Genomic DNA, 369,926 nt, shown 5'->3' with positions numbered 1-369,926 from the left:
GCGGTTGTTGTCGCCGGGGGTGAGGGTGACGGGTTGCCAGGTGGTGCCGTCGTCGTAGGAGACCTCAAGCTCCACTGCGGTGATGGCGCCGGTGCCGGAGCCGCCGGGCTGTGGTTTGGCGGTGATGCTGATTTCTTGGTTGGTGCCGGCTTTGACGTCGCCTCGTAGGTCGGTCTCCAACTCGTAGTCGAGCTGCAGCAGTGTGATCGGGGCGGGGTCGAACGGGTCAGCGTTGTTGGTGCTGGAGATGAAGTCCCACTCGGTGTGGGTACGGGTCGACAGTCGCCACTCCTCGGCTGGGCGCGACGCATCCAACACCAGCCGGTACGGCAGCGTCCCAGCCGGAACCTCTTTTTTGATCAGGTGGGCAAAATGCTGGTCTTCGTGCAGCAGGGTGTCGCCCTGGTAGAGCTTGATGTGTTCTTGCGCCGTGGGGTACCTCATCATCCCGCGGTAGTCGAGCGTGGTGCCCGACGGGCTCCAGGCGTGCGGGTTGAGAGTCATGTAGTCCTGGTGCCGACTGTTTTGGGTCCAAGCTGACTTGTTGAAGGCCGGTCGAATGGCGGGTGCGAACCAGTCCACTCTGCTGGTTGTGCCCTTTGGGTAGGCGCGCGGGTCCGCCACGACCGAAAAGTCACGCTGTAGGTGGCTCTCGGCCCAGGGGATGTCTGGGGTGACCCATTCGGTGCGGGTGCTGGGATGCCACTCCGGCTCGGGGACCCCGAGTGGGAGGCCGATGGCCGCGTCGGCGCGGTAGCCGGAACCTTCGGTGTTCTGTACGGCGTGGTATCGGGCGTTGACTCGGGCCAGGTCGCTATGGCTGGGGTGGTAGGTGAGGGGCTGGTCGGGCACCTGTTCGCGCCAGACCTGGGCCAGGTCGTAGATGGTGTCGGGGTATTTCTCTTGGCTGACCTTCAGTGGCGGTATGCCGTGTTCGGCGAGTTTGGTCAGGATGTTTCCGATGTCGCGGTGGATGCTGGCGACGGGGATGGGTGATTCGCCGACATCTTCGTGGAGGATTCCGGGTTTGTCGTTGACGATCAGGAGTATTTCGGCTCCGGCGGCTGCTGCGGCGGCGGCTTGGTCGGCTGCGCTGATGTCGTCGTTGCGGGTGACGACGGCGATTGTGCCGTCGGCGTCGAGGTCGGTGTAGTCCTCGGGGGTGCCGGTGCCGGCGTGGACGGGGCGTAGCCATTGGGTGCCGGTGGTGATGGTGCTGCCGGGTTGGACGACGGCGTCGATGGGGAGTAGGCCGAGGGCGCGCAGGCTTAGGACCGGTGCTCCCCTGCGCCATTTCGCCGCCATGGCGAAGGAGGTTTCGGTGGTCTTCTCGGTCGGCAGGACGTACACGTCGTCGTATACCGGCGAGATGAAGTGAGCGTAGTAGATAGGCGCCGCTCCGGTGCCGTAGTCGATGGTGTATTGGAGCAGGCGCTGTCGGTTCTCGGTGCGTTGGGGGGTGGTGGTGTCGAGGAGTCGGGCCTGGCTGGCGTCCAGGTTCACCTCGGTTGGTTTGTCGAGCACGACTTCCGGTGCGGCCAGCAGGGCGAGGCCGAGGGAGTCCGCTCGTTCACCCGGGATTTCTGCCGTCGTTTCCAGCGTGTAGGTCCCCGGTGGCAGGCGCAGCGTCCGGTCACCATCGACCGGGATGTACCGGGGGAACCATTCGCCGGCTGCTCGCACAATGACGAAATCTTCAGCGGGGTCGCCGTTGCGGTCGCGAAGTTTGATGGTCAGGCCGTAGCGTTCGTCTTCTTTGAGGAGGCCGAGGGCGGTGCGGGTGATGGTGTCGCCGGTGGTGGGGTCGGTGCCGACGAGGTGGCCGGCGTGTGAGCCGATGGCGATTCCACTGGGGTCGGCGGTTACCGGGACGTCCAGCTGGCCGCCCGCGGGGATGGTCACCGTGGAGTCGTTGAGGGTGAATGCGTCGCTGCCGGTGGTGGCCAGGTTGAGGGTGACCGGGGTGGTGCCGCTGTTGGTGAAGGTGACCGGTTCGGTGACGGGGGTGTCGGTGGGCTGGTGCGGCCATTCGAAGTAGCCGATAAATGCGGAGCCGGCGGCGCGTACGGTGCTGTTCACGGCTGCTGCCACGTCGAGTCGGCCGGTGCCGACCTGGAACGCGGTGTAGCTGTCGCTCAGCGCCTCGGCGCTGCTCATCAGGGCGTCCTTGAGCTGCTGGCCGGTCCAGTCGGGGTGCTGTTGGGCGAGGATGGCGGCCGCTCCGGCCACGTGTGGGGCCGCCATCGAGGTGCCGAGCTTTTCTACGTACATGCCGTCGCCGGTGCTTTGTTGGGAGCGGGCGGCGTTGATGGCGACGCCGGGGGCGGTGAGGTCGGGCTTGAGCCCGCCGCTTCCCGCCAGTGGTCCGACGCTGGAGAACCCGGCGAGTCGGTCCTGTTTGTCCACGGCGCCGACGGTCAGCGCGCTTTCGGCGTTGCCGGGGGTGCCGATGGTCATTCCGTTGTTGCCGGCGGCGATGACGAAGAGCGTGTCGTGCTGCGCGGAGAGGTTCTCCACCGCCAGGGTCATCGGGTCGAGGACATCGGTACGCGCCGCGTTGCCGAGGCTCATGTTGACCACGTCGGCGCCGGATTCGGCGGCCCACTGCATGCCGGCGATGATCCAGGAGTCGTAGCCGACGCCTCCGTTGTTGAGGACTTTGCCGATGATCAGGTCGGCTGCGGGGGCGACGCCGGTGTTGTCGCCGTCGGAGGCGGCGCCGGTGCCGGCGATGATCGAGGCGACGTGGGTGCCGTGTCCCTGTGGGTCGGTGACGTCTTCGTTGGGGACGAAGCTGACGCTGTCCTTGATCAGGTTGGTGAGGTCGGGGTGGGTGTGGTCGATGCCGGTGTCGAGGACGGCGACGGTGACGCCGTCGCCGTCGTAGCCGGCTTTCCAGGCTTCGGGGGCGCCGACCTGGGGGACGCTGTCGGCGAGGGTGGCGTGTACCTGGCCGTCGAGCCAGAGCTTCGCGCCGCCGCTGCTGCTTTCCGCGCGGGTCTGACTGGAGCCGGAATCGGCGGTGAGGGTGGTCCAGAGGGTGCGGGTGTCTTCTTTGTCGGTGGTGAGGGCGTGGCCGTTGATGGCGGGTAGGTCGTGGGTGAGGGTGGCGCCCTTGAGTGCGGTGGTGGTGGTGCGAGCTGTTGTTCCGGAGTAGGTGGCGATCAGTGGTATGTCGGTGGTGTGGGCGTCGTCGTAGCCCATCTCGATCAGGTCGGTGACGTTGAACAGTCGTTGGTCGAGTCGGTCGTTGGCGAGCAGGGGGATGGCTTCGTCGGGGATGACGTGGAGGTCGTCGCCGTGTTGTTGGACGCTGAAGCCGCCGGTGGCGTCGTCGGGTTGGTCGACCTCGGTGAGGGTTTTGCCGTCGGCGAGGGTGCGGACGGTGACGACGTCGCCGGTGACCAGGGTGACGGTGTGCGCCTCCGGGGCGGCGGCGGGTGTGGCGAGGGGAGCGGTTGTCGGGGACAGGCCGGCATTCGCGGCAGCCGGATCGATCGCGGCGGCTGAGGTCGCGATCATCGCGGCGGCCACGGCGGCGGCGAGCAGCCGCCGCCGTGATCGGCCAGCAGCAAACGGGCTTGAATGGGAATGCATAGACGTAGTTCTACCCACCGCACCCCGAAAGGTAAACACTCTGTTAGTTGTTGACTACATAGCGGCGTGGTTTGTCAGAGTGGACGATCCCGGTGCCGCTCAGTCGTCGCCACGATCAGAGGTCAAGCAGGATGGTGCGCGGGCCGACGTTCACGCTCTCCACCAGCATCTGGGCCCGGAAGCGCCCGGTCTCCACCTTGGCCCCACGGGCACGCAGCTCCTCGACGACCGTGGTGACCAGGGGCTCGGCCACCTCCGCCGGGGCGGCGGCGGTCCAACTCGGGCGGCGGCCCTTGCGGGCGTCCCCGTAGAGGGTGAACTGGCTGACCACCAGGATCGGGGCACCGAGGTCGGCGGCCGACCGTTCCCCGTCGAGGATCCGCAACTCGTGCACCTTTCGAGCGAGGGTTCGGGCGGTCTGCGTTGTGTCGGAGTGGGTCACCCCGAGCAGCACCAGCAGGCCGTCGCTGATCGCCCCCACCACCACATCGTCAACCGTGACCTGGGCCCGGCCGACCGTCTGCACCACCGCGCGCATCAGACCATCACCCCCCGCATCACTCCACCACCGGCTCGACGAAACCGCGCTCGACCAGGTGGGCCACGATCGGGCCGGCCGCCTCCGCCAGCTCGCCCGGGGCCACGTCGTGCGCGGAGGCGAGCAGGGCGAGCTGATCGCGCAGCGGCAACCGTCCGTCCGCCCCGCCGACCAGGGCCAAAACGATCGGGTCGATCTCCTCGGTCCAGCGCAGGCCGCGCGGCATGGCGAGGATCTGTCGGTTCACCGACCACCCCTCGTCGCTCATGGTGGCCTCCTGCCGCAGCTGGAGGTCGTCGGCGGCCCGGTAACGCGCCGCGAGCAGCCCGTCGGTGTCACGGACCCGGAGCCACTCCTGGCGGTCGAACCACTCTGTGACGCGGTCGCCGAGCGGCGCCTCGACCAGCTGGCGCAGCTCCTCCACCCGGACAACCGGGTCGTCGTGGCCGGAGCGGCGCAGCGAGACGATGCCGAAGCCGATCGCCTCAACCTTGTGCGCGTCGAACCAGTCCAACCACTCGGCCATCCGTTCCGGGCTGGCCGTTTCGCCGACGTCGGAGAGCCACAGATTGACGTACGCCATCGGGTCGGCGACCTCGCGCTGGATCACCCAGGCATCCAGCCCGCTGCCGGTGAACCAGCCGGCGACCCGCTCGGCCCAGTCCTCACCGGCGACGTGCACCCAGTTCGCGAGGTACTGCATGGTGCCGCCCTCGGTGAGCAAGCTGGGGGCGGCGGCGGCCAACTCGGCGCCGATCGCGTCGCCCACCCGCCCGGAGTCGCGATAGACGTGCGTGGTGGTGCCCGGCCCGACAACGAACGGTGGGTTGCTGACCACCAGATCGAAGCGGCGCCCGGCGACCGGGGCGGTCAGGTCGCCGCGAAGCAGTTCCCAGTCCTGCCCGTTGAGGGCGGCGGTGGTCGCGGCGAAGCGCAGCGCCCGCTCGGAGAGGTCGGTGGCCGTGACCCGCCGGGCATGGGTGGAGAGGTGCAGGGCCTGGACGCCAGAGCCGGTGCCCAGGTCGAGTGCGGTCTCGACCGGCTGCCGGACCGTCGCCCCGATCAGGGTCTGGGTGGCGCCGCCGATGCCCAGTACATGCTCGGCCTGCAACGCCCGGCCGGGGTGGGTGCTGGCGGGCGCGTCGGCGAGCACCCACCAGTCATCCCCGTACGGCTCCAGGTCGAGGCCCATCCGCAGGCCGTCGCCGTGCCGCTCGACCAGGCCACCGGCGAGCGCCTCCTTGATCGGCAGCGGCGCGAGCGCGGTGGCGACCGCCTCGTACGGCTCGGTCTGTTCGCAGACGAAGAGCCGGATCAGGGTGGCGAGGGGATCGCGGTCCTCGGTGGCGCGCAGCGCGGCTCGGAAGTCGTTGCGAGCCATGCCGCCGGTCGCCTGCGACCCCAGCCGGCCGGCGATCCCGTTCGAGGTGAAGTTCGCCCGGGTCAGGGCGTTGCGCAGCGCCGCCACGCCGGCGGGGGAGAAGAGCATGTCATCTGGGTCCACGCCGCTATCCTGCCCGCCATCGACATCGTCGTGGGCGGCACCCGCCGGACTTCGGCCGCAGGTGTCAGGCCGAGCGGGGTCTGCGCCCTCACGGCGTCGCCGGGGCTGCTGCGCCTACACGCTGATCAGAGTCGAGGTGACGGTGGTGGGGAAGACGCGGGCGGTGCCCTCGACGGTGACTCCGACCTCGGCACCTACCGGCACCGTCGGACTGCCGTCGAGGATCCGGGCGGTGACCCGGGTGCCATCGGCCAGCCGGAGGCCGACCAGCGCGTCGTGCCCGTGGAAGTCGTGCCGCAGTACGGTGGCGGCGACCGTCCCCGGGCCGGTACCCAGGCGGACCTGCTCCGGTCGGACGAGGACGGTCACCGGGCCGGCCGGGGCGCTGTCGGCGATCGGCACGTCCCCCAGACAGGTGCGTGCGGTGCCGCCGTCCAGGACCACCGCCGGCAGCAACACCGCGTCGCCGACGAAACCGGCCACCCACTCGTCGGCTGGCTCCCGGTAGACGGCGGTCGGCGTCCCGGCCTGTACCACCCGACCGGCGCGTAGCACCACCACCCGGTCGGCCACGGACAGCGCCTCACCCTGATCGTGGGTGACCAACACGCCGGTCGCGCCGTCGGCGCGTAGGGCCTCCCGGACGTCGTGTCGCAGTCCGGCCCGGAGTCCGGCATCGAGGGCGCTGAAGGGTTCATCCAACAGCACCACCGACGGGCGGGGCGCGAGCGCCCGGGCCACCGCGACCCGCTGCTGCTGGCCGCCGGAGAGCTGGTGTGGCATCCGGTGGCCGAGCCCGGCAAGGCCCACCAGGGTCAGCACCTCCTCGATCCGGTCGCCTCGGCGGGCGGCGCGACCCAAGCCGTACCCGACGTTGTCGGCGACGCTGAGGTGCGGAAAGAGCGCGCCTTCCTGGGGCACCACGGCAATGCGGCGGCGGTGGGCGGGCAGGTGCAGGCCGGAGCCGGCGATCGGGACACCATCGATGTGGATCGCGCCGTCGTCGAGGCGTTCGAACCCGGCGAGGCAGCGCAGCAATGTCGTCTTGCCGCAGCCGGAGGGCCCCAGCACGGCGGTGAGTAGCCCGGACGGCACCGTGAGGTCGACACCGGCGAGCGCGGTCACCGCGCCGTACCGCCGGACCACCCCGGTCAGCGCGACCTCACTCATCCCCGGTCCTCCTTGTCGAGCAGGCCGCTGCGGGAGACCAGCAGCCAGGTGGGCAGCGCCGAGATCGCCACCAGTAACGCCGCGTACGGGGCGGCGGCAGCGTACGCGCCGACCGACGTGGCGGTCCACAGCTCGGTGGCGAGGGTGTCTGTCCCCGTCGGCCGCAGCAGCAGGGTGGCGGGAAGCTCCTTCATGCCGGTCAGGAAGACCAGCGCCGCGCCCGCACCGATACCGGGCAGGACCAGCGGCAGGGTCACCGTACGCAGCACGGTCAGTGGGCCCCGGCCCAGCGAGCGGGCCACCTCCTCCAGCCCCGGTGGGGACTGGGTGGCGGCGCCGGCAACCGCGCCGACCGCGAGGGGGAGGAAGAGGGTCGCGTACGCCAGCGCCAGCAGCCAGCGGGTCTGGTAGAGCGGGTACGCCACGGTGATACCGAAGAAGATCAGCGAGAGCCCGATCACGACCCCGGGCAGCGCGTGGGCGAGGTACACGAGCCGGTCCAGCACCGTGGTCAGCGCGTTGGGCGCGCGGGCGACGAGCAGCCCCAACGGCAGCGCCAGCAGCATGGTCAGCGCGGCGCCACTCAACGAGACGGTCAGCGAGTTGCCGGCGGCGACGGCCACCTCGGCCAGGGCACCTGGGCGGGACACACCGTCGGCGAGCCGTCGGGCCAGGCTCAGCGCGGGCACCCCGAGGGCGAGTGCCGCCACGCCGAGCAGCGCGGCGAGCGCCGGCCAGCGGGCGGCGCCGAGCTGCAGCCGGGCCGGCGGGCGGCGGATGCCGCCGAGTCGTGCGTAGCGGGCGCCCCGCCGCCGGGTGGTGGTCTCGGCGGTGAGCAGCAGCACGGTCAGCGCCACCAGCACGCTGGCGAGCACCAACGCGCCGGTGCGGTCGAACCCCAGGTCGAACGCGACGAAGATGGCTCGGGTGAAGGTGTCGGTGCGCAGGATCGAGACGGCCCCGAAATCGGAGAGCACGTAGAGGGCGACCAGCAGCCCGCCCGCCGCCGTGGCGGGACGGATCTGGCGTAGGGTCACCGCGGTGAACGTCTGCCATCCGCTGCGCCCCAGTGACCGGGACACCTCCTCCTGGGCCGGGTCCGCGCCGCGCAGTGCCGCCGCGACCGGCAGGAAGACGTACGGGTAGGAGCAGAGCGTCAGCACCAGCGCCGCCGGCCAGAAGCCTTCCAGCCCGCGTATCTCGGAGAGCCAGGCGAAGGCCGCGATGTACGTGGGGACGGCCAGCGGCAGCGCCGCCAGCACCGCGAAGAACCGCCGGCCGGGCAGCTGGGTGCGGGTGACCAGGAAGGCGGTGCCGACACCGAGCAGGACGCAGGCGGCGGTGACCACCGCTGCGAGGGCGAGGCTGCGGAGGGCGAGCAGCGCGACCCGCTCGGTCCACAACTCGTCGACGACCCGGTCCCAGCCGGCCTCCGCGGTGCGGAGCGCGAGGTAGGTCAGGGGCAGCAGGGCTACGAACACCGCCGCCGTCGACGCCGCCAGCAGTACCGGTCGGGGCACCAGCCGTCGCACCCGGTTGGGTACGGCGAAGCGGGTCGGCCTGCTGGTGGCCGACCCCGCCGTGGCCGTCGGAGTGCTCAGGGCACCAGCCCGGAGTCGGTGATCATGGCGACGGTGGCCTCAAGGGTGTCCAGGTCGTTGAGGTCGATGGCGGGCACCTTCAGGTCGGCCAGTGGCGGCACGTACGTCGGACCGGGCACGCCCGTCACCACCGGGTACTCGAAGGTCTCCTCGGCGAAGTACCGCTGGGCCTCCGCGCCGAGTAGGAAGTCGACGAACGCTTGGGCGTCGGCGTCCTCGGCGGCCCGGTTGAGCACCCCGACACCGGCGATGTTCACCAGGGCGCCGGTGTCACCGTCGGGGAAGAAGTGCAGCTTGGCCTGCAACGCCTCCGGCGTGCTGCCCTGCTCTTCGGCGATCGCGCCGAGGTAGTAGTGATTGACCAGTCCCATGGGGACCTCGCCGGCGTCGACGGCCTCAACGATCCGGATGTTGTTGTCGAGGATCTGCGCCTCGTTGGCCTTGAGGTCGGAGAGGAATTCCTGCGCCCGCTGGTCGCCGTGCTGTACTCGGATCGCGGTGACGAACGCCTGGAAGGAGGCGTTGGTCGGAGCGAGCGCGACCTTGCCCTTCCACGCCGGGCCGGTCAGGTCGAAGACGGAGGTCGGGAGTTGGTCGGCGGGGACCTGGTCGGCGTTGTAGACGAGTACCCGGGAGCGGGCGCTGATGCCGACCCACTGGCCGCTGCGCGCCCGGTAGGTCTCGGTGACCTGGTCGGTGCTGGTCTCCGGCAGCGTGGCGAACATGTCCTGTTTGGCCACGGTGCCGAGGGCGCCGGCGTCCTGGGCGAAGAAGATGTCGGCCGGGGACCGGTCGCCCTCCTCGACGAGCTGCGCCGCCAACTGGGCGGTGGTGGCGTATCGGGGCCGGATCTCGATGCCGGTCTGCTCGGTGAACTTCTCCAGCAGCGGCTTGACGAGCTTCTCGTTCCGTCCGCTGTAAACGGTGATGATCTTGTCGTTGGGCTCGCCGGGGTCGGTGTCATCCGCACCGGACCCGCAGGCGACCAGGCCAACGGAGAGTAGTCCGGTCGCGACGAACGTCGCAGCGGACCGGCGGAAGAGTGCAGACACGACGAACCTCATTCACACGACAGGTCGGCGGAGACTAACCCGGTGAAGTTAGCACAGGCTAACCTCACAGTGATGTGGTGTGCGGGATGAATCACGGTCGTGGGCCGATCGGGCCGGCGGCGGGGGTGATCGGCGAGGCAGGTCAGGGCCGGCAAAGGGCAGGTCAGCGCCCGGCGGCGGCCGACAAGCGGCGGGTCAGGGCCGCCGGGCGAAGCCGACGAAGGCCTGCCACGCCGCCGGCCCGAAGGCCAGCGTCGGCCCGAGCGGGTCCTTGCTGTCGCGGACGCCGACGACACCGGGGAGATTGTCGGCCACCTCTACACAGTCGCCGCCGTTACCGCCGCTCTTCGTGCTCTTGCGCCACCGGGCACCGGTCAGGTCCATGCTGCTGCCGCTTCTCTCAGGAGATCCAGGGAACGCCCACGGGGGAGGGCCTCCCCACGGATGAGTTCCCACCGTCGCTCCAGCGTAACAATGTCCGATGTCTTCTCCAGCAGCTGCGCCCGCGCGGGGCTGTCCACGTGGGCCACCCGCGACCCGTCCGGCATGTCGGCGATGGTGAAGGGCCCGTCCAGCCCCGGGTAGCTGGGGGCGTCGAGCGGGACGACGTGCAGCTGCACCTTCGGCGACTCGGCGCAGGCCAGCAGGTGGGCGAGCTGCTCGGCCATGAGAGCCCGGCTGTCGCCGACCCGCCGCCGCAGGACCCCGGCGTCCAGCACGGCGATCAGCAGCGGCCCCTGCTCGCGCTGGAGGATCGCCTGGCGGTTGAGCCGCGCCTCGACCAGATCGTCGGTGTCGGTGGTGAGGATGCCGCCGGCGAGCGTCGCCTCCGCGTACGCCTCGGTCTGGAGCAGCCCCGGCACCCAGGCGAGCTGGAAGGCCCGTAACGCGATCGCCTCGCGTTCGACGTTGACCCAGGGGCGGAACCAGACCGGCTCCCGGCGGCGGCTCACGTCCGGCCAGAGGGTGTCGATGTCTCGGCCCAGCAGCTCCGCGACGGTGGCCCGGTGTCGGGCCTGCGGGATGTGGCCGGGGTTGGCCCACCTCGCGGCGGTCTTTGGATGGACGCCGACCTGACCCGCGAGACTTTCGGCGGTGTGCCCCGCCTCGGTGAGCGCTGCAACAAATGCATGGTTCATGCCGGCTCCTACCTGGAACGAAGGGACTGTCCCAAAAACTAAAGGCAACGCTGTGTGATTGTCCAGCTTCGGATTGGAGGGTGATGACAGGACGGTGCGGCCGGTGCGGACCCGAGCCCGCCGGAGGCACTGTCGGGCCGCCCCGCCGGGGGTGGTGGGGCGGCCCTTCCACGCACCGAGGAGGCAGTCATGCGAGTACGTTGGTTCCGTTGTCGGCGTCGTCGACAAGACACCCCGGCGCAGCTACCGCGGCGGGTTCCGGCCGCACCCCAGCCGGCCTGGATGACGGCACCGACCGAGGCGTTTCCCCGGCCCGGTCGGGTCGGCTGGCTGACCCCCGCCCAGTCCTGGCGGGCGAACGGGGGGCGGCGGTGAGGCCGCACTCGTTGCCGCAGCCGAGACTCGGCCCCCACCCCGAGCACCCCCGCCACCGCGCCGGGAACCGGCCGCCACACACGCCGCTGCGGCCGATGTGGGCATGCCGGGCGTGTGGCCAGCCGTGGCCCTGCGCGGAGGCCCGGCTGCTGTTGAAAGCCGAGTTTGCGACGCGCCCACCCAGTTTGTCGATCTACCTCGCCGGGCTGTTGTACGAGGCGATGCACGACCTGTATCACCTGAACCCGCACGACGGGCCCGGTCCGCGTGAGCTCTTTGACCGGTTTGTGGCCTGGGGTCCCTACCGCCGACCGGCCGGGCAGCCCGGGGAGTGATACCCCGGGCGCCGGACCCACCGATCCTCGCCGGGCCGGAAGGCGAGCCGGAAAGCGAGGTTGCCGGCGACCTCCCGTGGCCGGAGGGCGAGGTGACAGGATGAGGGGGATCCCCGAGGAGGTCCGTGGTGAAGCGTCCGGCGTACCAGCCGATCCTGATCACCGACGCCCCGCGCAGCCAGGACGATCAGCTCACCAGCCGCCAGAAGCGGTACGTGCTGATGATGGGCGTCCGAGTGGTGTGTCTGATCGTCGGCGCGATCTTGGTCGGCGTGGAGGCCCCCATGCTCTGGCTCTGGCTGCCCCTGGCCGGCCTGGGCATGATCCTGATTCCGTGGCTGGCCGTGCTGCTGGCCAACGACCGGCCGCCGAAGGAGAAGCACCGTCTCGGTGGCAAGTTCCGGCCCCGGTCCCGGTCCTTGGCGGACCCGGCGCCGACGAGCCTCACCGCCGAGGAACAGCCGCACAAGGTCATCGACGCCGAGCAGTGACACCGGGCGTCAGCTCGGTGGTCGGGCCCCCACCTGGCCGACCGCAGACGCGCCCAGGTCACCGGCGCGCTGCAGCACCGCCTCCGGGGTCGCCCCGGTCAGCCAGGTGGAGAGCAGGCCGGCGGCGAACGCGTCGCCGGCCCCGGTGGGATCGACCACCGTCATCCGGCGGGTCGGGGTCACCGCGACCATGGCATCCCGGTCCACCCAGACCGCGCCGGCCGCTCCCCGTTTCACCACCACCCGCCGGGCCGAGGCGGAGAGCACCCGCCCCTGCGCCGCCGGGTCGAGCCCGCCCGCCAGCACTCGGGCCTCCGCGGCGTTGACCAGGAGCAGGTCGATGCCGCGTACCCAGCTCAGGAAGCCCGCCGCGCCGACCCGCCGCAGCGGTGCCGCACTGGCCGCGTCCACGCTGATCGAGAGCCCCCGTTCGCGGGCCGCGGCCAGTGCGCGGAGCCCGGCCGGCCGGGACCCGGCATCCAGCAGGGTGTAACCGGACAGGTGTAGGTGGCCGGCGTCCGGCGTGGCGTCAAGAGCGGCGTCGACCGCCGCCGGCGAAAGCCACAGGTTCGCCCCCCGCTCGGTGACCATCGTGCGTTCGTCGCTGGTGGCCAGCACCAAAACCGTTCCGGTGGGGACCTCGGGTACCCGGGTGACCGCGCAGTCGACCCCGCCGCGCGCCAACTCGGCGACCCGGTCCCGGCCGGGACCGTCGTCGCCCACCGCCCCGACCAACGTCACCGGCATGCCCAACGCGCCCAGCCAGGCCGCGGTGTTCGCCGCCTGGCCGCCCCCGGTGAACCGGATCTCGGCCGGCGTGTCCGAACCGGTCATCAGCGGCCCGGCCAGCACCGCCACCACGTCGGTGATCAGGTCGCCGACGACGACCACCCGGGGTGGCGTCATGCCTGCCGGGCAGCCGACGCGACCGCGATCCGGGCGGCGAGGTCGGCGTTGCGCAGGATGATCCGGATGTTCACCGCGAGGCTGGCCCCCTCGGTCACGGAGTGGAAGTGTGCCAGCAGGAACGGGGTCACCGCCTTGCCGGTGATCCCCTCCTGCCGCAACAGCGCCAGCCCTTCGGCCAGGGTGCGATCGTGTAGCGCCGGGTCGAGCTGCTCGTCGGTGGGCAGCGGGTTGGCCACGACCAGGCCGCCGGAGTGCAACCCGTGCTGCTCCTGGGCGGCGAGCGCCCCCGCCACCTGCTCCGGCGAGTCGACCGACCAGTCCAGGTCGAAGCCGCCGTCGGTGAGGTAGAAGCCGGGGAAGCGGCGGGTGCGGTAGCCGACCACCCCGACCCCGAGTGTCTCCAGGCGTTCCAACGTGGCGCCCGAGTCGAGGATCGACTTCACCCCGGCGCAGACCACGGCGATCGGCGTACGGGCCAGGGTCGTCAGGTCGGCGGACTCGTCGAAGCTCTGGGCCGCCTCGCGGTGCACGCCGCCGAGACCGCCGGTGGCGAACACCCGGATCCCCGCCGCCGCGGCCACCGCGCTGGTAGCGGCCACGGTCGTGGCGCCGTCCGCGCCGGTCGCGGCAGCCACGGCGAGATCGCGTACGGAGAGCTTGGCCACGTCGTCAACGGTGGCGAGACGGGTCAGCTCCGCGTCGTCGAGGCCGACCACGAGCTGGCCGGCGACCATGCCGATGGTGGCCGGTACCGCGCCGGCGTCCCGGACGGTCTGTTCGATCTCGCGGGCCACCCGGAGATTGTCCGGCTGGGGCAGGCCGTGCGAGACGATTGTGCTCTCGAGCGCTACCACGGGACGGCCGACGCGGAGCGCGTCGGCGACCTCGGCGCCGTGTCGGAGGTGAAAGGTGGTCACAGTGCCCAACCGTACGGCGTCGGTCAGTCGGGCTCGAAGTAGACCGGGTAAAGGGTGACCTGCCAGACTTGGTGGGTGGAGGTATGGAAGTGAGCACACAGGTTCTCGAGCGTCCCGAGGTCAAGGACGCCGACACCGGCCCCGAGATGTTCCATTACGTGCGCAAAGAGAAGATCGCCGAAAGTGCCGTGATGGGCACCTACGTCGTGGCGCTCTGCGGCGAGACCTTCCCGGTCACCAAGTCGGCCAAACCGGGCTCACCGGTCTGCCCCAAGTGCAAGGAGATCTACGAGTCGATGCGCGAGTGAGTCGACCGCAGGCTGGTCCGCCGCCCGCGCGAGCTGTGGCGGTACTCACCGCTCCGTCCCCCCTGCGTTGACCGTGGCGTCGAGTGGGGCGTACGGCGCTCGCTGGTTATGCTGGGCCGGCCCTCGCGGCACTGCGCGCGGGGGCGTTTTTCATGGGCGGCGGCGGCGCCGATGCCGGTACGGCTCAGGGGCGTGCGTTCGTAACCCGCGATCCTCGGTCGGGGCCGTCCCGCCGGCGGTGAGAGGAGTTTCGCGTGGCAGCCCGGACGCCAACGCTCGAGACGTTTCCAGCCCTGCGCGCCTGGCAGCGCCGGGCGCTGGTGGAGTACCTACGTCGGCGGGAGCCGGATTTTACCGCGGTCGCCACCCCGGGGGCCGGTAAAACCACGTTCGCCCTTCGGGTCGCCGCCGAGCTGCTCGCCGATGGCAGCATCGAGGCGATCACCGTGGTCGCCCCGACCGAGCACCTCAAGACCCAGTGGGCGCAGGCTGCCGCCCGGGTCGGCATCCAGCTCGACGCGGCATTCCGGAACGCGGACCTGCACTCGTCGGCCGACTTCCACGGGGCGGTGGTCACCTACGCCCAGGTGGGGATGGCGCCGCAGGTGCACCGGCGGCGCACCCTGACCCGGCGGACCCTGGTCATCCTTGACGAGATCCACCACGCCGGCGACTCCCGGACCTGGGGGGACGGGGTGCATGCGGCTTTCGAGGGCGCGGAGCGCCGGCTCATGCTCACCGGCACCCCGTTTCGCTCCGACGACAACCCGATCCCGTTCGTCAGCTACGAGCGGGGCGGGGACGGCCTCCTGCGATCCCGCGCCGACTCCGTCTACGGCTACGCCGACGCGCTGCACGACGGCGTGGTACGCCCGGTGCTCTTCCTGGCCTACTCGGGGGAGACCCGGTGGCGGACGAACGCCGGTGAGGAGCTGGCCGCCCGGCTCGGGGAGCCGATGACCCAGGATCTGATCGCGCAGGCGTGGCGGACCGCGCTCGACCCGGCCGGCGACTGGATGCCGCAGGTGCTGCGGGCGGCGGATGCCCGGCTGACCGTGCTGCGTAACGCCGGGATGCCGGACGCCGCTGGGCTGGTGATCGCCAGTGACCAGCAGGCCGCCCGGTCGTACGCGAAGCTCATCGAGCAGGTGACCGGGGAGAAGGCCGCCGTGGTGCTCTCCGACGACGCGGGCGCCTCGGACCGGATCGCGACGTTCGCGACGGCTGAGCAGCGTTGGCTGGTGGCGGTCCGGATGGTCTCCGAAGGGGTGGACATCCCGCGGCTCGCCGTCGGCGTCTACGCCACCAGCGCCAGCACCCCGCTCTACTTCGCCCAGGCCATCGGGCGGTTCGTCCGGGCCCGCCGGCCGGGGGAGACGGCGTCGGTCTTCCTGCCCAGTGTCCCGCACCTGCTCGGCCTCGCCAGTGAGATGGAAGCCGAGCGGGATCACGTGCTGGGCAAGCCGAAGGACCGGGAGGGCTTCGACGACGACCTGCTGGAGCGCGCCCAGCGGGACGACCAGGCCAGCGGTGAACTGGAGAAGCGGTTCGCCGCGCTCTCGGCGACCGCCGAGCTGGATCAGGTGATCTTCGACGGCGCATCCTTCGGCACTGCCGCGCAGGCCGGTACGCCGGAGGAGGAGGAGTACCTCGGGCTGCCCGGTCTACTCACCGCCGATCAGGTGGCCATGCTGCTGTCCAAGCGGCAGGCCGAGCAGCTCGCCGCGTCGCGACGCCGGAGCACCACGCGGCCGGCGGAGCCGGCCGCGGCGACCGCTGCCGCCCCGCCGGCGCCGATGAGTGCGGCGCAGCGCCGGGTGGCGCTGCGCCGACAGTTGAACGCCCTGGTGGCTGCCCGGCATCACCACACCGGCCAGCCGCACGGCAAGATCCATGCGGAGCTTCGCCGTCGGTGCGGTGGTCCGCCCAGCGCCCAGGCGACTATTGAGCAGTTGGAGGAGCGGATCGCCACCGTCCAGACCCTCTGACCCGACCCGCAGCCGACCGGTCGGCCGAGACAGGACGGCGGCTACCGGACACGACGACGGTAGGCGCCGGGCAAGAAACGGTAGCCGCGGAGAAGCGGATGGCAGGCGCGGACAGGAGGACGGTCGGCGCCGGAGACGACAAAGCCGGCCGGGCCCAGCGGGCCCGGCCGGCTTTGTACGTTCGGTTGCGGATCCTCAGTTGGTCATCAGATCGGCGCCACGCCAGCTGAACTCCGGGTCCGCCGCGTACCGCACAGTGATCTTGACGAGATCCTCTGCGTATTTATTCGCGTGATGTCCGCAAAATACCAGTTCCCCGCCGCCAGCAAGGGTAATGCGGAGCTTGCCGGCAGCATTGCAGCGGTCGCACCGTTCATCGGCGGCCGGGGGGCTCACCGTCTCGGGCGGCGGCGTGAGGGTCGGGGTCATCGCCTTCCTCCTCTGGTCGTCACCGATGAACACTCTCTTCGGTCGTTGCTCACCTATCGTGCAACACCCTGATCAGGGCGCGCGTTCCCTGTGTGCCCGCGGGGGACCGAGGTCACACCTGACTCCGACAGCGTCCCTGCACCAAGGGTGCCACGTCAACGATCACGATCGGGCAACCATCCGACCAACGAATGGGGTTGCGCGGAGAGTGCTCAAACTGACACGCTTGGTTGGTATCTGTCGTGGGGTCTGGTGCGGATTCGGCCCTGAGCAGGCCCCTAGTCCAGATAGTCCCGGAGAACCTGCGACCGGGACGGGTGGCGCAGTTTGGACATCGTCTTGGACTCGATCTGCCGGATGCGCTCTCGGGTCACCCCGTAGACCTGGCCGATTTCGTCCAGCGTGCGCGGCTGACCATCGGTCAGACCGAACCGGAGGCGGACCACCCCGGCCTCGCGCTCGGACAGCGTCTGCAGCACCTGCTGGAGCTGATCCTGGAGGAGCGAGAACGACACCGCGTCAACGGCGACCACGGCCTCCGAGTCCTCAATGAAGTCCCCGAGCTGGCTGTCGCCCTCGTCGCCGATGGTCTGGTCGAGCGAGATCGGCTCCCGGGCGTACTGCTGGATCTCCAGCACCTTCTCCGGTGTGATATCCATCTCCTTCGCGAGCTCCTCCGGGGTGGGCTCGCGGCCCAGGTCCTGGAGTAGCTCGCGCTGGATCCGGCCGAGCTTGTTGATCACCTCGACCATGTGCACCGGGATGCGGATGGTGCGGGCCTGGTCGGCCATGGCGCGGGTGATGGCCTGGCGGATCCACCAGGTGGCGTAGGTGGAGAACTTGTAGCCCTTGGTGTAGTCGAACTTCTCGACGGCGCGGATCAGGCCGAGGTTGCCCTCCTGGATCAGGTCGAGGAAGGCCATCCCGCGACCGGTGTAGCGCTTGGCGAGCGACACCACCAGGCGGAGGTTCGCTTCCAGGAGATGGTTCTTTGCCCGCTCCCCGTCCCGCGAGATCCACATCATGTCGCGCTGCATGTCGCGGCTGAACTTCTCGTCGCTCTCATCCGCCGCGCGCAACTGCTCGGTGGCGTAGAGGCCGGCCTCGATCCGCTTGGCGAGCTCGACCTCCTGCTCGGCGTTGAGGAGCGGGACCTTGCCGATCTGCTTCAGGTACGCCCGGACGGAGTCGGCGGAGGCGGTCAGCTCCGCGTCTCGGCGGGCCTGCTTGAGGGCCTCGGACTCCTCGTCGTCCCACTCGAAGTCGGTGTCGGTGGCGGAGTTCGCCGCGTCGGTCTCGGCGGCCTGGGTCAGCTCCGCCGGCTCGTCGACCACCACGTCTTCGATCTCAGCGGCCAACTCCTCCGCGTTGACCTCGCCGGCAGCTCCGCCCTTCGTGGCCTTCGTGGCCTTCGCGGTCTTCGTCGTGGCCCTGGCCGGGCCGGTCGCTGCGGCCACGGTCGCCTTGGTGGCGCGGGTGGCCTTCTTCGCCGGCGCGGCCTTCGCGCCGTCGGCGGTGCCGCCAGCCGCCTTGCGGGCGGTGGCCTTTCGCGGCGCCGGGGCCGGTGCCTCAGCGCCGGTCGGTGCCGCCTTCGAAGCGGGCGTGGCGGCCTTCTTGGTGGTCTTGGCGGTGGTGGCCCGGGATGCTGGGGTGGTCGACCGGGCGGCAGCCACCCGGCGGCGTGGGGCGGTGCTGGCCGAACCGTCTACCACGACGGTCACCCCCGCCTCCGAGAGCGCCCGGAGGATTTTCTTGGCCTGGGCCGGAGTCACCTCGGCTGCCTCGACAGTACGCGCGAGCTGAGCCGACGTGAGCTGACCGCCGGCGCTCTGCGCATGGGCGATCAAGGTGTCGGTGAGCGAGCGAACGTCGGCGCCGGTCTGGCGGGGTTCTGTCACGAATGACCTTCCGGTGGCGAAGAGCGAGCACGGCAGGGTCGTCCGGCGTGGGGCGGAGCGCGGTGCCGGGCGAGTCGTTGAGGACCCCCGAGTCGCGGGCCAGCCGGTTGAGGCGGTCCGTGGCGCGTGGGCAGGGTGAATTGTAACGCTGTCCACGGCGATCATTCGGCGGCGCACGCCGGACCACCGCTCGGACCGCCGAATTGGCGCGGATGTGGACTTTGAAAGGATGATACCCGCATATGGTCGCGACCACCCCGGTCGTGCGGGAAGGGGACGAGAATGGTCCGCTCGGTACCGGAGCCGCGGGAACTGCTGGAGATCGCGGTCGAGGTGGCGCGGGAGGCGGCCGCGACGGCGTACCGGATGCGCAGCCAGGGTGTCTCGGTGGCCGCGACCAAGACCACCGTCACCGACGTGGTGACCGCGGCCGATCGGGCAGTGGAGCGGCAGGTGCACGACACGCTGCGCCGGCTCCGGCCGGGGGACGCCGTGCTGGGTGAGGAGTACGGGGAAACGGGCGCCGGTGGCGCTGTCCGGTGGATCGTTGACCCCATCGACGGCACCGTCAACTACCTGTACGGCATCCCGCACAGCGCGGTCTCGCTCGCCGCCGAGGTCGATGGGGTGGTGGTCGCCGGGGTGGTGCGCAATGTCGTCACCGGCGAGGAGTGGACCGCGACCATCGGTAACGGCGCCTGGCGGGACGGCCAACGGTTGCGCTGCTCCACCGAGCCAGATTTGGGCCAGGCACTGGTGGCCACCGGCTTTGGCTACGACCCTCGCCGTCGGCAGCACCAAGCCGGCGTGCTGGTCGAGCTGATCCCGCACATCCGTGACATCCGTCGGTTCGGCGCGGCGGCCCTCGACCTCTGCCTCGCCGCCGAGGGGCGGGTGGACGCCTACTACGAGAAGGGGCTGGCCGCCTGGGACCTCGCCGCGGGAGGCCTGGTGGCCACCGAGGCCGGACTGCGGGTCGGCGGGCTGGCCGGGGCGGCGGCCGGGCCGGATCTGGTGATCGCCGCGCCCCCGGTGCTCTACGCGCCGCTGCACGACCGGCTGGCGGACCTCGACGCCGCCGGCGGCCCCTGAGCCGTTCTGCGGGCCGGTTCGGTCACTCCTCCTGGACCGGGCAGGTGTCGGGCGGCGCCACCGGTGCCCCGAGATCACCGAGGGACTGGTTGACCTCGGTGGTGGTGGCAAGCTGCTGGAAGGCGCTGCCCAGGATGATGTCCACGGTGGCGTCGGCGCGCTCCGGGTCGTACTCGGCCGCGGCGTTGTTCAGGAAGTAGGCCCGCAGTAGGTGCGCCGCACCAACACCCTTCGGGCCGTACCGCAGGACCGCGATGCCGTCAGTCTTCGCCGCGTCGCCGGTCTCCTCGACCTGGAACTTCCGATTTCGGAAATCGTCGGAGATCTTGCTGGCGAGGCCCACCTGCTCGGTCCCATTGAGTACCTTGATCTTTACCTCGGCCGGTTCGCGGAGGGTGACGTCCGCCGCCGGCCAGCCCTTCTGGCAGCCGGCGCCGAGCCCCGCGTCGCTCTGCGTGTCCCGGACGAGGGCCACAACGGTGAAGATCAGCGCCAGGATCGTCAACAGGGCGACGACGACGAGTGCCCGCACTCGCGCAAAACTCATCAAGGTGCTCCCGGGACGGAGGAAGGCGACGGCCGTCAGCAGCGGGCGAAGCGCCCGACCCGAACGGCCGTCCGGTACGCCGCTGAGGTTAACGGTTGTCCGGCGGCGGCGTGGAAACAGCCGGACATGCCGGCGCGGCGGCATGGAACGGGGTAGTACTACCCCTATCTTCATGTCGCCTGAGTCACATTGGGAACAACTTCCCGTGCAGAGGCGTACATCTCTTCCACGAGGGCGGTATACATGCCACGCCCGCGGTGGAGGTAAGGTACCGCGCTCGCTGGGGGAGTTCCCTGGCGGCGCCGACCCGGCTCGTGCCGGGTCGGGTGAACGACACAAGTGGTGGCCGCCCAGCGGAACCGAAACAACGTCGTCCGGCGTTACAACCGGAAGCGACAACATCGATATGGGAGAGTGAACCGATGGCCACCGACTACGACGCCCCGCGTCGCGACGAGGTCGACCTCGGCGAGGACAGCCTGGAAGAGCTGAAGGCCCGGCGCGTCGACTCACAGTCGGGCGCCGTGGACGTGGACGAGGCCGAGGTGGCGGAGAGCTTCGAGCTGCCCGGCGCCGACTTGGCCGACGAGGAGCTGACGGTCAAGGTGTTGCCGATGCAGCAGGACGAGTTCCGTTGCGGGCGCTGCTTCCTGGTGCACCACCGCAGCCAGTTGGCGGCCCAGCGCAACGGCGACCTGATCTGCCGCGAGTGCGTCTGACCGGGACGCGAATCGCACTACTGGCGGCGGCTCTGCGTTGGGGCCGCCGCACCCCCCGGTCGTCGTGCGGCAGCCCGGCGGCCAGCGCCGCACCCGTCCCGGCCGGCCGCCAGCGCGGCCCAGCCCGGCGGGAGGTCCGGTGCCATGACCGAGCGGGACCCCACCGAGCCGGACCGGATCGAGCGGGACCCCACCGAGCCGGACCGCATCGTTGGCGAACCGGTTGGTGACGTCGACGGCCTCGGCGCCACCGTCGCGGAGCTGACCGCCGACGATGTCCCGCCGGCTCGGCGGGGACAGCTTCTCGGCCGCCTGGTCGGGCAGGCCCGGACCCGCGGGTTCGGCGACCTGTTCCAGCCGAGGGCGGCGCTCGGCTGGATGGTCGACACCATCGCTGAGATCGCCCCACACGTGCCGGTCCGGGACCGGGCCACGCTCCGTCGACACTTCCCCGACCTCGACGGTGAGGCGTTGGCCGACCGGCTGGTCCGGAACGCCGCCCGGGCGAGCGCCGGGGTGGGCGCTGCCGGTGGTGGCGTCGCCGCTGTCGAATGGACGGTACCCCCGAGCCTGCTCACGGCTCCGGTGCTGCTGGCCGCCGAGACGGTCGCGGTGGTCGCGATCGAACTGAAGCTGGTCGGTGAGCTGCACGAGGTGTACGGGGTGCCGCTGCCCGCCGGTGGCGCCCAGCGGGCGGTGGCGCTCGTCGTCTCCTGGTCCGGGCGGCGCGGGATCAACCCGATCCGGCCGGGCGTTGGAGTGAGCGCGGTGCTGGGCGCCGCGGCCCGCCGTGAGCTGCGGGACCGGCTGGTCAGACGCTTCGGCCGTAACCTCACCACGCTGGGCCCGTTCCTCACCGGTGCGGCTGTCGCGAGCTACCTCAACCGCCGGGCTACCCGCGCGATGGCCGATCTCCTCCGCGTTGATCTCCGACGCCGGGCTGGGGCACCCCCCGACCCGCCGTGAGCCCCGACCCGCCGTGCGCCCCGGCCGTCGGGAGGTAGCCCCGTCCGGGGAGCCGCCGGCAGCCGGGTTGAGCCCGGGCTCTCAGTCTCGACCGGTGTCGGCCGGGTCTCGACCGGTGTCAGTGGCCTCCTGAGCGGTGTCGGCCGGGTCTCGGGCGGCGAGGATCGCCTCCGCCAACTGCACCGGCCGCCGGGTGCTGATCACCCAGAACGGGGTCGGGTCAGCCGGGTCGTCGAGCACCACCTGCACGGCACCGGGGATCCACGGCCGTTGGATCACGAACGCCAATGGGTCCGCGCCGACGCCGAGCACCTCGCGTCGCCCGGCGGCATCCAACGGGATGACATCGGCGACGAACCGGGCCGGCAGCCGCGCGTCGTCCACCCGCAGCTCGCCGTCGTCAACCGCCACCCGGATCCGGCCCAGCCAAAGCAGGCTCGCCAGGCACGCCGGGAGCAGCAGCGCGAACGGCAGCCACGCCCGGATGCCCGACGCGCCCAGCCAGATTTCCGTGGCGAGTAGCCCGGCCGCGGCGAATCCGCCCAGCCAGAGCCACCACGGCAGATCCAGCCGTTCGGTGTAGCGGGCAGCCGGGGACGAGGAGACGCGCACGAGATGAAGGGTACGGCGCGTGCCGCGGCGAGTACCGGGCAGGATGGGCAGGTCACTCAGGAACCGGAGGGAAGAGGGAACCGTGACCGATGTTGTACCCGTGCCTGTGCGGCAGCTCGACCCTGGGCTGCCACTCCCTGCGTACGCCCATCCCGGCGACGCGGGGGCGGACCTGGTGGCCGCCGCGGATGTGGAGCTGCCCCCCGGTGGCCGGGCCCTGGTGCCGACCGGGGTAGCCATCGCGCTGCCCGAGGGGTATGTGGGCCTGGTACACCCCCGTTCGGGTCTGGCCGCCCGGCTCGGCGTGACCGTGCTCAACGCGCCCGGTACGGTCGACGCCGGCTACCGGGGTGAGATCCTGGTCAACCTGATCAATCATGATCGGGAGGCGGTGGCTCGGATCGCGCGCGGTGACCGCATCGCACAGCTGGTCGTGCAGCGGGTGGCCCGGGCGCAGTTCCAACCGGCGGCGGAGCTGCCTGCGTCCCAGCGGGGTGCCGGCGGGCACGGCTCCACCGGCGGCCACGCCGGCCTGGGTTCGGCCCCGGTGCCGACCGACGGCCGGCAGCCCGTGCCGGAGGTGTCGTGACACCCGGAGCGGACGCGTCGCCGGTGGCGAAGGAAAGTGACAGGGTGGGCGTGAAGAGCGTGAACAGCGGAGGGTGTACGCAGTGATCTTCTCCCGAAAGCGAGCCGGTGCCGATCGGCGCCCGCGCGACGAGCGGCCCGAGGCCCAGGACGCGCACGAAGCGACGAATTCGGCGGCGCCGCCCCCCGGCCCCTACGACGTGACCGAGGCGCCGGCCGGGGTGCAGCGGCTCGACCTGGGGAGCCTGCAGATTCCCGCGGTCGGCGGGGTCGAGGTGCGGGTGCAGGCCGACCAGCAGGGTGCTGTCCAGCAGGTGGTGCTCGTGCACGGGCAGAGCGCGCTTCAACTCGGGGTCTTCGCCGCCCCGCGTAGCGCGGGCATCTGGGACGAGGTACGCGAGGAGATCCACCAGTCCCTGTCCAACGACGGCGCCACCACCGAGGAAGTCACGGGTGGGTACGGCGTCGAGCTACGGGCCCAGGTCCCCACCCAGGACGGCCGTACCGACCTGCGGTTCGTCGGCATCGACGGGCCGCGCTGGATGGTCCGCGCCGTCTATCAGGGCGCGGCGGCGACCGAGCCGGATGCGGCCGGCCCGCTGACCGCCTGTCTGGAGGGCCTCGTCGTTGACCGGGGGCAGGAGGCCCGGCCGGTGCGGGAGCCGCTGCCCCTGCGCCTGCCCCGGGAGGCCGCCGAAGAGGCGGCTGCGGGCTCCGCCGCCGAGCCGGAGTCGACCTCGCAGGCCTGACGGCGCTCCACCGACCGCTGGGGCCCACTCCGTCGGCGTACGCTGGCGGGGCGGTCCCGGCGTGCGGTGGGCCGCTCCACCGCCGGCCCTGGTCGGCCCAGCCCGGAAAGGGTGACGCGGAGGTCATGTCGACCGACGAGCGACGGGGTTCGCTGCGGCGCGTGCTGCGTCGGCTCACCGCCAGCGAGGCGGAGATCGAGGCGCAGGAGCTGCTCCGGGAGAGCGCGGAACACGGCGGCATGCCGGCTCGCCAGTGCTGCCGAGGCCAGCTGGTCGCGGTCGCCGGCCGGCTCCGCACCGTGGTCTACACGCCGCGGACCAACCAGCCGACGTTGGAGGCGGACCTGTACGACGGCAGCGACGTGGTGACCCTGGTGTGGCTGGGCCGGCGGCACATCGCCGGTGTCGAACCGGGCCGACACCTGACCGCGCGGGGTCGGGTCGCCATCCGAGGTGACCGTAAGGTCATCTACAACCCGTACTACGAGTTGGAGCCGCCGAAGTGACGACGGGACAGCGCCCGACGGCGCAGCCGGGCACGGGAGAGGAGGAACCGCTCCCGACGATCGCCGAGCAGATGGCCGACCAGCTGGGTGGCTGGCGCGGGTTGCTGGAGTCCAGCATCCCGGTGGTGGTCTTCGTGGTCGCCAACATCCTCGGTGAGCTGCGCCCGGCGGTGGTCGCCGCGGTGGCGGTCGCGGTGTTCATCGCGGTGCTGCGGCTGGCCCAACGGCGGCCGGTGCGGCACGCGGTGAACGGGCTGTTCGGCATCGCGATCGGCGCGGCGATCGCCTGGCGCACCGGCGATGAGCGGGACTTCTACCTGCCCGGCATCCTCTACGGCATCGGCTACGGCGTGGCGCTGCTGGTCTCGACGGCGATCCGGCAGCCCCTGGTCGGCTGGATCTGGTCGGTCCTGGTGGCCAAGGGCGCCTCCGACTGGCGTCAGGATCCAATCCTGGTGCGGACCTTCACCCGGCTGACCGTGCTCTGGGGGGTGGTCTGGCTGACGAAGGTCGGGGTGCAGGCTGGGCTCTACCTGGCGCACCAGGACACCGCGCTCGGCATCGCCCGGCTCGTGCTCGGCTACCCGCCGTACGTGCTGCTCCTGCTGATCACGGTCTGGACCGTACGCCGGGTGACCCGGCACAACCCGCACGCCCCCCAGACGCCCCCGGCCCCGGTCGAGTAACGGCCCGGCGCGGGGCTCAGCAGGCCTTGCGGGTCCGTTCGACGCTGTCCGGGCCGAGCACCACCGTCCGGACCGCGTCCTCCACCTCCGCCGTACAGACGAAGATCAGCTCGTCGCCGGCCTCGATCGGGTCGTCCGGGCTGGGCACCAGCACCCGCTTGCCACGCAGGATCGCCACCAGCGCCGCGTCGAGGGGGAGTGGCACCTCCCGCAGCGGATGACCGACGTACGGGGCGCTCGTCGGTAGCGTGATCTCGACCAGGTTCGCCTCCCCCTGCCGGAAGGTCATCAGCCGGACCAGGTCACCGACGGTCACCGCCTCCTCCACCAGGGCGGCCATCACCCGCGGCTTGCTGACCGCCACGTCCACCCCCCACTGCTCGGTGAAGAGCCACTCGTTCTCGGCCCGGTTGATCCGGGCGACCACCCGGGGCACCGCGAACTCGGTCTTGGCCAGCAGTGAGACCACCAGGTTGACCTTGTCGTCCCCGGTGGCGGCGACTACCACGTCACGGTTGGCCAGCTCAGCCTCCTCCAGGCTGGTCAGCTCGCAGGCGTCGGCCAGCACCCACTCCGCGTCCGGCACCCGTTCGGGTCGGAGCATCGTGGGCTGTCGCTCGATCAGCATCACCTGGTGGCCGTTCCCGATCAGCTCCTGGGCGATGGAGCGGCCCACGTTCCCGGCGCCGGCGATGGCGACCCGCATGGTCACTTACCCCCTTCCAGCGGCTGCGCCGCCACCGATGTGACCGTGTTGACGATGTCGTCGGTGACCAGCATGAAGATCTGGTCCCCCTCCTGTACGACGGTGCTCGGCGTCGGCAGCGTGCCGATGCCGAACCGGGTGAGGTACGCCACCCGGGCGCCGGTCGTCTTCTCCAGCGCCAGCACCGACCGGCCGACCCAGTCCTTGTGCACCGGCACCTCCACGATCGAGACGGTGCTCGTCGGGTCCCGGAACAACGCCTCGTTACCCTCCGGCACCAGGTGCCGCAGCATCCGGTCGGCGGTCCACCGGACGGTGGCCACCGTCGGGATGCCGAGGCGCTCGTAGACCTGGGCCCGTCGCGGGTCGTAGATGCGCGCCGCGACGCGGGTGACCCCGAAGGTCTCTCGCGCCAGCCGAGCGGAGATGATGTTGGAGTTGTCTCCGCTGGAGACGGCCGCGAACGCGTCCGCCCGCTGGATGCCGGCCTGCCGGAGTACCTCCCCGTCGAAGCCGGCACCGGTCACCGTGATTCCGGCGAAATCCGGGCCGAGTCGGCGGAAGGCGTCGGCGTTCTTGTCGACGACCGCCACCGAGTGCCCGCGGGCCTCCAGACCGTGCGCGAGGGTCGCTCCGACCCGCCCACAGCCCATGATCACCACATGCACCGTGCCCCTCCTCAACATCCGCCACACCAGCCGTTGCGGCTGTTGGACGAGCCTGTCACGTCCCCGGGGGCGGACGCGGACCGACGGTACTCCGTGCGCACACCCCCCGGTCTCCGGCCACCCGGGCGTGGGCGTGGCCGAGGGTCGTACGCTTGGCGGTTGTGGCCCGCCCCGCCTCGCTGGTGAAGCGACTGCTCGTCGGTCGACCGTTCCGGTCCGACCGACTCCAGCACACCCTGCTGCCCAAGCGCATCGCCCTGCCCGTCTTCGCCTCCGACGCGCTCTCCAGCGTGGCGTACGCCCCCGACGAGATCCTGCTGATGCTCTCGTTCGCCGGGGCCTCGGCGTTCGTCTTCTCGCCGTGGATCGCCCTGGGGGTGGTCGTGGTGATGCTCGCCGTCGTGGCGAGCTACCGGCAGAACGTGTACGCCTACCCGTCTGGCGGCGGCGACTACGAGGTGGCCACGGTCAACCTGGGGCGCCGCGCCGGTGTCGGCGTGGCCAGCGCCCTCCTGGTCGACTACGTGTTGACCGTCGCCGTTTCGGTCGCGTCCGGGGTGGCGAACCTGGGCGCGGTGATCCCTTTCGTGGCCACCCACAAGGTGGCGGTGGCCGTCGCCGCGGTGGTGCTGCTCGCCGCCGTCAACCTGCGTGGGATCAAGGAGTCTGGCACCACCTTCGCCATCCCCACCTACGGCTTCATGATCGTTATCGTCGGCATGATCCTCACCGGGCTGGTCCGGGTGGTGCTGCTCGGCCACGACCTGCGTGCTCCCAGCGCGGACCTGGTCATCGCCGCCGAGTGGAGCGACACGACCGGGTGGGCGATGGCGTTCCTGCTGCTCCGGAGCTTCTCCTCCGGCTGCGCTGCGCTCACCGGTGTCGAGACGATCTCCAACGGGGTGCCCGCCTTCCGGGCGCCGAAGAGCCGCAACGCGGCGACCACCCTGCTCATGCTCGGCGCGGTGGCGGTGACCATGCTGGTCGGCATCGTCTGGCTGGCCCGACTGACCGGCCTGCAGTTCGTGGAGGACCCGGCCCGGCAGATCGTCGGCGCCCCCGATGGGTACGTGCAGAAGACCGTCACCGCGCAGCTCGGCGAGACCATCTTCGGCTCCGGCTCGCTGCTGCTGTTCGTGGTCGTCGGCGTCACCGCCCTGATCCTCTTCCTGGCCGCGAACACCGCGTTCACCGGCTTCCCGGTGCTCGGGTCGATCCTCGCCCAGGACCGCTACCTGCCCCGGCAGCTACACACCCGGGGGGACCGGCTCGCGTTCTCCAACGGCATCCTCTTCCTGGCCGGCTTCGCGATCGTGCTGATCATTGGTTTCCAGGCCGAGGTGACCAAGCTGATCCAGCTCTACATCGTCGGCGTCTTCGTCTCGTTCACCCTGTCCCAGGCCGGCATGATCCGGCACTGGAACCGCTACCTCCGGGTCGAACGCGACCAGCAGGTCCGCCGGCAGATGATCCGTTCCCGGGCGATCAACAGCTTCGGGATGGCGATGACCGCCACCGTGCTGGTGATCGTGGTGGTCACGAAGTTCCTGCTCGGCGCGTGGATCGCCATCGCCGCGATGGTCATGATCTACCTGGTGATGCTGGGGATCCGGCGGCACTACGACCGGGTCGCCGTCGAGCTCATCCCCGACGAGGGGCGGCCGGTGAAACCGGCCCGCAACCATGCGGTCGTACTGGTCAGCAAGGTGCACCAGCCGACCCTGCGGGCGATCGCCTACGCGCAGGTCACCCGACCGGACAGCCTGACCGCGGTGACGGTGAACGTCGACGACAAGGACACCCGCCGGTTGCAGGCCGAGTGGGAACGGCGGGACGTACCGGTCGCACTGACCGTGATCGACTCGCCGTATCGAGAGATCACCCGACCGATCCTCGACTATGTGGCCGGTATCCGTCGGTCCTCGCCCCGCGACGTGGTCACCGTCTTCATCCCCGAATACGTGGTCGGCCACTGGTGGGAGAACCTCTTGCACAACCAGAGCGCACTGCGGCTCAAGGGTCGGCTGCTCTTCGAACCGGGAGTGATGGTCACCAGCGTGCCGTGGCAGCTCGTCTCGACCGAGGGCAAGGATCTGGACCGGCTGGACGAGACGCTCAGCCGCGGACCGGCCCGCGGCCCCCGGGGGACGCCGGGCGGCCCGGAGCCGGCGGACGGCCCGTCAACGGTCCCCGCTCCGCCGTCCAGGGGCGGCCCGGACCCGTCCGATGGAGGTGGCCGGTGACCGGCGATGAGGGAGGTGACCGGTGACCGGCGACGAGGGGCTGGCGGAGGCCGAGCGGGTCGAGTTGACCGTCGGGGCGGTGGCCCCGGGCGGGCACTGCGTCGCCCGGGTCGCCGGACAGGTGGTCTTCGTCCGGCACGCGCTGCCCGGCGAGCGGGTGGTGGCCGAGGTCACCGAGGTGCACCGCGGGTTCGTCCGGGCCGACGCGGTGACGGTGCTGGCGGCCGCGCCGGAGCGGGTCGAGCCCCCCTGCCCGTACGCGAAGCCCGGCCGTTGCGGCGGCTGCGACCTGCAGCACGTGTCCCCCGAGGCGCAGCTGACCTGGAAGGCGGGGGTGATCCGCGAGCAACTCACCCGACTGGGCGGGCTGACCGAGGGGGAGCTGGACGCGCTGGACATTCAGGTCGAGGCGCTGCCCGGTGGGTCGCTGGGCTGGCGTTCCCGGGTGCGCTACACCGTTGACGGCGCCGGTCGGGCCGGCCTGCTCAAGCACCGCTCGTACGAGGTGGTGCCGATCGACCGGTGCCGGATCGCCCACCCGGCGATTCAACAACTGCCGGTGCTCGGCCCCGTACGGTGGCCGGACGCGGACGCCGTCGAGTCGGTCGCCTCGACCGGTGGGGACGTGACCGTGACCGCGGTCGCCGACGGGGCGGTACGGCCGGTGAGCGGGCCGGCACGGGTGCACGAAGAGGCGGTCGGCCGCCGGTGGACGCTGCCCCCATCGGCGTTCTGGCAGGTCCATCCGGCGGCGGCGGACACCCTGGTCGACGCCGTGCTGGCGCAGCTCGACCCGCAGCCGGGGGAGACCGCCTGGGACCTGTACGGCGGGGCCGGCCTCTTCGCCGCCGCGCTGGCGGAGCGGGTCGGTGCCACCGGTCGGGTCACCCTCGTCGAGGCCGCCGGGGCCGGTATCGCCGCCGCCCGGGAGAACCTGCGGGACCTGCCGCAGGTCGGCATCGTGTCGGGTCGGGTCGCCTCGGTGCTGGACCGGGGGCGTCGCACCGCGCCGGTGGACCTGGTGGTGCTCGATCCGCCCCGCGCCGGGGCCGGGGCCCGGGTGGTGCGGGCGGTGGCCGCCGCCGGAGCGCGCGCGGTGGCGTACGTCGCCTGCGACCCGGCCGCCTTTGCCCGGGATGTCCGTGGCTTCACCGAGTTGGGGTGGCGGCTGGCCGCGCTGCGCGGCTTCGACCTCTTTCCGATGACCCAGCACGTGGAGCTGGTGGGGTTGTTGCTGCCGCCCGCCTCGCCGCGTCAGCGGCGGAGCGAACCCTGACCGTTGGCTCAGCGTTGCTGGCGTCCTGCGGACGGTTCCGGGTGCTCCCGACCGGACTGCGGGGTGTCACCCGGCCGATAGACTCTCCGGTCATGAGTGTTGAACGGGACCCGGCAAACCAACCGGGGCTGCTGGCCGCCGTCAGCGGTCCGCAGGACATCAAGCGGATGTCCACCGAGCAGCTGGACATCCTCGCCGCCGAGATCCGTGACTTTCTGGTGGCCAAGGTCTCCCGCACCGGCGGGCACATCGGCCCCAACCTGGGGGTGGTGGAGCTGACCCTCGGGCTGCACCGGGTCTTCAACTCCCCTCGGGACCGGATCCTGTTCGACACCGGCCACCAGGCCTACGTACACAAGATTCTCACCGGCCGCCAGGGCGGCTTCGACAGGCTGCGCCAGCGCGGCGGGCTCGCCGGCTATCCGAGTCAGGCCGAGAGCGAGCACGACCTGATCGAGAACTCGCACGCCTCCACCGTCCTCTCCTACGCGGACGGGCTGGCCAAGGCGTACGCGCTGCGGGGGGAGCCGCGGGCGGTGGCGGCCGTGGTCGGCGACGGGGCGCTGACCGGCGGTATGTGCTGGGAGGCGTTGAACAACATCGCGACCGCCGGCAACCCGCTGGTGATCGTGGTCAACGACAACGGCCGCTCCTACTCGCCGACGATCGGCGGGCTCGCCGACCACCTCTCGACGCTGCGCCTGAACCCCGGCTACGAGCGGGTGCTGGACACGGTCCGGGAGGCGCTCGGCTCGACCCCGCTGGTCGGCCGGCCGATGTACGAGGTGCTGCACGCGGTCAAGCGGGGTATCAAGGACGCGGTCGCGCCGCAGGCGATGTTCGAGGACCTCGGCATCAAGTACGTCGGCCCGGTTGACGGGCACGACATCGTGGCCGTTGAGGGGGCGCTGCGCGCGGCGAAGAACTTCGGCGGCCCGGTGATCGTGCACGCGGTCACCCGCAAGGGCTACGGCTACCGCCCGGCCGAGGAGGACGAGGCGGACTGTTTCCACAGCCCCGGTGCCTTCGACACCGAGACCGGCAAGGCCACCGCCGCGCCGTCGGTGAAGTGGACGCACGTCTTCGCCGAGGAGCTGGTGGCGATCGCCGACGAGCGGCCGGACGTGGTGGGAATCACCGCTGCGATGGCCGAGCCGACCGGCATCGCCAAGCTGGCCCGGAAGTACCCGGAGCGCACCTACGACGTGGGCATCGCCGAGCAGCACGCCGCCACCTCGGCGGCGGGGCTGGCGCTGGGCGGTCTGCACCCGGTGGTCGCGATCTACGCGACCTTCCTCAACCGGGCATTCGACCAGGTCCTGCTGGACGTGGCGATGCACAAGCTACCGGTGACCTTCGTGCTGGACCGGGCCGGGATCACCGGCCCGGACGGGCCCAGCCACTACGGCATGTGGGACATGTCCGTCTTCGGGGTGGTGCCGGGCCTGCGGATCGCCGCCCCCCGCGACGCCGCCACCCTCCGCGAGGAGCTGCGCGAGGCGGTCGCCGTGGACGACGGTCCCACCATCGTTCGCTTCCCGACCGGTTCCGTCGCCGCCGACCTGCCGGCGCGGCGCCGGGTCGGGCCGGTTGACGTGCTCGCCGAGTCGGCCCGCGCCGATGTGCTGCTGGTCGCGGTCGGCTCCTTCGCCGGCCTCGGCGTGGAGGTCGCCGCCCGGGTCGGTGAGCAGGGTTACGGCGTGACCGTGGTTGACCCGCGCTGGGTCCGGCCGGTCCCGGCCGAACTGGTGGAGCTGGCCGCCGGGCATCGGCTCGTGGTCGTCGTCGAGGACGGGGTTCGGGCCGGCGGCGTCGGCGACGCCATCGCCCAGGCGATGCGGGACGCCGACGTCGAGGTGCCGGTGAAGGACCTGGGCGTACCGGTCGACTGGCACCCGTACGGCACCCGGGCCCAGATTCTCGCCGACCTCGGCCTGACCGCCCAGGATGTGGCCCGCGACGTCACCGGCTGGATCTCCCGGCTCGACAGTGGCGCCGCCGACAACGAGAAGGAGCTGGTCACCGACCAGGTGGAGCCGATCGTCACGCCGCGGGAGGCCCCCGCCCCGAAGTGAGGGTGCGGGTGGGCGACGCCGGACAACCCGCCGTCGCCCACCCGGCACCGCGGCATCGCGTCGGACGCCGCCGCCGATGCCACCCCGCGGACGTCGCCGCCCCGGCACCACCGGCGGACGTCGCCGCCCCGAGCATTACTGGGGAGCGGGCAGGGAACGGTAGTGGGTCTCCTCGGTGGTCGCCAGACTCACCGTGACCTTCTCGTCCGCCAAGGGCAGGACCGTCAGGCCCGGGCGGTCCACGAGGCGGGACGTGCCGGCCGGGACCGACAACGAGTCCTCCGGCGTCGGCTGCCAGCTCAACACGCCCAGCCGCTGCCCATCCACCGGCAGGACGTACGCCTGCAGTGGCGCGGCCGGGTCGGCGGCTGACATCATCGCCGCACCGCCGGTTGCCGACCGGTACAGCATCGCCGTCATCTCGTCACCGGCCGCCTCCCAGCTGAGCTGCTGCACCTCACCCGACAGGCCGGCGCCGAGCGTGCCCTCACCAACAGTCCGGATGGTCAGCCCCGACATCGGCCAGGAGGCCGGCACCGAATTCGCCGACTTTCGGCTCCCGAATTGGCGCGGGACGCTGCCGAACGGCCCCTGGTCGCTGGCGAGCGCGCAGGTGTCCAACCCGGCGAGGGCCTGCTGCCCGGAGCCGGACTCGTCGCGTACCAGCGGGTCTCGTGGCGCGTCCAGACCGGTGCCGAGGTCGAGGAAACGATCGGTGGCGCGCCCCTGTGGCAGCGACTCGGTGGCGCGCAGCGTGGCGGTGACCGAGACCGCGGAACAGGCCGGCACCGCCACGGGGGTGCTCAGACCCCCCTCGATGGGCACCGCCTCGCCATCCGGACCGGCCAGGTCGGTGACCCGGGCAGAGACCAGGTAGCGGCGACCCGCGTCGGTGTGCACCGGGAGGACATCGGAGTAGATGAGGTAGCCGGGGTCGGTGTGCTCGACGGCGTGGGTGACGGTGTGGCGCCCGTCCTCCCCGGCGACCTGGAGCAGCCAGGAGGAACCCGTACCGGGAACATCCGCGGCGACCAGGGCGAGCGGCGCCCCGTCAACCTCACCGACCCAGAGAATGCCGGAGGTCGGGAGGTACGCCCGGTCGTCGAGCGGTGACCGCCAGGCGCGGACCGCCTCGGTCACCGCCGTCGTCGTCGCGGCCTCGGCGGCGAGGGAGCCGCGGGCCGGCCAGACGATGAGCGAGCCGTCCTGGCTGTCATGCCCCACCGACAGGTCAGCCGGTGCCCGGTCGGTGACGACTCCGCAGCCGGCCAGGGACGCCATCAGGGCCAGCGCGGCGGCGGTCGTCCTGCCGGTCCGGCGGGCTGCAAGCACTTTTAGCTCCTCCGTTTACCCCAGCCGGTCGTGCGAACCGCAATGGTACGAGATGACGTGGTGCCGTCCGGCGCCGCCCACAAGGGATTGAGCGCTGGCTTTCGGGTGAATTCCGTTCGGGTAGACTCCGCCGATTGTGACGTCTGCTGACACCCGCGCCGACCCCGCCGCCGTGCCTCCGTCGGAGCCGGTCAAACTCAACAGCGCGGGTGCGTTCCCCCTGAACGGCGCTGCGGCGGGGGACCGGAAGCCGACGCCCGGCCCACCGGTGGCGGCCCCGGGTCGTCGTCGGCTCCGGCTGCCGTCGTTGACGGCCCGACGGCAGCACCTGGCGGTGGTCGGCGGGTTTCTGCTCACCGCGTTCTGGGTGACCAGCCAGATCTGGATCAACCCGGCCGGCCGGGTGGCCGCGCTCTACAGCAGTGACCCGGCGCAGGTGCAGTTCTTCTTGGCGCACTCGGTGCGGGTGGTGCTCCACGGGGAGTTCCCGTTCTTCACCGAGCAGTTCAACTACCCGGACGGGGTCAATCTGATGGCCAACACGGCCATCCTCGCGCTGGGCATCCCGATGGTGCCGGTGACGCTCCTCTTCGGACCGGCGGTGACCTTTGTGCTGTTGGTCACCCTCGGGCTCGCCGGCACCGCGACCGCCTGGTACGTGGTGCTTCGCCGGCACCTCGTTCGCAGCCGACTGGCGGCGGCCGTCGGCGGATGGTTCTGCGGGTTCTCCCCGGCGATGCTGTCGCACGCCAACTGGCACCCCAACATCATCAGTCAGTTCCTGCTGCCGTTCATCGTGTGGCGGGTGCTCGTCATCACCCGGTCCCAGCGTCCGTACCGCGACGGCCTGCTGCTCGCCCTGCTGGTGACCGTGCAGGCGTTCATCAACGAGGAGATCCTGCTCTTCACCGCGATGGCGTGCGGGGTCTTTCTCGCTGCCGTGCTGGCGCAGCGGCCCCGGCTGTGGTGGGCGGCGTGGCGGCCGCTGGCGAAGGCCCTCGCCACCTGCACGGCGGTGGCGGGCGCGCTGCTGGCGTACCCGCTTTACGTGCAGTTCGCCGGGCCGATGGCGTACCACGGGCTGAGCGACGCGGTTCGGGACTACGGCAACGACATCGCCGCGTTCGTCGCCCCGGGCTCGCCCACCCTGGGCGGGGATGACGTGGCCAACACCGGCCTCGCCCCGAACTACTCGGAGGAGAACGCCTTCTTCGGCTGGAGCCTGTCCCTGATCGCCGTCGGCATCGTCCTGTGGCTGCGCCACGAGGTGGTCGTGCGGGCCCTCGCGGCGACTGGGGTCTTCTTCGCGGTGCTCTCCCTCGGCGAGCGGATCTCGTGGTGGGACCAGGAGATCGGGGTCGGGCCGTGGGAGTGGTTGGTCCGGCTGCCGCTGCTGGACGCGGTGGTGCCGACCCGGTTCGGGCTGATTACCACCGTCACCGTCGGGCTGTTGCTGACGCTCGCGGTCGACCGGTCCCGGAAGCTGCCGCTGCCCCGGCGTACCCTGCGGCTGCGCACCGCCGCCGGGCTGGCGCTGGCGTTGTTGCCGATCGCGCCCATGCCGCTGGCGGTGACCTCCCGACCACCGGTGCCAGAATTCATCACCGCCGACCGGTGGCGCGGCTACGTCGCGGAGGACCAGACGCTGGTGCCCATTCCGGTGCCGAGCATGGGTAACACCCACGGCATGCGCTGGGCCGCCGCCGTCAACCTCGACTTCAAGATTCCCGGTGGCTACTTCCTGGCGCCGCGCAACGCCAACACCGGCGACCCAGGTCGGTTCGGTGGCCGCCCCAGCGGGCTCGGGGAGCTGCTCAGCGAGGTCGCCAGCACCGGACGTACGCTGCAACTTGACGACCGGCAGCAGCGGCGGGCCCTGGATGACCTGCGGCACTGGCGGGCCGCGATCCTGGTCCTACCGGTGGACCAGCACCACGCGGAGCCGTTGCGGCTGACCGTCGAGCAACTGGTCGGCCCGGGTACGCGTGAGTTGGACGTCTGGGTGTGGGACGTCCGCGCCCTGACGGACCCGACGCCGGCCGCCTGAGGTCACACCCACCGCGGCCGGGCCCCGGTCTACCTGCCCGGACCCGGCCGCCGCCTAGTCGACCAGGGGACGGACGTCCCAGAGCCAGACGTCGTCCACCCGCTGCGGCGTACCGAGCAGCGACGTCATCAGGTCGCGCAGCACCGCCTCCTGGGGGTGGGCGCCGAGCACCACCACCGAGGCCTGCCAGTACCGCAGGTCCTCGATCGCCTGCCGCCGCTCGACGTCGGTGATATCGGGCGCGGCGTTCCTGCCCATCGTGGAGTAGATGAGTCGGGTTGTCGGCCGGTTCGCCGCCCCGAAGATCCCCTCCCCCTGCTCGTTGGGGCCGATGAAGTACCCGCCGGGAACGGGGAACGCGTGTTGGGCCAGCGCACTCCAGCGCAGGGTGGAGAGGCCGTGCACGTTGCTGGGGATCGGCACCGGGACCAGGGTGCGCCCCTCGGGCACGTACGGCCGCCAGCCCTCGGCGGTGATGAAGCGCGGTGGGGGCGCCACCGACTCCACCGGCAGCGGTCGGGGGATCAGCGGCAACAGCGCCAGCGTGATGGCCGCGTAGCCGACCGGGCGTCGCCACCGCCGTGGGAATCGCAGCGGGAACCGCAGCGGGCGGCCCGAGCGCTGCGCCGGCACCGGTGGCCGGCCGGTCCGGGAGACGGCGTCCCACGCGACGGCGAGCAGGACCCCGATCGCGGCGGCCACGATCAGACTCAGCCGGGTCGGCATCATCATCTCGACCAGTGGCAACTCCTCCGACACGTACGCCCACGGGCCGTCGATGTCGGTCTCGGCGCCGTCGAAGCGGATCGTCGGGCCGAGGGAGGCCACCGTGAACACCACCGTCAGCACCGCCAGGATGCGCGCCACCAGGCTGCGGCGGACCAGTAGCAGGAGGGCCAGCACCGTCAGGACCACCAGCGGCCAGCCGAACCAGCTGTTCTGCTCGGTCAGGCCGAGCGTCTGCTCCACCGCCGCGTCCCCGGCCAGGGTGTCCCGGGGGAAGGTGACGTAGGCCTTCAGGTCCTCGCCCCAGCTGTGGAAGATGCCGCCCTGGAGGCCGCGGTAGGACTGCGGACCGTTGAACTGGAACCAGATCGGGTACGCGGTGAGCAGCAGCGCCAGGCCACCACCGGTGCCGAGGGCGGCGGCGAAGGTGCCGGCCTGTCGCCAGGCGGCCTTCGGCCGCAGCACCGCGTACGTGGCGACGACGACGAGGCAGGCCAGCGCCGTGAGCAGCAGCATCTCCTCGTTGATGAAGATCTGGTACGCCACCAGCAGGCCGAGCAGGATGCCGTTGCGCCGCCAGCGGCCGGGCTCGCCGAGTCGCAGCACGCGGAGCACGATCAGCGGAAGCAGGAAGTTGGAGACGAAGTTGGGCTGGCCGTTGGCGTGGTGCACGACGCCGGGTGCGAAGCCCAGGAACGCGCCGCCGACGAACGCGCCGGCCCGGGAGCGCACCAGGTGCCGGGAGAGCACCCAGTAGGAGGTGCCGGCGGTGGCGGCCAGCGCGGCGCCGAGGTAGAGCACGTACGTCACCTGGGGGCCGACCAGCGCGGTCAGCGGCGCCAGCGGCAGGGTCACCCCGAGCAGTGAGGTGTTCGCCATCATGTTCACCCCGGCCGGGGCGTTCTGCCGGGTGGTGAAGAGCGGGTTCTCCAGCTGGAACACCGAGTACGCCCCGTGCGCGAAGAGCCACTCGAACCAGCTGTGGTCGGTCGGCAGGTGGGCGGAGACCCGGTTGGGGATGTCGCCCCAGTGGTTGAGGCAGACCAGTGCGCCGAGGGCCAGGTAGACGCCGATCGCCAGGACGTCGGCGCGGGCCGGACGCCAGCGGGAACGCCGGGTCGGCGCTTCCGCCGCAGCGGATGCGGGGGTGCTGGTCTGTGGCACGGAGTCAACCATCGGCGCGGGCACGACGCGCCATCGTACAGGCGGCCGCGGGGTGGAGCTGCCGGCCCCGGTCACGCTCGGTTGCCCGCTGTCCCGTCCGTGGCCGTGGCCTGGCCCGAGCTTGGTGCCGGACTGCTGCACCACCGGTCGCGCACCGGGTCGTCGCTGGCGGTGAAGCACTAGGTTGTCGGGGAGTTCAGGCGCGAGGAGGCTGGGATGCGGGTACTGGTTGTCGAGGACGAACGCAACCTCGCCGACGCGATCACGCGGGGGTTGCGCAAGCGCGGCATGGCGGTGGATGTCGCGTACGACGGGGACAGTGGGCACGAGATGGCCTTTGTCACCCGGTACGACGTGGTGGTGCTGGACCGGGACCTGCCCGGCGTACCCGGCGATCAGATCTGCGCGGAGTTGGCCGCCTCCGGCACCCTGACCCGGGTGCTGATGCTGACCGCCAGCGGCACGGTCGCCGACCGGGTCGAGGGGTTGCAGCTGGGCGCGGACGACTACCTGCCCAAGCCGTTCGCCTTCGACGAGTTGGTCGCCCGGGTGCAGGCGTTGGGCCGCCGCGCCACCCCGGCCGCTCCGCCGGTGCTGGCGGTGGCCGACCTGGTGCTTGACCCGGCTCGGCGGACGGCCACCCGGGCCGACGTGCCAGTGGACCTGACCAACAAGGAGTTCGGCGTGCTGCACGAACTGGTCAAGGCCGGCGGCGCGGTGGTCTCCAGTGAGGAGTTGCTGGAACGGGTCTGGGACGCGAACACCGACCCGTTCACGACCATCGTCCGGGTCACCGTGCGCACGCTGCGCCGTAAGCTTGGCGACCCACCGCTGATCGAGACCGTGGTCGGCGCCGGCTACCGCGTGACCGGGGCGCCGGCGTGACCGCCGGCCGTGGCATGCGGCCCACCCTGCGCCTGCGGTTGACCCTGCTCAACGGGTTACTGCTGGTGGGCGCCGGGGTGATCCTGGTGCTGCTGGCCTGGCTGCTGGTACGCGACGCGCTGCGCCCCACCGACGAGTTACTTCCCGGGACGACGGTGGTGCTGGCCGATGGGCGTTCCCTGGACGCCGCCGAGTGGCATCGGCAGTTGGGGGATACGGCGAGCCGGGAACTGCTGGCCAAGGGGCTGGCGGCGCTGCTGGCGATCAGCGTGGTCGGGGTGGTTGGTGGCTACCTGGTCGCGGGCCGGGCACTGCGCCCGCTCTACCAGGTCACCGCCACCGCCCGACGGCTCGGCGAGACCACCCTCGATCAGCGGATCGGCTACTCGGGTGCGGACGATGAGGTGGCCGAACTGGCGCAGACCTTCGACGCTATGCTGGACCGGATCGCGGTCGCCTTCGACGCGCAGAAGCGTTTCGTCGCCAACGCCTCACATGAGCTGCGTACCCCGCTCGCCGTGATGCGTACCGAGATTGACGTGACGCTCAGCGACGACGAGGCGGACACCGCCGAGTACCGCCGGATGTCCACTGTGGTTCGGGATGCCTCGGAGCGGGCCAACGGCCTGGTGGACGCGCTGTTGGTGCTGGCCCGCAGCGAGGCGCAGGCCGGCCATCGCCTCGCCCGGCGGACGGAGTGCGACCTGGCTGCCGGCACCGCCAACGCGTTGACGGCGGTACGCCGGGAGGTGGAGCGGATCGGTCTGCGGGTGGAGACCTCACTGGAGCCGGCGCCGGTGGTCGGCGACCCCGGGCTGCTCGACCGGCTCGCGGGGAACCTGATCGAGAACGCGGTGCGGTACAACCATCTGCACGGCCGGCTCTGGGTGCGGACCGGTTCGGATGGCCGGCGGTCCTGGCTGGTGGTGGGCAACACCGGCTTCGAGGTGGACCAGGCCGATGTGCCGGGGCTGTTCGAGCCGTTCCGGCGGGGCGGCCGGGAGCGGACCGGCGCCCGCGGCTCCGGTCTGGGGCTCTCTATCGTCCGGGCTGTCTGCGACGCGCATGGGGGCGTGGTGAAGACGATCGCGCAGCCGGGCGGCGGCTTGGAGGTGACGGTGACGCTGCCGGCAGCAGATGGGCCGGGTCCCGCCGTTACTCGATGAGGTGGCAGTGCACTTCGATTTGGGGGTGCGCTTCGAAATTTTGCAGCGCACTTCTCCCTGCCACTCTTAATGTATAGCACAAGGGGGGTCTTGCGGCAAGACCCCGTTAATGCCGCAGAATCGTCGGCCGAAGCCAGTACCTGTGGAATCAGGGATTCGCGACACATACGTGTGCCCGGGTTCGCGCCATCAATTCGGCGGCGGGCTGGCCGAGGTAGGTAACGACGAAAATGGGGGCAGATTCATGTTTGACGTGATCATTGTTGGGGGCGGGCCGACCGGCATGATGTTGGCCGCGGAGCTGCGGCTGCACGGAGTGCACGTGGTGGTGCTGGAGCGGGACACCGAGCCGCCGGTGATTGTCCGCTCGCTCGGGCTGCACGTGCGCAGTATCGAGGTGATGGACCAGCGCGGCCTGCTGGAGCGCTTCCTCGCGAACGGCCAGCAGTACCGGGTCGGTGGCTACTTCGCCGGCATCACCAAGCCGTGGCCCGACAACATGGACACCGCGCACGGGTACATCCTCGGTATCCCGCAGACCAGCACCGAAAGACTCCTCGCCGAGCACGCCGCCGAGGCCGGCGCGGACCTCCTGCGCGGCACCGAACTCGTCGGCCTGAGCCAGGACGAGGAAGCGGTGACCGCGGAACTCGCCGACGGCACCCAGCTCCGTTCCCGCTACCTCGTCGGTTGCGACGGCGGCCGCAGCACGGTCCGCAAGCTGCTCGGCGTGGACTTCCCCGGCGAGCCCACCCGGTTCGAGACGTTGCTGGGCGTCATGGAGCTGACCGCGGCACCGGAGGAGGTCGCCGCGGTGATGACCGAGGTCCGCAAGACGCAACTCCGGTTCGGCGCCGGCCCGGTTGGCGACGGGGAGGGGCTGTACCGCGTCGTCGTACCCGCCGCCGGGGTGGCCGAGGATCGCACGACCCCGCCGACGTTCGAGGAATTCCAGCAGCAGCTGCGGGTGACCGCCGGCACCGACTTCGGGGTGCACTCACCGCGCTGGCTGTCCCGGTTCGGTGACGCCACCCGGCTCGCCGAGCGCTACCGGGTCGGCCGGGTGCTGCTGGCCGGCGACGCGGCGCACATCCACCCGCCGCTCGGTGGGCAGGGGCTCAACCTCGGCATCCAGGATGCCTTCAACCTCGGCTGGAAACTCGCCGCGGAGATCGGCGGCTGGGCGCCGATCGGGCTGCTGGACACCTACCACGCGGAGCGGCACCCGGTCGCCGCCGACGTGCTGGAGAACACCCGCGCGCAGACGGAGCTGATCACCCTCGCGCCGGGCCCCCAGGCCGTGCGCGGGGTGGTGGCGGAGCTGATGGACTTCGAGGAGGTGAACCGCTACCTGATCGAGAAGGTCACCGCGATCTCGGTGCGGTACGACTTCGGCGAGGGGCACCATCTGCTCGGCCGGCGGCTGCGCGATGTGGAGCTGAAGCAGGGACGCCTCTACGGCCTGATGCACCGCGGGCGGGGAATGGTGCTCGACCAGACCGGCCGGCTTTCGGTGGCCGGCTGGGCCGACCGGGTCGACCACGTGGTGGACGTCAGCCCGGAACTGGACATGCCCGCGCTGCTGCTGCGGCCAGACGGCCACGTGGCGTGGGTCGGCGACGATCAGGAGGAACTGCGCACCCAGCTGCGGCGATGGTTCGGTGAGCCGTCGGCGTAATTCGGTTGATCGACTGAGTGGGAACGGGTAGCGAACCTCCTATGTCGACATCGTTGCGCAACGTCTGTTTCGACGCCGCTGACCCGTACCAGCTGGCCACCTTCTGGAGTCAGGTCATGGACCAGCCGATCGCCGCCGAGTGTGCGCCGGGCCTGGAAGAGGCGTACCTCGATGCGGTTGGCGGGTCGTGTCTGGTTTTCCAGCAGGTACCGGAGACTAAGGTCGGCAAGAACCGGGTCCATGTCTGCCTCACTCCCGAGCTCACGCGAGACGAGGAGGTTGAACGGGTCATTGCGTTGGGGGCGAGGTTCGTCAGCGACCACCGAAACCCGGACGGCACCGGATGGGTAGTGTTGGCCGACCCGGAGGGCAACGAGTTCTGCGTCCTACGCAGCGACGCCGAGCGGGCCGGCTGAGGAGCGGTGGTGAAGGTCGTCATTCCGGTGGGACTGGTCAGGTCGGCACCGTCTTCGGATGGGCGTTGACCGCTCAGGGGCATGAGATTGTGCTGCTCACCCGGTTTCCGGTGGGTGAGCGCCAGGTCTACGGGGATGGCGGCCCGCCTGGCGACCGGGCCAGGCAGATCGATGGCAGCGATGTGGTCATCAAACTGGCGGGGCGGAGGGTGAGCTGCCGCCACACCCCACCCGGCTCAGTCAGACATCCAATCTAGAAACGATCGACAAGGGGCCAGGCGGCCGCGGCGCAGAGCGCGGCCGCGGGCAGCCAACCCCACCACAGCCCCGACCGGTGCCGGCGGAACCAGCCGACCACCAGGCACCCCACCGCCCCCGCCCACAACGTGAAGGTCACGAGCCACAGCGCCGGCCGGTCGCTATACGTCAGATACGGCAGGAACCAGAGGAGCAGGTAGGCGTACAGCGTCAGCAGCGGTAGCAGCACGAGCGCCACGACGATCACGGTCGCGGTGCGAACCCAGGCCCAGCGCATGCCGGGCTTTCTATCGAAACGCGTTCACACCGTCAAGGGCCGGTAGCGGCTGCCCGGTGTGGTGGCGCCGCCGCGGATTTGCGGTCGTGGCGTCGTCGCCACCCGCCTAGATTGGGCTGATGCCATCGGTCAAGCAGGTCCAGGTAACTTTCGACTGCGCGCAGCCGGAACGGGTGGCACGGTTCTGGTGTGAGGCGCTGGGATACGTCGTGCCACCACCGCCCACGGGCTTCGCCACCTGGGACGACTTCGACCGCACGTTGCCACCGGATCGGCAGGGCTCGGCGTTCGCCTGCGTCGATCCCTCCGGTGCGGGTCCGCGGCTGTTCTTCCAGCGCGTTCCCGAGGGGAAGGCGGTGAAGAATCGGCTGCACCTGGACGTGCGGGTCGGAACCGGGCTCGTCGGCGCCGAGCGGGTGGCCGCCCTCGAGGCCGAGTGCGCCCGGCTGGTCGCGCTCGGCGCGGTGCGGGTGCGACTCCTGACCGCCGACGGCTACGACGAGTCGTGCCTGGTGATGCAGGACGTCGAGGGCAACGAGTTCTGCCTCGACTGATGCCCCGCCCGGTCAGCGTCCGAGACCCGGCTGGAATCGCCCTGGTTAGGGCCGTGGTAGCCACGGCTCCTGCCGGTGGGGACGTGGCCTGGCTCCAACCGGCCGTGTCCCCACCGGGCCGAAGCGTGACAGTACCCTGACCGCATGCCGATAGCCGCTGCGCTGCGTGATCTGGTGCGGGCAGTCGCCACCGGCCACGATCCGAAACCGGGAACAACTGCCGCGTCGGGTCGAGCCCGTCGGTTGGCGCGGCTGCGGGTGTTGGCGCCGCTGGTCGCGTTCCTGCTGTGGCTCAGCGCGACGGCGAACCTCGCGCCGTACCAGGTTGGTCGGTTCGAGACGATCCTCATCGCCGCCCTGACCGCGGCGCCGGTGGCCCTGCTTCCGGGCCGCGCGCTGCTGGCGTGGCGGGTGGCAGCGGTGGCCACCCTGCTCAGTGGCGGCCTTGGACTACACGAAGCCGGTGCTCCCTGGCCCGGCAACCCGGTACTGATCCTGGTCTACCTCGTTACGCTCGTCGTGGTCGGCCACCGCCACCCGCTGGGGGTGCTGCTCTGGGTCTGGGTGTTCAGCCTCGCGATGTCGCTGGCGTTCCTCGACCCGAGCGTCGGCTACGGCAGCATCTTTCTGGTCAGTGGCGTGCTGGGCATTGGCCACCTGTGGGGCCGGTGGGCGCAGGCGCGCGCCGGCCTGGTCGCCGAGCAGGAACGGGGTGCGGTGCTGACCGAGCGCGCCCGCATCGCCCGTGAATTGCATGACGTCGTCGCCCACCACATGTCCCTCATCGCGGTGCGGTCGGAGACCGCCGCCTACCGGCTGCACGAGCTTCCACCGGCGGCGCGCGCGGAGTTCGGGGAGATATCCGAGGCATCCCGGGAGGCACTCACGGAGATGCGGCGGCTGCTGGGCGTCCTACGTGCCCCGCAGGAGCAGCCGTTGACCGCGCCGCAGCCGGCTCTCGCGGAGCTGGAGGTGCTCGTGGCGGACGCCCGGGCAGCCGGAACCCCAGTCACGCTGTCGGTGGACGGGACGGTCACCGACGTGCCGGACGCGGTGGGCTCCTCCGCCTACCGGATCGTGCAGGAGGCGCTTTCCAATGTGGCTCGGCACGCGTCGGGTGCCCGCACTGACGTCACCCTGCACCGGAGCCGGCACGAGTTGACCATTCGCGTCCGCAATGCGGTCAGGGTGGATTCCGCCGGCCGGCCGGTGTCTTCTCAGGGTTCCGCGCCGGCCGGCGCGGGCGGCGGCCACGGCCTACTTGGAATGCGCGAACGGGTGGCCATGCTCCACGGCAGCCTCCGCGCAGCCGAGACCGACGACGGTGGATTCGAGGTACGGGCGACGTTGCCCCTGGAGAGCCAGTCATGATCAAGGTGTTGCTCGTTGACGACCAGGCAATGTTCCGGGAGGGTTTCGGGGCGTTGCTCACCGCCCAGGAGGACATGGTGGTGGTGGCGGACGCCGCCGATGGTGAGCAGGCGGTCGCCGCCGCGCGCCGGTACGACCCCGACGTCATCCTGATGGACATCCGGATGCCGACCATGAATGGGTTGACCGCAGCGCGTCAGATCCTGGAGGTGCCACCTGGTGGACACCGGCCGCGGGTGCTCGTGCTGACCACCTTCGACCTGGACGACTACGTGTTCGAGGCGCTGCGGGCCGGCGCGAGCGGATTCCTGTTGAAGGATGCGCCCGCCGCCGAACTCATGCACGCGGTACGCGTGGTGGCCGCCGGCGGGGCGCTGCTCGCTCCCTCGGTGACCCGGCGGCTCATCGCGGACTACGTGAGCCGCGCGCGGCCGCGGCGGGCCGACCCGGATTCGATCAACGCCCTGACCCGGCGCGAGGCGGAGGTGCTGCGGCTGATCGCGCGCGGACTGTCGAACCAGGAGATCGCCGCGGAGCTGGTGCTCGCCGAGCAGACCGTCAAGACTCACGTTGGCCGCGTGCTGATGAAACTCGACCTGCGAGACCGGGCGCAGGCGGTGGTCTACGCCTACGAGAGCGGCATGATCAACCCGGGGGAGTAGTACCGGGGTACCGGTCCGCCGACGTGCTGTGAGCCCTGGCCATCGCTGGCGTGGCGCTCGGCCACTGGCTGGTTACCGCCTTCGTGGTCACGAGTCGCCCTGGCTGCCCCTGCTCATTCGCACGCCGACGAACAGCGCAGCTCGGCGATTACCGTGAATCACCCGGACCAGCCGGTGCTGGTGTGTGACAGTGCGAGACGTGCCTACGTGCACCTCGGGCATCCGACCACTTCACAACGTGAGGAAAACCCGTGCTACTTCGCCTGCACCACTTTCGTCACCTGGCCGGAAGCGCTTCACCTCACGGAGCCGCAGCGCAGGCCAAGCTGACGTTGGTCGCGGCATCCTTCTGTATCTTCCTGGTTCAGCTCGACTTCTTCGCGCTCAACCTCGCGCTGCCGAAGATGGCTTCGGAGCTGCGCACGTCTCCAACCAACCTGCAGTGGGTGATCAGCGCCTACATGCTCTCCCTGGCGGCGTTCCTGATTCCTGGCGGCCGGCTCGGCGACATCCTTGGCCGCCGACGCATTCTCGTGGTCGGACTCGTGATTTTCGGCCTGAGTTCGCTGGGTGCCGCCCTGGCCCCCAACGCGGGGACCGTCATCGCCTTCCGGACCATCCAGGGAGTTGGCTCCGCCATCATCTTCCCGCTCGCCATCGCCATCGTCACGAATGCTTTTCCCGCGGAGCGGGTGAAACGGGCGATCGGCTACGCCTACGGCATCGGTGCCGTGTCGATGGCGCTCGGCCCTCCCTTCGGCGGTGGGATAACAGAGCTGGTCGTCTGGCGGGTCGTGCTGCTCGTGAACGTACCGTTGAGCATTATCGCCATCGCGATCGTCGTCGCTGGCGTGCGTGAATCGCGCGACCCTACCGTGCCCCGGTCGATTGACCTGCCGGGCCTGGCCCTGGTGGCGGCGGGGATCGCCCTGGTCACGCTCGCGGTAGACCTGGCGAGCACCTGGCAGCCCCTCGCCACGGCCGGGATCGCCGTGGTCGGGCTGCTGATTCTGGCGGCGTTCGTGCAGCGCGAGCGGTTGGCGAAGTATCCTCTGGTCAAACTCGACCTGTTTCGCAACCGTCCCTACGTCATCGTGACCCTGATGGGGACGGTCGCCAACGTCGCTCTCGTCATCGGAGTGTTCGGTAGCACGGTCTACCTCCAACAAGGGGAGGGTCGTTCACCCCTCGCCGCGGGTCTGATCCTTCTCGCCGCCTCGGTGGCCACCGGAATCGCCGGTCCGATCTCAGGGCACCTCGGCGAACACCTGAATATTCCGGTAGTAATGGGCATCAGTGCGGCAACCGGTGGGATTGGCCTATTCGTGGTCTCTCTCGGCGGTGGTTTCGGTTCCTACCTGCCCGGCCTTGCGTTGTTCGGATTCAGCTACGGCGTGGGGTACGCGATGTCCAATATCGGCACGCAGTCGGTTGTCGCCCGGGAGCTGGTGGGCGAAGCGTCCGGTGTCACCCTCGCGATCGTTATCGGGGTCTCCGGCCTCGCGGTGGCGGCCGCGGCGACGCTGATCGACATCCAGTCGAGAAGTGTGGGGCTCACGGAGGCCATCGAGGACATCATGCGGTGGACTGCGGCAGGAAGCATCGTGGCCTCCGGGCTTCTCCTCGTGGTAGCTCGCCGCCGACCGTGACCGGCACGAGACGGCCGGAGGAGCGTGCGCCATCCCCTCACCTAATACCCGCGGTCGGTGCCTGATGTCGCCGTCGCCTCCGGTCGCGGACCCGACCGCGCTGCTGCGCCGGATCGGTCAGCACTACGCCGGGCAGCCGGTGCTGGTGTCGTTCGACCGGGCGGGCTGCCGGCTCTGGCTGGCCGAGGGGGACCACGTCCAGCCGCTTGCCCGAGCCGCGACCCTCGACGACGCGGTATCCGCCCTGCGGCTCACCGGTCGGGAATAGCGCAAAGAGCCGACGAGGAGTTCACCGGTTGTCGAGCTGCATCCACAGGTCCGGCCGCGCGAGCGGATCGAAGCCGAGCTTGGCGTACACGTCATGGGCGTCCCTGGTGGCCAGCAGGATGCGGCGTACGCCGAACTCCGCGAGATGGTCGCGGACCGCACCGGTGAGCCAGGTGCCCAGCCCACGCCCGCGCGCGGCAGGCTCGATGTAGACATCGCAGAGCCAGGCGAAGGTGGCTCGGTCGGTCACCGCCCGGGCCACCGCTACCTGGCGCCCGTCCTCCGGCCGGTAGACGCCGAAGCCGATCGAGCCCGCGAAGGCGCGCTCCACGGTCGCCCGGTCCCGCCCCCGGGCCCAGTACGCGTCGGTGGAGAGCCAGTGGTGGACCAGGTCAAGGTCGAGCCGCTCGGGGGCGGTGCTGAGCAGGTAGCCATCGGCTCGGGTCAGGGTGTGCATCGGCCCGATGCTAGACGCTGCCTTCTACTGCTTCAGCAGCCAGTTCTTTCGTCCTGGTCTGCTGGGTCGACCACCCGCACCGTTGGCCACGGCTGGTTCGCTCGTACCGTCCACTCCTCGTTCGTCGGCGCGGGGTTACGCGCGGACTCCTCCCATATGGCGAAGATCCAGTCAACGAACGTCGCTGGATAGCCGTTTACGGGCATTTCGCAGCGGTTTTGCTGCCCTGGCCGGTGATCCGGTCGTTGGTGATCACTGCATTGGCCATGCCCAGCGCAGCGCCAGCGATCGGCGGCCTGTACCGCGTTGGGCAGGGCGTGGCGGATGGCCTTGGCGTAGGCGGGGCGAGCCGTCTCGGCGCACGACCTCGTGTCGGGGGTGCTCGCGCAGTCACGCTTGCGGAGTGTCGGCGGTGCGGTCGGGTAGTACGTCGATACGTTCGTGTGTCTCGGCGTCGATCATCACGGCGGGGTAGCGGTGCCGCCGGAGTAGAGCGCAGTTGCCTACATCGCACGGGGCCGTTGCCCGGTGGGCAACGGGATGGGCTGCAGGGGCGCGCAGGGCTGTGGGACAGGCTCACCGCCAGTATCTGCCAGCAGAGAGACCGGCCCCGGCCGCCAACTTCTTGACCACGGCTCTGACCGACCTGTTTGAACGGGCGGTGCGGCGCTGGTATCGCTCCAGTACCTCGAACCTGTTCGCGGAAGGCGTGCCGGCAGCCGTCTGTGGGGCACACCAGGCGCCGTACCCGCGGGCGGACCACCACCCACCGCCACGAATTTTACTCACTGCATGTATGTCACTACCTAGCGTCTTGTTCTGGGTCGGTAAGTCTACTATCCTCCGACAGGTGCGAAGCGGACGGTTAACCCGGCTTCCCTCCTTTTCATTACCATTCGCTGCCCTTTTCGCATCATTGTGTATATTGCTCTGCCTTGCCCACGGCTATACCGGGCATCATCGAAGTAGTGCGAGCCAAGCGCATCTTGCCGCTCAGGCCGCCGTGCACCAGCATTCGAAGCATCATCATCACCCCTCGATCCAATGCCGACCTGTCGCGCCCACAAAGCGCTGGAATACGTCGGGTTCGCATGTCAAGCTCGTGGCCACGCAAGCCGTCCCATTGCCGAGCGATCAGGCAGTACTCACGCGCGTGCCGGAATACCGTGCACCTCAGCGGGCCGAGGCGGGCCGGCAGCGTCTCTTGTTGAAGTGCGTAGCGCGGAACTGACGGTCAAGGGCATCTCCATGTCATTGACCAGTCATTCACGCGAAAGGTCACACATACCATGCAAGCCGCTATCCCTGCACGCCCGCTTCCCGGTCCGGCGCAGATCCTGGGGCACCCGACCGGTGTCCATCACACACCTACAGATTTGATAGGGAACACGCCGATCGTGTGGGTCGGCCGACCACTCACCTCTGCTGCCCACGGTTTCTGGGCGAAGCTTGAGGCGTTCAGTCCCGGAGGTATCAAGGACCGCAGCGCACTACACCTTGTGGCGCAGGCGCGCAAGCGAGGTGACCTCAGCCCGGGAGCCATGATTGTCGAATCGACCAGTGGAACCTTCGGGTTGGGACTCGCGCTGGCAGCCAACGCGTACCAGCATTCACTCACGCTGGTGACCGATCCCGGCCTTGAGCCGATTATGCAACGGCTACTGACCGCCTCGGGGGCTGCGATCAGCGTCGTCGACCGTCCACATCTACAGGGCGGGTGGCAGCAGGCCCGGCGGGAGCGCGTGGGCGAGATTCTGGCCGCTACCCCTGGTTCTTGGTGTCCGGACCAGTACAACAACCCGGACACGTTGCCCGCCTACGAGGGTCTCGGTCTGGAGCTCATCGCACAGCTGGGACGCATCGATGTCCTGGTGTGCAGCGTCGGTACGGGTGGCCACTCCGCCGGCACGTTCGCGCCTATACGCCGGTACTTTCCACACGCACGGCTTGTCGGGGTTGACACCATCGGCTCAACGATCTTTGGTCAGCCAGCACGGCACCGGCTGATGAGGGGGCTGGGTAGCAGCATCTATCCCCGCAACGTCCAGTACGGCTGGTTCAGCGAGGTCCACTGGGTGGCACCTGCCGAAGCCGTGTGGGCGTGCCGGCAGCTCGCCGCGCACGGCTATGTCAGCGGCGGGTGGAGCGTTGGCGCCGTCGCCCTCGTCGCCGCCTGGCTGGCGCGGACGTTGCCTGGTGACACCCGTATCGTGGCCGTCTTCCCAGACGGACCACAACGCTACTGGGACACCGTTTTCAATGACGACTACTGCCAACGGCACGACCTGCTTGGCATCGAACCGGCCGCTGAACCCGACAGCATCGGTGCCCCGACCAGCCACGAGGTCCACCGGTGGACCCGCTGCACCCAGATCGTTGACCTCGGGCAGGGTGATCGGCAGTGAGGGCTGTTCTCGGGCAATTCGGCTCTTTCGGCCGGCCGGTACGCCTGCTCCTGATCAACCAGTTCGGCATCAATCTCGGCTTCTACATGCTGATGCCGTACCTCGCGAACTACCTGTCGGCGCAGCTGCTGCTCGCCGGCTGGATCGTGGGGCTCGTCCTGGGCGTACGCAACTTCAGCCAGCAGGGCATGTTCGCCGTCGGCGGGAGCCTCGCCGACCGGTTCGGGTACAAGCCGTTGATCGTCGCTGGCTGCACGCTGCGTACTGTCGGCTTTGCCCTTCTCGGGCTGGTCGATTCCGTGGCTGTCCTCGTCATCGCAGCGGCAGCCACAGGTCTGGCCGGGGCGCTGTTCAACCCAGCGGTACGCGCCTACCTGGCTGAGGACGCCGGCGAACGGCGGGTGGAGGCGTTCGCCATGTTCAACGTCTTCTACCAGGCCGGCATCCTGGTCGGCCCGTTGGTCGGGCTCGTGCTGACCGCGGCTGATTTCCGCCTGACATGTCTCGTCGCGGCCGCCGTGTTCGCCATCCTGACCGTCGCACAGGCTCGCGCACTACCGGCGCGCGGTGGGCGAAGGGGCGAGCCAGGCGGGGTTGGGTTGCTCAGCGAGATGTTGTCTTCCTGGCGGCAGGTGCTGCGCAACCGACCGTTCATGCTATTCACCGTGGCGATGGCCGGTTCCTACGTGCTGTCGTTTCAGGTCTATCTCACGCTGCCCCTCACCATCGAAGCAAACGCTCCCAGCCCGGCAGTGGAGAAGCTTGCCGTCGCGGCCATGTTCGCGGCCTCAGGTCTGCTTGCCGTCCTCGCGCAGATCCGCGTCACCGCCTGGTGCAGGCGACGCTGGTCACCACACCGCTCACTCACCTGGGGAGTCGCGCTGCTGGGTACGGCGTTCCTACCTGTAGCCGCGGCGAGTACCGGGCCACCCATGCTCGTCGTCGCGTCGGCCGTTCTCGCCGGAGCGATCATCGCCGTGGCGACGATGGTGGCTTACCCATTCGAAATGGACATGGTGGTGACGTTGGCCGGTGCGGGCCGGATCGCCACACACTACGGGGTCTACAGCACCGTCTCCGGTATCGCTGTCGCCATCGGTAACATGCTCGCTGGCGGCGCAGTCGACTGGGCGCGATCCACACAGATGCCCATCGTGCTCTGGCTAGCGCTCGCGGCACTCGGCGTGGCCTGCGGCACGGCAATTCTGTGGTTGGGCAGGCGCGGCTTGCTCGGGCCTGCGATTCCCACGAAACAAGCGGCCACTGTCACCGCCTGAGTCCCGGGTACCGGTTCGCGGCAGTCCATTGCCGCGAACCGGTACTGACGGTAAGGGTCGTCCCGTCTGCAGGATGGTTCGGAACGCGGCCTGGTCAGCCGGCTGAGTGCGAACGCTCGACCGCCAGTGGGATGTGACTGCGCAGTGTCGCTGAGCGTTTCCAGCACGACTGATCGGCCTCGCGACTCGCTCGTTGGGGCCGCCGAGGTTGGTGGCATTCGTCACCGTCGAGGCGGCCCCACCCCACGGTCCAGGGAGGGTGACACCCGGCCTCAGGAGCGTTTCTCGATCTCGGCACGGATGTCGGTGAAGTTGGCGCGGGCCGTGCTGGCCGACGCGGAGTACATCACGATCATGCCGACGCTACCCTTGTCCGCCCAGGCGCAGACTCCGAGCGGGATGTCCGAGGCGCTCCCGTCACCACATTTCGCGACGCCGCCGAGGGGGTCGGTGGAGACCGTGGACATCTTGCGAACATTCAGGTCCGACGCGAGCTCCTCGACGGTGGCATCCAACTCCTGGGCCGGGTTGAGGACGAAGCCAGAGGCGCCAGCGATCATGATGATGTTCTCATCCTCGAAGCTGCCGTAGAAGGCCCCGACCGTGCTGTTCCCGCTGCTGACCTTGCCCTCCAGCTCCTTCACCAACTCGTCGGCGAGCGCCTTCAGCTCGGAGTCGGTGCTCCTGGCCCGACCGTCGAGTGTCTTCGGTGCGACGAGGCGGATCTGTGGTTCAGGACTGGGCTCGGGGCTGGGCTCGGTCGACGGGGTTGGTTCCGCGCTGTCGGCGGCTTGCGACGCTTCCGCCGCGGGCGGGGCGGCGGCCGGGGTCGGCGCCGAGTTGTCGCCGCCGGAACGGGTGAGGTAGGCCAGGCCACCCAGCGTGAGCAGGAGTAGGCCGGCCAGGCCAAACGAGAGCAGCAGGGTGAACCGTGCCGGTCGGCGGGACGCCGGCGCCGCCGAATCGGACGGGGCCGCGGGGCTACCTGTCTCCGCTGGTTGCCGAGCCTGGTCAGCCAGGTCGGGCTCGACCGGAGGGATCGGCGGGATAGCGCGGTGCACCTGGGTCGGCTCATCCATTGTGGCCGACCAGTGGGGAGGGGCCGGCGGGGCGGCAGGGGCCGACCAGGAGCGCGGGGCCGGTGTGGGGTCGAGCGGGGGAGGGGGCCGCCAGCCGTCCGGTCGCGGTTCGGGGTGCTCCGGACGCGCGTGCCGGGCTGCGCGCGGCGGTGCGGACGGCGGCGGGTAGCTGGGCTGCGCACCGGGCTCCGGCGGGCTAGACCAGGGATCGACCGGTGAGGACATGACAACGCCTCCAGGCGAGGGTGCTGGCGGCTGATGCTAGCCGGTCCGGGCCCCGGTCCACCGGACCGACCCCCGCCGGCCAGAAACGCATCGTGGTGGCCACCCGAGGGCGGCCACCACGATCACGGGGAGGGGGCAGGTCAGGCCGGGAGGCTGGCGACCCCGGCCGGCAGGAACCGCTTGCCGGTGACCCGTTCGGTGGTGCCGGTGCGGTCCAGGTACGGCGTGACGCCGCCCAGGTGGAACGGCCAGCCGGCGCCCAGGATCAGGCACAGGTCGATGTCCTGCGCCTCGGCGACCACGCCCTCGTCGAGCATCAGCCGGATCTCCTGCGCCAGCGCGTCGAGTGCGTTCTGCCGGACCTGCTCGGCGGTGAGCGGCTGGTCGCCGACCACCAGCAGGTTGGCCACCTCGGCGTTGATCTCGTCGTTCACGACGATCGGTTTGCCGGCCTCGGCGATCCGCTTGAGGTTCTCGCTGACACCGAAGCGGTCCGGGAAGGCGGCGTGCAGGATGCCACCGACGTGGTGCGCCACCGCCGGCCCGACCAGCTGCAGCAACGCCAGTGGGCGCATCGGCAGGCCCAGCGGATCGAGCGCGTTGTTCGCCACCTCCAGCGGGGTGCCGGCGTCCACCGCGGCGAACACCGTGCCCAGGAAGCGGGTCAGCAGCCGGTTGACCACGAACGCGGGGGCGTCCTTCACCAGCACGCTCGACTTCTTCAGCTGCTTGCCGACGGCGAACGCGGTGGCCAGGGTGGCGTCGTCGGTCCGTTCACCGCGGACGATCTCCAGCAGCGGGAGCACGGCGACCGGGTTGAAGAAGTGGAAGCCGACCACCCGCTCCGGGTGCTCGAGGTCCGCGGCCATCGCCGTCACCGACAGCGACGACGTGTTGGTGGCCAGCACCGCCTCGGGCTTGACGATCTTCTCCAGCTCGGCCCAGACCTGCTTCTTGACGTTGAGGTCCTCGAAGACGGCCTCGATGACGAAGTCCGCGTCGGCGAAGACGGACTTGTCGACCGACCCGCTCACCAGGCCGTACAGCTTGGCGGCGGTGCCCTTGTCCATCCGGCCCTTGCTGACCGACTTCTCGATCTGCTCGTGCACGTAGGCCACGCCCTTGTCGACCCGGGCCTGGTCCAGGTCGGTCAGGACGACCGGTACCTGGAGACGGCGGGCGAAAAGGAGCGCGAGCTGGCTGGCCATCAGGCCGGCGCCGACGATGCCAACCTTGGTCACCGGCCGGGCCAGGTCCCGGTCGGGCGCCCCGGCCGGACGCTTGGCCCGCCGCTGCACCAGGTCGAACGCGTAGAGGCCGCTGCGCAGCTCCGGCGAGAAGACCAGGTCGGCCAGCGCCTCGTCCTCGGCGGTGGTGCCGGTGGCGAAGTCCGCCTCCTTGGCCATGCCGAGCAGTTCGAGGGCCCGGTTCGCGGAGGGGACGGCGCCGTGCAGGCGGGCGTCCAGGGTCTGCTTGGCGAAGAAGAGGACGCCGTCCCACATCTCCCGGTCAACCTCGGGCCGGGTCACGGTGTGCTCGCCGCGGACCACGCCGGCGGCCCACTCCAGGGACCGTTCAAGGAAGTCCGCCGGCTCCAGCAGGACGTCCGCGAGGCCCATCTCCGCCGCCTGCTTCGGCTTGAGCATCTTGTTCTGCATCAGCGGGTTCTGGATGATCACCTGGGTCGCCGCCGGGATGCCGACCAGGTTCGGCAGCAGCTGGGTGCCGCCCCAGCCGGGGACGATACCGAGCGAGACCTCGGGTAGGGCGAGGGCCGCGGCGCCCGCGGACAGCGTCCGGTAGTGGCAGTGCAGGGCCAGCTCCAGGCCGCCGCCCATGGCCGCGCCGTTGACGAAGGCGAAGGTCGGAACGTCGCTGTCCTTGAGCCGGGCGAAAACCCGGTGGCCCAGCCGCCCGACCTCCAGCGCCTGCGCCCGGTCGGTGAGCAATGGCAGGCCGGTGAGGTCCGCTCCGACGCAGAAGATGTAGGGCTTACCGGTCACCGCGACGAACGCCGGCTTCGCCGCCTGAGCTGCCGTGATCGCCTCGTCCAGGCTGGTCAGGCCACCAGGCCCGAGGGTGTTCGGCTTCTTGTGGTCGAAGCCGTTGTCCAGTGTGATCAGGGCGGCGGGGCGGTCCAGGCCCGGTACGTCCACCAAGCGCAGCAAGGCCTTGGTGACGACCTCGTTCGGTGCCACGATGCTCACTGTGCCTCCTCCATTCGGGACTGCGGGACGCACTGGCCCGACCCGTTGCTCGCGCTCACTTGGCTCCACCCTCCCAGTGCGGGTTCTCCCAGATCACGGTGCCGCCCATGCCGATGCCGATGCACATGCCGGTGAGGCCGTAGCGGACCTCCGGGTGCTCGGCGAAGTGCCGGGCGAGCTGGGTCATCAGCCGGACACCGGACGAGGCGAGCGGGTGGCCGATGGCGATCGCGCCGCCCCACGGGTTGACCCGCGGGTCGTCGTCGGCGATGCCGAAGTGGTCGAGGAAGGCGAGTACCTGGACCGCGAAGGCCTCGTTCAGCTCGAACAGGCCGATGTCGTCGATGGTCAGGCCGGCGATGCGCAGCGCCTTCTCGGTCGACGGGATCGGACCGATCCCCATCACCTCGGGCTCGACGCCGACGAACCCGTAGGAAACCAGCCGCATCGCGACCGGCAGACCCAGCTCCCGTGCGGTCTCCTCGGCGACGAGCAGGCTCGCCGTGGCGCCGTCGTTCAGCCCCGCCGCGTTACCGGCGGTGACCTTGCCGTGCGGGCGGAACGGAGTCTTCAGGGTGGCGAGCTTCTCCATCGAGGTGTCCCGCGGCGCCTCGTCCACGGTGGCCAGACCCCAGCCGGCCTCCGGGTCCCGGACCGCCACCGGCACCAGGTCGTCCTGGAGCTTGCCGTTGGCGTACGCCTTGGCGGTCTTCTGCTGGGAGGCGAGCGCGAACGCGTCGGTGCGCTCCTTGGTGATGTGGGGTACCCGGTCGTGCAGGTTCTCCGCGGTAGCCCCCATGACCAGGGCGGACTGGTCAACCAGTCGCTCCGCGACGATCCGCGGGTTCGGGTCGACTCCCTCGCCCATCGGGTGGCGGCCCATGTGCTCGACCCCACCGGCGATGGCGACGTCGTACGCGCCCATGGCGATGCCGCCGGCGACCGTGGTCACCGCGGTCATCGCGCCCGCGCACATCCGGTCGATGGCGAAGCCGGGCACGGTCTTGGGGAGGCCGGCCAGGAGCGCGGCGGTGCGGCCGATGGTCAGGCCCTGGTCGCCGATCTGGGTGGTGGCGGCGACGGCGACCTCCTCGACCCGCTCCGGCGGCAGCTGCGGGTTACGGCGCAGCAGCTCGCGGATGCAGCGGATCACCAGGTCATCTGCGCGGGTGTTGGCGTACATGCCCCCCGCTTTGCCGAACGGGGTGCGGACGCCGTCAACAAAGACGACATCCCGAACTTCACGGGGCACTTGAGCCTCCTAGCCGGATAGCCGGACTGGCGTTTTCTCGGATGCTACTTGTCAGTAACCAACTGGAGTACCACCCCCTGTGTGGCCCACCCCACATCGATGGCTCAGGTGTCGGCTGGCGGTGGGCCGACCAGGGCCCGGGTCAGGTCTGGCTGCAGCAGCGCGATCTGCCACTCGCGGGCACCCAGGCCGCGTAGGGTCTCCGCCACGGCGCCCTCGGTGATCTCCTCGGGCGGGACCCAGGCGAGGCGGCGAATCGAGTCCGGGGCGATCAGGTTCTCCGGTGGCAGGGTGTGCGCGCCGGCGGTTCCGACGACCACCTCCCGGCACCGGCTCAGCCGGGCCGCGGCGACCGGGTCCCGCTCGGCCCACCGGTGCGGCGGCGGCGGACCCTCGACCGCCGGCGCGACCGGCAGCGCCTCCGCTGGCAACTCCCGGGCATCGTCCAACGCCGCCAACCAGGTACGGGCCAGCCGGCGTACCGAGCGACCGCCGAAACCCGGCAGGGTCAGTAGCGTCTTCTCGTCCCGTGGATCCAGCTCGGCGGCGGCGACAATCGCCGAGTCCGGCAACACCCGTCCCGGCGCCGCGTCGCGGCGCGCCGCGATCTGGTCCCGGGCATACCACAGGGACCGTACCCGGGCCTGCGCCCGCGCCCCGCGGACCCGATGGATGCCCGAGGTGCGGCGCCAGGGGTCGGCGCGGACCCGGGGCGCGCGGGCACCATTGCGGACCAGCGCGGCGAACTCCTCGGCCGCCCACTCGGCCTTGCCCTGCCGAGTCAACTCGGCGTCGAGCGCGTCCCGGAGCTCGACCAGCAGCTCCACGTCCAGGGCGGCGTAGGTCAGCCAGGACTCCGGCAGCGGCCGGCTCGACCAGTCCGCCGCCGAGTGGTGTTTCTCCAGGCTGAAGCCAAGCAGGTTCTCGGTCAGCGCGGCGAGCCCGACCCGCTCGAAGCCGGCGAGCCGGGCGGCCAGTTCGGTGTCGAAGAGCCGCCGTGGCCGCAGGCCCAGCTCGGCCAGGCAGGGCAGATCCTGGCTGGCCGCGTGGAGCACCCACTCGGCCGCGCCGATGGCCTCGTCCAGACTGGTCAGTTCCGGCAGCGGCAGCGGGTCGATCAGGGCGGTGCCGGCGCCGGCGCGGCGCAGCTGCACCAGGTACGCCCGCTGGCTGTACCGGTAGCCGGAGGCGCGTTCGGCGTCCAGCGCCACCGGCCCGGTGCCCTGGGCGAAGCGGGCCACGACCTCGGCCAACTCCGCCGGGGTGGTCACCGGCTGAGGGGTGCCCTCGCCGGGCGCGGTCAGCGGGGTGGGGCCGCCCTCGGCGTCGCGCCGGGTGGTAGCTGGGCCACCAGCGGTCGGGTCAACGTCCGTGTCCCCCGACCGGATCGTCGGCGGGTACGGTGTGTCTCCCGTGCGGTTTGCGGCAGCCCGACGGGGTAGGGGTGGTTCGTCGGTCATCCGACAACCCTATTGCGCTACCCGATCGGGCGGGGACAGCCGGTCCAGTGCGTGTCGGGAGTCAGCCGTTTCGGTTGAGCAGACCGAGCAGACAAAGGATGCGCGTGCCGGATACGGTCGTAGACCGCGACATTCGTAGCGGTCGAACATTTAGCGGTCAAGGCCGGCGGTTGCCACCACGCGGCAACGGCATCGGCACGGGGAGGGCATGGCAATCATGAATACGGGTGAGGGATTATCCGAGGTGGGAGGCGAGTCCACGCCTGGACCCACCTGGTCCCCGCCGCTCCAGCCCGGCCCGTCCAGCGCGGCCTTCGCGGCCCCGGTTCCTCCGGCGGCCCCGGCTCCTCAAACGACCCCGGCTCCTCCGGTTCCTCAAACGGCCCCGGCTCCTCCGGTTCCTTCAGCGGTCCCGCCTTCTCCGGCTCCTTCAGCGGTCCCGCCTTCTCCGGCGGCTCCGCCGTACGGCGGCTCGGTCGCGTCTGGCCCCACCCAACCGTCGGCTTTTGGGCCGGGTGTTCCACCGCCGTTCGTGCCCCCTCCGGGCGGTCCAACCGGGCGCTGGCCCAGTGCCCAGCCGGCTCCCGCCCCGGCGTCTCGGCGGCCTGTCCTGTTCGGGCGGGTGGCCGTGGTGCTGGTTGTCGCGGCGCTGCTCTCGGTGACCGGTCTTCAGGCCTACCAGATCCATCAGCTCACCGGCCAACTCGCCGACACCGATCGGCGGCTGGGCGCCGAGCAGCAGGAGAGCCAGGCTCGGCTCGATGGGTTGGAGGCGCGGGCGCGGGAACTGGAGTCGGCGATCGGTGCTGCGTTCGATCCGGAGGCGATCGCCGCTGCCGCGTTGCCCAGCGTGTTTCGGATCCGCGCCGGGCAGTACACCGGCAGCGCGTTCGCCGTCGGTGAGCCGGCCGCCGATGGCGGCACCAATCTCTTCACCAACTTCCACGTGGTCGAAGAGGTCTGGGAGGACGGGGACCGGCAGGTCTTCCTGGAACGCACCGACCAGCGCTACCCGGCCACCATCGTCGAGGTTGACGAGGCCAACGACCTCGCCCAGCTTCGCACCACCAGCACCTTTACCGGGCTGGTCGCCGCCCCGTCCGCGGTCAAGTCCGGTCAGCCGATCGTCGTTGTGGGCGCGCCCCTCGGCCTGGAAGACAGCGTCACCACCGGTGTGGTGAGCGCGTTTCGTGAGGCCAAGGGGGGTGATCCGCCATTCATTCAGTTTGATGCGCCGATCAACCCGGGTAACTCGGGTGGCCCCGTCATCAACGACGAACAGCAGGTGGTCGGGATCGCCACCGCCAAGGCGTGGGACGCCGAGGGGATCAGTCTCGCCGTGCCGATCGCCACCGCCTGCGACGGTTTCGAGATCTGCTAACCCAGTTCCGGTGCCTCGTTTCATATCAGTTCGCTCTGCCCTGACCCGCGGGTGAACTGCCCGAACTGCTCCACAGGAGGAGTCATGTCCCATCCCCCGATCGAGCCGTCTGGAGCTGCGTCGCAGCCCACCGTGCCGGGGCAGCCGAGTTCGGCGCCCACCGTGCCGGGGCAGCCGAGTTCGGCGCCCACCGTGCCGGGGCAGCCGAGTTCGGCGCCCACCGTGCCGGGGCAGCCGAGTTCGGCGCCCACCGTGCCGGGGCAGCCGAGTTCGGCGCCCACCGTGCCGGGGCAGCCGAGTTCGGCGCCCACCGTGCCGGGGCAGCCGGTTCCAGCTGCGTCGCAGCCTGCTGTGCCCGGGCAGCCAACCGGCGATCCTGCCCCCGCGCCAGCCCCGTCGGCCGCGCCCTTGGACAGCACCATGCCGCTCCCGACCGTCAACCCCCCGGTCGAGCAGCCGATGTCGGCCCCGCCGCCGATGTCGGGTCCGCCGATGTCAGGTCCGCCGCCGATGTCGGGTCCGCCGATGTCAGGTCCGCCGTTTGGTACGACTGCTGGCAGCGTCCGGCCGGCTCGGGCGACGGTGATTCTGGCCGTGGTGGCGGGACTGCTGTTCCTCGTTGGTGGGGTGATGACCGGTCTGTTCCTGAATACCACCAGTGAGCTGAACCGGGCGGAGGAGCGGATCAGCGAGCAGCACTCGACCATCGAGGCGACCAGTGCCGAGTTGGAGCAGGTCAAGGTCGACCTGCAACGGGCTCAGGAGACGCTGGCGCGTACCCAACAGGATCTCACCGGTACCCAGAACGACCGGGACGAGCAGGCCCGGCAGAAGGAGGTTATCGCCAGCTGCCTGGACAAGCTCAACACCGCGCTCACCGCGGCGGCGTTCGGCGATGCGGAGGCGTTCGAGGAGGCCAACGAGGGCCTGGAAGAGGTGTGCGCAGAGGCCGACGACTATCTCTGACCGGGCGCGCCCCGGCGCTCAGGGTCGTGCCGGCGGTGCGGCGCTCAGGGTCGTGCCGGCGGTGCGGCGCTCAGGGTCGTGCCGGCGGTGCGGCGCTCAGGGAGCGCCGTCACCCCGGGCGGCGGTAGGCCGGCGGTCGAGGCGAGCAGGGTGCACCAGGCGTGCAGATGCGGCACGAGCGCGTCATCCACCGGCGTCCAGGACGCCCGGATCTCGACATCGCCGGCCGCGGGTGGCCCAGCCAGATCACCGAACCGGGTGGACATGGTCTGCGTGACGGTCCCCCCGATCGCCCGGTGTCGGGCGTTCCGCACCCTGAGGGCGTCGGTCAGCCAGGCCCAGCCCACCTCTGGCAGGAGCGGATCGGCGGCCAGATCCACCTCAAGCTCGGCGGTGACGTAGGTAACCAGTCGGAGCGTGCCCTGCCACGCCTCGTGCCCGGCGGGGTCGTGGAGGAGGATCAGTCGTCCGTTCGCCACCTCGTCGTCGTCCCGGAGGACGGTCGCGGCGAGGGCGAAGGCGAAGGGGGCCAGCCGTTGGGGCGCGCCGACCTCCTCCAACTGGATCTCGGACCGGGTGGCGGCCGATCGCAGCCCGTCAACCGCGCGGGCGAACGTCTCCGGGTGCGCGGTCGGGGGGGTCATTACTGAAGCGTAAGGGTCTTCGGGCCAGCCGATTCGGCGGCACGCCGGGAACCGGGGCGGCTGGCGACCGCGTCCGGACCCGAATGCCGTTTGTCGGCGCGGATCACACGATGTGACGGTGCCGGCGGGACGGGGCGGGCGGCGTGGCACGATGGGCCACGATGAGCACCGAGACCACGGGCGCCGCCGCCCGAGACGAGGGGCCGCGCCCCGGCGATCCGGCCGATTCTCCCTTCGTTCGCGCATGCCGGCGCGAGCCCGGCCCGCACACTCCGGTCTGGTTCATGCGGCAGGCGGGCCGCTCACTGCCGGAGTACCGGAAGATCCGCGCGAACGTGGCGATGTTGGAGTCCTGTCGCCGGCCGGAACTGATTACCGAGATCACTCTCCAGCCGGTGCGTCGGCACGGGGTTGACGCGGCGATCCTCTTCAGTGACATCGTGGTGCCGGTCGCCGCCGCCGGGGTGGCGTTGGACATCGTCCCGGGCACCGGCCCGGTGGTGACCGATCCCGTCACCGCCGCGGCGGATGTGGAGCGGATCCGGCCGATCACCCGCGAAGACGTTCACTATGTGGACGAAGCGGTCCGGATGCTGGTCGGAGAGCTGGGTGCGACCCCGCTGATCGGCTTCGCCGGCGCACCGTTCACCCTCGCCAGCTACCTCGTCGAGGGGGGCCCGTCGCGTAACCACACGAGGACCAAGGCCCTGATGTACGGCGACCCGGACCTGTGGCACGCCCTGGCCGGCCGGCTCGCCGAGGTGGCGCTGGCGTTCCTGAAGGTGCAGATCGACGCCGGCGTCTCCGCCGTGCAGCTCTTCGACTCCTGGGCCGGCGCCCTCTCCGAGGCCGACTACCGCCGGTACGTGCTGCCGCACTCAGAGACGGTCCTCGCCGGCCTCGCCGACGCCGGCGTTCCGCGGATCCACTTCGGGGTGGGCACCGGGGAGCTGCTAGGCGCGATGGGCGAGGCCGGCGCCGACGTGGTCGGCGTTGACTGGCGTACGCCGTTGGATGTCGCCGCCCGCCGGGTCGGCCCGCAGCGGGCGGTGCAGGGAAACCTGGATCCGTGTCTGCTGTTCGCCCCGTGGCCGGTGCTTGAGGCCGAGGTCCGACGGGTGCTGGCGCAGGGGCGTGCCGCCCCCGGACACATCTTCAACCTCGGCCACGGGGTGCTACCGGAGACCGACCCCGACGTCCTGACCCGGCTGGTGGCCCTGGTCCACGAGTTGACCGCTCGGGAAAGCGGAAGGAGCTGAGTGGCATGGCGACACCGTGGCGGATCGCGGTGGTCGGCGGTGGCATCGCCGGCCTCGCCGCCGCCGTCCAGTTGAGGGACCACGTTCCCACCGACACCGAGGTGACGGTTTACGAGCGTAGCGACTCCCTCGGTGGCAAGCTGCGCACCGGCGAACTCGCCGGCGCTCCGGTGGAGTTCGGCGCGGAAGCGTTCCTGATGCGCGACGGCGCCGGTGGGGAGTCGGCGGCGGTGACCCTGATCCGCCGGGTGGGGCTGGCCGACAACATCGTCCATCCCACCGTCGGGCAGGCGGCGCTCCTGGTCGGCGGTGAGCTGCACCCGCTGCCCCGGGGCACGCTGATCGGCGTACCCGGGGACCTCGCGGCGGTCGCGGCGGTGGCCCGCCCGACCGCGGAGGCCGATGTGGACACCGGTCGGCCGTTGCTCGCCCCCGACGCCGATGTCACGGTCGGCGAGCTGGTTCGGGCCAGACTGGGGGACGAGGTCGTCGACCGGTTGGTGGAGCCGATGCTCGGGGGCGTCTACGCCGGCCGCGCCGACGACCTCTCCCTGGCCGCCACCATGCCCGCGCTGACCCGAACCGCCCGGATCGAACACACCCTGGTCGGCGCGGTCCGCGCGGCGCAGGCGGCGGCGCCGCGGTCACCCGGTACGCCATTCTTCGGCACCCTGGCCGGTGGTCTCAGCACCCTGGTCGAGGCCGCCGCGTCGACCAGCGGCGCCACGATCCGGCGGAACGCGACGGTCCGGGCGCTGACCCCGGCGGGCGCGGGCTGGCGCCTGACCATCGGCCCGAACGGCGACGCGGAGCAGGTCCACGCCGACGCCGTGGTGCTGGCGGTGCCGGCCCGGCCGGCGGGGCGGCTGCTCGCCGATGTCGCCCCGGCCGCCGCCGAGAACGTCGGTGACCTGGCCTACGCCAGCATCGCCCTGGTCACCCTCGCGTTGCCGGCGACGGAGCTGCCCGGGCTCTCCGGCCTCCTGGTCCCGGTCGGCGAGGGGCTGCTGATGAAGGCGTCCACCTTCTTCACCACCAAGTGGGGGCACCTGCGCCGGCCCGACGGGTTGACCCTGGTCCGGGCCTCGATCGGCCGGTACGGGGACGAGGCGCAGCTGCAGCGCCCCGACGGGGAGCTCGTCGACACCGTGTACCGGGAACTGTCGGCGGTGCTCGGTGCCGAGCTGCCCACCCCCATCGCCACCCACGTGCAGCGCTGGGGTGGGTCACTGCCGCAGTACGCGCCAGGCCACCTGGAGCGGGTGGCGTCGGCACGGGCGACGCTGCGGGCACAGCGGCCAACCCTCGCGTTGGCGGGAGCCGGCTACGACGGCGTCGGGATTCCGGTCTGTATCCGTTCCGGCGCGGCGGCGGCCGACGAGATCATCACTGCACTGAAGGGTTCCGGGATATGACCGAGCAGACCAACGCGGCCCGACTGAACGAGCTGAACGCGACGATCCGGTACACCATGTGGTCGGTGTATCGGGCGAACCACGCCCTGCCGTCACTACGCGAGAACGTCACCGCCGAGGCGACCGCCTTCTTCGACGAACTGGCCGGCGAGGACGTGACCATCCGGGGCACGTACGACGTGGCCGGGCTGCGCGCCGACGCCGACCTGATGATCTGGTGGCACTCCTCGTCGAGTGACGCGCTCCAGGACGCGTACCTGCGGTTCCGGCGTACCACGCTGGGGCGGGCGTTGACCCCGGTCTGGTCCCAGCTCGGGCTGCACCGGCCGGCGGAGTTCAACAAGAGCCACGTTCCGGCGTTCCTCGCCGGTGAGCAGGCCCGGGACTACCTCTGCGTGTACCCCTTCGTCCGCTCGTACGAGTGGTATCTGCTGCCGGACGCGGAGCGGCGGGAGCTGCTGGCCGAGCATGGCGGGATGGCCCGCGGCTACCCCGACGTGCGGGCCAACACGGTCTCGTCGTTCGCCCTCGGTGACTACGAGTGGTTGCTCGCCTTCGAAGCCGACGAGTTGCACCGCATCGTTGACCTGATGCGGGACCTGAGGGCGTCCCGCGCCCGCCGGCACGTCCGGGAGGAGATCCCGTTCTACACCGGCCGGCGCCGCGAGATCGCCGACATCATCGCCAGCCTGCCCTGAGCGTGCCGCCCGCCCCACCCGGCGGTACGGCAGCGGCCCGGCCGGCTGCGCCGCTTTGGCAGCCGGGGGGCCTCGGCTGACCGTCGGGTGGGTAGGACGTGCGGGGGGTCAATCCGAGGTGGGCGTGGTGAACTCCGGCTGGTCGAGCACCCGTAGCCAGGACCCGTCGGGTTGGCGGCGGACGACCTGCGCCCGAGCGCCCGCGCCGTCGCTCGGCGGCGTGGAGGTGAGGGCGAGGTCGCCGCAGACCAGCGTGGGCAGCGGCGCTTCCGGGGTGAATTGTGGCCGGTTGGCGAGCACCTTCTCCCACAGGGCCTGGATTGCCGCGCGCCCGACGGTCTGCTGGCCGGGCGGGTAGGCCATGACCGCGTCCGGTTCGTAGAGCGCGGCGACGCCCGCGGCGTCGCCGGCGTTGGAGCGTTCGACGAACAGCCGGGTGAGGTCCTCGGGCTGCATCGCTTTCGTACGGTCCGACATGGTGTTCCTCTCGATGTTTCCGGCGGAGCGAAGCGTTTCGTTCGGCGCTTGCCTCCAGAACCAAGCGTGCCTTCGGTGACATCAGAAGTCCAACAGATAGTTCTTATGCGAGCTAGAATCTCTCGTTATGGAACTGAGGCAGCTGGAATACTTCGTCGCAGTCGCCGAGGAGGCCAGCTTCACCCGTGCCGCCGAGCGGGTGCGGATCAGCCAACCCGGAGTGAGTGCTCAGATCCGCGAGCTCGAACGCGAAGTCGGCGCCACCCTCATCGACCGCTCCACCCGAAGGGCGAGCCTCACCGATGCCGGCCGGGCCGCACTCGAACACGCCCGGGCCGCGCTCGCCTGTTCTGACGCGATGAAGCAGGCGGTCGGCGACGTGGTCGGACTCATCCGCGGTCGGCTCACCGTCGGCATGGTCATCGGGTGCACCATCACCCCGTTCTTCGACGCCCTGGCGGCGTTCCACCACGCGCACCCCGGCGTGGAGATCACCCTGCTCGAGCACCACTCGGCCCGGCTCCTCCAGGACGTCCAGGCCGGTGCTGTCGACCTCGCTCTCATCGGCACCGCCGATCCCACGCCGGCCGGGTCGAACTCCCTCACGATCATCAGCGAGCCACTCGTCGCCCTCGTCCCACCCGGGCATCTCCTCGCCCAGAAAGCGGCCGTGACCGTGGCCGAACTCGCCGACCACCCACTGGTGTGCATGCCCGAGGGCACCGGCATCCGTACCGTCCTCGACCGGGCCTGCACCCAACACCGCGTCCGACCGACCATCAGCGTGCAGGCCAGCGCCGCGGACGCCATCGCCGACCTCGCCGCCCGCGGGCTGGGCGTGGCCGTCCTCGCCGAGTCCATGTCGCGGGACCACCACGGCCGCCTGATCGCGCTGCCGATCGTCGACATCGACGAGCCAGCCCTGCTGGCCCTGGTCTGGAGCGGCACGCAGAGCCCAGCCCTCGATCGACTGGTCCGACACTGCCGCGACACCTTCGCTACCGGGCCGGGATCCCGGGCGCTGGCCCGGTAGCGATCCGCGGTGTGCTACGCCGCCGGGGCGTTCCGGCGCATCGGTGTGTGTCGAATGCCGTCCTCGAGGTACTCCGGCCCGGTGACCGTGAACCCGTGTCGGGTGTAGAAGTCGACCAGCTGTGACTGCGCTTCGAGGGTGCACGGGCTCTCGCCGACCTCCACGAGGGCCGCGGTCATCAGCTGGCCCGCGTACCCCGCGCCGCGTACCTCCTTCGCCACCACCACCCGGCCGATCTGTCGCTGACCGCCCGGACCGGCCAAGATCCGCAGGTACGCCACCGGCGCCCCGGCCTGCTCCAGCCAGAGATGGCGGGTGCCCGGCTCCACGTCCCGGCCGTCCAGCTCCGGGTACGGGCACTCCTGCTCCACCACGAACACGTCCACGCGTAGCCGGAGCAGGTCATGGAAGGCGCGGGCGGACAGGTCGGCGAAGGAAGCGGTCCGGAGCTCAGTGGTGGGCAGCATCCTGCGATGGTAGATCGCTGCCCGATGCCGATGCCGATGCCGATGCCGATGCCGATGCCGATGCCGATGCCGATGCCGATGCCGACGCCGGCTGCCGGGCGGCGGAGCGCCGCCGGCGAAGCAGCGTGCCGGCGACCGCCACCGCGAGCAGCGCGGCGACCGCGGCCCCGATCGTCCACGGGCCCAGACCGTCCACCCACCCGCTGATCGTGGCCTGCACCCGACCGGCCGCGTCGATCACCGGGTCGTTGACGTCGCCGCCGGCGAAGAGTCGGATCTCGTACCAGCCGTACCAGGCGACGTAGCCGCCGGTCAGCACCAGGAGCAGGCCGGCGACCCGGCCGAGCAGCGGCCCGGCCCGCCGGGTGCGCCGGACCAGAGACTCCCGGGCCAGCGCGACCGCGAGCGCGGCGGCGCCGACCATCAGCCCCATCCCGACCGCGTACGCGACGAAGAGCCCGGCCCCGGCGAGCGGGCTACCCGCCCGGAATCCAGCGACCACCACGGCCAGGAACGGTCCGATGGTGCAGCCGAGGGAGGCGATCGCGTAGGCCGCACCGAAGAGAACCATCGATCCAAAGCTGCGCCGAACCTCGGGACCGTTGGCGATCCGGGGGGCGAAGGTCGGTAGCGCCCGGCCCGCGGCGAGCCAGCCGCCGGTGGCGACCAAGGCGAGCCCGATCGCGACCGACACCCAGGGCAGGCGGCTGGCCAGGGCGTCGGCGGCGGGGCCGGCGAGGAGCCCGAACCCACCGAAGACGGCGACGAAGCCGAGGGTCATGGCGGCCGTCAGGGCCAACGCCCGACCCACCGGCGCGAGCGGCCCGCGACCGTCCGCCGGGCTGTCCCCCAGCACCAGCATCGACAGGTACGCCGGCAGCAGCGCGAAGCCGCACGGATTGACGGCGGCGAGCAGCCCGGCGCCGAGCGCGAGACCGTAGGGGGCGTCAACCATCTCAGGTCAGCTCCGCGACCCGCTCGCGTAGGTCGGCCTGGGAGAGCGAACCCTTGTGGACGACCTTGCCGGTGGAGTCCAGCAGCACGTAGTACTGCTGCGAGACCACCTCGAACCGCTGCCACACCTCGCCCGCGTCGTCGGCCAGCTGCGGGAAGCCCTCGATGCCCGTGTCCTGAGCGAATCGGCGCATCGCGTCGTCACCGCTGCCGAGCCCGGCCACCCCGACCACGTTCACCCGGTCGGCGTTCTCCCGCTGCACGGCCGCCACCGAGTCGGCCTCGCCCCGGCACGTGGGGCACCAGGCGGCCCAGAACCAGAAGACGGTGGGCTTGCCGGCGAGACTGGCCCCCGTGAACGTGTCACCGTCGATGGTGCGGGCGGTGAAGTCGAGGGTCTGCGGCACCTCCGCTGCCGGCTCGCCGGTCGGGCTCGCCCCGGTGCTGGCGGGCGCGCTGCTGGACGCGGTCGTCGGGGCGGGGGTGGGCTCGTCACCCGCGGCGGTGTCCTCAGAGCTCCCGCAGGCGGAGAGCGCCAGAACTATGGTTAGTGCGATCGGGATTGACCGGGTCATGGTGGGCATGTCCGGATGTTAGCCCGGGTGCAGCACCGGGTCTTCTTACCGCTCGCTAACGTCGGCGTCCCAAACGCCACCCGGCTGTCTCCGCCTGGAAACCGCTACCTGGAGTGATCAGCCGGCCCCCTGCCCTGCTGTCCCCGTTCGCTCAGGATGGTCGGGCTCCGACCGAGTCGCGGACCTGGGCGCCCTCGGTTCCCTCCTTGCGCCGGGCACAGTTCGCGCAGCAGAAGAAGCGGCCGGAGACCTCGACGCCGTGGCCTACGATCTTGACCTGGCATTGTTCGCAGATCGGAGCCAGCTTGTGCGCGGCGCACTCGAAGCTGTCAAAGGTGTGCACGTCACCGCTGATCGTACGCACCTCAAAGCTCAACCAGTAATCATTCTCGCAAACCTCACAGGTCGCCATGCTATTCCCCCAGAGTATGGATTCCGGAGATAAGCGTTAAACATCGAATCGGCGCCGGCAACCGGAATCGGTAAACCGGGAGGGCCGATCGACATCCGGGTGCGCGGCCAGCCGGGTGGCTTCGCCCCGACGGCCGCGGTGCGCCCTGCTCCGGTTGGCCGGCGCCGTCAGGACTCGTGGGGCTTCAGCCGGAGGGACACTGAGTTCACACAGTGCCGGGTGTCCTTCGGGGTGAAGCCCTCACCGGTGAAGACGTGCCCCAGGTGGCTGTCGCAGCGGGCACAGCGGATCTCCGTCCGGACCATGCCCATACTCCGGTCCTCGACCTCTCGAACCCGTCCGGGAATGGCGTCGTCGAAGCTCGGCCAGCCGCAGTGGGAGTCGAACTTCGTATCGCTGGCGAACAACTCCTGGTCGCAGGCGCGGCAGTGGTAGACCCCCGGGGTCCTGGTGCTCACGTACTCACCGCTCCCCGGGGCCTCGGTGCCGTGCTCCCGCAGCACCCGGAACTCCTCGGGGCTGAGCCGGACCCGCCACTCGTCCTCGGTGCGGGGCAGTTCGTTGTCGTCGAGACTCACCCGCCAACAGTACGTCGAAGGTCGGAGTCATCGCATATGGTCGCGCAATGGGTGGCACGAGGGCCGCAGCCGAAGAGATCGAGGTCGCCGGGCGGCGGGTCCGGCTGAGCAGCCCCGAGCGGGTGGTTTTCCCACAACGGGGCTACACCAAGGCCGACGTCTTCCACTACTACCTCGCCGTCGGTCCGGGCATCATGCGGGCGCTCGGCGAGCGGCCGACCACCCTGCAACGCTTCCCCGACGGGATCGAAGGGGAGGCCTTCTTCCAGAAGCGGGTGCCGGCGCGCGGGGTGCCACCCTGGGTTCGCACCGCGCAGATCAGCTTCCCCAGCGGCCGGAAGGCGGCCGAGCTCTGCCCGGCTGATCTGGCTCACGTGGCGTGGGCAGCCCAGATGGGCACCGTGGTCTTTCACCCGTGGCCGGTGCGTGCCGGCGACCCGGACCACCCCGACGAGCTGCGGATCGACCTCGACCCGCAGCCCGGCACCGACTTCGCCGACGCGGCGGAAGCGGCGGCCGAGCTCCGCGGGATCCTGGCCGAGCTGGGTGTCCCCGGTTGGCCGAAGACCTCCGGCGGTCGGGGCGTCCACGTCTATCTGCGGATCCAGCCGCGCTGGACCTTCGTCGAGGTCCGCCGGGCGACCATCGCCCTGGCCCGGGAGCTGGAACGGCGCCGCCCCGAGCTGGTCACCACCGCGTGGTGGAAGGAGGAGCGTGGCGCCCGGGTCTTCGTCGACTACAACCAGATGGCCCGGGACCGGACGATCGCGTGCGCGTACTCGCTGCGGGCCAACGCCCGCGCCACCGCCTCCGCGCCGCTGGCCTGGGACGAGTTGGCCGACGCCGAGCCGGACGACTTCGACCTGCGCAGCGTGCCGGCGCGGCTGGCCGAGCGCGGTGACCCGCACGCCGGCATCGACGACGCCCCGTGGGACCTCACGCCGCTGCTGGAGTGGGTCGAGCGGGACGCCGCGAACGGGCAGGGCGACCTGCCCTACCCGCCGGAACACCCCAAGATGCCCGGCGAGCCGAAGCGGGTGCAGCCGTCCAAGGACCGCGACCGCCCCCGCTGAGCCGTCACAGCGGCAGCTTCATGCCCTCGTGGCTGGCGACGAAACCGAGACCCAGATAGAAGCGGTGCGCCTCCTGCCGGGACTTGTCGGTCGTCAGCTGGACCAGCGCACACCCACGCGCCCGCGCCTGGTCGATCGCCCAGGCCATCAGCTGCCGGCCCAGCCCCCGTCCGCGTTGGTCGGAGCGGACCCGGACCGACTCGATCAACTGTCGCTCGGCGCCGTGCCGGCTGAGCCCAGGAATGTAGGTGAGCTGCATGCAGCCCAGCACCTCGCCGCCGGCCTCGGCGACGACGAGCTGGTTGCGGGGGTCGGCCATGATTGCCGCGAACGCCCGCTCGTAGCGGGCGTCAACCTGCCCCACCTCCCGGGTGCGCCCCAGCCGGTCGTCGGTGAGCAGGTCGAGCACGGCGGGCAGGTCGACCCGGACCGCCTCTCGGAAGATCACGTCGCTCATCCGGGGAGGATGACACAACGGCGGGCGCCCCGGCCACGACCGAGGTCACTGTGGCGGGCAGCTTTTCCCCTCAGCCGGCACGGCAAGGTCAACCAGGTACGCGTCAACCGCCGCGTTGATACAGTCCGTCTGCGGATAGGCGGTGTGCCCCTCGCCCTCCCAGGTGAGCACCCGACCCACGCCCAGCATCTCGGCCAGCGCCGGGGTCTGCTCGTAGGGGGTCGCCGGATCCCCCGTGGTGCCCACCACCAGGATCGGTGGCGCCCCGTCCGCGGCCCCGGTCGGGTACGGGTCCCGGCCGCCGGGCCACTCGGTGCAGGCGAGCAGGCCGACCGCGAGCGCCGGGCCGAACAGCGGGTACTGCTCACGCCACTGCGACTGGAGCTCCCGGATCTGCTCCCGGCTCGGCCGCTCCGCCTCGTCGGCGCAGTTCACCGCGAGGTTCGCGTCGAACAGGTTCGAGTAGGTGCCGTCGGGCTCCCGACCCGCGTACGCGTCGGCGAGGCGGAACACCCCGGTCGCGTCCCCGCCCGCCAACTCGTCGATCGCCTGGGCCAGCTGCTCCCAGCCGGCCTCGGTGTAGAGCGAGGAGACCACCGCGTAGAAGATCCACCCCGGAGTCGCCTCCCGCCCATCGTCGCCCCGGACCGGGGAGACCCGCGCCTTGTCGATCGCCGAGGTGACCGCCTCCCGCGCGCTGGGGGCGATCGGGCAGCGGTCGGAGTTGGTGGAGCACCACAGGGAGAAGTTGTCGAAGGCCCGCTCGAAGCCCTTGGCCTGGCTCTCCGAGCTGGCCACCTGGTCCAGCCGAGGGTCAACGGCCCCGTCCAGCACCAGCGCCCGCACCCGCTCCGGGTGGAGTTGGGCGTAGACGGCGCCGAGCAGGGTGCCGTACGAGTAGCCGAGATAGGTCAACTTCTCGTCGCCGACGGCAGCCCGGATCGCGTCGATGTCGTGGGCCGCCTGCTCCGTGCCGTACAGCGCGAGCTGGTCGCCGTAGCGGTCGCCGCACTCGCGCCCGATCCGCTGGTTCAGCTCGACGAGACCGTCGAAGGACTGCTGGCTCACCGGGTCCGGGTCGTAGCCGAAGCTGGCGTCGAGGCTGGCGTCCGAGACGCACTCCACCGGGCTGGAACGGCCCACCCCACGCGGGTCGAAGCCGATGATGTCGAAGTGCTCGATGATCGGGACAGGTAGATGACCCCTCCATCCGGGGTGGGAGAGGTAGACAGCGGTGTCAATGCCGGAGCCACCCGGTCCACCGGGGTTGATCAGCAGCGAGCCGATCCGGTCCCGTTGGTGCGTGGAACGGATCCGCAGTAGCGCGATCTCGAAGGTCTCCCCGGCACCCGGGCCGGCGGTGGCGGCGGCGCCGTCGGCCCAGTTTCGGGGGACCTTGATCCGGGTGCACTCATAGCTCATGCTCGGGGGAACAGGCCCCACCAACTCCTCGGCCACCTCCGGACAGGCCTGCCAGGTCGGCGTGGTGCCGGACTGCTCCGAGGGCTGGGCCTCGGTGCGCGGCGCGAACGCCGGCAGGGTGCAGCCGGCGGCGAGAAGCGTGCTGGCCACCAGGAGCACAGCCGGGACGAACCGGCGGGCGGGGGTGCGGATCACGGGGTGGACCTTTCGGGGTCGGGGTAGCCGGCTACGCCGGCCCGGACGTGGGGCCGCTGCGCTCCGGGTCGCCCCGGAGCACCTGATCCACGTCGAAGCGGACCGGACGGTCGAGCTGGTCGTAACGGCAGGAACGGGGTTTGCGGTCCGGGCGCCACCGGACGAACTGGGCGGTGTGCCGAAACCGGTCGCCCTCCATCGCGTCGTAGCTCACCTCGACCACCAGCTCCGGTCGCAGTGGCTCCCACTCCAGGTTCTTCGTGCCGGTCCACCGGCTGACCCCGCCCGGGATGCGCTGACCGCGTTGGTGGTCGCCGTGCACCCAGGGATGGTCGGCGCCGGCGCCCCGGTATGGCTCCAACTCGCCCACCAGCGCCTGCCGGCGGGCCATCGGGAACGACGCGCTCACCCCCACATGATGCAGGACGCCGGCGTCGTCGTAGAGCCCGAGCAGGAGTGAGCCGACCACCGGGCCGGACTTGTGCCAGCGGAAACCCGCCACCACGACATCGACCGTGCGCTTGTGCTTGACCTTGAACATCAGGCGCTTGCCCGGCTCGTACGGCAGGTCGGCGGGCTTGGCGATCAGGCCGTCCAGCCCCGCCCCCTCGAACCGGTCGAACCAGCGGCGCGCGGTGGCCGGGTCGGTGGTGATCTGGGTGACGTGCATCGGTGGCGCGACACCGCCCAACGCCGCCTCCAGCCCGGACCGCCGCTGTGGGTACGGCTGGGCCAGGAGGGACTCGTCGCCGAGGGCGAGCAGGTCGAAGGCCACGAAATCCGCGGGGGTGGTCTCGGCGAGCAGGTTCACCCGGGAGGCGGCCGGGTGGATGCGCTGGGCCAGCAGCTCGAAGTTGAGCCGGGGCTGCCCGTCCGGCCGGTCGCGCTGGATTATGATCAACTCGCCGTCGACCACGCAGCGCTCGGGCAACTGCCGGCGGGCCTGCTCGACCACCTCGGGGAAGTAGCGGGTCATCAGCTTGCCGCCCCGGCTGGCCAGCTCGACCTCCCCGCCGTCCCGGAACACGATGCACCGGAAGCCGTCCCACTTCGGCTCGTAAGTCATCCCGGTCGCGGTCGGGATCCGCGGGACGCTCTTGGCGAGCATCGGCTCGACCGGCGGGCTGATCGGCAGCTTCACAGCGACCAGTCAACCAGACGGCACCGACAGCCGTGGGGCGGAACACCAGCCACAGCCGCCCCCCTCCTGGCCGGCGAGCAGCCCGCTGCACCCGGATGGGTGCGGGGCCGCCGGGGTCAGCAGCGGGACGGCACCGTCTTCTCCAGCAGCACCAGCGGCACGCCGTTGGGGTCCTTGTCGTGGCCCACCAACCGGTAGCCGGAGCGCTGGTAGAGCCGCTGACTCCGCACGCTCTCCGCCCCGGTGAACAGGGTGAACCGGCACACCCGTGCGCCCGCCACCGTCTCGACCGCGCGCAACAGACGGCCACCGATGCCCCGACCCTGTTGGTCGGGGGCGACCGTCAACCGGCCGATGGAGGCGATGACGCCGTCGACGCGGACCCGGACCGATCCGACGAGTCGGTGGCCCAGTCGGGCGGTGAGCACCGTCTGCGGGCCGGCGAGCACGGCCCGAATCTCGTCCAGGGTCTCGGTGAGTGGCGGCAGGAACGGGTCCGCGTAGCGCTGCGCCTCGGCCAGGTACGCGGCGAGTTGGACGGTGAGGATCTCCCCGGCGTCGGCCGGGGTCGCGGGAGCGATCAGCGGGCGGGCGGTCACCGGCCCAGCCAACCACAGCGCCACGACCCCATGGTGCCCGAGTCCCTTGACGACAGTCAGCTACCGGAGCTGGTAAATATCGTTACTACTGGATGTCGCGAATGGTGGTGTCGTGCCGGCTCGGGCCCGCCGCCGTACGTCAGCGAGATGGCTAGAAGCGCGCGAACGAGCGCAGCGGTGCCCGCGGGCCGAACTTCGGCGCCGTGATGCCCGCCGCCGCCAGCAGGGCGCAGACCCGACCCCGATGGCCCCGGAACGGTTCGAGTAGGGCCAGCATCCGGGTGTCGTCGCCGCGTGCCTCGCCGGCGAGGGCCCAGGCCACCATGTTCGGTATGTGGTAGTCGCCGACGCTCACCGCGTCCGGATCGCCGTACGCGACCCGGACCACCTCGGCCGCGGTCCACGGGCCGATCCCCGGGACGGCGGTGAGCCGGCGGGTGGCCTCGGCCGAGTCGGCGCACCGCTCCAGCCGGTCGGCCACCGCGGCGGCCCGGCGCAGCGTGTCGGCGCGGCGCTGTTCGATCCCGAGGGGGTGGAAGGCCCAGTACGGGGTGGCCGCCACCGCCGCCGGCTCCGGCGGCAACAGCAGCGGCTGCATCGGCCCGGGGGCCACCGCCCGGAAGTGGCGGACGGTGGCGGCGTACGCCCGGTACGCCTCCTTGCCGGTCACGCGCTGTTCGAGGATGGCCCGGAACACCCGGGGAAAGACCTGGCCGCTGGTCGGCAGCCGCAGCCCCCGGTGCCGGGCGGCCAGGTCGGCCACCACCGGGTGCGCGGCGGCGAGCTCGGCGAAGCCGGTCAGGTTGTCCCGGAGGCCGGCGAGGGCGTCGGCCTGGTGCACCACCCAGTCGGCGCCGGGGCCGTACCCCTCGGCGACCAGGTGGCCGGCGTCGGGGCGTAGGGCGAGGGTGGCGGGTCCGTCCGGGGTCCGGGTGGCCCACCAGAGCGTCCCGGCGACGATCCGCGCGCAGGGGTCGTACGGGCTGAAGGTGAGGGGCCGGACCGACGCGGCCAGCCGGTACCCGGCCGGCGGGTGCAGCAACCGGCGGGCGGTGGGTTCGGTCCCGGGCATCCCGACATGCTGTCACCAGGCACCGCGACCTGCTGTCGGCGGGTACGCCGACTGTGGTCCGGTCTGCTTTCCGCCCCGACCGGTCCACCGGTGGTGCTGGTGGTAAGCGCCGAATTCACGGGAACTGGGCCGAGTGTTAGGACGCCGTGCGGGTTGTCAGGGCCTCGGCGTGGCGGACGCGGCAGCGTCGCAGTAGCTGGCCGGACCCGGCAAGCCTCTGAGGGATGCGTAATTGGTGGGGTGCCCGGCGTCGACAGTTGGCGGCTGCCAGAGGATCGGTCCGGCCAGGGAAGCACTTTGCGCAGGTTGGCCGGGACGGTTGCTAACTGGTCATAACATGCTGGGCTTACCAAAAATGGTGGGTTTTTTAATGTTATCTATGGAAATTCAAATTCATCCAGCATTTGTCAGATCGCACTGCATTCATGTGGGTTTGAGATTTCGAGGGACCGCTCATTTCGGTCCTGTGTGTTGCGCATCGCACTTCGTGAGGGGTACCTTCGTTGATTGCCGGTTGGCGTGTTTGTGCAGGCCGAGCCGATGAAGATCGACGGTCCGCTAGTTCTTGAATTCCCTCCAATGTGGAACAGCGCGCTCGCGCGTTGGGTTACTTTGCCTCTCCCTGCTGTTTGTCAGCAGCTTGCGACGATGCATCATAGTTATGTGGACGAAGGAGTGCGGTTACAGCGGAACACAGCCAAGATTCGGCGGAACTACGATTTCGTGGCCCTGGTTGGGGCTTGCGGGTGGGGTGCGGCATGGCATTCTGCGGCGGACCCGGGCTCAGTCTTCACCAACACCAGGATATTCGCGTACGCCGGCGCGGCAATATGCCTCCTTGCCGCCTGCGCTCTTGTGTCTCTCTGCTGGCCGTTTGTCATCCATGTTGACGACACTGGGATGACTGTTCGGGCGAATGGTGCCACGACGTGGTTGCCCTGGAGCTCGGTCGAGATGATGACGGCGGTGAAGCGAGGTGCGGACTGGAGCGATCCGATGTTAAAAATTCGGGTGACGCCAGGGGCGCGCGTCAAGGGTCGCCTCGGTAGGGTGCACGAGGGACGGCGGGTGTACCAGCTGCTGCCGCTCGAGAGCTTCATCTGCCCACCTGAACAGACGGTCGCCATTCTGCATAGATACAGTGGTGGAAAGGTCGACGCGAAAGCGTACCTCACCTATAGGGCGGGGAAGCAGGCCGTCGCCCGTTGAACCGAGCGCTGCCACCCCGCGAAGATCCCGCCGCACAGTCCTTCAACCGCACCCGAACCAGACTCCGCCCATCCGCACACCGCAGCCCAACCCGATGACAACGCAGATATGCAACATGCCAGAAGATCTAACAAAGTAGACTATTGTCTGGGGAACTGCTCGAACATGAGCTCGTAGCCGTCCGGGTCCAGGCCGTAGAAGATGCGCGCCCATCCGACGTCTTCCGGATCGAGGGTCACGGTCAGGCCCTCCTCCCGCCATAGCCGCCACGTCGCGTCGAGATCCGTGGTCGGTACGACGAGGACGAAGCCGAGCCCGGCCGGGCCCTGCCTGGTCTGCTGACCGCGCTCGGCGTGGTGATAGCCGTGCTGGTGCAGATCCGACAGGATGAGCCAGGTGTGCCCGTAGGTCAGGTAGCGCAGCCGCGTCTGCTCGGGCTGCGGAAGGTGCCGGAAGCCGAGCCGTCGGTAGAGATCGAATGACCGGTCCAGATCGCGTACCCGCAGGCCAACCTTCAGCTGTTTCGTCGGCATTTCCGTCATCGTACGGACGCTGTGGACCAGTCGAAAGTGGCCGGCTGGTCGGCATCGGGTGGGCGGCGGCTCAACGTCCGACCGAGAAGATCCCCGCTGGGGGTGGTGCGGAGTCGGTGGCGTCGGTGTCGTGGACAACCGGGGCGCCGCCGCTGAACCGGACCAACTCCCCGCCGGCGAGCAGCCGGCCCGGGAACCAGTCACCGGAGACCCGCCGGGTCAGCTCGGGCACCGGCGGGGTGGTACGGCCGGCGAGCAGCACGAGGTTGCCGAAGCGGCGGCCCCGCAGCACCGCGGCGTCGCCAACCAGCGCCGCCTGTGGCAGCACCGACCGGACGGTGGCGACCTGTCGGCGGGCGTGCCGCAGCGGCGGGCCGTCGGCGATGTTCGCCAGGTACCAGCCGGTGGTCGGAGGACGCGGGCCACCTCGGCGGCGAACTCCACCGAGGTCAGGTGGGCGGGGGTACGGGCGCCGGCGAAGACGTCGGCGACCACGATGTCGAGGCTGGCGTCCCGGAGGCCGGTGAGGGCTTCCCGGGCGTCGGCGACGCGTACCCGTAGTCGTGGGTTGGGGGGCCAGGGCAGCTTCTGGCGGACCAGCTCGACCAGCGCGCCGTCCACCTCGCAGACCCGTTGGGTCGAGCCGGGACGGGTGGCGGCGACATACCGGGGCAGGGTCAGCGCGCCGCCACCGAGGTGCAGCAGGCGCAGCGGGGCGCCGGCCGGGGCGAGTAGGTCGATCGCGGCGCCGAGCCGGCGCACGTACTCGAACTCCAGATGGGTGGGGTCGGTGAGGTCCACGTGGGACTGCGGGGCGCCGTCGAGCAGCAGCGTCCAGGAGCCCGCCCGGTCCGGGTCGGGGACCAGCTCGGCCACCCCGGTGTCCACCTCGGCGGCGGCCCGGTCGGTGGAGCGCCGGCGCCCCATCAGCCCGCACCGCCGGGTGGCTGCGCGGCGGCGGGCGCGGCGCTGCGCGCGGCGGCGACCAGGGCGCGGTGCAGCAGCCGGGAGTCGCCGATCATCCGTCGCAGCCGGCGTTCCAGGCCGGCGATGGGGATCAGGTTCTGCGGCGCCCGCGGGTCCTTGTACGGGGTGGAGGCGAAGCGGGGCAGGGTCACCACGGACAGGTCCGCCAACGCGACCGCCGCCGCGATGTCCAACTCGGTGGAGCACTCCACCCGGACGATGCCCGCCCACGGGGCGCCGCCGGTAACCGGCAGCCGCAGGTACCACGACCAGCCGCCCCACGCGGTGCCGAGCCGGAACACCGGGGAGCGCTGCCCGGCTGTCAGCGCGGTGACCACGGCGGTGAGCCGCGCGTCGAGGTATTGGCTGTGCTGGGTTTTCACGTAGCCGAGGGTGCGGGGCAGGAGCCGCCGGTTACGCAGCGGCCCGTCCACCACCAGCAGATCATCGTCGCTGCGGGCGGCGCCGGAGACCGCCACCTCCAGCGCGGTCAGCGGTCCCTGCACCGCCGCCGGCAACTTGGCCAACTCGCCGCTGCCGCCAACCCGGTGCACCGGGTAGTGGACGTTGCCGGCGTGCACGTCCACCGCGGACGGGCTGGCGGTGAAGAGCCCCCGCTCCACCCGGGCACCGGCCAGCTGGGCCGAGCCGCGCTCCAGGTCGCAGCGGACCACCCCGGCCGCGTACGAGGCGGCCAGCCCCGGGTACGAGACCCCGTCGGGCTCGGTCAACCACAGGCTGGCGTCGTTTCGGCGTACCCCGTCGACGAGGAGCACCACGGCCGGGGCGTGTACGCCGGGCCGGGGCCCGACCGCCCGCCACTCGGCCGCGGGCAGCTCGTGGCCGGCCTCGACCTGGGCGTTGCTGGGCGCGGCCGGTCCGCCGGCGGCGGCCTCGAACGAGGCCCCGTACGCCGGGTCCCACGCGTCGACGAAGAAGCGGGTCACCCGGGTCGCCCCCGCCCGTTGTCGGCGTTCACCGGCCGGTCCGTTCGATCCGGGCCGACCGGGCGTCCTTGCGGACCTCGAAGCGGACCGGAATGCGCTCGGCCAACGCCGGCACGTGGGTGACCACGCCCACCATCCGGTCCCCCCGCGCGGCCAGGTTCTCCAACGTGGCGGCCACCGTGTCGAGGGTGGCCGTGTCGAGGGTGCCGAACCCCTCGTCCAGCACGATGGACTCCAGGCTGGCCGCGGTGGTCGACATCCCGGCGAGCTGTTCGGCCAGGGCCAGTGCGAGCGCCAGTGATGCCTGGAAGGTCTCCCCGCCGGAGAGGGTGCGCACGCCCCGGCGCAGGCCGGCGTCGTGGTGGTCCACGACGAAGAACTCCCCCTTGTCGTGGACCAGGTCGTACTGGTCACCGGAGAGTTCGCGCAGGATTGTCGACGCCCCGTCCACCAGCAGGTCGAGCGCCTCGGCGAGTAGCCACCGTTCGAAGTTGTTCGCCCGCAGATGCCCGGCGAGCGCGCGGGCCACCTGCGCCTCACGCTCGTAGGTGGCGCGCTGCTCGCGTAGCTCACCGGCCTGCTCCCGGCGGCGGGTCACTTCCCGCAGCTGCGCCTCGGCCCGTTCGAGGGCGACCGCGGCGGCGCGGCCCGGGTCGTCGGTGGCCGGCACCCCGGCCGCCGCGAGTAGCCCGCCGATCCGCGCCTGGACCGCGGCCACCTGCGCCTCGGCCGCGCTCACCGCCGCCACCCGGTCGGGGCGCTCGGAGCGCCGTCGCGTCACCTCGGCGGTGGCCCAGTCGGTCAGCGTCGCCCAGGCCGTCGCCACGTCCTCCCGGTCGGTGGCCGGCGGGCCGAAGCGGGCCAGTCCGTCCCGGGTCGCGTCGAAGGCCCGCCAGGTCGTGCGGAGCCGCTCCTGCGCGGTGTCCACCGCGGCCCGTGCCCGGCGGGCCTCGTCCCGGCCGGCGCGCACCGCGGCCGCCGACTCCTCCAGCTCCTGCCGCAGCCGCCCATGCTCGGCCAACGCCTGGTGCAGCGCCGCCGGTTCCGGGGCGTCGGCCAGCTGGGTGTGCACCGCGGCCAACCGCGCGTCGAGCTGTTCCTGTTGGACCCGGGCCGTGACCAGTTCCCGTTCCCGGTCGCGGACGGTGCTGTCCCGCTGCGCCACGGTGGCCTTGGCCGCCTCGCTGGCCGCCCGCGCCGCCTTACCGGCCGCGACCGCCGCCGGCACCGCCGACGTGGCCGGGATCGCCGGCACCTGGGCGACGGTCTGCTCGCAGACCGGGCAGGTGGACCCGTCGTGCAGCGGCGCCCGCAGCGCCACCGCCAGGTCGGTCGCCTTGGCCTGCTCATGCGCCTGGAAGGCCGCCGCCAGGTCGGCCTCGGCCTGCTCGGCCGCCGCCTGTGCCGCGGTCAGCTCCGCCGTCGCCGCCGCGTGCCCGGCCTGGGCCGCCGCTACCGCCGCCCGGACCGTCTCGGCCTCGCCGGCCAGCTCCGCCCGGTCGTCGTACGCCCGCAGCAGCAGGCGCAGCGCGCTCTCGTCGCCGGCCGCGGTCAACTCGCCGCGGAGCTTCTCCTCCCGCTCCTCGGCGAGCGCCACCACGGTCGTGGCCTCGTCCGCGCCCGTCTGCGCGGTCGCCACCGCCCGGGCGACCTCGGCCACCCCGCCGGGGGCGCGTACGGCGTCGAGGACGGCCAGGTCGGCGTCGAGGGCGGTCAGCGCCGCGCCCGCCTCCCGCGCCGCGGTGTGCGCCGCCTCCCGTTCGGGAACGGCGGCGGTGACGGCGGTGGCCAGCTCCCGCATCTGCTCGACGCGGGCCGACACCTCTTCGAGGGCGGTATCGTCGATGTCGGTGAGGCCGGCGAGGGTCTGGCTGACCACCTCGAACTTCGCCTCGGCCTGGCTGGCCCGGGTCCCCGCCTTCTCCCGCACCTGCTCGTAGACGCCGAGGCCGAGCAGGTTGACCAGGATCTCCTGCCGTTTCGCCGGTCGGGCGTGCAGGAAGTCGGCGAACTGCCCCTGCGGCAGCAGCACACAGCTGGTGAACTGCTCATACGGCAGCCCGACCGCCGTCAGCACCGCGTCTTCCATCTCGGCGACCGTGCCGGCGAGTACCTCGCCCAGGTCCTCCGGGCTCAGCCCGGTGTCGAGCTTGGCCGGGTCGAAGCCGGGCGGCATGAGCTGGAGGCCGGCGCCGGAGGTCTTGACGTTGCCCCGGCTGTCCCGCCGGACCACCCGGGTGGCCACGTAGCGGTCGCCGGCGGACTCGAAGACCAGCCGGACCCGCGCCTCGGCCGCCGACGGGGCGAGGGCGTTCGCCAACCCGCGGGTGCCGCCCCACCGGGGTACGGTGCCGTAGAGCGCGAAGCAGATGGCGTCCAACACGGTGGACTTGCCGGAGCCGGTCGGCCCGACCAGCGCGAAGAAGTCGGCGTCGGTGAAGTCGATCGTTGTCGCCGCCCGGAAGACGGTGAAGCCGTCGAGATCCAGTCGCATCGGCCGCATCAGTGTTCGACCTCCTCGAACAGCTCGTCGAAGAGCCCCCGGACGTCGTCGTCGGCGTGCCCCCGGTCGTCCAGGTAGTCGCCGAACAGCTCCCGCGGCGACCGGCCGGCGCGCTGGGCGACGCGGGCACCGCCGCCGGGCGCGGACACCAGCTCCGGATCGATCCTGATCTCCAGCGCGCGGGGGAGAAGCTCCTGCACCTCCTCACGGAGGCCGGCCCGGGGCTGCTCCCGGACGAAGACCCGTAGCCAGGCGTCCGGCGCCTCGACCTCGGCGAGCTGCGCGAGCGTGCCCCGGACGGTCCGTAGGGTGGCGGCGGCGGGGATGGGCACCTCGCGCACCTGGGCCGCCGTGGTGGCGGTCACCTCGACCACGGTCACCGACGGGACGTTCTCCTGCTCGCCGAAGTCGACCGCCAGCGGGCTGCCGCTGTAGCGGATCGGGCACCCGCCGTCGACCCGTTGGGCGCGGTGCAGGTGACCGAGGGCGACGTAGTGCGCGGTGCCGGGGAAGACCGTCGCCGGCACCGCGTAGCCGAGAACGGTGTGGGCGTCGCGCTCGCCGCCGCCGGTCGCCGCCCCGACCACGGTCAGGTGGGCGGTGACCAGGTGCACCCGGTTCGGCTCGGTGAAGCCCTCGGTCAACCGCGCGACGATCCGCCCCAGGTGGTCGGCGTACGTCTGGTTCGCCTCGGCGGCGGTCAGCTCATACATCTCCACGGCCCGGACCGCGTACCGCTGGGACAGAAACGGCAGCGCGGCGAGCTGCCAGCGTTCGCCGCCGCCGGTCGTACCGTCGATGATGTGCTCGTCGGGGTCTTCGCGCACGCTGCCCCGCAGCGTGATCCCGGCGGCGTCGGCCCACGGCCGCAGCGCGTCCAGCGCCGCGCCGTTGTCGTGGTTGCCGCCGATCGCGACGACATCGGCGCCGGTACGGCGCAGCGCGGTCAGCGCGCGGGTGACCAACCGGGTCGCCTCGGGGGTGGGGGCGGCGGTGTCGTAGAGGTCGCCGGCGATGATGATCAGGTCCGGCGCCTCCCGCCGGGCCACCTCGATCACCCCGGCGAGGACGGCCTTCTGCTCCTCGGCCCGGGACTGCCCCTTGAGGACCTTGCCGACGTGCCAGTCGGAGGTGTGCAGGATCTTCACGACTCAAACCACCTCAGAACGGGATGTCGTCGTCGCCGGAGCCCACCACGGCGAACGGGTCGGCCGACTGAGTGATCGACCGGAGTGTCTGGGAGGGCACCGCGCCCGCCTCCGCGACCCGGGTCGCCCAGGCGGGAAACGGAAACTCCAGGCAGAGGGGGACCGGGATGTCGGGCTGGTTGACGAACATCGTGCCCGGTTTGGCCAGCAGCGCCCGTTGCCGTTGCGCCGGCGGGAGGAACCCGTACTCGGGGCGGGACGCCTCGGCCGGGTCGAGCCGACCCACCACCCGGACCGCCGAGTTGGTGACGATGCGCCGCTCCACCTCGCTCGCGGTCTGCTGCGCGCCGACCAGGATCACCCCGAGGGAGCGGCCCCGCTCGGCGATGTCCAGCAGCACCTCCTTGATCGGGGAGGAGCCCTCGCGGGGGGCGTACTTGTTCAGCTCGTCGAGGACGACGAAGAGCAGCGGCTTGGCCGTTCCGGTCTTCTCCTTGCGGTCGAACTCACTCTTGAGCGTCACCCCGACCACGAACCGCTGCGCCCGGTCCGGCAGGTTGTGCAGGTCGACCACGGTGACCTGCGCCGACTCGGCGGTGTTGATCCGGTGCGGGCGCCGGGTGGCCAGATCGCCCCGGATCAGCCGGGACAGGTCCTTCTTACTGCCGATCAACCGGCGGGCGAAGGCGTTGACGGTGCCGAGGCCGACCGCGCTGCCGGCCCAGTCGCCCCGGGTCTCGTCGTCGTTGAGCTGCTCGACGATGTGATCGACCAGGTCGGCGTAGCTGCCGAGGCGGACCCCGTCGATGCTCACCCCGCCGTCGGCGGGCTGCGCGTACCGGGCCAGGTGGGCGGTGACCGAGTGCACCACCATCGTGTACTGCTGGCGTTCGTCGTCGGCGTCGGCGAAGACGTACGGCAGGAGGCGGTCGGCACAGAACTCGTCGAGCGTCCAGTAGAAGCTGTCCACCCCGCTGAGCCGGCTGCTCACATCCGGCGTGCCGGTGGCGTCACCGGCCCGGGGCGGAGCGTGGACCCGTACGTCCGGGAAGGCCGCGGCCGCCAGACCGAGCCGGGCGTACGCCGTGCGGGTGGACTCGTCCAGCCGGCTGTTGGGGTGGTCGAGGAAGAGCAGGTCCTCGCCCTTGACGTTGAAGATCAACGCCTTGGCGTTGACCGCGTCCCCGCCGAGGACACCGGAGCGGAATACCGAGTAGAGCAGGAAGGTGGCGAAGCTCGTCTTGGTGGCGACGCCGGAGATGCCGGAGATGGAGACGTGCGCGCCCCGGGTGCCGTCGAGGAAGTCGGCGTTGAGGTAGACCGGCACGCCGTCGCGGCCGGTGCCCATCGGGATCCGCCGCTCCATCCGGTCGAAGTGCAGCGCCCGGGCCCGGGCGTCCCCCTCGGCCCGGTGCACGACGGCGCCCGGCGACGGCGGAACGTAGAGCTCCGGGTCGACCCGGGTGGTGGTGATCTCGGCGGCCTCCTGCACCTGGGCGGGGAGCATGCCGTCGGCGATCGCGAAGACGTCGGAGTCGAACTGGGCGCCCTCGTGTCGGGCGCGCACCTGGGTGACCACCCCGGCGATCGTCACCGGCTCCCGGTCCGGCAGCTCGCGGCGGGTGGCCACGACGTCGTCGAGCTGCAGGTAGCTGGTGGGGGAGACCGCCGTCCAGAACTGCAGCGGGGTGGCGTCGGCGGTGCCGAGCACCCGGCCGACCAGCTCGCCCGGGCCATCCACGGCGTCGTCGGTCATCGGGTCACTCCGTGGGGCTGGGGGGCGAGGTCGGCAGACACGCCCTGCATCCTGCCCGAGACCTACGACCGGCCGCCACGTGACGCGGCGGAGACCACGCCCTGCCTGCCGCCCACCTCCGCCCTGGGCCGGTGCGTGACGGGCGTGCTGGGCGGTGCGCGATGGGCGGTGCACGAGACGAGCGGGTTGGGCGGTGCGTGACGGGTGTGACGGCTGTGGTGGGCGGTGCGCCTCGGGTGTCGCGGCCGGGGAGCTGTCGGCGAATTCCCCACGAGTCGGGCGGGAGCTGGGCGATGCTATAGCAGATGAAGCTGCGGGAGAGGTGGCTGCGGGAGGAGTGGCTGCGGACGCCCCGCGGTCGGTTCAAGGCGCTGGTCGCACTGGCGGCGGTGCTACCGGCGGTGGAGGCGACGATCATTGCGGTGCTCGGATTCCAGGCTGTTCGCGGGCTGTCCCCGCAGGTGAGCGCCGTCTGGCCGTACGGCACCTTCCATGAGCTGCGCTGGCTGTTCGTCTACCACCGGACCATCCCCGGGTTCTTCCTCACCTTGGTGGGGATATCGGCGCTGCGGGGACTCCTCACCACCGTCATGGCGAACCTGGCCTGGCCGGAGGGAACCCCCCATCCGTCGTGGCGCTGGCTGCTGCGACGCAACATCTGGGTCACCATCCTGACCGCGGTGCTCCTCTCACCCTGGGTGGCACTGGCGATGGCCTTCGCCACGACCGGGCTCTCCTGGTATTTGATCGCCTCGCTGCTGCCGTTGCTGCTGTTCGCCCCGTTCCTGCTGCGGGCCGGGCTGACCGCGGACTGGTGGCGGGGTCTGCCGCGGCTCAAGGTGGTGGGCTGGGCGTGGCTGAACTTCGCCGTGCTCACCATCGTCGGTGCGGTGCTGTCGGCGGTGCCCATCTGGTGGGGCATCCCGTTGGCCGCCGTCGGTGGCGCGCTCAACGCGCTGCTCTGGCGCAAGAGCGTCGCCGCCGTTCTGGCCCCCGGCCGGGTTCGCTTCCGGATTGTGCCGGTGGTGCCGCTGTTGGTGGCGCTCATCCTGCTCAGCTTCCCGGCGATGCCGCTGGCGGCCGAGCGGACCCAGGGCGGGCGCGGCGGGTGGCGACCGCCGATCATGACGGAGCCGTTGCCGGACTCGGTCCCGTACGCGGTGATCGCCCTCGGCGGGCACGACTCCGAGTACGACGGTGAACCGGCGGTGGATCCGCGGGTGGAGCGGTTCTCCTACCTCGGACTGGATGAACAGAACCGGCCGTTGCCGTACACGGCGGTGGCCACCCACCGGTCGTTGGGCGACAGCGCGGCCCTGTTGGCGGAGCATGTCGAGATCCTGCACGAGCGGACCAACCGGCCGATCGCCCTGCTCGGGCACAGTGAGGGGGCCATGGTGGCCCGGACCTACCTGGAGCGGTGGCCGATGACGGACGTGGAGGCGGTGCTGCTGTTCAGCCCGCTGGTGATGCCGGGCCGGGTGTACTACCCGCCGGCGGAGATCAGGCGGGGGTGGGGCGTGGTGGCCGGTTGGGAACTGCGCGTGCTGCAGTCGCTCTGGAACCTCACCGACACCTCGGACGAGGTGCCGGACCAGGAATTCATCCGCTCGTTGCTGGCCGATGCCCCGTTCTACCGAAACCGTACGCTCTGCCCGGTGGCGGGGGTGCGGATGGTGGCCTTCCTGCCGACGGTCACCGCGATCGAGGCACCGCCCGGCCAGTACCACCGGATCCCGGTGTACGAGCTGCCCGCGTTCCACGGTGAGCTGGTCGGCCGCGCCGACGTCGCGGACCTGGTGCTCGATTTCCTCTCCGGCGATTCGGTGCAGCGGTCCGAGATGCAGTACGAGGTGCTCCAGCGCATCGGCTCGGCCTGGCAGCCGCCGCCGTTGGCTCTGCGGATCAACCCGGTGTGGTCGGCGGGGCGGGAGGCGGACCCCGCCTTCACCGGCCGGATCTGCGAGGCCCGCGACGCCGGGCCGCGATAGGTCCGGCGTCGCGGGCGCCGCGCCGAGATAGCGACGCCGCGCCGAGATAGCGACGCCGCGCCGAGATAGCTTCGGGCGCGACGCCGCGTCGCGAAAGGTCCGCGGTTGCTGACCGCGGTGGTCGCCGACGGCGCCCGCGTCCCGGGTGGCGCCCGCGCCCCGGGTGGCGCCCGCGGGCGGGATGGGGGTCAGTCGCGGGCGTAGCGAAGCAGCAGCCCGCCGTCGGCGGCGGCGAGCACGTGCCGCAGCGGCAGGTGCCGCACCGGGCTGGCCTCCCCGGCGGTGATCCGGCCCGGCCCGGCGCCGGCCAACAGCGGGGCGACGGTCAGGCAGACCTCGTCCACCAGGTCGGCGGCGGTGAGCGCGCCGAAAAGCTGCGGGCCGCCCTCGCAGAGCAGCTGGTCGAGCCCGCGGCGACGTAGCTCGGCCAGGCCGGCGGCGAGGTCCACCCGGTCGTCGCCGCAAGCGACGAGGTCGGCGACGTCGGCCAGGCCCGGTGGGGCGGTGGCGGCGGCGTGCGTGAGCACGATCGGGCGTACCGGTGCGTCGGCGAGGGCGGGATGGGTCGGGTCGAGGTTGGCCGAGCCGGAGACCACGACGAGCGTCGGGCACTCCGGTAGGCCGTGCTCCCGGCGCCAGGCGCGGCGTCGCTCGTCCAGCCGGAGCGGCCGGTACCGCTCGTGGCGCATCGTGCCGCCGGCGACCACGAGACCGTCGCAGAGCATCCGCAGCAGGCGGAAGACCCGCTTGTCCGGCTCGCCGGAGAGCCCGGCCGAATAGCCGTCAACGGTGACCGCGCCGTCCACGCTGGTAACGAAGTTCACCCGCAGGCGTGATCGATCGGTCCGGCCGTAGCAGGCGGTGAGCGCGGAGTCGTCGAGCGGCATGCTGGACGGCGCCGGCCAGAGGGCGGTAATCGGCGTTTCGGTGGTCATTCGCTGGCCGGACCGGTGACCGGAGGGGGTGGCGGAGGGGTACGGTGCTGGCAGTCACACCAGTTTTGGCCGCGACAGTCGTCGTGCCGCCTCGCCCGGCACGCTCGGCAGATCATGGTCGCAGCCTATGCTGCGGGAGGACGGGATAGCATGCCGCGTCAGATCTTCCAGCTGAGGATTTCTCTGGCCGGGGTTCGGCCGCTGGTCTGGCGCCGGGTGCTGGTCCCGGGCGGCTTCACCCTCGACCGGGTGCACCGGGTGGTGCAGCACGCGATGGGTTGGCGGGACTGCCACCTGCACTCGTTCGAGGTCGACGGTGAGCAGTATGGGGAGCCCGACCCGGACGGCGAGCTGTTGCTCCGCGACGAGCTGGAGGTACGGCTGGACGCGGTGGTCGGTAAGGGTAGCCGGTTCCACTACACCTACGACTTCGGCAACTGGTGGGAGCACGATCTGGTGGTGGAGGACGTCCTCCTGGCCGATCCGGGTGAGCGCTATCCCGACTGTCTGGATGGGGAACGGGCGTGCCCGCCGGAGGATGTCGGTGGTCCGGCCGGCTATCTGGAGCTGCTGGCCGCGTTCGCTGATCCGGGCCATCCCGAGCATCACACGTTGCGGGACTGGGCAGGGGACCGCTTCGACCCGGCCGTCTTCGATTCCGGTCGGGCGGGCACGCTGCTTCGTCGATTCTGCTGACCTATTCCGCCGCCTCGGGTCACTGATCCGGGAAGAGCGTCATTTCGCGGCGGGGCTCGCGGGCGCGCGGTAACGATCCGGGATTCACTCCCATCGGCCTATTGACACGTCTGACACCTCCCGGCAACCTCATGGGAGCGTTCCCAGACATGTGGTACGGCTCATTTGTCCACTCCGGACCGTCGTCGAATCCATTATCGTCGGTCGATGTCCTGTACCGCATCCCCCATCACGACAGACGCAGCCTCACATCGAAAGAGGGGTCAGGATGAGCCTCACCACGCGGCGTTCCCGCCTGGCGGCCAGCGCCCTTGCCGCGATCACCGCCCTCGGCGGCCTCGCGGCCTGCGGCAACGACGACGAGCCGGTGGCGGGCGAGAAGCCCAGCAAGCTGATCGTCGATACGTTCGGCGAGTTCGGCTACGAAGAACTCATCAAACAGTATGAGAAGGACACCGGCATCAAGATCGAGCTGCGCAAGACCGCGCAGCTGGGCGAGTACCGGCCCAAGCTGGTGCGCTACCTGGCCACCGGCAAGGGCGCGGGGGACGTGGTCGCGCTGGAGGAGGGCATCCTCAACGAGTTCAAGTCCAACCCGCGCAACTGGGTGGATCTCGCCCCGCTGGTCGACGACCACTCCGAGGACTACCTGCCCTGGAAGTGGGAGCTGGGCAAGGCGCCGGACGGCCGGCTGATGGGCCTGCCGACCGACGTCGGCAGCCTCGCCGTCTGCTACCGCAAGGACCTCTTCGAGGCGGCCGGGCTACCCATCGACCGGGATGCGGTGTCGGCGCTCTGGCCGGACTGGGACAGCTTCCTGGAGACCGGCCGCGCGTACAAGGAGGGCAGCGGCGGCAAGGCCCTCATCGACTCGATCACCGCCGTCTCCGACGCGTCGCTCTTCCAGCAGGGTGACGACCTCTTCTACGACAAGGAGAACAACATCATCGCGGACACCAGCCCCGCGGTGAAGGCGGCCTGGGACACCGCGATCTCGATGGTTGGCATCTCCGCCAAGGCCGCCACCTGGTCACCGGAGTGGTCCACCGGCTTCAAGCGGGGCAGTTTCGCGGCCACCTTCTGCCCGTCCTGGATGCTCGGCATCGTCGCGGAGAACTCCGGCGAGGCGAACAAGGGCAAGTGGGACGTGGCGGCGGTGCCCGGCGGCGGCGGCAACTGGGGCGGCTCCTGGCTGGCCGTGCCGGCGCAGAGCTCCTACCACGAGGAGGCGGCGAAGCTCGCCGAGTTCCTGACCAGCGCCACCAGCCAGGTCGAGGCCTTCAAGGCCAAGGGACCGCTCCCCACCCACCTGGAGGCGCTGCAGGACGAGGTGTTCCTCAGCTACACCAACGAGTACTTCAGCGACGCCCCGACCGGCAAGATCTTCGGTGCGAGCGTGAGCAAGATCGAGCCGATCCACCTGGGGCCGAAGCACCAGGCGGTGAAGGAGAACGCCTTCGGGCTGGCGCTGCGGGCGTTCGAGAACGGGCAGGCCAGTGAGGACGAGGCCTGGCAGCAGTTCACCAAGGATGCCCAGACTCAGGGCGCCTTCTGAGTGAATCCGACCTGGTGGCGTTCGGAAACCGTTCCGGGCGCCACCGGTCGGATCCCGGACCGGGGTGCGGCCACCTGCTGGTACTGCGCGGTGCGTCGCGCCCCCGCGCGAGGGCACCAACCCTGCCAGGAAAGGAAGCCCCATGAGCCACCGCAAGCGAGCCGCCCCCGGTCGACCTGACCTGCCAGCATCGCGGTCGGCACGGAATGCAGCGGAGCGCTGACATGAGCCACTCGACCACCGCGGCCCCGCCGACACCCACCGCACCGCCCCCGCCCGGCGACACCCCCAAGCGCTGGCGGCTCTCCCTGGCCCGCCTGGACCTCAGGTACTCGCCGTACCTCTACATCGCGCCGTTCTTTCTGGTCTTCGGCATTTTCGGGCTCTATCCGATGCTGCGTACCGCCTGGATGTCGCTGCACGACTGGGACCTGATCGGCGATCGCACCTTCATCGGGTTGGACAACTACACCCGGCTGCTCTCCGACGAGTACTTCTGGAACGCGCTGATCAACACGTTCGGTATCTTCGCGCTGTCGACCGTCCCGCAGCTGTTGCTGGCGCTCTTTCTGGCGAACCTGCTCAACCGCACCCTGCTGCGGGCCAAGACCTTCTTCCGGCTGGCCATCTTCATCCCGAACGTCGTCTCGGTCGCCGCGGTCGCGATCGTCTTCGGCATGCTGTACCAGCGGGAGTATGGGCTGGTCAACTGGCTGCTCGGGTTCGTCGGGATCGACCAGATCGACTGGGACGGGCAGACCTGGAGCTCCTGGACGGCGATCGCGTCCATGGTCAACTGGCGGTGGACGGGATACAACACCCTGATCCTGCTCGCCGGCATGCAGGCGATTCCCAGAGACCTCTACGAGGCGGCGGAGATCGACGGCGCCGGCCAGTGGCGGCAGTTCTGGCGGATCACCCTGCCGCTGCTCCGGCCGACGTTCATCTTCGTGGTCATCCTCTCCACGATCGGCGGCATGCAGCTCTTCACCGAGCCGCTGCTCTTCGCCAACGGCAACATCATCGGCGGCGCCCAGCGCGAATTCCAGACCCTGGCCATGTACATGTACGAGATGGGTATCACGAATTTGAACAGCGCCGGTTACGGGGCGGCTGTCGCCTGGGCCCTCTTCATGATCATCGGCCTGATGTCGCTGCTCAACTTCGTCCTCGTCCGCCGCGCGGCCAAGTAGGAGCCCTCGATGATCTCCGCGTCCAAGCGCCTCTGGCGCACCAGCCCCTTGACCTACCTGGCCCTCGTCCTGGCGACCCTACTGTCGATCTACCCCTTCTACTACATGGTCGTGATCGGTACCCGAACCCTGGACTCGATCAACGACGTGCCGCCGCCGGTCACCCCCGGTGGTGCCTTCACCGACAACTTCGGTCGAGTGCTCGACAACGAGGCGGCCAACTTCCTCACCGGCATGATGAACTCGATCATCGTCGCCTCGGTGGTCACCGTGTCGGTGGTCCTCACCGGCTCGCTGGCCGGCTTCGCCTTCGCGAAGCTGCGCTTCCGGGGCCGCAACGTCCTGCTGCTCTCCATCATCGTGACGATGATGATCCCCACCCAGCTGGGCATCCTCCCGCTCTGGGGCATGATGCAGACACTGGGGTGGTACGACACGCTCTACGCGGTCACCGTGCCGTTCCTGGTTACCGCCTTCGGTGTCTTCATGATGCGGCAGTACGCCAGCCAGGCGGTCTCCGACGAGCTGATCGAGGCCGGCCGGATCGACGGCGCCAGCACCCTGCGGATCTACTGGAACATCGTGCTGCCCGCGCTGCGCCCGGCCGCCGGTGTCCTGGGGTTGCTGACCTTCATGGAGACCTGGAACTCCTTCCTCTGGCCGTACGCGGTGCTGACCCCGGAGAACCCGACGCTGCAGGTCTCCCTCTCCTTCCTGTCGTACGCGTACTACACCGACTACTCGCAGGTCTTCGCCGCCACCGCCGTCGGCACCCTGCCGCTGGTCATCGTCTTCCTCCTGTTCGGCCGCCAGATCATTGGCGGGATCATGGAAGGTGCCGTCAAGTCGTGAGTAATCCGGCGAGCCCACCCGCCGCGAGCGTTCTCGCCGAACGCCCGCCGCTGACCTTCCCGCCCGGCTTCCTCTGGGGCGCCGCCACCGCGGCCTACCAGGTCGAGGGCGCGGCGGCCGTCGGCGGCCGGACGCCGTCGATCTGGGACACCTTCAGCCACACCCCGGGGCGGGTGGTGGCCGGGCACACCGGTGACGTGGCGTGCGACCACTACCACCGGCTCGACTGGGATGTCGCCCTCATGGCCGAGCTGGGGCTGAAGTCGTACCGGTTCTCGGTCTCCTGGCCCCGGGTGCAGCCCGGCGGCACCGGCCCGATCAACCAGGAGGGACTCGACTTCTACCGGCGGCTGGTGGACCAGCTGCTGGCCAACGGCATCGAACCGTGGCTGACGCTCTACCACTGGGACCTGCCACAGCCACTGGAGGACGCGGGCGGCTGGCCGGCCCGGGACACCGCCGCCCGGTTCGCCGACTACGCCACCCTGGTCGCCGGCGCGCTCGGCGACCGGGTGCGGTACTGGACCACGCTCAACGAGCCGTGGTGCTCGGCCTTCCTCGGGTACGGCTCCGGGGTGCACGCCCCGGGTCGGTCCGACCCCGCCGACGCGGTGCGCGCCGGTCACCACCTGCTACTCGGCCACGGGCTGGCCGTCCCGGCAGTGCGGGCTGCGGCCCGGTCCGACGTCGAGGTCGGGGTGACCCTCAACCTGTACCCGGTCATCCCGGCCACCGACTCGCCCGGCGACGCCGACGCGGCACGCCGGATCGACGCGCTGGCGAACCGGTTCTTCCTCGACCCACTGCTGCGCGGGTCGTACCCGGCGGATCTGATCTCCGACCTCAGCCGGGTCACCGACTTCGGGCACGTGCGCGCGGAGGACCTGACCGCCATCGCCGCCCCGCTGGAGCTGGTCGGAATCAACTACTACAGCCGGCACGTGGTCGCTGCGCCGGCGGCAGCGGCCCCGCCGGAGCCGTACTGGCGTAAACCGTCGTGCTGGCCCGGCAGCGAAGGCGTTCGTTTCGTCACCCGGGGCATGCCGGTCACCGACATGGACTGGGAGATCGACCCTCCGGGGCTGGTCGAGACGTTGCGGCGGGTGCACGAGGAGTACACCGACCTGCCGCTCTACATCACCGAGAACGGTTCGGCCTTCGTGGACGTGGTCGTTGACGGTCAGGTGGACGACCCGGACCGGACCGCCTACTTCGACGCGCATCTGCGCGCCGCACACCAGGCGATCGCCGCGGGTGTCCCGCTGCGGGGCTATTTCGCCTGGTCGTTGCTGGACAACTTCGAGTGGGCCTGGGGCTACACAAAGCGGTTCGGCATGATCCACGTCGACTACCGCAGCCAGGCTCGCACCCTGAAAGCCAGCGGTCGGTGGTACGCCGAGACAATCCGACGCAACGGTCTGGCTGCAGAATAGGCTCGAACCAGCTATCCGGGTGGTCCCGGTGCCACCGGTGGGCACCGGGGCCTTCCGCCGTCGGAGGAGCAGACGATGACAACGCAGCGCACCCGCTCGCTCGGGCGCCCGACTCTCGATGCGGTCGCCGCACGTGCCGGCGTTGGCCGGGGCACGGTCTCCCGCGTCGTAAATGGTTCACCCCAGGTCAGTCCCGAGGCCCGCGCCGCGGTGCAGCGGGCGATCGCGGAACTGGGGTACGTGCCGAACCGGGCCGCTCGCGCCCTCGTTACCCAGCGGACCGACTCGATCGCCCTGGTGGTGTCAGAATCCGGGGACCGGGTGTTCGCCGAGCCGTTCTTCGCCGGCATCGTGCGGGGCGTCAGCTCCGGCCTGCTGGGGACCCCGTTCCAGCTCTGGCTCGTCATGGTCCAGTCCCCGAGCGAGCGGGAGCGGGTCGAGCACCACCTGACCAACCAGCACGTTGACGGCGTCCTACTGTTGTCGCTGCACGATGCCGACCCGCTGCCCACGCTGCTGGCAGAACGGGGCCTGCCCACCGTGCTCGGGGGTCGGCCAGCCCAGATGCTGCCCTCCGCCGCGGAGCCGGCCTGGCTCGTGGACGCGGACAACGTCGGCGGGGCCCGGCGCGCGGTGGAGTACCTCGTCGGACGGGGACGGCGGCAGATCGCGACCATCACCGGCCCACAGGACATGGGCGCCGGCCTGGGGCGGCTGACCGGCTACCAGGAGGCGGTCGCGAAGACGCCGAGCGGAGGCAGACCAGACCTGATCGCGTACGGGGATTTCAGCGAGGACAGCGGGGAGGCCGCGATGCGGCAACTGCTGGCCGCCTGCCCGGACCTGGATGCGGTCTTCGCCGCCTCGGACCTGATGGCGTTCGGTGCGCTCCGGGCGTTGCGGGAGGCCGGTCGGCGGGTGCCCGAGGACGTGGCCGTGGTGGGCTTCGACGACGCGCCGATCGCCCGCCAGTCGGACCCGCCGCTGACCACGGTCTTCCAGCCGATCGAGGAGATGGGACGGCAGATGGCCCAGTTGTTGGTGTCCCGGATCCGTGGCGAGCACCTGGCCACCACGAACATCCTCCTGGACACCGAGTTGATCGAGCGTGCCAGCACCTGACCGCCGCCGGGCCCTGCACCGGAGCCGTCGCTGGCCGTGAGCGGCCTCGGTGTGACCCGGTGCCTGGTGCTCGGCGGCCGGCGTCCGTCCGGTGCCTGGCGCAGCGGGTCAGGTGTAGCGACCCGGGTGTGGCGACTCAGGCGTAGCGGCGGAGTTCGCGACGGGCCAGAGCGGCCTTGTGGACCTCGTCCGGCCCGTCGGCGAGGCGTAGGGTGCGGGCCTGGGCCCAGAGCGCCGCCAGCGGGGTGTCCTGGCTGACGCCGGCACCCCCGTGCGCCTGGATGGCCTTGTCGATCACCCACTCCGCCATCGATGGTGTGTCGATCTTGATGGCCTGGATCTCGGCGTGCGCGCCCCTGTTACCGACCGTGTCCATCAGCCAGGCCGTCTTCAGCACCAGGAGCCGGGACTGCTCGATGCGGACCCGCGCCTCGGCGATCCACTCCCGCACCACCCCCTGCTCGGCGATCGGCCGGCCGAACGCCACCCGGTCGAGGGCACGACGGCAGAGCAACTCCAGCGCTCGCTCCGCCATGCCGACCAGCCGCATGCAGTGGTGGATCCGGCCGGGACCGAGCCGGGCCTGGGCGATGGCGAAGCCGGCCCCCTCCGCGCCGATCAGGTTCTCCACCGGTACCCGGACATCGTCGAAATCGATCTCGGCATGGCCACCGTGTGGACCGTCGTGATAGCCGAAGACATGTAGCCCACGCCGGACGGTGACCCCCGGTGTGTCCCGCGGGACCAGGATCATGCTCTGCTGCCGGTGCCGTTCGGCCGACGGGTCGGTCCGGCCCATCACCACGAAGATCTGACAGGCCGGATCCATGGCGCCGGACGACCACCACTTGCGGCCGTTGATCACGTAGTGGTCGCCGTCGCGGATGATCCGGGTGGCGATGTTGGTGGCGTCGGAGGAGGCGACCTCCGGCTCGGTCATGCAGAACGCCGAGCGGATCTCCGCCGCCAACAGCGGGCGCAGCCACTGCTGGCGCTGGGTTTCGGTGCCGAACTCGGCGAGCAGCTCCATGTTGCCGGTGTCCGGTGCCGCACAGTTGAGCGCCTCCGGGGCGAGGTGCGGACTCCGGCCGGTCAGCTCGGCGAGCGGAGCGTACTGCAGGTTGGTCAGCCCGGCGCCGTGGTGGGGATCGGGGAGGAAGAGGTTCCACAGGCCCCGCCGGCGGGCCGCCGCCCGCAACTCGGCCAGCACCGGCGGCCGAGCCCACTGGTCCGCGGCGGCCGCGACCTGCTCGGCGTAGACCGCCTCGGCCGGGTAGATCTGCTGCTCCAGGAAGTCGGTCAGCTCGGCGCGCAGCCGTTCGGTGTGGGCGTCGTGGGTGAAGTCCATCAGCTCCTCCTCGAGACGGCAGTCAGTCCGTACGCGACCAGCGGAGCGACCATCTCGCCGATCTGGTCGAAGCCCGCGCCGAGGGTCTGCCCCTGGCGGTGGCGGTAGTGGATGCCCTCGCAGATCACCGCGAGTTTGAAGCACCCCAGGGCCACATGCCAGTCCAGCGGGCCGACATCGATCCCGCTGCGGCTGGCGTACCGCTCGATCAGCTCGGCACCGGCGGGGAAGCCGGCCCGGGGCCCCAGCCCGTCGGCTACGGGATTGCTCGGGACCGCAGCACCGCCCATCGCATCCCAGTAGGTCAGCAGGAGGCCCAGGTCGGCCAGCGGGTCACCGAGGGTGGCCATCTCCCAGTCGAGCACCGCCTGGACAGCGACTGGGCTGACGGTGGCGAGCAGGTTGTCCAGCCGGTAGTCGCCGTGCACGATCCGCCCCGGGCCGGAACTCTCCGGAGCGGTGCTGGCCAGTCGGTCGCGTAGCTCGTCGATGCCGGGTAGCGGCCGGCTCCGAGAGCTGTCGAGCTGCCCGGACCAGCGGCGGACCTGGCGGGCGAGAAAACCCCGCGGGCGGCCGAAGTCGGCCAGGCCGACGTCCGCCGGGTCCACGGTGTGTAGCGCGGCGAGGGTGTCCATCATCGCCATCGCCAGCTCCCGTCGCTGCCCGCGGGGGAGTGGGTCGGTCTGCGCCCGGGAGCGGAACACCGTGCCGGGCACGCGGTCCATCAGATAGAACGGCGCCCCGATCACCTCCGGTTCGGTGCAGAGCAGCAGCGCCTTCGGCACCGGCACCTCGGTCGGGGCGAGCGCCGAGATGACCCGAAACTCCCGCGCCATGTCGTGTGCGGTCGCCAGCACGTGGCCCAGCGGCGGCCGGCGCAGCACGAAAGCCCGCCCGCCCGCCCCGAGCAGGTACGTCAGGTTGGACCGGCCGCCGGCGATCAGCTGGGCGCTCAGTGGCCCGTCGCCCAGGTCCGGCCGATGCTCGGCGAGGTGGCCGGCGAGCCGGCCCAGGTCCAGACCCGGCGGGGAGCCGGTCGGTGCGGAATCGTCGATGGCCGGCTCGGTCATCCGAACAGTTGATGGCAGCTGACTTCTGATGTCAAGGCCGGTATCCGGCCGAGGAGAGCTTCGGGGCGTTGACCGTCCCCAGTGGGGGCGGCCCACCTCAGGAAACGACCCCTTCCCGGCTCCGAAACCGACCTGTCACCCTGGGTTACGGGTTCCGCAACAGCCGTCGGGGAGGGTCGTACCAGGGGAAGGGAGTAGCGCATGACACGGCGGGGAAGACAAACTCTGGTGGCGGACCGGCCCACCCGTCGGGCGGTTCGGGGGCTGGCCGACCCGGTCGCCCTGGGCCTGCCGGACGGCACTGAGCTGGGCGTACGCTCAGCGGTCGGCGACGACCTGCCCGGCGTGGTCGACCTGCACGAGCGGTGTTCGGCGCGCAGCCGCAACCGCCGCTACCACGGTGGGTCGGCTCGGCCCGCCCCGGCTCGGATGCGCCGGCTGTTGGAGCCAACTCGGGGGGTCACCCTGCTGGCCACGCCGACCGTTTCCCACTCGCCAACCGCGCCGGTGGTGGCGATGGCCAATCTGCTCGGCGAGGGAGACACGGCCGAAGTGGCCTTGCTGGTACGCGACGACTGGCAGCGCCGCGGGCTCGGATCGGCGCTGCTGCGTCGGCTCGTGTGGCAGGCGGAGCGGTGTGGATACGCCGCGCTGGGTCTGCACATCCAGGCGGAGAACACCCCGATGCTGCGGGCCGTCGACCGGTTGGAGCGGCCGGCGACGACTGACCGGGATGGCTCGCTGCTCACCCTGACGGTGCCGTTGACCGCGGCCGTCTCTCCGACCAGGGCGCCGCTCGCCCTCTCCACCATAATGCGGTGATCGATATTTGGGCCGCTGTCGCTATCCAGCTCCTGTCGCTGTAGGACATTTTCGGGCTGTACGGCAAGCCACTCGCGTTTCGAGTGTCGCCGCGCGCAAATGGCGATGATTTTGTGTGGCGCACCCGAACGCATTCCCTCGTATTGTTAAAGGAGCACCACCTCACACCTCGAGGGGGCACTCCTATGTTCAATGATTTTCTGATCTCTGTCATCCGCACCGCTGTCCCGGTCGCTGTCGGTGCCGTACTGGCCTGGCTCGCCTCCAGAGCGGGAATCATCCTCGACGCCGACTCCTCCGCCGCGTTGACCACCAGCGCGGTCGCCGTCGCCGTCGCCGTATACTATGCCCTCGCCCGTGCCCTGGAGACCCGCTGGCCCTGGCTCGGTGTGCTGCTGGGGCGGCGGGCGAAGCCGGTCTACGAGGTGTCGCGTACCAGTAAGAGCGAAGGCTGAGGCGCTCGTTCGTCCCGCTGCCTGTCGTGGCGGGTCAGTGGTGGTGGGTGACCCCGAAAAGTCCCCCACCACCATCACCGGTGCGTCCACCGTTCCTTATCCGGGAGCTGTTCCGTTCAGGACGGCGTTGTCAGCTGCACCCAGGGGCTGTTGCAGGTGAAGTTCTGCCCCTGCGTGGCGCATTCGGTTTCCCACACCTCGCCATCGGTGGTCAGCACCTTTACCCAGGCGTCATTGCCGGCGGCGGAGATGGCGACCCCGCAGACGGATTCTCCCGGATAGTTGGCGTTTCCGCTGAGGTCGGTCCAGGTGTAGGGCCCCGGCGGTGCTGGCGTGAGCCTTCTGCGGCCGGCGTAGGTGACCCCATCCGAAACCACCGCACTGAACTCTTCGGAGGCGGACGGGGCGAGGCTGTCAATGTCAGCACACGGTCCGGGTGGGCCTGTTGGTCCGGGTGGCCCGGTGGGTCCGGGTGGGCCTGTTGGTCCGGGCGGTCCGGTGGGTCCGGGTGGGCCTGTTGGTCCGGGTGGCCCGGTGGGTCCGGGTGGGCCTGTTGGTCCGGGTGGCCCGGTGGGTCCGGGTGGGCCCGTTGGTCCGGGCGGTCCGGAGGGGCATGTGTGTCCACACTTGTCGTCCCAGTATTCGCGGTCCCAGTCTTCCTGGCCCCAGCCGCCCCGGTCCCAGTGTCCGTGGTCCCAGTCGCCCTGGTCCCATCCCCGTTCCTCGTCCGGGTAGGCGACCGTGCTAGTGCTCGTGCCGCCGCCCCAGACGTGGCCGAAGGCGGGGGCGGTCAGGCCGACGAACGCGAAGGTGAGTGGTGTCATGACGCCAATGGCCACCCACCGTTTGCGACCCGCCAGCAGACCTGCTCTCAGCCCCTGGTGATGATGGCGATTCATGACCCTCCTTGGCTCTGATTGATTCCGAAATAACTTCCCACCCTTCATAACTGACAATTTGTCGCAATGCAGTAGTTTTGCGAAACTTATCCGCTTTGTCCCTCTTTGGGGCCGTGCGTGGGTGTTGTAGAGATATCCCGTGCTCTGACCGAGGGCTTGGCGTACAAGCAGCTTGGTGTTGATCGGCCGGGACTCGTCGGTGGGGTCGCGGGAGGTCGCCGGGCACGAGGGCCGGGCCGGGTAGCGAGCTGCGGCCGACGCGGCGGCGGTTGTCGGTGTAGGCCGAAGACGTGGGCGCTCCAGCGGGGCGCCGGGTTCGTGGGAGGTGGTACGCGAGCATCTGTGGCCGGACTGGGCGCCAGCGTCGGTTGGGCGCCGACTGATGCTGTTGGGGCGGTGGATGGCACCTTGTTGGGGCCATCCACCGCCCGTCCGCGTGGCGTGGCTTTGTCGAGGCGACGGAGCCGGCTCGTCTGCCGACGGAGCCGGTCGAAGCGTCAGACGTTCGGCGGCAGCGCCGTCCGGTCCGGGAAGTTGCCGTAGAGGCGATCGTCGGCGCCGCCGACGGTGACCGCCTGAACCAGCAGGTCGCCACCGACGAAGGCGCCCTTCCAGGAGGCGCCCCGCCCACCGAACGGCTCCTGGCGGTCGCCCCGGGAACGGGGCTTGTTGATGCCGACCTTGAACGCCTGCACGTCCATGGCGAGCTTCGCCGCCTCGTCCTCATCGTCGCAGGCGAGGGAGGCGACCAGCGCGCCGTTGGAGGCGTTCATCGCGGCGAGGAGTTCGTCGGTGGTGTCCACCACCACGATCGTGTCGACCGGGCCGAACGGCTCGGCGTGCATCAGCCGGGATCGACCGGGTGGCGCGAGCAGTACCGACGGCGCCACGTAGGCGGTGGTGTCCTGACCGTCGAGGAACGGCGCCCCGTCGAGCCGGCCCCGGTGTAGCGGGACCGCCCCGCCCCGCACCGCCTCGTCGACCTTGCGGCGCAGTTCGTCGGCCTTGGCGGCGCTGATCAGGGGCCCGAAGTCCAGTTCGGGCAGGGGGTCACCGGCGGACCATCCGTCGCCGACGGCCAGCGGGTGTCCGAACCGTACGGATCGCACCACCGGCAGGTACATGTCGAGGAACTGGTCAACCAGGTTCCGTTGTACGACGAAGCGCGGGTAGGCGGTGCAGCGCTGCTTGCCGTACTCGAAGCCCTTCTTCAGGTGCGCGGCGAGCTGATCCCATCGGGAGAAGTCCCAGATCCCCCAGGCGTTGAGCCCTTCCTGCTCGATGAAGTGCCGTTTGTCGGTGTCCAGCAGCGCCGCCGCCACCTTTCCGCCGTTGGAGCGCCCGCCGACGAACGCCACCGCGCCGACCTCCGGGGCGCGGACAAGCACTTCGGAGAGCTCCTCGCCGCTGCCGGAGATCAGCGTGGCGGGCAGGCCGGCGCGGTGCAGCAACGCGTGCGCGACGGTGAGGCAGACCGCGCCCCCCTGCGACGGGGTCTTGGCGATCACGGCGTTTCCGGCGAGGAGTTGCACCAGTTCGGCGTGGACCAGGACGCTCATCGGGTAGTTCCACGAGGCGATGTTGCTCACCGGCCCGGGAAGTGGTTCCCGGCCGTCGGCGAGCATCCGGTCGATCTCGTCGACGTACCACCGGACCCCGTCCAGGGCCCGGTCGACGTCGGCGGCGGCGAGCCGCCACGGCTTGCCGATCTCCCAGACGAGCAGGAGGGCGAGGAGGTCGCGGTGGGCGGTCAGGGCGTCCAGGGCCTCGACGACCCGCGCCTTCCGGTCGGCGAGCGGGGTGTCGGCCCAGTCCCGGTGGACGGCGGCGGCGTGGGCGACCGCGGCCCGGGCGGCCGTCGCGTCCAGTCGGGGGAGGCGGACCAGGGCGGTGTTGTCGACCGGCGTGCGGACGGTGGCCGGGGTGCCGACCGTTCGCCAGTCGCCCTCGATCAGGTTGTGCAGCGTTCGGAGGCCGTCGGTCGGGGCGGAAAAGGCTTCGGGGGCGGCGGCCACCGCGCGGTCGAGGACCTCGGACCAGGCGGTCCCGTCGGCGAGTCGTAGAGCCATCGCGTTCTCCTCAGGGTTGTCCGGGGAGCGGCGGCGTCGATGGCACCGCTGGTGTGGCGTACTGTCGCCCGTCGCGAGTGGGGGCGGCAACAGTACGTTCGTATGTCAGGACGGCGGGCTGGCTCCGGTCCGCTTGTTCAGCGGTTGTCGAGTCGCCCTGTCGCCGTCCTGACCTGGCCGAATAACCAGACTAAATCGAAGATCATAAATATTGTGAGGAATCTCCGGACGTGGTCAGGCCCGTGCCTCGCCGTGGCCTAGGCCCGTGTCTCGCCGTGCTCGACACAGACCGCCGCCCAACCGACCGGCAGCACCTGCACCTTCATCCGTCGCCGGCAGTGCCCGCAGTAGCGGGGTGGCTCCAGTTGCCGGGCGGCCCGGCAGGCGGTGTGGTCCCCCTCGCCGGTCGGCGTACCGCACCGGTCGCACCAGGAGGCGCCGGCCCCCGCCGGGCCGCCGAACCCTGTCGACGTGCCAAGCGGGGCCGGTCCCGTCGTGTCGCCACTCATCCCGGCCGGGCTCACAGCGTCGCGGAGAGCGCCTTGACCGGCATCTTCAGGTCCTGGAGCAGCTCCAGGTCCGTGGTGGCCGGGCGACCCAGCGTGGTCAGGTAGTTGCCGACGATCACCGCGTTGATGCCGCCGAGCAGGCCGCTGCGGGTACCCAGATCGCCGAGCGTGAGCTCGCGACCGCCGGCGTACCGGAGGATCGTGCGGGGCATGGCGAGCCGGAACGCGGCGATGGCGCGCAGCGCGTCCTTCCCCTCGACCACCGAGCGGTCCCCGAGCGGGGTGCCGGGCCGGGGGTTGAGGAAGTTCAGCGGGACCTCGTGCGGGTCCAGCTCGGCGAGCTGGGCGGCGAACTCGGCGCGCTGCTCAACGCTCTCCCCGAGGCCGAGGATGCCGCCGCAGCACACCTCCATGCCGGACTCGCGGACCATCCGCAGCGTCTCCCAGCGCTCCTCCCAGGAGTGGGTGGTGACCACGTTCGGGAAGTACGAACGGCAGGTTTCCAGATTGTGGTTGTAGCGGTGTACGCCCATCTCGACCAGCTCGTCGACCTGCTCCTGGGTGAGCATGCCGACCGAGGCCGCCACCTGGATGTCGACCTCCGCCTGGATCGCGGCGACGCCCTCCCGTAGCTGCCGCATCAGCCGGTCGTCCGGGCCGCGCACGGCGGCCACGATGCAGAACTCGGTCGCGCCGGTCTTCGCGGTCTGTTTCGCGGCCTCCACAAGCGACGGAATGTCCAGCCACACCGCGCGGACCGGCGAGGTGAACAGGCCGGACTGCGAGCAGAAGTGACAGTCTTCCGGACAGCCGCCGGTCTTCAGCGAGACGATTCCCTCGACCTCGACCTCCGGCCCACACCAGCGCATGCGTACCTCGTGCGCGAGCTGGAGAGCGGCGGGCAGGTGCTCGTCGGGGAGGTTCAGCACGGCGAGGACGCCGGCCTCGTCGAGGCCGACGCCGTTCTCCAGTACCTGGGTGCGGGCCTGGTCGAGGATCTCTGGCATGGCCGTACCCTACAAGGCCGCCGCCGTGGGAAGGGGCGCCCGGTGCGGCGCGGGCCAACCACCAGCGGGACCGGAGCGCGGCGCGCCGGGGCTGGCGCGCGGCACGCCGGAGCGGGGTCCGGCCAGGTGGTACGTTCGCCCCGGCGAAGGCGCCCGGCGAGCGGGAGCCGGGGAAGGAGCGGCGGTGTCGGACTGGCTTGCGGCCCTGGACCGCCGAGCCGAGCTGCGCGCCAAGGCGGGGCTGACCCGCACCCTCCGCCCCCGGGCCGCCGCCGACGACATCGTTGACCTGGCCGGCAACGACTACCTCGGTCTGTCGAGACACCCCGTGGTGACCGCGGCGGCCAGCGCGGCGCTCGACGAGTACGGGCTGGGCGCCACCGGGTCCCGGCTGGTGCGCGGCTCCACCGCACCGCACCACGCTCTCGAAGAGGACCTCGCCGGTTGGCTCGGGGCCGAACGCGCCCTGCTCTTCTCCTCCGGCTACCTGGCCAACGTCGGCGCGGTCCGAGGCCTGGTGCGACCGCGGACGCTCCTGGTCTCCGACGCGCACAACCACGCGTCGCTGATCGACGGGTGTCGGATCTCCGGTGCCGAGACCATGGTGACCCCGCACGCCGACGTGGACGCGGTCCGGGCCGCGCTCGCCGCCGCGCCGGGTCGTCCGGCGGTGGTGGTGACCGAGTCGGTGTTCTCGGTTGACGGGGACCTCGCTCCTCTCGCCGAGCTGCACACGGTGGCCCGGGAGCACAACGCGTTGCTGCTGGTTGACGACGCCCACGGGCTCGGCGTGGTCGGGCCCGGTGGTGCCGGGGGAGCGACCGCGGCCGGTCTGGCCGGGGAACCCGACGTGATCATCACCGCGACCCTCTCCAAAGCGTTGGGTGGAGCCGGCGGTGTCGTCGCCGCTCCGGCGGAGTTTGTCCGGCACCTGGTCGAGACCGGGCGGACGTTCATCTTCGACACCGCCCCGCCGCCGGCGGTGGCGGCCGGGGTACGGGCCGCCGTGGGGCTCGCCTGGAGGGGCGAGCAGCTGCGGGTGGAGCTCGGCGACCGGGTTGCGTACGCCGTTCGGCGGTTGCGAGCCGCCGGGCTGACCGGGTCGGCGCCGAAGGGGGCCGTCGTGTCGGTGACCGCCCCCGGACCGGAGGCGGCCATCGCCTGGGCCACCGACTGCCGGGACCGGGGCGTCGCGGTCGGTTGCTTCCGTCCCCCCTCCACCCCGGACAGCCGCTCCCGGCTCCGGCTGACCGTCAACGTCGGTGTCCCCCGGGCGGACTTCGAGCGGGCCCTGGAGGTCATCGTGGAGTGCGCGCCGTGAGTGCGACGCCGTGGCGGGGGCCGGTACTGGTGACCGGCACCGACACCGGGGTCGGCAAGACCGTGGCGACCGCGGCGGTCACCGCGGCGGCGCAGGCCGCCGGGCTACGGGTCGCGGTGGTCAAGCCAGGCCAGACCGGTACGGCCACCGGCGACCCGGTCGACATCGACGAAGTCACCCGGCTCGCCGCGCCGCTGACCGGGCGGACGCTGGCGAACTTCCCCGATCCGCTGGCCCCGCTGGCCGCGGCCCGGGTCGCCGAGTTGCCGCCACTGGAGCTGTACACGGCGGTTGACGCCGTCCGCACGGAGGCCGACAAGCACGACCTGGTCCTGGTCGAGGGGGCCGGCGGACTGCTCGTGCCGATGGGGCTACGCCCGTCGGGCGAGCCGTGGACGATGGCCGATCTCGCGGTGTCGCTGGGCTGCCCGGCCGTGGTGGTGGCGCGGGCCGGTCTGGGCACCCTCAACCACACCGCGCTCACCCTGGAGGCGTTGGGACGCCGGGCGGTGCCGGCGGGGGTGCTGCTCGGTGCCTGGCCGGCCGAGCCGGAACTGGTCCACTGGGCGAACCTGAGCGACCTGGTGCCGTACCTGGTCGGGGCGTTGCCGGCCGGGGCCGGGGCGATCGATCCGGGCGTGTTCCGGCGGTCCGCGCCGGGATGGCTCACCCCGGCGCTGTACGGGGTGCTCGACGACTGGCGGGCCTGGGCCGAGGAGGTCCGCTGAGCGGGCTGGCCACTGCTCCGCCGAGCCGGCTGGCCACTGCCGCTGGGCTAGGTGGCGTCAGCGCTCCGCTACGCCGGCTGGTCCGCGGCGGATCACGAAGGCGTCGGGCATCCGGAAGGTGAGGTTGTCCGGGTACCACGGAGCGCGCACCACGGTTACCCCGTCGAGTAGCGGGGAGACCTGTTCGACCACCACCGCCGCCTCCATCCGCGCCAACTGGTCGCCGAGGCAACGGTGGGCGCCCGCCCCGAAGGCCAGATGCCGGCGCGACCCCCGTTGGCCGGGCCGGAACTCGTCGGGCGCCGACACGATGGCGGGGTCACGGCCGGCCCGGGCCAGCCACAGCAGCACGCTGGTGCCCGCTGGCACGGCGGTCCCGCCCAGCGTGCTGTCCACGGCGGCGACCCGACGCCAGGTGACGATCGGTGGCTCCAGCCGCAGCCCCTCCTCGACCACGTTCGGCACCGAGACGCTGCCGTCCCGCAGCGCGGCGCGAACCGTCGGCTCGCCGGCCAGCCGGTGCAAAAGCAGGGTGAGGAACTGCGACGTGGTCTCCTGGCCGGCTACCAGTAGGAAGAACAGCGCCCCGACGAGCACATCCGGCGGGTGTCCGGTGGCCCGCAGGGCGGCGGCCAGCCCACCGCCGGTGTCCGCGAACTCCCGCAGCACCTGGTGGAACCGGCCGACCTCGTCGGCCAGGGCCAGCTGGCGGTCGGCGTCCAGCGGGGCCCAGAACAACTCCAACGCCGCACGGGCGAACTGCTTCACCGCGGAGACCGGGGCGTCCGGGAGCTCGACCAGGCGGGCCAGGACCAGCAGCGGTAGGTCGGCGCTGAGCTCGGCGTGCAGATCGGCGGAGCCACCAGAGTCGAGGGTGGCGCGGATCGCGGCTACCCGCTCCGCCACCAGCTCGGTCAGCCAGGGCCGTTGGGCGGCGACCTTCGCCGGGTGGAGTGCGTCGGCGACGAGAGCGCGGATCGCCGGGTGGCTCACGCCACCGTTGTTGGCCAGGGTTGGGGGGAGGCGGAAGCGGTGTCCGGCGAGCACCCGCAGGGCAGCTACCGGGATCGGGGTGACGGCGTCCAGGGCATTGTCCGGACGGTAGGTCACCTGGTCGGTGAGCACCTGCCGCACCAGCGCGTGCTCGGTCACCACCAGGTGTTCGGTGCCCTGCTGGTCAGCCACCCGGGTGACGGCCGGCCAGTGGGTGCCGGCGGTCTTCGTCCAGCTCCGGAACAGCACGGCGGACACGCTAGCGGGCCGTTCCGGGCAGCCCGGCCCGGAGCCGCCACACCGTGGCACGCTTCACGCGTACGCTCTCCAACGTCTCGGGCACCGGCACCTCGTAGCTGGCCAGCGGGTCGAAGCGGTCGCGGGGCAGGAACGCGCGTTCCGGGTCGCCGACCAACACCGTGGCCCCCGCGCGGGCGGCGGTGAGCAGGAAGCGAAGCATCCGCCGCGCCATCGCCGCGCTGTAGAACACGTCTCCGGCGAGTACGACCTCGGCGTCGCCCGCGTCGCCGTCGAGGATGTCGGCCAACTCGGCGTCGAGGCGTACCCCGTTGGCCTCGGCGTTGACGGCGACGGCGGCGACGGCCAGCGGGTCGACCTCGACCGCGCGGACGGCGGTGGCGCCGGCCCGGGCCGCGGCGATGGCCACCAGCCCCGAACCGGCGGCGAGGTCGAGTACCCGCCGACCGGCGACCAGGTCCGGATGGTCGGTGACGTATCGGGCGACGGCCTGCCCACCGGCCCAGGCGAAGGCCCAGAAGGGGGGTGGCTGGTCGCTGCGGAACTCACCCTCGGTCAGTTCCCAGAGCCCGACCGCGTCGTCGGCCTGGTGGAGTCGCACCTCGGGGACGAAGGGGGCCGGCGCGAGACGGGCGTGCAGTCGGACGAAGGCGCTGGCGAGTTCGGACACCGAGTGATTCTCCCGCAGCCGGACCGCCGGGGTCACGGCCCGGTCCGGCTCATCCTCCGCTGCGTCGACTCGGGTCCCGCGTCGGCCCGCCCCGTCCGCGTTCAGTCCAGCTGCGCCGGGTCGAGTCCAAGCTCCCGGGCGGTCACCAGGCGTACCCACTCCGTGAACTGGCGTCGGGAGATCACCCGGTCGTGCACCGCGAGTTGGACGGCGAGACCGTCCATCACGGCACTGATCCGCCACGCGGCGCCAGCCGGGTCGGCGCACTCGAAGGTGTGGTCGGCTACCCCGTCCGCGATCACCGTCGCCAGGTCCTGCCGCCAGCGCAGGTCCAGCCGGCGGGAGGTCTTCTCCAACTCCGGGGTACGCAACGACTCGGCCCAGCCGTCGATCCACATTGCCCACGACGTGGGGCGGCCGGCGGGGGTGTAGAGCCGCACCAGTCGGCGGAGCTTGGCCAGCGGCGGGGCGCTGGAGCGCAGCACCGCGTCCAGCCGGGCCAGATCCTGCTCGACGGCGTACGCGAACGCCTCGGCGAGTAGCCGATCCTTGGTGGCGAAATGGTAGAAGACCAGTGCCTGACTCACCCCGGCCGCCTGGGCCACGTCCGCGGTGCGGGTGTTCGCCAACCCGCGTTCCACGATCACGTCGCAGGCGGTGCGCAGCAGGGCATCCAGGCGGACCTCGGCCGCACGTCTCGTCACGACCGCTACCGTAGTGCACCCGAACGGGTACGAGCTGTTACCACCCAGGGTGAATTCGCCCCACCGTAGTCGGAAGTAGGACAGTTCTCTCGGGTGCTGCTCCGCGTGCGCTTCGGTGCTGCACCACGGGGCACTGCGGTGGTGCGGCTCGACCGGTCCCGGGTGGGTCCTGTCCCTGCGAGATGTGACGGGGGCGCGCCGAGGGGGGCGAGTTGGCAACTGCTCGCCGACTCGGCTAAAGTTCTCATCCGTCACCGGGAAGCCGGGACGTGCGGACGTAGCGCAGCTGGTAGCGCATCACCTTGCCAAGGTGAGGGTCGCGGGTTCGAATCCCGTCGTCCGCTCGGAGATGCCGCCACGTGTGACCGGGGGCAACCCGGTGGGGTGGCCGAGAGGCGAGGCAACGGCCTGCAAAGCCGTGTACGCGGGTTCAAATCCCGTCCCCACCTCAGCATTATCGAGGGCGATTGGCGCAGTGGGAGCGCGCTTCCTTGACACGGAAGAGGTCACTGGTTCAAACCCAGTATCGCCCACCAGTTGAGTCGGGCCCGACGCCGTTGGTGTCGGGCCCGGAGTCTTTTGCCGCTGGTTCCGTCAACCCTGAAATGATCAGATGCCACCGATGATTGGATGCCACCGGCGGCGGCGAGGTTGGCCAGGGATGCGGATCTCGGCTGAGGTGACCGCGGTCTCGATCGACTTGTGATGGCGTTGGCCCGTGCTTGGGTCGACCTGTTCGCGTGCGCGCGTCGTGTGGTTCGACCCTGAGTGGCGCGCCGGAGGGTCGGTCGTGGGGTACGGGCGGCTGGTGGTGGCCGCCGGCCTTCCTGTCGGCGATCGGCCGAGTCGGCCTGGCCGGGGTACCCGGCTCCAGCGATCTTGCCCTCGGGTAGGGTTAGCTCGTCGTCGGCGTGGTTTCGGCGGCACGCGGACGTAGCGCAGCTGGTAGCGCATCACCTTGCCAAGGTGAGGGTCGCGGGTTCGAATCCCGTCGTCCGCTCGCGTGCTGCCCACCTGGTCCTGGGTTGTGGTGGCAAGGGCGATTGGCGCAGTGGGAGCGCGCTTCCTTGACACGGAAGAGGTCACTGGTTCAAACCCAGTATCGCCCACTCGTGACACTGGAACAGGTTGTCCATCCATAGATGGCTGTTTATTTTTCCTGAGCTGCCTCAAGGGATGTATCGGGCATATCCCGGCGATCTACCTGGATTCGGGGGTCGTTCGGCCTTTCTGTCGTGCTGACTGCCGCGTCGGGCCGCCTCGGTCATTAATCGATGTTTATCAAGGTTGAAACAGTCCGTCGTTCGGCGCCGACTCGCCCGGCGGATATCCGTAATCTCGCGGACACCCGGCTGGGCAGCGCCGGGAGGCCTGCCTGCTACGGCCCACCGCCATCGACAGCTTCGCCCCACCTCGACAACGACCACCCTTCGGGAAAGCCATCGGCTGGCCGGTGTTGCCCACACCGATCCGACATCTGCTTTGGAGGAACGATGTCTGTCCTGTCCCGACGGCTGCGGCCACTGGTAGCGGTCGGCGTTGGCCTGACCCTCGCGGTGCTCCACATGTCACCCGTGGCGGCTGCCGACACCGACGTCAACTTCGCCTGTCAGGCTCGGCCGCCCGTCGGCTCGCCACAGACCCTCGACCTGGCGGCCGGCATCGACGCGGTCGCCCCTGCCTCGGTCGCCGCCGGTGCCTCCTTCACCGTCGAACTTGCCCCCACCCCGATCACCGTGCCCAGTTCCGTGGGCGAATACACGGTGCAGCAGATCAAGGACCTCCAACTGTCGGTGCCCGTTCCGGCGAACGCGACCCTGACCGGACAGCAGATCTCCGGCGGTTCCGGGTTGGGAAGCGCACCGCCCACCGTGCACGTCGCCAACGGCAGGGTCGTCGTGACGATCCCCGGACCGATCGACGGCGGGAACACCTTCACCCCACCCATGCTGACGCTGTCCATGACCGCCGGTGCCGCCGGCACGACCGTCGAGACGATGATCGCGGGCAGTAGCTACGATGATCCTGGCCTCACCTTCACCGCGCGGGTGCCGGTCTTCTTGCTCATCATCGACGTCCCCACGTCGTGCTATCCCTCGCCCAGTCCGGTGCTCAGCTCCACGGCGGTACTCTGATGGCGAGCCGAGCGACCCGGCGGCGATCTGCGGTGGGGAGACGGGCGGTCCGTCGGCGATCGGTGGTGGCGACCGTCCTGCTCGCCGTGACCGCGCTGCTGCTCAGCACGGCGGCGCCCAGTGCGGCGGAGGAGTCCGACTGGTGGACGCCGACCTCCCGGCCGGCGCCCGACTCCGCGATCGGGGTCACCGGAGCGCCCTTCACCGGCACCGACGCCGAGGGGCAGGTGCGCGGTTTCGTGGACGCGCACAACCACATCATGTCCAACGAGGCCTTCGGCGGGCGGCTCCTCTGCGGCAAGCCCTTCTCCGACGCGGGCATCACCGACGCGCTCAAGGACTGCCCGGAGCACTACCCCGACGGCTCCCTGGCCCTGTTCGACTTCCTCACCAACGGTGGTGACGGCCAGCACGACCCCGACGGCTGGCCGACGTTCGCGGACTGGCCGGCCCACGACTCGCAGACCCACCAGCAGAACTACTACGCCTGGATCGAGCGGGCCTGGCGTGGTGGCCAGCGAGTCATGGTCAACCACCTGGTCACCAACGGAGTGATCTGCTCGGTCTACTTCTTCAAGGACCGCAGCTGCGACGAGATGACCTCGATCCGGCTCCAGGCCGCCAAGACCTACGAGATGCAGGACTACATCGACCAGATGTACGGCGGCGCGGGCCAGGGATGGTTCCGTGTCGTCACCGACAGCGACCAGGCGCGCGAGGTCATCGCACAGGGCAAGCTCGCCGTCGTCCTGGGGGTCGAGACCTCCGAGCCGTTCGGCTGTAAACAGATCCTGGACATCGCCCAGTGCGACGAGGAGGACATCGATCGCGGGCTCGACGAGCTGCACGATCTCGGCGTACGCAGTGTGTTCCTGTGCCACAAGTTCGACAACGCGCTCTGCGGCGTCCGATTCGACTCCGGGACCACCGGGATAGCGGTCAACGCCGGGCAGTTCCTGTCGACCGGGACCTTCTGGACGACGGAGCAGTGCCGGGGGCCGCAGCAGGACAACCCCATCGCCTCCCTGGACCTACCCGGGCTGGGGGATCTGCTCCCGTCCGACGCCGAGATGCCGTCGTACTCGTCTGACGCGCGGTGCAACGTCCGCGGGCTGACCAACCTCGGCGAGTACGCCCTGCGGGGCCTGATGGACCGCAACATGATGGTGGAGATCGACCACATGAGTGTCAAGGCCACCGGCCGGGCCCTGGACATCTTCGAGTCCGTGTCGTACCCCGGTGTGGTCTCGTCGCACAGCTGGATGGACCTGCTCTGGAGCGAGCGGGTCTACCGACTCGGCGGGTTCATCACGCAGTACATGCACGGTGCCGAGCGGTTCATCACGGACGCGGATCGGACGAAGGAGCTGCGCGACAGCTACGACGTCGGGTACGGCTTCGGCACCGACATGAACGGTTTCGGTAGCTGGCCCGGCCCCCGGGGCGCGGACACCCCGAACCCGGTCCAGTACCCGTACCAGTCCGCGCACGGCGGTGCCGTCATGGACCGGCAGACCACCGGTGACCGGACCTGGGACATCAACGCTGACGGTGCGGCCCACTACGGACTGGTGCCAGACTGGGTGGAGGAGATTCGGATCCTGGGCGGTCAGGAGGTGGTGGACGACCTGCTGCGCGGCGCCGAGTCGTACCTCGGCATGTGGGGCGCCACGGAGGGCCACGTCCCCGGTGTCAACCTCGCCGCCGGGTCGTCCGCCTCGGCCAGCTCGACCGCGTGGTATCCGTTCACCACCTACGCCCCCCGTCGAGCCGTGGACGGCGACCCGACGACGCGCTGGGCGAGCTGGTGGAGTGACGACCAGTGGCTGCGGTTGGATCTCGGCTCGGCGCAGCAGGTCCGGCGGGTCACCCTGGAGTGGGCGGGCGAGTACGCCAAGGCGTACCGGATCGAGGTGAGCGCCGACGGCAGCTCCTGGCAGACCGTGTCCTCCATATCGGATGGTGACGGTGGTCTGGACACGGCCTTCTTCGACCCGACGCCGGTGCGCTACGTCCGCGTCCAGGGTCAGGAGCGCGGTACCGACTGGGGCTACTCGCTGAGGGAGGTCGGCGTTCACGCCAGCTGAGGTCGCGGTCCGCCGCATCGGGCACCGGCCGCGCCGGACGCGCGGCCCGTGCCCGGGACCGCTTCTGCCGTCAGCAGAACTGCTGGCGGCAGAACCCGGTAGGCACAGCCTTCGCGGGGCCGGCACGGTGGAGGCATGAGACTGCTGGTGTTGGGTGGTACGGGTTTCGTCGGCGGGGCGGTGGTCGGCGCGGGGCTGCGCCGAATGTGGGAGGTGACGGTGTTCAACCGGGGCCGCCACGGGACGACGCCAGCCGGTGTGCGGCGGCTCCGGGGTGACCGGACCGCACCGGGCGGGCTGGCCGCGCTCGCCGGTCAGGAGTGGGATCTGGTCGTCGACACCTGGGACGGGGCGCCGCGGGCCGTCAGGGATTCGGCGCGGGCGCTGGCCGGGCAGGTCGGACGCTACGGCTACGTCTCCAGCGGGTCGGTCTACGCCGAGCCGGTGGCGTTGGGGTCGGCGGAGGACGCTCCGGTGGTCGACGCCGCGCCCGATGCCTTCGAGGGCGACTACGCGGCCAACAAGGCCGGCGCCGAGCGGGCCGTCCGGGAGGTCTACGGCGAGCGGGCGCTGATCGCCCGGGCCGGCCTGATCCTCGGACCGGGTGAGGACATCGGTCGGTTGCCGTGGTGGCTGCAGCGGACCGCCCGCGGCGGTGCGGTGCTGGCGCCCGGCCCGGCCGACCTCGCCCTGCAGTACGTTGACGTCCGCGACCTGGCGGCGTTCCTGCTCGACCCGGAGGTGCCCGGTGGGACGTTTAACGTGGTCAGCCGTACCGGGCACGCGACGATGGGGGAGTTGCTCGCCGCCTGTGTGGCGGTGACGGGGGCTGAGGCCCGGCTGCGCTGGATCGACCCGGAGCGGATTCTGGCAGCGGGTGTGGTGCCCTGGAACGACCTGCCGATCTGGATTCCGGCCGGGCATCCCTACCGCTGGTTGCAGGAGCGCGACGTGCGGGCCGCGTACGCCGCCGGACTGGTGTGCCGCCCGGTGACCGACACCGTGGCCGACACCTGGTCCTGGCTGCGGGCGGTTGGCGTGGCGCCGCCCCGCGCGGGCCGTCCGCAACGCGCCTCGGTGGGCCTGGACCCGGCCCGGGAGGCGGCGCTGCTGTCGGCCGGACGCTGACCGCGCGCCGGGCGGCGGCCGGATGGTCAGTGCGGCCAGCCGGTCAGGGCGGCCGGATGGTCAGAGCTGGGGGACGGTCAGGTCGAGCACCTCGTTGACGTCGCGACGGGGGGTGGGCCAGCCGGGTTGGCCGTACCCGATCCGCATCACCATCTGCGGAGTGCCGTAGCGGCCCAGCGAGAGCCGCAGCTGCTCCCGGGCGGTGGGTACCTCGATGGGTTGGGACAGCATCGACACGGAGAGCCCGGCGTCGGTGGCGGTGAGCAGCGTACGTTGTAGGGCCTGGCCGGCGATGACCTGGTCGACGGCGGTGTTGCCGGGGCCGCCGAGCACCGCGACGAGGGGTTCCGGTTCGAAGTCGCGGCCGGGGGCGCGTTCCCGGCCGCCGAAGGCGCGCGCGGGCAGCAGGTCCTGCGGCTCGAACGGTGGACCGCCGGCGTTCGCGGGTACCCCGTCGGGGGCCTCGTCGTGGTGGACCCACTTCTCCTGCTCGGCGCGGTATGCGGGATTGCGCTCCAGCACCCGGTGGGCGCCCCGGGCGATCTCAGCGAACGCGTTCACCGCGCTCGTACCGATCAGCAGCTCCAGCCAGCACTCCTCGGCCCGGGCCGCTTCGGTGAGCCGCCACCGGGTGTCGGCGGGCACCGGGTCGGGTTGGAATGGGGCGCGGTTGCTGAACCGGCGGGGGATCGCCGCGTGGAGGTCCTGCTCGATCGGGGTGGGGCGGCGCGGCGCGTCCGGGACCAGCCGGGCCACCACATCGGGCTCGGCCGGGTACGGGCGTAGCCGTACGGCGGCCGGTGTCTCCGCGACGGCCAGGGCGAGCCGGAGGTTGAACAGCGCCGCCCCGGCGGCGATGCGGATACCCCAGCCGTTCGGGTCGGTGGCGGGCAGCCGTCGGGACGGGTCAACCAGCACCTCGATCCCGCCGTCGCGCAGGCGGAACCGCCACGGCTGCGTGTTGTGCAGCGACGGGGCGCGAATGGCGTCGGCGGCGGCGGTACGTAGCTGCGCTAGGCTGTAGTAAGCGTCCATGGTGTCGCTCCCCTCCGTTGGCGCGCCACGGCTGCTGCTTCGTCCACCGTCTCCCAGGCGGAGCCCGGGATTCCAGGGCCGGATGTCCCTTCCCAGCGGGACCGACTGTCCTGCCCCAGACTCACCGCTTCCCGGCGTTCGTACTATCAGCCTGTGCTGTCCGTATTGTCCCTCTTGTCCGTTCCGGTGGAGTGAGAACCGCCGAGCGGGTGCCCGGCCGGGGCGGGTCGGGACCTTCGACCCCTGCAGAACAGCCGCCAGCAGGGTAGAAACAAGGGATGATCCGCGTGTACCTACTCGACGACCATGAAGTCGTCCGTCGTGGCCTTGCCGACCTGCTCACGGCCAGCGGTGACATCGAGGTCGTCGGCGAGTCCGGCCTGGCCCAGGAGGCGGCCCGCCGCATCCCGGCGCTCCGGCCCGACGTAGCGATTCTCGACGCGCGGCTACCCGACGGCAACGGCATCGACGTGTGCCGGGACATCCGGGCCCTGGACTCGTCGATCAAGGGGTTGATTCTCACCTCGTACGAGGACGACGAGGCGCTCTTCGCGGCGATCATGGCCGGCGCGGCCGGCTACGTGCTCAAGCAGATCCGCGGCACCGACCTGGTGGACGCGGTCCGGCGAGTGGCCGCCGGGCAGTCGCTGCTCGACCCCGCGATCACCACCCGGGTACTGGAGCGGATTCGCAGCGGCGTCGAGCAGCCACGGGAGCTGAAATCCCTGACCGAGCAGGAACGGCGGATCCTGGAGTACGTGGCCGAGGGGCTCACCAACCGGGAGATCGCCGGCAGGATGTTCCTCGCCGAGAAGACGGTGAAGAACTACGTCTCCAGCATGCTGGCGAAGCTCGGCCTGGAGCGGCGGACGCAGGCAGCCGTACTCGCCACCCGCCTGCTCGGCAAGACCCACTGACCCGGCGCGGTTGATCCTGATGCCGCTGACGGCTCAGCTGTCCAGCGGCACGGACCAGTGCAGCCGGGTGCCGTGCGGGTGCTCCGGTCGCACCTCGAATACCCCGCCGTGGCGCTCGGCACGTTCGCGCAGGTTGACCAGCCCGCCCCGGGCGGCGGCCGGATCGCAGCCGATCCCGTCGTCGGCGACGGTCACCGAAACCTGACCGGCCGCCACCCGGACGGTGACCGCGACCCGCTGGGCCCGGGCATGGCGCACCGTGTTCGACAGCGCCTCCCGCAGCACGGCCGTGAGATCGGGGCGCAGCTCATCCGAGACGGCGCTGTCGATCGGGCCGGCCAACTCCAGCGCGGGCCGGAAGCCCAGCGACCCGGCGGCGTCCTCGACCGCCTCCCGGATCTCCGAGCGTAGCTGCGCGGTCATCGGCGTGCGCAGCTCGAAGATGGTGCGGCGGATGTCCTTGATCGTGGCGTCCAGGTCGTCCACCGCCGCGTTGATCCGGTTGGCGAGTTCGGGGCGGGTGCTCATCGGCACCGCGCTCTGCAACTGCAGGCCGGTGGCGAACAACCGCTGAATCACCACGTCGTGCAGGTCCCGGGCGATCCGCTCGCGGTCCTCCAGGACCACCAGCAGCTCCCGCTCCTCCTGGCCCCGAGCCCGCTCCATGGCCAGCGCGGCCTGCGCGGCGAAGCTGCCGAGCAGCGCCACGTCGTCCTCGCTGGTGTCCTCGTGGTCAGCGCTGTACGCCACCACCAGCACGCCGTGCAGGGTGTCCGCCGTCGCCAGTGGGGAGAGCACCGCCGGCCCGGTGTCCAGCAGCGCCGGCCAGGGCGCGGCATAGGCGAGGTCCGCCACCCGGTCGTGGCGGCCGTGGATGACGGCGGCGCCGAAGCTGGTGTCGGCGGCGGGTAGGACGGTGCCGACCAGGGCAGCGGCCTGCTCACCCGCGCCATCGACCACGTCAACGGTGAAGGCGTCTGCGCCGGGGTCATAGAGCAACACCAGCGCCAGCTCCGCCTCGGCGACCTCCCGGGCCCGCCGCGCCACCAGCGACAGCGCGTCGGTACGGCGGACCTCGCCGAGCAGCAGCGTGGTGATCTCGGCGGCGGCGGCCAGCCACCGCTCCCGCCGGTGTTCCAGCTCGTAGAGGCGGGCGTTCTCGATCGCCACCCCGGCCGCTGCGGCCAGCGCCACCACGATCTCCTCGTCGTCCTCGGTGAACTCGGCCGCGTCCCGCTTCTCGGCCAGGTAGAGGTTGCCGAAGACCTGGTCCCGGATCCGCACCGGCACCCCGAGGAAGCTGTGCATCGGCGGATGGTGCGGCGGGAAACCGTAGGAGGCGGGGTGCTGGGTGATGTCGGGCATCCGCACCGGGCGCGGATCGTCGATCAGCAGGCCGAGGACGCCTCGGCCGTGCGGCAGGTCACCGATCTTGGCGCGCTGCTCGTCGTCGACACCGTGGATGACGAAGTCGTGCAGCGTCCGGTCCCGGCTGAGGACGCCGAGCGCGCCGTAGCGGGCCCCGGCCAGCTCGGCGGCGGCCTCGACGATGCGTTGCAGCGTGCTGCGCAGGTCCAGGTCGGTGCTGATGCCGACCACCGCGTCGAGCAGGGCCCGCAGCCGTTCCCGACTGGTGACCACCTGGCTGACCCGCTCCAGCATCTCCTGCAGCAGCTCGTCCAGGTCGACCCGGGACAACGGGGTCAACCCGAGCGAAGGGGTGGCGTGCGGTTCGTGTTCGGGACTCGGTGTCACCGGCCGATGCTAACGTCGCCGACCAGGGACGTGACACGCCCGTCAGGTTCCGCGGACCGCTGTGGTGTCCACCACCTGTTCCACCGCGAGCCGCGGCGTGTGCGGCGGGCCGGCGTGCGTCGGATCCGCGCGGCCCAGGCGCAGCACGAGATACGGGTATCCCATGCCGGCGAGTACCCCGCGCAGCTCCGCGCGGGTGCCCGGAACCTCGATCACCCCGCTCAACGGCACCACCGAGACGCCGAGCCGGGTCGCCGTGAGCCAACTCGCCGACAGCGCCTCACCGGCTCGCAACCAGGTGCTGGGCTCGTCCTCGTCGCCGTAGAGCAGCGCGTACGCGGCGGCCTGGTCATGACCGGGCCCCACCGGCAGCGTGCCGGCCCGGCCGAAGTCCCGGCCGGGCACGGTGGTCTGCGGAGGCGACTCCGGCAACACCGCCGCCGGCAGACCGACATCGTCGGCCCGGCTGGTCCAGTACGCCAGTTCCGCGCGCAGCCGGGGATCCTCCGACTCCACGGTGTCGGCCTGGGACGCGGCGGTCGCCAGCTGCAACACCTGGTCCCGGTTAAGTTGCTGAAGCCGGACCCCGGTGGCGGTGGCCGCCTCGGTGATCTCGGTCAGGGCCGAGTCGGTGATCGGTTCGTCACCAACCGGTCGGCGATCGGTGTGCCGGATTCGCATGCACTGCACCAGGTGCATGGCCTCGGGGTCCGTCCCCACCCGGGTCAGGCCGGTGAGCCGGGCCAGCAGGTCCGGATCATCCGGGTCGGGGGTCCGCTCCACCTGATCCGGGTCGGGGATTCGCTCCACCGCCGCCTGCCATCCCTCGGCGGCCAACGCGACCTGGGCGTGGTGCAGCGCCGCACCGCAGCTCAGGACGAGCAACCGCCCCTCCGGGTCGGTGGCGGTGAGCTGCCGGTCGCGGACCACCCGCAGCTCCAGCGCGTCGGGCAGGACCCGCCACCGCCACGGTTGGGTGTTGTGCACCGAGGGGGCGCGACCGGCGGTCGCGGCGGCCTGCGCGAGCGCGGTGGTCAGCGCGTGGTCCGTCTGGCTCATGCTCTCGACCCTTCCCTCGAACACATCGTGCCGCACCCGGAGGGCACCTGGGTGCGGTTGCCGATCCATCCTGCGACATTCGCCCGCCGATCGCACGGGGCGCAGGTCCCGTCGCCGCCGGACCATTCGACCCGGGTGACGCACTGCCCACCTCGGTGATCCGCTGGACCGATTTTGCCCGGTGGGTTCGGTGATGCACCGCCCACCCGCCCGATCCGCTGGGACGATTTCGGTGATGGCGGCGGAGCCGGAGTGCGGGCCCGAGCAACCGGCGCGGTCCGGGCCGGGCGGCCGGCTGCTCTGGGTGCCGCTGGGCGGGCTGACCGCGCTGGTGCTCGCTGGCGTGGTGGCGTGGCTCGCCGACCGGTCCGGCCTCGCTGACCTACTCTGGGCCGCCGCCACCGTGGCCGCGCTGGTGCCGGCCGTCGGGTCGATGCTGCGTGAGCTCTGGCACCGGCGGTACGGCGTCGACGTGATCGCCGTCCTCGCGCTGGCGGGCGCGCTCGTCGTGGCGGAGTACCTGGCCGGGGCGGTGATCGCGGTGATGGTGGCCACCGGCCGGACGCTGGAGGCGTACGCCCAGGGGCGGGCGACCCGCGACCTCCGTGCGCTGCTCGCGCACGCCCCGCGTACCGCGCGCCGACGCGCCCCGGACGGGACGATCGAGGTGGTCCCGGCAGACCAGGTTGTCGCCGGCGACGAACTGCTGGTCGGCCCCGGCGACGTGGTACCGGTCGACGGGCAGCCCACGGCGGCGGCCACGCTCGACGAGTCGGTGGTGACGGGAGAGTCGCGGCTGGTCCACCGTGCCCCGGGGGATCGGGTGGGCAGCGGTGTGGTGAACGCCGGTGCCGCCTTCGGGCTGCGGGCGACCGCGGACGCGGCCTCCAGCACGTACGCCGGGATCGTGCGGCTGGCCCGGGAGGCCACCGCACAGAAGGCGCCGACGGTCCGGCTGGCCGACCGATACGCCGTCGCCTTCGTTCCGTTCACCCTGCTGCTCGCCGGGCTGGGCTGGCTGGTCTCCGGCGACCTGGTCCGGGCGGTGGCGGTCCTGGTGGTGGCCACGCCCTGCCCACTGCTGCTGGCCACCCCGATCGCCATCGTCTCTGGGCTGTCCCGTACCGCCCGGCACGGGGTCCTGGTCCGCGACGGCGGCTCGCTCGAACTGCTCGGCCGGGCCCGCACCCTGCTGGTGGACAAGACCGGAACCCTGACCGCCGGCCGGCCCAAGGTGGCCGAGACGGTGCCGGCCCCGGGGACCACGGCCGACGAGGTGCTGCGCCTCGCCGCCTCCGTGGAGCAGCTCTCCCCGCATGTGCTGGCCACCGCCCTGGTGGAGGGGGCGCGGGAGCGAGAGCTCGGACTCGCCGAGCCAACGGGGGTCACCGAGGAGCCGGGCCGGGGCGTACGCGGGCGGGTGGAGGGCCGTGACCTGTGGGTGGGGCAGCTCGACAGCACACCGCCACCGTGGGCGGCCACGGCCCGGGACCGCGCCGAGGAGGCCGGGCACTCGCTGGTGTGGGTCGGTGCGGCCGACGGGCCGCTCGGCGTGATCCTGCTGGCGGATCCGGTCCGGTCCGACGCGTCGCGTACGGTCGGCCGGCTGCGGGCGGCGGGGTTGCGCCGGATCGTCATGGTCACCGGCGACCAGCCGGCCACCGCCCGCCGGGTAGCCCGAGAGGTCGGGGTGGACGACGTTCTCGCCCGCTGCGCACCGGCCGAGAAGGCGGACCGGGTCCGCGCCGAGGTGGACCGGGCGGTCACGGTGATGGTGGGCGATGGGGTGAACGACGCCCCCGCCCTGGCCACCGCGGATGTCGGCGTGGCGATGGGCGCCACCGGGGCCACCGCGTCGGCGGACGTCGCCGACGCGGTGCTCACCGTTGACCGGCTGGAGCGGCTGGCCGACGCGGTGGAGATCGCCCGGTACGCGCGCCGCATCGCCGTGCAGAGCGCCACAGTGGGCATGGGGCTCGCCGTGCTGGCCATGTTCGCCGCCGCCATCGGCCGGGTGCCGCCGGTGGCCGGTGCCTTCCTTCAGGAGGGCATCGACGTGCTGGTGATCCTCAACGCGTTGCGTGCCCTGCTCGGCCCGGGCACCCTGACCAGCCTCCGCCGACGGTGACCGACCTCAGCGTTCGCGGACCACGGCGACCGGGGAGTGCGCGTGGTGTAGCAGCTGTTGGCTGACCGAGCCGAGCAGCATCCCGGCCAGGCCACCGTGGCCTCGGCTGCCGACCACGACCAGCTGGGCGTTGCGGCTGGCCGTCACGAGCAACTCGGCCGGATTGCCCTCGGCCACCTCCACCGTGATCTGGAGATCCGGGAACGCTCGTCGCCAGCGGGCCAGTGCCTCCTCCAACTCGGAGCGGGCCGCCTGGGCACCCGCTCGGGCATCCGGTGCGGGCGGCGGGCGCTGACCCGGCGGCGAATGCCACGCGCGCAGCACGTGTAGCGGTACCTTCCGGGCGGCGGCCTGCTCGACCGCGAAGCCCAGGGCGAGCAGCGACTGCTCCGAGCCGTCCACCCCGGCCGCGACGTGCCCGTTCCGACCCCGGCGGTCGGCGTCCCCGCGGACCACCACCACCGGGCAGTGGGCGTGTGCGGCCACGGATCCCGCCGTCGAACCGACCAGCAGGCCGGCGAAGCCGCCAAGCCCGCGCGTACCGACTACCAGCAGGCCAGCCCGCGCCGAGAGCTCCTGGAGCACCAGCGCGGGCGGCCCCTCGTACAGCGCACCGGTGACGGTCAGCTCCGGGCTGGTCGCGTCCGCGGCGGCCTGCCGGACCAACTCCTCCGCCTGCCGCCGAGCGGTGTCGTCGGGCCAGATGCTGGGCCCCCCACCAGGGCCGGTCCACCCGGCCATGGTGAGCCACTCGAAGACGTACGCGAGGTGCACCGACCGTCCCCTTTGGGCGGCCTCGGCCCGGGCCCACTCCTGGGCCCGGACCGCGTCCGGCGAGCCGTCGTAGCCGACCAGGATCTCGGTTCCGTTCACTGGTGGTCGCCCAGGTCGGCGTTCGTCTCGCGGACCCACCGCCACTGCGCCACCCGCGGGTCGTCGGCGCCGTGCCGGCGGGTGTAGTCCCGGCACGACTGGCGGGCGTCGACCATCTCCTGCCGCAGGTGCGCCGCCCGCGCGCCGAGCCCGGGTACCCGATCGATCACGTCGATGACCAGGTGGAACCGGTCCAGGTCGTTGAGCATCACCATGTCGAACGGAGTGGTGGTGGTGCCCTCCTCCTTGTAGCCGCGAACGTGCAGGTTGGAGTGGTTGGTCCGCCGGTAGGTCAGGCGGTGGATGAGCCACGGGTAGCCGTGGTACGCGAAGATGATCGGCTTGTCGGTGGTGAAGATGGTGTCGAACTCCGAGTCCGGCAGCCCGTGCGGGTGCTCGCTCGACGGTTGCAGGCGCATCAGGTCAACCACGTTGACCACCCGAACCCTCAACTCGGGCAGGTGCTGGTGCAGCAGGTCGACCGCCGCGAGGGTCTCCAGCGTCGGGACGTCCCCGGCGCAGGCGAGTACCACGTCCGGTTCCGTACCGCCGTCGTTGCTGGCCCAGTCCCAGATGCCGATCCCGCGCCGGCAGTGCAGGACCGCCTCATCCATCGACAGCCAGCTCGGTGTGGGTTGCTTCCCCGCGACCACCACGTTGATGTAGTGCCGGCTGCGCAGGCAGTGGCTCATCGTGGAGAGCAGGGTGTTCCCGTCCGGTGGCAGGTAGACCCGGACCACCTCGGCCTTCTTGTTCACGACATGGTCGATGAAGCCCGGGTCCTGGTGCGAGAAGCCGTTGTGGTCCTGCCGCCAGACGTGGCTGGAGAGCAGGTAGTTCAGCGAGGCCACCGGCTGCCGCCAGGGGATGCCCCGGGTCACCTTCAGCCACTTGGCGTGCTGGTTGACCATCGAGTCAACGATGTGGATGAACGCCTCGTAGCTGGTGAAGAGGCCGTGCCGGCCGGTCAGCAGGTACCCCTCCAGCCAGCCCTGGCAGAGGTGCTCGGAGAGCACCTCCATCACCCGGCCGTCGGGGGAGAGGTTCTCGTCTCCGGGTACGGTGGCCGCCACCCAGGCCCGGTCGGTGACCTCGAAGGCGGCGCCGAGCCGGTTGGAGGCCACCTCGTCCGGGCCGAAGAGCCGGAACGTCTCCGGGTTCGCGGCGATGACATCGCGGATCCAGCTGCCGAGCGTGCCGGTGGCGCTGGTGACCGCCGTACCGGGGCGTGGCACGTCAACCGCGTAGTCGCGGAAGTCGGGCAGGACCAGATCACGCAGGACCTGCCCGCCGTTGGCGACCGGGTTGGCGCTCATCCGGCGGTCGCCCTTCGGCGGCAGGTCCAACAGCTCGGCCACCGGCGCCCCGGTCGCGTCGAAGAGCTCCTCCGGGCGGTAGCTGCGAAGCCAGCGCTCCAACTCGGCCAGGTGCTGCGGGTTCTCGCGCACCTGCGGCAGCGGCACCTGGTGGGCGCGGTGGGTGCCCTCCACCCGGTTGTCGTCGACCTCGCGCGGGCCGGTCCAGCCCTTCGGCGTACGGAGCACGATCATCGGCCAGCGCGGGCGCTCGACCCGGCCACCGGAGCGGGCCTGCTGTTGGATGGCGGCGATCTCGTCCAGCGCCCGGTCCATGGTCGCGGCGAGCGCCTGGTGCACCGTGGCCGGATCGTCCCCGGCCACCAGGTACGGCTCGTGACCGTACCCGCGCATCAGATCCAGCAGGTCGGACTCGGGGAGCCGGTCCAACACCGTCGGGTTGGCGATCTTGTAGCCGTTGAGGTGCAGGATGGGCAGCACCGCGCCGTCGCGGGCCGGGTTCAGGAACACGTTCGACAGCCAGCTACCCGCCAGCGGCCCGGTCTCCGCCTCGCCGTCGCCGATCACGCACGCGACCAGCAGGTCCGGGTTGTCGAACGCGGCACCGTAGGCGTGGCTGAGCGCGTACCCGAGCTCACCCCCCTCGTGAATCGATCCCGGCACCTCCGCGGCCACGTGGCTGGGAATGCCGCCGGGGAAGGAGAACTGGCAGAAGAGCTGCGCCATGCCGGCCTCGTCCTGGCAGGTGCCGTGGTAGAGCTCGCTCCAGGTGCCCTCCAGCCAGGTGTTCGCCACGAGCGCGGGACCGCCGTGGCCGGGACCGGTGATGTAGATGGCGTTCAGGTCACGGGCGACGATGACCCGGTTGAGGTGCGCGTAGAGCAGGTTCAGGCCGGGGCTGGTGCCCCAGTGGCCGAGGAGCCGGGGCTTGATGTGTTCCGCGGTCAGCGGCTCGCGTAGCAGCGGGTTGCTCCGGAGGTAGATCTGCCCGACCGTGAGGTAGTTCGCCGCCCGCCAGTACGCGTCCAGTCGGCGCAGTTCGTCCTCGGTCAGCGGGCTGTGCTGGGCGGTTGCGATGTTCATGCTACCTGAGCCTCTCGGTCGGGTGTGGCGCATCCGGGGCGTTGTGGTTAGCCTCGCCGACGGCTACCGCCGGGTTAAGAGGCGTTGGTCCCGGGTCTCACGGACTCTCTGCCGGGGCGAGTCCTCGCACCACAACCGTGGGCGTGGGCGAGTGGTAGAGCATGGCCTGACAGGCGGAGCCGATCATTCCTCGGCCGGGCTGTTGGCCGCGCGCGGCCAACACCACCAGCTGGGCGGATCGGGACTGCTCTACCAGGACATCGCCCGGAGCGCCCCGGATGGTGTGGCACTCCACCGGCACGCCCGGCTCTGCGCCGCCGACCGCCGCCACCGTGTCGGCGAGGATCTCCGGTGCGTCGTCTTGGCCGCGCTCCACCACCCGGACGGCGACCAGGCGGCCGGCCCGCCGGACGGCGCAGTCAAACGCCCACTTCAGGGCCTGCTGGGAGGCGACCGAGCCGTCCACTCCGACCAGGACCGGCCCCTTCGCCGGCGGTTCGCGGCGGGCCACCAGCACTGGGCAGCCGGCCTGGGTGACGACCTGCACCGCCGGCGTGTCGGCGGGGATGGGGCAGCCGAGCTGTTTGGTGCTCATGCCGCTGTCGCCGACTGCGACCAGGAAGGCCGTCTCCGACCTGCGAATCAGCGGCTGCACCCGGGAGCCCTCGGCGATCTCGTGGCCTACCGGCAGTGTCTCCTCGACCTCCCGGGCGACCTTGACCGCATGATTGAGCAGTTCCACGGCCGCGTCGTGCGTGCCGGCGACCGACTCCGCCTCGAAGGCGGCCCCCCAGTCGAAGGTGTGGATCAGCTGTAGGGGGTGCTCGAACGCGGCCGCTTCCCGCGCGGCGAGCTCGACCAGCGGCAGGTCCCGTTCGGAGCCGACCGCGACGAGCACCGGCGCGTCGTTGGCTGCGGCCATGTCGGCATCACCTCCGCGGGAGTCGCCCCCGGCCTCCGTCCCGAGGCTAGTCCGGGCAGCGCGGCGCCGGGGCGGGATCGTGCAGCCCACGCGACCGGGATTGCCGGCACCGGGGTGGGGCGGTGGAACCGGAGGCCGGCTGGGGCTTCCCGCCGCCCAGACACCGCGATCGAGCGGCCGGACGGTTACCGACAGTGCTAGCGTCCGAACGTGGGCACGAACCAGGAGATTCCGGAGATTGTCGTCGCCGCCACCGGTGACCTGCTCATCCTCCGGGACCGTCCGCACGACATGTTCCGTCATGTGCGAGACCATCTGGTCGGGGCCGATATCACCTTCGGCCAACTGGAGACCGCCTACTCCGACCAGGGGTCGCTGGGTTCGTCCGGCCCACGCGGCGGCGTCCCGCACGACGTGGAGAACCTCGCGGCGATACCGCACGCGGGCTACAACGTGATCTCGATGGCGAGCAACCACACCGGCGACTGGGGAGCTGACGCGCTGCTCGACTGCATCGAGCGGTGTCGCCGCAACGGCGTTACCGTGGTGGGCGCGGGGGCGGATATCGACGAGGCGCGCCGGCCCGGGATCATCGAACGCGACGGTACGCGGGTCGGGTTCCTGGCCTACTGTTCGGTCGCACCGGAGGGCTACTACGCCGGGCCGAACAAGCACGGCGTGTCGCCGATGCGGGCGATGACCCACTACGAACCGTTCGAGTATGACCAGCCCGGCGGCCCACCCCTGATCAAGACCCAGCCGGACGAATCCGACCTGGCGGCATTCGTCGCGGACATCGAAAAGCTGCGTGACCAGGTGGAGGTGCTGGTCGTGTCACTCCACTGGGGCCTGCACTTCCAGCGCTCACGGCTCGCGGACTACCAGCCGACGGTGGCTCACGCGGCGATTGACGCCGGCGCCGACGCCGTGATCGGGCACCACCCCCACATCCTGAAGCCGGTCGAGGTCTACCGAGGCAAGGTCATCTTCTACAGCCTGGGCAACTTCGCCTTTGAGATCAACGAGCGCTGGTGGCAGTCGTACAGCAAGGAGTGGTTCGAGAAGGCGAACCGGCTCCACCAGAAACTCGCCCCCGGCCGGGATCTGCGGGAGGAGGGCCGGAACTCGATGATCGTCCGGCTGCATATCACCGACGGCCGAATCGACCGGGTCAGCCTCGTACCCGTGTTCATCAACGAGGGGCATGAGCCGGTGCCGTACCGGGCGGACACGCCGGAGGGGCGCGCGGTCTGCGACTACCTGGCGGAGATCACGACCGAGGCGGGGATCGACACCGCCTTCGACGTGGTTGACGGCCGGATCCTGGTACGCGTCTGAGCCTTCGAGGGCGTTTCTCCTCGCCATTTCAGCAGTAGGGCGGTAAACATAGCTTTCGTCCTATTTGCGGATTTTGTGCGCTCGGAGGTGTTGAGCGGTGCGAGGATTTCGTCGGCGGGCAGGCCGTGCTGCCCAGGCGGGCTGGGCAAGAATGGCCGCCGGGGGGTGCCTCGCCCTCGCGGTGGCCGTGACGGTCACCCAGGCGGTTGGCGTGTCGCCCGCGGCCGCACAGAGCAGGCCGTCCCCGTCGGCTGTCGCGGCGGACACCGCCCTTTCCTGGGGTGACAACGATTCCGGTCAGTTGGGTGATGGGACTACTGCTGACAGCAGCATGCCGGTGGCGGTCAGTTTGCCTTCGGGTGTCACGGTGACCGCGGTCGCCGCTGGCGCCGCCCACAACCTGGCGGTGACCTCTGCTGGCACTGTCCTCGCCTGGGGCGGCAATTCGTCGGGCCAGTTGGGTGATGGGACGACGACCAATCGCAGTACGCCGGTGGCTGTCAGTTTGCCTTCGGGTGTCACGGTGACCGCGGTCGCCGCTGGTGCTGCCTTCAGTCTGGCGTTGACGTCCGCGGGCACTATCCTCGCCTGGGGCGACAATACAATCGGTCAGTTGGGTGATGGGACCACCATCGACAGCCCTACGCCGGTGGTCGTCAGTCTGCCGACGGGTGTCACGGCTACCGCAGTCGCCGGAGGGGCCACCCACAGCTTGGCGGTTACGTCCGCGGGCACCGTCCTCGCCTGGGGTGCCAACGCCGTCGGTCAGTTGGGCGACGGGACCACCACTCCCAGCCGTACGCCGGTGAATGTCAGCCTGCCTTCGGGTGCCACGGTGACCGCGGTCGCCGGAGGCGACGCCCACAGTCTGGCGTTGACGTCCGCGGGTGATGTCCTTGCCTGGGGTAGCAATTCGTCGGGTCAATTGGGTGATGGGACGACCTCCAATCGCAGTACGCCGGTGGCTGTCGGTACCACGGCTACGGCGGTCGCCGCTGGTATCGCCTTCAGCCTGGCGTTGACGTCCGCGGGTGATGTCCTTGCCTGGGGTAGAAATTCTTCGGGTCAATTGGGTGATGGGACGACGACCAATCGCAGTACGCCGGTGGCTGTCAGTTTGCCTGGGGGTACCACGGTTACCGCCCTCGCCGGAGGCGACGCCCACGGTCTGGCGGTTGCCTCCGGCGGCGCCGCAACTGCCTGGGGTGACAATTCCTTTGGTCAATTAGGCGACGGGACCAGTACCGACCGCGCTACACCGGTGCCCGTCAGCCTGCCCGCAGGCGCCACGGTCACCACTGTCGCCGCCGGCGCCGCTCACAGCGTTGCCTTGGTCGCGCCGCCGACGTCCAGCGTCACGTTGCGGGTCACGCCGTCGAGTCCGGAGGCGGGTCAGGATGTCACGCTCACCGCGACGGTCACCTGCACCGGCGACACGCCCACCGGAACGGTCACGTTCCGCGACAACACCACCATGCTGGCCACTACGTCCCTGACGACCGCGACCACCGCCAGCCACACCACGACGCTGGCGCCGGGCGCACACAGCCTCACCGCCGTATATGTCAGCTCCAACACCTGTCCGGACAGCCGATCCGCGCCCGTCAGCGTCACCGTCGCCCCCTTACCTGACGATTCTGGTCTGCCGATCACCGGCCCGAACCTACCCACCACCGTCGGCACCGCCGCCCTGTTCATCCTGGCCGGTGCTGCCCTGATTCGCCTCACCGGCCGACGTCAACCGACCTCGCGTCATGTGCGGTGACGAGTCGGTGCCGTGGCCGCTGCAGGAGGGTATTGACGATGCGGGGAGTCGGTCAGCGGCCGGGCCGTGGTGTCGGAGCGCGCCGGGCGGCGCGGGTCATCGCCGGGTGGTTCTGCCTCACGGTGGCGGTGACGGCCGTCCAGGCGGTCAGCATGTCAACCGCCGCCGGGCAGCACACCTCGGTAGCCCAGCACACGCCATCACCGACCACTGTCGCGTCGGATGCCGTCCTCGCCTGGGGCGACAACTACTACGGCCAGTTGGGCGACGGGACCACCAACAACTACCGCACCACCCCCATCCCCGTGGGCATGCCAACCGGCGCTGAGCTGGCCGCTGTCGCCGGCGGTGATGCGCACAGCCTGGCAGTGACGTCGGCCGGCACCGTTCTCGCGTGGGGCAGAAACCGTGTTGGTCAGTTGGGGGACGGGAGCACCATCAACCGCAGCACTCCCGTTGACGTTTCCCTGCCGCCGGGCACCACGGTCACCGCCGTCGCCGCCGGCTTCAACCACAGTCTGGCGTTGACCTCGGCCGGCACCGTCTTCGCTTGGGGTGACAATTCGACCGGTCAGTTGGGTGACGGGACCAGGACGAACCGCAGTACACCGGTGGCGGTGAGTTTCCCGCCCGGCACGGTGATCACCGCGGTCGCCGCCGGTGGCATGCACAGTCTGGCGTTGACCTCGGCCGGCACCGTCCTCGCCTGGGGCGACAACTCTTCCGGTCAGTTGGGTGACGGGAGCACGACGAACCGCAGTACGCCGGTGGTCGTGGGGTTGCCGGTGGGCACGAGGGTCACCGCCATCGCCGGCGGTGGCTCGCACAGCCTGGTGGTGACCTCGGCTGGCGCCGCCCGTGCCTGGGGCAACAACTTCGTTGGCCAGTTGGGCGACGGAAGCAACATCAACCGCGACGCTTCCGTTCACGTCCGCCTGCCCCCGGGCACCACGGTCACCGCCGTCGCCGGCGGCCTCACCCACAGTCTGGCGTTGACCTCGGTCGGCACTGTCCTCTCCTGGGGCAGCAACAACTGGGGTCAGTTGGGTGATGGGACCGCCAGAGACAGGAACACGCCCGGCACCGTGAGTCTGCCCGCAGGCGTCACGATCACCGCGATTGCCGCCGGCGATCTCTTCGGCCTGGCGATCACCTCTGTCGGCACCATCCTCGCCTGGGGCAGCAATATCGACGGCCAGCTGGGGGACGGAACCACCACCGTTCGCCGGACGCCCGTCGCGGCCAGCCTGCCCACGGCAACCACGATCACCGCCATCGCCGCCGGCAGCGGCCACAGCCTGGCCCTGGTCGAAGCGCGATCAGCGTCCACCACAGCCCTGCGAGTCTCGCCCCGGAACCCGACGGCCGACCAGGACGTCACCCTCACCGCCACCGTCACCTGCACCACCGACACCCCCACCGGCAGCGTCACCTTCCGCAGTAACACCACCGACCTCGCCACCGTGCCGCTGGGCAGCGCCAACACCGCCACCCACACCACCGGGTTCCCGCCCGGCACCCACACCCTCACCGCCCACTACGCCAGCACCAACACCTGCTCCAGCAGCCAGTCCGAGGCCACCACCATCACCGTCGACACCCCCACCGACCCCGACACCCCCACCGACCCGGACACCCCCACCGACCCGGACCTGCCCATCACCGGCCCCAACGTGTCTACCGCCATCGGCACCGCCGTCCTGCTCATCCTCACCGGAGTCACCCTCATCCACCTCACCCACCGACGTCGGCCACCCCACCAGCGCCCATGAGCCGGCGGACGTGACCCTCCGGGACCGGGCGGAACTCCGGCCCTCTCAAAACGGCGGAGGGCGGCCTGGCCGGGCCCGTAGGCTGCCGCTGGGCCGCGCTGGGTGACCGAGCGGCGGTACACCGCCAAGCTCGGCGACATTCTCGCCGGCAAAGCCGATCTGGTGGTGTGGCTGGACCATCCCCGACAGCTGGTGATGCGGCAGGTGACCGCCCGTACCGTGGCCCGAAGATGGCGGCTTGAGGTGCTGTGGAACGGCAACGTCTGCCGCGCCCCGTCAGTGCGGTCGGTCGTCGCGCCGACGATCCCGGGAGCTGATGCCCAGATCGTCGGCGAGCTCACCAAGAATCCCCTTGGGCTTCGACCTCCGGCGAGGCCGGAGAGCTTGGAGCAGATCGATCACACCCACCAGGATGAGCACCAGGCCGAGCGGTCCACCCTGGAACCAGAGCAACTCGGTGTCCGGGAAGAACAGTCTGAGCACCAACCCGAAAATGATCAACGTTAGACCCAGGGCCAGCTTGAATGCCATGCCGTTGTCCCCTCTGGCTCGCCGCCGAACCACGCCGCCAACTGAGGGTGCCCCCGTTCGGCTTCGCAGCCCGATTTTGTAGGACGACATCCTCGCGGGTCAACGGCGTGGGTGACCGGACTTCGCCCCGCTTGGTCACCTCGCCTAACCTGGGCGCTGTGGAGTTCGGTCGCCCTCGTGGGTGGGAGGGATAGGAAGATTCAGTTTGGATGGGGTCGGCAGACGGGCTGGGTGTTGGTGACAAGTATTTCGTCGGCTGACAAGCGAGATTTGCGGGCAGCGGGATCCTACCGGCGTGCTGTATGGGGATATCGGGCCGTGCTGGTTGGGTTCGTTGCGATTGGCTTGTCGGTAGCAGTGCTGGCTCTGAGTCTTCCGTCATACGTGAGTATGATTGGTGTCGGTTTCGCGTGCACTGCTGTCGGTGTGGGTGTGCTCCTGGTCTGGAGTGCCGTTCTGCCGATGATGAGGCTTCAGCGTAAGGTGCTTGCAAAGTATGGTTTTAATAGTGCGCAGCGAGCTTCGACGATTGGCCGATTGTTGTGGCGTGACGTTGTTGGTTCACGTCAGCGGCGGTAGGTGCTTCCGGTCGTAGTTGCCAGTCAGCGTAGCCATCTGGTGCGGCGCGGCCTGTGAAGGTGCATGGAAAGTGCCCCAGCAGCTGGGCCTTCGTTTCGTGGTGCTGTTGTTCGGCTTGTTGCTGGCGGCGGCGGTGACGATGCGGACGGTGGTCTCCCCGGCAGGCCCGGGCGGATCCCCGGTAGCCCCGGCCGGCGGGGGCCAACCGGGCCGGTCAGGGCGTGCGTCGTCGGGCCTGGGCGCTCTGCCAGTCGCGTAGCGCCCGTTTGATCCGGGTGTTCTCGTCGTGGAGCCGAGCAACCTCCTGTCGCAGCGTGGCCAGTTCGTGCGCGACCCGGTGCAGGAAGTGTCGTACCTCCTGGGGGTCCAGACCGCGCCGGCCGAGGCCCACCGCGGCGAAGGTCCGTTCGCGGACGAGGCGGGGATGGAGTTGCTCGGTGCCGCCGTAGACGGTGCCGTGACGCATCGATCGGTTCCTTTCGTTGGTGTTGGAAGGGGCGGCCCCGGACGGAGGGGGCTTTCCGGCGCAGGGCCGCCCCGCCCGACGGCCGCAGCCCTCCTTGGCGGTACGGCCACCGGGCTGCCGGTGGGTGGTGTCAGTTCGTAGCGAGGCAGGGTCGCGGAGACCCGCCTTTCCGTGATAGGTATTCGTCAAGTCGGTCGGAGCCGGACTGCGCGCTAATCGCGGCTCCATGTTGAGACCCGACGAGAGCCGGTATGCGTCTGCCACACGCCAGGCCGTCTCTCGTCACCTTCTCGGCTGTTGGCACAGCCGCGGTTGCCGTGCTTGCACCGGGAGTCCCCGGGGGCCGGTGATCACCCTCACCCGAAGGCCACGTTTCCAGTCGGCTTGGACTGGAGCAATGGTTCCTTCGCGGGCTTTGTCGAATTTCGAGAGGTGAGATCATGCCGCACAAGCCCTTCATCCGGACTCTGCGCGCACAGTGGCTCGGCCAGCAGTTGCGGGCCCTGCGTGAGGAGCGGGGGATGACGTTGAAGCTCGTCGCCGAGCACCTGCAACGGGACATGTCTGCGCTCGGTCGCTATGAGCGTGCGGACTGGCCCATCCGAAAGGGCGATGTCATCGCGCTACTCGATCTTTACGGCTTCCACCATGCCGCCGAACGTGCCCGACTGCTGTCACTGGCCGAGGAGGTTTGGCGAACCGACCGCTGGGATGAGGACTATGGCGATGTCGTCGACTCGTCATTCATCGAGTACCCGTGGCTGGAGGGCCGCGCCGAGAGTCTGTGTTGCTTTCACATGACGCTGGTGCCGGGGTTGCTTCAGACCCGGGACTACGCGGAGGCAGTTATCCGAAACGCGGCAGATTCAGGGGCTCCAGAGGCGACGATCCAGCGCTGGGTCGAACTGCGGATGTCTCGTCAGGAGGTCCTCGCCAAGCCCCGGCCTATCAAGATCTCAACGGTGATAGACGAGTCGGTTCTCCGTCGGCGAGCGGGTGGCGTGGAGGTGTTGCGGCAGCAGCTTCACCATCTTGTGAAGCTTCAGCAGCTACCGCAGATCGGAGTCCAGGTCATGCCCTCCTCGACCGCACTCCACCAAGGACTCGACGGCACGTTCTGGATATTTCACCTGCCTGATCCGTACCCCGCCGTCGCCTACACGGAGTCCCTGGGAGGCCGGCTCTACCTGGAGTCGCCGAAGGCCGAGCGCTTCGTTCGTGCGTACGATCAGTTGTCAAGGGTTGCACTCAGCAAGAGTGAGTCGACCGAGTTGATGGCGAGCATTGCAGAGGAGCTGTAGTGGGCGAGAGTCTGCCAGAGATTGCTTGGCATATCAGCACGAAGAGTGACAGCAACGGTGGGAGCTGCGTCGAGGCGGGGCCGTTGCTGGACGGGTCGGGGCGGGTGGCGGTGCGGCACAGCAAGGCCCCCGAGGCGGCCACCATTATCTATACGGCTGAGGAGTGGGCGGCGTTCGTCGGGGGCGTGCGCGACGGTGAGTTCGATTTCGCCTAGCTTGTCGGCGAGCCGGACCGGTGGTGTGGTGGCCGGCGCCGGGTAGCGTCCACAGCAATGGGAGTGTCCGGCGGAGGTGGCGGCCGACACAGCGCTGGTGGGAGACTTGCGACGACCTCTCGACAGCATCCGGTACGGTGCACACCGTCACCGTCGGCTCCAGGAGAGTGCGACACCAGACCCAGCGGGAGTTCCGATGGTCTTCAAGAAAATGTTGAGCGCGTTAGGCGTAGGCGGACCCAGCGTGGACACCGTCCTCACGAACCCCAACACCCGGCCCGGCCTGGCCCTCGACGGCCAGGTCAACCTGATCGGCGGGGACTCGCCGGCGGCCATCGAGCAGATTGTCGTCGGCCTGGTCACCCGGGTTGAGATCGAGGGCCACGACACCGAGTACGCGGGGCTCATGGAGTTCCAGCGGATGCCGGTCTCCGGGCCGCTGCAACTGGCTCCCAAGCAGCAGCTGTCGATCCCGTTCCAGTTGCCGGTGCCGTGGGAGACCCCGATCACCGACGTGTACGGCCAGCGCCTGCACGGCATGACGATGGGGCTGCGGACCGAGCTGGCGATCGCCCGGGCCGTGGACAAGAGTGACCTGGACCAGGTCAACGTGCACCCGCTGCCGGTGCACGAGCGCATCCTGGAGGCGTTCACCCGGCTCGGTTTCCGGTTCAAGAACGCCGACCTGGAGCGCGGTTCCCTCTACGGGGTGCAGCAGACGCTGCCGTTCTACCAGGAGATTGAGTTCTTTGCCGCGCCGCAGTACGCGCAGACGATCACCGAGGTGGAGCTCACGTTCGTCACCAACCCGCACGGTGTCGACGTGATCCTGGAGTGCGACAAGCGCGGCGGCTTCTTCACCTCCGGGCAGGACGTCTTCGGTCGCTACCAGGTCGCCCACCAGGACGCCGACCGGGTGGACTGGATGCAGGTGGTGGACGGGTGGCTGCGCGAGACCACCGCCCGCTACGGCAGCCTGCGGGCGCAGGGCTTCGGCGTTCCGCACCAGCACGGCCAGCGGGGGATGGGCATGGGCGGCATGATCGCCGGTGCCGCGCTCGGGGTGGCCGGCGGCATGATCGCCGGTGAGATGATCGAGGACGCGATCGAGGGGGACTTCGCCGAGGACTTCGGCTTCGAGGAGTAGCCCAGACTTCGAACAGTCATCCAGGCACAGGGTGCCCGCCGGGACGTAGCTCCCGGCGGGCACCCTTTCGTCGCTATCGGCTACCGCCGGGCCATGCCCCGCTCATTGGTGAGGCGGCGATTCGAGCCGGCCTTCGCCAACCCCCGACTGATCAGGTACGCGGCGGTCAGGGCGGAGAGGAACCACCACGCCAACGTTGGATCGTTGATGTTCAACCCGTTGGTGCCCGACCCACGCCAGAAGGCGGAGATCAACACAAGGACGACCGCGCCGGCGTAGACCCAGAACTCCGTGGTCAGGAACGAGTTCTTCGTCTCCGTGTCCGGAGCGGACATCTGATCCCGGTGCCCGTTGTCCATCGCCCGGATCGGGCGGGTCGGGGCGTCCTGCAAGCGGTTCCGGTCCTGGACCTCCCGCATGCGCTCCTGGTCCTGGGCTTCCGCCTGGGGCCGGTTCTGCGGCCTGGTGGATGCAGCCTGCGTGCTCATCTGGTCCTCCTCGGATTTGATGAGTACCTGCCGTCCCTCGCCCCGCTACCGCGTCTCGGCCACGGCACGGTTCGTGGCGGGGGCACCCTGGGTCTACCCGACCGGCCGGGGGCAGTAACCCCACCTCGGCTCGGCCGAAGAGTTTGGCCGGCCCGGGGGCGGGAACCCAAGGAGACTTCCGACGAGTCTGCGAGGTGATGCGACATGCGCACCGACGACACACGGAACGAGGCCGCCCGGCGGGCCGAGGAGCGGATCGCCGGCGACCGGTACGGCGAGGGCGTCCTGGACGAGGTGACCGTGCCGCAGACCGACGTACAGCGGGTGATCCAGGACGAGGACCCGGGCGACCCGGCGCACAGCCGGATCGACCCGCAGGTGCTGCGCGACGGTGGCCCGACCCGGGGCCAGGGCGCGATCACGACGACCGGCGGGACCGCCGGCCCGGCCAGTGCTCGCCGGGTGGCCCGGCAACCGGAACGGCACCGGGGCCGGGTCGCCCCGACCACGACGGGGGACGCCACCACCGGCGGCCTGAGCACCCCGACCGCCGGCTCCACGAGCGACGCGGCCGGTCCCGGCGTGCACGTCGCGAACCTCACCGACGACTGACGGCCCGCCCCGACGGCCTGGCCCGGTTCGGGCCAGGCCGTCGATCGGCGTACCCGGTCAAGGCCGGGCGCGGGGCGGTCAGGAGGTGGGGCGCAGAATCGTCAGCCGTTGGGTGGCGCGGGTCAGCGCCACATACAGGTCGTTACGACCGCGAGGGGACTCCGCGACTATCCCGTCGGGGTCGACCACCAGGACCGCGTCGAACTCCAACCCCTTGGCCTGGGCGACGGTGAGCAGGACGGTACGGCCCAACAGGTCGGGCTGTTCACCGATGGTGGCCTCCGGGATCGCGTCCGCCAGGGCGGTACCCAGGTCGGCGACGCGGGCACCCGGCACGATCACCCCAAGCCGGCCGTCGGTGCGGGCCGCTGCCATCGCGGTCGCCGCGTCCACCAGCTCCGCCGCCAGCCGCTGCGGCGCCACCGCCCGCTCGGTCGGCGGCACACCGGTGGACCGTACCGACCGGGGTGGGCGCAGCGTCGGGTCGATCTGGGCGAGCACCTCCGCCGCGACCGCCATGATCTCGGCGGGGGTGCGGTAGCTGACCGCCAGCTCCGCCAGCCGCCACCGCCGCGCCACGTACGGCTCAAGGGCGTCAGCCCAGGACGCGGTGCCAGCCAACGCGCCGGTCTGCGCCACATCACCGACGATGGTCATCGACCGGCTGGGGCAGCGGCGCATCAGCAGCCGCCACGCCATCGGTGACAGCTCCTGCGCCTCATCCACGATGATGTGGCCGAACGCCCAGCTCCGGTCGGCGGCGGCCCGCTGCGCGGTGGTCAGCCGGTCCGCCTCCTCCTGCCGCTCCACCAGCCGGTCGGCGTCGAGCAGGTCGGTGACGCCGAGGATCTCGCCCCCGTCCGCCTCGTCCTCCACGTCGATCGACCGGGACCCCCGGGCGATCTCCAACACGCCCTCGGCGTACTCCCGCTGTAGGGTCCGCAGTCGCTCCCGGCGGGCCGCGGCGGCGCGGTCGTCCTCGCCGAGCAGCTCGGCCGCCTCGTCCAACAGCGGCACGTCGGCCGGCGTCCAACCACCCGGCTGGCGGTGCAGCAGGGCCCGCTCGGCCTCCGTCAGCATGGGCGCGGCGGTAGCTATCCGCACCGGGTCGGCGTACAGGTCGGCGAGCAACTGCTGCGGGGTGAGCAGCGGCCACAGCTGGTCCAGCGCCGCCCGTACCTCCGGGTCGTCCCGCAGCTCCCGACGGATCTCGGCGCGGTCGGCCTCCTCGAGCAGGTTCTCCCCACCCAGCGGGTCGGCGCCGATGCGCTCGGCCACCTGCGCGGCGAGCGCGTGCACGATCTCGACCTCGAAGACGGCCCGGGCGAGGTTGTGTGGCCGGCCGGACCGGCGGGCCCGGTCCCGGGCGGCCCGGACGGTCTCCGGGTGCAGCAGCAGGATCTCCCGCTGCGGCTGCTCGACCTCCAGCGGTTCGTCCGGCACCCACTGCCGGTCCCGGACCGCGGCGGCGAGGACATCCACCAGCACCGCGCGGCCCTTCAGCGCGGCGGTCTCAGCCGCCTCGGTGCGGCGTGCGGTGACCCCGGGGAAGAGGTCAGCCTGGGTACGCAGCAACACCCCGGTCTCGGCGAGGGCGGGCAGCACCTGGGAGATGTAGCGCAGGAAGGTCGCGTTCGGCCCGACCAGCAGCACGCCCCGGGTGGCGAGTTCCCGCCGGTGCGTGTAGAGCAGGTAGGCCGCCCGGTGCAGCGCCACCGCGGTCTTGCCGGTGCCCGGTCCGCCCTGCACCACCAGCGTGCCGGGCAGCTCGGCCCGGATGACCGTGTCCTGCTCGGCCTGGATGGTCTCGACGATGTCCCGCATCCGGCCGGTACGGCCGGCGGTGAGGGCCGCGAGCAGCGCCGCCTCGCCGGTCAGCTCCTCGTGGGCGGTGGGGGAGGCGGCGGCGAGGTCGAGCACCTCGTCGTTGATGCCGGTCACCTTGCGTTGCCGGGTCCGCAGGTGTCGTCGTCGGTGGACGCCCTGCGGGTTGGCGGCGGTGGCGAGGTAGAAGGCGCGCGCCGCCGGGGCGCGCCAGTCGATCAGCAGCGGGTCGTAGTCGCCGTCGGTGTCGAAGATGCCGATCCGGCCGATGTAGTGCCGGCCGCCGTCGTCGGTGTCCAGTCGGCCGAAGCACAGGCCCTGTTCGACCGCCGAGTACTGCTCCACCTGTTCGCCGTACATCTGTACCGCGCTGTCGCGCTGGGAGCGGGCCTGGAGGGTGCCACCGGTTGCCCGGAGCTGTTCGGCCAGCCGGTGGGTGGCCTGTTCCCGCAGCGCGTCCAGCCGGCCGTAGAGCATCGAGACGTACTCCTGCTCCTGACCGAGCTCGTCGTCGTTCATCGGCGAATCGGCGGGACCGCCGGAGTGCTGTGAAACGCCGGAGTTGCTTGACAAGCCATCTCGCAATTCGCTACCCTTGCCCGTAGGAACGGCTACCGTGCCGTTCTTTTTTGTTCTCTGAACTGGTCAGGATACCGGGTGGCGCGACCGCCGGGGTGCCCATGGTGAGTCGGCGGCAGGACCGGGCGTGACCAACAACCCCCCGGGCGTGGGCAACGACAACTCCCAGGGCGTGGGCGACGACAACCCGGAGCCCGCGCCGTGCGGGGCCCCGGGTTGTCGGCGATGAAACGTCAGCCCCGCGCCACCTCGTACAGTCGCTCCGGAGTGACCGCCCCCACGATCAGCCGGCCGTCGTCGGTGAGCAGCGCCGTCACCAGCTCGCTGCGGAACAGTCGACCGCTGCCCCAGTCACCCTGGACCGCCGGCAACTGACCGGCGAGCAGGTCCAGGTCGGGTGCCTCCTCGGCGGCAGCGGTGGGCCGCTCCGCCTCGTCGACCTTCGCGACGACAACCGTGGCCCAGCCCGTGCCGACGGTACGCAGGCCGGGCTGCCCGCCGCCGTCGGTTGGTCCCGGCTGCGTCGGCTGTTCGGGGTGTTTCGCCGCCTCGGGGTGCTCCCAGCCGTCCTCCTGCTCGGTGATTTGAACACCCGGCGGCGGGTTGAAGGTGAACTGGTCGGCATCCGGCCGGGCGTAGTCGATCTGGGTGAACGCCAGCTCGAACGCCGGAGGGTCCCCACCCTCGGCGAAGACCTCGAACCGCAGCGGCAGGTGTTCGGTCGCGTCGATGGCGATCCGGACCTGGTGCACCAGGGAGGCGGCGTCCCGGGGTTCGAGCACCAGCTCGTAGGCGTCCCGCCCGGCGACCGTCGCCGACCGCCCGACGCTCACCTCGGTCGTCGGATCAACCGCGGCGAGAGCCTGCGCGGCGGCCTCCTGCGGCGTCGTCGGCACCTCCGGTAGGTTCGCCACCTCCTCGCCCTCGGGTAGCACCCGGTGGGTAGCCGTGTTCGTGCGGCTGTTCCACAGCCACACGTCCCGTCCGTTGCGGATGAGGTCTCGCTGCCCGAGCGTGTCCACGAAGGCGATCCGCTGCTGGTCCGGCCCGGAGTGCCAGACCCGCAACGTGTGGGAGCCGGTCAGCAGGCTGGCCGGACCGTCCTCGGCGAGCAACCCGGCGATCGGGGGTAGACCGAGGTCGGCCCGCTGCACGACGGTGCCGGACAGACCCTCGAAGCGGGCGGTCTGGAGATCGACCAGAAGCTGGGCGGCGGATCGGGGCGGCAGGCTCGGCTCGGCTTCGGCGGCGAACCGGCCCAGCGCGGCGCCGCCGCCGATGACGGTCACGACGGCGGCCACCGGGACCAGCCACCGTAGGGCGGGACGGCTTCTCAGAACGGACATCGGGCACCTCCTGCCGACCATCCTGCCGGACACAACCTGTGCGGACGCTGAGTAGGTGATCGACGAAGCGATCGAGAATGTCAGTCACAACGTAACGGGCGAATCAACACCTACCTGGCGAGGTGCCTACCAGTGTGGCGTGCCCCGGATCGCCGGAGGCCGGGCCTGCTGATCCGTTGACTCCCACCAGCGTGATCAGGCATCGGTAGGGGCGGATCGATGCGGTGTGAGCAAGACAGCAGGTGATTGCGTCAGCAGTTGATCGTGATTAGGTTAGCCTCACCTAACTCGACTGGCGGGCGTCAGTCACGGATCACCCCTCGGAGCACGCACATGAGATTCCCCCTTTCCAGATTCGGTCTCGCCGCCACTCTCGCTCTGACAGTGACCGCCTGCGGCGGCGAAGCGGGAGAACCCGCCGACCCGACCGCAGCGGACGGGCGCACCGTGGCCGTCGAACACGCACAGGGTTCGACCACGGTGCCGGTCAACCCCGAGAAGGTCATCACATTCGACCTGGCGAGCCTGGACACCCTCGACGTGCTCGGCGTCCCGGTGACGGGGGTGGCCAAGGGCCATCTGCCGTCCTATCTCGACAAGTACAACGGCGACGAGTATGTCAACGCGGGCACCCTGTTCGAGCCCGACTTCGAAGCCGTCAACGCCGCCGAGCCGGATCTGATCCTCGTGGCGAACCGTTCGGCGAAGGCCTACGACGAGCTGAGCAAGATCGCTCCCACCGTCGACCTGACCCTCGACTGGACGAGCTTCAAGTCGAGCTTCGTGACGAACACCGAGAAGCTGGGAACGATCTTCGACAAGCAGGATGAGGTCACAGCAGCGCTCACCGACATCAGCACGAAGATCAGCAAGGCCAGGGAGAACGCCGCCGACGCGGGTAGTGGCCTGATCGTGCTCACCAGCGCCGGCGAGGTCACCGCATTCGGACCAGGTTCCCGCTTCGGCTGGCTGCACGACGAATTCGGCGTGACGCCCGCCATCGCCGACGTCGAGGCCGCCACCCACGGTGACCCCATATCGTTCGAGTTCATCCTGGAGACCAACCCCGACTGGCTCTTCGTCGTCGATCGGGACGCCGCCACCGGTGAGGGTACGAAGACCGCACAGGAGGTTCTCGACAACGAGATCGTCGCCAGGACCACCGCCTGGTCCACGCAGCAGGTCGTCTACCTCGACCCGGTGCCGTGGTACGTCGTGATGAGTGGACTGAACGCCGTGAACCAGATGATCGACGAGGTCACCACCGGCCTCGCCAAGTGATTCGACGTATCGGGGCGACGCCGGCGGCCGTGGTCGCGGGCGTCGCCCTGACGGCGGCGCTCGCGCTGGTCAGCGTCTTCGTCGGCGTCGCCGACGTGACACCGGGAAGCCTGCTGCGCGGCGGGTCGGACGGCGAAGCGGCGCTGCTGCTGGCCGCCAGCCGGCTGCCACGCACCATCGCGCTGGTGCTCGCCGGAGCAGCCAGTGCCATCGCTGGGTTGATCATGCAGATGCTGGTCCGCAATCGGTTCGTCGAGCCGTCCACCACGGGAACCACCGAAGCCGCCGCCCTCGGCCTGCTGGTGGTCACGGTGACCGCACCCGGGCTGCCGTTGACCGGCAAGATGGCCGTGGCCATCGGGTTCGCCCTGGTCGGCACCGCCCTGTTTCTCCTGCTACTTCGCCGGCTTCCGGTGCGCACGGTCGTTCTGGTGCCGCTGGTCGGCATCATGCTCGGTTCGGTCATCGGAGCGGTGACAACGTTCTTCGCCTACCGGTTGGATCTGCTCCAGACCCTGGACACCTGGCTGACCGGAGACTTCTCCGGCGTCCTGCGTGGCCGATACGAGTTGCTGTGGGTGGCGTTCGCCGCGACGGCCGCCGCCTGGGTCGCGGCCGACCGGCTGACCGTCGCCGGCCTGGGCCGCGAATTCACCACGAACCTCGGCATGCGCTACGGGCGGCTGCTCGCCCTGGGCGTCACGGTCGTGGCCACCGTGGCATCGGTCGTCGTGGTGACCGTCGGTGCCATCCCGTTCCTCGGGCTCATCGTGCCCAACATCGTCAGCCTGCTACTGGGGGACAACGCGCGCCGGACGATTCCCTGGGTGGCCGTCGTCGGGGCGGCCTTCGTGCTGGTGTGCGACCTGATCGGCCGGGTGTTGCGGTATCCCTACGAGATCCCGCTCGGTGTGGTGGTCGGCGTCGTCGGCGCGGCGGTGTTCCTGTACCTGCTGCTCAGGAGCTCTGAACGTGCCCACTGACACGCTGAGCCAGGCCGTCACCGGGGTAGCTCCCTTCGTCCGGCGACACCGGGTCCGCCTCTGGATCCTCGCCCTGACGGGCGTGACGGTTCTCCTCGTGACCGTGTACCTGTTCACCGACGTGACCGGTTCCTGGGACTACGTCGTGCAGCTCCGTACCCGAAAACTCGCGGCGATGCTGCTCGTGGCGGTGGCCGTGGCCACGGCGACGGTCCTGTTCCAGACCGTTACGGAGAACCGCATCCTCACCCCGGCGATCATGGGGTTGGACGCACTCTACGTGCTGCTTCAGACGGTGCTGGTCTACCTCTTCGGGGCGAGCGCGCTGGCCGGCACCGATCCGGTGCTGCGATGGACGGTCGAGCTCGTCGTGCTGGTCCTGTTCGCCACCGCACTGTTTCAATGGATCTTCACTGGGGCGGGACGCAGCATCCACCTGCTGGTTCTGGTCGGTGTCCTCTTCGGCGTGCTCTTTCGCAGCGTGACCCAGCTGCTGCAACGGATGATCGACCCGGCGGAGTTCGCCGTGTTGCAGGACGCCTTCTTCGCGAGCTTCAGCGTGTCAGAACGTCTCCTCGGTCTCTCCGCTGTGACGATCACGCTCGCCGCTGCCGGCCTCGTGCTGGTCGGCCGGCAGCTTGACGTCCTCGTCCTCGGCCGAGCCCACGCGATCGGGCTCGGCGTGCACCATCGGCAACTCGTCGCGATCGTGTTTGCCCTGGTGTCGGTCCTGGTGGCGGTCTCCACCGCGTTCGTCGGGCCGATCACCTTCCTCGGGCTCATCGTCGCCAACCTCGCCTATCACCTCATCGGCAGTCACCGGCACTGGCACACGATCCCCGCAGCCATCCTGCTCGCGGTCATCTTCCTGGTCGGCGGCCATTTGCTACTCGAACGGGTCTTCGACCTCGGCACCGTGCTCGCGGTAGTGATCGAGTTCGTCGGCGGAATCTTCTTCCTCATCCTTGTCACCAGGAAGGGCACGCGGTGATAGTCCTCCAGTCGGTCACCAAGCGGTACGCGGACACCGCCGTCGTCGACGACGTGAGCATCGAGCTCGGGCATCCGGGGATCACGTCCGTGATCGGTGCCAACGGTGCGGGTAAATCCACCCTGCTGTCGATGATCGGACGGCTACTGCAGGTCGACAGCGGCACGATCACCGTCGACGGCCTGGACGTGACCACCACCCGAGGCGCGCTGCTGGCCCGCCGGCTGGCGGTGTTGCGGCAGGACAACCACCTCACCGCCCGACTCACCGTACGGGATCTGGTCGCCTTCGGCCGCTTCCCGCACGGTCGGGGCCGGCTCCGCCCGAGCGATCAGGAAGCCATCGACCGTGCCATCGACTATCTCGATCTTGATCCCGTGGGTGGCCGGTTCCTCGACGAACTCTCCGGCGGGCAACGGCAGCGAGCCTTCCTGGCGATGACGCTGGCGCAGGACACCGAATACCTCCTGCTCGACGAGCCACTCAACAGCCTCGACCTCCGGCACTGCGTGCAGACCATGCGACTGCTCCGACGGGCCGCCGACGATCTCGGCAAACGCATCGTGCTGGTCCTGCACGACATCAACTTCGCCGCCGCGTACTCCGACCGGATCGTCGCGATGCGTGCCGGGCGCATCCACGTTGCCGGGAAGCCGACCGAGGTCATCACGACGGGAGTGCTACGGCAGGTGTACGGACTCGACATCGCCGTTGCCGAGTTCGGAGGACACCCCATGGCGATCTACCACCTGTGACGTACCTGCACACACGTCCACCTCCGGAGCTGCCGGCCCCACCGTCCGATGCCGTCCTCCCAAAACGGCGCTTCCGACGTGCGTGGCCCGGTGGCACCCTTGACCCGTGCGACTGTTGGTGGTGGAGGACGAGGCGCGGCTGGCGGCCGCGCTGCACCGGGGGCTGCAGGCAGAAGGGTTCGCGGTGGATGTGGCCTCGACCGGGCCGGCCGGACTGGAGGCGGCCCGGCACGGCGAGTACGACGCGATGGTCCTCGACGTGATGCTGCCCGGCCTCTCCGGCTACGAGGTGGTCCGCCGGCTGCGTGCCGAGCGGCGCTGGCTGCCGGTGCTCATGCTCTCCGCCAAGGACGGCGAGTACGACCAGGCCGACGGGCTGGACTGCGGGGCCGACGACTACCTCACCAAGCCCTTCTCGTACGTGGTGCTGCTGGCCCGGCTGCGCGCCCTGCTGCGCCGCGGCGCACCGGAGCGGCCGGCGGTGCTGGCCGTGGGGGATCTCCGGCTGGACCCGGCCCGGCGGCGGGTGACCCGTGACGGCGTCGAGGTGGCCCTGACCGGCCGGGAGTACGCCCTGCTCGACTACCTGATGCGCCGTCCCGGCACGGTGGTCTCCAAAGTCGAACTCCTGGACCACGTCTGGGACGCCAGCGTCGAAACCGCCCCGAACGCGGTGGAGGTGTACGTGGGCTACCTGCGCCGCAAGCTCGGCCGAGACCGCCTGGAGACCGTCCGCGGGGCCGGCTACCGCCTCGTCACGGCATGACCGAACCCGCCGCCCCCGCCGATCGTCCCCGCCCCGGCACCAACCCCTCGCCAGCCGGCGACCCCCCGCCCGCCACCGGGCGCCGGGCGCGCGGGCGGCCCAGGGCCCCCCTTGGCCTCCGCGGACGGCTGATGGCGATCGGCCTACTCGGCGTGTCGGCGGGGCTCGCCGTCGGCGGCCTGGTGCTCCTGGCCGTGCTCAACTGGACTTTGCACCGCAACGTCGACACGGAGGCGCTGCGCACCGCCGACGCCATCGCCCTGCTGGCCGCCGAAGACGCCCTGCCCGACCCCCTGCCCGTCGCCGGCAGTCAGGTACGGGTACAGGTGGTCGACGCGCAGAGACGGGTCCGCGCCGCCTCCATCGACGCCGACCGGCTGGTGCCGATGGTCCGGCCGGAGCAGGTCGACCGCACCGCCCGAGCCGGCGTCACCGTGCCGGGGCAACGCATGGGGCTGACCGGGCCGATGCGGGTGGTGGCCGTCCCGGCCGGCACCGACGGCGACCCGCTCACCGTGCTGGTCGCCCGCTCGCTGGTGGACGTACGGCAGAGTATCCACGTCGTCCAGACCATCCTGCTGGTCAGCTTCCCGCCGCTGGTGGGCCTGCTCGCCCTCGTGGCCTGGCGGGCCGTCGGCGCGACACTGCGCCCGGTGGAGGCGCTGCGTCGGGGCGCCGAGGAGATCACCGGTCGGGACGGGCGCGGCCGGCTACCCGTACCGGCGTCGCAGGACGAGATCCACCGGCTCGCGGTGACCCTCAACGACATGCTGGATCGGCTGCGCGCCAGCCGGGACCGGGAGCGGGCGTTCGTCGCCGACGCCGCGCACGAACTGCGCAGCCCGCTGACCAACCTGCGGACCGAACTCGAGGTCGCGCAGCGGCTGGGGGAGCGGACCGACTGGCCCGCGGTTTCGGTGGACCTGCTGGCCGACACCGAACGGCTCGGCCGGCTCGTCGATGACCTGTTGCTTCTCGCCCGTCTCGACGAGGCCCCGCCCGCCCGTGGCACCGGGCCGGTCGACCTGGGTGCCCTGCTGGCCGAGGTGGCCGCTCGCTACCCGGCCCAGAGTGTCCACCGGGCACCGGCGGCATCGCCGCTCTGGGTAGTCGGGGACCCGGAGGAACTGCGCCGGGTGCTGGTCAACCTGGTCGACAACGCGGTACGGCACGCCCGCTCCCGGGTGCTGCTCGGCGGCGAGCCGGACGGGCCCGCGTACCACCGGGTGACGGTGACCGACGACGGGCCCGGCATCCCGGTGGCGGACCGGGAACGGGTCTTCGGCCGGTTCACCCGGCTGGACGCCGCCCGCGACCGGGACGCCGGCGGCGCTGGCCTGGGGCTCGCCATCGTGCGCGAACTGGTGCGGCGGGCCGGCGGTCGGGTCGAGCTCACCGACGCCGACCCGCCGCCGGGCCTGCGCGTCCGGGTGACGCTGCCCGCGCTGCCCCCCGACTAGCGGACGCGGCGTCAACCGCGATTGGTGCAGACCTCCTCGGACCGGGCGATCGTCTCCGTTGACCACACCACCGCCACCGCGAAGCAGTAGTCAACGCCACCATTGAGCCCGTACACGACGTATTCGGTGCTGCCGGCGGGCAGGTTGGCGAAAATGGTCTGCGACGCACCGGGCTGGCCCCCCGAGACCACCACCGGGCCCGCTCCGCCCTCCGGGTACGTCCAGCGCAGGGCGACGTTGTCCTGGTTGTCGGTCAGGGTCACCGCACCGGGCGGAGTGCTGGGCGAGGCCGCCGGAGCCTCGGTTGCCGGGTCCGTCGTCGGCGGCGGCGGCGCCGATCCGTCGAATCGGGACACCCCGGCGATCACCGCGGCCGTCCCCAGCAGCACCACCACCGCACCCACCACGAGCGGCAGCCGGTGCCGGGGCGGCGGTGTGGCGCGTGGCACCGGCACCGGCAACAGCCGCGACGGCTGGTCTGTCGGCCCATCGGACACCCCGTGGGGCTCGACTCGGCGGACCCCGTCGGCCTCCTCCAGGTGGGTAAGGGGCAACACCGCGGGGGGTACGGCGCCACCCCACTGTGCGGTTGACGACTCGCGCCACCACGGTTCGTGCTCGTCCGCCGGTAGATCCGGTGGGAAGAGCTCGGGTCGCTCGGGGAACGCGGCACCCTCCGGCGGCAGCCGGGGCGTCGGGACCGCGGGTGGCGGCGAATACCCAGCTGCCGGATGCTTCTCGGCCACTGACCGGTCCGGCTCCGGCTCCGGCTCCGGCTCCGGCTCCGGCTCCGGCTCCGGCTCCGGCTCCGGCTCCGGCTCCGGCTCCGGCGGAAAATACAGGTCGGTCGGGCGATATCCGGGCTGCGCTGGATGCTGTGGCCGGTCCGCATCCGGTCGCCCGTCGGGTAGCAGCCCGTAGTCGGGGAACAGCCCGTCCTCGGCGAGCGACCCGTCGTCGGGGAAGGACCGGTCCTCGGGTAGCGCTCTGTCGTCGGGTAGCGGAGAGTCTCCAGGGAGTGGCCGCTCCTCGGGCAGCGGCCCGAGCGGCCCGTCTCCCGGCGGGGGCATCCGAGCGGCCGGCACGATCGGGGCCCCCCGCCCGTGGGATGGGCAGCGGTGCTCCGGATCGGCGTCCGCCCGGCCCAGCGCGGCCACCTGCACCGCCAGCGGGTCCGCGACGGCCAGATGCTGGCGGCATAGCTCCTCGGCCAGCACCAGGCTCTCCTGTGCCAAACCGGCCAACCCGCAGTCGCGCTGCATGGCACCGAGCCGGGCGAGCATTTTGATGCCGCTGGGATGCCCATCGCCGTACACCTCGCGGTGCAGCTCCCACGCGTCCGCGAGCCGGTCGCGAGCCACCTGGCACTGGCCGCGAGCGTACTCCAGCGTGGCCAGATCGGCGTGCGCGGCGAGAACGCGAAGCGACTCCGGTCCATCCAGGGCCGTCAGCTCGATGATCACCTCTTGGTAGGTCCGGGCCGCGCGGGACCAACTACCGACCCGATGTAGCACCGCGGCCAGGGTGGCGGCAGCCGCGACAGTCCGTTCGTCCGAACGACCGTGCAGGCGGTTGCTGGCCGCGTACGCGTAGGCGGCCCAACCCCGCGCGGCCCGCGGTTCGCCGAGCCCCACCAGCACCCGCGCCTGCAGGCTCGCCAACTCGGCCAACTCGGCGTTGGCGTTGGCTGGCCGTGGGTCGGCGTCGGCCAACGCGTCGGAGAGGAGCCGCCGGGCGCCGGCGAGATCGCCGGTAGCCACCAGATGAAGCGCGTGGTCAGTCAGATCACCGAAGCCAGAAGGCACGCCCCATCGTGCTTAACCAGCGACGGGATGTACAAGTCCCGCGCCGGTTGGGTTTCCCGCCGTGCTGCTTTTGCTGGCCCCGCCGCCTCCGGCCCATCCGGGTACGGTAGAACCGATGGCGTGATGGACGGGGTGGTACGGGAACTGCTCGGCCGGCAGCTCGAAGCGTGGTTGCCCCGAGCAGTCGCGCGGGGGAGGCCCAGCGTCGTGGCGCTCGCGTACGGGCCCGGGGCCCTGCTCGCGGCCACTGACTCCGCCGAAGCGGTACTCGGCGTGCTCGCCGAGCACGCCGGCCAGCTTCGCGGGCGGCAGCTCACCGTGCTGGTGCTCGCCGACGGAGGTGCGGAACTCCCCGCCCGGCTGGGCGCGATCGAGGCGAGCCTGCCGGCCGAGATAGCCGTACACCTGGTGCCCGGCGGGCCCGCCCGGCTGCCGGTGGCGGTGAAGGCAGCCGGCGCCACCGGGGCGCCGCTGCTGTCGTACCTGGATGGGGCTGGCGCCACCGACCCCGGTGTGCTGGCCGCCAGTGCCGCCGGCCGCCCCGCCGAGCTCCTGCTGGTCACCGAGGCGAAGCCCGCGGCTGCTGGCCCTGCTGACCCTGCCGGCTCCGCGGCTGCATCTGCTGACCCTGCCGGCTTGGTGCGGGCCGGTCTCGCCGGTGCCGGTTTCCCACTCACCACCCAGGTCGACCTGGTGGCGGTGGACGGGTCACTCGCGCGGCGGCTCGCCCTCGGCGCCGGCCACGACCGGAGCCTGGAGGCGTTCAAGGAACACCTGTGGGCGGTGGAGGACGACACCGCGGTTCGCTATCGGGACCCCGCCGACCCGAGCGGGCAACCGCTCGACATCGCCCGCGCCCCCGAGTTGCTGGGCCAGGAACTCCTCGCCGAGCTGGCCCGCTCCGGCCCCCGCACCGTCACCGAGCTGCGCCGACACGCGCTGACCGCGACCGCGTATCGGTCAGTCGACGTGCAGCGGGCGCTCACCGGGCTGCTGCGGTGCGGCGCCGCCGTGCGCGACCCCGAGCACGGTCGACTCGGCGGTGACGTGGTCATCGCGGTGACCCGGCACCCGTAGCTGAGCGCCGCCGGCCTCGGCGGGCGGGCGCGGGCGTACCAGGGGCGCAACGCCCCGGGCGGCGCGGAACGACCCCGGGCTGACCCCGACCTCTCGGGTGAAGAACCGGCCGAAGTTGGTCGGCTCGGCGAAGCCGAGCCGTTGGCCGATTCGCGCCACCGGTTCGTCGGTCGCCGCGAGTAGGCGGCGGGCCTGCAACGCCACCCGCTCGTCCACCACCTGCTTCGCGCTGCGCCCGGTGACCGCCAGGCAGGCGCGGGTCAGGGTACGAACCGAGCAACCCAGCCGGTCGGCGTAGTCCTCCACCCGGCGGCTGCGCTGGTAGCCCTGCTCCAACTCGCGGCAGAGCAGTCGGAAGGTACCGGTCTCGGTGCGCGACGCCGACCGCGACGCGGGCTGCGGCCCCCCATCGGAGTCGGACAGCAGGGCCAGCCGAAGCAGCAGCGCCGCCAGCTGGTGGCGGAGCAGAGCGGCGGACTGTCCGCGATACTGTTCGCAGTCCGTCGCGAGCTGACGGACCCCGGTACTGATGGCCACTCCATCCGCACCGGTCAGCTCAAGCCGGGTCGGGGCCGCCTCCGGGTCAATGTCGAAGCCGTGCAGCGCCGCCGAGGCCCAGCGCACCACGATCGCACCCAGGCTGGGTGGCCCGCACCGAAGCACCTGGCCCGCCCGGACCCGCAGCAGTGTGCCCGGGTGGCAGGGGAGGGGGTGGAAGTCCACCTCAGCGCTGCCATGTCCCGCGATGACCAGGATGAGCAGGTCCTCCGTCAGCAGGACCGGACGCCGCCACGCCGGATCGGTCACCACGCCACCGAAGCCGAGCGCCGCGCTCACGGCGACGTCCGGGGTGCGATGAACAGCAGAGAACATCACCCGCGACGGTAGCCCCGTACGCCGATTCCCGCATCACCGTCCTCGCCGCGCGGTCCCATGCACGCGGCGAACCAGCACCAACGGGCCCGAAAAGGGGCTGCTCCGATTCCGTCGCCCCGACTCCGTTGTGCCGGCGGCAGGGTTGTGGGGACTGAGCGAGGCGGTTACGTTACCGAGCGGTAGGGGTGGATGGCGAAGGGACGGGCATGACGGATCTTTTCTCGGTTACCGGCAAGACCGTCCTGGTCACCGGCGGCTCGCGCGGGATCGGCCGGATGATCGCCGAAGGTTTCGTACGGGCCGGCGCCAAAGTGATCATCGCTGCCCGGAAGGCGGACGTCTGCGCGGCGGTCGCCGCCGAACTGTCAACGCTGGGCGAGTGCACGGCGGTCCCGGTCGACCTCAGCAGCGCCGCCGGCGCCGAGGCGCTCGCCGCCAGCGTACGAGAGCGGCACGACCGACTCGACGTACTGGTCAACAACGCGGGCGCCACCTGGGGCGCACCACTTGAGGCCTATCCGGAGAGCGCATTCGACAAGCTCTGGGCGGTTAACGTCAAGGCCGTCTTCCGGCTCACCACCGCGCTGCTGCCCGTACTGCGTGCCGCAGGCACCGCAGACGATCCCGCCCGGGTTATCAACATCGGCTCGGTGGACGGGATCCGGGTCCCGTGGATGGAGGTGTACGCGTACTCCGCCACGAAGGCGGCCGTGCACATGCTGACCCGCAGCCTCGCCCACCAACTCGCCGCCGAACACGTCACCGTCAACGCGATCGCCCCGGGCCCCTTCGAGAGCAAGATGATGGCGTTTGCCCTGGACGATCCCGCTTCTCGGGTTGCCATCGAGAAGCAGGTGCCGCTGGGCCGTATCGGCCGACCGGAGGACATGGCGGGCACCGCGATCTACCTGTCGTCGCGGGCCGGCGCCTACCTGACCGGCGCGGTAATCCCGGTTGACGGCGGCATCACCACCCACGGCTGAGCCGGCGTAGCCGGCGGTTGTTGCTTTCGCGTACCGACCGGGGTGGCCGGGGTCGCGCGGACTCGGCAGCTCCGCGCGGCCCCGGTTGACCGGTCACCAGATTGCGGTCCTTTCGATCCAGATTCCGGCCTCTCGATCTCAGCGTCCGGCGAGTAGCCGGTTCACCGCCGTGTCGACGTCCAGGTGCTCGGCCTCGCGGCCGCGCGCGACGACGACATAGGTCCGCCGCAGGAAGCGCACCAAGACGCTCCGCGGCACCTCAAACAGGGCGTTGCCGTCCGGGGACGACAACGCCAGGGCGACGAAGTCCCCGCGCGGGGTGGCCCAGGGCCAGACCCGCACATCGCCGATGCCAGCCGGCTCATCGAGGCCGGTCACCAGCAGTTCCCGTGCGAACGACCAGCTGACCGCCTCGCCACCGGCCGATTCCGCATGGAACAGGACGTGGACCGCATACGGATCAGCAGGGTCGTAGCGCAGACTGGCACGCACCGGCAAGGCCGTGGCGTCAGGTGCGACGAGCCTTAGCGACGTCTCGACCTCTACGGTCGTCGGTCGGATGACACTCATGGACGTTCTCCCCCCGGCACCGCTGCGGAACGCGCGTGTCCCGCTTTTCCCATACTCAGGTGCTGCCCCTAGCTACGCTCCGCCATACGCTGACTTCACCCAGTGGTGGGAAGGCCTTCGGAGTGTCCCCCAGAATGTGAAAGTTCCTGTAGGATTTCCGGTTCCACCCGTCCGCGGTGCCGCTTGGCATCAGGTGCTTCAGTCGTCGACTTACTCCGGTAACGTCCAGTCCACGGTCGCAGTGACGGGCGCGCGCCACACTGGGGGAAGGAAATGTGACAGGGTGATCCTCAGTGGATCGTGTCACGCCGTCGGGTCGACCGATCATCGCGACCCAGACGGCTGAACGGCGGGGGTGCTGGGTGTCGAACGAACAGCGGAGTAGACCGGGCCGATCCGGCTCGGACATGGGTGCACCGGCAGCGGGGGCGGCGCTGGTCGACACCCGGGGAGAACGGCCGCGGTGGCGCCAGCGAATCTCGACCACCCTCGCGTTGATTCGGGCCAACCCCACCGGCCGACTTGCCCTGAAGGTCTTTGTCGCGATCACCGGTGCCATCGTCGTCACGGTCGGAATCGCGCTGATCCCGCTGCCGGGCCCCGGCTGGTTGCTAGTGATCGCCGGCCTCGGGATCTGGGCGGTGGAGTTTCACTGGGCGCGGCGGTTGCTCACCTTTACCCGCCGGCACGTCTACGGCTGGACCAGCTGGGTTACCCGACAATCACTCTCAGTGCGGTTCGTTATCGGTGCGGTCGGTCTCGTCTTCGTGTCGACCGTCGTGTGGCTGTCGCTCAAGTACAGCGTCGGCTTCGACGTGGTGGCCTGGGTACTGGACCGCCTGGCGGCGAGCTGAGCCTCGGTTTGGGTTCGGCATTGGCGATCAGGTAGAGTCATCCGAGCCAACGGGCGATTAGCTCAGCGGGAGAGCGCTTCGTTCACACCGAAGAGGTCACTGGTTCGATCCCAGTATCGCCCACCACGTAGAGGGTCAGGTCACATCGATGACCTGACCCTCTTTTCATGTCCGGGTGACTAACTGGGTGACTACGAGCGCGTCGGCCCGAAGATGTCATCCATGACCCGCGCGCCTCCGAGGAGAACGGGTCGTAATTGATGCCGGTAGACCTTCTCGGTAACCGTGGTGCCGGCGTGCCCGCAGAGATCCGCGATCTCTTCGAGGCTTACCCCGCTGTCGGAGAGCAACGACACGAAGCTGTGCCGCAGCTCGCGGGGCGTCCAGGAGGCCGGGCCGGGGCCGGCGAGGGTAACGACCCGGCGGAAGGCCCGGCGGACGTTGGCCGCGTCGAGGGCGGTGCCGAGTGATGTGGTGAAGACCAGTCCGAGCGGTTGCCAGTCCTTGCCGGCGTCGGCCTGGTCCTGGCCCTGCTGCTGCCGGTGGAGCTGGAGGGCCGAGACGCAGCGTTGAGGAAGCGCGAGCGTCCGACGTGACTTCCTGGTCTTGGTGTCGCCGCCGGCCCGGACCGACCGCCACACCTGGACAGAGGGCGGCAACGGCGGGTCAAGGTGAGGTCGGCCGATCAGATCGATGTGATCCCAGCGCAACGCGCGGAGTTCTTCAGTGCGCGCTCCCGTCAGGAGCGACAGCACGACGTAGGCGTGAAGCCGCGTACTCTCAGCGGCATTCAGGATCGCCCGAGCCTGAGAGAGAGTGAGAGACTTGGAGGGCCGGCCCTCCTGCCCGCGCGGGACGGTGCACAGTGCAACGACATTGCGCTTCACCTTGTCCCGAGCCATGGCTCGATTGATCGAGCGGTTGAGGCACCCGTACAGGTCACTGAGGGTGCGGGTGCTTAGAGTGGTGGCCTTGTCGGCTAGCCATCGGTCGACATCCTGGGCGTGAAGCTCGCGGAGCTTGCGAGCGCCGAGGGCGGGAATGATATGGGTACGGCAGAGGATCACGCACTTGGTACGGGTGCGCGCCATGCGAGCGCACGCGGCAGACCAACTGCCGGCCGACAGCACCCTGCTTCGAAACTGGAAGCGATGGGAGTCGGGAAACTCTGAGCCGGATGGGTACTACAAGTCGCTCATTGCGGAGACCTTCGGCACCGTCACAGCTACGTTCTTCCCGCCTGCAACGCCTCGTGGAGAGGCTGACCTGATTGCTGGCACCGGCATGGAGACAGACGAGATTCTCGCCCGTCTCCGAAGCTCCGAGGTTTCTCACGCCACACTTGAAGCGCTTAAATTCACCGCTGATCGCCTGTGCTGCGAGTACCCCTATATGTCATCCGATCAGCTACGAATCGACGGTCGGTCCTGGCTACGGCGGATCACCGCACTAACTGATCGTCGGCTAACTCTTGGGCAGCACCAAGGGGTGTTGACCCTCGCCGGCTGGGTCGCTCTGCTCGTTGGCTGCGTGGAGTACGACATGGGGCTACGAAGCGTCGCTGGGGGGACCCGCAAGGCTGCCTTGACACTAGGCAACGAAGCCGGAAACACCGCCATCTCCGGCTGGGCCTACGAAATGCGAGCGTGGTACGCCCTAACCCAGGGCGACTACCGGGGCGTGATCGCAGCTGCTGAAGCCGGCGAAGCGGTGGCAGCCCATAGCGGCGCAGCCGTCCAACTGGCCGCGCAACTGCCAAGGCATGGGCTCGAATTGGCGACAGGCGGCAGGTGGAAACGGCACTAGACAAAGGACGTGTGCTGCTTGAGTCGTTGCCATATCCAGATGACACCGACCATCACTTCGTAGTGGACCCATCAAAGTTCGACTTCTACGCGATGGACTGCTACCGGATCGCTGGTGAGGACCGCCTTGCGGAGATGTACGCCCGAGAGGTCATCCGTTCATCTACGGATCCGGACGGAACCGAACGCAAACCAATGCGCAACGCCGAAGCGCGCATCACGCTCGGCGTCGTGGCAGCACGTGTCGGTGACCTCGATCAGGCGGTGACCTACGGTCGCCGGGCATTGGAGGGAGATCGTAAGTCATTGCCATCCCTCCTGATGTGCTCGAAAGAACTGGCGACGCTGGTGCGGGAGCGGTATCCGAAAGAGCCGGAGGCCGTTGCGTACCTTGACGAGGTTCGAGCCCTCAGCGCGAGCTGATCCCACCGGGGTTCTCGTCTGAACCAGCCCGGTTCGGGCGACCACCGACGCCAGGCCGAGGACGGCCTTCATGCCAGGAGACAACCCTGCTCGGGCGCCACATGTGGGTACGCCCGATCGTCGCGTCAGGCTCCGGCATCTGACCACGCTTCCGGTAGTTCGACACAGTCGCGATCTTGACGCCGAGGTACGCAGCGACATCGGAGGTGGTCCACCACTCCGCGGTTGTATCAGGGCCAGCTCCCATACAGCCATTCTCTCATCAAGTGGACCGCCAGAAGTTGTCCGGCGACCCTGGACGACTTCGGCTGTCCCAGGGGTGGGGGTCTAGTCCGCGAAGCGGTGGCAAGCCTGGGGGTCAAGTAGCAGGCCGGCCGCCGGGTAGGTCTCTTGGTTAGGTCAGGTAGTAGTTGCCTCTCCATCGGGCTCCTCGACTACCGAGAAGTTGTCGAAGTCACCGGCTGCCTCGCAGTCGAGCAGGTAGCGGAGTGCTTCTGCCGCGTCCTCGGAGCCGTCGGCCTCCAGGTGCGCCTTGGTGGCGTTCAGTCCTGCTCCGCAGAGCAGTTGGACGTCGATTGAGCAGTGGGCATCCCAGCTCGATTCCTTGGCCTGCCAGATGACGAGCACGTCGCTCAGTTGGCCGGCGTTGAACAGCTGCAGGCTGCACAGCTTCATGAGCTCCGTGTCCTGGTCATGCTGCTCAAGGTCTGCTTGGGCTTGGAGTATCTCGCGGATGTGAGGCAGGTCGGCGAAGGACGGTCGTAGGCCGTAGCGGCGAAGGCTTTCGTCTTCGTTCACGGGTCTCCCTTGCTGGACTTGGCACCGCTCCTGACGCGCCTTCGGCCTACGGTCTGGGGTCAGGCATCGAGCCGGACTTTGCGCGGCCGATGAGCTTTGAGGAGGCGCACCGGATGATCGTTGCTGCGTTGGACGGTGCGGGGGTCATCATCGCAGGCGATGACCAGGGCGCGGCCATCGGTCACCGTGCCTGAGCCCCGCCCGCTTCGGCGGAGTGTCACCCAGGTCCTGAAGCGATCTGTCACGCAGGTACCGAGACCGGACAGCCGGTTGCCGGCGGTGTCGGGTCTCAGGACCTGCGTGACAGATCAGTCTCGGGACGTGGGTGACACGTCCGGCTAGACGATCTTGTTTCTTGGTGTTCAGTCTGTCTCTTGGAGGGCCTGCACGAGAGTGTGGATGGTGCTGTAGAACTCGGTCCTTGGCCAGGGCGGTGTCTCCGGGGTGCCTTTCCAGGTGAGGTGGATGAGTGCCCAGCGTTCGGGAAGTTGAACGAGGATGTCATCCGACGCCTGGGACCTGGCAACGATCCTGGTGGGCTGGCCGTGCAGCGGGTGGCCGGGGGCCACCTCGATAAGAAGTTCGGTGTGCAGGGCTTTGCGTTGTTGTCGTTCGACGGAGTCGTCTCCACGTAGGTCCCACCACGGGTCGGTGAAGGTGGGTTGTTTCTCCATGGTCTCATTCTTGCGCAGTTCGTGGTGGTTCGGGCTTGCGGACCTTGAGGCGGGTGATGTCCTTGCCGGTGGTTCGGGGGACCTCGGTGAGGAGTTGATTGCCGTCGTAGACACGGAAGGTGGTGTCGCCGGCTTCGACGGTCAGTGTGCGACCGGCTTGGATTTTACCTACCTGGATGCGTTGGTCGGCGGCGACGAGGGTTCCTCGGTAGCTGACTCGACGTTCGACTCGCAGCGGTTCGGCTGGTGAGGTTGGTGGGGGTCCGGCGGGGCGGGCGTCGCGGATGTCGGCGATTTTGGCTGACGTCAGCGGGTTTGGCAGGCTTCGCAGCAGGATCCGTCGGCGCTGATCTGCATGAGGCCGCGGTCGACGGTGACGCGGCGGCCGGTAGCCAACGGGGTGTTGCCGGCCGGCGAGGCTGATCAGGCCGGTGGCGTTGACGAGCCGTTCGACCTCGATGGGGGCGCCGGGCTGGGCGGTGCCAGTGGTGATCGGTGGTCGGCCGTCGTCGGTGAGGAGTTGCCGCAGGCTGGCGGAGGTGAGCCGGGATGGGACGGTCTTGAGTCGGACGCCGTTGATGAGCAGGTGGACGACGGTGGCGTCGGCCCAGAGGGTGACTGGAAGCCCGGCTCGGGTAGGGCTGAGCCAGAACTGTTGCCCGCAGACGGTGAGGTTGCCCGAGGCGGGAACGAGGCGGGTGAGCTCCACGGCTAGGCCGACATCATCGCCGGTCGTCACTGGTGCGGCGGCAATGGTGGCTGAGGCGGCGGATGACGTCGGTGCTGATGGTGGGGGTGGCAGCGGTTCTCGGGGGGCGGGGTTGTGCTGGTCAGCGTCGGGGGCAGCCGCAGCGGCAGTTGCTCGTCAGCTAGCGGACTGGGGAACCGGTCGACCGGGAACGCCATCGCGAGGGATTGGTGCGGTCGTTGGGTGTTGTATTCGTGCCGGAACACGTTGATGGCAGCCTGGGCCTCCTCCGGGCTGGCCCAGACCTCGACATCGTCGAGGAGTTCGCGTTGTAAGGTCTGGTGGAACCGTTCGACCTTGCCGGGTCGTAGTCGGGGTGCGGGGTTTGGTGTTGCGGGCCGCGATGCCGTTCTCACGGCAGATGCGTTCGAATAGCACCTCGGCTGGGCGGGGCTGGTTGAACCGGCCGGTGAACTGCTTGCCGTTGTCCGTCAGGACCTCCTCGGGCATCCCGAACCGTTGCAAGGCTTCGGTGAAGGCCAGACACACGGCCCGGCCGGTTGCTCGGCGGACCACGGCCGCAATGACGCAGAACCGGGAGTGGTCGTCAACGCCGGTGACGACCTTTGCCTCACCACCGTCAGCGAGGCGGATACCACCGACGATGTCCAGCTGCCACAGCTCCATCGGTCGACTGCGTTCCCACCGCTTGTAGTCCTCACGACGACGGCGGCGAGGTGTCGGGGTGACCAGCCCGTGTCGGATCAGTACCCGATGCACCGTGATCCGCGACGGAACCGGCCCAGGACAGTCCCGGCGGCCTAGCTCGAAGACGAGACGACGGGCACCCCAGCGAGGATGGTTCCGGCGCAGCTCACAGATCAGCGCCTCCACCTCTGACGGAATCTGACTGGGCGAGGTATGTGGCCGGCTGGATCGATCGGCCAGCACTTCCAGCCCTTCGTCGGCATACCAGGCTAGCCAGCGATGCACCGCCTGGCGGGAGACGCCGAACCGTTCGGCGACATCTGTGACCGTCGAACCGGCGAGCACGTCCTGGACGGCCCGATACCGCTGTTCCATCACGCTCATCTCCACCAACACTTGGCGGAGTGTTACGCAGGTACTGATACCGATGTGTCACGCAGGTCCCGAGTACGGACACCCGGCTGCCGACGATGTCAAGTCTCAGGACCTGCGTGACAGATTGGTCTCGGGACGTGGGTGCACGTCCAGTTAGACGATCTTGTCTTGCTCGGCAGCGGTTTGGCCTGCCGGGTCGAATTTCTTCTGGTTGTGAACCCAGGTTTCGTACCAGGCATGGAAGTCGGCCTCGGGGGCGAGGCCATTGTCGGCGGCGCGGTCGTCAAACCAGACTTGGCCGCGGGCGGTTCCGGTGATGACGAGGCGGTGGAAGGCGCCGCAGCCGAACTCGGCAACGATCAGCGACCCGGTTGTCCATCGCTCGTCGAAGTACTCGTCTTCTGTCATTCTGTCGACTGGGCCAGGACGCCCTAGGACAGGTACGTCGTAGTCCGGATTCCATGCCTGGGTGTGAGGAAACGGTGTGGCCAGGTGACCGGACCGGAAGCGTTCCTCTCGGTCGACGTCTCTCATGCCTTCGCCGTGAAGGGGGAATAGTCCGTAGTGTGGTCCGGCACCGCCGTTACCTACCTCGAGGAGGAAGGTGCGGTAGTTCTCTGGCAGCGTGACCCGGTGTTGCGCCTCGAAGGCGGCCACATCGGCTTCGCTGAGGGTGGGTCCGAGTCGGTGCTGATGGCGGCTGGCGCCGAACCTTTGCAGGCCGGGGTCTGCAACGCGTATTGCCGCCAGCCGGGCGTGGATGTCGTTGGCGTCCCACATCTCTGTCACTCCATTCGCTGTGTCGTCAGCCTACGGACTTCTGCCGGCAGAGTTGCTAACGTTCTTGATCAAGGCGGTTCCGGCTTCTCGACGGTGACGGTGCGGCCGGCGTGGCCGATCCCGATGTGGATGTCCTGGCCGGCGATACGAGGGTGCCGTCATCGGTCACCGTGCCCAAGCCCGCCCGTCACAGCGGAGTGTCACGCAGGTCCTGATACCGATGTGTCACGCAGGTTCCGAGACCGGACACCACGACTGAAGCGACTAAGCTGCCTGGTCTCGCATGATGGTTGACGAAACGGCGTCGCAGGATGTTTGACACCGGGTCATGATCGGATACTGGTCGTGATCTGGTTGTTGGCATCGATGGTATGGCGCGGCGGGGCGTGTCTGGCCGGGCGACTCCGTGTGTGGGGTTAGACAAGCCGGAGGACCTCTACGAGTTGAGAGAAGGTCGGGGTGACGGCCTGCCAGGAACATCGCTTCGGGTCGGTCCAGAAGTCGCTTGCGACGACCCGGGGGTCGGCGGGGTCGGTGCGATAGTCGAGAGCCATCGCAACGTCATCACCGGGGATGCGGTTGACCGCGATGAGGACTGCCTGTTCCACGTCGAGCCAGGGCAGCTCGACGCCGGCGGTGGCGATGCTTCCCCGTGTCTGCCGGAACAGGTGCGAGGAGGGCGGGTCGTCGGCAAACAGAGTGAGCGATCTGCTCTCGCGGCGCATCCCTTCGGTGCTGGTGAGAAAGTCCAGCGGAGATTCGAACCAGGGCATGAGATCATGCAGGGCGTCGTCACCTGGGTGCAGCCAGCGGCCACCGTTGACCAGTTCGATCAGCAAGGTGGGCAGCACCAGGCCATGCACGTGCAGGGCTTTGTCCACGCGGTCCTTCCCGTTCCTCAGCATGGTGCCGGCGGACCTGTTGGCCGGTAGGCACGGTGTTGATGGCGAGACTAGGCGTCGTGTCGAGGTCATCGCCGGGAGGTAGTTATCTGGTGCTTGGCCTTGGTTCGGTTCAGTTCGGTGGTGCTGCGGCGGGGAACGGCCGCGATCGGGGTCTCGGCGTCGTAGACGGTGATGGTGTGCTCGTCGAGGGCGACGGTGACGAGTTTGCGGGCGTGGACCTTGCCGATTTGGATGCGCTGTCCGGCGACTTGGATGCGGCCGTTGATGGACACGACCCGCTCGACGGTCGGGGCGGTGGCCGGTGGTGGGACTGGTGAGGCGGGTCGGGCGTCGCGGATGTGGCCGAGCGCGGTGGGCAGGAGTGGGCAGCGTAGGGTGCGGCGCAGCTGCCCGGCGTCGTCGATGACGTGCAGGAGGATGCCGTCGAGGCGGATCCGGATCCGTTGGCCGGCAAGGGGCATGCCGACGCTGATCTGCCGGCCGGCGGCGCTGATGCCGCCGCAGGCGTTGACGACCCGGTCGACCTCGACGGCGGTGGTGTGCGGCTCGACCGAGGGTAGTGGGGGTGGCCCGGCGGGGCTGCCGCCGTCGGCCACGAGCCGGGCGAGGTCGCGTTGGGACAGCCGGGATGGGCTGGACTTGATGCGGGCGCCGTTGGCGGTCAGGACGTGCAGCCGGTCGGTGTCGACCCAGATCGTGACGGGGGTGCCGGCGAGGGCGGGGCCGAGCCACACCTGCTGCTGGGCGACTGTCAGATTGCCCGATGGCGGAACCACCCGGACCAGCTGCACGGGCTGCGGGCGGCCGGTGGACACGGTCACCGAGGTGTCGACCTCGGCGGCGGGTGGCTTCCTCGGCGCCGGTGGGGCGGCGGGCAGCAGCCCGGCCGGCAGGCGAAGCGGCAGTGCCTCCGCTGCGAACCGGTCGCGTCCGGGGGTGGGTCGGTGGAAGCGGTCGGCGGGGAAGGCGTCGTCGATGCCCTGGTGCGGCCGGTCGTAGTTGTACTCGGTGACGAACAGGTCCACCGAGGCCTGGGCCTCCTCCAGGGTGGCGAATACCCGCCCATCCAGGCACTCACCCTGAAGACTCTGGTGGAACCGCTCCACCTTCCCGGTTGTGGTCGGGGAGCGTGGCTTGGTGTTGCGGGCCACGATGCCGTTCTCCCTGCAGATCCGCTCGAACAACACCTCACCCGGCCGGGGCTTGGTGAACCTGCCGGTGAACTGCTTGCCGTTGTCGGTCAGCACCTCACCCGGCAGCCCGAACCGGGCCAGGGCGGCGGCGAACGCGGCGCACACAGCGCGGCCGGTGGCCCGACGCACCACGGTGGCGATCACGCAGTAGCGGGAGTGGTCATCCAGCCCCGTGACGACCTTCGCCTCCGTGCCGTCAGCAAGGAGCACACCCCCGACGATGTCCATCTGCCACAACTCCATCGGCTCCGGACGTTCCCACCGCCGGTAGTCCTCCCGCCGGCGCTTCCGAGGCGCCGCCGGAACCAGGTTGTTGCGGCGCAGGATCCGATACACCGTCGCCCGAGCCGGCGCGGGAGTCACACCACGGCGCCTGGCCTCGAACCGCAGCCGACGCGGACCCCACCGCGGATGATCCCGGCGCAGCTCACACACCAAAGCCTCCGTCAAGGGATCTACCCGGTGCGGGCAGACATGCGGGCGATGCGACCGGTCCTCCAAGCCCTTGACGCCCTCAGCGGCATACCGGGCCAGCCAGTTGTGGATCGTCTGCCGCGACACCCCATACCGGGCCGCTACCTCCGTCTTCGGCATGCCACCCAGGCACTCCATCACGGCGTGAAACCGCTGCTCCATGACGCTCAACTCCGCGAGTCCCACCCGGTGCTCCTCCCGCCTGACTACAGACGAAAAGAGGGCCGGGCCGACCAGGTGTCAAACATCAACCGAGGCCGCCGTGTCAACCATCAACCGGCGCAGGACAACGAATGATTTTTGGACGTCCGTTGACGTTTTGAATGTCCGCTACTTCATAGCGGACAGCTCGAACCTGTTCGGAGCCACCATTCCGTGGTAGGGCGTACGGCCCGACGCGCCCGAGGTGGACCACACCGCCGGATGGCGGCGTGACGTGCGGGCGGGGAGTACCGTCGATGGCGGCAGGGCGTCGGGGTTTACCGCCGCGAGGTGGCCTGCTCCACTTCACGCAGCATGAGTACCAAACTCTGCGATCGACGGTCGGCCGGTAGGGCATCCATTGCCCGCTGGGCGTAGGCGAACCCGCCGGCGCTGTCACCGGCTTTGACCATCGTGAGTCCACGATGTAGCTCAATATGAGTGGCGAAGCGGGGGAGATCCCCAGGTCGGGTGCGGTCGGCCTCCTCTTGGGCCTCGGACCCGGGGCCGGGCATCCCGAGGCGGGCATACAACATGCTCCGGAACGTGGCCATCCGCCACGGCGGGACGGCGGTATCAGACACCTCGCCATCCGCCGATGCCACCTGGTCGAACACCCGCCGAGCATCGGTGTCGAGCGCGACGGCGCCGCTGCGGTCCCCGCGTCCGGCCGCCACGTGTGCCTGCGCCATCAACGCCTGGACACGTCCGAGTGACGGCCGGTCCGACAGTGCGACAGCCTGATCGGCGTACCGCCGCGCCGTGGTTAGCGCCGCCCCCTCGTAGGCCAACGCGATTGCGGCCCGGCCCCGGACCCATACCCGCACGGCGAGATCGTCGGAGCGGTCGGCGGCCACGCCGGCTAGGTCGTACCAGCGGATGGCCTCGGTGGGGTTGGGAGTGGTTTTGCCGTAGGTCACCAACGCCCTGGCGGCGTGTGACCACATGGCCGGCGTGTCCAGGTGCTGTTGCAGGATCACAAGGTCGTTCGCGAGGCGGGACTGAAGCGCCACGGCTCCCACCGCCATGTAGTCCCGACCGTACTGGTCGACCCGCTCCCGCCAGTCCTCCTCAGCAGTCCGGCCGCGTAGCGCAGCGCTGAAACCGGCCCGGATCAGTTCGCCGGCCACGACCGGGCCGACGACGCCGGCCGCCAGGCCGAACATCTGTCGACGCCTCATCTCACCCTCCCCCAGGAGCCGCGCGTAGGCGAGCACGATGTCGGGCGTTGCTGTCCTCCGCCCAGCCTCGACATTGCTCAGGTGTGACACCGAGTACGAGGTACGAGCGGCCATTGAGGCCAATGTAACCCCGGCCTCGGTACGAGTCTGCCGGAGTTGGGTGCCGAGATCGTCCACACGTCCCCCTGCTGAAAGCCCTGAAAACATTGACCTCCTTCCGAGCGTAGTCCCGTAGTCGCACGCTGAAATCACACGACGCGGCCGGATGGATGTCCGAGGCGCCAGGGTGAGGGAGCACGCGCATGATCCGGCTGTTCCGCAAACGCCGCCGTTCCGCGCGGTTGGACGCCACTGGTCCTGCCACGGTGTATTCGGCGCGGGCCGGCGCCTACCGCCCGCTGTGGGACCAACCGACGGTGATCCTTGATAGTCGGCCGTTGATGACCCGGTTGGCCCGGCAGCGGGCCTGCTCCCGGTGATGGCCACCCACGCCCGGCCGCGCTCCGGCAGTCTGTCGACGGTCCAGCTACGCAACCGGATGATCCTGTCCGCCCGGCGGATCATCACCGAGCACTGGCCGCGGATCGACCGGTGCCCGATCTGCCGGTCCGCATGGCCGTGTCCGCCCACCGAAACCGCCTACGACTACCTCGGCTCGGTCGGGCAGGGCAACTGGGCTCCACCGCAGCGCGCCGGGAGCCGGCGTTGAACCCGGCGACGCGACCGTCCGCCGCTGGTGGCGGGACCTGCACGAGCACCGGCAGGTCGACGGTCGCTGTCCCGTGTGCGGCGCCCCGCGGCGGTGCTGGCCGTGGGCGAAGGCGTACGCCGTGCTACTCACCCACGACCTGCTCCGAGCACCGCAAATCGCAAGGTATACCCCTCAAATGATGGAGGTCGCTATGACTACGTTCGCCCCGGACCGTTGCCTGCTGCCGCTCTACGACAGCCGCACCGAGAAGGGACGGGTGAGCCCGGCTCGCCCGTTCGGGCTGACACTGTCCACGCAGGTAGGTGACGAGGTTCCGGTGGTTGACCTGACCGACACCCACCTGGACCCGGTGACGCAGACCGTGATCGGTGTTGACGGCACTACCTTGGGCAAGCCGCAGACCACGCAGAAGGTCGCCACGAACAGCAAGACCTCCTACGATCACCAAAACTTCAATGACTCCACCCCGGACACCTACCAGGACTGACACCCGTGACGATCCTGGTCCTGACCGAGCCCCGCGATGTGACCGCTGACCTGGTCATCACCGCGCTACACAACCGGGACGCGCAGGTACATCGCGTCGATACCGGCGACTTCCCCCAGCTCCTCACCCTGGCCGCCGTTCTCCGCGGTCAGGGCGGCTGGTCCGGCGTCCTGGCCGACGCGCACCGGCAAACCCGGCTGGAAAATGTCACCGCGGTGTACCGGCGGCCCGGCCCGTTCCGGCTAGCCGATGGCCTCGACGACTACGAACGGCGGTGGGCTACCCAGGAAGCCCGGATGGGATTCGGTGGCCTGGTGGCGGCGCTGCCAGTGCGGTGGGTTAACCACCCCCACCACATGGCGGCAGCCGACTACAAACCCGTGCAACTCGCGGTCGCGGCCCGCTGCGGCCTGACCACCCCCCACACACTGATCACCAACGAGGCGCAGGCAGCGCGGGCCCTCATCGCTACCGCCCCCGACGGGGCGATCTACAAACCGCTGCACGTGCGGCCCTACCTCGACACCGACACCGGACACCTGATGGCACTGGCCACCAGCCCAGTCACCGCCGAGCAGATCACCGACGCGGTCACCGGCACCGCGCACCTGCTCCAACACCAGATACCGAAAGACCACGAGCTACGCGTCACCACCATCGGGCGGCGTGTGTTCGCCGCCCGCATCGACGCGCACTCCGACGCCGCCCGCATCGACTGGCGCACCGACTACGACAACCTCACCTACACGCCGGTCACACTGCCCGACACGCTCACCGACCAGCTCCTGTCCCTGACCAATGCCTTGGGTCTCGCGTTCGCCGCGATCGACCTGATCGTCACCCCGACCGGCGACTACGTGTTTCTAGAGGTGAACCCGGGCGGCCAGTGGGCCTGGATCGAAGCCGAGACGGGGCTGCCCATCGCCGCCGCTATCGCCGAGTACCTGGAGACGCCGTGACTCTCACCGTCGACTACCGGCAACGACGACAACACCTCGTCGCCCGACTACACACCACAGGACATCTGACCAACCCCATCGTGGCGGGAGCGTTCGCGTCGGTCGCCCGCCACCCGTTCGCCCCCGCCGTCTACGACGTGAACTCCCACGGGCAGGTCGGTGATGTGCTGCACGCCGCCCGGCCGGAGCACCAGGACGCCTACCTCACGGCCGTCTACGGCGACGAAGCGATCGTCACCCAAATCAGCGCGGACGGTCGGCCGACCAGCTCATCCACCCAGGCCGGGGTTATGGCGGTGATGCTGGAAGCCCTCGACCTGCAACCCGGCGTGACCGTGTTGGAGATCGGCACCGGCACCGGCTACAACGCCGCCCTCCTCGCCCACCTGCTCGGGGATACGGCGGTCACCTCCGTCGACATCGACCCGCACCTGATCACCACCGCCACCACCGCCCTCCACCAGGCCGGCTACCAGCCAACCGTGGTCACCGCGGACGGCCTGGCCGGATACCCAGCAAGGGCACCCTACGACCGACTGATCGCCACCTGCTCCGTACGCCGAGTACCAGCCGCCTGGCTACGACAAACCAAACCCGGCGGGCTTGTCCTGGCCAACCTGTCCTACGGCGTCGTACCACTCCGAGTCGACGACACCGGCACGGGGCACGGCCGGTTCCTGCCGCAGGTAGCCGCATTCATCGAGGCCCGACCCGCCGACGGACCCGTCGGACCGACCGTGGCCGACATGGTGTCACTGTGTATGGGTAGCACCGGCACCACATCACCGGGCAACGATCGCGATGTCGCGCTGTTCGGCGACCCGTGCGGTGAGTTCTGGTGGCGGCTCGCCGAGCCGAGCATCTACCACTGCACCCTGCTCCCCGACGGGGAAGAGGTCCATTGCCTCGTCGACGCCGACACTGGCTCCTGGGCGCGAATCCACGCCCGGGGCTCGACCGTCACCGTCGTGCAAGGCGGGCCCCGCCGGCTCTGGCACGCGGTAGCCACCGCATGCCGCCGGTGGGCCGACGCCGGCCGCCCCACCCACGATCGCCTGGGCCTCACCATCGACCGCAACGGTGCCCACACCCTCTGGGTCGACACACCCACCGGACCACACACCTGGACTCTCGACCCACCAAGGTGAGCCCACCAATGCAGCCGGCCCCGCTCTCCCCAGTCGGAAGGGCGGGGCCTCGCCGGGTCGTGGTCCCGACTGGTGCGCCCCCGGTCAGCGCGTGTCACGGCGGCCTGGTTTGACGGCCGGGCGCACGGTGCGGTAGTGACCCGCACACGAATCGTGATCACTGCTGTGGCGGCAGCCCACCGACGAGGGGAGCGATGGTGCGCCGGGACCTAGCTGCATCCTTGATTGGCGTCCTCGTCGGCCTGGCGCTCAGTTGGCTAGTCCTAGCCACCTCCCAGGCATCCCAGGGCAGCAACAGCACGGATCCCGTGACTTGGGGCCCTCAAGCGCCGACCCCGGCAGCACAGACCACAGTGTTTGGTGTGGTAGCGCTCATGTGGTCCGCCGGATGCAACGGCGGAGAGCAGATCGCACTCGATCCGGGGCGGTACGAGATGGGCACCTGCACTATGGGCGGCGATGAGGTGACGGTTGCTGTGTTCGCCCCGGGGGCTCAATCGGGGTGGGTCCACTCAATGAGAGAGCTCGGAGCCATCGTCGTGGAGGGCGACCGGTGGGCGGTCGCCAGCCTGATCGTCACCGCCCCAGCGAGGTTTGCCGCCGCAGTCCCGAACTGACCACGGCTAGTAGTGCTTTGTTAGGTCGTTGTGGCGTGTCGCTTGTGCGGCGATCGTGGCGGTGACCAAGCGGCCCTCGGCAATCCGCAGTTCGATCTCGCCTTCTGGCTGCCGAGTCTCGCTCTCGAAGGTGGGCCGCAGCCCTCGGAGGTACTCACCGACTCTGATCCGACGGTGGTCACGCTCGTCACCGAATTCTTCGCCAGCCGCGCCGGCCTGCCCCTCCTGCCAAAGCTGCCGCTGGTTCGCGAATTCCAGCTGCGTCAGTTGCGGGTAGCGTTGCCGTGGATGGCGACGGTGCTTGGGCTGCCCCAGCCGGAGGCATCCGGCTGAGTTCGTTCGGCTGACCCTCCCGGTTGGTCGGGTGTCCGCAGCTGCCGCGACCGGTCGTCGTCCCCGCCACCCCTTGGTGGCCTTGGCTAACCTGTCGGCATGGATCGTCGGCCTGCGGCACCCTGGGCACCAAGCGCCGTCGTGCTGCTGACGGTGGCATGGCTCCTCGGCGCGCTGGTGCTGCTCCGGTGGTGGTTCGACATCGGCGTCGAATTTTGGCCCGATTCCGACAGCACCCAGGTTGCCGGTGCTGACCAACGGGCGCATAGGAGCAACACAGCACTGCTGCTCTTGGCGGCCGAGGTGGTGGCCGGCCCGGTGGTGATCGCCGTCGTGGCCGTCTGCGGGCGACTCCGCTGGACTCCCGCTGTCTACCTGGTGATCGCGTTTGGTCTCTGCCTCCTCGCAGTGCCGGTGGCCGGTGAGGCGTACCGAGATCTCTACCCGCCCTCGCCTCCACCCCCAGCACCAACGATGTGCCAGCAGCGCAGCGGCGACGATGCCAGCTGTCCCGGGGGCTAGTGCTTGGGGCGGGGTTTGGCCTGCCGGAACTCATGGAGGATCTTGGTCGCCATGGCGTGACCATGCTTCTGAAGGTCGATCATGAGCGCCTAGTAGTGCTTTGTTAGGTTCGGTAGCGTTTGTTGCGGTGTAGCGGTTTCACGGGTTGGTGGCAGGTGATGCGGCGCCGGTCCAGGTCGCGAGGAGTCGTTGCAGCTCGCGGATGATCATGTAGAGGGTCAGGCCGGCGCATCCGCTTTTGGGTCCAGGCGTAGTTCGGTGATGAACAGGTGCGCGGCGGTGACCAGGGTGACGTGGCGGTGCCAGCCGGTCCAGGAGCGGCCTTCGAAGTGGCAGGCCGAGGCCGGTTTTCAGTTCGCGGTAGTCGTGTTCGATGCGCCAGCGGATCTTGCCGTGGCGGACCAGGTCGGTGTGGCTGGTGGTGGCGGGCAGGCTGGACAGCCAGTACTTGACCGGCTCGGCCTCGTCGTGCGGCCACTGAGCGATCAGCCACCGCTCGGGCAGGAGACCGTCCGGGTCGCGGGCGACGCGGTGCCCGGCCGGCCGGACCCGTAGGAAGACGAACTGGGAGCTCATCGTGCCTTTCGAGCCGTCCCGCCAGGTGATCGTCTCCGCAGCCCGGCGGCCGGCGGCGCGGATGTGTTCGGTCAGGCTGACTGCGGTCTTGGGGTAGCGCGGGTCGGTGCGGGTGGGTGGGCGACCACGCCCGGACCACACCCGCTCGACTGGCCGCACGTCTGGCTTGTGGGCGAGGGTGTCGCCTTTGACCTGCATGATGTAGCCGATCCCGCGTTCGTCCAAGGCGCTGCGGAACTGGCTGACGCCAGTGGAATGGAGTAAAATGGATCGGATAACTGATTTTCTCCCCCTACTGATATCGATGCTCGTTCTTACTGTGCTTAGTCGGATAGCTAGGCGAATTCGGCGAGAGCATTACCATTCGTACAGGCAGCAGCGTGCGCAGGACGAACGACCTGAGACACGTACCCGGCGCCTACCCCGATAGGCTGGTCGACTCGGTGCCGCCGGTGCCGACCAAGCCGCGCCTTCGTCCGACGAGAGCCCGGGGCGCTAGCCGTGGCCTAGTTGGACGGAGGTTCGTGCTGTAGACAACGCCCCGCCTGGCCGAGCGCCGGGCGGGGCGTTTCGTCGTGTGAGGCTATCCCGTGCGGTGGCCTGTCGGGGCTATCTGTGGCGGGATTCCACGGGACCGCGGCGGCGAACTCCGCCGGTGGCGTCCATGCTCGCGACCGCCCACCCAGGGGCCCTGGCAAAGATGCTCCTATAGATGTCAAGCCGCGAGTTGAAGATCGTTTGCTGGTTGCCCCCTGACGGTCAGGATCCAGTGTGCGCCCGCTCGGCGAGGTAGGTCGCCAAGGGACGGTTCATCGAGGGCGTCTCGGTTGATGGAGTGTACGAGTTGGGAGACCGAACCTGTTCGCGCACCTGTGGCACCATCGGCCGCTACCGGCAGCGGGTGGGGCACGAAAGCAGCCGATGGTGGCCTGTCGGGCCAGACCGGCAGCGCAGCGACCATGCTAGCGGGGCGGCACCTCGTAGACGGGCTTCGCCCGCCGACCCAGCAGCACACCGAGCCACGGCCATCGCGTCTCGGCCACCCGGACGAGGGCGTAGTAGCCGGCCATCGCCAGCGCCACCCCCTGGCAGTGAGGGCGGTGGACGAGTCGGCGTCGAGGACGATGCCCGCCGTCGAGGCCAGCCAGGCGAGCAGCGCGCCGACAGCCGCGTGGGCCGCGGTGTGGATGAGCGAGATCAGGTAGTCGTGGGTCATTCCTCTCCGGGTGTGCGGGGTGGGCCTGATGCCACGGCGGTCTCATGTCTCGTTCAGGCATGTTTTTCGGGTTCATGTCTTGGTGGGGTTGGTGTCGGTTTAGCTCGGGGTGGTTGCTGCCGCCTGCCTGGTAGCCGAGGAACACCACCGCGGCCCCGCCCTCCGGGGTCGGTGGTTCTCGTCCGTGACGGGGAAGGACGCCAACACCGCGATGAACTATCAGCGCCACGAACACAAACCGGACCGACCAGGTGCACGCCGGGCGAGGTCACGACGGCGGGCCGTCGGACTGGCCGGGATGACCAGCCTGGCCCTCACCACCAGCCTCGGCGTTGGCGGCGCGCCGGCTATCGGCGCCGTCGAACGCGCTGTCACCGCCGCCGATGACCGGCTGGGAAGACCTATCCGCGCCTCCACCGACAACAAGGATCACGAGGGCAAGGGTGGGAAGGACAAAGGCAAGGGCACACCGGTTCGGTGTGGCGCCGATGCGCTGATCGCGGCGATCACCCTCGCCAACGCCCGCGGGGGTGCTGTCCTCGACCTCGCCGAGGACTGCACCTACACACTCATGGGCGACATCGACGACGGTGCGGGCTTGCCCGCGATCACTACCCCGATCACTCTCAACGGCGGCAAACACACCACCATCACACGCGCCGCTGCCGCCGACGAGTTCAGAATCCTCACCGTCGACGCCGGCGGAGACCTCACCCTCAACCACCTGACAATCACCGGCGGACAAACCACCAACGCTGGCACTGACGGGGCTGGCGTCTTCGTGGACGCAGGTGGAACGTTGACCAGCAGTCACAGCGCCATCACCCGCAACATCGCCGGCGGCAGTGGTGGCGGCATTGCCAACAATGGCACCACTCATATCCACGCCTCCAACGTCAGACACAACACCGCTGCCTCTGCCGCTGGAGGTGTGGCAAGCTCTGGCGTACTCGAAATCAGCAAGTCCAGCATCCATGCCAATGCCGCCATGGACGGAGGTGGGGTCACGAGTTCGGGAACTGTGCGGATCGGGCACAGCAGAATTTCCAGTAATCGCGCCCGCGGCTCTGGTGGTGGCCTTTTTGTCATGAGTGGTACTGGTTTTGTCGCGGACAGTAGCGTTACGGCGAACATCGCCGGTGACGTGGTTGGTGGCATCATCGCGAGCGTTGGCGTGCAGATGACGATCAGGTCCTCTGTCATCGCTGAAAACGTAGCTGAAGCGGGAATTGTCGGTGGTTTGGGCGTGGACGAAGACGCCTCGGTTGTCGTTATGGACAGCATTGTCAAGAACAACAACGGCAGCGGCAATGGCGGTGGGGTTTACAATATCGCCGAACTGGTACTCAGAAACACGAAGGTCTTTGGTAATCAGTCAGGTGATCAGGGCGGCGGAATATACAACGAAGCCTCCGCAACCCTCACCCTGTTCGGCGCCAAGGTCGCCAAAAATATTGCCGTCACCGATGGTGGTGGCATCTTCAACGAGGTGGGCGGCACGGTCGAATTGAACACCGCTACCGGCACCGTCGTGGCAAAGAACCGGCCGAACAACTGCGTCAATGTCACCGGCTGCCCGGACTGACCCCGTCGTTCGGGCACCACGAGGGGCCCCGCCCCCTACCGTCTACGGGCGGCAGGGGGGCGGGGCCCTTCCTGGTTTGGATCGGGGGATGCGGTTGTGGAGCTGCTCCAGGCGGCCGGCGCTGACATGGCCGTTGCCCAGTAGCACGCGGCCGAGGTACACGAGGGGCTGGAGAGGACCGGCGTCTCAGTCGGGGGCGTTGTAGCCGACGACCGACACCACCAGGGCGATGATGGAGACCAGCGCGGCCGGTGAGGGCAGCGGCCACCGGGCGCTCGCTCTCCAGGGCGCGTAGGCATGCTTCATGGTCCTCGCCCTGCCGAGCAAGGTCCTTCACGTCGCCAGGCGGCGTCCCACGTCTCAGGGCCCAACAGCCCATCCCGGGTGAGGCCCTGGTCGGCCTGGAATGCCTTGATCAGCTCTCGGTGCTCTGAGCCGTACCGGCCGTCGTGGCCGCTCTTACGCAGATGCCGCTCTTCCTCGCCCGCAGGCCCGCCCCGGCGGCTGAGCTGCTCGGTCCACATCGCTAGCCACTGCCGGTCCGACTTACCCCTGAATCTCCTGCGGTGGTAGCCGGACACCGAGATGTCACCGCCGGAGTGGGCAAGTGTCACCCACAGCTGTACGACCTGCTCCATCGTGACCCGTGCAGGTCGGCGTCGAAGTCCCGGGCCCGCACCCCGTCGAGCTGGTCGCCATCGCGATATTCCGCCCGACCGGTCCGGTCCGGGTTGTGGCTCGACGGGTAGCCCTGGTGGGAGGTATCGCCGATCGAGCCGTCCGATCTGGTGTCCCGCTTGGGGAACCAAGGGATGGGGGCGGTCATGGGGTGGCTCCGGGGGTGCGGCTGGCGTAGGTGGCGGTGGCCTGGCCGTTGCGGAAGGGGTTGTTCTGGCGGCCGTTGAGGTGCCGGTTCGCGCCGGTGGTGCGGGAGCTGGGCGCGCGGCTGCCGCTTTCGGTGGCGCGGAGCATCAAGTTTCGCCAGGTAGGCGGCGACCTTGGCGTCGGTCACGGCACCATCGCCGCTGCCGATGCGGCGCACGTCGACCTGTTCGCCGCACGACACCGGCAGCCGTCGAAGCGGTCGGGGTGTGGTGGGGTGGTGACGGTGATCTGCCGGGCGGCGGCGTGCACGGCGTCGTTTAGGTCGTGGGCGGTGATCCCGGCCGGCGGCAGCACCAGTGCGCCGGAGCCACCGGGGTTGACGCCGTCGAAGCGCAGCAGGAGGTGGAAGTGCACAGCTCGCCGGAGAAGCCGTTCCACACGGCCTGGTGGTCGTGGTCGTAGCAGTCCGACATAGTGGCCGCCCGAGCTGGGAGTGGTTGCGCAGGGCCGTCCCGCCAGCGTCCGACCGTGGGTCAAGGTCCTCTTGACGTGGCGGGTCGGGCGGAGGCCCGCTCCACAGGAGTGCGGGCCGACGGCAGACGGAATGGCCACCGCGCGCTTCAGGATGGAGGGCTCTCCGTGCCTGGTTGGCAGGTCAAGCCTGCCCAGTAGCGTGCTGGGACATGGGTGAGCTGATCGAGCAGGTCATCGGTCGTAACCTCGTCGCAGTAACGGAGGCTCGACACTGGCATGAGGGCCAACGTGATGGTGACGTGGAGAGCTTGGTGCATTTTTGGCTGCACTTTCAGGGAGTGCCGCCGCTCATGGCGCATGGGTCTGGCGAGCTGCTAGGCCTTGAGTTCAGCGAGCCGTATGCGTCGTACGACATGGGAGAGCACGGTGAGACGCGCGTGGGGCTGGCGCAGTGGCCCGACATGCTGGGACTGCTGCCGGGTCATCGGCTGCTGGACGCCGCTCTCATTTGGGGCTACGCGACGCGGCCAGGCTTGGGTGGTGTCCTACTGAGCTTCGACCACTGCGACCTGGCCCTTGCAGTCGATCCGTTCTACAGCAACAGCGAGCGGCTTTTCACACAGCGCTTGAGCATAGGTTGGTCTAGCCCGCACTCGCCATCTGTAGGCGACCCCATCAACCGTGATGAGCCGAGCGCCCTTCCTGACCAACGTCATGACGAACCTTCTCAATGTCAGGTGACCGTGCCCGAAGCAGCGGTCAGTATGGGACAGCGAGGGACGCCCGACAGGCAAGACAGACAGGCTGCGTTCCGTACGCGGTGGGCAGCTCGTACCCAAGCTGCGCTTCCACCGCCCGTAGAACCTCGTCGGTGAGCGGGTTCTCCAGCGGGCCGGATCCGTCGAAGACAGTTGCGGGATCGAGCACCGGTCGACGGTAGTCGGTTGGTGTCAGTTCCAGGAGCGCCGGTAGCCCTGCTGCTGTTGACAGTAACGATGACAGCAACAGGGCCCCAGGCGGGGAGGGCCAACGACGGATCAGTACCCGACGTCAGAGACGTGCGCGGACGCGCATGGACGGAGCGCCCCAGGACCTACAAGTGAGGGGTCGGGCGGCTGGGGTGGTGTGGCCGGTAGTTGCCGCCTGTCGTGCAGGGTGTGGGGTTCGGCGCGGATACTGGCGGGCTGGTGGAGAAGCAGGCGGCGGAGTTGACTCGGTGGACCATTCACGGTGAGCGGGGTCGTGGACGACACCCGGCGGGGCGCGGCTGAGTATCGCCGAGCACGTCCCGCGCCTGGAGCCGGTGGAGGCGGTTGTAGGCGGGCTACAGGTTGTTGATTCGGGCCAACAGCTCTGCCTCGGTCAGGTTTTCCAGGACCGCGTCCTGCTTGCGGCCCAGGACCGCCAGCAGCTTATCCTTCTCCAGCTTCTTGGCCGCCGCCGCCTTCGCCGCCTGGTCCTCCGAGAGGCGGACGGCGATGACCTGCTTGACGACCTCCAACTTGGCCTCCAGGATCGCCTTCGCCGGATTTGCCTCGGTGGCCACGAACGACTCGGTGTCGACGGCCTTGAGTTCGGCGTTGACCGCCTTGGCCACATCATCGAGGCTGAAGCCGGACTTGGCGGTCAGCGGAAGCTCCCACAACTGTTCCGTGGTCAGCAATCCCTTGGTCGACGGATAGCGGAACTTCTCCCGCGTGGCCTTTTCAAAAATAGTCACTAGGGCCTTCTCCGATTTCTGGGTCGAGAATCAGAACTGGATGCTGATGAGGCGGCGCTGGCCGCCGATCATGGTCACTTTGGCGACCACAGAGCTGCGGACCGTGGAGCTGAAGCCGAGGCCGGAAAGCTGTTCCGGAGACGGCTCGCACTTGGTGCGGTCGCCGAGAACCTCGAACACCTTGCGGTGCGGTTGCAGGTCGCCGCGGAGGAACTCATTGTAGATCCCCCGCGTCGGCTGGTCGTTCACACACCCCTTCAGGATGAAGAAGTAGTGCCGGTTGCCGACCTCGTTGTCGTCGAAGTAGTTCGGCGAGTACATGATGGTGGACACCGGTACGAACTGTTCGGTGGTGATGCCCCACAACTCTTTGCCCGCACTGCCCGGCTGCACGTCTACTCCCGGCAGGAAGGCGGTGATTTCCCCGCCGGCAACCGTCATCCGACCCACCTTGACGGTCTCCTTGTGGTCGACCGCGCGATCGTGGCTGTAATGCTCGATCTTTCCGTTGCTCTCGGTCTCGATTACAAAGCCAACGTGGGTGCTGTCCCGCTTGCGGTACTGGTTCACCTCGATCCGGTACTCACCGTCGGGGACGCGGTCGGTCCAGGTGACGTTCTCCACCGGCTCGCGGGAGAGCGTCCCGCCGGCGTTCATGTCGACGTCCAGCTTGTTGCGCTTTTCTTGGTACCAGATGTGGTCGCCGTTGGGTTCGAACACGTGCAGGTCGAGGTCGTCGTGGTTGAACCAGGACAGGCTGACCCGCAGCTTGCCGGTGACGTTGCCGCCGGCTCGTTTCACTTTTTCCTTGATCGAGTCGGTGACGTTGCCGCCGTACGACCAGCCGAAGTCGTTGTCCCACTTGAACAACCGCGGAGCAGCCGGGTGCCGGCCGGTCGTGAGACTGACGAAGTGCGGCTCGTAGGTGTTGGCGACCCACAGGTCGATGGTGGCGGCACCGGGCAGGATGTCCTTCAGGAAGGAGGCCACGGGAATCTCCTCCGGCTTCGCGTCGCGCAGGCGGGCACCTGCCGACTTCATGGTGGCCTGCATGAGCAGCCCTTCGATGCCGTCTTTCATCCGCGGCTGTGTGTCGTTGTCGACCCACAGCACGTTGGTGATCGACACATCGGACAGCCGAGCGAACCGTCGCTGCAACGACTCCTCGATGCCCAACTCGTCAATGGTCTTCATGGCAGCTTTGACCATCGCCGGTGTGATCAACGCCTTGGGGCGCTGGTAATTCTGCGGCGCCACCTTCGTCTCGAACGATCGGACCGCCTGCTCCAGGTCGACGCCCGCGGAGAGGTCCTGGACGAGGGTGCCGATCACCATGTTGCGCAGGCGTGCCGCCGGGTTCATGGCGTTGGCGAAGACGAAGGCCCGTCTGTCGGTCGCTGTCGTCCACCTGTTCTGCAGCGATCGGAACTCGGTCACCGCCCGACGATGCTCCGTGCCGCGGTAGAGGGCGTTGTCGTCGATAAGATCGACGACGGTACCCAGAGCGTGCTGGGTCAACTCGGCCAGGCCACGTTGGAAGACCTGCACCGCGGCGTCAAAGGTGCCCTGCGTCGCGCCGATATCTTCGATGCGATGCCGCTTCTCCACCCGGCCGTGCAGGTGGTGCCACACCTCGACTTTGCCGTCCCACAGGGTTCGGGTGCTCTTCGTGCCGTACTGCGCCTGTGTGGACCGAAAGATCGTGGACAACGGCAGCGAAAGAACGAAATCATCCAGAGCGGCGGCGACGACGGAGAAGACTGGGTCGGAGGCCGACACCCCGGACCAGACGGTACGGACCCGCCCGGCGTGGATCTCGACGACGTTGCCGAAGCGCTTGATGAAGCCGCGGCAGGTCGAGCAGTCGTACTCGGATCGCTCGCGGAACCGCAGATTGGTGCCGGCGGGGAAAGAATCGAGATAGGTGAGCCAGAGTGAGTCCCGGTCGAGACCGTCGCCGACCACGTACAACTCATTCCTGGACATGGTGGACAGACGCGATCTTACATCCGTCACGAACTGCTGGAAATCGCCCACCGTTCATCCTCCTTGATCGCCGGAGATCCTAACGGAGCGATCGCCAATCGGAGAAACGCGTTTCCGGCGTTGCGGACGGTCACAGACGGGCGCCGGTGGCCGGCGGTCAGTCGAACGGAGCGCGTACGGCGGTGGGCTGCCGGGACGGCGGGCAGCAGTTTCCGCCAGTCTCGTGATCCGGAGTCAGGAACGTTCATAACGGGCGAGCCGGAGGGCTGGCGCGCGAACCCAGCGACGACACCCCGGTCCAACGGGAGTCCTTCCGCACCGTCGCCGGCGTCAAACTCCAACTGGAAGTTCGCCCGGTAGTAGCCGGCAAGCGAGGTCACGCGCGATCCAGACCGCTGCCGTACACCTCGTCGGAGTACCAGCGATTCGTGCCAGGCACGAACGGTGGCTTGACCCGAGCAACCTCGACCAGAACGGCCGTCAACTCCAGCGGCTCGAAGAGATGTAACTCGCCGGTAGCAATATGAGAGCTTCTTTCGCGTATTTCCTTCGCGTTTGCCGTGCTGTGGGCGTGGTGTCGGGTTTAGCTCGACGGTGAGCCGCTACCGCCTGTCTGGTAGCTGAGGAACACGCCACCCGCGTTCCCCTGGGTGGTGGGCTCCTCGCCGTTCACGGGGAAGGACACCGAGACCGCAATGCCATCTCAACGACATGTTGACAGCTCCAGCCGCACTGATAGTCGGCCGCCACGGTGGTGGATGGCCGTCGGGATGGCCGGGTTGACCGGCCTGGCGTTCACCACGGCCGCTCTTGCCACCGCCGCCCACGCTCAACCGAACCAGCCCGTACCCGGCTCCAGCACGGCGACCGATGCGGCGCCCGGGCCCATCGCGACCGCCCGGGATGGAGCCGGCACCGGCACTCCCGTCACGTGTGACGCGGATGCGTTGATCGCCGCGATAACGTCTGCCAACGCTGCGGGCGGCGGCGTGTTCGACCTGGCCAAGGACTGCACCTACCTGCTCACCGCCGACATCGATGGTGCCGGTCTGCCCACGATCATTACCCCGATCACCCTCAACGGCGGCAAGAACACCACGATCGAACGCGCCACCACCGCCGCCGACCAGTTCCGGATCTTCACCGTCGACTCCGGTGGCGATCTCATCCTCAACCACCTGAAGATCATCGGTGGTCAGACCACCACGGCAGGTACCGATGGGGGCGGCATCCTGGTCAACGCGGGCGGGGGTTTGACAGTCAGCCACAGCGTAGTCACCCGCAACATCGCCGGTGGTAATGGTGGCGGCATCGCCAACAATGGGACCACCACCGTCAAGCGCTCGATCGTCAGCCGTAACACCGCCCCGCTGGAAGGGGGCGGCATCTACAACACGGGCGCCCTGACCGTCAACGGGTCTGAGGTCAAGGCGAACACCGGCACCCTCGGGGGAGGCGGTGTCGCGAGCACGGCAGGAACGGTCGACGTTTCCAAGTGCTCCATCTCCGGCAACTGGTCCGACCAGGGAGCTGGTCTCTTCATCGTTGATGGCGGAATCGGCTCGGTAACCGGCGCCCACATCAAGAATAACTCCGCTGCCGATGCTGGTGGAGGTATCTTTCTGCTGGGTCAGCTGACGATGCAGAAAGTCGTCCTCGCCGGCAACACCGCCGAGACCGGTGCTGGCCTCATTGTCGACGAGGAGTCCACGGCCGACATCACGGGCAGCCGCATCGTCGACAACACCGCCGGGGCCCAGGGCGGCGGCATCTATAACGCTGGCATGACCACGTTGAACGGCACCAAGCTCGACGGGAACCAGGCCGACACGGGCGGCGGTGTCCAGAATCTCGCGGCAGCGACGCTGACCTTCTTCGCCTCGACGGTCACCGACAACCTTGCTGTGACCGACGGCGGGGGCATCGTCAACGACGTGGGTGGGATCGTCACCCTGAACACGGCCACCGGCACCACCGTTATCAGTAACCGCCCGAACAACTGCGTGAATGTTCCCGGCTGCGCCGGGTAGCGACCTTGAGCGGGTCAGTCTCACCCGGGCCCCGCCCCTGCCGTATGCGGTAGGGGTGGGGCTCCGTCGTGCGGTAGCTCACCAGAGCTACGGCGCGCCGCCGGATTCGCTGCTGGCGCCGCTGTCGAGGGCCTGGCCCTCGCTGCCGCCGCCACCTTTTCCACGGAGGCTGCCAGATCGCCGACGGCGACGCTGGCGGGCACTCTGGCGGATCGCCCGGCGGGCGTTCGCCATCGTCTCTTGTCTACTGTCGGCCCGGGGACCAGCCCGGCGTCGACGCCTCCGGGCCACGATGACGACCAGCACAAGTGCGATCAGCAGGGGCAGGGCGACCCACCCGAGGTGAATCTCGGACATGCCTGGAGAGTAGCGACTCCAGTCGATGACCGGAATCGGAGAGGTGGGTGCTCGGGGCCGGTACGGTCAGCTACCGGACTGGGCTGCCGCGAGCAGGTAGTGCAGCACGTCGGTGGCCGCGTAGTCCTCCCCGAAGCGCCGGTGCAGCTCGGTGAGGACGCCGATGTCCTGGCCGATGGTGATGATCGGCGGCTCGGTGTCGTCGCTGGCGCGTCGCTGGCCCAGGCCGATCGTGCCCATGAGCCCGTTGCACAGGCAGCGGCTACCCGTGGTGTCCTCCGCCGCGCCGCCCTTGCGGATGTAGTCGTCGACCGGCTCGGCCGGGCACCGGAAGCCAATCCGGCCGGTCGGCCGCAGGTACGGGGTGCGCAGGTATCCCAGATCGCATCGGCGAGCGCGGGCCTGGTAGATACCTGCCTCGGCGGCGGTGCCCTCCAGCTGGGCGATCTTGAAGGGGAAGCCGGTCGGGGAGGCGGCCGGATCGTTCTGGATCGCGAGCTGCCCGTCGGTGGCCCGCTGGAGCAGCTGTCGCCGCAGCTGGGGGTTGATTCCGGATTCGCGGCAGAGGGCGAAGGCGGTGCCAACCTGAACCCCGGTGGCTCCGGCCGCCTGGGCGGCGGCCAACCGCCGTGGGTCGGCCTGCCCGCCGGCGACCCAGAAGGGCAGCCCGGCTGCGGCTACCTTGGCCAGGTCGATCCGGTCCCGCTCGCCGTAGACGGGCTCGCCGTTGTCTCCGAGCACCATTTTGCCGCGTGGCCGGGCCGAGTGGCCGCCCGCGGTGGGTCCTTCGAGGACAAAACCGTCGGGGCGGGTACGGGGGCTGCGGGCAAGGTAGGTGACCAGGGATGCGGCGGAGACGATGGCCAGGAACCGCGGCCGTGGAAGGGGCGGCGGTAGCTCGCCGGTCAGGTCAGGCGGGTTGAAGGCGACGGTGTGGGCTTCCCCCGCCGGGCTGCCCTCGACGGCGACGGGCAACTGGACGGGCCGGTGGTGGGTCAGGGCGTCGATCAAAGACGGGATCTCACTGGGTAGGCCGGCACCCATCAAGATGTAGTCGACCCCGGCCAGCATCGCTCCGTACACCGCGGCGGGAGTGGCGAGCTGGATCTTCTCCAGGTAGTTGATGCCGACGACGCCGCGGTGGCCCTGCTTGGCCAGGTAGACCTCGACGAAGTTGGCGACCACGGCCAGTTCGTTCGCGTGTCGTCGGGGCCGCATGCTCAGCAGTGGTGCTGGTCGGAACGGTTTATCGGCGGGGATTCCCCCCGGTATGTAGTAGCGGTCCAGCACCCGCTGGGCGACCTCCGGCACGGGGAATTCGCTCAGCGCCTGCCGGAGTGTGCCGTCCTCGTCGCCGAGTTGTAGCCGGCGGGCCAGTGCGGCGTCGAGCGCGACCCCGGACACCACTCCGAGCTGACCGGCGGCGGATACGGCGGCGGCCAGCCGCCAGCTGGAGACACCGACGCCCATCCCGCCCTGAATGATGATCGGAAGTCCCACCTGATTCCTGCCCTTCAGCCGGCTCTGTCGGCACTGGCAATCCTGTGACCTGCCGGTCGGGGGGCGACAGGGCATTTGGTCCTGTGCTCGGGTGGGCCAGGTCACGAGGGGCCCTCCGGCCGGAGGCTGGGTCAGTGGGCGAGCACCGACAATTCACCAGCATTTGTCTCATTTAGGGGTTTTTTCGTCTTCATGTTCTCCTGGGGTCAGTGTCGGTTTAGCGTCCGAGATGGCTGCTACCGATTGCCTGGTAGCCGAGGAAGCCTGACCGATCCTGGGTTGGTCCTTCCTCGCCGTCAACGGGGAAAGGACATCGACACCGCGATGAACCATCAGCATCACACCCACGAACCCGAAACCGATCGCCCGGACGGGCGTCGGTCGCGGTCGCGGTGGTGGGCGGCCGGCCTGGCCGGCGTGGCTGGCCTGGCCCTCACCGCCGTCGGCGTCGCGGCGGCTCCGGCCGCCGGCTCTGCCGGAGGTGCCACCAGCGCGGAGACCCAGCCCGGGGACGGCCACCGGGGCAAGGGCCAACCGGGCCAACCCTCGTACGAGGAGAAGAGCAAGGGCGATGAGGAGAGAGGCAGGAAGGGACAGGGGAAGACGGAGAAGCCGAAGGGCACGCCGGTCCCCTGTGACCCGGATGCGTTGATCGCGGCGATCACTCTCGGCAATGCCCGCGGTGGTGCGGTGCTCGACCTCGCGAAGGACTGCACCTACCTGCTGACCGCTGATGTCGGGGATGGTGCTGGTCTGCCCGCGATCACCTCGCCGATCACGCTCAACGGCGGTAAGAACACCGTCATCGAACGCGCCGCCGCGGTCGAACAGTTCCGGATCCTCACCGTCGAGGCCGACGGCGACCTCACCCTCAACCACCTGAAGATCACCGGTGGCCAGACCGACGGCAGTGGTGGGGGAGTCCTCGTCAACGCTGGCGGAGCGTTGACCACCAATCACAGCATCATCACCCGCAACATCGTCCAGGATGACGGCGAGGGCGGTGGCATCGCCAACCTGGGCGTCACCCAGATCAACCATTCCAAGGTCAATTGGAACACCACCAGCGAGGAAGGCGGTGGGATCTTCAGCACCGGCCTCTTGGAGATCGTCAAGTCGCACCTCGACAACAACACCGGCGACCAGGGCGGTGGCATCTACCAGAGCGGTAGCACCGTCACCGTCAAGGGTGGCAGCATCTCCGGCAACCAGGCGTCCGACGGGGGCGGCTTCTATCTGGTGGGCGGAAGCGGCAAGCTGACCGGCACCAAGGTGGCGAAGAACACCGCCAGTGGTGACGGTGGTGGCGCCGTGGTCGCCGAGGCCGGGCAGTTGACGCTGCAGAAGGTCGGCCTCCTCGACAACTCCGCGCTGTCCGGTGCGGCCGGCGGCCTGTTCGTGGAGGATCCCGAGATCGGCAGCACCTACGCTGTCGTCGAGGACAGTCTCATCAAGAACAACACCGCGGCCGACTTCGGCGGGGGCATCGACAACTCGGGCGTGACCGTGCTGCGCCGCACCCAGGTCATCGGCAACCAGGCCGACCAGGGCGGCGGCATCTACAACACCGGCACGTTGCGCCTCTTCACGACGAAGGTGGTCAAGAACATCGCGATCACCCTCGGCGGGGGCATCTTCAACAGCGCCGGCACGGTGGAACTGAACACCGCAACCGGCACCGTGGTCGTCAAGAACCGGCCCAACAACTGCGTGGACGTCCCCGGCTGCGCCGGCTGACCCTCCGAGCAGGGCACTTGGGTTCCGCCCCACCGCGAGTACGCGGTGGGGCGGAACCCCGTTACAGCCACCTTGGCGATGACCGTAGCCCCGCGCCCGATCCTGCCCTGTCGTCCCTCGCCGGGCGGGTGTGACCAGCACGGTGTGCTGCGGCGCTCTGGGGCAGGATGATCAGCTAATCGGATTGCGGTAGGCGGCATCCCACGTCTTGCGGCCCAGTAGCCCGTCCCTGCTGAGGCCCTGATCCGCCTGGAACGCTTTGATCAGCTCGCGGTGCTCCGGGCCGTACCTGCCGTCGTGGCCGTTTCGGCGGAGGTACCGCTTTCCCTTGCCAGCGGACCAGCCTCGACGGGTGAGCTGTTTGGTCCAGATGGCGAGCCACTGGCGGTCCGATTTTCCGTTGAACTTTCGCCGATACTGGCCCGACACCGACCGATCTCCTCCGCTCCGGGAGCCGAAGTAGTAGCCGCTCGGGAGGGGGAATGGCACCGCTGGCCCCGGTGCGGGTCGGACCGGTGTCGGCTTCTCGGGCTCGACGGGTCCCGGCTTGCCGAGCTGGTCGAGCTGCCAGTTCGTGTCCCGTACCGTGTCGGCGGCCTGGGTGAAGTCCGAGTTCACGTGGCAGTGGGTCGTGTGCCGGTTCGAGCCGGTGTAGGTGTGGGTGGCGAAGTTGTGCCGACGATGCCAGATTCGGTCCTTGTAGATGATGTACCGCACCCACCACAGCGCGCCGGAGCGAGCGAGCTTCACCCACAGCTGCACGACCTGTTCCATCGTGACCCCGCCCGGGTCGCGCAGGTCGGCGTCGAAGTCTCGGGCCCGTACCTCGTCGAGCTGGTCGCCATCGCGATGCTCCGCCCGACCGGTCCGGTCCGGGTTGTGGCTCGACGGGGAGCTCTGGTGGGAGGTATCGCCGATCGAGCCGTCCGATTTGGTATCCCGACTGGGGAATCGTCTGTTGAGTTGATCACGGGCTTCGTCCAGGTTCGGTACCACCATCCAAGCCATCGATCTTCACCTCCACAACTGGCCAGTCGGTCTGCTCAGGGTCGAGCCATGGATCCGGGGTCTGCATCCCGATGTGCTGCTCCGGGTCCTCGTTCGGGACCGGGTGCGGGTCGGTGGCGGACATGTTCCTCCCTCAAATGCGATGCAATTAGATCGGCGGGTACGCCCAGCGTTTTCGGCACGAGCGGCGGGATCATGATTCCTCCATGAATCACGATCTCGGGCAATTTATAATCGCCTGCCGATGATTAATCGATTCTAGCGGCCGCGTAGCTCATGGGCATGATCAAAACGTTGTCGCAGCTTGCTCTGTGGGTGGGTGGCGGACATTGATGCGAGATGTGAATCAACATTCTTGATCGCGGGTGCTGTGCCGGGCGGGTCGGTGACCGTCGGGGTGTGTCGCAGCCACGATGCTCGTCGCCCTATTCATGTTCGCCGGCGTTCGGCGCGCGGTTGTCCCGCGGGCTGGCGGCCGGTCGGTGGCCGGTGGCGTGGCGGTCCCCGGGCCGCTCCTGCCTGGCCGTTCCGCGTCTGGGCTGGGGAAGGGAGCCGAGACTGCGACGAGCTCTGACGCCCCCGCTCGTGACCCCGGCCCGGTGAGCCGGATGGGGCGGCGCCGGCATTTGTTTTAGTCGAAGCCTCAGTTCTGCTGAGCGCTAATTTTCTTGCAGCTGGTTGGCGGCGGCGAGATGCTTCCCGGGTGTCCTTCCGAAAAGCAGTCCCTACTGTTATTCGGGCTTCGCCCTACTGGCCGGTGTTGCGGCACCGCATTCTGCGGAGACTCTTCCCGGGTTTCGTGTTGTCGGCTCTGGGCGACGGCATGAGCCTGGTCGCGGTTAGTTGGCTTGCCCTTCACTTGGCCCCGTCGGAGAGTAGGGCCACCTGGGCTGCGGTGGCGATCGCCGCGTACACCCTGCCGGGGGCGCTCGGATCGGTGCTGTTCGGTCGGTGGCTCGGTGGCCGCGGCGGTGCCCAACTGGCCGCGTGGGATGCGGTTCTGCGGACCGTGATGCTGGCGCTGATTCCGGTTGCGCATCTCGCCGGAGTGCTGGGCATCTGGCTCTACACGGTGTTGCTCGGACTCTCCGCGCTGCTGCGGTCGTGGGGGTCGGCCGGTCGCTTCACGCTCATCGCCGAGCTACTCCCGCCGAAGCACCGCTTGGCGGGTAACGCGCTCATCGGTCTCCTGGTCGAGGCGTCGGTCCTGGTCGGCCCGGCCCTCGCAGCGGTGATCATCGGGATTGGCGGCCCGGTCGTCGTCATTGCCATTGACGCCGCGACGTTCGCCGTCCTGGCGATCACCTACCTGCTCGCCGTGCCGAAGGTGGCGCGTGCTCCGCGCGGAGCACGGAGGTCGTCCGGTCTTGCCGGCTTCGTTGCGATCTCACGCGACCGCGGCATACGTGGTCTCTCCATCCTGACCTTCGGCTTCTTCTTCCTCTACGGGCCGATACTGGTGGCGCTGCCGGTCCACGTCGGGGCGGCGTCCGGCGACTCGGCTGGAAGGCTCGCCGCGTTTTGGGTGGTCTTCGGTGCCGGCGCGATCGTTGGCGGTTTGGCCGCTGGCTACCTGCGGCGCTGGCGACTGTGGCCGGTCACCATCACCATCGTGCTGGCCTGGAGCGTTGCCCTGCTGCCGCTGGGTGCCGGGGCGCCGACGGGGGTGGCGCTCGTCATGTTCGCTGTGGGCGGGCTTGTCTGGGCCCCCTTTCCCGCTACCACGATGGCCCTGTTGCAGGCCCGGACCGAGGCGAGCACGAGAGCTCCGGTGATCGCCGCGTACAGCGCGATCGCGACTCTCTCCGTGCCGCTCGGCACCCTTGCCGGCGGACCGATGATCACCAGCTTCGGCGCCCAGCCCACCATTCTCGGCTGCGCCGGACTGACGCTGGCCCTCGGCTTGGTGGCGGCAACTGTCGCGATCGGCCGGGCTCGCCGGCGGTCGGACGGTCAGGCCGCGGCCGAGCCCCGGCCCAGCATGGAGCCGGCAGCAAAGGGGACGTAAGATATGTTCATTTTCATCTGGTTTGGTGGATTTAATCGCATTTAGGGCTTCGTGTCGCCTCCCCTTGTTTAGCGTGCGGTGGCTGGTATCACCCGACGGGTAGCTGAGGAGTGACCTCGACTGGCAACCCGACTGGGTGGTTCCTTGCCGTGCACGGGGGAAGGACATCGAGACCGCGATGAACCATCAGCGCCACGCCCAGGGAGAGCCGCCCGACCGGCCGGGCGAGAAGCCAGCGCGGCCATGGCGGCGGCGGTGGTGGTTTGTCGGGTTGGCAGGGGTGACCGGGCTGGCGCTCGCCGCCGTCGGGGTGACCCCGGTAGGCGAGACGATCAGGCGCGCCCTGCCGGCCGTTGGCACGTCCGGGACCCCGATTGACGGGCCGCCCGCCGACGACCGTCGGGACGAAGGCAGCGGTGCGGCCGACAAGAGCGACGCGGGTGGGGGCGACGGGAAGCAGGGGGAGCTGCGGGCCGGCAAGCCGGTCCCCTGCGACCCCGATCGGCTGATCGCCGAGATCGCCCTGGCCAACGCCGGCGGTGGTGCCGTGCTCGACCTCGCCGAGGGCTGTACCTATCTGCTCACCGCCGACCTCGGTGGCGCCGGTCTGCCCCCGATCACCACCCCGATCACCCTCACCGGCGGCAGGAACACCACCATCGAGCGGGCCGCCGCCGTCAACCAGTTCCGGATCCTCGCCGTGGCCGCCGGTGGCGCGCTCACCCTCAACCAGCTGACGATCTCCGGCGGCCACGCCACCGAGGGCGGCGGAGGGATCCTCGTCAACACCGGTGGCGTGCTGACCGTCAACCACAGCGTCGTCCATCGCAACATAGCCGACGTCCTCGGCGGCGGTATCGCCAACAACGGCACCGCCCGGGTCAGCCACTCCAGGGTCGAACGGAATATCGGGAACCAGCGCGGCGGTGGGATCTTCAGTGCCGGCCCGCTGGAACTCGTGCAGTCTCACGTCCGCGGAAACCTCGCCGACCTCGGCGGCGGCGTCTTCGCCTCGGACAGCAGCGTGACCGTCCAGGGCGGCAGCATCGCCGACAACCGGGCGCAGTCGGTTGGTGGGTTGTTCGTCTCCGGCGGCATCGGCACGGTTACCGGCACTCGAATCACCGGGAATCTGAGCCAGTCCGACGGCGGCGGCGTCCGGGTCGGTCTCGGCGGGCAGCTGACCCTGCGGTGGGTGCGCCTGACCGGCAACACCGCACTGTCCGGTCTGGCCGGTGGCCTCTTCGTCGAGGGGGACATCGGCGGAGGAAGCTACGTCGTCATCGAAGACAGCATCATCAACAACAACACCGCGATGGCTGCCGCCGGCGGTGGAATCTTCAACGCGGGGCAGACGGTGGTACGACGTACCCGGATCATCGGCAATCGGGCCGACCGGGGTGGCGGCATCCACAACTCCGGGACGGTCAGCCTCGCGGCGACAAAGGTGGTCGACAATCTCGCCGTCACCGACGGTGGGGGAGTCGTCAACGACGGTGGCACGGTGGACCTGAACACCGCTACCGGCACCATCGTGATCAGGAACCGGCCGAACAACTGCGTCGATGTCGCGGGCTGCGTCGGATAGTCGCCCACCATGCCGTAATCGAGTGTGATTGCTCGTCTGTAGCCCGGCTCTCGGCGCTCGTCGTAGTCGGGTTCACGTCGTGAGAAGAGGTACCTCGACATGAATCGCGCCTCCGGAACCGGCCTGGCCGCTCCGGTCCTGTCCGTTGCTCCCGTCGTCATCCCGGCACCCGCCCGGACGGTGGATCTCGAACTACGGGTGTCGGCGCCAGTGACGGGCTCGTCCCGGCCCCTCGTCCTGTTCTCGCACAACCACGGGCCGTCCAACCTCTCCTCGTGGCGCGGGTACGACCCGCTCGTGGAGATCCTGGCAGCCTGCGGTTTCGTCATCGTGCAGCCAACGCACCTGGACTCGTTGGCTCTCGGGCTACGCGAGGCGGACGCTGCCGAGGCTCCGCTCTACTGGCGTTCGAGAGCGACCGACCTGTCGTTTGTCATCGACAATCTCGACGCGGTCGAGGCCGCGGTGCCCACGCTCAGCGGACGGGTCGACCGGGCACGGATCGCGGTTGTCGGGCACTCGGCAGGCGGCCACACCGCTTCCCTCCTCCTCGGCCGTCGCCTCAACGATCCCACGGACGGCTCGATCGTTGATCTGTCCGACCGCCGGGTTCGGGCCGGAGCGATCCTCTCGGGCCTTGGTCGGGGCGGCGATGCCCTGAGCGAGTACGCGAGGGAAAAGTACCCGGTTCTGCAGACGTCTGACTTCAGCACGATGACCACCCCGGCACTTGTGGTCGCGGGCGACCAGGACTGCGGGCCGCTCAATGTTGTCGGCGCCTCCTGGCACCGGGACTCGTACACCTTGTCTCCCGCGCCGAAGGCCCTGCTGACCGTGTTCGGGGGCGAGCACAGCCTCGGCGGAATCGTCGGCTTCGGTGCCGCCGAGACCACGGATGAGGACCTGGGTCGGGTCTCGGCGGTGGGAGCAATGGTGGGTGCCTACCTCCGCACCGCACTCGGGGTCGACGGCGACGCCTGGAGCCGGGCGAGGAGGGAGCTGGAGTCTTCGCCCACGCCGCCGGGAAGCGTGATCGACAAGTAGCGAGTGGGCGGCGTTCTCCGTGGTTGCGCGGATTGGCCGGGCCGGTTGTGTGCGGTAAGCGGTGATAGACAATCTCTGGGATGAATTTTCAGGTTCATGTTCATCTGGGGCGAATGTCGGCTTAGCGTTTGACTGTCGGCTACCGCCGGTCCGGTAGCCGAGGGACACCACGCCGGGTTGGCCCCGGCCGGCGGAGTTCCTCGTCGTTCAGGGGAAGGCACCGGCACCACGATGCGGTATCAAGACCACGACCAGGGGGGTACACCGGAGCGTCCGGCCCGTACCCGGCCATGGTTGGTGGCCGGGGTGGCGGGCCTCCTGCTCGCCCTGGTCGCCCCTGCCGCCATCGCGGGCCCCGGCACCGGAATCGATGAGCAGACCAGGCCGAAGGGCACGCCGGTCCCCTGTGACCCAGACGCGTTGATCGCGGCGATCACTCTCGGAAATGCCCGCGGTGGTGCGGTGCTCGATCTCGCGAAGGACTGCACCTACCTGCTGACCGCTGATGTCGGGGATGGTGCTGGTCTGCCCGCGATCACCTCGCCGATCACGCTCAACGGCGGTAAGAACACCGTCATCGAACGCGCCGCCGCGGTCGAACAGTTCCGGATCCTCACCGTCGAGGCCGACGGCGACCTCACCCTTAATCACCTGAAGATCACCGGTGGCCAGACCGACGAGGACGGCGGGGGGATCTTCGTGGCCGCCGGTGCCGCCCTCACCCTGAACCACAGCAGAATCGTGCGCAACATCAGTGCCCAGGAGGGCGGCGGCATTCGGAACGCGGGCACCGCCACCATCACCCACTCCTATCTCGAACGGAACACCGCCGGCACGGGTGGGGGCGGGGTCGCCAGCACCGGCGTTCTTGACCTGCGCTCCTCCACTGTGGGCGAGAACGTCAGTACGAACGGCGGGGGTATCTCCAGCGCCGGGTCCGTTGTCGTTGTCGGCAGTGCGATCACCGGAAACCGGGCGACCTCCGTCATCGGCGGCGGGCTGCTCGCCACCGGAGGAAGCGCCCTGCTCACCGACTCGCAGGTGCTTCGTAACTCCTCCAACACCGAGGGTGCCGGGGTCGTCGCTATCTCCGTGCAGCTGCACCTGCGGCGGGTCGTCATCGCCGACAACGCGGCCCGCAGCGGGGGCGGCGGACTGATCATCAACAGTACGTCCTCCGCGACCGTGCGGCAGAGTCTCATCCAGGGCAACACCGCCAACACCGATGGCGGGGGCGTCTTCAACGCCGGCGCGTTGGCGCTGTTCGACACCGAGATCCGGGGCAATCAAGCCACTCGGGGCGGGGGTGTCTACCACGATGCCGACGGCACGCTCACCCTCTACACCTCCACGATCAGGAAGAACACCGCTGTCGCCGACGGTGGCGGAATCTTCAACGAGGCGGGTGGAACAGTCGAGTTGAATACGGCCACCGGCACCGTGGTGAGCGCGAATCGGCCCAACAACTGTGTCAATGTCGCCGGCTGTCCGGGCTGAACCCCGGCGAAACTCCCATCAAACAGTGCGCCAGTTGTGAACCCAGAGGTGATCTTCCAATGTGCGGGATAGCAGGCTACATCGGCATCAGCGCATTCTGGGGTGAGCCGGTGCTTCGCCGGATGGCCGACGCCCAGGTCCACCGGGGCCCCGACGGCGACGGCTACCTGACCGACGGGCTGATCGGGTTGGCGCACCGACGGCTGGCGGTCCTCGATCGAGCCGGTGGGAACCAACCGTTGCACTCGGCGGACGGCCGGTGGGTGCTGAGCTACAACGGCGAGGTCTACAACTATCGGCAACTGCGCGCGGAGCTGAGCGATCTCGGCCATCGATTCACCACGGAATGTGACACCGAGGTGGTGCTCGCCGCGTGGATCCAATGGGGTCGGGCCGCCTTCGACCGCTTCAATGGAATGTTCGCCCTGGCCATCGCCGATCTGGAGCGTGGCGAGGTGGTGTTGGCCCGGGACCAGTTCGGCATCAAACCGCTGTACCTCGCCGAGGACGGAGACGGACGGGTCTTCTTCGCCAGTGAGATCCGCCCCCTCTTCGCCGCCGGTGCGGTCACGCCCAAGCCCGATGACCGCACCATCTACCGATACCTACGGTTTCGGGTCCACGACGACACCCCACGGACCTTCTTCCACGGGGTCACCCGATTGATGCCGGGGGAGATCGCCCTGCTCACCGCGGACGGCGCGATCCAACGCTCCACCTACACCCGCCTCTACGACGACATGGACGCGCTGGCAGCGGCGCCGACCCCCTATGACCGGTCCGCCCAGGAGCGGTTCCGGACGGTGCTCGACCGAGCGATCCGGGCTCGACTGGTCAGCGACGTTCCGGTCGGTACGGCCCTCTCCGGCGGGCTGGACTCCTCGACCGTGGTGGCCAGCATTCATCACATGCTGGCCTCCGCCGAGGACACCTGCCGGCCGGTTGGTGCGACGCAACAGACATTTTCCGCGGTCTTCCCGGGCGAGCGAAACGACGAGGAACGCTACGTCGACGCGGTCGCGGCGACCTGCGGCGAGGCGCTCCAGGTGCACAAGGTGCGCCCGACCCCGGACCGCTTTCTGGTTGATCTGCGGGACTTTGTCCGAACCCAGGAAGAACCGGTCATATCCACCGCACCGTATGCGCAGTACTGCGTGATGCGGGAGGCGAGTCAACATGTGACGGTGATGCTCGACGGTCAGGGCGCCGACGAGCTGCTCGCCGGCTACCTGCCCTACTATCTGGTGCACCTGCGCGGCCTGCGCGGTGGCCGGGTGGCCGGAGAGCTGCTCCGCTCCGTCGATGTGCTCTGGCGCCTGGGCCGCACCCGGCTGACCGACGTCGCTGGTCGGCGGCGCCGGACACCGCCCGTCAACCTGCTGGGTCGGACCTTCGCCGAAACCTATCGGTACGAGCGCTTCCCGTCGGTGCGCAATGACATCAAGGCCCGGCTGACCGCCGACCTCTTCCGGCACAGCCTTCCCGCGCTGCTCCGCTACGAGGATCGGAACAGTATGCGATTCTCGGTCGAGGGCCGGGTGCCGTTTCTCGACGCCGCTCTGGTGCGTACCGTGTGGTCGTTTGACCCGTCCGCGATTATCCACCACGGATGGAACAAACGGGCCCTGCGGGACGCGACCGTCGACCTGCTGCCCCGGCTGGTTCATCGACGGCGCAACAAGATTGGCTTCACCACGCCCGAGGACAGCTGGTTCCAGCGCATCAAGAACGACGTGTACCTGATCTTCGCTTCCCGGTCCTTTGGTGCGCGATCCTACTTCGACCAGCCAGCCGTGCTTCAGGCATTCGAGGAATACGTCGCCGGCCGGGGCGGTGTGGACACCATGACGTTCTGGCGGATGCTCAATATCGAACTGTGGCTGCGCGAGTTCATCGACCCGAGACCGGCCAGCGACGCGGGCACCTCCGAGTCGGCGGAGCCAGCCCGGGTCGCGGCCCAGCGGGGTACCGGCTCGGACACCGACCAGAGTGCAGACCCGCTGCCGAAACCGGACTTCGTACCCAACCAGGGGAAGGAGTTGCTGACGCCCGGTGGCGCCTGGGCCCGGTTTCCGCTGCGTACCGACCTCATCGCCGCCGGGGACGATGTCCCCGTGCTCGCCGTCAACCGGGTCGGTGAGTTCTACAAACAGGGGGCGGAGGTGCCGTTCCCCGTCCAGCAACTGGCAACCGCCGGACCCTGGTACCTGTTTGTCAGCGAAAAGGTGGTCGCGGTCGCGCAGGGACGAATCTTCAAGGTGGCCGACATCAGGAGCGGAGCCTGGGCGCGCTTGCTGTCGCGAGGTGTCCGGCGAACCCCGTACGGCATCGGGCTGGGGCATCCGGCCACGATGCAGCTGGCTATCGAGGAGGCGGGGCTGCCCCGCATCCTGGCCGCCGCAGCAGTCGGGGCAGCTGGGAAGGTGGTCCGGCGGCGGGGACTGTTCTACCGGGTCGCTGGTCCGGCGGTACGCGCCATCGACGGGCCCACCGAGTACTCGGCCTACCCGGCGAACATATCGGCGAAGCTGGCACCGCGTGATCCGGATCGGGTCGCCCGGGACATTTCGTCGGCGATCCGGGCGGCCCTGCCCGCCGAGTTCGCGGAGCGGTTCGGCGGCACAGTGATCATCGATGCCAATGACCTCGGTCAGGACATCCTGGGCCAGGACGCCGACCTACCGGACGCGGCGTTGGTGGAGGCGTTCGTTGACAACCCACTCGGCCAGGCCCGCGAGCAGACGCCGTTCGCGGTTGTGGTGGCCCAGCACCAGCGCGGGGTCGCGGGCCACCGTGGCGACCACCGGGTGTGTCACACCGGGGGCTGAGCCGGCACCGCCGATGCCACCCCGAGGTAGGGGGACATCGGCGGTGGTGGTGCGCCGGTCGAGGTGCCTCAGCCGATGAAGCCCTCGGCCTTCATCCAGTCGGAGACGACCTGGGCCACCGGCTCGCCCTGGACGTCGATCTTCTCATTGAGCCCGCGCAGGGTCTCGTCGTCGAGCTTGGCGATCACCGGCTCGAGGATCGTCAGGATGGTGCCGTACGACTCGGCGGTCTCGCCGTTGAGGGTGGGAGCCGGGTTGTAGATCGGGAAGAAGCTCTGGTCATCCTCCAGTACCCGCAGGTTCAGGTGGCTGATCCGGCCGTCGGTGGTGAAGACCTCGCCGAAGTTGCAGGCCTCGCCCTTCTTCGTCTCGGTGTAGACGACGCCGGTGTCGACGACCTTGACGTTGTCCTCCGAGACGTCCATCCCGTACGCCGCGGTCATTCCGGGCCACCCGTCGTTACGCCCGACGAACTCGGTCTCCAGGCAGAACGTCGCCTCCTGCGGGTTGCTCTCGGCGAACTCGGCCAGGTCGGAGAGGGTTGTCAGATTCCACTCCGCGGCCTTCTCCTCCCGCAGCGCGATGGCGTAGGTGTTGTTCGCGGGAGCGTAGGCCCCCCAGACCACGTTGTTCTTCTCCTTGTCCTCCTTGACCACGGCCGCGTACTGCTCGGCGGAGTCCTGGATCGGGTCGGTGTGGTCGAGGTAGGTGATCCACGCCGTACCGGTGTAGTCCCAGTAGACGTCGACATCGCCGCTGAGCAGGGCCTTGCGGACGTTGACCGAGCCCTTGATGTTGGTCTGGTCCTCGACCTCCGCCCCAGCGGCGGTCAGCGCCTGCATCGTGATGTGCCCGAAGACGATGTTCTCGGTGAAGTCCTTGGAGCCGACCACGATGGTCTGGCCCTTGAGGGTGGCGTCCTCCTTGATTGATCCCTCGCCGACCGCGACGTCGGTGCTGGGGTCCTCAGTCGTCACCGAGCAGCCGGTGAGCGCGAGGGCGACCACCGCGGAGCCGGTCGCCAGACGGGTGAGTGCGGTTCGATTTCGCATCGTTACCTTCCTTGGGGTAGTGCGAGTGTCGGTGGTGCGCAGGTGCGGGATGAGGCCACTCAGTCGAGCCCACGGGGCCGGAGCAGGTCGGAGATCACTCCGCCCAGCCAGTCCAGCGTCAACGCCAGAGCCGCGGTCAGGACTGCTCCGGTGACGAGGATCGTTTCGCGTTGGAGCTTGATCCCGGTCACGATCAGCGAACCCAGACCTCCGGCGTTGATCAACGTGGCAAGGGTGGCCACGCCGACGGCGAGGACGAGTGCGGTCCGCACCCCGGCGAGGATCACGGGAACAGCCAGCGGAAGCTCGATTCGGAGCAGGACGGCTATCGGTGACATACCGATGCCCCGTCCCGCCTCGATCAGGTGGCGGTCCACCTGGTTGATCCCGACGATGGTGTTCTGGAGTACCGGGAGGACGGAGTAGGCGACCAGGCCGATCAACGCGGTCGAGGAGCCGATGCCGAGGAAGATGCTCAACAGGACGAGTAGCCCGATCGCGGGAGTAGCCTGGCCGATGTTGGCCAGAGCGGTGGCGAAGGGAGCCAGCCACCGCAGGGACGGACGGGTGAGCAGGATGCCCCCACCAACAGCGATCGCCACGACAAGCACAGTGGTCTGCGCGGCCAGCGTCACATGCTCTCCGGCCGCCCGCAGTAGCTTGTCGGCCTCCAGGGCACGCCGTTCGATGTCGTCCAGATCCGTGGCGCTGACCCAGAGGTAGGTGGCGAGCAGCACCGCCGCGAGGATCGCCGGCATCGGGGCGTGTCGCCGCAGGAGCCCGCGCCAGCGGGACGGCGGGGTGAGCACCGTCGCTGCGGCCTGGGTCTCGGCGGCGCTGCTCATCGCTGCTCCGGGGTGAGCTCGGCGGCGGGGGCCACGGCCGAACGTTGGTCGGGAACCCCGGAACCCGGTTCGCCTCGTTCGGGCGTGTGGTGGATCACCTGCATCAGGCCGTCGAGCGTGACCGTGCCGGCGTAGCGGCCGTGCTCGTCAACCACGACCGCGGCGCCGTCGCGGGAGGCGAGCATGGCGTCCAGGGCGTCGCGGAGCGTCGCCTGTGGCTCGACCGTTGTCACCGTCTGGCCGGCCTCGTCAAGGGCGTCCGGGCGAGCGGCCAGATCGTGGGCGTTGACCCAGCGCAGCGGCCGATTGTCCGCGTCCACGGTCAACGCCGAGGAGCCTTCGGTCTGGTCCAGCTGGCGCTTCGCGCCGTTGACGGGCTTGTCCAGTTGGATCAGCGGGACGTCCTGCCACGTGATCGCGTCAACCCGACGTAGGTCGAGCTGCTTGAGTCGGGCGCCGCGGCCGATGAACTGGGCCACGGTGCTGTCGGCGGGTTGGGCCAGCAGGTTTTCCGGAGTGTCGAACTGCCGAATCTTGGACCTCTCGCCGAGGACAGCGATCCGGGTGCCCATCTTGATCGCCTCGTCGAAGTCGTGCGTGACGAAGACGATCGTCTTGCGCAGCTGTTCCTGCAGGCGGAGGAACTCGTTCTGCAGCCGGTCCCGGGTCATCGGGTCGGTGGCGCCGAAGGGCTCATCCATCAGCATCACCGGCGGATCCGCGGCGAGGGCCCGGGCCACCCCGACGCGCTGCTGCTGCCCACCGGAGAGTTGGCGGGGCAGCCGGTTTCGGTAGATGGCCGGCTCAAGGCCGACGAGGTGGAGGAGTTCGTCGGCGCGGGCCTCGATCCGCTTGGCGTCCCAGCCGAGCATCTTCGGCACCAGCCCGACATTGGTGGCGACGCTCATGTGGGGGAAGAGCCCCACCTGCTGGATGACATAGCCGATCTGGCGGCGCAGGTCGTTGCCGTCCAACGCGGTCACGTCGGTGCCGTCGATGAGGATCCGGCCGCTGCTGGGCTCGATCAGCCGGTTGATCATCTTCATGGTTGTGGTCTTGCCGCAGCCGGAGGGGCCGACCAAGACAATGATCTCGCCCTGCTGGATCGTCATTGACATGTTCTCGACGACCGGGGCTTTCTGCCCTCGGTAGAACTTGTTGACCTGCTGCAGGTCGATCATTACGTCGTGGCTCATTCTCGGCCTCCGAGGGAGGGGGAAGGTGCTGCTGTGGCGGGCGTGAGCGTGGGGCGGAGAGTCGGGCGGGTGCGGAACAGCTTCGGGCGTTGCCCGGCCTGGGTGAGCTTGCCCAGGAGCGCAAGGGCCACGTCGACGGTGAGGGCCAGCACAATGACGCCGACCGTTCCGACCAGAGCCTGGTTCAGGGAGTTCACGCCGCCGAGATTGGCGAGGCCGTCGAAGATCTGGTGGCCCAGACCTGGGCCCTGTACATAGGCCCCGATCGCGGCGATCCCCATCGTCATCTGGGTGGACACCCGAATTCCGGTCAGGATTACCGGCCAGGCGAGGGGAAGCTCCACAGTGGTCAATGATCGGACTCGGCCCATGCCGATACCCCGCGCGGCCTCGGTCAGGGCCGGGTCGATCTCGGTCAGGCCCACAATGGTGTTTCGAAGGATTGGTAGCAGGGCATACATGGTGAGGGCCACCAATGTGGGCGTGTAGCCCAGCCCAAGCGGTGTGATCAGTAGGCCGAGCAGTGCGAAAGACGGGATGGTGAGCATGGCCGCGGCCATGCCGGTCGCGACGGCCCGGGCACGGGGGTGGCGGTAGGTCCAGAGGGCGATCAAGACGCCGATGACCGTCGCCAGGGCGACGGACATCAGCACGATTGTCGCGTGTTCGAGGGTCTGTGCGAGTAACAGCTCACGTCGGCTCTGTAGAAATTCGAGGAACGTCATGTGTCACCTGTCACCTCCTGCTGTGGCAATCGTGGGCCCGGAGATCAAGGAGCGGCTGGGTGGGCCGTGGCGAAAGCGGGTCAGCCATCAGCGAGTGGTGATCAGCCGATGGTGGCAAGGGGGCCCGACCATGGGCTGAGCCGCGCGGCTCAGGGAGCCCGGGCTCGCGTCGGTTCGAAGCCGCCGTCCTCCCTTGCCTCGTCAATTCGGATCACAATCTTAACTCAACGTCACACCAAGGACTGGACGCCCTCGAGGGCATCGAGGGTGGGATGTGGGATAGACCGGGCGAAACACGCCGATGGCGCTCGTCGATCCGCGCCATCGGTTGTTGTCCCGCAGCTTGGTGCAGCGGCGGGCGTTTGGCGGGGGTGAGACGTCCGCCCCGGCTGTGGTTCGGGTGGCTCCCGTGCCGTGCCGCCCCGATTCGGTCCGTATGGGTGTCAGAACGTTATCTTGCGTTCCTCGTCCTGTGATCTCTCTCGTATCGGCAGGTCAGGAGGCGTGCGCGTTGACGGGGTGCCGGAAAACACGAGGTAAGGTTGCATCCCTGCACGCATCCGGTTCGACCCCCGAACCGGTCGGGAGCGCGCGGCCGGTCGGGAGCCGGTGCGGACGCACCGGACGGACGCGACTGTGGAGTGACGTGCGCCGAGCCCCCCAAGTCGCAGCTTCGTCCTGTCGTCATGCCCGGGTTCGCCGAGTTCCGCGACCAGTTGAGTGAGGTGAGTGGAAGTGACAACCCAGCGTTACGACTTTGTCATCGTTGGTGGCGGTTCGGCCGGCAGCGCGCTCGCCGACCGGCTCTCCGCCGATCCGGGCAACCGGGTTCTGGTCCTGGAGGCCGGCCGTCCCGACTACCCCTGGGACGTCTTCATCCACATGCCGGCGGCGCTGCCGTTTCCGATCGGTAGCCGGTTCTACGACTGGCAGTACAACTCGGAGCCGGAGCCGCACATGCACGGGCGGCGTATCTACCACGCCCGGGGCAAGGTGCTGGGTGGGTCGAGCAGTATCAACGGGATGATCTTCCAGCGGGGCAACCCGTTGGACTACGAGCGGTGGGCCGCCGATCCGGGCATGGAGACCTGGGACTTCGCCCACGTTCTGCCGTACTTCAACCGGATGGAATCCGCGCTGGGGGCCGATCCGGACGACCCGTTCCGTGGCCACGACGGCCCGCTGGTGCTGGAGCGTGGCTCCGCGGACAATCCGGTGATCCAGGCCATGCTCGCGGCGGCGGAGCAGGCCGGCTATCCGCGCACCACCGACGTCAACGGCGTGCAGCAGGAGGGTTTCGCCCCGTTCGACCGGAACGTGAGTCGGGGTCGGCGGTTCTCCGCGGCCCAGGCGTACCTGCGCCCGGCGATGAAGCGACCCAACCTCGAGGTGCGTACCCGCGCGTTCGTCACCCGCGTCATCTTCCAGGGCACCCGCGCCGTGGGCGTCGAGTACACCCGCGGCAAGGGGACGACCCCGCACCGGGTGTACGCCAACGACGTGATCCTCAGCGGCGGCGCGATCAACACGCCGCAGCTGCTGCAGCTGTCCGGCGTGGGTAACGCCGACGAACTGGCCGGCCTGGGCATCGACACCGTCGCGAACCTGCCCGGGGTGGGTGAGAACCTGCAGGACCACCTGGAGGTCTACATCCAGCACGCCTGCACCCAGCCAGTGACGATCCAGCCCTACCTGAACTGGCGGTACGCGCCGTGGATCGGTGCGAAGTGGCTGTTCGGACGGACGGGCCTGGGCGCCACCAACCACTTCGAGGCGGGCGGCTTCGTCCGGAGTAACGACACCGTCGACTACCCGAACCTCATGTTCCACTTCCTGCCGATCGCGGTCCGCTACGACGGCTCTTCCCCCTCCGGTGGCCACGGCTACCAGGTGCACATCGGGCCGATGTACTCCGACGCCCGCGGTACGGTCAAGATCGTAAATCGGGATCCCCGGGTGCATCCGGCTCTGCGGTTCAACTACCTCTCCACCGAGCAGGATCGGCGGGAGTGGGTGGAGGCGGTCCGGGTGACCCGCGACATCCTCGGCCAGCCGGCGATGGCGCCGTTCAGCGGTGGTGAGATCTCCCCCGGGCCCGAGGTCCAGACCGACGAGGAGATCCTCGACTGGGTCGCCCGCGAGGGGGAGACCGCGCTGCACCCGTCCTGCACGGCCAAGATGGGGACCGACGACATGTCCGTGGTGAACCCCACCGACATGTCGGTGCACGGGGTGACCGGGCTACGGGTGGTGGACGCGTCGGTGATGCCCTACGTCACCAACGGGAACATCTACGCCCCGGTGATGATGGTTGCCGAGAAGGCGGCGGACCTCATCCTGGGCAACACGCCGCTGGCGCCGTCGCCGCTCGACTACTACCGGCACGACCGCGGTTCGTCGGCGGTGGCATGATGCCGTGTCGCGAAGGCAGAGCTGGACCAGGGAACCACTCGACGAGTGCATCGGGGAGTTGCGCGTGAAGGACCTCTACATCGATGGAGAGTGGCGGGAGTCGGTAGCCGGCGGGCGCCGAGAGATCCGCTGCCCGGCCGACGGCACCTCGGTGGTCACCGTCGCCGAGGGGACCCGGGACGACACGATCGCGGCGATCCGCGCGGCCCGGAAGGCGTTCGACGAGGGGCCGTGGCCGTGGCCGCGAACCCCGGCCGGCGAACGTGGTGCGCTGCTGCACCGGGTCGCCGACCTCCTCCAGCGGGACAAGCAGGAGTTCGCCCGCGCGGAGTCGCTCGACACCGGTAAACGGCTGGTGGAGAGCGAGTACGACATCGACGACGTGACCGCCTGCTTCCGGTACTACGCCGGCCTCGCCGACACCGACGGCGGACGCGTCGTGGACACCGGGCGCAGCGACGCGATCAGTCGGGTCGAGTACGAGCCGATCGGTGTGTGCGGGCTGATCACGCCCTGGAACTACCCGTTGCTGCAGACCTCGTGGAAGGTCGCCCCGGCGCTCGCCGCCGGAAACACCTTCGTCCTCAAGCCCAGCGAGCTGACCCCCTCGACCGCGATCCTGCTGATGCGGCTGCTGGACGAGGCCGGGCTGCCGCCGGGCGTGGCCAACCTGGTCCTCGGCGCCGGTGCCGAGGTAGGCGCGCCGCTGGCCGAGCACCCGGACGTGGACCTGGTCTCGTTCACCGGGGGCCTGCAGACCGGGCGTGGCCTGATGGCGGCGGCAGCGGCGACGGTGAAGCGGGTGACGCTCGAACTCGGCGGCAAGAACCCGAACGTCGTCTTCGCCGACGCCGACTTCGACGCCGCCGTGGACTTCGCGCTCACCGCGGTGTTCCTGCACTCGGGCCAGGTCTGCTCGGCGGGTACCCGACTCGTGGTCGAGGAGTCCATCCACGACGCCTTCGTGGACGCGGTCGTGGATCGCGCCCGTCGGATTCGTCTCGGTGGGCCCTTCGACGCCGACGCGGAGACCGGCCCACTGATCTCCGCCGCCCACCTGTCCAAGGTGGAGTCGTATGTCGAGGCTGGAATCGCCGAGGGGGCGGTGCTGCGCTGTGGCGGCCGCCGCCCCGACGAGGATCGCCTCGCCAACGGCTTCTACTACCTTCCGACGGTGCTTGACGGCTGTCGCGCGGGCATGTCCGTGGTCCGCGAGGAGTCCTTCGGTCCGGTCCTCACCGTCGAGACCTTCACCGACGAGGACGAGGCGGTGCGCATCGCCAACGACACCCACTACGGCCTCGCCGGCGCGGTCTGGACCAGCGACGCCAGCCGTGCCCAGCGCGTCGCGCAGCGGCTACGGCACGGCACGATCTGGATCAACGACTACCACCCGTACGTACCCAAGGCGGAGTGGGGCGGCTTCCGGCAGTCCGGCAATGGCCGCGAGCTGGGCCCGACCGGGCTCAACGAGTACCGGGAAATGAAGCACATCTGGCAGAACACCGATCCCCGCCCGCAGCACTGGTTCCGCGGCTAGCGCCCCCGCGCCATCCCGTAACCGTCGCCCAAGGAAAGAGACGAGTCAGCCATGTCTGTCCCAACCGACTATCACCGCCGTCCCGGCGGGCCCATCCCCGCGTGCGCACCCCGGTGCTGCCGGGGCGTGCCGAGGTCGCGGCGTTGCGACCGGGCGGGGTGGGCCGCATGAGCACGGAGACGGCGGTTGAGCCGCGCGGGCAGGTCATTGCAGCCCAGACTCCGGTGATCTCGGTCCGGAACCTGTGGAAGGTGTTCGGCCCGAACGCGGAGCGGGTGCCCGACTCGGCCGAGCTCGCGGCGCTGTCCCGGCGGGAGCTGCGGGAGCGGGCCCGGTGTACCGCCGCGGTACGGGAGGTGTCGTTCGACGTCGCGCCCGGTGAGGTCTTCGTCGTGATGGGGCTCTCCGGCTCCGGCAAGTCCACGCTGGTGCGCTGTCTGACCCGGCTGATCGAGCCGACCGCGGGGGAGGTGGTCTTCGAGGGCGAGGACATCCTGCGTGCCGACAAGAGGCGGCTGCGGGAGCTCCGGCGCCGGAAGTTCTCGATGGTCTTCCAGCACTTCGGTCTCCTGCCGTACCGAACGGTGGTCGACAACGTCGGGTATGGCCTGGAGATCCGGGGTGCCGGCCGCGCCGAGCGGATCCGCCGGGCGACCGAGGTCATCGAACTGGTGGGCCTCGACGGCTACGAGAACGCGTACCCGGACCAGCTCTCCGGCGGGATGCAGCAGCGCGTCGGGTTGGCACGGGCGTTGGCCGGTGATCCGGACGTGCTCTTCTTCGACGAGCCGTTCTCCGCGCTGGACCCGCTGATCCGCCGCGACATGCAGAACGAGGTCATCCGGCTGCACCGCCAGGTCGGCAAGACGATGGTCTTCATCACGCACGACCTCTCCGAGGCGCTCAAGCTCGGCGACCGGATTCTGCTCATGCGCGACGGCAACGTGGTGCAGGCCGGGACCGGGGACGAACTGGTCGGGGCGCCGGCCGACGACTACGTGCGCGACTTCGTCCAGGACGTGCCCCGCGCCGATGTCCTCACCCTGCGGTGGATCATGCGTCCGTCCCGGGCCGCCGATCAGCTGGACGGCCCCGAACTGGGTCCGGGGGTGATCGTGCGGGACGCGGTCCGCACGGTGCTCGCCGCCGACCGGCCGGTGCGGGTCGTCGAGAACGGGGAACTGCTGGGCGTGGTCGGCCATGAGGAGGTCCTCGACATCGTCGCCGGCAATCAGGCGGGCGCCTAATGGCCACGACGACCATGACCGGCGCGTCAACGCGGACCACCCCACGTCGACGAATCACCAAGCCGCTCGCGGTGGTGGGTGTCCTCGCGCTCTGGCTCGTCGCCTGGACCCTGCTGCGCGGCCAGGACATGTTGGAGCTGCCCCGGGCCACGCTGACCGAGCTGCACCACTGGCTCAACGACGTCAACGACTCGGTTGGCGCCAGCCGGAACAGCAACCCGCTCTTCCTGTACTTCTTCAACGAGATCCGCGCGGTGATGGACGCGTTGGTGACCTTCGTCCAGGGGCTCATCGCGCAACCGGCGTACGGGCGGCCGGTGCCGGTGCTCGGGTGGCTGGGTGTGGTGGCGCTCGCCTCCTACGCCTCCTGGGCGTTCGCCAACTGGCGGGTGGCGCTGCTCGCCGCGGGCGGGTTCACTCTCTTCGGCCTGCAGGGGCTGTGGCAGGAGAGCATGGACACGCTGGCGCTGACGTTGGTGGCGGTCTTCGTGTCGCTGTTGTTCGGCATTCCGCTGGGCGTTCTGGCCGGGGTGTCGGATCGGTTCCACCGGTTGATCACTCCGGTGTTGGACCTCATGCAGACGATGCCGACCTTCGTCTACCTCGCGCCGCTGACCCTGGTGTTCCTGATCGGCCCGGCCTCCGCGACGATCGCGACGCTGATCTACGCCATGCCGCCGGCGATCCGGATCACCGCGCACGGAATCCGTTCCGTGCCCGGACCGCCGGTGGAAGCCACCGATTCGTTCGGCGCGACCCGGCGGCAGCGGTTGACCAAGGCGCTCCTGCCGCTGTCGAAGCGGACGATCGTGCTCGGTGTCAACCAGACGATCATGGCGGCGTTGGCGATGGTGACCGTCGCGGCCCTGATCGACGCTCCCGGCCTCGGTAAGACGGTGATCAAGGCCCTGCAGACCCTCGACGTCGGTACCGCGTTCAACGCGGGGGTGGCGATCGTGGTGATGGCCATCGTCCTGGACCGGGTCACGACAGCGGCCAGCGTCCGCGCCGAGCAGGGGGGCGGTGAACTCAATCCCCGGATCCGCCGGCTGCTCCTGGCCGGGTTCGGGCTGGTCGCCGCGGTCTGCTCGTACCTGTCCTACACCTACCTGTGGGCCTCTGAGTTCCCGGAGGGCGGCCAGCTCGGCGAGTATCTGTCGCAGGGGGCGACCACGGTGACGACGTGGGCGCAGCACAACCTCGCGGATCTGACCGCGGCGGTGAAGGACGGCGTGACCATCGCGTTGCTCAATCCGTTGGAGGCGCTGCTGGCCGAGTCGCCCTGGTGGTTGATGGGTGCGGTGATCGTGCTGCTCGCCGCGCTGATCGGCAACCTGCGGGCCGCCGCCGTCGCCGCGGTCTGTGTGGGGCTGCTGGTCGGCAGTGGGCTGTGGAACGCCAGCATGGTCACGCTGGCCATGACGCTGGTGGCCACGCTGTTGGTGGTGACGCTGGGAGTGGTCGTCGGCGTGTGGATGGGCCGGAGTAACCGGGCCGATCGGGTCATCCGGCCGGTCCTGGACGCCGGGCAGACCATGCCGGCCTTCGTCTACCTGATTCCGGTCGTCGCCCTCTTCTCGGTGAGCCGCTTCAGCGCTATCGTCGCCGGTGTCGTCTACGCCGCGCCGGTCGCCATCAAGATCGTTGCGGACGGGGTGCGCGCCATTCCGGAGTCGACGGTGGAGGCGGCGACCGCCGCGGGCTCCAACACCTGGCAGACCATCACGAAGGTCCAACTGCCGATGGCGCGGCAGTCGTTGCTGCTCGCCACCAACCAGGGGCTCATCTACGTGCTGTCGATGGTGGTTATCGGTGGCCTGGTCGGGGCCGGTGCGCTCGGCTACGAGGTCGTCGCCGGTTTCTCGCAGGGGCAGCTCTACGGCAAGGGCCTCGCGGCGGGCGTCGCGATCGTCGTACTCGGGATCATGCTGGACCGGATCGCGCGGGCTGCCGCGCAGCGGTCGGAGCCTGCCCCCAGTGCCAACCAGACGTGACTCATCCGCCGTTCCGGTGCGCCGGGACCGCGGAATCGGAGTTGACCGACGAACAACACCTTGGGAGGGTGACAGTAAATGAGATCCATTGTCAACAAGAGGGTCCTGGCGGGCGTCTCGCTGTCCACGGTGGCGGCTCTCACGCTCACCGCGTGCGGTGGTTCCAAGATCGAGTCGACGGATGCCGCCGACTCGGGTGACTGCGGCACCTTCACCATCGCGATCAACCCCTGGGTCGGGTACGAGGCGAACGCGGCCGTCATCGCCCACGTCGCCGAGACCGAACTCGGCTGCAAGGTCGTCAAGAAGGACCTCAAGGAGGAGATCGCCTGGCAGGGCTTCGGCACCGGCCAGGTGGACGCGATCGTGGAGAACTGGGGCCACGACGACCTCAGGCAGAAGTACATCGAGGATCAGAAGACCGCGGTGAGCGCCGGTTCGACCGGTGTCGAGGGGGTCATCGGTTGGTACGTGCCGCCATGGATGGCCGAGGAGTACCCCGACATCACCGACTGGAACAACCTGAACAAGTACGCCTCCCTCTTCGAGACCACGGAGTCCGGCGGCAAGGGACAGCTGCTCGACGGTGACCCGTCCTTCGTCACCAACGACGAAGCGCTGGTCAAGAACCTGGGGCTGGACTACAACGTGGTCTACGCGGGCAGTGAGCCGGCCCTGATCCAGGCGTTCCGTCAGGCGGAGGAGAAGAAGGAGCCGGTGCTCGGCTACTTCTACGACCCGCAGTGGTTCCTCTCCGAGGTCGAACTGGTGAAGGTGGACCTGCCCGAGTACCAGGAGGGCTGCGACGCCGACCCGGAGAAGGTCGCCTGCGACTACCCGGTGTACGACCTCGACAAGATCGTGAGCAAGTCGTTCGCCGACGCCAACGGACCCGCCTACCAGCTGGTCGACAACTTCAACTGGACCAACGAGGACCAGAACCTGGTGGCCCGGTACATCGCCCAGGACAACATGTCGCCGGAGGAGGCGGCTGAGAAGTGGGTCGAGGCCAACCAGGACAAGGTTGAGGCCTGGCTGCCGCAGAGCTGACACATATTTCGTAACACCCTGTGCGGTGGCGCCGGTAACACACCGGCGCCACCGCACAGCTGTTTCTCGACCGGCTGCCGCTGGGCAGCTCTCCCCGGATCGCCGTCCGCTGGCATGGATTCGCGGTACCACGGAAGGGCCCTGGTGTCGCTACGCTACGGCCTGACCGTTGGCGTAGCTGACAACCGGGGGGTTGACGTGTCGCAGAACCAGGCCGAGCAGCAGATTGCCGAGCAGCAAACCGGCCCGCGGCGGACCGGAGCCGTTCCCTCCACGTTGGATGTGTCGGTGCCGCACTCGGCGCGGGTGTGGAACTACTGGTTGGGCGGCAAGGACAACTTCGCGTCCGACCGGGCGGCCGGCGACCAGGTTCGAGCGGTCTTCCCGGAGATCGTCGAGGCCGCTCGCTACTCCCGGGTGTTCCTGCGGCAGGCGGTGACCTATCTCGCCGCCGAGGCGGGCATCCGCCAGTTCCTCGATGTCGGCACCGGCCTGCCGACCGCCGACAACACCCACCAGGTCGCCCAACGGATCGCCCCGCCGACCCGCGTCGTCTACGTCGACAACGATCCGATGGTTCTCGCGCACGCCCGGGTGCTGCTGACCAGCGACCCGGCGGGTGCCACCCAGTACCTCAACGCCGACCTGCACGATGCGGAACGGGTCATCCGGGAGGCCCGGGCGACGCTGGACCTCAGTGAGCCGGTCGGCTTGATGATGTTGGGGGTGATGGGCCACGTCGCGGATCCCGCCCAGGCGCGGGACGCCGTACGCGCGCTGGTCTCGTCCCTGCCGGCGGGCAGCTTCCTGGCGATGTCCGACGGCACGGCCACCAGTGAGCGGGTGATCGAGTCCCACCGGCAGTACAACGAGAGCGGTGCGGCACCGTACCACCTGCGCGAGGTCGCCGACTTCACCGCCTTCTTCGACGGCCTTGACCTGGTCGAGCCGGGTGTCGTGCCACTGGGGCGCTGGCGGCCGGAGAACGGCTCCCCGAAGGTCGTGGACGGCTACTGCGGGGTTGCCCGCAAGCCCTGACCAGCAGCGCCACCCGGACCAGCAGCGCCACCGCGGCCGAACGGGCCGGTTCCGTCCGGTCCGACCCCGCCCCGGGTCAGTGGTGAGCCCGGTGTTGGTCGAGCTGGTGGCGCAGGGCACCGGCGAAGCCCTCCGCGGTGCGGAGCTGTTCGCGTAGCGTCTCCACCCGGGTGGCAGCGACGGTGTGGAAGAGGCCGAGCCGGTCGAGCAGGGCGGGCCGGTCGGCGGCACCGGCAGTGACCAGGGCGTCCAGGACGGCGAGCAGCGCCCGCATCTCGTCGAGGCTGAACCCGAGCGGTTTCATCCGCTTGACCACCGCGAGACGCTCCAGGTCGGCGTCGGTGTAGAGGCGGAAGCCGCCCTCGCTGCGCGCCGACGGGATGATCAGCCCGGCGTCCTCGTAGTGGCGGATGGTGCGGATGCTCAGCCCGACCCGCTCGGCCACCGCGCCGATTCGCATCAGCGGCCTGGCGCCGGTTGGGCGCCCGGTGGCCCTGGGTGCGGGACCACCGGGCACCGAGCCGGGCATCAGTGGCCCCCGCCGAGGGTGCCGGCCAGGTTGCCGTGGATAGCGGCACTGGGCTGGTTCAGTTCGATGATCTCCACGGTCTTGCCGCGAGCCGCGTACTTGGTGGTGATCGCGTCCAGCGCCGCGACCGATGAGGCATCCCAGACGTGGGCGTGGGTCATGTCGATCACCACGTGCTGCGGGTCGTTGGCGTAGTCGAACTGGTAGACCAGGTCGTTGCTGGCGGCGAAGAACAACTCGCCGTGCACCGAGTAGATGCGGCTCCGGCCGTCGGGGTCCAGCACGCTGGTGACCTCGACCAGGTGCGCGACCCGGTTGGCGAAGATGACCATGGCGGTGAGGACGCCGATGACCACGCCGATGGCGAGATTGTGGGTGACCAGGGTCGTGGCGACGGTGGCGACCATGACCAGCGTCTCGCCCCAGGGCATCCGCTTCAGCGTGGCCGGGGCCACCGAGTGCCAGTCGAACGTCGAGACCGAGACGATGATCATCACGGCGACCAGGCCCGCCATCGGGATCGCGGCGACCACGTCACCCAGGCTGACCACCAAAATGAGCAGGAACACGCCGGAGAGGAAGGTCGACAGCCGGGTCCGCGCGCCAGACGCCTTGACGTTGATCATCGTTTGACCGATCATCGCGCAGCCACCCATGCCGCCGAAGAAGCCGGTGACGATGTTGGCGACGCCCTGTCCCCAGGACTCGCGGGTCTTGTTGGAGTGGGTGTCGGTGATGTCGTCCACCAGCTTGGCGGTCATCAGCGACTCCATCAGCCCGACCAGCGCGATGCCGAGGGCGTACGGAGCGATCAGGGCCAGGGTGTCGGCGGTCCACGGGATCTGCGGCAGCCCGAGGGTGGGCAGGCTGTTGGGCAGCTCACCCTGGTCGCCGACGGTCGGTACGGCGATGCCAGCGGTGACGGTGATCCCGGTCAGGACGATGATCGTCACCAGCGGGGCGGGTACGGCCCGAGTGATCCGGGGTAGCCCGATCATGATCGCCAGGGCCAGGCCGACCAGCGGGTAGACCAGCCACGGCACCCCGAGCAGATACGGCACCTGGGCGGAGAAGATGAGGATGGCCAGCGCGTTGACGAAGCCGACCATCACGCTGCGGGGGATGAACCGCATCAGTTTCGCGACCCCGAGTAGGGCCAGCAGCACCTGGAAGATACCGCCGAGGATGACCGCGGCGATCAGGTAGTCCAGCCCGTGCTCCTTCGCCAGCGGCGCCACGACCAGAGCGATCGCCCCGGTCGCCGCGGAGATCATCGCCGGTCGGCCGCCGCAGATCGCGATGACGACCGCCATGGTGAAGGAGGCGAACAGCCCGACGCGGGGGTCGACCCCGGCGAGGATCGAGAAGCTGATCGCCTCGGGGATCAGCGCCAGGGCGACGACCAGACCGGCCAGCACCTCGGTACGTAGAACCTTCGGTGTCAGCCAGGACGGGCGGGACAGGCGCGGCCGGGTGACCGCGGGCAGTTCAGAAGACATACAGCCGTTTCCGCTCGGGTGTGCGCGGGGGCGCACACGTGTCGCCGGATCCCGCTCGGGACATGGCGAAGTTCGTACACAGCATTTCCGGTCGGACAATCCGGACCATTCCAGGCAACGTTGCCCGGCGACGGCCGTGAGGGGCCAGCAGCCGCACCTCGACGACCGGGGTCGAACCCTACCCTTCGGTGAGGGGAGAGTCGGCACGCCGTGATGATCATCACGGTGGACCGGGTCTGCCCCCGGGGCGGCCCGTCCGGACAGGCTCGGGTGCCAGGCGCATTAGGCCGACGACATACCTTGGTCTACGGAAATCGTGCATCCGGTGCTGTCCGCCTATCCGGCCGACGAATCAGGCGCCCTGAAAAAGCAGACATGTGATCTGATCCGGTGCCAGAAAAGCTGGAAGAACGCGGGCTGTTATTGCTGTTCAGGCGGCCTGTGGCTAGCGTGGCGCCCTTCGGAGTCGAAGATATCCGAGGGAGTTGTACCATGCGAAAGCGCTTCGTCCTGCCATTGATGACGATGGGAGCTGTCACGGCCACGATGGCCGTCGCCGCACCCGTCCAGGCGCATGGCTACGTTTCAGGACCGCCCAGCCGTCAGGCGCTCTGCGCCCAGGGTTCGGTACCCGACTGTGGGCCCATCGCGTTCGAGCCGCAGAGCGTCGAAGGGCCAAAAGGCCTGACGAGCTGCAGTGGCGGCATCTCCGAGTTCGCCGTGCTCGACGATGAGAGCCGGGCCTGGCCCGCGGCCACGGTCGGCCGGTCGGTCACCTTCGACTGGATCAAGACCGCCCCGCACAAGACCAGTAACTGGGAGTACTTCATCGGCGACGAGCTGTTGGCCACCTTCGACGGTGGCGGCGTGCAGCCGCCGTCCACGCTCTCGCACCCGGTCGACCTGGGCGACTACGTAGGCCGGCAGAAGGTCCTCGCGGTGTGGAACATCGCCGATACTCCAATGGCGTTCTACTCCTGCATCGACGTGAATATCGACGGTAGCTCTTCGCCGACGCCGACGCCGACGCCGACGCCGACGCCGACGCCGACGCCGACGCCGACGCCGACGCCGACGCCGACGGCCTCACCGACGGGCACCGCCGCACCGACCCCGACCGGTACGCCGTCTCCGACCTCGACCGGGACTCCCGCGCCGGGAAGCTGGCAGGTCGGCACCGTCTACCAGGTCGGTGACGAGGTGACGTACGACGGGGTGAGCTACCGGGCTCGGCAGGCGCACACCGCGACACCCGGGTGGGAGCCGCCGCACGTGCCGTCGCTGTGGATCCGAATCTGAGCGAACGGGCGTGGCCGTACCGGCCGTGGTGGGAACACCCGGCCGGTGCGGGCCGGCCGCGAGTCGGCGCCCCGTGACCCGAAGGGAGTAGGCCGTACGACGGCTGCTACTGGTCGCCCTGCTTGCCACCGCCGCGCTGCTGGCGGGCTGCGCCGGACGGCAGAACGCGCGGTGCAGGACCGGATTCGGTTGGCCGTCCCCGTCGAGGGGTTAGTCAACGGGGGCGGAGGCCAGCAGGCCGACGAGACACGCGACCGACGGAGTCCCCGACCTGGCCAACCGCCGGGGACCTCACCAGTCGCATGCCCGCCTCAGAGAGCCGCTGGCTCGTCAGTGTTGTCGTCGGCGTTGAGTGCGAGTGCATCCTGGGGGGCGAACGCCGGGACAGGCGCCGTGTCGAGTTCAGTATCGAAGCTGTTGGCGACGTTATTGAGGTCGGCGTCGATCGAGTTGTTCGAGTCCTCGTTGAATTCGGCGTCGATCGAGTTGTTCGAGTCCTCGTTGTTCGAGTCGTTGACCGAGTTGTCGATATCGGTGGTGATGTTGTTTTCGATCGACTGTTCGTTGTTGGAGTTGTCGATGGAGCTGTTCTGTGACAGGTCGGAGTTGTTGATCGAGTTGTCGATCGAGTTGGATGACTGGTCCTGAACGCCCGAACCGAAGTTCAGGTTCGCGAGGTCGTTGCCTCCGCCAAAGTCGATATTGCCGTCGCCGAAGGTGTTGTCGCCATCGCCGACGACCCCGCTGTTCTCGCCCGTGTTGACGTTTCCCACGTCATCACCGGCGAGGACGGCTCCATCGCCGGTGTTGGCCTGACCGTCGTTGTCGCCGCCGATGACCTGGGAGCCGTCACCCGTGGTGACGACACTTGCGTTGGCGCCGTCCACGTCTACGTCCACTGAGTTGTCGATGGTCGTTGACTGGTCGAAGAAGCTCGTCGACTGGTCGATATCCTGGTGCACGACAGTGACCAGCTCGGTAACGGTCTGCACGATCTGTTCCAGGGGCGGCTGCCCACCATCTGTCGCCGGCCCGCCGTCGCCCGAGTTCTGCTCTCCACCGCCCCCACCACCAGCGGCGAGTTGCGCAACCGCGTCCTTGGTTTCCGGTGGTAGCGCCGACTCCTGAGCGACGACCGCGGCGACCTGGGCGACGTTGACCCCGGAGAGGTCGGCGTCGGCAATGCCCTCTGCTGCGAGCACGCTCTCCGGGTCGGCCACGAAGTTCTCCGCGACTTCGCGGTCACCGAAGACCCTGGAAAAGAAGTCCCGAAAGAGTTCACTAACATCAACGCTCATCGTCTGCTCCCTGTCTGGCCGCGGCCGGTCGGCCCCGGCATAGCCCTACACTGCCGGCGGAGCCCTGACGGTGACATCGGGGAAACCCCCGCGGGCCCGCTCTGGCAATAGGGGCTGCTGCCAGCCGGCCCACGGACAAGTACGGTCGCCGCTCAGGCGACAACCCCCGGGTGTTTCCGCAGGGCGGCGAGAAACTCGGCCCGGCTGGACGCGTCCAGTTTGGTCCGCATCCGCGCCACATGGTGTTCGACTGTCTTCGGTGACAGGTACAGTTGGGATCCGATCTCCCGTTGGGTGCGTCCCTCGAGCACCATGCGGCCGACCGTAATCTCGCGTTCGGACAGCACCCCAGCCCGCCCGCGCTGCTCGCCTCCGCCGACCTCCGCGGCAGACAAGCCCCGCGCGTGCTCCAACATTCGCCGTGCCGCCGTCGCATCCGTGGTGCGAATCGCGGCCTGGCCCACCAGCCGTGAGGCATCCCAGGGCAGCTGGTTGGTCGCCAGGTCCCCAGCGACCGAGCAGACGCGGTCGACATCCACCTTGCCCGCAAGCACATCGGCCCAGGCCAGTGCGGCGGCGCCCTGCGCACGCTGGCGTGGCCCGGCGAGGGTAGCTGCCGTGGCCAGCTCAGTGGCCACCGTGGCGGCCGTAGCCGCATCCTCGAGGGCGACGGCGACCTGAACCCGAATCCAGCCCACGGCGACAACCCACGTCGGCGGATCGCCGGCGCGTGCGACGACATCGTCGAGTACGTCCATCACGGGCCGAGCCCGCACCATCTGGCGCAGCCGCGCCGCCGTTACCACAAGCTCCTCCAGGACCTCGATCGCGAAAAGGTCCACCGCGCGTCGGGCCAGCTGCGCCTCCACCCCGTTCCATGCCTCGCGCATTCGCGCCACGTCACCACTACGGCGGGCCATCCCCGCCGCGAGTGCGGCGGCGAGCAGTTGATCCCGGGCAGTTGGATCCGGCCCTGGCGCCAGCTCCGCAGCCGCACTGTCGTAGCGGCCGGCTCGCATCCGAGTGAACGCCAGGAGCAGTTGATGTCGGTGGGCGGTCACCGGGCCACCCACGCCCGCGGCCAACCCGGCGAGGAGTAGTCGTTCTGCGGTGGAAACATCACCGGTCAGCCCGGCGACGAGGGCGCCGAGCGCGTGCGGCGAGTCGGGCAACACGACGTCGGGTGGCGTGCGCTGCGCGGCCTCGGCAGACTCGATCAGCAGGGGCAACATGGCCTCCGGCTTGGCGAGGCCCGCCGCGGCCTCGGCCAGCCGGGCGAGGGCCTCCGGCGTCCGTCCGCTGGGCTTGGTGCGGGCACGACGGGCGGCATGACCAGCACGTTCGGGTTGCCCAGTCGCGGCCCAGGCCACGGCGGCCAGGGCCGCACCTGGCTGGTCGGCGTCGGCCAGTGCCTCTGCTGCTCTGTCCCATCGTCCCTGTTGCGCGGCGATCGCGGCCCCCACGATGGCCAACCGTGCCGGATCACCACTGACGCCGGTCAGGTCCACCGGTATCCCGAGCTGGGTGGCCGCCTCGGCCCGGCCCAGGTCCACAGCCGCCGGCTGTGCGCCCGCCTCGACCGCGGCGTCGTACCAGGACACCGCAGCACCGGGATCGCGAAATCGCAGGTGATCAGCGGCATGCGTGTAGGCGACCGCTGCCGTGGGTGTCTGGACACGTGCCCGCCGCAGCTGAACCGAGACCAGCAGCGGGTCAGCGCCCGAGTCCAGGAGGGCGGTGGCCACCCGGTCCTGCAACTGCCGCCGCACCACCACTGGTAGGTCGGTCAGGATCGCCGCTGCGACGGCCGGAATCACCGAAGCCGAACCAGGCGCGATCATGCCAAGTTCCTGCAGGACGTTGCTGGTATCCGCGACCGTCGCCAAGGTCACCCCAGCGGCCCGGGCAACCACGGAGTCCGGGACGTCCAGTAGTAGCGCAAGCACCTGGGTAACTGCCGTGCCGTCGGCGGGAAGGCCCGCGAGGCGGCGCTGTACCCGGGCCCGCAGTGCGGCGGGGACCGAGCCCCTGGACGTCGCGGTGGCGATCGAGCCCCCGGACGTCGCGGTGGCGAGGGAAGCGGCTACCGCGGCCATCCCACCCGATGCGGTGCGGATCTCCTCGATCGTGTCCTCGTCGGGCTCAAGTACGCCCGCCTCGGTGACGACCGCGGCGACACCGGCGGCGTCCAACGGCCCGAGCTGGTCGACCATGCCGGCCGCCGCGACGACCTGGTCCAGGTCGGCCAGCTCCGCGGCGCGGATCACCGGCCGCCGTGCGATCAGCATCGCCTGGCCAGCGCGCGCGGCCTCGGCCAGGGCGCGCCAGCTGGACGGTTGCCCGTGGTGAGCATCGTCGACGATCACCACGGCGCCCGCAGCCCGGGCGTCGGTCAACACCAGGTCGAGATCCGCATCACTGCTGGGTAGGGCCACCCAGCGCACGGGACGGTCGAGTGCGGCGGCGAGATCACGAATCCGCCGGCTCCGTCCGGCACCGTCGACACCCACGATCACGGTCGTGGCATCGGCGCCCGGGTTGGTCATCTGACCTTGGGCCTGCACCCCGGCTCAACCTTCGGTGATCGGTGTGCAGTTCCCCGTCTCGTACCCGCCGTTGGTGTCCTTGACCAACCCGTGCCAGTCAACCGCGATCCGCACACACACCTTGTCTGGCAGTGTCTGACCAGGAGGTGCGTAGGAAGCGATCGCTTTCCACCGGCCATCACCCCAGGTGGCGACGGACGGAAGCTTGTCCTCGACGTACCACTGCTCCTGGTCGGTGGCGTGGGCGCCCATGACAGCGGGGTCCGGGCTGACGCCATCGCTGCCGAAGATGTGCAGATGGAAACCGCCGTTGACGTCCAGGGCCGTGCCCTCCGGGACACCGACATCGCCCTGGAGAGTGAGGGCGGAACCGTCGAAGACCGCTGCGGTCAGACACGCCCACCGTTTGTTGGCGCGAATCGTCTCGGTGCACTGCTCGTCCACGGGGGGCGCCGCCTCGCTGGGAATACCTGTCGCCACTGCCGCCACCGTCGCACCCTGATCTGTCGGAGGGGCATCGTTGTGGCCGAACATCGTGTATCCGGCGCCGGCAAGTGCCAGCACCAGAGCGAGGGCCGCGGCGCCGATGGTCAGCGACCGAGACCGGCCCGGGCTGGCCGACAGCTTCTTCGTGTTCGAGGGCCGGTCGGTGTCGGAATGCCGGGTCCGGCCACGTCGGCCACCGCTGACAGCCGCCGCTCCGCGGACCAGCGGTGCTGCCGCGTCCCTGTTCCTCGGGATGGCGGCCGTCGCCGAGATATCGGCCCGATGGACAGCTGCGGTCGGTGTGGCCAAGGGCGTTGCCGACACCTGCGCTGGTGCCTGCCGGGGTGCAGGCGTCCGGCTGCCTGCCGCGCGGGCAAGCCCACCCGCAGCGAGCCAGGCCGCGCCGAGCGCGACCGCATGCTTCGGGTGGGTGTCCACCGCCACTGGACGGCCCAACTCGGCGCCGACCATCTGCGCGACCAGTGGCATCCGGGACGAGCCGCCGACCAACAGGACCGAATGTAGGTCATCTGGCGTGACTCCAGCCGACACCAGCGCCCGGCGCATCGCCTCAATGGAATCGTAGAGCGCCGGGCGTACCAATGCCTCCAGTTCGGCCCGGGTCAGGCGGACCTCGGTGGACAGGTTCGGCAACATCACCGGGATGGACACGTCGGTATCAGCAGACAGCGCCTCCTTGGCCTCGACGCACTCGCCGCGCAACCGGGCCACGGCCGCGATCGCGGTCGGGTCGTCGTCGTCCAGCACCGCGAGCTTCCCGCCGATCGCGGCCGCCACATGAGCGAACACCGCCGCGTCGAAGTCGATACCGCCGAGCCGCTCGATTCCCTCGGGCTGGCCAAGAATCTCGAACCCGTCCCCGGTGTGCCGAAGCACCGCCGCGTCGAACGTGCCGCCACCCAGGTCGTACACGGCCAGGGCGGCACCCCGATCGACTCGTTCCTGCTGGGCGTACGAGACAGCCGCGGCGACCGGCTCGGTGGTGTACTCGACCGGCTGCCCGATGTTGGCCAGCTGCACCGCCTGGCACAGCATGTCGGTCTTGTAAGGTCCCCAGTTCGCCGGATGCGACAGGCATATCCTGGCCGGCGCCTCGCCCTCGCGCTGGACCACGTCGTTGACAACCGACCGAAGCAGCCGGGCCATCAGCGCCTCTGGCGAGTACGGTACCCCGCCAAGCAGCAGCGGCGTGGTGTCGCCGAACCTGCGTTTGAACTCCCGCGCCACTCGGCGTGGCTCGGTCAGCCCGCGCCTGCTGGCGGTCTCACCGACCAGGAAGGTCTCGTCGTCGCGTAGCAACACCACCGACGGGATCACCGCGGCTCGGGTACCCAGCGGGGCGATTTCCGCCCGCCCCTCCCGCCACGTTGCCGCAGCAGTGTAGGTGGTTCCCAGATCAATTCCCAACACGTACATCTCTACTCCAGCGTGTGCGCCCTGCAGGTTCACCACCCCACGCTTCGCGCTTCGCGGCCTGACACCGTCGGTGCTGCGCGGGGATCTGTTCACAGCTCGTGCGTCGCGGTCAGTCACCACCGCCATCCGCGACGATTAGGGGGTCGATCGGGGATCTCCCCGCTGCGGTATCGGTGGCACGATCCCTACCGTGGGTGACATGGATTCGGGCAGACTTCTCGACGCGCTCGGTGACCTCGCCGGCAACGAGAACGCCCGGCAGGAGTACGCCTCCGACCCGGACGCCTTCATCGGTGTCCACGGCCACCCTGGACTGCCCGCCGACCTCGTCAACGAGGCGGTTTCCCACTACGCCGACGTGGCGGACCCGGCTCTTGCGGAACACATCGCCCCGACAGTCATGGCTCACCGCGGCTTCGGCGACACGAACACGACTGGGGGCTCTGGTCTGGACCTGTTGGCTACCGCACCGACTGTCGACGGCGGTGATCCGATGGCGGACCTGGACGGCGATCCCGCTGCCGGGTCCAGCGATCCGATTACGAACGATGTTGTCGAAGGTGAGCCGTGGTCCGAGCCGGGCAGCGACCCGGATGCCTCCCCCGACCTGGCCTTCGGTCTCGGTGCGCAGGTGAGTGCCGGGGAGGAACACGACCACGGCCTGGACACCGACCCGGTGGGCGTGGCAGTGATTGTTACGGCACCCCTCGCGGATATCGGCGGGGCCGGCCAATCGGTGCACGAACTGGCCAGGGTCGACGGCGCCCAGCAACCAGACGAGCCGTGGCTGGGCGACGAATTCGACGGTGACAGTGTCTGACCGGTTCATTCGCCCCGGCCGCCGCCGGTCAGTGCGGCAAGCATCCCCTCGCAGGAGCGGACGGCGATCCGGCCCGCAATCGCCATCTCACGGCTGGTCATCGGGCTTTCGCTCCGGATCTGCCAACGTTCGAGCGCGGCGTGGACCGCCGACGTCAGTTCCTGCGGCGACGCGTCCGGCTCCAGACCCACCCGGACGTGCGGCGCAACACCCTGACCGCCGATGAGCCGCTCCAAGTCGTCAATGACGGCGGGCTTGCCGGTGACCCAGCCAGCCCGCACCGAGGTCAGCACCCGCAGCTCGCTGAAGGGGTGCGCGCCAGCCAAGATCTCCTCCACCTCGGCCGCGGTCGCCTCGCTACCCGGTGCGGGGCGGGTGCGGGTGAGGGCGTCAATGGCCAGCAGTGCCGATCGGCTCTTGAGCACGTCGCGCCGTGCGAAGAACAGTGAGTTGAGCACCGCCCTGAGCTCGACCAGGCCACTTCGCTCCGACAGCTCCCGGGCCAGCTCGGCGGCGGTCCGCGCCACTCGTTGTCGGATTATCGCCGCCGCCAGTCGTAGGCCGTAGAGGCCGAACCGCTCCAGCAGCACGTCTCGCTCGATCAGGGTCAGCCCCAGTTCCGGCATCGATTCTCGGAACCGGTCGGCGGACAGCAGCAGCGCCTCGACATCGCGGGGCGCCAGCTTCGCGATGCGTCGCAGCCGCTCCATCTCGGCCTCGGTGAGCGTCGCCGCAGTCTCGGCCAACAAGCCGGCAACGGGTACGACGGTCTGCACCATCCGTCGGATTCTCGGGTCCATTGTCAGGTGTGCGGCAATGCGTTGCGCCGACGCCATCGAATCGATCCGGCCGACCCCGATCTCATCGGCGCGGGACAGGACACCGATAGCGTTTATCGGATTGGGCTGAGACACCTCACTGTCCCGAAAAGCCTTGAGAAATTCCATATCGGAGGCGTGGACGTGCCGCATGAGATAGAGCACCGCGTCGGTTGGCATCGCTTCCTCCGCCGCGCCGTCGGCGGCGAGCAGTTCCCAGGACCGTCGGGACACCCGATCGGTCAGGGATCCGATGCCGGGGGTGTCGACCAGCGTGGTGGTTCTCAGGGCCTGCGAGGGCCAGGTCACGGTGAGGTGGTCGATCTCCTCCGGTGCCCGGCCAGCGAGGTCGATCTCGATCGCGCCGTCGTCACGGCTGAACCGCAGTTGCGCTGGAGGTTGGTCAGCGACGTGCGCGGTGACTCGGTAGGTGTGGCCGTCGGCGTACCAGGTCACGACGCGGGTGCACTCGCCCGTGTCGGTCGGCGCCAGTCGTTCTCCGACCAGGGCGTTGAGCAGCGTCGACTTGCCGGCCTTCACCCGGCCGGCGATGGCCACCCGCAGCGGCTCGTCGAGGCGGTCGCGGATCGCGGTCAGCTGCGGCTCGTCCGCTGTGCCACGATAGACACCTATCGCGCGGTTCAGCGCCGCGCGGGTGCGGTCCAGCAGGTTCGTGGGGATCGGCCTGGTCATGCCGTACCCTCCGTGATCGCACCGGCCAGCTGCCGCACCTTCGCCAGTCGAGCCAGCTCCGCATCGAGGTCCCGCAGGCGGGCCGCCCGGTTGGTCTTGGTGGTCTTTGCCGCGTCGGTGGCGGCCCTCAGCGCCTCGGCGGTGGACTTGTTGAGATCCTCGGCCAGGGCGGCATAGTGGTCGCGCAGCTGTCGCTGGATTCGGCGCAGCGTGTCCCGGGAGTCCTTTCCGACGACGAAGTTGACCTCGTCGCAGTAGCGCCGCACCGAGTTCTTCGCCTGGTTGCGCCGGTTCTGCAGCTGGCGCTTCTTTTCGTCGCGCAGACCCTTGTGACCCATGATGAGCCCGATGCCGAGCCCGATCGGTCCCAGGCCCAGTCCCAGCAGGCTGCCGAGCATCGTGAACATCAGACCGCCGGTGTACGCGTTCTTCAATGCCACCATGGCCTGCTTTCCGACCTTCATCTTGGTCAGGTCGAGATCCTTGTGCTCGCCGGCCTGGGCCGTCAGCCGGCTCGGGTCGTGGACGGCGAGCTGTTCGAGCGCCGTTCCGGATGCCTTCCGGAAGTGGTCGGCAACCTCCCAGCTGAGTTCCTCAGCGCGGTCGCGCAGCATGGTGTAGTTCGCCAGGGCCTCGGCGGCGATTCGCGACTGTAGCCATGTCTCCACCGAGTCCCACGAGTCGGCCGGGTCGATGTCGGCGATCATGTCGTCCGAGTCCTCGACCACCTGTCGTATCCGGCTGCGCAAATCATGATCGACATCCGCGGTCAGGTCGAGAATTCCGTCATTGAGCGTCTGGCTCCACCGGGCCGCGGCGCCTCGCAGGGCTTCGGTCTGGGCTCGGGTGGCGGCGAGGTCGTCGATGATTTGTTGAGCGGCATCCGGGTCAGCCAGCGTCGCCCGTTCGGCCCGGAACTGGGCGCTGATCTGATCCATCGCATTCGCGACGTCCGCGGCGCACTCGGCCGCCAGACGCTTCGCCGCCGACGCGCCAACCCGGTCGGCGACAAACGTGACCAGGTCCCCGAAGCCGGACTCGCGGTTGAGGTCCTTGTCTCCGACAGCTACCGCACGGGACCGCAGCGTCGAGGACACCGCCACTATCGGGAAGTCGGTGCCGACGTGCCGTTGGTTGAGGTCGCGGACCCTGCGCCAGGCCGGATAGAAGTCGGTCTTCGTCATGACGCAGATGACGGTGGGACACAACTCCCGCACCTGGTACAGGATGTCGACCTCGGTGCGGGTCAGCTCCTGCGACGCGTCCGTGACGAAGACGACCGCGTTGGCCATCGAGGTCGCCGCCAGGCTGGCCGTCGCGTGGGCGGAGTTGAGGCCACCCACGCCGGGCGTGTCGACCAGGACCAGGCCACCGGCGAGCAGCCTGCGGGGCAGGCTCACCTCGATCGCGCGTGGCGGCGTGGAACCAGACCCGGCATCGGTCTCCACCACGTGTCCGCGGATGTCCTCCAGCGCGATCGGTTCCCGTGCCGGCGGTTCACCCTCGCGCAGCAACACCGCGGCCACCTGTTCGCCATAGCGCACCTGGGTGGGAACCGCGGTGGCAGGACCGTCGTTGACCGGGCACAGATCAGTGCCGACCAGCGCGTTCACCAGGGAGCTCTTCCCCTTCTTGAACTCGCCGACCACCACCACGTGCACGTCGGTGGCGTACAGGCGGCGCCGGGCCTGCCGCAGCCGGGTGGCGAGGTCTGCGCGTTGGTAAGCCTCACAGGCACGCAGGGCGTGGTCCACCAGTTGCGCTGTCCGTTCGATCACGCCCGTCGCTGCCGTCTCCGATGCCGTCATCGTCGTGCTCTCCTCGTGCCCCCAGGCGCCTGCCAAAACGGCAGGCGCCCTGGGTGGCGCCCGCCCGGATCAGGGATCTGCACGGCCCGCAGTGCGCAGCTCATCAGGCCAGGCGAATGTCGCTGCCCTCGACGACGAGGTCACGTGGGTCGAGGCTGCGCGGAGCTGGCCCGCCCACCACGGAGCCGTCGGCCACCGAGAACCTGCTGCCGTGGCAAGGACAGTTGATCGTCCCGTCGGACACCTCGGCCACGGTGCAGCCCTGGTGCGTACAGGTCGCCGAGAATCCCTTGAACGTGCCCTCCTGCGGTTGGGTGATGACCACGCCGGCGTCGGCGAGGATCATGCCGCCGCCGACCGGGACTTCGGCTGCCTGTGTCAGCACCTGCCCACCGCTGGCCGCGTCCGGCGCGTCGCCGCCCGCTGCTGTGCCGTCACCACCACCGGTGTTCCCGCCGCCATTCGTGGCCGGCGCGGAGTTGCCGTAGGTGGCACAACCGCTCAGGATGACCGCCCCGGTCGCGCCCACCCCGGCCAGCCACCGTCGCCGCGATGTGCATCCTCCTGGTCGCCCACGGTTTTGACCGTCGGGTAGGTCGGGGTAGGTGGTCACTTCTGGGCCCAGGCCGTCGGGGCCGTGCACCTTGCTGCCGACCTCGGTTGCCGGCCGGGCGTTTCCGGCCAATTCGCCACCGGGCCTGCCGGCGGCCGTCCTCGATTCGCTCACAGCGTGACTCCGATCGTGGTGAAGTACCAGAACGATGACGTAAACCACAGCGCGATCAGGGCGGTGAACACGGTGCCGCCCAGCACCGGCAGGGCCCAACCAGGCAGGCCCGGCTTCGGTAGGGCGAGCATCTTGACCGTGAAGGCGCCGAAGAAGAAGCAGCCGAGCAGCCCGTGCGCCACGACGCGCAGGTCGTAGGTGGCGAAACCGAGCGCGTACAGGCAGTGGATCGCCACGGGGACAGCGAGCAGGAACGCCAGTCGCCCCGACCAACGATGTACGGGTGCGGCCCAACTGGGAGCCAGTGAGCCGAGTTTGCCCCACATCGACAGCGCGGACAGCAGCTGAGTCACCGCGAGCACGGCCACGCCGGTGGCGAGCCACACCTTGACTGTCTGTGGACTGGAGAAGCCGCCCACGTTCACCGCGACACCGGTTGGCTCGTGCAGACCGCCGTAGACCCCGAGGGTCACCGCGACCGTGGCGCCGATCAGGAACGGGACACCGAGCAGCGTCAGCTGGCTGGTGCCGGCAGTGCGCCCCGCGCCCTCGTCGACGGTGCGGTCCGTCGTAATCTCGTTGCGGGTGGTCACGACAACTCCCTGGGGCGGGTCGGGGTGAGCACATCGCCGTCGACGGTGACCCGGCCGGTGGCGGTGTTCAGTGGTGGCGCGGGTTGGGCGATTCCGTCCACAGTGACCAGGCCGACCTGGGTGCCGTCGGCGAGCACGATCCACCCGCCGTCGACCTGCGCGCCGCGCACCGTCGCGGCGGCCCGGTAGAGGCCGGACGGCGCTGTGACCGCTGTCACGGTGAACGGTAGGACCTGGTCGTCGATCTTGATTTGGCCGCTGGCCTGTCCCTCGCCGAACGTGCCGCTGAGCGTCTCGCCGGCACGGCCAGCCAGGTCGAGTCGTCCGCCCGCGGCGGTGCCCTGAAGCCACGCCTCGATCGCGGCACCGTCGCACAGGTAGGCCACCGCGACGCCGTCCTGTACCGAGATCGCGAGTGTGCCGGCGGTCAGTCGTCCTGCCCAGGTGGCGTTGATGGGTGTTTGGGTCGGGGATGGCGATGGTGCGACGGATGCTCCCGCGACGGCGGTGGCGGTGGGGGCGGCGGCCGGGACTGGTGGCTCGTCGTTCCCACCGGTGGCGTGCACGCTGAGCGCGAGCACAACCGCGCCGAGCGTGACGCCGCCGAGCAGTGTTAACAGCGGAGTGGGTTTCACGCTGGGTAGTCAACGCTCGTTCGGCGCGCCAGTCTGCGTACTAGTACCCATAGCCGTCGGGTGGTGGGGTGTTGTGGGGCACGTATGGTGAGCGTGTGTGGCGACAGCTGACCGGGTCTCCCGTTTCGTTGGCTCGGCGGTGGCGTCGTCCGCGGCCGGCTCGTCGTCGAGGCCGCCAGGTTGCGGTGCCGGTGCGGGCTCTGGTCTGGGTGTTTCACATGGCGCTGCCGCTTCTGGGGTTGTGGCTGCTGGTGGCGCGTCCGCAGGCTGATGTGCACTGGCATGACCCGTTGGGTCATTTCTATTTGATCGTTGCGGTGGCGCTGGTGAACCTGGTGCTCGGCGTCATGGTCAGTGCGGCGGCGCATCGGCGGCATGACGCGCGACTGTTCCTCGTGTCATTGGCGTTTGTGGCCAGCGCCGGGTTTTTTGTGTTGCACGGGTTGGCCACGCCGCAGGTGCTGGTGGAGCATCCGAATCTCGGGTTCGAGTTGGCGCAGCCGGTGGGGCTGGCTTTCGCCGCCGTGTTCGCGGTGGCCTCGTCGCTGCCGTTGGATGGCCGGCGGGGCGCGGCGATCCTACGCGCGCGGCATGTCTTCTGGGGTGAGCTGGCGGTGATCCTCGCCCTGTGGGGCGTGGTGTCGTTGCTGGATATGCCGCCGTTGTCGGATCGGCCGGACCCGGCGGTGGAGGACGCGTGGCTAGCCTGGTTGGCGCCCGTGTCGGTGGCGTTGCTGTTGGTCGCCGCGGTGCGGTACTTCCTGCTGTATCGGCGTCAGCCGTCGGCGATGTTGATCAGTGTGATCACGGCGTTCGTGTTGCTCGCTGAGGCGATGGTGACGGTGGTGCTGGCCGACAAGTGGGCGTTGTCGTGGTGGCAGTGGCATGTGCTGCTGGCGTTGGCGTTCGGGTTTGTCGGCTACAGCGCGTTTGTCCAGTACCGTCGTGAGGGTTCGTCTGCCGGCTTGTTCGACGGGTTGGCGTTGGACCAGACCATCCGGGCGGTTCGGGCCGAGTACAGTGCGGCGTTGGAGGAACTGGTATCCGCGCTCGCCGAGCGGGAACGTGACGGTACCGGTGACATCGGCCCAGTCGCGGCCGGGTTGGGGGAGCGGTTCGGGCTGACCGAGCGGCAGACCGCGGTGCTGGAACGCGCCGCACAGGCGTTGTCGGCGGAGCGGGAGGTCAGCCGCCGGCTGGGTACCCTGTTTCGGCACTACCTGTCGCCGGATGTCGCGGCCGCGTTGATCGCCGACCCGGACCAGGCGGCGTTGGGTGGCTCGGTTGTCGAGGTGACGGCCCTCTTCGCCGACCTGCGTGGGTTCACCACGTTTTCTGAGGCGGCCGAACCCGCGGAGATCGTGGCCATGCTCAACCGCTACCACGGGGTAGCGGTTCCCTGCATCCTCGACAACGGCGGCACCGTGGTGCAGTTCGTCGGCGACGCCCTACTGGCCCTGTTCAACGCCCCAGCCCGGCAACCCGACCACGCGCTACGAGCGGTACGCGCGGCGACCCAGATGCGCCGCGCCGTGGACGAGATCGCCGCCGGCCACCCCGACTGGCCGCGGTTCCGCATCGGCGTGAACACCGGCCCGGCGCTGGTCGGTAACATCGGCAGTGACCAGCTACGCGGCTTCAACGCGATGGGCGACGCGGTCAACGTGGCCGCCCGACTGCAAACGATGGCCGACCCCGGCCAGATCGTCATCGGCGATTCCACGTGGCGAGCCACCCACACACAGGTCCCGGTCGAGCCACTCGGGGACCTCACCGTCAAGGGACGAACCGGCCTGGTCCGGGCCTACGCAGTACAGGTGCAGCAGTGAACGAATTCTGGAGCACCCTGACCAACGGCGAACGTGACGCCTTCCGCCAACGCGCCACCATCCGCCACTGGCAACGCGGCGACATCCTCTTCCACGAAGGCGACCAATCAGGATGGGTCGCCGCCCTCGTAGCCGGCCGGGTCAAAGCCTCCTGCCACAGCGCCTCCGGCACCGAGATCCTACTCGCGGTACGCGGGCCCGGAGCACTCCTCGGCGAGCTGTCCGCAGTAGACCGTCTACCACGCTCAGCAACCGTGCAGGCGCTGGACCCGGTCACCACACTCGTCATGTCACCGGCCGGATTCCAGGAGTACCTACAACAACAGGGCCGCGTCGCCTTCCAACTCATGCGGCTGCTCGCGGAACGGTTGCGTGACGCCGACCGCAAACGAATCGAGTTCGGCGTCCAGGACAGTACCGGCCGCGTGGCGGCTCGCCTGGTGGAACTGGCCGAACGGTTCGGCACCCCGGTGGACAACGGTATCCACGTCGCCGTCCGGCTGTCCCAGGACGAGCTGGCCGGCTGGATCGGCGCGTCACGGGAGGCCGTCACCAAGTCCCTGCGTGTGTTGCGTGACTCGGGCTGGGTGCGCACCAGTCGCCTTTCGGTCGTGGTGTTCGACCTCGACGCGTTGCGGCGGCGGGCGGCCGGGTGCGCGCCGGACTGATCCGCGTCTCAGGCGGCTGACTGACGGGTGCTACCGACCGGTTGCTGCACCTGGTCGGATGCCATGGAAGTCGCGGCCGTTGGGGTCGTCGGCCCAGGCGTACCTGGCTTCGTGGGCAGGGTGGCGCCAACGAGAGCAGCGGGTGCGGAAAGCCCGATCAGGGTGACGCTAACGCGGTGTTCGACCACGCGTACCCAAAGGATGACCTTGAGGTGGTGGTGCCGCCCGGGCTTGGCGGTCATGTTCGGCCGTGATGGGTTCTGCGGTCGAGGGACATCATCGGGCTGTCGTAAGCCGGGCGCCGTCGGCGCTTTGTCGAGGCCAGGCACCAAGTGACGGGAATCCGACGTCGCTCGACCGCGAACCGGGCCGACGGGATCATGGTTGCGGTGCCAAAACGGGGTCGTTGCCGCTAGCATCGGGCTGTTCTGAGGAGACCGGATGGACGACGTCACCCTCCGGGCCCTGTGCCTCCTCGAGGAGGCACAGGCCGGCGGCGCGGCCCAGGTGCTGGTGGCCGCCGAGTCCGCGCTGCGGACACCGACCGGGGACATCTGCGACGGCCCAGCCGCGATGCACTTCGCGCGCGTTGTGGCGTTGACCCGACTGGGTGACCTGCGGGGCGCTGTCACCGCAGCCGACCTGATGCTGGCCGCCGCCGACCGGGAGCACAGCGTGGGATGGCGTTCGTGCGCGCTGTCGCTGCGCGCCATCCGGCGGCTGCGTCTCGGCGACCTGGACATCCGCGAGCACGACATCGTCGCGGTGCTCCGGGATCTGGTCACCGCGGAGACCGCTCTGCTCGCCGGCGAACCCGACCCCGTGATCGCGGGAAACGCCCACACCGGGATCGCAATCGGGTACGCGCAGCTGCGCCTGTACGAGCTGGCCGAGCCCCAGTTCCAGGCGGCGTACGAATCCACCCTTCAGGCGACGTACCCAGACAACGGCAACCGGGCGATGTGGCTGTGCAACCTCGCCGAAAGTAACCTGACGTGGGCCCTGGAGCTGTACCAGGTCGGCCAGGTGGCGGAGGCGGAGCAGCATCTCACGGTGGCCGAGGACTACGCGGTACGGGCGGCGGCGGAGGCCTCAGGGCCGAAGGCGGAGGTGTGGCGGCACCTGGGGTTACTCTTCGCGGCGTCCGCGCGTGCCGAAGGCCGGGATCCGACCGGCGCGGCCGATGACATCCCTCGGTGCATCGCCCAACTCCAGGCGTTCGGCGTGCCCGCGCAGCAGGCGGAGGTGCTGCTGTGCCGGCCTTTCCACGCGGTCGCGCTCAACCGCTCCGGTCGGCTGGACGAAGCCCTGCGCGTCATCGAGGAGGCCGTCGTCGACCTGTCATCCGACGTCGCCTGGCTGGTGTCGGCGGCGTTGCACCGGACACACGCGGTGTTGCTGGCCAAGAATGGTGCACGCGATGCCGGGCCGGGACTCACCTACGGCGACGCGCTCGCGGAGCTGCTGTGGCGCCAACGGCACCGCTGGCTGCACGCGGCGGTGTCGATGCAGTCGTACGACGTCCTGCGGTGGCAGCACGAGCAGGCCGAGCGGGCGGCACGGACCGATCCGCTGACCGGGGTGGCGAACCGGCGGGGCCTCGACAACTTCCTGCGGAAGCTGGCGGACCCGGGCACCGTCGACGACGACCGGGTCGCGGTGCTCACCCTGGACGTCGACTGTTTCAAGCGGATCAACGACTCGCAGGGGCACGCCGCTGGGGACGAGGTGCTGCGCGCGGTGGCGCAGGCGCTGACGACCAGCGTCCGCCGGGGCGACTTCGTGGCCCGGCTGGGCGGCGACGAGTTCGTCGCCATTCTCCCCGGTGCTGACTGCGCCGCCGCGGAACAGGTTGCCCGTCGGGCCGTCGCCGCCGTGCGCGGACTGACGCCGTGGCGGACGGGGGTCAGCGTCGGGGTCGCCAGTGGAGCCGCCCATTCACTCGGGATGTCGCTGGCTGATGCCGACCGCGCGATGTACGCCGCGAAGCGGGCCGGCGGCAACCAGGTGAGCTGCGGGCACGTCGCGACCTGAGCTCAGCGGCTTCGGCCGCGTCGGCACCCCGAGAACCCACGGGTGCGACGGCTGCCGATATCATGCCAGCCCGCGGTTCGGTGGGGGAGGATCTTCTCGTGACGGGCGAAATTCCTCGTGGGCGGCGGTGGTCCGCCCGGAGCACCGGGGCCAGCCGGCGCAGTTCCCCACTGCGGGCGTTCCTGCACACCGAGACCGGCAGCGCGCGGGTGCTGCTGGCCGCCGCCGTGGTCGCCCTCGTGTGGGTGAACCTCGACGAGTCGTCGTACGAGTCGCTGTGGGGCACCACCTTCTCCGTCCAAGTCGGCAGCTGGCAGGTCGCACACGATCTGCGGTTCTGGGTCAACAGCGGACTCATGACGTTCTTCTTCCTGGTAATCGGCCTGGAGGTGCGGCGTGACTTCGATCTGGGCGAACTGCGGGAGCGGCGCCGGTTGATGCTGCCGCTGCTGGCGGGGATCGGCGGCATCCTGGCGCCGATCGCGATCTACCTGGCGTTCAACGCCGGGAAGCCGACGGCCATGGGCTGGGGCGTGGTGATGGCGACCGACACCGCGCTCGCGTTGGGCATGCTCGCCGTCCTCGGCCCCCGCTTCTCCGACCGGTTGCGGAACTTCCTGCTGACCGTCGCCGTCGTGGACGACCTGATCGTGATCGTGGTACTGGCGATCGCCTACCCGGAACACCCGTCGCCGACGGCGTTGTTCGTCGCGGTGGGCATCTTCGCGCTTGTCCTGCTCATCCGCGCGGCCGGTGTGCGGTGGGGGCCGGGGTACCTACTGCTGGGGGTGGCGGCGTGGCTGGCGGTGTCGGAGTCGGGGGTTGACCCCGTGGTGGTTGGTCTGGTGATGGGGCTACTCACCTTCGCCTACGTCCCGGCGCGCACCGAGCTACGGCAGGCGGCCGACCGGTTCCGGCTGTTCCGGGAGCAACCCAGCCCGCAACTGGCGAGTTCGGTGCGAGCGGGGCTCGCCGCGGCGCTGTCCCCGAATGACCGGTTGCAACACATTTACCACCCCTGGGCCAGCTATCTGATCGTGCCGCTGTTCGCGCTGGCGAACGTCGGCGTGGTGGTCGACGGTGACCTTCTGGCTCGCGCGGTGACCTCCCCGGTTACCCTCGGCGTCCTCTTCGCCTACCTGGTCGGCAAGCCGGCCGGAATCGTGATCGCCTCGATGCTGGTGCCCCGGCTCAGCCAGAACCGATTCCGGGCACCGGTCGGCTGGGCCGCGATCATCGGAGTCGGCACCGTCTCCGGCATCGGGTTCACCATCGCGTTGCTGATCGCCACCCATGCCCTCCACGGGCCCGCCCTCGAAGAGGCGAAGGTCGGCATTCTGGTGGCGACGGTCGGCGCCTCCCTCACCACCTGGTTGGTGTTCCGTTTCGCCGCCCGGCTTGCCCCGGCGCGGCGGTCCCGGGCGCTGCTGGGCGCCGCGGAGGGGATCATCGACCTGATGGTCCCGGTCGATCCGGATCGGGACCATGTCCGTGGTCCACGCGAGGCACCGGTGACCGTCGTGGAGTACGCCGACTTCGAGTGCCCCTACTGCGGGCAGGCCGAACCGGCGGTCCGGGAACTGCTGGCCGACTTCTCCAGTATCCGGTACGTCTGGCGGCACCTACCCCTCACCGAGGTGCACCCCAACGCCCAGGTTGCCGCTGAGGCCGCCGAGGCAGCGGGAGAGCAGGGGGCCTTCTGGGAGATGCACGACCTGCTGCTGGCGAACCAGGGCGAGCTGCGCCCCGCCGACCTGCTCCGGTATGCCGAACGACTCGACCTTGATCTGGACCGGTTCCGGGCACACCTCGCCGATCGTCGCGGCGCTGCCCGGATCGCCGAGGATGTCGACTCGGCCGATCTGAGCGGCGTCTCCGGTACACCGAGCTTCTTCGTCAACGGTCGCCGACACCACGGCCCGTACGACATCGAGGCGCTCTCCGCGGCGGTCACGGCGGCGTTCGCCAGCGCGCGGCTTCGCCCCGAGGACGGCCGGGAACCGGGCTACCAGCGCGGGGGTGAGCCGGAACGGCCGGACGCGGAACCGGGGAGCTGAGGTCCCGGCCCGGCGGAGCGACCGGGGTGGTTCCGCCGGCGTGGCGGATGCGGAGAGCGTGGGCGGGGCGGGAGAGGTTTCTGGTCGGCCCGTCGGGGAAGCCAGCGGTATGGCCGAAACCTTCGCGGATCAGGATCTGGCTACCCTGCGGTCCATCGCGCGTGGCGCCGGGATAGCGGACACCGAACGCATGCCGCACGATGAGTTGGTCGAGATGCTAAGCCGGGCCGGCTTGGCCGAACCGGACAGCGAGGCGGCCGAGCAGCCCACCCGGGATCCGGCCGGGCTCGCCGGCCTGCCCCGCAGTGACCTCACCCTGGGTGATGAGAGTACCGGTGGGCGGGCCGCTGAGGAGTCGATCGGTGCTCGGCCGGGGGAGTCGGGCACCGAGATCCCCGACCGCACCGAACGCTGACCGCCGACCACTGACCACGGGCACGCCGCCCCCGGGAGCCGAACCAGCGGGTTTGGCCGCGGGGGCGGCGCACGCTTGACCCCACCTCGTTACCCCCGGTCGAGCCGGAGTCCGGGAGGGCCTTGACGTGACTGGCGGGCGGTCCCCGCCGAACCAGGCCGTACCGACCGGTCCGGCAGGGCATGGTGGGGGTATGACGACCTCGCAGTCCGACCACGCTGGTCACCCCGCCGATCGGGGGGATCACCGCCCCCAGACGTTGCTCCTGCTGGGGGCGAGCGGTGATCTGGCCGACCGGCTGTTGCTGCCGGGCCTGGGGCGGCTGGTGGCCACCGGTCCCGGCGCCCGGTCGAATCTCACCCTGCTCGGCAGCGGCGCGGAGGACTGGGATGACGAGCGCTGGCGTCGCCGGGTGGCGGACGCCTTCGCCGCGGCGGGCGCGACCGGTCCCCGGGTCAAGGAACTCGTCCGCACCACCTGCTATCTGCCCGCCGACGTGACGAAGGAGAAGGATCTACGCCGGCTGTTGTCGAACTGTCACCACCAACTCGTGATCTTCTTCGCGTTGCCGCCGGCGATTACCGCCCAGGCCGCCGCCGCGCTAACCCGGATCGGCCTGCCACCGGGCACCCGGCTGATGTTGGAGAAGCCCTTCGGCACCGACGCTGTCTCGGCCCGCTCCCTCAATGAGGTGCTGGCCCGGCTGGTGCCGGAGGAGCAGGTCTATCGCATCGACCACTTCCTTGGCAAGTCCACGGTGATGAACATCCTCGGGCTGCGCTTCGCCAACCGGATCTTTGAACCGATGCTGAGCTCCGCGCACGTGGCCTGCGTGGACATTGTCTTTGACGAGACGCTGGGACTCGCCGGCCGGGCGGGCTACTACGACGGTGCCGGCGCGCTCATCGACATGGTGCAGAGTCACCTGCTCCAGGTTCTCGCGTTGATCGCGATGGACGCCCCGCCCACCCTCGATGCCCGGGACCTGCGGGGCCGGAAGGCGCAGGTGCTGCGGGCCACCCGGGTGTGGGCGGACGACCCGAAGACCTGGAGCCGTCGGGGTCGCTACGCGGCGGGGGAGCTCAACGGGAAACGGCTGGCCGGATACGCCGACGAGCCCGGTGTCGACCCGAGCCGGGGTACCGAGACGTTCGCCGAGGTGGTGCTCAGCGTCGACACCTGGCGCTGGGCCGGCGTGCCGTTCCGGCTGCGGACCGGTAAGGGGCTCGCGGCCCGCCGCAAGGAGGCCGTGGTCACGTTCAAGCAACCGCCCCGGGTGCCGTCCGGACTGATCGGGTACGACCAGCCCGACCGGCTACGGATCGGCTTCGGCCCGGACCGGCTCGGCCTCGACGTGAACATCAACGGCCCCGGGAACCCGTTGGAACTGGGCCAGGCACACCTGGTGGCCGACTTTGGCCCGGGGGGTCTGCCGCCGTACGGGGAGGTGCTCCGCGGCGCCTTCGACGGCGACCCCACGCTGTCGGTCCGGGGGGACACCGCCGAGGACTGCTGGCGGATCATCGCGCCGGTGCTCGACTGCTGGCGGGCGGGGGCGGTGCCGCTGCGGGAGTACCCGGCGGGTAGCTGGGGTCCGGAGGATTCCCTGCTGGACCCGGTTCCGGGAGTGGCGACCGACAGCTGACCACCGGTGTCGGGTAGGCATCCCCCCAAATAGGCATTCACCCAAAATTTTTGACATGGTCCGGCTCGAGGGTGAGACTCACATGATCGTTCACTTTGCCGGGAAGAGTCCACAGGGGGGACCATGTCCAGCAAGAGATTCCGGGGGGCCGGTGTCGCGCTCGCCCTGACGTTCGGTCTGCTGGCGGGTTGCAGCGCCGGGGAGGGCGTCGCGGTCGACGGGGGGCAGACCGGCGCCGGTGGGATCCTCACCGCCGCGATCAGTGGGGAGCCGGACCAACTGGACCCACACCACACCTCGGCCTACCCCAGCTTCCAGGTACTCGAGAATGTCTACGACACGCTCGTCGAGCCGGACGCGAACCTGGCGATGAAGCCTGCCCTGGCGACCGAGTGGACTACCAGCGATGACCAACTAACCTGGACGTTCACCATCCGTGAGGAGGTGACTTTCAGCGACGGATCCCCGCTGACGGCGGAGGACGTGGTCTACTCGTACAACCGAATCATCGACGAGGAGCTGAACGCCGCGTACCGGTTCGCCACCGTCGAGTCGGTGACGGCCCCGGATCCGGGCACTGTCGTCGTGCAGCTGACCGCGCCCACCCCGAACCTGCTCGCCAGCCTCGGTGGCTTCAAGGGGATGGCGATCGTCAAGAAGTCCAACGTGGAATCTGGGGCGGCGAAGACGGAGCCGATCGGTAGCGGCCCGTTCGCCGTCTCCTCCTACCGCGCCGGGGACAGCATCAAGCTGGTGCGCAACGACAACTACTGGGGCACGAAGCCCAAGCTGGACGGGGTGACCTTCACCTTCGTGCAGGACCCGACGGTGGCCCTGCAGAACCTGCGCGGCGGCGAGGTGCAGTGGACCGACAACCTGCCGCCGCAGCAGGTGTCGGCGCTTCGTGCGGACGACGACCTCGTCGTGCGCTCCGCGGCGTCGAGCGACTACTGGTACCTGGCTCTCAACCAGGCTCGCAAGCCCTACGACGATGTCAACGTGCGCCGGGCGATCGCCTTCGCGCTGGACCGGGCGGCGATCACCAAGGCCGCGAAGTTCGGGCTGGCGACGGTCAACCAGACCGCCATCCCGAAGGACAGTGCCTACTACTACGACTACACGCCGTACCAGCAGGACCTGGCCCAGGCGAAGAAGCTGCTGGCCGAGGCCGGCGGGACCGACCTGACCATGGATCTGATGGTCACCAACGAGTACCCGGAGACGGTGACCGCGGCGCAGGTCATCGCGGCGCAGCTCAAGGAGATCGGCATCACTGTCAAGATCCGTACGCTGGACTTCGCCCAGTGGCTCGACGAGCAGGGCAAGGGGAACTTCGACTCGTTCATGCTCGGGTGGCTGGGCAACATCGACCCCGACGAGTTCTACTACGCCCAGCACCACAGCGCCGGCACCTTCAACTTCCACGGATACCGCAACCCGGCCGTGGACAACCTGCTCGACCAGGCCCGGACCGAGACTGACCAGGCCGCGCGGAAGCAGCAGTACGAGCAGGCGGCCAAGCAGATCGTCGACGATGCCAGCTACCTCTACCTCTACAACCCGGATGTGGTGCAGGGCTGGTCGCCGCAGGTCAGCGGCTACGAGGTCCGCGCCGACCGGGCGATCCGGTTCCGTGACGTCGATCTTGCCCGGTGAGGTGGCGGGACCTTGCTGGTGATGCTCACTGAGTTGGCGGGTCACTCCGGGTGACCCGCTTCCTCCTGCGCCGGCTGCTCCAGTCCGGCATCGTCCTCCTCGGTGTGACGTTGGTGGTGTTCCTGCTGCTGCAACTCGTCCCCGGCGATCCGGTGCGGGTGGCGCTCGGCACCCGCTTCGACCCCGAGACGTACGAGGCGCTGCGCTCGCGGGCGGGGCTGGACCAGCCGCTGCCGGTGCAGTACGCCAGCTACGTCGGGCAGGCGTTGACCGGTGATCTGGGGGTCAGCTTCCGCAGCGGTCGGCCGGTGACCGCGATCGTGCTGGAGCGACTGCCCGCGACGCTCTCCCTGGCGATCACCGCGGTCGTCTTCGCGCTTCTGGTCGCCTTCCCACTGGGGGTGCTCTCGGCCCTGCGGAGCGGCTCGGTGTTCGACCACGCCGCGCGGGTGTTCAGCCAGTTCGGGGTCTCGGTACCGGACTTCTGGATGGGCATCATGGGCATCCTGCTCTTCGCGGGGGTGCTGGGTTGGTTTCCGCCCTCGGGGTACGTGGCTCTCACCGAGGATCCCGTCGGCTGGGCGTCGCACGTCTTTCTCCCGGCGGTCACGATCGGCCTGGTCACCGCGTCGATCCTGACCAGGTTCATCCGATCCTCCGTGTTGGAGGTGCTCGCTGAGGACTATGTCCGCACCGCCGAGGCGAAGGGGCTGCCCACCCGCGTGGTGGTGGTGCGGCACGTCCTGCGGAATGCGCTGATCCCGGTGGTCACCGTCGTGGCGGTGCAGCTGGCCAGCCTGCTCGGCGGCGTGATCGTGATCGAGGTGCTCTTCGCCTGGCCCGGGGTGGGCCGACTCACCTACGACGCGGTGCAGGCCCGGGACTATCCCGTGCTCCAGGGGGCGATCCTGCTCGTGGCGGCGCTGTTCCTGTTGGTCAACCTCCTGGTGGACCTCCTCTACGCCCGCCTCGATCCGAGGATTCGGGTGCGATGAGCGGAAACGGTGACTCGACGTCGCGCCGGGCACTGGTGACGCTGGGCCGCGACCCGTTGGCCGTGACCGGCGGTGTGGTGCTCGTACTGCTGGTCGTGGCGGGCCTGGCCGGGTCCTGGCTGGCCCCCGCCGGCATCAACGAGGTGAACGTCGACCGGATGCTGCAGCCGCCCAGTTGGGCGCACCCCTTCGGTACCGACGAAATCGGTCGGGACGTACTCAGCCGGGTCTTGGTCGCCGCCCGCGTCTCGCTTGAGGTCGGTGCGGTCAGCGTGGGAATCGCCCTGCTGGTGGGTGTGACACTGGGGCTGTTCGCCGGCTACTACCAGGGGTGGCTGGACAACATCCTCATGCGGTGCATGGACGTGTTGTTCGCGTTCCCGGTCCTGCTGCTCGCGGTGGCCATCGTCGCGGTCCTGGGGCCGGGCCTGAGAACCGCCATGGTCGCGATCGGCGTGGTCTACACCCCGATTTTCGCCCGGGTCACCCGCGCCGGGGTGCTCTCCGTCCGCGAGCAGGTCTTCGTGCGGGCGGCAGTCGCCACCGGGGCGTCGGATCTGCGCATCATGCGGCGGCACGTGCTGCCCAACATTGCAGCGCCGCTGATCGTCCAGACGTCGCTCTCGCTGGCCTTCGCGATCCTGTCCGAGGCGGCGCTCTCCTTCCTCGGGCTGGGAGTGCCGCCGCCCGAGCCGGCCTGGGGCCGGATGCTCTACGACGGGCGCGGATTCGTCACCGAGGCGTGGTGGCTGGGCTTCTTCCCCGGTGCCGCGATCTTCCTCACCGTCCTGGCGTTCAACCTGGTCGGAGACGCGCTCCGCGACGTGCTCGACCCTCGCCAGCTCACCGTCAGCGAGGCGAGGAGGCACGCCGGATGACCGACGAAACCGTGCTCTCCGTCGCGGACCTGACCGTGACGATCGGTACCCGCCGGGGAGCGGCCCGCGCGGTCGCCGGCGTCGACTGGTCGGTCCGGGCCGGGCAGACGCTGGCCCTGGTGGGGGAGTCCGGCAGCGGCAAGAGCATGAGCGTGCTCGCCGCCACCGGGCTCGCCCCCCGCGCGGCCCGGGTCACCGGAGACGTCCGGCTACTCGGTACGGACCTCGCCGCGCTGTCGGCGGCACGTCGCCGGCGGATGCGGGGGCGACACGTCGGGTTCGTCTTCCAAGACCCGATGACCTCGCTGAACCCGGTGCTGACCGTGGGCCGCCAGATCGGCGAGGCCAGCGAGGTCCACCTCGGCCTGACCCGGCGAGCCGCCCGGGCCCGCGCCATCGAGATGCTCGAACTCGTCGGCATCCCCTCCGCCGCCGACCGGGTGGACGCCTACCCGCACCAGCTCTCCGGTGGGATGCGCCAGCGCGCGGTGATCGCCATGGCTCTGGTCTGCGAGCCGGATCTGCTGATCGCCGACGAGCCCACCACCGCTCTGGATGTGACCACGCAGGCCCAGATCGTCGAGCTGGTCGCCGACCTGCAGCGGCGCCTCGGCACCGCGGTCGTCTGGATCAGCCACGACCTCGGCGTCGTCGCCGGGCTCGCCGACACGGTGGCTGTCATGTACGGCGGTCGCATCGTCGAGCAGGGGGCGGTGGACGCCGTCTTCGCCGAACCGGCGCACCCGTACACCGCCGCGCTGCTCGCGGCGCGGCCGGACCCGGACGCGAACGTCACCGAACTGGTCACCATCCCGGGGACGCCCCCCAGCCCGCTGGAGCTTCCCGAGGGGTGTGCGTTCTGGCCCCGCTGCTCGGTTCGGGGAGACAGTCGCTGCGAGCGGGAGTTGCCACCACTGGTGCCGGTATCGGCGGGGCACCAGGTCCGGACCTTCTATCCGCGCCAGCCCACCGGGGAGGAACGATGACCGAGGAGAGCGTGGCCACCGACGCGCTCGCGGAGCTGACCGACCTGGCGGTGTGGTTCCCCACCCCGGCGGGGGTGGTCCACGCCGTGGACGGGGTGTCCCTCAAGGTACGCCGCGGCGAAACCGTCGGTCTGGTCGGTGAGTCCGGCAGCGGCAAGTCGACCACCGGGCTGGCGCTGCTGCGCCTGGTCGAGCCGACCGCCGGCACGGTCCAGGTGGCGGGGCAGGACGTGACCCGCTGGTCGCGGCGGCGGTTGCGCCGGCTGCGCCGCCGCGTCGCCATGGTGTTCCAGGATCCGCAGGCATCCCTCGACCCGCGGCACACCGTCGGGGCGAGTATCGCCGAGCCGTTGGCCGTGCACCGGCTCGCCGCCAGCGGCGCGGCCCGGCGGGACCGGGTAGCCGAACTGCTCGACCTGGTCGGCCTGCGGCGCGATCTCGCCGAACGGCACCCGCACGAACTCTCCGGCGGCCAGCGGCAGCGGGTGGGCATCGCCCGGGCGCTCGCCGGTGAGCCGGACCTGATCGTGCTCGACGAACCGATCGCCTCCCTGGACCTGAGCGTGCAGGCGCAGATCATGAACCTGCTCCGTGGGCTGCAGCGAGAGCTCGGGCTGACCTACCTCTTCATCGCGCACGATCTCGCCGCCGTCGAGCACATGAGCGATCGGGTGGCCGTGATGTACCTCGGCCGGATCGTGGAGAGCGGCACCCCGGCGCAGATTTGGCGGGAGCCCGCCCACCCCTACACCGCCGCTCTCCTTTCGGCGGTGCCGGTGGCCGACCCGCCGGTGCAGCGTAGTCGTCAGCGGATCATCCTGGCCGGTGATGTCCCGAGCCCGATCGACCCGCCCACCGGCTGCCGGTTTCGGACGCGGTGCCCGCAGGCCCGACCTGACTGCGCCCAGACCGACCCGGTGCTGGTCGAGATCGGCTCCGGGCACCAAGCGGCCTGTCTCTTCGCGGGCGAGGCGGTACGCGCGATGCGGGCGCAGCCCGTCAACGTCTCCTCGCCATGACCGCTGCAACCTGACGCGACAAGAAGGCCAGTGCACCCGATCCCGGGACAAGGCCGCCGGACCGAGATTGCCTACGAGTAGACGCCTCTGCGGTGTCCAACGGCGTGAATAGTCAACTCGTCGCCGTGGAGGCGGTAGAGGATTCGGTAGTCACCGGCACGTTGCCAGGCCAAACGCATCCCGCTCTCGCCAGCATGGGTGGTATAGCGTCCGCTATACTCTGGGGATGGCTACCGACGAGTGGGAGATCTACCTCGTCAACGAGGTACAGGAGTGGATCGGCAGGCTCGATCCCCTCACCCACGCCCGCGTCGTGCAAGCCATCGACCTGCTCGCCGAATCCGGCCCAGGACTCGGCCGACCACTGGTCGACACGATCCGCGGCTCCACCCTCGCCAACCTCAAAGAGCTACGCCCCGGCACCGTCCGCATCCTGTTCGCCTTCGACCCGTGGCGCGCCAGCATCCTGCTCGTCGCCGGAGACAAAGCTGGACGATGGCAACAGTGGTACACCGAAGCGATCCCCCTGGCCGAGCAACGCTACGAGATCTACCTCAAGGAACGCGTCGAGGAGGACCGACAGCCATGAACAGCTACGCACGCTGGAGCGACATCCGCACCGCCCACGTCGAACGCGCCGGCGGCGAACAGGCCGTCGAAGACGGCAAACAGGAACTCCTCGCCACCGTCGTCGGACACCGACTCGCCGAAGTACGCCGCACCCGCGGCCTGACCCAACAGCAGGTCGCCGAGCGCATGGGCGTCACCAAAGGCCGCATCTCCCAGATCGAACAAGGCAAGATCTCCGGCCAAGACATCGTCGCCCGATACGCCGCCGCCCTCGGCGGACGCCTCCACCAAGCCATCTACTTCGACGACGGCAACATCGCCGCCATCGCATAGCCCGACCCACACACCAAGATCCGACTGGTTCAAAACTGCTCTATTCATTGGTGAATTCGGATTCATGCTCGATCCTGGACGGCAACCCTGACTCGGCAGAAGTTAGCCGCGCTGCTTTGGGCGGTGATCGTTGTCGCCGGCGTTTCGATCGGCGAGCTCCGATGACGGACCGAACACCGACGATCCCTGTTCCGGTTGACCTCTACCGAGTACGAGACCACCATGAACCCACCGGCCAGTCCGGCCGCGTGACTGAAACTGTCACCTATCGGTGCAGCAGACCCGTCGGTAAGTGCCGACACTTCGGACTCGATGACTAACGTCGTCGAACAGCCGCCCCAGACCGCAAACGACTATCTACGGGCAGCCCGGGCGTACGAGCGCCGTCCCACCGACCTCACGGGCGCTACGCGTCACTCCGCGACCGCCCCTACCGGCGTCCCTTGACTCCGGAGACCACTACAGCCCGCAGTCGCCGGCACCACCGGGCAGACCCCTGATGGCATCCAGCCCGCCACCGTCCGCCAGCAAGCCGACCAAAGCACCGAGCACCGAAGGCGGCGGCTACGGGAACGAGCTGGTCCAAACGTGCTCTACATAATCAGAACGGCCCGGCCTATCGGCCGGGCCGCGCGCACGCGCTACGGCCTACGGCCCTGCGCGCACGCCCACGAACGCCGAACCATCCAGTCCCGAGCCCGACCGAGGCCGTGACGATCCCTTTACCAACCACTCACGGCGAATGCTTCCGGGCATCGACGCCGCATCGCTACGCGGTGCGCCACCGCCCAGCCACTTACCCGCTGCGACCGCCCGGATGGGATCGATTAATTGCTATATATCTTACTTTCTGGCGGCAACCGTGACGGCAACCCGGGCTGACGACCACCGACCCGCACATCCAGTAGTCACGGACGGTGACCAGTCCCGCCCAAGCCGCGCGCAGCAGAATACTGCGCCAGACGCGACTAAGTGACCGATTCGCACAGCATCATTCCGTCCGTGCTGACAGAATCGCCTCACGCTCTCTCTCGTATGCGGCCACGGCCCACTCCCGTCGTTCTAGATATGCCTCCCAAAAATCGATCTCCCTCCAAGCCTTAGGTCCGATTTTCAGCAGCCCGGACTCATCGAGCGAACACATCCAGTTTGGGGGAATCGCTGGCGACGTGACTTCAAATAGGCGTACATCGAACAAAGTTGGAGGCTCACCGTTGACGACCTCAATTCGAAAGTAGGAGGGTCGATCGGCAAGCGATGAGATCTCAAGCACCGCATATTCGCGTCCTACCGACAGGGCGTCGATCCCCTGGTGGGACACGCCCTCCAGCCGTCGGTCCGCATACTTAACCCGCACCGCTACCTCCGTTCATCACAACTTTATAGTCGTAGTCATATGCCACATTGCCAGTTCTTGAATTGTATTAGTAATGGAATGGGACTCCCCTGGAAACTCTGATGAGTCCTCATCGTATATCTGCCCCAGTCCGCAATATCGCTACCATCGCGGGTGAGGTGAGCCCGGAACGGTTGGTTGCCCAAGTCGCTACCACGGATGATGAGTCGGGACTCACCAATAGCTTGGCTCGTAAGGCCGCCTCCCGGCGTGAACATGGAATTCGCCGATTCCAAACGGAGCTGATCTGCCAATTTCTGCTGTCAGCTGACCCGGAAACAGAGCAACCGTTGGTGTTGTGTACGAGTACAGGGGTGTTGCCGGCTAGCACATAGTACGTGTGGCGGCCGTCAACGGTGAGGTTGTGTGGTCGTCCCTGGCCGAGAGCTTCGGCGATCGCGGTGATCTGGACCCAGGTATCGGCCGAGGCATGCAGCCCATGCAGGGCTTTAGTTGCTCGTGGTGACCCAGGTCCTGGCGCCGCGCAGCCAGTTCAGGTGTGCTCAGCGGTGGAGATAGCCGGTCCGGGCTTTGGAGCCCCCCGGTCGAGGGCAGTGGCCTTGGCCCGGCCAGGGGCCAGGAGGATCACCGCTGGCGGGTCGCGGGCGTCTGCGACCATGTGGATCCGGGCGCGCAGCTACCACGCATCTCCGTCGTGACCTGTCGGTGTTCCCGCCACTGTCCGCCCGCCGTCGACACAGGCACCAGAGTGGACCTGGCCCGCTGCTCATCGGTGAGGTCGTTACAACTTGCCACCTGAGGGTCAGCAGACGGCCGTGCGGGCATCCGCTTTCGGCGGCTTGCTGGTGAGGGGTCTCCAGGCCCATCCGGCCGCGCTGACTGCGGCGGCGATCTGGAGGAGCCCGGTGGCCAGGAGTACGGCCTCGGATCCCGCCCAGCCGATCAGGGCTCCACCAGCCAGCAGCCCCAGGGAGATGCCTCCGGAGTGCAGGACTGTCTCTGCGGTGAACGCCGCCCGGCGTTCGGGGCCGTCGGTCTGCTCGCTGATCAGAGCGTTCAGGGCGGCGATCCCCCACGGCATCGCGGCGCCGCCCACTGCGGCCACGGCGGCGATACCGGTCAGGCTCGGTGCCACCAGCGGCAGGGCGACGAACACGGCCCCGAGCACGACCCAGGAGAGCAACATCGCGGTCATACGCGGCAGGCGGTCGATGACCACCGGCACCAGCAGGGAGGCGGCCACGGATGCGGTGCCGTACCCGCTCATGCCCGCGGCGACGAGTGCGCCGGGCCGGTCGTGCTCGACCCCGAGTACGGCCAGGCCCAGGCTGAACCCGAACCAGCACATCCCGCCGACCCCAGCCATGAGCGCGCCGGCCGCGATCTGCGGGTGGGAACGTAGCACTGCCAGAGCAGAGACCGGCCGTCCCGGCGTGGCCGCTCCCGGACCGCCGCGCTGGCCTTCGTGCGGTATCGCGCTGCGGGCGGGGACGGCCAGGAAGGCGATCGCGGCCAGGGCGACCACGGCGGTCTGGCACCACAGCAGGGAGCTCGCGCCCAACGTGGTCACGGCCCAGGCTCCGGCGGGTGGGGCGAAGATCATTGAGACCCGGTGGGCGAGGTCCTGCCAGGCCAACCACTTCGCTGGCCCGGTCCTGCCCCCACGGGCGACGTGTTCGTCGGCGAGGTCGGAGACCAGGGAGCGTTCGGCCGGGCCGAGCAGCGCGCCCGCGATTCCGGTCCCCAGGCCCGAGGCGCACAGCACGACCGCCCCGACCTGACCCACCAGGGAGGCTACGGGGACGATGGCGAGCCCGGCGGCGTTCACGCCTGCCACTACCGCCAGGGTGCGCCCACCGGTGAGGCGGTCCCGTAGCCCCTTGCCCCACCAGCCCACCGTCAGCAGGGGCAGCCCGGCCATCCCGCCGACCAGCCCGGTGGCCCAGGCCTGCCCGGTCTCCTCCAGTGCGACCAGGGGTAGGGCGACGGCCGTCATCCTCGCCCCGACCCAGGTCACGAACGTAATCACGGTCAGTAGCAGCAGTCCTCTCCGCACGCACCGATCCTCGGCCGCCCTCCGCCGACCGGGTAGAGCTCTCTTCGGGTAGCTGGCTCATACGCTGGGGGCATGAGACCCAGCCTGAAGGCGGAGGACCTGGCGTTGGTCGAGGCCGTGTCCCGGCACGGGTCGGTCGGAGCCGCGGCCAAGGAACTGCTGACCACCCAGCCCTCGGCCTCGCGCCGACTGGCCGCGCTGGAACGCCGCCTGGGGATCAGATTGTTCGAGCGGGACACGACCGGGGCCCGCCCGACCCCAGCCGGGCGGGAGCTGGCCCGGCAGGCCGCACGCCTGCTGGCCGACCTCGACGCCCTCCCAGCCCAGATCGCCGCCGCAACGCAGGCCCCGTCGTTGAGCCTGGGCACAATCCAGGCGCTGGCCCCGATCGTGTTCACCGCCGCTCAGATCGAACTCGCCGGCGTGACGCTCCAGGCCGAAGTCGAGCACGGCCCCACCCTGATCGGCCGGGTCCACCAGGGCCTGCTGGACGGGGCGATCGTCACGATCACAGACCAGGCCGTCCTGCCTCACGGCCTCCAGATCACCGGGCTCGGGGCCTCCCCGCTGGTCCTGGTCCTGCCCGCCGCCACCGCACCCCTGGCTGCCGGCAAGAAGGCGTTGGCGGGAAGGGAGGTGCTGTACTCCTCGATAGATCTGACTGGCGAGCACCTGCACGCAGGATTGTCCGCGCTCGGAGCGCTCCCGCAGCCGGGCCCCACGATCGAGGCCACCCTGCGTATCGCCCGACACCGCAAGGTCCCGGCCGTGGTTCCCGACCTTGCGGCCCGCTGGTGGGACGACCCCACCGACCGCCTGCTGACCTCCCCGGTACCCGGGAAGGTCAGGCTCTCGCTGGTGACCAGACCCCCGCAACCATCTCACCTGGCACAGGTGCTGCCTGCCCTGACCGCACGAATCCTGAGCGCCCCGCAGGATGCGCCGGGCAGGCCCGGGCTGGGCGGGGCTCGCCGGTAGCTGCGGCCCGGCGGCCGTTCGTTCCTGGCCTGCCGAGCACGCGCACCGCCGGAGAGCGGCTACGAACGGGGTGCGGCCGCGTCGGATTGGCACCCGTCGGTGCAGCTCGGCGCCGGGTCAGCGGTGGTGGCGGTGGCGGCGTGGGTGGGCGGCGCGCAGTCGTCGCACTGATCACCCCGCCACGCCGCGATTCCCTCCCGCACCGCGACGGCCGCGATGGCGAGCGCGGCGATGGGGTCTGCCCAGGACCAGCCGAGCCCGGCGTTGAGAAGCAGGCCCACGAGGAGCACCGCGGAGAGGTACGTGCAGAGCGCGGTCTGGGTGGAGTCGGCCATGACGGTGGCCGAGCCGAGTTCCCGGCCGGTACGCCGCTTGGCGCGGACCAGCAGGGGCATGATGATCAGCGAGGCGACGGCGAGGCCGATGCCGACCGGGCTGGGGCTGGCGTCTCCGTCGCCGAGGAGCGCGCGCCCGGCGTCGACGGTGATCCAGGCGGCCAGGGCGAAGAACGAGACACCGATCAGTCGTAGTGCCAGCCGTTCCCGCTCCTCCGGCACCCGGGAGCGGAACTGCCAGATCACCACGGCCGCGCTGGACACCTCGACGAACGAGTCGAGGCCGAAGCCGATCAGCGCGGTGGAGGAGGCCGCCGCGCCGGCGGCGATCGCGACCAGGCCCTCCAGCAGGTTGTAGCCGGCGGTGGCGTAGGCCAGCCAGAGGCTGCGGCGGGACAGGAGCGCACGCCGCTGGGGGGTCAGGGTGGAGGTGGTCACGCCTGCTCTCCACGATCCGTGGACGAGCCGTATGTCGGGCAGAGGGCGACTGCTTCGCCGGTGGCGGCGAGGAGCTGTTCCGCCGAGCGCAGCAGGGCGGGCAGCTCTGGCCGGGCCAGCGCGTAGAACGACTGGCGACCCTCGACCCGGAAGTCGATCAGATGGCAGTCCCGTAGGCAGGAGAGGTGTTTTGAGACGGTCGACTGCGCCAGTTGCAGCTCGCGGGTCAGGTCCACCACCCGGGCCTCACCGTGGGTGAGTCGGTGCAGGATGGCCAGCCGGGCCGGGTCGGCGAGGGACCGGAACAGCGCGACGGCCGGTGCGAGCCTGGAAGAGGAATCAATCGCCACGCAGCGATGATAGCACCGCTGGTGCATCACTCTGTCGTGGCCGGCGCGGGTCGCGGTGCCTGGTCGGCGCAGCGAGACCCGCGACCGGCGGTCAGTGGCGAGGGATCAGCCGACCGGGTATTCGGCGAGATGGACCGGCTCACCGACGCGGGTGGTGTCGGCCGCCGCGCCGACCCCGTTGACCACGTGGTCGATCGTGCCGGCGTTCAGGTTTACGGTCATCACGCGATGGAGCCGCACCCCGGGGTGACGGCGACCATCAGCACGAGGCTGAGCCCGAGGGCTCGGCGTACGCGTCGTCGTGGGTGGGGAAGGGGCATGCGTTCGTCCTCTCGTCACGCGGTGCGAAGAGAGCGCTCTCTCGATGTTGCGGGGGCACGGCCTGGACGGGTGGGGTTGACCCCGTTTCTACCGGGTGAGCAGGCCGGAGGGAAGGGGGTCGATGGCCCTCGGTCCGCCCGGCTCGGGGGACTCGCCGCACCCGAGCCGGGGTGAGTCTGTCCCCTCGCTGCCGGGCCAGACCTCTTCTCGGGCTACCCCTGGGTCGCGAACTGGGCGATCCGGGTGGCCAGCGGAGTCGCTGCGGTGCGCGTCCAGCTGAAGTGGTCGAGCCGGCCGCCGCCCGGCTCGGCCCGGTGGCGCTCACGGGTGATGGGAGCGCTGGTGAGTTTGGCGCAGAGGTGGTCGAGGGTCTCGTGCGGGGTGTACTGGTCGTTGTCCACGCTGACCGCCAGCACCGGCGTGCGGAGGTCGCGGAGCGCCGCCTCGGCATCCACTCCGTCCAGTCGGGGGAAGCGCCCGGTGCGGGCGGTGTAGGCCCAGTCCCGGACCACCCCGCGCGCCAGCCGACCGCCGAAGCCCCAGCCGGGCCAGACCCCGAGCAGTCGGGTGGCGACCGCGATCGTCTGGGAGAACGGGAGGACGCCGTAACCCCGCGGTCCGGGCGGATAGCTGCGCCACCAGGGGAGCCCGACAGCGACCAGGGCCAGACCATCCACATCGTGCCCGGGGGTCAGCGCCAGGTGTAGCAGCGCCGTCTGACCACCCAGCGAGTGTCCGAGTAGAAGGGTGCGCCGGCCGTTTCGATGTTCCTGCAACGCCGCCAGCGTCGCGCCGACATCGGCGGCCAGCTCCGCGTACCCGTAGCGGCAGCGGCGGCTTGGGCGGGGTGTGCTCGCTCCGGTGCCGCGAAGGTCGGCGACGGCGACGGCGAGCCCGGCGGCGCGGAGCGCGGTGGCGAACGGTCGGTAGTACCGGGCGGGTACGCCCATGGCGGGGGAGATCAGTACCAGCGGGGCGTCGGCGGTCTCCGCCGGCTCCGGATAGATCTGCAGACCGAGGCGGGCTCCGTCAACCTCGACGAATTCTTGCTGGTAATCCGCATTCACCAGCCCAATCTACGGGGTTGATCTACTGGCAGGTAACCAATCGGTGACTGTCGTCACGTCGATCTGGTTCGGGTCGTCGGCGCACCGGTAACACGGACGCCTCGCGGATCCGTTCGGTGCGCGGATCCGCGAGGCGTCGGGATGTGGTGGGGGGTCAGCTCACCGTGATCGTGCCGTTTGGAGAGCGGACACAGGAGACCTCACGGGAAGTCGTGGACGCGGCGCCGGTCAGGCACTGCCCGAGCACCAGGTGGCCCGCGGCGTTCGGGTGCCACGACTCCTGACACGTCTGGAAGTGATCCACGCAGGTGTTGGCGATCCGGCTGATGTCGAGCTTGTCCGCCCCGGCGAGGCTGGTGACGTAGGTGCCGCTGGGTCCATCCATCAGGCGGATGGCGGTGGCGAGGGCGTGCTGCGGACCATCCGTCGTCTCGCAGAGCCGGGCCCCGTCGAAGGCCTGCTGCACGTTGAGCAGGACCACGTCGGCGTTGGGGAACTCACTGGTGGCATCGGTGTGGACCTGGCTCACCATGGTGCCCAACCCCTGCGAGAAACGGTGGCCGGGGGCGAGGCTGGCGCGGTGGATCGGGCACCCGGCCGCGTACCGTTCGCGGCCGAGGTCGCGGAACTTGTCCCGCGTGTCGTCGCGGTTGTCCTCGGTCCAGTAGGCCTGGGCCAGTTCCTCCGGCAACGGGTTCGTGTAGTCCTGGAGGACGACCCGGTGTTCGCCGTCGGCGTCCACCTCGGCGAGCGTGCTGAGGACCTGCCGCACCGCGGCACTGGTCTCCGCGGTCGCCGCGGCGAGCTCGGCGTCGGTCGCCAGGTCGGCGTCCGAGCAGGGATCCTGTTCCACCGCCCAGGGATGTGCCCAGAATTCCCACCAGCCGGTCCAGGCATCGGCGATGAACCGGTTCGCGCACTTCTCGGCCACCTCCCCAAAGGTGAACGAGCTGTTGTTCGAACCGACGCCGATGAGGACCAGGTCGATGTCGTGGGTTTGGGCCACCGCGCGGAGCTGGTCGAGCTGGGCGGCGACCTGGCGTCCGTTCGCCCGGTCGGCGGAGGCGTTGGCGATGTCGGCCGGCTGTCCGCCGGAACAGGCGAGGTTGAAGCGGTCCTCGATGCCGGGCAGGCTAGCTTGGTGGAGTGAGGCGTTCGTCGAGCGGTGGCAGAAGTAGGCCGCGCTGTTCGATGCGGACCATCCGGGGAAGGTGCTGGTCTCCCCGTCGATATCGACCACGGGAGCGTACGCCCCGGCGCCCTCTCCGCTGATGAAGCTGTCGCCGAGCGCTACCGCGGCGGTGGGTGGCGCTCCGGCCGGAGCGGTGGGCGGTGTCTCGGCCAGAGCCGGCGATATGACCGTCGCAGAGAATGTGGTCGTGGCGACGGCGATGCCCGCCGCCAAGACGGTACGACCCAATCTGGACATGTGATCATCCCCCCATCGAGGTATATAAGATCATCGTGGAAGGATCAGAACACCCGGCGATCGCAAGTGTCAATACTCACTAGTAACTAATCTCACGGCGGAAGGTTTTGTGGTGAAAAATCCTCGGCGTCCCCGTGGCGAGGTGGGGTGCCCTGCTGGGTCGGGCCGCTCCCGACGGGAGGCCACCGGACGCGCCCGGCCGCCCGGGTGGGATACCGGCCCGGCTCGGGCCCACGGATGTGTGGTTCCGGCGTCGCAGCACTCGGGGACGCCTGTCGCCTGGGTCACGGCCGGAATCGCCGGGCAGCCCCGGCCCGTTACTCCGGTTGTGGTCGGGCGAACGGGCCCAGCGGGGCCCGTCGGGGCCTACGGCTAGGCTCGCTGCGGCGTGCCGCACCGGCCAACACCCGCTGTGCGTGGCACCATACCCGCCGAGACCTGGGAGTACGACCAGTTGACCGCAGAGCCTGAGACCCTGTATGAGGCCGACGACCTCACGCATCTCGAGGGACTGGACGCTGTCCGTAAGCGTCCGGGAATGTACATCGGCTCGACGGACAGCCGTGGCGTGGGTCACCTCGTCAACGAGATCCTCGACAACTCCACCGATGAGGGGGTCGCCGGTCACGCGACCTCCATCGAGGTGACACTGCACGCCGACGGATCGGTGCAGGTCGACGACGACGGTCGCGGTATCCCCACCGACGTGCACGCGAAGTCCGGAATATCGGGGGTCGAGCTGGTCCTCACCCGGCTGCACGCCGGTGGCAAGTTCGGCGGCTCCGGCTACAAGACCTCCGGTGGCCTACATGGCGTCGGCGCCTCGGCGGTCAACGCCCTCTCCCGGCGGTTCGACGTGACGGTCCGTCGTGGCGGCAAGATCCACACGATGTCGTTCCGGCACGGGGCGCCAGGCGCGTTCGACGGCGACGGGCCGCAGGCGCCCTTCACCGCCGGCCCGGGCCTGCAGGTGATCGGTGCGGCGAAACGTCAGCAGCGCACCGGCACCTCGATCCGCTACTGGTACGACCCACGCTACTTCGAGGTCGGCGCCACGCTGGACGCCGACGCCGTACGGATGAAGCTGCGCAACACCGCCTTCCTGGTCCCCGGGGTCAGCTACCTGCTGCGGGACCACACCGGAGCGGAGCCGGTCGAGGAGCGGTTCCACTACCCCAACGGTCTGACCGACATGGTGGACTTCCTCGCCCCGGCCGGCGACCGCCCGGTCTCCGGCACCCTGCTGGTCCGCGGCGAAGGGTCGTACCGGGAGAACGCCGCCGACGCCAACGGCGTGATGCAGGCCAATGTGCCGCGTCGCGCCGAGGTGGAGGTGGCCTTCCGCTGGGGCACCGGTTACGAGCGGACCGTGGAGTGCTTCACCAACACCATCCGCAACGCGCACGGCGGCACCCACCGCAAGGGCTTCGAGCGGGCCCTGACGCGAACCCTCGCCGAGGCCATCCGAAACACCCGTGGCCTGCTCAAGGCCAAGGAGGATCCGCCCACGCTGGACGACATCCTCGAGGGGCTGACCGCGGTCGTGCACGTGCGCATCCCGGAGCCACAGTTCACCTCCCAGACCAAGGATGAGCTCTCCACCGCCGGTATCACCAAGGTTCTCCAGCGCCTCGTCGAGCAGCACCTCAAGGCCTGGCTGGAGGAGCGCAGGACCAAGACCGAGGCGCGGACGGTCCTTCAGAAGATCGCCGACGCCGCCCGGGTTCGACTCACCCAGAAGCAGCAGAAGGAGGCGGCGCGGCGCAAGACCGCCCTGGAGGGCGCGTCGATGCCGGCGAAGCTGGTCGACTGCCGGTCCACCGGGGTGGAGCGCAGCGAGATGTTCATCGTCGAGGGGGACAGCGCCCTCGGCACGGCGCGGCTGGCCCGCTCGTCTGAGTACCAGGCGTTGTTACCGATCCGCGGCAAGATCCTCAACGTGCAGAAGGCGAACCTCCAGCAGGTGCTGGACAACGCCGAGTGCGCCGCGATCGTGCAGGTGCTGGGGGCCGGGTCGGGGCGCACCTTCGACCTCTCCGCCGTGCGGTACGGCCGGGTTCTGATCATGGCCGACGCCGACGTGGACGGCGCGCACATCAGGACGCTGCTGATCACGCTCTTCGCCCGGTACATGCGACCGCTGATCGAGGCCGGCCGGCTGTACGCGGCGATGCCGCCCCTGCACAAGATCACTACAAGGGGGCGCCGGCCGCAGACCATCTACACCTACACCCAGGAGGAGATGGAGGCGACCGTCCGGCGACTGGAGCAGGCGGGTAAGCAGATCGTCACCCCGATCCCGCGGTTCAAGGGTCTGGGCGAGATGGACGCCGACGAGTTGTGGGAGACCACGATGAACCCGGCCGGACGGGCGGTCCGCCGGATCACGCTGGAGGACGCCGAGGAAGCCGAGCGGGTCCTGGAACTGCTGATGGGGGAGAAGGTGGAGCCCCGTCGGAACTGGCTGATCGCCTCCGCCGACCGGGTCGACCGCGAGGCGATCGACGCATGAGACCCGGACCGGCCGCGGATCACGTGGGCACCGGCACGAGCACGGAAACAGTCCGAGGGGAAAGCTGAGTCATGGCACGCCGCAAGGGCCCGAAGGTCGACCTGTCCGCGTTCGATCAGGCGGGCGCCCGGGTTTTCGACAATCCGCTGGTCACCGAGGTCTCCGACTCCTACCTGGAGTACGCGTTCTCGGTCATCCACTCCCGCGCCCTGCCGGACGCCCGAGACGGGCTCAAGCCGGTGCACCGGCGCATCCTCTGGTCGATGTACGAGTCCGGCCACCGCCCGGACCGGGGGCACGTCAAGTCGGCTCGGGTGGTCGGCGACGTGATGGGCAAGTACCACCCGCACAGCGACGTGGCGATCTATGACGCGCTGGTCCGGTTGGCGCAGGACTTCTCCCTGAACGTGCCCCTGATCGACGGGCACGGCAACTTCGGTAGCCCCGACGACGGCCCGGCCGCGGCCCGCTACACCGAGGCCCGGATGTCGCGGGAGGCGATGCTGCTCGTCGGTGAGCTGGGCGAGGAGACCGTCGACCTGGGGCCGAACTACGACGGTTCGTTGACCCAGCCCACCGTGCTGCCGGCTGCCTTCCCGAACCTGCTGGTCAACGGTGCCTCGGGGATCGCGGTCGGGATGGCGACCAACATGATCCCGCACAACCTGGGTGAGGTGGTCTCCGCCGCCCGCTGGCTGATCAACCACCCGGACGCGACGCTGGACAAGCTGATGGAGTTCGTGCCGGGGCCGGACCTGCCGACCGGCGGGCTGCTGCTCGGCCTGGACGAGGTACGGCGGGCCTACGAGACCGGCCGTGGCGTGGTGCGGATGCGTGCCAAGGTGGAGATCGGCCCGATCGAGGGCAGCCGCGGCCGGCAGGCGATCACCGTCGTCGAGCTGCCCTACGGCATCGGCGCCGAGAAGGTCATCGCCGCCGTCACCAACGAGGTCACGAAGACCAAGCGGCTCACCGGGATCGCCGACGTCAAGGACCTCACCGACCGGGAGAACGGCACCCGGCTGGTCATCGAGTGCAAGGTCGGGGTGAATCCACAGGTACTCCTCGCCGACCTCTACCGGCTGACCCCGCTGGAACAGTCGTTCGGCGTCAACAATCTGGTACTGGTGGACGGTCAGCCGCAGACCCTGGGGCTGAAGGCCCTACTGGAGGTCTTCCTGTCCCACCGGTACGAGGTGGTGACCCGGCGCAGCGCGTACCGGAAGCGTCGGCGGGAGGAACGACTGCACCTGGTGGACGGGCTGCTGGTCGCGCTGCTCGACATCGACCAGGTGGTCAAGCTGATCCGGGGCAGCGAGGACGCGCAGGCCGCGAAGGAAGGGCTCATGCGGCGCTTCGGGCTCTCCGAGATCCAGGCGACTTACATCCTTGACACACCGCTGCGCCGGCTTACCCGGTACGACCGGTTGGAGCTGGAGGCCGAGCAGGAGAAGCTACGCGGCGAGATCGCCGAGTTGTCCCGGCTCCTGGACGATCCGAAGATCCTGCGGAAGGTCGTCTCCAGTGAACTGGGCGCGGTGGTGAAACAGTTCGCCGCGCCGCGCCGCACCACCCTGGTGGACGGGGATCTGAAGGAGGTGCTCGCCGCGTCCGCGCCGGCCGGCCCGCTGGAGGTCGCCGACGACCCCTGCCAGGTGATCCTCTCGTCAACTGGGCTGGTCGCCCGGACCGCCGCCGAGTCGGAGGAGGCGGTCGAGGGACATCGCCGGCATGGCCGGGTCCGGCACGACGCGGTCCGCGCCGTCGCCCACTCCACGGCCCGGGGCAGGGTACTGCTGGTCACCAGTGGCGGCCGGGCGTTCAAGGTGGACGTGCTGCCGCTGCCGGTGCTACCTGAGCAGTCCGGGACGGTCTCCCTGCGCGGTGGGATGTCCGCGGCCGAGTTGGTGCCGCTGGCGCCGGGGGAGACGGTGGTGGGGATCGCGCCGCTAGGTGCGTCCGCGGCGGGTTCGCCGGGGCTGGCGCTCGGCACCCGACACGGAATGGTGAAGGTCGCCACGCCGGACTGGCCGGTGCGCGCCGACGAGTTCGAAGTGATCACCCTCCGGGACGGGGACGAGGTGGTCGGGGCGACCTGGCTGACCGACGGAGCAGAGAGCCTCGCCTTCGTCACCTCGGAGGCGTCGCTGCTGCGCTACCCGGCGGGGTTGGTCCGTCCGCAGGGTTTGCGGGGCGGTGGCGTCGCCGGAGTCAGCCTTCCGGACGCCGCGCGGGTGGTCTACTTCGGCGCGGTCCGCACCGACGACCCCGCCCATGGCGAGCCGATGGTGGTCACCTCGACCGGCGCCACGGTGAAGGTGACACCGTTCGCGGCCTACCCGGCGAAGGGGCGGGCGACCAGCGGTGTACGTTCCCAGCGCTTCCTCAAGGGGGAGACCGAGGTGGTCGTCGCCTGGGTCGGTCCGCGTCCGGCCGGTGCCACAGCGAACGGCGAGCCGGTGGAGCTACCGGCGGCCGACCCACGCCGCGACGGCAGCGGTTTCGCCGTGCTCCTCGGCCCCGCGGTGATCGGCCATCAGATCGACCGCGACTGACCTACCGTTGGCCGGCCGGCGCGGTCGCTGCGACCAGCGCCTGGACGGCATCAGCCACGCGGGCCCGGCCTCGTCCATCCACCATGGCCCAGGCCCGTGCGGCGAGTTCGGCCCGGTGCTCGGCGGAGGCGAGCAGCTTGCGCAGGGTCCGGACGGCGCTGGTGCGGGCGGAGTTTCCGGCCGGTCCGCTGGCGGTCAGCTCGGTCAGCTCGCCGAGCCCGGCCGCGACACCCGCCCGGACCACCCGGTGGTACGAGTCGTGTTGGTTGTCGACCACGCAGACCAGCGCCGCGGGGGCACCGAGGCAGCAGAGCTCCCAGGTGGAGGTGCCGGCGGCGGAGACCACCAGGTCCGCCGCGGCGATCAGGTTCGGCAACGTGTCGGTCGGCGGCACCGTCCGCACCGTTTGCTGGGGGGCCGGGCGTAGCGTCGCCAACTCCGCCCCGATCGGGTCGCGGGCGACCACCACGGTCAGGTCCAACGGTTGTCCGGTGGCGAGTAGCAGCCGGGTCAGCGGCGGGGCGGCGCCGAACGCGTCGGTGCCGCCGAAGAAGGCGAGTACCCGGGGTCGAGCGGTCGGCGTCGGCGGGCGGGGCGCGGCTGGTCGTCGGTCGAGTATCTCCCGGCGGAGCAGGGCGTAGTTGGTGCCGGCGAGTAGCCGGTGGGCCGCTGCGTGACGGCTTGCGCCGAGGTTCTGGTCCAGGTACAGGTCGGCGTCCTGACCGCGGGTGTCCCCGTCCACCACGGCGAGGGTACGAATGCCCGCCGCCCCCAGCGCCCCGGCGCAGGCCGGGTCCAGCTCGTACGAGTCCAGGACCAGCACGTCCAACTGGTGCTCGCGGGCCACCGCCACCAACTCGCGCGGGGTGTCCGGTCCGGGGTGGTGCGGGATGCCCTGGTTGGCGAGTTGGCGGGCGGCCCAGTCCACGTCGGCCACGCTGCCGAGCAGTGTGACGTGGGCGTCTCGGGCGAGAAACTCCTCGCCCAGGGCGAGGCAGCGGATGAGGTGGCCGACGCCGCGACGCGCGCCGGCGTCGCAGCGTAACCCGACCCGGAGGGTCTTCACGCCTCCTCCAGTTGCTTCTGCCGGACGTCGGCGTTGAGGGCCCGCAGCGCTGGGTGGTCGGCCAACCAGTCAGCGAGCGTGGCCAGCGGCACGGTGACGTCACCGAAGTGGTCGGCTATCGCGCCTACCAGGGCTAGGTCCTGTTCGGTGTCGAGGGTGAGCCTCAGGTCGGAGCGGTCCGGGGTGAGAGTCACCCCGAGCACCCGGAACATCTCCGGATGGGTGTACGCGTACGAGGTGACGTGGACCCGATGGTGGTCGGTGGCGATCCGGTGCAGGGTCCGCAGCGCGTCCGCCTGGATGATCTCGACATCCATGCCGCGGGGCAGGGTTCGGGCGATTGAGGTGCTGACGTAGTCGAGGCCGGGGACCGCCTGGTAGACGTCGGCGACGAGTCGGATGATCTCCGGGTCGAGGAGGGGACAGTCGGCGGTGAAGCGGGCCACCGCGTGGCCCGGGTGCGTGTCCAACGCGCCGATGAAGCGGCTGAGGACGTCGTCCACCGGGCCGCGGTGGCAGGCGACGTCGAGCTTGGCGCACTCGTCCACGACCGCGTCGTCATCGGGCTCGGTGCTGGTGGCCACCACGAGGCCAGACAGCTTCTCGCTCTCCCGGGCGGCCCGGACCACCCGGCCGAGGACGCTGCGTCCGGCGAGTGGACGCAGCACCTTGCCGGGAAGCCGGGACGAACCCATCCGAGCCTGGACGACGCCGACGATGCCGCTCACTGCTGCCCACCCCGTACCGCCCGCTGGTTAGGCGCCTTGCGTAGGCGCCGCTTCAGCGCCCTGACGGCCCGTCTGGCCCAGCGGGCCGGGGTGATGACCAGCCGACCGAGCCGGAAGCTGACCGATCCGCTCAGCACTTTGATCATGGCGTCAGCTCGGCGTAGTGCCCGCTCCCGGCTGGTGATCAGGTCTTCGGTCCAGCGCAGCACCGCCTGGATTCGATTGAGTTCCTCGCGCTGGCGTAGCCACGCCTCGTGTAGCTGTTGGTAGCTTCGTTGGCCGGGTGGCGGCGAGTCCGGCTCCAGCGCCTCTAACTGGTCACGGAGCTCCTCCTGGCCCGCTGGGTTCAGGTCTGTTCGGGCGGCGATGAGCGCCGCCTCGGTCTCCACCGCCACCCGCACGGTGGCTCGGTCGAGGTTACGACCAGCCATCCCGCCAAGAACAACGGTGAGCCCAGCCAGGTCGAGAGTGGAAGACCAAGGGTGGGCGTAGCCGCCGGTCAGCAGGATGGCGGCGAACCGTCGGAGACCGCGGGCCAGTGCGACGTTCACCGGAAGCGGGACGGCTGCCTGCCAGCTCGGGTCGAGTACGGCAAACCGTTCCCCGTCCACCACCACGTTGTCAACCCCGGCCAGCGCCGGTGCGCCGGAGATCTGGCCGGCGACGGTGCACGAGTCGAGCCAGTGGGCGTATCCGGAGAGCAACGCACGCAGCTGGTCCAGGTCCTGCCGCAGGCAGGCGTCCAACAGCAGGGTGCGCAGGAGGCGACCAGCCGGGATCGGCCCGGTCAACGCCCTGGGGTCCCGGTACGCCGGGCCGGTCTCCGGCGTGGTTCGCAGCGGCGGCTGGGTGAGCCGCCAGTGCCAATCCTGCCCGGCGGTCACCACCTCGATTCCCCCCATGTCGAGTGGGCCGGTCTGGACCAGCGCCACCGGCAGGTCGGCCGGCTCCACCGCCGGAAGCGGGCTGCGCCGGGCGTACCCCACCCATGCCGGGGCGAGCCCCGAGGCCAGCCCCGCGTGCAGCGCGTCAACCGCCAGCCGGGCCGGGTCCTGAAGCACCGACCGGTCGGCGTACCCGTCCGCGCAGGCATTGTGGAGCATTGCGTCGAGCAGGCCGGCGGAGGTCCCCTGGTCGAGCTCCTGGGTATCCACCAGGGCGGTTATCGCCTTCGGGTGTGGATACGCCGCGAAGAAGGCGCCTGGGGTGAGGCCGGCATCGACGAGACGGCGGCGTAGCTGGTCGAGGTTGGCGGGGTGGCCGGCGTCCAGCACCCCCTCCACGGTCCACCGGTTGTCGTCCCGGGCGGCATACCAAGGGGACACGTCCACGATCCGGTGCAGACCGACGGGGTTGTCCATGCGGAGCAGCAGGGTCCCGCCCGGACGCAGCCGGTCGGCCAGCACGGCCAGCACGCCATCCCAACCGAGACGGGCTCCCTCGATGGATTCCACCGAGTCCAGTCCGGACATGGCGATAACCACGTCGTACGTCTCGTCGGCGGGCAACCCGGCCGGTCCGCCGACGATCACTCGTACCGGGAGTTCGGCCGCATGTTCGGCTAGCGCCACCCCGTCCAGGTGGCTGCGGAGCAGACAGGTCACCTCGGCGTGGGCCAGTCGGTCGAGGAAGCCGGGCGCGTGCGGCCCGGCCAGTAGTACCCGGGCGCCGGCTGGCACCACCCGGGCGCCGAGGACGCCGAGGGGTCCGCCGTCGGTCGGCTCCTCGGCAGGTAGGTCGGACCACGCCAGCATCTCGCCGCCGGGCAGCATGATCTGCTGGGCTTGGTCAGTGTCAGTCGTCAAGGTCGTTCTCCTGAAGATGCGCCCAGCCGAGCAGCTCGCGTAGCTCGGCCGGGGCGCAGCGATGGTCGGTGCCCAACTCGGCGCGGGCGATTTCGACGGCGGTGGAGAGCCGGACCGACTCGCCGTGAAGTTCCGGCCACTGTCTGCGGATCCGGGCCGTGCCGCCGAAGGTCGGATCCTCGCCGGCAAGCACCATCGGGTCACCGTAGACCGCCGGTTCGCACCCGGCGGCGATGCCGTAGAAGATGGCGCTGGTCAGCCGGTTGGAGGCGACCCGCTGGTGTCGACGCAGTTCGGTGAGCTGCTTGTCGAGGAAGAGTGGGTCGGTGTCCCGCCACCAGTGGCCGCGGTAACCGTGGCAGATGACCCGGAAGCCGGCCTTCTCGTAGAGCCTACGTACCCGGCGCATGCCGTACTCGTGCCAGTAGAGGCACACCGTCACCGGGCCGGGCTCGGTGTCCCGGATCCGGGCGATCAGTTCCTTGTGGTCGCCCTTGACGTGCTGCCCCTCCCAGCCATGGAACGGGTACCAGATGGTGCCCTCCCGTGCCGTCGGCATGGCCTTCGCCAGTGGGGGATCCTGCGGACGCAGCGCGAGCAGGTAGATGAAGGGCGCCCCGACAACGACGACGTTTCGCCGTCCCACCGCCCAGGCCCGGCGACGGGTCTGGGCGGACCAGAGCAGGCTCGGTGTTCGTTCGACGTACGGATGGCCGGGTGCCAGCCCGTCGCCGATGTTCCAGCCGTGCTGGACATAGCCGTTGATCCGGGGCGGGTGCCGATCGCCGAACCCGCAGTATCGGGCGAGCACGTGGGCGTGGCCGTAGAAGTGGTTGGCGTGATGCATCGGTTCCGTCTCAACAAGCAGTGGTCGGCGCCGGCGCCCGCAGCGCGGTGGTGAGGGCGTCAACGACCCGCTCCTGGTCGGTGTCGCTGAGTGTCGGGTACAACGGAAGGGAGAGCTGCTGGTCGTAGAACGCCTCGGCGACCGGACAGGATCCGCGCCGGTAGCCGAGATCGGCGAAGACCGGGTGCAGGTGCGCCGGAAGGTAGTTGACCTGCACGCCGATGCCGGCGGCCCGCATCCGCTCGTAGACTTCGCGCCGCCGTCCGTCAAGCACCCGGATCGGGTACAGGTGCCAGGCTGGGCGGGCCCAGTAGCGGCGGGGCGGAGGCAGCACACCGGGCAGGTCGGCGAGCGCCTCGTCGTACCGTCGGACGAGCCGTTCCCGGGCGGTGCGGAACTCATCGAGTCGGCGCAGCTGGCTGCGGCCCAGCGCACAGAGGACATCGGGTAGTCGATAGTTGAGACCGAACTCGGACACCTCCTGGTGCCAGCCGCCCTCGTCCGGCCAGCGCTGCTCGGCCCGGTCCCGGACCAGGCCGTGGTTGCGGAACCGGCGGGCACGTTCCAGCACGGCTGGGTCGGTGGCCGCGACCGCGCCGCCCTCCGCCGTGGTGAGGTTCTTCGTGGGGAAGAACGAGAAGGTGGTCAGGTCAGCCAGCGAGCCGACCGGTTGCCCGCGGTAGGCGGCACCGATGGAGTGTGCGGCGTCGGCGAGTAGGAGCGCGTCGCTGCCGGACAGGGCGGGACGGAGGGCGTCGTAGTCGGCCGGATGACCGGCGTAGTCCACTGCCGCCACCACCCGGGTCCGGGACGTGACCGCGGCGGCCGCCGCCGCCGGGTCCAGGGTGAAGGTCTCCTCCTCGACATCGGCGAAGACCACCTTGGCGCCGAGGGCCACCGCGGTGCTCGCGGTGGCCACGAAGGTCATCGGCGGCACGACCACCTCGTCTCCGGGACCGACCTCGGCCGCCGCGTAGGCGGTGTGCAGCGCGGCGGTGCCGTTGGCGACCACCGCGCAGCCGACTCCGCCGGTCCAGCGGGCCAGGTCGTCCTCGAACGCCGACACCTGGGGGCCGGTGGTGAGCCAGTCCCCACGGAGGACGGCGGCGACCGCGGTCACGTCGTCCTCGATGATGGACTGCCGGCCGTACGGGAGCATCGTCGTCACGCGGTGATTCCGAGCATGTCGCGCATCTGGTCCGGGGTGAGCCAGAGGTCGTTGCTGTCCGACTGGTAGGCGAATCCGTCTGGCGCCGGCTCACAGTCACTCGGAGGCTGGTAGCCCCAGGTGGCGATGGTCGGCTGCACGATGTACCGGTCGGCGGCGCGCAGCGTGCGGCGGCTGTCGTCCGGCGCGATCATCTCCTCGTGCAGCTTCTCGCCGGGGCGAATGCCGATCTCGTGCGTGGTGGCCTCCGGGGCGACCGCCTCCACCAGGTCGAGGATGCGCATGCTGGGGATGCGGGGCACGAACAGCTCGCCGCCCTGCATCTGCTCAAACGAGTCCAGGACGAACTGGACCGCCTGCTCCAGCGTGATCCAGAACCGGGTCATCCGCTTGTCGGTGACGGGCAGGCTCCTGCCCTCGGCGGCGAGTCGCCGGAACAGCGGCACCACCGAGCCACGGCTGCCCATCACATTGCCGTAGCGGACCACGGCGAAGCGGGTCGGGTGGCCGGCGGCGTAGTGGTTGGCCGAGATGAAGAGCTTGTCGGCGACGAGCTTTGTCGCCCCGTACAGGTTGATCGGGCTGGATGCCTTGTCCGTGGAGAGTGCGATGACCTTCTGCACGCCGGCCTCGATGGCGGCATCAACGACGTGCTGGGAGCCGGTGACGTTGGTAGCGATGAACTCCGAGGGGTTGTACTCGGCGGTATCGACCTGTTTGAGGGCGGCGGCGTGCACCACGAAGTCGATTCCATGCATTGCCCGGGTGAGTCGGTGTCGGTCCCGGATATCGCCGAGGAACCAGCGTAGCCGCGGGTCGTTGCCGAGTTCCCGACGTAATTCGTACTGCTTGAGCTCGTCTCGGGAGAGCACCACCACCCGAGCCGGTGACGCGTGGGTGAGAATATTTCGGAGAAATGCCTTGCCGAAGGAGCCGGTTCCTCCGGTGATCAGAATGGACGAACCGTCTAACACGCTCAACTTTGGTACTCCGTTCCTGCTCATGCGGCTGCCGCGCGTGGGGGTATGTGGTTAGCGCTGGGGCGTGACCGGTCGGGCGCCGTCGCTTCCCGATGCTGCACTTCGCCGTTGGCCGTGCGAATGCTAGCAGCTTTTCGGGCGGTCGCAGCAGTCCAGTTTGGCGCTCACGTTTGACGCAACTCTCTCAGCTACACTCGGCCGTCGACCCGGCCGGGTGCGTCGGGCGGTTAGGAGTGTCGCGGTGGAACTCGAACGGCTTAGAAGCGTCTTTCGGAATTCCCTGGAAATTCCGAATGAATTTCCGGTAGACGACCTGGAATATCGGGGTAACGCGCAGTGGGACTCGCTCGCGCACATGTCCCTGGTCGCCGCGATCGAGGACGAGTTCGGGGTGATGCTCGACACTGACGAGGTGATCGACCTCAGCTCCTTCAACCGCGCGCAGCAGATTCTGGAGAAGCACGGTGTCGTCCTCGCCATCTGAACTGCCGGACCCGCGGTATGCGCTGATCACTGGATCGACCCGGGGGATCGGTCGGGCCATCGCGACCCGCCTGGCCGCGGCGGGCCACGCTGTCGCCGTTCACGGCCGAACCATCGGCGACGCCGAGCAGGTCGCCGCGGCGCTGCCGGGCGGCCCGCATCTGGCGGTGCACGGTGACGTCGCGGACCCGGAGCAGGTCCGCGCGCTGATCCGGCTCGTGTTCCAGCGCTGGCGGCGGCTGGACGCGCTCGTGGTCAACGCCGGCGTGCACGCGGCGGGTCTACTTGGTTCTGTCGCCGATCCGACAATCGAACGGCTCTTCTCGGTCAACGCGGCCGGTGCCGCGCACACCCTCCAGCAGGGCGTCCGGCTGCTGCGGCGGGGGCAGCGCCCCGCGGCGGTGCTGACCGCCTCAGTGGTTGGTACGGCCGGTGCCGCGGGCCAAGCCGTCTACGCCGCCAGCAAGGCCGCGATCGAAGGGCTGACCCGGTCCGCCGCGAAGGAGCTCGGCCCGGCGGGGATCCGGGTCAACGCGGTGGCGCCCGGCTTCATCCGTACCGACCTCCTCGCTGACCTGGACGCCGAAGGCCGCGCGGCCCGGGTCGCGGCCACCCCGCTGGGGCGGCTGGGGGAGCCGGAGGAGGTCGCCGAGGTCGTGGCCTTCCTGCTGGATCCAGCGGCGAGCTTCGTGACCGGTCAGGTGGTCGGAGTGGACGGCGGTCTCACCCCGTGACCGGCCTGCTGCACCCCGACGCTCGCCTGGTGGATGCGGCAAACGGTGCCATGCTCGCCGGCGTCGACCTGCAGGACCGGGTTGCCGAGCTGGCCGCCGGGTTGGACCGGGAGCCGCCCGGAACAGTGCTGGCCGCCATGCCCACCACGGTCCCCGCGGTGCTGCGGTTCCTCGCGGCGCTGCACGCGGGTCGCCCGATCGCCCTGGTCGATCCGCGAATCGACGAGGAGCGGCTGGCCGAGTTGGCCGGTCGGTTCCGCCCGGCGGTGCTGTTCAGCGATGCCGAGCTGCTGCCCGGGTATCGCCCCGGGCCGGACCAGCGGCTGGGCGGCTACCAGCGCCGCACCGGGGAGGTCGGGCCGGCCCCGCACCCGGAGCTGGCGCTGTTGCTGACCACCTCCGGCTCGACCGGCAGCCCCAAGCTGGTCCGGCTCTCTCAGGCGGCGGTGCTGGCCAACGCCGCGGCCATCAGCGCGGCGCTGGGGATCGATGGTGCCGAGGTCGCGTCGACCAGCCTGCCGCTGCACTACACCTTTGGGCTGTCGGTGCTCACCAGCCACCTCTACGCTGGCGCCACCGTGGTGGTCGAGGAGAACGCCCTCACCACGCGGGACTTCTGGTCCAGCCTGGACCGGTATCACGTCACCTCGCTGGCCGCGGTGCCATACCAGTACGAGATGCTGCGCCGGCTTCGCTTCGACCCCGTCCGCCACCCCCGGCTACGGACGCTCACCCAGGCCGGTGGACGGCTGAATCCCGACCTGGTCGAGGACTTCCATCGCCGGATGGCCGCGGTTGGTGGCCGGTTCTTCGTCATGTACGGGCAGACCGAGGCCACCGCGCGAATGACCGTGCTGCCCGCGGACCGACTGCCCGCGAAGCTCGGCTCGGTGGGTGTTCCGGTGCACGGTGGTGCGATCACTGTCAACCCTGGCGACGGAACCGAGACGACCGATCCGGGGCGCACTGGCGAGATCGTCTACCGGGGCGCCAACGTCATGATGGGGTACGCCGAGACCGCCGCGGACCTGGCCCGGGGCGATGATCTGGGCGGGGTGCTGCGTACCGGCGACCTCGGCCGGCTGGACGACGAGGGATTCCTGTACCTCACCGGCAGGATCAAGCGGATCGCCAAGATCTTTGGGGTGCGGGTAAACCTCGACGACGTCGAGCGGTCCCTCGCGCAGCATGGCCCGGTCGCCGCCGTGGCCGGCCCAGACCGCTTGGTGTTGGTCGCTGAGGGCGCCGACGACGACCGACTGGCCCGGATTCGGACCGAGGCCGCCGTGGGGCTTGGCACCCACTCCTCCGGCATCCTGGTCCGCAGCGTTGCCGCGCTGCCGCTGACCGCCACCGGAAAGCCTGACTACCGAGCCCTGGAGGACCAGTGCTGACCGACGTGTTCACGCTGCCCCAGCCCGACAAGGAGAAGCGACTACGTGACGAGCTGAACGCCCTGGTGTCGCACCATCGGCGGTCCTGCCCGCCGTACGCCCGGATCCTGGAGGCACTCGATCTGCGCGGCGAGGCGGCGACTGTGGCCGAACTGCCCTGGCTGCCGGTCCGGCTGTTCAAGACCAGAAAGCTGGTGAGTGTTCCGGAAGATCAGGTGATCCGGGTGCTCACCTCCAGCGGAACGACCGGCGAGGTGAGCCGGATCCACCTCGATCGCGCGGCGGCGGCCACCCAGTCCCGGATGCTCGCCCGGACCCTCGCGACGGTGCTCGGCCCGCGCCGGCTGCCAATGCTGGTGGTGGAGGGTCGGGGCGTGGTCGGCGACCGCCGCTCCTACTCTGCGCGGGGCGCGGGTGCCCTCGGCATGGTGAACTTCGGTCGGGACCACCACTGGCTGCTTGACGCCGACGATCGACCGGACGTCGAGGCGCTGCGGGCCTTCCTGGACCGGCACGGTCGTACGCCCTTCCTGATCTTCGGGTTCACCTTCATGGTCTGGACCTACCTCTACGAGGTGGCCCGCGAGCACGGACTGGACCTTTCCCAGGGCATCCTGGTGCACTCCGGCGGCTGGAAGAAGCTCGCCGACCGGGCGGTCGACAACGCCGAGTTCCGTCGCCGCTTCGGCGTGGACACCGGTCTGACCCGGATCCACAACTTCTACGGGATGGTCGAGCAGATCGGCACCGTCTTCCTGGAGGGGCCGGAGGGCGGCTCGCTCTACTGCCCGGACTTCGCCGATGTGATCATCCGGGACCCGGTGACCTGGCAGGAGGCGCCGGTGGGCACGCCAGGGATCATCGAGGTGCTGAGTACCCTGCCCACCTCGTACCCCGGGCAGGTGCTGCTCACCGAGGACCTTGGCGTGGTGCATGGAATCGACGACGGGCACTGGCCCGGTAAGCGCTTCGGCGTGCTCGGCCGGTTACCCCGCGCTGAGGCGCGTGGCTGCAGCGACACCTATCCGGGAGGTACGCCATGACGCTACGGATGCGTTTCCCCGTCGGCGAGACCATCTCCGTGTCGGACCTGCTGGCACCGGACGAGGCGGAGCCGTTGGCCGTCGGAGATCCGCGGATGGTGGACTTCCTGGCCACGGTCGCCAACCGGCTACTCACTCCGGCGCTGGCCCGGCGGCACCCCGAGCTGGGGTCCCTCGGCTTCTTCCTCCGCCGTCGGGAATTGCTGGGCGCGATCGAGCGGCTGCACTCCACGCTCGGGCCGGACACGCTCGTGTTCCCCCGCGGGCGGGTGTTCCACGTCCCACCAGCCAATGTAGACACCATCTTCGTCTACTCGTGGGCGCTCTCCGCGCTGGCGGGTAACACCAACGTGGTCCGGGTGTCGCCGCGGTCCGCGGCGGCCGCCGAGACGGTACTCGAGGTGCTCAACGCCAGCCTCGCCGAGGCTGACCCGGTGGTGGCGCGTACCCAGCACATGGTCACCTACGGCCACGATGACGCGGTGACCGCCGAGTTGAGCGCCACCAGCGACCTGCGCGTCCTCTGGGGCGGGGACCGGGCGGTGGAGAACCTTCGACGGCATCCACTCGCGCCGGCAGCCCGGGACCTCACCTTCCCTGATCGGTCCTCCTTCGCCATGCTGTCGGTGTCCGGCTGGGCGGCGGCGTCGGCGCGACGGCGGCGGGACGCGGCCAACGCGTTCGCCAACGACGCGTACTGGTTTGATCAGGCGGCCTGCGCCTCGCCACGTACCGTCTTCCTGGTCGGCGCGGCGGAGCAGGCTGAGGAGGTCCGCGCCGAGTTCGTCGCCCTGCTGGACGGCGTGGTCCGGGAGCGCGGCTGGGACGTGGACGCGGCGATGGCGGTGGAGCAGCGGGTCGGTGCGTACGGGCTGGCTGCCGACGGGGGCGTGCGGCGGATGGTCTTCCACCGCAATGCCCTGGCAACCCTGGAACTGGCCGAGGTCTCCGCCACCCCGCGGCACTGGCTGGGCGCCGGCACCTTCCCCTTCGTCACAGTGTCGGACCTGACGGAGTTGGTGCCGTTCGTGCGTCGCCGCGACCAGACCCTCACCCACTTCGGTTTTGCTCGGGACGAGCTGACGGCGCTGGCCCGGAGCCTGGGGGGACGAGGAATAGACCGGATCGTGCCGTTCGGCGCGGCGTTGACCTTCGCTCCGGTGTGGGACGGCCACGATTTGCTGCGGGAGTTCGTTCGGCTGGTCACAGTCAACTGCTGAGGACAGCTGGGGCCCGGGTGATCATCACCTCGGGCCCCTTCGAGTCCGATCAGATCTGCTCCCAGCCCAACGGGGTGCCGCGTTCCACGTCCCGGGTGAAGGTGCGCCCGAGTACCCGGTCCAACTCGTCCGGGTGCAGGCCCCCGGCCGGTCGGATGGACCGGATGTTCGCGCGGGTAACCGGCTCTCCGGCCCGCACCTCGGCGACCACATGCAGCGAGCGACGGAAGCGCAGGCCCTCACGTTCGGTGGGGGTGGGGCCGACCACCGCACTGCCCATCGCCGTCCAGGCGCGCTCGGTCTCCACCCGCAGCGCGGCCAGCTCGGCCGGTTCCAGCGAGAAGTCCGAGTCCACGCCCCCGTCGGCCCGGGCCAGCGTGACATGCTTCTCGACCAGGCAGGCCCCCAACGCCACCGAGGCCACTGGTACCCCGATCCCGGGTGTGTGGTCGGAGAGGCCGACCGGCAAGCCGAAGGCGTCGGCCAGCACCGGTATGCGGCGCAGGTTACTGTCCTGCGGAGGCGCCGGGTAGGAGGCGGTACAGGCGAGGAGCACCACGCCGTCGGCACCCCCCTCCTGGGCCGCCCGGACCGCGGCGTCGATCTCCGCCATCGTGGCCATCCCCGTGGAGATGACCAGGGGTTTGCCGGTACTCGCGACCAGCCGGATCAACGGCAGGTCGACCAATTCCGACGAGGCGATCTTGTACGCCGGAGCGTTCAGCTCCTCCAGCAGCTCCACCGCGGTGTGGTCGAACGGCGAGGAGAAGACCGTCAGTCCGTGCTGGCGGGCCCGCTCGAAGAGCGGCCCATGCCACTCGTACGGCGTGTGCGCCCGCTGAAAGAGCTGGTAGAGGTTCTCGCCGCCCCACAGGTCATGCCCATCGGAGATACGAAAGGCCGGGCTGTCGTGGTCGATGGTGATGGTGTCCGGTGTGTACGTCTGCAACTTGAGTGCCTGGGCGCCGCTCGCCGCCACCGCGTCCACGATCTCCAGTGCCCGGTCCAGGCTGCCGTTGTGGTTACCGGAAACCTCGGCAACCACGAGTGGCGGCTCGCCGGGCCCGACCAGGTGCGGCCCGATCTTTACTGTGCTGCTCATGCTCTCCTGCTCAGTTCTGTCCACACCACCTGGTGTGGTCTACCGTCAATGTCCCGTTCATAGCGCCGGACGACCCGGAACCCGAAGCGGCGGTGTAGCGCCAGTACTGGTTGGTTGTCGGCCAGGGTCTCGCCGCCGAGGGTTTGGGCCGCGAGTGACCCGAAGGCGTGCTCGATCGCGGCCTGCTGCAGCCCGATCCAGGCGGGTAGCAGCTCACCGCGTTCCTCAAGGCCCACAATGTCCAGGTAGAACCCCCAGGTCAGGGCCTTGTCCTGGGAGGCGACACCGGTGAAGGTCACGACGCCGGCCGACCTCCCACCGTGCAGATAGATGAGCACCCGGCGGTCGGGCTCGTCCCGCACCGTCGACCACCAGGCCAGGTGTTCCTCCGGAGCGATCTCGTGCTGGGTCAGGCTCGTGCCGCGTACCTGGGGGTGGTTGCGCCAGCGCCGCATCCGGTCGAGGTCTCCGGAGTCAGCCGGACGCAGGGTGGCGGTCATCGGGAAGCCGTCAGTGGGTCAGGCTGCTGCTCGGCGGAGACCGCCGTACGGCCGGCAGGCGGGACGGTGCTGGCCTTCGACGGAGGCCGCCTGGCGAGCCGATGCGCGGTGCGCAGCGCGGTGTAGAGCAGGTAGCTGTTCGCCGCAAGGAGGCGATGCTTGAGGCCCCGCACCCCGCCGGGGCGAGGATAGCCGCCAGCCGGCCGGTAGCGCTGGTACTGGGTGGCCGCCTCACGGAAGAAGGGGCGACGCAGCTTCGCGGGCATTCGATGGTCGTTGCCCACCACCACGAGCAGGTGACTGACCATCAACCCGAACAGGTCGGCGTGCAGTTTGGTCTCCTGGGGGTAGGCGGTAGACAACCATTCGAATAGTCGATTGTATTGGTTGAACGCGTCGAAGTGTCGTTCGCTGGGGGTGGCGGTGATCGCGCCGGGTCGGCCCAGGCGGTAGTAGTAGCAGACCCGATTGAGCACCGTGATCCGCTCCGCCGAGATAAGCAGCGGGTGGCTGAATGGGATGTCCTCGTACCAGCCGGGGAAGAAAAGCAGGCCCAGGTTGTCGAGGAAGGTGCGGCGGACCACCTTGTTCCAGGCGGTGTGCTGGACTCGGAGCAGCTCCGGGCGCTCGGTCAGCCGGACGCAGCGGTCCACCCCCCGGAGTAGCGGGCTGCTGGCGTCGGGCTCTTCGCGGCCGTCGTGGTATACGCGGAGATGGTCCAGTAGCAGCACGTCCGGTCGATCGGCGCGCAGTCGCTCCAACACCGCTGAGACCGAGCCTGGCGGCAGCCAGTCGTCGCTGTCCACGAACCAGACGTATCGGCCGGTCGACGCCTTCAGCCCAGCGTTGCGGGCCAGGCCGAGCCCCACGTTGTTCGGCAGGGTGACCGTACGCGTCGCCGGTCGGCGGGTGGCGTAGGCGTGCAGCAAATCGCCGCACCGGTCGGGAGAGGCGTCATCAACCGCGACCACCTCTACGTCGGCGGCGTCGGCGTCGTTCAGCCCGCCAAGGATCGAGTCGAGGCAATCATATAAATATTCCTCAACGCGATATACGGGGACGATCACGCTCAGCAGTGGCTGTCGAGTATTGGTGACCACCCGGAGAGGTTAGCGGGAACGAGTGGCGGACTGTTGGTGCACGGGATGAGATTTCCTTGAACGGTTTTGGAGCGCTAGGTTAAGAAAAAGGTTCTTCGCGACTCGGTCCGTCCTACCCGATAGGGACAACATGAGCTCCCCTCCCTTTGGGGCAAGGGCAAGGGCAGGGGGTGTCGCCCGGCCAGGGCCCACCCGTGTTCCCGGACGACCTGGAGTGCGTGGTCCTGATCGCGAGGAGAGACTGTCGAGCCGGGGCTGACCCCGCCACGCGCCGCCTTCCTGATCGCGGGGCAACGCCACCGGTGGGGAGATCCGGCCAGCCAGAAGCGCCGTTCGACGGCTTGGTTCAGGAATCCTTCGGCTTCTCGATGGCTTCGTGCTGGTCCGGCCCGGCCGGAGGGCGAACCGAAGGGTGCCCTGCTGCGTTGGTAGGTCGGCCAGTCCTGGCCGGTCGGCGACCTGGGGGTATGTCCAGGGGCTGGATTCGGCGAAGGTGCCGCCGGTACTGCGGTCGCCTTGCGGCTCGCGTGGACCCGACTCTATGAGGTCGATCATAGTTTGACCGAACCGGTCAAGCGCCTCAGACTGTTCGACCAACGCAGTAATCCTGTCGCAGATTTCGGTAAACCGTCCTGTTCCTGACCAGAAGTGCCGTGACCGCTCACCGTCCCATTGATTCGGAGCCGGAGACACTGTCCGAAAATCTTTGCCATGATCAATGTTTCAGCAGGTCAGGGAGGGTTGGCAGTGTTGTGGCTGGCCAGTAGTGTCGGCGCGTCCGGTGCGGTCAACGTTCGCAGGAGGCGACGCCGTGCCGACCCGCTCAATTGCCGAAAGGTGAACCGGGGACCCGTTCTACCTGGGGTGAATCCGCGAGTTTCGCGGTAGGGCGCACTTCCCGTCCGAATCCGTCAGCTAACCCGGTCGGCGGTATCGGAAGGAGTCTTTTAGTGCAGCATTATTCCGCTCAGTGGGCATTACACCGACACGGTGCTGCGGTGTCCGTGCCCGTCTGGCCTACCGCCGGGCGCTGACCCATCCCGCACAGCCCGGCGACTGACCGGGCGTACTCCCCTCGTGGCCACCGGCGCACGAATTTCGGATCCGTGCGGCCCGCCTCTGCCTGCCCACCCAACGGCGCGGTGCGCCACAGCCCCCCGACAGCCTGTGGAGGAACCCGTGAAACATCGCCTGAAACGACAGCTCCGCCGTCTGACCCCGGAGCGCCCGTACCAGTTGGCCGCCGCTTCGGCTGCCGTCCTCGTACTGGCCACCGGTGCCGGCGCCCTCGCCGTTGGCGGCGACGAGGACTCCATCTCGCCGGTGCCCGTCACCGCCGCCTCCGAGGCCGGCAGCGACCTCGCTGACTCGGGCCCAGAGGCGGTCGCGGTCAACGCCGCGCCTCCGAGTGCTGAGCCGTCGACTGCTGAGCCGTCGAGTGCTGAGCCGTTGAGTGCGCCAACGGCAGACCCGGACCTGACCGAGGAGGCGGCACCGGAGCCACCGACGTCCAAGGTGCTGGAGTATGACTACCAAGCGCAGATCAACTTCTACTACTGCGGCCCCGCCGCCGTCCGGAACGCCCTCAGCGCTACCGGCGTTGCGCGGACGCAGGATGAACTCGCTGGCCCGCTCGGCACCGACCAGTTCGGCACCGACTCGGCCGAGGACACCACGCGGGTGCTCAATGCCGAGGTGGCAGGGGAGCCTTACCAGACCCGGATGATCTCGGGCGGCTCGGCCACCCCGGCGCAGATGGACCAACTTCAGGCCGACGTGGTCAAGGCCATCTCCGAGGACCGGAGCGTGGTGGTGAACATCGCCGGCTCCGCCACCGACACCGCCGGCGGATGGCACTCCTTCCCGGGCGGTCACTACGTCGCCGTGGTCGGATACGACGACGATGGTCGTCTGGTGCAGATCGCCGACTCGGCGAATCCAGCGACCAGCTCGTACTGGATGACCACGATCGCCCTGGCGAACTGGGCCGCGACGCGCGGCTACTCCGCCTGACCGATCGTGCCTGGCGGGCACCGAACCCCTTCCAGGTTCGGTGCCCGCCGCCTTCGCTTCCGATCGGGCAGCCGTGCCTGCGCATTGCGAGCGGTCGACCTGGCCCGTGAGTCTGGGGTGAGTGCGGATACGGCGCCTGGCCTGGCGATGTGGTGAGCCACCAGGCCGTCGCGTTCGTGCTGGTCAGACGTGGGCGGGGTAGCGCTGGTGGCGTACGCAGGTTGTCGGCCAGTCGGACGTAGCGGCCTTGCCGGTCGGGGGTCGGCACCGGCCCTCGGCGGCCTGCGGCCTTACCAAGGACTCTCCGCCTCGCGCCCGCTGCGGAGCTTTCGAGGCTTAGCCGAGGCGAAGCCCCGATCAGTAGTCCAGACAATGACGGCAAGGTCTCACTCGCCGGTCAGTCTTGACCTGGGGGAATCAGCGCCAGGTTGCGGGTGCTTCCAGCCGGCACCGGATTCGTGGCAGGATGCCGGTGCGATTGACAGTCCTGCCCACCACACAACCTGCGGCGGCTCGTCGCGGACGCTTGCCAGGCTACGTCACCCTGGCTAGTGGGATCACGAGGTCCCAGCGGGGTCACCACCGCGCTCGACTTTCCTTCAGGCACATACGCACGAAATCCCTGCGATCAGGCCACAAGCCCATGACTGGCCGCAGGAGCGGACGGTGCGACAAGCTTTGGCGGTGTCCTGGCGGAGCCTGTAGGCTTCCGCGCTGATGCCGGTATGTCGTGGTCGTTCGCGGCACTTGAATGCCGGGCGGGGATCCCCGATCCTACCGGACGGGAGCAGGGCTGGGAGGATCTGCTGGTGAATCTATGGCGAGTGGTGCGGATGACGGTTCCCCGCCAGTTACGGCGACGAGCGATTCGCGTCGTTCCGCCAACGCATCGACTCTGGCTTGTCCGACGGGTGGTGCGGATGCCGCAGGCGCGCGTGCTGAACGTGCGCCCTGGGACTGACCTGGTAAAGGTGCGGAACGGCGCAGGTCGTCCGGGGACGGTCGCTCGGGTCGACGCCGCGGCATCGCCGCTGGAGGCCCGTCGCGCCAACATCAACCAAGTGGTGGACGTGCTCGAACATGCGGGCGTGCCCTACTTCAGAGTGCCACAGGAGCAGGTGGGGCGTACCGTGCTCGGCGTTCCTGATTCTTGGCGGGACCGGGTGGAAACGCTGGTGCATGGTCAGTTGGCCGGCGAGGGTGCGCGGGTGGAGACCGTCGAGACCGGCTCAGGGTCCGCGCAGGGCGGACCGGCGCGGGTGGTACGGGTTTGTTGGCCCGTCACCGATCCGCAAGGCAACCTGGTCCTGGGTGATGAGTACGCCTGTGAGATTGAGTTTTGGCAAGAGCAGGACGATCAGCTCGTCGCACCCCGTTTGAATCCATCAGTCAACGTGCTGTCGGCCGACGCGCCGATCATGGAGGCTCCCGAGGCCACCTTCGATGGGTACTGGGGTAAAGGGTCAACAAGTCGCTATCGCACGCGTCGTCCCTTTCTTGTCAAGCCCCTGGATGTGGTGGACTTTCCGATCGATGTCGTCTACACCTGGGTTAACGGCGCTGACCCCGATTGGCTGGCGCGTAAGAACCAGGCGTTGGTAGAGAACGGATGGGTCGGCGTTAATCGGCTGGCGGCGAACGGGTCACGGTTCGTGTCCCGGGACGAGCTGCGCTATTCAATGCGTTCGCTGGACTACTACGCCCCCTGGGTGCGGAACGTCTTCCTAGTGACTGACGACCAAGTGCCCGAGTGGTTGAACCTCGACAACCCAAAGCTGAGACTGATCAGTCATCGTGAAATCTTCGGCGACACCGGCCGGTTACCGACCTTCAATTCCCATGCTATCGAATCGCGGCTACACCGCATTCCTGGACTGGCCGAGCAATTCATTTACCTCAACGATGATGTCTTCTTCGGCCGTCCCGTGAGGCCGCAGATGTTCTTTACTCACGGTGGCAACAGTCGGGTCTTCCTGTCGAGGCATCGGGTCGACTCCGGGCCACCCCTTGCCGATGAGCCGCCGGTCAGTTCCGCCGGTAAGAACAACCGGGCCCTGATCGAGCGGGAGTTCGGTCGCTTTCTGGCGCAGAAGACGAAGCACACGCCGCATGCGGCCCGTCGGAGCGTCCTTGAGGAGATCGAGCGGCGATGCCCCGAGGAGGTTCTGGGTACCGCTGGGCATCAGTTCCGTCATTCAGCGGACATCTCAATGGTGTCGTCCCTGCAGCACTATTGGGCATACCTGACCAATCGGGCGGTGCAGGGGAGTATCAGGTACATGTATACGGATCTTGCTAATCCGGCCACTCCCATTCGGCTGGCAAATCTCCTAAGGCACCGGAACTACGATGTCTTTTGCCTGAACGACACCGACGCCGAAGGGATTTCGGTGCGGGAGCAGGCGGCGCTGCTAAAGGGATTCCTTCCAGCCTACTATCCGTTCCGGTCACAGTACGAGATTGGCGCTTCATCTGATCCCTGCCAGGGGAATCTGCCACACGAACTACGTTCGGCCGAGTTGACGACCCCGACACCGCAGTGATCCAGGGTGTACCCGTGCGGCTAACCCAGACGGCGGGTACACCAGCCGGTGTGCGGCTTCGGTGCAGGATTGGTCGACCCGCGGGGGGTCGGTCACCCAGAAGGTTTCGGTGACGCCGTTGTCGTAGGGCAGGCCTCGTCGAGTCGTGCAGGTTGGTCGCGGAGAGCAGGCCGGTGTCGGCGACCATGACCATGATCTGAATCTGGTGGCGGGCCTGAACTGACGGATGACTGGCGGCAACATGAGCGTCTCGGTCGCTCTGCGAATTTAGCGGGTTGAGGTCGAACAGGGCCGCGTCACCCCGGCTGGGCGGACAAACGTCGCCTTTAGCGCAACCGGCCCGAGTTCGAGCTCACTTGCCCGGGATCGGCGAGAGGCTCATGGCCCCGCGACACCTCGTCGAGGGACGAGCCGGTGACCGTACTCAGTCCTAACGCTCCATCCCGCGTGGGAGCCCGGAGGTGAGATCTCTCGGGCTCCCCGACTCTGACCCGACTTGGGCCACGGTTGGCTGATTCGACGGCCGGCAAGGCTGTGACCTGGGGTGTTGTGCCGGGAGGCACGCACTAACCGGGTCGGTTCTATGGTGTCGGCTGTGGCGTATGTGCGGACGGTGAAGACGGCGTCTGGGGCGCGGGCGGTGCAGATCGTGTACTCCCCGCATCGAGGCTCGCGGGACATCGAGCACACCGGGTCCGCGCACACCGATGCGGACCTGGAACTGCTCAAGGCGGTGGCGCGGCAGCGGCTGGCCGCGGGGCAGGGCTTAGTTGGACCTGCGCCTGCCGGGTAGTCCGGCCAATCAGGGGGCGGTGTTGCCGATCACCTCCTCCCGCATGGGGCACCTGCTGGACGCGCTCGGCCGTGGCTACGGCGTGTTGGGTTCGCCGCCGCGACCGGCCGGGACGAGGTGTTCAAAGCCCTCGTGCTGGCCAGGATCATCGAGCCGACCAGCAAGCTGGACTCCCTACGGGTCCTTGCCGAGGCGGGTATGGACCCGCCGTCCTACCGGACCGTGAAGCGGCGGTTGCGCGTCTACGCCGACGCCGATCAAAATCCGGACGACACCGACCACGACGGCAACGTCGCTGGTCCAGAGCCTGTGCCTGTCGATCCCGGTGGCGGGCCCGGCTGGCACGCGCCTGCGCCGCGCATGTGCGTCTCGGGCCGGCGACGTTGCTGCTCTACGACGTCACGACCTTGTACTTCGAGACCGACGAAGGTGACGGGTTCCGCGAGCCGGGGTTCTCCAAGGAACGCCGGCTGGAGCCGCAGATCACCGTCGGGCAACTGACTGACGGGGCGGGATTCCCGTTGATGGTGCACGCGTTCGAGGGCAACCGGGCCGAGACCAGCACCATGCTGACGGTCCTACGAGCCTTCCTCGACGCGCATCGTCTGTCCGATGTCACGGTCGTAGCCGACGCCGGGATGGTGTCGGAGGCGAACAAACGCGCGATCGAACAGGCTGGGCTGTCGTTCATCCTCGGCGCCCGCGTCCTGGACGTGCCCTACGTCGTCGCGGCGTGGCGGAACGCCCATCCCGACGCCGAGATCCCGGACGGACACGTGTTCATCCAGCCCTGGCCCGCCGGCCCCGCAGACAACCGCCGAGACCACACGTTTTTCTACCAGTACAAGGCAGATCGGGCCCGACGCACCCTGCGAGGGATCGACAACCAGGTCGCCAAGGCCGAGAACGCCGTCGCCGGCAAACAGCGGTCAAACGAAACCGGTACGTACGCCTGACCGGCGCGACCAAGAGCATCAACCGGGCGTTGGAGGCCAAGAACCGGGCCCTAGCCGGGATCAAGGGCTACGTCACCAACATCCCGAACCCCGACCCGCAGCAGTTCATCAGCGCCTACGGCCGGCTGTTGCAGGTCGAAAAGTCGTTCCGGATGAGCAAGACAGACCTGGCCGCCCGACCGATCTACCACCACAACCGCGAATCGATCGAAGCGCACCTGACCATCGTGTTCGCCGCCCTGGCCGTCCCGCTGGATCGAGAACACCACCGGCTGGACCATCAAACGCTTCGTCACCACCGCCCGGCGCTACCGCACCACCCAGATCCAAGCCGGCGACCACACGATCACCGCCGCCGACCCCTACCTGACGACCTCCAAGCCACAATCAAACGCCATCCACGGCACGCACTAATTGGCCCAAGTCGGGCTAACGCTCCATCCCGCGTGGGAGCCCGGAGGTAAGATCTTTCGGGCTCCCCGACTCTGACCGATGGGGTGGTTAACGCACTCCGCCATGGAGTGTGGTTACCTGCCCTCGTACGCCCGGCAGACCTCGTCGGTCGGGCCGTCCATCTTCAGCACGCCGCCCTCAAGCCAGATGGTTCGTTCGCAGGTGTCCCTGATGGAGCTGAGTGAATGGCTGACCAGAAAGACCGTGCCCGCATTTGCGCGTAGCTCGCGGACGCGCTGTTCACTGCGGACCCGGAACTTCCGGTCTCCGGTGGCCAGCGCCTCGTCGATGAGCAGCACGTCGTGCTCCTTCGCGGCGGCAATGGCGAAGCGTAGCCGTGCCCCCATCCCGGAGGAGTAGGTGCGCATCGGCAGGGACGCGAAATCCCCCCGCTCGTTGATGCCGGAGAATTCGATGATCTCTGGGGTAATGCGCTTGACCCGCTCCGGAGACATTCCCATCGCCAGGCAGCCCAGCGCTACGTTTCGTTCGCCAGAGAGGTCATTGAGCAGGGCCGCGTTCACGCCGAGTAGTGAGGGCTGTCCCAGCGTGTAGACCGCACCCCGGGCCGGCGGGAGTAGTCCGGCGATGGTCCGCAGCAGGCTCGACTTGCCGGATCCGTTGCTACCGATCAGACCGATGGCCTCGCCCTGGTAGGCAGTAAAACTGACTCCCTTGATCGCGTGTACCTCGCGAATGTTCGGAGTGCTGGTGCGAGACACGATGCGTTTGAGGGCGGCGGTGGCGCCGGTGTTGGCCGCGGCGCCCTTGTGAATTCGATAGATCACATGGACGTCATCCGCGATGACGGTGGGAACGCGCTGCGAGTCCACCATGCTGGGGTCCGTTGGGGCCTGGGTCTGCTCAGCCACGTCCATACTCCTTCTCCCCGCGCCAGAAGTAGACGAATCCGCCGATGCCGACGACGAGTGTCCAGGCCAGGGCCGTCCCCCAGAGCTGCATGGGTGCGGCGACCAGGTTATCTCGGTTCGACTCCAGTAGGGCGTACCGGGCCAGCTCGATGTAGATCAGCGCCGGATTGGCCTCCATCAGGGTCGCGGCCCAGTCTGGTAGGTGATCGCGGAGCAGCGATACCGGGTAGAGCACGCCGGAGGCGTAGAGCCAGGTACGGAGCACGAACGGCATGATCTGCTTGAGGTCGGTGACCTTGGAGCCGAATCGTGCCATCACCATGGTGAGGCCGATGTTGAAGATTGTCTGCAGGAACAGAATCGGGGCGAGCAGTAGCCAACGGAGGGTGATCGGCTCGCCGGTGAGCAGCACGATGGCGGCCAGGACCACCATCGACATGAGTAGCTGCTGGAGCTGCACCAGGGTGACCGTGATGGGTAGGGCGGCTCGCGGGAAGTGCAGGGCCCGGATCAGTCCGAGATTGGCGTTGATCGCACTGGTGCCGTTCGCCACCGCGGTTTGGGTGAAGATGAAGACGAACACACCGGTGCAGAGGTAGGCGATGAAGTTATCTATACCGCGTCCCTGGGACAGGATCACGCCGAAAATCAGGTAGTAGACCGCCGCGTTGGTGATCGGGGTCAGTACCTGCCACAGTTGGCCGAGCCGGGTGTTGCTGAGCGACGAGGCTACCTTCGCTCGGGAATACGCGGTGATGAAGTGCCGGTATGCCCAAACCTGGCGGGTGTAATCGCGCAGGGGTGGTCTGTCGTTCGCGACCTTCAGCCCGTGCCGCTGCGCGAGCTCGGCGGGGGTCAGCCTGGGGTCGAGGTTGGCCACCGCGGTGTTGGCCATGGTCGAGCGCTCCGATCTTCTGTGCCATTGGGGAGCAGGTGGTTCGCGTTACAGCGACGGGCGGGCGTTGTCGGCCTGGGAGGCGCCGTGCTGCTGCCTGGAAGTTAGTGTACGACGCGTCGCGACGCAACCGTACCGTCGTTACGGTACCTTGTTGACGTGGTGGTCGAGAAGAAGCGCTCCCCGGTCGGTGCCGCGGTGCTGCGGGATGACATCACCGTGGCCATCCGTGGTGCGGTCGTGGCGGAGCTGGCCGAGGTGGGCTATGGGCGGCTGTCAATCGAGGCGGTAGCCCGGCGGGCTGGGGTGAGCAAGGCCGCTGTCTATCGCCGTTGGCGTTCGAAGCTCGATTTGGTGCTGGATCTGGTCTCCGCAACGGCTGGCCGCAACCTGCCGCTGCTCGACACCGGCAGCCTCCTGGGTGACCTGGAGCTTCTGCTTCAGGTAATGGCTCGTGCGCTGCAGCACCGGATGGCCCTGCAGATCATCCCGGACCTGCTCGCCGAGGCGGCGCGTACCCCACAGATCGCCGAGAAGCTCCACCAGACGCTCGAGGACTACCAGCGGACGATAGGTCTCGTGGTGATCGGCCGGGCGGTCGAGCGCGGCGAGCTGTCGGCCGCCACCGACCAGCGTCTCGCGGTGGACCTGATCGTCGGGCCGATCTACTGGCGGCTGGCGATCACCCGGACCCCGTTGGCAACCGCGGAGGTGCGCCGGGCAGCGGAAATGATTGTGGCCGCGCTGCAGGTGGCTGGCGCGGGGCCCGACACCGCCGAGGCGGAGGTATGAGGTTGGTGCCCCAGCGCGGGCGCGTCAACCAAGGCTGCGCTCTCCCCCGAACCGGCGCCATCTGCGACCATTCGTGGTCAACGAAGGCGAGAGTTGGGGGCACCGGGTGCGGATCCTGCTTGTCGAGGACGACCACCGGGTGGCCGCCGCGCTCACGGCGGCTCTGACCCGGCGCGGTTACCAGGTGGAGCACGCGGCGACGGTCGCTGCCGCGCTCCGCGCAGCCCCATGCGACCTGGCCCTGCTGGATCTCACCCTGCCCGACGGGGACGGCACCGACCTGTGTCGGGAACTGCGGCGGCGCAGCAACCAACTCGGGATTATCGCGGTGACTGCGCGGGGGGAGGAGCGAGACCGGGTGCTGGGGCTGCGGATCGGTGCGGACGACTACGTGGTCAAGCCGTTCTCGATGGTGGAGTTGCAGGCCCGGATCGAGGCGGTGCTGCGCCGCGCCGCCCAGGCCGCGCCAGAGCGCAACCTGATCGAGGTCGGTCCGCTCCAGATCGATGTGGCGGCCCGGACGGTCCGCATCCACGCCCAGGAGGTGGCGCTGACCCGTAAGGAGTTCGACGTGCTCCTCTCCCTGGCCCGCCAGCCCGGGTCCGCCGTGCCCCGCGATCGGATTCTGCTCGACGCCTGGGGCACCACCTTCGCCGACCGGCACACCGTCGAGGTGCACGTCGGCTCGCTCCGCGGCAAGCTGGGCGATCCCGGCCTGGTGGAGACCGTACGCGGGATCGGCTACCGGCTGCGGAACGGGTGAGGCGCGGTGCGCCGCCGCCTGGTGATCAGCTATCTGCTGCTGATGGTGCTGGTCCTGGTTGCCCTGGAGACCCCGCTCGCGGCCACGCTGGCCAGTCGGGAGACCGAGCGGGTCCGCGCCGACCGGCTCGCCGACGCCACCCGCTTCGCGTCGTTGGCCGACGCGGCGCTGCGCGGCGGCAGCACCGGCCCGATCGGCAGCGAGTTGGACCGCTACGACGAGCTGTACGGCATCGGGGCCGCGGTCGTCGACCGGGACCGGCGGACGGTGGTCGCGTCGTCGAGCTGGCGACCCGCCTCGGGCACCCGGGGGGCGCTCGACGTGGCCCTCTCCGGCCAGCAGGCCAGCGGGCCCGACTCGGTGCTGCCCTGGGTGGACGCCCCGATCGTCGTCGCCGTGCCGATCAACGACGGCGGCGAGGTCCTCGGCGCGGTGGTCACCACCACCCCCACCGATCGGATCCGGGAGGCCGTCACCACCTGGTGGCTGCTGCTCGCCGGTGCCGGCCTGCTCGCGGTGCTGGCCTGTGTCTCGACCGCGTTCGCCCTGGCCGGATGGGTACTGCGACCAGTCACCGAGCTGGACGCGGTGACCCACGAGATCGCCGAGGGCGACCGGAACGCCCGCGTGCAGCATCGGCAGGGCCCACCCGAACTGCGCCGCCTGGCGGCGAGCTTCAACCACATGGCCGACGCCGTATCCGACGTGATGGATCGGCAGCGGGCGTTCGTGGCGCATGCCAGCCACCAACTCCGCAATCCGTTGACGGCACTGCGGTTGCGGGTCGAGGAGCTGGGGCCCAGCCTGGGTGACCCGCAGGGCGAGGCCGAGCACCAGCTTGCCCTGGCCGAGACCGACCGGCTGGCGCTGGTGCTGGATGCTCTGCTCACCCTGGCTCGGGCCGAGCGGACGGAGAACCTGCGCGTGACCGTTGACGCGGCAGCGGTCGCCGCGAGCCGGGTGGCGGCGTGGGAGCCACTCGCGCGCCGCCGGGGGATCACCCTGCGGCTGGACCCCGATGCTGCTCCGGCGTATGCGACAACCGTGCCGACCGCCGTTGACCAGGCGCTTGACGCGTTGATCGACAACGCGGTGAAGTTCAGCGCCGCGGGGGGTGAGGTGACGGTGGCGGTTCGGGGCCGGGAGGACGGGACGACCCTGCAGGTACGCGACACCGGCCCGGGTATGACGGCCAGCCAGCTCGACCAGGCGACCGAACGGTTCTGGCGGGCGCCGGAGGCGCAGAACATCGACGGTGCCGGGCTGGGCCTGGCCATCGTCGCCGTCCTGGTGGACGCCTCCGCGGGGCGGCTCAGTATGCGTCCGAACCAGCCTCATGGCCTGATCGCTGCCCTCTGGTTTCCCGCGTCGCTGCCCATCGCCGCCGACGACGGGGAACAGGAAGCGTCCCGCCCCGCGGCTCGGTGCTGACCGGTGGCTACGGTTTGACCGCGTTGTACCAGACCACCGCCCCGGGGTGCAGTGGTAGGGGCGTGGTGTTGATGGCCGAGCGCGGACTCATCCGGCCGGCTGCGGGGTGCGCCGACGCCAGTTCCTCGCGTCGCTCCATCAGGAGCCGGGTCAGGTCCCGGACCAGTCCCGCTGGCAGGTCGGCCCGGACGATCAGGTAGTTCGGGTTGGCGACGGTGGTCACCGGGTCCACCCCGTACACCGAGCGGGGAACGTCCCGGGAGACGTAGAAGCCGGGGTGCTGGGCGCGCAGCGGCGTGCTCCACTCGCCCAGGTCGACCAGTTGGACGCCCCGTTGTGCAGCCAGCGTCGCTACCGCCCCCACCGGTAGGCCGCCGGAGAAGAAGAACGCGTCAATCTGGCCTGCCCGCAGCGCCGTCACCGAGTCGTCCAGGCCGAGCCGTTCCCGGCGTACCGCATCCCCGCCGAGCTGGGCGACATCGAGCAGTCGGGACGTGGTGATCTCGGTGCCGGAGCCGGGTGCCCCCACCGAGACCCGCCGGCCCCGCAGGTCGGTGAGGGTGCGGATGCCGCTGGTCGGGGTGGTGATGAGATGTAGGAGGTCGTCGTAGACGCGGGCCACGGCGGCCATCGTCGGCGGCGTGGCCGCGACGGTGGGGAGCGCGTCGGCCTGGGTGAAGCCGAGTTCCGCCGCGCCAGCACTCACCAGCTGGATGTTCTCCGCCGACGCGGCGGTCACCAGCACCTCAGCCTCAACGTTCGGTAGCTCCCGATTGAGGATGGTGGCCAGTGACTGACCGAAGGCGTAGTAGACGGCGGTGGGACTGCCGGTGGCGATGCGGATCTGCACGGTTGGCGGCGGGCCGTGCTGGCATCCGGTGAGCCCCGGCAGCGCCATCGCCAGAAGCAGTACGGATAGCACCGCGTCGCGTCGGCGACCTGGGATTCTGATCACGCGCTGCACTGTGCGTCGGACGCGTGGTCGGACGCAACCCGGATGGTCCGCCGATCCGGTCCCGGCGCTCGATCCGCCCACCCACCGATAAGATCAGCTGTTCGCTAGCTCGGGGGCGGTGGCCCCAGCTCCGTGGCCTGCATGATGCGTACGCGGGCCGGCCCGTGCGGCACGCTCACCAGATAGCAGCCGGTGCCAGGGCGCAGTATCGCCGGTGCGTCCAGCAGGGCGGCGCTCCGGACGAGAATCGCCGCCAGGTCCCGGTCGGTCACCCGGATCCCGAGAATGTGCCGGCGGATGTGCCGGCCACCGGCCAACAGCGCGGCTCGCCAGGCCGCTGCGGCCAGCTGGGTCCGCCCCACTCGTCGGGGGAGGGACGCGTCGCGCACCGGCGCACCGATGAGTTCCCCACGTCCCCGGCGCCAGCTGGCACCCAGGATGGCGGCGTACCCGGGTTGTTGGGCCGGGGCGATGGTCAGCCGGTGCAGCTCGTAGCGGCGACGCAGCCCGCCGACGGCAGTTTCGTGCGTGACCGGAACCTCGAGCTGGTGGAGCAGGTGGCGGAGCCGCTGCGCCGCGTCCTCGCGGTTGAACTCCACCCGCGCGGGCGTGTGGACGGGGGCGCCGCGCTGGCGTCGGGCCGCCGTCGGCGCGGTCACGCAGCGCAGGAGACAGGCGGCCTCGAACGCGGCGGTCAGGGTCCGCCAGTCCAGCGGCGGCGGGGTCGACGCTGACCGGGGGCGGTCCAGCAGGGTCGGGTTCACCGTGGGACTCCTTAGCGGCGTCGGATTTCCCCTACGGTGGCGGCTGTCACAAGCGTAGGGAACCGATTGGGCCAAGCCTTGAGGAAATCTTGCGGGTGTGGCGGCGGTTGTCGACGGTCGCCCTACTGCCAGGGCCGGAGCGGTGTCTCCGGGTGATACACCCGATACTCATCGACGTCGGCGAGGAGAGCGGCGTCAGCTCGTTCGCCCAGCAGTTGGCGCAGGCGTTGCTCCTGGCGCGATCCGGTCTCCACCACGTATCCGGGCCGGCTCGCCACCGCCACCCGGTCCCAGTAGGCGGGGCGGCGGTTATTTCCCGGGTTGAGCTCGTCGTCAAGGACTCCGCAGGCCACCTCCTCGTCCGTGTTGAAGATCAGCCGGTTGCAGGTCCAGTAGGTCCCGTAGACCTCGTGGGGACCGGACACCCGCAGGGTGTTCGCCAACTCCCGGGCGGCGCGTTCGTTGGCCCGAGAAGCGGCGGTGCCGGTGGTGATGAACAAGACCGTGACCAGCGAGGCGGTGACGGCGAGGGCGGCGAGGAACGCCGCGGCGAGCGTGCCCGCCAGCCGACCAAACACACCGGTGGTGCCCTGTAGGGCCGCGACCGCCGCCTGCCAGAGCGGCCACAGCACCGCGGGTAGGGACAGGTGCAGCAGCGCCAGGTAGCGGGCGTTAGCGAGGGGATCCGTGGCGGCGACCGAAGTGCGGGTGTACGACAGGAGGGTCAACGCCGCGCCGACGACCAGCGCGAGGTGCACGACCGGGGCGACCCGCGCGGCCCGTCCGGTGGCCCGCCGATACGCGACGACCGCGACCACGGCCGCGATCACCAGCAGCGCCGGGTAGAGCAGGCCGAACCCCTCCAGCCAGCGGCTGCACCCGTTGACGGGGCAGAGCCCGGTGGCCAGCGGCACCCCCTCCAGTACGGCACCGGAGAACCGTTGGGCCAGCGGTGGGTCCGAATCGTCGTGCACCTGACTGAGCACCGACAGCGGGTCCGTACCCGGGCCGGCGGTGCGGTAGTACGCGATCATCGGTGCGACGCCGAGCGCGAATCCGGCGACCAGCAGCGCGCCCGCCCAGCCGAGCAGGTCGCGGCGGGCCGCCCACAGCAGCGCTAGAGTGGCGGCCCCGACGTAGGGCAGGAGCAGCCAGTCGGACCAGACGGCCACCCCGGCGAGCAGGCCGAACAGGCCGACAGCCAGCCGGCGGAGCCGGAGCGTCCCCCGGGCCAGCCCCACCACGACCAGCAGCATCAGCAGCACCGCCACCTTCCCCTCCGGGCGCCCGCCCACCGCGGTCAGCTGGTCCCGGATCACCCGCTCTGAACCGAGCGCGAGTAGGCCGACGATCAGGGTGGCGAACCAGGGGGAGCCGATTCGGCGGGTCAGCCGATGGATCAGCCAGAGGAAGAGCGCGTAGAGGGCCAGCAGCGGCAGCCGGAGCGCCAGCCAGCTCGGCCCGAAGAGCGCGAGCAGGGGCGCGGCGAGGTACGACTCCAGCACCCCCATGTAGTGCTGCCCGTACAGGAACACGGGCCGCTCCTGGCCAGCGGCGATGTGTAGGGCGGCGAGTCCGAACGTCGCCTCGTCGCTGTTTGCCGGCGGGATCGTGGCGAGCGTGAGGAGGAGCCGGTACCCGGTACCAGCCACCCCGAGCACCAGCGCGACGAGCGCCGGCGGGTCCAGCCGCCGGCGCCACCGCCCACGGCGCGGTAGAGGTTGCGACACGACCAAGCCCCCGTCATCCCCTCACCGGAGTCTGTCACAGGCGCCCGGCGGGCCGGAGCGGTTCGCTGCCGACCCATTCGCCCGGCGTGGTCGCGGCTGGGCGGGGCCCGCCCCGTTCGCCTGGCGTGGTCGCGGTAGGTCGGTTGTGGCAGGGTGGCCGTGTGCCACCGACTTCCGCCGGCCAACTGGCCGTACCTCAACTACACCGGGCTGCGCGGATGGAGGACGCGGTACACCGTCTGGTCGAGCGGCGGCTCCGGCGCACCGGTTGGCGGATCCACACCGTGGCCTACCCGGGCTACGGGGCCCCGGGCTGGGTCCGGGTGATGTGTCGGGTGCTGTTGCGGCGGCCGGACAACCGACAGCGAGGCCGGCCGGAGAAGGTTCGGGGCTGGCGTAGCTTCGCCACCCTGCCGGCCAAGCACGTCCAGGTGGACATCGAGTCGGGGGGCGAGCGGCACGAGACGCGAACCGACCGCAGCGGCTTCGTGGACACGACTGTGCCGGTGGACCTGCCCCCGGGCTGGGGATCGGTGCGGATCCGAGTCCCGGAGGCCGAGCCGGTCCAGGCGCCGGTGCGGATTCTTGACCCCCGGGTGCGCTTCGGGGTGATCTCCGACGTTGACGACACGGTCATGGTCACCACGCTCCCCCGGCCCCTGCTGGCCGCCTGGAACACGTTCGTCCTGGACGAGCATGCCCGGGCTGCGGTGCCCGGGATGGCCGTGCTGTACGAGCGGCTGGTCACCGCCCACCCCGGCGCTCCGGTGTTCTACCTGTCCACCGGCGCCTGGAATGTAGCGCCGACCCTGACCCGGTTTCTGTCTCGGCACCTCTATCCGGCCGGGCCGTTGCTGCTCACCGACTGGGGCCCGACGGCGGACCGGTGGTTCCGCAGCGGCCGGGAGCACAAGCGGGCCACCCTGACCCGGCTCGCCACGGAGTTCCCGGACGTGCGATGGCTGCTGGTCGGCGACGACGGTCAGCACGACCAGGAGATCTACCGGGAGTTCGCGGTGTCCCACCCGGACAACGTCGCCGGGATCGCGATTCGCCGGCTCTCCCCGACCCAGGCGATGCTCGCCGGCGCGCTGCCGTACTCAGCCAGCGACCGCGTCTCGACTCCGCCGGTGGGGCAGGAGTGGCTCTCGGCGCCGGACGGGGCCGGGCTGTGGCACCTGCTGCGGGAGGCGGGCCTGGTCTGAGCCGCGGGTCCACCGGATCTTGATAGCGTCGAGGCACGGCTGATGTGGCCGGGACGAGGAGGTCACGTGGTGAGCACGCACCCCCGCGCGGGCCAGCCAGCCCAGCCAGCCGACCTGGTGGACGTGGCGATGCTGGTCACCGCGTACTACGCGGAGCACCCGGACCCGGCGGACCCGGAGCAGCAGGTCTCCTTCGGTACCTCCGGGCACCGGGGGTCCGCACTGCGGAACGCGTTCAACTCCGATCACATCGTCGCGATCACCCAGGCGCTCTGTGACTACCGGCGGGAGTGCGGCCTGGACGGCCCGCTCTTCCTCGGCCGGGACACCCACGCGCTATCCGCCCCGGCGGCGGTCGACGCGCTGGAGGTGCTCGCCGCCAACGAGGTCCCGGTCCTGTTGGACAGCCGGGACGGATACGTTCCGACGCCGGCCGTCTCCCACGCCATCCTGGCCCACAACCGGGGGCGGAGCAGCGGGCTCGCCGACGGCATCGTGATCACCCCGTCGCACAACCCGCCGGAGGACGGCGGGTTCAAGTACAACCCGACCCACGGGGGCCCGGCGGACACCGATGTCACGACGCGGATTCAGGAGCGTGCGAACGCGATCCTCGCCGCCGGGCTCAAGGAGGTGCGCCGCATCCCGTACGCGCGGGCGCGCACCGCCGACACCACCGGCCGGTACGACTTCCTCGGCCACTACGTGACCGACCTGCCGTCCGTGCTCGACCTTGACGCGGTCCGGTCAGCCGGCGTCCGGATCGGTGCTGATCCGCTCGGTGGGGCCAGTGTCGCCTACTGGGGCGAGATCGCGGACCGGCATCGGCTGGACCTCACCGTGGTCACCCCGACCGTCGATCCGACATGGCGGTTCATGACCCTGGACGGGGACGGCCGGATCCGAATGGACTGTTCGTCTCCGAACGCGATGGCGTCGCTGATCGCCGCCCGGGACCGATTCGCGGTCTCCACCGGTAACGACGCCGATGCCGACCGGCACGGCATCGTCACCCCGGACGCCGGTCTGCTGAACCCGAACCACTACCTGACGGTGGCCATCGCCCACCTGTTCCGGACCCGGACGCGGTGGGCGCCGGACGCCGCCGTCGGCAAGACCCTGGTCTCCTCGTCGATGATCGACCGGGTCGCCGCCGACCTGGGGCGCCCGCTGTTGGAGGTGCCGGTCGGCTTCAAGTGGTTCGTGCCGGGCCTGCTCGACGGCGCGGTCGGCTTCGGTGGCGAGGAGAGCGCCGGTGCCTCCTTCCTGCGTCGCGACGGCAGCACCTGGACCACCGACAAGGACGGCATCCTGCTCTGCCTGCTGGCATCCGAGATCATCGCCACCACCGGCCGGAGCCCGAGCGAGCACTGGGCGGAGCTGGCTGGGCGGTTCGGCGCACCCGCGTACGCCCGGATCGACGCTCCCGCCAGCCGGGCGGAGAAGGCGGTGCTCGGTCGACTCTCGCCGGAACAGGTGACGGCTACCGAGCTGGCCGGTGAACCGATCACGGCCACGCTCACCCGAGCACCGGGTAACGGGGCCCCGATCGGCGGCCTGAAGGTCACCACCGAGAGCGGTTGGTTCGCCGCCCGCCCTTCCGGCACGGAGGATGTCTACAAGATCTACGCCGAGTCGTTCCGGGGGCCCGAGCAGCTGGCGCGAATCCAGGCGGAGGCGAAGGAACTGGTCTCGTCGGTGCTGGCGGCGGCTTCGGGCCGGTGAGTCAACGGTGCGGCGGGGGGTGCCACCGTCGGCTCATCTCCCCGCGGAGGCTCTCGGGGAGGAGCTCGCGCAGCTGCTCGGGCAGGAGCGGCAGGTCCAGCAGGCCCAGCTTGAGCTGGTTGCGCTCTCGGTAGCGACGTGGGTCGAGGCGCACCACCAGGCCGGCGTCGCGGTGGTATCTCACCTCCACCGCGCCCTCGGTCACCGCGTCCTGGATCACCTGCCCGTCCATCTCCACCGCCATCGGCGCGGAGCCCGGGGCAAGCTCCAGCCGGATCTGCTCGTCGGGGGAGAGGACCACCGAGCGGGAGATCCCCGCCATCGACGCGGACGGGGTCACCACCACCACGTCGCTCGCCGGGGAGACCAGCGGTCCGCCGGCGGCGTAGCCGTACGCCGTTGACCCGGTCGGTGTGCTCACCACCAGCGCGTCGCACCGGTAGTAGCCGTACCGCTGCCCATCCACGGCGAGGGTGGCGGTGACGAAGCCCGCGCCGGGCCGGCGAACCAACGCCACATCGTTGAACGCGACCACATCATCACCGCAGACCGCGCAGGCCAGGCAGCTGTGCCGCTCCACGGTGAAGTCCCGGTTGGCCAGCCGGGCCAACGCGGTCGGCAGGTCCGGTGGCTCGACCTCGACCAGGAAGCCAAACTGGCCCAGATGCACCCCGAGCACCGGTTTCGGGTCGCGAACCGTCGAGCGCAACGCGCCGAGCATGGTGCCGTCGCCGCCGACACTGATTAGCACGTCGCTGGTCGGGGCCACCTGCTCGGTGGGCAGCGCCTCCACCGTCGCCGGTACCCGGTGCCGGTCCGGCCCCCGCACCGCCAGCGTTATCCGGTGCCTTGTCGCCCAATCGACGATGACGTCGACCACCTCGGATACGTCCCGGGTCGGGTGCAGCACCAGTCCGAGCCGGATCTGATCCATCTGCCCAGCTCACCACATTCGGGCTGGCCCGGCGGGACTTCGTCGGCCGCCGACGGTGCGGTTGGCCCGGACACCCCGCCCGTAGCCACGCGGGCGCCGGCGGTCGCTGCGGACCGCCGGCGCCGCACCACGAGCCGTCAGCGGCGATCCGCCGCGAACAGATGGTCTATCGTCCGCTGGACCAGGTCAGTCCGGGCTTCCGGAGCCAACCCCTCCAGGCCGAAGCCGAGGTAGACGGTGTCCGCGGTGACCACCGCCGACCCCTCCGCGAAGGCCTGCTGGCTGCGCCCCCAGTTCTCCGTCGTCTCGGCCGAGCCGGGCGGCGGGCCGGCCAGCGCCCAGTCACCCAGGTCCGTCTCGAACGAGGTGTCGCTGACCGTGGCGCCGTCCACGATCACCCGGGCGTCGTCAAGGAAGACCCCCAGACCCTGCGTGCTCCAGTCCGAGATGTATGAGATCGACAGCTCGACCTCCGTACCGGCGTACCCGGAGAGGTCGACCACGAGCTCCTGCCAGCCGCTGGAGGCGCCGGTGATGGCGTTCCAACTGCCGGTGGTGCCCGTCGGCGAGCAGTCCTCGCCCTGGTATCGGGCGAGCCACGGGTGTAGCGCCTCGACCCAGCCCGACTCGCAGCTGTCCCCGGTGTCGGTGCTGGTCCGGCCGTTGGCGTCCGGCAGGGTCGTCCAGCTGTCGCTGCCCACCTCGTGCGCCTCGACGATCAGGTAGTCCCAGTTCGTCTCGATGTCGTACGAGGTGAAGAGGCGCAGCTCGGCGGCGTTGGCGCCGGTGAGGTCAACGGTCTGGGTGAGCCGCTTGTACGAGTTGTTGGTCTGGCCGCTCCACAGGTACCAGTCACCGGTACGCGGGTCGAACGGCGCACCCCCCGGCCGCTCCCAGCCGAGCGGCGCCGCGCTGTCGAACTGCGGGAACTGCTCCGGTGGCAGGAAGCCCGACGTGGTCAGGAACGACGCCGTGTGCTCCTGGTTCTCCGCCGAGCCCGGTGCGTTGAGCGCGCCGGTGAAGCCGGTGAACCGGTCGTCGGTGCCGGTTACCGGGTACGGCCCGGTCTCGCCGGTGCCACCGTCACTCACGTAGGTGAAGGCCCCCAGCCAGTACTGCTGGAAGTCGTTGAGTACCGGCAGGCACGTCTCGTCGTTGGAGTCGGTGCACTCCGCCGGCCCGTTCGGCTGGTAGCTGTAGCCGCCGTTGGCGGCCTGGGCGTAGAGCGCGTACTCCCCGCTGAGCAGGAGCTTGCCCCCCTCGTTCAGGTAGTCCCGGACGGACAACTCGGTCTCCACCGCCGCCCGGGCGATGGTGCCCGGTACCTGTCCCGGAGAACGCGGGATGATGTCGTCACCGGTCTCCCAGAGCACCATCTGGTAGTGCGACAGCACACCCAGGTGGTGCGGAGCCTGGCGACCCATCGTGTCAAAGTCGTACACGTCGCTGGTGCGCCCGGCCGCGGTCAGCGCGTCGGCCATCTCGTCGGCGTACTTCGCGCTGGTGGCGTCCTGGTCCGGGACCGGCCCGGTGACATCCTCCACCGCCAGCACCAGGACGTCGCCGCCGATGTCGTCGTGCACCTGGTAGGTGAAGCGCTCGCTGGTCACCTTCCCCGCTTTGGGCTTCTTGCCGCTGAACCAGACCTCGACCTGGTCGCCGGGTTTGGCCCCCCGCACCGTGCCCCGCAGCTCGGCGTAGTAGTCGTCGTGGGTGTCGCCGTAGCGCTCACCGCCCTGCCACTCGCGGACGCGGACCGTCTTGGTCCGGCCGTCGTTGATCGTGTAGTGCATCCGTACGTTGCGTAGCGCCCGTCGGGTGATCGAGGCGACCTGCTGGTCGCGGCCGTACGACGTGTCGAAGGCGTCCACCACGAAGTCCGGGGTGCTGCGGCCGACCACCGACACCGGCTCGTCCGGTTCGTGGGCCGACTGCGCCACGGCCAGGGCGAACGGCAGGTTCTTCGCCACCTCCGCGGAGATCAGTTTTTCGTCGTCGGGGAAGATGAAGCCGCTGACGCAGTCCTCCGGTAGCCATTCGTCGTCCGGGTCGGAGGCCGCCGCGGCCTGACAGGTCGACATCTCCGGGGTGAAGCCGAGGGTGCCGTAGCGGACCGTGGCGTGCGTGTCGGTGTCGCCGTTGGTGGTGTACAGCTCGGCCGAGATGTCCGGGTCGTAGCCGGGTACGGCCGGGTTCTCGTCGTCGCCGACCATCGCCTCATAGATGATGTCGTCCGGGGTGGGGGTGGCTACCTGCCAGCCCACGCCGTAGAGCAGCAGTTGGGCGGCGGAGTGGTAGTTCACGAAGAACTCGAAGCCGACCCGTCGGAACAGCTGGTCCAGCGCCTGGGTCTCGGGCTCCGAGTGCGGGCTGGGGCCCCGGTAGGTGTTGCTGTTCGGGTCGGGGGAGGAGCCTTCGTTGTCGTATCCCCACTTGTAGCCCCAGTTGCGGTTCAGGTCGACGCCGTCGGCGGTGCTGATCTGTCCGTCGCCGTCGTTGTCCCGTAGGTTCTTGCGCCAGAGCCGGTTGCCGGGCGTGAAGGTGTGGTCGTAGCCGTCCGGGTTGGCGACGGGCAGGAACCACAGCTCGGTGGTGTCCACCAGCCGGGTGATCTCCTGGTCCGTGCCGTAGTTGTCAAGGACGTGGTGCATCAGCCGCCGGGTCATCTCCGGCGTGATCCACTCTCGGGCGTGCTGCGCGCTGGCGTACAGGACCGCCGGGCGTTTGCCGTCGCGGGTCCGGTCCGCGTTCTTGGTTACCTTGACGGCGAGGATCGGCTGGCCCTGGTGGCTGCGGCCGATCGTCGTCACCTTCGTCAGCTCTGGGTAGCGGGCGGCGGTGGCGGTGATCTCGTCTCGGATGCCGCCCGGCTCGCTGTAGGACCGGAAGGCGGACCAACCGGTGGCGGCCTGCTCCCGCAGCGCCTCGCTGGCCGGCTTGCCCCGTACCTTCTTGACCTCCAGCTGCACGCCCTGGCTCGCCAATCGGGCCGCCTGCCGCTTACTCAGAACCGTCTCGACGCGGACGTCGCCGGACCGGTCGGTCTCGGTGTGCTCGTGGCCGAGGTCGGCCCCGGCCTGCCGCAGCTTTTCCAGCTGCTCCGGGCCAACCGTGCCGACATACACCTCCAGACTGTCCCGGCTGCCCGGTTCGGACCCCGGTTGTGCGGTTGCCGGTGCGGTCAGCGCCAACGCGCCGACCAGGGTAAACACGCCGGCAATCGCCAGCCGTGTGCGCCTCATCGCGCCTCCTGGGATGGAAGGGCCTGTGCCGCGAGCTTTCGCCATCCGTCAACGGCTGTCAATCAAACGTCTGGGTGGCTCTTCGCGATGGAGCGGGAACACTGAGGCGCGTCACCGCCGGGGTGGCGCCTCGCTGCTCAGCTCGCCCAGGGTCAGCCGGCGTCGTCCAACCGCCGGCGCAGCAGCAACCGCAGTGGCACCGACTCGCCGTCACGGCCGCCCGCGCCGACGACCAGCGGCGCCGGGCTGGGCTGCGGGTTCGCGCCGAAGAGCCGGGCGCGAAGGCCGCCGGGTACGACCAGGAGGTGGAATCGGCCGTCCACGTCCACCGCGCGGCTGCGGGCCCGATCCACGTACCAGCCCCGCAGCCGGGTCCGGTAACGCCCCCGGCCCCCGTGCCCGGTCGCCGTGAGCCGCTCGGGTGGCAGGTCGCGACGGCGGGCCTCGGCCACGAACTCCGCGACCAGCTCGGCGGCCTCCGCCTGCTCGGCGAGTCGTCGGTGCTCCTCGGCCGCGGCGTGCGCCGCTATCGCCCGTCGTCGCTGCTCCCGCCAGTCCCGGCTCTCCTCCACTCCCACGTCTGTGACGCTACGCCCCCACCCGCCGCGCTCGCCTGGGGCGGTGTTGCGGTGGTGGCGGTTAGGCTGGCTGGCCATGGGAGTGCTCACCTTCACCCTCAACCTCACCCTGGACGGGTGTGTTGACCACCAGGAGGGGATCGCCGACGACGAGACGCACGCCTTCTTCACCCGTCTCATGGACGCGGCCGGGGCGATGCTGTGGGGGCGCGTCACCTACGAGATGTTGGAGAGCTACTGGCCGGCCGTGGCCCGTGGCGAGCGGGAGGCGCCGTCGGCCATGCGCGAGTGGGCGGTCAAGCTGGAGGCCAAGCCCAAGTACGTGGTGTCGTCGACCCGCACGGACTTCCCGTGGACCAACAGTCACCACATCGCCGGCGATCTGCGCGAGGGCGTGCAGAAGCTCAAGGACGCGACGGCCGCGGGGGTTCTCCTCGGAAGTGGCAAGCTCGCGACCGAGCTCGACCGGCTGGACCTGATCGACGAGTACAAGCTACTCGTCCATCCCAGGATCGCCGGCCACGCCCCGACGCTCTACCAGGGCGGGCTGCCCGACCCGCGCCAGCTCGAACTGCTCTCGGCGGAGCCGCTCCGCAACGGCGTGGTGGCCGTGCGCTACCGCCGCGCGCACTGAGTCAAGGAGTCCGTCGCCGCCAACGCATCGGCGGGATCGCGTCCTCCTCGCGCTCGCCGCGCAGCGCCGCCAGGAGGCCCTCACGCTGATGTGCGCGGTGCTGTTCGACCCGGCCGATGGCCGCGTCGAACAGCACCCGCGCTCACACCACCGGGCGCAAGCCCGGAAGCTCGAATCGTTGTATCAGCTGCAACGCGGCCCTTGGTGGGCCTGGCGTCGCGCGGGGTGCGCTCAGGCGAGACCCGCGCGGCGTAGGGCATCCGCCATCGCATCATTGGCCGGGGCCCCGCCCCCACGTCCCGATCGTGGCTGTCCGCCGCGACCGCCCTGCCCGCCGCGGCCTTGGGAGCGATCGCGCTGCCCGCCGCGATCGCCCTGCCCGCCGCGGCCCTGGGGGCGGCCGCCGGCTTCCCGGTCGCCGGCGCGGCCCCCCTGCTGCCCCCGCCCGCCGCGGCCGGCCTCGGTGTCGTCCAGACGCAGGGTCAGCGAGATGCGCTTGCGCGGTACGTCCACGTCGAGGACCCTGACCTTCACCACGTCACCGGACTTCACCACCTCGTGTGGGTCCCGGACGAAAGCGCGGGACATCGCCGAGACGTGCACCAGACCGTCCTGGTGCACGCCGACGTCCACGAATGCGCCGAAGGCGGCCACGTTGGTGACCACCCCCTCCAGGATCAGGCCGGGCACCAGATCGGCGATCGTCTCCACGCCCTCGGCGAAGGTGGCGGTGCGGAACTCCGGCCGCGGGTCCCGGCCGGGCTTCTCCAACTCGGCGAGGATGTCGGTGACCGTCGGTAGCCCGAAGGTGTCATCGACGAAATCGGTGGCCCGCAGCCCGCGCAGGATCGCACTCCGGCCGATCACCGTCGGTAGCTCCTGCTGGACGGCGGCGAGGATCCGCCGCACCACCGGGTACGCCTCCGGATGCACGCTGGACGAGTCCAGCGGGTCGTCACCGCCGGGGATGCGGAGGAAGCCGGCGCACTGTTCGAACGCCTTCGGGCCGAGCCGAGGGACCTGCCGCAGGTCGCGTCGGCTCCGGAACGGCCCGTTGGCGTCTCGGTGTAGCACGATGTTCTCCGCCAGCCCGGCGCCGATGCCGGAGACTCGGGTCAGCAGCGGTGCGGAGGCGGTGTTGACATCGACCCCGACCGCGTTGACGCAGTCCTCGACGACCGCATCGAGGGACCGGGACAAGGCCACCTCGGACAGGTCGTGCTGGTACTGCCCGACCCCGATCGAGCGCGGGTCGATCTTGACCAGTTCGGCGAGCGGGTCCTGGAGGCGGCGGGCGATCGAGACTGCTCCCCGCAGCGACACGTCCAGGCCCGGCAGTTCCTGCGCCGCGTACGCGGACGCCGAGTAGACCGAGGCCCCGGCCTCGGAGACGACGAGCTTGGTGAGGTTCAGCTGGGGGTGGCGCCGGATCAGCTCTCCGGCGAGCCGGTCGGTCTCCCGACTCGCGGTGCCGTTACCGATCGCCACCAACTCCACCTGGTGTGCGGCGGCCAGCCGGGCGAGGGTCTCGATCGAGGCGTCCCACTGCCGGCGTGGTTCGTGCGGGTAGATGGTGTCGGTGGCGACCACCTTGCCGGTGGCGTCAACGACGGCGACCTTCACTCCGGTGCGCAGGCCGGGGTCCAGCCCCATCGTCGCCCGGGTGCCGGCCGGGGCGGCCAGCAGCAGGTCCCGCAGGTTCGTGGCGAAGACTCGTACCGCCTCCGCCTCGGCGGTCTGCCACAACCGCAGGCGTAGGTCCGCGCCGAGGTGGATGAGGATTCGGGTACGCCAGGCCCAGCGAACCGTGTCGCAGAGCCAGCGGTCGGCCGGTCGTCCCTGGTCACTCACCCCGAACCGGGCGGCGATGGCCGTCTCGTACCGGGTCGGGCCGGTGACCGCCGGATCCGGGGCCTCCTCCGACTCCGGCTCCATCGTCAGGTCGAGCACGCCCTCCTTCTCGCCGCGGAACACGGCGAGGACCCGGTGTGCGGGCAGTTTCGGGTACGGCTCGGCGAAGTCGAAGTAGTCGGCGAACTTGGCGCCCGCCGTGGCCTGGCCGTCGCGGACCCGGGACACCAGGCGGCCCCGTGACCACATCTGCTCGCGCAGCGTACCGATCAGGTCGGCGTCCTCGGCGAACCGTTCGACGAGGATGGCTCGGGCGCCGTCGAGCGCGGCGGCGGCGTCGGCGATGCCCCGGTCCGGGTCAACGAACCCGGCGGCCGTCGCCCGCGGCTCCTGGGCTGGCGCGTCGAGCAGGGTGTCGGCGAGGGGCTCCAGGCCGGCCTCGCGGGCGATCTGCGCGCGGGTTCGCCGCTTGGGCTTGTACGGCAGGTAGATGTCCTCCAGCCGAGACTTCGAGTCGGCGGCCATGATCTGTGCCGTCAGGGCTTCGTCGAGCTTGCCCTGGCTGCGGATCGACTCCAGGATGGCGTCCCGCCGTTGGGCCAACTCGCGCAGGTAGCGCAGTCTCTCCTCGAGGGTGCGCAGTTGGGTGTCGTCGAGCAGGCCGGTGGCCTCCTTGCGGTACCGGGCGATGAACGGCACGGTCGCGCCGCCGTCGAGTAGTTCCACGGCTGCGTGCACCTGGCGCTCGGCGACGCCGAGCTCCTCGGCGATCCGCTGAGAAACTGAGAGGGTCACGATCTCGATCCGCCTTCGGGAGTGGTTTCCCGTGCATTCTGCCGGGCGACCGAAGCGGTGGTGGAGTCACCGTCCCGATACGGCGGTTCGGGCTGTCCCCCTCGTTCAGGCGACCGCCTGCCACCAGCCGTCCACCGGCGGTGGATCGTCAACCACCACCCGCTGGCCTGGCCGGGGCACCGCCAGCCGCACGTCCCGGGCCTTCGTCTCGGTCCAGAGCCGGTCCACCGGCTCCGACCAGTCGTGCACGGCGAGGTTGAAGGTCGCCCAGTGCACCGGGATAAGCAGTCCGCCGCGCAGGTCGAGGTGGGCGGTGACCGCCTCCTCCGGGAACATGTGGATATCCCGCCAGGCCCGGTCATAGGCGCCAATCTGCATCAGGGTCACATCAAAAGGCCCATATCCGGCACCAATGGCAGCGTATCCAGCGAAATACCCGGAATCGCCGGTGTAGAAGACACTGCGGTGCGCCCCCGCGATCACCCAGGAACTCCAGAGGGTGGCGTCCCGGCGCAGGCCGCGTCCGGAGAAGTGCTGGGCCGGGGTGGCGGTGAGCCGTAACCCGGCGATGTCGTGACTCTCCGACCAGTCCAGCTCCACGATCCGGTGCTCCGGAACCCCCCACCGCTGAAGGTGGGCACCGATTCCGAGCGGCACCACGAACGGTGCGTTCTGTCCTGCTGTCAGCCCCTGTACGGTCGCGAGGTCGAGGTGGTCGTAGTGGTCGTGCGAGATCAGGATCGCGTCGACCGCGGGCAACTCGTCGAGGCCGACCGGTGGCGGGTGGAGCCGCCGGGGCCCGACCCGGGTCGACGGGGAACAGCGCTGACTCCACACCGGATCGATCAGCACCCGGCGGGCCTCGATCTCGACCAGCGTGGAGGCGTGGCCGTACCAGACCACGTTCAACTCGGGCGAGTGCGGGGATGACTCCGGTGCAGGCGCTGGGCGCACCAACGGCACCGGCAGCCGCGGGTGACGCTGCTGCTTGCCGAAGAGGAGCTCGCGGAGCAGGTTCCGGTCCGTGGAGCCCGTCGTGGGGCTGGCGGCGGGACGGCTGCTGGCCGGGTTCCGGAAGGCACCGGCCCGGAACTGCGGCGAGTGGCGGGCGCGCTCGGCCCGCGCGCCGGTCAGCCGGCCGCCGAGGGCCAGCGGAACATCCCGTACCGCCCAGGCGAGGCCGGCCAGTGCGGCCATCCCGACCACCCCGCCCAGTCGCCGCCCACCTCTCCCGCGCGGACGGCCCCGCTCTGTTGGTGCCCCCATCGCCGTCCTTCCGACTGGATTCCGCCGTACCCGCCGGCCCTACCGCGTCAGCGCCATCGGCTCCCCCCCCCTCTCGCTTTCGAGAAGGGGGCTACCCGCAACGGAGGGGTTGAACCGACGGTGCCGCGGTCAGGAGCGCCCGGTGTGCTTGGCGGTGGCCGCGAGGTAGTCGCGGTTGAGCCGACCGATGGTGTGCAGCGGGATGCCCTTGGGGCAGACCACGGTGCACTCCCCGGCGTTGGTGCAGCCGCCGAAGCCGGCGTCGTCGTGCGAGTCCACCATGCCGATCACCCGGGTGTACCGCTCCGGCTGGCCCTGCGGCAGCAGCGAGAGCTGGGTGACCTTGGCGGCGGTGAAGAGCATGCCAGAGCCGTTCGGGCAGGCCGCGACGCAGGCGCCGCAGCCGATGCAGGCGGCCGACTCGAAAGCGGCGTCCGCGTCGGCCTTCGCCACCGGTGCCGCGTGCGCCTCGGGCGCACTGCCGGTCGGAGCGGTGACGAAGCCACCCCCCGCGATGATCTGGTCGAAGGCGTTGCGGTTGACCACCAGGTCCTTGACGACCGGGAACGCCCGGGCCCGCCACGGCTCGATATCGATCGTCTCGCCGTCGGTGAACTGCCGCATGTGCAGCTGGCAGGCGGTGGTGCCGCGCTGCGGCCCGTGCGCGTTGCCGTTGATCATCATGCCGCACATGCCGCAGATGCCCTCACGGCAGTCGTGGTCGAACGCCACCGGCTCCTCACCGGCGAGGGTCAGGCGCTCGTTGAGCACGTCGAGCATCTCCAGGAACGACATGTCCGGAGAAATGTCCTCGACCGGGTAGGTCACCATCCGACCCTTGTCCTCGGGGCCCGTTTGGCGCCAGATGCGTAGGGTCAGGTTCACTTGTAACTCCGCTGCGTGGGGTGGACGTACTCGAACGTGAGGTCTTCCTTGTGTAGCACCGGCTGCTCGGAGCCGTACTCCCAGGCCGCCACGTACGCGAACCGCTCGTCGTCGCGTTGGGCCTCGCCGTCCGGGCTCTGGTGCTCGGCGCGGAAGTGGCCACCGCAGGACTCCTCGCGGTGCAGGGCGTCGATGCACATCAGCTCGGCCAGCTCGAAGAAGTCGGCCACCCGGCCGGCCTTCTCCAGCGACTGGTTGAGCCCGTCGGCGTCGCCGACGATCCGGACCCGCTGCCAGAACTCCTCCCGCAGCGCGCGGATCTCGTCAACCGCCTTGCGCAGACCGGCGGCGGAGCGCTCCATGCCGCAGTGCTCCCACATGATCTGGCCCAGCTCCCGGTGGAACGAGTCCACCGTCCGGTCGCCGTCCACGGAGAGGAGCCGGTGGATCCGATCCTCGACAGTGCGCCGGGCCTCGACCGCCGCCGGGTGGCTCGGTTCGAGCTTCTCGAACGGGCCGGCCGCGAGGTAGTTGGCGATGGTGTTCGGCAGCACGAAGTAGCCGTCGGCGAGCCCCTGCATGAGCGCGGAGGCGCCCAGTCGGTTCGCGCCGTGGTCGGAGAAGTTCGCCTCGCCGATCACGAAGAGGCCGGGGATGGTCGCCTGCAGGTCGTAGTCGACCCAGAGCCCACCCATCGTGTAGTGCACGGCCGGGTAGATCCGCATCGGAACCTCGTACGGGTCCTCGCCGGTGATCCGCTCGTACATCTCGAAGAGGTTGCCGTACTTGGCCTCGATGGACTTGCGGCCCAGCCGCTGGATCGCGTCGGCGAAGTCCAGGTAGACGCCGAGCCGGGTCGGGCCGACGCCGCGCCCCTCGTCGCAGACGTTCTTCGCGGCGCGGGAGGCGATGTCCCGGGGCACCAGGTTGCCGAACGAGGGGTAGATCCGCTCCAGGTAGTAGTCCCGCTCGTCCTCGGGGATCTCGCGGGGATCGCGGTCGTCACCCTCGGCCTTGGGCACCCAGACCCGGCCGTCGTTGCGTAGCGACTCGCTCATCAGCGTCAGCTTCGACTGGTGGTCGCCGGAGACCGGAATGCAGGTCGGGTGGATCTGTGTGTAGCAGGGGTTGGCGAAGTACGCCCCCTGGCGGTGCGCCCGCCAGGTGGCGGTGACGTTGCAGCCCTTGGCGTTGGTGGAGAGGTAGAAGACGTTGCCGTAACCGCCGGAGGCGAGCACGACCGCGTCGGCGAACTCGGTGGTGATCTCGCCGGTCACCAGGTCCCGGACGACGATCCCCCGGGCCCGGCCGTCAACGACGATCAGCTCCAGCATCTCGTGCCGGGTGTTCATCTCCACGTTGCCGAGGCCGACCTGACGTTCCAGCGCCTGGTACGCCCCGAGCAGCAGCTGCTGACCCGTCTGGCCCCGGGCGTAGAAGGTGCGCTGTACCTGCGCGCCGCCGAAGGAGCGGGTGTCGAGCAGGCCGCCGTACTCGCGGGCGAACGGGACGCCCTGGGCGACGCACTGGTCAATGATGTTGACCGACACCTCGGCCAGTCGGTGCACGTTCGACTCGCGGGAGCGGAAGTCGCCGCCCTTGACGGTGTCGTAGAAGAGGCGGTGTACCGAGTCGCCGTCGTTGCGGTAGTTCTTCGCCGCGTTGATGCCGCCCTGTGCGGCGATCGAGTGGGCCCGGCGCGGGCTGTCCTGGTAGCAGTAGGACCGGACCCGGTAGCCCTGCTCGGCGAGGGTGGCGGCGGCCGAACCACCGGCCAGGCCGGTGCCGACGACGATCACCGTCAGCTTGCGACGGTTGGCCGGGTTGACCAGCTTGGCGTTGAACCGGCGACTGTCCCAGCGGCCCTCGATCGGTCCGTCCGGGGCCCGGGTGTCGGTGACCGGGTTACCTTCGGTGTAGAGATCCATGGTCAACGCACCAATCCGAGGAGTACGGCGAACGGGACCACCAGGTAGCCGACGCTGAGCGCGACGGCGAAGAGCAGCGCGAGGCCCCGGGCGCGGCGTTCGCCCTGCGGCGTCTGCTGACCGAGGCTGCGGAGCGCGCTGTAGGCGCCGTGCCGTAGGTGGAAGCCGAGCGCGACGATCGCGAGCGTGTAGAACAGCGTCACGTACCAGCGTTCCGGGGCGAAGTCGGCGACCACGTTGGCCTGTGGCCGGGTCGGGTCGCCGACCGGGTTCAGGTGCCCGGTGGTGAGGTCCAGGATGTGGTAGATCACGAAGAGGGCGATGATCACGCCACCCCAGCGCATGGTGCGGGCGGCGTAGCTGCCCTGGACCTTGTTGCGGTGGGCATACTTGACCGGGCGGGCGGAGCGGGCGCGCAGCGCCAGCATGGTCGCGGCCCAGATATGGCCGGCCAGCGCGACCAGGAGCGCGCCCCGCTGCAACCACAGGTACCAGCCGTAGGGGAGTAGCGGCGTACCGAGCTCACGCAGCCAGTGCGCGTAGTGGTCGAAATCCTCGGCACCGGTGAAGATCTTCAGGTTGCCGAGCATGTGCGCGACGAGGAACAGCACCAAGACAAGGCCCGTCACCGCCATGACGGCTTTGAGGCCGACAGTGGAGCGGATGGGCGACCGAGTTCGTGACGTGACTACCACATGGCTGACGCTAGGAGCAGTCGGACCAGTCGTCCAATGCATCGACTCCGCAGTCTTCATAGCCTTAGGCTATGAAGATGCAACTCCATCAGCTTCGGTACTTCGCAGCGGTCGCAGAAGTACGACATTTCACCCAAGCGGCCGACCTTGTCGGCATCACGCAGCCCTCGTTGAGTAAGCAAATTCACGCTCTGGAGACGGAACTCGGCACCCCGCTCTTTGAACGGGTAAGGGGAAAGATCGCGCTCACCGCCGCGGGTGAGGTGCTGCTGCCGTTCGCCGAACGGATCCTCACCGACGTGGAGATCGCCACCCGGGAGGTCCAGGAGCTGGTCGGCCTGCGACGGGGCCGGGTACGCCTCGGTGCGACCCCCAGCCTGGCCACCGCACTGGCCCCACCCGTGCTGCGCCGCTTCCGCGACGCCCACCCGACCGTTGACCTGTGGGTCGAGGAGGGCGGCTCCCAGGACCTGGTCCGGCACCTGCTCCGCGGCGACCTGGACCTGGCGTTGATCATAGCGCCGGCCCAGGGCACCGACCCCGGGCTGCGCACCGACGCGATCCTCACCGAGAGCCTGGTGGTCGCCAGCGTCGGGCCCCTGCCGGACGCCCTGCCGACGTACCCGATGCGCGTCGCCGACCTGCGCGGTCACCCGCTGGTGATGTTTCGGGAGGGGTACGACCTGCGGGACGCCACCCTGCAGGCGTGCCGGGAGGCCGGCTTCGAGCCCTGGATCTCGGTCGACGGCGGGGAGATGGACTCCGTGCTCAGCTTCGTCGCCGCCGGGCTGGGGGTCGCCCTGGTGCCCGGCAGCGTCGTCGCCAGCCGGCCCGGAATCCACGTCACCCGACTCGCCGCGCCCGGCGTCCGCCGGACCATCGCGGTCGCCCGCCGCCGGGATGTCGTCCCCACCCACGCCGGCCGGGAGCTGCGTCGCATCCTGCTCGAGTACGTTGACGACGCGATCGCCACCGCCGCCCTGCCATCCGGCCTCGAGCCCCGCTAGGCCACCTCGGCGGCGTCCATGGCCTTGTAGATGCGCTGCTCGCTGACCGGGTACGGGGTCCCCAGCGCCTGGGCGAAGACGTTTACCCGCAGCTCCTCGATCATCCACCGAATCTGCCGGACGGCCGCCGTCCGCCGCTTCGCCGGCGGCAGCGCGGCGAGCAGGTCCGCGTACTCCCGCTGCACGACGGCGATCCGGTCCTGCTGCTGCTTGTCCCGGGCCGGGTTGCCGGGGAGCCGGTCCAACCGGCGTTCGATCGCGGTCAGGTAGCGCCGCAGATCCGGTAGTCGTGCGTAGCCGGCCTCGGTGATGAAGCCCGGGTGAATCAGGCCGGTGAGCTGGCCGCGGATATCGGCGAGCGCGGCCACCACCGCCAGGTTTCGGGTCGCGCCGAGGCGTTGCTCGATCGCGTAGCCGGCGGCGAGCACCCCGCGCACCCGCTCCATCACCTCGACGACGGTCTCCACCAGACCGGCGCGGACCGTACCCCGCAGCGCGGCGAAACCGTCGGCGTCCCAGGCCGGGCCGCCCGCGTCGGCGATCAGCTTGTCGAGTGCCGCGCCGGCCGCGTCCTCGATCAGCGCCGGCACACCGCCGTGCGGGTTGCGGCTGAGCGCCAGCTTCGCCTCGTTGGAGAGCCGCCCCTGGAGAAACTTCGCCGGCGCCGGCGCGGCCAGCCGGAGCAGGCGTCGGGTCCCCGCCCAGTGCGCGGCCTCCTGCTCGGCAGGAGAGTCGAAGACCCGTACCCCGACCGTGGCGCCCTCGTCCACCAGCGCCGGGTACGCGGTGACCGCGTACCCGGCCCGGACCTGCTCGACCGTGCGGGGCAGGGTGCCGATCTCCCAGTCGGTCAGCCCGGTGCGGGCCACGTCCGGCGCGGCGGCGGCCACCACCTGACGTACCTCCGCGGTGAGCTGGCGTTGCAGCGCCGGCAGGTCCTTGCTCTCGGCGACCGGGCGGTCGTCCTCGCCGAGAACCCGGAAGGTGACCCGCAGGTGCGGCGGTAGCTTCGCCGGATCCCAGGCGTCCCGGGGGACGGTGACCCCGGTCATCCGGCGCAGCTGCCGGGTGAGGGCGTCCAGCAGGTCCTCCTCGCCGGCCGGAAGCTCGGCGAGCACGGCCCGGGCGTAGTCGGGCACCGGGACGAAGTTGCGCCGGACCGCCTTGGGCAGCGAGCGGATCAGCGCGATGACCAGCTCCTCGCGGAGCCCCGGCACCTGCCACTGGAAGCTCTCCGCCGGCACCTGGTTGAGCAGCGGCAGCGGGATGTCCACCGTGACCCCGTCGGTGGAGGTGCCGGGGTCGAATCGGTACGTCAGTGGCAGGAGCACCCCGTCGGTTCGCCACTCGTCGGGGAAACCGTCCCCGTCCACGCCACCGCGGCCGGCGTTGACCAGCAGCTCCCGGGTGAAGGTCAGCAGCTCCGGTCGCTGCCGGCGCTCCCGCTTCCACCAGGTGTCGAAGTGCCGCCCGGAGACCACCCCGGCCGGGATCCGCTCGTCGTAGAACTGGAAGATCGTCTCGTCGTCGACCAGGATGTCCCGCCGTCGGACCCGGTTCTCCAGCTCGGTCACCTCGTCAAGGAGACGCTGGTTGTCCCGCCAGAACTGGTGGTGGGTCTGCCAGTCCCCCTCGACCAGCGCGTGCCGGATGAACAGCTCGCGGCTGGTCACCGGGTCGATCCGGCCAAAATTGACCTTACGGGAGGTGACGATCGGAACGCCGTACAGCGTCACCTTCTCGACGGCCATGGCCGCCGCCTGCCGCTTCTCCCAGTGCGGCTCGCTGTAGCTGCGTTTCACCAGGTGTTGGGCGAGTGGCTCGACCCACTCCGGTTCGATCCGACCGTTCACCCGGCCCCAGAGCCGGCTGGTCTCGACCAGCTCGGCGACCATCACCCAGCGCGGCGGCTTCTTCGCCAGGGCGGAGCCGGGGAAGAGGGCGAACTTCGCTCCCCGCGCACCCAGGTACTCGTACCGCTGGGTGTCCTTCAGGCCGACATGGGAGAGGAGGCCGGCGAGCAGGGACTGGTGCACCTTCGGGGTGTCGATCTCCTCCGGCAGGTCCGCCCCGCCGCCGCGTCGCCCACCGCCGTCGCCGGCTGGCCCACCGCCGTCGCCGGCCGGCCCGCCCCGCCGCCGGCTTCGCTCCGGAGTCCGCAGTGCCTGTCGGAGCTGGCTGACGATGTCCTGCCACTCCCGCACCCGCAGGTAGTTCAGGTACTCGGACCGACACATCCGTCGGAATCCACTGGACGACCGGGCCCGCTGCTGCTCGCGTAGGTAACGCCACAGGTTGAGGTACGCCACGAAGTCCGACTCCTGGTCGGCGAAGCGGGCGTGCGCCTGGTCGGCCTGGGCCTGCTTGTCAACCGGCCGTTCGCGGGGGTCCTGGATCGACAGCGCCGCCGCGATGACGACCACCTCGGTGGCGGTGCCGTTGCGCTCCCCCTCAAGCACCATCCGGGCCAGCCGGGGGTCGACCGGCAGCTGAGCGAGCCGCCGGCCGAGCGGGGTGAGCCGCTTCGCCGGGTTGGTCTCGGCCGGGTTGAGCGCGCCCAACTCGTGCAGCAGGTTGACGCCGTCGGTGATGGTGCGCCGGTCCGGGGGGTCGATGAAGGGGAACGCGGCGATGTCGCCGAGCCCGATCGCGGTCATCTGGAGGATGACCGAGGCGAGGTTGGTCCGCAGGATCTCCGGGTCGGTGAACTCGGGTCGGGACTGGAAGTCCGGCTCGTCGTAGAGGCGGATGCAGATGCCGTCCGAGGTGCGCCCGCACCGGCCCTTGCGCTGGTTGGCCGAGGCCTGCGAGACCGGCTCGATGGGCAGCCGCTGCACCTTGAGCCGGTTCGAGTAGCGGGAGATGCGCGCCGTGCCGGGGTCCACCACATACCGGATGCCGGGCACGGTGAGCGACGTCTCCGCGACGTTGGTGGCCAGCACCACCCGCCGACCGGTGTGTGGGGCGAAGACGCGATGCTGTTCGGCGGTGCTCAGCCGGGCGTACAGCGGCAGGATCTCGGTGTTGCGTAACGCTGGTCGGTGTGTGACGAGCTTGCCGAGCGCGTCGGCGGTGTCTCGGATCTCCCGTTCGCCGGAGAGGAAGACCAGGATGTCGCCGGGGCCCTCGGCCGCCAGTTCCTGCACCGCGTCCCCGATCGCCTGGACCTGGTCGCGAACTTGCTCCTCGTCGGTGTCGTCCTCGTCCTCGCCCACCTCGACCAGCGGTCGGTACCGTACCTCGACCGGGTAGGTCCGCCCCGACACCTCGACGACCGGCGCCGGGTTGCCGTCGGCGTCGGCGAAGTGCCGTGCGAACCGGTCGGTCTCGATGGTGGCCGAAGTGATGATCACTTTGAGGTCCCGGCGGCGGGGGAGGAGCTGCCGTAGGTAGCCGAGGATGAAGTCGATGTTGAGGCTTCGCTCGTGCGCCTCGTCGACGATGATCGTGTCGTACTGGCGAAGCATCCGGTCGTGCTGTAGCTCGGCGAGCAGGATGCCGTCGGTCATCAACTTGACCAGGCTTCGGTCGCTCACCTGGTCGGCGAAGCGCACCTGGTAGCCGACCACCTCGCCCAACTCGGTGCTGAGCTCTTCGGCGATGCGGTCGGCGACCGTCCGGGCGGCGAGCCGACGGGGCTGGGTGTGGCCGATCAGCCCGTGGACGCCGCGGCCCAGCTCCAGGCAGATCTTCGGTAGCTGGGTGGTCTTGCCGGAGCCGGTCTCGCCGGCGACGATCACGACCTGGTGGTCGCGGATCGCCGCGGCGATCTCGTCCCGGCGCTCGCTGACCGGGAGCATCGCCGGATAGGTGATTTTGGGTACGGCGGCTTGCCGGCCCGCCAGCCGGGTCTCGGCTCGGATCACATCCGTCGTGATTTCGGCCAGGGCTGTTTCCCGACGCTGGGGGTCGGGTATTCGTTGTGCGCCGTCCAGCCGCCGTCGGAGACGGTGCTGGTCACGGAGCATCAGCGGGCGTAGCCGGCGGTGCAGCTCGCGGGTGTCGTCGGGCGGGGTGGAGGCGACTTCGTTCGGCATGTCGTCGCCAAGGATAGGCAGCCGGGTGATTATCCGCCCGGAGTTACCTCCGCTGGGCCGCTGGTGCCCGATCTCGCCCGTGGAGCCGGCACGACATAAACCGTACTGTCATTTTGCGTGCAGAACGTCAGTCTGTATAGTTGGTCTCGGGACGGACTGCTGGGGTCCGCCCAGCTACGGAGGGTTTGATCAATGTCAAAGATCCTGTTCGTGGTAACCGGCGCTCACCACTGGGAGCTCGCCGACGGCACCAAGCACCCCACCGGTCTCTGGGCCGAGGAGCTCGTGGTGCCCCACGAGATGTTGACCAGCGCCGGCCACGAGGTCAGCATCGCCACCCCGGGGGGAGTGGTGCCGCGGGTGGACCGGAGCAGCCTGCAGCCGGAGGCCACCGGCGGTCCCGAGGGGGCCGCCCGGATGACCAAGGCCGTGGAGAGCATCGAAGATCTGCGCAAGCCGCTCACCCTGTCGGAGGTCAACCTCGACGACTATCAGGCTGTCTTCTACCCGGGTGGTCACGGGCCGATGGAGGACCTGGCGGTCGACCAGGACTCCGGCCAGCTGCTGGTGGCCGCCATGCGGGAGAAGAAGCCGGTCGGCATCGTCTGCCACGGTCCGGCCGCGATGCTCGCCGCGGTGAACGCCGATGGCAGCAACGCCTTCACCGGACGCCGGGCGGCTGCCTTCACCAACGCGGAGGAGGCCCAGGCCGGCTTGGCCGACAAGGCCAAGTGGCTGCTCCAGGACCGCCTGGTCGACATCGGCGTGCAGGTCCAGGAAGGTGAGCCGTGGGCGCCGAACGTCGTCGTCGACGGCAACCTGGTCACCGGGCAGAACCCGGCGTCTTCCGCCCAGGTCGCCACGGAGCTGCTGGGTAAACTGAGCTGACATGGACAATAGTCGGCTCTCCGATGTCCTCGACGCCACCTACACCTGCTTGACCAGGTATGGCGTACGGCGGACGACGATGGATGACATCGCCGCCGCGATGGGGGTCTCTCGGTCCGCCGTCTACCAGTACGTCCGTGGTAAGGATGACGCGTTCCGGCAACTCGCCGGGCGCCTGCACACCCAGGCGCTGGCCCGTGCCCGGCAAGCCGCCGATCAGGACGCCCCCTATGCCCAGCGCATTCGGGGCGTCCTGGCCGCCAAACTCGACCTGTCCCTGAACCTGATTGGGGACTCGCCGCACACCGCCGAGCTCATGGACAGCAAGGCCCGGCTGTTCGGTGAGATCTGCACCGAGTTCACCGTGGAGTTGCGGAAGCTGCTGTCGGGTCTCTTCACCGAGGCGGGTGCGGCGGATGCGGACGCGGCCGCCGAGATCTGCGTCGCCCTGGTCTCCGGCCTGGAGACAGCCCCGGACGGTCGGCTTCTGCTGGGGCGTGCCGTGGACGCGCTCGTCCCCGGTTTGCTGCACCCGGTCGAGCAGGTCGGTCAGGTCAGTGGTACCACTGGTTAGGATCCCTCCGTCGGCCCCGACGACAAGCCGCAGGGGTCGGTAGGTCGAGCCGGCAAGATCGGTGTTGCTACCAGCTGGGGCTGGTTGGTGCGACAAGCTCCATCAGGAGAAGTAGTCCTCGAGTGTGCCGTCGCGCACGGTGTCCAGGGTGAAGCAGTGGAGGCCGCCGCCGAACAGGCGCCGATGGCGATGACGTACCGGTACGACGTCGAAGCCGTGCTTTTCCAGTGCACGGCTCAGCTCCGGGCAGGAATCGTTGACCATGATGGTGTGCTCATCAATTGACAACACGTTCAGGTCGATGAACGGGCTCGTGAGGATGACGTCATCGTCGTCGTACTGGGGGAAGTTCTGTGCTTTCGGCTCGGGCGCCTCGATGACATCCCACTTCTGGAGAGCTTTGGGTAGGTAGTCGAGGAACCGTCGGGAGCGGATCAACAACGTACCCGGTCGCAGGGGGAGCACCATGCTGTCGATGTGGCTGTCGGCCAGCCGGTCGATCCGGTGGATGGTGTAGCGGCCCGCCAGGTGGCGCTCCAACCACTCACACGCGAGGAGGTGGTTCGCCGTCGCGATGTTGACCAGGATGTCCCGACCGAATCGCAGGCACTGGGCGGCGTCGAAGAGCATCTCGATGCCCACGTCATAGGGGGAGTCGTTGATGGTGGGCACCGTCTCCATCGTGACGATCTGTTCGGCCTGGGCGAGGTCGAAGGAGCGGTCGGTCATCCACGGCCGGGGCATCACCGTCCACCGGGCACCGTGTTTGAAGTACTCCATGAAAACGGGCTTCAGAAACTGCGTCTCGAAGTAGCGCGAGCGCATCATTGGTGGCGTTTCGATGATCTCGTCACCCAGGATCAACGTGTTGTCCCGGAGGTTCAGGGGCGGCAGCGCGGTGGCGGACCACGCGGGCGTGGCGAAGTGTGCGGCGCCCTCGCGGAGGTTCATCGGTCGGTGAACGCGTACGCCAAGGGACTTGAGCGTCCCAGCTATTCCTTCCACGTCCTCGTGTAACTCGTCCACATAGCGCTGCTTGATATCCAGGGTTTTCGAGGTCAATGACCCCGGCGTCGGCTGACCGTGGGCCATGAACCGTGGATAGTAGATAGGGTGGGTCTTTGGGTTGTCGTGGATGAGGTTGTCGTAGAAGAAGAGATCGAAGGAGAGGTCGCGGGCCTGTTGTCGGTAGCCCGAGGCTGATCCCACGACGATTTCGCGTAACGGCGACCATTCATCGAAACTGTGCAGCCTCATGTGGCCCCCCAGGAGACGTATTGTGGTGCGCTCACCCGCAGCGGCGAGGAGCGTGACGTTCTTGTTACCTGCAGTGGCGGCTTGGAGCTATGTCCGTCACTCATGCAACCAGTGATCGATACTTTCGGCAATGATGATCTAGGCCGGCGGCGCGTTGGGGGCCGGCCGGCCGGCTGGGGTGGGTCGGCTGTGACCAGCGGTGATCGTAACGTCGGTAAGCTGCTTAAATCTCATGTGGATGAATGATGCGACCGGGCATGGGTGAGGTGGCGTCGCTGATGATCTTTCACGGCGTGACCTCGGGAGGCCGATCGCCGCTACACTCGGTGCTAGCAAGATCACTCCTTGCTCTCGACAGTGTCAATTGATAGCGTGTCGATCAGCAAATCAGAGATCCCTTCACACGTTGACACACGGTTCGTAACGATGCCCCGTTCTGTCTCATTTCGCAGCTCAACAGTCGGTTGATCCGGCTGGGCGGGGCCGTGTCCGAAAATCCCGCCGAACTGATGGGGCGGTAATGAGAACCTTGATTATCGGTAATAGTCGAACCTGGGAGATGGTCGGCGATCTGGCGGCGCTGACCGCCGACCAACTGCGCGGTGGTGGCTGTGCCGCGCAGCGCCTACTCTGGTTCGCCCGGGACGGCGACGTGCTGGTGTTGCCGTTTGCCCCGCCGGCGGACTACCTGAGCTACATCACTGACCTCACCGGAACCCGCGCCTCGACCCTGACCACTGTGATCCCGCCACCGGGCAGTCTCGGCTCGGACATCCTCACCCCAGATCGGCTCACCGATCCGAGCTTTTTGGACGAGCTACGCGGCGCGCTCGGCAACCGGCCTCCGGCCAAGATCTTGGCCGTCTACAAAGACCTCTCCATCACCCGGATCGCCCGGACACTCGGCGCCGAGGCGGCCCTCCCCGGCTACCCGTTCAGCAACCAGGCCGGTGACGCGCTGGTAAACAGCAAGGCCGGGTTCCGGGCCCTGGCCGCCGGAGCCGGGGTGCCGATCGCCCCGGGCACCGTGGTCGCCCGGCCGGAGCAGGCACTGGAGGCGATAGCTGACCTCTTCGACCAGGGACACGACGCGATCGTGAAGATGGAGTTCAACGGCGGTGGTCTCGGCAACGAGGTCCTCAGCCGTACCGATGGCGTCGCGCCGACCGGCGCGACCCGGGCGGTGGTGTTGCCGGACCGTCCCGCGCTGCTGGCATACGTACAGCAGCGATGGGAAGGGCTCACCGCAGGCCAGACACACCGGCTGGTGGTGGAGCAGTTCTTCCCCAGGTCCGCCACCAGCTACGCGGAGTACATCGTCACCGACGAGGCGGCGCAGCTGATCGGGGTGGGAGATCTGCTGATGGCGCCAAGGGCGATCGGCCAGGTGCTGCCGGCGCAGACGATCGACGCGGAGACCAGGGCAGAGTTGCTGGACGGCGCCCACCGGCTGGTCGAGTCCCTCCGTGTACTCGGCTACCGGGGCGTGGTCTGTGCGGACGCTATCGCTACTCCGGACAAGCAGGTGCTCTTCACCGAGACCAACTGTCGCCTAACTGGCTCCACCCACCTCCACCTGGCCCTCTACGGTCGGGTGGTCGATCCCGGATACCGAGAGAAGCGGGTCTTCCTGGAACGCTTCGGTTGGGCCGTGCCGTCGTTCACGGCGGCTGTCGAGCGGCTCGCGACGGCGGGCTTGGCGTACGACCCCACCAGCCGTACCGGGGTCGTGATCACCTCCGACGACGTTGCCGCGGACGGTACCGTCGCCTGTTGCGCCATCGCGGATGACCTTCAGGCAGCGGAGGAGCTGCACCGCCGGCGGGGGGAACTCTTCGTGGACCAGTCGGCATGACCTGCTCCGCATCGTCGGGACGCACCCGTAGCGGTGGCTGGGGACCGGTACTCGTCGGTTCGCGCCGCAGCGGCCGTCGGCGGCCGCGATGACCCGGTCCATGCGTGCGGTGGTTCTGCGCCGACCAGGTGGTCCGAAAGCACTACGCGTCGAGCGGATACCCGAGCCATCGCCGGGGATTGGGGAGAGTCTGATCGACGTGACGTTGACCGGGGTCAACTTCGATGACCTGGAGCGCTGCGCCGGTGCTCACCCCGAGCTGCCGCTGCCGGCGGTGCTCGGCGTGGAGGCGGTCGGGCGTCGACGGGCCGACGGACGACGGGTCGTCGCGCTCCTACGCCAGGGCGGTGGCTACGCCGAGGTGGTGGCGGCCCCGGAGGCGCACACAGTGGAGATTCCGGCGGGCATCGATGACGCGCAGGCGCTCGGTCTGTTCGAACAGGGCAGCACCGCGTACGGGGCGTTGTCGTTGGCCGGTCGGCTGCGGGCCGGGGAGAGTGTCGCGGTCTCCGCCGCGGCCGGCGGGGTTGGACACCTCGCGGTGCAGCTCGCGGTGGCGCTTGGCGCCTCGCCGGTGATCGGCCTGGCGTCGACCGCGGCGAAGCGACAGTTCGTCACCGGGCTCGGCGCAGATGTGGTGCTGGACCCGGCAGATCCAGAGCTGGCCGACCGGGTGCGGGAGGCGGCCGGCGGAACCGGCGTGGACCTGTTCGTCGACTCGGTGGGCGGCGCGGTGGCGCGGGCCGCCCTGGTCGGCCTGGCGCCGTTTGGACGGTTGGTCTGCCTCGGCTGGCGGCCCGGCAACTCGAGCGATCCCGGAACCGGCGTTGCTGGTGACGTGCCCATCGGTCCGGCGGACCCCGCCGGTGTCGTCGCGGTGACCACCGCACAACTGGCCGAGCGATCCATCGGTTGTGCCGGCTTCTGGATGCGGCACGTGGTGGACGACCGTGAGCTGCTGTGCGGGATCGTCGACCGGCTCTTCGAGCTGGCGGCCCAGGGCCAGCTCACGGTCCACGTCGACCGGACCGTCGCGCTGCACGAGGTCGGCGCCGCCCACACGGCGGTCGCCGCCCGCGCCACTTCGGGCAAGGTTCTCATCGACGTACGGCGGGAGGTGTGATGTACGCCCGGTACTGCCGGTCCATGTTGTGTACGCCGGCGACCGCGGTCGGCAGGTACGCAACCTGCCACCGATCGGGAGCCGACATTTGCCTGGTCGACCTGGAAGACTCGGTGCCGCCGCAGGACAAGGCCGAGGCCCGGAACCGGGGGAGCGCGTTCTTCAGTGGGGAGAGCGCGTCCGGTCGCCGTTGCGCCGTTCGGATGAACACACTTACCGAATCCGAGGGCATGCGGGATCTGCTCGCCTTGCGCGAGTATCCGATCCGGCCCTCCATCGTGCTGGTCCCCAAGGTCGAATCGCCACGCGACATTGAGATAGTCGCGCGACTACTCCGGCCGGTCCGTCCGGACCTCGAGCTGTGCGCGGTGATTGAGACACCACGAGGGGTGGAGGCCGCCGCGGCGATCGCGGCGACGTCGCCGCACCTGCGTGCGCTGATCTTCGGGTCGGCGGACTACGCGTCCGCTATCGGTGCCCAACTGCGCTGGGAGCCGCTGGAGCAGGCCCGGACCCGGGTGGTGAACGCCGCCAGGGCAGCTGAGGTGGAGGCGATCGACTCGCCGACCTTCCACGTGCAGGACCTGACCGCGTTACGGCGGGAGGCGATTCTGGCACGGGACCTCGGGTTCAGCGGCAAGATCGCCCTGCATCCACGCCAGGTGGCGGTCATCAACCAGGTCTTTTCCCCCGACGCCGCATCCCTGGAGGCGGCCCGACGAGTGGTGGCCGCCGGCCAGCGCAGCGGCCAGGGCATCACCACCGTCGACGGGGTGATGGTGGGCCGGCCCTTCTTCGAGGCGTCCCAGCGGCTGCTTGACGAATTCGACTCATCCGGCTGACCCATGGCCGGGACACCAGCGGTCAGTCTCACTGGTAGGGAGAGGAAATGACGAGCACAGCGGAACACCAGAGCTTCGTCGGTCCGCACCGGTACCGCCACGCGGAGAAGATGATCCGGACGGCCGACCCGGTCTGGCAGGCAGCGGCCGACCACGGTTTGACCGGGATCAGTGTCGACACGCCCTCGGGCGACTCCAACAACCGGCTCGTTGACCGGGCGACCGGCCACGAGTTCGTCAACATGTGCTCCTGCGCCTACCTCGGCCTCAACCACCATCCGGCAGTGATTGAGGGGGCGGTGTCGGCGCTACGCGAGGCCGGCACCACCTGGCTGGTCACCTCCACCACCCGCATCCGGCACCAACTGCTGGCCCGGTTGGAGGAGGAACTGGGAGAACTGTTCGGTGCCCAGATCCTCCCCGGTACCACCTGTAGCGCGCTCACCGCCGGCATCTTGCCCCTGGTGGCCTCCGGGCACCTCGCTCCGGGCGGCCCCAGGGTGATGGTCTTTGACCGGCACTGCCACTTCTGCATGTCGTACGTGAAGCCCATCTGCGCAGAGGAGAGTCTGGTCCTCACCTGCGACCACAACGACCTGAACTACCTGGAGGACATCTGCCGGCAGTACCCCAGCGTGGCCTACGTCGCCGACGGCGCGTACTCGATGGGCGGCGCCGCTGCCCTGGACGGTCTGTTGGAACTCCAGGACCGGTACGGTCTGTTCCTCTTCATCGACGACTCGCACTCGTTGTCGCTGGTCGGCGAGCGGGGTGAGGGCTTCGTCCGATCCCGACTGGTCATGAATCCGCTCACCGTCATCGTCACCAGCCTGGGCAAGGGCTTCGGCACCGGCGGTGGTGTGGCCATGCTCGGCGACCCGGCGATGTCCCGCTTCCTGACCCGGCACGCCGGGCCGGTGGGGTGGTCGCAGAACATGGCCCTGCCACTGGTCGGGGCCTCGTTGGCGAGCGCCGCCATTCACCGTTCACCCGAACTGGGCCAGTTGCAGCGCCGACTGGACGAGAACGTCGCGTACTTCGATGAGCTGCTACCCACCTCCTTTGCCGGAAATGGACTGCCGGTACGTCGAATCACCGTGGGCGACGCCGACCGGGCGGTCCAACTCTCCGCGGAGTTGTACCGGCGTGGCTTCTACAGCTCGGCGGTGTTCTTTCCGATCGTGCCGCAGGGCCAGGCCGGGTTGCGGATCATGATCCGTGCCGACCTTGACCGGTCGGTCCTGGCCACCTTCGCCGACCACGTACGGGAGCTCACCGATGCGGCCTGAGCAGGCCGGGAAGCCGACCGGCTCCGGTCCGGTCGGCTTCCGGAGGGCAGGCGAGAACCGATACCGCGAACAGGTCGGCTTCTACTACGACGAGATCGTCGTCGGCACGGTGATCGAGCATCGGCCCGGCCGCACCGTGACCGAGATGGACAACGTGTTGATGAGCATGTTGAGCATGAACGCGTCACCGCTGCACATCGACGGCGCATACGCCGAGGCGGGTCGGTGGGGCCAGCCCCTGGTCTCCAGTCTGGTGACCCTGAGCATCGTCGGCGGGATGACCGCCCGCAGTACCAGCGGCCGGGCCATCGCGAACCTCGGCTGGGAGCGGATCCACCTTCCCCAGCCGGTCTTCGTGGGCGACACGCTGTACGCCGAGAGCGAGGTGACCGCGAAACGGCTCTCCGCCAGCCGGCCGGGCGAGGGCATCGTGAGCTGCCGCACCATCGGCCGCAAAGCCACCGGCGAGGTGGTCCTCACCTTCGAGCGGAGCTTCCTGGTGCCGACCGCGCGAGCCAGCATCGACGACACGACGGGCTACTGACCCTCCACCCACCCCACGCGGTCAGGCCGCAGTGCTCCACAGCGCCTGAAAGGCGATAGCCTCGCCGGTCAGCCAGCGCTCGATCTCCGCGGGTTTCGCGGTCGCGGGCGTGCGGTGCGTCCGGCCGCGCCGGACATCGACCAGGACGGGTTCGGCGTGCGGCAGAATCGCCTCCATCTGTCGGCCCATCAGGTGCAGCATGGCCAGCGCTGCCTCGTCGGTCGGCGGAGCCTCGTCGAAGTGCAGGCGGACGGCCTCGGCCCGCCCGTCGGCGTACCGGATTCCGAAGTGTGGGTTGATCTTCACGGGTAGGTCGCCCAGCAGGGCGAGTGCGTCGCGGGTCTGGGCCAGGTCGACCGACCTGGGTGCGCCGAGGGACAGTAGCCAGGCCATCGCCCCCGGCGCCAGCGCTCGGTAGAGCGGGCGCCACCGGGGTTTGACGGCGGCAACCACCCGGTCGAGGTGGGTGCCGCTGGTGTGGAAGGCGATGTCGGCCTTGAGTGCCTTGACGAACTGGCCATGTGGGTTGAAGCCGGAGCGGCTGGCCCGCTGCCGGCGTAGGCCGCCGACGAAGGTGGCTTTGGTCGGGCCGGTGCGGTCGACGTAACGGGTGAAGCCAAGGAGCGTGGTGTAGGGGGCGAGGGGAGCGGCGGGGGTGGGCGCGGTCACGGGCATCCTCCCAGCTCAACAGCGAGATTAGTACATACATTCTAATCGACGGAGCTGGCATCGCCCAGGCCAAATCATCCACGCATGGTAGTCCCCTTGTCGGGCCCGCCGGCCGCGCCTCGCACCAAGCCTGGCTGCTCTGAGGAGGTCGCGGTTGCTGCTGAGAATCTGGCTGGTCCGGCTCCTCCGGCTACGGCAGCATCTCTGCTGTGCTGCACAGGGAAGCCGCTGCGAACCATCGCTGAGCAGCAGGAGAAGAGGCGACCTATGATCCGGGTAGTCCTACAGCCGGACGACCTGCACGACCTGGTGGACCAGTTCGGCGCAGATCGTAGACCTGCCGCCCTGGACCGGCTGACCGGTGGCAGCAAGAAGGGCGTCTACCGGCTCAGGTTGGACGACCAGTCGACAGCGATCCTCTATGTCTGGGCAGCAGGCGAGAACGGCGAGCTCGCCGCCATCGCCCGCGGAGAGGCCCTACAGACCCGCAGCACCGAGGACATCATCCAGGACCGGGCGCGTGGTCACCTCGACGCGGCGGCCGCCCGTGACGCCCGGCTCGCCGATGCCCACGACCGAATCACCGACCATCTCCGGCGCCTGCGCGACGCGGTCACCGTTCGCCACGACTACCGGCTGATACACGGCGAACTCGGACCGGACCACGTGCTGGTCCCGCCTTCCGGTGCACCCGCCATCATCGACATCGAGGGGATGACGTTCTTCGACGTGGAGTGGGAGCACGCCTGGCTGCAGTTGCGCTTCGGCGACGCGTACCCCACGCTGCAGCCCGTCAAACTCGACCCCAACCGGCTGGAGTTCTACCGATTCGCCCAGGTCCTGTCTCTGATCGAGGGTCCCCTTCGGATCGCCGACACCGACTTCCCGGACCGCCAGTGGATGCTGGCTTTGGCCGAGCGGAACGTCACCAAGGCCCTGGCCGTGATCTGACTCCTCCCGCAGCGCCGTCCGGCGGGACGACTGGGCCAGCCGGGGTCGGCTGATGAGGCGTGGCGATGGCTACCGCTCCGTACTCCCGAAGGCGCTGGACAGGTAGGTGCGGGCGTCCGTGATCGCGTCCGCGATGATCCTCGCTGCGGCGCGTGCCTCCTCCGGCTCATGGTTCGCCTGCACCTGAAGCCGGAACCGCGACGAGCCGGTGGGAGTCACCGGGAACTCCACCATGAACGCGAGCACCCCACGGTCGAACAGCAGGCGGTTCGCGATCCGCGCCAGCTTCTCGTTTCCGATCAGGAGCGGCACGATCGGCGACGGCTCACCCATACAGGTCAGCCCGTGCCCGGTCAGCTCCTCGCGAAGCGCGGTGACGGCGGTGCGCAGCCGGGAACGGAGGAGGTCTCCCTCCGCGGAGCGGATGATCTTCGAGGCTTCCAGGACCACGGCGGTCTGCACGGGCGACAGTGCGTTGGAGAAGAAGTGCGACCCACCGAACATCTTGAGGTACTGCTTGAGCGCCGGGGAGGCCGAGGCGACAAAGCCGCCGTTGGAGCAGAACGTCTTGGAGAAGGCGCCCATCACGATGTCGATGTCGCCGAGCACCTCCTGCAACCCGAGGACGCCGGTGCCACCCGGGCCCATCGAACCCAGGTCGTGCGCCACGTCGACGAGCAGCGTCGCGTCGTGCTCCCGGCACACCCGCTGCAGGGTCACCAGGTCCGGCCAGTCAGCGTCCACCGAGAAGAGGCCATCCGTGACGACGAGGATGCCGTTGCGGCTGTCGCGCCGACGGATGTCGACCAGGTGGCGACGGACCGCCTCCACGTTGAGGTGTTCGTAGCGCACCACGTTGCGGGTGGTCGCCCGGGCCCCCTGTTGGAGGCAGGAGTGCGCCAGCCGGTCGATCAGAACGTGGTCCTCCTGGCGGACCAGGCCCGCCATCGCCCCGAAGCCGGCGGCCCACCCCGTCGGGAAGAGCGTCACCTGCTCGGCCCGGACCAACTCGCCGAGTGACGCCTCCAGTTCGTCGGAGATCCGGGTGTTCCCGAGCACCATCGGTGACCCGGCGCTGTGCGGACCGTAGTCCCGCATCGCCTTGGTCGCCGCCTCCCGGATCGCCGGGTGCGTGTTGAACGACAGATAGTCCTGCGAGTTGAAGTTGATCCCGCGGGTACGCCGGCCGATGTCGTTGGTGATCTGGGCGATGCTGTTCGGCGCGGCTTCCAGCGTCCTGGAGTACTGCCACGTCTCGGTCCGCCGCCGCGCCTCGACCCACCCGTGGAATTCCTCGGTACGGGTCATCAGGTTACGGCCGGCCGGCCGGTAGAAGTCATAGGCGTTCTTGTCGAGCGCGTACTCCTCGTCGGCGTCAACCTGCAGGTCGACGGGTTCCCACATCTGGGTCAGGTCGGCGACCACCTCGTTCAGGGCGGTCTCGTCCAACGAGTCGAACTCGTCCCACGGGATGTGGGTGGCCCAGTTGCGGGTCATCTCGGAGACCTCGGCCGCGGCTGCCGCCATCGCCTCCAGATCCTGCCGGCCGGCGGCCGCGAGGATGGTCCCGATCAGTTCGTCGTCGTCGCGTTGGTCAAGCTCAGGAAGGGACACAGTCGATCTCCGGGCGGGGTACGGGTCAGGCGAACAGGTTCTGCTGGTACATCCGAGCGGTCGCCGGGTAGTCCTCGAACACCGGGTACCCGGCCGAGGTCTCCTTCGCGGCGTCGTTGAGCAGGAGGAGGTTCGACGCCTGGAAGAACTCCGAGACCGGCGCGACGTCGGCGTGGGTGGCGACGAACCGGTCGATCTCCTGCTGGTTTCCGCGCAACGCCACGAACAACTGCAGTTCGTCGTGGCGGTACGGTCGCATCTCCGCGAGCGTGCAGACGTAGTCGTAGTAGGCGGCGGCGTTCTGGCTGCGGCGGCGGCCTTCATAGCTGGCCATCGCCGCCTCCAGAGACACGTCCCCGGAGAACCACCGGCCCAGCGCGTCGGCGACCAGCTCCGCGCCCCGGAACGCGTGGGTCATCCCGATCGCGGTGCACTGGTCCTTGGCCGACTCGGCATCCCCGACCAGCACCCAGCCCGGTCCGGCCAGGGGCCGGAGGAACGCGGACTGATCCAACGTCCCGTAGACGCGCTCCGCCCGCACGCCCCGCCTCCGGACCACCTCGCCCAACTCCGGGCTGACGAAATCCAGCGCCCGCTGGAAGTTGCCGGACACGTCGCGACGGAACTCGCGGGACCACTCGCTCGGTCCCCAGACCAGCACCATGTTCTGGTCGTGGTTGGTGGGTGCGACGGCGCAGGCCAGCCGACCACGTCGGTGCAGCTGCGCCGGACCGAGGTCGAAGCCGGAGTAGTAGCTCCAGTAGGCGAAGGTGCACCGGGGCCGCTCGTCGAACTTCGGCAGGCCGAGGGTGCGGGCGACGAACGAGTTGCGACCGTCGGCACCGATCACGATCCGGGCGCGCTCCTCGACCAACTGCCCGTCGGAGTCGCGTCCCCGTACCCCGACGACCTGGTCGCCCTCGGTGATGAGCTCCCGCACCGTGAAGTTCGTCCGCACCTCGGCGCCGGCCTTGCTCGCCGCCTCGACCAACATCTGGTCGAGCACGTGGCGGCGCACCGAGGCGTACGTGCGCACCACGCCCGAGTCGTCGCCATGCCAGTCGCGGAAGTACGCGCGCAGCAGCTCGTCCGGCACCGAGCCGGTGAGCGGAATGCCGTCGTTGACGAAGGTGACCTCGGTGTGCGACGGGGTGACCGCCAGCACCTGATCCAGCAGGCCCCACCGGTTCAGGTAGGAGGTCCCGTGCGGCCAGAGGAAGTGGGTCGAGATGACGTCGCTGGGAAAGCTCGATCGGTCTAATACCAGCACCCGGTGCCCCTGTCGGGCCAGGAGCATGCCGGTGGACGCGCCCGCGCAGCGGGCTCCGATGACAATCGCGTCGTACCTGGACATGCGGATTCCCTTCCGAGGAGCGGATAGCTCGACGATCTCGGCGGCCTCAGTGTGCTCGTTACCACTGTGTCTGTCTAACTAGGCCAGTGCTACCACCACAACGGCACTGACCAGACCGGGGCCACCAGCGTCGCCGGATGTTAGCACCATCGCAAAGCGGCTACGCAGAGTGAAGTTTTCACCAAGCGTCTGAGGTTGGGGCCGTGCTCGGGGGGCGACCGGCGGCGGAGCCAGATGTCCCCTTGAGGGTGTTTCTCCGCATACATCAGTGACAGTTGGTAGAAAATTTGCTATGTCCTATTAGCGGTATTTGCCGGCGTGGAGGTAGGAACAATGGGGAGACCCTGTCGATGGGCAGGCGGTGGCGCGGGCCGGGCCATCACCGGCTGGCTCCTTCTGGTGTTGGCGGTGATGGTCACGCAGTTGGTCGCAGTGTGGCCCGCGGCCGCGCAGGACACGCCATCACTGTCCGTCGCGTCGGACACCGTCCTTGCCTGGGGCCAGAACAACCAGGGTGAGTTGGGCGATGGGACCAGCACCGACCGCACCGCGCCGGTGGCAGTCAACCTGCCTGCGGGAACCACCATCACGGCCATCTCCGCCGTCGGTGACTTTAGTCTGGCGTTCACCTCCACCGGCGGCGTCCTTGCCTGGGGGTCGAATTCGAGTGGTCAGCTGGGTGACGGGACCACCACCAACCGCACCACGCCGGTGGCCGTCAGCCTGCCGGTGGGCGCGGAGGTCACTGCCATCGTCGCCGGCGACGATCACAGTTTGGCGTTAACGTCCACCGGCGCCGTCCTTGCCTGGGGCCAGAACGACCAGGGTGAGTTGGGCGACGGGACCATGACCAACCGCACCACGCCGGTGGCCGTCAGCCTGCCTGTGGGCGCCGAGGTCACCGCCATCGCCGGCGGCAACAACCACAGTCTGGCGTTGACGTCCACCGGCACTATCCTCGCGTGGGGCTCTAATTTCGGGGGCCAGCTAGGCGACGGGACCATCATCGACCGCAGCACACCCGTCGACGTCAACCTGCCCGTAGGCGTCACCATCACAGCCATCGCCGCCCACGGCGACCACAGTTTGGCGTTGACATCCACCGGCGCCGTCCTTGCGTGGGGCGTCAATTCGAGTGGTCAGCTGGGCGACGGGACCACCACCAACCGCACCACGCCGGTGGCCGTCAGCCTGCCGGTGGGTGCCGAGGTCACTGCCATCGCCGGCGGCAGCGACCACAGTTTGGCGTTGACGTCCACCGGCGCCGTCCTTGCCTGGGGCCAGAATGACCAGGGTGAGTTGGGCGACGGGACCATGATCGACCGCACCACGCCGGTGGCCGTCAGCCTGCCCGCCGGCCCCACCGTCACCGCCATCACCGGCGGCAACCACCACAGTCTGGCGGTCACCTCCACCGGCACCGTCCTCGCCTGGGGCGAAAACGTGTCCGGCCAGTTGGGCGACGGCACCACCACCAACAGCAGCACACCCGTCAACGTCGACCTACCGCCAGCGACCACCATCACCACTGTCGCCGCCGGCGATGCCCACAGCCTGGCCCTGACCGCACCACCGACATCCACCACCACCCTGCAGGTCACCCCAGCCAACCCGACAGCGGATCAGGACACCACCCTCACCGCCACCGTCACCTGCAACATCGACACCCCCACCGGAACCATCACCTTCCGCACCAACACCACCACCCTCACCACCACACCCCTGACCACCACCACCACCACCGCCACCGCCACCCACACCACCACCCTCCCACCCGGCACCCACACCCTCACCGCCCACTACACCAGCACCAACACCTGCCCCAACAGCCAATCCACACCGGTAAACCTCACCATCGCCCCACCACCCGACGAACCCGACCTACCCATCACCGGCCCCAACATCATCACCACCACCACCGGCGCCGCCGCCCTCTCCATCCTGGCCGGTGTCATCCTCAGCTACGCCGCACGCCGACGCCCACCACACCGGACCACGTAAAAACAAGGTGCCACCAGCCCCTGGGGCTGCGAAGAGATTTTTCCGTTCCGGGAAGGACCACGTAACGACAGAGCGTGGAGTGCCCCTCGGCGGCTCAGAGCGAATCGGGCAGGTTGAATGAGACGAAGACCTCGGGGGAGAAGGCGGTGATCTCGGCGATCTTGCCTTCGTCGATTCGGAAGACATTGAGCACCTGCGGACGGTAGATCGACTCGCCGGAACGACGTACGTAGCCGGCGATGGCCGGTTGCCCGTTGGCGTGCGCCGGCCGGGCTCGCCATGTTCCGAAGCAAGCCGGCGAGGTCGGATCGAACTGTGCGACGAGAACTGAGACGAAGGCGTCCCAGCCGACGATCCAGAGCGGGTCCGGTGGCATCGTCAATTCCTTGAATCGTGGAGGACAGGGGTGGCCGGCGTGTGGGGGTGTGAGGCAGCCTGTAGGTCGGTAGCGTCGGGCGTGATGCGCCTCTGTGGGGGGCGTTCGGCGCAACGCGAGGAGGTTCCTGGTGGATTCCTTGCCGGAGTTGACATTTGGGCAGCGGTTGAAGGTCTACCGGGAGCGGTCCGGGAAGACTCGGGCGGTGCTTGGTGGGTTGGTGGGCCGTAGCGCTGAGTGGGTCAAGGCGGTCGAGACCGACCGGATCTTGCCGCCACGACTTCCCATGCTGGATCGGATCGCGCGTGCTCTGAAGGTCGACGTGTCTGCCCTGGCCCTGGATTTGGGTGAGCGGTCTGTGGTGGTCAATGGGCCGGAGCATCCGGCATTGGCGTCGGTGCGGGATGCGGTGAACCGGGTCGTGTTCGCTGATGACGTCGCGGCGGAGTCGTTGGCCAGGCTGAGGGAGCGGCTGGCGACGGCATGGCGGGCACGTCATCAGGCGTCGGATCACCGGACGGTGCTGGGCGGGTTGTTGCCGGGGTTGCTGCGGGATGCGCAGCGTGCTGTGTTGGGGTACGAGAGTGACGAACGGCGGCAGGCGCAGGTGCGTTGGCGGAGACGCTTGGATTGGCGCAGATGTTCATCGCGTACCAGCCTGCTGCCGAGTTGTTGTGGCGGGTGGCGGATCGGGCGATGGTGGCGGCGCAGGAGTCCGGTGATCCGGAGGCGGTGGCCGGTGCGGGGTGGTTCCTGTGCCAGGTGCATCGGGACGCTGGGGACTGGGACACCGCGATGGCGGTGACGCTGGACGTGCTGTCGGCCGTGGAGCCGGCCACGGTCGACGGAAGCACGAATCTGCTGGCGCTGTGGGGTGCGCTGAATTTCGAGGCCGCGTACACCGCCGCTCGTGCCGGTGAGGAAGGGCGGGCCTGGCGGTACTGGGATCGCGCGGATCGCGTGGCGCAGCGCCTGCCACAGGGTTTCTACCAGCCGCAGACGTCTTTTTCCCGGGCCATCATGGGCGCGCACGCAGTGACCGTGGCGGTGGAGTTGCAGAAGTCCGGCGAGGCCGTGCGGCAGGCCCGCCGCCACGGTGCGGCAGCGATCCCGTCGAGGCCGCGCCGGGCACGCCATTTGATCGAGGTCGCGCGGGCGCACTACGGCAAGGGCGATACGGAAGCGACGGTGGCGACGCTGCGGCAGGCATACGAGTCGGCCCCGGAGACAATCCGCTTCAACGGGTACGCCCGTCAGATCACCTTGGACCTGCTCGGCGGCCCGCGTGCCACCCGAGACGATGCCCGCGACCTCGCGGTCCGAGTCGGACTCGTCTCGTGATCCGGAGGTAGGAACCCCACCCATTTCAGGGTGCAACCCACCGTAGCTTGTTGTTCACGGGATGCGGCGGGCGGTGCGAGTTGCGCCCGGTCGTCGCGTCCTCCTCAATCAGAGGGCGGCGAGGCTGCCCTCGTGAGCGGCGAGGGAGGGTGCGTGCGGCGCGTCTCGTACGACGATTACCTGTCAGCCACCGCGTGGACGTTTGCCCGACGGCATCGTTCGGTCTGGTCGTGGCAATGATGGCGGTGTGTCTGCCGGTGCGGAGCCGAGCTGCCGTGCCGTGCCCGGCACCGGATACCAATCAATCGTGCTCACTGGCCTCAAGAGGGCGAGCAGTGACCGGCGGGCCGGAGCAAGTGATCCTTGCGGTGCACGTCCGAGGGCTCGACGGCATGTGCGCTGGCTGTCGAGTGTGGTGGTCACGGCTGGCTCCTTACCCGTGCTGGCAGATGGAGTGGGCGACCAGCCGGCTCGCCCGCGCGAGCGTAGCCCGGTTTTTGTGCGGTGACGGGGTAACCCTTGCCTGACGGGGGCACGGTGCGTCGGGAGGGGCGGCCGATTGGGTGGCGAGAACCGCGGCAACGCAGCGCGAGTGCGGCGAATCGGGTTGAGTCGTGGTGCTGGATGCTGGCTAGATGGATCGCATGCGCACCATCGTGAGCGAACGCCTCCGGCTGCGTCCTTGGCGAGACGAGGACGCCGACTTTCTGTTGGATCTCGAGTCGCGCTGGGAGGTCGTGCGATTTGTGGGCCCGCAGCCCACGATCATGCACGATCGGGAGAGCGCCCTCGCCTCGATCGCACGCCAACGCGCCATCGACGATCCGATCCACGGCAGCTGGGCCGTAACTACGGCGGCGGACGGTCGGCTGGTCGGAAATCTCCTGCTCAAGCCGATTCCGCTGTCGGCGGGGGAGCGGGCCGTCGGGCCGACCGAGGTCGAGATTGGCTGGCAGCTGCATCCGGAATCCTGGGGGCACGGCTACGCCACCGAGGCAGCGGCGGCGGTCCTGTCGGACGCGTTCGACCGGGGGCTGCCGAGGGTCATCGCGGTCACGCATCCGGACAATCGGTCCTCTCAGGCAGTCTGCCGGCGGCTCGGCATGACACACCTGGGCCGAACAACGAAGTACTACGACATGCCGAACGAACTCTTCGAGACTGAGACAGCGAAGCCCCAGCCGATGTGAGACCCGATTGGCTTCGTCCCTTGTGGCAAGATGCCGAAGGTGGCGACCAGTGAAGCAGATTGGGAGGGTCGCGTCACGGCTCTCTGGCAGCAAGTCGACGAGTATGAGCCGGCCGAGTTCCGCGGACAGGTAGCGGCTTTGGCTACGGAGCGTGATCCTGAGGACGCGAAGGCCCTGTTCGAGCGGGCCTGTGCGAACGACTCCACCGGACAGGGTGGACCAGGCAGCGCCGCTCGACCGCGGTGAACTCGGTCTTACCGCCATGGCTCGAGGCCGGCACGCCCTCGACCACGGCGAGCTCCTCACCAAGACGCAGGCCATCAAGCGGGCGAACGCTCCTACCTGGCTGATCGGCCAGCTCAGCGCCAAACGGCGCGGCGAAGCAGTGTCCCTGCCGCGGCCTCGGACAGCCTGGATCGCCTGGCGGGATGCCCGCCGGACAGTCGCCTACGCGAAGCGCACCCGGTGAGTCCACTCTCGCCCGCTGTGCCAACCTCGTCATCGATACTGTGGCCGTAAGTGATCATCGCATGATGGGGGATGCAGCGATGCCGTTGACGAATCCGTGGCTCGCGGAACCCGCGCCGACGCGGCGGCTGCCGCGGGACCGGCTTGCGGAGCGCATCCGTAACCTGCTCTCGTCGCAGAACATGTGTGTGCTGGCCACAGCCGGGCCCGACGGACCGCTGGCCACCCCGGTGCGCTACTACCCACTCGACTTCGCGGTGATGTTCACCGCCGCGCCGCGGTCACCGAAGCTGCGCAACATCGCCGCGGACCCGCGGGTCTCGGTGGGGATCTTCGCCCCACTGGTCGGGCTGGCCAGCAGTCGCGGCGCGCAGCTCTTCGGCGCGGCTCGGGCGCTGCCACCCGACCATCCCGACCGCGAGCCCTACTGGGCCGCGTTCCGGTGGGAGAACGAGCACGCCGAACGGGGCCGATCGCTTGCCGAACCACCACGGGACACCCTGGTGGTGATCGAGGCGGACCGGATCGTCTACACCGAGCACTGGCTCCGACGGGAGGGCTTCGCCGCCCGTCAGTTCTGGCGACGCCGCGAGAATGAGCCCGAGGGCGGCGAACGCACCGGCTTCCACCCGGACGGCGACGCCTGAGCCCCGGCCGGGCGTCAGCCGCCGAGCTGTCCGACCTCGGTGATCCGGAGGACCGCCGCGCCCGCCTCGTCGGAGGCGGCGAGGTCCACCTCGGCGCTGATTCCCCAGTCGTGGTCACCTTCGGGGTCGTCCAGGATCTGGCGTACGGTCCAGGTCGCGCTGCCCTGCTCGATCAGTAGCAGCGCCGGCCCGCGGGCGTTCGGCCCGATGCCGATCTCCGGGTACTCCTCGAAGTACGGCTCCAGGGCGTCCTCCCACGCGGCGGCGTCCCAGCCGGCGGCGCTGTCCAGCTCGCCCAACTCGTGCCAGCGATGCAGGGCGGCCAACTCCACCCGACGGAACAGGGCGTTGCGGACCAACACCCGGAAGGCCCGGGTGTTGCGGGTGACCGCCGTTGGCTGGTCGTCCAGGGCGACGGCGACCTCGTCCACGTCGGAGGGGTTGCGCAGCCGCTCCCACTCGTCGATCAGGCTGGAGTCGACCTGGCGGACCAGTTCGCCCAGCCACTCGATGAGGTCGATCAGCTCCTCGGTCTTGGCATCCTCGGGGACGGTGTGCCGGAGCGTCTTGTACGCGTCGGCGAGGTACCGCAGGACGAGGCCCTCGGATCGGGTCAACCCGTAGAACTGTACATACTCGCCGAAGGTCATCGCCCGCTCGTACATGTCCCGGACGACGGACTTGGGGGAGAGCTGGTGGTCGGCCACCCAGGGGTGCCCCTGGCGGTACATCTCGTAGGCGTTGTCCAGTAGCTCGGCGAGGGGCTTGGGCCAGGTGACCTCGTCGAGCAGTTCGAGGCGGGCTTCGTACTCGATGCCTTCGGCCTTCATCGCGGCGACCGCCTCACCGCGGGCCTTGAACTGCTGTGCGGAGAGCACCTGGCGCGGGTCGTCGAGGATCGACTCGATCACGCTGAGCACGTCCAGGGCGTAGGCCGGGGACTCGCGGTCGAGGAGCTCGATTGTGGCGAGGGCGAGGGGCGACAGCGGCTGGTTGAGGGCGAAGTCGAGCTGGAGGTCGACGGTGAGTCGAGCCCGTCGGCCGGACTCGTCCGGCTCGGGTAGTTCCTCGACGACCCCACCGGCCCGCAGCGCCCGGTAGATGGCGATGGCGCGGCGGATGTGCCGGCGCTGGGCGGCGCGGTCCTCGTGGTTGTCGGTGAGCAGGTGTCGCATCGCCGCGAACGCGTCGCCGGGGCGGCCGATGACGTTGAGCAGCATGGCGTGGCTGACCTGGAAGCTGGAGGCCAGGGGCTCCGGATCGGCCTCGACCAGGCGTTCGAAGGTGGGCTTGCCCCAGCCGATCGACCCCTCCGGTGGCTTCTTTCGGACGACCTTGCGGCGCTTCTTCGGGTCGTCGCCGGCCTTCGCCAGGGCCTTCTCGTTCTCGATGACGTGCTCGGGTGCCTGCACCACGACCCGGCCGAGGGTGTCGAAGCCGGCCCGTCCGGCACGGCCGGCGATCTGGTGGAACTCGCGGGCCTTGAGGAGGCGGGTCCGGGTTCCGTCGTACTTCGACAGCCCGGTGAAGAGCACGGTGCGGATCGGTACGTTGATGCCGACCCCGAGGGTGTCCGTGCCGCAGATGACCTTGAGCAGCCCGGCCTGGGCCAACGTCTCGACCAGACGGCGGTACTTGGGCAGCATCCCCGCGTGGTGCACGCCGATGCCGTGTCGGACCAGCCGGGACAGGGTCTTGCCGAAGCCGGAGGTGAAGCGGAAGTTCCCGATCGCCGCCGCGATCATGTCCTTCTCGGCCCGGGTACAGACGTTGACGCTCATCAGCGCCTGGGCCCGTTCCAGGGCCGCCGCCTGGGTGAAGTGTACGACGTACACCGGGGCTTCGCGGGTCTCCAGTAGCTCCTCCAGGGTCTCGTGCATCGGCGTCGTGGCGTACGAGAAGAGGAGAGGGACCGGGCGTTCGGCCGTCTGGACGACGGCGGTCGGGCGATCGGTGCGGCGGGTGAGGTCGGCGACGAACCGGGTGGTGTCCCCGAGCGTGGCGGACATCAGGATGAACTGTGCCTGTGGCAGCTCGATCAGCGGCACCTGCCACGCCCAGCCCCGATCCGGCTCGCTGTAGAAGTGGAACTCGTCCATGATCACCTGGCCGACGTCCGCGCGGGTGCCCTCCCGCAGCGCGAGGTTGGCCAGGATCTCCGCGGTGCAGCAGATGACCGGCGCGTCCGGGTTGACGCTGGCATCGCCGGTGAGCATGCCGACGTTGTCGGCCCCGAACACCTCGCACAGCGCGAAGAACTTCTCCGACACCAGCGCCTTGATCGGGGCCGTGTAGAAGGTCGTCCGGTCGTCGGCGAGCGCGGCGAAGTGCGCCGCCATCGCGACCAGGCTCTTGCCGGACCCGGTCGGCGTATTCATGATCACGTTCGCGCCGGAGACGATCTCGATGACCGCCTCCTCCTGGTGCGGATAGAGATCGAGGCCGCGCTCGGACGCCCAACCGGCGAACGCGTCGTACAGGGTGTCGGGGTCGGCGCTGGCCGGCAGCGCGGCGGTAAGTGTCATGGCGGGGTCCATGGTGCCCCGACCATCACCGCCCGCGCCAACCGGGCCGGTCATCGGCGTCCCGTGGGGGCTCAGCGGCGGTGGTAGATCAGGTCGGCCACCGGTCGGCCGGCAGCCAGGGCGCGGCGCTCGAACTTCGTCACCGGGCGGTGCGCGGGACGGGGTGCGAAGCCGTCGTGCGGGTTCGCCAGCCCCGGATCGGCGTCCAGGGTCCGCCGCATCGCCTCCGCGTACTCGGCCCAGTCGGTCGCGCAGTGCAGCGCGCCGCCGGTCGCCAATCGTGAGCGCAGCAGGGCGACGTGATCGGGCTGGATGAGGCGCCGTTTGTGGTGGCGGACCTTCGGCCACGGGTCCGGAAAGAAGACGTGCACCGCGTCGAGTGAGCCGACGGGCAGAGCGCTGACCAGGTCCAACGCGTCGCCCTCGGCGATCCGGACATTGCTCAGGGACTGCCGCTCCACCAGGTCGAGGAGGTTGGCGATTCCCGGCGTGTGCACCTCGACCGCCAGATAGTCTCGGTCCGGATCGGCGGAGGCCATCGCCACGGTGGCGTCGCCCATCCCAGAACCGATCTCCAACACCAGGGGCGCCCGGCGCGGGAACAGGACAGCCGGCTCCACCGGCGTGCCGGGCACCTCCGGGACGGTCAGGCCGTACCGCGGCCACAGCTGTCGCAACGCGCTGGTCTGGCGCAGCGACATCCGGCCGCGTCGCGGGTGAAAGGTCCGGATGCTCCGCGCGGGAGCGGTGGGGTGAGAGTCGGTGATGGTCACAGCGATCCGAGCGTACGCGAGGACCGCGTCGAATCGGATGTGATGTGCGACGGGGATGTCGGATTCCCCGTGCGACAGGCCGGGTGTGCATGGCCGCCCAGCCGGGTCGGGAGGGGGCTGTGGTGAAGGGGACCCGCGGGGGCCTGGTGGCGATGGTCGCGGTCGCGGTCGTCGGCCCACTGCTCGCGGTCGTCGTCGGCCTGGTGCTCGCGGTCGGGGTCGCGAACGCGACGGCCGGGCCAGCCTCAGCCCAGGTGGTGTCGGCCGGACCGGCTGCTGCCGGGCCGGCATCGGCCTGGTCCTCCCCCGTCGCGGCGTCGACTCCCGAGGCAGCACTCCGCCCGGTTGCCGCACCCATGCAGCCCGAGGGACCGAAGCCGTCGACCGTCTTCGTTGAGGTAAGCCCGAGCACGGTGAAGGCCGGCTACCTGGTCTGGATCCGGGCGAGTTGCCGGGACAACTCCATCCCGGCAAACGTCTGGTCCGACGCCTTCGGCCGCGTCCAGGTGAAGCCGGACAATGGGCTGTTGACCGCGACGGCGAGGGTGCGGGAGCGAACCCTGCCCGGCAGCTACCGGGTCAAACTGGAGTGCCGCGGCGGTGAGACCGCGACAACGATGCTTCAGGTCGTCAAGTCCGTCACGCCCAGTCGTGGCCCGGCTACCGGGTTCGGCGGCTCCGGCAGCAACTTCTCCGCGGAGCTGCTGCTACCGGTCGGGGTCGGGCTGACCGTGGCGGGTCTGGTGGTGTGGCTGGTGTCCCTCCGCCGACTCCGCGGGGCTGCCCGCCGATGACCAGGGCCCGTGCGGTCCGCACGGCCCGCCGACCGGCGGGCCGGCGTAGCCCGTGGGTCGTACCGCTGGCCGTGCTGCTGGTGCTGGTGGGGGTCTTCGCCACGGGTGCCGGGCTGGGCCGGACCACCGGCTCCCTGGAGTGGGCGAGCACGGCAGACGTGGACCGACCCGCCGGTGGGGCCGGGCCGGAACCAGCCACCAGCCGGCCGGTCCGCCTCGCCGTACCCGTGATCGGTGTCGCCGCGCCGATCGCGCCGGTGGGGCAGGCCCGGGACGGCTCGATCGCCGTCCCGCCGTTGGAGCGGGCACACGAGACCGGCTGGTACGACCGGGGACCGGTCCCCGGCGAGCCGGGACCGGCGGTCATCGTCGGTCACGTGGACACCAGGGACGGTCCGTCGGTCTTCGTTGACCTGCACCGGCTGAGTCCCGGTGACCCGATCGAGGTGACCCGGGCCGACGGCTCGGTGGTGGGATTCCGGGTCGACTCGGTGGAGCGCTTCCCCAAGGACCAGCTTCCCGCCGAACGGGTGTACGGCGACTCCGGGCCGGCCGTGCTGCGCCTGATCACCTGTGGTGGAGCCTGGGTGGGGGGCCGCACCGGCTACGCCGACAACGTCATCGCTTTCGCCACGATGACGTGAGACCCGGGCCCGGTGATCCGGTCAGGAAACCGCGTCGCGGGCCGGGTAGCCGAGGAGCTCCACGAGGTTTCCGGTCGCCGCGGTGAAAGCCGCGTAGACCTCGTCGTCGAAGTGGTTACGCCAGTCGCCAGCTTTGCCCTTTCGGTAGTGGGAAACCTTACCCGCGGTTTCCCGATCCTTCCGCATCCTGGAGAAGCTGTAGCGGGACAACAGGGCCTCCAGCTCGGTGGCGGGCAGGGTGATCCCGCAGTGCCGCATCAGCTGGTCCACCTCCTCCGCCTGCCGCTCACCGGTCAGGTCCTCGTAGCGGAACAGCCGGAAGGTCTCGGAGCTCGGGGCGGCCGCCCACGACCGGAGTTGCTTGAAGAGGTTCCGCTTGGAGTGGCGTTCGATGACGTAAAGTAACCCTTCCTTCATCGGAATTTCCTGCAGTGTTTTCCGTGCCTGGAGGATGTCGCCCATGGGGGCATGTGAGTTGCGCAGCGAAAAGTAGCTTGAAATGACGATATCGCGTGGGTCGCGAATTACGAAGAAGGCGCGATAGGTGCCGGGTTTTGAAATCTTCTTGAAGCGCGGGTAAGAATGAAATAGGGCCAGACCTGCCCGGCCGGGTGGAATGACGGGTAGCTTGCGTCGCTTGTAGAAGCGTGGGTCGTAGGGGAGCAGGCCGGAGTGGCGGTAGACGGTGGGGTCGCTGAACAGGGCTTTGATCCACTGGCTACCCGTCTTGTGTACCGTGCAGTGGTAGATGTTGTCGAACTCGCACCGACTGACCACCGGGACGAGGAGCCGCTTTCTCGCATTGTGGGCCTCGAGCTGTACGCGGCGTGCCATCCGGCGCGTCAAATTGGGTGAGTGTTGCTTGGCGAACTCTATTGTTCGATTGAGCATTATCGAAGCCTTGTCTGCGCCTTCAGGGTGGGGGAGCTCTGGGCTTATTGTAGGGGTGGTGGTGTTGGTCGAATCCCGGGATCTAACCGTTCCCATCCCGGTATGTCAACGTGCCACTAGGAATATCCCCGACGGTCCAATTAAAGTCAATGCTACCCTTGGTGATTGACTAGTAACGCAGAGTGTGGCATGAATTGTCGCCGCCCGGGTACTCAGAACGCCTCCACCACCGGGACAAGGTCGGCGTCCACGACGATCGGAGCATGGTCCGAGGGGCCCTTACCCTTGCGGGCCTCCCGGTCCACGTATGCGGCCCGGACGACGCGGGCGAACGGAGCCGAGGCGTACACCAGGTCGATCCGCATGCCCTTGTTCTGATGGAACATCCCGGCCCGATAGTCCCAGTAGGTGAACGGGTGCGGGCCCTTCATCGGGGTTGGCACGACGTCGGCGAGGCCCAGATCGCGTAGCGCCGCGAGTGCGGCTCGTTCGGCGGGCGTGACGTGGGTGGAGCCGGTGAACAGGGTCGGATCCCAGACATCCGCGTCGGTGGGGGCCACGTTGAAGTCGCCGCACACCACCAACGGTGCGTCGCCGGTCAGTTCGCCCTCCAGCGTGTCCCGGAGTGCGCCGAGCCAGGCCAGCTTGTACGCGTAGTGCGGGTCGTCGAGGGTTCGGCCGTTGGGCACGTAGACCGACCAGACCCGTAGTCCGGCGCAGGTGGCGGCGAGGGCGCGCGCCTCCGGATCGGGGAAGCCCGGCTCGTCGGGGAAGCCGAGGGTGACATCGGTCAGGCCGACCCGGGACAAAATGGCGACCCCGTTCCACCGGCCGTCACTGTGGCTGGCGACCGTGTAGCCGAGCGCGCCAACCTCGGCGACCGGGAACGCGCCGTCCGGGCACTTGGTCTCCTGGAGGCAGACGACATCTGGGTTCGTGCCCGCCAGCCAGTCGAGCAGCCGAGGCAGGCGGGCCTTCACGGAGTTGACGTTCCACGTCGCCAGGCGCATGTGTCCCAGCCTGCCCGATCTGTCGCCGACCTGCTGCCTGCCCGGGGCGTGTCGCCGCCGGGCTGTCGGGGAGGGCACTCGGTGCCGCTCCCCGTCCCGCGCTCTGGCGGGGCCCGTCGGGCCGCGGGTGATCGGGCTCAACGTTCCGACGGGGGCCCCTGCGGTCGGCTTGGCGACCCGTCGGAGCCGGCGGCCGGTTCAGCCGCCGGGGTTGTCATTGGGGCGGGTCTGCTCGGCCAGGAAACGTTCCAACTCGGCACCGAGTTCGTCGGCGGTCGGCAGGGCCTCGGCCCCGATGTTGAGCAGGTTCGGTTGGCCGCGTCCCCGGGTGAAGGTGTCGTACTGCTCCTCCAGCGCCTGGACCAGCGCTGCGGCGTCCTCGGTCTGGGCGACCTGCCGGTCGATTTCCGTCCGCACCGCCTCGGTCGCGGCCCGCAGATTCTCGCTGGGAAGGAGGAGCCCGGTGCTGCGTGACACCGAGGCGAGCAGCACCTCGGCCGCGGCGGGGTACTCGGTCTGCGCGACGTAGTGCGGCACGTGCGCGGCGAAGCCCAGCGCGTCCCGGCCCTGCTCGCCGAGGCGGTACTCCAGCAGGTATCCGATGCTGCCCGGCACCTGCACGCGTTGCAGCCATGGCTCGTAGCCCGCGGTGAGTTCACGTCGGGTGGCGTGGGCGGTGACGCCGGTGGGGCGAGTGTGTGGCACCGCCATTGGGATGGCGTTGAGCCCGACGGTCATCCGGACGTCCAACCGGGCGGAGAGCCCGGCCACGGCGGCGACGAAGCGTTCCCATTGCAGGTCCGGCTCGGGACCGGTGAGCAGCAGGAACGGGGTGTCGGCATCATCCCGGAGCAGGTGCAGCTCTAGGGCCGGCGCGTCGTAGGACTCCCAGTGGTCCTCGACGAAGGTCATCACCGGCCGGCGCGAGCGATAGTCGAAGAGCTGGTCCAGGTCGAACCGTGCCACCGGCCGCGCGTCGAGCGAGGTGAGTAGTTGCTCGCGTGCCAACCGGGTGGCGTTACCGGCGTCAACGAAGCCGGAGAGCGCCTGGATCAGGACGGGCTGCCCGAGGTCGGGCAGATCGTCGGTGAGTTCGTAGAGCTCGTGTGGGTCGAGCACCGGTGCGGACCTCCCTGGATGTGGCTGTGGGCCGTCATGCACGAACGGCACCCGGTTGGGGAAACTACCCGCAGTCCCGCGGCATTCCGCCGGGCCCCCGGGCCGGGTCCCGGTCCGCGCTCCCGGCCGGGCCTGCCAGGATGGGCGTTCGCTGCGCCGGGACGCCCCTGCCGACCCGGGGGGGGTGAGCGACGACCGGCGTCAACTCGCCGTACGCTTGCCAACTGGTCAGGCGCGGTGGACGGAGCATTCGGTGGGCCGGTGCGGGGTTGTCCCGGCGAGATACATCTGGATACAGCACCACGGAAGGAGGCCGACATGTCTCACATCCACCGGATCGGGGCGTTCCTCCACTCACCCAGCGGACAACATCGATCGAGGAAGGCGGCGAAGGCAGAGCCTGCCGCGCCGCAGCAGCCGGGGGGCCGCCGTGCAACCCGGGCACCATCGTTGACCGTGTCCGGGCCAGCGGTGAAGCTGGCAAGCAGGCCGCCCAGCCGCAGACCCCGGGGAGTCCACAGTGACTGACTCCGCGCCCGCCGATGGTCAGCCCGGCGCTCGCCCGCCGCGGACAGCCGAGGCGGCCCCGGCCGTTGCGGAGCCGCCAGCCGGGCTGTGGGACCGGATGCGCGAGGACCCGCAGTACGCACCGGAGCACCTTGCTCTGGCGGCGGTGCGCCAACTAGGCCCGGAGGCGGCTCAGTGGGCGCGGCGGGTCCGCGCCGAGCAGTCCGAGCCGGTGCCGGAGGAGGCCCTGGCCGAGCAGGCGGTTCGCCGATTCGTCAACCACGCCCGGTTCCCCGAAGTGGCCTCCGGAGCGCCGGGCCTGCCCGGCCTGGTGATCGACGTGGGTCTCCTCGCCTGGACCCAGGCCCGAATGGTGTTGCACGTCGCAGCCGCCTACCGGCTGGACGCCACGCACCCCGACCGCGCCGTTGACCTGCTGGTGTTGCAGAAGGTGCACAAGGCCGCGCACGACGCACGGCTTGCGCTCGGGGCGGCCGCCGGTCGAGAGCGCGCTGATGCGCTCTTCGGCCCTGGCGCCCGCCAGGCCCCGTTCGGTCAGGTCCCGCCCGGTCAGGCTCCGCCCGGTCAGGTCCCGCCCGGCCAGGTGACGCTCCGCCTCGGTGCCCAACTTGCCCAGATGGCCGGTGCGCGGGCCACCAAGCGGGTTGTCGCGAAGGTGCTGCCGGGGGTCGCCATCGTCCTGGGCACCTGGGCGAGTTCCTCGGCGACCAAGGAGCTCGCCGCGCGGTCACGGGCGTTGTACCACCAGCACAGTGGGGTGGGTTGCCGGTGTGCTGCCCCGGAGGACCGCCGACTCAGGCGACGCCTCCCCAGGCTGCCCAGGTGACCTCGGCGAGCCGCTCCTGGCCGGCGAGGTTGGGGTGGAACCAGTCAAAGGTGCTGACCAGGTCCAGCGTGAACCGGAGCCGGTGGGCGGCGCCGTCGTCGTAGCGGCAGCGGGAGCCGTACGCCGTGCAGGCCGCGGCGAGCTGATCGTTGTAGTCGGCGACCCGTTCGCGTACCGCATCTCGTCGGGAACGATCCGCCGGGTCGGTGGAGGTCGGGTTCTTGAGCAGGGCCGGGCAGATTCCCAGACTCCAGGCCCGTACCGCCCGTTCGTTGGTGTGCCCCACCTCCCAGAGCCGGTACAGGTCCGGGATGCTTACCACCAGCAGCTGCGCCTTCGGTAGCTCCGCACCCAGCACCTGCAGCCCCCGGTCCACCTGACTCCGGAACGTCGCCACCGGGGTCATCGCCGCCACCTCGCCGTGACAGACGTCGTTGGCGCCGATGAGCACGGTGATCCGATCCGGTCGGTCCCGCGTCGCCTGCTCCGCTTGGCCGGCGAGCGCGGACGCCCGGGCTCCCGCCTGAGCGTGGTTGAACGCCTGCCCACGGATCGCCGGATCATGGTCGAGTAGCCGTCGGTAGTGGCTCCCCAACCGGAGGCTGTTCCCGGTTGACCAGGAGTTGCGTTCGCACGGGGTCACCACCAGGCAGGAACCGAAGCCGGTGCTGATCGAGTCGCCGAGGGCGGCGATCCCGCCGGCCTCGGCGCCGGGTGAGCCGGGACTGGGGCTGGGTGCGGTCCCGCCGCCGTTTTCGCAGGCGAGTGCAACGAGCGCGAGTAGGCAGACGACGGCGGTGACCCAGCGTCGAGGCATGGCTTCCCCAGGCGGCCGAGTGGCGAGTGATTGCCTGGGCACTCTATGAGTGCGGTTGGGGCCGCGGTCGGACAGTGTCGGATATCCAGCACCGAACTGCGCTGCGGCTTTCGCCGGCTCGCGGGACAGCGGATAGCGGATAGCGGATAGCGGTGACGGTAGTCGCGGTCGTCACCGCTGTCCGCGGTTGCTCCTCATCGTGGGCCGCGGGCGGGAGGTCGGCCATGCAGCCACCAGCCGAGGGCCTGGGTGATCCGGGGCAACACCACGTACGTCATCAGCGGTGTCAGCGTCAATGTCATGAGCAGCACGCGAGCCGGCACCGGGACGTCGGGCATGAACCGGCCGGTCAGCAGGGTCGCGGTCAGACTGAGGGGGAAGAACGCCAACCAGATCGTCACCGCCTGCTTCCAACGCGGCGGCGACGGTGGCGGAGCGGTCGGCGCTGCGCTGACCGGCTCGACAACCTGCCCCCGCCGGGAGAACCAGCCCTCGACCCCGGTCCGGCGTTCCACCTGGGTGTGCTCGACGACGCCCTGCGCTGAGGCCAGCCACCAGTGCCGCTGCGGTGACTCCTCCCAGCGACGCAGCGTCTCGTCGTCGGCGAACCGGTAGAGCATGTGCCACTCGCCGGATCCGGGGGCGCTGCGGATCCATCCGGCCCCGAGGAAACCGGGAAACGCCTCCGCCAACGCCGTACCGGCGCGCATCCACGCCACCATCTCCTGGGTCCGAGCGGGGTCGGTACGTCGGGAGACTGAGACGGTCACTGGCATCGCGGGCGTCATGGTCATGTCCCCATGTTCCTCGCCGACACCCGGATCTGCCGGTGCGCGGTACGTCGGTGTAACGCGACTAACCCGGGTGGTGAGCCGACTCACCGCAGCCAGCCCGAACAGCCGGAACAACCGGCTGGGAGATGCCGCTGGCCGGGACGGGCTCCGGGTTAGGCGGGCCCTGGGCGGGTAGGTCCAGGTGATGACGAGATCGCAGCCCCGGCGTGCCCGTGGCACCGTCGGTCACGCCTACAGCGCGCTCAATCTTCGCCTCGTGCTCGCCAGCTTCGGCTTGGTCACGATGGTGATCTTCGGTGTGCTGGCGTTCCGGGCGGGGGTGGTCTGGTTGGGGGTGTTATGCGCCCTCTTCGCCGTGGTCGCCGTCGTCGACCTGGTGATCATCCAGCGGCGACGGGGCGCTCGCCGCCGGGAGGAGCCGGGCACCCGGCATTCGTTGTTCGAGTGACAGGAGTTCGCGATGCCCATCGCCACTACCAACCCGGCCACCGGCGAGACGCTGAGGACGTTTGCGCCGATCTCGTCCGAGCAGGTGGAGGCGGCGATCAGCCGGAGCTCCCACGCGTTTCGGCAACTGCGAGACACGACCGTCGAGGAGCGTGGTGACTGGCTCAACAGGGCCGCCGCCCTGCTGGAGGCCGAGCGCGACGACGTGGCCCGACTGGTGACGACAGAGATGGGAAAGACCTACGCCGCTGCCCGGGCCGAGGTGGCCGTCTGCGTGAACGCCTGCCGCTTCTACGCGACGAAGGCGCCGGCGTTCCTCGCCGACGAGCCTGCCGACGCCGCTGGTGTCGGTGCCGCTCGGGCCTTCGTCCGGTACCAGCCGCTCGGGCCGGTGCTTGCGGTGATGCCCTGGAACTTTCCGCTCTGGCAGGTGCTCCGGTTCGCCGCGCCGGCGCTGATGGCCGGCAATACCGGCCTGCTCAAGCACGCCTCGAACGTTCCCCAGAGCGCTCTCTACCTGGAGGACCTCTTCCGTCGGGCCGGCTTTCCGCCGGGGGCGTTCAGCACCCTGCTGGTCGGCTCGGACGCGGTGGAGGCCATTCTCCGTGATCCGCGGGTTCGAGCCGCGACGGTGACCGGCAGTGAGCATGCTGGACGCGTCATCGCCCAGATCGCCGGTAGTGAACTGAAGAAGACCGTGTTGGAACTCGGCGGCAGCGACCCGTTCGTGGTGATGCCCTCGGCCGACCTGGATCGGGCCGCCGAGGTGGCGACCGCTGCCCGGTGCCGAAACAACGGCCAGTCCTGCATCGCCGCGAAGCGCTTCATCGTGCACACCGACGTGTTCGACGCCTTCGCGGAGCGGTTCGCCGCGCGGATGTCCGCGCTGCGGGTGGGTGACCCGATGGCGGAGACCACCGACGTGGGTCCACTCGTCAGCGAAGAAAGCCGTGCCGAGATCGTCGCCCAGGTACGCGACGCCGTTGACCAGGGTGCGACCCTCCGCTGCGGGGGTGAGCTGCCGGCGGGGGAGGGCTGGTACTACCCGCCCACGGTCGTCGCCGATCTCACGCCGCAAATGCGGATGTGGGCCGAGGAGGTCTTCGGGCCAGTCGCCGGGCTGTACCGAGTCTCGTCGTGCGAGGAGGCGATCGAGGTGGCCAACGGCACCGCGTTCGGGCTCGGTGCGAACGCCTGGACCCAGGACCCGGCGGAGCAGGAGCGGTTCGTCATCGATCTGGAGGCGGGCAACGTCTTCGTCAATGGTATGACCACGTCCTTTCCGGAGCTGCCGTTCGGTGGGGTGAAGAACTCCGGGTACGGCCGTGAGCTGGCCGCGGTGGGGATGCGCGAGTTCTGTAACACCAAGACCGTGTGGGTTGGTGGCGACGGCCGCACCGATTCGGTGGCGGCGCTCGCCGAGTAGAGCCCTTGGGTGGTGACGCGAGCCAACCGGATGATCGTTGGGCTCGGTAGCGGTGAGATTCGCCGCGCCACGCCGGGTCGGGGTGCCTCCTTGAGACAACGGCCGCTCCGCCTGGCAGGCTGCCTCCCATGACCTTGAAGCTGCGTTCGTTCGGCATGAGCGACCGTGGGCTGATCCGGAGTGGGAACCAGGACGCCCTGTACTCAGGTAGCTGGCTCGTCGCCGTCGCCGACGGTATGGGTGGGATGGCCGCTGGTGATCTTGCCAGCTCGATGGCGATCAGTTCGATTGCGCCAATCGACGTGGCGACCCCGGAAGATGAGCTGGTAGCTGCGTTGCAGCGGGCCATTGCGGTGGGGACGGCACGAATCCGGCAGGCCGTCAGCGCGGAGCCGGAGCGCCAGGGCATGGGTACCACGCTGACCGCCCTGCTCCTTTCCCGAACGGGCAGCTGTCTCGCGTTGGCTCACGTCGGTGACTCCCGGGCATACCTGTTCCGCGAGGGCGTGCTCAAACAGATCACTCGGGACGACACGTTCGTGCAGCTCCTCGTTGACCAGGGGGTCATCACCCCCGATGAGGCGAGTAGCCACCCCCGGCGAGCGGTCGTGACCCAGGCGCTGCAGGGCGAGGAGGTCTCCCCGGCCTACGCGACGATGGTCCCCTGGGCCGGCGATCGTTGGTTGCTGTGCAGCGATGGGCTGTCGAACGTGGTCCGCCCCGAGACGCTCACCGAGGTGCTTGCCGAACACCCCGACCGGACCGAGTGCGCCCAAAAGTTGATCGACCTGGCGCTGCACGCCGGCGGCCCGGACAACGTCACCGCAGTCGTTGCCGACCTGGTGGCGGAGTGAGCCTCAGCGGCGGCGCGGATTGGCCCGCCGGGTCGGCTCGGCGGTCGTCGGATCCACCGGCCAGGAGTGCCGTGGGTAGCGCCCGCGCAGCTCCGCCCGCACCTGCGGGTAGCCGGACCGCCAGAAAGAGGCCAGGTCCCCGGTGACCGCGACGGGACGCCCGGCGGGGGAGAGGAGTCGCAGCAGGACGGGGACCCGACCAGCAGCGATCCGGGGTGCCTCCGGCCAGCCGAAGGTCTCCTGGAGCCGGACCGCCAACACCGGTGTGGTCGGATCCGTGTAGTCGACGCGGATCCGGGAACCGCTGGGCACCGTGAGTCGTTCCGGGGCGATTTCGTCCAGGCGGGCCGCGAGTGGCCAGGGCAGCAGGCGGCGCAGCGCGGAGAGCACATCAATCCGGGCCAGGTCGGCCCGTCGTCGCGCCCCAGCCAGCTCCGGCGCGAGCCAGTCCGGCGCCGCCGCCAGCAGCGCCTCGTCGTCCACCTCGGGCCACTCGTCGCCGAGCGCCGTGTGGCAGAACGCCAACCGCTCGCGTAACGCCCGGGCCGCCGGGGACCAGGTCAGTAGCCCCAGCCCGGTACGGCGCAGGCCGTCCACGAGCGCGTTGCGCAGCTCGTCCCGGTTGGGCGCGGCGAGCGGGCGTTCGACGAGGTCGAGGGAGCCAAGTCGGACCACCTCCCGAGCCACCACATCCGTCCCGGACCAGGCCACCTCGCGCGTCGTGGTCAGCAGCGAACCGCCGGCGGACCGGGCGGTCGCCTCGTCGATCGGAGCCGCCAGTCGGATTCGGGCAGCCGGTGCGCCCGGCGTCCGATCGGCGACCGCGACCGCCAGCCACACCGAATCAGTCAGTGCCGAACCGGGCGCCAGCGTTGCGGCGGTCCCACCACTCATCAGGTATGTCGGGTCGCCCGGCCGCCGGACGCGGGCCAGCCGTTCCGGGTACGCCAGGCCGACGACCAGCCCCGCGGCCAGGTCGTCGGGGCGGCTGGGCTCCGACGACCTCGGTGCCGGGCTCGCGGGCAGGGCGGTACGCAGCCGGCGTACCTCGGCTCGCCAGCGGTTGGTGGCGGTGGCGTCCGTTCCGGAGCGAAGCCGTCGCAGCGCGGCGGTGAGGTCGTCCCCGGGGCCGGCAACCCCCTCCTCGGCGAGGAGGGCGACCACCTCGGCCGCACGGTCCGGGCCCAGCTGGGCGGCACCGTCGATCAGGGCGCGGCCCAGCCGGGGGTGCGTGCCGACCGCGGCGATCGCCCGGCCACGGCTGGTGACCCGCCGGTCGGCGTCAAGCGCGCCGAGCGCGACGAGAGACTCCTGGGCCACGGCGAGCGCGGCCGGCGGCGGTGGGTCTGGCAGCGCGAGGCCGTGTCCGTCCGGCGTGCCCCAGGCCGCGATGTCCAGCGCGAACCGGGTGAGGTCGGCGGTGGCGATCTCTGGCTCCGGCTGTGCGGCGAGTCGCTCGTGGTGCGCAGCCGACCAGCAGCGGTACACCTGTCCCGGGCCCTCCCGGCCGGCCCGACCGGCCCGCTGGGTGGCGGCGGCCCGGGACACCGGGACGGTGACCAGCGCGCCCAGCCCACGGGCGAGGTCCGTGCGCGCGACGCGGGCCAGCCCCGAGTCGACGACCACCCGTACCCCCGGCACCGTCAGGCTGCTCTCCGCGACCGATGTCGCCAGCACCACCCGCCGACGGTCGCGGTCGGAGCTGGCGCGGGGTGGGGCGTCGGGGGCGCCGAGCCGGAACGGTTGTGCCCGCAACACGGCGTCCTGCTCCGCTGGGCGCTGCCGGCCGTGCAACGGCAGGACCGCGACCTCCGCGGGCAGGCCGGCCAGTCGGGCGCTGATGGCAGCGATCTCGCCAGTACCGGGGAGGAAGGCCAACACGTCGCCGTCGTGGTCGCGCAGGGCTCGCCGGATGGTGGCCGCGACATGGTCGAGTAGCACCGGATCCACCCGGCCGCTGCCGGCGGGGAGGACCGGGCGGGGCGGCGGTGCCCAGATCCGGGCCACCGGGTGCGCCGCCGCTGACGCCTGCACCACCGGTGCGGGCGTGTCACCGCCGAGCAACGCGGCGACCCGATCCGAGTCGGGGGTGGCCGACATGCCGAGTAGCCACAGCTCCGGGCGGAGCGCGGCCCGCGCCTCCACCGTGAAGGCGAGCGCCAGATCGGCGTCGAGCTGCCGTTCGTGGATCTCGTCGAGCAGGACGGCGCTGCTGCCGGTCAGCTCCGGGTCCCGGTGTAGCCGGCGAACCAGCAGGCCGGTCGTCACCACCTCGATCCGGGTGCGTGGTCCGACGCGGCGATCGCCCCGAACCGCGTACCCGACCCGCTCGCCCACCCGTTCGCCGAGCAGCGCGGCCATCCGGCGCGCGGCGGCGCGGGCGGCCATTCGGCGGGGCTGTGCTACCAGCACCCGGCCGGTCACCTCCTCGGCCACGGCGAGCGGGAGCAGTGTGGTCTTGCCGCTGCCCGGCGGCGCAACCAACACCGCGGTGCCGGTAGCGCGCAGCGCCGCCAGCACCGCGGGTACCACCGGCCGGACCGGCAGGTCAGTGGGGGCTTCGGAGAACACGGCAGGAGTGTCCCACCGGCGGTGGGTCAGTCGCCGCGTACCCCGTCGATGCCGGCGACGAAGGCGCGCCAGGCCCGGGTGGAGAAGGCGAGCACCGGGCCGTGACGGTCCTTGCTGTCCCGGACTGCGACCTGGTTGGTCGATGTGGACATCTCGATGCAGTTGCCGTTGCCCACACTGCGGCTGCTGGTGCGCCACTCAGTCCGGTCGAGCGCCGTCATCACGTACCCCTCGTCAATGCCGGCGTGCCTCGCCGGCGTTACTTAAAGTTACGAGAAGCTGCCAAAAGATGTGCCTGGGACGCTGCTGGATCGAGCGCCAGACGGCGCAGCTCCTCGTGCACCAGGCTATACCCAGCAACGTGATCCGCCCCCTCCAGAGCCAGGCCTGTCGTGAGATTTTCCAGGTAGACCACGGCCGCGTCGGCCGTGTCGGCGAAGGCCAGGATGACGTAGGGCGCGCTCATGGCGGGGTGCCCGCCGGCCGAGAAAGGTAGTACCTGCACCGTAACGTTCGGTAACTGTGCGACCGTCGCGATGTGCGCGAGCTGGTCGGCCATCACCGAGTTCCCGCCGACCGGCCGGCAGAGCACCGCGTCGTTGAGAACGACCGACAGCTCCACCGGGTTGTCGCGGTGCAACACCTCCTGGCGGCGCAGCCGCGCGGCCACCTTTCGTTCCAGGCCTTCCTCGCCGGCGGTGCGCCGGAAGACCTCTCGCGCGTACGCCTGGGTCTGGAGGAGCCCGGGTACGGCCTCGCCTTCGTAGGTGTGCAGTGCGGCGGCCTCCGCCTCCAACCCGACGTAGAACTCGAACCACTCCGGTAGGACGTCGCTGTAGCTCTGCCACCAGCCGCGCTGCTGGGCGCCGCGGGCGATCTCGATCAGTGCCTCGGCGTCGGCGCCAGTCACCTGGTAGAGGGCGAGAGCGGCGCGGACGTCGCGCGGCTTGATGCCGATCTGGGCGTTCTCGATCCGGGATAGGTTGCTCTTGGACATGTCCAGCTGGCGCGCAGCGGTGTCGAGCGTCATGTTGGCATGCTCGCGCAGCTGGCGGAGTTCACGGGCGATACGGCGGCGGCGTACGGTCGGGCTCGCGGTCACCCTCCGAGTCTGTCACGACAGGATCCCCAGGTCGCACGAATACGGAGTGCAACCCTCCTAATTGGGAGTTGCAGTTCAGCGCGGTGCAGTGCATTCTTGCCCAGTTGCGATCACTGTGGATGAGACAGGTGGGAGGACCGGGTTGCTGGTCGCCGACGAATTCTTCCTGATCGCCCACAACGATACCCGGGGTAGGGCGAAGCTACATCCGTCCGCCACCGGCCTCGGGCTCGCTGGCTGCCTCCTAAGTGAATTAATCCTCGGCGGACATATCACTGTGGCTGGTGGTGACCTTTCGGTCGTCAATACTCGGCCGCCTGCCGATGCACTCGCCCATACCGTGTTGGACCAACTGGTCGGCGAGTCACAACACCAGTCGGTGCGAATCTGGCTCAGCTTCCTCGCACAGAGTGCCGCCACCTCGGTGGGGGAGCGGCTGTCCCGGGCGGGCGTGCTGCGTCGTCAGGAGAGCCGGCGGCTCCTGCGCAGCAAGGTCGGCTATGTCCCGGTGGATCCGAACGCGGCAGCCTGGCCGGCGACCCGCCTGCGGTTACTGCTGGAGCGGTCGGACCCCCCACCGACCCTCGCTGACGCGGTGCTACTCGGGCTGACCGCCGCGGCGGGCCTGAGCCGGGAGCTGTTGTGGAGCGTCGGACCCCGAGCCGAGCACCGGTTCACCGAACTGGTTGCCTCACTGCCGCTGCCATTGAAGGAACTGCAGACACAGACCGAGGCCGCTGTCGGGGCGGCGGTGCTGCGCGGTTCCTCGTGATCGCGAATACAACATCCCTCGTGTTTCTCAACCGGAGTGGTAATGCCCTCGACAGCAACCATGGAAAAACCGAGCAACGTCTCTGAGGCGCTGGCCCGTGGCCGGCTCGGTGTGCCATCGGTGGTCTTCTTCGTCCTTTCCGCGGCCGCACCACTAACCGTGGTGGCGGGTGTGGTGACCACCGGCTACGGCGTCATCGGCGTGCTCGGCATCCCGCTGGCCTTCCTCATGATCGCCGCGTTGCTCGCCCTCTTCTCAGTTGGCTACGTGACAATGGCACGCCGGCTCGTCAACGCTGGCGCCTTCTACTCGTACGTCTCCCGCGGGTTGGGTCGTCCGGCCGGTGTCGGCGCCGCGTGGGTGGCGCTGATCGCGTACAACGCCCTGCAGGTCGGGCTGTACGGCACCATCGGCGCCGCCGCCGAGCCGGTCCTGGACCGGCTCTTCGGCGTCAGCGTGCAGTGGTGGCTGGTGGCCCTCGGCGCCTGGGCGTTCGTCGCCGTGCTGGGGCTGCTTCGGGTCGACATCAACGGCAAGGTCCTCGCGGTGCTGCTGCTCGCCGAGATCGCAGTGGTCCTGGTGTTCGACCTTGCCCAGCTGGGCAATCCCGCCGGTGGCCAGGTCAGTTTCGCCGCGTTCGCACCGGACAACCTCTTCGTCCCCGGCCTCGGCGCGGTGCTGGTGCTGGCGATCCTCGGTTTCGTCGGGTTCGAGGCGGCGGTGGTGTTCAGCGAGGAGAGCAAGGATCCCCGCCGGACGGTGAAGGTGGCCACCTACCTGTCTATCGCGATCATCGCGGGCATCTACGCACTCTCGTCGTGGAGCATGACCGTCGCGGTCGGGCCGGACCAGATTTTCGAGCAGGCCGGCGAGCAGAGTGTCGCGCTGATTTTCAACCTGGCCGCCGAGCACCTCGGCGACACGGTCGTGACCATCGGCCAGGTGCTGTTCCTGACGTCGGTGGTGGCCGCGATGATCTCCTTCCACAACACCACCGCCCGGTACGCGTTCGCCCTCGGCCGGGAGCGGGTGCTGCCGGCGGCCTTCGGGCGGACCTCGCCGAGCAGCGGCGCCCCTCGCACGGCCTCCCTCGCCCAGAGCGCTCTCGGCCTGGTCGTGATCCTGCTGTACGCGGTCAACGGGTGGGACCCGATCGTGCAGCTCTTCTTCTGGTGCGGTACCAGCGGCTCGTTCGGGGTGCTGCTGTTGATCGCCACCACCTCGATCGCGGTGATCGCCTACTTCGCCCGCGATGGCCAGGGGGAGTCGCTGTGGCGGCGGGCAGTGGCACCCGGGCTCGCCGCGGTGGCGTTGCTGGGCGTCTTCACCCTGGCGGTACTCAACTTCGCCGACCTGCTCGGCGTCCCGGCCGACCACACCCTGCGCTGGGGAGTCCCGATCGCGTACCTGGTGGCCGCGCTGCTGGGCGTGGGGTGGGGGCTGGTCCTGCGGGCCAGCCGTCCGGCCATCTACGCCCGGATCGGGCTCGGCGCGGAGAGCTCCGCCACGGGCCTGCCGGAGACGACCGATCCGCCGACAGCGGCGTCGGAGCGGGCGGAGGCCCGGCGGTGACCGGCATCGGTGTCGAGCGTCTCGGGCCGGAGCGGACGCAGCTGGTCGCGGAGCGGGTCGCCGCGGCGTTCCTGGTGCTCGACGCGTCGCGCTGGCTGGTGCCCGACGCCGGCAAGCGGGAGGTGGTGCTCGCCGGGCAATTCGAGATCGTTGTTGACCACGCGATGCGGCACGGCCTGGTCTTCGGCACCACCGACCTGACCGGGGTGGCCGTCTGGCTTCCCTCGATCGGCGCGAATCCGGCGCCACCGCCACCGGACTACGATGCCCGGCTCGCGGCGGCGTGCGGCGAGTGGAGGGATCGCTTCGCTCACCTCGATGAGCTCTTCGCCGCGAACCACCCGCAGCCCGACCACCATCATCTCGCCTTCCTCGCCGTGCAGCCGGACCGGCAAGGCCAGGGAGTGGGCAGTGCGTTGCTGCGGCACCACCACGCGTGGCTGGACGCCGAGCGGATGCCCGGATATCTGGAGGCCTCCAGCGAGTTGGGCGTCGAGCTCTACGCCAAGCACGGCTATCAGGTACGTGAGCCGTTCCGGTTGCCCGACGGCACGCCGTTCTGGCCGATGTGGCGGGAGCCGGCGCTGATCTGACCACATGGTGACCGGGCGGCAAGCCCGGCGACGGTGTCTGCCGCCCCGCTCGGCCCGCGCCCTGGCCTCCCGCCTGCCGGCGCGGGCCGAGCGGGGCGGTTCGGCATGGTTACCTCTTGTCCAGGTGGGTAACTCATCCCTCGGTGCGTCCGGCGAGGAGCGGAACACTTCTCGCGGCAACGGGCGTCCCCACCCGAATTCGGACCTGACATCCCGGTCGGCCGGCAGCCGGACGGAATGGGACCCGAGCATCGAGGAGGCCACACCATGCCCGGTGAGATGAGAAACCGTGGAACCGAGCACCGCCCATCGGCGGCCGAGGGGGAGCGGGGGGCGCTGGTGGCGGTATTGGTGATGGTGCTCTTGGGCGTCGCGGGCATATTCGCGCTGTCCTGACCTGGGCCCGGTGCACCCCGGCTGCCACCGGCGGCCGGGGTGCACCGGGTATCGGTCCAGGTCGACACGGCCCTTCCACTCGGTCGGTCAGTGGCGGCCAGCAGCCACGTGCGCCGGCGGCGAGGGTTAGTCCGGTTGTCGCTGCGGTGCCTGCAGGTGGAGCCGGCCCAGCAGCTGACGGGCCTGCTCGGCATGCTGCTGATCAACGACGACCGCGTACTGGTTGGCACGCAGTGAACTGGCCGAGGTGAAGTCGCGGCGACCGCCGGTCATCGCATGCGCCACCGCCCCGAACACCGCACCCCAGATCGCTCCGATCACCAGACCGGCGAGGACCACCGCGAGCCAGTTGCCCGCGGTGAAGATGCCGAACAGCAACCCGATGAAGAGACCGAACCACGCGCCGGTACCGGCACCGAGCAGCCCCGCCCGTCCGGTACTGAGCCGTCCGAGGACCGTCTCGACCAGGGTGAGGTCGGTGCCGACGATGGCGGTGTGCTCTACCGGGAACCGGTTGTCCGCCAGGTAGTCGACAACCCGCTGGGCGGTGCGATAGTCCGGGTATGAGCCGATAGTCACCGTCGGCGGCCCCATCCCCGGCCCGTCGCCGTCGCCGCTGGGGGGCGACGGATGACCCGCCGGACCGGAGGGGATGGTGTCGCCGCCCGATAGTCCGGGACGCCAGGCTGAGCTCGGACGCGAAGGTGTGTTCATGAGTGTCCTCCTTCGTCAACCAACCAGGTTCCCCGTCGGCCAAGGGGGTAACCCGTGCTCGCCGAACCACGGGTGGCGGCGCACCGGCGACCAGTAGGCTCGACCGGTGTCCGGGGAAGCGGCAGGCGTGGTGGTGGTCGGCGCGGGTCTGGCCGGGGTGGCGTGCGCCCGTGAACTTGCCCGGGCGGGCGTACCGGTGCAGCTTCGGGAGCGGGGGCGGGTGGCCGGCGGACGGATGGCCAGCCGGCGTTTCGCGGGTCGCCCGGTGGACCTGGGCGCCGCCTACCTGACGGGCAGCGACCCGGGCTTCGCTGAGGTACTGCGGCAGTGGCGGGCGGCGGGCCTGGCCCGCGAGTGGACCGACACCTTTTTCGCGTACCGCGGCGAAGACCGGCGGGAGGTGGTGGGACCCATGCGCTGGGCCGCACCCAGCGGGCTGCGCTCGCTGGTGGAGCAGCTCGCCCAGGACCTGCCGGTGGACCTCGGCCGTCCGGTGCACCGCGTCGGACCCGGTCCGACCGTGGACGGGCAGCCCGGCGCGGCGGTGGTGCTGGCCATGCCCGGCCCGCAGGCGGCGGCGCTGCTGGACCCGGCCCTGACCACCGCGACCAGGGCCACGCGAGTCCAGGGCTGGTCGCCGTCGCTCGCCGCGATGCTGCGCTTCCCGGAACGTTGTTGGGGCGAACTACGCGGCGCCTTCGTCAACGACCATCCGGTGCTCGCGCTGGTCTGCGATGATGGCGACCGCCGGGGCGACGGGGCACCGGTTCTCGTCGCGCACACCACCCCGGAATTCGCCGCCGCGCACCTGACGCAGCCCGCCGCCGCGGCCTCCGCCATCGGGCTGGCAGTTCGCGACCTGCTCGCGTTGCCGATGTCGGCCGAGGAGTTGTACGTGCACCGGTGGACGTACGCGCGGCCGACCGTGGAAGTGACGGCCACCTACCACCTGGACGCCGACGGGATCGGCCTGGCCGGGGACGCCTTCGGCCCGCCCCGCGCCCAGACCGCCTGGCGCTCCGGCCACGACCTGGCCCGGGCTCTGCTCGCCCGCCTCGCCGACCAGTAGCGCCACCTCGCGCCGGGACGGGTTCGGCAGCGGCGGCTACCGGAGCGGCCCGCGTCGGGCAGGTCAACGCGACCGGCGACGGTCGGAAAACGCCGAGGATCGCTGCGGAGTGCCGGTGCGGTGACGGGGTATGCGCGCGAGGTAGTCCATGTGAAGGAGGGCATCATGCCGGAAACCCTCGCGGTGCGGCAGGTCGACATCGGGGCCGCCGTGACCGATATGTGGCGGGCGGTGCTGTTGTTCATACCGAGAGCCATCGCGTTCATCGTGATCCTCGTGATCGGGTGGCTCATCGCCCGAGCCGTCCTCAAGGCGGTGGACGCGGCGCTGGAACGGGTGAACTTCGACCGCGCCGTGGAGCGCGGCGGTATCAAACGGGCCCTGGCGCGTACCAGGTACGACGCCAGTGACATCCTCGCGCGGCTTGCGTACTACGCCGTACTGCTGTTCACGCTGCAGTTCGCCTTCGGGGTGTGGGGACCCAACGCGATCAGCGACCTGATCAGTGGTGTGGTGGCCTGGATACCGCGAGCGTTCGTGGCGATCGTCATCGTGGTGGTGGCCGCGGCGATTGCGAGCGCGGTCCGTGACCTGGTCAGTGGTGCGCTCGGCGGTCTCACGTACGGCCGGGTCCTGGCCGACGCGGCGGCCGTCTTCATCCTGGCCCTCGGTGTGATCGCGGCGCTGAACCAGGTCGGCATCGCCACCACGGTGACCACGCCGGTGCTGATCGCCGTGCTCGCCACGGTGGCCGGCATCCTGATCGTGGGTGTCGGTGGTGGTCTGGTCAAGCCGATGCAGAGCCGCTGGGAGGGCTGGCTGAACCGGATGGCCGAGGAAGGACGGGCCGTCCAGCAGCACCGGCAGGCACAGGGAGCCGGCCGTAGCGACGTCGAACGGCAGATGGCCGACCGGACCGGGCCCGAACGGGAACGGGCGGAGGCGAAGACCCACGAGGCGGCGACCGCGGGTAGCGGTGGTCGCAGGTCAGGCGATGACACCCAACAGTTCGACCGTTGAGTGGCGACCGGAGGACGGGGGTGGTCACCGTGCGGGCCACCCCCGATCCGGTTCAGAGCGGCGGGAGCGGGGCCGGTCGGGGACCGTCCAGGGACCTGGCCAAAGCGGCGACCGCGAGGAGGCGGGTGAGAAGCCAGTCCGGCGGGCCCGCCCAGTCGATCGGCCCCGCCGGCGGGTGCCAGTCGTGCTCCCGCGCGGCGGCGTGGATTCCCTCCGTGTAGCCGGCCAGGGCAGCGACGGTCAGCGGCCGGCGATCCCCATCCAGGCTCTCCCGGACCGCCGCGGCGTGCTGGTCAACCAGGGCGAGGAGCCCGGGCCGCGCTGCCGCCGCAGCCAGGCCCTCGGTGCCCACGGTGCTGGACAGCGACGCCAGCGTCGTGCGGGCGGCGTCAACGAGCATGCGGGGGTTGACCCGTTCCAACGGTGCGCGCATGGGGAACGAGACTAGCCCGCGGAACCGGCGGTTGACCTCGCCTGGTCAGCGGTTTTGTTCCTCGACCGGTTGGCCGACCGGGCCGGTGTCCCGGCCCGGTCGAAGCGATGTGGGGCCTGCCGAGGGGCGCCCAGCGCGCGCGCCGGTGCCGGTGCGTCCCGTCAGTCGGGGCACACCGGCCCGGCCCGGCGCTGTGACCGGCCCGGTGGGCGAAGGTCGGTGTTTGAGATCACATGGTGTCCGGTCCGGTCCGCCCGGTCGTGGACGGGCGATAGGCCCGGTCCGGGTCAGTCGGTTCCCGTCCGGTCCCGGCAGCCTGGCCGCCGCGGTCCACCGCCTGGGGCCCGTGCCCGAACGCGGCCTCCTCTCCGGCGTCGTTTGCGGTTACGTCATCGGCCTGGCCGTCCATCGCCGAACGAGCGATGGCCCGGTCCAGCTCCGCCAGGGGAGTCCGCTCCTCGTCACGCCACGCCTTGTCGTCGGTCATACCTCCGGCGGTACCCGACTTCCACCCGCGCGAAACCCGCCGACGGCCCCCGGTGGTGCCGGAGGCCGTCGGCGAGGAGCGCTGTGGATCAGGGCTGCGGGCGGTCGACCTTGCCGCGCCAGGCGCCGGTTGCCTGGTCGCGTCCTTCGATGAACTGCTTGAACCGTTCTAGGTCACCCTTGGCCCGGTGGTCCACGACGCCGAGCGTGTCCCCAGCGTGCTCCACCGCGCCGTGCGGCTCGAAATCGAGCTGGAGCGTGACCCGGCTGGTGTGTTCGTCCAACCGGTGGAAGGTGACCACCCCGGCGTGCTGGGCGCCACCGATCGAGCGCCACGCGACTCGTTCGTCCGGGAGCTGTTCGGTGATCTCGGCGTCGAACTCGCGTCGCACCCCGGAGATCTCCACGGTCCAGTGGGTCATCGTCGGGGAGAGGTGCCGCACCTCCTGTACCCCCTCCATGAAGTGCGGGAACTCCTCGAACTGGGTCCACTGGTCGTAGGCGGTGCGGATCGGGACGGCGACATCCACGTATTCCACGACACCACTCATCAGCTCCTCCTCCCCGTCGTCTCTGGCGGCTCGGGCCGGGTGACCGGCCCGGTTACCAGCGGGTCGTCTCGTTGCGGTGGCCGAGCGCGGCCCAGATCTCCGAGATCGTCTGGTAGCGGGTTCCCGTGGGTAGGCGTTCCAGCTCGGCGACCAGGTCGGCCGGAGCGTCGTTGTCCCGTGCGTTGGCGACCAGTGTCTCGCGGTCGCCCGGCAGGGCGGTCATCGTGATGAACCGTCCGAGCCGGCTGCGGGCCTCAACATCGTCGGAGCTCATGCCCTGCGGGTTGCCGCTGCGCAGCGCGCCGGCCGGCGACGTGGTGGGCTCCGGTTGGTCCTCGCCCGCCGGCTCCGGCTGACGGAACTCGTTGACGCGCGAGCCGGCCGCTCCTGGACCCTGTACGAGGCCGCTGACCTCGCTCTCCATCTCGTCGTCGAGCCTCGGTCCGTGCTTGCTGCTGCCGCGTTCCATGTCTTCTGCGCTACCCGACGGGCTCCGGGGGTAAACCCCGGACTGATTCGGTTTGTCGGATCGGCTGTGGGGAAAGATCACTGTAGACCCACTGACGCGGAGGAGGATCGAGATGCCCGGGCGGGAGGACATGCCCAGCACGCTGCGACGCTCCCCAGACAAGGCGCAGCGTACCTGGGAGAAGACCCACGACTCGGCCCTGCAGACGTACGGCGGGGGGGAGCGGGCCAGCCGGACCGCGTTCGCGGCGGTCAAGAACGAGTTCGAGAAGGTCGGCGACCACTGGGAGCCGAAGGGCCGCAAGGGTCCGAGCGACCGGCAGGCCGCGGGTGGCGGTCCCCAGCGTCGCGCGGCGACAGCGGGGGGCGTTGACGCGAACGCCAGCAAGGACCACCTGTTGCGGGTCGCCCGCAAACTCGACATCTCTGGCCGGTCAACCATGACCAAGCCGGAACTGGTGCAGGCGATCGAAAAGGTCAACAACCGGCGGACCGCCCAGGCTCGGCAACGGGGCCGGAGCCGTTAAACCCCGGCTCGGATCGGAGCCGTTACACACCCGGTTCCGAGCTATTACACCACCCTTCGGCGCCCGGGCGGCCCACTCACCAGTGGCCGCCGCCCGGCGCCTGAAGGTGTACCACCTTGGTGGCGGTGAACTCGTCGAGCAACTCCGGCCCGTACCCGAAGCCCTGCCCGCTGCCCCGACGTGGATGCGCGGCCCCACCCGGCGCCCCGCCGAAGACCGCGTTGATCTTCACGGTGCCGACCGGGAGGTCCCGGCAGGCGCGCTGCGCATGACTCATCGACGTCGTCAGCACAGTCGCAGCGAGGCCGTACGGCGAGTCGGCCGCGCACCGGAGCCCCGCCGAGAACGAGTCAACCACCACGACCGGGGCGACCGGGGCGAAGGTCTCGTCGCGAACCAGGGGCATGTCCTGCCGGCAGTCCGTGACCACCGTCGCCGGGTAGAAGGCACCCGGCCCATCCGGTAACGTGCCGCCGACCCGAAGCTGGGCTCCCTGCGCAACCGCGGCCGTGACCTGCCCGTGCACGTGGTCGCGGTGTCGCCGGTCAACCAACGGGCCCAGCTCCGTCGCCGGATCGACGCCCGGGCCGGTACGCAGGGCCCGCGCCCGTTCGACCAGGGCGTCGACGAAGTCCTCGGCCACATCCCGGTGTACGTAGATCCGCTCCACCGCGACGCAGATCTGGCCGGCGTTGGCGAACGCACCCATCGCCGCCTGCTCCGCCGCCCACAGTGGGTCCACGTCCGCGTCCACGACGAGCGGGTCGCAGCCACCGTTCTCGAGGAGCACCTTCGCCCCGGTCCGGGCCGCCGCGGCGGCGATCGCCCGGCCGGTGGCGGTCGAACCGACGTGGGCGAGCACGTCCACCGGCTGGGCGGCCAGTGCCGCGCCCACCTCGGGGCCTCCGGTCAGCAGCGAGAGCACGCCGGGCGGTAGCGCCGTGTCCACCGCCTTCGCCAGCAGCCATCCGGTCGCCGGAGTCCGTTCGCTGGGCTTGTAGAGCACCACGTTGCCGGTGACCAGCGCCGCGCCGAGCAGGCCACAGGAGACCGCGACCGGGTCGTTCCAGGGGGTGATCGCGGCGACCACACCGCGGGGCTGCGGCAGCATGAAGTCGATCGCCTCGGCGGCGCCGTGTAGGGTCCGCCCACCGCGGATCGGTGCCAGCTCGGCGTACTGGCGTAGGGTGCCCACGCCCGCCTCCACCCCGCCCCGCGCATCCGCGAGCGGCTTGCCCATCTCCACGGTGGTGGCCTGCGCCAGCTCGGCGGCGGCCGCCGCCACCGCGTCCGCGGCCCGCTGTAGGGCGGCGGCCCGCTCCGCCGGAGGTGTCCTGGCCCACTCGGTGGCGGCGCCCCGCGCCGCCGCCACCGCCTTGCGGACCTCCTCCGCCGTCGCCACCGGCGCCGAGCTGACTGCAGTGCCGTCGGCCGGGTCGTGGACGACCAGGTCGCCGCCCTCGCCGCCCGCCCCCCACACCCCGCCGATGAGCTGAGTAACCGTGTACATGCGGCGATAGATGCCCCGGGTGGCCCCGGGCAAACGCTATTCGCTCCGGTGACCGCCGGCTAACATGATCCAGTGAGTCGAATCGATGTGGCGTCCCCGGACGCCATCGTCGTCGGAGCGGGCCACAACGGCCTGGTGGCCGCCAATCTGCTCGCCGACGCCGGTTGGGACGTGCTCGTGCTGGAAGCGACCGGGGCGCCCGGCGGCGCGGTCCGGTCAGCCGAGGTCACCGCTCCTGGCTACCTGAGCGACCTCTACAGCTCCTTCTACCCCCTTGGCTACGCGTCGCCGGTGCTGCGTCGGCTGGGCCTGGACCGGCACGGGCTGCGGTGGCGACACGCCCCAGATGTGTTGGCGCACCTGCTGCCGGACGGGCGGGCGGCGGTGCTCAACCGCGATCCGGAGACCACCGCCGCCTCCCTGGAGAGCTTCGCGGCGGGTGACGGGGAACGGTGGCTGACGGCCTACGACGACTGGCGCCAGGTGGGCGGCCCGGTGCTGGACGCCATCACCACCCCCTTCCCGCCGGTGCGTAGCAGTCTCGCGCTGCTACGCCGGCTGCGGGTCGCCGGCGCGTTGCGTCTGGCCCGCCGGTTGGCGACACCGGTACGCCGGCTCGGCGACGAACTCTTCACCGGAGCGGGCGGGACGGCGCTGCTCGCCGGCTGCGCACTGCACACCGACCTGGCCCCGGAGGAGGCCGGCTCCGGGGCGTACGGGTGGCTGCTGGCCATGCTCGGTCAGCAGGTCGGTTGGCCGGTGCCGGACGGCGGTGCCCAACAGATCACCGATGCGCTGGTGGCTCGGCTCACCGACCGGGGTGGTCAGATTCGCTGCGGCGCGCGGGTGGATCGGGTGCTGACCGCCCGGGGGCGGGCGATGGGTGTCCGGACCGAGGACGGCGGGCTTTGGCGGGCCCGCCGTGCGGTGCTCGCCGACGTGCCGGCACCCGCGCTCTATCTGGATCTGGTCGGGGCCGACGTCCTGCCACCGCGGCTGGTGGCGGATCTGACCCAGTTTCGCTGGGACGGCTCGACGCTGAAGGTCGACTGGGCGCTCTCCGCCCCGGTGCCGTGGCGGAACCGGGCGGTCGCCACCGCCGGCACCGTGCACCTCGGAGCCGACCTCAACGGGTTGACCAGCTATGCGGCGGCGCTGGCCCGCGGGGAACTCCCCCGGGACCCGTTCCTGCTGGTTGGGCAGATGACAGTTGCCGACCCGAGCCACTCGCCACCCGGTACCGAGTCGTTGTGGTCGTACACCCACCTGCCGTTTCGACGGCGGTGGCGGGTCGAGCAGATCGCGGCGCAGGTGCAGCGGATGGAGCAGGTCCTGGAGGAGGCCGCCCCGGGCTTCCGCGCGCTGGTGGTGGGCCGGCACGTGGCAGGACCGGCGGACCTGGAGGCCGGCGACCCGAGCCTGGTCGGCGGGACAGTCGGTGGCGGCACGGCCGCCGCCCACCAGCAGCTCTTCTTCCGCCCGGTCCCGGGACTCGGCCGCGCCGACACCCCCGTTGACCGGCTCTTTCTGGCCAGTTCGTCGGCGCACCCCGGCGCCGGGGTCCACGGCGCACCGGGTGCGAACGCGGCGCGGGCGGCGTTGGCCCGCGACGCCGCGCTCACCGGTGGTGTGTACGCGGCGACAATCGGCGCCGCCCAGCGCGCGGTCTACCGCTGACCGTGGCGCGGCGTGGTGCGACCCCGCCGGCACCGCGTCCGTCTCGACGCGCTACCTGAGCTGCCGTCGCGACGCGGTCCCGGCGGGCCAGCTCAGCGTTCGACGTTGCGGTGCTTGCTGCGCAGGCGGAACGGCATCAGGGCACTTTCAATCTTGGTGGCGGTGGTCATCTTCGAGGCGCCGTCTCGCCGCTCCTCGAACCGGATCGGCACCTCCAGGATCGTGTGCCCCAGCTTCGTGGCCAGGTAGTGCATCTCCACCTGGAAGCTGTACCCATTGGACTGCACCCGCTCCAGGCCGATGTCGCGCAGCGCATCGGCCCGCCAGATCTTGAAACCGGCGGTGAGGTCTCGGATCCGTACCCGCAGCAGGGTGTGTACATACAGGTTCGCCCAGCCGCTCAGCGCCCGCCGGTAGAGCGGCCAGTTCTCGTCCAGCTCGCCACCCGGCACGTAGCGCGACCCGATCACCACACCAGCCTGAGTGGACAGCAGCGCGCCCAGCATGCCCGGCAGCGCGTCTGGTGGGTGGGACAGGTCAGCGTCCATCTGCGCCACGAACTCGGCGCCGTCGTCGAGGGCCCGTCCGATGCCGTCAACGTACGCCCGGCCCAGGCCCTCCTTGCCGGCCCGGTGGACGACCTCGATCCGGCCCGGGTGCTCGAGGGCCAGCTTGTCCGCGACCTCGCCGGTGCCGTCCGGTGAGTTGTCGTCGGCCACGAGGACCTTCAACCCCGGCAAGGGCAGCGCGAGTAGCTGTTCCACCAGCGCCGGAAGGTTGCCCACCTCGTTATAGGTCGGCACTACCACGGTCAGGCGCACGTCCCGCCAGGGCGACGGCAACTGCACGGGTTCACTCATGTCGGAAATCCTTGTTTCGCGGGCTTGGCTCCCTGCGAGGGTAGCCAGTGCCCCGGTACGTCGTGTGACTGCTCCCTGGCCGTGGCCCGGCCCAGGTTTTCTGTTAACGCCCAGCGTTGCCCGGAGGACACGCTTGGTAAGTGAAAGGCCCTGCTACGCGGGTGGTCGGGCACATTCTGCACGATCGCCGGGGGCACGCCGAATCGGCGCGCGGGTCCCGGTGGTTCGGCAAGCGGGGATGGCCGGCCGGTGGCCGGGTTAGCTTCTCGCGGACGGCGGGTAAGTCCACCACGAGGCCGAGACCGCGTTCGGTCGTCGCGTCCGCGGGGCGGTGGCGTCGGCACCGAGGTTTACTCCCCGGGGCCCAGGGAACCCGCCGGCCGTGCCACAGGTGGAGCCGGATCAGTGTAGGTCGGCCCGGGTAGTAGCCCGCTCCGGCCGGGTTGGTGGGGTTCCCCGTCTCTTCGACGCGGTGCTGCTGGATCGGGATGGCACCCTCATCGAGGACGTGCCGTACAACGGGGACCCGGAGCGGGTGCGACCGATGCCGGGGGCGCGGGCGGCGCTGCACGCGCTCCGCGCGGCGGGCTTGCGGCTGGCGGTGGTGACGAACCAGTCCGGGCTGGCCAAGGGGCTGTTCACCAGGGCGCAGCTGCGGGCCGTGAACGCCCGGGTCGAGCAGCTGCTCGGCCCGTTCGATGCCTGGCTGGTCTGCCCGCACGACGATGCGGATCGGTGCGGCTGCCGCAAACCCGCGCCCAACCTGGTCCACTCCGCCGCCCGCCGGCTCGGCACCACACCGCAACGGTGCGTTCTGATCGGTGACATCGGCCGCGATGTCACCGCTGCCCTGGCTGCCGGCGCCCAGGCGGTGTTGGTGCCCACGCCGCTGACCCGACCCGCCGAGACCAGCGCCGCCCCGTGGGTCGCCGCGGATCTGCCGACCGCGGTAGCCGAGATTCTGCGTCGGCAGACCGCGATCGCCCCGGCCCCCCACCGGCCCACCGCCGCGTCGGCGGCCCCGCCGCCCCTGGCCGCTACTGGGTCCGCGTCGCCCCTGCTTCCGGTGGCGTCCGCGTCGCCCCCGGTCACTGCTGGGCCGGCCCGGCCGGCACGCTCCAGCGGAGGCACCGGAACCGTTCTTGTCGTGCGCTCCGACTCGGCTGGTGACGTCGTCGTTACCGGTCCGGGTATTCGGGCTGTCGCCGCCCACGCGCGCCGAGTCGTCCTGCTGTGCGGACCGCGGGGTCGCGCCGCCGCCGACCTCCTACCCGGCGTGGACACCGTCGTCGTGCACCAACTGCCCTGGATCGATCCGGTGCCCGCACCGGTCACCGGGCCGGACATCGCCGCGCTCACCGCCACCCTCGCCGCCGTCAACGCCGACGAGGCGATCATCTTCACCAGCTACCACCAGTCTCCTCTCCCCCTGGCACTGCTGCTGCGTACCGTCGGTGTGCCGCGCATCAGCGCGATCAGCGACGACTATCCCGGAAGCCTGCTCGACATCCGCCACCGTGTCCCGGTCGGCATCCCCGAGCCCGAACGCGCGCTCTCGCTCGCCGCCGCCGCCGGATACCCCCTACCGTCCGACGACGAACCGGCCCTGCGGCTGCGGCCTGCGCCGCCGCCGCCCGCACGGGCGGGCGCACCGGGCTACGTGGTGCTACACCCCGGCTCGGCGGCACAGTCCCGGGGGTTGCCACCGGACCTGGCGGTGGAGCTGGTCCGGACGCTGGTCAAAGCGGGCCACCGGGTCGTGGTCACCGGCGGTCCGGACGAGGTGGCGCTGACCGCCCGGGTGGCCGGCGGACTCGCCGTTGACCTCGGTGGCGGGACCGAGCTGGCCGAGCTGGCCGCGACCGTCGCCGGTGCCGCCGCGGTGATCGTCGGCAACACCGGCCCGGCCCACCTCGCCGCCGCGTACGGCGTCCCGGTGGTCAGCCTCTTCGCCCCGACCGTCCCGTTCGGTCAGTGGGGACCATGGCGGGTGCCGACCGTTCGGCTCGGTGACCCGGACGCCCCCTGCCGTGGCACCCGCGCCGCCACCTGCCCGGTGCCCGGCCACCCGTGCCTGAGCCGAATCCGACCCGAGGAGGTGCTGACCGCGCTGACCCTGCTCGGCGTGGCGCCGTCTCGACCGCCGAGGTCGGCGGAGGCCACCGCCCTGGCCCGGAGCGGCCGATGAACATCCTGCTCTGGCACGTGCACGGCTCCTGGACGACGTCGTTCGTCCACGGCAAGCACCGCTACCTGGTGCCGGTCACCCCAGACCGCGGTCCGGATGGTCGGGGTCGGGCCCGTACCTACCCGTGGCCGGAGAACGCGGTCGAGATCACCCCGGCGGAGTTGGCCACCGCCGAGGTGGACGTGGTTCTCCTGCAACGCCCCGAGGAAGAGGCCCTGGCCACCGGGTGGCTGGGCCGTCGGCCGGGCCGCGACATCCCGACGATCTACGTCGAGCACAACACCCCGAAGGACGGTGCGGTGCCGAACAGCCGACACCCGATGGCGGACCGTGCCGACCTGCTGATCGCTCATGTGACCGCCTTCAACCAGCTTTACTGGGACACCGGTGACACCCGAACGACTGTGGTGGACCACGGGGTCGTACCGCCGACGGTCAGCTACAGCGGCGAGCTGGAGCGGCTCGCGGTGGTGATCAACGAACCGATCCGCCGGTGGCGGGTCACCGGTACCGACCTGCTGCCCCGGTTCGCCGAACTCGCCCCGCTGGACGTGTTCGGCCTCAGGGTGACCGGGCTCGCCGACCGGCTGGGGCTGCCCCCCGACCGCGTGACCAGTCACGACGACCTGCCCCAGGCGCGGATGCACGCCGAGTTGGCGCGGCGGCGGGCATACCTGCACCTGTGCCGCTGGACCTCGCTCGGGCTGAGTCTGATCGAGGCCATGACGATCGGAATGCCGGTCGTCGCGCTCGCCGCCACGGAGGCCGTGATGGCGGTGCCGCCCGGGGCCGGCGCCCTCGCCACCCGGGTGGACGACCTGCTCACCGCCACCGGTCAGTTGCTGGCGGACCCGGCGAGCGCCCGCCGGGCGGGGGCTGTCGCCCGCCGTGCCGCCCGGGACCGGTACGGCCTGGACCGTTTCCTCACCGACTGGGACCGGCTGCTGGAGGAGGAAGTATGCGGATCGCGATGATCTCGGAACACGCCAGCCCGCTCGCGGTCCTCGGCGGGGAGGACGCCGGCGGCCAGAACACGCACGTCGCCGAGCTCTCCGCGGCGCTCGCCGCGGCCGGCCACGAGGTCCGGGTCTACACCCGCTGGGACGCCGTTGACCTGCCGGGAACGGTTCGCTGCCCGGACGGGTACGAGGTGGTCCACGTGCCGGCCGGCCCGGCTGAGCCGCTGGCCAAGGACGCCCTGCTGCCACACATGTCGGAGTTCAGCCACTGGCTGACCGAACGGTGGCGTGGCGATCGGTGGACCCCGGAGGTGGTCCACGCGCACTTCTGGATGAGCGGCCTCGCCGCGCTCGCCGCCGGCCGGAAGACCGGGGTGCCGGTGGTGCAGACGTACCACGCGCTCGGTGTGGTGAAGCGGCGATACCAGGGCGTACAGGACACGAGCCCGGCCCGCCGCATCGGGTACGAGCGGCAACTCGGCCGCTCGGTGGACCGGGTGATCGCCCAGTGCCAGGACGAGGTCGGCGAGTTGGTTCGGATGGGGGTGCCCCGGTCGCGGATGACGGTCGTCCCCTCCGGAGTCAACCTCCGTACCTTCGCCCCGCTGGGGCCGGCCGCCGCACGCGACGACGGCCGCCCCCGCATTCTCACCGTGGGTCGGCTGGTCGAGCGGAAGGGCTTCCAGACCGTGGTCCGGGCGATGGCCCACGTGCCGGAGGCGGAGTGTGTGGTGGTCGGCGGCCCACCGGCAGGGCTCCTCGAAGCCGATCCGTACGCGAGCCGACTTCGCGCCTTGGCGCACAGCTGCGGGGTGGCCGACCGGGTCAGGCTGGCCGGCGCGGTGCCCCGGGAGGAGATGGGCCACTGGTACCGGTCCGCGGACCTACTGGTGGCCGCGCCGTGGTACGAGCCGTTCGGGCTGACCCCGCTTGAGGCGATGGCGTGCGGGGTGCCGGTGGTGGGGACCGCGGTCGGGGGGATCCGGGACACGGTGGTGGATGGGGTGACCGGTGACCTCGTACCCGCCCGGGACCCCCGGGCGCTCGGTACCGCGATCCAGCGACTGCTCGACGACCGGATCCGTCGGTTCGGGTACGCGGCGGCGGCGTTGGATCGGGCTCGGGAGCGCTACGCGTGGGCGGCCACGGCGGAGCGGCTGGTGGACGTCTACGGCGACGTGGCGGCTGTCGGCCGGGCGACCCGGGTCGTGGCCGGATGACACCGCCCCGGTCGCTGTTGGAGGAGCACCTGGCGGGCCTCGCCGCCGCGCTGCCCTCGTATCGCCGGGCCGCCCAGCGACTCCCCGCCTGGGGAGCCGAGCTCGCCCGTACCCTCGCTGGCGGCGGTCGGCTGCTGGTGGCCGGCAACGGCGGTAGCGCCGCCGAGGCGCAGCACCTCACCGCCGAACTCGTCGGCAAACTCCGCGCCGACCGCCAGCCCTTCTCCGCGATCGCCCTGCACGCCGAGACCAGCGCCCTTACCGCCGTCGGCAACGACTACGGCTACGACCAGGTCTTCGCCCGTCAGGTGCACGCCCACGGTCGCCCCGGGGACATTCTCCTGCTGCTGTCCACCAGCGGCCGGAGTCAGAACCTACTCCAGGCCGCGCAGGCCGGCCACCAGGTCGGCCTGCGCTGCTGGGCGCTGACCGGCCCCGCTCCCAATCCGCTGGCCGGTCTCTGCCACGAGACCCTCGCCGTTCCCGCGCCGGACGGGCAGATCGTCCAGGAACTGCACCTGGTCACCAGTCACCTGCTCTGCGAGTACGCCGAGCAGGCGCTGCCGGTGGTCCTGGCCGCCACCGCGGGAACACCGGAGGGGCCGCCGGTGGCGGGGGTGCCGTTGACCGGCCTGGAGGCCGAGGTGCCGACCGACGTACCGACCACCGGGCCGGTACGGACCGGGGTTGAGGTGGTCCCGGAGGACGGGCAGCACGTCGAGGGGATGAGGAGGTAGGTGTGAGGGGACCCCTGGTGGTGGTCGGCGACACCCTGCTCGACCGGGACGTGGAGGGGGCGGTGAACCGGCTCTGTCCGGACTCGCCGGTGCCGGTGCTCGACGAGACCGCGTCCACCGACCGGCCGGGTGGCGCCGGCCTGGCCGCGATGTTCGCGGCGGCGGCGCCGGACACCGAGGTCGTCCTGGTGACCGCCCTGGCCGACGATGCCGGTGCCGCCCGGCTCAGCTCGCTCCTCGCCGCGGCCGGCGTCCAGGTGTATGCCCTGGGGTTGGCCGGCGGGACGCCGGAGAAGGTCCGGTTGCGGTCGCAGGGCCGGGTCTTGCTGCGCCATGACCGCGGCGGCGCCGTCGGTGTGCCCAGCCCGCCGGCGGAAGCGGTGCTGCGGGTCATCGCCGGGGCCGCCACCGTGCTGGTCAGCGACTATGGCCGCGGGGTGGCGGGGGAGCCGGCACTGCGGGCGGCGTTGGCCGGCACCCGGGCGCCGGTGGTCTGGGACCCGCATCCCCGGGGGCCGGCCGCGGTGCCCGGGGTGCACCTGGCCACGCCCAACGAGTCCGAGGCACGTGAGCTGGCGAAGGTGCCGCCGGGCGAGACTCGGCTGGTGACCGCCTCGCGGGGCGCGCTGGAGTTGCGTCAGCGGTGGCGGGCGCGAGCCGTCGCGGTGACGATGGGCGGGGAGGGAGCCCTGCTCTGCCACGCCGGGCCGACGCCGCTGATCGTGCCCGCGGTCTCCACAGCGGACGGGGATACCTGCGGTGCGGGGGATCGGTTCGCGGCCACCGCCGCCCTCGCCCTGGCCCGGGGCGCGTTGGTCTCCGAGGCGGTGCAGGAGGCGGTCACCGAGGCCTGTGCGTACGTGGCGGGTGGGGGAGTGGCGAGCATGCTGCCGCCACCGGTTGGGCCGTTGCCATCAGTGCTGCCGGGGGTCCCGGCCGAACGGGTTGGCGTGGCGGCTGCCGCCACCGTCGTCGCCGAGGTCCGCGCCGCCGGTGGCACCGTCGTCGCGACCGGCGGCTGCTTTGACCTGCTGCACGCGGGGCACGTGGCGACCCTGCAGGCCGCCCGTCAACTCGGCGACTGCCTGGTGGTCTGCCTCAACTCCGACGCCAGCGTCGCGGCGTTGAAGGGCCCGAACCGGCCGGTGATGCCGCAGGGGGATCGGAGTCGCCTCCTCGCCGCCTTGAGCTGCGTCGATGCGGTCATGGTCTTTGACGATCCGACGCCGCAGGCGGCCCTGACCTGGCTCCGGCCGGATATCTGGGTCAAGGGAGGCGACTATGCCACCGGTGGTGGCGAACCAGCGCTGCCGGAGGCGGAGCTGGTGCGGCGGTGGGGCGGGCACACCGTGGTGGTGCCGTACCTCGATGGGCGCTCGACCACCGAGATGATCGCGGCTGCGCACCGGCGGGGTGGCGCCAGCACCACCACCTCGGCGGCAACGGCGGTGCTGCGGGGAGATCCACCACCCGCGGCGGCGACCCGGCCGCATCGGTCGGCGGGGATCCGATGAACGCCGGGTACACGGTCCTGGTGACCGGCGGGTCGAGCGGGCTGGGTGCGGCGGTGGTCTCGGCGGTGGCCGAGGCGGGCGGGCGACCGTTGGTGGTGGACCGGCAGCCGCCGGCGGAGGGGGTGCCGTGGGCGGCGTGCGATCTGGCGGACACCCGGGCGGCCGAGGCCGTCACCCGAGAACTCGCCGCGGACCACGGCGGCCTGGACGCCGTGGTGACGGCGGCCGGAATGGATGTACCGGGTCGGCTGGCCGAGCTGCCGGGAGAGGTCTGGGACCGGATCGTCACGGTGGACCTGCTCGCCACCGCCGCCGTCGTCCGGGCGGCCCTGCCGTTCCTCGAGAAGTCTCGGGGCCGGATCGTCACCGTCGCCTCAACACTGGGGGTCAAGGCGGTCAGTGACGCGACGGCGTACTGCGCGGCGAAGTTCGGGGTGGTCGGGTTCACCCGCTCCCTCGCCGCCGAGCTCGCCGGCCGGGTCGGCGTGACCCTGCTCATCCCCGGCGGTATGCGCACCGCCTTCTTCGACGCCCGCGAAGCGCAGTACCGGCCCGGGCCGGACGCGATCCTCAACGACCCCACGGACACCGCCGCCGCCGTCATGTTCGCCCTGACCCAACCCGCCGGCTGCGCCGTCCGGGAACTGGTGGTCTGCGCCGAACAGGAGTCCTCCTACCCGTGATCTTGATCCTTCGGGCGCTGGGCCTCGGCGACCTCGCCACCGCCGTGCCGGCCCTGCGTGCCCTGCGGGTCCGTTACCCCGACGAGCGCCTGGTCCTGCTCGCCCCGCGCTGGTTGGCGCCGCTGGTCGAGCTGATCGGCGGCATTGACGAGCTGGTCGACACCGCTGATCTGGCTCACCCCCGGTGGCGTGGCCCCGCCCCCGACCTGGCGGTTAATCTGCACGGCCGCGGACCCGAGTCCCACCGCCTGCTGGTCGGTACCCGCCCCCGTCGGCTGTTCGCCTTCGCCAACCGGGCCGCCGGGCACCACGACGGCCCCTCCTGGCGGGCCGACGAGCACGAGGTACGTCGGTGGTGCCGCCTCCTGGCCTGGCACGGTATTCCGACCGACCCGACGGACCTGGGTCTGCGCCGGCCAGCACCGGGGCGGACCCAGACCGGGGCGACTGTGCTGCATCCGGGCTCGAAGATCCCGGGCAAGCGCTGGCCGGTGGAGCGGTTCGCGGCCCTCGGCCGCCAGCTCGCCGGCGCCGGCCACGAGATCGTGATCACCGGCGACGCCGCCGAGTGCCCCCTCGCTCGCCGGGTCGCGCACCTCGCCGGGCTGCCCGGGCACAGCGTACGAGCCGGCCGTACCGACCTGCAGCACCTCGCCGGTCTGGTCGCCCACGCCCGCCTGCTGGTCAGCGGCGACACCGGCATCGCCCACCTCGCCACCGCCTACGGCACTCCCTCGGTGGTCCTCTTCGGTCCCCACTCGCCGGCCCACTGGGGGCCACCACCCGAACGGACGTGGCATCGGAGCCTCGGGGCGAACGGCGGCGGGGACGGTTCGGACCGGGACGGGGCGGGGCCCCATCCGACGCTGGCGGCGATCAACGTTGACCAGGTGCTGGTCGCCGTGGCCGAGGTGGAGCGGATGGCGCGGACGGCCGGTGCGACTGCGGCGTAGTGACCCGGGTCGGCCCGGCTACCGGCGCCACCGGCGTGGCCGGGGCTGGGGGTTCTGCGATCCGGCCGGCGAGCCGGTCCGTGATCCGGATCGGCTGGCCCGCCTGCGTGACCTCGTCATCCCGCCGGCCTGGCAGGACGTGTGGATCTCGCCGCATCCGAACGGGCACATCCAGGCCACCGGAGTTGACGCGGCTGGTCGCCGACAGTACCTGTACCACCCGGAGTGGCGGCGCAAGCGGGATGAGGCGAAGTTTGACCACGTGCTCGAGGTGGCCCGGCGGTTGCCCCGGTTGCGCGAGCGCATCGCGGCGGACCTCGACGGTCGGGGTCTGCACCGAGATCGGGTGCTGGCCACGGTCGCTCGGCTGTTGGATCTGGGTGCCTTCCGGGTGGGCAGCGAGCGGTATGCGGCGGGCGACGATCCGACGTTCGGGGTGTCCACCCTGCGTCCGGAGCACGCCCACGCCCGCCGTGGCTGCATGGTCCTCGAGTTTCCGGCGAAGGGCGGAGTCGAACAGGTTCGCTGGATCGAGGACCCGGTGCTGTGTCAGGTGCTGGCGAACCTGCGGCGGCGCCGCCGCGCCGCGGCTCGGCTCTTCGGCTACTGGGACGGCCGGCACTGGCGGGACGTGCGCCGAGACGATGTCAACGGGTATCTGCGGGTGGCCAGCGGTGGTGAGATGACCGCGAAGGATTTCCGGACCTGGCACGCCACCGTTCTGGCGGCCACCGGGCTGGCCGCTGCCGGCGGACAGCGGTCGGCCACCGCTCGCCGCCGCGCGGTGGCCGCGGTCATGCGTGAGGTGGCGGGGTTGCTCGGGAACACGCCGACGGTGGCCCGTACGTCCTACGTCGACCCTCGGGTCGTGGACCTCTACCACGACGGGGTGTTGGCGCCGGTAGGTCGGTGGATGCCCCGCGAGGATGCCGAGCGGGGGGTCCTCGAACTGCTGGCCGAGGCCTGACCGATGTCGGTCGTCCCGAGTCGGGGCAGCCAACCCGCGCCGCGTCGGTGGTCTGGGGCGGTCAGTGGTGGATCGGGTCGGGCTCAGCGGCGAAACATCGCGCGGATCGCGGCGACCAGCAGTAGGCCGCCCACCACCACGCCGAGGAGGCGTACGCCGGGGACGTCGGCCGGGCCGGTCGCCTCGGCCAGAAGTTCGGAGTCCATCCCCGAACTCTCCCGGGCGGCGCGCCACGCTGCAACTGTTAGGTTTATTGACTATTTATTTGGGTGGTGTGACCATGGCAAAGCGCCGCCGGGCGCGGAGACGGGGGAGGGACATGACCGACTGGCCTGCCGAGTGGCCCGAGGTGGCGGCGTGAGCACACGTACGGCGCACCTCGCATCCCTGGCCGCCACTGTCCTTCAGCCGGGCTTCGTCGGTACCACCGCCCCATCCTGGGTGCGTCGTTGGCTGGGGGAGGGGCTCGGCGCGGTGGTGCTCTTCGCCCGCAACGTGGTCGACTCGGAACAGGTCGCCGCGCTGACCGCGACGCTGCGCGCCGAGCGGCCGGACGTCATCGTCGCCATCGACGAGGAAGCCGGCGACGTGACCCGGATCGAGTCGGGTCTCGGCAGCTCCCGCCCGGGCAATCTGGCCCTCGGCGTGATCGACGATCCGCTGCTGACCGAGGAGGTGGCAAACGACCTCGGCGCGGAGCTGGCGGCGCTGGGGATCACCCTGAACTACGCGCCGGCCGCCGATGTCAACTCCAACCCGGACAACCCGGTGATCGGAGTGCGGTCCTTCGGTGCGGATCCGAACCTGACCGCCCGACACACCGCCGCCTGGGTGCGGGGCCTACAGGCCGGCGGCGTCGCGGCCTGCGCCAAACACTTCCCCGGGCACGGTGACACCCAGGTCGACTCCCATCACGGCCTGCCCCGGATCAGCGGCGACCGGCGCCGGTTGGACGCGGTGGAGCTGACCCCGTTTCGTGCCGCGCTCTCCGTTGGCGTGCAGGCGGTTATGGCCGGTCACCTGCTCCTGCCCGCGCTGGACCCAGACCTACCGGCCACCCTGAGCCGCCGGATCCTCACCGAACTGCTCCGGGACGAGTTGGGCTTCGCCGGAGTCGTGGTGACCGACGCGATGGAGATGCGCGCCGTCGCCGACCGGTACGGCTTCACCGGCGCCGCGGTCCGGGCCCTGGCCGCCGGGGCCGACGCCATCTGCGTCGGTGGCGAGCACGCTGACGAGGATGTGGCTCGGCGGCTGCGGGACGCGATCGTGGCCGCCGTCGTGGCGGGCGAACTACCCGAGGAACGCCTCGTCGAGGCGGCCAAGCGGGTCGACCAACTCGCCACCACCACCGCCGCTCGCCAGGCCGGCCGGACCGCCCGCCCGGCGGCCGGTAGCGGTTCGGCGGTGGGATTCGCCGCCGCCCGCCGGGCCGTCCGGGTCACCACGGAACGTGCCGGGCTGGACGCGCTGCCGCTGGCCGGCCCGGCCCACGTGGTCGAGTTCGCACCGCCCCGCAACCTCGCGATCGGCACCGAGACACCGTGGGGTGTCGCCGCGCCCCTGGCAGCGTTGCTGCCGGGCACCACCGCCGTCCGGTACGCCGAGGCCGAGGTGCCCTCGGACCTTACCGCCGAAGCCGGTGGTCGCCACCTTGTCCTCGTCGTCCGTGACCTGCACCGGCACCCGTGGATGCGGGTGGCCGTGACGCGCGCTCTGGCCGACCGACCGGATGCCGTCGTCGTCGAACTGGGCGTACCCGAACTGATCACCGGGGCGGTGCATGTCGCCACCCACGGCGCGACCCGCGCCGGCAGTCGGGCCGCGGCGGAGTTCCTGACCGGGATCGGCTGATCGCGGGTCGGGACGGGAAGTTCGGAGCGGGATCGGCTGATCGTGGGCCGAAGCGCGTCAGCGGCTGGAGGAGAGCCTCGCCACCTCGTCGAGGAGCCGATCCACTTCGGTGAGGGTGTTGTAGTGGTACAGGCTGACGCGTACCGCCCCGCCGCTGTCCCGCAGCCCCACCGTCTGGAAGTACTCGTAGGCGTAGTAGTCACCGGCGGAGAGGCAGAACCCCGCCGCGCCGAGCGCCGCCTGGGTCTCGGCCGGAGCCTGGCCGGCCAGCCGGAACGAGACGGTGGGGCAGCGCCGGGCCGGTGAGCCGAGCACGGTGACCGCGGGCAGGTTGGCGAGACCGTCGAGGAGCCGGTCCAACAGCCCCTCCTCGTACCCGCGGGCCGCGCTCAGGCTGCTCCGCAGCCGCTCCCGTCGGCTTCCGGTGGCCGTCGGGTCCAGCCCGGCGAGGTGGTCCACGGCGACGGCGGTCCCGGCCAGCAGCGGAAAACTGGGCGTGCCGTACTCGAATCGATCGGGTACGGAGTCGGCGGAGGGGCGCAGCTTCGCCGGGTGCAGGCGCTCCCAGCACGCCGGATCCGCCGCCACTGCGGCCACGTGCGGGCCAGACCACTTGTAGGCGCTGGTGACCAGGAAGTCCGCCCCCAACGCGGTGCGGTCGGTCGGACCGTGCGGCACCGAGTGCACACCGTCCACGCAGACCAGCGCTCCGACGGCGTGCGCTGCCTTGGCGATCGCCACCACGTCGGGCATCGTGCCGATCGCATTGCTGGCGGCGGTGACCGCGACCAACCGGGTCCGCTCGTTGACCAGATCGGGGTACTGGCCGGCCGGCAGCTCTCCGGTGTGCGGATCGAACTCCGCCCACCGTACGGTTGCGCCCGCCGCCTCAGCTGCCTGGATCCACGGTCGTACGTTGGCGTCGTGGTCGAGTCGGGACACCACCACCTCGTCGGCCGGCCGCCAGGTTGAGGCGAGGGCGCGGGCCAGGGTGTAGGTGAGCGCGGTCGCGCTCGGGCCCAGCACCACCCCCTCCGGGTCCGTGCCGAGCAGGTCGGCCAGGGCCGTGCGGGCGGCGGCCACCAGCTCCAGCGAGCGTCGGCCGGGAAGGTTGCCGCCGCTGCGGTTGCCCAGCGCCGTACCCATCGTCTCGGTCACCGTGGCGATCACCGGCGCGGCGGTCTGGGTGCCGCCGGCACCGTCGAAGTGGACGTGCCCCTCTGCCAGGGCGGGATACGCGGCCCGAATGCGGGCGATGTCGAACGGCATGAGCGGACCCTAACCCGCGCCGCCGAAGTCGGCGGAGAGTCGCTACGGCGACCGTCTCGTACCCTTGGGCCGTGACGAACCGACACGTTCCCCTCCCCCCGAAAACCCCCCGTCGCACCGCCGGCCTCTTCGTCGGACTGGCGCTCGGTGCCGCCGTGTTGACCGGCTGCGGCTCTGCCGAGGGGGTCTCCACCGACTGTGGGCTGGACGGCTGCACAGTCACCTTCGACCGCGAGACCAACGCCGAGGCCAGCATCCTCGGTATCGAGGCCAGGTTGATCGGTGCCCAGGACGACCAGGTGACCGTCGAGGTCGCCGGTGAGCAGCTCACCCTCACTACCGGGCAGCCGGCCGCCGAGGTCGGCGGGTTCTCGGTCACGCTGGAAGACCTCACCGCCGACCAGGTCGCCATCCAGGTGGCGCAGGGTTCGGGGGGCTGAGTACGGGCGTCCCCTTCGTCCCGGGGCGGATTTCCACCCGCTCCGGGACGGCGTCTCCGGGGTTACTGCCGCCGGTGTGACGTACGGTAGCTCCCGGGCAGGTGCTGTCAACGTCGTCGCTCCGGCATCCCCCGGCGGTGCCTTCTGCCTCCTCTGCTGCCGTGACCAGAGGGCTGAACTGGTCGGCCCGGCCGATCAACGGCACCATTGGGCCTTCGCCGGGCGTCCCCGACGTCCGGTGGTGAGGAGGAGAGACCGTGGAGAGCTACCTCGGGACGATCACTGCCGCGCTTGCCGCCGCGGCGGGCGCCCTGTTAGTGGTCAGCGTCGCGCACCGGATAACCCGGCGGCTCGGCCAGCGATCGCTGCTGCTGACCGGGCTGGCCGAGCACGCCCACCGCGCGTTCCAGGTGGCGACGACCATCCTCGCCGTGCAGTTCGCCGTGCGGTTCACCACCGGCTACGCGACCGGCACCAACTGGCGTCAGGCCCTGCTGCACATCCTGGTACTCGGGGTGATCGCCGCCACCGCCTGGCTGGTCGCCGCGTTGCTGGTGGTGGTCGAGGACACCGCACTCGCCCGGTTCCAGGTCGAGGTGGCGGACAACCGGCACCGCCGGATTCGTACCCAGGTGGTGCTCCTGCGCCGGTTGACCATCGCGGTGGTTGTCTTCCTTGCGCTCGGCGTGATGCTGATGACCTTCCCCGCCGTCCGTGGGATCGGCGCCGGGGTGCTGACCAGCGCTGGTGTGGTTGGTGTGGTGGCGGCGTTGGCCGCGCAGAGTCTGCTGGGCAACGTCTTCGCCGGTCTCCAGCTCGCCTTCAGTGACGCGGTACGCCTCGGCGATGTGGTGGTCGTGGACGGGGAGTGGGGTCGGATCGAGGAGCTGACCCTCAGCTATGTGGTGTTGCGGATCTGGGACGACCGGCGGTTGATCCTGCCCACGTCGTACTTCACCAGCAAGCCGTTCCAGAACTGGACCCGGAGCGAGGCCGCGGTACTCGGCACCGCCGAGTTCGATGTCGATTGGTCGATCTCGGTGCAGGCGATGCGGGAGGAGCTGCGTCGGCTGGCGGAGAGCAACGAACTGTGGGACGGCCGAGTCTGCGTGTTGCAGGTGATCGACGCGACCGGCGGCATGATCAAAGTTCGCGCGTTGGTCAGCGCGGCGAACGCCGGCAACCTCTGGGACCTGCGCTGTCTGGTCCGCGAGCACCTGGTTGCCTGGGTGTGGAAGCAGCGGCCGACCGCGATGCCCCGCATGCGGGCCGAGGTCGGTGACGCCGGGGGTGGCCAGCCGTGGCAGTGGGCCAATCCCCGTCGCCCGTCGCCGGCCGGCCGACTCGCCGACGGCGCCGGGTCCGACGATGCGCGGATCTTCGGCGGCAGCGAGGATGGCGCCGCCCGCAGCGAGGCCTTCGTCGGGCCGGACGAGGCGGCCGACTCCCGCCGCTGATCACCTCCGCCCCGTCCCTGATCGCCTCCGGCCCGTTGCTCGCCGCCTTCGTTCTGCCGGCTGGTCGTGCCCGACGGCGGGCCCGCGACGGGCATCCGCCACGATCGACGGCTGCGCCGGCTTGGCCGGAGGGGTTAGCGTGACGTGGTCGGGCGGGGGACGTCGGGCCGAGTGCGGCAACGTTTGGAACGGCGTTTTGGGGGGACCTGCTGCGCGACCCCTGACCTGCGCCGGGTGGGGGTGGGCCGGGCGATGGATCGACGGGCTCCCTGGGGGCATGAAGCGCGGTGACGAGGAGAGGAGGACAACATGGCTGACGTGGCGAATGCCCGTCCAACCCAGGCCGGGAGCGAGCCGTCCACCGCCGAACTGGTGCAGCGGGCCACCGAGCAGGTCTCCCGGCTGGTCCGCGACGAGTTGGCGCTGGCCCGCGCGGAGCTGACCCAGAAGGGGAAACACGCCGGGATTGGCATCGGCCTCTTCGGCGGTGCCGGGATGCTGGCGCTGTACGGGCTCGGTGCGCTCGTGGCGACCGTGATCCTGCTGCTCGCCCTGATTCTGCCCGCCTGGGTGGCCGCCCTGATTGTCGCGGTGGTGCTCTTCGTCGCCGCCGGCGTCCTCGCCCTGGTTGGTAAGAAGCAGGTCACTCAGGCGGTTCCGCCGGTCCCGGCGAGCACGGTGCGCAGCGTCCGGGCGGATGTGGACACCGTCACCGCAGCGATGAAGGATGGGAAGGCCGCAGCGCAGGACGGGAGACCGGCATGACGGGTAACGGGCGGGCCCGCGGGGATACTGAGGCGCTCCGCGAGGAGATCCGGCGGACCCGGGTCGAGCTCAGCGAGACCATGGAGGCGCTGGCCGCCAAGGCCGACGTGAAGAAGCGGCTGCGTTCCTCGACCGAGCAGGCGAAGGAGCGGATGCGGGAGCAGGCGACCGTGGCGGCGGCGCGGGTGCGCGGGCGGGCCCGGCCGCGCGGTGAACGGGTCGGCGGCAGCCCGGTGCCGTTCGCCGTGTTGGCCGCGGGCGCGGTGGCCGCCGTCGTCGTACTGATGATCGTCCGGGGGAGGCGTCGGTGAGTAGAGGGTTGGGGAAGGCCGCGTACAAGCCGGTCGGCATTCTGTTGGGTTTCGCCGCCGGTGCCGCGGCGGGTGTCATCTTCGAGCAGGTGTGGAAGGTGGCAGGTGCTGGCGCGGCGCCGAGCGCCACCGACGAGGACCGCGGTTGGGGCGAGATCCTGGCCGCGGCGGCGTTGCAGGGGGCGATCTTCGCGGTTGTCCGGGCGGCGGTGGACCGGGGCGGGGCGGTGGGGATGCGTCGGATGACCGGCAACTGGCCGAAGTGACCTCGGCTCTGTGCGCTGGAGCCCGCGCCGAGTTCGGGCGACGTTGGGCCTTTTCGTTGGTTTGCGGGGGGCGGCCGGGCCGATCTTAGGCATCCGACAGGTCACATGTCAGAGAATTTCGTCCGGTAGGCTGTGCAGAGTTTTTGCGTACGTGGTTTGCTGTTCCACGCTGTTGAGAGATGGCGTGGGTTGAGAGAAGTCTCCTTCATCGGGGGCCGCCTCAGGCGCCGCTGCTCGAAAACGGCCAACCGGCCGCACGGCGTGCTCGGCCGCCAGTTTTAGAAGGAGATACACATGGCGCAGGGAACCGTGAAGTGGTTCAACGCTGACAAGGGCTTCGGCTTCATCACCGTCGACGGCGGGGGTGCTGACGTGTTCGTCCACTTCTCGGCCATCCAGACCAGCGGCTACCGCACGCTGGAGGAGAACCAGCGGGTGGAGTTCGAGATCGCCCAGGGTCAGAAGGGTCCGCAGGCTGAGCAGGTCCGCCCCCTCTGAACTACGCCGACCGGCACACCGCCGGTCAGTGGTTGATCCGGCTCGCCCGGATCAGCACGAGCCCCGCACCCCATTCCGGGATGCGGGGCCTCGTCGTTTTCCGGTTCGGTCGGTGGTGCTCAGCGGCGGCGGGTGCGGAGGCCGAGCCCGAGCGAGGCCAACCCGGCGAGTGCGAGCACCGGACCGACGATGGCCCAGAACCGCACGTCGGTCATAAAGCTGCCCTCGATGAATCCCAGCCCCTGTACGGTCCAGAGGGCGCCGAGCACCACGGCCAGCAGCCCGAGTGCCAGCGCCAGCCAGCCCCGCAGCACGGCTTCGCCTTCTCGCCCCCCGGGGGCGCCCGTCCCGTTCACCACCGGTCGTGCGCCTGCGGCCGGGCCAGGGTGTTGTAGACGGTGCCCCAGTCGGCTCCGAGCTGCCAGGTGCCGAGGCCGACCACGCCGACGGCGCGGTTCCGCCGGGAAAGGGTGCGCTGCTCCATGAGGTGAGCCTAGTGATTCGGGCTGGTCCGGACTACGGTGGGCCACAGTTCAACAAGACGTACGTACGGTTTGGAGGTGTCATGTGGGATCCGACAACATACCTGCGCTACGGCGACGAACGGGCCCGGCCGTTTCACGACCTGCTCGCCCGGGTGCCGACCACCCGGCCCCGGGCGGTGGTCGACCTCGGCTGCGGGCCCGGCACCCTGACCACGATTCTCGCCGAGCGCTGGCCCGACAGCCGGGTCACCGGCATCGACGCCGCACCGGAGATGATCGACCGGGCCGCCTCGTTGGACACTCCGGTGGAGTTCGCCCTCGCCGACGTCCGACACTGGCACCCCGGCCGGGACCAGGACGTGGTCATCAGCAACTCACTGCTGCAGTGGGTACCCGAGCACCGGGACCTGCTCACCCGCTGGACTCGGGAACTGCCGGCCGGCGCCGTCCTCGCGGTGCAGGTGCCGGGCAACTTCGACGCGCCGTCGCACCGGGCACTGCGGACGGTGGCCAACCGTCCGGCCTGGCGTACGGTGCTCGGCCCGCTGCTCCGTGCCGCGTCCGTGGACGACGCGGTCGGATACGCCCGGCTGCTGGCCGCCGAGGGGTGCGCGGTGGACGCTTGGGAGACTAGCTACGTGCACCTGCTTCCGGCTCCGGCTGATGCCGACCATCCGGTGCTGAGCTGGATGGAGGGGACCGCGCTTCGTCCGGTGCGCGCCGCGCTCGACCCTACCGGCTGGGCCGACTTCCGGAGGGAACTGGGCGTACGGCTCGCCGAGGCGTACCCGGTGCAGCAGGGCCAGGTGTGCTTTCCGTTCCGCCGCGTCTTTTTCGTTGCCCGTACCGCCGCCCGCGTAGAGGAGAACCTGTGACCGACCTGTCCACCTTTATTGCCGGCCTGCCCAAGGTTGAGTTGCACGTGCACCACGTTGGCTCCGCCTCGCCCCGGATCGTCGCCGAGTTGGCCGCCCGGCACGAGGGGCGCAGCCCGGTCCCGGCCGACCCGGAGGCGCTCGCCGACTACTTCGCCTTCCGCGACTTCGCGCACTTCGTCGAGATCTACCTGAGCGTGGTGGATCTGATCCGGGACCAGGAGGACGTCTGGCTCCTCACCCACGAGGTGGCCCGGGAACTGGCCCGTCAGCAGGTCCGCTACGCGGAGCTGACCGTCACCCCGTACTCACACGTGCGCCGGGGTATTCCCGCGCCGGCGTTCTGCGAGGCGATCGAGGACGCCCGCAAACGGGCGGCGGCCGACTTCGGCATCGAGCTGCGCTGGTGCTTCGACATCCCGGGTGAAGCCGGCCTGCCGGCGGCGGAGGAGACCCTGCGGATCAGCCTGGACGAGCGCCCTGATGGGCTCATCAGTTTCGGGTTGGGTGGCCCGGAGGTCGGTGTACCCCGGCCCCAGTTCAAGCCGTACTTCGATCAGGCCCGCGCGGCCGGCCTCCGGTCGGTGCCGCACGCGGGGGAGACCACCGGGGCGCAGACCGTCTGGGACGCGCTGCGCGACCTGGGCGCCGAACGACTCGGGCACGGCATCTCGGCGGTCGAGGACCCGGAACTGCTGGCGTTCCTGGCCGAGCGGCAGCTGGCCCTGGAGGTGTGTCCGACCTCCAACGTCCGCACCCGCGCGGTGGCCCGCATTGAGGAGCACCCGTTGCCCCGGCTGGTCGAGGCCGGGCTGTTGGTCACGATCAACTCCGATGATCCGCCGATGTTCGGGACCACCCTCAACGATGAGTACGCGGTGGCCGCCCGGCTGCTCGACCTCGGTCCACAGGGCATCGCCGCGCTGGCCGGCAACGCGGTGACCGCGTCCTTCCTCGACCCCGCGAGCAAGCAGCGGATCGCCGGGGAGATCGACGCCTACCTGGCGAAGGCGGCCTGAACGGGTGCGCGCGGCGGGAGGAGGGGGGGGAACGGGTTCCCGCCGCGCGCACGGCTTCGCCGGCCGAGGCTGCCTGGGCGGCGGGCCGGCGAAGTGGTGGGTTCGCCTCCTGATCGTGGCAGGCTGGTGTCGGCGCAGCGCCGGTGTTAAGCGGGATCTAAGGAGAACTTAGCCGCGGGCACAGCTTGGGTGACTCAGCGATCAGCCGGGCGGCGCCGGCTCCAGCGCCGCCGGCCACTGTCGGCGTGGTCGCGGGCCTCCCGGGCCCTCCGGCCCACCAAGCCGAACCGGCTGACGTGCCGCGGTGTCGCCTCCGGGTCGGCCAGCAGCATCACCACGCTCGCCCCACCCAGTTGGGCGCGGTCGATGCTGACCGAGCCGTTGGCCTGCACCGCGACCCGCTTCACGATGTCCAGGCCGAGCCCGGTCGAGCCACGGTCGCTGGCACCCCGGCGCAGCGCCCGGTCCGGGTCTGCGACGCCCAGCCCGGCATCGTCGATCCGGATGGCGACGTATCCATCCCGCCGGGAGACCGCCACCTCGAACGCCGTTCCCTGGGGCGTGTACCGGAACACGTTGCCGATCACCGCGTCCAGCGCGGCGGCCAGCTCCGCCCGCGGCACCGGCACCGGAATGCGCAGCTGCGCCCCGGTGACCCGGAACGGCCGGTTCTGGTCGCCGGCCAGCGCGGACCAGAAGCGCATCCGTTCCCGGACCACCTCGCTGACATCGCAGCTGCCTGGCGCGGTCTCCTGCGTGGCCGCCTTGCGGGTCGTCTTGATCAACTGGTCGACCTCGTCCTCCAGCGTGGCGATCGCCTGCCGGATCCGCCGGATTCCACGCCGACGATCCAGCTCTGCCTCGCTGAGGAGGCCGATGCTGGTGTCGTCCGGGTCCAGTGCCTCGGCGTCCAACCGAAGCGCGGTCAGCGGCGTGCGTAGCCGGTGGGACAGGTCGGCCACCAGTTCCCGCTCGTCCGCGCGAGTGGCGACCAGGTGTTCGGCCATCCGGTTGAATGCGTACCCGGCCGCGACCAACTCTCCGGGACCGCTCGGCTGCACCCGGACGTTGAGGTCGCCCGCGCCGAGGGCCAGCGCTCCCTGCGTCAGGTCCCGGGCCGCGCGCACCGTGCGGGTCGCCACCCGATCAACCACCAACACCGCGGTGGCGACCAGCGCCACCCCCACGCCGATCGGAAGCCACCACGGGCTCCTGTCGCCGAGACCGTTGGCCGACAGCACCAGGAACGCGAGGGCCGTGAGCGTGCACACACCCGCCACGGCCAGGGCCAGTGACCACCTCAGCCGGGTGCTACCAGTCGGAGGCCCACCCCCCGCACGGTGCGCAGGTAGCGCGGCTTCGCCGCGGTCTCGCCCATCTTGCGGCGGAGCCAGTAGAGGTGAACGTCGATGGTCTGGTCCTCGCCGACCGACGGTTGCCGCCATACCTCCTCCAAGAGTTCCCGGCGCGACACTACCCGGCCCGGTCGTGCCGCCAGGTACGCCAGCAGGTCGAACTCCTTGCGGGTCAGCGCCAACGGCTCCCCGTCCAGCTCGGCGCTGCGTTCGCCGACGTCGATGCGGAGTCCGCCAACCTCGTGCACCGCGGGCTGGACCGTCCGGCTGGCCCGACCGGTCCGCCGCAGTACGGTCGTGATCCGGGCGTCCAGGTGTGCGCCGGTGAATGGCTTGATCATGTAATCGTCGGCACCGGCGCGCAGCAGCCGGACGACTGACTGTTCATCGTCGCGGGCGGTGGCGATGATGATCGGGATATCGGTGATGCCCCGCAGCATCCGCAGGGCGTCGGAACCGTCGAGGTCGGGCAGGCCCAGGTCGAGTACGACGAGGTCGGGGGTCTCTGCCGCCACTCGGCGCAGGGCTTCGAGCGCGGTGCCGACGGCGTGTACGGCGTGCCCCCGGCCGGTGAGGGAGCGCAGCATCGCGCCGCGGACGACGTGATCGTCTTCGACCAGGAGCACAGTGGCCACCCCAAGACGGTACTCGGCGCGGCAAGGTGGTCGCGTTGCGGCACCGCGGTGAAACCGGCAAGCTGGTAAAACGATGTCCTTCACCCTCTTCGCCGACACGAGACTCGCGCTCGCCCGGGACGCGTTGGCCGGGTTGTCGGTCGGTGACGCGCTCGGCTCCCAGTTCTTCGTTCCCGGTCGCCGACCGGCCGACCTGGCCGCCGGCCGGCTCCCGCCGTCCCCGTGGGCCTGGACCGACGACACCGAGATGGCCTGCTCGGTCGTCGCCGCGCTCGCCGAGACCGGGCGGATCGACCGGGACGCGCTCGCCCTGGCCTTCGCCGAGCGGTGCGAACCGTACCGGGGCTACGGTCCCGGGGCGGTCGGCATCCTGCGGCTGATCCGCACCGGCACCCCGTGGCCGGTGGCCGCGGCCTCCGCCTTCGCGGGGCAGGGCTCCTGCGGCAACGGCGCCGCGATGCGGGTCGGGCCGCTCGGGGCGTACTTCGCTGACTCGAGCAGCCGCGCGGCGGCCCAGGCCCGCGCCTCGGCCGAGGTGACCCATGCCCACCCGGAGGGCGTCGCCGGTGCCGTCGCGGTGGCCGTGGCGGCGTCGCTCGCCGCCCGAGGCCGGCTGGACGGCCACCGTCCGGAGCCAGCGCGACTGCTCGCCGGAGTGGCCGCCGCGCTGGACCCGACGAGCGAGGTGCGTCGGGGGGTTCGGGTGGCCGCCCGGCTGTTCGGCCGCCACCCGGAGGTGGCCGTCGCCGAACTCGGCAACGGGTCGCGGGTCACCGCGCCGGACACCGTCCCCTTCACCTGCTGGGTCGCCGCCAGTCACCTCGACGACTACCCGACGGCGGTCCGGGTCTGCGTCGAGGCGGGCGGGGACGTGGACACCACCGCAGCGATCGTCGGCGCGATCGTCGCCGCGTACACCGGGGTTGGTACCCCGGCCGGAGTGCCGACCGAGTGGCTGGCCGCCCGCGAACCGCTGCCGGATTGGCTGCCCTGAGCGCCGGCGGCCCGGCCGCGGCGGGTGCCGGCGGGTGGACCGATAGCATCGGCAGCGAGTCGTACCGTCTGCCCTGAGGAGTCACCGTGTCCGCACCCCGTAACCCCGTTGTGGCCGACCCCGTCGTCGTGGCCGCCGGGACGACGGCGGCCGACGCGGTCGCGGCGGCCGGACTACCGATGACCGGTCGCAGCGCGGTCGTGGTGGTGCGGGACCCGCTGGGCCAGCTTCGCGACCTGGACTGGACCCCGGAACAGCAGACCGTGGTCGAGCCGGTGGGCATCGACACCCCGGACGGGCTGGCCGTGCTGCGGCACTCCACGGCCCACGTGCTCGCCCAGGCCGTGCAGGATCTCTTTCCTGAGGCGAAGCTGGGCATCGGTCCGCCGATCGAGAACGGTTTCTACTACGACTTCGCGGTTGACCAGCCGTTCCAGCCCGCGGACCTGACGAAGCTGGAAAAGCGGATGCAGGAGATCATCAAGTCCGGCCAGCGGTTCCGCCGCCGCCGCTTCCGGGACCGGGACGAGGCCCGCGGCGAGCTCGCGGCCGAGCCGTTCAAGCTGGAGCTGATTGAGCTCAAGGGCGACGGGCTGGACTCCTCCCAGGTGATGGAGGTCGGCGGCGGGGAACTGACCAGCTACGACAACCTCGCCGCCGACTCGGACAAGGTCTGCTGGTCGGACCTGTGCCGCGGCCCGCACCTGCCGAACACCCGACTGATCGGGGCGTTCAAGCTGATGCGGTCGGCCGCCGCGTACTGGCGTGGTTCGGAGAAGAACCCACAGCTCCAGCGGGTGTACGGCACCGCGTGGCCGACCCGGGATGAGCTGAAGGCGTATCTGCGGTTGCTGGAGGAGGCCGCCCGGCGGGACCACCGCAAGCTCGGCGCCGACCTCGACCTGTTCAGCTTTCCCGACGAGATCGGCTCCGGCCTGCCGGTGTTCCACCCCAAGGGTGGCGTGCTCAAGCGGACGATGGAGGACTACGTCCGGTCCCGGCACGTCGAGGAGGGCTTCGACTACGTCGGCACCCCGCACATTTCGAAGGAGGGCCTCTTCCACACCTCGGGCCACCTGCCGTACTACGCCGACGGGATGTTCCCGCCCATGCAGTTCGAAGGGGCGGATTACTACCTCAAGGCGATGAACTGCCCGATGCACAACCTGATCTACCGGTCGCGCGGGCGCTCCTACCGGGAACTGCCGATGCGGCTGTTCGAGTTCGGCTCGGTCTACCGGTACGAGAAGTCCGGCGTCATCCACGGGTTGACCCGGGTGCGGGGCTTCACCCAGGATGACTCGCACTCCTACTGCACCAAGGAGCAGGCGCCCGCGGAGATCAAGCACCTGCTGGCCTTCGTGCTCGGCCTGCTGCAGGACTTCGGCATCACCGACTTCTTCCTTGAGCTGTCCACTCGCGACGAGACCAAACCGGACAAGTTCGTCGGCTCCGCCGAGGACTGGGCGACGGCGACGGCCGTGCTGGAGCAGTGCGCCCGGGACACCGGCCTTGAGTTGGTGCCGGACCCGGGGGGCGCGGCCTTCTACGGCCCGAAAATCTCGGTGCAGGCCAAGGACGCCATCGGCCGCACCTGGCAGATGTCGACGATCCAGTACGACTTCAACCAGCCGGCCGGCTTCGGGCTGGAGTACCAGGCAGCCGACGGCAGCCGGCAGCAGCCGATCATGATTCACTGCGCGAAGTTCGGCTCGATCGAGCGCTTCATCGGCGTACTCACCGAGCACTACGCCGGAGCGTTCCCCGCCTGGCTGGCGCCGGTGCAGGTGGTCGGCATCCCGATCCGCGCCGAGCACACCGAGTACCTGGATGGCTTCGTCGCCGCGCTGCGGGCGGCCGGCGTGCGGGCCCAGGTCGACGCCGGTGACGACCGGATGCAGAAGAAGATCCGGACCGCCCAGCAGCAGAAGGTTCCATTCATGGTGATCGCTGGCGACGACGATGTGGCGGCGGGCACCGTGTCGTTCCGCTACCGGGACGGCTCCCAGCGCAACGGGGTGCCGGCGGCCGAGGCGGTCAACCACGTCCTCGATGTGGTCAACTCCCGCGCCAACCAGGGGCCCTCCGCTGCCGAGGGGTGACGGGCGCCCGGGCCGGCGGCACGACCGCCGGGAAGACCCCGACGTGGGGTACCCGGCCCGCCCGTCGGGCTGGTCGGGTACGCCGAGCTTCGGCGCACCCGGTGCCGGGCCGTAGGATCGCTGCTGTGACTGGGGCGGAGGAACACACCAACAGCGATGCTATGGCCGACGGCCTGGACCGGCTCTGGACGCCCCATCGGATGACCTACATCTCCGGCGGGGACCGGCCCGAGGGCGGATACGAGCGGCCCACCGGCTGCCCCTTCTGTCTGGCCCCCCGGCGGTCAGAGCCGGAGAACCTGGTCGTGGCGCGGGGTGAGCACGTGTTCGTGGTGCTCAACCTGTACCCGTACAACCCGGGGCACCTGCTGGTCTGCCCCTACCGGCACGTGGCCGACTACACCGACCTCGACGACCGGGAGACGGCGGAGTTGGCCGCCGTCACCCAGACCGCGATGCGCGTCATCCGTAAGGTCAGCAGTGCCCACGGCTTCAACCTCGGGATGAACCAGGGTGGGGTCGCCGGTGCGGGTATCGCCGCGCACCTGCACCAGCACGTGGTGCCCCGATGGGGTGGTGACGCCAACTTCATGCCGGTGATCGGCCGGACCAAGGTCCTGCCGCAGCTGCTCGGCGACACCCGGGCGTTGCTGGCCAGCGCCTGGCCCTCCTGACCCCACGATCCCGCGGCGGCGGCCACCGCCCCCGCGAACCCCCGCCACCCGGTCAGCCGCGCTCCGCGCGGACCCGGTCGGCCTGGTGGCTGGGCATGGGTTCGTAGCGGGCGAACCCGCGGCGGAAGGTGCCCGTACCGGCGGTCATCGAGCGCAGCTCCACGGCGTAGCGGAGGAGTTCGGTAGCGGCCACCTCGGCGCGGACCAGGGTTCGCCCCTCGGCGGTGGTGTCGGGTTCGGTGCCGAGCACCCGGCCGTGTCGGCCGGAGAGGTCGCCCAACACCGCGCCCACCGACGCGTCGGGCACCCGGATGACCACCTCGTCAACCGGTTCCAGTAACGTCGGCCGGCCCTTGTCGGCCGCGTCCCGGAGCGCCAGCGCACCGGCGGTCTGGAACGCCGCGTCGGAGGAGTCGACGCTGTGCGCCTTGCCGTCCACGAGCGTCACCCGCAGGTCCACCAGGGGGGCACCGGCCGTCAGTCCGCGCTCCAGCTGGGCCCGGACCCCCTTCTCCACCGACGGGATGTAGTTGTGCGGTACGGCTCCGCCCACCACCCGGCTGACGAACTCGAAGCCGGCGCCTCGGGGTAGCGGTTCCACCTCGATGTCGCAGACCGCGTACTGACCATGCCCGCCGGACTGCTTGACGTGCCGGCCGTGCCCCTTGGCCGGTACGGTGAACGTCTCCCGCAGGGCGACCCGCACCGGTGTCGTGTCCAGCTCCACACCACCGCTGCGCAACCGTTCCAACACCACGTCGGCGTGCGCCTCCCCCATGCACCAGAGCACCAGCTGACGCGTCTCGCTGTCGCGGTGGAGCCGCAGGGTGGGGTCACCGGCCACCAGCCGGGCGAGGTTGCGGGCGAGCGCGTCCTCGTCGGCCCGGGTACGCGCCACGATCGCCACCGGCAGCAGCGGCTCCGGCATCTCCCAGGGCGCGACCAGCAGCGGGTCGTCCTTGGCCGAGATGGTGTCGCCGGTTTCCGCGCTGCCCGACTTGGTGAGCGCACAGAGGTCACCGGCGACACCGGCGCGCACCTCGCGCAGCGTCGCGCCGAGCGGTGAGTAGAGGTGGCCGACCCGCTCGTCGGCGTCGTGGTCGGGGTGGCCGCGGTCGGCCAGACCGTGCCCGGAGACGTGCACGACCTGTTCGGGGCGGAGCGTGCCAGAGAAGACCCGGACCAGGGAGACCCGCCCCACATGTCGGTCGATGGTGGTCTTGACCACCTCGGCGACCAGTGGCCCGGCCGGGTCGCAGGTCAGCGGGGGGCGAGGCGTGCCATCCACCCCGGTTACCGCCGGGAGGTCGCGCTCCAGTGGTGCGGGGAAGCCCGCGGTGAGCACTTCCAGGAGGGCGTCGAGGCCGACCCCGGTCTGCGCGCAGACCGGCACCACGGGATAGAAGTGACCGCGCGCGACCGCCTTCTCCAGGTCCTCGACGAGGATGTCGGCGTCGATCTCGGCACCTTCGAGGTACCGGTCCATGAGGGTCTCGTCCTCGCTCTCGGCGATGATTCCCTCGATCAGTTCGTTGCGGGACTCGACGATCGCCGGCAGGTGTTCCGGGTCCGGCTCCCGTACCTCGGCGGGCAGCCCGGCGGTGTAGTCGAGGACCCGGCGGGTGATCAGCCCGAGCAGGCCGGCGGTGGAGACGCCGTCGTCGCCGAGCATCGGCAGGTAGAGCGGGAGCACGTTGTCGCCGAACACCCGCTGGCAGAGGGCGACCGCCTCGTCGAAGTCCGCGCGCGGGTGATCCAGCCGGGAGACGGCCACCGCCCGGGGCATGTTCACGGCCGCGCACTCCTCCCACAGCGCGGCGGTGGTGGCATCCATCCCGTCCACGGCGGAGACGACGAAGAGTGCGGCGTCGGCGGCCCGCAGCCCGGCGCGCAGTTCGCCGACGAAGTCGGCGTAGCCGGGGGTGTCCAGTAGGTTGACCTTGACCCCGTCGTGCACGAGCGGCGCGCAGGCCAGGGTCACCGACCGTTGTTGGCGGATGGCAGCCGGATCGTGGTCGCAGGTGGTGGTGCCGTCGGTGATGTTCCCGGCGCGGCCGATCGTGCCGGTCGCGGCGAGCAACGCCTCGACCAGGGTCGTCTTGCCGGCACCGGAGTGCCCGACGAGCACCACGTTGCGAATGTCTCCGGGGTTGGTCACCGCCGGTACCGCGCCGGCGACCCCCTTGTCCTGACTCTTCTGCGCCATGGGCGCACCTCCCTCAGCCGGGTGTGTGGTGGCGACCGCCGCGCGCGAGAGAAGCGGCCTGGGGCGGGTGCGCGGCGATATCCTCCGGGGTGCTGCTGCCAAGCGGGAACGGGATAGGCGGAGCGGTGAGCTGCCTCACCTTTCTGGGTCGATCAGACACCCCGATGCCCGGATGGCACAAGTTCCCTCGGGCGGGTCGCCCGACCGTCCGTACCGCTGGGGGCACCGGACCGTTATCGTGGGACCGCCATGGCGAAGATCTTCCAAGTGACGGCCCGTGCGGGCATGACCCGCGTCGTCGAACCGGTCGCGCGTCGCCTGCTCCGTGCGGGCGTGACCCCCAACACGGTTACCGTGACGGGCACCCTCGGGGTGCTCGTCGGAGCACTCGGTTTCGGAGCCCGCGGTCATCTCGTCGCCGGCGCGTTGATCGTCACCGTCTTCGCTCTCACCGATCTGCTGGACGGGACGATGGCCCGGATGAGCGGTGGCTGCACCCGGTTCGGGGCGTTCCTCGACTCGAGCATGGACCGGGTCGCCGACAGCGCGGTCTTCGGTGCGGTGGCCTACTACCTCGCCACCGAGGGCGACCACGCGGGCGTCGCCGCCGCGCTGCTCTGTCTGGCCGCCGGTGGGCTCGTCTCGTACGTGAAGGCGCGAGCCGAAGGGCTTGGCCTGACGTGCAACGTGGGCATCGCCGAACGCACGGAGCGGCTGCTGATCGTCGGCGTCGGGGGGCTGCTGGCCGGGCTGGGCCTGAAGGTCGCCCTGCCGGTCGCGCTCTGGCTGCTCGCCGCGGTCTCGATCTTCACGGTGGGGCAGCGAATGGCCCACGTGTACCGGCAGGCCCAGCAGCTCCCCACCGCCTCGGGCGGACAGCGGTGAGGGCGCTGGAGCGGTGGCGCCGATGAACCTCACCGAGCTGGCCTACCTCGCGGGGTGGCGTGCGGTGCGGGCACTGCCCCGGCCGGTGGCGGCCACCGTCTTCCGGGCGGGTGCCGACCACACCCACCGCCGCGGCGGTGCGGGCGCGGCTCGGCTTCGCGCGAACCTGCGCCGGGTGGTGGGTCCGGGGGCTTCCGAGGCCGAGCTGGACGGGTTGGTTCGGGCCGGGCTGCGGTCCTACGCCCGGTACTGGATGGAGACCTTCCGGCTGCCCACGCTGAGCCGGGCTCAGCTGCTCGCCGGATTTCGGCTCGACGGCGAGGAGTTGCTCGCCGCGGATGTGGCTGCCGGCCGGGGCGCGGTCGTGGCGTTGCCGCACTCCGGCAACTGGGACATGGCGGGCGCCTGG

Annotated in this window: 323 protein-coding genes, 6 tRNA genes, 13 pseudogenes and 1 riboswitch (1 of these 343 cut by a window edge); of the genes and pseudogenes, 181 read left to right on the top strand and 161 right to left on the bottom strand. The window is 70.0% G+C overall.

From position 1 onward, the window contains the following. The 8 genes from SALPAC3_RS25445 to SALPAC3_RS0107040 all read right to left on the bottom strand — a co-directional run. Positions 1–3,597 (bottom strand): S8 family serine peptidase (locus SALPAC3_RS25445; RefSeq protein WP_033774825.1); only part of this gene is annotated, 3,597 nt, incomplete at its 3' end. A gap of 115 nt (positions 3,598–3,712) precedes the next feature. Beyond that, positions 3,713–4,135 (bottom strand): D-aminoacyl-tRNA deacylase, encoded by a 423-nt coding sequence (gene dtd, locus SALPAC3_RS0107070; RefSeq protein WP_018220557.1) that lies wholly within the window; start codon positions 4,133–4,135, stop codon positions 3,713–3,715. Positions 4,136–4,154: 19 nt separating this feature from the next. After that, positions 4,155–5,639: a DUF7782 domain-containing protein gene (locus SALPAC3_RS0107065; protein ID WP_018220556.1), complete on the bottom strand. Its 1,485-nt coding sequence runs from the start codon at positions 5,637–5,639 to the stop codon at positions 4,155–4,157. 114 nt (positions 5,640–5,753) lie between these two features. After that, the gene (locus tag SALPAC3_RS0107060; RefSeq protein ID WP_018220555.1) at positions 5,754–6,809 is read right to left on the bottom strand and encodes an ABC transporter ATP-binding protein; all 1,056 of its coding nucleotides are present in this window, start codon (positions 6,807–6,809) and stop codon (positions 5,754–5,756) included. Continuing rightward, positions 6,806–8,341, bottom strand: a complete 1,536-nt coding sequence (locus SALPAC3_RS0107055) for an ABC transporter permease (protein ID WP_018220554.1) — start codon at positions 8,339–8,341, stop codon at positions 6,806–6,808. The genes SALPAC3_RS0107060 and SALPAC3_RS0107055 overlap by 4 nt, the downstream gene beginning before the upstream one ends. 65 nt (positions 8,342–8,406) lie before the next feature. Then, entirely contained in the window at positions 8,407–9,474 is a 1,068-nt protein-coding gene (locus SALPAC3_RS0107050; protein ID WP_026185307.1) for an iron ABC transporter substrate-binding protein, read from the bottom strand. Between the two features lie 183 nt (positions 9,475–9,657). Continuing rightward, positions 9,658–9,846, bottom strand: coding sequence for a DUF397 domain-containing protein (locus tag SALPAC3_RS0107045; protein ID WP_018220552.1), 189 nt, complete (start codon positions 9,844–9,846; stop codon positions 9,658–9,660). Then, positions 9,837–10,601 (bottom strand): DUF5753 domain-containing protein, encoded by a 765-nt coding sequence (locus tag SALPAC3_RS0107040; protein ID WP_018220551.1) that lies wholly within the window; start codon positions 10,599–10,601, stop codon positions 9,837–9,839. The genes SALPAC3_RS0107045 and SALPAC3_RS0107040 overlap by 10 nt, the downstream gene beginning before the upstream one ends. 189 nt (positions 10,602–10,790) lie before the next feature. Between SALPAC3_RS0107040 and SALPAC3_RS26765 the strand changes: the two genes are divergently transcribed. The 3 genes from SALPAC3_RS26765 (at position 10,791) to SALPAC3_RS0107030 (ending at position 11,802) form a co-directional block, all read left to right on the top strand. After that, entirely contained in the window at positions 10,791–10,976 is a 186-nt protein-coding gene (locus SALPAC3_RS26765) for a hypothetical protein (RefSeq protein ID WP_080635131.1), read from the top strand. After that, positions 10,973–11,311 (top strand): hypothetical protein, encoded by a 339-nt coding sequence (locus tag SALPAC3_RS0107035; RefSeq protein WP_026185306.1) that lies wholly within the window; start codon positions 10,973–10,975, stop codon positions 11,309–11,311. The genes SALPAC3_RS26765 and SALPAC3_RS0107035 overlap by 4 nt, the downstream gene beginning before the upstream one ends. 128 nt (positions 11,312–11,439) lie before the next feature. Further along, positions 11,440–11,802, top strand: coding sequence for a DUF3099 domain-containing protein (locus SALPAC3_RS0107030; RefSeq protein WP_026185305.1), 363 nt, complete (start codon positions 11,440–11,442; stop codon positions 11,800–11,802). 9 nt (positions 11,803–11,811) lie between these two features. On the opposite strand, the gene SALPAC3_RS0107025 is transcribed toward SALPAC3_RS0107030, so the two are convergent. Both SALPAC3_RS0107025 and SALPAC3_RS0107020 read right to left on the bottom strand, forming a co-directional pair. Continuing rightward, a complete protein-coding gene (locus SALPAC3_RS0107025) occupies positions 11,812–12,708 on the bottom strand; it encodes a carbohydrate kinase family protein (protein ID WP_018220548.1) in 897 nt (298 codons plus the stop codon). Then, complete coding sequence (locus SALPAC3_RS0107020) at positions 12,705–13,628, bottom strand: pseudouridine-5'-phosphate glycosidase (protein WP_018220547.1); 924 nt, start codon at positions 13,626–13,628, stop codon at positions 12,705–12,707. The genes SALPAC3_RS0107025 and SALPAC3_RS0107020 overlap by 4 nt, the downstream gene beginning before the upstream one ends. 83 nt (positions 13,629–13,711) lie before the next feature. Between SALPAC3_RS0107020 and SALPAC3_RS0107015 the strand changes: the two genes are divergently transcribed. After that, a complete protein-coding gene (locus SALPAC3_RS0107015) occupies positions 13,712–13,936 on the top strand; it encodes a DUF3039 domain-containing protein (RefSeq protein WP_018220546.1) in 225 nt (74 codons plus the stop codon). A gap of 254 nt (positions 13,937–14,190) precedes the next feature. Further along, positions 14,191–15,924 carry a DEAD/DEAH box helicase gene (locus tag SALPAC3_RS0107010; protein WP_018220545.1) on the top strand — a complete coding sequence of 578 codons (1,734 nt, stop codon included), beginning with the start codon at positions 14,191–14,193 and terminating at the stop codon, positions 15,922–15,924. A 195-nt stretch (positions 15,925–16,119) separates the two neighbouring features. Here the strand turns inward: SALPAC3_RS0107010 and SALPAC3_RS0107005 are convergent, their stop codons facing one another. Both SALPAC3_RS0107005 and SALPAC3_RS0107000 read right to left on the bottom strand, forming a co-directional pair. Then, complete coding sequence (locus SALPAC3_RS0107005) at positions 16,120–16,353, bottom strand: DUF7455 domain-containing protein (RefSeq protein ID WP_012181646.1); 234 nt, start codon at positions 16,351–16,353, stop codon at positions 16,120–16,122. Positions 16,354–16,631: 278 nt separating this feature from the next. After that, positions 16,632–18,251 carry an RNA polymerase sigma factor gene (locus tag SALPAC3_RS0107000; RefSeq protein WP_018220544.1) on the bottom strand — a complete coding sequence of 540 codons (1,620 nt, stop codon included), beginning with the start codon at positions 18,249–18,251 and terminating at the stop codon, positions 16,632–16,634. Positions 18,252–18,533: 282 nt separating this feature from the next. Between SALPAC3_RS0107000 and SALPAC3_RS0106995 the strand changes: the two genes are divergently transcribed. Continuing rightward, the gene (locus tag SALPAC3_RS0106995; RefSeq protein ID WP_018220543.1) at positions 18,534–19,343 is read left to right on the top strand and encodes an inositol monophosphatase family protein; all 810 of its coding nucleotides are present in this window, start codon (positions 18,534–18,536) and stop codon (positions 19,341–19,343) included. Between the two features lie 22 nt (positions 19,344–19,365). On the opposite strand, the gene SALPAC3_RS0106990 is transcribed toward SALPAC3_RS0106995, so the two are convergent. Continuing rightward, positions 19,366–19,875, bottom strand: a complete 510-nt coding sequence (locus tag SALPAC3_RS0106990) for a LytR C-terminal domain-containing protein (RefSeq protein ID WP_018220542.1) — start codon at positions 19,873–19,875, stop codon at positions 19,366–19,368. A 437-nt stretch (positions 19,876–20,312) separates the two neighbouring features. Between SALPAC3_RS0106990 and SALPAC3_RS0106985 the strand changes: the two genes are divergently transcribed. Beyond that, positions 20,313–20,609, top strand: a complete 297-nt coding sequence (locus SALPAC3_RS0106985; RefSeq protein WP_018214600.1) for a DUF4193 domain-containing protein — start codon at positions 20,313–20,315, stop codon at positions 20,607–20,609. A gap of 144 nt (positions 20,610–20,753) precedes the next feature. Next, the gene (locus SALPAC3_RS0106980; RefSeq protein ID WP_018220541.1) at positions 20,754–21,575 is read left to right on the top strand and encodes a hypothetical protein; all 822 of its coding nucleotides are present in this window, start codon (positions 20,754–20,756) and stop codon (positions 21,573–21,575) included. 81 nt (positions 21,576–21,656) lie between these two features. Here SALPAC3_RS0106980 and SALPAC3_RS0106975 read toward each other — a convergent pair whose 3' ends face one another. After that, positions 21,657–22,187, bottom strand: a complete 531-nt coding sequence (locus SALPAC3_RS0106975) for a DUF3093 domain-containing protein (RefSeq protein WP_018220540.1) — start codon at positions 22,185–22,187, stop codon at positions 21,657–21,659. A gap of 82 nt (positions 22,188–22,269) precedes the next feature. Here SALPAC3_RS0106975 and dut point away from each other — a divergent pair, with 82 nt between their 5' ends. The 4 genes from dut (at position 22,270) to SALPAC3_RS0106955 (ending at position 24,716) form a co-directional block, all read left to right on the top strand. Continuing rightward, entirely contained in the window at positions 22,270–22,776 is a 507-nt protein-coding gene (dut, locus tag SALPAC3_RS0106970) for a dUTP diphosphatase (RefSeq protein WP_018220539.1), read from the top strand. Positions 22,777–22,849: 73 nt separating this feature from the next. Then, positions 22,850–23,524: a DUF3710 domain-containing protein gene (locus tag SALPAC3_RS0106965; RefSeq protein ID WP_033662492.1), complete on the top strand. Its 675-nt coding sequence runs from the start codon at positions 22,850–22,852 to the stop codon at positions 23,522–23,524. Positions 23,525–23,649: 125 nt separating this feature from the next. Continuing rightward, positions 23,650–24,030, top strand: a complete 381-nt coding sequence (locus tag SALPAC3_RS0106960) for an OB-fold nucleic acid binding domain-containing protein (protein ID WP_018220537.1) — start codon at positions 23,650–23,652, stop codon at positions 24,028–24,030. Next, positions 24,027–24,716, top strand: a complete 690-nt coding sequence (locus SALPAC3_RS0106955; protein ID WP_018220536.1) for a DUF3159 domain-containing protein — start codon at positions 24,027–24,029, stop codon at positions 24,714–24,716. The genes SALPAC3_RS0106960 and SALPAC3_RS0106955 overlap by 4 nt, the downstream gene beginning before the upstream one ends. Before the next feature lie 16 nt (positions 24,717–24,732). Here SALPAC3_RS0106955 and SALPAC3_RS0106950 read toward each other — a convergent pair whose 3' ends face one another. Together SALPAC3_RS0106950 and SALPAC3_RS0106945 are read right to left on the bottom strand one after the other, a co-directional pair. Beyond that, on the bottom strand, positions 24,733–25,422 hold the full coding sequence (locus tag SALPAC3_RS0106950) for a potassium channel family protein (protein WP_196230338.1): 690 nt from the start codon (positions 25,420–25,422) through the stop codon (positions 24,733–24,735). 2 nt (positions 25,423–25,424) lie between these two features. Next, positions 25,425–26,090: a potassium channel family protein gene (locus SALPAC3_RS0106945; RefSeq protein WP_026185303.1), complete on the bottom strand. Its 666-nt coding sequence runs from the start codon at positions 26,088–26,090 to the stop codon at positions 25,425–25,427. Positions 26,091–26,251: 161 nt separating this feature from the next. On the opposite strand from SALPAC3_RS0106945, the gene SALPAC3_RS0106940 reads away from it, so the two are divergent. From SALPAC3_RS0106940 to dxs, 3 genes are all read left to right on the top strand, one after another. Then, the gene (locus SALPAC3_RS0106940) at positions 26,252–28,333 is read left to right on the top strand and encodes an APC family permease (protein WP_018220533.1); all 2,082 of its coding nucleotides are present in this window, start codon (positions 26,252–26,254) and stop codon (positions 28,331–28,333) included. 22 nt (positions 28,334–28,355) lie between these two features. Further along, the gene (locus SALPAC3_RS0106935; protein ID WP_018220532.1) at positions 28,356–29,609 is read left to right on the top strand and encodes a class I SAM-dependent RNA methyltransferase; all 1,254 of its coding nucleotides are present in this window, start codon (positions 28,356–28,358) and stop codon (positions 29,607–29,609) included. A 92-nt stretch (positions 29,610–29,701) separates the two neighbouring features. After that, complete coding sequence (gene dxs / locus SALPAC3_RS0106930; protein ID WP_018828462.1) at positions 29,702–31,684, top strand: 1-deoxy-D-xylulose-5-phosphate synthase; 1,983 nt, start codon at positions 29,702–29,704, stop codon at positions 31,682–31,684. Positions 31,685–31,819: 135 nt separating this feature from the next. Here dxs and SALPAC3_RS0106925 read toward each other — a convergent pair whose 3' ends face one another. Beyond that, a complete protein-coding gene (locus tag SALPAC3_RS0106925) occupies positions 31,820–33,016 on the bottom strand; it encodes a hypothetical protein (RefSeq protein ID WP_018220530.1) in 1,197 nt (398 codons plus the stop codon). Positions 33,017–33,152: 136 nt separating this feature from the next. On the opposite strand from SALPAC3_RS0106925, the gene SALPAC3_RS0106920 reads away from it, so the two are divergent. Then, the gene (locus SALPAC3_RS0106920; protein WP_018220529.1) at positions 33,153–35,063 is read left to right on the top strand and encodes a DUF6311 domain-containing protein; all 1,911 of its coding nucleotides are present in this window, start codon (positions 33,153–33,155) and stop codon (positions 35,061–35,063) included. A 54-nt stretch (positions 35,064–35,117) separates the two neighbouring features. Here SALPAC3_RS0106920 and SALPAC3_RS0106915 read toward each other — a convergent pair whose 3' ends face one another. Next, positions 35,118–36,965 (bottom strand): DUF6311 domain-containing protein, encoded by a 1,848-nt coding sequence (locus SALPAC3_RS0106915; protein ID WP_018811675.1) that lies wholly within the window; start codon positions 36,963–36,965, stop codon positions 35,118–35,120. A gap of 204 nt (positions 36,966–37,169) precedes the next feature. Here SALPAC3_RS0106915 and SALPAC3_RS0106905 point away from each other — a divergent pair, with 204 nt between their 5' ends. The 4 genes from SALPAC3_RS0106905 to SALPAC3_RS0106890 all read left to right on the top strand — a co-directional run bounded on the left by SALPAC3_RS0106905 (position 37,170) and on the right by SALPAC3_RS0106890 (position 41,098). Then, on the top strand, positions 37,170–37,838 hold the full coding sequence (locus tag SALPAC3_RS0106905; protein WP_018220527.1) for a response regulator transcription factor: 669 nt from the start codon (positions 37,170–37,172) through the stop codon (positions 37,836–37,838). Further along, positions 37,835–39,004 (top strand): sensor histidine kinase, encoded by a 1,170-nt coding sequence (locus SALPAC3_RS0106900; protein WP_018220526.1) that lies wholly within the window; start codon positions 37,835–37,837, stop codon positions 39,002–39,004. The genes SALPAC3_RS0106905 and SALPAC3_RS0106900 overlap by 4 nt, the downstream gene beginning before the upstream one ends. Positions 39,005–39,248: 244 nt before the next feature. Further along, positions 39,249–40,682, top strand: a complete 1,434-nt coding sequence (rox, locus tag SALPAC3_RS0106895) for a rifampin monooxygenase (RefSeq protein ID WP_018220525.1) — start codon at positions 39,249–39,251, stop codon at positions 40,680–40,682. 41 nt (positions 40,683–40,723) lie between these two features. Next, the gene (locus tag SALPAC3_RS0106890) at positions 40,724–41,098 is read left to right on the top strand and encodes a VOC family protein (RefSeq protein ID WP_018220524.1); all 375 of its coding nucleotides are present in this window, start codon (positions 40,724–40,726) and stop codon (positions 41,096–41,098) included. A 253-nt stretch (positions 41,099–41,351) separates the two neighbouring features. On the opposite strand, the gene SALPAC3_RS0106885 is transcribed toward SALPAC3_RS0106890, so the two are convergent. Next, positions 41,352–41,633 (bottom strand): hypothetical protein, encoded by a 282-nt coding sequence (locus SALPAC3_RS0106885; protein WP_018220523.1) that lies wholly within the window; start codon positions 41,631–41,633, stop codon positions 41,352–41,354. A 119-nt stretch (positions 41,634–41,752) separates the two neighbouring features. On the opposite strand from SALPAC3_RS0106885, the gene SALPAC3_RS0106880 reads away from it, so the two are divergent. The 5 genes and pseudogenes from SALPAC3_RS0106880 to SALPAC3_RS0106860 form a co-directional block, all read left to right on the top strand. Continuing rightward, the gene (locus tag SALPAC3_RS0106880) at positions 41,753–42,187 is read left to right on the top strand and encodes a VOC family protein (RefSeq protein ID WP_018220522.1); all 435 of its coding nucleotides are present in this window, start codon (positions 41,753–41,755) and stop codon (positions 42,185–42,187) included. 144 nt (positions 42,188–42,331) lie between these two features. After that, the gene (locus SALPAC3_RS0106875; RefSeq protein WP_018220521.1) at positions 42,332–43,558 is read left to right on the top strand and encodes a sensor histidine kinase; all 1,227 of its coding nucleotides are present in this window, start codon (positions 42,332–42,334) and stop codon (positions 43,556–43,558) included. Next, positions 43,555–44,220 (top strand): response regulator, encoded by a 666-nt coding sequence (locus SALPAC3_RS0106870; RefSeq protein ID WP_018220520.1) that lies wholly within the window; start codon positions 43,555–43,557, stop codon positions 44,218–44,220. Before SALPAC3_RS0106875 ends, SALPAC3_RS0106870 begins: the two co-directional genes overlap by 4 nt. A gap of 251 nt (positions 44,221–44,471) precedes the next feature. After that, positions 44,472–45,869: an MFS transporter gene (locus SALPAC3_RS0106865; RefSeq protein WP_018220519.1), complete on the top strand. Its 1,398-nt coding sequence runs from the start codon at positions 44,472–44,474 to the stop codon at positions 45,867–45,869. 67 nt (positions 45,870–45,936) lie between these two features. Continuing rightward, positions 45,937–46,137, top strand: a pseudogene (locus SALPAC3_RS0106860) (hypothetical protein); the annotation flags it as partial. A gap of 21 nt (positions 46,138–46,158) precedes the next feature. Here SALPAC3_RS0106860 and SALPAC3_RS0106855 read toward each other — a convergent pair. Together SALPAC3_RS0106855 and SALPAC3_RS28620 are read right to left on the bottom strand one after the other, a co-directional pair. After that, entirely contained in the window at positions 46,159–46,593 is a 435-nt protein-coding gene (locus SALPAC3_RS0106855) for a GNAT family N-acetyltransferase (protein ID WP_018220517.1), read from the bottom strand. 281 nt (positions 46,594–46,874) lie between these two features. Continuing rightward, positions 46,875–47,365 (bottom strand): annotated as a pseudogene (locus SALPAC3_RS28620) (transposase); the annotation flags it as partial. Between the two features lie 625 nt (positions 47,366–47,990). Between SALPAC3_RS28620 and SALPAC3_RS0106845 the strand changes: the two are divergent. Continuing rightward, positions 47,991–48,998, top strand: a complete 1,008-nt coding sequence (locus SALPAC3_RS0106845; RefSeq protein WP_018220516.1) for a PLP-dependent cysteine synthase family protein — start codon at positions 47,991–47,993, stop codon at positions 48,996–48,998. Next, complete coding sequence (locus tag SALPAC3_RS0106840; protein WP_018220515.1) at positions 48,995–50,275, top strand: MFS transporter; 1,281 nt, start codon at positions 48,995–48,997, stop codon at positions 50,273–50,275. Before SALPAC3_RS0106845 ends, SALPAC3_RS0106840 begins: the two co-directional genes overlap by 4 nt. Before the next feature lie 272 nt (positions 50,276–50,547). On the opposite strand, the gene SALPAC3_RS0106835 is transcribed toward SALPAC3_RS0106840, so the two are convergent. From SALPAC3_RS0106835 to SALPAC3_RS0106820, 4 genes are all read right to left on the bottom strand, one after another. After that, positions 50,548–51,354: a hypothetical protein gene (locus SALPAC3_RS0106835; protein WP_018220514.1), complete on the bottom strand. Its 807-nt coding sequence runs from the start codon at positions 51,352–51,354 to the stop codon at positions 50,548–50,550. Between the two features lie 365 nt (positions 51,355–51,719). Beyond that, the gene (locus SALPAC3_RS0106830) at positions 51,720–53,786 is read right to left on the bottom strand and encodes a 3-hydroxyacyl-CoA dehydrogenase NAD-binding domain-containing protein (RefSeq protein ID WP_018220513.1); all 2,067 of its coding nucleotides are present in this window, start codon (positions 53,784–53,786) and stop codon (positions 51,720–51,722) included. Positions 53,787–53,841: 55 nt separating this feature from the next. Beyond that, positions 53,842–55,038, bottom strand: coding sequence for a thiolase family protein (locus SALPAC3_RS0106825; protein WP_026185301.1), 1,197 nt, complete (start codon positions 55,036–55,038; stop codon positions 53,842–53,844). Positions 55,039–55,142: 104 nt separating this feature from the next. Continuing rightward, on the bottom strand, positions 55,143–56,498 hold the full coding sequence (locus tag SALPAC3_RS0106820; protein WP_018220511.1) for an HRDC domain-containing protein: 1,356 nt from the start codon (positions 56,496–56,498) through the stop codon (positions 55,143–55,145). A gap of 622 nt (positions 56,499–57,120) precedes the next feature. On the opposite strand from SALPAC3_RS0106820, the gene SALPAC3_RS25440 reads away from it, so the two are divergent. Next, positions 57,121–57,879 (top strand): S1C family serine protease, encoded by a 759-nt coding sequence (locus tag SALPAC3_RS25440; protein WP_018220510.1) that lies wholly within the window; start codon positions 57,121–57,123, stop codon positions 57,877–57,879. A gap of 20 nt (positions 57,880–57,899) precedes the next feature. Here SALPAC3_RS25440 and SALPAC3_RS0106810 read toward each other — a convergent pair whose 3' ends face one another. Further along, positions 57,900–58,190 carry a hypothetical protein gene (locus SALPAC3_RS0106810; RefSeq protein ID WP_018220509.1) on the bottom strand — a complete coding sequence of 97 codons (291 nt, stop codon included), beginning with the start codon at positions 58,188–58,190 and terminating at the stop codon, positions 57,900–57,902. A 109-nt stretch (positions 58,191–58,299) separates the two neighbouring features. Here SALPAC3_RS0106810 and SALPAC3_RS0106805 point away from each other — a divergent pair, with 109 nt between their 5' ends. After that, positions 58,300–58,845 carry a hypothetical protein gene (locus SALPAC3_RS0106805; RefSeq protein ID WP_018220508.1) on the top strand — a complete coding sequence of 182 codons (546 nt, stop codon included), beginning with the start codon at positions 58,300–58,302 and terminating at the stop codon, positions 58,843–58,845. Between the two features lie 44 nt (positions 58,846–58,889). Here the strand turns inward: SALPAC3_RS0106805 and SALPAC3_RS0106800 are convergent, their stop codons facing one another. Further along, complete coding sequence (locus tag SALPAC3_RS0106800) at positions 58,890–59,489, bottom strand: DUF3000 domain-containing protein (protein ID WP_018220507.1); 600 nt, start codon at positions 59,487–59,489, stop codon at positions 58,890–58,892. A gap of 161 nt (positions 59,490–59,650) precedes the next feature. Between SALPAC3_RS0106800 and hemE the strand changes: the two genes are divergently transcribed. The 3 genes from hemE to hemQ are packed head-to-tail and all read left to right on the top strand — an operon-like array spanning position 59,651 to position 62,861. Further along, positions 59,651–60,748, top strand: a complete 1,098-nt coding sequence (gene hemE, locus SALPAC3_RS0106795) for a uroporphyrinogen decarboxylase (protein WP_018220506.1) — start codon at positions 59,651–59,653, stop codon at positions 60,746–60,748. Between the two features lie 5 nt (positions 60,749–60,753). Further along, the gene (hemG, locus tag SALPAC3_RS0106790) at positions 60,754–62,163 is read left to right on the top strand and encodes a protoporphyrinogen oxidase (RefSeq protein WP_018220505.1); all 1,410 of its coding nucleotides are present in this window, start codon (positions 60,754–60,756) and stop codon (positions 62,161–62,163) included. Then, the gene (hemQ, locus tag SALPAC3_RS0106785) at positions 62,160–62,861 is read left to right on the top strand and encodes a hydrogen peroxide-dependent heme synthase (protein WP_018220504.1); all 702 of its coding nucleotides are present in this window, start codon (positions 62,160–62,162) and stop codon (positions 62,859–62,861) included. The genes hemG and hemQ overlap by 4 nt, the downstream gene beginning before the upstream one ends. Before the next feature lie 108 nt (positions 62,862–62,969). Here hemQ and SALPAC3_RS0106780 read toward each other — a convergent pair whose 3' ends face one another. Then, positions 62,970–63,317, bottom strand: coding sequence for a YybH family protein (locus SALPAC3_RS0106780; protein ID WP_018220503.1), 348 nt, complete (start codon positions 63,315–63,317; stop codon positions 62,970–62,972). Between the two features lie 148 nt (positions 63,318–63,465). Between SALPAC3_RS0106780 and SALPAC3_RS0106775 the strand changes: the two genes are divergently transcribed. Continuing rightward, positions 63,466–64,371, top strand: coding sequence for a LysR family transcriptional regulator (locus SALPAC3_RS0106775; RefSeq protein WP_018220502.1), 906 nt, complete (start codon positions 63,466–63,468; stop codon positions 64,369–64,371). A 14-nt stretch (positions 64,372–64,385) separates the two neighbouring features. Here the strand turns inward: SALPAC3_RS0106775 and SALPAC3_RS0106770 are convergent, their stop codons facing one another. From SALPAC3_RS0106770 to msrB, 5 genes are all read right to left on the bottom strand, one after another. Continuing rightward, on the bottom strand, positions 64,386–64,838 hold the full coding sequence (locus tag SALPAC3_RS0106770; RefSeq protein ID WP_018220501.1) for a GNAT family N-acetyltransferase: 453 nt from the start codon (positions 64,836–64,838) through the stop codon (positions 64,386–64,388). After that, a complete protein-coding gene (locus SALPAC3_RS0106765) occupies positions 64,822–65,793 on the bottom strand; it encodes a cytochrome c biogenesis CcdA family protein (RefSeq protein ID WP_018220500.1) in 972 nt (323 codons plus the stop codon). Before SALPAC3_RS0106765 ends, SALPAC3_RS0106770 begins: the two co-directional genes overlap by 17 nt. Before the next feature lies 1 nt (position 65,794). Then, a complete protein-coding gene (locus SALPAC3_RS0106760; protein ID WP_018220499.1) occupies positions 65,795–66,376 on the bottom strand; it encodes a TlpA family protein disulfide reductase in 582 nt (193 codons plus the stop codon). Positions 66,377–66,518: 142 nt separating this feature from the next. Beyond that, positions 66,519–66,779 carry a hypothetical protein gene (locus tag SALPAC3_RS0106755; RefSeq protein ID WP_018220498.1) on the bottom strand — a complete coding sequence of 87 codons (261 nt, stop codon included), beginning with the start codon at positions 66,777–66,779 and terminating at the stop codon, positions 66,519–66,521. 167 nt (positions 66,780–66,946) lie between these two features. Continuing rightward, positions 66,947–67,357: a peptide-methionine (R)-S-oxide reductase MsrB gene (gene msrB, locus SALPAC3_RS0106750; RefSeq protein WP_018220497.1), complete on the bottom strand. Its 411-nt coding sequence runs from the start codon at positions 67,355–67,357 to the stop codon at positions 66,947–66,949. Between the two features lie 47 nt (positions 67,358–67,404). Here msrB and ligD point away from each other — a divergent pair, with 47 nt between their 5' ends. Then, a complete protein-coding gene (gene ligD / locus SALPAC3_RS0106745) occupies positions 67,405–68,430 on the top strand; it encodes a non-homologous end-joining DNA ligase (protein ID WP_018220496.1) in 1,026 nt (341 codons plus the stop codon). A 4-nt stretch (positions 68,431–68,434) separates the two neighbouring features. Here ligD and SALPAC3_RS0106740 read toward each other — a convergent pair whose 3' ends face one another. The 5 genes from SALPAC3_RS0106740 to SALPAC3_RS0106720 all read right to left on the bottom strand — a co-directional run bounded on the left by SALPAC3_RS0106740 (position 68,435) and on the right by SALPAC3_RS0106720 (position 73,316). Continuing rightward, positions 68,435–68,887, bottom strand: coding sequence for a GNAT family N-acetyltransferase (locus SALPAC3_RS0106740; RefSeq protein WP_018220495.1), 453 nt, complete (start codon positions 68,885–68,887; stop codon positions 68,435–68,437). A gap of 45 nt (positions 68,888–68,932) precedes the next feature. After that, entirely contained in the window at positions 68,933–70,504 is a 1,572-nt protein-coding gene (locus tag SALPAC3_RS0106735) for an alpha/beta hydrolase (RefSeq protein WP_018220494.1), read from the bottom strand. A gap of 31 nt (positions 70,505–70,535) precedes the next feature. Further along, the gene (locus tag SALPAC3_RS0106730; RefSeq protein WP_018220493.1) at positions 70,536–71,645 is read right to left on the bottom strand and encodes an ATP-dependent DNA ligase; all 1,110 of its coding nucleotides are present in this window, start codon (positions 71,643–71,645) and stop codon (positions 70,536–70,538) included. 116 nt (positions 71,646–71,761) lie between these two features. After that, complete coding sequence (locus tag SALPAC3_RS0106725) at positions 71,762–72,244, bottom strand: GNAT family N-acetyltransferase (RefSeq protein WP_026185300.1); 483 nt, start codon at positions 72,242–72,244, stop codon at positions 71,762–71,764. Positions 72,245–72,395: 151 nt separating this feature from the next. Then, positions 72,396–73,316: a DNA-3-methyladenine glycosylase family protein gene (locus tag SALPAC3_RS0106720; RefSeq protein ID WP_018220491.1), complete on the bottom strand. Its 921-nt coding sequence runs from the start codon at positions 73,314–73,316 to the stop codon at positions 72,396–72,398. A 507-nt stretch (positions 73,317–73,823) separates the two neighbouring features. Between SALPAC3_RS0106720 and SALPAC3_RS25435 the strand changes: the two genes are divergently transcribed. Continuing rightward, a complete protein-coding gene (locus SALPAC3_RS25435; RefSeq protein ID WP_232430469.1) occupies positions 73,824–74,525 on the top strand; it encodes a hypothetical protein in 702 nt (233 codons plus the stop codon). 140 nt (positions 74,526–74,665) lie between these two features. Here SALPAC3_RS25435 and SALPAC3_RS0106710 read toward each other — a convergent pair whose 3' ends face one another. The 6 genes and pseudogenes from SALPAC3_RS0106710 to SALPAC3_RS0106685 form a co-directional block, all read right to left on the bottom strand. Beyond that, positions 74,666–75,058: a VOC family protein gene (locus tag SALPAC3_RS0106710; RefSeq protein WP_018220489.1), complete on the bottom strand. Its 393-nt coding sequence runs from the start codon at positions 75,056–75,058 to the stop codon at positions 74,666–74,668. 70 nt (positions 75,059–75,128) lie between these two features. Further along, a pseudogene (locus tag SALPAC3_RS25430) lies at positions 75,129–75,985 on the bottom strand (spermidine synthase). Then, the gene (locus tag SALPAC3_RS0106700) at positions 75,985–76,971 is read right to left on the bottom strand and encodes a hypothetical protein (RefSeq protein WP_018220488.1); all 987 of its coding nucleotides are present in this window, start codon (positions 76,969–76,971) and stop codon (positions 75,985–75,987) included. The pseudogene SALPAC3_RS25430 and the gene SALPAC3_RS0106700 overlap by 1 nt, the downstream one beginning before the upstream one ends. 28 nt (positions 76,972–76,999) lie before the next feature. Next, the gene (locus tag SALPAC3_RS0106695; RefSeq protein ID WP_018220487.1) at positions 77,000–79,474 is read right to left on the bottom strand and encodes an AAA family ATPase; all 2,475 of its coding nucleotides are present in this window, start codon (positions 79,472–79,474) and stop codon (positions 77,000–77,002) included. Then, positions 79,474–80,622 (bottom strand): exonuclease SbcCD subunit D, encoded by a 1,149-nt coding sequence (locus SALPAC3_RS0106690; protein ID WP_018220486.1) that lies wholly within the window; start codon positions 80,620–80,622, stop codon positions 79,474–79,476. Before SALPAC3_RS0106690 ends, SALPAC3_RS0106695 begins: the two co-directional genes overlap by 1 nt. A 13-nt stretch (positions 80,623–80,635) precedes the next feature. After that, a complete protein-coding gene (locus SALPAC3_RS0106685) occupies positions 80,636–82,378 on the bottom strand; it encodes an ATP-binding protein (RefSeq protein WP_018220485.1) in 1,743 nt (580 codons plus the stop codon). A 305-nt stretch (positions 82,379–82,683) separates the two neighbouring features. Here SALPAC3_RS0106685 and SALPAC3_RS0106680 point away from each other — a divergent pair, with 305 nt between their 5' ends. Further along, positions 82,684–84,369 carry an alpha/beta fold hydrolase gene (locus SALPAC3_RS0106680; protein WP_018220484.1) on the top strand — a complete coding sequence of 562 codons (1,686 nt, stop codon included), beginning with the start codon at positions 82,684–82,686 and terminating at the stop codon, positions 84,367–84,369. A gap of 188 nt (positions 84,370–84,557) precedes the next feature. On the opposite strand, the gene SALPAC3_RS0106675 is transcribed toward SALPAC3_RS0106680, so the two are convergent. Further along, positions 84,558–85,304 carry a pyrimidine reductase family protein gene (locus SALPAC3_RS0106675; RefSeq protein WP_018220483.1) on the bottom strand — a complete coding sequence of 249 codons (747 nt, stop codon included), beginning with the start codon at positions 85,302–85,304 and terminating at the stop codon, positions 84,558–84,560. Between the two features lie 150 nt (positions 85,305–85,454). Here SALPAC3_RS0106675 and SALPAC3_RS0106670 point away from each other — a divergent pair, with 150 nt between their 5' ends. From SALPAC3_RS0106670 to SALPAC3_RS0106645, 6 genes are all read left to right on the top strand, one after another. Further along, positions 85,455–86,000: a plasmid pRiA4b ORF-3 family protein gene (locus tag SALPAC3_RS0106670; RefSeq protein ID WP_018220482.1), complete on the top strand. Its 546-nt coding sequence runs from the start codon at positions 85,455–85,457 to the stop codon at positions 85,998–86,000. A gap of 268 nt (positions 86,001–86,268) precedes the next feature. Continuing rightward, on the top strand, positions 86,269–87,555 hold the full coding sequence (locus SALPAC3_RS0106665) for an ABC transporter substrate-binding protein (protein ID WP_018220481.1): 1,287 nt from the start codon (positions 86,269–86,271) through the stop codon (positions 87,553–87,555). Between the two features lie 224 nt (positions 87,556–87,779). Beyond that, positions 87,780–88,748, top strand: coding sequence for a carbohydrate ABC transporter permease (locus SALPAC3_RS0106660; RefSeq protein WP_018220480.1), 969 nt, complete (start codon positions 87,780–87,782; stop codon positions 88,746–88,748). Positions 88,749–88,757: 9 nt separating this feature from the next. Continuing rightward, entirely contained in the window at positions 88,758–89,600 is an 843-nt protein-coding gene (locus SALPAC3_RS0106655) for a carbohydrate ABC transporter permease (RefSeq protein WP_018220479.1), read from the top strand. Beyond that, positions 89,597–91,033 (top strand): GH1 family beta-glucosidase, encoded by a 1,437-nt coding sequence (locus SALPAC3_RS0106650; protein WP_018220478.1) that lies wholly within the window; start codon positions 89,597–89,599, stop codon positions 91,031–91,033. The genes SALPAC3_RS0106655 and SALPAC3_RS0106650 overlap by 4 nt, the downstream gene beginning before the upstream one ends. Before the next feature lie 75 nt (positions 91,034–91,108). Further along, positions 91,109–92,155, top strand: a complete 1,047-nt coding sequence (locus SALPAC3_RS0106645) for a LacI family DNA-binding transcriptional regulator (protein ID WP_018220477.1) — start codon at positions 91,109–91,111, stop codon at positions 92,153–92,155. A 136-nt stretch (positions 92,156–92,291) separates the two neighbouring features. On the opposite strand, the gene SALPAC3_RS0106640 is transcribed toward SALPAC3_RS0106645, so the two are convergent. Together SALPAC3_RS0106640 and SALPAC3_RS0106635 are read right to left on the bottom strand one after the other, a co-directional pair. Next, on the bottom strand, positions 92,292–93,503 hold the full coding sequence (locus SALPAC3_RS0106640) for an acyl-CoA dehydrogenase family protein (RefSeq protein ID WP_018220476.1): 1,212 nt from the start codon (positions 93,501–93,503) through the stop codon (positions 92,292–92,294). Then, the gene (locus tag SALPAC3_RS0106635; RefSeq protein WP_018220475.1) at positions 93,503–94,573 is read right to left on the bottom strand and encodes a phosphotransferase family protein; all 1,071 of its coding nucleotides are present in this window, start codon (positions 94,571–94,573) and stop codon (positions 93,503–93,505) included. The genes SALPAC3_RS0106640 and SALPAC3_RS0106635 overlap by 1 nt, the downstream gene beginning before the upstream one ends. 201 nt (positions 94,574–94,774) lie before the next feature. On the opposite strand from SALPAC3_RS0106635, the gene SALPAC3_RS0106630 reads away from it, so the two are divergent. Beyond that, on the top strand, positions 94,775–95,395 hold the full coding sequence (locus tag SALPAC3_RS0106630) for a GNAT family N-acetyltransferase (protein ID WP_026185299.1): 621 nt from the start codon (positions 94,775–94,777) through the stop codon (positions 95,393–95,395). Positions 95,396–95,580: 185 nt separating this feature from the next. Next, positions 95,581–95,850, top strand: a complete 270-nt coding sequence (locus tag SALPAC3_RS0106625; protein WP_018220473.1) for a hypothetical protein — start codon at positions 95,581–95,583, stop codon at positions 95,848–95,850. A 116-nt stretch (positions 95,851–95,966) separates the two neighbouring features. Here SALPAC3_RS0106625 and SALPAC3_RS29170 read toward each other — a convergent pair whose 3' ends face one another. The 4 genes from SALPAC3_RS29170 to bioB form a co-directional block, all read right to left on the bottom strand. After that, the gene (locus SALPAC3_RS29170) at positions 95,967–96,749 is read right to left on the bottom strand and encodes a hypothetical protein (RefSeq protein WP_080635130.1); all 783 of its coding nucleotides are present in this window, start codon (positions 96,747–96,749) and stop codon (positions 95,967–95,969) included. A gap of 497 nt (positions 96,750–97,246) precedes the next feature. Next, on the bottom strand, positions 97,247–98,818 hold the full coding sequence (locus tag SALPAC3_RS0106610) for an aldehyde dehydrogenase family protein (RefSeq protein ID WP_018220470.1): 1,572 nt from the start codon (positions 98,816–98,818) through the stop codon (positions 97,247–97,249). A gap of 257 nt (positions 98,819–99,075) precedes the next feature. Next, entirely contained in the window at positions 99,076–99,327 is a 252-nt protein-coding gene (bsaP, locus tag SALPAC3_RS0106605; RefSeq protein ID WP_033669771.1) for a biotin synthase auxiliary protein BsaP, read from the bottom strand. 11 nt (positions 99,328–99,338) lie between these two features. Then, positions 99,339–100,334: a biotin synthase BioB gene (gene bioB / locus SALPAC3_RS0106600; RefSeq protein ID WP_018220468.1), complete on the bottom strand. Its 996-nt coding sequence runs from the start codon at positions 100,332–100,334 to the stop codon at positions 99,339–99,341. A gap of 184 nt (positions 100,335–100,518) precedes the next feature. Between bioB and SALPAC3_RS0106595 the strand changes: the two genes are divergently transcribed. Both SALPAC3_RS0106595 and bioD read left to right on the top strand, forming a co-directional pair. Further along, positions 100,519–101,655, top strand: coding sequence for an 8-amino-7-oxononanoate synthase (locus SALPAC3_RS0106595; RefSeq protein ID WP_018220467.1), 1,137 nt, complete (start codon positions 100,519–100,521; stop codon positions 101,653–101,655). Next, complete coding sequence (gene bioD / locus SALPAC3_RS0106590) at positions 101,643–102,383, top strand: dethiobiotin synthase (protein ID WP_018220466.1); 741 nt, start codon at positions 101,643–101,645, stop codon at positions 102,381–102,383. The genes SALPAC3_RS0106595 and bioD overlap by 13 nt, the downstream gene beginning before the upstream one ends. Before the next feature lie 57 nt (positions 102,384–102,440). On the opposite strand, the gene SALPAC3_RS0106585 is transcribed toward bioD, so the two are convergent. The 3 genes from SALPAC3_RS0106585 to SALPAC3_RS0106575 all read right to left on the bottom strand — a co-directional run bounded on the left by SALPAC3_RS0106585 (position 102,441) and on the right by SALPAC3_RS0106575 (position 105,008). Then, complete coding sequence (locus SALPAC3_RS0106585; protein ID WP_018220465.1) at positions 102,441–103,634, bottom strand: cytochrome P450; 1,194 nt, start codon at positions 103,632–103,634, stop codon at positions 102,441–102,443. A 1-nt stretch (position 103,635) separates the two neighbouring features. Beyond that, positions 103,636–104,304, bottom strand: a complete 669-nt coding sequence (locus SALPAC3_RS0106580; protein ID WP_026185298.1) for a class I SAM-dependent methyltransferase — start codon at positions 104,302–104,304, stop codon at positions 103,636–103,638. A gap of 101 nt (positions 104,305–104,405) precedes the next feature. Continuing rightward, positions 104,406–105,008, bottom strand: coding sequence for a TetR/AcrR family transcriptional regulator (locus SALPAC3_RS0106575; protein ID WP_018220463.1), 603 nt, complete (start codon positions 105,006–105,008; stop codon positions 104,406–104,408). Between the two features lie 271 nt (positions 105,009–105,279). Here SALPAC3_RS0106575 and SALPAC3_RS0106570 point away from each other — a divergent pair. From SALPAC3_RS0106570 to SALPAC3_RS0106535, 8 genes are all read left to right on the top strand, one after another. Further along, positions 105,280–105,352: transfer RNA gene (locus tag SALPAC3_RS0106570), tRNA-Gly, on the top strand. A gap of 34 nt (positions 105,353–105,386) precedes the next feature. After that, positions 105,387–105,457, top strand: a tRNA-Cys gene (locus SALPAC3_RS0106565). 12 nt (positions 105,458–105,469) lie between these two features. Beyond that, a tRNA-Val gene (locus SALPAC3_RS0106560) sits at positions 105,470–105,544 on the top strand. Positions 105,545–105,935: 391 nt separating this feature from the next. Further along, a tRNA-Gly gene (locus tag SALPAC3_RS0106555) sits at positions 105,936–106,008 on the top strand. Between the two features lie 37 nt (positions 106,009–106,045). Continuing rightward, positions 106,046–106,117 (top strand) — tRNA-Val (locus SALPAC3_RS0106550). A gap of 384 nt (positions 106,118–106,501) precedes the next feature. Next, on the top strand, positions 106,502–107,143 hold the full coding sequence (locus SALPAC3_RS0106545) for a hypothetical protein (RefSeq protein ID WP_018220462.1): 642 nt from the start codon (positions 106,502–106,504) through the stop codon (positions 107,141–107,143). Positions 107,144–107,205: 62 nt separating this feature from the next. Next, positions 107,206–109,230, top strand: coding sequence for a discoidin domain-containing protein (locus SALPAC3_RS0106540; RefSeq protein WP_018220461.1), 2,025 nt, complete (start codon positions 107,206–107,208; stop codon positions 109,228–109,230). A 135-nt stretch (positions 109,231–109,365) separates the two neighbouring features. Next, a complete protein-coding gene (locus tag SALPAC3_RS0106535) occupies positions 109,366–110,358 on the top strand; it encodes an NAD-dependent epimerase/dehydratase family protein (RefSeq protein ID WP_018220460.1) in 993 nt (330 codons plus the stop codon). A 60-nt stretch (positions 110,359–110,418) separates the two neighbouring features. Here the strand turns inward: SALPAC3_RS0106535 and SALPAC3_RS0106530 are convergent, their stop codons facing one another. Continuing rightward, positions 110,419–111,393, bottom strand: a complete 975-nt coding sequence (locus SALPAC3_RS0106530) for an Acg family FMN-binding oxidoreductase (protein ID WP_018220459.1) — start codon at positions 111,391–111,393, stop codon at positions 110,419–110,421. 278 nt (positions 111,394–111,671) lie between these two features. On the opposite strand from SALPAC3_RS0106530, the gene SALPAC3_RS0106525 reads away from it, so the two are divergent. Then, complete coding sequence (locus tag SALPAC3_RS0106525; protein ID WP_018214694.1) at positions 111,672–112,310, top strand: response regulator; 639 nt, start codon at positions 111,672–111,674, stop codon at positions 112,308–112,310. Positions 112,311–112,343: 33 nt separating this feature from the next. Here the strand turns inward: SALPAC3_RS0106525 and SALPAC3_RS0106520 are convergent, their stop codons facing one another. Then, positions 112,344–114,065, bottom strand: a complete 1,722-nt coding sequence (locus SALPAC3_RS0106520) for a sensor histidine kinase (protein ID WP_018812527.1) — start codon at positions 114,063–114,065, stop codon at positions 112,344–112,346. Positions 114,066–114,107: 42 nt separating this feature from the next. Then, positions 114,108–115,124 (bottom strand): Acg family FMN-binding oxidoreductase, encoded by a 1,017-nt coding sequence (locus tag SALPAC3_RS0106515; protein WP_408640400.1) that lies wholly within the window; start codon positions 115,122–115,124, stop codon positions 114,108–114,110. A gap of 235 nt (positions 115,125–115,359) precedes the next feature. On the opposite strand from SALPAC3_RS0106515, the gene SALPAC3_RS0106510 reads away from it, so the two are divergent. Beyond that, the gene (locus SALPAC3_RS0106510) at positions 115,360–117,252 is read left to right on the top strand and encodes a heavy metal translocating P-type ATPase (RefSeq protein ID WP_018220456.1); all 1,893 of its coding nucleotides are present in this window, start codon (positions 115,360–115,362) and stop codon (positions 117,250–117,252) included. Between the two features lie 6 nt (positions 117,253–117,258). Here SALPAC3_RS0106510 and SALPAC3_RS0106505 read toward each other — a convergent pair whose 3' ends face one another. The 3 genes from SALPAC3_RS0106505 to SALPAC3_RS0106495 all read right to left on the bottom strand — a co-directional run bounded on the left by SALPAC3_RS0106505 (position 117,259) and on the right by SALPAC3_RS0106495 (position 121,446). Continuing rightward, complete coding sequence (locus SALPAC3_RS0106505; protein WP_018220455.1) at positions 117,259–118,125, bottom strand: universal stress protein; 867 nt, start codon at positions 118,123–118,125, stop codon at positions 117,259–117,261. After that, complete coding sequence (locus SALPAC3_RS0106500; RefSeq protein ID WP_018220454.1) at positions 118,122–120,524, bottom strand: phosphoketolase family protein; 2,403 nt, start codon at positions 120,522–120,524, stop codon at positions 118,122–118,124. Before SALPAC3_RS0106500 ends, SALPAC3_RS0106505 begins: the two co-directional genes overlap by 4 nt. A 97-nt stretch (positions 120,525–120,621) precedes the next feature. Continuing rightward, positions 120,622–121,446: a universal stress protein gene (locus tag SALPAC3_RS0106495; protein WP_018220453.1), complete on the bottom strand. Its 825-nt coding sequence runs from the start codon at positions 121,444–121,446 to the stop codon at positions 120,622–120,624. 210 nt (positions 121,447–121,656) lie between these two features. Between SALPAC3_RS0106495 and SALPAC3_RS0106490 the strand changes: the two genes are divergently transcribed. The 3 genes from SALPAC3_RS0106490 to SALPAC3_RS0106480 all read left to right on the top strand — a co-directional run bounded on the left by SALPAC3_RS0106490 (position 121,657) and on the right by SALPAC3_RS0106480 (position 126,321). Then, complete coding sequence (locus tag SALPAC3_RS0106490) at positions 121,657–122,784, top strand: CapA family protein (RefSeq protein WP_018220452.1); 1,128 nt, start codon at positions 121,657–121,659, stop codon at positions 122,782–122,784. 97 nt (positions 122,785–122,881) lie between these two features. After that, entirely contained in the window at positions 122,882–124,549 is a 1,668-nt protein-coding gene (locus tag SALPAC3_RS0106485) for an RCC1 domain-containing protein (RefSeq protein WP_026185295.1), read from the top strand. A 38-nt stretch (positions 124,550–124,587) separates the two neighbouring features. Continuing rightward, positions 124,588–126,321, top strand: a complete 1,734-nt coding sequence (locus tag SALPAC3_RS0106480; RefSeq protein ID WP_018220450.1) for an RCC1 domain-containing protein — start codon at positions 124,588–124,590, stop codon at positions 126,319–126,321. 276 nt (positions 126,322–126,597) lie between these two features. Here SALPAC3_RS0106480 and SALPAC3_RS26750 read toward each other — a convergent pair whose 3' ends face one another. Together SALPAC3_RS26750 and SALPAC3_RS0106470 are read right to left on the bottom strand one after the other, a co-directional pair. Further along, the gene (locus SALPAC3_RS26750; protein ID WP_029122396.1) at positions 126,598–126,852 is read right to left on the bottom strand and encodes a hypothetical protein; all 255 of its coding nucleotides are present in this window, start codon (positions 126,850–126,852) and stop codon (positions 126,598–126,600) included. A gap of 793 nt (positions 126,853–127,645) precedes the next feature. Beyond that, entirely contained in the window at positions 127,646–127,897 is a 252-nt protein-coding gene (locus SALPAC3_RS0106470) for a DivIVA domain-containing protein (protein WP_018220448.1), read from the bottom strand. 440 nt (positions 127,898–128,337) lie between these two features. On the opposite strand from SALPAC3_RS0106470, the gene SALPAC3_RS0106465 reads away from it, so the two are divergent. The 3 genes from SALPAC3_RS0106465 to SALPAC3_RS0106455 all read left to right on the top strand — a co-directional run bounded on the left by SALPAC3_RS0106465 (position 128,338) and on the right by SALPAC3_RS0106455 (position 130,560). Next, a complete protein-coding gene (locus SALPAC3_RS0106465; RefSeq protein WP_018220447.1) occupies positions 128,338–129,198 on the top strand; it encodes a helix-turn-helix domain-containing protein in 861 nt (286 codons plus the stop codon). Further along, the gene (locus SALPAC3_RS0106460; protein ID WP_018220446.1) at positions 129,198–129,413 is read left to right on the top strand and encodes a DUF397 domain-containing protein; all 216 of its coding nucleotides are present in this window, start codon (positions 129,198–129,200) and stop codon (positions 129,411–129,413) included. Before SALPAC3_RS0106465 ends, SALPAC3_RS0106460 begins: the two co-directional genes overlap by 1 nt. A 196-nt stretch (positions 129,414–129,609) precedes the next feature. Continuing rightward, positions 129,610–130,560: a sporulation protein gene (locus SALPAC3_RS0106455; RefSeq protein WP_050563681.1), complete on the top strand. Its 951-nt coding sequence runs from the start codon at positions 129,610–129,612 to the stop codon at positions 130,558–130,560. An 80-nt stretch (positions 130,561–130,640) separates the two neighbouring features. Here the strand turns inward: SALPAC3_RS0106455 and SALPAC3_RS0106450 are convergent, their stop codons facing one another. Continuing rightward, positions 130,641–130,979 (bottom strand): hypothetical protein, encoded by a 339-nt coding sequence (locus SALPAC3_RS0106450; protein WP_018812514.1) that lies wholly within the window; start codon positions 130,977–130,979, stop codon positions 130,641–130,643. 273 nt (positions 130,980–131,252) lie between these two features. On the opposite strand from SALPAC3_RS0106450, the gene SALPAC3_RS0106445 reads away from it, so the two are divergent. After that, positions 131,253–131,660, top strand: a complete 408-nt coding sequence (locus tag SALPAC3_RS0106445) for a hypothetical protein (protein ID WP_018220443.1) — start codon at positions 131,253–131,255, stop codon at positions 131,658–131,660. Between the two features lie 78 nt (positions 131,661–131,738). On the opposite strand, the gene SALPAC3_RS0106440 is transcribed toward SALPAC3_RS0106445, so the two are convergent. Together SALPAC3_RS0106440 and SALPAC3_RS0106435 are read right to left on the bottom strand one after the other, a co-directional pair. Beyond that, positions 131,739–134,003, bottom strand: a complete 2,265-nt coding sequence (locus tag SALPAC3_RS0106440) for a HelD family protein (protein ID WP_018220442.1) — start codon at positions 134,001–134,003, stop codon at positions 131,739–131,741. Between the two features lie 293 nt (positions 134,004–134,296). Next, the gene (locus SALPAC3_RS0106435; RefSeq protein WP_018220441.1) at positions 134,297–135,409 is read right to left on the bottom strand and encodes a LolA family protein; all 1,113 of its coding nucleotides are present in this window, start codon (positions 135,407–135,409) and stop codon (positions 134,297–134,299) included. Between the two features lie 333 nt (positions 135,410–135,742). On the opposite strand from SALPAC3_RS0106435, the gene SALPAC3_RS0106430 reads away from it, so the two are divergent. The 6 genes from SALPAC3_RS0106430 (at position 135,743) to SALPAC3_RS0106405 (ending at position 141,645) form a co-directional block, all read left to right on the top strand. Continuing rightward, on the top strand, positions 135,743–136,690 hold the full coding sequence (locus SALPAC3_RS0106430; RefSeq protein WP_026185293.1) for a siderophore ABC transporter substrate-binding protein: 948 nt from the start codon (positions 135,743–135,745) through the stop codon (positions 136,688–136,690). After that, a complete protein-coding gene (locus SALPAC3_RS0106425) occupies positions 136,687–137,673 on the top strand; it encodes an ABC transporter permease (protein WP_018220439.1) in 987 nt (328 codons plus the stop codon). The genes SALPAC3_RS0106430 and SALPAC3_RS0106425 overlap by 4 nt, the downstream gene beginning before the upstream one ends. Further along, a complete protein-coding gene (locus tag SALPAC3_RS0106420) occupies positions 137,663–138,664 on the top strand; it encodes an iron chelate uptake ABC transporter family permease subunit (protein ID WP_018220438.1) in 1,002 nt (333 codons plus the stop codon). The genes SALPAC3_RS0106425 and SALPAC3_RS0106420 overlap by 11 nt, the downstream gene beginning before the upstream one ends. Beyond that, positions 138,661–139,419 (top strand): iron ABC transporter ATP-binding protein, encoded by a 759-nt coding sequence (locus SALPAC3_RS0106415; protein ID WP_018220437.1) that lies wholly within the window; start codon positions 138,661–138,663, stop codon positions 139,417–139,419. Before SALPAC3_RS0106420 ends, SALPAC3_RS0106415 begins: the two co-directional genes overlap by 4 nt. 106 nt (positions 139,420–139,525) lie before the next feature. Next, on the top strand, positions 139,526–140,185 hold the full coding sequence (locus tag SALPAC3_RS0106410; RefSeq protein ID WP_018220436.1) for a response regulator transcription factor: 660 nt from the start codon (positions 139,526–139,528) through the stop codon (positions 140,183–140,185). Between the two features lie 131 nt (positions 140,186–140,316). After that, positions 140,317–141,645, top strand: coding sequence for a sensor histidine kinase (locus SALPAC3_RS0106405; RefSeq protein ID WP_018220435.1), 1,329 nt, complete (start codon positions 140,317–140,319; stop codon positions 141,643–141,645). Positions 141,646–141,656: 11 nt separating this feature from the next. Here the strand turns inward: SALPAC3_RS0106405 and SALPAC3_RS0106400 are convergent, their stop codons facing one another. Beyond that, positions 141,657–143,405 carry a hypothetical protein gene (locus tag SALPAC3_RS0106400; RefSeq protein WP_033774822.1) on the bottom strand — a complete coding sequence of 583 codons (1,749 nt, stop codon included), beginning with the start codon at positions 143,403–143,405 and terminating at the stop codon, positions 141,657–141,659. Between the two features lie 168 nt (positions 143,406–143,573). Between SALPAC3_RS0106400 and SALPAC3_RS27870 the strand changes: the two genes are divergently transcribed. Further along, positions 143,574–144,527: a hypothetical protein gene (locus tag SALPAC3_RS27870; RefSeq protein WP_155253897.1), complete on the top strand. Its 954-nt coding sequence runs from the start codon at positions 143,574–143,576 to the stop codon at positions 144,525–144,527. On the opposite strand, the gene SALPAC3_RS0106385 is transcribed toward SALPAC3_RS27870, so the two are convergent. After that, positions 144,411–145,400 carry a helix-turn-helix transcriptional regulator gene (locus SALPAC3_RS0106385; protein ID WP_018220431.1) on the bottom strand — a complete coding sequence of 330 codons (990 nt, stop codon included), beginning with the start codon at positions 145,398–145,400 and terminating at the stop codon, positions 144,411–144,413. The two genes, SALPAC3_RS27870 and SALPAC3_RS0106385, sit on opposite strands and share 117 nt — an antisense overlap. Before the next feature lie 209 nt (positions 145,401–145,609). On the opposite strand from SALPAC3_RS0106385, the gene SALPAC3_RS0106380 reads away from it, so the two are divergent. After that, positions 145,610–146,386: a RhlG family 3-oxoacyl-ACP reductase gene (locus tag SALPAC3_RS0106380; RefSeq protein ID WP_018220430.1), complete on the top strand. Its 777-nt coding sequence runs from the start codon at positions 145,610–145,612 to the stop codon at positions 146,384–146,386. 138 nt (positions 146,387–146,524) lie between these two features. Here the strand turns inward: SALPAC3_RS0106380 and SALPAC3_RS0106375 are convergent, their stop codons facing one another. Continuing rightward, positions 146,525–146,956 carry an SsgA family sporulation/cell division regulator gene (locus SALPAC3_RS0106375; protein WP_011905498.1) on the bottom strand — a complete coding sequence of 144 codons (432 nt, stop codon included), beginning with the start codon at positions 146,954–146,956 and terminating at the stop codon, positions 146,525–146,527. Positions 146,957–147,249: 293 nt separating this feature from the next. Between SALPAC3_RS0106375 and SALPAC3_RS0106370 the strand changes: the two genes are divergently transcribed. Together SALPAC3_RS0106370 and SALPAC3_RS0106365 are read left to right on the top strand one after the other, a co-directional pair. Further along, entirely contained in the window at positions 147,250–147,810 is a 561-nt protein-coding gene (locus tag SALPAC3_RS0106370; RefSeq protein ID WP_026185292.1) for a TIGR02611 family protein, read from the top strand. 51 nt (positions 147,811–147,861) lie between these two features. Further along, positions 147,862–147,936: transfer RNA gene (locus tag SALPAC3_RS0106365), tRNA-Val, on the top strand. Between the two features lie 65 nt (positions 147,937–148,001). On the opposite strand, the gene SALPAC3_RS25420 is transcribed toward SALPAC3_RS0106365, so the two are convergent. Continuing rightward, positions 148,002–148,901, bottom strand: coding sequence for a site-specific integrase (locus SALPAC3_RS25420; protein WP_018220428.1), 900 nt, complete (start codon positions 148,899–148,901; stop codon positions 148,002–148,004). Here SALPAC3_RS25420 and SALPAC3_RS27865 point away from each other — a divergent pair. Continuing rightward, on the top strand, positions 148,900–149,616 hold the full coding sequence (locus tag SALPAC3_RS27865) for a hypothetical protein (protein WP_157632311.1): 717 nt from the start codon (positions 148,900–148,902) through the stop codon (positions 149,614–149,616). The two genes, SALPAC3_RS25420 and SALPAC3_RS27865, sit on opposite strands and share 2 nt — an antisense overlap. Further along, positions 149,601–150,038, top strand: a complete 438-nt coding sequence (locus SALPAC3_RS0106355; protein WP_232430468.1) for a tetratricopeptide repeat protein — start codon at positions 149,601–149,603, stop codon at positions 150,036–150,038. The genes SALPAC3_RS27865 and SALPAC3_RS0106355 overlap by 16 nt, the downstream gene beginning before the upstream one ends. A 399-nt stretch (positions 150,039–150,437) precedes the next feature. On the opposite strand, the gene SALPAC3_RS25415 is transcribed toward SALPAC3_RS0106355, so the two are convergent. The 7 genes and pseudogenes from SALPAC3_RS25415 to SALPAC3_RS0106315 form a co-directional block, all read right to left on the bottom strand. Beyond that, a complete protein-coding gene (locus SALPAC3_RS25415; protein WP_018220426.1) occupies positions 150,438–150,836 on the bottom strand; it encodes a hypothetical protein in 399 nt (132 codons plus the stop codon). A gap of 362 nt (positions 150,837–151,198) precedes the next feature. Next, positions 151,199–151,510: a hypothetical protein gene (locus SALPAC3_RS28265; RefSeq protein ID WP_018220424.1), complete on the bottom strand. Its 312-nt coding sequence runs from the start codon at positions 151,508–151,510 to the stop codon at positions 151,199–151,201. Between the two features lie 4 nt (positions 151,511–151,514). Further along, positions 151,515–153,290: pseudogene (locus tag SALPAC3_RS25405) on the bottom strand (IS481 family transposase). Positions 153,291–153,434: 144 nt separating this feature from the next. Beyond that, positions 153,435–154,061, bottom strand: a complete 627-nt coding sequence (locus tag SALPAC3_RS25400) for an SMI1/KNR4 family protein (protein WP_018220423.1) — start codon at positions 154,059–154,061, stop codon at positions 153,435–153,437. Between the two features lie 416 nt (positions 154,062–154,477). Next, a complete protein-coding gene (locus SALPAC3_RS0106325; RefSeq protein ID WP_018220422.1) occupies positions 154,478–154,942 on the bottom strand; it encodes a hypothetical protein in 465 nt (154 codons plus the stop codon). Positions 154,943–155,031: 89 nt separating this feature from the next. After that, entirely contained in the window at positions 155,032–156,804 is a 1,773-nt protein-coding gene (locus tag SALPAC3_RS0106320) for an IS481 family transposase (RefSeq protein ID WP_408640412.1), read from the bottom strand. Between the two features lie 308 nt (positions 156,805–157,112). Continuing rightward, a complete protein-coding gene (locus tag SALPAC3_RS0106315; RefSeq protein WP_026185291.1) occupies positions 157,113–158,192 on the bottom strand; it encodes a helix-turn-helix domain-containing protein in 1,080 nt (359 codons plus the stop codon). Between the two features lie 125 nt (positions 158,193–158,317). Here SALPAC3_RS0106315 and SALPAC3_RS28260 point away from each other — a divergent pair, with 125 nt between their 5' ends. The 8 genes from SALPAC3_RS28260 to SALPAC3_RS0106275 all read left to right on the top strand — a co-directional run bounded on the left by SALPAC3_RS28260 (position 158,318) and on the right by SALPAC3_RS0106275 (position 162,793). Next, the gene (locus tag SALPAC3_RS28260) at positions 158,318–158,494 is read left to right on the top strand and encodes a hypothetical protein (protein WP_018220419.1); all 177 of its coding nucleotides are present in this window, start codon (positions 158,318–158,320) and stop codon (positions 158,492–158,494) included. Continuing rightward, complete coding sequence (locus tag SALPAC3_RS0106305; RefSeq protein ID WP_018220418.1) at positions 158,494–158,724, top strand: hypothetical protein; 231 nt, start codon at positions 158,494–158,496, stop codon at positions 158,722–158,724. Before SALPAC3_RS28260 ends, SALPAC3_RS0106305 begins: the two co-directional genes overlap by 1 nt. A 193-nt stretch (positions 158,725–158,917) precedes the next feature. Continuing rightward, on the top strand, positions 158,918–159,214 hold the full coding sequence (gene tgmA, locus SALPAC3_RS0106300; protein ID WP_018220417.1) for a putative ATP-grasp-modified RiPP: 297 nt from the start codon (positions 158,918–158,920) through the stop codon (positions 159,212–159,214). Positions 159,215–159,219: 5 nt separating this feature from the next. Next, positions 159,220–160,173 carry an ATP-grasp ribosomal peptide maturase gene (gene tgmB / locus SALPAC3_RS0106295; protein WP_018220416.1) on the top strand — a complete coding sequence of 318 codons (954 nt, stop codon included), beginning with the start codon at positions 159,220–159,222 and terminating at the stop codon, positions 160,171–160,173. After that, positions 160,170–161,321: an ATP-grasp peptide maturase system methyltransferase gene (gene tgmC, locus SALPAC3_RS0106290; protein WP_018220415.1), complete on the top strand. Its 1,152-nt coding sequence runs from the start codon at positions 160,170–160,172 to the stop codon at positions 161,319–161,321. Before tgmB ends, tgmC begins: the two co-directional genes overlap by 4 nt. Before the next feature lie 194 nt (positions 161,322–161,515). Then, on the top strand, positions 161,516–161,938 hold the full coding sequence (locus SALPAC3_RS27860; RefSeq protein WP_157632310.1) for a single stranded DNA-binding domain-containing protein: 423 nt from the start codon (positions 161,516–161,518) through the stop codon (positions 161,936–161,938). A gap of 42 nt (positions 161,939–161,980) precedes the next feature. Continuing rightward, a complete protein-coding gene (locus SALPAC3_RS0106280) occupies positions 161,981–162,271 on the top strand; it encodes a hypothetical protein (RefSeq protein ID WP_018220413.1) in 291 nt (96 codons plus the stop codon). Positions 162,272–162,370: 99 nt separating this feature from the next. Next, positions 162,371–162,793 carry a DUF6234 family protein gene (locus SALPAC3_RS0106275; RefSeq protein WP_026185290.1) on the top strand — a complete coding sequence of 141 codons (423 nt, stop codon included), beginning with the start codon at positions 162,371–162,373 and terminating at the stop codon, positions 162,791–162,793. Between the two features lie 218 nt (positions 162,794–163,011). Here SALPAC3_RS0106275 and SALPAC3_RS25395 read toward each other — a convergent pair. Both SALPAC3_RS25395 and SALPAC3_RS25390 read right to left on the bottom strand, forming a co-directional pair. Beyond that, a pseudogene (locus SALPAC3_RS25395) lies at positions 163,012–163,612 on the bottom strand (IS701 family transposase); the annotation flags it as partial. A gap of 719 nt (positions 163,613–164,331) precedes the next feature. After that, a pseudogene (locus SALPAC3_RS25390) lies at positions 164,332–164,585 on the bottom strand (hypothetical protein). Between the two features lie 184 nt (positions 164,586–164,769). Between SALPAC3_RS25390 and SALPAC3_RS0106255 the strand changes: the two are divergent. Further along, on the top strand, positions 164,770–166,170 hold the full coding sequence (locus SALPAC3_RS0106255) for a right-handed parallel beta-helix repeat-containing protein (protein WP_408640398.1): 1,401 nt from the start codon (positions 164,770–164,772) through the stop codon (positions 166,168–166,170). A 302-nt stretch (positions 166,171–166,472) separates the two neighbouring features. Here SALPAC3_RS0106255 and SALPAC3_RS28610 read toward each other — a convergent pair. The 4 genes and pseudogenes from SALPAC3_RS28610 to SALPAC3_RS27850 all read right to left on the bottom strand — a co-directional run. After that, positions 166,473–166,996 (bottom strand): annotated as a pseudogene (locus SALPAC3_RS28610) (peptidoglycan-binding domain-containing protein). Continuing rightward, positions 166,993–167,142 carry a hypothetical protein gene (locus SALPAC3_RS28250; protein ID WP_018220407.1) on the bottom strand — a complete coding sequence of 50 codons (150 nt, stop codon included), beginning with the start codon at positions 167,140–167,142 and terminating at the stop codon, positions 166,993–166,995. The pseudogene SALPAC3_RS28610 and the gene SALPAC3_RS28250 overlap by 4 nt, the downstream one beginning before the upstream one ends. 4 nt (positions 167,143–167,146) lie before the next feature. Continuing rightward, positions 167,147–167,485: pseudogene (locus SALPAC3_RS26725) on the bottom strand (replication initiator); the annotation flags it as partial. Between the two features lie 797 nt (positions 167,486–168,282). Then, positions 168,283–168,429 (bottom strand): annotated as a pseudogene (locus tag SALPAC3_RS27850) (SMI1/KNR4 family protein); the annotation flags it as partial. Positions 168,430–168,653: 224 nt separating this feature from the next. Here SALPAC3_RS27850 and SALPAC3_RS29380 point away from each other — a divergent pair. Next, a pseudogene (locus tag SALPAC3_RS29380) lies at positions 168,654–168,751 on the top strand (NUDIX hydrolase); the annotation flags it as partial. 42 nt (positions 168,752–168,793) lie between these two features. On the opposite strand, the gene SALPAC3_RS0106225 reads toward SALPAC3_RS29380, so the two are convergent. Together SALPAC3_RS0106225 and SALPAC3_RS0106220 are read right to left on the bottom strand one after the other, a co-directional pair. After that, positions 168,794–169,189 carry a hypothetical protein gene (locus SALPAC3_RS0106225; RefSeq protein WP_018220405.1) on the bottom strand — a complete coding sequence of 132 codons (396 nt, stop codon included), beginning with the start codon at positions 169,187–169,189 and terminating at the stop codon, positions 168,794–168,796. A 30-nt stretch (positions 169,190–169,219) separates the two neighbouring features. Next, entirely contained in the window at positions 169,220–171,226 is a 2,007-nt protein-coding gene (locus SALPAC3_RS0106220) for a hypothetical protein (protein ID WP_026185287.1), read from the bottom strand. A 707-nt stretch (positions 171,227–171,933) separates the two neighbouring features. Between SALPAC3_RS0106220 and SALPAC3_RS0106205 the strand changes: the two genes are divergently transcribed. Next, a complete protein-coding gene (locus tag SALPAC3_RS0106205; protein ID WP_018220401.1) occupies positions 171,934–173,205 on the top strand; it encodes a hypothetical protein in 1,272 nt (423 codons plus the stop codon). 87 nt (positions 173,206–173,292) lie between these two features. On the opposite strand, the gene SALPAC3_RS0106200 is transcribed toward SALPAC3_RS0106205, so the two are convergent. Both SALPAC3_RS0106200 and SALPAC3_RS0106195 read right to left on the bottom strand, forming a co-directional pair. Beyond that, a complete protein-coding gene (locus SALPAC3_RS0106200) occupies positions 173,293–173,562 on the bottom strand; it encodes a hypothetical protein (protein ID WP_018810211.1) in 270 nt (89 codons plus the stop codon). A 66-nt stretch (positions 173,563–173,628) separates the two neighbouring features. Next, positions 173,629–175,062, bottom strand: coding sequence for a nitronate monooxygenase (locus tag SALPAC3_RS0106195; protein WP_018220400.1), 1,434 nt, complete (start codon positions 175,060–175,062; stop codon positions 173,629–173,631). Positions 175,063–175,386: 324 nt separating this feature from the next. On the opposite strand from SALPAC3_RS0106195, the gene SALPAC3_RS0106190 reads away from it, so the two are divergent. After that, positions 175,387–176,799, top strand: coding sequence for an autotransporter outer membrane beta-barrel domain-containing protein (locus SALPAC3_RS0106190; RefSeq protein WP_018220399.1), 1,413 nt, complete (start codon positions 175,387–175,389; stop codon positions 176,797–176,799). A 171-nt stretch (positions 176,800–176,970) separates the two neighbouring features. On the opposite strand, the gene SALPAC3_RS0106185 is transcribed toward SALPAC3_RS0106190, so the two are convergent. Beyond that, entirely contained in the window at positions 176,971–177,807 is an 837-nt protein-coding gene (locus SALPAC3_RS0106185; protein ID WP_033774819.1) for a peptidoglycan-binding domain-containing protein, read from the bottom strand. Positions 177,808–178,564: 757 nt separating this feature from the next. Here SALPAC3_RS0106185 and SALPAC3_RS0106175 point away from each other — a divergent pair. From SALPAC3_RS0106175 to asnB, 5 genes are all read left to right on the top strand, one after another. Continuing rightward, positions 178,565–179,815 carry an MFS transporter gene (locus SALPAC3_RS0106175; protein WP_026185285.1) on the top strand — a complete coding sequence of 417 codons (1,251 nt, stop codon included), beginning with the start codon at positions 178,565–178,567 and terminating at the stop codon, positions 179,813–179,815. A 178-nt stretch (positions 179,816–179,993) separates the two neighbouring features. After that, complete coding sequence (locus SALPAC3_RS0106170; RefSeq protein WP_033774818.1) at positions 179,994–181,403, top strand: right-handed parallel beta-helix repeat-containing protein; 1,410 nt, start codon at positions 179,994–179,996, stop codon at positions 181,401–181,403. Between the two features lie 99 nt (positions 181,404–181,502). Beyond that, positions 181,503–182,447 carry an alpha/beta hydrolase family protein gene (locus tag SALPAC3_RS0106165; protein WP_018220394.1) on the top strand — a complete coding sequence of 315 codons (945 nt, stop codon included), beginning with the start codon at positions 181,503–181,505 and terminating at the stop codon, positions 182,445–182,447. Positions 182,448–182,678: 231 nt separating this feature from the next. Continuing rightward, positions 182,679–183,944, top strand: coding sequence for a hypothetical protein (locus SALPAC3_RS0106160; RefSeq protein WP_026185284.1), 1,266 nt, complete (start codon positions 182,679–182,681; stop codon positions 183,942–183,944). Positions 183,945–184,003: 59 nt separating this feature from the next. Then, positions 184,004–186,772, top strand: coding sequence for an asparagine synthase (glutamine-hydrolyzing) (asnB, locus tag SALPAC3_RS0106155; RefSeq protein WP_018220392.1), 2,769 nt, complete (start codon positions 184,004–184,006; stop codon positions 186,770–186,772). A 68-nt stretch (positions 186,773–186,840) separates the two neighbouring features. Here asnB and SALPAC3_RS0106150 read toward each other — a convergent pair whose 3' ends face one another. The 4 genes from SALPAC3_RS0106150 to SALPAC3_RS0106135 are packed head-to-tail and all read right to left on the bottom strand — an operon-like array spanning position 186,841 to position 190,590. Then, the gene (locus tag SALPAC3_RS0106150; protein WP_018220391.1) at positions 186,841–187,824 is read right to left on the bottom strand and encodes a glycine betaine ABC transporter substrate-binding protein; all 984 of its coding nucleotides are present in this window, start codon (positions 187,822–187,824) and stop codon (positions 186,841–186,843) included. A 59-nt stretch (positions 187,825–187,883) separates the two neighbouring features. Further along, complete coding sequence (locus tag SALPAC3_RS0106145; RefSeq protein ID WP_018220390.1) at positions 187,884–188,669, bottom strand: ABC transporter permease; 786 nt, start codon at positions 188,667–188,669, stop codon at positions 187,884–187,886. After that, positions 188,666–189,865 carry a betaine/proline/choline family ABC transporter ATP-binding protein gene (locus SALPAC3_RS0106140; RefSeq protein WP_026185283.1) on the bottom strand — a complete coding sequence of 400 codons (1,200 nt, stop codon included), beginning with the start codon at positions 189,863–189,865 and terminating at the stop codon, positions 188,666–188,668. Before SALPAC3_RS0106140 ends, SALPAC3_RS0106145 begins: the two co-directional genes overlap by 4 nt. Next, on the bottom strand, positions 189,862–190,590 hold the full coding sequence (locus SALPAC3_RS0106135; RefSeq protein WP_018220388.1) for an ABC transporter permease: 729 nt from the start codon (positions 190,588–190,590) through the stop codon (positions 189,862–189,864). Before SALPAC3_RS0106135 ends, SALPAC3_RS0106140 begins: the two co-directional genes overlap by 4 nt. A gap of 735 nt (positions 190,591–191,325) precedes the next feature. Here SALPAC3_RS0106135 and betA point away from each other — a divergent pair. From betA to SALPAC3_RS0106105, 6 genes are all read left to right on the top strand, one after another. Then, the gene (gene betA, locus SALPAC3_RS0106130; RefSeq protein ID WP_018220387.1) at positions 191,326–193,002 is read left to right on the top strand and encodes a choline dehydrogenase; all 1,677 of its coding nucleotides are present in this window, start codon (positions 191,326–191,328) and stop codon (positions 193,000–193,002) included. Between the two features lie 64 nt (positions 193,003–193,066). Beyond that, the gene (locus SALPAC3_RS0106125) at positions 193,067–194,542 is read left to right on the top strand and encodes an aldehyde dehydrogenase family protein (protein ID WP_018220386.1); all 1,476 of its coding nucleotides are present in this window, start codon (positions 193,067–193,069) and stop codon (positions 194,540–194,542) included. A 167-nt stretch (positions 194,543–194,709) separates the two neighbouring features. After that, entirely contained in the window at positions 194,710–195,789 is a 1,080-nt protein-coding gene (locus tag SALPAC3_RS0106120) for a quaternary amine ABC transporter ATP-binding protein (RefSeq protein ID WP_018815770.1), read from the top strand. Beyond that, entirely contained in the window at positions 195,789–197,783 is a 1,995-nt protein-coding gene (locus SALPAC3_RS0106115; RefSeq protein ID WP_018220384.1) for an ABC transporter permease, read from the top strand. The genes SALPAC3_RS0106120 and SALPAC3_RS0106115 overlap by 1 nt, the downstream gene beginning before the upstream one ends. Positions 197,784–197,861: 78 nt before the next feature. Continuing rightward, positions 197,862–198,833 carry an ABC transporter substrate-binding protein gene (locus tag SALPAC3_RS0106110; RefSeq protein ID WP_018220383.1) on the top strand — a complete coding sequence of 324 codons (972 nt, stop codon included), beginning with the start codon at positions 197,862–197,864 and terminating at the stop codon, positions 198,831–198,833. Positions 198,834–199,031: 198 nt separating this feature from the next. After that, positions 199,032–199,871, top strand: coding sequence for an SAM-dependent methyltransferase (locus SALPAC3_RS0106105; RefSeq protein ID WP_026185282.1), 840 nt, complete (start codon positions 199,032–199,034; stop codon positions 199,869–199,871). Positions 199,872–199,947: 76 nt separating this feature from the next. On the opposite strand, the gene SALPAC3_RS0106100 is transcribed toward SALPAC3_RS0106105, so the two are convergent. Both SALPAC3_RS0106100 and SALPAC3_RS0106095 read right to left on the bottom strand, forming a co-directional pair. Beyond that, positions 199,948–200,400, bottom strand: coding sequence for a MerR family transcriptional regulator (locus tag SALPAC3_RS0106100; RefSeq protein WP_026185281.1), 453 nt, complete (start codon positions 200,398–200,400; stop codon positions 199,948–199,950). Beyond that, positions 200,400–201,899 (bottom strand): SulP family inorganic anion transporter, encoded by a 1,500-nt coding sequence (locus SALPAC3_RS0106095; RefSeq protein ID WP_018220380.1) that lies wholly within the window; start codon positions 201,897–201,899, stop codon positions 200,400–200,402. Before SALPAC3_RS0106095 ends, SALPAC3_RS0106100 begins: the two co-directional genes overlap by 1 nt. Positions 201,900–202,391: 492 nt before the next feature. Here SALPAC3_RS0106095 and SALPAC3_RS0106090 point away from each other — a divergent pair. Further along, positions 202,392–203,195: pseudogene (locus SALPAC3_RS0106090) on the top strand (lytic polysaccharide monooxygenase); the annotation flags it as partial. 314 nt (positions 203,196–203,509) lie between these two features. Here the strand turns inward: SALPAC3_RS0106090 and SALPAC3_RS0106085 are convergent. The 3 genes from SALPAC3_RS0106085 to SALPAC3_RS0106075 all read right to left on the bottom strand — a co-directional run bounded on the left by SALPAC3_RS0106085 (position 203,510) and on the right by SALPAC3_RS0106075 (position 208,998). After that, positions 203,510–204,496, bottom strand: coding sequence for a hypothetical protein (locus tag SALPAC3_RS0106085; protein WP_018220378.1), 987 nt, complete (start codon positions 204,494–204,496; stop codon positions 203,510–203,512). Positions 204,497–204,648: 152 nt separating this feature from the next. Further along, positions 204,649–207,060 (bottom strand): helix-turn-helix transcriptional regulator, encoded by a 2,412-nt coding sequence (locus tag SALPAC3_RS0106080; RefSeq protein ID WP_026185280.1) that lies wholly within the window; start codon positions 207,058–207,060, stop codon positions 204,649–204,651. Positions 207,061–207,066: 6 nt separating this feature from the next. Next, positions 207,067–208,998, bottom strand: coding sequence for an Hsp70 family protein (locus tag SALPAC3_RS0106075; RefSeq protein ID WP_232430467.1), 1,932 nt, complete (start codon positions 208,996–208,998; stop codon positions 207,067–207,069). A gap of 166 nt (positions 208,999–209,164) precedes the next feature. Here SALPAC3_RS0106075 and SALPAC3_RS0106070 point away from each other — a divergent pair, with 166 nt between their 5' ends. Beyond that, entirely contained in the window at positions 209,165–209,785 is a 621-nt protein-coding gene (locus tag SALPAC3_RS0106070; protein ID WP_026185278.1) for a hypothetical protein, read from the top strand. A 5-nt stretch (positions 209,786–209,790) separates the two neighbouring features. Here the strand turns inward: SALPAC3_RS0106070 and SALPAC3_RS0106065 are convergent, their stop codons facing one another. The 5 genes from SALPAC3_RS0106065 to SALPAC3_RS0106045 form a co-directional block, all read right to left on the bottom strand. Continuing rightward, the gene (locus SALPAC3_RS0106065; protein ID WP_018220375.1) at positions 209,791–211,296 is read right to left on the bottom strand and encodes a dynamin family protein; all 1,506 of its coding nucleotides are present in this window, start codon (positions 211,294–211,296) and stop codon (positions 209,791–209,793) included. Next, positions 211,293–213,104, bottom strand: coding sequence for a dynamin family protein (locus tag SALPAC3_RS0106060; RefSeq protein WP_018220374.1), 1,812 nt, complete (start codon positions 213,102–213,104; stop codon positions 211,293–211,295). Before SALPAC3_RS0106060 ends, SALPAC3_RS0106065 begins: the two co-directional genes overlap by 4 nt. A gap of 103 nt (positions 213,105–213,207) precedes the next feature. Further along, the gene (locus SALPAC3_RS0106055) at positions 213,208–213,831 is read right to left on the bottom strand and encodes a Rieske (2Fe-2S) protein (RefSeq protein ID WP_026185277.1); all 624 of its coding nucleotides are present in this window, start codon (positions 213,829–213,831) and stop codon (positions 213,208–213,210) included. Beyond that, on the bottom strand, positions 213,828–214,424 hold the full coding sequence (locus SALPAC3_RS0106050; RefSeq protein WP_018220372.1) for a DUF6529 family protein: 597 nt from the start codon (positions 214,422–214,424) through the stop codon (positions 213,828–213,830). The genes SALPAC3_RS0106055 and SALPAC3_RS0106050 overlap by 4 nt, the downstream gene beginning before the upstream one ends. Further along, positions 214,421–215,059 carry a hypothetical protein gene (locus tag SALPAC3_RS0106045; protein WP_018220371.1) on the bottom strand — a complete coding sequence of 213 codons (639 nt, stop codon included), beginning with the start codon at positions 215,057–215,059 and terminating at the stop codon, positions 214,421–214,423. The genes SALPAC3_RS0106050 and SALPAC3_RS0106045 overlap by 4 nt, the downstream gene beginning before the upstream one ends. A gap of 218 nt (positions 215,060–215,277) precedes the next feature. On the opposite strand from SALPAC3_RS0106045, the gene SALPAC3_RS0106040 reads away from it, so the two are divergent. From SALPAC3_RS0106040 to SALPAC3_RS0105980, 13 genes are all read left to right on the top strand, one after another. Further along, positions 215,278–216,888, top strand: coding sequence for an adenylate/guanylate cyclase domain-containing protein (locus SALPAC3_RS0106040; protein WP_196230321.1), 1,611 nt, complete (start codon positions 215,278–215,280; stop codon positions 216,886–216,888). Next, the gene (locus tag SALPAC3_RS0106035; protein ID WP_018220369.1) at positions 216,885–217,556 is read left to right on the top strand and encodes a Crp/Fnr family transcriptional regulator; all 672 of its coding nucleotides are present in this window, start codon (positions 216,885–216,887) and stop codon (positions 217,554–217,556) included. Before SALPAC3_RS0106040 ends, SALPAC3_RS0106035 begins: the two co-directional genes overlap by 4 nt. 441 nt (positions 217,557–217,997) lie before the next feature. After that, positions 217,998–219,590: a GGDEF domain-containing protein gene (locus SALPAC3_RS0106030; protein WP_018220368.1), complete on the top strand. Its 1,593-nt coding sequence runs from the start codon at positions 217,998–218,000 to the stop codon at positions 219,588–219,590. Between the two features lie 98 nt (positions 219,591–219,688). Continuing rightward, entirely contained in the window at positions 219,689–221,647 is a 1,959-nt protein-coding gene (nhaA, locus tag SALPAC3_RS0106025; RefSeq protein WP_018220367.1) for a Na+/H+ antiporter NhaA, read from the top strand. A 109-nt stretch (positions 221,648–221,756) separates the two neighbouring features. Next, positions 221,757–222,062, top strand: a complete 306-nt coding sequence (locus SALPAC3_RS0106020; RefSeq protein ID WP_018725485.1) for a hypothetical protein — start codon at positions 221,757–221,759, stop codon at positions 222,060–222,062. A 193-nt stretch (positions 222,063–222,255) separates the two neighbouring features. After that, on the top strand, positions 222,256–223,707 hold the full coding sequence (locus SALPAC3_RS0106015; protein WP_018220365.1) for a glucose-6-phosphate dehydrogenase: 1,452 nt from the start codon (positions 222,256–222,258) through the stop codon (positions 223,705–223,707). Between the two features lie 123 nt (positions 223,708–223,830). Then, entirely contained in the window at positions 223,831–225,363 is a 1,533-nt protein-coding gene (locus SALPAC3_RS0106010; protein WP_018220364.1) for an ABC transporter substrate-binding protein, read from the top strand. Positions 225,364–225,413: 50 nt separating this feature from the next. Continuing rightward, a complete protein-coding gene (locus SALPAC3_RS0106005) occupies positions 225,414–226,358 on the top strand; it encodes an ABC transporter permease (protein ID WP_018220363.1) in 945 nt (314 codons plus the stop codon). After that, on the top strand, positions 226,355–227,236 hold the full coding sequence (locus SALPAC3_RS0106000; protein ID WP_018220362.1) for an ABC transporter permease: 882 nt from the start codon (positions 226,355–226,357) through the stop codon (positions 227,234–227,236). Before SALPAC3_RS0106005 ends, SALPAC3_RS0106000 begins: the two co-directional genes overlap by 4 nt. Beyond that, positions 227,233–228,222: an ABC transporter ATP-binding protein gene (locus SALPAC3_RS0105995; protein ID WP_018220361.1), complete on the top strand. Its 990-nt coding sequence runs from the start codon at positions 227,233–227,235 to the stop codon at positions 228,220–228,222. The genes SALPAC3_RS0106000 and SALPAC3_RS0105995 overlap by 4 nt, the downstream gene beginning before the upstream one ends. Next, positions 228,219–229,241 carry an ABC transporter ATP-binding protein gene (locus tag SALPAC3_RS0105990; RefSeq protein WP_018220360.1) on the top strand — a complete coding sequence of 341 codons (1,023 nt, stop codon included), beginning with the start codon at positions 228,219–228,221 and terminating at the stop codon, positions 229,239–229,241. The genes SALPAC3_RS0105995 and SALPAC3_RS0105990 overlap by 4 nt, the downstream gene beginning before the upstream one ends. A gap of 226 nt (positions 229,242–229,467) precedes the next feature. Further along, positions 229,468–229,830: a type II toxin-antitoxin system RelE/ParE family toxin gene (locus tag SALPAC3_RS0105985; RefSeq protein WP_018220359.1), complete on the top strand. Its 363-nt coding sequence runs from the start codon at positions 229,468–229,470 to the stop codon at positions 229,828–229,830. Continuing rightward, on the top strand, positions 229,827–230,144 hold the full coding sequence (locus tag SALPAC3_RS0105980; RefSeq protein ID WP_018220358.1) for a helix-turn-helix domain-containing protein: 318 nt from the start codon (positions 229,827–229,829) through the stop codon (positions 230,142–230,144). Before SALPAC3_RS0105985 ends, SALPAC3_RS0105980 begins: the two co-directional genes overlap by 4 nt. Positions 230,145–231,610: 1,466 nt before the next feature. On the opposite strand, the gene SALPAC3_RS29375 is transcribed toward SALPAC3_RS0105980, so the two are convergent. Both SALPAC3_RS29375 and SALPAC3_RS0105975 read right to left on the bottom strand, forming a co-directional pair. Next, the gene (locus SALPAC3_RS29375) at positions 231,611–231,937 is read right to left on the bottom strand and encodes a hypothetical protein (RefSeq protein WP_408640411.1); all 327 of its coding nucleotides are present in this window, start codon (positions 231,935–231,937) and stop codon (positions 231,611–231,613) included. 366 nt (positions 231,938–232,303) lie between these two features. After that, positions 232,304–233,557, bottom strand: coding sequence for an MFS transporter (locus SALPAC3_RS0105975; protein ID WP_018220357.1), 1,254 nt, complete (start codon positions 233,555–233,557; stop codon positions 232,304–232,306). 72 nt (positions 233,558–233,629) lie between these two features. Here SALPAC3_RS0105975 and SALPAC3_RS0105970 point away from each other — a divergent pair, with 72 nt between their 5' ends. Then, positions 233,630–234,535 (top strand): LysR family transcriptional regulator, encoded by a 906-nt coding sequence (locus SALPAC3_RS0105970; protein WP_018220356.1) that lies wholly within the window; start codon positions 233,630–233,632, stop codon positions 234,533–234,535. A gap of 59 nt (positions 234,536–234,594) precedes the next feature. On the opposite strand, the gene SALPAC3_RS0105965 is transcribed toward SALPAC3_RS0105970, so the two are convergent. The 4 genes from SALPAC3_RS0105965 to SALPAC3_RS0105945 all read right to left on the bottom strand — a co-directional run bounded on the left by SALPAC3_RS0105965 (position 234,595) and on the right by SALPAC3_RS0105945 (position 238,475). Continuing rightward, positions 234,595–235,308 carry a cation efflux transmembrane domain-containing protein gene (locus tag SALPAC3_RS0105965; RefSeq protein ID WP_018220355.1) on the bottom strand — a complete coding sequence of 238 codons (714 nt, stop codon included), beginning with the start codon at positions 235,306–235,308 and terminating at the stop codon, positions 234,595–234,597. Continuing rightward, positions 235,305–235,685 carry an ArsR/SmtB family transcription factor gene (locus tag SALPAC3_RS0105960; protein ID WP_018220354.1) on the bottom strand — a complete coding sequence of 127 codons (381 nt, stop codon included), beginning with the start codon at positions 235,683–235,685 and terminating at the stop codon, positions 235,305–235,307. The genes SALPAC3_RS0105965 and SALPAC3_RS0105960 overlap by 4 nt, the downstream gene beginning before the upstream one ends. A 506-nt stretch (positions 235,686–236,191) precedes the next feature. After that, entirely contained in the window at positions 236,192–237,046 is an 855-nt protein-coding gene (locus tag SALPAC3_RS0105950) for an alpha/beta hydrolase family protein (protein WP_018220352.1), read from the bottom strand. Positions 237,047–237,200: 154 nt separating this feature from the next. Continuing rightward, entirely contained in the window at positions 237,201–238,475 is a 1,275-nt protein-coding gene (locus SALPAC3_RS0105945) for an SGNH/GDSL hydrolase family protein (protein WP_018220351.1), read from the bottom strand. Positions 238,476–238,887: 412 nt separating this feature from the next. On the opposite strand from SALPAC3_RS0105945, the gene SALPAC3_RS0105940 reads away from it, so the two are divergent. Together SALPAC3_RS0105940 and SALPAC3_RS0105935 are read left to right on the top strand one after the other, a co-directional pair. After that, a complete protein-coding gene (locus SALPAC3_RS0105940) occupies positions 238,888–240,987 on the top strand; it encodes a DNA gyrase/topoisomerase IV subunit B (protein ID WP_018220350.1) in 2,100 nt (699 codons plus the stop codon). Between the two features lie 71 nt (positions 240,988–241,058). Further along, a complete protein-coding gene (locus tag SALPAC3_RS0105935) occupies positions 241,059–243,542 on the top strand; it encodes a DNA gyrase/topoisomerase IV subunit A (RefSeq protein WP_018220349.1) in 2,484 nt (827 codons plus the stop codon). Between the two features lies 1 nt (position 243,543). Here SALPAC3_RS0105935 and SALPAC3_RS0105930 read toward each other — a convergent pair whose 3' ends face one another. Genes SALPAC3_RS0105930 through pseB form a run of 6 tightly spaced genes read right to left on the bottom strand, consistent with a single transcriptional unit; the run spans position 243,544 to position 250,130 of the window. Beyond that, positions 243,544–244,608 (bottom strand): PseG/SpsG family protein, encoded by a 1,065-nt coding sequence (locus SALPAC3_RS0105930; RefSeq protein ID WP_018220348.1) that lies wholly within the window; start codon positions 244,606–244,608, stop codon positions 243,544–243,546. Beyond that, positions 244,605–245,336, bottom strand: a complete 732-nt coding sequence (locus SALPAC3_RS0105925) for a cytidylyltransferase domain-containing protein (protein ID WP_018220347.1) — start codon at positions 245,334–245,336, stop codon at positions 244,605–244,607. Before SALPAC3_RS0105925 ends, SALPAC3_RS0105930 begins: the two co-directional genes overlap by 4 nt. Continuing rightward, on the bottom strand, positions 245,333–247,108 hold the full coding sequence (locus tag SALPAC3_RS0105920) for a class I SAM-dependent methyltransferase (protein WP_033774816.1): 1,776 nt from the start codon (positions 247,106–247,108) through the stop codon (positions 245,333–245,335). Before SALPAC3_RS0105920 ends, SALPAC3_RS0105925 begins: the two co-directional genes overlap by 4 nt. Before the next feature lie 22 nt (positions 247,109–247,130). Further along, positions 247,131–247,988 carry a hypothetical protein gene (locus SALPAC3_RS0105915; RefSeq protein ID WP_018220345.1) on the bottom strand — a complete coding sequence of 286 codons (858 nt, stop codon included), beginning with the start codon at positions 247,986–247,988 and terminating at the stop codon, positions 247,131–247,133. A gap of 10 nt (positions 247,989–247,998) precedes the next feature. Next, positions 247,999–249,147 (bottom strand): DegT/DnrJ/EryC1/StrS family aminotransferase, encoded by a 1,149-nt coding sequence (locus tag SALPAC3_RS0105910; RefSeq protein WP_198290362.1) that lies wholly within the window; start codon positions 249,145–249,147, stop codon positions 247,999–248,001. Between the two features lie 5 nt (positions 249,148–249,152). Continuing rightward, positions 249,153–250,130, bottom strand: coding sequence for a UDP-N-acetylglucosamine 4,6-dehydratase (inverting) (gene pseB, locus SALPAC3_RS0105905; RefSeq protein ID WP_018220343.1), 978 nt, complete (start codon positions 250,128–250,130; stop codon positions 249,153–249,155). Between the two features lie 247 nt (positions 250,131–250,377). Between pseB and SALPAC3_RS0105900 the strand changes: the two genes are divergently transcribed. The 5 genes from SALPAC3_RS0105900 to SALPAC3_RS0105880 are packed head-to-tail and all read left to right on the top strand — an operon-like array spanning position 250,378 to position 255,010. Continuing rightward, complete coding sequence (locus tag SALPAC3_RS0105900) at positions 250,378–250,620, top strand: acyl carrier protein (RefSeq protein WP_018220342.1); 243 nt, start codon at positions 250,378–250,380, stop codon at positions 250,618–250,620. Then, the gene (locus SALPAC3_RS0105895; protein ID WP_018220341.1) at positions 250,601–251,353 is read left to right on the top strand and encodes an SDR family NAD(P)-dependent oxidoreductase; all 753 of its coding nucleotides are present in this window, start codon (positions 250,601–250,603) and stop codon (positions 251,351–251,353) included. The genes SALPAC3_RS0105900 and SALPAC3_RS0105895 overlap by 20 nt, the downstream gene beginning before the upstream one ends. After that, positions 251,350–252,747, top strand: a complete 1,398-nt coding sequence (locus SALPAC3_RS0105890; protein WP_018220340.1) for an AMP-binding protein — start codon at positions 251,350–251,352, stop codon at positions 252,745–252,747. The genes SALPAC3_RS0105895 and SALPAC3_RS0105890 overlap by 4 nt, the downstream gene beginning before the upstream one ends. Continuing rightward, positions 252,741–253,790 (top strand): LuxE/PaaK family acyltransferase, encoded by a 1,050-nt coding sequence (locus SALPAC3_RS0105885; protein ID WP_018220339.1) that lies wholly within the window; start codon positions 252,741–252,743, stop codon positions 253,788–253,790. Before SALPAC3_RS0105890 ends, SALPAC3_RS0105885 begins: the two co-directional genes overlap by 7 nt. Beyond that, positions 253,787–255,010, top strand: a complete 1,224-nt coding sequence (locus SALPAC3_RS0105880) for an acyl-CoA reductase (protein ID WP_018220338.1) — start codon at positions 253,787–253,789, stop codon at positions 255,008–255,010. The genes SALPAC3_RS0105885 and SALPAC3_RS0105880 overlap by 4 nt, the downstream gene beginning before the upstream one ends. A gap of 49 nt (positions 255,011–255,059) precedes the next feature. Here SALPAC3_RS0105880 and pseI read toward each other — a convergent pair whose 3' ends face one another. Genes pseI through SALPAC3_RS0105865 form a run of 3 tightly spaced genes read right to left on the bottom strand, consistent with a single transcriptional unit; the run spans position 255,060 to position 257,712 of the window. Next, positions 255,060–256,112 (bottom strand): pseudaminic acid synthase, encoded by a 1,053-nt coding sequence (gene pseI / locus SALPAC3_RS0105875; RefSeq protein WP_018220337.1) that lies wholly within the window; start codon positions 256,110–256,112, stop codon positions 255,060–255,062. Continuing rightward, positions 256,109–256,612, bottom strand: coding sequence for a GNAT family N-acetyltransferase (locus tag SALPAC3_RS0105870; protein WP_018220336.1), 504 nt, complete (start codon positions 256,610–256,612; stop codon positions 256,109–256,111). Before SALPAC3_RS0105870 ends, pseI begins: the two co-directional genes overlap by 4 nt. Next, positions 256,609–257,712, bottom strand: coding sequence for a glycosyltransferase family 2 protein (locus tag SALPAC3_RS0105865; RefSeq protein WP_026185275.1), 1,104 nt, complete (start codon positions 257,710–257,712; stop codon positions 256,609–256,611). The genes SALPAC3_RS0105870 and SALPAC3_RS0105865 overlap by 4 nt, the downstream gene beginning before the upstream one ends. A gap of 810 nt (positions 257,713–258,522) precedes the next feature. After that, positions 258,523–258,657: riboswitch (cyclic di-AMP (ydaO/yuaA leader) on the top strand. A 222-nt stretch (positions 258,658–258,879) separates the two neighbouring features. Between SALPAC3_RS0105865 and SALPAC3_RS0105860 the strand changes: the two genes are divergently transcribed. The 4 genes from SALPAC3_RS0105860 (at position 258,880) to SALPAC3_RS29505 (ending at position 264,017) form a co-directional block, all read left to right on the top strand. Next, positions 258,880–259,725 carry a C39 family peptidase gene (locus SALPAC3_RS0105860; protein ID WP_026185274.1) on the top strand — a complete coding sequence of 282 codons (846 nt, stop codon included), beginning with the start codon at positions 258,880–258,882 and terminating at the stop codon, positions 259,723–259,725. 911 nt (positions 259,726–260,636) lie between these two features. Then, positions 260,637–262,268: a stealth family protein gene (locus tag SALPAC3_RS0105855; protein WP_018220333.1), complete on the top strand. Its 1,632-nt coding sequence runs from the start codon at positions 260,637–260,639 to the stop codon at positions 262,266–262,268. 595 nt (positions 262,269–262,863) lie between these two features. Further along, positions 262,864–263,061, top strand: a complete 198-nt coding sequence (locus SALPAC3_RS29510; protein ID WP_456300018.1) for a hypothetical protein — start codon at positions 262,864–262,866, stop codon at positions 263,059–263,061. Between the two features lie 71 nt (positions 263,062–263,132). Then, positions 263,133–264,017 carry an IS1634 family transposase gene (locus tag SALPAC3_RS29505; RefSeq protein WP_456300017.1) on the top strand — a complete coding sequence of 295 codons (885 nt, stop codon included), beginning with the start codon at positions 263,133–263,135 and terminating at the stop codon, positions 264,015–264,017. Positions 264,018–264,067: 50 nt separating this feature from the next. Here SALPAC3_RS29505 and SALPAC3_RS29500 read toward each other — a convergent pair whose 3' ends face one another. From SALPAC3_RS29500 to SALPAC3_RS0105840, 3 genes are all read right to left on the bottom strand, one after another. Then, positions 264,068–264,298, bottom strand: coding sequence for a hypothetical protein (locus SALPAC3_RS29500; RefSeq protein ID WP_018220332.1), 231 nt, complete (start codon positions 264,296–264,298; stop codon positions 264,068–264,070). A 246-nt stretch (positions 264,299–264,544) separates the two neighbouring features. Beyond that, complete coding sequence (locus SALPAC3_RS0105845) at positions 264,545–265,348, bottom strand: ABC transporter ATP-binding protein (RefSeq protein ID WP_018220331.1); 804 nt, start codon at positions 265,346–265,348, stop codon at positions 264,545–264,547. Next, on the bottom strand, positions 265,335–266,237 hold the full coding sequence (locus tag SALPAC3_RS0105840; RefSeq protein WP_018220330.1) for an ABC transporter permease: 903 nt from the start codon (positions 266,235–266,237) through the stop codon (positions 265,335–265,337). The genes SALPAC3_RS0105845 and SALPAC3_RS0105840 overlap by 14 nt, the downstream gene beginning before the upstream one ends. A 159-nt stretch (positions 266,238–266,396) precedes the next feature. Here SALPAC3_RS0105840 and SALPAC3_RS0105835 point away from each other — a divergent pair, with 159 nt between their 5' ends. From SALPAC3_RS0105835 to SALPAC3_RS0105825, 3 genes are all read left to right on the top strand, one after another. Then, complete coding sequence (locus SALPAC3_RS0105835; protein WP_018220329.1) at positions 266,397–267,029, top strand: TetR/AcrR family transcriptional regulator; 633 nt, start codon at positions 266,397–266,399, stop codon at positions 267,027–267,029. 73 nt (positions 267,030–267,102) lie between these two features. Next, positions 267,103–267,792: a response regulator transcription factor gene (locus SALPAC3_RS0105830; protein ID WP_232430465.1), complete on the top strand. Its 690-nt coding sequence runs from the start codon at positions 267,103–267,105 to the stop codon at positions 267,790–267,792. A 6-nt stretch (positions 267,793–267,798) separates the two neighbouring features. Beyond that, complete coding sequence (locus tag SALPAC3_RS0105825; RefSeq protein ID WP_018220327.1) at positions 267,799–269,223, top strand: sensor histidine kinase; 1,425 nt, start codon at positions 267,799–267,801, stop codon at positions 269,221–269,223. Positions 269,224–269,230: 7 nt separating this feature from the next. On the opposite strand, the gene SALPAC3_RS0105820 is transcribed toward SALPAC3_RS0105825, so the two are convergent. The 3 genes from SALPAC3_RS0105820 to SALPAC3_RS0105810 form a co-directional block, all read right to left on the bottom strand. Then, entirely contained in the window at positions 269,231–270,187 is a 957-nt protein-coding gene (locus tag SALPAC3_RS0105820) for a TAXI family TRAP transporter solute-binding subunit (protein ID WP_026185273.1), read from the bottom strand. A 95-nt stretch (positions 270,188–270,282) separates the two neighbouring features. Then, entirely contained in the window at positions 270,283–270,942 is a 660-nt protein-coding gene (locus SALPAC3_RS0105815; protein WP_018220325.1) for a hypothetical protein, read from the bottom strand. 122 nt (positions 270,943–271,064) lie between these two features. Beyond that, the gene (locus tag SALPAC3_RS0105810; protein WP_018220324.1) at positions 271,065–272,672 is read right to left on the bottom strand and encodes a hypothetical protein; all 1,608 of its coding nucleotides are present in this window, start codon (positions 272,670–272,672) and stop codon (positions 271,065–271,067) included. Positions 272,673–272,890: 218 nt separating this feature from the next. Here SALPAC3_RS0105810 and SALPAC3_RS0105805 point away from each other — a divergent pair, with 218 nt between their 5' ends. Beyond that, positions 272,891–273,877: an App1 family protein phosphatidate phosphatase gene (locus tag SALPAC3_RS0105805; protein ID WP_018220323.1), complete on the top strand. Its 987-nt coding sequence runs from the start codon at positions 272,891–272,893 to the stop codon at positions 273,875–273,877. A 66-nt stretch (positions 273,878–273,943) separates the two neighbouring features. Then, positions 273,944–275,602, top strand: coding sequence for a phosphoglucomutase (alpha-D-glucose-1,6-bisphosphate-dependent) (gene pgm, locus SALPAC3_RS0105800; RefSeq protein WP_018220322.1), 1,659 nt, complete (start codon positions 273,944–273,946; stop codon positions 275,600–275,602). 1 nt (position 275,603) lies between these two features. Here the strand turns inward: pgm and SALPAC3_RS0105795 are convergent, their stop codons facing one another. The 3 genes from SALPAC3_RS0105795 to SALPAC3_RS0105785 all read right to left on the bottom strand — a co-directional run bounded on the left by SALPAC3_RS0105795 (position 275,604) and on the right by SALPAC3_RS0105785 (position 280,350). Next, the gene (locus tag SALPAC3_RS0105795) at positions 275,604–276,536 is read right to left on the bottom strand and encodes an NAD(+)/NADH kinase (RefSeq protein WP_018220321.1); all 933 of its coding nucleotides are present in this window, start codon (positions 276,534–276,536) and stop codon (positions 275,604–275,606) included. Between the two features lie 137 nt (positions 276,537–276,673). Next, the gene (locus tag SALPAC3_RS0105790; protein WP_018220320.1) at positions 276,674–279,778 is read right to left on the bottom strand and encodes a M14 family metallopeptidase; all 3,105 of its coding nucleotides are present in this window, start codon (positions 279,776–279,778) and stop codon (positions 276,674–276,676) included. Positions 279,779–279,930: 152 nt separating this feature from the next. Then, complete coding sequence (locus SALPAC3_RS0105785; RefSeq protein ID WP_018220319.1) at positions 279,931–280,350, bottom strand: hypothetical protein; 420 nt, start codon at positions 280,348–280,350, stop codon at positions 279,931–279,933. A gap of 82 nt (positions 280,351–280,432) precedes the next feature. Between SALPAC3_RS0105785 and SALPAC3_RS0105780 the strand changes: the two genes are divergently transcribed. Beyond that, positions 280,433–280,990, top strand: a complete 558-nt coding sequence (locus tag SALPAC3_RS0105780) for a dihydrofolate reductase family protein (RefSeq protein WP_018220318.1) — start codon at positions 280,433–280,435, stop codon at positions 280,988–280,990. Position 280,991: 1 nt separating this feature from the next. On the opposite strand, the gene SALPAC3_RS29055 is transcribed toward SALPAC3_RS0105780, so the two are convergent. The 6 genes from SALPAC3_RS29055 to SALPAC3_RS0105750 all read right to left on the bottom strand — a co-directional run bounded on the left by SALPAC3_RS29055 (position 280,992) and on the right by SALPAC3_RS0105750 (position 288,410). Then, entirely contained in the window at positions 280,992–281,126 is a 135-nt protein-coding gene (locus tag SALPAC3_RS29055; RefSeq protein WP_018220317.1) for a hypothetical protein, read from the bottom strand. Between the two features lie 95 nt (positions 281,127–281,221). After that, positions 281,222–283,636, bottom strand: coding sequence for a Tex family protein (locus SALPAC3_RS0105770; protein WP_018220316.1), 2,415 nt, complete (start codon positions 283,634–283,636; stop codon positions 281,222–281,224). 105 nt (positions 283,637–283,741) lie between these two features. Then, positions 283,742–284,902, bottom strand: coding sequence for an MBL fold metallo-hydrolase (locus SALPAC3_RS0105765; RefSeq protein WP_033660406.1), 1,161 nt, complete (start codon positions 284,900–284,902; stop codon positions 283,742–283,744). Positions 284,903–285,031: 129 nt separating this feature from the next. Beyond that, the gene (locus tag SALPAC3_RS0105760; RefSeq protein WP_018220314.1) at positions 285,032–285,787 is read right to left on the bottom strand and encodes a succinate dehydrogenase/fumarate reductase iron-sulfur subunit; all 756 of its coding nucleotides are present in this window, start codon (positions 285,785–285,787) and stop codon (positions 285,032–285,034) included. After that, positions 285,784–287,715, bottom strand: a complete 1,932-nt coding sequence (locus SALPAC3_RS0105755; RefSeq protein WP_018220313.1) for a fumarate reductase/succinate dehydrogenase flavoprotein subunit — start codon at positions 287,713–287,715, stop codon at positions 285,784–285,786. Before SALPAC3_RS0105755 ends, SALPAC3_RS0105760 begins: the two co-directional genes overlap by 4 nt. A 2-nt stretch (positions 287,716–287,717) precedes the next feature. Next, complete coding sequence (locus SALPAC3_RS0105750) at positions 287,718–288,410, bottom strand: succinate dehydrogenase cytochrome b subunit (RefSeq protein WP_080635124.1); 693 nt, start codon at positions 288,408–288,410, stop codon at positions 287,718–287,720. Positions 288,411–288,481: 71 nt separating this feature from the next. Here SALPAC3_RS0105750 and SALPAC3_RS0105745 point away from each other — a divergent pair, with 71 nt between their 5' ends. After that, complete coding sequence (locus SALPAC3_RS0105745) at positions 288,482–289,417, top strand: LysR family transcriptional regulator (protein WP_018220311.1); 936 nt, start codon at positions 288,482–288,484, stop codon at positions 289,415–289,417. On the opposite strand, the gene hrpA is transcribed toward SALPAC3_RS0105745, so the two are convergent. Continuing rightward, the gene (gene hrpA / locus SALPAC3_RS0105740) at positions 289,414–293,454 is read right to left on the bottom strand and encodes an ATP-dependent RNA helicase HrpA (RefSeq protein ID WP_018220310.1); all 4,041 of its coding nucleotides are present in this window, start codon (positions 293,452–293,454) and stop codon (positions 289,414–289,416) included. The two genes, SALPAC3_RS0105745 and hrpA, sit on opposite strands and share 4 nt — an antisense overlap. A gap of 192 nt (positions 293,455–293,646) precedes the next feature. On the opposite strand from hrpA, the gene SALPAC3_RS0105735 reads away from it, so the two are divergent. Both SALPAC3_RS0105735 and SALPAC3_RS0105730 read left to right on the top strand, forming a co-directional pair. Further along, positions 293,647–294,342 carry a type 1 glutamine amidotransferase domain-containing protein gene (locus SALPAC3_RS0105735; RefSeq protein WP_018220309.1) on the top strand — a complete coding sequence of 232 codons (696 nt, stop codon included), beginning with the start codon at positions 293,647–293,649 and terminating at the stop codon, positions 294,340–294,342. 1 nt (position 294,343) lies between these two features. Next, positions 294,344–294,916: a TetR/AcrR family transcriptional regulator gene (locus tag SALPAC3_RS0105730; protein ID WP_018220308.1), complete on the top strand. Its 573-nt coding sequence runs from the start codon at positions 294,344–294,346 to the stop codon at positions 294,914–294,916. A 102-nt stretch (positions 294,917–295,018) separates the two neighbouring features. Here SALPAC3_RS0105730 and SALPAC3_RS0105725 read toward each other — a convergent pair whose 3' ends face one another. After that, entirely contained in the window at positions 295,019–296,173 is a 1,155-nt protein-coding gene (locus SALPAC3_RS0105725; protein ID WP_026185270.1) for a glycine amidinotransferase, read from the bottom strand. A 520-nt stretch (positions 296,174–296,693) separates the two neighbouring features. Between SALPAC3_RS0105725 and SALPAC3_RS0105720 the strand changes: the two genes are divergently transcribed. From SALPAC3_RS0105720 to SALPAC3_RS0105700, 5 genes are all read left to right on the top strand, one after another. Continuing rightward, positions 296,694–298,028 (top strand): preATP grasp domain-containing protein, encoded by a 1,335-nt coding sequence (locus SALPAC3_RS0105720; protein WP_026185269.1) that lies wholly within the window; start codon positions 296,694–296,696, stop codon positions 298,026–298,028. A gap of 100 nt (positions 298,029–298,128) precedes the next feature. Next, positions 298,129–299,151, top strand: a complete 1,023-nt coding sequence (locus tag SALPAC3_RS0105715) for a quinone oxidoreductase family protein (RefSeq protein WP_026185268.1) — start codon at positions 298,129–298,131, stop codon at positions 299,149–299,151. Next, entirely contained in the window at positions 299,151–299,993 is an 843-nt protein-coding gene (locus SALPAC3_RS0105710; protein ID WP_018220304.1) for an HpcH/HpaI aldolase/citrate lyase family protein, read from the top strand. The genes SALPAC3_RS0105715 and SALPAC3_RS0105710 overlap by 1 nt, the downstream gene beginning before the upstream one ends. A 47-nt stretch (positions 299,994–300,040) precedes the next feature. After that, on the top strand, positions 300,041–301,282 hold the full coding sequence (locus tag SALPAC3_RS0105705; RefSeq protein ID WP_018220303.1) for an 8-amino-7-oxononanoate synthase family protein: 1,242 nt from the start codon (positions 300,041–300,043) through the stop codon (positions 301,280–301,282). Beyond that, positions 301,272–301,826 carry a MaoC family dehydratase gene (locus SALPAC3_RS0105700; protein WP_018220302.1) on the top strand — a complete coding sequence of 185 codons (555 nt, stop codon included), beginning with the start codon at positions 301,272–301,274 and terminating at the stop codon, positions 301,824–301,826. The genes SALPAC3_RS0105705 and SALPAC3_RS0105700 overlap by 11 nt, the downstream gene beginning before the upstream one ends. 21 nt (positions 301,827–301,847) lie before the next feature. Here SALPAC3_RS0105700 and SALPAC3_RS0105695 read toward each other — a convergent pair whose 3' ends face one another. Next, a complete protein-coding gene (locus SALPAC3_RS0105695; RefSeq protein WP_018220301.1) occupies positions 301,848–302,495 on the bottom strand; it encodes a hypothetical protein in 648 nt (215 codons plus the stop codon). 267 nt (positions 302,496–302,762) lie between these two features. Here SALPAC3_RS0105695 and SALPAC3_RS0105690 point away from each other — a divergent pair, with 267 nt between their 5' ends. Next, the gene (locus SALPAC3_RS0105690; protein ID WP_018220300.1) at positions 302,763–303,446 is read left to right on the top strand and encodes a hypothetical protein; all 684 of its coding nucleotides are present in this window, start codon (positions 302,763–302,765) and stop codon (positions 303,444–303,446) included. Between the two features lie 69 nt (positions 303,447–303,515). Here SALPAC3_RS0105690 and SALPAC3_RS0105685 read toward each other — a convergent pair whose 3' ends face one another. Together SALPAC3_RS0105685 and SALPAC3_RS0105680 are read right to left on the bottom strand one after the other, a co-directional pair. Next, on the bottom strand, positions 303,516–305,060 hold the full coding sequence (locus tag SALPAC3_RS0105685; protein WP_018220299.1) for an aminotransferase class I/II-fold pyridoxal phosphate-dependent enzyme: 1,545 nt from the start codon (positions 305,058–305,060) through the stop codon (positions 303,516–303,518). Between the two features lie 25 nt (positions 305,061–305,085). Beyond that, on the bottom strand, positions 305,086–306,414 hold the full coding sequence (locus tag SALPAC3_RS0105680; protein ID WP_018220298.1) for an NAD(P)/FAD-dependent oxidoreductase: 1,329 nt from the start codon (positions 306,412–306,414) through the stop codon (positions 305,086–305,088). Positions 306,415–306,747: 333 nt separating this feature from the next. On the opposite strand from SALPAC3_RS0105680, the gene SALPAC3_RS0105675 reads away from it, so the two are divergent. Continuing rightward, positions 306,748–308,415 carry an RCC1 domain-containing protein gene (locus SALPAC3_RS0105675; RefSeq protein WP_018220297.1) on the top strand — a complete coding sequence of 556 codons (1,668 nt, stop codon included), beginning with the start codon at positions 306,748–306,750 and terminating at the stop codon, positions 308,413–308,415. A gap of 94 nt (positions 308,416–308,509) precedes the next feature. Here SALPAC3_RS0105675 and SALPAC3_RS0105670 read toward each other — a convergent pair whose 3' ends face one another. Beyond that, a complete protein-coding gene (locus tag SALPAC3_RS0105670) occupies positions 308,510–308,791 on the bottom strand; it encodes a sigma-70 family RNA polymerase sigma factor family protein (protein WP_018220296.1) in 282 nt (93 codons plus the stop codon). A gap of 130 nt (positions 308,792–308,921) precedes the next feature. On the opposite strand from SALPAC3_RS0105670, the pseudogene SALPAC3_RS25370 reads away from it, so the two are divergent. The 5 genes and pseudogenes from SALPAC3_RS25370 to SALPAC3_RS0105645 all read left to right on the top strand — a co-directional run bounded on the left by SALPAC3_RS25370 (position 308,922) and on the right by SALPAC3_RS0105645 (position 312,437). Further along, positions 308,922–310,132: pseudogene (locus tag SALPAC3_RS25370) on the top strand (helix-turn-helix domain-containing protein). Positions 310,133–310,281: 149 nt separating this feature from the next. Further along, the gene (locus SALPAC3_RS28605) at positions 310,282–310,659 is read left to right on the top strand and encodes a hypothetical protein (protein WP_026185266.1); all 378 of its coding nucleotides are present in this window, start codon (positions 310,282–310,284) and stop codon (positions 310,657–310,659) included. 117 nt (positions 310,660–310,776) lie between these two features. After that, positions 310,777–311,322, top strand: a complete 546-nt coding sequence (locus SALPAC3_RS0105655; protein ID WP_026185265.1) for a GNAT family N-acetyltransferase — start codon at positions 310,777–310,779, stop codon at positions 311,320–311,322. A 244-nt stretch (positions 311,323–311,566) separates the two neighbouring features. Further along, positions 311,567–311,791 (top strand): annotated as a pseudogene (locus SALPAC3_RS0105650) (hypothetical protein); the annotation flags it as partial. 79 nt (positions 311,792–311,870) lie between these two features. Beyond that, positions 311,871–312,437, top strand: a complete 567-nt coding sequence (locus SALPAC3_RS0105645; RefSeq protein ID WP_018220292.1) for a pyridoxamine 5'-phosphate oxidase family protein — start codon at positions 311,871–311,873, stop codon at positions 312,435–312,437. Positions 312,438–312,451: 14 nt separating this feature from the next. On the opposite strand, the gene SALPAC3_RS0105640 is transcribed toward SALPAC3_RS0105645, so the two are convergent. Together SALPAC3_RS0105640 and trmB are read right to left on the bottom strand one after the other, a co-directional pair. Further along, a complete protein-coding gene (locus tag SALPAC3_RS0105640; RefSeq protein ID WP_026185264.1) occupies positions 312,452–314,962 on the bottom strand; it encodes a DEAD/DEAH box helicase in 2,511 nt (836 codons plus the stop codon). A 71-nt stretch (positions 314,963–315,033) separates the two neighbouring features. After that, positions 315,034–315,735, bottom strand: a complete 702-nt coding sequence (gene trmB, locus SALPAC3_RS0105635; RefSeq protein ID WP_026185263.1) for a tRNA (guanosine(46)-N7)-methyltransferase TrmB — start codon at positions 315,733–315,735, stop codon at positions 315,034–315,036. A gap of 89 nt (positions 315,736–315,824) precedes the next feature. On the opposite strand from trmB, the gene SALPAC3_RS0105630 reads away from it, so the two are divergent. Together SALPAC3_RS0105630 and SALPAC3_RS0105625 are read left to right on the top strand one after the other, a co-directional pair. Beyond that, on the top strand, positions 315,825–316,529 hold the full coding sequence (locus SALPAC3_RS0105630) for a hypothetical protein (protein WP_018220289.1): 705 nt from the start codon (positions 315,825–315,827) through the stop codon (positions 316,527–316,529). Further along, the gene (locus tag SALPAC3_RS0105625; protein WP_018220288.1) at positions 316,526–317,173 is read left to right on the top strand and encodes a class F sortase; all 648 of its coding nucleotides are present in this window, start codon (positions 316,526–316,528) and stop codon (positions 317,171–317,173) included. Before SALPAC3_RS0105630 ends, SALPAC3_RS0105625 begins: the two co-directional genes overlap by 4 nt. Before the next feature lie 21 nt (positions 317,174–317,194). Here the strand turns inward: SALPAC3_RS0105625 and SALPAC3_RS0105620 are convergent, their stop codons facing one another. The 3 genes from SALPAC3_RS0105620 to SALPAC3_RS0105610 all read right to left on the bottom strand — a co-directional run bounded on the left by SALPAC3_RS0105620 (position 317,195) and on the right by SALPAC3_RS0105610 (position 320,193). Continuing rightward, positions 317,195–318,064, bottom strand: coding sequence for a sulfotransferase domain-containing protein (locus SALPAC3_RS0105620; protein ID WP_026185261.1), 870 nt, complete (start codon positions 318,062–318,064; stop codon positions 317,195–317,197). A gap of 212 nt (positions 318,065–318,276) precedes the next feature. Then, positions 318,277–319,074: an exodeoxyribonuclease III gene (locus SALPAC3_RS0105615; RefSeq protein ID WP_018220286.1), complete on the bottom strand. Its 798-nt coding sequence runs from the start codon at positions 319,072–319,074 to the stop codon at positions 318,277–318,279. Between the two features lie 198 nt (positions 319,075–319,272). Next, positions 319,273–320,193 carry a proteasome assembly chaperone family protein gene (locus SALPAC3_RS0105610; RefSeq protein ID WP_018220285.1) on the bottom strand — a complete coding sequence of 307 codons (921 nt, stop codon included), beginning with the start codon at positions 320,191–320,193 and terminating at the stop codon, positions 319,273–319,275. A 520-nt stretch (positions 320,194–320,713) separates the two neighbouring features. Here SALPAC3_RS0105610 and SALPAC3_RS0105605 point away from each other — a divergent pair. Continuing rightward, a complete protein-coding gene (locus tag SALPAC3_RS0105605; protein WP_033662232.1) occupies positions 320,714–321,547 on the top strand; it encodes a hypothetical protein in 834 nt (277 codons plus the stop codon). Here SALPAC3_RS0105605 and SALPAC3_RS0105600 read toward each other — a convergent pair. Beyond that, positions 321,516–322,364, bottom strand: coding sequence for an SGNH/GDSL hydrolase family protein (locus SALPAC3_RS0105600; RefSeq protein ID WP_018220283.1), 849 nt, complete (start codon positions 322,362–322,364; stop codon positions 321,516–321,518). The genes SALPAC3_RS0105605 and SALPAC3_RS0105600 overlap by 32 nt on opposite strands. A gap of 194 nt (positions 322,365–322,558) precedes the next feature. Beyond that, positions 322,559–323,158 carry an antibiotic biosynthesis monooxygenase gene (locus SALPAC3_RS0105595; RefSeq protein ID WP_018220282.1) on the bottom strand — a complete coding sequence of 200 codons (600 nt, stop codon included), beginning with the start codon at positions 323,156–323,158 and terminating at the stop codon, positions 322,559–322,561. Between the two features lie 184 nt (positions 323,159–323,342). On the opposite strand from SALPAC3_RS0105595, the gene SALPAC3_RS0105590 reads away from it, so the two are divergent. From SALPAC3_RS0105590 to SALPAC3_RS0105580, 3 genes are all read left to right on the top strand, one after another. Beyond that, the gene (locus SALPAC3_RS0105590) at positions 323,343–323,606 is read left to right on the top strand and encodes a DUF6343 family protein (protein ID WP_018220281.1); all 264 of its coding nucleotides are present in this window, start codon (positions 323,343–323,345) and stop codon (positions 323,604–323,606) included. Positions 323,607–323,618: 12 nt separating this feature from the next. Continuing rightward, positions 323,619–325,031 carry an NADP-dependent succinic semialdehyde dehydrogenase gene (locus SALPAC3_RS0105585; protein WP_018220280.1) on the top strand — a complete coding sequence of 471 codons (1,413 nt, stop codon included), beginning with the start codon at positions 323,619–323,621 and terminating at the stop codon, positions 325,029–325,031. Positions 325,032–325,159: 128 nt separating this feature from the next. Then, on the top strand, positions 325,160–325,885 hold the full coding sequence (locus SALPAC3_RS0105580; RefSeq protein ID WP_018220279.1) for a PP2C family protein-serine/threonine phosphatase: 726 nt from the start codon (positions 325,160–325,162) through the stop codon (positions 325,883–325,885). A gap of 3 nt (positions 325,886–325,888) precedes the next feature. Here the strand turns inward: SALPAC3_RS0105580 and hrpB are convergent, their stop codons facing one another. Genes hrpB through SALPAC3_RS0105565 form a run of 3 tightly spaced genes read right to left on the bottom strand, consistent with a single transcriptional unit; the run spans position 325,889 to position 329,558 of the window. Beyond that, positions 325,889–328,456: an ATP-dependent helicase HrpB gene (gene hrpB, locus SALPAC3_RS0105575; protein WP_018220278.1), complete on the bottom strand. Its 2,568-nt coding sequence runs from the start codon at positions 328,454–328,456 to the stop codon at positions 325,889–325,891. A 26-nt stretch (positions 328,457–328,482) separates the two neighbouring features. Continuing rightward, positions 328,483–328,677 carry a DUF397 domain-containing protein gene (locus SALPAC3_RS0105570; protein ID WP_018220277.1) on the bottom strand — a complete coding sequence of 65 codons (195 nt, stop codon included), beginning with the start codon at positions 328,675–328,677 and terminating at the stop codon, positions 328,483–328,485. 38 nt (positions 328,678–328,715) lie between these two features. Further along, complete coding sequence (locus SALPAC3_RS0105565) at positions 328,716–329,558, bottom strand: helix-turn-helix domain-containing protein (protein ID WP_018220276.1); 843 nt, start codon at positions 329,556–329,558, stop codon at positions 328,716–328,718. A gap of 142 nt (positions 329,559–329,700) precedes the next feature. Here SALPAC3_RS0105565 and SALPAC3_RS0105560 point away from each other — a divergent pair, with 142 nt between their 5' ends. Genes SALPAC3_RS0105560 through SALPAC3_RS0105550 form a run of 3 tightly spaced genes read left to right on the top strand, consistent with a single transcriptional unit; the run spans position 329,701 to position 332,495 of the window. After that, complete coding sequence (locus tag SALPAC3_RS0105560; protein ID WP_018220275.1) at positions 329,701–330,330, top strand: GOLPH3/VPS74 family protein; 630 nt, start codon at positions 329,701–329,703, stop codon at positions 330,328–330,330. Positions 330,331–330,372: 42 nt separating this feature from the next. Beyond that, on the top strand, positions 330,373–331,902 hold the full coding sequence (locus SALPAC3_RS0105555; protein ID WP_026185260.1) for an APC family permease: 1,530 nt from the start codon (positions 330,373–330,375) through the stop codon (positions 331,900–331,902). Next, the gene (locus SALPAC3_RS0105550; RefSeq protein ID WP_018220273.1) at positions 331,899–332,495 is read left to right on the top strand and encodes a GNAT family N-acetyltransferase; all 597 of its coding nucleotides are present in this window, start codon (positions 331,899–331,901) and stop codon (positions 332,493–332,495) included. The genes SALPAC3_RS0105555 and SALPAC3_RS0105550 overlap by 4 nt, the downstream gene beginning before the upstream one ends. 522 nt (positions 332,496–333,017) lie before the next feature. Here SALPAC3_RS0105550 and SALPAC3_RS0105540 read toward each other — a convergent pair. Beyond that, positions 333,018–333,485, bottom strand: a complete 468-nt coding sequence (locus SALPAC3_RS0105540) for a general stress protein (protein ID WP_018220271.1) — start codon at positions 333,483–333,485, stop codon at positions 333,018–333,020. Between the two features lie 247 nt (positions 333,486–333,732). Between SALPAC3_RS0105540 and SALPAC3_RS0105535 the strand changes: the two genes are divergently transcribed. Beyond that, positions 333,733–334,674 carry an NAD(P)/FAD-dependent oxidoreductase gene (locus tag SALPAC3_RS0105535; protein WP_018220270.1) on the top strand — a complete coding sequence of 314 codons (942 nt, stop codon included), beginning with the start codon at positions 333,733–333,735 and terminating at the stop codon, positions 334,672–334,674. 165 nt (positions 334,675–334,839) lie between these two features. Next, complete coding sequence (locus SALPAC3_RS0105530) at positions 334,840–335,694, top strand: mechanosensitive ion channel family protein (RefSeq protein ID WP_026185258.1); 855 nt, start codon at positions 334,840–334,842, stop codon at positions 335,692–335,694. Positions 335,695–335,746: 52 nt separating this feature from the next. Here SALPAC3_RS0105530 and SALPAC3_RS0105525 read toward each other — a convergent pair whose 3' ends face one another. From SALPAC3_RS0105525 to SALPAC3_RS0105510, 4 genes are all read right to left on the bottom strand, one after another. Continuing rightward, positions 335,747–336,127 carry a DUF6401 family natural product biosynthesis protein gene (locus tag SALPAC3_RS0105525; RefSeq protein ID WP_018220268.1) on the bottom strand — a complete coding sequence of 127 codons (381 nt, stop codon included), beginning with the start codon at positions 336,125–336,127 and terminating at the stop codon, positions 335,747–335,749. A 229-nt stretch (positions 336,128–336,356) separates the two neighbouring features. Further along, a complete protein-coding gene (locus SALPAC3_RS0105520; protein ID WP_011905647.1) occupies positions 336,357–336,614 on the bottom strand; it encodes a hypothetical protein in 258 nt (85 codons plus the stop codon). A gap of 88 nt (positions 336,615–336,702) precedes the next feature. Beyond that, positions 336,703–337,164 (bottom strand): SRPBCC family protein, encoded by a 462-nt coding sequence (locus tag SALPAC3_RS0105515; protein WP_018220267.1) that lies wholly within the window; start codon positions 337,162–337,164, stop codon positions 336,703–336,705. A 52-nt stretch (positions 337,165–337,216) separates the two neighbouring features. Beyond that, positions 337,217–337,633: a DUF2795 domain-containing protein gene (locus SALPAC3_RS0105510; RefSeq protein ID WP_018220266.1), complete on the bottom strand. Its 417-nt coding sequence runs from the start codon at positions 337,631–337,633 to the stop codon at positions 337,217–337,219. A gap of 112 nt (positions 337,634–337,745) precedes the next feature. Here SALPAC3_RS0105510 and SALPAC3_RS0105505 point away from each other — a divergent pair, with 112 nt between their 5' ends. Next, on the top strand, positions 337,746–338,159 hold the full coding sequence (locus SALPAC3_RS0105505; RefSeq protein ID WP_018220265.1) for a ChaB family protein: 414 nt from the start codon (positions 337,746–337,748) through the stop codon (positions 338,157–338,159). Positions 338,160–338,235: 76 nt separating this feature from the next. Here SALPAC3_RS0105505 and SALPAC3_RS0105500 read toward each other — a convergent pair whose 3' ends face one another. After that, the gene (locus SALPAC3_RS0105500) at positions 338,236–339,669 is read right to left on the bottom strand and encodes an aldehyde dehydrogenase family protein (RefSeq protein WP_018220264.1); all 1,434 of its coding nucleotides are present in this window, start codon (positions 339,667–339,669) and stop codon (positions 338,236–338,238) included. Positions 339,670–339,756: 87 nt separating this feature from the next. Between SALPAC3_RS0105500 and SALPAC3_RS0105495 the strand changes: the two genes are divergently transcribed. Beyond that, positions 339,757–341,346 (top strand): phytoene desaturase family protein, encoded by a 1,590-nt coding sequence (locus SALPAC3_RS0105495; protein ID WP_018220263.1) that lies wholly within the window; start codon positions 339,757–339,759, stop codon positions 341,344–341,346. A 92-nt stretch (positions 341,347–341,438) separates the two neighbouring features. On the opposite strand, the gene SALPAC3_RS0105490 is transcribed toward SALPAC3_RS0105495, so the two are convergent. Next, positions 341,439–342,206 (bottom strand): polyprenol monophosphomannose synthase, encoded by a 768-nt coding sequence (locus tag SALPAC3_RS0105490; protein WP_018214899.1) that lies wholly within the window; start codon positions 342,204–342,206, stop codon positions 341,439–341,441. A gap of 382 nt (positions 342,207–342,588) precedes the next feature. On the opposite strand from SALPAC3_RS0105490, the gene SALPAC3_RS0105480 reads away from it, so the two are divergent. From SALPAC3_RS0105480 to SALPAC3_RS0105445, 8 genes are read left to right on the top strand one after another with little or no spacing between them, the layout of a single operon-like run. Further along, entirely contained in the window at positions 342,589–344,394 is a 1,806-nt protein-coding gene (locus SALPAC3_RS0105480) for an HAD-IIIA family hydrolase (RefSeq protein ID WP_026185256.1), read from the top strand. Further along, positions 344,391–345,368 carry a glycosyltransferase gene (locus SALPAC3_RS0105475; RefSeq protein WP_018220261.1) on the top strand — a complete coding sequence of 326 codons (978 nt, stop codon included), beginning with the start codon at positions 344,391–344,393 and terminating at the stop codon, positions 345,366–345,368. The genes SALPAC3_RS0105480 and SALPAC3_RS0105475 overlap by 4 nt, the downstream gene beginning before the upstream one ends. Further along, positions 345,353–346,573, top strand: coding sequence for a glycosyltransferase (locus tag SALPAC3_RS0105470; RefSeq protein ID WP_018220260.1), 1,221 nt, complete (start codon positions 345,353–345,355; stop codon positions 346,571–346,573). The genes SALPAC3_RS0105475 and SALPAC3_RS0105470 overlap by 16 nt, the downstream gene beginning before the upstream one ends. Further along, positions 346,570–347,310: a D-sedoheptulose-7-phosphate isomerase gene (locus SALPAC3_RS0105465; protein WP_018220259.1), complete on the top strand. Its 741-nt coding sequence runs from the start codon at positions 346,570–346,572 to the stop codon at positions 347,308–347,310. The genes SALPAC3_RS0105470 and SALPAC3_RS0105465 overlap by 4 nt, the downstream gene beginning before the upstream one ends. Positions 347,311–347,312: 2 nt before the next feature. Then, a complete protein-coding gene (locus SALPAC3_RS0105460) occupies positions 347,313–348,824 on the top strand; it encodes a PfkB family carbohydrate kinase (protein ID WP_026185255.1) in 1,512 nt (503 codons plus the stop codon). After that, the gene (locus tag SALPAC3_RS0105455; protein WP_018220257.1) at positions 348,821–349,507 is read left to right on the top strand and encodes an SDR family oxidoreductase; all 687 of its coding nucleotides are present in this window, start codon (positions 348,821–348,823) and stop codon (positions 349,505–349,507) included. The genes SALPAC3_RS0105460 and SALPAC3_RS0105455 overlap by 4 nt, the downstream gene beginning before the upstream one ends. Next, a complete protein-coding gene (locus SALPAC3_RS0105450; protein WP_018220256.1) occupies positions 349,504–350,460 on the top strand; it encodes a glycosyltransferase family 9 protein in 957 nt (318 codons plus the stop codon). The genes SALPAC3_RS0105455 and SALPAC3_RS0105450 overlap by 4 nt, the downstream gene beginning before the upstream one ends. After that, the gene (locus SALPAC3_RS0105445; RefSeq protein WP_018220255.1) at positions 350,444–351,427 is read left to right on the top strand and encodes a DNA topoisomerase IB; all 984 of its coding nucleotides are present in this window, start codon (positions 350,444–350,446) and stop codon (positions 351,425–351,427) included. The genes SALPAC3_RS0105450 and SALPAC3_RS0105445 overlap by 17 nt, the downstream gene beginning before the upstream one ends. Before the next feature lie 83 nt (positions 351,428–351,510). On the opposite strand, the gene SALPAC3_RS29050 is transcribed toward SALPAC3_RS0105445, so the two are convergent. Beyond that, positions 351,511–351,633, bottom strand: a complete 123-nt coding sequence (locus SALPAC3_RS29050) for a hypothetical protein (RefSeq protein WP_018220254.1) — start codon at positions 351,631–351,633, stop codon at positions 351,511–351,513. Positions 351,634–351,784: 151 nt separating this feature from the next. Here SALPAC3_RS29050 and SALPAC3_RS0105435 point away from each other — a divergent pair, with 151 nt between their 5' ends. Beyond that, complete coding sequence (locus tag SALPAC3_RS0105435) at positions 351,785–353,281, top strand: glycoside hydrolase family 3 protein (protein ID WP_018220253.1); 1,497 nt, start codon at positions 351,785–351,787, stop codon at positions 353,279–353,281. A 57-nt stretch (positions 353,282–353,338) separates the two neighbouring features. Here the strand turns inward: SALPAC3_RS0105435 and SALPAC3_RS0105430 are convergent, their stop codons facing one another. After that, the gene (locus SALPAC3_RS0105430) at positions 353,339–354,550 is read right to left on the bottom strand and encodes a cysteine desulfurase-like protein (RefSeq protein WP_018220252.1); all 1,212 of its coding nucleotides are present in this window, start codon (positions 354,548–354,550) and stop codon (positions 353,339–353,341) included. Between the two features lie 71 nt (positions 354,551–354,621). Here SALPAC3_RS0105430 and SALPAC3_RS0105425 point away from each other — a divergent pair, with 71 nt between their 5' ends. From SALPAC3_RS0105425 to SALPAC3_RS0105400, 6 genes are all read left to right on the top strand, one after another. After that, positions 354,622–354,990, top strand: a complete 369-nt coding sequence (locus SALPAC3_RS0105425) for a hypothetical protein (RefSeq protein ID WP_018220251.1) — start codon at positions 354,622–354,624, stop codon at positions 354,988–354,990. A 257-nt stretch (positions 354,991–355,247) separates the two neighbouring features. Next, complete coding sequence (locus SALPAC3_RS0105420; protein ID WP_018220250.1) at positions 355,248–356,447, top strand: mechanosensitive ion channel family protein; 1,200 nt, start codon at positions 355,248–355,250, stop codon at positions 356,445–356,447. Between the two features lie 309 nt (positions 356,448–356,756). Then, complete coding sequence (locus SALPAC3_RS0105415; protein WP_018220249.1) at positions 356,757–357,212, top strand: phage holin family protein; 456 nt, start codon at positions 356,757–356,759, stop codon at positions 357,210–357,212. Further along, positions 357,209–357,523 carry a DUF3618 domain-containing protein gene (locus SALPAC3_RS0105410; protein ID WP_018220248.1) on the top strand — a complete coding sequence of 105 codons (315 nt, stop codon included), beginning with the start codon at positions 357,209–357,211 and terminating at the stop codon, positions 357,521–357,523. Before SALPAC3_RS0105415 ends, SALPAC3_RS0105410 begins: the two co-directional genes overlap by 4 nt. Further along, positions 357,520–357,789 (top strand): DUF4235 domain-containing protein, encoded by a 270-nt coding sequence (locus SALPAC3_RS0105405; RefSeq protein WP_026185254.1) that lies wholly within the window; start codon positions 357,520–357,522, stop codon positions 357,787–357,789. The genes SALPAC3_RS0105410 and SALPAC3_RS0105405 overlap by 4 nt, the downstream gene beginning before the upstream one ends. Positions 357,790–358,083: 294 nt before the next feature. Next, complete coding sequence (locus SALPAC3_RS0105400) at positions 358,084–358,287, top strand: cold-shock protein (RefSeq protein WP_011905669.1); 204 nt, start codon at positions 358,084–358,086, stop codon at positions 358,285–358,287. 119 nt (positions 358,288–358,406) lie between these two features. On the opposite strand, the gene SALPAC3_RS0105395 is transcribed toward SALPAC3_RS0105400, so the two are convergent. Together SALPAC3_RS0105395 and SALPAC3_RS29045 are read right to left on the bottom strand one after the other, a co-directional pair. Next, positions 358,407–358,646 carry a hypothetical protein gene (locus SALPAC3_RS0105395; RefSeq protein WP_026185253.1) on the bottom strand — a complete coding sequence of 80 codons (240 nt, stop codon included), beginning with the start codon at positions 358,644–358,646 and terminating at the stop codon, positions 358,407–358,409. Next, positions 358,640–358,771, bottom strand: a complete 132-nt coding sequence (locus SALPAC3_RS29045; protein WP_018220245.1) for a hypothetical protein — start codon at positions 358,769–358,771, stop codon at positions 358,640–358,642. Before SALPAC3_RS29045 ends, SALPAC3_RS0105395 begins: the two co-directional genes overlap by 7 nt. 81 nt (positions 358,772–358,852) lie before the next feature. Between SALPAC3_RS29045 and SALPAC3_RS0105385 the strand changes: the two genes are divergently transcribed. Then, positions 358,853–359,647, top strand: coding sequence for a trans-aconitate 2-methyltransferase (locus SALPAC3_RS0105385; protein ID WP_026185252.1), 795 nt, complete (start codon positions 358,853–358,855; stop codon positions 359,645–359,647). Further along, on the top strand, positions 359,644–360,666 hold the full coding sequence (locus SALPAC3_RS0105380) for an adenosine deaminase (protein ID WP_018220243.1): 1,023 nt from the start codon (positions 359,644–359,646) through the stop codon (positions 360,664–360,666). Before SALPAC3_RS0105385 ends, SALPAC3_RS0105380 begins: the two co-directional genes overlap by 4 nt. 194 nt (positions 360,667–360,860) lie before the next feature. Here the strand turns inward: SALPAC3_RS0105380 and SALPAC3_RS0105375 are convergent, their stop codons facing one another. Then, the gene (locus SALPAC3_RS0105375; protein ID WP_018220242.1) at positions 360,861–361,946 is read right to left on the bottom strand and encodes a HAMP domain-containing sensor histidine kinase; all 1,086 of its coding nucleotides are present in this window, start codon (positions 361,944–361,946) and stop codon (positions 360,861–360,863) included. 20 nt (positions 361,947–361,966) lie between these two features. After that, positions 361,967–362,656, bottom strand: a complete 690-nt coding sequence (locus SALPAC3_RS0105370) for a response regulator transcription factor (RefSeq protein ID WP_018220241.1) — start codon at positions 362,654–362,656, stop codon at positions 361,967–361,969. Between the two features lie 73 nt (positions 362,657–362,729). Here SALPAC3_RS0105370 and SALPAC3_RS0105365 point away from each other — a divergent pair, with 73 nt between their 5' ends. The 3 genes from SALPAC3_RS0105365 (at position 362,730) to SALPAC3_RS0105355 (ending at position 366,426) form a co-directional block, all read left to right on the top strand. Further along, the gene (locus tag SALPAC3_RS0105365; protein ID WP_018220240.1) at positions 362,730–363,650 is read left to right on the top strand and encodes an ADP-ribosylglycohydrolase family protein; all 921 of its coding nucleotides are present in this window, start codon (positions 362,730–362,732) and stop codon (positions 363,648–363,650) included. Between the two features lie 86 nt (positions 363,651–363,736). Beyond that, complete coding sequence (gene thrS / locus SALPAC3_RS0105360; protein WP_026185251.1) at positions 363,737–365,752, top strand: threonine--tRNA ligase; 2,016 nt, start codon at positions 363,737–363,739, stop codon at positions 365,750–365,752. 161 nt (positions 365,753–365,913) lie between these two features. After that, entirely contained in the window at positions 365,914–366,426 is a 513-nt protein-coding gene (locus tag SALPAC3_RS0105355) for an HIT family protein (protein ID WP_018220238.1), read from the top strand. Positions 366,427–366,478: 52 nt separating this feature from the next. Here the strand turns inward: SALPAC3_RS0105355 and SALPAC3_RS0105350 are convergent, their stop codons facing one another. Further along, positions 366,479–368,632 (bottom strand): elongation factor G-like protein EF-G2, encoded by a 2,154-nt coding sequence (locus tag SALPAC3_RS0105350; RefSeq protein WP_018220237.1) that lies wholly within the window; start codon positions 368,630–368,632, stop codon positions 366,479–366,481. Between the two features lie 249 nt (positions 368,633–368,881). Here SALPAC3_RS0105350 and pgsA point away from each other — a divergent pair, with 249 nt between their 5' ends. Together pgsA and SALPAC3_RS0105340 are read left to right on the top strand one after the other, a co-directional pair. Next, complete coding sequence (gene pgsA, locus SALPAC3_RS0105345) at positions 368,882–369,517, top strand: phosphatidylinositol phosphate synthase (RefSeq protein ID WP_018220236.1); 636 nt, start codon at positions 368,882–368,884, stop codon at positions 369,515–369,517. 22 nt (positions 369,518–369,539) lie between these two features. After that, on the top strand, positions 369,540–369,926 hold the 5' portion of the coding sequence (locus tag SALPAC3_RS0105340) for a phosphatidylinositol mannoside acyltransferase (RefSeq protein ID WP_018220235.1). It continues 546 nt past the right edge of the window; 387 of the gene's 933 nt are visible here — the first part of the coding sequence; the start codon lies at positions 369,540–369,542; the stop codon falls past the right edge of the window.

It is taken from the genome of Salinispora pacifica DSM 45544 (genome assembly GCF_000378845.1).
Taxonomy (GTDB): Bacteria; Actinomycetota; Actinomycetes; order Mycobacteriales; family Micromonosporaceae; genus Micromonospora; species Micromonospora pacifica.
The sequence above is the reverse complement of the archived record's forward strand: the minus strand, read 5'-3'. Positions and strand labels throughout refer to the sequence as shown.

Bases quoted from the DNA above. Each gene is read 5' to 3' on its own strand.
- SALPAC3_RS0107005 (WP_012181646.1), bottom strand. From the start codon at position 16,353: ATGACCCCGACCCTCACGCCGCCGCCCGAGACGGTGAGCCCCCCGGCC.
- SALPAC3_RS0106010 (WP_018220364.1), top strand. From the start codon at position 223,831: ATGTCCAGCAAGAGATTCCGGGGGGCCGGTGTCGCGCTCGCCCTGACG.
- SALPAC3_RS0105725 (WP_026185270.1), bottom strand. From the start codon at position 296,173: ATGAGGCTGCACAGTTTCGATGAATGGTCGCCGTTACGCGAAATCGTC.
- tgmA (WP_018220417.1), top strand. From the start codon at position 158,918: ATGACTACGTTCGCCCCGGACCGTTGCCTGCTGCCGCTCTACGACAGC.
- SALPAC3_RS0106000 (WP_018220362.1), top strand. From the start codon at position 226,355: ATGAGCGGAAACGGTGACTCGACGTCGCGCCGGGCACTGGTGACGCTG.
- SALPAC3_RS0106655 (WP_018220479.1), top strand. From the start codon at position 88,758: ATGATCTCCGCGTCCAAGCGCCTCTGGCGCACCAGCCCCTTGACCTAC.
- SALPAC3_RS0106405 (WP_018220435.1), top strand. From the start codon at position 140,317: ATGGCGATCGGCCTACTCGGCGTGTCGGCGGGGCTCGCCGTCGGCGGC.
- SALPAC3_RS0106525 (WP_018214694.1), top strand. From the start codon at position 111,672: ATGATCCGCGTGTACCTACTCGACGACCATGAAGTCGTCCGTCGTGGC.
- SALPAC3_RS0106780 (WP_018220503.1), bottom strand. From the start codon at position 63,317: ATGCAGCCCGAGGACCTCACCCGGCTGTTCGTCGAACGCTCCAACGCC.
- hrpA (WP_018220310.1), bottom strand. From the start codon at position 293,454: ATGCCGAACGAAGTCGCCTCCACCCCGCCCGACGACACCCGCGAGCTG.
- SALPAC3_RS0105655 (WP_026185265.1), top strand. From the start codon at position 310,777: ATGCGCACCATCGTGAGCGAACGCCTCCGGCTGCGTCCTTGGCGAGAC.
- SALPAC3_RS0106165 (WP_018220394.1), top strand. From the start codon at position 181,503: ATGAATCGCGCCTCCGGAACCGGCCTGGCCGCTCCGGTCCTGTCCGTT.
- SALPAC3_RS0105645 (WP_018220292.1), top strand. From the start codon at position 311,871: ATGCCGTTGACGAATCCGTGGCTCGCGGAACCCGCGCCGACGCGGCGG.
- SALPAC3_RS0107040 (WP_018220551.1), bottom strand. From the start codon at position 10,601: ATGAACCATGCATTTGTTGCAGCGCTCACCGAGGCGGGGCACACCGCC.
- SALPAC3_RS0106205 (WP_018220401.1), top strand. From the start codon at position 171,934: ATGGCCGTCGGGATGGCCGGGTTGACCGGCCTGGCGTTCACCACGGCC.
- SALPAC3_RS0106805 (WP_018220508.1), top strand. From the start codon at position 58,300: ATGCCGCTCCCGACCGTCAACCCCCCGGTCGAGCAGCCGATGTCGGCC.
- SALPAC3_RS0106660 (WP_018220480.1), top strand. From the start codon at position 87,780: ATGAGCCACTCGACCACCGCGGCCCCGCCGACACCCACCGCACCGCCC.
- SALPAC3_RS0106430 (WP_026185293.1), top strand. From the start codon at position 135,743: ATGAGATTCCCCCTTTCCAGATTCGGTCTCGCCGCCACTCTCGCTCTG.
- SALPAC3_RS0105755 (WP_018220313.1), bottom strand. From the start codon at position 287,715: ATGGATCTCTACACCGAAGGTAACCCGGTCACCGACACCCGGGCCCCG.
- SALPAC3_RS27865 (WP_157632311.1), top strand. From the start codon at position 148,900: ATGCGAGCGCACGCGGCAGACCAACTGCCGGCCGACAGCACCCTGCTT.
- SALPAC3_RS0105640 (WP_026185264.1), bottom strand. From the start codon at position 314,962: ATGACACTTACCGCCGCGCTGCCGGCCAGCGCCGACCCCGACACCCTG.
- dtd (WP_018220557.1), bottom strand. From the start codon at position 4,135: ATGCGCGCGGTGGTGCAGACGGTCGGCCGGGCCCAGGTCACGGTTGAC.
- SALPAC3_RS0105675 (WP_018220297.1), top strand. From the start codon at position 306,748: ATGGGGAGACCCTGTCGATGGGCAGGCGGTGGCGCGGGCCGGGCCATC.
- SALPAC3_RS0105845 (WP_018220331.1), bottom strand. From the start codon at position 265,348: ATGGACGTGGCTGAGCAGACCCAGGCCCCAACGGACCCCAGCATGGTG.
- SALPAC3_RS0105920 (WP_033774816.1), bottom strand. From the start codon at position 247,108: ATGCTGCCCGGCGGCGAGATGCTGGCGTGGTCCGACCTACCTGCCGAG.
- SALPAC3_RS0105585 (WP_018220280.1), top strand. From the start codon at position 323,619: ATGCCCATCGCCACTACCAACCCGGCCACCGGCGAGACGCTGAGGACG.
- SALPAC3_RS0106610 (WP_018220470.1), bottom strand. From the start codon at position 98,818: ATGGCTCTACGACTCGCCGACGGGACCGCCTGGTCCGAGGTCCTCGAC.
- SALPAC3_RS0106905 (WP_018220527.1), top strand. From the start codon at position 37,170: ATGCGGGTACTGGTTGTCGAGGACGAACGCAACCTCGCCGACGCGATC.
- SALPAC3_RS0105745 (WP_018220311.1), top strand. From the start codon at position 288,482: ATGAAGATGCAACTCCATCAGCTTCGGTACTTCGCAGCGGTCGCAGAA.
- SALPAC3_RS0105840 (WP_018220330.1), bottom strand. From the start codon at position 266,237: ATGGCCAACACCGCGGTGGCCAACCTCGACCCCAGGCTGACCCCCGCC.
- SALPAC3_RS0106030 (WP_018220368.1), top strand. From the start codon at position 217,998: ATGGACGACGTCACCCTCCGGGCCCTGTGCCTCCTCGAGGAGGCACAG.
- SALPAC3_RS0105985 (WP_018220359.1), top strand. From the start codon at position 229,468: ATGGCTACCGACGAGTGGGAGATCTACCTCGTCAACGAGGTACAGGAG.
- SALPAC3_RS0105465 (WP_018220259.1), top strand. From the start codon at position 346,570: ATGACACCGCCCCGGTCGCTGTTGGAGGAGCACCTGGCGGGCCTCGCC.
- SALPAC3_RS0106070 (WP_026185278.1), top strand. From the start codon at position 209,165: ATGGATTCGGGCAGACTTCTCGACGCGCTCGGTGACCTCGCCGGCAAC.
- SALPAC3_RS0106855 (WP_018220517.1), bottom strand. From the start codon at position 46,593: ATGCACACCCTGACCCGAGCCGATGGCTACCTGCTCAGCACCGCCCCC.
- SALPAC3_RS0105870 (WP_018220336.1), bottom strand. From the start codon at position 256,612: ATGACCGCCACCCTGCGTCCGGCTGACTCCGGAGACCTCGACCGGATG.
- SALPAC3_RS0106695 (WP_018220487.1), bottom strand. From the start codon at position 79,474: ATGCGGCCGATGCGACTGGATCTCGACGGCTTCACCGTCTTCCGGGCG.
- SALPAC3_RS0105700 (WP_018220302.1), top strand. From the start codon at position 301,272: ATGCGGCCTGAGCAGGCCGGGAAGCCGACCGGCTCCGGTCCGGTCGGC.
- SALPAC3_RS0105735 (WP_018220309.1), top strand. From the start codon at position 293,647: ATGTCAAAGATCCTGTTCGTGGTAACCGGCGCTCACCACTGGGAGCTC.
- SALPAC3_RS0105670 (WP_018220296.1), bottom strand. From the start codon at position 308,791: ATGCCACCGGACCCGCTCTGGATCGTCGGCTGGGACGCCTTCGTCTCA.
- SALPAC3_RS0106720 (WP_018220491.1), bottom strand. From the start codon at position 73,316: ATGCCCGGGACCGAACCCACCGCCCGCCGGTTGCTGCACCCGCCGGCC.
- SALPAC3_RS0105880 (WP_018220338.1), top strand. From the start codon at position 253,787: ATGACGCTACGGATGCGTTTCCCCGTCGGCGAGACCATCTCCGTGTCG.
- SALPAC3_RS0106455 (WP_050563681.1), top strand. From the start codon at position 129,610: ATGGTCTTCAAGAAAATGTTGAGCGCGTTAGGCGTAGGCGGACCCAGC.
- SALPAC3_RS28260 (WP_018220419.1), top strand. From the start codon at position 158,318: ATGATCCGGCTGTTCCGCAAACGCCGCCGTTCCGCGCGGTTGGACGCC.
- SALPAC3_RS0106885 (WP_018220523.1), bottom strand. From the start codon at position 41,633: ATGCGCTGGGCCTGGGTTCGCACCGCGACCGTGATCGTCGTGGCGCTC.
- SALPAC3_RS0106150 (WP_018220391.1), bottom strand. From the start codon at position 187,824: ATGCGAAATCGAACCGCACTCACCCGTCTGGCGACCGGCTCCGCGGTG.
- asnB (WP_018220392.1), top strand. From the start codon at position 184,004: ATGTGCGGGATAGCAGGCTACATCGGCATCAGCGCATTCTGGGGTGAG.
- SALPAC3_RS0105570 (WP_018220277.1), bottom strand. From the start codon at position 328,677: ATGACGGCGCTCGACCGGACTGAGTGGCGCACCAGCAGCCGCAGTGTG.
- SALPAC3_RS0106645 (WP_018220477.1), top strand. From the start codon at position 91,109: ATGACAACGCAGCGCACCCGCTCGCTCGGGCGCCCGACTCTCGATGCG.
- bioB (WP_018220468.1), bottom strand. From the start codon at position 100,334: ATGCCAGAGATCCTCGACCAGGCCCGCACCCAGGTACTGGAGAACGGC.
- SALPAC3_RS0105355 (WP_018220238.1), top strand. From the start codon at position 365,914: ATGGCCGACGGCCTGGACCGGCTCTGGACGCCCCATCGGATGACCTAC.
- SALPAC3_RS0106820 (WP_018220511.1), bottom strand. From the start codon at position 56,498: ATGACCGACGAACCACCCCTACCCCGTCGGGCTGCCGCAAACCGCACG.
- SALPAC3_RS0105415 (WP_018220249.1), top strand. From the start codon at position 356,757: ATGGCTGACGTGGCGAATGCCCGTCCAACCCAGGCCGGGAGCGAGCCG.
- SALPAC3_RS0106470 (WP_018220448.1), bottom strand. From the start codon at position 127,897: ATGCGTCACGGCACCGTCTACGGCGGCACCGAGCAACTCCATCCCCGC.
- SALPAC3_RS0105705 (WP_018220303.1), top strand. From the start codon at position 300,041: ATGACGAGCACAGCGGAACACCAGAGCTTCGTCGGTCCGCACCGGTAC.
- SALPAC3_RS0105690 (WP_018220300.1), top strand. From the start codon at position 302,763: ATGATCCGGGTAGTCCTACAGCCGGACGACCTGCACGACCTGGTGGAC.
- SALPAC3_RS0106980 (WP_018220541.1), top strand. From the start codon at position 20,754: ATGACCGAGCGGGACCCCACCGAGCCGGACCGGATCGAGCGGGACCCC.
- SALPAC3_RS26765 (WP_080635131.1), top strand. From the start codon at position 10,791: ATGCGAGTACGTTGGTTCCGTTGTCGGCGTCGTCGACAAGACACCCCG.
- SALPAC3_RS0106170 (WP_033774818.1), top strand. From the start codon at position 179,994: ATGAACCATCAGCGCCACGCCCAGGGAGAGCCGCCCGACCGGCCGGGC.
- SALPAC3_RS0105910 (WP_198290362.1), bottom strand. From the start codon at position 249,147: ATGCTCCCGTACGGCCGGCAGTCCATCATCGAGGACGACGTGACCGCG.
- SALPAC3_RS0105455 (WP_018220257.1), top strand. From the start codon at position 348,821: ATGAACGCCGGGTACACGGTCCTGGTGACCGGCGGGTCGAGCGGGCTG.
- SALPAC3_RS0106110 (WP_018220383.1), top strand. From the start codon at position 197,862: ATGAGATCCATTGTCAACAAGAGGGTCCTGGCGGGCGTCTCGCTGTCC.
- SALPAC3_RS0107045 (WP_018220552.1), bottom strand. From the start codon at position 9,846: ATGGACCTGACCGGTGCCCGGTGGCGCAAGAGCACGAAGAGCGGCGGT.
- SALPAC3_RS0106915 (WP_018811675.1), bottom strand. From the start codon at position 36,965: ATGGTTGACTCCGTGCCACAGACCAGCACCCCCGCATCCGCTGCGGCG.
- SALPAC3_RS27860 (WP_157632310.1), top strand. From the start codon at position 161,516: ATGGTGCGCCGGGACCTAGCTGCATCCTTGATTGGCGTCCTCGTCGGC.
- SALPAC3_RS0105765 (WP_033660406.1), bottom strand. From the start codon at position 284,902: ATGGGGGCACCAACAGAGCGGGGCCGTCCGCGCGGGAGAGGTGGGCGG.
- SALPAC3_RS0105530 (WP_026185258.1), top strand. From the start codon at position 334,840: ATGCCGGAAACCCTCGCGGTGCGGCAGGTCGACATCGGGGCCGCCGTG.
- SALPAC3_RS29500 (WP_018220332.1), bottom strand. From the start codon at position 264,298: ATGGTCCAGCCGGTGGTGTTCTCGATCCAGCGGGACGGCCAGGGCGGC.
- SALPAC3_RS0106670 (WP_018220482.1), top strand. From the start codon at position 85,455: ATGCCGCGTCAGATCTTCCAGCTGAGGATTTCTCTGGCCGGGGTTCGG.
- bsaP (WP_033669771.1), bottom strand. From the start codon at position 99,327: ATGAGTGGCGACACGACGGGACCGGCCCCGCTTGGCACGTCGACAGGG.
- SALPAC3_RS0105540 (WP_018220271.1), bottom strand. From the start codon at position 333,485: ATGGGGCCGCCGACGGTGACTATCGGCTCATACCCGGACTATCGCACC.
- SALPAC3_RS0106160 (WP_026185284.1), top strand. From the start codon at position 182,679: ATGCGGTATCAAGACCACGACCAGGGGGGTACACCGGAGCGTCCGGCC.
- SALPAC3_RS0106100 (WP_026185281.1), bottom strand. From the start codon at position 200,400: ATGCCCGGCTCGGTGCCCGGTGGTCCCGCACCCAGGGCCACCGGGCGC.
- SALPAC3_RS0105990 (WP_018220360.1), top strand. From the start codon at position 228,219: ATGACCGAGGAGAGCGTGGCCACCGACGCGCTCGCGGAGCTGACCGAC.
- SALPAC3_RS25420 (WP_018220428.1), bottom strand. From the start codon at position 148,901: ATGGCGCGCACCCGTACCAAGTGCGTGATCCTCTGCCGTACCCATATC.
- SALPAC3_RS0106740 (WP_018220495.1), bottom strand. From the start codon at position 68,887: ATGAGCGACGTGATCTTCCGAGAGGCGGTCCGGGTCGACCTGCCCGCC.
- SALPAC3_RS0106890 (WP_018220524.1), top strand. From the start codon at position 40,724: ATGTCGACATCGTTGCGCAACGTCTGTTTCGACGCCGCTGACCCGTAC.
- SALPAC3_RS0105400 (WP_011905669.1), top strand. From the start codon at position 358,084: ATGGCGCAGGGAACCGTGAAGTGGTTCAACGCTGACAAGGGCTTCGGC.
- SALPAC3_RS0105915 (WP_018220345.1), bottom strand. From the start codon at position 247,988: ATGCATCACGCCAACCACTTCTACGGCCACGCCCACGTGCTCGCCCGA.
- SALPAC3_RS0106445 (WP_018220443.1), top strand. From the start codon at position 131,253: ATGCGCACCGACGACACACGGAACGAGGCCGCCCGGCGGGCCGAGGAG.
- SALPAC3_RS0105720 (WP_026185269.1), top strand. From the start codon at position 296,694: ATGAGAACCTTGATTATCGGTAATAGTCGAACCTGGGAGATGGTCGGC.
- SALPAC3_RS0106950 (WP_196230338.1), bottom strand. From the start codon at position 25,422: ATGCGGGTCGCCATCGCCGGCGCCGGGAACGTGGGCCGCTCCATCGCC.
- SALPAC3_RS0106675 (WP_018220483.1), bottom strand. From the start codon at position 85,304: ATGACCACCGAAACGCCGATTACCGCCCTCTGGCCGGCGCCGTCCAGC.
- SALPAC3_RS0105620 (WP_026185261.1), bottom strand. From the start codon at position 318,064: ATGCTCAATCGAACAATAGAGTTCGCCAAGCAACACTCACCCAATTTG.
- SALPAC3_RS0105365 (WP_018220240.1), top strand. From the start codon at position 362,730: ATGTCCTTCACCCTCTTCGCCGACACGAGACTCGCGCTCGCCCGGGAC.
- SALPAC3_RS0106275 (WP_026185290.1), top strand. From the start codon at position 162,371: ATGGATCGTCGGCCTGCGGCACCCTGGGCACCAAGCGCCGTCGTGCTG.
- SALPAC3_RS0105945 (WP_018220351.1), bottom strand. From the start codon at position 238,475: ATGTCCAGATTGGGTCGTACCGTCTTGGCGGCGGGCATCGCCGTCGCC.
- SALPAC3_RS0105710 (WP_018220304.1), top strand. From the start codon at position 299,151: ATGTACGCCCGGTACTGCCGGTCCATGTTGTGTACGCCGGCGACCGCG.
- SALPAC3_RS0106800 (WP_018220507.1), bottom strand. From the start codon at position 59,489: ATGACCCCCCCGACCGCGCACCCGGAGACGTTCGCCCGCGCGGTTGAC.
- SALPAC3_RS0105590 (WP_018220281.1), top strand. From the start codon at position 323,343: ATGACGAGATCGCAGCCCCGGCGTGCCCGTGGCACCGTCGGTCACGCC.
- SALPAC3_RS0106510 (WP_018220456.1), top strand. From the start codon at position 115,360: ATGGCGGCGGAGCCGGAGTGCGGGCCCGAGCAACCGGCGCGGTCCGGG.
- SALPAC3_RS0106640 (WP_018220476.1), bottom strand. From the start codon at position 93,503: ATGGACTTCACCCACGACGCCCACACCGAACGGCTGCGCGCCGAGCTG.
- SALPAC3_RS0106535 (WP_018220460.1), top strand. From the start codon at position 109,366: ATGAGACTGCTGGTGTTGGGTGGTACGGGTTTCGTCGGCGGGGCGGTG.
- SALPAC3_RS0106450 (WP_018812514.1), bottom strand. From the start codon at position 130,979: ATGCGGGAGGTCCAGGACCGGAACCGCTTGCAGGACGCCCCGACCCGC.
- SALPAC3_RS0106120 (WP_018815770.1), top strand. From the start codon at position 194,710: ATGAGCACGGAGACGGCGGTTGAGCCGCGCGGGCAGGTCATTGCAGCC.
- SALPAC3_RS0106375 (WP_011905498.1), bottom strand. From the start codon at position 146,956: ATGAGTGTCATCCGACCGACGACCGTAGAGGTCGAGACGTCGCTAAGG.
- SALPAC3_RS0105980 (WP_018220358.1), top strand. From the start codon at position 229,827: ATGAACAGCTACGCACGCTGGAGCGACATCCGCACCGCCCACGTCGAA.
- SALPAC3_RS0106060 (WP_018220374.1), bottom strand. From the start codon at position 213,104: ATGACGGCATCGGAGACGGCAGCGACGGGCGTGATCGAACGGACAGCG.
- SALPAC3_RS0105520 (WP_011905647.1), bottom strand. From the start codon at position 336,614: ATGACCGACGACAAGGCGTGGCGTGACGAGGAGCGGACTCCCCTGGCG.
- SALPAC3_RS0106190 (WP_018220399.1), top strand. From the start codon at position 175,387: ATGAACCATCAGCATCACACCCACGAACCCGAAACCGATCGCCCGGAC.
- SALPAC3_RS0106385 (WP_018220431.1), bottom strand. From the start codon at position 145,400: ATGTTCTCTGCTGTTCATCGCACCCCGGACGTCGCCGTGAGCGCGGCG.
- SALPAC3_RS0105935 (WP_018220349.1), top strand. From the start codon at position 241,059: ATGGCACGCCGCAAGGGCCCGAAGGTCGACCTGTCCGCGTTCGATCAG.
- rox (WP_018220525.1), top strand. From the start codon at position 39,249: ATGTTTGACGTGATCATTGTTGGGGGCGGGCCGACCGGCATGATGTTG.
- SALPAC3_RS0106095 (WP_018220380.1), bottom strand. From the start codon at position 201,899: ATGTCTTCTGAACTGCCCGCGGTCACCCGGCCGCGCCTGTCCCGCCCG.
- SALPAC3_RS0106530 (WP_018220459.1), bottom strand. From the start codon at position 111,393: ATGGACGCTTACTACAGCCTAGCGCAGCTACGTACCGCCGCCGCCGAC.
- SALPAC3_RS0105510 (WP_018220266.1), bottom strand. From the start codon at position 337,633: ATGGAACGCGGCAGCAGCAAGCACGGACCGAGGCTCGACGACGAGATG.
- SALPAC3_RS0106380 (WP_018220430.1), top strand. From the start codon at position 145,610: ATGACGGATCTTTTCTCGGTTACCGGCAAGACCGTCCTGGTCACCGGC.
- hemG (WP_018220505.1), top strand. From the start codon at position 60,754: ATGGCGACACCGTGGCGGATCGCGGTGGTCGGCGGTGGCATCGCCGGC.
- SALPAC3_RS0105790 (WP_018220320.1), bottom strand. From the start codon at position 279,778: ATGAGGCGCACACGGCTGGCGATTGCCGGCGTGTTTACCCTGGTCGGC.
- SALPAC3_RS25400 (WP_018220423.1), bottom strand. From the start codon at position 154,061: ATGTGGGACGCCAACGACATCCACGCCCGGCTGGCGGCAATACGCGTT.
- SALPAC3_RS0106065 (WP_018220375.1), bottom strand. From the start codon at position 211,296: ATGACCAGGCCGATCCCCACGAACCTGCTGGACCGCACCCGCGCGGCG.
- SALPAC3_RS0106435 (WP_018220441.1), bottom strand. From the start codon at position 135,409: ATGTCCGTTCTGAGAAGCCGTCCCGCCCTACGGTGGCTGGTCCCGGTG.
- SALPAC3_RS28250 (WP_018220407.1), bottom strand. From the start codon at position 167,142: ATGCTCCGCGCCACCGAAAGCGGCAGCCGCGCGCCCAGCTCCCGCACC.
- SALPAC3_RS0106085 (WP_018220378.1), bottom strand. From the start codon at position 204,496: ATGAGCGTTGATGTTAGTGAACTCTTTCGGGACTTCTTTTCCAGGGTC.
- SALPAC3_RS0107060 (WP_018220555.1), bottom strand. From the start codon at position 6,809: ATGAGTGAGGTCGCGCTGACCGGGGTGGTCCGGCGGTACGGCGCGGTG.
- hemQ (WP_018220504.1), top strand. From the start codon at position 62,160: ATGACCGAGCAGACCAACGCGGCCCGACTGAACGAGCTGAACGCGACG.
- SALPAC3_RS0105625 (WP_018220288.1), top strand. From the start codon at position 316,526: ATGACCAGGGCCCGTGCGGTCCGCACGGCCCGCCGACCGGCGGGCCGG.
- ligD (WP_018220496.1), top strand. From the start codon at position 67,405: ATGGGTGGCACGAGGGCCGCAGCCGAAGAGATCGAGGTCGCCGGGCGG.
- SALPAC3_RS0106665 (WP_018220481.1), top strand. From the start codon at position 86,269: ATGAGCCTCACCACGCGGCGTTCCCGCCTGGCGGCCAGCGCCCTTGCC.
- SALPAC3_RS0106495 (WP_018220453.1), bottom strand. From the start codon at position 121,446: ATGGCCGCAGCCAACGACGCGCCGGTGCTCGTCGCGGTCGGCTCCGAA.
- SALPAC3_RS0106200 (WP_018810211.1), bottom strand. From the start codon at position 173,562: ATGTCCGAGATTCACCTCGGGTGGGTCGCCCTGCCCCTGCTGATCGCA.
- SALPAC3_RS0105970 (WP_018220356.1), top strand. From the start codon at position 233,630: ATGAGACCCAGCCTGAAGGCGGAGGACCTGGCGTTGGTCGAGGCCGTG.
- SALPAC3_RS0105580 (WP_018220279.1), top strand. From the start codon at position 325,160: ATGACCTTGAAGCTGCGTTCGTTCGGCATGAGCGACCGTGGGCTGATC.
- SALPAC3_RS0106985 (WP_018214600.1), top strand. From the start codon at position 20,313: ATGGCCACCGACTACGACGCCCCGCGTCGCGACGAGGTCGACCTCGGC.
- SALPAC3_RS0105475 (WP_018220261.1), top strand. From the start codon at position 344,391: ATGAACATCCTGCTCTGGCACGTGCACGGCTCCTGGACGACGTCGTTC.
- SALPAC3_RS0106635 (WP_018220475.1), bottom strand. From the start codon at position 94,573: ATGACCGAGCCGGCCATCGACGATTCCGCACCGACCGGCTCCCCGCCG.
- SALPAC3_RS0106145 (WP_018220390.1), bottom strand. From the start codon at position 188,669: ATGAGCAGCGCCGCCGAGACCCAGGCCGCAGCGACGGTGCTCACCCCG.
- SALPAC3_RS0106960 (WP_018220537.1), top strand. From the start codon at position 23,650: ATGTCGACCGACGAGCGACGGGGTTCGCTGCGGCGCGTGCTGCGTCGG.
- SALPAC3_RS0106115 (WP_018220384.1), top strand. From the start codon at position 195,789: ATGGCCACGACGACCATGACCGGCGCGTCAACGCGGACCACCCCACGT.
- SALPAC3_RS29045 (WP_018220245.1), bottom strand. From the start codon at position 358,771: ATGGAGCAGCGCACCCTTTCCCGGCGGAACCGCGCCGTCGGCGTGGTC.
- SALPAC3_RS0105490 (WP_018214899.1), bottom strand. From the start codon at position 342,206: ATGAGTGAACCCGTGCAGTTGCCGTCGCCCTGGCGGGACGTGCGCCTG.
- SALPAC3_RS0107025 (WP_018220548.1), bottom strand. From the start codon at position 12,708: ATGACGCCACCCCGGGTGGTCGTCGTCGGCGACCTGATCACCGACGTG.
- SALPAC3_RS0106995 (WP_018220543.1), top strand. From the start codon at position 18,534: ATGGTCCGCTCGGTACCGGAGCCGCGGGAACTGCTGGAGATCGCGGTC.
- SALPAC3_RS0106440 (WP_018220442.1), bottom strand. From the start codon at position 134,003: ATGAACGACGACGAGCTCGGTCAGGAGCAGGAGTACGTCTCGATGCTC.
- SALPAC3_RS0106630 (WP_026185299.1), top strand. From the start codon at position 94,775: ATGACACGGCGGGGAAGACAAACTCTGGTGGCGGACCGGCCCACCCGT.
- SALPAC3_RS0106870 (WP_018220520.1), top strand. From the start codon at position 43,555: ATGATCAAGGTGTTGCTCGTTGACGACCAGGCAATGTTCCGGGAGGGT.
- SALPAC3_RS0105500 (WP_018220264.1), bottom strand. From the start codon at position 339,669: ATGTACACGGTTACTCAGCTCATCGGCGGGGTGTGGGGGGCGGGCGGC.
- SALPAC3_RS0105410 (WP_018220248.1), top strand. From the start codon at position 357,209: ATGACGGGTAACGGGCGGGCCCGCGGGGATACTGAGGCGCTCCGCGAG.
- SALPAC3_RS0105430 (WP_018220252.1), bottom strand. From the start codon at position 354,550: ATGCCGTTCGACATCGCCCGCATTCGGGCCGCGTATCCCGCCCTGGCA.
- SALPAC3_RS0106625 (WP_018220473.1), top strand. From the start codon at position 95,581: ATGTTCAATGATTTTCTGATCTCTGTCATCCGCACCGCTGTCCCGGTC.
- pseI (WP_018220337.1), bottom strand. From the start codon at position 256,112: ATGAGCAGCACAGTAAAGATCGGGCCGCACCTGGTCGGGCCCGGCGAG.
- SALPAC3_RS0106880 (WP_018220522.1), top strand. From the start codon at position 41,753: ATGCCATCGGTCAAGCAGGTCCAGGTAACTTTCGACTGCGCGCAGCCG.
- SALPAC3_RS0106710 (WP_018220489.1), bottom strand. From the start codon at position 75,058: ATGCCGACGAAACAGCTGAAGGTTGGCCTGCGGGTACGCGATCTGGAC.
- SALPAC3_RS0107015 (WP_018220546.1), top strand. From the start codon at position 13,712: ATGGAAGTGAGCACACAGGTTCTCGAGCGTCCCGAGGTCAAGGACGCC.
- SALPAC3_RS0105780 (WP_018220318.1), top strand. From the start codon at position 280,433: ATGGGAGTGCTCACCTTCACCCTCAACCTCACCCTGGACGGGTGTGTT.
- SALPAC3_RS27870 (WP_155253897.1), top strand. From the start codon at position 143,574: ATGGACGGGGTGGTACGGGAACTGCTCGGCCGGCAGCTCGAAGCGTGG.
- SALPAC3_RS0105805 (WP_018220323.1), top strand. From the start codon at position 272,891: ATGGAGGACGCGGTACACCGTCTGGTCGAGCGGCGGCTCCGGCGCACC.
- SALPAC3_RS0105795 (WP_018220321.1), bottom strand. From the start codon at position 276,536: ATGGATCAGATCCGGCTCGGACTGGTGCTGCACCCGACCCGGGACGTA.
- SALPAC3_RS0106685 (WP_018220485.1), bottom strand. From the start codon at position 82,378: ATGACCGACGACGCCGTGGATGGCCCGGGCGAGCTGGTCGGCCGGGTG.
- SALPAC3_RS0106680 (WP_018220484.1), top strand. From the start codon at position 82,684: ATGAAGCTGCGGGAGAGGTGGCTGCGGGAGGAGTGGCTGCGGACGCCC.
- SALPAC3_RS0106835 (WP_018220514.1), bottom strand. From the start codon at position 51,354: ATGGATGAGCCGACCCAGGTGCACCGCGCTATCCCGCCGATCCCTCCG.
- SALPAC3_RS29170 (WP_080635130.1), bottom strand. From the start codon at position 96,749: ATGAATCGCCATCATCACCAGGGGCTGAGAGCAGGTCTGCTGGCGGGT.
- SALPAC3_RS0106515 (WP_408640400.1), bottom strand. From the start codon at position 115,124: ATGAGCCAGACGGACCACGCGCTGACCACCGCGCTCGCGCAGGCCGCC.
- SALPAC3_RS0105600 (WP_018220283.1), bottom strand. From the start codon at position 322,364: ATGCCTCGACGCTGGGTCACCGCCGTCGTCTGCCTACTCGCGCTCGTT.
- SALPAC3_RS0105470 (WP_018220260.1), top strand. From the start codon at position 345,353: ATGCGGATCGCGATGATCTCGGAACACGCCAGCCCGCTCGCGGTCCTC.
- SALPAC3_RS0105615 (WP_018220286.1), bottom strand. From the start codon at position 319,074: ATGCGCCTGGCGACGTGGAACGTCAACTCCGTGAAGGCCCGCCTGCCT.
- SALPAC3_RS0107050 (WP_026185307.1), bottom strand. From the start codon at position 9,474: ATGAGGTTCGTCGTGTCTGCACTCTTCCGCCGGTCCGCTGCGACGTTC.
- SALPAC3_RS0106135 (WP_018220388.1), bottom strand. From the start codon at position 190,590: ATGACGTTCCTCGAATTTCTACAGAGCCGACGTGAGCTGTTACTCGCA.
- SALPAC3_RS28265 (WP_018220424.1), bottom strand. From the start codon at position 151,510: ATGGAGAAACAACCCACCTTCACCGACCCGTGGTGGGACCTACGTGGA.
- SALPAC3_RS0106480 (WP_018220450.1), top strand. From the start codon at position 124,588: ATGCGGGGAGTCGGTCAGCGGCCGGGCCGTGGTGTCGGAGCGCGCCGG.
- SALPAC3_RS0106020 (WP_018725485.1), top strand. From the start codon at position 221,757: ATGGCCGAAACCTTCGCGGATCAGGATCTGGCTACCCTGCGGTCCATC.
- SALPAC3_RS0106770 (WP_018220501.1), bottom strand. From the start codon at position 64,838: ATGCTGCCCACCACTGAGCTCCGGACCGCTTCCTTCGCCGACCTGTCC.
- SALPAC3_RS0105960 (WP_018220354.1), bottom strand. From the start codon at position 235,685: ATGCACCAGCGGTGCTATCATCGCTGCGTGGCGATTGATTCCTCTTCC.
- SALPAC3_RS0106465 (WP_018220447.1), top strand. From the start codon at position 128,338: ATGCCGCACAAGCCCTTCATCCGGACTCTGCGCGCACAGTGGCTCGGC.
- hemE (WP_018220506.1), top strand. From the start codon at position 59,651: ATGAGCACCGAGACCACGGGCGCCGCCGCCCGAGACGAGGGGCCGCGC.
- dxs (WP_018828462.1), top strand. From the start codon at position 29,702: ATGAGTGTTGAACGGGACCCGGCAAACCAACCGGGGCTGCTGGCCGCC.
- SALPAC3_RS0105595 (WP_018220282.1), bottom strand. From the start codon at position 323,158: ATGACCATGACGCCCGCGATGCCAGTGACCGTCTCAGTCTCCCGACGT.
- SALPAC3_RS26750 (WP_029122396.1), bottom strand. From the start codon at position 126,852: ATGGCATTCAAGCTGGCCCTGGGTCTAACGTTGATCATTTTCGGGTTG.
- SALPAC3_RS0106545 (WP_018220462.1), top strand. From the start codon at position 106,502: ATGTCTGTCCTGTCCCGACGGCTGCGGCCACTGGTAGCGGTCGGCGTT.
- SALPAC3_RS0106185 (WP_033774819.1), bottom strand. From the start codon at position 177,807: ATGGCTTGGATGGTGGTACCGAACCTGGACGAAGCCCGTGATCAACTC.
- SALPAC3_RS0106500 (WP_018220454.1), bottom strand. From the start codon at position 120,524: ATGAACATCGCAACCGCCCAGCACAGCCCGCTGACCGAGGACGAACTG.
- pgsA (WP_018220236.1), top strand. From the start codon at position 368,882: ATGGCGAAGATCTTCCAAGTGACGGCCCGTGCGGGCATGACCCGCGTC.
- SALPAC3_RS0105730 (WP_018220308.1), top strand. From the start codon at position 294,344: ATGGACAATAGTCGGCTCTCCGATGTCCTCGACGCCACCTACACCTGC.
- SALPAC3_RS0105555 (WP_026185260.1), top strand. From the start codon at position 330,373: ATGCCCTCGACAGCAACCATGGAAAAACCGAGCAACGTCTCTGAGGCG.
- SALPAC3_RS0105515 (WP_018220267.1), bottom strand. From the start codon at position 337,164: ATGAGTGGTGTCGTGGAATACGTGGATGTCGCCGTCCCGATCCGCACC.
- SALPAC3_RS0106040 (WP_196230321.1), top strand. From the start codon at position 215,278: ATGGCGCTGCCGCTTCTGGGGTTGTGGCTGCTGGTGGCGCGTCCGCAG.
- SALPAC3_RS0106760 (WP_018220499.1), bottom strand. From the start codon at position 66,376: ATGCCCACCATGACCCGGTCAATCCCGATCGCACTAACCATAGTTCTG.
- SALPAC3_RS0105505 (WP_018220265.1), top strand. From the start codon at position 337,746: ATGCCCGGGCGGGAGGACATGCCCAGCACGCTGCGACGCTCCCCAGAC.
- SALPAC3_RS0106875 (WP_018220521.1), top strand. From the start codon at position 42,332: ATGCCGATAGCCGCTGCGCTGCGTGATCTGGTGCGGGCAGTCGCCACC.
- SALPAC3_RS0105630 (WP_018220289.1), top strand. From the start codon at position 315,825: ATGGCCGCCCAGCCGGGTCGGGAGGGGGCTGTGGTGAAGGGGACCCGC.
- SALPAC3_RS0105525 (WP_018220268.1), bottom strand. From the start codon at position 336,127: ATGCGCGCACCGTTGGAACGGGTCAACCCCCGCATGCTCGTTGACGCC.
- SALPAC3_RS0105350 (WP_018220237.1), bottom strand. From the start codon at position 368,632: ATGGCGCAGAAGAGTCAGGACAAGGGGGTCGCCGGCGCGGTACCGGCG.
- SALPAC3_RS0105385 (WP_026185252.1), top strand. From the start codon at position 358,853: ATGTGGGATCCGACAACATACCTGCGCTACGGCGACGAACGGGCCCGG.
- SALPAC3_RS0106775 (WP_018220502.1), top strand. From the start codon at position 63,466: ATGGAACTGAGGCAGCTGGAATACTTCGTCGCAGTCGCCGAGGAGGCC.
- SALPAC3_RS0105995 (WP_018220361.1), top strand. From the start codon at position 227,233: ATGACCGACGAAACCGTGCTCTCCGTCGCGGACCTGACCGTGACGATC.
- SALPAC3_RS0106140 (WP_026185283.1), bottom strand. From the start codon at position 189,865: ATGAGCCACGACGTAATGATCGACCTGCAGCAGGTCAACAAGTTCTAC.
- SALPAC3_RS0106755 (WP_018220498.1), bottom strand. From the start codon at position 66,779: ATGGCGACCTGTGAGGTTTGCGAGAATGATTACTGGTTGAGCTTTGAG.
- SALPAC3_RS0105715 (WP_026185268.1), top strand. From the start codon at position 298,129: ATGCGTGCGGTGGTTCTGCGCCGACCAGGTGGTCCGAAAGCACTACGC.
- SALPAC3_RS0106305 (WP_018220418.1), top strand. From the start codon at position 158,494: ATGGCCACCCACGCCCGGCCGCGCTCCGGCAGTCTGTCGACGGTCCAG.
- SALPAC3_RS0106015 (WP_018220365.1), top strand. From the start codon at position 222,256: ATGACGACCTCGCAGTCCGACCACGCTGGTCACCCCGCCGATCGGGGG.
- SALPAC3_RS29050 (WP_018220254.1), bottom strand. From the start codon at position 351,633: ATGGACTCCGAACTTCTGGCCGAGGCGACCGGCCCGGCCGACGTCCCC.
- SALPAC3_RS0105680 (WP_018220298.1), bottom strand. From the start codon at position 306,414: ATGTCCAGGTACGACGCGATTGTCATCGGAGCCCGCTGCGCGGGCGCG.
- SALPAC3_RS0106765 (WP_018220500.1), bottom strand. From the start codon at position 65,793: ATGGTTGACGCCCCCTACGGTCTCGCGCTCGGCGCCGGGCTGCTCGCC.